Origin of the sequence: Acidipropionibacterium timonense, from assembly GCF_900605005.1 — a bacterium.
GTDB classification, from domain to species: domain Bacteria; phylum Actinomycetota; class Actinomycetes; order Propionibacteriales; family Propionibacteriaceae; genus Cutibacterium; species Cutibacterium timonense.
Window position 1 is genome coordinate 899,328 of the sequence record NZ_LR027558.1, and the last position, 461,373, is coordinate 1,360,700.

409 protein-coding genes, 8 tRNA genes and 7 pseudogenes are annotated in these 461,373 nt (G+C 69.3%); 195 read left to right on the top strand and 229 right to left on the bottom strand.

The window, feature by feature from the left end:
• Positions 1-730 (top strand): ISL3 family transposase (locus E0E30_RS04310; RefSeq protein ID WP_130866730.1); only part of this gene is annotated, 730 nt, incomplete at its 5' end.
• Positions 731-1,051: 321 nt separating this feature from the next.
• Here the strand turns inward: E0E30_RS04310 and E0E30_RS04320 are convergent.
• Together E0E30_RS04320 and E0E30_RS04325 are read right to left on the bottom strand one after the other, a co-directional pair.
• A protein-coding gene (locus tag E0E30_RS04320) for an IS3 family transposase (protein WP_411913989.1) occupies positions 1,052-2,295 on the bottom strand; the annotation gives its coding sequence in 2 pieces (ribosomal slippage) (positions 1,052-1,983 and positions 1,983-2,295; 1,245 coding nt in all).
• Between the two features lie 542 nt (positions 2,296-2,837).
• Positions 2,838-5,003 carry an ArnT family glycosyltransferase gene (locus E0E30_RS04325; protein ID WP_130865242.1) on the bottom strand — a complete coding sequence of 722 codons (2,166 nt, stop codon included), beginning with the start codon at positions 5,001-5,003 and terminating at the stop codon, positions 2,838-2,840.
• A gap of 332 nt (positions 5,004-5,335) precedes the next feature.
• On the opposite strand from E0E30_RS04325, the gene pulA reads away from it, so the two are divergent.
• Complete coding sequence (gene pulA / locus E0E30_RS04330; protein ID WP_245306496.1) at positions 5,336-11,125, top strand: pullulanase-type alpha-1,6-glucosidase; 5,790 nt, start codon at positions 5,336-5,338, stop codon at positions 11,123-11,125.
• A 2-nt stretch (positions 11,126-11,127) separates the two neighbouring features.
• Here the strand turns inward: pulA and E0E30_RS04335 are convergent, their stop codons facing one another.
• The 3 genes from E0E30_RS04335 to E0E30_RS04345 form a co-directional block, all read right to left on the bottom strand.
• Entirely contained in the window at positions 11,128-11,631 is a 504-nt protein-coding gene (locus E0E30_RS04335; protein ID WP_130865243.1) for a hypothetical protein, read from the bottom strand.
• 16 nt (positions 11,632-11,647) lie between these two features.
• Positions 11,648-12,955: an ISL3 family transposase gene (locus tag E0E30_RS04340; RefSeq protein WP_130865244.1), complete on the bottom strand. Its 1,308-nt coding sequence runs from the start codon at positions 12,953-12,955 to the stop codon at positions 11,648-11,650.
• Positions 12,956-13,067: 112 nt separating this feature from the next.
• Positions 13,068-14,036 carry an LssY C-terminal domain-containing protein gene (locus E0E30_RS04345; RefSeq protein WP_245306497.1) on the bottom strand — a complete coding sequence of 323 codons (969 nt, stop codon included), beginning with the start codon at positions 14,034-14,036 and terminating at the stop codon, positions 13,068-13,070.
• Between the two features lie 275 nt (positions 14,037-14,311).
• On the opposite strand from E0E30_RS04345, the gene E0E30_RS13740 reads away from it, so the two are divergent.
• Positions 14,312-17,446, top strand: a complete 3,135-nt coding sequence (locus E0E30_RS13740) for a S8 family peptidase (RefSeq protein ID WP_130865246.1) — start codon at positions 14,312-14,314, stop codon at positions 17,444-17,446.
• A gap of 145 nt (positions 17,447-17,591) precedes the next feature.
• Here the strand turns inward: E0E30_RS13740 and E0E30_RS04355 are convergent, their stop codons facing one another.
• Positions 17,592-18,995 (bottom strand): alpha,alpha-trehalose-phosphate synthase (UDP-forming), encoded by a 1,404-nt coding sequence (locus E0E30_RS04355; protein WP_130865247.1) that lies wholly within the window; start codon positions 18,993-18,995, stop codon positions 17,592-17,594.
• An 82-nt stretch (positions 18,996-19,077) separates the two neighbouring features.
• Between E0E30_RS04355 and otsB the strand changes: the two genes are divergently transcribed.
• Both otsB and cysK read left to right on the top strand, forming a co-directional pair.
• Complete coding sequence (gene otsB, locus E0E30_RS04360) at positions 19,078-19,965, top strand: trehalose-phosphatase (RefSeq protein WP_210115861.1); 888 nt, start codon at positions 19,078-19,080, stop codon at positions 19,963-19,965.
• Between the two features lie 353 nt (positions 19,966-20,318).
• Positions 20,319-21,254 carry a cysteine synthase A gene (gene cysK, locus E0E30_RS04365; RefSeq protein WP_130865249.1) on the top strand — a complete coding sequence of 312 codons (936 nt, stop codon included), beginning with the start codon at positions 20,319-20,321 and terminating at the stop codon, positions 21,252-21,254.
• Here the strand turns inward: cysK and pdxR are convergent.
• Positions 21,215-22,723: a MocR-like pyridoxine biosynthesis transcription factor PdxR gene (pdxR, locus tag E0E30_RS04370; RefSeq protein ID WP_130865250.1), complete on the bottom strand. Its 1,509-nt coding sequence runs from the start codon at positions 22,721-22,723 to the stop codon at positions 21,215-21,217. The genes cysK and pdxR overlap by 40 nt on opposite strands.
• 146 nt (positions 22,724-22,869) lie before the next feature.
• Here pdxR and pdxS point away from each other — a divergent pair, with 146 nt between their 5' ends.
• Positions 22,870-23,709, top strand: a complete 840-nt coding sequence (gene pdxS / locus E0E30_RS04375; protein ID WP_245306647.1) for a pyridoxal 5'-phosphate synthase lyase subunit PdxS — start codon at positions 22,870-22,872, stop codon at positions 23,707-23,709.
• The gene (gene pdxT / locus E0E30_RS04380; protein ID WP_130865252.1) at positions 23,703-24,305 is read left to right on the top strand and encodes a pyridoxal 5'-phosphate synthase glutaminase subunit PdxT; all 603 of its coding nucleotides are present in this window, start codon (positions 23,703-23,705) and stop codon (positions 24,303-24,305) included. The genes pdxS and pdxT overlap by 7 nt, the downstream gene beginning before the upstream one ends.
• On the opposite strand, the gene E0E30_RS04385 is transcribed toward pdxT, so the two are convergent.
• Together E0E30_RS04385 and E0E30_RS04390 are read right to left on the bottom strand one after the other, a co-directional pair.
• A complete protein-coding gene (locus E0E30_RS04385; RefSeq protein ID WP_245306498.1) occupies positions 24,268-24,861 on the bottom strand; it encodes a LysE/ArgO family amino acid transporter in 594 nt (197 codons plus the stop codon). The genes pdxT and E0E30_RS04385 overlap by 38 nt on opposite strands.
• Before the next feature lie 71 nt (positions 24,862-24,932).
• On the bottom strand, positions 24,933-26,336 hold the full coding sequence (locus E0E30_RS04390; RefSeq protein WP_130865253.1) for an aminotransferase-like domain-containing protein: 1,404 nt from the start codon (positions 26,334-26,336) through the stop codon (positions 24,933-24,935).
• A 117-nt stretch (positions 26,337-26,453) separates the two neighbouring features.
• On the opposite strand from E0E30_RS04390, the gene E0E30_RS04395 reads away from it, so the two are divergent.
• The 4 genes from E0E30_RS04395 to E0E30_RS04410 all read left to right on the top strand — a co-directional run bounded on the left by E0E30_RS04395 (position 26,454) and on the right by E0E30_RS04410 (position 31,203).
• Positions 26,454-27,686: a Tm-1-like ATP-binding domain-containing protein gene (locus tag E0E30_RS04395; protein ID WP_130865254.1), complete on the top strand. Its 1,233-nt coding sequence runs from the start codon at positions 26,454-26,456 to the stop codon at positions 27,684-27,686.
• Positions 27,687-27,737: 51 nt separating this feature from the next.
• On the top strand, positions 27,738-28,565 hold the full coding sequence (locus tag E0E30_RS04400; protein WP_130865255.1) for a phosphoenolpyruvate hydrolase family protein: 828 nt from the start codon (positions 27,738-27,740) through the stop codon (positions 28,563-28,565).
• 227 nt (positions 28,566-28,792) lie between these two features.
• Positions 28,793-29,791 carry an aldo/keto reductase gene (locus tag E0E30_RS04405; RefSeq protein WP_130865256.1) on the top strand — a complete coding sequence of 333 codons (999 nt, stop codon included), beginning with the start codon at positions 28,793-28,795 and terminating at the stop codon, positions 29,789-29,791.
• Between the two features lie 158 nt (positions 29,792-29,949).
• On the top strand, positions 29,950-31,203 hold the full coding sequence (locus tag E0E30_RS04410) for an ATP-binding protein (RefSeq protein WP_130865257.1): 1,254 nt from the start codon (positions 29,950-29,952) through the stop codon (positions 31,201-31,203).
• A gap of 4 nt (positions 31,204-31,207) precedes the next feature.
• Here the strand turns inward: E0E30_RS04410 and E0E30_RS04415 are convergent, their stop codons facing one another.
• The 4 genes from E0E30_RS04415 to E0E30_RS04430 all read right to left on the bottom strand — a co-directional run bounded on the left by E0E30_RS04415 (position 31,208) and on the right by E0E30_RS04430 (position 33,304).
• Entirely contained in the window at positions 31,208-31,528 is a 321-nt protein-coding gene (locus E0E30_RS04415; protein ID WP_130865258.1) for a carboxymuconolactone decarboxylase family protein, read from the bottom strand.
• Between the two features lie 60 nt (positions 31,529-31,588).
• Positions 31,589-32,455, bottom strand: a complete 867-nt coding sequence (locus E0E30_RS04420; protein ID WP_130865259.1) for an aldo/keto reductase — start codon at positions 32,453-32,455, stop codon at positions 31,589-31,591.
• 106 nt (positions 32,456-32,561) lie between these two features.
• Entirely contained in the window at positions 32,562-32,918 is a 357-nt protein-coding gene (locus E0E30_RS04425; RefSeq protein WP_130865260.1) for a hypothetical protein, read from the bottom strand.
• 2 nt (positions 32,919-32,920) lie between these two features.
• The gene (locus E0E30_RS04430) at positions 32,921-33,304 is read right to left on the bottom strand and encodes a TetR/AcrR family transcriptional regulator (RefSeq protein ID WP_130865261.1); all 384 of its coding nucleotides are present in this window, start codon (positions 33,302-33,304) and stop codon (positions 32,921-32,923) included.
• Positions 33,305-33,415: 111 nt separating this feature from the next.
• On the opposite strand from E0E30_RS04430, the gene E0E30_RS04435 reads away from it, so the two are divergent.
• From E0E30_RS04435 to E0E30_RS04465, 7 genes are all read left to right on the top strand, one after another.
• Entirely contained in the window at positions 33,416-34,069 is a 654-nt protein-coding gene (locus E0E30_RS04435) for a DUF2975 domain-containing protein (protein WP_130865262.1), read from the top strand.
• Complete coding sequence (locus E0E30_RS04440) at positions 34,066-34,287, top strand: helix-turn-helix domain-containing protein (RefSeq protein WP_130865263.1); 222 nt, start codon at positions 34,066-34,068, stop codon at positions 34,285-34,287. Before E0E30_RS04435 ends, E0E30_RS04440 begins: the two co-directional genes overlap by 4 nt.
• A gap of 561 nt (positions 34,288-34,848) precedes the next feature.
• Entirely contained in the window at positions 34,849-35,319 is a 471-nt protein-coding gene (locus E0E30_RS13875) for a tyrosine-type recombinase/integrase (protein ID WP_210115772.1), read from the top strand.
• A gap of 362 nt (positions 35,320-35,681) precedes the next feature.
• Entirely contained in the window at positions 35,682-36,452 is a 771-nt protein-coding gene (locus E0E30_RS04450; protein ID WP_245306500.1) for a ParA family protein, read from the top strand.
• Between the two features lie 99 nt (positions 36,453-36,551).
• Positions 36,552-36,905 carry a hypothetical protein gene (locus E0E30_RS04455; RefSeq protein WP_130865266.1) on the top strand — a complete coding sequence of 118 codons (354 nt, stop codon included), beginning with the start codon at positions 36,552-36,554 and terminating at the stop codon, positions 36,903-36,905.
• Positions 36,902-38,233 carry a hypothetical protein gene (locus E0E30_RS04460; RefSeq protein ID WP_130865267.1) on the top strand — a complete coding sequence of 444 codons (1,332 nt, stop codon included), beginning with the start codon at positions 36,902-36,904 and terminating at the stop codon, positions 38,231-38,233. Before E0E30_RS04455 ends, E0E30_RS04460 begins: the two co-directional genes overlap by 4 nt.
• A complete protein-coding gene (locus E0E30_RS04465; RefSeq protein WP_130865268.1) occupies positions 38,230-38,562 on the top strand; it encodes a hypothetical protein in 333 nt (110 codons plus the stop codon). The genes E0E30_RS04460 and E0E30_RS04465 overlap by 4 nt, the downstream gene beginning before the upstream one ends.
• A 50-nt stretch (positions 38,563-38,612) precedes the next feature.
• On the opposite strand, the gene E0E30_RS04470 is transcribed toward E0E30_RS04465, so the two are convergent.
• Positions 38,613-39,062 (bottom strand): hypothetical protein, encoded by a 450-nt coding sequence (locus E0E30_RS04470; RefSeq protein WP_130865269.1) that lies wholly within the window; start codon positions 39,060-39,062, stop codon positions 38,613-38,615.
• A gap of 167 nt (positions 39,063-39,229) precedes the next feature.
• Here E0E30_RS04470 and E0E30_RS04475 point away from each other — a divergent pair, with 167 nt between their 5' ends.
• From E0E30_RS04475 to E0E30_RS04505, 6 genes are all read left to right on the top strand, one after another.
• The gene (locus E0E30_RS04475; protein ID WP_167853883.1) at positions 39,230-40,300 is read left to right on the top strand and encodes a CHAP domain-containing protein; all 1,071 of its coding nucleotides are present in this window, start codon (positions 39,230-39,232) and stop codon (positions 40,298-40,300) included.
• 7 nt (positions 40,301-40,307) lie between these two features.
• Positions 40,308-40,874, top strand: a complete 567-nt coding sequence (locus E0E30_RS04480) for a hypothetical protein (RefSeq protein WP_130865271.1) — start codon at positions 40,308-40,310, stop codon at positions 40,872-40,874.
• 175 nt (positions 40,875-41,049) lie between these two features.
• Entirely contained in the window at positions 41,050-41,493 is a 444-nt protein-coding gene (locus E0E30_RS13260; RefSeq protein WP_167853884.1) for a hypothetical protein, read from the top strand.
• 69 nt (positions 41,494-41,562) lie between these two features.
• Positions 41,563-42,324 (top strand): HNH endonuclease family protein, encoded by a 762-nt coding sequence (locus tag E0E30_RS04495; RefSeq protein ID WP_130865274.1) that lies wholly within the window; start codon positions 41,563-41,565, stop codon positions 42,322-42,324.
• Positions 42,325-43,515: 1,191 nt separating this feature from the next.
• The gene (locus tag E0E30_RS04500; protein WP_130865275.1) at positions 43,516-44,784 is read left to right on the top strand and encodes an IS256 family transposase; all 1,269 of its coding nucleotides are present in this window, start codon (positions 43,516-43,518) and stop codon (positions 44,782-44,784) included.
• A 261-nt stretch (positions 44,785-45,045) separates the two neighbouring features.
• Positions 45,046-45,933 (top strand): ArdC-like ssDNA-binding domain-containing protein, encoded by an 888-nt coding sequence (locus E0E30_RS04505; protein ID WP_130865276.1) that lies wholly within the window; start codon positions 45,046-45,048, stop codon positions 45,931-45,933.
• 751 nt (positions 45,934-46,684) lie between these two features.
• Here E0E30_RS04505 and E0E30_RS04515 read toward each other — a convergent pair.
• Complete coding sequence (locus tag E0E30_RS04515) at positions 46,685-47,092, bottom strand: hypothetical protein (protein ID WP_130865277.1); 408 nt, start codon at positions 47,090-47,092, stop codon at positions 46,685-46,687.
• Between the two features lie 358 nt (positions 47,093-47,450).
• Between E0E30_RS04515 and mobF the strand changes: the two genes are divergently transcribed.
• The gene (mobF, locus tag E0E30_RS13745) at positions 47,451-51,743 is read left to right on the top strand and encodes a MobF family relaxase (RefSeq protein ID WP_280953302.1); all 4,293 of its coding nucleotides are present in this window, start codon (positions 47,451-47,453) and stop codon (positions 51,741-51,743) included.
• A gap of 310 nt (positions 51,744-52,053) precedes the next feature.
• Here mobF and E0E30_RS04525 read toward each other — a convergent pair.
• Both E0E30_RS04525 and E0E30_RS04530 read right to left on the bottom strand, forming a co-directional pair.
• A pseudogene (locus E0E30_RS04525) lies at positions 52,054-52,398 on the bottom strand (ISL3 family transposase); the annotation flags it as partial.
• A gap of 229 nt (positions 52,399-52,627) precedes the next feature.
• Entirely contained in the window at positions 52,628-53,761 is a 1,134-nt protein-coding gene (locus tag E0E30_RS04530) for a hypothetical protein (RefSeq protein ID WP_210115773.1), read from the bottom strand.
• Between the two features lie 147 nt (positions 53,762-53,908).
• Here E0E30_RS04530 and E0E30_RS04535 point away from each other — a divergent pair, with 147 nt between their 5' ends.
• On the top strand, positions 53,909-55,051 hold the full coding sequence (locus E0E30_RS04535) for a DNA cytosine methyltransferase (protein ID WP_130865279.1): 1,143 nt from the start codon (positions 53,909-53,911) through the stop codon (positions 55,049-55,051).
• A 12-nt stretch (positions 55,052-55,063) separates the two neighbouring features.
• Here the strand turns inward: E0E30_RS04535 and E0E30_RS04540 are convergent, their stop codons facing one another.
• Genes E0E30_RS04540 through E0E30_RS04580 form a run of 9 tightly spaced genes read right to left on the bottom strand, consistent with a single transcriptional unit; the run spans position 55,064 to position 64,160 of the window.
• Positions 55,064-55,444, bottom strand: coding sequence for a DUF4913 domain-containing protein (locus E0E30_RS04540; protein ID WP_130865280.1), 381 nt, complete (start codon positions 55,442-55,444; stop codon positions 55,064-55,066).
• The gene (locus E0E30_RS04545) at positions 55,441-56,337 is read right to left on the bottom strand and encodes a hypothetical protein (protein WP_130865281.1); all 897 of its coding nucleotides are present in this window, start codon (positions 56,335-56,337) and stop codon (positions 55,441-55,443) included. The genes E0E30_RS04540 and E0E30_RS04545 overlap by 4 nt, the downstream gene beginning before the upstream one ends.
• On the bottom strand, positions 56,334-58,094 hold the full coding sequence (locus E0E30_RS04550; protein WP_130865282.1) for a type IV secretory system conjugative DNA transfer family protein: 1,761 nt from the start codon (positions 58,092-58,094) through the stop codon (positions 56,334-56,336). Before E0E30_RS04550 ends, E0E30_RS04545 begins: the two co-directional genes overlap by 4 nt.
• Complete coding sequence (locus E0E30_RS04555; RefSeq protein ID WP_245306501.1) at positions 58,094-59,584, bottom strand: ATP/GTP-binding protein; 1,491 nt, start codon at positions 59,582-59,584, stop codon at positions 58,094-58,096. The genes E0E30_RS04550 and E0E30_RS04555 overlap by 1 nt, the downstream gene beginning before the upstream one ends.
• Entirely contained in the window at positions 59,581-61,083 is a 1,503-nt protein-coding gene (locus E0E30_RS04560) for an SCO6880 family protein (RefSeq protein ID WP_130865283.1), read from the bottom strand. The genes E0E30_RS04555 and E0E30_RS04560 overlap by 4 nt, the downstream gene beginning before the upstream one ends.
• Complete coding sequence (locus E0E30_RS04565; RefSeq protein ID WP_130865284.1) at positions 61,076-62,635, bottom strand: hypothetical protein; 1,560 nt, start codon at positions 62,633-62,635, stop codon at positions 61,076-61,078. Before E0E30_RS04565 ends, E0E30_RS04560 begins: the two co-directional genes overlap by 8 nt.
• Before the next feature lie 9 nt (positions 62,636-62,644).
• Positions 62,645-63,337 carry a hypothetical protein gene (locus tag E0E30_RS04570; protein WP_130865285.1) on the bottom strand — a complete coding sequence of 231 codons (693 nt, stop codon included), beginning with the start codon at positions 63,335-63,337 and terminating at the stop codon, positions 62,645-62,647.
• Positions 63,334-63,612 carry a hypothetical protein gene (locus E0E30_RS04575; protein WP_130865286.1) on the bottom strand — a complete coding sequence of 93 codons (279 nt, stop codon included), beginning with the start codon at positions 63,610-63,612 and terminating at the stop codon, positions 63,334-63,336. The genes E0E30_RS04570 and E0E30_RS04575 overlap by 4 nt, the downstream gene beginning before the upstream one ends.
• Positions 63,612-64,160: a DUF6668 family protein gene (locus tag E0E30_RS04580; RefSeq protein WP_130865287.1), complete on the bottom strand. Its 549-nt coding sequence runs from the start codon at positions 64,158-64,160 to the stop codon at positions 63,612-63,614. The genes E0E30_RS04575 and E0E30_RS04580 overlap by 1 nt, the downstream gene beginning before the upstream one ends.
• 82 nt (positions 64,161-64,242) lie before the next feature.
• On the opposite strand from E0E30_RS04580, the gene E0E30_RS04585 reads away from it, so the two are divergent.
• Positions 64,243-64,518 (top strand): hypothetical protein, encoded by a 276-nt coding sequence (locus tag E0E30_RS04585; RefSeq protein ID WP_130865288.1) that lies wholly within the window; start codon positions 64,243-64,245, stop codon positions 64,516-64,518.
• On the top strand, positions 64,515-64,739 hold the full coding sequence (locus E0E30_RS04590) for a hypothetical protein (RefSeq protein ID WP_130865289.1): 225 nt from the start codon (positions 64,515-64,517) through the stop codon (positions 64,737-64,739). The genes E0E30_RS04585 and E0E30_RS04590 overlap by 4 nt, the downstream gene beginning before the upstream one ends.
• 50 nt (positions 64,740-64,789) lie before the next feature.
• Here E0E30_RS04590 and E0E30_RS04595 read toward each other — a convergent pair whose 3' ends face one another.
• The 3 genes from E0E30_RS04595 to E0E30_RS13615 are packed head-to-tail and all read right to left on the bottom strand — an operon-like array spanning position 64,790 to position 66,476.
• Complete coding sequence (locus E0E30_RS04595; RefSeq protein ID WP_130865290.1) at positions 64,790-65,869, bottom strand: hypothetical protein; 1,080 nt, start codon at positions 65,867-65,869, stop codon at positions 64,790-64,792.
• A 44-nt stretch (positions 65,870-65,913) separates the two neighbouring features.
• Positions 65,914-66,084: a hypothetical protein gene (locus E0E30_RS13265; RefSeq protein WP_167853885.1), complete on the bottom strand. Its 171-nt coding sequence runs from the start codon at positions 66,082-66,084 to the stop codon at positions 65,914-65,916.
• On the bottom strand, positions 66,081-66,476 hold the full coding sequence (locus E0E30_RS13615; RefSeq protein ID WP_245306648.1) for a class F sortase: 396 nt from the start codon (positions 66,474-66,476) through the stop codon (positions 66,081-66,083). Before E0E30_RS13615 ends, E0E30_RS13265 begins: the two co-directional genes overlap by 4 nt.
• On the opposite strand from E0E30_RS13615, the gene E0E30_RS13620 reads away from it, so the two are divergent.
• A complete protein-coding gene (locus E0E30_RS13620) occupies positions 66,391-66,588 on the top strand; it encodes a hypothetical protein (RefSeq protein WP_245306690.1) in 198 nt (65 codons plus the stop codon). The genes E0E30_RS13615 and E0E30_RS13620 overlap by 86 nt on opposite strands.
• Before the next feature lie 333 nt (positions 66,589-66,921).
• On the opposite strand, the gene E0E30_RS13270 is transcribed toward E0E30_RS13620, so the two are convergent.
• From E0E30_RS13270 to E0E30_RS13460, 6 genes and pseudogenes are all read right to left on the bottom strand, one after another.
• Positions 66,922-69,273, bottom strand: coding sequence for a VaFE repeat-containing surface-anchored protein (locus tag E0E30_RS13270; protein ID WP_167853886.1), 2,352 nt, complete (start codon positions 69,271-69,273; stop codon positions 66,922-66,924).
• 178 nt (positions 69,274-69,451) lie between these two features.
• Positions 69,452-70,009: a L,D-transpeptidase family protein gene (locus E0E30_RS13450; protein WP_245306502.1), complete on the bottom strand. Its 558-nt coding sequence runs from the start codon at positions 70,007-70,009 to the stop codon at positions 69,452-69,454.
• Positions 70,010-70,120: 111 nt separating this feature from the next.
• A pseudogene (locus E0E30_RS13795) lies at positions 70,121-70,366 on the bottom strand (SH3 domain-containing protein); the annotation flags it as partial.
• 248 nt (positions 70,367-70,614) lie between these two features.
• Positions 70,615-71,172, bottom strand: a complete 558-nt coding sequence (locus tag E0E30_RS13455) for a L,D-transpeptidase family protein (protein ID WP_245306503.1) — start codon at positions 71,170-71,172, stop codon at positions 70,615-70,617.
• Positions 71,173-71,283: 111 nt separating this feature from the next.
• Positions 71,284-71,529: pseudogene (locus E0E30_RS13800) on the bottom strand (SH3 domain-containing protein); the annotation flags it as partial.
• A gap of 248 nt (positions 71,530-71,777) precedes the next feature.
• Entirely contained in the window at positions 71,778-72,335 is a 558-nt protein-coding gene (locus E0E30_RS13460) for a L,D-transpeptidase family protein (RefSeq protein WP_245306503.1), read from the bottom strand.
• A 112-nt stretch (positions 72,336-72,447) separates the two neighbouring features.
• On the opposite strand from E0E30_RS13460, the gene E0E30_RS13465 reads away from it, so the two are divergent.
• Positions 72,448-72,780: a hypothetical protein gene (locus tag E0E30_RS13465; RefSeq protein ID WP_210115774.1), complete on the top strand. Its 333-nt coding sequence runs from the start codon at positions 72,448-72,450 to the stop codon at positions 72,778-72,780.
• On the opposite strand, the gene E0E30_RS13750 is transcribed toward E0E30_RS13465, so the two are convergent.
• Positions 72,781-73,920: a helix-turn-helix domain-containing protein gene (locus E0E30_RS13750; RefSeq protein ID WP_280953303.1), complete on the bottom strand. Its 1,140-nt coding sequence runs from the start codon at positions 73,918-73,920 to the stop codon at positions 72,781-72,783. It lies immediately after the preceding gene.
• 509 nt (positions 73,921-74,429) lie between these two features.
• Here E0E30_RS13750 and E0E30_RS13880 point away from each other — a divergent pair.
• On the top strand, positions 74,430-74,783 hold the full coding sequence (locus E0E30_RS13880) for a helix-turn-helix domain-containing protein (protein ID WP_130866743.1): 354 nt from the start codon (positions 74,430-74,432) through the stop codon (positions 74,781-74,783).
• Here the strand turns inward: E0E30_RS13880 and E0E30_RS04635 are convergent.
• The 3 genes from E0E30_RS04635 to E0E30_RS04645 form a co-directional block, all read right to left on the bottom strand.
• A tRNA-Ile gene (locus E0E30_RS04635) sits at positions 74,740-74,816 on the bottom strand. The genes E0E30_RS13880 and E0E30_RS04635 overlap by 44 nt on opposite strands.
• A gap of 7 nt (positions 74,817-74,823) precedes the next feature.
• Positions 74,824-75,651: an HAD hydrolase family protein gene (locus tag E0E30_RS04640; RefSeq protein ID WP_130865293.1), complete on the bottom strand. Its 828-nt coding sequence runs from the start codon at positions 75,649-75,651 to the stop codon at positions 74,824-74,826.
• Positions 75,651-76,559, bottom strand: a complete 909-nt coding sequence (locus E0E30_RS04645) for a hypothetical protein (RefSeq protein ID WP_130865294.1) — start codon at positions 76,557-76,559, stop codon at positions 75,651-75,653. Before E0E30_RS04645 ends, E0E30_RS04640 begins: the two co-directional genes overlap by 1 nt.
• Positions 76,560-76,712: 153 nt before the next feature.
• On the opposite strand from E0E30_RS04645, the gene E0E30_RS04650 reads away from it, so the two are divergent.
• The 6 genes from E0E30_RS04650 (at position 76,713) to E0E30_RS04675 (ending at position 82,156) form a co-directional block, all read left to right on the top strand.
• On the top strand, positions 76,713-77,834 hold the full coding sequence (locus E0E30_RS04650; RefSeq protein ID WP_130866744.1) for an AAA family ATPase: 1,122 nt from the start codon (positions 76,713-76,715) through the stop codon (positions 77,832-77,834).
• A gap of 8 nt (positions 77,835-77,842) precedes the next feature.
• Positions 77,843-78,892 carry a DUF58 domain-containing protein gene (locus E0E30_RS04655; protein WP_130865295.1) on the top strand — a complete coding sequence of 350 codons (1,050 nt, stop codon included), beginning with the start codon at positions 77,843-77,845 and terminating at the stop codon, positions 78,890-78,892.
• Positions 78,889-79,860: a VWA domain-containing protein gene (locus E0E30_RS04660; RefSeq protein ID WP_130865296.1), complete on the top strand. Its 972-nt coding sequence runs from the start codon at positions 78,889-78,891 to the stop codon at positions 79,858-79,860. Before E0E30_RS04655 ends, E0E30_RS04660 begins: the two co-directional genes overlap by 4 nt.
• Positions 79,857-80,819 carry a VWA domain-containing protein gene (locus E0E30_RS04665; protein ID WP_411913990.1) on the top strand — a complete coding sequence of 321 codons (963 nt, stop codon included), beginning with the start codon at positions 79,857-79,859 and terminating at the stop codon, positions 80,817-80,819. Before E0E30_RS04660 ends, E0E30_RS04665 begins: the two co-directional genes overlap by 4 nt.
• Before the next feature lie 15 nt (positions 80,820-80,834).
• Positions 80,835-81,542: a YggS family pyridoxal phosphate-dependent enzyme gene (locus E0E30_RS04670; RefSeq protein ID WP_130865298.1), complete on the top strand. Its 708-nt coding sequence runs from the start codon at positions 80,835-80,837 to the stop codon at positions 81,540-81,542.
• Between the two features lie 122 nt (positions 81,543-81,664).
• Entirely contained in the window at positions 81,665-82,156 is a 492-nt protein-coding gene (locus tag E0E30_RS04675) for a DUF3145 family protein (RefSeq protein ID WP_130865299.1), read from the top strand.
• A 30-nt stretch (positions 82,157-82,186) separates the two neighbouring features.
• On the opposite strand, the gene E0E30_RS04680 is transcribed toward E0E30_RS04675, so the two are convergent.
• From E0E30_RS04680 to E0E30_RS04710, 7 genes are all read right to left on the bottom strand, one after another.
• The gene (locus tag E0E30_RS04680; RefSeq protein ID WP_130865300.1) at positions 82,187-83,461 is read right to left on the bottom strand and encodes a beta-ketoacyl-[acyl-carrier-protein] synthase family protein; all 1,275 of its coding nucleotides are present in this window, start codon (positions 83,459-83,461) and stop codon (positions 82,187-82,189) included.
• A gap of 34 nt (positions 83,462-83,495) precedes the next feature.
• Entirely contained in the window at positions 83,496-83,741 is a 246-nt protein-coding gene (locus E0E30_RS04685) for an acyl carrier protein (protein ID WP_130865301.1), read from the bottom strand.
• Positions 83,742-83,824: 83 nt separating this feature from the next.
• Positions 83,825-84,829, bottom strand: a complete 1,005-nt coding sequence (locus E0E30_RS04690; RefSeq protein ID WP_130865302.1) for a beta-ketoacyl-ACP synthase III — start codon at positions 84,827-84,829, stop codon at positions 83,825-83,827.
• Positions 84,829-85,704, bottom strand: coding sequence for an ACP S-malonyltransferase (locus tag E0E30_RS04695; protein ID WP_245306649.1), 876 nt, complete (start codon positions 85,702-85,704; stop codon positions 84,829-84,831). Before E0E30_RS04695 ends, E0E30_RS04690 begins: the two co-directional genes overlap by 1 nt.
• Positions 85,705-85,879: 175 nt before the next feature.
• The gene (locus E0E30_RS04700; protein ID WP_130865304.1) at positions 85,880-86,815 is read right to left on the bottom strand and encodes a 2-dehydropantoate 2-reductase; all 936 of its coding nucleotides are present in this window, start codon (positions 86,813-86,815) and stop codon (positions 85,880-85,882) included.
• A complete protein-coding gene (locus E0E30_RS04705) occupies positions 86,812-87,153 on the bottom strand; it encodes a NifB/NifX family molybdenum-iron cluster-binding protein (RefSeq protein ID WP_130865305.1) in 342 nt (113 codons plus the stop codon). The genes E0E30_RS04700 and E0E30_RS04705 overlap by 4 nt, the downstream gene beginning before the upstream one ends.
• A 43-nt stretch (positions 87,154-87,196) precedes the next feature.
• Positions 87,197-88,297, bottom strand: coding sequence for a PucR family transcriptional regulator (locus tag E0E30_RS04710; RefSeq protein ID WP_130865306.1), 1,101 nt, complete (start codon positions 88,295-88,297; stop codon positions 87,197-87,199).
• Between the two features lie 261 nt (positions 88,298-88,558).
• Between E0E30_RS04710 and aceE the strand changes: the two genes are divergently transcribed.
• The 18 genes from aceE to E0E30_RS04805 all read left to right on the top strand — a co-directional run bounded on the left by aceE (position 88,559) and on the right by E0E30_RS04805 (position 108,141).
• The gene (gene aceE, locus E0E30_RS04720) at positions 88,559-91,312 is read left to right on the top strand and encodes a pyruvate dehydrogenase (acetyl-transferring), homodimeric type (RefSeq protein ID WP_245306504.1); all 2,754 of its coding nucleotides are present in this window, start codon (positions 88,559-88,561) and stop codon (positions 91,310-91,312) included.
• A gap of 177 nt (positions 91,313-91,489) precedes the next feature.
• Positions 91,490-92,401, top strand: a complete 912-nt coding sequence (locus E0E30_RS04725; protein WP_130865309.1) for an endo-beta-N-acetylglucosaminidase H — start codon at positions 91,490-91,492, stop codon at positions 92,399-92,401.
• 129 nt (positions 92,402-92,530) lie between these two features.
• Positions 92,531-92,935 (top strand): DUF3052 domain-containing protein, encoded by a 405-nt coding sequence (locus tag E0E30_RS04730; RefSeq protein WP_130865310.1) that lies wholly within the window; start codon positions 92,531-92,533, stop codon positions 92,933-92,935.
• A gap of 116 nt (positions 92,936-93,051) precedes the next feature.
• A complete protein-coding gene (gene mgrA, locus E0E30_RS04735; RefSeq protein ID WP_130865311.1) occupies positions 93,052-94,065 on the top strand; it encodes an L-glyceraldehyde 3-phosphate reductase in 1,014 nt (337 codons plus the stop codon).
• A 34-nt stretch (positions 94,066-94,099) separates the two neighbouring features.
• Complete coding sequence (locus tag E0E30_RS04740; RefSeq protein WP_130865312.1) at positions 94,100-94,561, top strand: GatB/YqeY domain-containing protein; 462 nt, start codon at positions 94,100-94,102, stop codon at positions 94,559-94,561.
• 194 nt (positions 94,562-94,755) lie between these two features.
• Positions 94,756-95,340, top strand: a complete 585-nt coding sequence (gene pyrR / locus E0E30_RS04745; RefSeq protein ID WP_130865313.1) for a bifunctional pyr operon transcriptional regulator/uracil phosphoribosyltransferase PyrR — start codon at positions 94,756-94,758, stop codon at positions 95,338-95,340.
• Positions 95,337-96,278: an aspartate carbamoyltransferase catalytic subunit gene (locus tag E0E30_RS04750; protein ID WP_130865314.1), complete on the top strand. Its 942-nt coding sequence runs from the start codon at positions 95,337-95,339 to the stop codon at positions 96,276-96,278. The genes pyrR and E0E30_RS04750 overlap by 4 nt, the downstream gene beginning before the upstream one ends.
• Positions 96,275-97,576 (top strand): dihydroorotase, encoded by a 1,302-nt coding sequence (locus E0E30_RS04755; protein ID WP_130865315.1) that lies wholly within the window; start codon positions 96,275-96,277, stop codon positions 97,574-97,576. The genes E0E30_RS04750 and E0E30_RS04755 overlap by 4 nt, the downstream gene beginning before the upstream one ends.
• Positions 97,573-98,703, top strand: coding sequence for a glutamine-hydrolyzing carbamoyl-phosphate synthase small subunit (gene carA, locus E0E30_RS04760; protein ID WP_130865316.1), 1,131 nt, complete (start codon positions 97,573-97,575; stop codon positions 98,701-98,703). The genes E0E30_RS04755 and carA overlap by 4 nt, the downstream gene beginning before the upstream one ends.
• A complete protein-coding gene (gene carB, locus E0E30_RS04765) occupies positions 98,703-101,909 on the top strand; it encodes a carbamoyl-phosphate synthase large subunit (RefSeq protein WP_130865317.1) in 3,207 nt (1,068 codons plus the stop codon). Before carA ends, carB begins: the two co-directional genes overlap by 1 nt.
• Position 101,910: 1 nt before the next feature.
• On the top strand, positions 101,911-102,690 hold the full coding sequence (locus E0E30_RS04770; RefSeq protein ID WP_130865318.1) for a dihydroorotate dehydrogenase electron transfer subunit: 780 nt from the start codon (positions 101,911-101,913) through the stop codon (positions 102,688-102,690).
• Positions 102,687-103,622 (top strand): dihydroorotate dehydrogenase, encoded by a 936-nt coding sequence (locus E0E30_RS04775; RefSeq protein ID WP_130865319.1) that lies wholly within the window; start codon positions 102,687-102,689, stop codon positions 103,620-103,622. The genes E0E30_RS04770 and E0E30_RS04775 overlap by 4 nt, the downstream gene beginning before the upstream one ends.
• Positions 103,622-104,332 carry an orotidine-5'-phosphate decarboxylase gene (gene pyrF / locus E0E30_RS04780; RefSeq protein ID WP_130865320.1) on the top strand — a complete coding sequence of 237 codons (711 nt, stop codon included), beginning with the start codon at positions 103,622-103,624 and terminating at the stop codon, positions 104,330-104,332. The genes E0E30_RS04775 and pyrF overlap by 1 nt, the downstream gene beginning before the upstream one ends.
• A 14-nt stretch (positions 104,333-104,346) precedes the next feature.
• Positions 104,347-104,997 (top strand): orotate phosphoribosyltransferase, encoded by a 651-nt coding sequence (gene pyrE, locus E0E30_RS04785; protein ID WP_130865321.1) that lies wholly within the window; start codon positions 104,347-104,349, stop codon positions 104,995-104,997.
• Between the two features lie 103 nt (positions 104,998-105,100).
• Positions 105,101-106,579, top strand: a complete 1,479-nt coding sequence (gene rimO / locus E0E30_RS04790) for a 30S ribosomal protein S12 methylthiotransferase RimO (RefSeq protein WP_130866745.1) — start codon at positions 105,101-105,103, stop codon at positions 106,577-106,579.
• Positions 106,580-106,643: 64 nt separating this feature from the next.
• Positions 106,644-107,237: a CDP-diacylglycerol--glycerol-3-phosphate 3-phosphatidyltransferase gene (gene pgsA / locus E0E30_RS04795; protein ID WP_130865322.1), complete on the top strand. Its 594-nt coding sequence runs from the start codon at positions 106,644-106,646 to the stop codon at positions 107,235-107,237.
• Between the two features lie 38 nt (positions 107,238-107,275).
• Positions 107,276-107,728 (top strand): CinA family protein, encoded by a 453-nt coding sequence (locus E0E30_RS04800; RefSeq protein WP_130865323.1) that lies wholly within the window; start codon positions 107,276-107,278, stop codon positions 107,726-107,728.
• Between the two features lie 134 nt (positions 107,729-107,862).
• Positions 107,863-108,141, top strand: coding sequence for a helix-turn-helix domain-containing protein (locus E0E30_RS04805; protein WP_130865324.1), 279 nt, complete (start codon positions 107,863-107,865; stop codon positions 108,139-108,141).
• Positions 108,142-108,163: 22 nt separating this feature from the next.
• Here E0E30_RS04805 and E0E30_RS04810 read toward each other — a convergent pair whose 3' ends face one another.
• Positions 108,164-108,922 (bottom strand): DeoR/GlpR family DNA-binding transcription regulator, encoded by a 759-nt coding sequence (locus E0E30_RS04810; RefSeq protein ID WP_130866746.1) that lies wholly within the window; start codon positions 108,920-108,922, stop codon positions 108,164-108,166.
• 163 nt (positions 108,923-109,085) lie between these two features.
• Here E0E30_RS04810 and E0E30_RS04815 point away from each other — a divergent pair, with 163 nt between their 5' ends.
• The 4 genes from E0E30_RS04815 to rny all read left to right on the top strand — a co-directional run bounded on the left by E0E30_RS04815 (position 109,086) and on the right by rny (position 112,686).
• Entirely contained in the window at positions 109,086-109,280 is a 195-nt protein-coding gene (locus E0E30_RS04815) for a DUF3046 domain-containing protein (RefSeq protein WP_130865325.1), read from the top strand.
• Positions 109,281-109,488: 208 nt separating this feature from the next.
• Positions 109,489-110,535, top strand: coding sequence for a recombinase RecA (gene recA, locus E0E30_RS04820; RefSeq protein ID WP_130865326.1), 1,047 nt, complete (start codon positions 109,489-109,491; stop codon positions 110,533-110,535).
• The gene (locus E0E30_RS04825; protein ID WP_130865327.1) at positions 110,532-111,062 is read left to right on the top strand and encodes a regulatory protein RecX; all 531 of its coding nucleotides are present in this window, start codon (positions 110,532-110,534) and stop codon (positions 111,060-111,062) included. Before recA ends, E0E30_RS04825 begins: the two co-directional genes overlap by 4 nt.
• A gap of 148 nt (positions 111,063-111,210) precedes the next feature.
• Positions 111,211-112,686 (top strand): ribonuclease Y, encoded by a 1,476-nt coding sequence (gene rny / locus E0E30_RS04830; protein WP_245306505.1) that lies wholly within the window; start codon positions 111,211-111,213, stop codon positions 112,684-112,686.
• 40 nt (positions 112,687-112,726) lie between these two features.
• Here rny and E0E30_RS04835 read toward each other — a convergent pair whose 3' ends face one another.
• On the bottom strand, positions 112,727-113,629 hold the full coding sequence (locus tag E0E30_RS04835) for an aldose 1-epimerase family protein (RefSeq protein WP_130865328.1): 903 nt from the start codon (positions 113,627-113,629) through the stop codon (positions 112,727-112,729).
• Positions 113,630-113,733: 104 nt separating this feature from the next.
• Between E0E30_RS04835 and miaB the strand changes: the two genes are divergently transcribed.
• Positions 113,734-115,215, top strand: coding sequence for a tRNA (N6-isopentenyl adenosine(37)-C2)-methylthiotransferase MiaB (gene miaB, locus E0E30_RS04840; RefSeq protein WP_130865329.1), 1,482 nt, complete (start codon positions 113,734-113,736; stop codon positions 115,213-115,215).
• A 150-nt stretch (positions 115,216-115,365) separates the two neighbouring features.
• On the opposite strand, the gene E0E30_RS04845 is transcribed toward miaB, so the two are convergent.
• Positions 115,366-115,566, bottom strand: coding sequence for an antitoxin (locus E0E30_RS04845; protein ID WP_130865330.1), 201 nt, complete (start codon positions 115,564-115,566; stop codon positions 115,366-115,368).
• A gap of 156 nt (positions 115,567-115,722) precedes the next feature.
• On the opposite strand from E0E30_RS04845, the gene miaA reads away from it, so the two are divergent.
• From miaA to E0E30_RS04865, 4 genes are read left to right on the top strand one after another with little or no spacing between them, the layout of a single operon-like run.
• Positions 115,723-116,655 (top strand): tRNA (adenosine(37)-N6)-dimethylallyltransferase MiaA, encoded by a 933-nt coding sequence (miaA, locus tag E0E30_RS04850; protein ID WP_342588109.1) that lies wholly within the window; start codon positions 115,723-115,725, stop codon positions 116,653-116,655.
• On the top strand, positions 116,649-117,485 hold the full coding sequence (dapF, locus tag E0E30_RS04855) for a diaminopimelate epimerase (protein ID WP_210115775.1): 837 nt from the start codon (positions 116,649-116,651) through the stop codon (positions 117,483-117,485). Before miaA ends, dapF begins: the two co-directional genes overlap by 7 nt.
• Positions 117,482-118,915, top strand: coding sequence for a GTPase HflX (gene hflX / locus E0E30_RS04860; protein ID WP_130865332.1), 1,434 nt, complete (start codon positions 117,482-117,484; stop codon positions 118,913-118,915). Before dapF ends, hflX begins: the two co-directional genes overlap by 4 nt.
• The gene (locus E0E30_RS04865; RefSeq protein WP_130865333.1) at positions 118,912-120,915 is read left to right on the top strand and encodes an ATP-dependent DNA helicase; all 2,004 of its coding nucleotides are present in this window, start codon (positions 118,912-118,914) and stop codon (positions 120,913-120,915) included. The genes hflX and E0E30_RS04865 overlap by 4 nt, the downstream gene beginning before the upstream one ends.
• 78 nt (positions 120,916-120,993) lie before the next feature.
• Here the strand turns inward: E0E30_RS04865 and lexA are convergent, their stop codons facing one another.
• Positions 120,994-121,749, bottom strand: a complete 756-nt coding sequence (gene lexA, locus E0E30_RS04870; RefSeq protein WP_130865334.1) for a transcriptional repressor LexA — start codon at positions 121,747-121,749, stop codon at positions 120,994-120,996.
• 338 nt (positions 121,750-122,087) lie between these two features.
• Between lexA and E0E30_RS04875 the strand changes: the two genes are divergently transcribed.
• The 9 genes and pseudogenes from E0E30_RS04875 to E0E30_RS04915 form a co-directional block, all read left to right on the top strand.
• Entirely contained in the window at positions 122,088-122,429 is a 342-nt protein-coding gene (locus tag E0E30_RS04875; RefSeq protein ID WP_210115776.1) for a hypothetical protein, read from the top strand.
• 179 nt (positions 122,430-122,608) lie between these two features.
• The gene (nrdR, locus tag E0E30_RS04880; RefSeq protein ID WP_130865335.1) at positions 122,609-123,124 is read left to right on the top strand and encodes a transcriptional regulator NrdR; all 516 of its coding nucleotides are present in this window, start codon (positions 122,609-122,611) and stop codon (positions 123,122-123,124) included.
• A gap of 62 nt (positions 123,125-123,186) precedes the next feature.
• Entirely contained in the window at positions 123,187-126,075 is a 2,889-nt protein-coding gene (locus E0E30_RS04885; protein ID WP_130865336.1) for a vitamin B12-dependent ribonucleotide reductase, read from the top strand.
• 42 nt (positions 126,076-126,117) lie between these two features.
• A complete protein-coding gene (locus E0E30_RS04890; RefSeq protein ID WP_130865337.1) occupies positions 126,118-127,038 on the top strand; it encodes a T3SS (YopN, CesT) and YbjN peptide-binding chaperone 1 in 921 nt (306 codons plus the stop codon).
• A gap of 106 nt (positions 127,039-127,144) precedes the next feature.
• Complete coding sequence (locus E0E30_RS04895) at positions 127,145-127,606, top strand: pyridoxamine 5'-phosphate oxidase family protein (protein WP_130865338.1); 462 nt, start codon at positions 127,145-127,147, stop codon at positions 127,604-127,606.
• Positions 127,596-128,480 (top strand): universal stress protein, encoded by an 885-nt coding sequence (locus E0E30_RS04900; protein WP_130865339.1) that lies wholly within the window; start codon positions 127,596-127,598, stop codon positions 128,478-128,480. The genes E0E30_RS04895 and E0E30_RS04900 overlap by 11 nt, the downstream gene beginning before the upstream one ends.
• Before the next feature lie 58 nt (positions 128,481-128,538).
• Positions 128,539-132,576 carry an ATP-dependent RNA helicase HrpA gene (gene hrpA / locus E0E30_RS04905; RefSeq protein ID WP_130865340.1) on the top strand — a complete coding sequence of 1,346 codons (4,038 nt, stop codon included), beginning with the start codon at positions 128,539-128,541 and terminating at the stop codon, positions 132,574-132,576.
• A 162-nt stretch (positions 132,577-132,738) separates the two neighbouring features.
• Entirely contained in the window at positions 132,739-134,925 is a 2,187-nt protein-coding gene (gnpA, locus tag E0E30_RS04910) for a 1,3-beta-galactosyl-N-acetylhexosamine phosphorylase (RefSeq protein ID WP_459348733.1), read from the top strand.
• A gap of 51 nt (positions 134,926-134,976) precedes the next feature.
• Positions 134,977-135,858: pseudogene (locus E0E30_RS04915) on the top strand (acyl-CoA thioesterase); the annotation flags it as partial.
• Positions 135,859-136,026: 168 nt separating this feature from the next.
• Here E0E30_RS04915 and E0E30_RS04920 read toward each other — a convergent pair.
• From E0E30_RS04920 to E0E30_RS04930, 3 genes and pseudogenes are all read right to left on the bottom strand, one after another.
• Positions 136,027-136,659 carry a diacylglycerol/lipid kinase family protein gene (locus E0E30_RS04920; RefSeq protein ID WP_130865342.1) on the bottom strand — a complete coding sequence of 211 codons (633 nt, stop codon included), beginning with the start codon at positions 136,657-136,659 and terminating at the stop codon, positions 136,027-136,029.
• 58 nt (positions 136,660-136,717) lie between these two features.
• A pseudogene (locus E0E30_RS13885) lies at positions 136,718-136,918 on the bottom strand (hypothetical protein); the annotation flags it as partial.
• A 92-nt stretch (positions 136,919-137,010) separates the two neighbouring features.
• Positions 137,011-137,949 carry a sigma-70 family RNA polymerase sigma factor gene (locus E0E30_RS04930; RefSeq protein ID WP_130866749.1) on the bottom strand — a complete coding sequence of 313 codons (939 nt, stop codon included), beginning with the start codon at positions 137,947-137,949 and terminating at the stop codon, positions 137,011-137,013.
• A 286-nt stretch (positions 137,950-138,235) separates the two neighbouring features.
• Between E0E30_RS04930 and E0E30_RS04935 the strand changes: the two genes are divergently transcribed.
• From E0E30_RS04935 to E0E30_RS04950, 4 genes are all read left to right on the top strand, one after another.
• A complete protein-coding gene (locus tag E0E30_RS04935) occupies positions 138,236-139,669 on the top strand; it encodes an RNA polymerase sigma factor (RefSeq protein ID WP_130865343.1) in 1,434 nt (477 codons plus the stop codon).
• 137 nt (positions 139,670-139,806) lie between these two features.
• Positions 139,807-140,400, top strand: coding sequence for a Panacea domain-containing protein (locus E0E30_RS04940; protein WP_167853887.1), 594 nt, complete (start codon positions 139,807-139,809; stop codon positions 140,398-140,400).
• Complete coding sequence (locus E0E30_RS04945) at positions 140,397-140,984, top strand: hypothetical protein (RefSeq protein ID WP_130865345.1); 588 nt, start codon at positions 140,397-140,399, stop codon at positions 140,982-140,984. Before E0E30_RS04940 ends, E0E30_RS04945 begins: the two co-directional genes overlap by 4 nt.
• Before the next feature lie 168 nt (positions 140,985-141,152).
• A complete protein-coding gene (locus E0E30_RS04950; protein ID WP_130865346.1) occupies positions 141,153-141,692 on the top strand; it encodes a GNAT family N-acetyltransferase in 540 nt (179 codons plus the stop codon).
• 5 nt (positions 141,693-141,697) lie between these two features.
• On the opposite strand, the gene E0E30_RS04955 is transcribed toward E0E30_RS04950, so the two are convergent.
• Positions 141,698-141,895: a DUF7455 domain-containing protein gene (locus E0E30_RS04955; protein ID WP_130865347.1), complete on the bottom strand. Its 198-nt coding sequence runs from the start codon at positions 141,893-141,895 to the stop codon at positions 141,698-141,700.
• A gap of 214 nt (positions 141,896-142,109) precedes the next feature.
• On the opposite strand from E0E30_RS04955, the gene E0E30_RS04960 reads away from it, so the two are divergent.
• A complete protein-coding gene (locus E0E30_RS04960) occupies positions 142,110-144,119 on the top strand; it encodes a DNA gyrase/topoisomerase IV subunit B (RefSeq protein WP_245306652.1) in 2,010 nt (669 codons plus the stop codon).
• A gap of 35 nt (positions 144,120-144,154) precedes the next feature.
• Complete coding sequence (locus E0E30_RS04965; RefSeq protein WP_130865348.1) at positions 144,155-145,498, top strand: MFS transporter; 1,344 nt, start codon at positions 144,155-144,157, stop codon at positions 145,496-145,498.
• A 67-nt stretch (positions 145,499-145,565) separates the two neighbouring features.
• On the opposite strand, the gene E0E30_RS04970 is transcribed toward E0E30_RS04965, so the two are convergent.
• The 4 genes and pseudogenes from E0E30_RS04970 to E0E30_RS04985 all read right to left on the bottom strand — a co-directional run.
• Complete coding sequence (locus tag E0E30_RS04970; RefSeq protein ID WP_130865349.1) at positions 145,566-146,906, bottom strand: hypothetical protein; 1,341 nt, start codon at positions 146,904-146,906, stop codon at positions 145,566-145,568.
• Between the two features lie 111 nt (positions 146,907-147,017).
• A complete protein-coding gene (locus tag E0E30_RS04975; RefSeq protein ID WP_130865350.1) occupies positions 147,018-147,503 on the bottom strand; it encodes a beta-class carbonic anhydrase in 486 nt (161 codons plus the stop codon).
• A gap of 28 nt (positions 147,504-147,531) precedes the next feature.
• Positions 147,532-150,198 (bottom strand): DNA gyrase/topoisomerase IV subunit A, encoded by a 2,667-nt coding sequence (locus E0E30_RS04980; RefSeq protein WP_130865351.1) that lies wholly within the window; start codon positions 150,196-150,198, stop codon positions 147,532-147,534.
• A gap of 76 nt (positions 150,199-150,274) precedes the next feature.
• Positions 150,275-151,181 (bottom strand): annotated as a pseudogene (locus tag E0E30_RS04985) (App1 family protein); the annotation flags it as partial.
• A 133-nt stretch (positions 151,182-151,314) separates the two neighbouring features.
• On the opposite strand from E0E30_RS04985, the gene E0E30_RS04990 reads away from it, so the two are divergent.
• From E0E30_RS04990 to E0E30_RS05000, 3 genes are read left to right on the top strand one after another with little or no spacing between them, the layout of a single operon-like run.
• On the top strand, positions 151,315-152,022 hold the full coding sequence (locus E0E30_RS04990) for a DUF5998 family protein (protein ID WP_411914016.1): 708 nt from the start codon (positions 151,315-151,317) through the stop codon (positions 152,020-152,022).
• Between the two features lie 44 nt (positions 152,023-152,066).
• A complete protein-coding gene (locus E0E30_RS04995) occupies positions 152,067-153,173 on the top strand; it encodes an alkaline phosphatase family protein (protein WP_411914017.1) in 1,107 nt (368 codons plus the stop codon).
• Between the two features lies 1 nt (position 153,174).
• The gene (locus E0E30_RS05000; protein ID WP_130865353.1) at positions 153,175-153,810 is read left to right on the top strand and encodes a thymidine kinase; all 636 of its coding nucleotides are present in this window, start codon (positions 153,175-153,177) and stop codon (positions 153,808-153,810) included.
• Between the two features lie 57 nt (positions 153,811-153,867).
• Here the strand turns inward: E0E30_RS05000 and sepH are convergent, their stop codons facing one another.
• Entirely contained in the window at positions 153,868-155,061 is a 1,194-nt protein-coding gene (gene sepH, locus E0E30_RS05005; protein ID WP_280953259.1) for a septation protein SepH, read from the bottom strand.
• Here sepH and E0E30_RS05010 point away from each other — a divergent pair.
• A complete protein-coding gene (locus E0E30_RS05010) occupies positions 155,060-155,356 on the top strand; it encodes a DUF4193 domain-containing protein (RefSeq protein ID WP_130865355.1) in 297 nt (98 codons plus the stop codon). The two genes, sepH and E0E30_RS05010, sit on opposite strands and share 2 nt — an antisense overlap.
• A gap of 101 nt (positions 155,357-155,457) precedes the next feature.
• Here the strand turns inward: E0E30_RS05010 and E0E30_RS05015 are convergent, their stop codons facing one another.
• Positions 155,458-155,754, bottom strand: coding sequence for a DUF4235 domain-containing protein (locus tag E0E30_RS05015; RefSeq protein WP_130865356.1), 297 nt, complete (start codon positions 155,752-155,754; stop codon positions 155,458-155,460).
• 71 nt (positions 155,755-155,825) lie between these two features.
• On the opposite strand from E0E30_RS05015, the gene E0E30_RS05020 reads away from it, so the two are divergent.
• Genes E0E30_RS05020 through E0E30_RS05035 form a run of 4 tightly spaced genes read left to right on the top strand, consistent with a single transcriptional unit; the run spans position 155,826 to position 157,897 of the window.
• Positions 155,826-156,281, top strand: a complete 456-nt coding sequence (locus E0E30_RS05020) for a DUF3093 domain-containing protein (protein WP_245306506.1) — start codon at positions 155,826-155,828, stop codon at positions 156,279-156,281.
• Entirely contained in the window at positions 156,278-156,736 is a 459-nt protein-coding gene (gene dut / locus E0E30_RS05025) for a dUTP diphosphatase (RefSeq protein ID WP_130865358.1), read from the top strand. The genes E0E30_RS05020 and dut overlap by 4 nt, the downstream gene beginning before the upstream one ends.
• A gap of 34 nt (positions 156,737-156,770) precedes the next feature.
• On the top strand, positions 156,771-157,526 hold the full coding sequence (locus tag E0E30_RS05030; RefSeq protein ID WP_130865359.1) for a DUF3710 domain-containing protein: 756 nt from the start codon (positions 156,771-156,773) through the stop codon (positions 157,524-157,526).
• Entirely contained in the window at positions 157,523-157,897 is a 375-nt protein-coding gene (locus tag E0E30_RS05035; RefSeq protein WP_130865360.1) for an OB-fold nucleic acid binding domain-containing protein, read from the top strand. Before E0E30_RS05030 ends, E0E30_RS05035 begins: the two co-directional genes overlap by 4 nt.
• A gap of 48 nt (positions 157,898-157,945) precedes the next feature.
• Here the strand turns inward: E0E30_RS05035 and E0E30_RS05040 are convergent, their stop codons facing one another.
• Together E0E30_RS05040 and E0E30_RS05045 are read right to left on the bottom strand one after the other, a co-directional pair.
• Positions 157,946-158,605 carry a potassium channel family protein gene (locus tag E0E30_RS05040; protein ID WP_245306507.1) on the bottom strand — a complete coding sequence of 220 codons (660 nt, stop codon included), beginning with the start codon at positions 158,603-158,605 and terminating at the stop codon, positions 157,946-157,948.
• Between the two features lie 14 nt (positions 158,606-158,619).
• Complete coding sequence (locus E0E30_RS05045; RefSeq protein WP_130865361.1) at positions 158,620-159,312, bottom strand: potassium channel family protein; 693 nt, start codon at positions 159,310-159,312, stop codon at positions 158,620-158,622.
• Positions 159,313-159,407: 95 nt separating this feature from the next.
• On the opposite strand from E0E30_RS05045, the gene E0E30_RS05050 reads away from it, so the two are divergent.
• The 5 genes from E0E30_RS05050 (at position 159,408) to dxs (ending at position 167,882) form a co-directional block, all read left to right on the top strand.
• Positions 159,408-161,435 carry an APC family permease gene (locus E0E30_RS05050; RefSeq protein ID WP_130865362.1) on the top strand — a complete coding sequence of 676 codons (2,028 nt, stop codon included), beginning with the start codon at positions 159,408-159,410 and terminating at the stop codon, positions 161,433-161,435.
• Positions 161,436-161,482: 47 nt separating this feature from the next.
• Positions 161,483-162,643, top strand: a complete 1,161-nt coding sequence (locus E0E30_RS05055) for a class I SAM-dependent RNA methyltransferase (protein WP_130865363.1) — start codon at positions 161,483-161,485, stop codon at positions 162,641-162,643.
• Between the two features lie 5 nt (positions 162,644-162,648).
• Positions 162,649-162,861 carry a DUF6767 domain-containing protein gene (locus E0E30_RS05060; protein ID WP_130865364.1) on the top strand — a complete coding sequence of 71 codons (213 nt, stop codon included), beginning with the start codon at positions 162,649-162,651 and terminating at the stop codon, positions 162,859-162,861.
• Between the two features lie 305 nt (positions 162,862-163,166).
• Positions 163,167-165,833, top strand: a complete 2,667-nt coding sequence (gene acnA, locus E0E30_RS05065) for an aconitate hydratase AcnA (protein WP_130865365.1) — start codon at positions 163,167-163,169, stop codon at positions 165,831-165,833.
• 168 nt (positions 165,834-166,001) lie between these two features.
• Positions 166,002-167,882 carry a 1-deoxy-D-xylulose-5-phosphate synthase gene (gene dxs / locus E0E30_RS05070; RefSeq protein ID WP_210115778.1) on the top strand — a complete coding sequence of 627 codons (1,881 nt, stop codon included), beginning with the start codon at positions 166,002-166,004 and terminating at the stop codon, positions 167,880-167,882.
• A gap of 3 nt (positions 167,883-167,885) precedes the next feature.
• On the opposite strand, the gene E0E30_RS05075 is transcribed toward dxs, so the two are convergent.
• The 3 genes from E0E30_RS05075 to msrB all read right to left on the bottom strand — a co-directional run bounded on the left by E0E30_RS05075 (position 167,886) and on the right by msrB (position 170,251).
• On the bottom strand, positions 167,886-169,106 hold the full coding sequence (locus E0E30_RS05075; RefSeq protein ID WP_130866754.1) for an HRDC domain-containing protein: 1,221 nt from the start codon (positions 169,104-169,106) through the stop codon (positions 167,886-167,888).
• Positions 169,107-169,171: 65 nt separating this feature from the next.
• The gene (locus E0E30_RS05080; RefSeq protein WP_411914018.1) at positions 169,172-169,753 is read right to left on the bottom strand and encodes a DUF3000 domain-containing protein; all 582 of its coding nucleotides are present in this window, start codon (positions 169,751-169,753) and stop codon (positions 169,172-169,174) included.
• A gap of 69 nt (positions 169,754-169,822) precedes the next feature.
• Positions 169,823-170,251 (bottom strand): peptide-methionine (R)-S-oxide reductase MsrB, encoded by a 429-nt coding sequence (msrB, locus tag E0E30_RS05085; protein WP_130865367.1) that lies wholly within the window; start codon positions 170,249-170,251, stop codon positions 169,823-169,825.
• Positions 170,252-170,397: 146 nt separating this feature from the next.
• On the opposite strand from msrB, the gene E0E30_RS05090 reads away from it, so the two are divergent.
• On the top strand, positions 170,398-171,258 hold the full coding sequence (locus E0E30_RS05090) for a PPK2 family polyphosphate kinase (protein WP_130865368.1): 861 nt from the start codon (positions 170,398-170,400) through the stop codon (positions 171,256-171,258).
• A 104-nt stretch (positions 171,259-171,362) separates the two neighbouring features.
• On the opposite strand, the gene E0E30_RS05095 is transcribed toward E0E30_RS05090, so the two are convergent.
• From E0E30_RS05095 to E0E30_RS05110, 4 genes are all read right to left on the bottom strand, one after another.
• A complete protein-coding gene (locus tag E0E30_RS05095) occupies positions 171,363-172,181 on the bottom strand; it encodes a sirohydrochlorin chelatase (protein WP_245306508.1) in 819 nt (272 codons plus the stop codon).
• A gap of 170 nt (positions 172,182-172,351) precedes the next feature.
• A tRNA-Val gene (locus tag E0E30_RS05100) sits at positions 172,352-172,426 on the bottom strand.
• Between the two features lies 1 nt (position 172,427).
• Positions 172,428-172,498: transfer RNA gene (locus E0E30_RS05105), tRNA-Cys, on the bottom strand.
• 52 nt (positions 172,499-172,550) lie between these two features.
• Positions 172,551-172,623: transfer RNA gene (locus E0E30_RS05110), tRNA-Gly, on the bottom strand.
• Positions 172,624-172,935: 312 nt separating this feature from the next.
• On the opposite strand from E0E30_RS05110, the gene E0E30_RS05115 reads away from it, so the two are divergent.
• Positions 172,936-173,007 (top strand) — tRNA-Val (locus tag E0E30_RS05115).
• Between the two features lie 188 nt (positions 173,008-173,195).
• Here the strand turns inward: E0E30_RS05115 and E0E30_RS05120 are convergent.
• Positions 173,196-175,187, bottom strand: coding sequence for a vWA domain-containing protein (locus tag E0E30_RS05120; RefSeq protein ID WP_130865369.1), 1,992 nt, complete (start codon positions 175,185-175,187; stop codon positions 173,196-173,198).
• 212 nt (positions 175,188-175,399) lie between these two features.
• Here E0E30_RS05120 and E0E30_RS05125 point away from each other — a divergent pair, with 212 nt between their 5' ends.
• The 16 genes from E0E30_RS05125 to E0E30_RS05200 all read left to right on the top strand — a co-directional run bounded on the left by E0E30_RS05125 (position 175,400) and on the right by E0E30_RS05200 (position 189,197).
• Positions 175,400-176,464, top strand: coding sequence for an NAD(P)-dependent alcohol dehydrogenase (locus E0E30_RS05125; protein WP_130865370.1), 1,065 nt, complete (start codon positions 175,400-175,402; stop codon positions 176,462-176,464).
• Between the two features lie 176 nt (positions 176,465-176,640).
• A complete protein-coding gene (thrS, locus tag E0E30_RS05130; protein ID WP_245306509.1) occupies positions 176,641-178,692 on the top strand; it encodes a threonine--tRNA ligase in 2,052 nt (683 codons plus the stop codon).
• 2 nt (positions 178,693-178,694) lie between these two features.
• Entirely contained in the window at positions 178,695-179,261 is a 567-nt protein-coding gene (locus tag E0E30_RS05135; protein WP_130865371.1) for an HIT family protein, read from the top strand.
• Positions 179,254-179,877, top strand: a complete 624-nt coding sequence (gene pgsA / locus E0E30_RS05140) for a phosphatidylinositol phosphate synthase (protein WP_130865372.1) — start codon at positions 179,254-179,256, stop codon at positions 179,875-179,877. The genes E0E30_RS05135 and pgsA (E0E30_RS05140) overlap by 8 nt, the downstream gene beginning before the upstream one ends.
• 1 nt (position 179,878) lies before the next feature.
• A complete protein-coding gene (locus tag E0E30_RS05145) occupies positions 179,879-180,742 on the top strand; it encodes an LpxL/LpxP family acyltransferase (protein WP_167853888.1) in 864 nt (287 codons plus the stop codon).
• Between the two features lie 53 nt (positions 180,743-180,795).
• A complete protein-coding gene (locus E0E30_RS05150) occupies positions 180,796-182,004 on the top strand; it encodes a glycosyltransferase family 4 protein (RefSeq protein WP_167853889.1) in 1,209 nt (402 codons plus the stop codon).
• Positions 181,992-182,612 carry a CDP-alcohol phosphatidyltransferase family protein gene (locus E0E30_RS05155; protein WP_411914019.1) on the top strand — a complete coding sequence of 207 codons (621 nt, stop codon included), beginning with the start codon at positions 181,992-181,994 and terminating at the stop codon, positions 182,610-182,612. Before E0E30_RS05150 ends, E0E30_RS05155 begins: the two co-directional genes overlap by 13 nt.
• Positions 182,605-183,414 (top strand): DUF881 domain-containing protein, encoded by an 810-nt coding sequence (locus E0E30_RS05160; protein ID WP_245306511.1) that lies wholly within the window; start codon positions 182,605-182,607, stop codon positions 183,412-183,414. The genes E0E30_RS05155 and E0E30_RS05160 overlap by 8 nt, the downstream gene beginning before the upstream one ends.
• A 95-nt stretch (positions 183,415-183,509) precedes the next feature.
• Entirely contained in the window at positions 183,510-183,842 is a 333-nt protein-coding gene (locus tag E0E30_RS05165; protein WP_130865376.1) for a small basic family protein, read from the top strand.
• On the top strand, positions 183,835-184,695 hold the full coding sequence (locus E0E30_RS05170; protein ID WP_210115779.1) for a DUF881 domain-containing protein: 861 nt from the start codon (positions 183,835-183,837) through the stop codon (positions 184,693-184,695). Before E0E30_RS05165 ends, E0E30_RS05170 begins: the two co-directional genes overlap by 8 nt.
• A gap of 53 nt (positions 184,696-184,748) precedes the next feature.
• Entirely contained in the window at positions 184,749-185,168 is a 420-nt protein-coding gene (locus tag E0E30_RS05175; RefSeq protein WP_130865377.1) for a glycine cleavage system protein H, read from the top strand.
• Entirely contained in the window at positions 185,165-185,695 is a 531-nt protein-coding gene (locus tag E0E30_RS05180) for an FHA domain-containing protein (RefSeq protein WP_130865378.1), read from the top strand. Before E0E30_RS05175 ends, E0E30_RS05180 begins: the two co-directional genes overlap by 4 nt.
• Entirely contained in the window at positions 185,695-186,396 is a 702-nt protein-coding gene (ftsR, locus tag E0E30_RS05185) for a transcriptional regulator FtsR (protein WP_130865379.1), read from the top strand. Before E0E30_RS05180 ends, ftsR begins: the two co-directional genes overlap by 1 nt.
• A gap of 48 nt (positions 186,397-186,444) precedes the next feature.
• Positions 186,445-186,906 carry a bifunctional nuclease family protein gene (locus E0E30_RS05190; protein WP_130865380.1) on the top strand — a complete coding sequence of 154 codons (462 nt, stop codon included), beginning with the start codon at positions 186,445-186,447 and terminating at the stop codon, positions 186,904-186,906.
• 180 nt (positions 186,907-187,086) lie between these two features.
• Entirely contained in the window at positions 187,087-187,659 is a 573-nt protein-coding gene (locus E0E30_RS05195) for a MerR family transcriptional regulator (RefSeq protein ID WP_130865381.1), read from the top strand.
• 191 nt (positions 187,660-187,850) lie between these two features.
• Positions 187,851-189,197, top strand: coding sequence for a YihY/virulence factor BrkB family protein (locus E0E30_RS05200; RefSeq protein ID WP_130865382.1), 1,347 nt, complete (start codon positions 187,851-187,853; stop codon positions 189,195-189,197).
• Positions 189,198-189,283: 86 nt separating this feature from the next.
• Here E0E30_RS05200 and E0E30_RS05205 read toward each other — a convergent pair whose 3' ends face one another.
• On the bottom strand, positions 189,284-190,486 hold the full coding sequence (locus E0E30_RS05205; RefSeq protein WP_130865383.1) for a pyrophosphate--fructose-6-phosphate 1-phosphotransferase: 1,203 nt from the start codon (positions 190,484-190,486) through the stop codon (positions 189,284-189,286).
• A 228-nt stretch (positions 190,487-190,714) separates the two neighbouring features.
• On the opposite strand from E0E30_RS05205, the gene E0E30_RS05210 reads away from it, so the two are divergent.
• The 3 genes from E0E30_RS05210 to E0E30_RS05220 all read left to right on the top strand — a co-directional run bounded on the left by E0E30_RS05210 (position 190,715) and on the right by E0E30_RS05220 (position 192,494).
• Entirely contained in the window at positions 190,715-191,110 is a 396-nt protein-coding gene (locus E0E30_RS05210; RefSeq protein WP_130865384.1) for a hypothetical protein, read from the top strand.
• 18 nt (positions 191,111-191,128) lie between these two features.
• Positions 191,129-191,749, top strand: a complete 621-nt coding sequence (locus tag E0E30_RS05215; protein ID WP_130865385.1) for an L-threonylcarbamoyladenylate synthase — start codon at positions 191,129-191,131, stop codon at positions 191,747-191,749.
• Positions 191,750-191,810: 61 nt separating this feature from the next.
• Complete coding sequence (locus E0E30_RS05220; RefSeq protein ID WP_130866759.1) at positions 191,811-192,494, top strand: 5'-methylthioadenosine/adenosylhomocysteine nucleosidase; 684 nt, start codon at positions 191,811-191,813, stop codon at positions 192,492-192,494.
• A 93-nt stretch (positions 192,495-192,587) separates the two neighbouring features.
• Here the strand turns inward: E0E30_RS05220 and E0E30_RS05225 are convergent, their stop codons facing one another.
• From E0E30_RS05225 to E0E30_RS05235, 3 genes are read right to left on the bottom strand one after another with little or no spacing between them, the layout of a single operon-like run.
• Positions 192,588-193,496, bottom strand: a complete 909-nt coding sequence (locus E0E30_RS05225) for a diacylglycerol kinase family protein (protein WP_130865386.1) — start codon at positions 193,494-193,496, stop codon at positions 192,588-192,590.
• 47 nt (positions 193,497-193,543) lie between these two features.
• Positions 193,544-194,743 carry a glycoside hydrolase family 3 N-terminal domain-containing protein gene (locus E0E30_RS05230; protein WP_130865387.1) on the bottom strand — a complete coding sequence of 400 codons (1,200 nt, stop codon included), beginning with the start codon at positions 194,741-194,743 and terminating at the stop codon, positions 193,544-193,546.
• Positions 194,740-195,396, bottom strand: coding sequence for an IMPACT family protein (locus E0E30_RS05235; protein ID WP_130865388.1), 657 nt, complete (start codon positions 195,394-195,396; stop codon positions 194,740-194,742). The genes E0E30_RS05230 and E0E30_RS05235 overlap by 4 nt, the downstream gene beginning before the upstream one ends.
• A 162-nt stretch (positions 195,397-195,558) precedes the next feature.
• Here E0E30_RS05235 and E0E30_RS05240 point away from each other — a divergent pair, with 162 nt between their 5' ends.
• Complete coding sequence (locus tag E0E30_RS05240; RefSeq protein WP_130865389.1) at positions 195,559-198,951, top strand: hypothetical protein; 3,393 nt, start codon at positions 195,559-195,561, stop codon at positions 198,949-198,951.
• Positions 198,952-199,099: 148 nt separating this feature from the next.
• Here the strand turns inward: E0E30_RS05240 and E0E30_RS05245 are convergent, their stop codons facing one another.
• From E0E30_RS05245 to E0E30_RS05255, 3 genes are read right to left on the bottom strand one after another with little or no spacing between them, the layout of a single operon-like run.
• The gene (locus tag E0E30_RS05245; protein ID WP_130866760.1) at positions 199,100-200,827 is read right to left on the bottom strand and encodes an FUSC family protein; all 1,728 of its coding nucleotides are present in this window, start codon (positions 200,825-200,827) and stop codon (positions 199,100-199,102) included.
• Between the two features lie 20 nt (positions 200,828-200,847).
• Positions 200,848-202,335: an Hsp70 family protein gene (locus E0E30_RS05250; protein WP_130865390.1), complete on the bottom strand. Its 1,488-nt coding sequence runs from the start codon at positions 202,333-202,335 to the stop codon at positions 200,848-200,850.
• Positions 202,336-202,382: 47 nt separating this feature from the next.
• Entirely contained in the window at positions 202,383-203,468 is a 1,086-nt protein-coding gene (locus E0E30_RS05255) for a PAC2 family protein (RefSeq protein WP_130865391.1), read from the bottom strand.
• Positions 203,469-203,598: 130 nt separating this feature from the next.
• Between E0E30_RS05255 and E0E30_RS13890 the strand changes: the two genes are divergently transcribed.
• On the top strand, positions 203,599-204,075 hold the full coding sequence (locus tag E0E30_RS13890) for a MarR family winged helix-turn-helix transcriptional regulator (protein ID WP_245306513.1): 477 nt from the start codon (positions 203,599-203,601) through the stop codon (positions 204,073-204,075).
• Positions 204,072-205,241 (top strand): MFS transporter, encoded by a 1,170-nt coding sequence (locus E0E30_RS05265; RefSeq protein ID WP_130865392.1) that lies wholly within the window; start codon positions 204,072-204,074, stop codon positions 205,239-205,241. Before E0E30_RS13890 ends, E0E30_RS05265 begins: the two co-directional genes overlap by 4 nt.
• On the opposite strand, the gene E0E30_RS05270 is transcribed toward E0E30_RS05265, so the two are convergent.
• The gene (locus E0E30_RS05270; RefSeq protein WP_130865393.1) at positions 205,231-206,151 is read right to left on the bottom strand and encodes a uracil-DNA glycosylase; all 921 of its coding nucleotides are present in this window, start codon (positions 206,149-206,151) and stop codon (positions 205,231-205,233) included. The genes E0E30_RS05265 and E0E30_RS05270 overlap by 11 nt on opposite strands.
• A gap of 122 nt (positions 206,152-206,273) precedes the next feature.
• Here E0E30_RS05270 and E0E30_RS05275 point away from each other — a divergent pair, with 122 nt between their 5' ends.
• The 6 genes from E0E30_RS05275 to E0E30_RS05300 all read left to right on the top strand — a co-directional run bounded on the left by E0E30_RS05275 (position 206,274) and on the right by E0E30_RS05300 (position 211,629).
• A complete protein-coding gene (locus E0E30_RS05275) occupies positions 206,274-206,678 on the top strand; it encodes a VOC family protein (RefSeq protein WP_130865394.1) in 405 nt (134 codons plus the stop codon).
• Between the two features lie 30 nt (positions 206,679-206,708).
• Positions 206,709-207,134, top strand: a complete 426-nt coding sequence (gene arfB / locus E0E30_RS05280; protein WP_130865395.1) for an alternative ribosome rescue aminoacyl-tRNA hydrolase ArfB — start codon at positions 206,709-206,711, stop codon at positions 207,132-207,134.
• Between the two features lie 48 nt (positions 207,135-207,182).
• On the top strand, positions 207,183-208,160 hold the full coding sequence (locus tag E0E30_RS05285) for a DUF389 domain-containing protein (RefSeq protein WP_130865396.1): 978 nt from the start codon (positions 207,183-207,185) through the stop codon (positions 208,158-208,160).
• A gap of 1,213 nt (positions 208,161-209,373) precedes the next feature.
• Positions 209,374-209,610, top strand: coding sequence for a helix-turn-helix domain-containing protein (locus E0E30_RS05290; protein ID WP_130865397.1), 237 nt, complete (start codon positions 209,374-209,376; stop codon positions 209,608-209,610).
• 12 nt (positions 209,611-209,622) lie between these two features.
• Complete coding sequence (locus tag E0E30_RS05295) at positions 209,623-210,570, top strand: Clp protease N-terminal domain-containing protein (RefSeq protein WP_130865398.1); 948 nt, start codon at positions 209,623-209,625, stop codon at positions 210,568-210,570.
• A 171-nt stretch (positions 210,571-210,741) separates the two neighbouring features.
• Entirely contained in the window at positions 210,742-211,629 is an 888-nt protein-coding gene (locus E0E30_RS05300; RefSeq protein ID WP_130865399.1) for a phosphotransferase, read from the top strand.
• Between the two features lie 23 nt (positions 211,630-211,652).
• On the opposite strand, the gene E0E30_RS05305 is transcribed toward E0E30_RS05300, so the two are convergent.
• The 4 genes from E0E30_RS05305 to E0E30_RS05320 all read right to left on the bottom strand — a co-directional run bounded on the left by E0E30_RS05305 (position 211,653) and on the right by E0E30_RS05320 (position 214,161).
• The gene (locus E0E30_RS05305; RefSeq protein WP_167853890.1) at positions 211,653-212,393 is read right to left on the bottom strand and encodes a class I SAM-dependent methyltransferase; all 741 of its coding nucleotides are present in this window, start codon (positions 212,391-212,393) and stop codon (positions 211,653-211,655) included.
• A gap of 103 nt (positions 212,394-212,496) precedes the next feature.
• Positions 212,497-212,754, bottom strand: a complete 258-nt coding sequence (locus tag E0E30_RS05310) for a hypothetical protein (RefSeq protein ID WP_130865401.1) — start codon at positions 212,752-212,754, stop codon at positions 212,497-212,499.
• Between the two features lie 15 nt (positions 212,755-212,769).
• The gene (locus tag E0E30_RS05315; protein ID WP_130865402.1) at positions 212,770-212,985 is read right to left on the bottom strand and encodes a hypothetical protein; all 216 of its coding nucleotides are present in this window, start codon (positions 212,983-212,985) and stop codon (positions 212,770-212,772) included.
• A gap of 75 nt (positions 212,986-213,060) precedes the next feature.
• Entirely contained in the window at positions 213,061-214,161 is a 1,101-nt protein-coding gene (locus tag E0E30_RS05320; protein ID WP_130865403.1) for a Gfo/Idh/MocA family protein, read from the bottom strand.
• 225 nt (positions 214,162-214,386) lie between these two features.
• On the opposite strand from E0E30_RS05320, the gene E0E30_RS05325 reads away from it, so the two are divergent.
• From E0E30_RS05325 to E0E30_RS05350, 6 genes are all read left to right on the top strand, one after another.
• Positions 214,387-215,388: an SLAC1 family transporter gene (locus E0E30_RS05325; RefSeq protein WP_130865404.1), complete on the top strand. Its 1,002-nt coding sequence runs from the start codon at positions 214,387-214,389 to the stop codon at positions 215,386-215,388.
• A 146-nt stretch (positions 215,389-215,534) separates the two neighbouring features.
• On the top strand, positions 215,535-217,493 hold the full coding sequence (locus tag E0E30_RS05330; protein WP_130865405.1) for a type I restriction-modification system subunit M: 1,959 nt from the start codon (positions 215,535-215,537) through the stop codon (positions 217,491-217,493).
• Positions 217,494-217,516: 23 nt separating this feature from the next.
• The gene (locus E0E30_RS05335; RefSeq protein WP_245306656.1) at positions 217,517-218,653 is read left to right on the top strand and encodes a restriction endonuclease subunit S; all 1,137 of its coding nucleotides are present in this window, start codon (positions 217,517-217,519) and stop codon (positions 218,651-218,653) included.
• 3 nt (positions 218,654-218,656) lie between these two features.
• A complete protein-coding gene (locus E0E30_RS05340) occupies positions 218,657-221,665 on the top strand; it encodes a type I restriction endonuclease subunit R (RefSeq protein ID WP_130865407.1) in 3,009 nt (1,002 codons plus the stop codon).
• Positions 221,666-221,681: 16 nt separating this feature from the next.
• Positions 221,682-222,257, top strand: coding sequence for a GNAT family N-acetyltransferase (locus tag E0E30_RS05345; RefSeq protein ID WP_130865408.1), 576 nt, complete (start codon positions 221,682-221,684; stop codon positions 222,255-222,257).
• A gap of 134 nt (positions 222,258-222,391) precedes the next feature.
• A complete protein-coding gene (locus E0E30_RS05350) occupies positions 222,392-223,615 on the top strand; it encodes an MFS transporter (RefSeq protein ID WP_130865409.1) in 1,224 nt (407 codons plus the stop codon).
• A 226-nt stretch (positions 223,616-223,841) separates the two neighbouring features.
• Here E0E30_RS05350 and E0E30_RS05355 read toward each other — a convergent pair whose 3' ends face one another.
• Positions 223,842-224,318 carry a cupin domain-containing protein gene (locus tag E0E30_RS05355; protein WP_130865410.1) on the bottom strand — a complete coding sequence of 159 codons (477 nt, stop codon included), beginning with the start codon at positions 224,316-224,318 and terminating at the stop codon, positions 223,842-223,844.
• A gap of 193 nt (positions 224,319-224,511) precedes the next feature.
• Here E0E30_RS05355 and E0E30_RS05360 point away from each other — a divergent pair, with 193 nt between their 5' ends.
• Both E0E30_RS05360 and E0E30_RS05365 read left to right on the top strand, forming a co-directional pair.
• Positions 224,512-225,228, top strand: a complete 717-nt coding sequence (locus E0E30_RS05360; protein WP_130865411.1) for a DedA family protein — start codon at positions 224,512-224,514, stop codon at positions 225,226-225,228.
• 55 nt (positions 225,229-225,283) lie between these two features.
• The gene (locus tag E0E30_RS05365) at positions 225,284-226,720 is read left to right on the top strand and encodes a sensor histidine kinase (protein WP_130865412.1); all 1,437 of its coding nucleotides are present in this window, start codon (positions 225,284-225,286) and stop codon (positions 226,718-226,720) included.
• Here E0E30_RS05365 and E0E30_RS05370 read toward each other — a convergent pair.
• From E0E30_RS05370 to E0E30_RS05385, 4 genes are all read right to left on the bottom strand, one after another.
• Entirely contained in the window at positions 226,669-227,385 is a 717-nt protein-coding gene (locus E0E30_RS05370; protein WP_130865413.1) for a response regulator transcription factor, read from the bottom strand. The genes E0E30_RS05365 and E0E30_RS05370 overlap by 52 nt on opposite strands.
• An 81-nt stretch (positions 227,386-227,466) precedes the next feature.
• Positions 227,467-228,492: an alpha/beta fold hydrolase gene (locus tag E0E30_RS05375; RefSeq protein WP_130865414.1), complete on the bottom strand. Its 1,026-nt coding sequence runs from the start codon at positions 228,490-228,492 to the stop codon at positions 227,467-227,469.
• Complete coding sequence (locus E0E30_RS05380; protein ID WP_130865415.1) at positions 228,461-229,540, bottom strand: alkene reductase; 1,080 nt, start codon at positions 229,538-229,540, stop codon at positions 228,461-228,463. Before E0E30_RS05380 ends, E0E30_RS05375 begins: the two co-directional genes overlap by 32 nt.
• Positions 229,541-229,662: 122 nt before the next feature.
• Positions 229,663-229,833 carry a hypothetical protein gene (locus tag E0E30_RS05385; RefSeq protein ID WP_210115780.1) on the bottom strand — a complete coding sequence of 57 codons (171 nt, stop codon included), beginning with the start codon at positions 229,831-229,833 and terminating at the stop codon, positions 229,663-229,665.
• A gap of 162 nt (positions 229,834-229,995) precedes the next feature.
• Here E0E30_RS05385 and E0E30_RS05390 point away from each other — a divergent pair, with 162 nt between their 5' ends.
• Positions 229,996-230,391, top strand: coding sequence for a GNAT family N-acetyltransferase (locus E0E30_RS05390; protein ID WP_130865416.1), 396 nt, complete (start codon positions 229,996-229,998; stop codon positions 230,389-230,391).
• 36 nt (positions 230,392-230,427) lie between these two features.
• Here E0E30_RS05390 and E0E30_RS05395 read toward each other — a convergent pair whose 3' ends face one another.
• The 4 genes from E0E30_RS05395 to E0E30_RS05410 form a co-directional block, all read right to left on the bottom strand.
• Positions 230,428-230,844: a GNAT family N-acetyltransferase gene (locus E0E30_RS05395; protein WP_167853893.1), complete on the bottom strand. Its 417-nt coding sequence runs from the start codon at positions 230,842-230,844 to the stop codon at positions 230,428-230,430.
• 313 nt (positions 230,845-231,157) lie between these two features.
• The gene (gene istB, locus E0E30_RS05400; protein WP_130865418.1) at positions 231,158-231,982 is read right to left on the bottom strand and encodes an IS21-like element helper ATPase IstB; all 825 of its coding nucleotides are present in this window, start codon (positions 231,980-231,982) and stop codon (positions 231,158-231,160) included.
• On the bottom strand, positions 231,979-233,652 hold the full coding sequence (gene istA, locus E0E30_RS05405) for an IS21 family transposase (protein ID WP_130865419.1): 1,674 nt from the start codon (positions 233,650-233,652) through the stop codon (positions 231,979-231,981). The genes istB and istA overlap by 4 nt, the downstream gene beginning before the upstream one ends.
• A gap of 140 nt (positions 233,653-233,792) precedes the next feature.
• The gene (locus E0E30_RS05410; protein ID WP_167853894.1) at positions 233,793-235,490 is read right to left on the bottom strand and encodes a subtype A tannase; all 1,698 of its coding nucleotides are present in this window, start codon (positions 235,488-235,490) and stop codon (positions 233,793-233,795) included.
• Between the two features lie 169 nt (positions 235,491-235,659).
• On the opposite strand from E0E30_RS05410, the gene E0E30_RS05415 reads away from it, so the two are divergent.
• Together E0E30_RS05415 and E0E30_RS05420 are read left to right on the top strand one after the other, a co-directional pair.
• The gene (locus E0E30_RS05415) at positions 235,660-236,901 is read left to right on the top strand and encodes a sensor histidine kinase (RefSeq protein ID WP_167853895.1); all 1,242 of its coding nucleotides are present in this window, start codon (positions 235,660-235,662) and stop codon (positions 236,899-236,901) included.
• Positions 236,898-237,515 (top strand): response regulator, encoded by a 618-nt coding sequence (locus E0E30_RS05420; RefSeq protein ID WP_280953261.1) that lies wholly within the window; start codon positions 236,898-236,900, stop codon positions 237,513-237,515. Before E0E30_RS05415 ends, E0E30_RS05420 begins: the two co-directional genes overlap by 4 nt.
• Here E0E30_RS05420 and E0E30_RS05425 read toward each other — a convergent pair.
• Positions 237,505-237,972: a hypothetical protein gene (locus E0E30_RS05425; RefSeq protein WP_130865421.1), complete on the bottom strand. Its 468-nt coding sequence runs from the start codon at positions 237,970-237,972 to the stop codon at positions 237,505-237,507. The two genes, E0E30_RS05420 and E0E30_RS05425, sit on opposite strands and share 11 nt — an antisense overlap.
• A gap of 110 nt (positions 237,973-238,082) precedes the next feature.
• The gene (lpdA, locus tag E0E30_RS05430; protein WP_130865422.1) at positions 238,083-239,486 is read right to left on the bottom strand and encodes a dihydrolipoyl dehydrogenase; all 1,404 of its coding nucleotides are present in this window, start codon (positions 239,484-239,486) and stop codon (positions 238,083-238,085) included.
• Between the two features lie 118 nt (positions 239,487-239,604).
• Here lpdA and E0E30_RS05435 point away from each other — a divergent pair, with 118 nt between their 5' ends.
• A complete protein-coding gene (locus E0E30_RS05435) occupies positions 239,605-241,155 on the top strand; it encodes a helix-turn-helix domain-containing protein (RefSeq protein ID WP_411913991.1) in 1,551 nt (516 codons plus the stop codon).
• Between the two features lie 10 nt (positions 241,156-241,165).
• Here E0E30_RS05435 and pdxY read toward each other — a convergent pair whose 3' ends face one another.
• Positions 241,166-242,020, bottom strand: coding sequence for a pyridoxal kinase (gene pdxY / locus E0E30_RS05440; protein WP_130865424.1), 855 nt, complete (start codon positions 242,018-242,020; stop codon positions 241,166-241,168).
• 148 nt (positions 242,021-242,168) lie between these two features.
• On the opposite strand from pdxY, the gene E0E30_RS05445 reads away from it, so the two are divergent.
• Together E0E30_RS05445 and E0E30_RS05450 are read left to right on the top strand one after the other, a co-directional pair.
• Positions 242,169-242,963 (top strand): glycerophosphodiester phosphodiesterase, encoded by a 795-nt coding sequence (locus E0E30_RS05445; RefSeq protein ID WP_130865425.1) that lies wholly within the window; start codon positions 242,169-242,171, stop codon positions 242,961-242,963.
• 99 nt (positions 242,964-243,062) lie between these two features.
• Positions 243,063-243,395, top strand: a complete 333-nt coding sequence (locus E0E30_RS05450; protein ID WP_130865426.1) for an RNA polymerase-binding protein RbpA — start codon at positions 243,063-243,065, stop codon at positions 243,393-243,395.
• A 118-nt stretch (positions 243,396-243,513) separates the two neighbouring features.
• Here E0E30_RS05450 and E0E30_RS05455 read toward each other — a convergent pair whose 3' ends face one another.
• From E0E30_RS05455 to metX, 5 genes are all read right to left on the bottom strand, one after another.
• Positions 243,514-244,323: a polyprenol monophosphomannose synthase gene (locus E0E30_RS05455; RefSeq protein ID WP_130865427.1), complete on the bottom strand. Its 810-nt coding sequence runs from the start codon at positions 244,321-244,323 to the stop codon at positions 243,514-243,516.
• A 37-nt stretch (positions 244,324-244,360) separates the two neighbouring features.
• The gene (lnt, locus tag E0E30_RS05460) at positions 244,361-245,956 is read right to left on the bottom strand and encodes an apolipoprotein N-acyltransferase (RefSeq protein WP_130865428.1); all 1,596 of its coding nucleotides are present in this window, start codon (positions 245,954-245,956) and stop codon (positions 244,361-244,363) included.
• Positions 245,953-246,453, bottom strand: coding sequence for an Lrp/AsnC family transcriptional regulator (locus E0E30_RS05465; protein ID WP_245306514.1), 501 nt, complete (start codon positions 246,451-246,453; stop codon positions 245,953-245,955). The genes lnt and E0E30_RS05465 overlap by 4 nt, the downstream gene beginning before the upstream one ends.
• 95 nt (positions 246,454-246,548) lie before the next feature.
• On the bottom strand, positions 246,549-247,223 hold the full coding sequence (gene metW, locus E0E30_RS05470; RefSeq protein ID WP_130865429.1) for a methionine biosynthesis protein MetW: 675 nt from the start codon (positions 247,221-247,223) through the stop codon (positions 246,549-246,551).
• On the bottom strand, positions 247,220-248,446 hold the full coding sequence (metX, locus tag E0E30_RS05475; RefSeq protein ID WP_342588111.1) for a homoserine O-acetyltransferase MetX: 1,227 nt from the start codon (positions 248,444-248,446) through the stop codon (positions 247,220-247,222). The genes metW and metX overlap by 4 nt, the downstream gene beginning before the upstream one ends.
• Positions 248,447-248,677: 231 nt before the next feature.
• Between metX and E0E30_RS05480 the strand changes: the two genes are divergently transcribed.
• Positions 248,678-250,141, top strand: coding sequence for an alanine/glycine:cation symporter family protein (locus tag E0E30_RS05480; protein WP_130865431.1), 1,464 nt, complete (start codon positions 248,678-248,680; stop codon positions 250,139-250,141).
• Positions 250,142-250,159: 18 nt separating this feature from the next.
• Here E0E30_RS05480 and E0E30_RS05485 read toward each other — a convergent pair whose 3' ends face one another.
• Positions 250,160-250,765 carry a DUF421 domain-containing protein gene (locus E0E30_RS05485; protein WP_130865432.1) on the bottom strand — a complete coding sequence of 202 codons (606 nt, stop codon included), beginning with the start codon at positions 250,763-250,765 and terminating at the stop codon, positions 250,160-250,162.
• Between the two features lie 139 nt (positions 250,766-250,904).
• Here E0E30_RS05485 and E0E30_RS05490 point away from each other — a divergent pair, with 139 nt between their 5' ends.
• Positions 250,905-252,161, top strand: coding sequence for an acetyl-CoA hydrolase/transferase family protein (locus E0E30_RS05490; protein ID WP_411914020.1), 1,257 nt, complete (start codon positions 250,905-250,907; stop codon positions 252,159-252,161).
• 272 nt (positions 252,162-252,433) lie between these two features.
• On the opposite strand, the gene rpiB is transcribed toward E0E30_RS05490, so the two are convergent.
• The 6 genes from rpiB to alsB all read right to left on the bottom strand — a co-directional run bounded on the left by rpiB (position 252,434) and on the right by alsB (position 258,118).
• Positions 252,434-252,883 (bottom strand): ribose 5-phosphate isomerase B, encoded by a 450-nt coding sequence (gene rpiB / locus E0E30_RS05495; protein ID WP_130865434.1) that lies wholly within the window; start codon positions 252,881-252,883, stop codon positions 252,434-252,436.
• The gene (gene alsK / locus E0E30_RS05500; RefSeq protein WP_167853896.1) at positions 252,880-253,830 is read right to left on the bottom strand and encodes an allose kinase; all 951 of its coding nucleotides are present in this window, start codon (positions 253,828-253,830) and stop codon (positions 252,880-252,882) included. Before alsK ends, rpiB begins: the two co-directional genes overlap by 4 nt.
• 4 nt (positions 253,831-253,834) lie before the next feature.
• Positions 253,835-254,521 (bottom strand): D-allulose 6-phosphate 3-epimerase, encoded by a 687-nt coding sequence (gene alsE / locus E0E30_RS05505; RefSeq protein ID WP_130865436.1) that lies wholly within the window; start codon positions 254,519-254,521, stop codon positions 253,835-253,837.
• Between the two features lie 27 nt (positions 254,522-254,548).
• Positions 254,549-255,481 (bottom strand): ABC transporter permease subunit, encoded by a 933-nt coding sequence (locus tag E0E30_RS05510; RefSeq protein WP_130865437.1) that lies wholly within the window; start codon positions 255,479-255,481, stop codon positions 254,549-254,551.
• 90 nt (positions 255,482-255,571) lie between these two features.
• Positions 255,572-257,086: a sugar ABC transporter ATP-binding protein gene (locus E0E30_RS05515; protein WP_130865438.1), complete on the bottom strand. Its 1,515-nt coding sequence runs from the start codon at positions 257,084-257,086 to the stop codon at positions 255,572-255,574.
• Positions 257,087-257,119: 33 nt separating this feature from the next.
• Entirely contained in the window at positions 257,120-258,118 is a 999-nt protein-coding gene (gene alsB / locus E0E30_RS05520; protein ID WP_130865439.1) for a D-allose transporter substrate-binding protein, read from the bottom strand.
• A 407-nt stretch (positions 258,119-258,525) separates the two neighbouring features.
• Between alsB and E0E30_RS05525 the strand changes: the two genes are divergently transcribed.
• Complete coding sequence (locus tag E0E30_RS05525; RefSeq protein WP_245306515.1) at positions 258,526-259,497, top strand: ROK family protein; 972 nt, start codon at positions 258,526-258,528, stop codon at positions 259,495-259,497.
• Between the two features lie 129 nt (positions 259,498-259,626).
• Here E0E30_RS05525 and E0E30_RS05530 read toward each other — a convergent pair whose 3' ends face one another.
• Together E0E30_RS05530 and E0E30_RS05535 are read right to left on the bottom strand one after the other, a co-directional pair.
• Positions 259,627-260,526: an HAD-IIB family hydrolase gene (locus tag E0E30_RS05530; RefSeq protein WP_210115783.1), complete on the bottom strand. Its 900-nt coding sequence runs from the start codon at positions 260,524-260,526 to the stop codon at positions 259,627-259,629.
• A 5-nt stretch (positions 260,527-260,531) separates the two neighbouring features.
• A complete protein-coding gene (locus tag E0E30_RS05535; protein WP_167853899.1) occupies positions 260,532-261,701 on the bottom strand; it encodes an MFS transporter in 1,170 nt (389 codons plus the stop codon).
• A 247-nt stretch (positions 261,702-261,948) separates the two neighbouring features.
• Between E0E30_RS05535 and E0E30_RS05540 the strand changes: the two genes are divergently transcribed.
• The 3 genes from E0E30_RS05540 to E0E30_RS05550 all read left to right on the top strand — a co-directional run bounded on the left by E0E30_RS05540 (position 261,949) and on the right by E0E30_RS05550 (position 264,785).
• Entirely contained in the window at positions 261,949-263,886 is a 1,938-nt protein-coding gene (locus tag E0E30_RS05540) for an OPT family oligopeptide transporter (RefSeq protein WP_210115865.1), read from the top strand.
• Between the two features lie 45 nt (positions 263,887-263,931).
• Positions 263,932-264,264: a hypothetical protein gene (locus E0E30_RS05545; protein ID WP_130865444.1), complete on the top strand. Its 333-nt coding sequence runs from the start codon at positions 263,932-263,934 to the stop codon at positions 264,262-264,264.
• A gap of 80 nt (positions 264,265-264,344) precedes the next feature.
• Positions 264,345-264,785, top strand: a complete 441-nt coding sequence (locus E0E30_RS05550; RefSeq protein WP_167853900.1) for a MerR family transcriptional regulator — start codon at positions 264,345-264,347, stop codon at positions 264,783-264,785.
• Between the two features lie 17 nt (positions 264,786-264,802).
• On the opposite strand, the gene E0E30_RS05555 is transcribed toward E0E30_RS05550, so the two are convergent.
• The gene (locus tag E0E30_RS05555) at positions 264,803-265,423 is read right to left on the bottom strand and encodes a LysE family translocator (RefSeq protein ID WP_210115784.1); all 621 of its coding nucleotides are present in this window, start codon (positions 265,421-265,423) and stop codon (positions 264,803-264,805) included.
• Between the two features lie 144 nt (positions 265,424-265,567).
• Positions 265,568-266,107 carry a hypothetical protein gene (locus E0E30_RS13470; RefSeq protein WP_210115785.1) on the bottom strand — a complete coding sequence of 180 codons (540 nt, stop codon included), beginning with the start codon at positions 266,105-266,107 and terminating at the stop codon, positions 265,568-265,570.
• Positions 266,108-266,365: 258 nt separating this feature from the next.
• On the opposite strand from E0E30_RS13470, the gene E0E30_RS05565 reads away from it, so the two are divergent.
• Positions 266,366-267,469 carry an ADP-ribosylglycohydrolase family protein gene (locus E0E30_RS05565; protein WP_210115786.1) on the top strand — a complete coding sequence of 368 codons (1,104 nt, stop codon included), beginning with the start codon at positions 266,366-266,368 and terminating at the stop codon, positions 267,467-267,469.
• Between the two features lie 196 nt (positions 267,470-267,665).
• On the opposite strand, the gene E0E30_RS05570 is transcribed toward E0E30_RS05565, so the two are convergent.
• The 6 genes from E0E30_RS05570 to E0E30_RS05595 all read right to left on the bottom strand — a co-directional run bounded on the left by E0E30_RS05570 (position 267,666) and on the right by E0E30_RS05595 (position 272,491).
• Positions 267,666-267,739, bottom strand: a tRNA-Pro gene (locus E0E30_RS05570).
• 62 nt (positions 267,740-267,801) lie between these two features.
• Complete coding sequence (gene der, locus E0E30_RS05575; protein ID WP_280953304.1) at positions 267,802-269,238, bottom strand: ribosome biogenesis GTPase Der; 1,437 nt, start codon at positions 269,236-269,238, stop codon at positions 267,802-267,804.
• Positions 269,235-269,942 (bottom strand): (d)CMP kinase, encoded by a 708-nt coding sequence (gene cmk / locus E0E30_RS05580; RefSeq protein ID WP_130865448.1) that lies wholly within the window; start codon positions 269,940-269,942, stop codon positions 269,235-269,237. Before cmk ends, der begins: the two co-directional genes overlap by 4 nt.
• 16 nt (positions 269,943-269,958) lie before the next feature.
• Positions 269,959-271,041, bottom strand: a complete 1,083-nt coding sequence (locus E0E30_RS05585) for a prephenate dehydrogenase (RefSeq protein WP_130865449.1) — start codon at positions 271,039-271,041, stop codon at positions 269,959-269,961.
• Positions 271,038-271,634, bottom strand: coding sequence for a proteasome subunit alpha (locus E0E30_RS05590; RefSeq protein ID WP_130865450.1), 597 nt, complete (start codon positions 271,632-271,634; stop codon positions 271,038-271,040). The genes E0E30_RS05585 and E0E30_RS05590 overlap by 4 nt, the downstream gene beginning before the upstream one ends.
• Positions 271,631-272,491, bottom strand: a complete 861-nt coding sequence (locus tag E0E30_RS05595) for a proteasome subunit beta (RefSeq protein WP_130865451.1) — start codon at positions 272,489-272,491, stop codon at positions 271,631-271,633. The genes E0E30_RS05590 and E0E30_RS05595 overlap by 4 nt, the downstream gene beginning before the upstream one ends.
• Positions 272,492-272,661: 170 nt before the next feature.
• Here E0E30_RS05595 and E0E30_RS05600 point away from each other — a divergent pair, with 170 nt between their 5' ends.
• From E0E30_RS05600 to E0E30_RS05615, 4 genes are read left to right on the top strand one after another with little or no spacing between them, the layout of a single operon-like run.
• Positions 272,662-273,270, top strand: coding sequence for a TetR/AcrR family transcriptional regulator (locus E0E30_RS05600; protein ID WP_167853903.1), 609 nt, complete (start codon positions 272,662-272,664; stop codon positions 273,268-273,270).
• Entirely contained in the window at positions 273,267-274,220 is a 954-nt protein-coding gene (locus E0E30_RS05605; RefSeq protein ID WP_130865453.1) for an ATP-binding cassette domain-containing protein, read from the top strand. Before E0E30_RS05600 ends, E0E30_RS05605 begins: the two co-directional genes overlap by 4 nt.
• A gap of 14 nt (positions 274,221-274,234) precedes the next feature.
• The gene (locus tag E0E30_RS05610; RefSeq protein ID WP_130865454.1) at positions 274,235-276,421 is read left to right on the top strand and encodes a YhgE/Pip domain-containing protein; all 2,187 of its coding nucleotides are present in this window, start codon (positions 274,235-274,237) and stop codon (positions 276,419-276,421) included.
• Complete coding sequence (locus E0E30_RS05615; RefSeq protein ID WP_130865455.1) at positions 276,418-276,801, top strand: DUF3054 domain-containing protein; 384 nt, start codon at positions 276,418-276,420, stop codon at positions 276,799-276,801. Before E0E30_RS05610 ends, E0E30_RS05615 begins: the two co-directional genes overlap by 4 nt.
• A 34-nt stretch (positions 276,802-276,835) precedes the next feature.
• Here E0E30_RS05615 and E0E30_RS05620 read toward each other — a convergent pair whose 3' ends face one another.
• Together E0E30_RS05620 and metH are read right to left on the bottom strand one after the other, a co-directional pair.
• Positions 276,836-278,452: an HAD-IA family hydrolase gene (locus tag E0E30_RS05620; protein ID WP_130865456.1), complete on the bottom strand. Its 1,617-nt coding sequence runs from the start codon at positions 278,450-278,452 to the stop codon at positions 276,836-276,838.
• A complete protein-coding gene (metH, locus tag E0E30_RS05625) occupies positions 278,442-281,975 on the bottom strand; it encodes a methionine synthase (RefSeq protein ID WP_130865457.1) in 3,534 nt (1,177 codons plus the stop codon). The genes E0E30_RS05620 and metH overlap by 11 nt, the downstream gene beginning before the upstream one ends.
• 104 nt (positions 281,976-282,079) lie before the next feature.
• On the opposite strand from metH, the gene E0E30_RS05630 reads away from it, so the two are divergent.
• Positions 282,080-282,937: a proteasome assembly chaperone family protein gene (locus tag E0E30_RS05630; RefSeq protein ID WP_130865458.1), complete on the top strand. Its 858-nt coding sequence runs from the start codon at positions 282,080-282,082 to the stop codon at positions 282,935-282,937.
• A 70-nt stretch (positions 282,938-283,007) separates the two neighbouring features.
• Here E0E30_RS05630 and rpe read toward each other — a convergent pair whose 3' ends face one another.
• Complete coding sequence (gene rpe / locus E0E30_RS05635; RefSeq protein WP_130865459.1) at positions 283,008-283,688, bottom strand: ribulose-phosphate 3-epimerase; 681 nt, start codon at positions 283,686-283,688, stop codon at positions 283,008-283,010.
• 119 nt (positions 283,689-283,807) lie between these two features.
• Between rpe and E0E30_RS05640 the strand changes: the two genes are divergently transcribed.
• Positions 283,808-284,365, top strand: a complete 558-nt coding sequence (locus tag E0E30_RS05640) for a hypothetical protein (RefSeq protein WP_130865460.1) — start codon at positions 283,808-283,810, stop codon at positions 284,363-284,365.
• A 103-nt stretch (positions 284,366-284,468) separates the two neighbouring features.
• Here the strand turns inward: E0E30_RS05640 and E0E30_RS05645 are convergent, their stop codons facing one another.
• The 11 genes and pseudogenes from E0E30_RS05645 to efp form a co-directional block, all read right to left on the bottom strand.
• Positions 284,469-285,833: an RsmB/NOP family class I SAM-dependent RNA methyltransferase gene (locus E0E30_RS05645; RefSeq protein ID WP_130865461.1), complete on the bottom strand. Its 1,365-nt coding sequence runs from the start codon at positions 285,831-285,833 to the stop codon at positions 284,469-284,471.
• Positions 285,830-286,792 carry a methionyl-tRNA formyltransferase gene (gene fmt, locus E0E30_RS05650; RefSeq protein ID WP_130865462.1) on the bottom strand — a complete coding sequence of 321 codons (963 nt, stop codon included), beginning with the start codon at positions 286,790-286,792 and terminating at the stop codon, positions 285,830-285,832. The genes E0E30_RS05645 and fmt overlap by 4 nt, the downstream gene beginning before the upstream one ends.
• Before the next feature lie 61 nt (positions 286,793-286,853).
• A complete protein-coding gene (locus E0E30_RS05655; RefSeq protein WP_130865463.1) occupies positions 286,854-288,884 on the bottom strand; it encodes a primosomal protein N' in 2,031 nt (676 codons plus the stop codon).
• Positions 288,881-293,515, bottom strand: coding sequence for an ATP-dependent helicase (locus E0E30_RS05660; RefSeq protein ID WP_130865464.1), 4,635 nt, complete (start codon positions 293,513-293,515; stop codon positions 288,881-288,883). The genes E0E30_RS05655 and E0E30_RS05660 overlap by 4 nt, the downstream gene beginning before the upstream one ends.
• A gap of 114 nt (positions 293,516-293,629) precedes the next feature.
• Positions 293,630-294,817: a methionine adenosyltransferase gene (gene metK, locus E0E30_RS05665; protein WP_130865465.1), complete on the bottom strand. Its 1,188-nt coding sequence runs from the start codon at positions 294,815-294,817 to the stop codon at positions 293,630-293,632.
• A 57-nt stretch (positions 294,818-294,874) separates the two neighbouring features.
• Complete coding sequence (coaBC, locus tag E0E30_RS05670; RefSeq protein WP_130865466.1) at positions 294,875-296,104, bottom strand: bifunctional phosphopantothenoylcysteine decarboxylase/phosphopantothenate--cysteine ligase CoaBC; 1,230 nt, start codon at positions 296,102-296,104, stop codon at positions 294,875-294,877.
• 6 nt (positions 296,105-296,110) lie between these two features.
• Positions 296,111-296,458 carry a DNA-directed RNA polymerase subunit omega gene (gene rpoZ / locus E0E30_RS05675; protein WP_130865467.1) on the bottom strand — a complete coding sequence of 116 codons (348 nt, stop codon included), beginning with the start codon at positions 296,456-296,458 and terminating at the stop codon, positions 296,111-296,113.
• A gap of 21 nt (positions 296,459-296,479) precedes the next feature.
• Positions 296,480-297,061: a guanylate kinase gene (gene gmk / locus E0E30_RS05680; protein ID WP_130865468.1), complete on the bottom strand. Its 582-nt coding sequence runs from the start codon at positions 297,059-297,061 to the stop codon at positions 296,480-296,482.
• A 137-nt stretch (positions 297,062-297,198) separates the two neighbouring features.
• Positions 297,199-297,531 (bottom strand): integration host factor, actinobacterial type, encoded by a 333-nt coding sequence (gene mihF / locus E0E30_RS05685; RefSeq protein ID WP_130865469.1) that lies wholly within the window; start codon positions 297,529-297,531, stop codon positions 297,199-297,201.
• A 285-nt stretch (positions 297,532-297,816) separates the two neighbouring features.
• Positions 297,817-298,287 (bottom strand): annotated as a pseudogene (gene nusB / locus E0E30_RS05690) (transcription antitermination factor NusB); the annotation flags it as partial.
• Complete coding sequence (efp, locus tag E0E30_RS05695) at positions 298,284-298,853, bottom strand: elongation factor P (protein WP_130865470.1); 570 nt, start codon at positions 298,851-298,853, stop codon at positions 298,284-298,286. The gene efp and the pseudogene nusB, both read right to left, overlap by 4 nt.
• Positions 298,854-298,969: 116 nt before the next feature.
• Here efp and E0E30_RS05700 point away from each other — a divergent pair, with 116 nt between their 5' ends.
• A complete protein-coding gene (locus tag E0E30_RS05700; RefSeq protein WP_167853904.1) occupies positions 298,970-299,707 on the top strand; it encodes a pentapeptide repeat-containing protein in 738 nt (245 codons plus the stop codon).
• 65 nt (positions 299,708-299,772) lie between these two features.
• A complete protein-coding gene (ppk2, locus tag E0E30_RS05705) occupies positions 299,773-300,702 on the top strand; it encodes a polyphosphate kinase 2 (RefSeq protein ID WP_130865472.1) in 930 nt (309 codons plus the stop codon).
• A gap of 36 nt (positions 300,703-300,738) precedes the next feature.
• Here the strand turns inward: ppk2 and aroB are convergent, their stop codons facing one another.
• The 10 genes from aroB to E0E30_RS05755 form a co-directional block, all read right to left on the bottom strand.
• On the bottom strand, positions 300,739-301,827 hold the full coding sequence (aroB, locus tag E0E30_RS05710; protein WP_130865473.1) for a 3-dehydroquinate synthase: 1,089 nt from the start codon (positions 301,825-301,827) through the stop codon (positions 300,739-300,741).
• Positions 301,824-302,411 (bottom strand): shikimate kinase, encoded by a 588-nt coding sequence (locus E0E30_RS05715; RefSeq protein WP_130865474.1) that lies wholly within the window; start codon positions 302,409-302,411, stop codon positions 301,824-301,826. Before E0E30_RS05715 ends, aroB begins: the two co-directional genes overlap by 4 nt.
• Positions 302,408-303,604 carry a chorismate synthase gene (gene aroC, locus E0E30_RS05720; RefSeq protein ID WP_130865475.1) on the bottom strand — a complete coding sequence of 399 codons (1,197 nt, stop codon included), beginning with the start codon at positions 303,602-303,604 and terminating at the stop codon, positions 302,408-302,410. The genes E0E30_RS05715 and aroC overlap by 4 nt, the downstream gene beginning before the upstream one ends.
• A 13-nt stretch (positions 303,605-303,617) precedes the next feature.
• Complete coding sequence (locus E0E30_RS05725) at positions 303,618-304,451, bottom strand: shikimate dehydrogenase family protein (RefSeq protein ID WP_130865476.1); 834 nt, start codon at positions 304,449-304,451, stop codon at positions 303,618-303,620.
• 5 nt (positions 304,452-304,456) lie between these two features.
• The gene (gene mltG, locus E0E30_RS05730) at positions 304,457-305,569 is read right to left on the bottom strand and encodes an endolytic transglycosylase MltG (RefSeq protein WP_130865477.1); all 1,113 of its coding nucleotides are present in this window, start codon (positions 305,567-305,569) and stop codon (positions 304,457-304,459) included.
• On the bottom strand, positions 305,566-306,009 hold the full coding sequence (gene ruvX, locus E0E30_RS05735) for a Holliday junction resolvase RuvX (protein ID WP_130866766.1): 444 nt from the start codon (positions 306,007-306,009) through the stop codon (positions 305,566-305,568). Before ruvX ends, mltG begins: the two co-directional genes overlap by 4 nt.
• A gap of 23 nt (positions 306,010-306,032) precedes the next feature.
• Complete coding sequence (gene alaS / locus E0E30_RS05740) at positions 306,033-308,711, bottom strand: alanine--tRNA ligase (protein ID WP_130865478.1); 2,679 nt, start codon at positions 308,709-308,711, stop codon at positions 306,033-306,035.
• Positions 308,712-308,814: 103 nt separating this feature from the next.
• Positions 308,815-309,249 (bottom strand): DUF948 domain-containing protein, encoded by a 435-nt coding sequence (locus E0E30_RS05745; RefSeq protein ID WP_130865479.1) that lies wholly within the window; start codon positions 309,247-309,249, stop codon positions 308,815-308,817.
• Positions 309,250-309,408: 159 nt separating this feature from the next.
• The gene (locus E0E30_RS05750; protein ID WP_130865480.1) at positions 309,409-310,779 is read right to left on the bottom strand and encodes a replication-associated recombination protein A; all 1,371 of its coding nucleotides are present in this window, start codon (positions 310,777-310,779) and stop codon (positions 309,409-309,411) included.
• The gene (locus E0E30_RS05755; RefSeq protein WP_130865481.1) at positions 310,776-311,558 is read right to left on the bottom strand and encodes a tyrosine-protein phosphatase; all 783 of its coding nucleotides are present in this window, start codon (positions 311,556-311,558) and stop codon (positions 310,776-310,778) included. Before E0E30_RS05755 ends, E0E30_RS05750 begins: the two co-directional genes overlap by 4 nt.
• Before the next feature lie 122 nt (positions 311,559-311,680).
• On the opposite strand from E0E30_RS05755, the gene E0E30_RS05760 reads away from it, so the two are divergent.
• Positions 311,681-312,673, top strand: a complete 993-nt coding sequence (locus tag E0E30_RS05760; protein ID WP_130866767.1) for an IS481 family transposase — start codon at positions 311,681-311,683, stop codon at positions 312,671-312,673.
• Positions 312,674-312,820: 147 nt separating this feature from the next.
• Positions 312,821-313,516, top strand: a complete 696-nt coding sequence (locus E0E30_RS05765; protein ID WP_130865482.1) for a phosphatase PAP2 family protein — start codon at positions 312,821-312,823, stop codon at positions 313,514-313,516.
• Here E0E30_RS05765 and E0E30_RS05770 read toward each other — a convergent pair.
• The 4 genes from E0E30_RS05770 to E0E30_RS05785 form a co-directional block, all read right to left on the bottom strand.
• Complete coding sequence (locus E0E30_RS05770; RefSeq protein WP_130865483.1) at positions 313,468-313,812, bottom strand: metallopeptidase family protein; 345 nt, start codon at positions 313,810-313,812, stop codon at positions 313,468-313,470. The two genes, E0E30_RS05765 and E0E30_RS05770, sit on opposite strands and share 49 nt — an antisense overlap.
• 113 nt (positions 313,813-313,925) lie before the next feature.
• The gene (gene aspS, locus E0E30_RS05775; protein WP_130865484.1) at positions 313,926-315,731 is read right to left on the bottom strand and encodes an aspartate--tRNA ligase; all 1,806 of its coding nucleotides are present in this window, start codon (positions 315,729-315,731) and stop codon (positions 313,926-313,928) included.
• A 135-nt stretch (positions 315,732-315,866) separates the two neighbouring features.
• Positions 315,867-316,937: a glycosyltransferase gene (locus E0E30_RS05780; RefSeq protein ID WP_130865485.1), complete on the bottom strand. Its 1,071-nt coding sequence runs from the start codon at positions 316,935-316,937 to the stop codon at positions 315,867-315,869.
• Positions 316,938-316,992: 55 nt separating this feature from the next.
• Positions 316,993-317,688 (bottom strand): TetR/AcrR family transcriptional regulator, encoded by a 696-nt coding sequence (locus E0E30_RS05785; RefSeq protein WP_130865486.1) that lies wholly within the window; start codon positions 317,686-317,688, stop codon positions 316,993-316,995.
• Between the two features lie 129 nt (positions 317,689-317,817).
• Between E0E30_RS05785 and E0E30_RS05790 the strand changes: the two genes are divergently transcribed.
• From E0E30_RS05790 to E0E30_RS05800, 3 genes are read left to right on the top strand one after another with little or no spacing between them, the layout of a single operon-like run.
• Positions 317,818-322,218: an acyl-CoA dehydratase activase-related protein gene (locus tag E0E30_RS05790; RefSeq protein ID WP_130865487.1), complete on the top strand. Its 4,401-nt coding sequence runs from the start codon at positions 317,818-317,820 to the stop codon at positions 322,216-322,218.
• Between the two features lie 54 nt (positions 322,219-322,272).
• Positions 322,273-322,836 carry a GNAT family N-acetyltransferase gene (locus E0E30_RS05795; protein WP_130865488.1) on the top strand — a complete coding sequence of 188 codons (564 nt, stop codon included), beginning with the start codon at positions 322,273-322,275 and terminating at the stop codon, positions 322,834-322,836.
• Positions 322,837-322,841: 5 nt separating this feature from the next.
• A complete protein-coding gene (locus E0E30_RS05800) occupies positions 322,842-323,627 on the top strand; it encodes a DUF998 domain-containing protein (RefSeq protein ID WP_245306657.1) in 786 nt (261 codons plus the stop codon).
• Here the strand turns inward: E0E30_RS05800 and hisS are convergent.
• Both hisS and E0E30_RS05810 read right to left on the bottom strand, forming a co-directional pair.
• Positions 323,544-324,908: a histidine--tRNA ligase gene (hisS, locus tag E0E30_RS05805; protein ID WP_130865490.1), complete on the bottom strand. Its 1,365-nt coding sequence runs from the start codon at positions 324,906-324,908 to the stop codon at positions 323,544-323,546. The genes E0E30_RS05800 and hisS overlap by 84 nt on opposite strands.
• A 138-nt stretch (positions 324,909-325,046) precedes the next feature.
• Entirely contained in the window at positions 325,047-325,748 is a 702-nt protein-coding gene (locus E0E30_RS05810) for an MBL fold metallo-hydrolase (RefSeq protein WP_411913992.1), read from the bottom strand.
• Here E0E30_RS05810 and E0E30_RS05815 point away from each other — a divergent pair.
• Positions 325,708-326,991: a DUF349 domain-containing protein gene (locus E0E30_RS05815; protein ID WP_130865492.1), complete on the top strand. Its 1,284-nt coding sequence runs from the start codon at positions 325,708-325,710 to the stop codon at positions 326,989-326,991. The genes E0E30_RS05810 and E0E30_RS05815 overlap by 41 nt on opposite strands.
• 249 nt (positions 326,992-327,240) lie before the next feature.
• Here the strand turns inward: E0E30_RS05815 and E0E30_RS05820 are convergent, their stop codons facing one another.
• From E0E30_RS05820 to hisD, 15 genes are all read right to left on the bottom strand, one after another.
• Positions 327,241-329,559, bottom strand: coding sequence for a RelA/SpoT family protein (locus E0E30_RS05820; RefSeq protein WP_130865493.1), 2,319 nt, complete (start codon positions 329,557-329,559; stop codon positions 327,241-327,243).
• Between the two features lie 99 nt (positions 329,560-329,658).
• On the bottom strand, positions 329,659-330,753 hold the full coding sequence (locus E0E30_RS05825) for a potassium channel family protein (RefSeq protein WP_130865494.1): 1,095 nt from the start codon (positions 330,751-330,753) through the stop codon (positions 329,659-329,661).
• A 12-nt stretch (positions 330,754-330,765) separates the two neighbouring features.
• Entirely contained in the window at positions 330,766-331,296 is a 531-nt protein-coding gene (locus E0E30_RS05830) for an adenine phosphoribosyltransferase (RefSeq protein WP_130865495.1), read from the bottom strand.
• A 2-nt stretch (positions 331,297-331,298) separates the two neighbouring features.
• Complete coding sequence (secF, locus tag E0E30_RS05835) at positions 331,299-332,489, bottom strand: protein translocase subunit SecF (RefSeq protein WP_130865496.1); 1,191 nt, start codon at positions 332,487-332,489, stop codon at positions 331,299-331,301.
• A gap of 1 nt (position 332,490) precedes the next feature.
• Positions 332,491-334,161 carry a protein translocase subunit SecD gene (gene secD, locus E0E30_RS05840; RefSeq protein WP_130866768.1) on the bottom strand — a complete coding sequence of 557 codons (1,671 nt, stop codon included), beginning with the start codon at positions 334,159-334,161 and terminating at the stop codon, positions 332,491-332,493.
• A gap of 155 nt (positions 334,162-334,316) precedes the next feature.
• Positions 334,317-334,760, bottom strand: a complete 444-nt coding sequence (gene yajC, locus E0E30_RS05845) for a preprotein translocase subunit YajC (RefSeq protein WP_130865497.1) — start codon at positions 334,758-334,760, stop codon at positions 334,317-334,319.
• Between the two features lie 85 nt (positions 334,761-334,845).
• A complete protein-coding gene (gene ruvB / locus E0E30_RS05850; protein WP_130865498.1) occupies positions 334,846-335,865 on the bottom strand; it encodes a Holliday junction branch migration DNA helicase RuvB in 1,020 nt (339 codons plus the stop codon).
• Positions 335,866-336,055: 190 nt separating this feature from the next.
• Positions 336,056-336,664: a Holliday junction branch migration protein RuvA gene (ruvA, locus tag E0E30_RS05855; RefSeq protein WP_130865499.1), complete on the bottom strand. Its 609-nt coding sequence runs from the start codon at positions 336,662-336,664 to the stop codon at positions 336,056-336,058.
• The gene (ruvC, locus tag E0E30_RS05860; protein WP_130866769.1) at positions 336,661-337,206 is read right to left on the bottom strand and encodes a crossover junction endodeoxyribonuclease RuvC; all 546 of its coding nucleotides are present in this window, start codon (positions 337,204-337,206) and stop codon (positions 336,661-336,663) included. The genes ruvA and ruvC overlap by 4 nt, the downstream gene beginning before the upstream one ends.
• A gap of 31 nt (positions 337,207-337,237) precedes the next feature.
• Positions 337,238-338,029, bottom strand: coding sequence for a YebC/PmpR family DNA-binding transcriptional regulator (locus E0E30_RS05865; RefSeq protein ID WP_130865500.1), 792 nt, complete (start codon positions 338,027-338,029; stop codon positions 337,238-337,240).
• A gap of 122 nt (positions 338,030-338,151) precedes the next feature.
• Positions 338,152-338,913, bottom strand: coding sequence for a bifunctional 1-(5-phosphoribosyl)-5-((5-phosphoribosylamino)methylideneamino)imidazole-4-carboxamide isomerase/phosphoribosylanthranilate isomerase PriA (gene priA / locus E0E30_RS05870; RefSeq protein ID WP_130865501.1), 762 nt, complete (start codon positions 338,911-338,913; stop codon positions 338,152-338,154).
• A 58-nt stretch (positions 338,914-338,971) separates the two neighbouring features.
• Complete coding sequence (gene hisH / locus E0E30_RS05875; protein WP_130865502.1) at positions 338,972-339,598, bottom strand: imidazole glycerol phosphate synthase subunit HisH; 627 nt, start codon at positions 339,596-339,598, stop codon at positions 338,972-338,974.
• Entirely contained in the window at positions 339,591-340,235 is a 645-nt protein-coding gene (gene hisB, locus E0E30_RS05880; protein WP_130865503.1) for an imidazoleglycerol-phosphate dehydratase HisB, read from the bottom strand. The genes hisH and hisB overlap by 8 nt, the downstream gene beginning before the upstream one ends.
• Entirely contained in the window at positions 340,232-341,416 is a 1,185-nt protein-coding gene (locus tag E0E30_RS05885; RefSeq protein WP_130865504.1) for a histidinol-phosphate transaminase, read from the bottom strand. Before E0E30_RS05885 ends, hisB begins: the two co-directional genes overlap by 4 nt.
• Entirely contained in the window at positions 341,413-342,717 is a 1,305-nt protein-coding gene (gene hisD, locus E0E30_RS05890; RefSeq protein ID WP_130865505.1) for a histidinol dehydrogenase, read from the bottom strand. The genes E0E30_RS05885 and hisD overlap by 4 nt, the downstream gene beginning before the upstream one ends.
• A gap of 64 nt (positions 342,718-342,781) precedes the next feature.
• On the opposite strand from hisD, the gene E0E30_RS05895 reads away from it, so the two are divergent.
• Positions 342,782-343,555, top strand: coding sequence for a DUF554 domain-containing protein (locus tag E0E30_RS05895; protein ID WP_167853906.1), 774 nt, complete (start codon positions 342,782-342,784; stop codon positions 343,553-343,555).
• Here E0E30_RS05895 and E0E30_RS05900 read toward each other — a convergent pair.
• On the bottom strand, positions 343,508-344,035 hold the full coding sequence (locus tag E0E30_RS05900) for a hypothetical protein (RefSeq protein WP_411914021.1): 528 nt from the start codon (positions 344,033-344,035) through the stop codon (positions 343,508-343,510). The genes E0E30_RS05895 and E0E30_RS05900 overlap by 48 nt on opposite strands.
• A 182-nt stretch (positions 344,036-344,217) precedes the next feature.
• On the bottom strand, positions 344,218-347,793 hold the full coding sequence (dnaE, locus tag E0E30_RS05905; RefSeq protein WP_130865508.1) for a DNA polymerase III subunit alpha: 3,576 nt from the start codon (positions 347,791-347,793) through the stop codon (positions 344,218-344,220).
• Positions 347,794-347,882: 89 nt separating this feature from the next.
• On the opposite strand from dnaE, the gene E0E30_RS05910 reads away from it, so the two are divergent.
• The 7 genes from E0E30_RS05910 (at position 347,883) to E0E30_RS05940 (ending at position 354,935) form a co-directional block, all read left to right on the top strand.
• A complete protein-coding gene (locus tag E0E30_RS05910; RefSeq protein WP_130865509.1) occupies positions 347,883-348,536 on the top strand; it encodes an HdeD family acid-resistance protein in 654 nt (217 codons plus the stop codon).
• Positions 348,537-348,614: 78 nt separating this feature from the next.
• On the top strand, positions 348,615-349,040 hold the full coding sequence (locus E0E30_RS05915) for a DUF2231 domain-containing protein (RefSeq protein ID WP_130865510.1): 426 nt from the start codon (positions 348,615-348,617) through the stop codon (positions 349,038-349,040).
• 195 nt (positions 349,041-349,235) lie between these two features.
• Positions 349,236-350,555, top strand: a complete 1,320-nt coding sequence (locus E0E30_RS05920) for an ABC transporter substrate-binding protein (protein WP_130865511.1) — start codon at positions 349,236-349,238, stop codon at positions 350,553-350,555.
• A 66-nt stretch (positions 350,556-350,621) separates the two neighbouring features.
• A complete protein-coding gene (locus tag E0E30_RS05925; RefSeq protein WP_130865512.1) occupies positions 350,622-351,599 on the top strand; it encodes a carbohydrate ABC transporter permease in 978 nt (325 codons plus the stop codon).
• Complete coding sequence (locus tag E0E30_RS05930) at positions 351,596-352,504, top strand: carbohydrate ABC transporter permease (RefSeq protein ID WP_130865513.1); 909 nt, start codon at positions 351,596-351,598, stop codon at positions 352,502-352,504. Before E0E30_RS05925 ends, E0E30_RS05930 begins: the two co-directional genes overlap by 4 nt.
• Positions 352,501-353,907: a GH1 family beta-glucosidase gene (locus E0E30_RS05935; protein WP_130865514.1), complete on the top strand. Its 1,407-nt coding sequence runs from the start codon at positions 352,501-352,503 to the stop codon at positions 353,905-353,907. Before E0E30_RS05930 ends, E0E30_RS05935 begins: the two co-directional genes overlap by 4 nt.
• A gap of 26 nt (positions 353,908-353,933) precedes the next feature.
• Positions 353,934-354,935 (top strand): LacI family DNA-binding transcriptional regulator, encoded by a 1,002-nt coding sequence (locus tag E0E30_RS05940; RefSeq protein WP_130865515.1) that lies wholly within the window; start codon positions 353,934-353,936, stop codon positions 354,933-354,935.
• A 109-nt stretch (positions 354,936-355,044) separates the two neighbouring features.
• On the opposite strand, the gene E0E30_RS05945 is transcribed toward E0E30_RS05940, so the two are convergent.
• The 11 genes from E0E30_RS05945 to hisI all read right to left on the bottom strand — a co-directional run bounded on the left by E0E30_RS05945 (position 355,045) and on the right by hisI (position 368,323).
• Positions 355,045-355,380, bottom strand: coding sequence for a hypothetical protein (locus E0E30_RS05945; RefSeq protein ID WP_245306517.1), 336 nt, complete (start codon positions 355,378-355,380; stop codon positions 355,045-355,047).
• A gap of 83 nt (positions 355,381-355,463) precedes the next feature.
• A complete protein-coding gene (locus E0E30_RS05950; RefSeq protein ID WP_130865516.1) occupies positions 355,464-356,954 on the bottom strand; it encodes a glutamate synthase subunit beta in 1,491 nt (496 codons plus the stop codon).
• Complete coding sequence (gene gltB / locus E0E30_RS05955; protein WP_130865517.1) at positions 356,947-361,470, bottom strand: glutamate synthase large subunit; 4,524 nt, start codon at positions 361,468-361,470, stop codon at positions 356,947-356,949. Before gltB ends, E0E30_RS05950 begins: the two co-directional genes overlap by 8 nt.
• A gap of 157 nt (positions 361,471-361,627) precedes the next feature.
• Positions 361,628-362,530, bottom strand: coding sequence for a prolipoprotein diacylglyceryl transferase (gene lgt / locus E0E30_RS05960; RefSeq protein WP_411914022.1), 903 nt, complete (start codon positions 362,528-362,530; stop codon positions 361,628-361,630).
• A gap of 97 nt (positions 362,531-362,627) precedes the next feature.
• Positions 362,628-363,455, bottom strand: coding sequence for a tryptophan synthase subunit alpha (gene trpA, locus E0E30_RS05965; RefSeq protein WP_130865519.1), 828 nt, complete (start codon positions 363,453-363,455; stop codon positions 362,628-362,630).
• On the bottom strand, positions 363,452-364,690 hold the full coding sequence (gene trpB / locus E0E30_RS05970) for a tryptophan synthase subunit beta (protein ID WP_130865520.1): 1,239 nt from the start codon (positions 364,688-364,690) through the stop codon (positions 363,452-363,454). The genes trpA and trpB overlap by 4 nt, the downstream gene beginning before the upstream one ends.
• A gap of 73 nt (positions 364,691-364,763) precedes the next feature.
• The gene (gene trpC / locus E0E30_RS05975) at positions 364,764-365,576 is read right to left on the bottom strand and encodes an indole-3-glycerol phosphate synthase TrpC (RefSeq protein WP_210115869.1); all 813 of its coding nucleotides are present in this window, start codon (positions 365,574-365,576) and stop codon (positions 364,764-364,766) included.
• Positions 365,577-365,580: 4 nt separating this feature from the next.
• Entirely contained in the window at positions 365,581-365,832 is a 252-nt protein-coding gene (locus E0E30_RS05980; RefSeq protein ID WP_130865522.1) for an HGxxPAAW family protein, read from the bottom strand.
• A gap of 39 nt (positions 365,833-365,871) precedes the next feature.
• Entirely contained in the window at positions 365,872-366,462 is a 591-nt protein-coding gene (locus E0E30_RS05985) for a Trp biosynthesis-associated membrane protein (RefSeq protein ID WP_167853907.1), read from the bottom strand.
• Entirely contained in the window at positions 366,459-367,958 is a 1,500-nt protein-coding gene (locus E0E30_RS05990) for a chorismate-binding protein (RefSeq protein WP_130865524.1), read from the bottom strand. The genes E0E30_RS05985 and E0E30_RS05990 overlap by 4 nt, the downstream gene beginning before the upstream one ends.
• Positions 367,955-368,323 carry a phosphoribosyl-AMP cyclohydrolase gene (gene hisI, locus E0E30_RS05995; protein ID WP_411913993.1) on the bottom strand — a complete coding sequence of 123 codons (369 nt, stop codon included), beginning with the start codon at positions 368,321-368,323 and terminating at the stop codon, positions 367,955-367,957. The genes E0E30_RS05990 and hisI overlap by 4 nt, the downstream gene beginning before the upstream one ends.
• Positions 368,324-368,479: 156 nt before the next feature.
• Between hisI and E0E30_RS06000 the strand changes: the two genes are divergently transcribed.
• Entirely contained in the window at positions 368,480-369,127 is a 648-nt protein-coding gene (locus tag E0E30_RS06000) for a TIGR03085 family metal-binding protein (protein ID WP_130865526.1), read from the top strand.
• A gap of 61 nt (positions 369,128-369,188) precedes the next feature.
• On the opposite strand, the gene gatB is transcribed toward E0E30_RS06000, so the two are convergent.
• Genes gatB through gatC form a run of 3 tightly spaced genes read right to left on the bottom strand, consistent with a single transcriptional unit; the run spans position 369,189 to position 372,504 of the window.
• The gene (gatB, locus tag E0E30_RS06005; RefSeq protein WP_130865527.1) at positions 369,189-370,694 is read right to left on the bottom strand and encodes an Asp-tRNA(Asn)/Glu-tRNA(Gln) amidotransferase subunit GatB; all 1,506 of its coding nucleotides are present in this window, start codon (positions 370,692-370,694) and stop codon (positions 369,189-369,191) included.
• Positions 370,691-372,208: an Asp-tRNA(Asn)/Glu-tRNA(Gln) amidotransferase subunit GatA gene (gene gatA / locus E0E30_RS06010; protein ID WP_130865528.1), complete on the bottom strand. Its 1,518-nt coding sequence runs from the start codon at positions 372,206-372,208 to the stop codon at positions 370,691-370,693. The genes gatB and gatA overlap by 4 nt, the downstream gene beginning before the upstream one ends.
• A complete protein-coding gene (gene gatC, locus E0E30_RS06015) occupies positions 372,205-372,504 on the bottom strand; it encodes an Asp-tRNA(Asn)/Glu-tRNA(Gln) amidotransferase subunit GatC (protein WP_245306518.1) in 300 nt (99 codons plus the stop codon). Before gatC ends, gatA begins: the two co-directional genes overlap by 4 nt.
• A 148-nt stretch (positions 372,505-372,652) precedes the next feature.
• On the opposite strand from gatC, the gene E0E30_RS06020 reads away from it, so the two are divergent.
• Positions 372,653-373,264 (top strand): ACT domain-containing protein, encoded by a 612-nt coding sequence (locus E0E30_RS06020; protein ID WP_130866771.1) that lies wholly within the window; start codon positions 372,653-372,655, stop codon positions 373,262-373,264.
• A 6-nt stretch (positions 373,265-373,270) separates the two neighbouring features.
• Positions 373,271-373,789 carry a hypothetical protein gene (locus E0E30_RS06025; RefSeq protein WP_130865530.1) on the top strand — a complete coding sequence of 173 codons (519 nt, stop codon included), beginning with the start codon at positions 373,271-373,273 and terminating at the stop codon, positions 373,787-373,789.
• 77 nt (positions 373,790-373,866) lie between these two features.
• On the opposite strand, the gene E0E30_RS06030 is transcribed toward E0E30_RS06025, so the two are convergent.
• From E0E30_RS06030 to E0E30_RS06045, 4 genes are all read right to left on the bottom strand, one after another.
• Positions 373,867-374,073, bottom strand: a complete 207-nt coding sequence (locus E0E30_RS06030; protein ID WP_130865531.1) for a hypothetical protein — start codon at positions 374,071-374,073, stop codon at positions 373,867-373,869.
• Between the two features lie 716 nt (positions 374,074-374,789).
• A complete protein-coding gene (locus tag E0E30_RS06035) occupies positions 374,790-375,728 on the bottom strand; it encodes a uroporphyrinogen decarboxylase/cobalamine-independent methonine synthase family protein (RefSeq protein ID WP_210115870.1) in 939 nt (312 codons plus the stop codon).
• Positions 375,729-375,763: 35 nt separating this feature from the next.
• Positions 375,764-376,870, bottom strand: coding sequence for a tRNA 2-thiouridine(34) synthase MnmA (mnmA, locus tag E0E30_RS06040; protein WP_130865533.1), 1,107 nt, complete (start codon positions 376,868-376,870; stop codon positions 375,764-375,766).
• Positions 376,871-376,946: 76 nt separating this feature from the next.
• A complete protein-coding gene (locus E0E30_RS06045; protein WP_130865534.1) occupies positions 376,947-378,092 on the bottom strand; it encodes a cysteine desulfurase family protein in 1,146 nt (381 codons plus the stop codon).
• A gap of 136 nt (positions 378,093-378,228) precedes the next feature.
• Between E0E30_RS06045 and glgX the strand changes: the two genes are divergently transcribed.
• The 6 genes from glgX to E0E30_RS06075 all read left to right on the top strand — a co-directional run bounded on the left by glgX (position 378,229) and on the right by E0E30_RS06075 (position 390,021).
• The gene (gene glgX, locus E0E30_RS06050) at positions 378,229-380,352 is read left to right on the top strand and encodes a glycogen debranching protein GlgX (protein WP_130865535.1); all 2,124 of its coding nucleotides are present in this window, start codon (positions 378,229-378,231) and stop codon (positions 380,350-380,352) included.
• 14 nt (positions 380,353-380,366) lie between these two features.
• Positions 380,367-382,646, top strand: a complete 2,280-nt coding sequence (locus tag E0E30_RS06055) for an alpha-1,4-glucan--maltose-1-phosphate maltosyltransferase (RefSeq protein WP_245306519.1) — start codon at positions 380,367-380,369, stop codon at positions 382,644-382,646.
• A 139-nt stretch (positions 382,647-382,785) separates the two neighbouring features.
• Positions 382,786-384,495, top strand: a complete 1,710-nt coding sequence (treS, locus tag E0E30_RS06060) for a maltose alpha-D-glucosyltransferase (RefSeq protein ID WP_130866773.1) — start codon at positions 382,786-382,788, stop codon at positions 384,493-384,495.
• Positions 384,495-385,826, top strand: coding sequence for a phosphotransferase (locus E0E30_RS06065; RefSeq protein WP_130865536.1), 1,332 nt, complete (start codon positions 384,495-384,497; stop codon positions 385,824-385,826). Before treS ends, E0E30_RS06065 begins: the two co-directional genes overlap by 1 nt.
• Positions 385,827-385,921: 95 nt before the next feature.
• A complete protein-coding gene (glgB, locus tag E0E30_RS06070; RefSeq protein WP_130865537.1) occupies positions 385,922-387,847 on the top strand; it encodes a 1,4-alpha-glucan branching protein GlgB in 1,926 nt (641 codons plus the stop codon).
• A gap of 74 nt (positions 387,848-387,921) precedes the next feature.
• A complete protein-coding gene (locus E0E30_RS06075) occupies positions 387,922-390,021 on the top strand; it encodes a glucose PTS transporter subunit IIA (protein ID WP_130865538.1) in 2,100 nt (699 codons plus the stop codon).
• A gap of 125 nt (positions 390,022-390,146) precedes the next feature.
• Here E0E30_RS06075 and E0E30_RS06080 read toward each other — a convergent pair whose 3' ends face one another.
• The 3 genes from E0E30_RS06080 to E0E30_RS06090 all read right to left on the bottom strand — a co-directional run bounded on the left by E0E30_RS06080 (position 390,147) and on the right by E0E30_RS06090 (position 394,401).
• The gene (locus E0E30_RS06080; protein ID WP_130865539.1) at positions 390,147-392,672 is read right to left on the bottom strand and encodes a glycoside hydrolase family 65 protein; all 2,526 of its coding nucleotides are present in this window, start codon (positions 392,670-392,672) and stop codon (positions 390,147-390,149) included.
• Entirely contained in the window at positions 392,669-393,382 is a 714-nt protein-coding gene (locus E0E30_RS06085) for an HAD family hydrolase (protein ID WP_130865540.1), read from the bottom strand. Before E0E30_RS06085 ends, E0E30_RS06080 begins: the two co-directional genes overlap by 4 nt.
• 74 nt (positions 393,383-393,456) lie before the next feature.
• Positions 393,457-394,401 (bottom strand): tetratricopeptide repeat protein, encoded by a 945-nt coding sequence (locus tag E0E30_RS06090; protein ID WP_130865541.1) that lies wholly within the window; start codon positions 394,399-394,401, stop codon positions 393,457-393,459.
• 143 nt (positions 394,402-394,544) lie between these two features.
• Between E0E30_RS06090 and pgm the strand changes: the two genes are divergently transcribed.
• A complete protein-coding gene (pgm, locus tag E0E30_RS06095) occupies positions 394,545-396,173 on the top strand; it encodes a phosphoglucomutase (alpha-D-glucose-1,6-bisphosphate-dependent) (RefSeq protein WP_130865542.1) in 1,629 nt (542 codons plus the stop codon).
• Between the two features lie 78 nt (positions 396,174-396,251).
• Here the strand turns inward: pgm and E0E30_RS06100 are convergent, their stop codons facing one another.
• Together E0E30_RS06100 and E0E30_RS13280 are read right to left on the bottom strand one after the other, a co-directional pair.
• A complete protein-coding gene (locus tag E0E30_RS06100; protein ID WP_130865543.1) occupies positions 396,252-396,779 on the bottom strand; it encodes a PH domain-containing protein in 528 nt (175 codons plus the stop codon).
• A 2-nt stretch (positions 396,780-396,781) separates the two neighbouring features.
• On the bottom strand, positions 396,782-396,934 hold the full coding sequence (locus tag E0E30_RS13280) for a hypothetical protein (protein WP_167853908.1): 153 nt from the start codon (positions 396,932-396,934) through the stop codon (positions 396,782-396,784).
• Between the two features lie 213 nt (positions 396,935-397,147).
• Here E0E30_RS13280 and E0E30_RS06105 point away from each other — a divergent pair, with 213 nt between their 5' ends.
• Positions 397,148-397,606, top strand: coding sequence for a VOC family protein (locus tag E0E30_RS06105; RefSeq protein ID WP_130865544.1), 459 nt, complete (start codon positions 397,148-397,150; stop codon positions 397,604-397,606).
• A gap of 298 nt (positions 397,607-397,904) precedes the next feature.
• Positions 397,905-399,101: a DivIVA domain-containing protein gene (locus E0E30_RS06110; RefSeq protein ID WP_245306520.1), complete on the top strand. Its 1,197-nt coding sequence runs from the start codon at positions 397,905-397,907 to the stop codon at positions 399,099-399,101.
• Between the two features lie 39 nt (positions 399,102-399,140).
• On the opposite strand, the gene nucS is transcribed toward E0E30_RS06110, so the two are convergent.
• Both nucS and E0E30_RS06120 read right to left on the bottom strand, forming a co-directional pair.
• On the bottom strand, positions 399,141-399,854 hold the full coding sequence (gene nucS, locus E0E30_RS06115; RefSeq protein WP_130865545.1) for an endonuclease NucS: 714 nt from the start codon (positions 399,852-399,854) through the stop codon (positions 399,141-399,143).
• Positions 399,855-400,004: 150 nt separating this feature from the next.
• Positions 400,005-400,241 (bottom strand): hypothetical protein, encoded by a 237-nt coding sequence (locus E0E30_RS06120; protein WP_130865546.1) that lies wholly within the window; start codon positions 400,239-400,241, stop codon positions 400,005-400,007.
• 79 nt (positions 400,242-400,320) lie between these two features.
• On the opposite strand from E0E30_RS06120, the gene E0E30_RS06125 reads away from it, so the two are divergent.
• Positions 400,321-400,602, top strand: coding sequence for a hypothetical protein (locus E0E30_RS06125; RefSeq protein ID WP_130865547.1), 282 nt, complete (start codon positions 400,321-400,323; stop codon positions 400,600-400,602).
• Complete coding sequence (locus tag E0E30_RS06130) at positions 400,599-401,420, top strand: alpha/beta fold hydrolase (RefSeq protein ID WP_130865548.1); 822 nt, start codon at positions 400,599-400,601, stop codon at positions 401,418-401,420. The genes E0E30_RS06125 and E0E30_RS06130 overlap by 4 nt, the downstream gene beginning before the upstream one ends.
• Positions 401,421-401,504: 84 nt before the next feature.
• Here the strand turns inward: E0E30_RS06130 and E0E30_RS06135 are convergent, their stop codons facing one another.
• From E0E30_RS06135 to E0E30_RS06150, 4 genes are all read right to left on the bottom strand, one after another.
• Positions 401,505-402,044 carry an alcohol dehydrogenase catalytic domain-containing protein gene (locus tag E0E30_RS06135; RefSeq protein ID WP_245306521.1) on the bottom strand — a complete coding sequence of 180 codons (540 nt, stop codon included), beginning with the start codon at positions 402,042-402,044 and terminating at the stop codon, positions 401,505-401,507.
• Between the two features lie 69 nt (positions 402,045-402,113).
• Positions 402,114-403,787: an acetolactate synthase large subunit gene (locus E0E30_RS06140; RefSeq protein WP_130865549.1), complete on the bottom strand. Its 1,674-nt coding sequence runs from the start codon at positions 403,785-403,787 to the stop codon at positions 402,114-402,116.
• Between the two features lie 166 nt (positions 403,788-403,953).
• Positions 403,954-404,685: a VIT1/CCC1 transporter family protein gene (locus E0E30_RS06145; protein ID WP_130865550.1), complete on the bottom strand. Its 732-nt coding sequence runs from the start codon at positions 404,683-404,685 to the stop codon at positions 403,954-403,956.
• 148 nt (positions 404,686-404,833) lie between these two features.
• Positions 404,834-405,592 (bottom strand): peptidylprolyl isomerase, encoded by a 759-nt coding sequence (locus tag E0E30_RS06150; protein ID WP_130865551.1) that lies wholly within the window; start codon positions 405,590-405,592, stop codon positions 404,834-404,836.
• Between the two features lie 154 nt (positions 405,593-405,746).
• On the opposite strand from E0E30_RS06150, the gene E0E30_RS06155 reads away from it, so the two are divergent.
• Positions 405,747-406,406: a cob(I)yrinic acid a,c-diamide adenosyltransferase gene (locus tag E0E30_RS06155; protein WP_130865552.1), complete on the top strand. Its 660-nt coding sequence runs from the start codon at positions 405,747-405,749 to the stop codon at positions 406,404-406,406.
• A 33-nt stretch (positions 406,407-406,439) separates the two neighbouring features.
• On the opposite strand, the gene E0E30_RS06160 is transcribed toward E0E30_RS06155, so the two are convergent.
• The 21 genes from E0E30_RS06160 to lysA form a co-directional block, all read right to left on the bottom strand.
• The gene (locus tag E0E30_RS06160; RefSeq protein WP_245306522.1) at positions 406,440-406,898 is read right to left on the bottom strand and encodes a DUF2550 family protein; all 459 of its coding nucleotides are present in this window, start codon (positions 406,896-406,898) and stop codon (positions 406,440-406,442) included.
• A 224-nt stretch (positions 406,899-407,122) separates the two neighbouring features.
• Positions 407,123-407,542 (bottom strand): F0F1 ATP synthase subunit epsilon, encoded by a 420-nt coding sequence (locus tag E0E30_RS06165; RefSeq protein ID WP_130865553.1) that lies wholly within the window; start codon positions 407,540-407,542, stop codon positions 407,123-407,125.
• The gene (gene atpD, locus E0E30_RS06170; RefSeq protein WP_130865554.1) at positions 407,542-408,996 is read right to left on the bottom strand and encodes a F0F1 ATP synthase subunit beta; all 1,455 of its coding nucleotides are present in this window, start codon (positions 408,994-408,996) and stop codon (positions 407,542-407,544) included. Before atpD ends, E0E30_RS06165 begins: the two co-directional genes overlap by 1 nt.
• An 8-nt stretch (positions 408,997-409,004) precedes the next feature.
• The gene (locus E0E30_RS06175; protein ID WP_130865555.1) at positions 409,005-409,943 is read right to left on the bottom strand and encodes a F0F1 ATP synthase subunit gamma; all 939 of its coding nucleotides are present in this window, start codon (positions 409,941-409,943) and stop codon (positions 409,005-409,007) included.
• A gap of 6 nt (positions 409,944-409,949) precedes the next feature.
• Positions 409,950-411,587: a F0F1 ATP synthase subunit alpha gene (atpA, locus tag E0E30_RS06180; protein ID WP_130865556.1), complete on the bottom strand. Its 1,638-nt coding sequence runs from the start codon at positions 411,585-411,587 to the stop codon at positions 409,950-409,952.
• Positions 411,588-411,661: 74 nt separating this feature from the next.
• Complete coding sequence (locus E0E30_RS06185; protein WP_130865557.1) at positions 411,662-412,489, bottom strand: F0F1 ATP synthase subunit delta; 828 nt, start codon at positions 412,487-412,489, stop codon at positions 411,662-411,664.
• Positions 412,486-413,067, bottom strand: coding sequence for a F0F1 ATP synthase subunit B (locus E0E30_RS06190; RefSeq protein WP_130865558.1), 582 nt, complete (start codon positions 413,065-413,067; stop codon positions 412,486-412,488). The genes E0E30_RS06185 and E0E30_RS06190 overlap by 4 nt, the downstream gene beginning before the upstream one ends.
• Positions 413,068-413,075: 8 nt before the next feature.
• Entirely contained in the window at positions 413,076-413,297 is a 222-nt protein-coding gene (gene atpE / locus E0E30_RS06195) for an ATP synthase F0 subunit C (RefSeq protein ID WP_130865559.1), read from the bottom strand.
• Positions 413,298-413,378: 81 nt separating this feature from the next.
• Positions 413,379-414,158 carry a F0F1 ATP synthase subunit A gene (gene atpB, locus E0E30_RS06200; protein ID WP_130865560.1) on the bottom strand — a complete coding sequence of 260 codons (780 nt, stop codon included), beginning with the start codon at positions 414,156-414,158 and terminating at the stop codon, positions 413,379-413,381.
• Positions 414,155-414,415, bottom strand: coding sequence for an AtpZ/AtpI family protein (locus E0E30_RS06205; RefSeq protein WP_130865561.1), 261 nt, complete (start codon positions 414,413-414,415; stop codon positions 414,155-414,157). The genes atpB and E0E30_RS06205 overlap by 4 nt, the downstream gene beginning before the upstream one ends.
• Positions 414,416-414,456: 41 nt before the next feature.
• Positions 414,457-414,897, bottom strand: a complete 441-nt coding sequence (locus tag E0E30_RS06210) for a hypothetical protein (RefSeq protein WP_130865562.1) — start codon at positions 414,895-414,897, stop codon at positions 414,457-414,459.
• Between the two features lie 99 nt (positions 414,898-414,996).
• The gene (locus tag E0E30_RS06215; RefSeq protein ID WP_130865563.1) at positions 414,997-416,115 is read right to left on the bottom strand and encodes an MraY family glycosyltransferase; all 1,119 of its coding nucleotides are present in this window, start codon (positions 416,113-416,115) and stop codon (positions 414,997-414,999) included.
• Positions 416,115-416,894, bottom strand: a complete 780-nt coding sequence (locus E0E30_RS06220) for an L-threonylcarbamoyladenylate synthase (RefSeq protein WP_130865564.1) — start codon at positions 416,892-416,894, stop codon at positions 416,115-416,117. The genes E0E30_RS06215 and E0E30_RS06220 overlap by 1 nt, the downstream gene beginning before the upstream one ends.
• Positions 416,895-416,992: 98 nt before the next feature.
• Positions 416,993-417,838, bottom strand: coding sequence for a peptide chain release factor N(5)-glutamine methyltransferase (prmC, locus tag E0E30_RS06225; protein ID WP_130865565.1), 846 nt, complete (start codon positions 417,836-417,838; stop codon positions 416,993-416,995).
• Positions 417,835-418,956 (bottom strand): peptide chain release factor 1, encoded by a 1,122-nt coding sequence (gene prfA / locus E0E30_RS06230; RefSeq protein WP_245306523.1) that lies wholly within the window; start codon positions 418,954-418,956, stop codon positions 417,835-417,837. Before prfA ends, prmC begins: the two co-directional genes overlap by 4 nt.
• A 150-nt stretch (positions 418,957-419,106) precedes the next feature.
• Entirely contained in the window at positions 419,107-419,328 is a 222-nt protein-coding gene (gene rpmE / locus E0E30_RS06235) for a 50S ribosomal protein L31 (RefSeq protein ID WP_130865566.1), read from the bottom strand.
• A gap of 160 nt (positions 419,329-419,488) precedes the next feature.
• On the bottom strand, positions 419,489-421,537 hold the full coding sequence (gene rho, locus E0E30_RS06240; RefSeq protein ID WP_130865567.1) for a transcription termination factor Rho: 2,049 nt from the start codon (positions 421,535-421,537) through the stop codon (positions 419,489-419,491).
• A 396-nt stretch (positions 421,538-421,933) separates the two neighbouring features.
• A complete protein-coding gene (gene thrB / locus E0E30_RS06245) occupies positions 421,934-422,851 on the bottom strand; it encodes a homoserine kinase (protein WP_130865568.1) in 918 nt (305 codons plus the stop codon).
• An 11-nt stretch (positions 422,852-422,862) separates the two neighbouring features.
• Positions 422,863-423,933, bottom strand: a complete 1,071-nt coding sequence (thrC, locus tag E0E30_RS06250; RefSeq protein WP_130865569.1) for a threonine synthase — start codon at positions 423,931-423,933, stop codon at positions 422,863-422,865.
• Between the two features lies 1 nt (position 423,934).
• A complete protein-coding gene (locus tag E0E30_RS06255) occupies positions 423,935-425,275 on the bottom strand; it encodes a homoserine dehydrogenase (protein ID WP_130865570.1) in 1,341 nt (446 codons plus the stop codon).
• Complete coding sequence (gene lysA, locus E0E30_RS06260) at positions 425,272-426,717, bottom strand: diaminopimelate decarboxylase (protein WP_130865571.1); 1,446 nt, start codon at positions 426,715-426,717, stop codon at positions 425,272-425,274. Before lysA ends, E0E30_RS06255 begins: the two co-directional genes overlap by 4 nt.
• Before the next feature lie 162 nt (positions 426,718-426,879).
• Between lysA and E0E30_RS06265 the strand changes: the two genes are divergently transcribed.
• The 4 genes from E0E30_RS06265 to E0E30_RS13285 all read left to right on the top strand — a co-directional run bounded on the left by E0E30_RS06265 (position 426,880) and on the right by E0E30_RS13285 (position 432,654).
• Positions 426,880-426,951 (top strand) — tRNA-Arg (locus tag E0E30_RS06265).
• A 163-nt stretch (positions 426,952-427,114) separates the two neighbouring features.
• Positions 427,115-428,311 (top strand): glycosyltransferase 87 family protein, encoded by a 1,197-nt coding sequence (locus E0E30_RS06270; RefSeq protein WP_130866778.1) that lies wholly within the window; start codon positions 427,115-427,117, stop codon positions 428,309-428,311.
• A gap of 330 nt (positions 428,312-428,641) precedes the next feature.
• On the top strand, positions 428,642-432,325 hold the full coding sequence (locus E0E30_RS06275; protein ID WP_245306659.1) for a multifunctional oxoglutarate decarboxylase/oxoglutarate dehydrogenase thiamine pyrophosphate-binding subunit/dihydrolipoyllysine-residue succinyltransferase subunit: 3,684 nt from the start codon (positions 428,642-428,644) through the stop codon (positions 432,323-432,325).
• 152 nt (positions 432,326-432,477) lie between these two features.
• Complete coding sequence (locus tag E0E30_RS13285) at positions 432,478-432,654, top strand: DUF6104 family protein (protein WP_167853909.1); 177 nt, start codon at positions 432,478-432,480, stop codon at positions 432,652-432,654.
• 7 nt (positions 432,655-432,661) lie between these two features.
• On the opposite strand, the gene E0E30_RS06280 is transcribed toward E0E30_RS13285, so the two are convergent.
• Positions 432,662-432,985, bottom strand: coding sequence for a hypothetical protein (locus tag E0E30_RS06280; RefSeq protein ID WP_130865573.1), 324 nt, complete (start codon positions 432,983-432,985; stop codon positions 432,662-432,664).
• Positions 432,986-433,313: 328 nt separating this feature from the next.
• On the opposite strand from E0E30_RS06280, the gene E0E30_RS06285 reads away from it, so the two are divergent.
• Positions 433,314-433,565: a WhiB family transcriptional regulator gene (locus E0E30_RS06285; RefSeq protein ID WP_130865574.1), complete on the top strand. Its 252-nt coding sequence runs from the start codon at positions 433,314-433,316 to the stop codon at positions 433,563-433,565.
• 87 nt (positions 433,566-433,652) lie between these two features.
• Here E0E30_RS06285 and E0E30_RS06290 read toward each other — a convergent pair whose 3' ends face one another.
• On the bottom strand, positions 433,653-435,125 hold the full coding sequence (locus E0E30_RS06290; RefSeq protein WP_130865575.1) for a sensor histidine kinase: 1,473 nt from the start codon (positions 435,123-435,125) through the stop codon (positions 433,653-433,655).
• 205 nt (positions 435,126-435,330) lie between these two features.
• Here E0E30_RS06290 and E0E30_RS13895 point away from each other — a divergent pair, with 205 nt between their 5' ends.
• The gene (locus E0E30_RS13895) at positions 435,331-435,405 is read left to right on the top strand and encodes a 50S ribosomal protein bL37 (protein WP_411914023.1); all 75 of its coding nucleotides are present in this window, start codon (positions 435,331-435,333) and stop codon (positions 435,403-435,405) included.
• A gap of 102 nt (positions 435,406-435,507) precedes the next feature.
• On the opposite strand, the gene E0E30_RS06300 is transcribed toward E0E30_RS13895, so the two are convergent.
• Positions 435,508-435,750, bottom strand: coding sequence for a zf-HC2 domain-containing protein (locus tag E0E30_RS06300; RefSeq protein WP_130865577.1), 243 nt, complete (start codon positions 435,748-435,750; stop codon positions 435,508-435,510).
• On the bottom strand, positions 435,747-436,541 hold the full coding sequence (locus E0E30_RS06305; RefSeq protein ID WP_245306524.1) for a sigma-70 family RNA polymerase sigma factor: 795 nt from the start codon (positions 436,539-436,541) through the stop codon (positions 435,747-435,749). The genes E0E30_RS06300 and E0E30_RS06305 overlap by 4 nt, the downstream gene beginning before the upstream one ends.
• Before the next feature lie 163 nt (positions 436,542-436,704).
• Between E0E30_RS06305 and E0E30_RS06310 the strand changes: the two genes are divergently transcribed.
• Genes E0E30_RS06310 through rsgA form a run of 3 tightly spaced genes read left to right on the top strand, consistent with a single transcriptional unit; the run spans position 436,705 to position 439,653 of the window.
• Positions 436,705-437,310, top strand: a complete 606-nt coding sequence (locus E0E30_RS06310; protein ID WP_130865578.1) for a DoxX family membrane protein — start codon at positions 436,705-436,707, stop codon at positions 437,308-437,310.
• Between the two features lie 13 nt (positions 437,311-437,323).
• Positions 437,324-438,661 carry a 3-phosphoshikimate 1-carboxyvinyltransferase gene (gene aroA, locus E0E30_RS06315; protein WP_245306525.1) on the top strand — a complete coding sequence of 446 codons (1,338 nt, stop codon included), beginning with the start codon at positions 437,324-437,326 and terminating at the stop codon, positions 438,659-438,661.
• Positions 438,658-439,653 (top strand): ribosome small subunit-dependent GTPase A, encoded by a 996-nt coding sequence (gene rsgA / locus E0E30_RS06320; protein WP_130865580.1) that lies wholly within the window; start codon positions 438,658-438,660, stop codon positions 439,651-439,653. Before aroA ends, rsgA begins: the two co-directional genes overlap by 4 nt.
• Before the next feature lie 1,019 nt (positions 439,654-440,672).
• On the opposite strand, the gene E0E30_RS06325 is transcribed toward rsgA, so the two are convergent.
• Positions 440,673-442,157, bottom strand: coding sequence for a S10 family peptidase (locus tag E0E30_RS06325; protein ID WP_130865581.1), 1,485 nt, complete (start codon positions 442,155-442,157; stop codon positions 440,673-440,675).
• Positions 442,158-442,195: 38 nt separating this feature from the next.
• Between E0E30_RS06325 and E0E30_RS06330 the strand changes: the two genes are divergently transcribed.
• On the top strand, positions 442,196-442,984 hold the full coding sequence (locus E0E30_RS06330) for an inositol monophosphatase family protein (RefSeq protein WP_130865582.1): 789 nt from the start codon (positions 442,196-442,198) through the stop codon (positions 442,982-442,984).
• 99 nt (positions 442,985-443,083) lie between these two features.
• Here E0E30_RS06330 and serA read toward each other — a convergent pair whose 3' ends face one another.
• The 9 genes from serA to E0E30_RS06370 all read right to left on the bottom strand — a co-directional run bounded on the left by serA (position 443,084) and on the right by E0E30_RS06370 (position 453,205).
• Complete coding sequence (gene serA, locus E0E30_RS06335; RefSeq protein WP_130865583.1) at positions 443,084-444,274, bottom strand: phosphoglycerate dehydrogenase; 1,191 nt, start codon at positions 444,272-444,274, stop codon at positions 443,084-443,086.
• Between the two features lie 106 nt (positions 444,275-444,380).
• Entirely contained in the window at positions 444,381-445,280 is a 900-nt protein-coding gene (locus tag E0E30_RS06340) for an ABC transporter ATP-binding protein (protein ID WP_130865584.1), read from the bottom strand.
• Positions 445,277-446,086 carry an ATP-binding cassette domain-containing protein gene (locus E0E30_RS06345; protein ID WP_130865585.1) on the bottom strand — a complete coding sequence of 270 codons (810 nt, stop codon included), beginning with the start codon at positions 446,084-446,086 and terminating at the stop codon, positions 445,277-445,279. The genes E0E30_RS06340 and E0E30_RS06345 overlap by 4 nt, the downstream gene beginning before the upstream one ends.
• Complete coding sequence (locus E0E30_RS06350) at positions 446,083-446,895, bottom strand: ABC transporter permease (protein WP_130865586.1); 813 nt, start codon at positions 446,893-446,895, stop codon at positions 446,083-446,085. Before E0E30_RS06350 ends, E0E30_RS06345 begins: the two co-directional genes overlap by 4 nt.
• On the bottom strand, positions 446,892-447,857 hold the full coding sequence (locus E0E30_RS06355; protein ID WP_130865587.1) for an ABC transporter permease: 966 nt from the start codon (positions 447,855-447,857) through the stop codon (positions 446,892-446,894). The genes E0E30_RS06350 and E0E30_RS06355 overlap by 4 nt, the downstream gene beginning before the upstream one ends.
• Positions 447,854-449,356, bottom strand: a complete 1,503-nt coding sequence (locus tag E0E30_RS06360) for an ABC transporter substrate-binding protein (protein WP_130865588.1) — start codon at positions 449,354-449,356, stop codon at positions 447,854-447,856. Before E0E30_RS06360 ends, E0E30_RS06355 begins: the two co-directional genes overlap by 4 nt.
• A gap of 533 nt (positions 449,357-449,889) precedes the next feature.
• Positions 449,890-451,047, bottom strand: coding sequence for an MFS transporter (locus E0E30_RS06365; RefSeq protein ID WP_280953305.1), 1,158 nt, complete (start codon positions 451,045-451,047; stop codon positions 449,890-449,892).
• A 3-nt stretch (positions 451,048-451,050) separates the two neighbouring features.
• On the bottom strand, positions 451,051-451,227 hold the full coding sequence (locus tag E0E30_RS13475) for a hypothetical protein (protein ID WP_210115790.1): 177 nt from the start codon (positions 451,225-451,227) through the stop codon (positions 451,051-451,053).
• A 127-nt stretch (positions 451,228-451,354) separates the two neighbouring features.
• Positions 451,355-453,205 (bottom strand): phosphoenolpyruvate carboxykinase (GTP), encoded by a 1,851-nt coding sequence (locus E0E30_RS06370; protein ID WP_130865589.1) that lies wholly within the window; start codon positions 453,203-453,205, stop codon positions 451,355-451,357.
• A 219-nt stretch (positions 453,206-453,424) separates the two neighbouring features.
• Here E0E30_RS06370 and E0E30_RS06375 point away from each other — a divergent pair.
• The 5 genes from E0E30_RS06375 to E0E30_RS06405 all read left to right on the top strand — a co-directional run bounded on the left by E0E30_RS06375 (position 453,425) and on the right by E0E30_RS06405 (position 458,163).
• Positions 453,425-453,498, top strand: a tRNA-Met gene (locus E0E30_RS06375).
• Positions 453,499-454,328: 830 nt separating this feature from the next.
• Positions 454,329-454,928 carry a hypothetical protein gene (locus E0E30_RS06385; protein WP_130865591.1) on the top strand — a complete coding sequence of 200 codons (600 nt, stop codon included), beginning with the start codon at positions 454,329-454,331 and terminating at the stop codon, positions 454,926-454,928.
• A gap of 104 nt (positions 454,929-455,032) precedes the next feature.
• Complete coding sequence (locus E0E30_RS06390; protein WP_130865592.1) at positions 455,033-456,340, top strand: ISL3 family transposase; 1,308 nt, start codon at positions 455,033-455,035, stop codon at positions 456,338-456,340.
• Positions 456,341-456,589: 249 nt separating this feature from the next.
• Positions 456,590-456,928, top strand: coding sequence for a hypothetical protein (locus E0E30_RS06400; protein WP_130865593.1), 339 nt, complete (start codon positions 456,590-456,592; stop codon positions 456,926-456,928).
• 191 nt (positions 456,929-457,119) lie between these two features.
• On the top strand, positions 457,120-458,163 hold the full coding sequence (locus E0E30_RS06405) for a zinc-binding dehydrogenase (RefSeq protein WP_130865594.1): 1,044 nt from the start codon (positions 457,120-457,122) through the stop codon (positions 458,161-458,163).
• A 111-nt stretch (positions 458,164-458,274) separates the two neighbouring features.
• Here E0E30_RS06405 and E0E30_RS06410 read toward each other — a convergent pair whose 3' ends face one another.
• Both E0E30_RS06410 and E0E30_RS06415 read right to left on the bottom strand, forming a co-directional pair.
• On the bottom strand, positions 458,275-460,668 hold the full coding sequence (locus E0E30_RS06410; protein ID WP_130865595.1) for a glycoside hydrolase family 3 C-terminal domain-containing protein: 2,394 nt from the start codon (positions 460,666-460,668) through the stop codon (positions 458,275-458,277).
• Complete coding sequence (locus E0E30_RS06415) at positions 460,661-461,305, bottom strand: universal stress protein (RefSeq protein ID WP_245306527.1); 645 nt, start codon at positions 461,303-461,305, stop codon at positions 460,661-460,663. The genes E0E30_RS06410 and E0E30_RS06415 overlap by 8 nt, the downstream gene beginning before the upstream one ends.
• Positions 461,306-461,373 lie beyond the last annotated feature (68 nt).

Below are 461,373 nucleotides of genomic sequence, written 5' to 3' on the forward strand. Positions count from 1 at the left end.
CACCGGGGCCTCCCGGCTGCTCGACATGGTGGCGGGACGTTCCAAGAAGGTGTTCAAGACCTGGCTGGCCGGCCGCGACCAGGCCTGGCGCGACCGCATCCAGATCGTGGCGATGGACGGGTTCACCGGCTTCAAGACCGCAGCCGCCGAAGAACTCCCGGCCGCGGTCGAGGTCGTGGATCCGTTTCACGTCGTGCAGCTCGCCGGCGACCAGCTCGATGTCACCCGCCAACGCGTCCAGCAGGACACCACGGGCCATCGGGGCCGGGCGGGCGACCCCCTGTTCGGGGTCAGGCTGACCCTGCACACGGGCCGGGACCTGCTCACCGACCGGCAGGCCGCCCGCCTGGAACAGGTGTTCGCCGCCGACGCCCACGCCCCGGTCCAGGTCACCTGGGCGGTCTACCAGGAGATCGTGGCCGCCTACCGCGCCGAGAACCGTGCCGAGGGCAGACGCATCATGGCCCACCTCATCGACGCGATCGCCACCAAAGTCCCGAAGGCCCTGCCCGAAGTCACCACTCTGGGCCACACCCTGAAGAAGCGGGCCGACGACATCCTGGCCTACTTCGACCACCCCGGGACCTCGAACGGGCCCAGTGAAGCCATCAACGGCAGACTCGAACACCTCCGCGGCATCGCCCTGGGATTCCGCAACCTCACCCACTACATCACCAGATCACTCCTGGAGACCGGAGGATTCAGACCCCGACTACACCCTGGATCCTGAAGAGCCAGTNAAGCCATCAACGGCAGACTCGAACACCTCCGCGGCATCGCCCTGGGATTCCGCAACCTCACCCACTACATCACCAGATCACTCCTGGAGACCGGAGGATTCAGACCCCGACTACACCCTGGATCCTGAAGAGCCAGTTGACGTTGGCGAAACGTGAGGCGATCCCGGCGTCGCAGGTGACGAAGTGGCCCACGGTGACCTGGTAGGACAAGGGCGCGGTCTCGGACGCGATCTGCCAGGTCAGCGGGTGGCATCGCGACCATGCGCGCAGGAGGGCCTTGACCCGCGATCGTGGACACGGTGTCGGTTCGGTTATGCCGCTTCCGTGAGGGTAGCGGACGCGGTCGCCGCGTAGGCGGCTTCGTAGGTGCTCGGGCTGATGTGGCCGATCGCGGAGTGGCGCCGTCGGGTGTTGTAGCGGTTCGCCCAACCGAACACGGCCCGGTAGGCGGTGGCCTGGTCGGGGAACGCTGAAGCGCCTTCGAGGAGCTCGCGTTTGAGCGTCGCGTTGACGCTCTCCGCAAGGGAGTTGTCGGCGCTCGTGCCCACCGCACCCATGGACTGGGTCACGCCCAGGTGCTCGCAGAGGGTTGCGTAGGCCTTCGAGGTGTAGACGCTGCCGTGGTCGCTGTGGAAGATCGCGCCGGCCAGCGTCCCGCGGTCGCGGGCCGCGGCGCGCAGTGCATCCTCGACGAGTTCGGTGCGCATGTGGTCTGCGATCTGCCAACCCGCGAGCTTCCGGGAGCCGAGGTCGATGCAGGTCGCGAGATACAGGTTCGACCCGTCGGCGATGGGAAGGTAGGTGATGTCGCCGACATACCGGCGGTTCGGCTCGCCGATGGAGAAATCCCTCCCGATCAGGTCGGGGAAGCGGCGTCCGGACTGGTCCGGGATCGTGGTCTTCACCCGCCGGCGTAGCCGGATCCCCGCGAGCTGATGCGCGCGCATCACCCGGGCGACCCGCTTGTGGTTCACCCGCTCGGCAGCGGTGACGCCGTCGTTGAGGTCGGCGGTGATCCGCGGTGCCCCGTAGGCGCGGTCGCCGCCCTGGGCGGGGTCCTGCAGCACCCGGATCCGCGCGGCGAGGGCCGCGTCCTCGGCCGCTCTCGCCGCCCGTCCCGGGGCCGCCGCGAGCCAGGCGTAGAACGATGACCTCGCGATCTCGATGACCTCGCACAACCGCTTCACGCCGTAGGCGTCCTTGTGGTCGGCGACGAACTGGAAGCGGTTCACCAGTTCGTCTCCCCGGCGAAATACTTCGCCGCCTGACGGAGGATGTCCCGCTCCGTCTCGAGCTTCAGCTTCTCCGCCCTCGACTGGGCCAGCTCGGCCTCGAGCCGCGCGATCCGCGCTGCCTGGGACTCTGACCGACCCGACGTGGGCGGCGACATGCTGTGGGCCGTCGTGCCCGAGCCATGCTTCTCGACCCACTCCCGCAGCGCGCCGCGGGAGATACCCAGGTCCGCTGCGATGCCCTTCAACGTCCCGCCGGGCGTGGACTCGTACAAGTCCACCGCCCGCTGCCGGAACTCGTCCGTGTAGTTCTTCCTTGCCATCCCTTGAATTCTCGCTTCCCCAGCGCCGTGCTGGAATCAGCGTGTCCAAGATCAGGGGTCAAGCGCCCACATAAGCAGTGTTGGGTTGGGCAAGGAGTCGACAAGTACGTCGTGCTGGCCCGCAGGAAGCCCTGGCTCGATAGCGGCCAGTCGAGAGGCTGAGCCACTTCTCATAGCGAAAACCCCGTCGTTCTCGCACCACCACGACGGGCGACTCGAGTACCTGGGAGAGTCGTCCTTGGCTCAGCGCCTCGTCGGTATCTGTCTATGGGCGAAGTGCTTCGGGGTGCGCAACTGCGCCAATTCTATCCCTGACGATAGGGCGCAGTTTTCCCATCGCATCCTCTAGCTCATGACACCCACTCGTGGGACTTCGCCCGGGGTCATACCGCCCCTGCGCGTGACCGACGCGGATGCCTCGTGAGCAGGATGGATGTGCGCCATGAGGTCGGTGATGCCACGATCGTGACGTGCCTGCACGCGGCCCACGAACACGACGTTGGTCGGGCGCAGGGACATCCCCGCGCCCGACCGACGGTCGATCAGTTCGTCTTGGTGAGGTCGTAGACGGTCGTCCCGCCCACGGTCGTCGACGAGAAGGTCGACGTCACCCAGCTCGTGATCTGCGAGGCGGACGAGTTCGCACCGCCTCCCATGCCACCCCCGCCCTGTCCACTGGCGATGAAGTAGTGGATGGACCCGTTGGCGACGAGCTGCTTGAACTGCGCCAGGGTGATGTTGTTGTCACTGCCCGACCAGCCACCGATGCTGTAGATCGCGGTGTCGGTGTTGAGGATGAGTCCGGCCGCGCTCTGGTCGCCCACCACCGCGGCCGACCACTTCGTGCCGGCATTGTTGAGGAGCTTGACGAGTGCTGCACTCGTCGACGCCCCGCCCATGCCGCCACCCATGCCACCGGCCTGACCATCAGTCGACGTCGAGGTCGAACCCGAGGTGGACGAGGTCGAACCCGAGGGGGCCGTCCCCGATGGCTTGGTACCCGACGGGGGAGTGCCGCTGGGTGCGCCGTTCTGGTTGGACGACGTCCCCGAGCTGCTGCCCGGGCCGCCATTCCCACTGGGGGCCCCGCTGCTGGGGGCTCCGCCCATGCCGCCCATCCGTCCGGTCCCGGCCACCGCCGGTCCGGAGGTCGGCGTCGACCCGCTGTGTGCGGTCGCCACCGTCGCAGCGGTCCAGGAGGCTGACGGCGTCACCGCCGCCAGTGACCCCACCGCGAGCAGGACGACGGCCGCCTTGCGCAGTCCGGTCATCCCGCCCCGGGCGAGGGACGCGACGATGAGGTACCCGAGTGCCCCGACGACGGACCCGACGAGCGCCACCCACCGGATCCAGGAGTGCCAGCTCGGAGCATAGGTCGCCATGACGTGGAATCCCCACCAGCCGGTGACGATGACCGTTCCGGCCAGGATCGCCCGCCACACCACCGCCGTGCGGCCCTCGCCACGGGAGTGCGACCACACCTCGGCCGCACCGGTGGCCAGCGTCCCGGCGATGAGCGGAGCCAGGGCCACCGCGTAGTACGAGTGGATCGTGCCCTGCATGTAGCTGAACACGGCAGCCGTCGTGAGCAGCGAACCGCCCCACAGGACGAGTCCGGCGCGATTTCCATCGGTGAGGCTGCGGCGTCCGCACCCGATTAGGCCGGCGACGAGCAGGATGAGGGCCGCCGGGAGCAGCCACGAGATCTCGCCGACGAACTGCGAGTTCACCAGGCGCAGCAGGCCCGCGGTGCCGCCGAAGCCGCCTCCGCCACCGCCATTGCCCTGGCCGCCGAGCACGCGGCCCAGACCGTTGTAGCCCAGGGCCAGCTCCCACAGCGAGTTGTTCGTCGACCCGCCGATGTACGGCCTGGCCGAGGCCGGCCAGATCGCGCACAGGGCGATGAGCCATCCGGCCGACACGACGAGCGACGCCGCCGCGGCGAGCAGGTGGACGAAACGCCGACCCCACCCGGCGCGGGCGAACAGGAGGTACGCCAACGCGAGGGCGGGCAGGACGAGCAGCCCCTGGAGCATCTTGGTGAGGAACGCCAGACCGATGAGCCAGCCGGCACCCACCATCCACCACAGGGCCCTGCGCTCCGACTGCAGCGCACGGACCACCATGTAGGCGGCCGCCGTGACGCACAGGACGAGCAGGGCGTCCGGGTTGTCGAAACGGAACATGAGCGCGGCGACCGGCGTGACCATGACCGCCGCCCCGGCGACGAGGCCGGCCCCGTGGCCGGACAGGCGTCGAACGGCGCCATGGGTGAGAGCCACCGTCGCCACACCCATGAGTGCCTCGGGCAACAGCAGGCTGAACGACGAGAACCCGAAGATCCTCGCCGACAGGCCCATGACCCAGATGGCCGCCGGCGGTTTGTCGACGGTGATGGACAGCTGGGAGTCGAGGCTGCCCCACAACCACGCGCGCCAGCTCTGGGTGGCCGACTTCACCGACGCGGCGTAGAATTCGTTGGCATAGCCGGACTCGGTGAGCTTGTACAGGTACAGCACGGCCGTCGCCACGAGCAGTGCCCACAGCGATGGACGCGCCCAGGCCGGGTCGGTGCGCCGACCGAGCACCAGTCGAGCCGGCCAGGATCGCTCGCCGGCCCTGGCGGAGGGACTGGCGGGGGAGTCCATCCGGGTCCGGGCCACGGCGTGTCGTGGCCCGGACCGGGAGTTGATCGTTGATGTCGTCATGTCGTGCCTCTCCGTGGACGTTGAGGTTCGACGACCACAATCCATGCGTCGACTGTGCGTCCCATGTGGTCGATCGGTGGTGAGCCCATGAGGACGACGGTCGACACCGCCTTGCAAGATCTTGCGCCGAAGCGCTCCAATGCCCTCCCCGGGCGGCTCCGGAGGGACGGGATACCCGCCCGCGATGTACTTGTGACAAGGGATTATATGAAGTTCTGACAGCTTCCTGCCAGCCTATGGACATGAAGAATCTTGCAAGCTAGCGTCCCGACCGTGCGTCAGGGGTGACGTACTCCGGGCACGGCAGCCCGGGCACACGGAAGGGGACCATTGTGAGTCCACAAGGAAGGACTGCCCGTCGGGGCCGGTCGGTGCTGGCCGCCCTCACGGCTGCGGCCTGCACCCTCTCGCTCGGGCTGGCCGGAGCGGCGCGGGGTGCGACGACGGCCCACGCCGCCGATCCGACGGTGACCCTCGTCGGCAATTTCCAGAAGGCCCTGGGGTGCGACACCGACTGGCAGCCCGACTGCTCCGCGACCCACCTCACGACGACCGACGGCGCCACGTTCTCCAGGACCTTCTCGGTACCGGCCGGATCGTACGAGTTCAAGGTCGCCCTCGACGACTCCTGGACGGTGAGCTACGGCGCCGACGGCGCCCAGGGTGGGTCGAACATCCCGCTCGTCCTCCAGGGGCCCTCCAGCCTCACCTTCTCCTACGACTCGACCACGCATCGGATCGGCGTCACCCCGACCGACCTGCCCGGTGCGGCCACCGCTGCCGACAAGCCACTGGCCAGGAACTCACTACGCGCCGCCAGCACGACGGAGCGGTTCTACTTCCTCATGGCCGACCGATTCGCCAACGGCGACACCTCCAATGACACCGGTGGCCTCACCGGAGGTCGTCTCGACACCGGCTTCGACCCCACGGACAAGGGCTTCTACCACGGTGGTGACCTCAAGGGCGTCATCTCGAAGCTCGACTACATCAAGGGTCTGGGGACCACCGCCATCTGGTTGACGCCGTCCTTCAAGAACCATCCCGTCCAGGGCACCGGGACCGACGCGTCGGCCGGTTACCACGGCTACTGGGTGACCGACTTCACCCAGATCGACCCCCACCTGGGCACCAATGCCGACATGAAGGCGCTCATCTCCGCAGCGCACGTCAAGGGGATGAAGGTCTACTTCGACATCATCGCCAACCACACCGCCGACGTCATCAGCTACGCCCAGAACCAGTACTCGTACATCTCGAAGGCCGACAAGCCGTACACCGATGCCTCCGGGAAGGCCTTCGACGACGCCGACTACGCCGATCAGGACACCTTCCCCCAGCTGACGACGTCCTCCTTCCCGTACACGCCGGTCATCGCCGACAAGGACAAGAACGTCAAGGTTCCGGCCTGGCTCAACGATCCGACGATGTACCACAACCGCGGGGACTCCACCTATGAGGGGGAGTCGGCGACCTACGGCGACTTCTCCGGGCTCGACGACCTCTTCACCGAGCGCCCCCAGGTGCTCACGGGCATGGAGGACATCTACAAGTCCTGGGTCGACTTCGGGGTCGACGGCTTCCGGATCGACACCGTCAAGCACGTCAACACCGAGTTCTGGACGAAGTTCAATCCCGCGATCAAGGCCGAGGCCGACCGCATCGGGAAGAAGGACTTCTTCACCTTCGGGGAGGTCTACTCCGCCGATCCGACGGTGACGAGCACCTACACGACGAAGGGGAACCTGCCCGCCGCACTGGACTTCGGGTTCCAGGCCGCAGCCTTGGCCGAGGCCAAGGGCAAGGCGACGACCGGGCTGCGCGACTTCTTCGCCTCCGACGACTGGCTCACCGACACCGACTCCAACGCCTACCAGTCCCCGACCTTCCTCGGGAACCACGACATGGGGCGCATCGGGATGTTCCTGTCCCAGGCCGGCTACAGCGGCGACGACCTGCTCAAGCGCACCGAGCTGGCCAACGACCTCATGTACCTCGTCCGCGGCAACCCCGTCACCTACTACGGGGACGAGCAGGGCTTCATCGGCAAGGGTGGCGACAAGGACGCCCGGGAGGACATGTTCTCCACCAAGGTGAGCCAGTACGCGGCCGAACCCCTCATCGGTGGCGGCACGCTGGGAACTTCCGACCACTACTCGACGTCCGCACCGCTGTACCGACACATCGCCGCCCTGGCGAAGCTGCGCGCTGCCAACCCGGCACTGACCAACGGCACCCAGGTGCACCGGTACTCCTCGGCCGGCGCCGGCATCTACGCCTTCAGCCGGATCGCCGCGGACGGCACCGAGTACGTCGTGGCCATCAACAATGCCACCACCACGGCCAGTGCCACGTTCAGCACCTACAGTGCCCGGAATCGATTCAAGCCGCTCTACGGCACCTCGACGGCGATCCGCTCGGACGCCCAGACCCACGTCACCGTGTCGGTCCCGGCCCTGTCGGCCGCCGTGTGGAAGGCCAGCGCACCGATCGCGGCACGCCGCAGCGCGACGGCGATCCACATGACGAGCCCGTCGGCCGGTGACGTCGTCGGCGGCCGTGCCGAGATCTCCGCGGCCCTCGGGGAGAACACCTACGCCCAGGTGAGCTTCCTCTACCGCCCCGTCGGCACGTCGACGTGGAAGCCGTTGGGCACCGACGACAACGCCCCGTACCGCGTGTTCCAAGACGTCACGGGCCTGGCCAAGGGCACCCTCGTCGAGTACCGCGCCGTCGCCAAGGACTTCTCGGGCAACATCTCGGCCTCCTCGAGCTACGGGATCGTCGGGGACGCGAAGGCGACCTCGGGATCGGCCGACACCGGGTCGGTGGGGCCGGTGGCCCAGCCCAAGGCCGTGTCGGTGCCCGGAACCCTCAACACGGAGATGGGCTGCTCGTCCGACTGGGACCCGGCCTGTGACCAGGCCCAACTGGCCCTCGACCCGGCCGACCAGATCTGGAAGGGCAGCTACGACCTGCCCGCCGGCCAGTACGAGTACAAGGCCGCCATCAACAAGTCGTGGGACGAGAACTACGGCGCCGGTGGCGCGGCCAACGGCTCGAACATCGCCGTGACGAGCACCGGGCACGTCAACTTCTACTACGACCACGCCACCCACTACGTCACCAGCGACGCCCAGGGTCCCATCGTCACTGCGCCGGGGTCGTTCCAGAAGGCACTCGGCTGTGGATCGGACTGGGCACCGTCGTGCATGCGTCCGTGGCTCACCGACCCCGACGGGGACGGCGTCTACACGTGGCGCACCGACCAGATCCCCGCCGGCAACTACGAGTGGAAGGTCGCCGTCGGCCTCACCTGGAACGAGAACTACGGGGCCGACGGCAAGGCCGGCGGGGACAACCTCACCTTCTCGGTGCCCACCGCCGGCACCGTCGTCACCTTCAGCTACGACTCGAGGACCCATGTCGGGTCGGTGACGACCTCCAAGCAGGGGGTCGCGCCCGACCTCAAGGCGGCCAAGGCCATCTGGGTCGACGCGTCGACCATCGCCTGGCCGGCATCCGCCCTGCCCAAGGGCATGACCGCCGATGACGTGAGCTGGCGACTGCACTGGTCGGCCAGCGGCACCCTGGCCATCGATGCCGAGTCGCTCACCGCCGCCGACATGCAGGAGAGCGATCTCGTCCTCGACACGGCAGGACTGCCCTCCTCGGTCGTGGCCGCCCATCCCGAACTCAAGGGATACCTGGCGCTGCACGTCGTCAAGAAGCTGCACGGCGCCCAGCTCCACGACATCCTCACCAGCCAGGTCGCGGTCGCCCAGTACGACAGGTCCGGGTCACTCGTCGACGCCACCGGAGTCCAGCTGCCCATCGTCCTCGACTCGGTGTACGCGCAGGCGGCGTCCGGCCTCGGCTACGGCGTGTCCTTCCGCGGGGCGACCACGACGTTCCGGCTGTGGGCACCCACCGCACGGAAGGTGGAACTGCTCGTCAACCCGACCTCGGGCTCCTCGACCGATGTGCGTCCGATGTCCTGGGACGCCCGGACCGGTTCGTGGTCCTACACCGGCCACAAGCTGCGGGACGCCAGCTACCTGTACCGGGTGACGGTCTTCGTGCCCACCCAGGGGAAGGTGGTGACGAGCACGGTCACCGATCCGTACTCGACCGGACTGACCCTCGACTCGACCGCATCGGTGGCCGTAGACCTGTCCGACCGCACCTGGCAGCCGTCCGGGTGGCGCACGACGGCATCCCCCAGGCTCGCCCAGGCCGTCGACTCGACGATCTACGAGCTCCACGTCCGGGACTTCTCCATCTCGGACACCTCCGTGCCAGCGGCCCATCGCGGCAGCTACCTGGCCTTCGCCGACCAGAGCAACGGCACCAAGCACCTCAAGGACCTGGCGAAGGCCGGTCTCAACACCGTCCACATCCTGCCGACCTTCGACATCGCCTCGATCCCGGAGGGGAAGTCCGAGCAGCGGACACCTCCGTGCGACCTGGCCTCCTACGCCCCCGACTCCACCGAGCAGCAGGCGTGCATCGCCCGGATCGCCGACGCCGATGGTTTCAACTGGGGATACGACCCGTGGCACTGGATGGCGCCGGAGGGCTCCTACGCGGCCTCGGACGCCGACGCCTACGGTGGGCGCAGGGTGGCGCAGTTCCGCACCATGGTCGGAGCACTGCACTCCGACGGGCTGCGGGTCGTCCTCGACCAGGTGTTCAACCACACCTCAGCGGACGGTCTGGCGACGACGTCGGTCCTCGACAAGGTCGTGCCGGGGTACTACCAGCGGCTCGACGCCAAGGGCGCGGTCTACACCTCGACCTGCTGCTCCAACGTCGCGACGGAGCACCAGATGGCCCAGAAGATCATGGTCGACTCGGTGGTGAGCTGGGCGCGCAACTACAAGGTCGACGGCTTCCGGTTCGACCTCATGGGGCACGCCTCGGTGACCAACATGAAGGCGGTCCGGACAGCCCTCGACAAGCTCACGCTCAAGCGTGACGGCGTCGACGGCAGATCGATCTACCTCTACGGGGAGGGCTGGAACTTCGGAGAGGTCGCCGACAACGCCCTCTTCGTCCAGGCCACCCAGGGGCAGCTGGACGGCACCGGCATCGGATCGTTCAACGACCGGCTGCGCGACGCCGTCCGAGGCGGCGGGCCCTTCGACTCCGACCCGCGCAAGCAGGGATTCGGCAGCGGCGAGGCGACCGACCCCAACGGCGCCGACATCAACAAGGACGCCGCGACGAACATCGGTCACGACACCGACCTCGTCGAGCTGGGGTTGGCCGGCAACCTCAAGTCCTTCTCCTTCGTCTCCTCGAGCGGCACGAAGGTGACCGGCTCCACCCTCGACTACAACGGCAGCCCGGCCGGATTCGCCTCCCAACCCGCCGAGAACGTCAACTACGTCGACGCCCATGACAACGAGACCCTCTGGGACTCGCTCACCTACAAGTTGCCCCTGGCGACCTCGATGTCCGACCGGATCCGGATGAACACCATGTCGCTGGCGACGACGGCCCTGTCACAGAGCCCCTCGTTCTGGCACGCCGGCTCGGACCTGCTGCGGTCCAAGAGCCTCGACCGCAACTCGTACAACTCGGGTGACTGGTTCAACCGGCTCGACTGGACCGGGGCTGACAACGGGTTCGGGCACGGCCTGCCGCCGCAGGCCGACAACTCGTCGAAGTACTCCTTCATGAAGCCGCTCCTGGCGGACTCCTCGCTCAAGCCCAGTGCCGTCCAGGTGCAGCAGGCCTCCGCCCAGGCCCAGCAGCTCCTCCGGCTGAGGTTCTCGACCCCGTTGTTCCGTCTGGGGTCGGCGAACCTCATCGACGCCAAGGTGAGCTTCCCGGCCTCCGGCACCACGGATGCCCATGCCGGCGTCATCGCCATGAGGATCGACGACACCACCGGTCGTGACGTCGACCCGAAGGTCGCCAACCTCGTCGTCGTGTTCAACGCCTCGGCCCGGTCCGTCGACCAGCGGATCGCCGGCCTGGCGGGCCACACCCTGGCCCTGTCGACGGTCGAGGCGCAGGGCGTCGACCCGGTCGTCAAGACCTCGTCCTGGAACCCGACCACCGGGGTGGCGACCGTCCCGGCGAGAACCGTCGCGGTCTTCGTCGAGAACCAGTGACCTCAGGTCTGCGAGGCGGCCCGGCGTTCGCGTCGGGCCGCCTTGACGTCCTCGGTCCATGCCCGTGAGCGTCGCGAGGTCACCGCGAGCAGGGCCAGCACCGCCCACGACATCGACCCCAGGGACTGCAGATCGCGCGAGGACGTCGTCGACAAGGGAACTCCGGTGACGATGATCGTCGCCAACAGCGAGGACTCGAGGACGACCCGACCTCGGGGATGGCCGAGCCAGGTCGCGGCCGCCGACCCCAGGGCCACCACGGCGACGAGGGCACCGACGACCCAGGTGAGGATGTCGACGCTGCGCGACGTCGGGTCGGGGGAGACGGTGGCCACTGCCTGCCGCGCCCGGTCCAGATGCAGCCCGAGGCTCATGACGTACGTCAACACGGTCGAGATGACGACGACGAGCACGCCGAAGACGAGGCTCGGCGGCCGGGACCGCCCGACCATGTCGGAGGCGCTCTCCGACAGCTCGGTGCCGATCTCGTGGAGGGAGTCGCCCACCGGGTGATGGGGCTCTTCAGGATCCAGGGTGTAGTCGGGGTCTGAATCCTCCGGTCTCCAGGAGTGATCTGGTGATGTAGTGGGTGAGGTTGCGGAATCCCAGGGCGATGCCGCGGAGGTGTTCGAGTCTGCCGTTGATGGCTTCACTGGGCCCGTTCGAGGTCCCGGGGTGGTCGAAGTAGGCCAGGATGTCGTCGGCTCTCTTCTTCAGGGTGTGGCCCAGAGTGGTGACTTCGGGCAGGGCCTTCGGGACTTTGGTGGCGATCGCGTCGATGAGGTGGGCCATGATGCGTCTGCCCTCGGCACGGTTCTCGGCGCGGTAGGCGGCCACGATCTCCTGGTAGACGGCCCAGGTGACCTGGACCGGGGCGTGGGCGTCGGCGGCGAACACCTGTTCCAGGCGGGCGGCCTGCCGGTCGGTGAGCAGGTCCCGGCCCGTGTGCAGGGTCAGCCTGACCCCGAACAGGGGGTCGCCCGCCCGGCCCCGATGGCCCGCGGTGTCCTGCTGGATGCGTTGGCGGGTGACATCGAGCTGGTCGCCGGCGAGCTGCACGACGTGAAACGGATCCACGACCTCGACCGCGGCCGGGAGTTCTTCGGCGGCTGCGGTCTTGAAGCCGGTGAACCCGTCCATCGCCACGATCTGGATGCGGTCGCGCCAGGCCTGGTCGCGGCCGGCCAGCCAGGTCTTGAACACCTTCTTGGAACGTCCCGCCACCATGTCGAGCAGCCGGGAGGCCCCGGTGGCGTCGCGAAGCGGTGTCAGGTCGATGATCACGGTGACGTACTTGTCACCACGGCTGGTGTGGCGCCACACGTGCTCGTCGACCCCGATGACCTCCACGCCCTCGAAGCGGTGCGGGTCGTCGATGAGCCGGCGGGTGCCCTCGGCCAGCACCGCATCGTTGGCGGTGGTCCAGTCCACCCCCAGACCAGCGGCGATACGGGAGACCGGCAGGTGATCGAGCACCAGGCCCTCCAGTGCCCAGGCCAGCCCTCCCCGCGACAGTTTCGCCCTGGCCTGGGCGGCCTGGTCGGTGTTCTGGCGCCACACGTGTCCGCAGCCGGTGCACCGGTACCGGCGTACCCGGATCTGAAGGATCGTGGGCCGGTGGCCCATCGGGGTATGGGCCAGCCGGCGGATCACCGTGTCACGAGGGACCCCCTGGCATCCGCACCAGTGGCACCAGTCGTCGGGGGCGACGACCCGGCAGGCCAGGACCGTCTCCTCGTCACTGATCAGCTGGCCGGTGACCTCCAGACCGAGTTCGTCGAGACGGGCGAATGTGGTCAGGTCGGGGGTGCTGAAGGTAGCGTGGTTCATGGAGGGCCTTGCGATTCACGAGGACGGGACTTAAGACACTCCGATCCTCGCGCAGGGTCCTCCCCCCACGCACCCCGGCCCCACAGGCCAACTACAGCAGACTCTCACACAGTCAAGTCACAACTACACCCTGGATCCTGAAGAGCCGGTGATGGGGGAGCCTGCGGGGCCGGATGGGGACGACCTTCGTCGCCTGTGGCACCTCGGCGAGCCGGCGCAGGTCGACGATCGGCAGGTCACCGTCGGTGACGATGGTGTCGCCGCCGCCGTTGCGCGAATGGTACGAGGTCGAGAAATCGGTGATGACCTCGACGGACACCTCCGGACACGCCCATCGGACGTCGTCGACGATGTAGTCACGTTCCAGGTCGATGTTGGCGTCGATCTTGTGGGTGATCTGCCAGGTGAACGCCGACAGCCCGACCGCCCGGTCGTAGGTGCCGGCGGCCAACCAGTCGACCCGGTGCCCCCCGGGCAGCAACCAGCCCGACGGCGTCCGCCAGAAGCGCACGTGGTGACGCTGCGCCGGATTCCCCTCGGCCTCCTTCTGGAAGGTGAAGGCCTGTTCCCGGCCGAAGAGGTAGAGGTTCGACACCGGCGCCGTCGGGTAGGAGCGCCGACCCAGGGTCGCGACGACGGTGCGCCAGGCGTTCCTCGGCGTGACGGGATCTGCCGTCTCCCAGCCGGCGGCGTTCATGGCGGCGCGGATCTGGCCCTCCGATCCGAGCAGGGCGATGTTGACCGGGTCGCCGAGCAGCCCGTCCCCGTTGCGGGTCCGGCCGATGAAGTAGTCGGGAACGTAGAACCCGGTGAGCACCTGGTGGATCCGCGGCAGCGCCAGATAGGTGAGCACGAGCCAAAAGAGCAGCAGGTGGGCCAGCCGTACCGGGGAGGCCTCGAAGCTCGATCGCAGGACGATCCACGTGAACCACACGACGCCGACGGTGGCGATGACGGCGAAGGCGATGTCGACCCGCTCGAGCACCGACCAACTGCGCACGCTCGTCCCGCTGACCTTCGAGGGGCGGGCGGCGTACACGGGACGCCGCTGCCGACGAGCCTGCCAGGAGTCCTCGGTCACGGCCCCATCCTTGCACCTGCACAGTCCAGGGGAGGCCGTGGGACAGCCCGTCATCGTCGGACCGACGGACGGAAACAGCGAAGGCTACGAGGACCGTCCGGTGCATACGCAAGGAAGGTCACGGTCCTTTTCACGATGCGGACGGCTTGGTTTCGGATTGATAACGATTGTGTGTCCAAGGTCTCCACTTCGCACGTCGCACCAAGGCTCTCCATAGATTCCTCCCAACCTGTTCGGAACCACCGGACGGGTGCAGGTTGGTCGAAGGGAACCACATGAACAGGCTCAGTGCCGTCGTGCTGACGGGCATGCTCATCGCCGCCACACCGGGTGTGGCAGCGGCAGCCCCGTCCGACGCGGGCAGTCACATCGAGGTCACCAAGGTCGCCGCCGGCGACGGGGTCATCGACTCCGACGTCGTGCCGGGTGCCGCCCGCTCCGATGCCAAGGTCAACGTCATCGTCCAGATGAAGGCCGATCCGGTCTCCGTCGTCGACGCGAAGTCGGGTGGCAAGCTCACCGGCAAGCAGAAGAAGGCCCTGCGCGACAGCCTCAAGCAGTCCCAGGGTGACATCGTCAGGAGCGTGCGCAACTCCGGCGGCATCGTCGTCAGCCAGATGCAGTCGGCGTACAACGGTGTCCACGTCAAGGTCAAGGGATCGCAACTGAGCTCCATCGCCAAGCTTCCCGGCGTCGCCGCGATCCATGGTGCCCCGCGGTACGACATCGCTCCGACGAACACGACCTCCGTCCCCTTCCTCGGGGCCGACAAGGTGTGGGAGTCCACCGGCTACACCGGCAAGCACGTCAAGGTGGCCGTCCTCGACACCGGCATCGACTACACCCATGCCGACTTCGGTGGCCCGGGCACAGTCGACGCGTTCAAGGCCGCAGCCGCCACCTCGTCGCAGCCGGCCGACCCGGCCCTCTTCGGGCCGAACGCCCCCAAGGTCAAGGGTGGCACCGACCTCGTCGGTGACGCCTACAACGCCGCCAAGGCCGACTCCAAGCCGCAGCCCGATCCCAACCCGCTCGACTGCGCCGCCGCCGGACACGGCTCCCACGTGGCCGGGTCGATCGCCGGCTTCGGCGTCAACGCCGACGGGTCCACGTACAAGGGCCCCTACGACACCTCGACCCCCAAGCACGAGTTCAAGGTCGGGCCGGGCGTCGCCCCCCAGGCCGACCTCTACGCCGTGCGCGTCTTCGGCTGCGAGGGCAGCACCGACGTGACGACCGAGGCCATCGACTGGGCCGTCGCCAATGGCATGGACGTCGTCAACATGTCGCTGGGCAGCCCCTACGGCACCACGGACAGCCCCGATGCGGTCGCGGCCCGCAATGCCGTCGCCAATGGCGTCATCATGGTTGTAGCCGCCGGCAACAACGGCCACAACCCGTACCTCGTCGGGTCGCCCTCGACCGGGGCCGGGGTCATCTCGGTGGCCGCCGTCGACTCGACCGCGTCCTTCCCCGGGGCACGGATCACCCTCGCCGACGGCCGCACCATCGACGCCATCAATGCCAACGGCGCCAAGCTCGGCGGGCCCTACACCGTCGTCGTCCTCAAGGACGACCCGTCGACCCCGGAGAACGAGGCCCTGGGCTGCTCCAAGGACGCCTACGTCCGCAACGGCATCACCGCCGGCTCCAACCAGCTCGCCGTGACCGTCCGTGGCAACTGCGCCCGCGTCGCCCGTGCCGTCTACGGCCAGCAGGCCGGTGCCGCCGCCGTCGCCATGGTCAACACGAGCGACGGACTGCCCCCCTTCGAGGGCCCCATCACGAGCAACCCCGACACCGGTGAGGCCTACGACGTCACCATCCCGTTCCTCGGGGTCAAGGGTGTCCTGGGCAGCGGGTCCGACGGCGACACCCTCGTCGCCGCGAACGGCCAGCAGGTGAGCCTTTCCGACTTCACCCTGGCCAACCCGACCTTCCGCAAGCCCGCCGACTTCACCTCGGCCGGCCCGGCCTCCGGTGATTCCGCGGCCCACCCGTCGGTGGCCGCTCCCGGTGTGTCGATCAAGTCGGTCGCCGTCGGGTCCGGCAGCGACTACGAGACGATGTCGGGCACCTCGATGGCCACCCCGCACGTCGCCGGCGTCGCCGCCCTGGGTGTCGAGGCCCACCCGACCTGGACCCACCAGCAGGTCGGCCAGGCCGTCGTCGCCACCGCCGATCGTGCCGGTGTCAAGGGCTCGACCGTGACCCTCACCGGGGCCGGGCTCGTCGACCCCATGGCTCTCGTCAAGGCCACCTCGACCGCCTACGGTGACGTCGTGCGGACCGACGGCGGATCGGTCGCCGACTCCTCGCTGAGCTTCGGGTACGCCGAGTTCTCCGGCAGGTACAGCGCCAACCGGACGATCACGCTCACCAACCTCGGGACGAGCTCGAGGACCTGGTCGCTGACCTCCGTCGCCTCCGCCGAGTCCGACCGCGCCGACGTCACCGTGAGCCCCTCGCGGGTCACCGTGCCCGCCGGCTCCAGCCGCACCGTCACCGTGACCGTGAGCACGGACGCCACCAAGGTCGGCACCTCGAGCGACAAGGACGACCAGTTCTCCTTCCACGCCATCGACGGGCAGGTCGTCGCCACCTCCGGCGCCGAGACGCTCACCGTCCCCTACGTCCTCGTTCCTCGGGTCGACGCCCAGGTCGGGGTCCAGGGCAACCCCAAGCTCGACGGCAAGAAGGCCTCGGTCTCCCTCATGAAGAAGACCTCCGGCGTCGCCACCTCGGCCGACGTCTACACCCTCGGCGTCACCGACCCCAAGGACGGCGACGAGACGGCCACCGACAAGGGATGGGACGTCAAGGCCACCGGTGTCGCGTCCTTCGGCGACGCGCAGAACCCGACCCTGGCCTTCGCGGTCAACACGTGGTCGCGTCACTCCAATGCCGGCATCCATGAGTTCGACGTCGCCCTCGACACGAACAACGACGGCAAGGCCGACAAGGTCATCTTCAGCTACGACTCCGGCCAGATCCGCAACGGTGACGCCGACGGTCTCAGCGAGGTGTTCATCTACGACCCGGCCACGAAGGCCCTCAAGCCGTCGGGCTACCTGTCGATCGCCCCGACCGACTCGAGCACCGTCGTCCTGCCGATCGACGCCGCCTCCGTCGGCATCACCGGACAGTTCCAGTACGCGGTCTCGACGTACTCCGGGTACGACTCGGCCAAGGGCGACGAGACCGACGCCGCCAGCTACAACCCCTTCAAGAAGGTGTTCAACGACGGCCAGAGCGTGAGCTTCGGCGCCAACCAGAAGAAGGCCTCCTTCCCGGTGACCTTCGACGCCGCGGCCTACCGGGCCGACCCCGAAGCCGGCAAGGGCCTGCTGGTCATCGCGACCGACAACGCCACCGGCACCGAGGGGATCGTCATCCCCAAGCGCAAGTGACGTCCTCGGACTGATCCGCAGCGGCCAGGGCCCCCGCCATCCTCGTGATGGCGGGGGCCCTGCATGCTCCGGACTCGACCGGTGACGACTCGAGGGGCGCCGCGCGGCCGGCCGCCGCGAGCCTCTGTGGGTGGGCCGGGCCGCCTCAGTCGCCCTCGAGTTCGGTGAGGAAGGTCGAGGCCCACAGGTCGATGGTGTGCTCGAAGACCTGACGACGCATGGTCCGCATCTTGCGGGCCCGGGTGCGCCGGGAGTCGCCCAGGGCCTTCATGATGGTGTTCTTCATGCCATCGATGTCGTACGGGTTGACGAGGTAGGCCTGGCGCAGTTCTCGTGCGGCACCGGCGAACTCGGACAGGACGAGGGCCGAGTCGTCACTGGAGCGGCAGGCGACGTACTCCTTGGCGACGAGATTCATCCCGTCGCGCAGGGGGGTCACGACCATGACGTCGGCGATCTGGTACATCGCGGCCAGCGTGCGGCGCGGCACCGAGGTGTGCCGGTAGGCGATCCGGGGGCGGGACAGCGTCGTCGACCCGGAGTTGATGCGGCCGACGAGCAGGTCGATGTCGTCGCGCAGGATCTTGTACTCCTCGACCCGTTCGCGGGACGGCGTCGCGAGCTGGAGGAAGACGCACTTGGCGGGGTCGAGGCGTCCCTCGTCGAAGAGCTCACCGATGGCTCGGATCCGTTGGCGCAGCCCCTTGGTGTAGTCGAGCCGGTCGACGCCGAAGAGGATGGTCGGCGGGTTCCCGAGTTCCTCGCGCAGCCGGTCGGCCTCCTGGAGCACCTCGGGGGAGTTGGCCAGGTCGTGGAATCCCTGCGAGTCGATGGAGATGGGGAAGTCACGGATGCGGACCATGCGACCGTCGGCCAGGTGTGCCCTGCCCTTGGCGCCGACGACCCCCGGACGGCGCCGGGCCAGGCGCAGGAAGTTCGAGGCCGCACCCGGCGTCTGGAACCCGACGAGGTCGGCGCCGAGGAGTCCGTCGACGAGTTCGTCGCGCCACGGGATGCGCTCGTAGAGCTCGATCGGCGGGAACGGGATGTGGAGGAAGAACCCGATCCGAAGGTCGGGTCGCAGCTCGCGCAGCAGCTGGGGGACGAGTTGGAGCTGGTAGTCCTGCACCCACACCGTCGCTCGTTGGGCGGCCCGTTCGGCCACGGCCTGGGCGAAGCGGGCGTTGACGGCGCGGTACGCGTCCCACCACTCACGGTGGAAGACCGGATCGACGACGCAGTCGTGGTAGAGCGGCCACAGGGTTGCGTTCGAGAAGCCCTCGTAGTACTCCTCGACCTCCTGGGAGCTCAGCGGGACCGGGACGATGTCGTACCCCTCGTGGGCGAACGGTTCGACCTGCTCGTCGGGGGCGCCGTGCCAGCCGATCCAGGCCCCGCCCTTGCGCTGCATGACCGGTTCCAGGGCGGTGACGAGGCCACCGGGGGAGGTTCGCCAGGTCACCTTCCCGTCATCCTCCTGGGCCCGATCGACGGGCAGTCGGTTGGCGACGACGATGAAGCTGGCGAGGTCGGTGGTGGTTGACGTCATGGGCATCCCCTTCCTCCGTCAACCCTATCAGCGGGTGCGTCCTGGCTCGTCGGGGCGGGAACTGGCCGGGGTCCGGTGGGGTCTGTGTGACGATGGGGTCATGACCGACACCCCACCTCGACTGTCCTGGACGGCCTGCACCGCCGCCGGGCGATCGGTGCTCGACGCCGTCGCCCACGACCCGGCGGGCACCATGCTCGCCCTCGACTTCGACGGCACCCTGGCCCCCATTGTCGACGACCCGACGACCAGCCGCATCCTCCCGGAGAGTCGGCAGGCCCTGGCCCGGATGTGCGACGACCTGGCCGGCTGTGCCATCGTCACCGGACGACCGGTCGACGACGTGCGGAGGATGGCCGAGATCGACTCCCTGCCGGGGCTCGAGCGGCTCGTCGTCCTGGGCCAGTACGGCGTCGAGAGGTACGACGCCGCCACCGGGCAGGTGCGCTCGCCCGAGGTGCCCGACGCCGTCCGGAAAGCCGTCGAGGAACTGCGCTCGGCTGTCGACGAACTCGTCGCCGGTGACGCGCGGCTGGCCGGGCTGCACGTGGAGGACAAGGGCCGAGCGGTCGCCCTCCACACCCGCCGGGCGGCCGATCGGCAGGTCGCCTGGACGGTGGCGTCGAAGCTCGCCGACGAGGTGGCGACCCGTCGCGGTCTGCACGCCGAGGAGGGACGCGAGGTCATCGAGCTCACCGGGACGCCGACCTCCAAGGCCCGGGCCCTCAGCGAACTCATCGACGAGCGGCACCCGCGGGTCGTGCTCATGGCCGGCGACGACCTCGGCGACGTTCCCGCCCTCGACCTCGTCGGGCGATGGATCGAGGAGGGGGCGCCCGGGGCGCGGATCGTCTCGTACTCCGCCGAGCAGCCCGCCCTGGCCGGGCGTGCCGACGTCCTGTGCGATGGGCCGCACGGCGTCGCCGCGTTCCTGCGTGAGGTCGCCAATCGCGTCGACGACACGTGGTGATCGTTCGAGATGTGAGACGTGATCTCATGATGCGGGAGATTTTCGGATTCCGTTTGGCTGTCGCGGCCCGGTGTGCTTGTCTGGTTCCAGACGCCGCACGGGCGTCATGGCTCGAGCGCCACACAGCGAAGGGACACGACGTGAGCACGAAGCACGCCGCACACATCGGGATCGACCACGCCGTCGTCCCCATGTGCATGTCGTGCCCGCGCCCCGCGTCCTGCTGTCGCTGATCCTGCGTCCAGTCGCGGCACCTCCATCCCCCGAATCCTGGCCCGGACCCTGTCCGGACCGCCGCTCGTCCCGTATCCCCAGGGGTCCGGCACCCCTGACCATCCGAAAGGAACACCACCATGGCGAAGATCGCCCAGGACATCACCGAACTCATCGGCGGCACCCCGCTGGTGAGGATCAACAAGCTCTTCCCCGACTCCCGGGCCACCGTCCTGGCCAAGCTGGAGTACTTCAACCCGGCGTCGTCGGTCAAGGACCGCATCGCCAGGTCGATCGTGGACGCCGCGGAGGCCTCGGGCGCACTCCAGCCCGGTGGCACGATCGTCGAGGCGACCTCGGGCAACACCGGTGTCGGCCTGGCCCTCGTCGGCGCCGCCCGTGGCTACAAGGTCATCATCACCATGCCCGAGACGATGTCCAAGGAGCGTCGCGCCATCATCCGACTGCTGGGCGCCGAGCTCGTCCTCACCCCGGGCGCCGAGGGCGTCCCCGGTGCCAACAGGAAGGCCGCCGAGATCGTCAAGTCGACCCCCGGCGCGATCCTCGCCAGCCAGTTCGACAACCCGGCCAACCCGCAGATTCACCACGCTCGCACCGGTGAGGAGATCTGGGAGGACACCGACGGTCAGGTCGACGTCCTCGTCGCCGGCATCGGCACCGGCGGGACGATCTCGGGTGCCGGGAAGTTCCTCAAGGAGAAGAACCCGCAGGTCAAGGTCTTCGGTGCCGAGCCGGCCGAGTCCCCGGTCATCACCCAGGGTCAGAAGGGTCCGCACAAGATCCAGGGCTGGGGCCCCGGCTTCGTCCCGGAGAACCTCGACCGGTCGGTCCTCGACGACATCCTCCTGGTGCCCGGCGACGAGGCCATCGCCCTGGCCCGCCGCGCAGCGGCCGAGGAGGGCATCATCACCGGCATCTCCGGTGGTGGCGCGCTGCAGGCCGCCGGCCAACTGGCCGCCCGTCCCGAGTTCGCCGGCAAGACGATCGTCACCGTCATCGCCGACACCGGTGAGCGCTACCTGTCCACGGCCCTCTTCGAGGGTCTCGTCGACTGAGCCTCCCCGCGCTCACCCGGCCGTCGTGTCCTCCTCGGACGCGGCGGCCGGGTCGCGTCACGGTGCGGTGCGGTCCTGGGGGACAGGGAGCGGACGGCATCGGCCACCCGGGCCAGGGCGTGCGCCAGGGTCGCGTCGTCCAGGCGTCCGAACCCCAGGACAATCCCGTGCTCGGCCCCGCCGCCACCCCAGTACCGGGACAGGGCGGTGACGCCGATGCCCCGGCGCGCACAACCCGCCACGATGGCGTCCTCCGGGGCGCGACACACGAGCACGGCGTGCAGGCCGCCCTCGATGGGGCGCAGCTCGGCGCCCTCGATGCCTCCCAAGGTGTCCATGACGAGGTCACGACGGCGTCGGTAGACCCGGCGGAGCCGTTGGGTGCGCCGCCGGAGCGTGCCGGTGGCCAGGTAGTGGGCCAGGGCGGTCTGGACGATGGCCGCCACCGGGTGCCCGGTCGCCCGCCGATGGTCGCGAATCGGCTCCACGAGAGGTTCGGGGACGACGAGGTAGCCGCAGGCGAGCGCCGGGGTGAGCACCGAGGAGAAGGTTCCCAGCAGGACCGTGCGTGAGGGCTCGAGGGCGGCCAGGGCGGGCAGGGGTTGGCCGACGTGACGCAGCTCGGAGTCGAAGTCGTCCTCGACGATCCAGGCGCCATGGGTGGCGGCCCAGGCGGCCAGGTCGACGCGGCGATCGGCCGACAGCGACCCTCCGTGGGGGTACTGGTGACCCGGTGTGACGAGGACGGCGTCGAGGTGCGCGTCCGGCAGAAGTGCCGAGACGAGCCCGTGGTCGTCGGTCGGCAGGTCGACGGTGCGCACCCCGCAGGTCGGCGGCACGCGGCGCAGGCTGGGGTAGCCGGGCGACTCGACGCCGATCGTCCGGATGGCGGCCGTCGATCGCAGCAGCAGGGCCAGGCCCTCACGGGCGCCGGCGGTGACGACGATCCGGGAGGGGTCGGCGACGAGGCTGCGCATCTGGCGCAGGTGCTCACAGATCTCCTCGCGCAGCGCCGGTGACCCCAGGGGGTCCTCGAGGCGGGGGGCCGGGGAGGACGCCGCCGCCCGCCAGGCCGCGCGCCAGGCGGGGTCGGCCAGGTCGGAGGTGTCCGGTGCCCCCGGGGTGAGCTCGATGAGCGGGTCGGGCAGTGGGCTCGGCCGGGACGGCGTCGGCGCCGGGGCCGCCGTCCGCGGATGGATCCGTGCCAGGTCCGGGTTGACGCTCGTGCCCGATCCGTGGGCCGCCACGAGATAGCCCTCGGCGGTGAGTTCGTCATAGGCGGCGACGACGGTCCCTCGGGACAGGTGCAGGTCGGCGGCCAGCGACCGCCCGCTGGGCAGGTGGTCGCCGGGGTCGAGGACCCGCCGCGCGATGAGTTCGCGGATCTGCTGGGCCAGTTGGGCCGGCAGCGGTCGCGGGTCGCGACGGTCGACGGTGATCGGCAGGTCGACGACGAGGTCGGATCTCATGGGACAGGTGTGCCACGGTGCAGTGGTCCATTGCAAGTCGCCAGGTTTGGCTCTTGTGGTGGTCCAATTGCCCCGCTTGCATGGTGCCCATGACTGAGAACACGAAGAACACCGGGACGACGCGGGTCAAGCGCGGCCTGGCCGACATGCTCAAGGGCGGCGTCATCATGGACGTCGTCACCCCCGAGCAGGCGAGGATCGCCGAGGACGCCGGGGCCAGCGCCGTCATGGCCCTCGAGCGGGTGCCCGCCGACATCCGCGCCCAGGGAGGCGTCGCCCGGATGAGCGACCCCGACCTCATCGAGGGCATCATCGACGCCGTCTCCATCCCCGTCATGGCCAAGGCCCGGATCGGCCACTTCGTCGAGGCGCAGGTGCTCCAGGCCCTCAAGGTGGACTACATCGACGAGTCCGAGGTGCTGAGCCCCGCCGACTACGCCAACCACATCAACAAGTGGGACTTCGACGTCCCCTTCGTCTGTGGGGCGACGAACCTCGGCGAGGCGCTCCGGCGCATCACCGAGGGAGCTGCCATGATCCGGTCCAAGGGCGAGGCGGGAACCGGCGACGTCTCCGAGGCCGTCAAGCATCTGCGCACCATCCGCGGCCAGATCAACAGGCTGCGCAGCATGGACGCCGACGAGCTCTACGTCGCCGCCAAGGAGCTGCAGGCCCCGTACGACCTCGTCGAGGAGGTCGCCCGCACCGGCAAGCTCCCGGTCGTCCTCTTCGTCGCCGGCGGGGTGGCGACGCCGGCCGACGCGGCCCTCGTCATGCAGATGGGCGCCGAGGGTGTCTTCGTCGGTTCGGGCATCTTCAAGTCGGGCAACCCCGCCAAACGGGCCGCGGCCATCGTCAAGGCGACGACCCTGTACGACGATCCGCGGGCCATCGCCGAGGTGTCGAGGTCGCTCGGCGAGGCCATGGTCGGCATCAACGTCGCCGACGTGCCCGCCCCACACCGTCTGGCCGAGCGCGGATGGTGACGGTCGGGATCCTGGCCCTCCAGGGCGGGGTCGCCGAGCACGAGCGGATCCTCGAGCGGCTCGGCGTCGCGATGCGCCGGGTGCGCCGTCCAGCGGACCTCGACGGACTCGACGGCCTCGTCCTGCCCGGCGGCGAGTCGACCGTCTTCGACAAGCTCGCCCGGGCGCTCGGGTTGGCCGCTCCGCTCCGCGACGTCATCGCAGCCGGCCTGCCGACCCTGGCGACCTGCGCCGGACTCATCTACCTGGCGCAGGAGGTCGAGGACGCCACCGAGGGTCAGCGGACCCTCGGTGTGCTCGACATCTCCGTGCGGCGCAACGCCTTCGGCTCACAGCTCGACTCCTTCGAGACGACCCTCGAGGTCACCGGGGCCGGGCTGGTGCCGGCGACCTTCATCCGGGCACCCCTGGTCACCAGGGTCGGGCCGGGGGTCGACGTCGTCGCGAGATTGGCCGACGGGAGGGTCGTCGGGGTGCGTCACGGGACTGTCGTGGCGCTGGCGTTCCATCCCGAGCAGACCGAGGACGACTCGGTGCACCGGGCCTGGGTCGCGGCACTCAGGACAGGGCGAACTTCGTTGCCAGACCGACCATGATGACGCCGATGGCCCCGTCCAGCCAGCGCCACACCTTCGCGCTGGACAGCGGGGCCGACAGCGCTCGCGCTCCCAGGCCGACGACGACGAACCACACCACCGAGCTCGTGATCGCTCCAGCGGCGAATGCCCACCGTCCGGTCGGGCCGTGCTGATTGGCCAGGGACCCGATGAGCACGAGGGTGTCGAGGTAGACCCACGGGTTGAGCCAGGTCAGCGCCAGGGCGGTGCGGTAGACGTGTGCGGTCTCGACGGCTCCGTCGGCGTCGATCCCTCGCGGGTGGCGCGCTGACCGGAAGCTCTGGTACGCGAACCACAGGAGGTACGCCGCACCTCCCCACTTGAGGACCTGGAGCAGGAGCGGTGCGCGCTCGACGAGCACACCGATGCCCAGGGTCCCGGCACACACGAGGAGGGCGTCGGCCACGGTGCAGATGACGATGACCCCGCCGATTCCCTCACGCCGGGCCCCCTGCCGGATGAGGAAGACGTTCTGCGCCCCGATCCCCACGATGAGTCCGGCCATGGCCACCAGGCCCGCGAGGTACGTGTTCACCGGCGGAAGGCTACGACACGGTGTCACCCGGGCCCCGGTCCGGGTCAAGGGACGGTCAACACTGACCGCCGTCACCTGTCGGGACGCTGGACCAGAGTGCGAACTGTCGTCAACGCATGCCGGAGCACCTCGGGGTCATGGACGACGGGCAGTCTGAGGTGGTCGGTCATCCCACCGTGGGCGGAGAAGGTCGGCCCCGGGGCGAGGACCACCCCTGCCGCCCTGGCACGTTCGGCCAGGGAGACGGCGTCGGTCCCGACGTCGACCCACAGGGCGGCGCCCCCTCGGGGGCGCGTCCAGATCCAGCCCGGGCAGACCTCGTGGAGCAGGTCCTCGGCGCGGTCGAAGGAGACCGTGAGAGTCGAGGCCCGCTCCGCTCGCGCCTCGTCGACGCTGTCGAGCAGGTGGACGGCGAGGACCTGGTCGATGATCGGCGAGCTGAGGTCCGTCGTCTTCCGCGACTCGAGGAGGGCCCGGACCCGATGCCGTGAGGTTCGCAACCACCCGACCCGGAGCCCACCCCAGTACAGCTTCGACAGGGTTCCGATGGAGATGAGTTGATCGTCGGGCAGCAGGCCGGCGAGGGTGGGGACGGGCCGCCCGTCGCCCGTGAGATCACGGGAACAGCAGTCCTCCACGACGGTGCCGCCCCAGGACACCAGGGCCGACGCGAGTCGGCGACGATGGGGCGGTTCGGTCGACCAGCCCGTCGGGTTGTGGATCCCCGTCTGGACGTGCACCAGCGTCGGCGATCGCGTCAGGGCTCGCGACAGCAGGTCCACGTCGATCCCGTGCGGACCGACCGGCACACTGCGGATCCGTGCGCCGCGGGTGCGCAGGAGCTCGAGGACCCCGCGGTAGGTCGGTTCCTCGGCGACCACCTCATCGCCCGACGTGAGGTACGTCGACAGGGTGAGGGCGGTGGCGTGCTGGGCGCCGTTCGTGACGAGGATCTGGTCGGGTGAGGTGGCGACCCCGTCCCGGGTGAGCAACTCCGCGATGGCCACGCGGAGCACGGGGAGCCCGGCCGGGAAGTACCCGTCGGTCTCGAGATAGTGGTCCAGCCTCGTCAGGGAGGTGCGCTCGATGACCTCGCGTGCGACGCCGGAGGCCGGAAGCGCGCCGGTGGACAGGTCGATGCGACGTCGCGAGGTGTCCGAGAACGAGAAGAGCCGTCCCGTGACATCGGCTCCGGGTGCGCTGAGTCGGGTGCGCACCCTCGACCCGGATCCTTCGCGTGTCAGCAGTCGTCCTTGCTCGGCGAGCCGGGAGTAGCACGACGACACCGTTCCCCGGGCGATTCCCAGTTGGCGCGCAAGGTCGCGCTGGGACGGGAGGGTCGTGCCGGCCGGGACGAGGCCCGCGTCGATGACCTCGGCGATGGCCGAGGCCAGGGCGTCGGCGGTCGGCGCGCCGTCGTGCCATGGGCCGATCATCGTGGCCAGTTCGGCCGCAGTTCTCTTGGCGACAGCCATGGTTCCACCGTGCTTCCTGCCCCCTCGAGTCGATGGTCCAATTGTGTCGAACCGGACCATGTCCTGCCCGGTCGGGGGCCCTACCGTCGAGGTGACGGATCACGAAGGAGTGAGGACATGGCGACAGTTCTGGTCCTCGGCACCCTGGACACCAAGGGCGCCGAGTTCACGTGGATGCGCGAGCGGCTCGCCGAGCACGGCGTCGACGCCCTGCTCATGGATGTGGGGACGTTCTCCCACAGCGACCTGGCCGACGTCACCTCGGACGAGGTCATCGAGGCGGCGGGGGAGAACCCGCAGGAGGTGCGTGAGGGTGGCGATCGCGGGCGGGCCATGGCGGTCATGGCCCGGGGTGCCGGTCGTCTGGCTCGTCGCCTCGTCGACGAGGGTCGGGTCCACGGGCTCCTGGGTGCCGGCGGTTCGGGAGGGAGCTCGGTCGTCGGTGGCGTCATGCAGGCGTTGCCGATCGGAGTTCCCAAGCTCCTCGTGTCGACGATGGCGTCGGGAAATGTGCAGCCCTACATCGGTGACGTCGACGCCGCGATCATGTACTCGGTCGTCGACGTCGCCGGCGTCAACGACGTCTCGGCACAGATCTTCGACAACGCCTGCGCCGGGATCGCCGGCATGGCCCGGGCCTACGAAGGACGTCGCGACCACCCGGTCGACGCGCCGTCCAGGCCCGTCATCGCCATGACGATGTTCGGCCTGACGACGCCTGCCGCCGATGAGGCCAGGCAACGACTCACCGACCTGGGCTACGAGGTCCTCGTCTTCCACGCCACGGGAGCGGGGGGACGTGCCATGGAGAAGCTCGTCGAGTCGGGCATGGTCGCCGGGGTCCTCGACCTCACGACGACCGAGCTCGCCGACGACCTCGTCGGGGGAGTGCTCAGCGCCGGCCCACACCGGCTCGAGAAGGCAGGCTCCTGCGCAGTGCCCCAGGTCGTCAGCGTCGGGGCTCTCGACATGGTGAACTTCGGGCCCCGCGAGACGGTTCCCGAGCGGTTCGACGGGAGGACCTTCGTCGTCCACAACCCCACGGTGACGCTCATGCGCACGACCCCGGACGAGATGGCGGAGCTGGGGCGTCGGATCGCCGTGAAACTCGCCGCGGCGAGCGGGCCGACGAGCGTGCACCTTCCCCTGCGGGGAGTGTCCGGCATCGACGTCGACGGGGGACCGTTCCGCGACGCCCAGGCCGATGCCAAGCTCTTCGACGCCATCCGGGACGGTCTGGCGGGCACCGACGTGCGCGTCGAGGAAGCCGATCTGGCCATCAACGATCCCGGCTTCGGACGTGCCATGGCCGATGACCTGCACGGGCTCGTCACCGCAGCCACCCACTGACCACGTGCCCCGAGGCACGACCATCCAACCGACACGACAAGGAGAGACACCATGACCAGACAAGAGATCCTCGACGGCTTCCGGGCGAAGGTCGCCGCGGGCAGGCCCATCATCGGAGGCGGCGCCGGAACCGGTATCACCGCCAAGTCGGCCGAAGCCGGTGGCATCGACCTGCTCGTCATCTACAACTCCGGCCGCTTCCGGATGGCCGGCCGGGGGTCCCTGTCGGGGCTACTGGCCTACGGCGACGCCAACGCCATCGTCATGGACATGGCCAAGGAGGTCCTCCCGGTCGTCGACCACACCCCGGTCCTGGCCGGGGTCAACGGGACCGACCCCTTCCGGGTCATGCCCTACTTCCTCAAGCAGGTCAAGGAGATCGGCTTCGCCGGCATCCAGAACTTCCCGACCGTCGGTCTCATCGACGGCACCTTCCGGGCCAACCTCGAGGAGACGGGGATGGGCTACGGCAAGGAGATCGACGTCATCCGGATGGCCCACGAGCTCGACCTCATCACCTCCCCGTACGTCTTCGACGAGGAGCAGGCCGCCGACATGGCCCGCGCCGGTGCCGACATCCTCGTCCCGCACATGGGGCTGACGACGTCGGGCACCATTGGCGCCAAGACCGCCATCACCCTCGAGGAGGCCGCGGTCAAGGTGCAGAAGCTCGCCGACGCCGCCCGTCGCGTCAACCCGGACATCCTGTGCCTGTGCCACGGCGGACCCATCGCCAACCCGGAGGACGCCCAGTACGTCCTGGACCACACCGAGGGGATCACGGGGTTCTACGGAGCCAGCTCGGTCGAGAGGTTCCCGACCGAGATCGGCATCAAGGCCCAGACCGAGAAGTTCACCCGGATCACCTTCGGCAAGTGAGGCTCGTCCGAGCGGGTGGGGCGGGGAGGTGACCGCCCCCCACCCGCCCGGCCCCCTCGACCCAGGTGCCCCACCCGANGTGACCCGGCGCGGACCCGACCGGGTCCGCGCCGGGTCACCGGGCAGGCGTGGGAGGGGGACGACGGCGGGTGAACCGGCCCCACCCCTTGTCCCCGGCGGCCGGGCGCGAGAGTCTGGGGTCGTCACCCGACGCCAAGGAGCACACCATGGACCACACCACCCTCGGCTCCACCGACATCACCATCCCGCGGCTGTGCATCGGCGGCATGAGCTTCGGGAAGGTCTTCCCCGACTTCCACCAGTGGGTCATCGACCAGCCCGCCACCCAAGCCGTCATCGAGCGGGCCCTCGAGCTCGGCGTCAACTTCATCGACACCGCCAACACCTACGCCCACGGCACGAGCGAGGAGTTCATCGGCCAGTCCCTGCGCAACCTCGGCGTCCCTCGCGAGGACGTCGTCCTCGCCTCGAAGGTGTACTTCAACGAGGGATGCCTGTCCCGGGAGGCCATCGAGCGTGAGATCACCGGCACCCTCGAGCGACTCGGCACCGACCACCTCGACCTCTACATCATCCACCGCTTCGACTACGGCACTCCCATCGCCGAGACGATGGAGGCGCTCGACCGTCTGGTGCGCGACGGACGGGTCCGCGCGCTCGGCGCCTCGGCCATGTACGGCTACCAGCTCCACTCCATGCAGGTCGTCGCCGACGAGAACGGGTGGACGCGTTTCGCGAGCATGCAGAACCACTACAACCTGCTCTACCGCGAGGACGAGCGTGAGGTCATCCCGGTCTGCCGCCAGTACGGCATGTCGCTCACCCCGTACAGCCCGCTGGCCTCCGGCCACCTCACCCGGCCGACCTGGAACAGCGACTCGGTGCGCTCGACGACCGACGGCACGATGCGCGCCAAGTACGACCGCGCCGAGCAACTCGACATGCCCATCATCGAGCGGGTCGCCGAGCTCGCGCGTCGGTACGACGTGCCCATGGCCGACGTCGCCCTCGCCTGGCACTGGGCCAAGGGAGTCGCCGCGCCCATCGTCGGCTGCTCGAGGCCGAGCCGGGTCGACGACGCCGTCCGCGACATGGAGCTGCACCTCACCGACGAGGACGTCGCCTTCCTCGAGGAGCCCTACCTGCCGCACGCCGTCGTCGGGCCCAAGGAACCCGACGACGAGCGCGGGACGACGAGGATCTGAGCCACCGGGTCGTCCGGCGATTGTCCTGTGGCGCCGAATCCATGACTGGATCGGCGCCACATCAGTGACTGGAATCGCGCCGAAACCATGATTAGAATGATGCCAAAACCGTGATTGGTCCCTGTGGCAAGGGATGATGAGGCGTCTCGAGGAGTCCCATGGCGTACCTCAATCGTGTGGTCGATGACGAGGTCGATCGAACCCTCACGTACTCGGGTGGGGTCCTTCTCGAAGGCGTGCGCGCCTGTGGCAAGACGATGACGGGACGTGCCCACGCGCGCTCCCAGGTGGCTCTTGACTCGGGACTGCCACAGATCCGAGCAGCCCTCGAGGTCGACCCTGCCCTCATCCTCGACGGTGAGGTGCCGCGTCTGGTTGATGAGTGGCAGATCGAGCCGGGCCTGTGGAACATCGTGCGGCGTGTCATCGACGACCGGCAACAACCGGGGCAGTTCATTCTCACCGGTTCGTCCATCCCTGCCGAGGACGCCTCTCGCCACAGTGGGGCCCATCGCATCCGTAGGATCCAGATGCGTCCGATGACGCTCTTCGAGCGTGGACGCGGCACCGGAGAAGTGTCGTTGGCTGCGCTCTTCGCGCAGGAGTGGCCTCGTGCGAGCGTCGATCCCGGTGGGGACGTGCGCGAAGCCATCACCGATCTCGTCCACGGCGGTTGGCCCGCTGATCTTCGACTGAGCGCCGAGGAGGCGCAGATGCACCTGCGCGACTACGCCGATGACATCGTCAATGTCGATCTGGGACGTCTGGATGGCGAACCGCGGCGTGACCCCGTGCGGGTGTCCGCGGTGCTGAGGTCCCTTGCGCGCCACGTGGCGACAGAGGCCGGGGTCACGACCATCGCCGCCGACGCCGCGTCGGCATCCGTGAGCGCTCAGACGGTCGTGGCCTACCTCGGGGCGCTGCGACGGCTTTTCGTTGTCGAGGAACAGCCTGCCTGGTCGCCGCACCTGCGATCCCGGTATGCCGTACGGACGAGCCCCAAGCTGCACCTGGTTGACCCAGCCCTCGCTGCGGCGATCAGCGCGACCTCGGTGGACCGGCTCATCCGTGACCTGGAGACCGCCGGACAGTGGTTCGAGTCGCAGGTGGTCCAGCACCTGCGCGTCTTCTGTGACCCCGAGGGCGGCCGCGTCTACCACTACCGTGACAAGGCAGGACGTGAAGCAGACGCCGTCGTGGAGCTGGCCGACGGCCGGTGGGGAATCCTCGAGGTCAAGCTGGGCCAGCGTCAGATCCCTGCCGCCCAGACCTCACTTGCCGAGGTTGTCGAGGGAATCGATCCCGCACGATCCGGTCGCCCGCAGTTTCGGGCCATCGTCACGGCGGACGGTCCGACCATGGTTCTCGGCGACGAAGCGGTTACCTTCCCCCTCCGGGCACTGTGCCCGTGACGTCTCAGTCCTCGGCCCACACCTCCTCGATGAGCGGGAAGGCGCTCCAGGCCTTCGGCCAGCCACAGTAGAAGGCGAGCTGGGTGACGACGGCCACCGCCTCCTCCTTGGTGACTCCGTTCCCCTTCCCGATGGCCAGATGGGCCTTGAGCTGGGGGAACAGCCCGGCGGAGAAGAGTGCGGCGATGGTGATCATCGACCGGTCGCGGGCACACAGCTCGTCCTCCCGGGCCCACACCTGGCCGAAGAGGACGTCGTCATTGAGGGCGGCGAACTGCGGGGCGAGCTGCCCGAGGTTGTCGCGGCCAGCGGTCTGCTTCTTCATGGGGTCTCCTTGGTCGAGGGGTGACATCGTGAATCGTGCCACCTGTCGGTGACAGTCTTGTCAGGCCTGTCTGGTGTAGTCGTGGGTCGCCAGGGCGAAGTCCGGCGCCTCGTCCGGCACCCGGTAGTACGGCCGCTGGTCGATCCCGTTGATGGCCTCGATCTCGGCGTCGGTGAGGGTGAGGTCGGTGGCGGCGAGATTGTCGGCCATGTGCGCGGGGCTCAGCGTCTTGGGGAAGACGACATTGCCCTCGGCGAGATGCCAGGCCAGGACGACCTGGGCCGGCGTCGCACCGGTGCGTGTCGCGGCGGCGACGATGGCCGGTTCGTCGAGCAGTTCGGCGTCACCGTGACCGAGCGGGTACCAGCCCTCGTAGGTGAGGCCGAGGTCGGCCAGCTCGGCCTTGAGCTCGTGCTGATGCCACCGGGGGTTGATCTCGACCTGGAGAACGGCCGGCGTCATGGTGGCGACGTCGAGGACCTCGCGGACCTTGGGCGCCGAGAAGTTCGACAGACCGATGGATCGCACCTTTCCGTCGCTGACGGCCTGTTCCAGGGCTGGCCAGGCCTCGACGTACTCGCCGTAGGGCCGGTGGAGCAGGAGCAGGTCGAGATGGTCGAGGCCGAGCCGTTCGAGCGTGGCGTCGATGTCGGTGGGGCACTGCGATGCCGGATACGACTGGGGGAAGAGCTTGGAGGTGATGAAGAGGTCGTCGCGCGAGACGGTGCCCGCGTCGATCGCCGCGCGGACGACCTGTCCGACGGCGACCTCGTTGAAGTAGGCGTTGGCCGTGTCGATGTGTCGGTAGCCGAGCTCGAGGGCCTCCGGCAGGTGTTCGCGAACCTCCTGTGAGGTCATCTGGAAGACGCCGTAGCCGAGCTCGGGGATGTCGATGCCGTTGTTCATCGTCACCGTCATCATGGGCATGGCACCACGCTACGACGTGACTCCGGCCGGGTGAGGCGCTTCGAGACCACCGGAGGCCGACTGGTCACCATCGACGACGGCCTTCGTCGCGCCGACGAGAGGTCGCTCAGCGTCCGGATGTTCTCGCGTTGATCCGGGCAGCGGTAGCCGACGGGTCGTCCACCGAGATGACGAGCCGGCTGTAGGGTTCGTCGACGAGTTCGACGACGATGGCGTTCTCGTAGCCATTGACGTTCCAGAACTGGCGGGAGCCGTCGGCGTGGAAGGTGCCACTGAGCTTCTGCCCGACGCGCAGCCCCGGACCACGCCATCCCTTGGGTTCGTGCTTCATTCCCGGGTCGTGGGTGGCGCCCCGAACGTGGTCCCAGGGGATCGCGAGGCGGCCGGTGAACGACCACATCTTGTCCAGCCCCTGGGGTTCGACGATGAGCTGGTCGTCGGTCATGGTGATGGTGTTGCGCATGGTCAGTCCTGTCGTGAGAGGCGGTCGATGCGGTGGAGGAGGTGCTCGCCGAGGGCGCGCGGGTCATCCGCGAAGCACAGCGCGCGGGCTCGTGTGCAGAGCTCGCGGATCTGGGGATCTGTCGGTGCCACCTCGAGGAGGGAGACGAGGACGAGGTCCCTGGCGGCGTCGTCGACGTCGTCACGGGTCGCTCGCTCGCAGACGTCCTCGAGGGCCTGCGCGAGGAGCCGTTGCTTGGATCCGAAGATCTTGTAGAAGCTGGCCCGACTCATGCCCAACTCCTTGATGAGCACGTCGACGGACACGGCTTCGAAACCGCGGCTTCCGAAGAGGTCGGTCGCGCCGCGGCGAACCTCGTCGACGGTGAATCCTGGTGGTCGTCCCATGGGATACAGACTACATGTTCTAGAACGAGTTGTCTAGAACTTGGTCATTGACGGACGTCTGCCGAGGGTTTATCGTTTGTCGATAGTATCGATCATCGATAAGGAGTGGTCATGTCGAGTCGCCATCGTCCGCCCGATCCCCTTGCCCCGATCGTCATCCTCCTCGCCTGTTGCACCGTCCTGGTGTTCGTCCTCCCGATGCTCACGATGCTCGCCTTCGGCGGCCATGCGCACCTTGTCATCGGGGCCTGGGGTTCCCGGACTCCCTGTGTCGAGGTACCGCAGAGCGGGTTGTGGCTCGGGGAGGGGCCGTCAGGTTGGGTGCACGGCCTGCGACCCGGGGCCGTCGCGGGCACGCCGGCCCACATCACGCTCTGCCAGGCGTCGATGACCGGACTCGATCGTGCGCTGCTGTCGACGCCGGTCGTCGTCAACCTGGTGTGGGTGGTCGGGTTGTTCGCGCAGCTGTGGGCTCTCGCGCGGCATGGTCGACGCGAGGGGCTGTTCACCCGCTCGATGGCTCGGGCCGTGCATCGGCTCGGATGGTACGTCCTGGTCGGCTTGCTTCTGGTGGCGCTGCTGGACGCCGCCATTCGAGCCGTTGTCGCATCGCACCTGGTGTCGGACCTCGACGTGCTCATGGTGTTGCCCGAGTACGTCCACTGGAACTGGGCGGCCGTCATCGCCGGCGTCGGCACCGTGTCCATGGGTCGGGTGCTCGTCGAAACGGTGCCCATGCGTGAGGAGATCGAGGCGACCGTATGACCGACGCCCTCCTTGACCACGACGTCGAGATCCACCTGGACGACCTGCTGGCTGCTCGCGGGATGACCCTCACCGAACTGTCCCGCCGGACCGGCATCACCCTGGTCAACCTCTCGGTGCTCAAGAACGGCCGGGCCCGGGCGATCCGGTTCACGACCCTCACCGCGATCTGTCATGCCCTCGGGTGTCAGCCGGGGGAGTTGCTCACGGTGAGATGATCCGGTACCGCCTGAATGGCGTCGCGCAGGCGGCATGCAGAGGTGCCACACGCGTGGTGGGGCGTGCGGGGCTCGAACCCGCGACCCAGGGATGTAGCCTGTCCGAACGTGCAACTGTCAACCTGGCGTTGAGGCAGGGGGCCCGGTGGAGTTGGAGCCACAGTCGGGGCTGGGGTGAATCTGTCGGGCATGGCAGCACCATTCGTCAGACCATTGGATGCACAGCAGTGGGAATCGGCTATCAGCGGCTGGCAGAGGCAGTTGGTGGCTGGAGGCAGGCGAAGGGCCACGTGCACGACCCGGGCCCGGCAAATTCGACAAGTCGCGCGGGCGCTCGGCACAGTGAGTCCGGCAGAGGTATCGAGCTCAGACCTCATCGCTTGGTGCGCGAGTCAGGAATGGTCCATCGAGACGAGGCGGTCGTTCTACTCGGGCTTGCGATCATTCTTCGGCTGGTGGGCGCAGGCACACGGATTGCCCGATCCGGCCGCCGAGCTTCCGGTGGTGAAGCGGATGGTGGGCGTGCCACGTCCCTTGCCGAGGCCAGTGTGGGAGTCCGCCATGCGTCTCGCGGATGACCGAACGCGGTTGGTTCTGAGACTCGGGCGCCAAGTCGGGCTTCGACGTGCCGAGATTTGCCAAGTGAACCGGAACGATCTGATCGACACGGGCGAGGGACCCAGCCTCATCGTCAACGGCAAAGGCGGGGTGGAGAGGATCGTTCCTTTGCCAGACGATCTCGCAGCGACTCTTCGTCGTCGATTCGAGCAGCAGGACAGCCCGTGGCTGTTTCCTGGCGGCCAGGATGGGCACCTGTGCCCAGAACGGGTAGCGGAGCTGGCCCGTGCGGTGCTTCCTGACGGGTGGTCGCTCCATGCGTGCCGCCATGGCTTCGCGACGTCGGTGTACGCGCAGCGACACGACCTTCTCGTCGTGCAACAGCTTCTCGGCCACCGGTCGGTGGCCACGACTCAGCGGTACACGGCTGTGCCAAGCAGTGACCTACGAGCAGCCGTCAACGCTGCGGCCTGACATGGTCTCACAGTCCAATGCCCACGCGGCCAGCCGTTCCAGTGGCTCAAGTGGTTCCAGCGGTGCACGTCAGTAGAGGAGGTTGAAGCGGTGAACGTGGTGATTAGGCCCAGGTTTGCGTTGGGCAGTCTGGGGGTCCAGTTGACGGTGTTAGAGGCGCGGCGTGAGTCGCGCACGTATGGGGTCGAGCTCGCGCAGTTCGATGTGTCGGGTCGGCGCAGGTTGCGTGGCTTGGGTGCGTTGACGGCGGCGCAGGCGCGTGAGTTGGCGGGGGAGCTGACGCGGGCTGCGGACCGGGCGGAGAACTGGTCAGGGCCGGTCGACGGTAAGTCCACGGGTAGCGGCGAGCGATGATCACGGCGGTGTGTAACCAGAAGGGCGGGGTTGGTAAGACCTTCGTGACGACGGCGTTGGCGCAGTATTGGGCCGGGCTGGGGCGGCGGGTCCTGGTGATTGACGCGGACCCGCAGGCGAACGCGACGACGATTCTGGACACGGATCTGGCCACGGACTTGGGGCTGAATGACTTGTTGGCGGCGGCGGTCTCGGGCACCCTCATGGGGGCTCGGGCTGCGGTGAGTGCGGCGGGTCCGGCGTGGGCGAGGATCGACGTGATTGCGGCGTCGCGTGGGCTGGCGTCCCGGGAGACGGATGTGTCGTTGGGGCGGGAGGGCCGGCTCCGGTCAGTGCTGGCGGTCCTGCCGGCCAGCGACTGGGATCACGTGCTCATTGATTGTCCACCGGCGTTGGGCATGTTGACGGTCAATGCCCTGGTGGTGGCGGATCAAGCGTTGGTGGTGACCGAGCCTCGCGCTTCTGCGGTTGATGGGGTGGCGCAGATGGTGCAGACGATCGCGGCGGTCCGCACCGCGTACAACCCGCACCTGGTGCTGGCCGGGATTGTCGTGAACCGGTTCCGGCGGGACCGGGTCGATCAGCGCGAGTGGGTCGACACCCTTGTCGACTACTACGGGGACTCGGTCCTGGCCTCGCGGATTGGTGACCGGGAAGGCGTGTCGGCGGCCTGCTCGGGGCAGCGGCCCCTGGCCTGCGGTGGGCCGACAGCCGACGTGGTGGAGGCCATCGGGGCAGTGGCCGCCGCGCTGACAGGTGAGAAAGGAGAACTGTCATGACGACAGCACCGGACAAGGCATGGGACCTGGGACTGGCACCGGATGGGTTAGTGGCGGCGAACCCGAGAGGGGATCGGGCGATGCGCTGTGGTGCGACGTATGGGGCGGGGGGCATCGGCGATGCAGCGTGATAGTCGACCGGCACCCGACGCGTGGGCGGCCCTGACTCGCGCCCCGGTCGATGACCCGATCATTGCCGGAGGCACCGGTGCGCGGCCGCCGGCGTCGAAGGCCAAGTGCACGATCACGCTGGACGCCGACCTGCTGGGCCGGGCTCGGGCGGCGTTCCTGGCTGACGGGATCGGACGGGGCTACGCGTCGTTCTCGGCGTGGATGGGTGCGGCAATCAGCCGGGCCGTCACCGAATCCGAGGCCCGCACCGGAACCCTGGCCCCGGTCCAGCCCGGACGCCTGCCAGCCGGGCGTCTACCCCGTGTGGAGGAGTCCTCATGAGCACCTTGACCATTCACGCCGACGGCACCGGCATCCTGTGCATCGACGGGCACGACCCGATCAGCGAGCCCGGCCCGGACGCGAACACGACCCGGGACCGGCTCCTGGGCGCCGCATCACGCCAAGCCCACGACGACGGGGTCGACCTCGTCCTGCACGTCACCGACGGTGACGACGCCGCCCTGGTCGTCGTGCGCCCCGACGGGTCCATGGAAGCCATGCCCGACGACCCCACACCAACCCCACCACCAGCACCGCCAGCGTCGCCAGCACCACCAGACCTACCAGCAGCGCCAGTGTCACCAGTGACACCAGCACTGCCCGACCTACCAGTGGCGCCAGCGCCGTCAGCGTCGCCGGCGGTGCGGGGGTGGCGGGCGGCTCCGGTGATGCCCGCTGAACCTGCCGACGGACCGCAGTTCGCGCCGACCCCGGTCCGTCGTGGCCGGGTGCCGATCGACGTCCTGTTGGACGGGCCGGCTGCCCAGGCTGGCGGCTCGACATTGTTCGCTGCGCCGCTGCCCTCGCGCGGCCCAGCGCAGGTGGTCGGAAGTCTGCCCGACCGCACGATCGTCCTGGCGAACTTGAAGGGTGGGGCCGGCAAGACGCCGCTGGCGATCGTGGTGGCCCAAGCGTTGGCGGCGCTGGCCGGCCACAACGACATTGCCCTGGTCGAGCTCAACCCTCGCGGCACACTGGCCGACCGCACGATCCGCTCCTGTACCGGGGACGTGACGGGCCTGGCGGCGGCCGCCCGTCGTGACCCCGGGTTCGGGCGTAGCCTGCGAGACCTGGACCCGTTCATCTCGTGGCAGGCCGAGGGGTGGGCCACGGTCGTGTGCCCGACATCCATCACAGCCGGCGAGGGTGGCCTCATCACCCCGGTCGACGGGGACGATGTGGCCGCGATCGCCCGGTGCCTGCACCACAGTCAGCGGGTCGTCATCTACGACACCGGCAACAACGATGTCGACGCGGCATGGCAACGGGCGATCACGGACGCGGACCGGGTCCTGGTCCCGGTCCAGTGGGACCCCGACACCATGCAGATGGCCCAACGGATGATCACCGACATGGACCGGATTGGTCACGGCAACCTCAAAGGTCGCGTCCTGTGGGTGGGCACCCATGCCCCGTCCCGTAGACCGGACCGGGGTTTGCACCGGCAGTACCGCCACGCCCTGGAAGTGTCCGGCTGGCATGTCATGGACCTGCCCCCCGACAAGCATCTGGCGGCCGAGACCGTCATCGAGTGGGCGAAACTGTCACGGCGTACCCGGGGCGCCGCCACCGCCATCGCCCGTGACCTCATCGAGCCCACACCATGACCAACCGGAGCGTCGAGGAGTTGCGTCGCTGGGCGGGCGGGATGGACACGCTGGCCGCCGGCGTCGAGCTGCTTCTCGGGATCACTGCAGCGGGGGAGCGTGTGCCGGGCGCCAGGAGGGCGGCCGACGGCCATGCCTGGATCGACTCCGACGCCATCGCGGTCGACACCGCGGCCAGCTCGGCCAGCCGGCAGGCGGTCGCGGTCATCGCGGCGTCCCTGATCGGAGGGACCCCAGTTGACCTGTCGGTGGCCCTGGTGGGCCTGGACCCTGACCATGGCGGGCTCGTCCTGGCGGCGGTCGCCCGAGCCGCAGCGACGGTGCGCTGAATCATGGCCGAGGACCTGTTCACCGACCAGCCCTGGAACACGGGCCGACCTCACCGGCGCCGGAGAGGTACCGCGATGGTCGGCGCGGCCGTAGCGCTCGTGGCCCTCGCGGCAGCCGGGGCCGCCACCTGGCCCGGCCACGACGCGCCCGTGCCGGCCACCGCAACCCCGCGGCCCATCATCACCGTCACCGCCACCGCCACAGCGACCGTCCGACCCACCCCCACATCCACACCCACACCGGCGCGCACCCCGACGTCCACGCGAACCGGGACGAGGACGCCGGCCCCGACCCACACGAGCGAGCCGACCCACGCCGCCCCGAGCCGCACGAGCCGGCCCACCGCCACCCGCTCCAGCGTGGCGGCCCGCACCCAGGCTCCTGCACCGACACGCACACGATCGAGGCAGGTGGTGGTGCCGTTGACACGGACCGCAGCGTTGACGATCACCTGCACCGCGGCATCAACGATCAGCGTGACCGGGTCGGGGACAGGCACGGTCAGCGCCACCGTCGACGGCGCCGGGTCAGGGCCGTCCACGAGTGTGCGAGTGGGCGCCGGCGCCCACCGGCTCGCGGTCAGCGACACCGGCGGCTCCCCGTCCCTGTCGTGGTCCGATGCCACCGGCGCCTGCCACTAGCGGCCGGCACAAGAAAGGACGTGTCATGGAATCTGGTGGCGGGAAAACGGCGGCTGGGGTCATCATCGGCCTCCTCCTGGTCCTGCTGGCTCTGCCGCTGCTCTTGGTGACCAGCTCGGGCCCCAGCACCAGCGGGCAGGACACGAGTGTGTGCGGCACGGGAACGTTGTCGGTGCCGGCGGCCGCGACCCCGTGGATGCAGGCTGCCTCGGCCGCCTCGGGTCTGCCTGTCGGCTGGCTGGCTGCTGTGGCCAATCAAGAGTCCTCGTTCGATCCCTCGGTCTTCTCACCAGACTCCAACGGGGGCACCTGGGGCCTGTTCCAGCTCAACCGCGCCGAATGGCACCGGTTCTATCCGGCCGGCGACAATCCTGGCGGCACGCCGATCGGCATCACCGATCCGCTGATCCATGCCAAGGTCGCCGGAGCCTACTTCAAGGATCGGCTGGCGACGGTGCGGGCCCTCAAGAAGGCTCATCCGGGTGCCCCGTTCGCCTCCCTACCGGACCTGGACGCCCTGGTCATCGCCCACAACGCCGGGGAGGGCAACCTCATGCGCTACCCCCACATTCCCGCGATCACCCAGACCTATCTGGTGCACATGCACGCCTGGTTCACCGGGACAACGACATGCGCCGGGTCGGGTTCGGCCGATGCCTCCGGGGACGCCAAGGCATACACCGCGTGGATGGCCGCCGGCGGATTCACCTCCGGCGACCGGCGCCTGGTCGTCGACCCCAACCGGTTCTACTACGGCGAATGCACCAGCTACGCGGCGTGGGCCATCCGCACCCACACCAAATACACAACCTTCACGAACTTCTGGCGGGGTCAACAATTCGGCAATGCCGGCCATTGGGCTGCCGCGGCCCGGGCCGCTGGGATCGTCGTCGACACGCACCCGATCGCCGGGGCCATCGCCCAATCGACGACGGCCGCCGGCGGAACCGGGCACGTCGCCTACATCACCCGGGTCTACCCCGACGGCACCTTCGACGTCGCTGAATCAAACTATGTGGCCCGCCACACCTTCGGTACCCGCAGCCACGTCAGGTTGGGTGCCGACTTCACCAACATTCTGCACTTCGAGAAGTGAGGACATCATGCGTCCACGAGTCCTAGCGGCGCTCACCGCCTGCCTCATCGGCCTGACAGGATGCACCACGGCCGCCCGCCCGGCCGCCTCCCAAGCCAGCAGCATCGGCGCTGCCACGACGCCCACGCCATCGCTGGTGGCCAGGGGAGTGGCCACCAGCACCATGCCGAGCGGCCTCGACCGGGCCGGGCAGACAGCCGCCCGTCTGGTCATCGTGGCCAACGCCGCCGACACCCGCCTCGACCACACCCTGGCCGGTGCCTGGACGCGGGCCGCCGTAACCCTGCCCGCCATCACCCGCAGACAACTGGACCCTTCCGGGGCCGGCACCGGCGGATGGTGGTGGACCCGAGACATGACCGGCCACGACGGGTGGATCAGTGTCAACGTCACCAACGTCACCGGCGGCCAACCCCAAGCCCCCGGCGCCCCGGCAGGAACCGGGCGGACCGTCATCTTCACCCTCGACTACCACCGCTCCGACATACCCGTCCAGCACGACAGGCAACCCCACTCCTGGACCATGCACACCGGCCCCAACGGGACGATCACCAGCATCACGATGAACAGCTGATAGCGGTGCAGGTGTTGTCACGAGGGCAGGACCAGGCTCACCAGCCCCCACCGCCCGCACCGGGCTGTTACGTCCACACCCTCCACCCATGAGCACACATGTACCCATCCCGCCACCAACCCCGCCTCAACCTGTCCCCCCGGCGCCCTACCGTCAACACCACAAGGAGGACACCATGGCCACACCCCACCAGCCATACCGGCAGCTCCCGTCATTCCAGCACCCCCAGCCCTACCAGCCACTACAGCCCTACCAGCAACCCCAGCCGATCCAGCACTACCAGCCGTATCCGCCCTACCGACCAATACCGCACACCTCGCCCCGGCGCGCCGGCGAGCGAAGCAATCTCCTCATCGGCCTGACCCTGCTCCTGGCCGGGCTTACGGTCGGCATCATCGGCCTGGAATGTCCACACCTCGTGGGCGCCCACATCGGACCGGTCGCCATCATCGAAGCATTCATCATTGCCTGGGTCGGATTCGCCATCACCTGCTTCCACAAGAACCTCGAATCCCGCGGGTTCCTCATCCTCCTGTTCGCACCCATCGTCCTATTCAGCTTCGTCGCCGTGATCTACGCGCTCACCAGTGCGCCTCGCAACGACCGCTACCGCTACTGACTCATGCGCCCCCTCAACAGGCGCTACCGCCCCCCCACGACAGATCGAGACTTCCCCATGCTCCGAACAATGACCCTGATGCGGCGCCGTGGAGTCACCGTGGCCGGCATCGCCGTCGTCATCGGGCTGGGCTGGGCCGGCGGCCTCCTGTCCAGACACGACGCCGTGCCCTCGACCACCGTCAACACCGTCACCCTGCCCGCCGCGACGAGCTCGCAACCTCACCAGCACGCCATGGCAGCCATCGCCGCCCTCGCAGACCTGCCCGTCAAGGGCCGAGCCGCCAAGACTGGCTACAGTCGAGCCCAGTTCGGGCCCACATGGACCGACGACACCACCCCGGCCCTGACAGCCCCATGGGGACATGACGGATGCGACACCCGCAACGACGCCCTCGCCCGAGACCTCACCAACGTGCACTACCGGGCAGGTAGCCGATGCGTCGTCATCGCCGGGACCCTGGCAGACCCCTACACCGGCCACACCATCGCCTGGGTCAAAGGACCGGGCACCTCCGACGCCGTCCAGATCGACCACGTCGTCGCACTCGCAGACGCCTCGCAAACCGGAGCACAACACCTCGACACCGCCACCCGCACAGCCCTCGCCAACGACCCACTCAACCTGCTAGCCGTCGACGGCCCCACCAACCAAGCCAAGAGCGACGGCGACGCCGCCACCTGGCTTCCTCCTCGACACGACTACAGATGTCCCTACATCGCCCGACAAATCGCCGTGAAAACCAAGTATCATCTGTGGATTACCCCAGCCGAGAAAACCGCCATGACCCGCGTCCTCACCACCTGCCCGACTCAACCTCTACCCCGCTGAACAACCCCATCAGGTCGCCCCAGACTGGCACAACACAGACACAAGCCGAACCGGGCAGGGCCGCGCCCTATCGTTGATGGCACTGCCACCGCCGCATGGCAACAGGCTGAGGGCCGTCGTGTCGACACGGAGCTCGTGACGTACCTGGCCCAATGGAAGGACGGGCCTTGACCCGTGCATCGTCGCCGTCAGTCATTCTCCTGACCCTCAGGACGCCCTGGTCGGTATGCGGGCCGTGTGTCCAAATGCCCTGGCCGTCGCCGCAGTGCGCGGCTATCCGGAGCCAGGAGTGATCAGCCACAGCACGCGCCGCCGCCAGCGCCGAGGAGACCCCCGACATCAGCACCATGTGGGTAGTCCCGCGCGGGTGCCGCAGCCGCCACTGACCCATGTACGCCATCGGCCCACCCGGGACGATCCCTCCCTACGTTCAGCGTGCCGGGCACCGATACCCAAGCACAAGGCGACCCTGTGGGCGCCACAGCATGTGTCCACGGGCTAAGCCGACTGTTCTGGTAGGAATAGCGCAGCCTCTGCGGGCTCGGCAACATAGCAGCCACCGCCAGGCCGTCAAGGCCGACCGCTCTGCGCCTCCTGCCTCGGGGCGGACCCATGTCCAGGAAGGGACTCGGGCCGGCCCTGGGCCGGTCCTCGTGCCGTACCGGTCCGGGGGGCGACCCCCGGACCCCCGCGGTCGTGACCGGCACCATCGGCCAGCACGTCGGCGCCCCGTCCACAACGCACTGTCGGCCCGAAGGGCCGACGCGGGGGAGGACCCCGCACCCCTGGAGGCCCTTCGGGCCCAATCGTGCCCGCGCCGATGGCGCGGGCGCCCATCCCACCCGTTTTTTGCCCACTTCTCGGGCTTCCATCATGACGGGGCCGGGCCTACGCGCAACTCGTCGGCGGCCTCGTACCTCGGCCACCGCCCCTTGCGGGGTGCGTCTCTTAGTGTGGTGTCACTTCCTGCGGGTCCCTCGTCGGCGTTGACGTAGAGGGGTCATCGTGGGAGGACCTGTTGTTTCCGGCAAGAAGCAAAGAAGTGATCTCACGATGACCCACAACCAGTCTGCCCTGTCCGCGCTGATTCAGGAAGTCCTGACCGATNGGGTCCCTCGTCGGCGTTGACGTAGAGGGGTCATCGTGGGAGGACCTGTTGTTTCCGGCAAGAAGCAAAGAAGTGATCTCACGATGACCCACAACCAGTCTGCCCTGTCCGCGCTGATTCAGGAAGTCCTGACCGATCCCGACCTCGCTCATTCGGACGTGTTCCGACGGATGCTGCAGGCGGGGCTGCAGGACCTGATCAACGCCGAGGCGACCGCGAGGATCGGCGCGGCCCCGCACGAGCGCACCCGGGAGCGCACGACCCGCCGCAACGGGACGCGCTCCAAGACGCTGGCCACTCCAGCCGGCGAGGTGGACCTTGCGATCCCCAAGCTGAGGGAGGGGTCGTTCTTCCCGTCCCTACTGTCCCCACGCAGGAGGGTCGACAAGGCCCTGTACGCCGTGATCGCCACTGCCTGGATCGACGGCGTGTCCACCCGCAAGGTCGACCAGCTGGTGCGCGCCCTGGGCAACGACACCGGCATCTCCCGCTCCACGGTCTCGCGGATCTGCACCGAGATCGACGAGACCGTCGCGCAGTTCCTGACCCGACCCCTGGACCACACCTGGTTCCCCTACCTGTTCCTGGACGCCACCTACCTCGACGTCAGGGTGCGGGGCCGCGTCGTCTCCCAGGCCCTGGTGGTCGCCACCGGCGTCTCCGGTCAGGGGCGCCGCGAGATCCTCGGGATCAGCCTGGGGGACGCCGAGACCACCGACTTCTGGACAAGCTTCCTGCGCTCCCTGCGCGAGCGGGGCCTGAAGGTCGCCTCTCCGGCGGACCCCGCTGGGGTCGCGATGGTCACCAGCGACTCCCACGCCGGCCTGAAGGCCGCGGTCAAGGCGATCCTGCCGGGAGCGGCCTGGCAGCGGTGCCGTGTGCACTTCTCGCGCAACGTCACCCAGCGCCTGGGGTCGGCGCGCTCCAAGCCCGTGAACGCGCTGATCTCCACAATCTTCGCCCAGACCACGCCCGAGGCCGTCACCGCCCAGTACCAAGCGGTCACCGACTCCCTGACCGGCTCCTTCCCCGAGATCGCCCACATGCTCGCCGACGCCGAGGCCGACCTGACGGCCTTCGCGGCCCTGCCCAGGGAGCACTGGCAGAAGATCTGGTCCAACAACCCCATCGAGCGGCTCAACCGCGAGATCAAGCGCCGCGCAGACGTCGTCCAGATCTTCCCCGACCGCCAGTCCGTCACCCGCCTCATCGGAGCCGTCCTGATCGAACAGCACGAGGAATGGCAGTACGGCGAACGCCGCTACTTCTCCGACACCTCCATGCGCAAACTCATCCACACCCTCACCGACCACCACGACGCCACCAGACCCCAACTTCACCTCACCGCCTGACCCCCACCCAGCAGACGAAGTGACACCACTCAAAGGGACTTGACCCCCTTGCGTGTCCTCGGAACTTTCCAGCCCTACGGGCTCGCTTCGCTCGGGCCTCCGGCCCCGGAAACTTCCTGCGGTACCGGGGTCCACGAGTTGCACTCCGACCCTTCAACCCCGTCGTGATTCCCGCGCCGAGAAGGCACAAAAAAATGACGGGGCACCAGCCCCCGTTGGCCACACCACCAGTCACCACGGCTCCCAACCTCGGAGGACACGATGAACCGCAAGAGCAGCACCGCCAAGAAGGCCGCACGTGAAGCCGAGATGCACCAGCTCCACGCCCAGTTTGTCGAGCAGGTCAACGCCTGGCGGCAGCCCGAAGCATGGCAGGCATGGCTTGACATGGCCGCCAAGTTCCACCATTACTCCGTGCACAACCTCGCCTTGATCGTCGCACAGTGCCCGACCGCGTCCCTCGTCGCCGGCTACCGCACTTGGCAGGCCCAAGGCCGCCAAGTCCGCCGCGGAGAAAAGGGAATCCGCATCCTCGGCGGCCGGTCCGTCCGGCCGGCCGACGACGACGACACCGACGAGGAAGAGAACACCAGCCGCCCCGGCGTCGTGTTCTTCCCCGTGTCCGTGTTCGACATCGACCAAACCGACCCCATCGACGGCGTCGACGCCATGCCCGACGCCCCCAGCCTGCCCCAGCTCACCGGCGCCGACCCCGCCGGCATCATCGACGCCATCGACGCATACCTCACCGGCCAAGGCTGGACCATCACCCGCGCCCCCCTGCCACACAACACCCACGGACTGACCGACCACGAGAACCACACGATCACCATCGCCGCCGGAATCCCCGAGGCCCACACCGCAAAGACCATGCTCCACGAAGCCACTCACGCACTCCTGCACACCGACCGCACCGCCGCCGCCCTCCACCGTGGCCGCCTCGAAGTCGAAGCCGAAAGCACCGCCTACCTTGCCGCCGCCACCCTCGGACTCGACACCTCCGACTACTCCACCGGCTACGTTGCCGGCTGGGCCGCCAACGCCGAGCAAGACGTCCTCATCACCACCGCCGAAACCATCCTGACCACGGCCCGCCACCTCGTCGACATCATCGAGGCCAGCCACGCCGGCGCCGAGCTCGCCGCCTGACCGCCGCCCCGGGGCCTTGTGCTCCGGGGCGGACCCATGTCCCGGCACCCCACCCGGGTCGGCGTCGACGCCGACCCCAGACCGTGACCGGCTACCGGACGGCTCGCCGATCCCCTCGCCACATGTCACGGCGCTCCAGGACACCAACCCAACAGCCGCCCGACGCGGTCACGCGCGGCAGCTCGACGCGGACGCCACGCTCACCCCCGGCATGATCAGCGCCCGCAAGACCGCCGCCCTCGGCTAACACCACACCCGACAGCGGAGCCGGCGCCGGCCCCGCTGTCACCACAACGTCCCCTGGTACCGATCCAACGCCGACAGTCCCGCCGCCACAGCCTCACCCACATCCAGACGATGGCGCGCCGCCTCACGCAACGCACGCGACCGGCCCAACGGTCCGCGCACATCATTGAGCGGCGAGCCAGGAACACCGGCCCGCGCCACATACTCCCGCCGATTCCTCGACAGTGACCCCGCGTGCAGGTGACCGGGATTCTGGCATCCCGGATTGTCGCACTCGTGACAGATTACCGGCGGCACCGGCTCACCAGGGTGAGCCAACACCCACCCGAACCGGTGCGCGATGACCACCCGACCGCCGCCCACCCAGAACCGGCCATGCCCACGACCCGACAGGGCACCGCACCACTGCCAACACGACCACCCAGGCGACGGCGCCGCCACAAACGACCAGTACCGCTCGACGACCGCCGGAGACCCGGCGGCCGCAACCAGGACGGCCGACGGCCTACGTCCAGGACTGCCCATCATCCCCACCGGCAGAGTCCTGCGCATCGCAGGAGTCCTGCGAATCCTCCGGCCTGACCTCGGCACGGACAGGCTCGACCTCACAGGCCAGATACTCACGCAGTCTTCCGGCGTCGATCCCCAACCGTTCGGCCGTCTCCGCCCGACTCACCTTGAGCTCGTCACACATCGCGTGCACCACACGCGCCGCCGACGCACGCGCCGCACCCAGCGCCGACGCCTCCGCCGCCTCCAACTCACGGCGCCGACGCTCAAACGTTGCACGCACCTGGGACTCACGGGCCGAGGCCGTCTCGAACGACGCCGCCAACTCCACCAGCTGCTTCTCACGCGCAGCGAACCGCGACGCCCGCTCACGCGCTTTCCTCATCGCCACCGACGACACCACGACCCCCTACGCATCGACCGCCCGACATCAACCATCGAGCCACACACCCATCATCGCACCCCGCAACACCCAACGGCGCGCCGGCGGGTGTGTGGACAGCCCGATGGCCCCAGGCCACGGCCTGCCCACACACCCGCCGAAGACCCAGCACCCACGCTCACCACACCAGCCACCGTCCACAGACGGGGGGTTGTCCACCGTCCTGACGGACCGTGGACAACCCCAGACCCCGCACACCCAGCAACCCTCAAGACGTCAGTGATACGTCACCATTCGCCAACACACCTAGTGCATTCTTTGTCGACATTTGCGGTTTTCGCGGTGTGCCGTCTTCCCGGTGGCTTACGATGGGGCCGTGATGTCGCTGTCAAAGGTCTCGGCGGGGGACGGGTTTCGTTACCTGTACGACCAGACCGTCAGTGCCGATCGGCAGCGCAACGGCCAGTCGATGCAGGGCTACTACACGGCGTCAGGGTGCCCAGATGGGGTGTGGATCGGGTCCGGCGCCGAGGCGCTCGGCGTGTCCGGGACGGTCAGCGAGAACCAGATGACGTCACTGTTCGGGATGGGCATGCACCCCGATGCCGATCGGATCATCGGCCAAGTCATCGAGGCCGGAGGCAGCGCCGAACGCGCCATGGAGCAGGCATCTCTGGGCCGATGCTTCTACCAGTTCGAGCCGAGCAATGAGCGTCTGGCCGGGGCGTTCCGCTACGAGTTGCGCAAAGCCCGGGCCGCCATCGGTGACGAGCTGACGGTCATGGATCGGATCGCCGCAGGCCAGCGTGCAGCACGCCGATACCTCATGGACCAGGGCCACGATGCTGCCGCTGACACGCGCCTGGGCGGGCGGCAACCGGTCGCCGGATTCGACCACACCTTCTCGGTTCCCAAGAGCTTTTCGGTCATGTGGGCCGCCGCGGATGCACCAACCAGGAAGCTCATCGAGTCGTGGCATGAGGCCGCGATCAGCGAGGCATTGCGGTACATCGAGACCCACTCGTTGTTCACTCGCAAGGGTCCCGACGGGGTCGCCACGGTCGATGTCACCGGCCTGGTTGGTGCCCGATTCCGGCACTGGGACTCCCGTAGTGGGGACCCGCAACTGCACGACCATGTCGTCATCGCGAACCGTGTGTGTGACGCCGACGGACACTGGCGCACCATCGACGCCGCCCTCCTGTACCGGTGGAAAGTGGCCGCATCTGAGGTGTACAACCGGGCGCTGACCGACCAGGTTCATGCTGCCGGCTGGGCCACGAGAGTGCGATCATTGGGCGCGCACAAGCAGCCGGTGGTGGAACTGGCTGGGGTCACTGACGCGCAGATCGACGCGTTCTCGACCCGCCGCGGAGCCATCACCGCCCGCACCAAGGTCCTCGAACTCCAGTATGCGCAGGCGCACGGGCACGCCCCCGATCGGGCCGCCAGCTACGCCCTGGCGCAGCAGGCCACCCTCGAAACGAGGACACCGAAAGCGGGACCGCATCGACTCGACGAGCTCCAGGCATCGTGGCGTGATCGGATGGTCGAACAGCCCCATCTCGTGCCGCTCACCGCCACCCCGGCGACCGTCAACGTCGACACCATCGCCCGCCAGATCGTCGACGTTGTGTCGCACGATCATGCGACCTGGGGACGTCACCACGTCGAGGCAGCCGTCAACAGGTGGGCCACACAACAGGCTGCCGGGGTACCTGAAACGGTCCGCAACAACGTCATCGAAACGGCCCTCGGCACACACAGCATCGCCATCACACCGGCCGCGAGAATCCCTGACCTGCCGGCCGCCATACGCGCCTCCGACGGGCTGAGCGTGTACGTCAAACCGCACCACACCCTCTACACGAGCGCCGCGATCCTTGCCGCAGAGGACCGGATCGTCGCCGCCTCCCGCGACCTCGTGCTCGGCGCCATCACCCCTGACGCGATCAGCGAAGCCCTCGCCGCCGCACCCGAATGGATGGACGAAGACGGACGCGCGTTCGCCCGAGAACTCGCCAGCACCGACCGGCTCCTCAGCGTCGGAATCGGGCCCGCAGGCACCGGGAAAACCACGGCGGCAGCCGTCATTTCCGACGCCGCACACCGCGCCGGAGTCCACGTCCACGCCCTCGCCACCGCCGCCCGTACCGCCACCGACCTCGGCCGCAGCATCCATGCCGACACCACCCGCACCCTCGCCGCCTGGACCGCTAACCCGGCCGCAACCGGGCTGGGCCGCGGCGACCTCATCATCATCGACGAAGCCGGCATGGCCGCCACCGGCGACCTCGATCGGGTCATCGCCGACGCACGACAAGCCGGCGCGCAAGTCATCGCTTTGGGTGACGACCGGCAACTGGGACCCGTCGCCGCCGGCGGCGCCATGTCCCTGGTCACCGCCGCCACCGGAGCGGCACGCCTCACCGTGGCACACCGATTCGACTACGCCGACGAAGCCATCGCCTCCCTCAAACTGCGCGACGGCGACGCCACCTGGTACATCAACCAAGGACGCGTCCACGGCGCCAGCCGCCAGACCCTCATCCACCGGATCGTCACCCAATGGGCCACCGACCGGTTCACCGACGTCCACGACTGCCTCATGATCGCCGACACCCACGCCGACGTCGCCGACCTCAACCAAGCCGCCCAAACCTGGCTCCTCGACCACGGCTTCCTCACCGACCGCACCCACACCACCACCCTCGCCGACGACACCACCATCGGACCGGGCGACCTCATCGTCACCCGCCGTAACGCCCCCACCCTCATCGCCTCCGACCGGAAAACCACCGTGAAGAACCGGATGCGCTGGCAAGTCATCGCCGTCACCGTCGACGGCGCCGTCCAGGCCCAAGACACCCACGGACACCTGATCACCCTGCCCGCCAGCTACGTCCAACACCACGTCGAACTCGGCTACGCCGTCACCAACCACGGCGCCCAAGGCAGCACCGTCGACACCGCCCACTACCTCACCAGCGGCCGCGCCGACCGATCCGCCGCCTACCCCGCCATGACCCGCGGCCGCATCAACAACCAGGTCTGGGTCGCCGACACCCACAACGACCAGGAAGCCGCCACCGTCCTAGCCGCCATGGTCGCCCGCGCCCCCCAAGCCGCCTCCGCACACCACATCATCGCCCACCAACTCGACGCCACCGCCAACACCGGCGACCTCATCCGCGCCACCCGCGACCTCGCCAACGGCTACGACGCCCTGCGCTACACCATCGCCTGCGCCAGAGCCGGCATCCGGCTCCACGGCCTGGCCCACACCGGCGCCGTCTACAACCAACTACGCGCCGGCGAACGAGCCGGCCTATCTACCACCACCCTCGCCCGACTAGCCGCCACCGACCTCGCCGACCAACCCCACCCCGACGCCCTCCTCATCGCCGCCACCATGGCCGGACACATCCAAGCCGCCCGCGCCGCCGGCACCAACCCCGACATGGCCGCACTGTCCAACCACGACCTCGCCGTCATGATCACCAGCCTGCGCGCCCACCACGACGCCCTCACCCTCGCCCTCGCCGGCGCCACCAACGGGCCCGGAGACCCCCACCCCGTCACCCTCACCGACGGCACCATCCGCCCCTCCTGGGCCGAACGCCTCCACGGCGACCTCGACGAGACAGCCCTAGCCACCCACCGCGCCGACCTCGACCGTACACGCGAGGGCCTAGCCGACCTCCACACCCAAACCCTCGCCCGCCGCGACGCCGCCTTGACCGCCTTCCACACCCTCAACCAGCCGGGCCAACGACTCACACCCGCCACACAAGCCGCCGCCCACACCCTCACCGACCTCGACCAGGAACTGGCCGCCCTCACCCAACAGCGCACCACCCTCACCGCCCGCCTGGCCGAACTCGACAGCGAAATCCAGCTGCGCGCCAACATGGCCCCTCACGACCGGCTCCAAGAAGAAGCCCAACGCCTCGCCAACACCAGCCGCGGCCGCGCCGCGATCCTTGACGCCAGAGCCCGCCACCTCCGCGGAGACGAAACCGACCGCATCACCATCCACCAACTCGCCACACGCCTCCACACCCTCGAAACCGAACAAACCGCCCGAGCCCACCAACCCGACCTCGCCCTAGCCGACAGACCCCGATGGGACCACTACCTGCCCATCGCCAACGACCCCCACCTACCCGACCAACACCGCGACACCCTGCGCACCTGGCAAACCACCATCGACACCCGACTCGCCGAAGCCGGCGCCTGGATCGCCAACCAAACCACCCCACCCGCCTGGACCCGCGAACTCGGACCCCTCCCACCAGCCCACACACCCCAACGCGACACCTGGCACACCCTCGCCGGCCGCATCGCCACCTACCGTCAACTCCTCAACTGGACCGACCCCGACCACGCTCTACCCCCAGCAAGCCGCGCCGACACCGCACTACCCACAGACCCCGCCGTCGACCTCCACACCCTGCGCGCCCTCATGTCCACCCAACGCCACCAACCCGCACCCACACCCCCACCGGCCAACCACACCGACACCTACGACGAAATGGCCGCCATCGCCGCCCTCCCCATCCCCACCGGACCAGGACACGTCACCCTCACCACCCCAGAAACCACACCAACCCTCAACCCGCCACGACCCCCCACGCCCACCAATACCCCCCACCGCGGCCACCACCAGTAACCAGACACCACACCTCCTACCTGAGCCGGCATGGGGCGGACCTGCCCATGGACCAGGAGAGTTCCCGGGGTCCTTCGGCGGCTCTTCCCAGACGAGGGTGTAGGTGCCGTGTTCACCTGAGCGGGCCGGGGTGGGTGTGTCGCTGCCGGGATAGGCGTCGAGGTTTTCCGAGGATGGAAGTTCTCACACAGCCATCCGAAAGACCTCGACGTGTTCGATGCTACCTTCAGCGACCCCGACCTGACCACCTTCACCGGCCTGGATGACCTGGGCCTACAAGCAGTCGGTCAGTGTTTGTTTCCGCACAAGGCAGTGCTGGCCTGCCGCGTCGTCGCCNCAGTTTCGCCCTGGCCTGGGCGGCCTGGTCGGTGTTCTGGCGCCACACGTGTCCGCAGCCGGTGCACCGGTACCGGCGCACCCGGATCCGGAGGATCGTGGGCCGGTGGCCCATCGGGGTATGGGCCAGCCGGCGGATCACCGTGTCACGAGGGACCCCCTGGCATCCGCACCAGTGGCACCAGTCGTCGGGGGCGACGACCCGGCAGGCCAGGACCGTCTCCTCGTCACTGATCAGCTGGCCGGTGACCTCCAGACCGAGTTCGTCCAGACGGGCGAATGTGGTCAGGTCGGGGGCGCCGAAGGTAGCGTGGTTCATGGAGGACCTTGCGATTCACGAGGACGGGACTTAAGACACTCCGATCCTCGCGCAGGGTCCTCCCCCCACGCACCCCGGCCCCACAGGCCAACTACAGCAGACTCTCACACAGTCAAGTCACAACTACACCCTGGATCCTGAAGAGCCGGTTGTCATGACGGCGCACGGCGTGTCGGGCTGTCTGCCTATCGCGTCAAGTCGACCAAATTGTCTGGCCAGTCGTCAGTAATTATTTGGATAGGTGCGAGGCGGTCGGGAAAATCTTGTGGCGCGCCATCTGGTCTGTTCGGCCGAAACGAAACTCCCACCGCCCGGTTGCTGAAAAGAGACATGCCGCGACGACGTCGAAACCGTCAACCACATAGAAACGAGAGGCTGGATCACCTTTGGAGGAGCGGGTCTTCTGCACTTCCACCTTGAAGTGTCCGTTTGCGGATCGCTTCGGACTGGCGTTCTTGCACTCGACCCGCAGCATCTGTCCACTCGCGAGCGTCACGTTGAAGTCATGCATGGCGTCCATGTCCAGACGCACGACAGAGGCGACTCCCGGCGCCGCAGCCAAGTAGTGCTCCAAGTGGTACTCGGCGACCCCGCCACGTACGGCTACCGAGAGCCGTTTGCGTCCTCCGATGATGTCCAGGATCTGTTGGCTCGACAACGCGAACTGCGTTTCCAGCACATGCCTGTGAGGATGCTCGTCGTCACGTGACCGATCGGCCATCGAGGTGGCAGCGGCGTACCGTAGTGGAGGATCCAAGTGCAGGGATGTGGCGCGCCGCTCCAGGCGGGCGTAATCGATGAGTCGATCTGGCGTGAAGGCGACCACAGTCTCCAAATGAAGCGGTGAGCGAGCCTCGGTTCGTTTCGTTCCGCCCTTGTTGACCTTCTCCCACACGTGCCAGCCGTCGTGGCGAGCTCGCTCGATGTCCGACTCTTTCGCGTAGAAGGAAATGCCCATCGGCAACGGGTCCCATAGATTAGCATCCAATCCTAGGATGACGCCGGCTGAGATGTCGATGCCTAGAATCATGGTGACGTCAACGCCAGCAATGTCTCGACCGACCGGATGATCGACCTGCCAACTCGCCTCCGCCCCGTACCGCAACTGGCCTCTCACCTCATCGGCTGGCCGGTTCCGAATGGTATTATGAGTCATTCTGAAGGGATACACGAGCATCCCGATTCGTTCGTCCGAGTCCAGCTGAACGCCAAGGAACACAGGGGCCCGGTCCTCGGCGCTCGCATAAAGCACGTGCCCGCCTGACGCTTCTACCGCATGAAGCAGGAACGTGTGGAGGTCAACTCGATTGCTGACCCTGTACACCTCGCCCAGCGCACGTCGAGCGATCAAGTCGTCGGTCACAGTGCCTCCCCTGTGTCAAGATCTGCGTGGCGTCGGCCAAGACAGTCGTGGGATGTCACTGGCGACTGGCAGACTCGTCCTGACGATACTTGACAGCACCGTGCCCTCTCACGAGCGGGCGACGGCCGCCAACGGATGGGAGGACCAATGGGTGAGCAGCTTCCTGTGGTGAGTCTGTTCTCCGGAGCCGGGGGACTGGACCTCGCGGTCGAGCGGGCCGACGCCGAGCCCCTGGCCGCCACCGACACCGGAAGCGGCCTCCTTCGGGTGCGCGTCGCGACGGACTACAACGACCTCGCACTACAGACCCTGACCGCCAACTTCCAGTCGGCACGCACCGTGACCGGTGACATTCGGCAGGTCACCACCGATGAGATCCTCGCCACCGCCGGGCTAGCACCCACCGAACCTGTCCTGGTCGTCGGGGGTCCCCCGTGCACTCCGTTCTCAAAATCCGGATTCTGGCTTGAGCAGAAACGCGAGAGCCGTGATCCGAACGCCTCACTTCTGGACGAGTATGTTCGCGTCGTGCGGGACACCCGCCCGCAAGCCTTCATCCTGGAGAACGTCCAAGGCCTGACATACAAGACGCACCATGCCCAGTTCGAGCGACTCCTGAGGGGTCTGGGCGGCCTGGGCTACAACCCTCAGTGGAAAGTTCTCCTGGCAGCCGACTACGGCGTGCCACAGCTACGCCGAAGGGTGTTCGTCGTCGGCCGCCGCGACGGAGAGAAGTTCGAGTTCCCCGAGCCCACCCACTCCGGGTGGAGCGAGCACAGCCACGCAGTTGACACGACGAAGACTCCCCACATCACAGCCGCGCAAGCCTTCGCAGGACTCCCACGACTGGCAGCCGTGACCGACGAAGACATCGTCGACGGCACCTATGGACAGTTGGCCGCAGAGATTCCCCCCGGCCAAAACTATCTGTGGCATACAGAACGCTACGGAGGTCGAAACCACTTCGCGTGGCGCAGCCGATACTGGACGTTTCTGCTGCGCCTCGACCCCGACCGTCCATCCACAACACTCCAGGCCCAGCCAGGACCATGGGTTGGCCCCTTCCACTGGGAAAATGTCGTCACGGCATCCGGCGAGGAACGGGCCCGCCGGCTTCGTGTCAACGAAATGCTGCGGCTGATGTCGTTTCCCGATGATTTCAAGATCAAGGGAACCCGAGCAGACGTGCAACGCCAGCTCGGCAACGCCGTTCCACTGGAACTTGGCAAGGCCGTCGTGCGGGCCCTCATGAGCCAACTCGGATACCTACACCCCGCCATCGCTGCATAATCCGTCTCCTTCTCAGCGGCTCTGCGCCTCGTCGGGGCGGGGGAGTGCTTCCAGAGTGTCCTCGCCTGGCTTGGGTTCCTGGTGGCCGCGTTCGTTCGAGCAGCGCCGGAACGGGCCACTCGACGACAACAGGACGGCCATGGTGGGGTCGGCGTATTGGACGAGCCAGTCCATGATCCCGGTGTCGGGCCGGTTGATCCGTAGGGATTCCCAGGCCCGCCACAGGGCGTCGAACCGGTAGACGGCTTCGGCGTGCCGCCACCAGGTTGGGCACCAGCATTGGCCGGTGTTGCGTCCGGTGCGTCGCTGATAGATCGACCGGATGAACGCGACGAACTGGTCGAGAGTCTGGAAGTAGTACGGCTGGGCCGGCTGGCCGGCGTCGACGCTCACTGGCTGATCCTGGCGGTTTGGGTGCGGGCTCGCGGGCGCGGCCGCACGGGACGGCGCCGCACCGGGGCTTTGCCGTCGAGTGCGACTCCGGCCGACGGCGGCTCGACTCGTCCCAGGTCACCGATGACCGCGGCCTCAGCGGTTTCCGCGTCCACGGTCCCGGCGAGTTGCGCGGCCCACGCGGCACGTCGTTCGGCACTGTCCCAGGCCATGTCGGCCGCTTCGGAGGCCGCAGCCGCCTCGGCCCGGGTCTCCAGCTCGACGGGATTGGTGTCGGCGACTTCCCCGGTGGTGGTGTCGACGAGGGTGCCGTCGTCGTGCCGGGCCAGGTCGATGCTGTCTTGCCCCTCAACGCCGACAGTGTCGCCGTCGCGCAGGAGGCCGGCGTCTTGGCCGGTCAGGACGATGGTGTCCTCCTGGTCGGCCTCAAGCGCGTCGGCTGCCGTCTCGTACCGGTCGGCCCAGGCCTGCTCCGAGATGGCCTGGTCGCGCCAGTCATCGGACTCGGCCAGCACCTCGTCATGGAGACGTGCCAGGTCGATACCGTCGACGCCGTACAGGGCTTCCAGGTCCATGGCGGTCCGGTCCCCGGCCGCCGTGGCGGCCGCCCGGGCCTGCGCATACCGGTAGCCGTCGTCGTCGGCAGGGCTGACCGTCTCGGTGGCGGGGGTGGTGGGCGACTGTTCTTCCGACACGGTTGGTTGGGATCGGGCCGGCTGGGTGGGGTCCTCGCCGGGCCGGCTGGTCGGCCCGACGGGTCTGTGTTGCGCCGACACCCTCGGCGTTGCGCGGTTGACAGGCCGGCCGTAGCGGGCCGCGTCGAGCAGGAAGCGGTGGATGCCGCGGATGAGCTCGGCGACCCTCTGGTCGGTTTCTTCGAGGGGGTTCGTCATGACCGGTCCTTTCGGGTGAGAGTGTCGGCGTGGGGGCCTTTCCACCACGGCACGGGGGCAGCCAGGACGGGGGTGGCGCCGGAGGCGAACACCCAGACCCGGCCGGTTGGCAGGTTTCTCAGGTCGGCGACGGTGGCGATACGCCGTTGGGAGCCTTCGGCGTTCCACGAGCTGGATCGGCCTTGCCGTGAGCTGGACGAGGAGTAGGTGGTGACCCAGTGGTCGCCGATCCCCCTGGACAACGATTCGAGGAAGGTGTCGTCGTCGACACCTCCGCCGTACACCTTGACGTTGGCCGCCGACCACAGTTTGCGCATCCCCTCACGGCCCCACGCGAGTTCGCCTTGGGCCCAGTTCTGCAACAACGTGGTCACACAGATGCCGTGGGAGCCATAGAACGAGTACATGTCGGGCAGCCGCCGCCACCGGCACACGTTGGCGGCCTCGTCCAACACGACGGTCATGGGCACGGGAAGCCGGCCTCCGGCGGCCCGTGCCGCACGGACGGCGGCTTCGGTGACGGCCACGGTGAGCGCGGTCATGACCGGGGCGGCCGAGCCTGGGCCTTCCTGGCTGAACAGGAACAGCGCATCTGTCGAGATGACGAAGGCCTCGGGGATGAACTCGGGCAGCCCCGGCTGCGGGGTGACCCACGCGTTGGCGGTCTCGTTGAGCAGGAACGAGGCGACATCGGCTGCGCCACCATAGACGCCCGAGCGGGTTTCGTGGACGAGTCCTTGCACACTGTCCAGGTGGGTGGCGACCGCGGTGCACCCGGCGTCCCGCAGAATCTCGACCGGCTCGGTGTCGGTCTCATCGGACAGCCATTGATGGATTCGGGTCAGCGGCACCCGGCGGGGATCTTTGCCGCGGGCGGCCATGGCCGCCGGCCACTTCGCGGCCGCCAACAGCATGTCGGCCAAGAGTTGGGTGGAGGCGGACTCAAAGAACCCTTGCCGTCCGGCACTGGTTTGGCGGGTCGCGTCGACGAACACTTCGGCCAGCGTCTTGGCGGTCGTCGCGTCGGTGACGAACGTCAACGGGTCCCACCAGAAATGTTGGGGCTCGCCGACAATGGTCTGCGGATCGAACACCCAGGTCCGTGACCCGGGCTTGGACTGAGCCAACGCCAGTCGGACATCGGTGTGACTGCCCGGGGAGGCTAGCGGCGGCAGGAGAATGTCAGGCTTGTTCGATGTGCACACGGTGGCGCCGGGGGATGCCAGGATGAGCGGGATGGCCCGGGCGGTCGTCTTGGAGCGTCGCGGACCCCAAATGTCGACGACGACGTCTTCCCAAGACGCCCACAGGGGCCGGCCGTCGGCCACGGCCCGGGCAATGGGCAGCCCCGGATGGGTCTTCGGATCGACGCCCAGCCTGGAGGCTTTCGCGGCGACCTCGGCGCGGTTGATCGAGGCGGTTTCGGCGCGCCTGCCGGTGAGCCTCGCGGCCCGGTCGCCGCGGCGAGTGGCGGCCCGGCCGCCGCGGGTCGCCGCCCACACGCCGGCGCCCACGGCGGCGACGACCAGGGCGATGCCGGCGGTGATGGCCCACACCGCCGTGGGCGGGCGCAGTTGACCGGACGCGAGTTGCCCGAGCAGGGCGAACGGGTTGGTTGCCGGATACCCCGACCCGCCGGCGGCCGCCCAGCCAACATGGATGCCCACATCCAGGATCGCCAATACCGACAAGACGGTGATGGAGCCGACCAGCGCCAGAGCGGCGGCCGGCTCGTCACGCCACAGGCGGGCCAGCATCACGCCGCCCCGTCATGCCACAGTTTCGCGGTGTCGTTGATGGCACTGGACACTTCGACACCGGTCAGGTGCACTCCGACGGGGATGCCGGGACGCCCGCCGACCTTGATGAGGAACTTGCCGCGGCCGGGCCGGGCCGGTTCATCCCCCGGCGCCAGGGCGGTCTGGTCCCAGGTGGGCGGATCGGTCCACGAGGTGAGCATGTCCTGCTCGATGCTGGACAGGGCGATAGCCCCGGTGAGTTTGTCCATCTCCTCGCGCGGCAGCCCGCCGGCCAGAACCATGCCGGACCGTTCAACGAATCCTTTGGCCTTGGCCCGGTCATCGTCGGTGGCCAACGCTTCCAGGTCGGCCATGGTGTGGGTGATCATCACCTGGCCCACCCCCATGTTCCGGTTGAGTCGGGTCAGCGCGTCGACCCGGTCGACCATGCCGGCACCGGCCCGCAGCACCTGCCACAACTCGTCCATGACAATGAGATGACGCTGCGGGCAGGCCAGCCCGGCGGCGGCCAAGGCTTGCGCGGTCTCGATGACCCCGAACCCGTAGGACCAGCAGGCCATGAGCACCGCACCCTTGATTTGAGCTGAGGCGGCCCCGATCGAGGACACGTCGAAGACCACCGACCGGTCCAGGCGCATCGGCTGGCTCGTCGGCCGGGCGAAAATCTGGCCCGACGTGCCGCCGGCCAGGGCCGTCAACGTGGCCTCCAGGTTCTCGGTGCGGTCGAGGTATCGACTCTGGTCGCCCCGATCCAACGCGGCCTGACGCACCGGGGGCGGCCCGGCACGCAGAATGTCGAGCACGTCGGCCAGGACGGGCGGCTGGTCGTGGCCGGTGTCCCAGTGATCCAGACAGCGGTCCAGGATCGTCGTCTCCCGGTCCGTCACATGCCCGCCGACCCCGCGGGTGATCTGCACCAGGGCGGCCAACACCGTGAGCCTGCGGGATCGGGCCTCGGCCAGCAAATCCCGGCCGGCCTGACCGCCGATCCGGCGGGCCGCGGCGATCGCCCCGCCATCATCGAGCGGATTGAGGCCGCCGCGTCCCGGGCCGATCGAGATGACCTGGCCACCCAACGCCTTGACCAGGTCGACATAGTCGGGTTTGAGATCGCCCAGGACCACACCGTGAACCCCGTAGGCGGCCAAACCCAGCAGCATGTGCCGCACTGTCGACGACTTACCCAGCCCGGGCAGCCCCAACACGAACGCCGACGGGTTCGAGATGAGACCGGCCCGCTGATACCAGCTCAGCGGGTCACAACACACCGTCGCCCCCGTGAACAGGTGCCGGCCCATCGGCACCCCCACCATCGGGGTGCCCGAGCCGGCCACCCACGGCCACAACCCGCACACCTGAACTGACGTGCCCCGCCACGAGGGCGGGGTCTGCCAGCCCACCATGCGGCCCGCACCCGGCCCTGTCCAGCCCCGGGCACCCGGACGCGGCACCGTCGGGGCCGCCGCGGCCGTCCTGCGGGTCCTCATGAAGCCCACCGGCGCAAGAATTCAGGCACATCCGAATGCGCCGACGGCACCAGGCCCACCGGCAACCCCATGGCGAACGCGGCCGCCTGCGACCCGTACACCCGGCGCAGCCGCACCCGCGACGCCGCACCCAACGACTCGACCGTCGCCACCAAATCCGGCATGTACACATCCGGGCTCGCCGTCGCCGTGACCAGCATGGCGAAGTCTTCCAGCCCGGCACCGGCGGCCTCCTCGGCCGCCGTCTTGATCGCCTCATCCCGGGCCCGTAACACGCGCGCCGACGGGTCGTGGGTCGACCGGGCCCGCACCAGCGCATGATTGACCCCGGCCTCGGCCACCGCCGCCGTGCGGGCAATATCGACCGGCCGATACAACACCGTCACCCTCTTGCGGGGCACCGCAGCATCCGGACCCAACAGCCGCGCCAGCGTCGCCGACCTCACGAGCCCCGACGGGGCCCGATTCATCTCCCACGTCACCGACAGCCCCGAGTCGTGCACGTAGTGGTCCCAGGATTCCACCGCAGACATCGGCCCAGCCTGCGCCCAATCCACCTCGACGTGCTGGCCTGCCACCGCCGCATCCTCGAACAGTGGGCCAGCCGCCGGATCATAGGCGGCCCGCACCATCTGAGCCAGCCGTGCCGCATCCACCGGCACCACCTGCCCGGCACCCGTGCCACCCAAACCCTGCGACAGGCCCGGCACCTTCGCCGCGATGTCCCGACACATCTCGTCGGCCTCCATACGCCGCCCGCCGCGGGTCGTCGCCGTCCACGTGACCGTCACCCACGCCCGAATCTGCGCCGACCCGACCGGCAACTCCGCCACAATGGCATCCATCATCTCCCGAGCAATCTGCGCCGACGACTCATCCACATGTGTCTCGACCTCACGGCGCAACCGCCGGCCCGTGTCCGGAACCGTCTCCACACACACGCTGGCACCTACAATCGACGGGTCCTCACCCAACCCGGCCAGCCACTGACCCCACCGGGCCACCTGCACATCAATCTGCGACGGGTCCACCAAGGACTCACCATCAGGCTGCGCAGCGAAAACCACCGCATAGTGCCGCACCGACGGCACCCGAATAATCGCGAATGGCCGCCCATAGCCGTCCTGGGCCTCCAACAGCGTCGACGGCGCCAACACACCCGGCAACTGGCACGTACCCCACCGGGTCCGACCCAACGCACCCGACCGGTACCCATGCGACCCAGACATCCGAGTCCTCCACCAGTTGATCCTGCCCATCGCCCGCTCTCCGATCGTGCGCCCATCGGCGTCCCGCACCGAGATCGCCGCCACCACTGCCGCACCGGTCGCCGCCACCACCAGCGCCCCAACAATCCCGGCACGCCGCTGCACCAACACCGTCACCACCACCGTGCCCAACAACACACCCGTCGCCAACGACGAGAGCCCGGCAATACCCGTCGTGGACGGACGATGCCACCCGCCATAGGTCCTCGGCCGATACATCCCCTCAGACATCCAAAGCACCCCCCGACTCCCTCGACGCGGCATCCCTGACACGGCCCGCCACCTCAACGCCCTGACCGACCATCCGCATCGGCGACCGGCCCTCCGCCGCCGGTGCCGGTGCCGCACCGGCGGCCTCCGGGCCACCAGTTGGGCCCGGCACCGCCGAAGGGTCAGCACCCGAAGCCACCGACCCACCCGCAGATCCGGTGGGACCAGTCGGTCCAGCACCACTTGCCGCACCAAGCGACCCTGCCGGTACGGCGCCACTGGCAGTCCACGACGATCCAGCACCGCTGGCGCCCCCAGCCGATCCAGCCCCGCTGGCTGTTGCTGCCAGTGTGGCGCCACTGACTGAGCCGGCCGCTCCGGCGCCGCCAGGGGGTTCGGCTCCGGTGGCCTGTGCCGGGCCAGGTCCGTCGGCTCCGCCTGCGGCGCCCACCGGGCTGGCAGGGGTGGTCGAGTCTGTGGGTGCGGCAGTGCCGGTCCCTTCTGGCACGATGGTGGCCCCGTCGCTGTCGGCTGGCTGGCCGGTGCCTGTCGCAGCGGCGGCGCTGGTACTGGTGTGGCCGGTCGGGGCGGCCAGGGCGCCGGTGGCGGCCGTGCCGCCCTTGGCCGCTTTGGTTCCGGTGACGGCCGCTGAGGCTCCACCGGTCGAGGCCATGGCGGCCACTTGGATAGCCCCGGAGGCTGCGGCCCCAGCCGCCGCCATGGTGGCTCCGCCGGCGGCGGCCGCGCTGCTGGTCTCGGACGGCCCGACGGTCTTGACGAGGACAGGCAGCGCGACCAGGCCCAGGACGAGGACACACAGGCCCATGACGAGTTGGTAGGTCGGTGAGGTCGAGGTGCCGCTCGTGCCGACGGCCCGGATGCCGATGGCGTAGATGATCGCCGCCACCGGTTTCCAGGCGAGGAACCCGATGATCCAGCCCAGCGACTCGTCCCACCACTGTCTGCCACGGGCTGTTGAGGACACGGCGGCCGCGAGCGGCCAGAGCACGACGAGCACCATGAGCGCCGCCCCGCGCAGGAACATCAGGCCCATCTGCACCACCGAGATGAGCATGGCGATGATGCCGGTGCCGATCAGTGCCATGGCGCCGGCGGCTTGGCCCACCGATGCGACGTTGACCAAGGTCGAGGCGAACTTGTCGTTCTGCCCAGAGCTGGTGATGACCCAGGAGGAAAACTCGTCTCCGGCATCAATGAGCAGCTGGACGGCCACGATCCCGGCGCCGGACACGGCCACGGTACGCATGGCGGCTTTGAGGAGTTCACCCAAGGGTGCGCCGCGGCGGGTCCACACGGTTTGGGCGGCCGCGACCAGCACCGAGATCAGCAGCAGCGCCCCGACCCACGGGCCGACGAACCCTTGAGCCCAGGCGACCGGGCCCGAGGCGGCCCGCAGCGCCGGACTGGGCAGTTTCACCCATCCGGCGCCCAAGTCCACCAGGAACGTGTTGGCGGCCTGCGCCACCGAGTGCGCCATGGCGTCCAGGCCGTCCGAAATGCTGCCCTGGACGAACTCGGCGACCTGACACTTCGGGTCCCAAAAATTGCACATGCTCGCCTATCAGGGTTGCCAGCTGATGAATCCGGCCGCCGACAGATCATTGACATGGGTGACCGGTGACGTGTTGGTCGGTGGGGCGACCACACCCCAGTCGTCCCGGGGCGCCGACCAGCGCACAGCCATGGGCCAGGCCGCGGTCACCCCGTCGAGCTGGAACGCCAGGGTCACCTGGTACTGGTCGGCGTCGACCCGGCTGATCTGGAAGCCCACGATCTGGGTGGCCGGCTGGGCCTGCTTGTCGGCGGCTGCGGCAATGATCCGCTCGGCGTCGGCGTTCGGGTACAGCAGTTGCTTCAGGGCAGCGTTACCGGCCGGCTCGTTCCAGGCCAGGAAGTTCGCGGCCGCCAGCAGGGCGCCGGTCGGAGAGTGCGCGAAACAGTGTGACACACCGCCCACGCGGGCCGGGCCCACCCCGTCGATCGAGGGCACCGACACCCCGTGCCCCACATCGATCCGGGCCGTCAACGGCCCACTCGTCGGGACCCTCTGGTCCCCGGCCGGCACCCCGCAAGCCCCCGTACGGGTCGAGGCTGAGGCTGCCGGGGCGGATGCCGTCGTGCCCGCCGCGGCGCCCGGCGCCGCCTTGTCATGCTGCTCGGCCAGCGACCAGAGCGCCATGACGGCCGCGGCGGCCACAATGGCCACCCCGACCCACCCGGCACGACGCCACCGCCGCCACGTCGGCGAGCTCATCCGATCATCCAGTTGACGAGTTGGACGGCTGCCCCGACCAGGACACACGCGAACATGACCCAGCCCAGCCCACCGGCGGCCTCCTCGCCCTGGCCGCGGTGATGCTGGATCGCCATCCGGCCAGCCACGAGGATCACCCCGAGCACGCACAGGATCGTGACGATCCCGGCACCCCAGTTGAGGAACTGGTGAAACTTCTCCATGCCCGGCGGCATCGTCGGGGTAATCGGCGCCACCTTGAGCGGCAGGAGGGTCAGGGTCGACAGGGCACTCATCATGCGGTCCTCTCATCCAGGGTTCGGGCGATCTGCCCGACAACAGGGGGTGCCGGGCAGGGCTGGCCCAGCCGTAACGGCGGCAGCCACGGCATATGCCAGGCGTGCGGGTAGGTGCCGGCCACCACGTCCCGCAGATGCCGCAGCGGCACCGGCAGACGGCCCGGGGCGTCCGCGATGACCAGGAGACCGGCCAGGTCGCAGGCCAGGTCCCCGGCCGCCCACTGACACGCCGCGGCCCGGGCCGCCTCCAGCCCGTGCGCGTTCGAGCGGGCCACCACCAGCACGGCAGGACGGGCCAGAGCACCCACAGCCACCGGCCACAGGTGGCCGGCCGGACGCCACCGGGTCATGGCGGCAACCGTCGACTCGCCGGCCCCACCATGGGCGCCCAGCACCCATAGGCCGCCCGACCACACACCTCGATGCCCCAACGGATCAGCGGGGGCCGGCACGCCCGGCTGACTGGTCCACGTGACCTGGCTGCCACGCTCCACCTCGACCAAGGCCGGGGCCGGCTCGTCGGCGACAGTGACCCACGGATTCATGGTGTGCCTCCCTTCCACCCCCGGTGTGCACACCCGGCTGCACACCCCAGACACACGCCCCTGCCCGAAAGGACCACCGCTCATGGCCCGCACCCGCCACGACCGCGGCTGGCCGCCGATCACCTGCCGTATCGACGGCACCGATGTCAGCCTCGATGTCGCCGGCGCCCACGCCACCTGGACCGCCCCCACCCTGGAGGCCGCCCGCACCCTGGCACGCGGCCGCCTCATCGCCCTCGCCGGCCACTTCCGTCGGCCCCTGAGCGCCCACCTGGTCGACCCCGACGGCACCTGGAGCATCAACCTGCACCCCGACGGCACCATCACCGAACCGGGCACCACAGGACGGCGGCCATGACCGGCCCCCAGCCCGAACTCGACGAAACCACCTGCCCGGTATGGGTCCTGACCACCCGGCCCGGATACCCCAGCGACCTCCAGCCGGCCGACCTGGCCTGGTACATCGACCACGACGCCGCCCTGGCCGCCCGCCGCCAGATCGACGGCGCCCGACTGTGGCGCCGCGACGTCACCTGCTTCACCTGCACCGGCCCCTGGACCCTCGACGACGACAACTAGCCGCCTCACCGTGAGCCGATCACCATGATCGGCTGACGCTGCACGCCCGCTCACGCCGCCACCCCCGAGGCCGTGCACGCCACAATGGTCGCCAGCCAGCGGGCCACCTGCGGGTCGGACTCGACCCTCTCACCAGCCCGAAGCCGCAACAGCACCGAGCGGGCCGGACCGCCCCGACGGGTACCCACCAGCAAACTCATCCAGGCGCTCGCCGCATCCGGACTCAACCCGAGCCCGGCCAGCCGGGCATCCCGGCGTGCCGCAGTGTGCCGGGCCGCCGCGTGATGATCGGCGGCCAGCTGGGCACACCGGCACGTCCCGGCCCACGCCAACGACTCGGCGACACCGGCCCCACACAACACCTGCACCAGACGCCGGTAGCCGACCGACGACGACGCCATGAGATCCTCTAGGCTCACCTGCACCGGTCCACTCGACTGCTCCCACGGCGCCGGCCCCGATGGGTCCTCCGGGCAGTCGAGGACCTCCCGGCGTGCCGCATCCTGCTCGTCGGCGGCCGCGACCTGCCGGGCTGCCGCCGTCACCGCATACCCCCACGGATTCGCCGCCGCCGCCACCTGACCCGGCTGCTGGCGCATGACCAGCCACAACGCTGTGGCCAGATCGGCCACCGTCTCGGCGGTCGTGGCGTGACCGGCCCGACGGCGCGCCACCCACGCCGCCCGCGTCGACGCGGTCGCCATGATCGCCGCCGGCAACCCCGCCGCCTCCTCACAATCCCAGCCGTCGGCCGCCACCGCCCGCAACACCGCACGCAGCCCGGCACCAGTCAACACATCACCCGACCCGCCAGCCAACACCACCTGCCCTCCGGCCCGCCCCCGCCGCTGCGACCCCGACACCACAGCCGGGGCCCCACCCTCGGACTCTACGGCGGGTCGCAGCGCCATGAATCGGCGTCCCAGACGCCAACACGTCGCCCCCTGACGGTTCCCCATCCGCCGGGCCTGCCGCTCCAGCCAGCCGTCCTGACACAACCGGGCCACCGTGCGCCCCACACTGGCCGTCGACGACCTGGCCATCGACGCCAACGTAGGCCGCGACGCCACCGCCACCCCCGTCTCATCAGCCAACAACGCCACCGACGCCAACACCATGCGCGCCGCCATGTCCGGCACATCGGCCCGCCACGCCCACGCCACCATCGCCTCCGTCACCGCACACCCCCGACCAGGCAGCCGATCAGCACCACGCCAGCGCCACCCAAACCCGCCCCAGCCGCCACCGGCAACGACACCTGCGGCCACCGACGCGCCAGCCAGCCACCGGCGGCCAGCACCACGTCGACCCCCACCAGCAGGACCACCACAGCCGTCACGCTCACCTCACACCCTCCTGCTGACCGAGGGCGGTAGCGGTGACGATGAGGTTCTGAGACCACACCCGGTGCCCATCGGCGTCCACAGCCCGCCCCGCACACGTCACCAACACCAAACGCCGGGCCCCCTCACGAGTGCGCCACACCCAGCCCGGAAGCCGGTCACGGGCCACCTGCTCCACATCAGTCACCACGAACCGGGACCTGGCCGACCCGTCCACCAGCTCGACCAGATTGCCGGGCACCACCTGGTGCAGCCGCGCCAGCACACCAGGGCTCTGACCCACCCACACATGCCCAGCCAACGTGGTCGTGCCCGACGACGACCCCAACGGGGCCGACTGGCCCGCCCGACCCAACGAGTCCTCCGGCGGCCACCACGCCGCACCCTTCAACACCAACGCCCCGGCCACATCAGCCCGGATACCCGCCGCCGGCACCAGCACCTGCCAGCCAGCAGACCTGGCTGCACCCGAAGGGGCCGCCGTCGGCCCCACCAGCGACGGATGAGGATCATGGGCCGTGCGCGCCGCCGGAACCTCCAACACCCCGTCCACGCGCACCAACCCCGCCGGCACATGCCGCACACCCGCCCACACCAGGACCGCGCCACACACCGCCACAGCCACGAACGCCCACACCAGCCAGCCCGGCCGACGCATCATCAACCCCTCCTCGTCAAGTCGTTGTCAACTCGTTGAACACGGTGCGGGCGGCGCAGTCCGTCTAGGCAAAAGACCGCGCCGCCCGCCCGATTCCCACGGCATGGTTGTGAAAGGAGGATCGCCGCAGGAGCCCGGCCCGGGCGGGTTTCCACGCCGCCCGAGCCCGTCTGTCACGCCGTCACGAACGACGACGACGCACCGCCCACGTGCCACCGAGCACACCGACGGCCACCACGGCGATACCTGCCCCAGTCAGGCCCGCAGCCCCACCAGGAACATCACCGGTGTGAATCCCGCCACCCGACGCGGCAGCATGACCACCCGACGGAGCCGGCCGAGACACCGACACCATCTGAGCCGCATCAGCCAGATCGGTGTGCGACGCCACCTGGTTACCGCCAGCAGTCACCGTCTCGAACGCCACCAGCTCCTTGCCGGCATAGCCGGACGGGACCGTGAACGACACGTCCACCGTGCCGGACGTCGTGTCCGGGGTGAACTGGGCAGACCCCTTGATCCCGGTCGACTTACCCGTGGCCTTGTCCATGAGGACACCCGAGACCCGGTACTCGACACCCGGCTGAAGACCCTCGTAGCGGACCGTGTCAACGACCGTGCCACCCGTCGGCGCCAGCGTGTGGTCCTTATCGGTCTTGTCGACCGCGGTCGTACCAACCTTCGGGACCCACACGGTCTGGCTGTGATCGGACAAGTCCTTGTGCTCGGCCACGATCTTCACACCATCGGTGAGCGTCTCGAACGCCACCAGCGCCTTGCCGGCATAGCCCGACGGGACCGTGAACGACACCTGGACCGTACCGGTCGAGGCAGTCGGGGTGAACTGGGCCGACCCCGTGATCCCGGTCGGCTTCCCGCTCACCTGATCGACCAGCTCACCGGAGACCGTGTACTGCCGGCCCGGCTGAAGACCCTCATAGCGGACCGTGTCCACCACTGTGCCGCCCGCAGCCAGAATCATGTGATCCCCATCAGCCTGATCGGTGGCCGTCGTCCCAATCGTCGACTGCCAGATCGTCTGATCCGAATCCTTGAGGTCCTTGTGCTCGACGATGACCTTGCCGTTCTTCGAGACCGTCTCGAACGCCACAAACTGCCCGCCAGCCGTACCGGCCGGCACCTGGAACGTCACATCCACCGTCCCCGACGAAGCCGTCGACGTGAACTGCGCCGTCCCAGTGATCCCTGTCGACTTACCCGTGACCCGATCCATGAACACACCCGACACCTGGTAGGTGCCAGGCTCCAGACCCTCATACCTCACCGTGTCAACAACCGTGCCACCCTTGATCGAAATCGTGTGGTCTCCGTCGGTCTTGTCGACCGCGGTCGTGCCGACCTTCGGGACCCACACGGTCTGGCTGTGATCGGACAGGTCCTTGTGCTCGGCGACGATCTTGACACCATCGGTGACCGTCTCGAACGCCACGAGCTCGTGGCCCGCGTAACCGGACGGGACCGTGAACGACACCTGGACCGTGCCCGACGAAGCCGTCGGGGTGAACGTGGCAGTGCCCGTCACGCCCGTCGCCTTGCCCGTCGTCTGATCCACCAACTCGCCGGACACCCGATACTGCGTGCCCACCGTCAGATCGTGATAGGCGACCGTGTCAACGATCGTCCCGCCCGCAGCCACGAGCATGTGATCCCCGTCAGCCTTGTCCACCGCCGTCGTCCCAATCGACGGCGTCACCGTCGGCGTAGGCGTCGGAGTCGGGGTCGGCGTAGGCGTCGGAGTCGGGGTCGGCGTAGGCGTCGGAGTCGGGGTAGGTGTTGCTGGGACGGTCGCGCTGTCACTGGCGGTGAGCGTCTGCGACTGACCGACCACGAGAATCCGCTGTGCCGCGCTATTGGACGGCTTGAGGAAGTTGACCGTCGTCAGCGGCGTGCTCACCGTAGCGGTGACCCTCGCCGGCTGGTCGAGCGTGCCGAACGAGGCCGTGGCGGTGCCGTCCATTCCGGTTCGCACCGTCGCGGACTGGCCGCGACCATCCTTGATGGTGACGTCCATGCCGTCCACGGGCTTACCGGCACCGTTGACCAGCTTCACAGTCGCCTTGTACCCGCTGTTCAAAGCGACTTCGGCGGGAATATCGACCGTAAGCTTGTACGTGCCCGTGGATGCTCGTCGCTTCGCGATCGTCACCATCTGCTGGGCCAGGCTCGTCACCCCGGCAGCGTTTGCGCGTTCGAGACCGTAGCCGCTCGTGAGCTGGTAATTGGGGTAACCCTGAATCGCATACACGGCTGCGTCGACCGCCGCCGCGGTCGTGTTGCTCGTGGTCGAACCCCACGTTCCTAGAATCCACGCGAGCTGGGCGATCGTCGAGGGCGACAACGCTGTGCTGTCATCGCGCGACCACGTGCCCGTGTTGCCCTGCGACGCGTACGTACCGCCCGCAGAAGCACCTTCACGATCAGGATCAGCGCAGTAGAACTGGCCCGTCCCGCCACGCGTGGTGTTGTTGAGACGGTACGAGCCGACCCAGCCATCACCGACCGACGTCTTCACGCCGACGTAGTGGGTCGTCGTCCCATTCCACGTGTACGTGTCGGCGTGCGCAGTCGATGGCACAGCCACCGCCATAGCCACCGACACCAAGGCCACAGCACCCGCCGATAGCCTCATTCTTGCTGACCGCATGAGTTTCCCTTCTGATCTACGAGATGGAAATGGAATTGGAGTCCGCTCACGCCTTGATGACGATGCGGGGGTTCTGGGCCGGGTCGAGCCAGCGGAGGGTGGCGTCGAGTTCGGAGTGGGAGTTGATGGCCACGCAGCCGCCGGTGTAGCTGGTGGCGTAGTGCAGGAAGATTCCGGCACCTGAGCCGGCGCCGTACCGGATGGGGGACGAATAGTTGTACGACAGGACCACGGCTTGCCGGTAAAGGGAGCCGGCATAGTCGGCCAGATGCTCGTTGGCAGACGTGGACAGGTGCGAGCAATCCTCGCGCCACCGGTTGTAATCAGCCTGGTGGGGGTCTTCGATCCACCACGAGCACGACCCGATCGTCCGGTACGACAGCTTGGTGCCCGGGTTACCCACACCGAACGCTGAGATGACACTGAACGTGCCGGCTGGCGTGGTGTTCGTGCCTTGCCGGCGAGCCGAGGCGTCCACGACGCCACCGGAGCCGAAGACCGATCCGACACCCGACGCCGACACCTTGACCCAGCCCTTGCTGGCACCCTGCCACTGGTAGCGAGCCCAGGTGCCGTGAGTACCCGAGGTCCGGTCAGCAACCATGACCTGCTGGGACACATCAGCCGAGACCGAGGTACCCGGAGCAAACCGCGACACCCGAACCGACGCCGACGGTGTCGAGACCGCAGCCGTGTACACCCGCAGGTAATGGGACGCGACCCACGCAGGCTTCGACCGATACGACACCGGAGTCCAGCCGTTGACCGACGCGCCACGAACCCCCACATGGGCGCCACGCGCCAACACGCCTCGTTTCGAGCACGACGTCGATGCGCACGAGCGCACATTGACCGCCGTCGTGGCCGCCACCAGGCCACTGGAGGGCAACGACGCCGACGTCGTCGACCCGGCGCGCAGGTAGCGCGACGCAACCCAGGCAGCCCGACCCCGGTACGACACCGGGGTCTACCCGGAACGCGACACACCACGCACCGCCACATGCCCGCCTCTGGGCAACAGACCGAGCCTTGCACACGACGTCGACGCGCACGAGCGCACGTTGACCGCCGTCGTCGCATACACCAGACCCGACGACGGCATCGCCGACGCCGTCGACGCCCCAATGGCCGGAATCGTGGCAGCACCCGCCGCCACAGCGGCCACCGCGGCCGCTACACGCCTAGACACGAACATGACAATCCTTCCAATCAACCAGTGATGACGATGCGGGGGTTCTGGGCCGGGTCGAGCCAGCGGAGGGTGGCGTCGAGTTCGGAGTGGGAGTTGATGGCCACGCAGCCGCCGGTGTAGCTGGTGGCGTAGTGCAGGAAGATTCCGGCACCTGAGCCGGCGCCGTACCGGATGGGGGACGAATAGTTGTACGACAGGACCACGGCTTGCCGGTAAAGGGAGCCGGCATAGTCGGCCAGATGCTCGTTGGCAGACGTGGACAGGTGCGAGCAATCCTCGCGCCACCGGTTGTAATCAGCCTGGTGGGGGTCTTCGATCCACCACGAGCACGACCCGATCGTCCGGTACGACAGCTTGGTGCCCGGGTTACCCACACCGAACGCTGAGATGACACTGAACGTGCCGGCTGGCGTGGTGTTCGTGCCTTGCCGGCGAGCCGAGGCGTCCACGACGCCACCGGAGCCGAAGACCGATCCGACACCCGACGCCGACACCTTGACCCAGCCCTTGCTGGCACCCTGCCACTGGTAGCGAGCCCAGGTGCCGTGAGTACCCGAGGTCCGGTCAGCAACCATGACCTGCTGGGACACATCAGCCGAGACCGAGGTACCCGGAGCAAACCGCGACACCCGAACCGACGCCGACGGTGTCGAGACCGCAGCCGTGTACACCCGCAGGTAATGGGACGCGACCCACGCAGGCTTCGACCGATACGACACCGGAGTCCAGCCGTTGACCGACGCGCCACGAACCCCCACATGGGCGCCACGCGCCAACACGCCTCGTTTCGAGCACGACGTCGATGCGCACGAGCGCACATTGACCGCCGTCGTGGCCGCCACCAGGCCACTGGAGGGCAACGACGCCGACGTCGTCGACCCGGCGCGCAGGTAGCGCGACGCAACCCAGGCAGCCCGACCCCGGTACGACACCGGGGTCTACCCGGAACGCGACACACCACGCACCGCCACATGCCCGCCTCTGGGCAACAGACCGAGCCTTGCACACGACGTCGACGCGCACGAGCGCACGTTGACCGCCGTCGTCGCATACACCAGACCCGACGACGGCATCGCCGACGCCGTCGACGCCCCAATGGCCGGAATCGTGGCAGCACCCGCCGCCACAGCGGCCACCGCGGCCGCTACACGCCTAGACACGAACATGACAATCCTTCCAATCAACCAGTGATGACGATGCGGGGGTTCTGGGCCGGGTCGAGCCAGCGGAGGGTGGCGTCGAGTTCGGAGTGGGAGTTGATGGCCACGCAGCCGCCGGTGTAGCTGGTGGCGTAGTGCAGGAAGATTCCGGCACCTGAGCCGGCGCCGTACCGGATGGGGGACGAATAGTTGTACGACAGGACCACGGCTTGCCGGTAAAGGGAGCCGGCATAGTCGGCCAGATGCTCGTTGGCAGACGTGGACAGGTGCGAGCAATCCTCGCGCCACCGGTTGTAATCAGCCTGGTGGGGGTCTTCGATCCACCACGAGCACGACCCGATCGTCCGGTACGACAGCTTGGTGCCCGGGTTACCCACACCGAACGCTGAGATGACACTGAACGTGCCGGCTGGCGTGGTGTTCGTGCCTTGCCGGCGAGCCGAGGCGTCCACGACGCCACCGGAGCCGAAGACCGATCCGACACCCGACGCCGACACCTTGACCCAGCCCTTGCTGGCACCCTGCCACTGGTAGCGAGCCCAGGTGCCGTGAGTACCCGAGGTCCGGTCAGCAACCATGACCTGCTGGGACACATCAGCCGAGACCGAGGTACCCGGAGCAAACCGCGACACCCGAACCGACCGCTTCGTGGCAGGCGCCCGGGTCGCCGTCGCTGAGGCTCTCCGGGTCGTGGTCGACGAGGTAACCCGGCGCGGGCTGGCCGCCGCCGTGCCACGGCCCACACTCGCCCGGGACGTCGCGCTGGCCGTCGCGGTGGCGGTGCTGCGGGTCGTCGGCCGCGGCGATGAGGCCGAGGAGACCGGTGACGACGACACCGGCGGGCGCCCGCTCGGCGTCGACGCGACCGTCGGAATCCGTGAGGCCGTCGCAAAGGACGCCGAGGTCGTGGGCGACGGTGACGCCGGCACACCAGCCGACGATCCGCCAGCACCACACCCGGCCACCACCACCGAGGCAGCGGCTACTACTACAGACAACTTTCGAGTCACAACATCCTCCTGATCAGGCTCGACGACCGGAAGACGACGCTGTACGCAGCGATGCTTTCGCTGCGGCCAGCAACTCCCGGTGCCGCATGGCGGCCTGCTCATCATGACGCCACGACTGGGCGGCGGCGAACGCGTCTCGGGCTCGACGCTCGGCGGCCGTGAGCGTCGGTGGGGTCGGGGTCGGTCGGCCTGTGGCGGGGTCTGCGACCGGGGGATGCTCCAGCGGCAACCCCCGCAGCCGGGAACACACCAGCCCGGCCATCGAGTGGACCCGTGGCGGCAGCTCGTTCGCGGCCAGGGTGTCCCGCACCTGACGTGGCCGCCACCCGCCGGCCACCAGGGCCTCCAACAGCGGAGCGACCCGGGCGGCGCCCGCCTCGTCCAGAACCTGCATCGCCTCGGGCAGACACGCCCGGACCAGCCTCCACGTCTCGGCCGTCACGGCGCCCGACCCCTCAGGGCTGCCCGTGCCCCCAGCCTCGACAACCGGGCCACCATCGCCCCGCTCGTCGTCCGCCGGGTCGTCGGCCTCGACCGGTCCGTCGTGGGTCAGATCGTCGGTCACCTCGGCCTCGACCTGACCTGACCCGGCCCGACCAGAGCCGGCGTCGCCCACGACGCGGCTCGCCGTCGACGGGAAGGGTCGGGTTAGGTCTGGTTCAGGTGATGGTTCTTCCTTATGAGGGGGTGTGGGGGAGTGTGTCACCAGTGTCACAGGGGGGGTGTCACCAGTGTCACAGTGGTCAGCCACTGCGCCACCAGTGACACAGTGCCCTCCACGAGGGGATTCACCGTCGACCACGATGGGGGAGTCCACCACTGTGCCATCCATGTCACAGTGCACTCGACTAGGGGTTTCACGTTCCACGCCCGGACGGGATGATGCGGGGACACGACGGCGCGACACACTGTCAGGCACGAGCAGATGCCACACCGCCTGAACCCGACGCAGACCACCATCAGCGGCGATCTCATAGCCCTCACGTCGCTCGACCAGCCCAAGCTCAGCCAGCCCATCCAAGGCCCGGAACACGGTGCGACGCGACGACGACGCCATGTCCGCGAGCGTGTCCACCCGCGGCCACGCCACATCATTCTCGTCAGCGAAGTTCGCCAACGCGACCAACACCAGCTTGTGCGTCGCATTGGCCACCGGCGCCTGCAACGCCCAGTTCACCGCCCAAATACTCACGACTCACACCCCCGCCCCATCCACACTGACCAAGACCCCGACCACTGTTGGCCGGCAGGCACCCGACATCGACACCGACGCCAGGCGATTCACGTCACACCGGCGATCACGCGCACTCATCGTGGAATCCCACCGTGTGCTCCGCCGCCCGCGCGGCCGTCTCCGCCGCGCGTTCACCCCGCAACGCTTCCGCCTCTGCCCAACTCGCAGGGATCTGCCACCGGCCCCCCGGCGTGCAAAACGCACCAGGAATCCCACCCTTGGCAGCCCACCTGCGCACCTGCCACGCCGTCGCCCACCCAATCCGGACCGCCGCCTGAGCAGGCGACAGCCACAGCGAGGTGGCGGTGGGGTGCGTGTGAGGTTGACCCATGACTTGAAAGTAACACTAACAGTCAGGTAGCGCAACTTGTAACAAGTGGCATTTCTATGACTTGTGCAGTTTCGTGGCGAGTGTTAGCCTATGTCGCATGAGCAAGAAACTTGAAGCTTTGCGAGCGTCAGGTACGATCCAGTCCTACAGTGCTGACGAGGCGGTCGGCATCGTGGTGAACCAGCTCATGTTCGTGCAACGGATCAGTAGGCGGTCCCTCGGTGACGTACTGGGCATCACAGGGCCTGCCGCGGGCATGAAGCTCCGCGGTGACATCGGATGGTCGCTTGATGACTTGTCGAGGGTGTCGCGCTATTTCGGACTCTCGGTTGCTGACCTTGTGCCGGAGTACGTCGGGGGCCCCGCACCTGAGCCTGGTTACGTGCCGGCTCCGGTGACTCCCGAGATGGTGGGGCGTGCGGGGCTCGAACCCGCGACCCAGGGATTATGAGTCCCCTGCTCTGACCTGCTGAGCTAACGCCCCGATGTGCTCAGGACACTGTAGCGACCGGACGCCCCGCCAGCAGCGCGAGGATCGCCTCACCCACGGCCGAGTTGTCGTGATGGCCGATGACCGGGTACCCACGTGCCAACACAGTGGGATGGGCATTCGCCACGACGTACGGCCGGCCGACCAGATCGAGCATGGTGAGGTCGTTCGGCATGTCGCCGAAGGCGACGGCGTGCGCCGGATCGACCCCGAGCTCGATGCACAGCTGCGCCAGGGCCGACCCCTTCGACACCCCCGGCGGCGCCAACTCGACCATGCCGTCGTCGAGCAGGGCCGAGAAGGTCGCCGTCGCCCGCCCTGCCACGACGGGAGCCAGCCGGTCGAGCAGCAGGTCCGACCGCACCCCGAAGGCCCGGGCGAGCACCTTGACCGGACGATGACCAGGTCCGAGGACGTCCTCGATGGGCCCTACGCCGCGCACCCCACGGTCGAGGGGGTCACGGTCGAAACCGGGCTCAATGACACACCCCACGGCCTCCTCGGCGCAGAACCGGAGGCCGGGGACGGCGTCCCGCAGATCGGCGACCAAGGGCCCGAGGACCCCGGGTGGGAAGGTCTCGTCCGCAAGCACCCTGCCGCTGGCCAGGTCGACGCTCACCGCCCCGTTGGAGGCTAGGACCGAAGGCCTGACGCACGTGAAGTCCTCGAGCACGTCGAGCCATCGCAACGGCCGTCCGGTGGCGAAGACGACGTGGACCCCCGCCGCGGCGGCCTGCCGCACGGCTCGCGCATTGAGCGCGGAGGGCAACCGGTCAGCGCCCAGGAAGGTCCGGTCGAGATCGGTGGCGATGAGCTCGACGTCGGCCATCACAGCTTCTTGTTGCGGGTCGGCGTGGCCGAGCCGGACGATCCGGAGGCGCCGGGGGAGTTCATCGTCGGGGGCTTGGTCGGGGTGTGCTGGTTGTTGCCCGGGGTCGGACTGGCCGACGACGGGGACCCCGACGACTGCGACGGGCTCGCCGACTGCGGGGAGGGGCTGCCGGAGCTCGGGCTCGGGCTGCCCGACTGTGGGGACGGGCTGCCCGACCCACCCGAGCCTGAGGCCGAGGTCGGCACCGGCGGCGGGGGAGGGCTCGGCGGGATGTTCTGGAACAACAGCACCGCGATGAGCAGGCCCAACGCCGCGAGGGTGACGATGATGAGCCAGGCGATCGCCACGCTCGACCATCCGGCCCGGTCGCGCCGTCCCGGCCAGGGCAGTGGCCAGGTGCGGGAGGTGCCACCACGGGCGTCGTCGAGCCAGTGCAGGCGGTAGTTCGGTCCGGCGACCCTTCCCTGGGGGGAGGTCATCGACAGGTCGACGGACCGCAGGATGCGCGCGCACTCGGCCAGGGCGGCCCCCGACCCGTCATTGAGCAACGCCACCCACGGCGCCAACGGTGTCTCGCCGGGAAGCACGGGGTCGTCGGTCTCGCTGCGGAAGAGGTACCCGAGGCGTCCGGAGTCCTGCCCCTGACCGCCGCGGGCGACGACGGTCTCGACGTGGAGGTGGTTGACCTCCCCGGCCAGTCGGTCGCGGGCCGCGGCGTCACCGGCGGCGCCGTGCGTCAGGAGGACGAGGAGCACCGGTGTGTCGGCGTCGTCGTGCGCCAGATAGGTGATCCCTGCGGGCATGGCGAGGGCTCGCGCGTCGAGCCAGAAGTCGCCCACCTTCGGTGGGTCCTCCGGCAGGAGCGGGGTCGGCCCCGGCGGTCCGGGTACAGATGACGTCGACATCGCCCACCATCTCACCACACTCGGTGCAACCCTGGCTCGAACCGACCACGGGGCCGACTTGCCTGGAAGAGATACATCGTCACGGTATCGTGGCAGCGGCCCGACCTCATCGGGCCGACGACGGCGCAGGCAGGAGAACTCGTGAGCACACCCATGGCGAAGCCGGGCGACCCGCGGTCGCAGCAGCCACCGCAGCGGCTGTCGGGCGGGCAGGACATCGGCCGAGGCAATGCCGGGGCGCCCATGAGCAACGCCGAGGCGGCCCGCCTCCTGGGCGAGGCCATCGGCCAGGTGCAGCGGGTCATCGTCGGCCAGGAGCACATGGTCGAGCAGCTCATGGTCGGCGTCCTCGCCAAGGGCCACATCCTGCTCGAGGGCGTCCCCGGCGTCGCCAAGACGCTGGCGGTGCGGTCCTTCGCCACCGTCCTGGGTGGCGACTTCGCCCGCGTCCAGTTCACCCCCGACCTCGTCCCCTCCGACATCGTCGGCACCCGCATCTACTCGGCGTCGAAGGAACGATTCGACATCGAGCTCGGCCCGGTCTTCGTCAACTTCGTCCTGGCCGACGAGATCAACCGTGCCCCGGCCAAGGTGCAGTCGGCGATGCTCGAGCTCATGGCCGAGAAGCAGGTCTCCATCGCCGGACAGACCTTCCCGGCGCGCACCCCGTTCAGCGTCATCGCCACCCAGAACCCCGTCGAGTCGGAGGGCGTCTACCCGCTGCCGGAAGCCCAGCGCGACCGCTTCCTGCTCAAGATCGACGTGCCCTACCCGCGCGGGAACGAGGAGTTCGAGATCCTTCGCCGGATGAGCGTCAAGCCCCCGGTCCCCACCCAGGTGCTCACCCCGGACAAGCTCGTCGAACTGCAGGACATGGCCTCCGACGTCTTCGTCCACAACCTCGTCGCCGAGTACATCGTCCGGCTCGTCCTGGCCACCCGGACCCCGTCGGAATTCGGGATGCCCGACCTCGACGCCGTCATCCAGATCGGCTGCTCCCCCCGCGCCACGCTCGGGCTGGTCGCGGCGTCCCGGGCCCTGGCCCTCATCCACGGGCGCGACTACGTCCTGCCCACCGACGTCCAGGCCGTCGCCAAGGACGTCATGGCCCACCGCATCATGCTCACCTTCGACGCCGTCGCCGATGACGTCGCCCCCGCCCAGGTCATCGAGCGGATCCTCGCCATGGTGCCCCCGCCGACCCCGGTGTGGAACCAGCAGCAGCGTCAGGCGGCCCACCAGCAGCACCGTCACCAGCCCGAGTACGGCGGCTGAGGGCGCCCATGCCGACGCGTCCTGCGTTCCAACCGGCCCAGGCTGCGGCCGGCGTCGTCCAGACGGTGCTCCGCCCGCCGACCGGGGCCACCGTCCCGCTGCACCAGTTGGCCCCGGAGGCGGCGCTGCGCCGCCTGGAGCTCACCATCGTGCGCCGGTTGGAGGGATACCTGCACGGTGACCACATGGGTCTGCTGCCCGGCCCCGGCTCCGACACCAATGACGCCCGGCCCTACCAGCCCGGTCAGGACGACGTGCGCATGATGGACTGGGCCGTCACCGCCCGCACGACGGTCCCGCACGTACGCGACACCATTGCCGATCGCGAGCTCGAGGTGTGGGCCCTGCTCGACGTCACCCCGTCGATGAACTGGGGCACCCAGGGCATGACCAAACGTGACCTGGGCATCGCCGGGATCGCCACGATCGGATTCCTCACCCAGAAGATGGGCGACCGCTTCGGTGGACTCATCATGCGACAGGACGCCATCCGCCGCTTCCCGGCCGGGTCCGGCAGAACGGCGCTCTACGGCCTGCTGCGGGCCATGCTCACCGACCCCATCGTTCCCGACAACGCCCCCGGCGACATGACCCTGGCCGCTGGCATCGAACAGCTCAACCGCACCGAACGGCGTCGCGGGATGCGGGTCGTCGTCTCCGACTTCCTCAGCCCCGGCGACCACGAACTCGACCCCGCCGTACCACCGGCCTGGGAACGGTCGCTGCGGAGGCTGTCGGTGCGCAACCAGGTGCTGTGCATCGAGGTCGTCGACGCCGCCGAGCTGGACTTCCCCGACGCCGGGGAACTGCTCGTGCGCGACCCCGAGTCCGACTTCGCCCGGTACATCGACACCTCCGACCCGGCCGCCAAGGCCCGGATGGACGCCGCGGCCTCCGCCCAGCGTCAGCGCGTCGCCACCGCCATCCGCCGTGCCGGGGCCGGCCACATCCAGCTCTCCACGGACCGTGACTGGGTGAGCGACATCGCCCGCTTCGTCCTGGGGTACCGACGCACCGCGGCGATGCTCCACCAGCCTCCGCAGGGGGTGTCACGATGAGCCCGCTCGTCCTGGGTCTGCCACAGGTCAACGCTCCGGGGCACCTGTGGGTGCTGTTGGCCGTCCCCGTGCTCCTCGTCCTCTACCTCGTCGCCCTGCGCCGCTCCCGGATGGCCGGGATGAGGTTCCCCAACACCGGACTGCTGGCCATGGTCATGCGCCCGCAGAGCCGCTGGAAGAGGCACGTCGCGGTCGTCATGTCGCTGCTGGCCCTGGCGGCGGCGACGATGGCCTGGGCGCGACCGGTCGGCATCGAGAAGGTACCTCGGGAGAGGGCGACGATCGTCGTGGCGATTGACGCGTCCCTGTCGATGTCGGCCACCGACGTCAGCCCCAACAGGCTGGACGCCGCCAAGGCCCAGGCCAAGACCTTCGTCAACAGCCTGCCGACCGGTTTCAACGTCGCCGTCGTGACCGTCTCGGGTCATCCGAGCGTCGTCATGCCGCCCAGCACCGACCGGCCCACCGTCCTGCGCGCCATCGACGCCATCTCCACCACCGACGGCACGGCCCTGGGCGACGCCATCAAGGAGTCCCTCCAGGCCATCACCGAAGCCCCCAAGGGCGCCGACGGATCGGCCGCCCCGGCGGCCGTCGTCCTGCTCAGCGACGGCGGCAACACCGACGGGACGGACCCCATGGTCGCGGCGAACCAGGCGGCTGCGGCCAAGGTGCCGGTCTACACCATCGCCTTCGGCACGCCGACCGGCTATGTCGACGTCGACGGCCAGCGCGAACGGGTCGCACCCGACACCACCCTGCTGGCCAACATCGCCCAGCGCACCCACGGACGCAGCTGGGGAGCCGATTCGACGAACAAGCTCAAGACCGTCTACCAGGACGTGCGCAGCTCGGTGGGCTACGAGGACGTCAAGAAGGAGGTCACCGCCAAGTGGGCCTTCTACGCCCTCGGGTTCGCGGTGGTCGCCGGGCTCGGCGTCGTCTCCATGGCAGCGAGGTGGCCGTGAGCGCACTCATCATCCATTTCCTGCGTCCCGGGCGCCTGTGGTGGCTCCTCGTTCCGCTCGGCGTCCTCGCCGGATTCCTTCTCCTGTCGGCCCGGGTCACCGGGCGTCGGACGGTAGGGCGACTCGACCTCCGCCGGATCCTGCCGCGCGACCGAGGCTGGAAACGGTGGGCCGCCGTGCTCGCCTCCGTCCTGTCGATGGCCTCCCTCGTCGTGGCCTTCGCCCAACCCCAGGACTACCGCAAGGAGCCGCGTGACCGGGCGACGATCGTCGTGGCCATCGACGTGTCGAGGTCGATGGTGGCCACCGACGTCGAGCCCTCGCGTCTGTCGGCGGCCAAGTCGGCGGCCAAGGAGTTCCTCGGTGATCTGCCCGAGCGGTTCAACGTCTCGCTCGTGCGATTCGCCGCGACCGCCCAGATCGTCGTGCCACCGACGACCGACCGCGGGGCGGTGAGCCGGGCCATCGACGGTCTCCAGGTGCTGCCGTCGACGGCCATCGGCGAGGGCATCTACACCTCGCTCAGCGCCCTCAAGCTCGTCCCCGACGACCCGAAGCATCCCGGGTCGAAACCGCCGGCGGCCATCGTCCTGCTCTCCGACGGTGCGACGAACATGGGTCGGCCCTCCCTCCAGGCCGCGCAGGAGGCCCGTCGGGAGGGAGTGCCGGTGTACACCATCGCCTACGGCACCCCGGGCGGCTACGTCGTCGAGGGTGGGCAGCGTCAACCCGTGCCGGTCAACCACTACGAGCTGGCGGCCATCGCCAAGGCCTCCGGCGGCGAGAAGTTCTCGGCCGAGTCGCTCGGCCAGCTCAAGGACGTCTACAAGGCCATCGCCCAGTCGGTCGGCTACGAGAAGGTCTACGCCGAGGTCACCGACCGCTACGTCGGCATCGCCCTGGTGCTGGCCCTCGTCGCGGCCCTCGGGGTGGTGTCGCTGGCGGCGCGCTGGCCGTAGTGATTGAGTGGAGCCATGACCGTCGCCGAGAACCTGGCCCACATCCGTTCGCGCATCGACGCCGCCGCCCGAGCAGCCGACCGGGACCCCGCGACGGTCCGGCTGCTGCCGGTGAGCAAGACCAAGCCCACCTCGGCGATCCTCGAGGCCGTCGACGCCGGGCTCACCCGGTTCGGCGAGAACCGCGTCCAGGAGGCCCTGGCCAAGTGGCAGGAACTGGCCCCGGAACACCCGCAGGTCGAATGGGCGATCATCGGCCACCTGCAGACGAACAAGGCCCGTGACGTCGCCCGTTTCGCGACCGAGTTCCAGGCCCTCGACTCCCTGCACCTGGCCCGTGAACTCGACAAGCGCCTCCATCAGGAGGGCCGCCGGCTCGACGTCCTCGTCGAGGTCAACACGTCGGGGGAGCCCCAGAAGTCCGGGATCGAGCCGGGCGAGGCCCTTTCCTTCGCCCGCGAGCTGGCCGCCTTCGACGCCCTGCACGTCACCGGACTCATGACCGTCGCCGTCAACAGTCCCGACGCCGACCAGGTCGGCGCCTGCTTCGACCTCCTGCGCGGGGTGCAGGAACGGCTGCGCCAGGAGGCATCGCAGGTGAGTTCCTGGGACGACCTGTCGATGGGCATGTCGGGCGATTTCGAGCTGGCCATCGCCCATGGGGCGACGACCGTCCGCGTCGGCCAGGCGATCTTCGGGGCGAGGGAGTACCCGACGTCCTGACCGATCCCCGCCCGGGCCCCCGACGAGCTTGTCGCCGAGCCCCGGGAGGGGCACACTGGCCCCAGACCTCCGCGTCGGCACCTCATGCAGGGGAAGGCACGTGGTACCGAGGAGGACGGTCGATGAACAAGCCAGACCTGCAGGCCGAGGGCATGATCTTCATCCACTCGGCTCCCACGGCGTTGCGCAGCCATGTCGAATGGGCTGTCGACGCCGCCGTCGTCGCGCCCTCCTTCCGGTGGACCCGCCAGCCCGTCGAGCCCGGGACATGGCGCTCGGAGGCCACGTGGCGCGGAACGGCCGCGTCCGCCGCCGCTCTCGTGTCGACCCTGGCCGCCTGGGGACGGCTGCGATTCGACCTGACGATCGAGTCCGGGGCACCATCGCGTCGATGGTCGGTGACCCCTGACCTCGGCGTGTTCAGCGCTGCCATGGACGAGGCCGGATCGGTGCTCGTCGACGAGCACCGCCTGCGCAACGCCGTCGCGCAGGCCCGGCGAGGGGCCGTCCTGGCCGACGAGATCGCCGACCTGCTGGGCGAGCCGTGGGACGTCGAGCTGGAGGCCTATCGGGCCTGCGACCCTCAGCTCGACGTCAGCTGGCTGGCGGTCTGAGACAGCGCGTTCGGGGACGCCGCCGGCGACTCAGCGGCTGGCGTGCGCGTTGGTGAAGGCCAGGGTGACGTTGTGGCCGCCGAACCCGAAGGAGTTGTTGAGCGCGGCCAGGTCGCCCTCGGGCAGCGCCGTCGTCTCCGTGACGACGTGCACCGGCAGATCGGCGTCGAGGGTGTGGGTGTTGATGGTCCCGGGAACCTTGTGTTCGAGCAGGGCCATGACGGCGGCGAGCGACTCCAGCGCCCCGGCACCACCGAGGAGGTGCCCGGTCATCGACTTGGTGCCGTTGACGAGGACCTCGTCGGTGGCGCCGCCGAGGGCCTCACGGATGGACGCGGCCTCGGCCGAGTCCCCCTGGGGGGTCGAGGTGGCGTGGGCATTGACGTGCTTGATGTCGGCCGGGTCGAGGCCGGCGTCATGCAGGGCCTTGCGCATCGCCGCGGCCTGGCCGGCGCCGGTCGGGTCGGGCTGGACGATGTCGTGGGCGTCGGCGGAGATCCCGGCCCCGGCGAGGGTGCCGTAGATCCTCGCGCCACGGGCCCGGGCATGCTCCAAGGTCTCGATGACCATGATGGCGGCGCCCTCGCCGAGGACGAAACCATTGCGCTCGACGTCCCACGGCCGGGAGGCGTGCTCGGGGTCGTCGTTGCGCGTCGAGAGTGCCTTCATCTGGGCGAAGGCGGCCAGCGGCAGCGGGTGGACGACGGCCTCGGTGCCGCCGACGACGACGACGTCGGCCCGGCCGAGACGGATCTGGTCGAGGCCGAGGGAGATGGCCTCGGAGGAGGAGGCGCAGGCCGAGACGGGGGTGTGGATGCCGCCGGTGGCGTGCAGCTCCAGTCCGATGTTGGCGGCCGGGGCGTTGGCCATGAGCATGGGGATGGTGAAGGGGCTGACGCGGCGGAACCCGCGATCCTTCTGGATGTCCCACTGGCCCAGGAGCGAGTGCAGGCCGCCGATGCCGGTGGCGCAGCACACGATGAGGCGCTCGGGGTCGATGCCGTTGTCGACGAGGTTCCCCTCCTCGTCGCGGGGCATCGTCAGGCCCGCATCGGCCCAGGCCTCGCGCGCGGCGACGAGGGCGAGCTGGCTCGACCGATCGAGGCGGCGGGCCTGGGCGTGCGGGATGTGGTTGGTCGGTTCGTCGACGACCTCGGCGGCGAAGGTCACCGGCAGGTCGCGGGCCCAGTCGTGCTCCAGGGTGTGGACGCCGTTACGGCCCTCCAAGAGCCCCTGCCACGTGCTGGGGGCATCGCCTCCCAGCGGGGTGGTGGCACCGAAACCGGTGATGACGACGTCAGACATGGGGCAACTCCTGGGGCCGAGGGGTGGAACGGGATCAGGCCTGGTGGGCGGCGATGTAGGCGACGGCGTCACCGACGGTCTTGAGGTTCTTGGACTCCTCGTCGGGGATCTCGACGCCGAACTTCTCCTCGCAGTCGTAGATGATCTCGACCATCGACAGGGAGTCGACGTCGAGGTCATCGGTGAACGACTTCTCGGCGGTGACCTCGGCCTGGTCGACGCCGGTGATGTCGTTGACGATGTCGGCGAGGTCGGACAGGATCTGGGCGTTGTCGGCCATGGTGTGCTTCCTTCTGTGTCGGATGACTGGCTGTCGGATGAGGGTCTGTCGGACGGGTGGAGGGGTCGGGGGTGGTGGCTTCATCAGGGCAGGACGACGACCTGCCCGGCGTACACCAGGCCGGCGCCGAAACCGATGATGAGGGCCAGGTCACCGCTGTGGGCGTCGCCACGGCGGAGCATGCGGTCCAGGGCGATCGGGATCGACGCCGCGGAGGTGTTGCCCATGTCCGTGATGTCGTGGCACACGGTCACTGACTCCGGCAGGCCGAGGTGGCGGACGATGACCTCGGTGATCCGGTCGTTCGCCTGGTGGGGGATGAAGACGTCGAGCTGGTCAGGGGCGATGCCCGCGGCGGCGATGGCCTCCTTGGCCTTCGTGGCGACCTCCGAGAGGGCCCACTTGAAGACCTTGTGGCCGTCCATGGCGATGAGCGGGTGATCGATGTCGGGGTGCGAGGCCACCTGCGTCCAGTCCTCGATCTCGATCGTCTCGACCTGGTCGGCGCGCGAACCCCACTGGGCCGGGCCGATGGCCGGTTCCTGGGAGGGCCCGAAGACGACCGCCCCGGCACCGTCGGAGAAGAGGAAGGCGGTCGACCGGTCGGCCATGTTCGTCATGTCCGAGAGCCGCTCGACGCCGATGGCCAGGACGTGGTGTGCGGCGCCGGAGCGGATGAGGGAGTCGGCCAGGGCCGTCGTGTAGCAGAACCCGGCGCAGGCGGCGTTGACGTCGAAGGCCGCGGCGCGATCCGCACCGACGGCCCGCGCCACATAGGTCGCCAAGGAGGGGGAGGGCCGGTGGTGCGAGACGGTGGCGATGATGACCGCGTCGATCCGGGAGGGTTCGAGGCCGGCGTCCTCGATGGCCTGTCGCCCGGCCTGGGCGGCCATGGCCTCGACGGTCTGCTCGGGGGTGGCCCACCGGCGTTCGGTGATGCCGGTGCGCTGCTCGATCCACTCCGGGGTGGAGTCGATGATCGTGCACATCTCCTCATTGGTGACGACGCGGTCGCCGCGCACCGATCCGGTGCCGAGCATCCGGGCGTAGGGCGCCCCGACGCTGGCGGTGAGGGTGGGGTGGGACATCAGGCCTCCGAGGTGGTGTGGGAGTGGGCGGCGACGAAGGCGCGGGCGTCGTCGAGCTGCTCGGGCTTGTCGAGATTGAACAACTCGACCCCCTTGAGGTTGCGCTTGGCGATCCCGGTGAGGGTGCCGGCCGGGGTGAGCTCGAGGATGCCGGTGACACCGTGCTCGGCCATCGTCGCCATGACGAGATCCCAGCGCACCGGACGGGCCACCTGCGCGACGAGCCGGTTGGCGAAGTCGCGTCCGTCGGTGACGAGGGCGCCGTCGAGGTCGCTGAGCAACCCCGTCGTCGGGGTCGACGTCGGCATGGCGGCCGCAACCTCGCGCAGGTGGTCGACGGCCGGCTCCATGTGCGGGGAGTGGAAGGCCCCGGCGACCGACAGGGGGAACAGACGGGTGCGGGCAGGCGGGTTCGCGGCGAGTTCGGCGAGCTGCTCGACGGTGCCGGCGGCGACGATCTGGCCCTTGCCGTTGTGATTCGCCGGGGTGATGCCGAGCTTCTCGAGGGTGGCGAGGACCTCGTCGGGGTCGCCGCCGATGATGGCGGTCATCGAGGTCTGGGTGATGGCCGCGGCGTCGGCCATCGCGCGTCCCCGCTCACGGACGAGGACCATGGCGGCCTCGGGGGAGAAGGCGCCCGCTCCCGCGCCCGCAGCGATCTCACCGACGCTGTGGCCGGCGACGAGGTCGGCCTGCTCGAAGAGGTCGGGGCTCACCGACGAGGCGGTGGCCAGGGCGGCGGCGACGAGCAGCGGTTGGGCGACCGCGGTGTCCTTGATGGTGGCCTCGTCGGAGGTCGTTCCGTGGGTCGCCAGATCGATGTCGGCGACGGCCGACAGCCACGCCAGGCGATCGGCGAAGGTCGGGTCCTCCAGCCATGCGGCGAGGAATCCGGGTTTCTGGGCCCCCTGGCCCGGGGCGACGACTGCTAGCACGACACCACTGTGCCCGTCCCGACCGCGCCGTGGCAGCCGTTCGCACGACGATTCGCGTCAGGGATCCTTGTCGGGTCCCCACAAAGGACGGTGCTCGGGTACGTGTGAGAAGCGATCAGGCCCGCACGGCGTCGCGCCGTGCTCGTTCGGCCAGGACGGCCGCCAGCACGTCGTTGACCGGGGTGTCGACGCCGACGGCGTCACCGAGGGACGGCAGGGCGCCGACCTGGGCGTCGAGTTCGCTGGCCCGTCCGGAGGTGATGTCGCGCTGGAAGGAGGTCGTCGACCGAGGGTCCTGGGTGGCCAGATAGGTGAGGACGCCGTCGAGGGTGTCCTCGGGCAGGTGCGCACCGTGGGCGCGTCCGACCCGGATCCACTCGTCGATGCAGCGGGCCAACAGGTCCCGGTGGTGCCCGAGGAGACGGCCGAGGTCGGCCTCGAGGGCGGCCCCGACCGCGCCCTGGGCGCAGACGTTGAGGGCCTTGGCCCAGATCTGGGTCGTCACGTCGTCCACCCGGGGGGAGTCGACGCCGGCCCGTTCGAGGGCAGCCCGCAGGGCGTCGACGTGGGGATGTGCCCTGCCGTCGAGGGCGCCGACGAGCAGGCTGCACGGTCCACCCATGTCCTCGATGACGCCGGGTTCGACGATCTTGACCCACTCCCGGCAGATGCCCGCCGCGGTGTGTTCGGGCCCGACGAGGGAGGCGACGAGGTCGGGCGTCGAGACGCCGTTCTGGGTCGTCACGACGAGAGTGTGCGGTCCGATGAGGGTCGGCAGGTAGGTGCGCACGGCGTCGGCGACCTGGAAGGTCTTGGTGCAGACCAGGACGATGTCGACCTGGCCGAGGGTGCTCGGGTCATCGGTGACGACGGGGTGGACGGTGATCTCGCGCCGGCCGACGATGCGCAGGCCGTGCTCGGCGATGGAGGCCAGCGTCGCGCCGCGGGCGACGAAGCTCACGTCGGCGCCGGCCGAGGCCATCATGGCGCCGTAGAAGCCGCCGATCGCCCCGGCGCCGATGACGACGATGCGCGGGCCCTCGGCGGTCATGCCCGGGCCCGTCGGACGGCCTCGACGACACTGGTGCGGGCGTCGGCGTCGGTGGCCGGGAGCATCGGCAGGCCCATCGAGGTGAGGGTCCGCTGCATCCCGGGGCCGACGTGGGTGGCGACGACGGCGTCGACGTCGTGGTCGCGCAGGAAGCGGACGATCCGGGCGTGGTGCGATCCCTCGGTGCCCTCGTCGTGGAGCCGGTCCCAGTCGACCTGGAAGGTCTGCCAGTCGGTCACCTCACCGGACTGGTCGAGGGTGGCGACGGCGACCATCGGGGCCTTGCCGAAGCGGGGCTCCACCGAGCCGTCGGGGCGTACCGGGATCATGAGGTTCATGCCTGCCACCCTAGTCGCGCCGGGCGATGGAACATGGATGCGTTCACCCCGCCAATCTCCCGAGCGTCACGGCGAGCCTCATGACGTAGGCCTCCCGCGGATCGGTCGGCGAGTAGCCGGTGACGTCCTGGATGCGCTTGAGGCGGTAGCGGACGGTGTTGGGGTGGACGAACATCGCCCGCCCGGTGCCCTCGACCGACCCGCCGTGGTCGAGGAAGGAGACGCAGGTGGCCATGAGGTCGCCGCCGGCCCGCTCGAGGGGGGCGTACACCTTGTCGACGAGCCACCGGACGGCCTGCTCGTCACCGGACAGGGCCCGCTCGGGCAGCAGGTCGGTGGCCGAGAGGACGCGCGGTCCCTCCGGCCAGGCGCCGGCAACGCGAGCCCCCGCGAGGGCGGCCCTGGCCGACATCGGGGCGGCGGTGAGGTCGGTGACGACCGGTCCGACGACGACCGGTCCCTCGGCGAAACTGTCCGCGAGCTGCTGGGCCGTGGTCATGGCCGAGAGGTCGTCGGTGATCGCCGTGCCGGCGATGATGGCGACGAGTCGGTGCGCCTGCATGGCTGCCAGGATGGTGAGACCCTGCTGTTCCCCGGCTCGCCGCAGGGAGGCGACCGGGGCGGACGTCGTCCCCGACCCGACGACGACGCAGAGGTTGACCCCCGCGCGCCAGCCCAGGGTCGAGGCCCGGGAGACGAGTTCCTCGTCGGCCTCCGAGCGGACGACGGCGTCGACGACGAGGGACTCGAGCCGCTCGTCCCAGGTGCCGCGCCGCTCGGCCGCCCGGGCGTACACCTCGGCGGCGGCGAAGGCGACCTCGCGCGAGTAGTGGACGATGGCGTTGGAGAGCACCTGGCGGTCGGCCCGCGGCATGGTCGTCGTGATCTGCTCCTCGACGACGTCGATGGTCGTGCGCACGAGATCGACGGTCTGGCGCAGCGAGATCTTGCGGGTCATCGACGCCGGTGCCGCACCGAAGACGTCGGTGGGGGAGTAGGGCTCGGCCTGGTCGTCGGCGAACCAGGTGACGAACCCGTCGATCCCCGACCTGGCGACGATGGAGATCCAGCTGCGCTCGTCCGCCGAGAGCTGACGGAACCACGAGTGACGGGTGTTCATCTCGGCCAGGGTGGCCGTCGTCATGGCCGAGGTGTGCTCGGCCAGGCGCTTGGTGATGGCCCGGCGGGTACGGTCTGAGGAGACGACGTCGCGCCCGGTGCTGGACACATGGACATGTCGCTCGTCGTGGGTGGGGGTCCTCGGCACTGCGCCTCCTCAAGTCGGGCCGAAGCCTACCCGTGCTCGGCGATGTCGGGCGCGGTTTGTGATTTTGCTCTCACGCTGCGACACAATGGGACGCGCGTCGAGACAGGACGCATCACCGTCGATGAGAAAGGAACCGGCGTGATCCCACGCGAAGTACCCGGCCCCGTCCTCAATGGACTGCCGACCACGCTTCCTGATCTGGATCCCGAGGAGACGCGGGAGTGGATCGAATCCCTCGACAAGATGGTCGAGGTCGACGGTGCGAATCGGGCCCGGGTCGTGCTGCTCAAGATGCTCGAGCATGCGCGCAGTCACAACAACCTCGGTCTGTCGGCGCTGACCTCGACCGACTACATCAACACCATCTCCGCCGAGGACGAGGCCCCCTACCCCGGTGATGAGGAGATCGAGCGTGACCTGCGGCGTCTGCTGCGGTGGAACGCCGCCATCACCGTCCAGCGCGCCCAGCGCCCGGGCATCGGCGTCGGCGGGCACATCTCGACCTATGCCTCCGCCGTCACCCTCTACGAGGTCGGCATGAACCACTTCTGGCGTGGGCAGGACGCCCCCGGTGGTGGTGATCAGGTGTTCTTCCAGGGGCATGCGGCCCCCGGCATGTACGCCCGCGCCTACCTCGAGGGACGCCTCACCGAGGAGGACCTCGACGGTTTCCGTCAGGAGAAGTCGAAGGCCCCGCACGGCCTGCCGTCCTACCCCCACCCGCGGATGCTGCCGGGCTTCTGGCAGTTCCCCACGGTGTCGATGGGCCTGGGGCCGGCCAACGCCATCTACCAGGCGTCGATGGACAAGTACCTCACCAACCGCGGCATCAAGGACTGCTCCGACCAGCACGTGTGGGCCTTCCTCGGTGACGGCGAGATGGACGAGCCCGAGTCGCGAGGCTTCCTCCAGGTGGCCGCCAACGAGCAGCTCGACAACCTCACCTTCGTCATCAACTGCAACCTCCAGCGTCTCGACGGCCCGGTCCGCGGCAACGGCAAGATTGTCCAGGAGCTCGAGTCGGTCTTCCGCGGTGCGGGATGGAACGTCATCAAGGTCGTCTGGGGCTCGGGTTGGGACAAGCTCCTGGCCGCGGATCGGGACGGCGCCCTCGTCGACGTCATGAACTCCACCCGCGACGGGGACTACCAGACCTTCAAGGCCAACGACGGCGCCTACGTGCGCGAGCACTTCTTCGGACGCGATCCGCGCACCGCCGCCATGGTGGAGAACTGGACCGACGACGAGATCTGGGCGCTGCGTCGAGGCGGCCACGACTACCGCAAGATGTACAGCGCGTACAAGGCCGCCACCGAGTTCAAGGGCGCCCCGACCGTCGTCCTGGCCTGCACCATCAAGGGTTACGACCTGGGCAGCCGCTTCGCCGGACGCAACGCCACCCACCAGATGAAGAAGCTCAACCTGCAGGACCTCAAGGAGTTCCGCGATCGGCTCAACATCCCGATCGCCGACGCCGTCCTCGAGGCCGACCCGTACCGCGCCCCCTACTACAACCCGGGACCGGACGACGAGCGCATCCGGTACCTCATGGAGCGCCGCCGCGCGCTGGGCGGATTCGTTCCCGAGCGCCGCACCGCGCACACCGCCCTGCCGATCCCCGGCCGCAAGGAGTTCGACGGCGTCAAGCGGGGATCGGGCAAGCAGGAGGTGGCCACGACGATGGCCTTCGTCCGGCTGCTCAAGGACCTCATGCGCGACAAGGACTTCGCTCCCTACGTCGTGCCGATCATCCCGGACGAGGCCCGCACCTTCGGCATGGACTCGCTCTTCCCGACGATCAAGATCTACAACCCGAACGGGCAGAACTACCTGCCGGTCGACCACGAGCTCATGCTGAGCTACCGGGAGGCGAAGAACGGGCAGATCCTCCACACCGGCATCAACGAGGCCGGCTCGACTGCGGCCTTCACCGCCGCCGGATCGGCCTACTCGACCCACGGCGTCCCGCTCGTGCCGGTGTACATCTTCTACTCGATGTTCGGCTTCCAGCGTTCCGGTGACGCCTTCTGGGCTGCCGGCGACCAGATGGCCAAGGGCTTCGTCATCGGGGCGACCGCCGGTCGCACGACGCTCACCGGTGAGGGCACCCAGCACATGGACGGTCACTCGCCCATGCTCGCGGCGACCAACCCGGCCGTCGTCAGCTACGACCCGGCCTACTCGTACGAGATCTCGCACATCGTCGAGGCCGGCCTCAACCGGATGTACGGGCCCGACGCCGAGGACGTCATGTTCTACCTCACGGTGTACAACGAGCCGATCGTCCAGCCGGCCGAGCCGGAGGGGATCGACGCCGAGGGCATCGTCAAGGGCATGTACCTGCTGGCTCCCGGCAGCTTCGAGGGGGTCAACGCGGACGCCCGCCGCGCCCAGATCCTCGCCTCGGGCGTGTCGGTGCCGTGGGCCCTGGAGGCCCAGCAGATCCTCAAGGAGGATCACGGCATCGTCGCCGACGTGTGGAGCGTCACGTCGTGGAACGAGCTTCGTCGGGACGCCATGGCGGCCGACGAGCAGGCCTTCCTCCATCCCGAGCAGGGACGTCGGACGCCTTACCTCGTCGAGCGTCTGGCGGACGCCCCCGGCCCGGTCGTCGCGGTGACCGACTACATGCGTCAGGTGCCCGACCAGATCGCCCAGTGGGTGCCCGGACGGTACGCGTCCCTGGGTGCCGATGGATTCGGGTTCTCGGACACCCGGGCCGCCGCGCGCCGGTTCTTCCACATCGACGGACCCTCGATCGCTGTGCGGGTGCTCCAGATGCTCGCCGAGGACGGAGAGGTGCCGGCCGAGTGGCCACGCGAGGCCGCCGAGAAGTACCACCTCCTCGACGTCAACGCCGGGACGACCGGTAGCGCCGGGGGAGAGTCCTGACCGATCGGGGCGACGACATGCCGGGGGTGCCCAGTCATGGGTGCCCCCGGTGTGCGTTCGGGGGTCGGGAGAGGTCGTCCGACGGCTGCTGATACGCTGTGACGGCAGCACAACTAAACCGCATTAGTCCTCGTGGCGCGGTGGCCACGAGATGCGGCGAGGATGGGAGATCGTCACATGGGTGTGAATCGTCGACAGGTTCTGGCAGGTGCCGCGTGGAGCGCACCGGCAGTGGCGGTCGCCACTGCGCTCCCGGCCTTCGCGGCCTCCGGTGGGACCGGCCCGGCGCCAGCGTCCTCCGCGCTGACCGCGGTGTACGTCGAGGTCAATCACGAGGACCTGGCGACTGTCGGGACGTTTGTCCTCGAGGGATCGAGGCGACCGGTCTTCGACCTGGCGATGATCTTCGCGGCGAACATCAACTTCGACGGAACCGCGGCCTACCTCCACCTCAATGATCGCGTCACGGCGACCCTCGACGACGCCGACACCCAGATCAGGCCCTTGCAGGCCAAGGGGACCAAGGTGCTGCTGTCCGTCCTGGGCAATCACCAGGGAGCCGGCTTCGCGAACTTCCCGACCGAGCAGGATGCCGACTGGTTCGCAGCCAAGGTCGCCAAGGTCGTGCACGAGTACCACCTCGACGGCGTCGATCTCGACGACGAGTACTCCGAGTACGGCACGAACGGGACCGGGAATCCGAACGAGGACTCGTTCGTCTGGCTGGTTCACGCCTTGCGCCGCCATCTGGCACCCCACGAACTCATCACGTTCTACGCCATCGGGCCGTCGGCCGAGCGCACCGTGTCGGGCTCGGGCAAGGCATCGGATGCCTTGGACTACGCCTGGAACCCGTGGTACGGCTCGTACAGTGCACCGTCGGTCCCGGGGATGGCCAAGGATCACCTCGGTGCGGCCGCGGTCGACTGGGGCCGCACCTCGCCCTCGACGGTGCAGTCCATGGCCTCGCGCACGGTGGAGGACGGGTACGGCGTCTTCATGTCGTACGACCTGCGGGACACGACCGACCTGTCGTCGGTCCAGGCCATGACTCTCGTCCTCCGGGGGGAACGGGCTGTCCGGAGCTGACCACCGCCCACGGGCCACCGGAGGGTGCCACGATGTGGGTGCCCCCGGTGGTCGTCGGCGTCATGTTCTGGCACGCTAGTGGTGGCAGGCAGGCCCCTGCCGTGTGGAACGAGGGAAAGCGAAGGATCCGTGGGTAGCGCGACCGATTTCGACAAGCTCGGGTTCGAGTCCGGGCAGGTCGTCCAGGAGCTCGGTTGGGACGAGGACGTCGACGAGGACCTGCGTCAGCTCGTCATGGACACCATCGACGGTGAGCTCGTCGAGGACTGCCTGGACGCCGTCGACGTCGTGTGGATGTGGTTGCGTCGGGAGGACGACGAGGTCGCGGACGCGCTCGTCGACGCCATGCGTGACCTCTCCGACGAGGGGTTCATCCTGCTGGTCACCCCGAAGGTCGGCCGTGACGGGGCCATCGACCCCTCGGACCTGGCGGAGGGCGCCGAGACGGCGGGCATGGTGCTCACCTCGACCTACAACGTCTCGGACGACTGGCAGGCGCACAAGGTGGTGCGGCCCCGCGGCGGACGCCGCTGACGTGTCGATACGCGGCGGACGCCGCTGACGTGTCGATACGCGGCGGACGCCGTTGAAATCTTGACCCGAGGCGGACGCCGCTGACGCTGTCGCACCACCTCGCTAGGGTGGTGGTCATGGCAGTGAGCACCTACCGTGCGGCGGACGATCGCTACGACACGATGACCTATCGCCGCTGCGGGGCCAGTGGTCTGTTGCTCCCGGCGGTATCGCTGGGGCTGTGGCAGAACTTCGGCGACCTGCACACCGGCGCCACCCAGCGCGCCGTCCTGCGTCGCGCCTTCGACCGCGGCGTCACGCACTTCGACCTGGCCAACAACTACGGGCCGCCGTACGGGCAGGCCGAGATCAACTTCGGGCGCATCTTCGCCACTGACTTCAAGGCCCACCGTGACGAGCTCATCATCTCGTCCAAGGCGGGCTACGACATGTGGCCGGGGCCCTACGGTCAGGGTGGCGGCAGCCGCAAGTACCTCATCGCCTCCTGCGACCAGTCCCTCGCGCGGATGGGTCTGGACTACGTCGACATCTTCTACTCGCACCGCTTCGACCCCGACACCCCGCTCGAGGAGACGATGGGTGCTCTCGACCGGATCGTGCGCTCGGGTCGGGCGCTCTACGTCGGGGTCTCGTCCTACGACCCCGAGCAGACGACCCGGGCGGCCCGGATCGCCCGCGACCTCGGCACGCCGCTGCTCATCCACCAGCCGCGCTACAACATGCTCGACCGGTGGATCGAGGACGGCCTGCTCGACACCTGTGAGCAGGAGGGGATGGGCGTCATCTGCTTCTCCCCGCTCGCCCAGGGCCTCCTCACGACGAAGTACCTGTCGGGCATTCCCGCCGACTCCCGGGCCGGCATGGGGTCGGTGTCGCTGCGGCCCAACCGGATCGACGCGGACACCCTCTCGACGGTGCTGGCCCTCAACGAGATCGCCATCGACCGCGACCAGTCCCTGGCCCAGCTGGCGCTGTCGTGGATCCTGCGGGACGAGCGGGTCACCAGCGTCCTCGTCGGGGCGTCCAGCGTCGCCCAGCTCGACTCCGACATCGACGCCCTGGCAGCTGCGCCGCTCACCGACGACGAACTCGTGCGCATCGAGACGGTCCTCGCCGAACGTCAGCTGTGAGCCACCCACCCACCACCCTCACGAAGGAGATCACATGGGAGCCGTGAAGTCCCAGCTCAAGTCCGACCTCGTCACCGCGATGAAGGCCCATGACGAGGTCGCCAAGTCGGCGATCAGGATGGCCGTCTCGGCGATCATGGCCGAGGAGGTCGCCGGGGACGCCGCCCGCGACCTCACCGACGCCGAGGAGCAGGCGGTCCTCGTCAAGCAGGTCAACAGCCGACGCGACTCGGCCCAGGCCTACCGTGACGGTGGTAGGGAGGAACTCGCCCGGGCCGAGGAGGCCGAGATCGCCGTGCTCGAGAAGTACCTGCCGGCCCAGCTCACGGCCGATGAGGTGCGCGCCATCGTCGACGAGGAGATCACTGCCGCCGCTGGCGGGCAGGCACCCACGATGAAGCTCATGGGTCCGGTCATGAAGGCGGTCCAGGCTCGGGTGCAGGGACGGTTCGACGGCCGCGAGACGGCAACCATCGTCAAGAAGGCCCTCTCCTGAGGTCGAACCACGGCCGCGCCTGCTAAGCTGCGCTCAACGCCCTTTAAGAGTGATCCCGTGAGGTCACGAAGGTCGTCAGCACAGGCGCGGCTCACCCCGGTGACGCCGGCCGATCCGGTGCTACCTGCCTTCCTGACCCCAGGGGTCGGAACCCGCCGTGGACGTCGGCGGGACGACGAGTCAGGAGTACCGGCATGACCCTCAACCACGACGGACCAGCGACCAGTTCCGTCACCGTCATGGATGCCGACGCCGTCAATCGCGCGTTGGCACGTATCTGCTACGAGATCATCGAACGCAACGAGGGCCTGGACCACCTGGCCATCGTCGGGGTGCGCACCCGTGGGGTCCCGCTCGCCCGACGGATCGCCCAGCGCCTCGCCCAGATCGAGGGCACCCCGGTGCCCTCCGGGGAGCTCGACATCACCCTCTACCGGGACGACCTCGACCCCAACGAGCAGCCCACCCCCACCGAGGGGCCGACGGTCCACGGCGGTGACCTGCCCGAGTCCCTGGCCGGCAAGACCGTCGTCCTCGTCGACGACGTCCTCTTCACCGGGCGCACCACCCGCGCCGCCCTCGACGCCCTCATGGACCACGGCCGCCCCGACCGGATCCTCCTGGCGGTCCTCGTCGACCGTGGCCACCGCGAGCTGCCGATCCGCGCCGACTTCGTCGGCAAGAACATGCCCACCTCCCTCGACGAGGCCGTCGACGTCCACCTGTCCGAGGTCGACGGTGAGGATCTCGTCGCGATCCGGAAGGTGGCCCAGGCATGAGCCCGAACGCCATCACCCCGCCGCCCCGGTTCGCGGCCAAGCACTTCCTGTCGGTCGAGGACCTGCCCACCGAGGAGGTCTTGGGCATCGTCGAGCGGGGCCGGGCGTTCAAGGCCGGCGCCAGGCCGCGGCTGGGACCCGACCGGGTGGCCATCAACATGTTCTTCGAGGACTCCACCCGCACCATGACGAGCTTCCAGATGGCCGAGCACCGACTCGGCATGAAGGTGCTCGACTTCGACCCCAAGCACTCCTCGGTGACCAAGGGCGAGAGCCTCTACGACTCGGTGCGCACCGTCGACGCCATCGGGGCGGACGTCGCCGTCATCCGGCACTCCCGCAATGCCTACTACGAGCAGTTGCTGGCCCCCGGTCGGCTCGAGCTGTGTCTCGTCAACGCCGGCGACGGATCGGGCCAGCACCCGAGCCAGTGCATGCTCGACCTCATGACGATCGCCGAGGAGTTCGGCCACTTCGACGGCCTCACGGTCGCCATCAGCGGCGACATCGCCCACTCCCGGGTGGCCCGCTCGGACGCCCAGATCCTCGCCCGACTGGGGGCGCGTGTCGTCTTCACCGGCCCGCGTGAGTGGATGGACCACGAGGTGACCCGGCTCGGTGAGATCACCACCCTCGACGAGGTCATCGCCGACGTCGACGTCGCCATGATGCTGCGGGTGCAGCACGAGCGGTTCGACGCCGGCCCCGACTTCTCGGCCGAGGACTACCTCAAGGCCTATGGCCTCACCGACGAACGGGCGGCGCGGATGCGCCCGGAGGCCATCATCATGCATCCGGCCCCGGTCAACCGCGGCACCGAGATCTCCTCGAAGCTCGTCGAGGCCGAGCAGTCGCGTATCTTCGCCCAGATGCACAACGGCGTCATGGTGCGCATGGCCATCCTCGAGACGGTCCTCGACGCGGCGGAGCGGGCATGAGTCGAACCCTCCTCACCGACCTGGTCATGCTCGAGGGGGGCACCCCGGTGCCCTCCCAGGTACTCGTCGCCGACGGCCGCGTCGAGGTCATCTCCCGAGGCCGGACGAGCGCTCTGGACGGCGTCGACGCCGAAGTGCTGAGCCTGGACGGGGCCCTGCTCACCCCAGGGCTGGTCGACCTGCACGACCATCTGCGCGAGCCCGGCCAGGAGGTCAAGGAGACCATCGCCACGGGCACGGCCGCCGCCGCCCGTGGCGGTTGGACCACCGTGTGCGCCATGCCGAACACGGTCCCCGACCCGCACAGCCCCGAGCTGCTGGGAGAGATGCTCAGGAGATTCGCGGCGGACGGCGTCGTCAAGGTGCTGCCCATCTCGCCGATCACCGTCGGCCTGGTGAGCGAGGATCTCGTCGACCTGCCCGCCCAGGTGCAGGCCGGCGCCGTCGCCTTCTCCAATGACGGCAAGGGCGTGCAGAGCGCCGGGGTCATGTACGACGCCATGCGCGCCGCGGCCGTCCTCGGCCGCCCGGTGGCCGCCCATGCCGAGGACGACTCGCTGGTGCGCGGGGGAGTGCTCAATGACGGACGCCGCGCTCTCGAGCTCGGCCTGCCGGGGATCACCCGACTGGCCGAGACGGTCCAGGTGGTCCGCGACCTGGCCATCGCCGAGCAGACCGGCGCCCACTACCACCTGTGCCACGCCTCGACCCGCGAGTCGATCCGCGCGGTGCGCCGGGCGCAGGCCGACGGCGTCCACGCCACCGCCGAGGCCGCGCCGCACCACCTGCTGCTGGCCGACGAGGACATCCCCGCCGACGACGGGCAGTACAAGATGAACCCGCCGCTGCGCACCCGCGACGACGTCGAGGCCATGGTCGAGGGACTGTGCGACGGGACCATCGGTGCCATCGCCACCGACAACGCCCCGCACACCGCTGCCGAGAAGGACTGCTCCATGCGGGACGCGGCCTTCGGCGTCATCACCAACGAGCACACCTTCGCCCTGCTCCACACGGCCTTCGTCCTGCCCGGGCGGTTCCGCCTGGACCAGCTCGTGCACTGGCTCACCGACGGCCCGGCCGACCTCTTCGGGCTCACCGAGGCGGGGCGACTCCGGGTCGGCGGACCGGCCGACCTCGCGGCCTTCGACCTGGCCCGTGAGGTGACGGTCGATCCGGAGTCCTTCGCCGGGAAGGGTCGCAACAGTCCGTTCCGTGGACGCCGCGTGCTCGGCGACTGCATCTTGACCATGGTGGACGGTGTCATCGTCCACTCCAACCGGAAGGATCGCCCATGACGACGAGGACCCTGCTGCTGGCCGACGGGACCCACATGACCGGCGAGGCCTTCGGAGCCGACCGGCAGGTCACCGCCGAGGTCGTCTTCACCACCGGCATGACCGGGTACCAGGAGACCCTCACCGACCAGTCCTACAACGGGCAGATCGTCACCTTCACCTACCCCCTCATCGGCAACACCGGCATCAATCGGGACGACATGGAGTCGCTCTTCCCGACGACCGCCGGGGTCGTCTGCCGGGAGGTCCCCAGGCTGTCGTCCAACTGGCGCGACCGGCAGAGCCTCGACGCCTTCCTCAAGGTGCACGGCATCCCCGGGCTGGCCGGCATCGACACCCGCGCGCTGGTGCGACGACTGCGCACCGAGGGCGTCATGAAGGGGGTGCTGCTCGGGCCGGACGCCGACCTCGAGGTCGAACTGGAGCGGTTGCGAGAGACCGAACTGCCGACCGACCAGATCGCCCAGGTGTCCACCCGCACCGCCTACCCCAGCCCACTGGGCGGCCACAGCGTCGTCCTCTTCGACTTCGGACTCAAGCACTCGATCCTCCGAGAACTCGGCAAGCGCGGGTGCGCGGTGACCGTCGTCCCCCACGACATCTCCGCCGACCGGGTCCGTGCCCTGGCTCCCGACGGGATCATGCTGTCGAACGGCCCGGGCGACCCCAAGAGTGTGCCGGGGGTCCAGGAGGTCATCCGTGAACTCCAGGAGGAGTACCCCATCTTCGGCATCTGCATGGGACACCAGCTCTTCTGCCTGGCCAACGGCGCGGACACCTACAAGCTGCGCTTCGGGCACCGCGGGTTCAACCACCCGGTACGCGACCTCGCCACCGGCCGGATCGACTTCACCAGCCAGAACCACGGGTATGCCGTCGACCCGGCGTCGATCCGTGGCACCGAACTCGAGGTGACCCAGATCGAGATCAACGACGAGACCATCGAGGGGGTGCGCCACCGGCGACTCGGCTCCTTCTCCGTGCAGTACCACCCCGACGCCGCCGCCGGCCCGCATGACGCCGCCCACATCTTCGACGACTTCATCGCCCTCATGGACGCCGGGCGACCCGCCCGTGCCGACCTCGCCCCCCGCTCCGACCTCGCCCTCACGGAAGGGACCCACTGATGCCCCGTCGCACCGACCTGCACCGCATCCTCGTCATCGGATCGGGGCCCATCGTCATCGGCCAGGCCGCCGAGTTCGACTACGCCGGGACCCAGGCCTGCCTGGCACTCAAGGAGGAGGGGTACGAGGTCATCCTCGTCAACTCCAACCCGGCGACCATCATGACCGACCGTGAGATCGCCGATCGGGTCTACATCGAACCCATCACCCTGGAGTTCGTCAGCCAGATCCTGCGCCGGGAACGACCCGACGCCATCGTCCCGACCCTGGGTGGCCAGACCGGTCTCAACATGGCCCGCGACCTGGCGCAGTCCGGGATTCTCGACGAGCTCGGCATCGAGCTCCTGGGCACCGACCTGTCGGCCATCGAGAAGGCCGAGGACCGTGACCTCTTCAAGCAGCTCATGACCGAGCTCGGACAGCCCGTCGCCAAGTCGGACATCGTCCACACCGTCGTCGAGGCCGTCGAGGTCGGCGCCCGGATCGGCTACCCGCTCATCGTCCGGCCGGCGTACACCCTCGGTGGCACCGGCGGCGGCATCTGCCATGACGAGACCGAACTCATCCGCGTCGTCGGCAAGGGGCTGGAACTGTCCCCGGTCACCGAGTGCCTCGTCGAACAGTCGATCGCCGGGTACAAGGAGATCGAGTACGAGATGATGCGCGACGGTGCCGACAACACCATGGTCGTGTGCACCATGGAGAACTTCGACCCGGTCGGCGTCCACACCGGTGACTCCATCGTCTTCGCTCCCATCCAGACCCTCACCGACGTCGAGCACGAGATGCTGCGCGACGCCTCCATCGAGATCGTCCGCGCGCTGGGCATCGAGGGCGGCTGCAACGTCCAGCTCGCCCTCGACCCCGACTCCTTCGACTACTACGTCATCGAGGTCAACCCGCGCGTCTCGCGGTCCTCGGCACTGGCCTCCAAGGCCACCGGGTACCCCATCGCCAAGATCGCCGCGAAGATCGCCGTCGGCCTCACCCTCGACGAGATCCGCAACCCCGTCACCGGCACGACCTGGTCGATGTTCGAGCCCATGCTCGACTACGTCGTCGCGAAGATCCCGCGCTGGCCGTTCGACAAGTTCGCCCGCGCCGACCGACGCCTGGGGACCCAGATGAAGGCCACCGGGGAGGTCATGTCGATTGGGCGCACCATCGAGGAGTCCCTCCTCAAGGCGGTGCGCAGCCTCGAGATCGGGGTCGACCACATCTGGTTCCCGGCCGTGGCCGACCTGCCCGACGACGTCCTCGAGGAGCACCTCGTCCACGCCCGGGACGACCGGCTCTTCTGCCTGGCCGAGGCCATCCGACGCGGTCGGACCGTCCGCGAACTGCACGACCAGACCGGCATCGACCTGTTCTTCCTCGACAAGATCGCCCACCTGCTCGAGATCGAGGATCGGCTGCGCGTCACGCCGGGTGACGAGGAGTCGCTGTGGATCGCCAAGCGCCACGGATTCTCCGACCCGGCCATCGCCCGCGCCTGGGGACGGACCCCCGACGAGGTGCGTGCCCAGCGTCAGGGGGCCGGGTTCATCCCCGTGTACAAGATGGTCGACACCTGTGCCGGGGAGTTCGAGTCGCAGACGCCGTACTTCTACTCGACCTACGAGCAGGAGAACGAGTCGATCCGGTCCGAGCGTCCGAGCATCCTCGTCCTGGGATCCGGCCCGATCCGCATCGGCCAGGGCATCGAGTTCGACTACGCCACCGTCCACTCGGTCAAGGCCATCCAGGCCGCCGGGTACGAGGCCATCATCATGAACTCCAACCCCGAGACCGTCTCGACGGACTTCTCCATCTCGGACAAGCTCTACTTCCAGCCGCTCACCGTCGAGGACGTCCTCGACGTCATCGAGCTCGAGCAGCCGACCGGGGTCATCGTCCAGTTCGGTGGCCAGACGGCGATCAACCTGGCCGGGCCGCTGGCCGCCCACGGGGTGACGATCCTCGGCACCCAGTTGGCCGACCTCGACCGGGCCGAGGACCGGGAGGGCTTCGAGCAGCTCCTGGCCTCCCTCGACATCCCGCAGGCCCCCGGCGGCATCGCCCGGTCCGGTGACGAGGCCCTGGCGGTGGCCGAGGAACTCGGGTACCCGGTGCTCGTCCGACCGTCGTACGTCATCGGCGGGCGAGCCATGGCCATCGTCGCCGGACCCGACGAGTTGCGGACCTACATGCGTGAGGCCGTCCACGCCAGCCCGGACAAGCCGGTGCTCATCGACCGGTACCTCGAGGGCTTGGAGTGCGAGGTCGACGCCATCTGCGACGGCACCGACGTCCTCATCCCCGGCATCATGGAACACATCGAGCGGGCCGGGGTGCACTCGGGCGACTCGATGGCCATCTACCCGCCAGTCGGCATGAGCCAGCCGGTCAAGGACCGCATCATCGAGGTGACGACGAAGCTCGCCCTGGGGCTCAACACCCGCGGCATCCTCAACATCCAGTTCGTCGTGGCCGACGGCGTCGTCAACGTCATCGAGGCCAACCCGAGGGCGTCGCGCACGGTGCCGTTCCTCTCGAAGGTCACCGGGGTGTCGATGGCCGAGGTCGCCACCAGGGTCATCCTCGGCCAGAAACTGGCCGACCTGGGCCTGGAACCGGGACTGTTGCCCGAGTCGAAGCGCATCCACGTCAAGTCACCGGTGTTCAGCTTCTCCAAGCTCGACCTCGTCGACTCGCACCTGGGCCCCGAGATGAAGTCGACCGGTGAGGTCATGGGGTCCGACGACACCCTCGAGAAGGCGCTGTACAAGGCCTTCGAGGCGGCCGGGTTGCACGTGCCCGAGTACGGCAAGATCCTCCTCACGGTGGCCGACGACGCCAAGGCCGAGGCCCTCGACCTGGCACGCCGGTTCGACCGCATCGGCTTCCAGCTCGTCGCGACGACTGGCACGGCCCGGTACTTCCGTGAGGCCGGGCTCAAGATCGACGTCGCCCACAAGATCGGCAGCACGACCCATGACGGAGCAGGCCAGGACGGGTCGACCGAGTCGGTGCTCGATCTCATCAACCGGTCCGGGTGCGACGCCGTCATCAACGTCACCGGCAAGGGCCAGGACACGATCATCGACGGCAAGCAGATCCGCCGGGCGGCGATCGGCCGGGGCATCCCGCTGTTCACGTCGCTGGACACCGCCGGGGCCATCTGCCGGGTCATGGAGTCGCGGGTCTTCTCGACCGAGGTCATCTGAGATGGCCGACCTGCTCGAGCTCGTCGACTCCCGGCAGATCGCGTCGGGGGTGCACGCCATCGTCCTGCGGCGCGACGAGCCACTGTCCGAACCGGTGGCGCCGGGCACCTTCCTCGACGTGCTGTGCGGCACGGCGGCGACCTCGCTGGTGCTGCGCCGCCCGTTGTCCATCGCCGACGCCTCCGACGACGGGCGTGAGATGACCCTCATCCTGCGCGTCGTCGGGACCGGCACGGCGGTCCTCGCCGGGCTCCCGGTGGGGTCCCGTGTCGACTGCCTCGGGCCGTTGGGCCAGCCCTTCCGGATCGAGTCCGGGGTGGGTCGGGCGCTCCTCGTCGGCGGCGGCGTCGGCGTTCCACCGCTGTACCTGCTGGGTCGGCGTCTGGTCGAGGCCGGTGTCCGGGTGCAGTTCCGGCTCGGCTTCCGCGACGCCGCCGACGTCTTCTGGACCGACCGGTTCGCCGACCTCGGGCAGGTCCTCGTCTCGACCGACGACGGGTCGGCCGGCACCCGAGGCACCGTCGCCGACCTCGAGCAGGACGACGCGGCCCGGGACTTCGCACCCGAGGCCGTGTACGCGTGCGGGCCGCTGCCCATGCTGCGGTACGTCCAGTCACGATTCGCCGGGGAGGTCCCCACCCAGCTCTCGCTCGAGGAGCGGATGGCCTGCGGGGTCGGGGCGTGCTACGCCTGCGTCGTCCAGGACGCCCGCGACGCCGACCACCAGTACCGGATCTGCTGGGACGGCCCGGTCTTCGATGCCCAGGAGGTGGCCCTGTGACGAGCAGGCTGGCCGTCCGGCTGCCCGGACTCGACCTGAGGAACCCCATCATGCCCGCGTCGGGATGCTTCGGGTTCGGCGTCGAGTACGCCCACTTCTACGACCTCACGGTGCTCGGGTCGCTCATGATCAAGGCGACGACCCTCGAGGCGCGTCGCGGCAACCCGGTGCCCCGGGTGGCCGAGACCCCCTCGGGGATGCTCAACGCCATCGGCCTGCAGAACCCCGGTCTCGACGTCGTCATGGCCGAGCGGCTGCCATGGTTGGCCGAGCACGCTCCCGGCCTGCCGATCATCGCCAACGTCGCCGGCTACACCACCGAGGACTACGTCGAGGTGTCGCGGGTCATCTCGACCGCCCCCAATGTCGCGGCGCTGGAGATCAACATCTCCTGCCCCAACGTCAAGCGCGGCGGCATCACCTTCGGGACGACGCCGCAGGCCGCACACGACCTCACCGAGGCCATCATGGGGGTCGCGACGGTGCCGGTGTACGTCAAGCTCTCACCCAACGTCACCGACATCGTCGAGATCGCCCGGGCGGTGGCCGACGCCGGCGCCGACGGGCTCACCCTCATCAACACGCTCACCGGCATGCGGATGGACCTGCGTCGACGTCGTCCCCTCATCGCCAACGGCACCGGGGGACTGTCGGGCCCGGCGGTCCTGCCCATCGCCGTGCGCATGATCGACGCCGTGACCCGCGCCGTCGACCTGCCGGTCATCGGCATGGGAGGGGTGACGACCGCCGCCGACGCCCTCGAACTCATGATGGCCGGGGCCAGCGCCGTCGGCGTCGGCACGGCGAACTTCACCGACCCCATGGCCTGCCCGCGCATCATCGCCGGTCTCGAACCACTCATGGACGACCTGGGCATCGACTCCCTCGAGGAGCTGCGGGCCCAGGTGCGAGCCTCACACCAGGAGAACTGATGGACACCAGCCGCCCGATCATCGCCCTCGACCTGCCCTCGGCCCGGGATGCCCTCGACCTCGTCGCCCGGTTCGCCGGCGAGACCCTCTTCGTCAAGGTCGGCATGGAGCTCTTCTATGCCGCCGGACCGGGCATCGTCAGCCAGCTCAAGGACGCCGGCCACGACGTCTTCTGCGACCTCAAGCTCCACGACATCCCCAACACCGTGCGTGGGGCGGCGCGCAGCCTGGCGCGGTTGGGGGCCGACCTGCTCACCGTCCACGCAGCCGGCGGCCGGGCCATGATGGAGGCCGCCCTCGAGGGGCTGGGTGAGGGCGGCGGGTCGGCCAGCGTCGTGGCCATCACCCAGTTGACGTCGACCTCACCGGAGGCCCTGCGGTCCGAACAGCTCGTCGAGGTGCCCTTGGTCGAGTCGGTGCTCAACTACGCCCGGCTGGCACGGTCCGCCGGTCTGGCCGGGGTCGTCTGCTCGGCCCACGAGGCCGCCGACATCGCCGCTGCGACGGGAGAGGGGTTCCTGCGGGTGACGCCGGGAATCCGCCCTGCCGGTTCGGCGATCGGCGACCAGGCCCGCGTCGCCACCCCGGGGACGGCGGCGTCGATGGGCTCCTCGGCCATCGTCGTCGGGCGTCCGGTCACCCGCGCCGAGGACCCCGTCGCCGCCTACCACGCCATCATGACCGCCTGGCGCACCGGATCGGACGCCTGAGGAAGGACCCTGACATGACCATCTCGAACCCCATCCTGGCCCACGACGTCGCGGAGGCGCTGCTGCGCATCGGAGCGGTCTCGCTCAGTCCCGAGGAGCCCTTCACCTGGGCGTCCGGGCTGCACTCGCCGATCTACTGCGACAACCGGGTCACCCTGTCCGACCCGACCACCCGCGCCCTCATCGCCGACGGCCTGGCGACCCTGGTGCGGGAGAACTTCGACGCCGCCGAGGTCATCGCGGGTACCGCGACCGCCGGCATCGCCCACGCCGCCCTGGCCGCTGATCGCCTGGCCCGGCCGATGGTCTACGTGCGGTCCCAGCCCAAGGACCACGGCAGGGGAAACCAGATCGAGGGGCGTCTGACCCCGGGCAGCACGGTCGTCATGGTCGAGGACCTCATCTCGACCGGCGGGTCGGTCCTCGACGCCGCCCGCGCCGTCGAGCGCGAGGGCAGCGTCGTCGAGGGGGCCGTCGCCATCTTCTCGTACGAGCTCGAGCGCGGCCGTCAGGCCTTCGAGGAGGTCGGCTGGCCCCTGTTCACCCTCTCGAACTACCCGACCCTCATCGAGGTGGCCGAGTCGATGGGTCGGATCAGCGCCCCCCAACGCGCCGCCCTGGAGACCTGGTCCGCCGATCCACAGGCGTGGTCGGACGCGCACTGAACGGTCGTGATGTCGGTGCGGCGCTCGTCGGCGTAGCATCGAGGGGCCCCGAGCGAATGGAGGGCCCGTGACGACGAGCACCCCGACCGGCAACGACCACCTCATGACCGTCCACCTCGTGTCGATGGGGTGCGCCCGCAACGACGTCGACTCCGAGGAACTCGCCGCGCGGCTGGAGTCGGGCGGGTTCCGGCTCGTCGACGACCCGGCGCAGGCCGAGACCGTCATGGTCAACACCTGCGGCTTCATCGAGCAGGCCAAGAAGGACTCGGTCGACACGCTGCTGGCCGCCGCCGACCTCAAGGAGGACGGGACGACCAAGGCTGTCGTCGCCGTCGGATGCATGGCCGAGAGGTACGGGCGGGAGTTGGCCCAGGCCCTCCCGGAGGCCGACGCCGTCCTGGGCTTCGACGACTACGACGACATCGCCTCGCGGCTGCGGACGATCCTGGCCGGTGGGTCCATCGAGGCCCACGTGCCCCGGGACCGGCGCACCCTGCTGCCGCTGAGCCCGGTCGAGCGGGCCGGGGCCGCCGACCGCGTCGCGACCCCGGGCCATCACACGGCGCCGGCGTCCGGGCCGGCGGTGAGCGAGCCGGGCGGGGGCATCCCCGACCTGCCGGCCTCCGTCACCCCGGCGTCGGGCCCACACCCGGTCAACACCCGTGCCCGGCGACGTCGTCTGGGCTCGGGTCCCTCGGCGCCACTCAAGATGGCCTCGGGCTGTGACCGTCGCTGCGCCTTCTGCGCGATCCCACGCTTCCGCGGCTCCTATCTCTCGCGCCCGGCCGCCGAGGTCGTCGAGGAGGCCCGCTGGCTCGTCGACCACGGGGTCAAGGAGGTCTTCCTCGTCTCGGAGAACTCCAGCTCCTACGGCAAGGACCTGGGTGACCTGCGCCTGCTCGAGAAGCTCCTGGCCCAGCTCGACCGGGTCGACGGCCTGGAGTGGATCCGGGTGTCGTACCTCCAGCCGGCCGAGCTGCGTCCCTCCCTCGTCGACGCCATGCTCGCCACCGACAAGGTCGTGCCGTACTTCGACCTGTCCTTCCAGCACGCCTCGGGCCCACTGCTGCGCCGGATGCGCAGGTTCGGGGACGCCGAGTCCTTCCTGGGCATCATCGACGGCATCCGGGAGCGCTGCCCGAGCGCCGGGTTCCGGTCGAACTTCATCACCGGCTTCCCCGGCGAGACCGACGAGGACGTCGCGGTTCTCGAGGACTTCCTCCAGCGGGCGCGGCTCGACGTGGCCGGCATCTTCGCCTACTCCGACGAGGAGGACACCGAGGGAGCCACCCTCGACGGTCACCTCGACGAGGGCGTCATCGGCGAACGTCAGGAACGCCTGGCCGACCTCGTCGACGAGCTCGTCGCCCAGCGTGCCGAGGACCGTGTCGGAGAGGTCGCCCGGGTCCTCGTCGAGTCCGTCGACGAGGACGGGGCGGTGGGTCGGGCGCCGCACCAGGGGCCGGAGGTCGACGGCACGGTCAGCCTTCCGGGGGTCGACGACGTGGCCGTCGGCGACCTCGTCGCGGTGCGGTTCACCGGCTCGGACGGCGTCGATCTCGTGGGCGAACCGGCCTGAGCTGGCCTGTCCCCACGCCCGCGGAGGCGGGGACGCGCCATACTGGCCCCATGCGAGGACGACGATGACCGGGACCGCGAGCGACAGGCCCAGCAATCTCAACATCCCCAATGCCCTCACGGTGTTGCGGATCGTCCTCGTGCCGGTGTTCGGGTGGATGCTCCTGGCCCACGCCCACGAGGGCGGATGGCGCACCGCGACCACGTTGGTCTTCGTCGCCGCGATCCTCACCGACTTCGTCGACGGACGGATCGCGCGCAAGTACAACCTCGTGACGAACTTCGGCAAGATCTGGGACTCGGTCGCCGACAAGGCCCTCACCGGCATGGCCTTCATCGGCCTGTCGATCCTCGGCGAGCTGCCGTGGTGGATGACCGTGCTCATCCTCCTGCGCGAATGGGGCATCACGATCATGCGCGTGTTCATGCTCAAGTACGAGGTCATGGCCGCGAACAAGGGCGGAAAGCTCAAGACGGCGACGCAGGCGCTTGCCATCATCCTCTTCTGCCTCGGTCTGTGGCGCACCCCGCTCCTCGTCGACGTCCTCGCGTGGACGGTGATGATCGTCGCCTTCCTCCTCACGGTCGTCACCGGGGCGGTCTACGTCGTCGACGCCGTCCGCATCCGACGCCAGGCCCGGGGCTCGGGCGCCTCGTGACCGGCAGTGTCGACCCCGTCAGCCGGGCGGAAAGGGTCGTGCGAGCGCTGCGTCGCGCAGCGCTGAGCGCGGCGACCTGCGAATCGCTCACCGGCGGCCTCGTCGGCGCGACGCTGACGAGCGTGCCGGGGGCCTCGACCGTCTACCGCGGTGGTCTGGTCACCTATGCCTCCGACCTCAAGGCGAGCCTCGCCGGCGTCGACGCCGACTGGATCGCCTCGCACGGCGTCATCAATGCGACGACCGCCGCGCAGATGGCACTGGGGTGCGCCCGCGCGTGCGGTGCCGACGTCGGCATGTCGTGCACCGGTGTAGCCGGGCCCGATCCGCAGGACGGGTTCGGGGCCGGGACGGTGTACGTCGCCGTGTCCGTCCGGGGCGAGGTCACCGTCCGTGATCTCGCGCTGGCAGGGGACCGGCAGTCGATCCGGCGTCAGACCGTCGATGCCCTCCTGGCCCTGGTCCTCGAGGTGCTCGGCGTCGAGGCGTGACGCGGTCCGGGCCGGCGTCCGGCCCCTCGCGACGGGTGCCGCAGCACCCCCGAGGACAGCACGTTGTGCCGAGAGGGGAATGATCCTCGCCCCCGCGACGTTGTCCCAGGTGAATCCACATGGAGGAGTTGAGCATGAAGTTCGCCCTGTTGCGGGAGATGCTGGGCCAGGCACTGCGCGAGCAGCGGTTCGCCCAGGGACGTACCCTGCGTGAGGTCTCGTCGGCGGCCCGGGTGTCGCTCGGCTACCTGTCCGAGGTCGAGAGGGGCCAGAAGGAGGCCTCCAGCGAGCTCATCGCGTCGATCTGCGCCGCCCTCGATCTTCCCCAGTCACAGCTCATGGTCATGGTGAGCGAGAAGCTTCGCCTGGCCGAGGAGGCCATGACCCGTCCCAAGGTGGCGGTGGCGGCCTGAACCGGGGGTGTGGCCGGTCAGCTCACCGGTCCGGGTCCGGGACGATCCGCACGGTGACCCCGAGATCGCGGATCCTCGCGATCTGACGGGCATCGGCCGAGTCATCGGTGACGAGCACGTCGAGATCGCTGACGTCGGCCAACTTTGCCAGGGTGATCCGACCGATCTTCGATCCGTCGACGACGGCGATGATGTGGGGCGCCCGTCTGATCATGGTGTGATTGGTCGCCGCCTCGGTGTCGTCGTGGGTGGTGAGTCCGCCCTCGATACTCAGCCCGTCGCACCCGACGATGGCCGTCCCGACGTTGACCTGGTTGAACGTGCTCTCGGCCAGCGATCCCACGAGTTCGAGGGAGGACGGACGGAGCACACCACCGGTGATGAGCACCCGCTGCTGGCCCTGGTTCGCCGCTTCCAGGGCGATGCCGACCGAGTTCGTGACGATGGTGAGATCACGCCGGTGGCGCAACGCTCGCAGCACCTCCGCCGTCGTCGTGCCGCCGGTGAGCGCGATGGCGTGACGCCCCACCGGCAGCTCGGCCGCGGCTGCCCGGGCGATGGCCTGCTTGGCCCGGTGACGACGACCGTCACGCAGACTCACCGGCAGTTCGCCACCGGCACCGGCGCTGCGCGCCCCGCCGTGGGTGCGCACGAGCAGGCCCTGCTCGGCCAGGGACGCGACGTCACGGCGAATGGTGGCCGCGCTGGCACCCAGCTGAACGGCGAGATCGCGCAACTGCACCTCACCCTGTTCGCGAAGGATGGCCAAGAGAGAGACCATCCGATCGCTGCGGTGGGTCGTCGTCGGTTCCGTCGTGGGCGATGTGGTCACGTCAACCTCCCATGCACGCTCAATCCTTGAGCGAATCACTCGTCGACGCTCATCATAGTGACCGCCATGCGCTCACCGACGCCGACCGGGGGAGTGCCGTACGCTGTGCGCCGTGTGGGAATCGGAACTGTGGCGCCGTCTCGAGGATGTCCTGGGGGCGGGGTACGTACGCGCGTGGGCCGGGCAGCAGGCGATTCCCGGGCTGGATTCCAGGACCGTCCTCGAGGCCCTCGACGACGGGGTCGACGCCAGGACGGTGTGGCGGGCGTGCTGGGCCTTCCTCGAGTTGCCGGAGTCGGCGCGCTGAGGCTTGCGTCTCGAACATCTGTTCGCTAGGGTTGTCCACAGGGCGCTGAACAGTTCTCCTGTTCGATGTCCACAGATGTGAGGACGGGCTCCGGATGGTCGGTGGCCGCCCCTAGAGTTCACAGTGGCCGGGCGGGCAGACCCCGTTCGGGTACTGGGCGGGAGTGCACGTGCCGACGGCAGGTGCCCGTGATGAAAGGCTTCGACGCATGGTGGCTGCGGCAGATCGGGAGAAGGCCCTCGAGGCAGCTCTCAGTCAGATCGAGAAACAACATGGCAAGGGCTCGGTCATGCGACTGGGCGAGCGGGAGGCGGTCAAGGTGGCCGTCATCCCGACCGGCGCGGTCGCCCTGGACATCGCGCTGGGGGTCGGCGGTCTGCCGCGCGGGCGCATCGTCGAGATCTACGGTCCCGAGTCGAGCGGCAAGACGACGGTGGCCCTGCATGCCATCGCCAATGCCCAGGCCGAGGGAGGCATCTGTGCCTTCATCGACGCCGAGCACGCCCTCGACCCGGAGTACGCACGCAACCTCGGTGTCGACACCGACGCCCTTCTGGTGAGCCAGCCGGACAACGGTGAACAGGCCCTCGAGATCGCCGACACCCTGGTGCGGTCCGGCGCCCTCGAGCTCATCGTCATCGACTCGGTCGCGGCCCTCACGCCCAAGGCCGAGATCGAGGGCGAGATGGGCGATTCCCATGTGGGTCTGCAGGCCCGGCTCATGAGCCAGGCGCTGCGGAAGATGACCGGGGCCCTCAATGGCGCCGGCACGACGGCCATCTTCATCAACCAGTTGCGCGAGAAGATCGGCGTCATGTTCGGGTCTCCGGAGACGACGACCGGTGGTCGGGCGCTCAAGTTCTACGCCTCGGTGCGTCTGGACGTGCGTCGCATCGAGACCCTCAAGGACGGAACCGAGATGGTCGGCAACCGGACGCGGGTCAAGGTGGTCAAGAACAAGGTGGCCCCGCCGTTCAAGCAGGCCGAGTTCGACATCCTCTACGGCCAGGGCATCTCCCGTGAGGGCAGCATCATCGACCTGGGTGTCGACACCGGCATCATCGTCAAGTCCGGCTCGTGGTTCAGCTGCGACGGTGAGCAGCTCGGTCAGGGCAAGGAGAACGTCCGGACCTTCCTCAAGTCCAACCCCGAACTGGCCGATTCCCTCGAGGCCCGGATCAAGGCCCATCTGGGGTTGGGCGACGACGAGGTTCCCGAGGGAGTCGACCCTGAGACCGGGGAGGTCGAGTTCTGACCCGCAGGACGCGCGACGTTCCCGATCCGCAGGACCACACCGAGGGTGAGTGGTTCGAGATCGCCCGGGAGATCGTCCTCACCAAACTCGACTTCCGGGCCCACACCAGGGCGGAGCTGAGCGAGGCCCTGGGTCGCAGGGGAGTGCCGGAGGCGATCGGTGCCCAGCTCCTCGACCGGTTCGAGGAGCTGGGGCTGGTCGACGACGCCGAGTTCGCCCGGCGCTGGGTGCAGTCTCGTCACGGCGCCCGCGGGCTGTCGCGTCGAGCCGTCGCGCTCGAGCTCAGACGCAAGGGAGTAGCGGACGACGTGGTCGAGGTGGCCACCGAGGTCATCTCCGGTGACGACGACCTCGACGCAGCGACCGAACTGGCCCTGGCCAAGCTCCGCGCCGGATCCGGGGTCGAGGAGGCGCGGCTGACCAGGCGGGTGCTCGGCGCCCTGGCCCGCAAGGGCTATGGACCGGAGACGGCCTGGCAGGCGTGGCGACGGGCCAAGGAGGAACTGGGCGACGAGGCCAGCGACTAGGTTCCCCGACACGGTCGGCTGGTCGTGGGGTTCTCGGGCACGGTCGGCTTCATGCGGGGCCCGCCGACACAGTCGGCATCATGTATGGCAAGGTGTCCCCCAGACGCCGACCACCCGGCGACGTCATCGGTGACGAGAAGGGGGAATGATGCTCGAGGAGATCGGTCCCGCCCCCTTGGCGATCGGTATGTGGCCGATCGTCGCCATCGTGCTGGCGGTGGCTCTCGTCGCGGTCATCGTCGGTGACCTCTTCATGCGACGTCGTGCCGGCAGCGTCGTCGAGGCCGGACGCGACCAGCTCGAACGCGACCGGGGACGCATGGAGCGTCAGATGGATCAGCGTCGGGCCGACCTCGAGGCGGCCGTGGACGACCGGCGACGGTCCATCGAGGTGGCCCACGCCGATCGCCTGGCCCAGCTCGACGAGCAGTCCGCGCAGTTGGCCGCCGATCGGGAGAGGATCGACGACGAGCTCGCCAGGATCGGTGGACTCACCCCCGAGCAGGCGCGCCGCGAGGTGGTCGACCGGGCCCGCGAGGAGGCCACGGTCGAGGCGGAGACCCTCACCCGAGCCATCCTGGCCCAGGCACGCGCCACCGCCGAGGACCGGGCACGAGAGGTCGTCGCCACCGCCATCGCCCGATGCGCCGGCGAGGTCACGGCCGACTCGGTGGTCGCCGCGGTCGACCTGCCCTCCGACGACATGAAGGGCCGGATCATCGGGCGCGAGGGACGCAACATCCGATCCATCGAGCAGGTCACCGGAGCGACCGTCATCATCGACGACACCCCGGGGATCGTTCTCGTGAGCTGCTTCGACCCGATCCGTCGGGAGGTCGCACGCACGACCATTGAGCTGCTCGTGGCCGACGGTCGCATCCATCCGGGGCGCATCGAGCAGGCCCACGCCACGGCCGTCAAGCGCATCGAGCAGATGTGCCTGGACGCGGCGGACGAGGCCCTCCACGCGCTGTCGATCACGTCCTTCCCGCAAGCTCTGCGGCCCATCCTGGGCTCCCTGCGATTCCGGACCTCGTTCGGCCAGGACGTCCTGTCGCACAGCGTCGAGTGCGGACGGCTGGCCGGACTGCTGGCCGCCGAGATCGGCGCCGACGCCGTCACGTGCACCAGGGCCGCCTTCCTCCACGATCTCGGCAAGGCCCTCACCCCCGGCATCGAGGGCTCCCACGCCTCCGTCGGTGCCGAGCTGGCCCGCCGCTACGGCGAGGACGACGCCGTCGTCCATGCCATCGCCGCCCACCATGACGAGGTACCCGCAGAGTCGGTCGTCGACGTCATCACCCAGGCGGCCGACGCCATCTCGGCGTCCCGGCCCGGCGCACGTCGCGAGTCCCTCGAGGCGCACGTCAACCGGCTCGAGGAGCTCGAGAACCTCGCGTCGGCCCATCCCGGCGTCTCCCGGGCCGTGGCCGTCCAGGCCGGCCGGGAGCTGCGGGTCATGGTGGTGCCCGAGCAGGTCGACGACGCCGCCGCTCGCGACCTGGCACGGGTCCTGGCCGCCGAGGTCGGTGATCGCATCGTCGTTCCCGGGCAAGTTCGCGTCACCGTCATCCGCGAGACCAGGGCCGTCGAGGTCGTCGGCGCCTCGGGGCCCAGAGACTGAACCGACTGAACCGACTGAACCGCCCGGCCGCGAGACGTGCTCAGGCGCTCAGGCCCCAGCGCAGGCAGACGTCCTCGCCGGGCTCCAACCGCATCATCGAGTCATGGGTCGGTCCCTCGTTGAAGGCGTCCGGCCCACAGGTCATCGGCTCGACGGCCAGGCTGGCCCGGTCGACCGGTGTGTACACCTGCAGCCATCGGCAGTGCTCGTCGCCCCACAGGAGGCACCGGTCCTCGCCGTGACTCAGCTCCACCTGCCACCGTCCCTCCGGGGCCCCGGTGAACGCCGTGTCGACCACCCTGGCGCCGATGACGGTGTCGTGAAGATCGGTGTCCCCGGAGACCGGGTGGACGGCCACCGGAAGCAGCCGGTCGTCGGTCTGGACGAAGCGCGTGAAGGGTGAGCGTACCTGCCACTGGTCGATCCGTCCGCTGCACACGAGGTACGGATGAGCGGCGTAGCCGAAGGGTACCGGCGTGCTGCCGATGTTGAGGGCGGTCACCGTCACGGTGAGGCCGTCGTCGGCCAGGGCATGGGTGATGGTCGCCTCGATCGTGCCCGGCCACCCCGGCTGTGCGGTGATGACGACGCGCTGGGTGAGGTGGTCGTGGGCGTGATTGACGATGGTCCACGGCAACCACCGGCTCAGTCCGTGGATCGCGGTGCCACGGTCCGGCTCGTTGATGGCCAGTTGTTGGTCGACTCCGTCGAAGACGTAGTGTCCGTCCCGGATCCGGTTGGGCCACGGGAGCAGGTGCTGGCCCTGGGAGGACGGTGGGACGAGGCCGGCGTCGAAGGGCAGCACGACATCGCGGCCGTCATGGGTGAGGGACCGCAGGGTCGCACCCTGCTCGGTGACGATGGCGTGGTACCCGCCGTGGGAGATCTCGTACTGGGTGCCGGTGGGCAGCACGGGGTCCGCCGTTGGATGCTCGATGCTCATGGCGACACCCTAGTGCTGGGTGGCGGGTGGTGCCGGACGACGATCCGGGCTCGCCGACGACGACCTTGGGGCGGGCGCCCCCGTCGTCGTAGAGTTGTCGGCCGATGACCAGCGAAACTGCCCCCACCAGGCCCGCCCCGACGTACCGCGTCGTCACCTATGGCTGCCAGATGAACGTCCACGACTCCGAGCGGATCGCCGGACTCCTCGAGGCCGCCGGCTACGTGCGCGACCCGCGCGAGGACACCCTCGATCCCGCCGATGTCGTCGTCTTCAACACCTGCGCCGTCCGGGAGAACGCCGACAACCGGCTGTACGGAACGCTCGGCCACATGGCCACCGTCAAGGCCGCCAACCCGGGCATGCAATTGGCCGTCGGCGGGTGCATGGCGCAGAAGGACAAGAACCACGTCGTCTCCCGTGCGCCCTGGGTCGACGTCGTCTTCGGCACCCACAACATCGGCTCCCTGCCGGCGCTGCTCGACCGTGCCCGGGCCCAGGATGAGGCCGCCGTCGAGATCGAGGAGGCGCTCGTCACCTTCCCGTCGAACCTGCCGACCCACCGCGAGTCGGCCTACTCGGCCTGGGTGTCGATCTCGGTGGGCTGCAACAACACGTGCACCTTCTGCATCGTCCCGCAGCTGCGTGGCAAGGAGACCGATCGGCGCCCCGGCGACATCCTCGCCGAGATCCGCGCCCTCGTCGATGAGGGGGTCCAGGAGATCACCCTGCTCGGACAGAACGTCAACTCCTACGGGGTCGAGTTCGGTGACCGTGGTGCCTTCGCCAAGCTGCTGCGCGCCTGCGGCCGGATCGACGGCCTCGAGCGGGTGCGGTTCACCTCGCCCCATCCGGCCGCCTTCACCGACGACGTCATCGACGCCATGGCACAGACCCCCAACGTCATGCCGAGCCTGCACATGCCGCTGCAGTCGGGGTCGGACGCCGTCCTGCGCCGGATGCGCCGCTCCTACCGGTCCGAGAAGTTCCTCGGCATCCTCGAGAGGGTCCGCGCCGTCATCCCGGATGCCGCCATCACGACCGACATCATCGTCGGCTTCCCCGGCGAGACCGACGCCGAGTTCGAGGACACCCTGCGCGTCGTCGAACAGGCGCGATTCTCGGCCGCCTACACCTTCCAGTACTCGATCCGCCCCCACACGCCGGCCGGAGCCATGACCGACCAGGTGCCCAAGCACGTCGTCCAGGAACGCTACGAGCGACTGCTGGCCCTCGTCGACGACACGGCCTGGCAGGAGAACAAGGCCTTGGAGGGACGCACCGTCGAGGTCATGTTCGCCCAGGGCGAGGGACGCAAGGACGAGCGCACCCACCGGGTCACCGGCCGGGCGCGCGACAACCGGCTCGTCCACGTCGGACTGCGCCCCGGCGACGAGGTGCCCCGCCCCGGTGACATCGGCCACGTCGTCATCACCGAGGGTCACCCGCACCACCTCACCGCCGACGGCGGCCTGCTCGACCTTCGCCGTACCCGCGGCGGAGACGCCTGGCAGGCCCGCCAGGAGGCACCTGCCGCATCCTCCGGGGTGTCCCTGGGGATGCCGACCATACGTCCGGGGCGCTGACGCCCGAGAGAACGCCGCACCACGGGTACGCGGACATGACGGTGGTGGCGAGCCCCGAAGGGCCCGCCACCACCGGTGCGTCAACCTCCCGACGCTCCCATCCGGAGCTCGTCACCGGCTCGCCGGCGGGGGAGGGACGCGGTCAGGACATCAGAGGTTGCCGGTCTTGTCCTCGATGAAGGACTGAGCCTGGTCGACCTGCCCGGCGAACTTGCCACCGGTCTTGTCGTCGACGACGTCGCCGGCCTTCTCGACACCCTGGTCGATCTGATCGGCGTGGCTGTTCACGGCCTCCTTGATGTCGTCCTGATGTGCGTTCACGGCGTCCTTCGCCTGATCGAACAGTCCCATGAGAGGCTCCTTCCTTCCGATGACCCCGAGTGGGGAGGGCGGTCACCAGTGTGTCAGCGCAGCAGGGCATCGACAAGGGGTCGACCCACGACGTTCACCCAATGGCCACCTTCGGCCGGTTTGGGGCCGAGGCGACGAGCGGGCAAGGATGAGTGCGTGAGCATCCCCGTCATCGCCCTCGTCGGGCCGACCGCCAGTGGCAAGTCGTCGCTGGCCGTGGCCCTGGCCGAGCGGCTCACCGGTGCGGGCAGGCCGACGCAGATCGTCAACGGCGACTCCATGGTCGTCTACCGCGGCATGGACATCGGCACCGCAAAGCCGTCGGCCGCGGAGCGGGCCCGGGTGCCGCACCATCTCGTCGACGTCCTCGACGTCACCGACGGCTCCTCGGTCGCCCTCATCCGCGAGCTGGCCAGGGAGTGCTTCACGACCCTGCGACGACAGGGAGTCGTGCCGCTGCTCGTCGGGGGCTCCGCGCTCTACAGCCGGGCCATCCTCGACGAGCTCGACATCCCGCCGACCGACCCGGCGGTGCGGGCCCGCCACGAGCGTGCGCTCGCCGAACTCGGCCCCCAGGCCCTCCACGAGCGGCTGGCAGCCCTCGACCCGACCGCTGCCGCGGCCATCGAGCCGGGCAACGGACGGCGCCTGGTGCGTGCCCTCGAGGTCGTCGAGCTCACCGGCTCGTTCACCGCCACCATGCCGACCGGTCGGTACGATCCCGCTGTGGCGCCGGTGCTCCAGATCGGCCTGGCCCTGGAGCGTGACGAGCTCGATCGCCGGATCGCCGAGCGGGTCGATCGGATGTGGCGCGACGGGCTCGTCGAGGAGGTGCGCGGGCTCACCGATCTGAGGAAGGGGCCGACGGCGTCGCGCGCCCTGGGGTATCGCCAGGTCCTCGAGTTCCTCGACGGCCGGATCGACGAGGAGGAGGCCCGTCGCCGCACCATCGTCGGGACCCGCCGGTTCGCTCGCAAGCAGCTCATGTGGTACCGGCGCGACGAGCGGATCCACTGGGTCGACGCGCTGTCGCCGGATCTTCTCGACACGGTCCTGTCACTGGTCGGTGAGACGATGTCCTCATGTTGACGACGCGATTCACCAAGGGCCACGGCACCGGCAACGACTTCGTCATCCTCGACGACCCGGACGGCCTCGACCTCACCGAGCAACTCGTGCGCTGGCTGTGCGACCGACGGTTCGGCATCGGGGGAGACGGACTGTTGCGAGCAGTACGCGCCGGTGACGTCCCCGAGTGGACCGGTGACCCGAACCTGTGGTTCATGGACTATCGCAATGCCGATGGCTCGATCGCGCAGATGTGCGGCAACGGGCTCCGGGTCTTCGCCCGGTACCTCACGACCCGGGGACTGCTCGAGGGAGCCGAGGCCGACATCGCCACGCGGGCCGGCGTCAAGCACGTGAGGCTCCTCGACGACGGTCTGGTGCGAGCCGACCTCGGGCCGGTGCGGGTCCTCGACGACGCCGTCGACATCTCGTGCGGCGGGCGGGTGCGTGCGGCTCGCCCGGCCGACGTCGGCAACCCCCACGCCGTCGTCCTGCTGGACCCGGACGAGCACGTGGCCGACCTCGACCTGACGGTGGCCCCGACGTGGCAGCCCCGGGGGGTGTTCCCCGAGGGGGTCAATGTCGAGTTCGTCGAGCCGCTGGACGGCGACCGGGTCCGGATGCGGGTCCATGAGCGAGGGGTCGGCGAGACCCTCTCGTGCGGAACCGGGACGGCCGCCGTCGCTGCCGTCATGGCTGCCACGACCGGTCGCCTCGGGCCGTGGACCGTCGAGGTTCCGGGCGGGACGATCACCGTCGACCTCGACGGCGGCGCGGCCCTCATCGGACCAGCGGTTCTCGTGGCCACCGGTGAGGTGACCCTTCCCGACTCCCTAGACTTGGCTCGATGACGACCTCAGCCCACCCTGACGTTCCCGGCGCCGATCTCATCGGCGCCGGCCCCGAGGACTACGACGGCGACCAGTTCGACCTGGACGCACGGCTGTCCCTCACCCGGGTGCCGGGCATGTCGACCGATCTGTCCGACATCAGCGAGGTCGAGTACCGACAGCTCCGTCTGGAACGGGTCGTCCTCGTCTCGGTGTGGACCGAGGGCAGCGCCCGGGACGCCGAGAACGCCATGACCGAGCTCAAGATGCTCGCCGAGACCGCGGGTTCCCAGGTCCTCGAGGGACTCATGCAGCGTCGATCGACCCCGGACCCGGCCACCTACCTGGGTCGGGGCAAGGTCGAAGAGCTGCGCGAGGTCGTCCTGGCCACCGGCGCCGACACCGTCATCTGCGATGGCGAACTCGACGCCGCGCAGTTGCGCAACCTCGAGGACCGGGTCGGGGTCAAGGTCGTCGACCGGACGGCGCTCATCCTCGACATCTTCGCCCAGCACGCGCGCAGCGTCGAGGGCAAGACGCAGGTCGAGTTGGCCCAGCTCACCTACCTCAAGCAGCGCCTGCGCGGCTGGGGTGGGAACCTCTCCCGACAGACCGGCGGGCGGGCCGCCGGTGGTGCCGGCATCGGTGGACGCGGCCCGGGCGAGACGCGCATCGAGACCGACCGGCGTCGGATCGGCCACCGCATCGCCATCCTGCGACGACGTCTGGCCGACATGGAGGCCACCCGTGCCACCAAGCGCGCCGACCGCGGACGGAACCAGATCCCCTCGGTGGCGATCGTCGGCTACACGAACGCCGGCAAGTCCTCGCTGCTCAACCGGCTCACCCGCGCCGGGGTCCTCGTCGAGAACGCCCTCTTCGCGACCCTCGACCCGACGACCCGCCGCGCCACGACGGCCGACGGGCGGGTCTACACCCTCACCGACACCGTCGGATTCGTCCGTCATCTGCCGCACGATCTCGTCGAGGCGTTCAAGTCGACCCTCGAGGAGACGGCCGGGGCCGACCTGCTCGTCCACGTCGTCGACGCCTCCGACCCCGACCCCCAGGGTCAGATCGACGCCGTGCGGTCGGTGCTCGTCGGGGTCGGTGCCGGCAGCGCCCCGGAGATCCTCGTGCTCAACAAGGCAGACCTGCTGGGGGAGGTAGACCGGGTCGCCCTGCGAGCGTCCCACCCTGAGGCGATCCTCGTCAGTGCGCACACCGGCGAGGGCATCGACGACCTCGTCGAGCTCGTCGAGGAGCGGCTTCCGGTCCCCAGCGAACTCGTCGACGCGGTCATCCCGTACTCGCGCGGTGACCTGCTCGACCGGGTCCACCAGAACGGGATCATCGAGGTCCTCGAGCACGGCGCCGAGGGCACCCATGTCGTCGCCCATCTGCATCCGGCCCTGGCCGCCGCAGTCCGCGCCGCCGGTGGCGAAGCATGAGTGGTCACCGGCAGCACCGCGAGCTGCTCGACGCCGCCATCGGGGTCATCGGTGGGACGCCACGGTCGGGCCAGGTCCAGATGGCGCAGGCCGTCGATCGGGCCATCGACGAGGGCATCCACCTGCTCGTCCAGGCCGGTACCGGCACCGGGAAGTCGCTGGGGTATCTCGCTCCGGCCCTCGCCCACGCCGTCCTCGACGACGAGCTCGTCGTCGTCGCCACCGCCACCCTGGCCCTCCAGGCGCAGCTGGCCCACAAGGACATTCCCGCGGCCCTCGACGCCGCCGAGAAGGTCCTGCCGCGCCGGCCCCGCACCGCGGTCCTCAAGGGTCGGCACAATCACGCCTGCCTGCACAAGGTGCGTGGCGGGTCGACGGTGCGTGGCCAGGACGCCCTCGTCGGGGGATCCGATCTCACCGACGAGGGCCGGGGCTCGGCGTCGAGCCTGGGGGCCGAGGTCGTCATGTTGCGTGAGTGGGCCGAGCAACAGGCCAGCGACGGCCAGCTCGGCGACCGTGACGACGCCCCGGCGCACAGCCCGGCGGCGTGGGCCCAGGTGAGCGTGCCCGCCAACGAGTGCCTCGGTGCCCAGCGCTGCCCGTTCGGGGCCGAGTGCCTGTCCGAGGCCGCCCGGGAGCGAGCCCGCAGTGCCGATCTCGTTGTCACCAATCACGCCATGCTCGCCATCGACGCCCTCAACGGGGGCACCGTCCTGCCCGAGCACGACACGGTCATCATCGACGAGGCGCACGAGGTCGTCGACCGGTTCACCGGCGCGGCGTCCGCCGACCTCTCGCCGGTCGTCGTCAACACCGTGGCTCGGCGAGCCCTCAGCTGGCTCGACGACGACCTCGGGGCCGACCTGCTCGACCAGGCCGACGTCCTCCACGACGCCCTCGAGGCCACCGAGCCGGGTCGGGTGACCGACGCCGACTCGCAGGTGCTCCTGGCGACGTCGACGCTGCGCGATCTTGCGCGGCGGGCGGTGAGCGCCATGGCCCCGGCTGACAAGGACGAGTCCGCCGACGGTGATCGGGTGCAGGCCCAGGCCGCCGTCCGCGAGGTCTTCGAGATCGCCGAGCGGATGAGCGCCCTGCGCGCCGAGGACGTCGTGTGGGTCTCGCAGTCCGAACAGGGCCAGCGGGCCGCACATGTGGCGCCGCTGAGCGTGTCGGGACTGTTGCGCCAGAAGGTCCTGGCCGAGGCGACGACGATCCTCACCTCGGCGACCCTCACCATCGGTGGGGAGTTCACCTCCGCCGCCCGAGATGTCGGTCTGAGCCCGGCGGAGCGCGTCGACGGACCGACTCCCGAGGTCCTCGAGACGTCGATGGCCTGGCGCGGGATCGACGTCGGGTCCCCCTTCGACTACGGCAGGCAGGGCATCCTCTACGTGGGGCGGGGACTGCCCAGGCCGGGCCGCGAGCGGATGAGCACGGAGGTGCTCGAGGACCTGGCCGAGCTCATCTGGGCGGCTGACGGCCGCACGCTCGGTCTCTTCGCCTCCCAGCGCAATGCCGTGGCGGCCGCCGAACACGTCCGTTCCGCGCTGCCGTCGATCCCGGTGCTGTGCCAGGGTGAGGGACATCTGGCCGAGCTCACGAGGCGTTTCACGGCCGAACCGCGGACGTGCCTGTTCGGCACCCTGTCGCTGTGGCAGGGAGTGGACGTCCCCGGGGACACGTGCCGGCTCGTCGTCATCGACAAGATCCCCTTCCCCCGCCCGGACGATCCCCTCGTGCTGGCCCGCAGTCAGGCGGTCACCGATGCCGGCGGCAATGGCTTCATGACGGTGTCCGCCGGGCACGCGGCTCTCCTGCTGGCCCAGGGGGCGGGGCGACTCATCCGACGGGCCGACGACCGCGGAGTCGTCGCCGTCCTCGATCCTCGGTTGGTGACGGCGAGGTACGGGTCGTTCCTGCGCCAGTCGATGCCGAGCTTCTGGACGACGACCGATCGGGAGGTCGCCGTCCAGGCACTCAAGCGGTTGGCCGGATAGGGCTGGCCGGTCCCGCGCGCCAGCGCTCGGAGGCGACCCCGCGCGCCAGCGCTCGGAGGCGACCCCGCGCGCCAGGGCTCAGAGGCGGCGCAGCACGGCGACGACCTTGCCCATGATCCGCGCGTTGTCGCCGTCGATGGGCGCGTAGGCCGGATTGCGCGGCAGCAACCAGGTGTGCCCGGACTGTCGCGAGAGCGTCTTGACGGTGGCCTCGTCGTCGAGCAGGGCGGCGACGATCTCCCCGTTCTCCGCCATCGCCTGCTGCCGGACGACGACCCAGTCCCCGTCGCAGATGGCGGCGTCGACCATCGAGTCACCGTGCACCTCGAGCATGAAGTGGGTGCCGTGGCCCAGGAGCTGGGTCGGCACGGCGACGGTGTCCTCGACCGACTGTTCGGCGAGGATCGGCGCGCCGGCCGCGATCCGCCCGACCATGGGCACGCTCACCGACGGCGCCTCTCCCTCCTGGCTGAGGATCGCCGGCTGGGGGGAGATGGCGGCGGGGTGGTTGCGACCGACGATCTCGAGGGCGCGCGGGCGGTTGGGGTCGCGACGCACGAAGCCCTGACGTTCCAGGACCCGCAACTGGTGCTGGACCGATGAGGTGCTCGACAGCCCCACCCGCCGGGCGATCTCACGGACGCTCGGCGGGTAGCCGTGCTCGTCGACGCTCTCGACGATGATCTCGTACACCCGGCGCTGTCGCGGGGTGAGGGTCATCGGGTCCGGGGGCGGACTCATGACGCGGGAACCGGCGGCGGGCGCGGTGCTGGCGCCCGAGGCAGGGCGGGTCGCTGCCCCCGGCGTGGCTTCGTGGTCCAGGCGTTCCGTCATGGGTCCATGCTAGCGGTTCTCCGCACGGAATGCACACATCTGTTCGAATGGCGTCGACGGCGCGTCGCCTGAACTGTCGTCCCCCCTCGGTGGACTCATGGGTGTGCCGGGATGGCCCGACATGGCACGTGTGCCCGATGTTCGAATGTGTTCGTCGATCATGCTTGCGAAGATCGAATGAGTGTTCTACTGTTGGTGGCACGGGTGTTCGAGGAGCGCTCGTGGTGGTCCGTCGGCGGATGGTCGCGGGCCAGTCCGATCGGATCGGTCACGCCGCGAGGAGTGGGTGACCGGGCCAGCCGCACCGAAGGGTGTGGCCGAGATGGAGGAGTTGTCCGATGAGTGCTGTGGCGTACGAGTGGGGCGAGATCGAGCAGGGTCGTCCCGATGGTGGGGGAGTCCTGCTGCGGGGCCCGTGGTCCCAGGATGATGGCCCGCAGGTGCGGTTCGAGCCGGCTGTCGCCATCGATCGCCGTGCCCTCATGGCGGGTCGTCCGAGGTCGACGACGCGCGCAGCCGATGTCGCGTGGGATGTCGCCGTCCTCGTGGTCCTCGCGGCGTTGGTGGTGGGGGTGGTGCTGGCGATCACCCGCTTGGTGGCGGTCTCCTCCGGTGACTATCCCGAGCACCATGGTCCGCAGCAGGTCGCGGCTGCCGCTGGGGTGGGTGTGTCGTCTTGACGGGAGCTTTCCGGGGCGCTAGCGCCGGTTGAGTCCTGACACGACATGTAGTGGTCGGTCATCCGAGGAATGTCCATAACTTGTGGTGTCGACTGTTGCGTTCGACCCTGGATGGGGTAACGTTCCCGATCGTCGGCGGGCCACTGGGGTCCGGCGACGAGGCCGGGAGGAGTCAGGCGATGCGGTGTCCGTTCTGCCAGCACGACGACTCCCGAGTTCTCGACTCGCGTGTCTGCGAGGACGGTACTGCCATCCGTCGACGCCGTCAGTGCCCGATGTGTGAGCGTCGGTTCACGACGATCGAACGGATGCAGTTGACGGTGCGCAAGCGCAATGGCACCGACGAGCCGTTCAGTCGTGACAAGGTCATCGCCGGGGTCCGCAAGGCGTGCAAGGGTCGCCCGGTCAGTGACGCCGACCTGGCCCTCCTGGGGCAGCGCGTCGAGGACAGCCTGCGGGCCAGCGGCGTGGCCGAGATCCCGGCGGACGAGGTGGGAGTGGCCATTCTCGGACCGTTGCGCGAACTCGACCCCATCGCCTACCTGCGGTTCGCCAGCGTCTACCAGCACTACGAGACGATCGAGGACTTCGCGACCGAGATCGACCGACTCCGCGAGGAGATCGGGACCACCCCCGACCGGGCCGATCCGGTCGGGCGGCCCCGCAAGGACTCACCGAACCAACCCCTCTTCTGAGGGATCCGCCGCGTCAGCGACGCAGCGACACCAGCGCAGGAACACACACATCAGAGGGAGCCATGACCGAGACCAAGGCCGCACCACGCCGTCCGAGCAGTCGTCCCAAGGGGCTGCACATCGAGCGGGTCTTCAGCACCAAGGGCGTCCACCCGTACGACGAGGTGACCTGGGAGCATCGCGACGTCGTCCAGACGAACTGGCGCACCAACGAGACGGTCTTCGAGCAGCGCGGGGTCGAGTTCCCCGACTTCTGGAGTGTCAACGCCTCGACCATCGTCACGAGCAAGTATTTCCGGGGAGCGCTGGGCACCCCCGAGCGTGAGTCGAGTCTGCGCACCCTCATCGACCGCGTCGTCAACACCTATGTGGCTGCCGGCAAGGAGAACGGCTACTTCGCGACCGCCGCCGATGCGACGGTCTTCGGTGAGGAGCTCACCTGGCTGCTGCTGCACCAGTACTTCAGCTTCAACTCGCCGGTGTGGTTCAACGTCGGCACCCCGAGCCCGCAGCAGGTGAGCGCCTGCTTCATCCTCTCCGTCGACGACTCGATGGAGTCGATCCTGCACTGGTACACCGAGGAAGGATTCATCTTCAAGGGTGGGTCGGGTGCCGGCGTCAACATCTCGCGCATCCGCTCGTCCAAGGAGCTCCTCAGCAGCGGCGGAACGGCCTCCGGCCCGGTCTCCTTCATGCGGGGAGCCGACGCCTCCGCCGGCACCATCAAGTCCGGCGGTGCCACCCGTCGCGCAGCCAAGATGGTCGTCCTCGACATCGACCACCCCGACGTCGAGGAGTTCATCGAGACGAAGGCGCGCGAGGAGGACAAGATTCGCGCCCTGCGCGACGCCGGCTTCGACATGGACCTCGGTGGCAAGGACATCACCTCGGTCCAGTACCAGAACGCCAACAACTCGGTGCGCGTCACCGACGAGTTCATGCGCGCCGTCGAGAAGGGCGAGCGGTTCGGGCTGCGCGCCCGCACCACCGGCAAGGTCATCGAGACCGTCGACGCCCGCGAGCTCTTCCACAAGATCTCCCAGGCCGCCTGGGAGTGCGCCGACCCCGGCCTCCAGTACGACGACACCATCAACTCCTGGCACACCGACCCCAACACCGGGCGGATCAACGCGTCGAACCCGTGCTCGGAGTACATGAGCCTGGACAACTCGTCGTGCAACCTGGCCAGCCTCAACCTGCTCAAGTTCCTCGACGACGCCGACCGATTCGACGTGGACCGCTTCCGCAGCGCCGTCGAGCTCGTCATCACCGCGATGGACATCTCCATCTGCTTCGCCGACTTCCCGACCGAGGCCATCGGCGAGACGACCCGCAACTTCCGACAGCTCGGCATCGGCTATGCCAACCTGGGGGCCCTGCTCATGGCCCTGGGGCTCGGCTACGACTCCGATGGTGGACGCGCCCTGGCGGCGTCGATCACCTCGCTCATGACCGGTGTGTCCTACCGGCGCAGCGCCGAGCTCGCCGCGATCGTCGGTCCCTACGCCGGCTACGAGGTCAACGCCGAGCCGCACCAGAAGGTCATGGGCAAGCACCGTGACGCCAATGACGCGGTCCATCCGTTGCACGACAACGACACCGCGGTGCTGGCTGCCGCCCGCGCCGAATGGGACCGCGTCGTCGAGCTGGGGGCCGAGAACGGTTTCCGCAACGCCCAGGCCTCCGTGCTGGCCCCCACCGGCACCATCGGCTTCATGATGGACTGCGACACCACCGGGATCGAGCCGGACTTTTCCCTCGTGAAGTTCAAGAAGCTCGTCGGTGGCGGGTCGATGCAGATCGTCAACCAGACCGTTCCGCGGGCCCTCAAGAACCTCGGCTACGCCCCGTCCGAGATCGACGGGATCGTCGACCACGTAAAGGAGCACGGCTCCGTCGTAGACGCCCCGCACCTGTCCGAGGCCCACTACGAGGTCTTCGACTGCGCCATGGGCACCCGGTTCATCGCCCCGATGGGCCACGTGCGGATGATGGCGGCCGTCCAGCCCTTCCTGTCCGGTGCCATCTCCAAGACGGTCAACCTGCCCGAGAGCTCGACCGTCGAGGACATCGCCGACGTCTACATGCAGGGCTGGAAGCTCGGCCTCAAGGCCCTGGCCGTCTACCGCGACAACTGCAAGGTCGGCCAGCCGCTGTCGGACGCCAAGAAGGACGACGCCGCCAAGGAGGCCCCCGCCCCCGAACCGGAGGTGCGCATCGAGTACCGGCCGCGGCGTCAGCGCCTCCCCAAGTCGCGCATGGGTCGCACGACGAGCTTCCAGGTCGCCGGGGCCGGCGGCTACCTCACCACCGGCGCCTACGAGAACGGGCGTCTCGGTGAGATCTTCCTCAAGCTGGGCAAGCAGGGATCGACCCTGGCTGGGGTCATGGACGCCCTGTCGATCTCGGTGTCGATCGGCCTGCAGTACGGCGTGCCGCTGGAGAGCTTCGTCCAGAAGTTCTCCAACCTCAAGTTCGAGCCGGCCGGCATGACCGACGACCCCGACATCCGCATTGCCCAGTCGATCATCGACTACGTGGCACGGCGTCTGGCCCTCGACTACCTCGACTTCGACGAGCGCGCCGAGCTGGGCATCTACACCGCTGCCGAGCGGGCCCGGTACGTCGAGACCGGGTCGTACCAGAGCGAGGACGAGGAGCTCATCGACTCCGAGTCGCTCAAGGACACCCCGGCCGATCGGGTACGGGTGCACGAGGACGGGGCGAACCAACCCGGGCTCTTCGAGCCCGCATCCGGCCAGAAGGAGCTCCTCGAGCCCGCTGCGCCGGCGAGCCACCCGCACGGCGCCCACACCAGCGCCGAACTGCTCGAGGAGCAGACCGGCATGGCCGTCGACGCCCCGCTGTGCATGACCTGCGGCACGAAGATGCGGCCGTCCGGGTCCTGCTACGTGTGCGAGAGCTGCGGCTCGACGAGCGGCTGCAGCTGACCGATGCCACACGGACTGGGCCCAGGCGCTAGGTTGAGTGACATGGACGAGACAGGGGACTTCGACTTCGATCTCGACCGGAGCACTGAACAGGCCTGGGCTCAGTTCGCCGACCGGCTCGCCGAGGTCATCTCGGTCATCGACGACCACGGGGAGCTGACCATCGGCACCTTGTCGTCGCGTGCCGAGCCGGCTCCGTACGTCCGGTTCACCCAGGTGGACCGGACGGAGCCGGCGAGCCTCGACGATGCCGCGATCGTCGACCACCAGCCGGGAATCCTCGCCGAGGCGTCCGGCAATGCCAGCTTGGGACAGACCTTCCAACTGTCGGTCTCCCAACTCGACGCCCTGGCCGAGCTCGGCTGGAACGCACCGTCCCTGGCCGGCGTCCACCCCGGTCAGGACTTCTGGGTGCTGCATCCCCAGGGAGAGAGCGCCGAGTTGGCGCAGTTGGCGGTCGACACCCTTCGTGACGTCTTCGGGGTCGAGCACCCGGTCTTCCTGGCCCCCGACCAGCTCGCCGAGATCCTCCAACCCGACAGCCAGCCCGTCCAGGAGGCACCCGACCTGGCCGAACTCGTCGCCGCCGAGCTCACCGCGATGTTCGGGCATCCGCCCATCCGCGATGCCGAGGGGGACTTCGCCATCCGCGTCGGGTCGACCATGGTCTTCGTCCGGGCCACCGCCGACGGACAGGAACTGCTGCTCTTCTCGGCGATCGTCCACGACGTCGAGGGCCGCTCGCGAGCCGTCGAGGTGCTCAACGACCTCAACGTCCAGTCCCGGTACGGGCGATTCGCCCTGCACCAGGACCGCGTCTTCGTGACGATGTCGCTCATGGCCGAGCCCTTCGTCCCCACCCACCTGCACAAGGCGGTGCGCATCATGTCGCAACTGGCCGACGGGATCGACGACGAGCTGGCGCGCAAGCTGCGCGGGCGCACCACCTTCGAGGCCGAGTAGCGACGATGGGGGCGGACCCGGGACGGTCAGTGCGGGCGGTGGCCGGGATGAGTCGACGGGCCGACTCCGCTAGCCTGTGCCACGAGGAACGACGTGAGGAGGGCCGATGAACGGAGGTCATCTCATCGCACTCGATGACGACGAGTGCCGTGAGCTCCTCGCCACGAGGTCGACCGGGCGACTGGCCTGGCAGGACGCCGACGGCGTCATGATCCTGCCGGTGACCCACGCCGTCGTCGGGACCGACCTCGTCATGCGCACCCAGTCCGGATCGACCCTGGCCTCCCTCGAGGTGGGTCAGCGCGTCGCCTTCGAGGTCGACGAGCTCGACGAGGACACCCGAACCGGATGGAACGTCGTCGCCAAGGGAACGGTGGCGTCGCTGGACACGTATCCTGATGAGGACAGCGCCGTCCGGGCGGGGGCGCCCGGCCTGACCTGGGCCCCCGGGGATCGACGAAACGTCCTCGTCATCGCCGTCTCGTCCCTGAGTGGGCGGGCCGTCAGCTCTGACGAGCCGGCCGAGATCAGCTCGGCACCACTGGAGGAGGAGAGTCATGTCGACTGAGGGAGCATCCACCACACTGGTCATCGCCGGTGTCGACGGGTCGGAGGACGGCCTGCGCGCCGCCCGATTCGCCGCCGGACAGGCGAAGGTCCGAGGGGCCGACCTGCTCATCCTCCACGCCGTCGACGACGCCGCCGTCGCCGGTGCCTGGGGAGTCGTCTACGACCCCACCGCGCTCCAGGAGGCCGGGCAGGTCGTCGTCGACGAGGCCAGGGCCGTCGCCATCGACGGCGGGCTCGACGAGTCCCGGGTCAAGGGCGAGGTCGTCCTCGGCAATCCGGCCGCGATCCTGGCCGACCGCAGTGCGACGGCAGATCTCATCGTCGTCGGGCGCCGTGCCACCAGCGGTCTGCAGCGGATGTTCGTCGGCTCCACCTCGGTGGCCGTCTCGGGCATGGCCACCTGCCCGGTCATGATCATCTCCCAGGCCGCCAACCCCAGCCCGGTCGGTGACAAGCACCGGGTCGCCGTGGCCGTCGGTCCCCAGTCGACCGGCACGAAGGCCCTGTGCTTCGGGTTCCAGCAGGCCCAGTTGTACGAGTCCGAACTGGTCGTCGTCACCGTCGCCCCGTCGATGCCGGCCGGCGCGACCGGCGGCTACAAGCTCACCGACGAGTCGATGAAGCACGTCATCGACGAGGCCGACCGACGCCTGTCCGAGGTCATCGGGCCCCTCACGGCGCAGTTCCCGACGGTGAGCGTCTCCCAGAAGGTCCTCACCGGCCAGCCCGTCGACGAGTTGGTCAACCTCTCCGCCGAGGTCGACGAACTCGTCGTCGGCATGAAGAAGCACCCCATCCTCGGGTGGACCCCCGGCGGGGTCACCCGCGGCATCATGGCCCACGCCAGGTGCCCCTTGGCCATCGTCCACTGACGGGTCCCGATCGAGGCCCCCTACCGGGTCCGGCGCGACCCGGTAGGCTTGCCCGGTCATGTCATCAGTACTCGAGGGCGACCTGCCCGGCGGCGGCACGGTCCGGTTCGATCCCGACCTGCCCATCGCCGCCCATGCCGACGAGATCGCCGACCGGGTGCGCGACCACCAGGTCGTCGTCGTCGCGGGCGAGACCGGCTCGGGCAAGACGACCCAGCTGCCCAAGATCTGCCTGGCCCTGGGACGTTCCCGCATCGCCCACACCCAGCCGCGACGGATCGCCGCGCGCAGCGTCGCCGAACGGGTGGCCGAGGAGATGGGCGTCGAGCTGGGTACCCAGGTCGGTTTCCAGGTGAGGTTCACCCGCCGCGCCACGGAACGGACCGCGCTCACGGTGATGACCGACGGCGTCCTGCTGGCGCAGATCTCCCACGACCGTGACCTGCGAGCCTGGGACACCGTCATCATCGACGAGGCCCATGAGCGCAGCCTCAACATCGACTTCCTCCTGGGCTACCTCAAGCAGCTGCTGCCGCGGCGTCCCGACCTCAAGGTCATCATCACCTCGGCGACGATCGACACCGCTCGTTTCTCGGCGCATTTCGACGACGCCCCCGTCATCGAGGTGTCCGGACGCACCTATCCGGTCGAGGTGCGGTACCGTCCGCTGGAGACCGAGTCGGTGCTCGACGAGGACTCCGACGATCCCGACGACGTCGCGCTGCGGGCCGTCGACCAGACCACCGGCATCTGCGAGGCCGTCGAGGAGTTGCGTCGTGCCGGGCCCGGCGACATCCTCGTCTTCTTGGCCGGGGAGCGGGAGATCCGCGACACCGCAGACGCCCTGGCCGACCTGTCACTGGCCGACACCGAGGTGCTGCCCCTCTACGCCCGGCTGTCGGCCGCCGAGCAGCACCGGGTCTTCACCCCGCACCGAGGACGCCGGATCGTCCTGGCCACCAACGTCGCCGAGACCTCCCTCACCGTCCCCGGGATCCGCTACGTCATCGACCCCGGTACCGCGCGCATCTCGCGCTACTCGTCACGCACCAAGGTGCAGCGTCTGCCCATCGAACCGGTGAGCCGGGCCAGCGCCGACCAGCGGGCCGGACGCTGTGGCCGCGTCGCCCCGGGCATCTGCATCCGGCTCTACTCGCAGGAGGACTTCGAGTCCCGTCCCGAGTTCACCGAACCCGAGATCCTGCGGACCAACCTCGCCTCCGTCATCCTCCAGATGGCCCAGGCCCGGCTCGGCGCCATCGCCGACTTCCCCTTCGTCGAGGCTCCCGACCGGTCCCAGATCAACGACGGACTGCGCCTGCTCGAGGAACTGGGAGCTCTCAAGGAGGGTCATCGCGACGCCCCGCGCCTCACCCGGATCGGCCATGAACTCGCCCAGATCCCCATCGATCCGCGGATGGGTCGGATGATCGTCGAGGGAGCCAGGCAGAACAGCCTGCGCGAGGTCCTCGTCATCGTCGCCGCCCTGTCCATCCCCGACGTCCGCGAGCGGCCCACCGACAGGCGTGAGGAGGCCGACGGCTTCCACCGTCGATTCGCCAGCGACGAGGCGCTGGCATCGACCCTCGCCGCGGCCGACGCCGACAGCGCCCACCGCAGCGGGTCATGGTCGACGATCCGCGAGCAGCAGGCCCGCCGGACGACCGGACCGGCCACCGACGCCCACGGCCGGCCACGGCGTCACACCGTGCACACCGGACCCACCCCCTCGAGGGCGCCGTCGGCCCCCGAGCCGGTCGAGGGCGGCGACCTCATGGCCATCGTCCGGTTGTGGCGATACCTGCAGCACCAGCGCAAGGCCATGGGCAGTTCGGCCTTCCGGCGACTGTGTCGCGACGAGTACCTCAACTTCCTGCGCGTGCGCGAGTGGCAGGACCTCCACGGCCAGCTCAAGCAGATCGCCAAGGGGCTGCGGATGGAGCGCAACGACACCCCTGCTCCGGTCGATCGTGTCCTCGTCGCCGTGCTGTCCGGTCTGCTGTCCCACATCGGTCTGGCCGAGGTGCGCGAGACCACCACCAGGCGCCGGGGATCGCGGCCCGGACCGCGCGAGTACCTCGGTGCCCGTGGTGCCCGGTTCGCCATCAACCCCGGATCGCTGCTGGCACGGCGTCCCCCCGACCTCGTCATGGCCGTCGAACTCGTCGAGACGACCCGGTTGTGGGCGCGCACGGTTGCCCCGATCCGCCCCGAGTGGGTCGAGGAGGTCGGCGGTGACCTGCTCAGGCGCACCTTCTCCGACCCGCACTGGGCGGCGTCGACCGCCAGTGTCGTGGCTACCGAACGGGCGACCCTCTTCGGTGTGCCGGTCTGGGCCGACCGGCGCGTCAATTACGGCCGGATCGACCCGGTCGTCAGCCGGGAGATCTTCATCCGGTCCGCGCTCGTCGAGCGGGACTGGCGCTCGCGGCACCCCTTCCTCACCCACAACGACGCCGTCCTGCGCGAGGCCGAGGACCTCGAGGAGCGCAGTCGTCAGCGCGGACTGGTGGCCGATGACGCCGTGCTCCAGGAGTTCTACGACCGTCGCCTTCCCGAGGGCATCGTCTCGGGCAGCCACTTCGACGCCTGGTGGCGCCGGACCCCGGACAAGCATCTGCTCGACCTGTCCCTCGACGATCTCGTGCCCCCCGATGCCGTCGACGCCTCGGACTTCCCCGACACCTGGCAGGTCGGCGAGATCATCCTGCCGGTGCGATACGTCTTCGACCCGGGTTCGGGCCACGACGGCGTCACGGTGCAGGTGCCGCTGGCACTGCTCAACCAGGTGCCGCCCGAACCGTTCAGTTGGCAGGTGCCCGGGCTGCGTCAGGAGCTGGCGACCGAACTCATCCGCTCGCTGCCCAAGACGATCCGCACCCAGCTCGTCCCGGCACCGGACCGGGCGCGGCAGGCGCTCACCTGGCTGCAGAACCATGACGCCGACCACTCCCGACCCTTCGCCGAGGAGCTGGGTCGGGCGCTGAGCGCCCTCACCGGAGTCCTCGTCCCGGCCGAGGCATGGCATCCCGAGTCGATGCCGGCGCACCTACGGGTCGGCTTCGACGTCGTCGGGGACGACGGGCGGGCCTCGTCCCCGACACGGGCCACGGACCGCGGGCGGGCCTCGACCCCGCCGACCCCGGTTGCTCATTCCGAGGACCTGGCCGACCTGCGCGTCGAGCTCGCCCCCAAGGTCTCCCGGTCGCTCACGAGGGCCGCCGGGACACCCCAGGTCCACGGCGCCACGTCGTGGGTCTTCGGCACCGTCCCCACCCAGGTCGATCTTCCCCGGCAGGGGGCCGACGCGGTCGGGTACCCGTGCCTCGTCGACGAGGGGGAGGGTGTCGGCACGGCGGTGCGCGACTCCGTGGCGGCCCAGACCCGCAGCCACGGTGCCGGGATCGTCCGACTGCTCATGCTCACCCTGCCCGACCCGACGAAGTGGGTCGTGGCGCACAACATGTCGAACACGACCAAGCTCGCCCTGGCGACCTCCCCCTACCCATCCGTGCCGGCCCTCCTGGGCGACTGCCGCCTCAAGGCGGTCGACGCCGTCGCCCGCCAGGTGGCCGGCGACCTGGCCGGGATCCGTACCGAGGACGCCTTCGACGACCTGGCCCTGGCGGTGCGTCAGGACCAGACCGACCGGATGGCCCAGGTCGTGCGCACCGCCGGGCAGGTGCTCACCGAGGCGACCCGGGCACGCTCGGCGATCGCGAGCCTTCCGCAGGGCCCGGCTCGCTCCGACATGACCCGTCAGCTCGACGACCTCGTCTTCCTCAACTTCGTCTCGGCCACCCCGGACCCCTGGTTCGACGACATGCCGCGGTGGCTCCAGGGGATCCGCGTCCGGGCCGAGTCGCTGCCGCTCCACGCCGCCAGGGACGAGCGGGCCATGGACGAGCTCGACCCGCTCCTGGACGAGTACGACGCCCTGTGTGCCGCCCAGCCGGCCGGACCGTTGCCGGCGTCGGTCGTCGAGGTCGGATTCCTCCTCGAGGAGCTGCGCGTCCAGCTCTTCGCCCAGCGTCTGCGCACTCGGGTGAGCGTCTCGCCCAAGCGCATCCGCAGGGCCATGGCGGAGGTGGGCTGACTTCGCGACAGGCCGGCCCGAGGCCCGGTTTGACGGAGCGTGTACACGTGTACATACAATGATGGGGCACGTCCGACGCCGGTCGTGCACCGGCCTCACGGCGCCCGGGACCGCCCCCCGCCGCCGGGCTCGTACACCGACGGCCCCGACGGGCCCGCACCGCTGGAGGAGAGCACGATGACGACACGAGGACGTGTCACCCTGCCGGTCGAGGAGGGCATGGACGACGAGCTCGCCGGTATCCTCGCCAGCCTCGGCGCCGACGCCGTGCGCAACTCCGACGGCACCTGGCTGCCGGAGGTCGTCACCGACCTGGGCGCCAAGGTCTACGCCACTCGGTTCTGCGCCCGCGGCGACGAGGCCTGGGCGCTCGACCACCTCGACGAGCACGTGAGCATGTACCTGTGCTCCGACCGCGTGCCGGCGCTGGTCGCCGGGCCCCTCGACATCCGGATCATGGACGGGTTCTTCGCCGAGCAGTTGAGCCCCGATCTCGACGTCGACATCGCCCGCTGGTGGCAGGTCCGCGACCGCACGAGCGGACGCGCTCTCGACCCGGCCGAGTGGTCGGTGAGCGGTCAGGGCGCGCAGTGCGTCGTCACCGTGACCGACGCCGAGCCGGGGCACGTCTACACGGTGGCCTTCCTGGCCGCGCAGCTGTGGGACACCACCCAGATGTACAACTACACGACCAACCACTGGGAGAACGACCCCACGCGGTCCAAGGAGCATCCCTTCGACGTCGTCCACCCCGCCACGTGGAGTCATGTCCAGGGTTCCCTGGCCCAGTGGCTCGACGCGCACCCGGAGGTCGACGTCGTCCGGTTCACGACGTTCTTCTACCACTTCACCCTCTACTTCGACGACCGTGCGCGGGAGAAGTTCGTCGACTGGTTCGGCTACTCGGCGACCGTCTCGGTGCCCATGATGGAGTCCTTCGAGCGGGCCACCGGGCGGCGGATCGACCCGGAGGAGTTCATCGACGCCGGCTACCACAACTCGTCGTTCCGGCCGCCCTCGGAGTTCTTCCTGGCCTGGATCGACCACGTCAACCGCTTCGTCACCGACCGGGTGCGCGAGCTCGTCGACATCTGCCACGCCCGGGGCCGCGAGGCGATGATGTTCCTCGGCGACAACTGGATGGGCACCGAACCCTACCGTGAGCTCTTCGCGACGACCGGGCTCGACGCCGTCGTCGGCTCGGTGGGGTCGGCCGCGACCTGCCGGATGATCTCGGACATTCCCGGGGTGCGCTACACCGAGGGCCGCTTCCTGCCGTACTTCTTCCCCGACGTCTTCCACGACGGCGGTGACCCGGTGGGGGAGGCCGAGCGCAGTTGGGTGCAGGCGCGGCGTGCCATCGTCCGCAAACCCCTCGACCGGATCGGCTACGGCGGTTACCTCTCCCTGGCCAACCGATACCCGCAGTTCATGGAGCGGATCGCCCAGATCTGCCAGGAGTTCCGTGACATCTGGGACCGCTCGGCCGGGACGACGCCGTCGACCGCCCCTTTCCGCGTCGGCATCCTCAACTGCTGGGGGGCCACCCGCACCTGGATGACCCACATGGTCGCCCACGCGCTCTACTACAAGCAGGCCGACCCCTACCTGGGGGTCGTCGAGTCGCTCGCCGGCCTGCCCTTCGACATCGACTGGCTGAGCTTCGACGACATCCGTGAGGGCGTCCCGGAGGGAGTCGGTGTGCTCCTCAACGCCGGCGCCGCCCACACGGCATTCTCGGGGGGGCCTGCCTGGGCCGATCCACGGGTGCAGGCCTCGGTGCGTCGGTTCGTGGCGGCCGGTGGCGGCTTCCTCGGGGTCGGTGAGCCGTCCTTCCATCTGGCTGACGGGGCCGCCCTCCAGCTGTCCGACGTCCTCGGCGTCGACCGTGAGATCGGCTGGGGTCTGTCGACCGACCGCTATCCGAACCTCGTCGACGCCCACTTCATCACCGCCGACCTCGCGGGGCCGTTCGATCCCGGTCCACTGCGCCTCGACATCGTCCCGACGAGTGGGGACACCGAGGTGCTGAGCCTGGTCGACGAATCGGTGCGGATCGCGACCCATGCCTACGGTGCTGGGCGCGCGGTGTACCTCGCCGGGTTGCCCTACACGGTCGACAACGCCCGGCTGCTGCACCGTGCCCTGTGGTGGGCGGCCGGTCGCCAGGCCGAGTTCGCCGACTCGGGTGTGGCGGACGATCCCCGGGTCGAGGTGACGCGGTACGAGAACGGGACGGTCCTGGCGACCAACGTGGGTTTCGAGCCGGTGCACACGGCGGTCACGCTCGACGGGACACGGTTCGACGTCGACCTGGCGCCGGCGGGCAGCCACTGGATCCAGGGGTGAGCCGGCGTCGTCCGGTCCCCACGCGGATCGGGATCGTGACAGAGTGGACCCATGCCAGCGACGACGTCCGAACTGCTTGATCTGCTCGATCTCGAGGTTCTCGAACCGAACCTCTTCCGGGGTGCTCAGCCCGACACGAGGTGGCAGCGCACGTTCGGTGGCCAGGTGCTCGCGCAGGCTCTCGTGGCGGGGTGCCGCACGGTGGAGGACCGCAAGATCCACTCCCTGCACGCCCTCTTCCTCCACGGCGGACGCAATGACGCGCCGATCATCTACGACGTCATGAGGTTGCGTGACGGGCGCCACCTGTCCACCCGTCGGGTCGACGCCCGGCAGCACGGCCGGGTCATCTTCACCTCCGAGTTGTCGTTCAAGACCTCCGAGGACGGGCTCGACCACTCCGATCGGGTGCCCTCGGGCATCCCCGACCCCGACGAGTGCCCGACCCTGGGCGAGGCGATGACGACGATCATGGGTCGACCCATGCCCTCGGTCTCCGAGTGGGACGCCCTCGACGTGCGGTTCGCCGGGGACGGCAGCGCCTATCGGCACCCCAACCATGCGACGCACATGAGGCTGTGGGTGCGCACGAACGCGTCACTGCCCGACGACGCCGTCACCCACCGGGCGATCCTGGCGTACCTGTCGGACATGAGCCTCATGGTTGCCTCGATCGTGCCCCATCTGGGCGCCCTGCCCCAGGGGGCGGTCGTCAACCCGGCCTCCATCGACCACGCGATGTGGTTCCACCGCAAGGCCTTCGCCGACCAGTGGATGCTCTACGACCAGGTGTCCCCGAGCGCCTCGGGGTCGCTGGGGTTCTCGGTGGGCCGACTCATGCAGGACGGTCGGCTCATCGCCACCTGTGCCCAGGAGGGGGTCATCCGGGTGGTGCCGGCGGGGCAGGCCACGTCGCCCTTCGCGCCGGGCAGGCGCGAGGTCGGTACCGCGCCGGGCGGGCGCGAGGTCGGTACCGCGCCGGGCGGGCGCGAGGTCGGTGCCGCGCCGGGCGGGCGCGAGGTCGGTACCGCGCCGGGCGGGCGCGAGGTCGGTACCGCGCCGGACAGGCGCGAGGTCGGTACCGCGCCGGCGGGAGGGCGCTCAGGCGAGTAGCCGGACGACCTGCCGCTCGATGGCGACGTCGACCGGAAGGTGGTCGATGGGGTCTCCGTCGGCGTAGACGAGAATCTCGGGGGACCCTCCGATGTGCACCGCCGACACCCGCGAGTGGTGCAGCCACGACGGACGAGTGTGGTGCCCGCTCACCATGGCCAGGAGGAACCCGACGTAGGGGATCCGCGAGGGCGGGGCCTCGACGACGAGGTCGAGCAGTCCGTCCTCGATGCTGGCATCGGGCACGAGGACGACGCCGCCGCCGTAGCGACCGGTCTGGCACACCTGGACGCTGAGCGGGGTGGATGGCACCGGGCCGTCGCCGGTGTCCAGGCTGAGGTGGAGCGGGCGGACGGCGAGGATCGCGCGCAGGGCTCCCCAGATGTACACCGGTCCGCGCTTGAACCGGGAGCGGTTGGCGTACTCGTTGGCCATGGCCTCGAATCCGAGGCTGGCGACGCCGAGGAAGGGTTTGCCGTTGACGTACCCCAGATCGACACGCCGCTCCCTCGCGGTGCCGAGGTGTCGGGCCGCCTCGACCGGGTCGAGGGGAAGTCCGAGGGTCCGGACGTAGTCGTTGCCGCGGCCTGCGGGCAGGGGGGGCGAAGAGGGCTCCGCCACGCATCGTCCCGGCGGCGATCCGACCGTGCAGGCCGTCTCCGCCGAGGGAGACGACGACGTCGTCCGGGCCGCACGCCGCGGCGGCCTCCTCGGCCGCGTCGATGTCGGGGCTGACGTAGACCTCGGGCTCGAGGCCGTGGGTCCGCAGTGCCTCGACGACCCCCTCGCAGGCTGCCAGGGCGCGCCCGGCGCCGGCTGTCGGATTGACGACGAGCAGCCAGCGTCCGGTGGGCAGGGTGGGGTCGTCGGTCAGGTGCACGGCAGCACCCTAGTGGCCCGGCGGTGTGAGTTCGACTCGCGCCTGCAGGTCACGGTCCGGGTGACCGGGGAGAGTGCCGGGGTCAGTTCGGCTCAGGCAGCCATCGCCGCGTCGTTGGCCTGACGCATGGTGGCCAGGGCGGCCCGCTCGATCTGGCGGACCCGCTCGGCGGTGATGCCCCACACCTTGCCGATGTCGGCGAGCTTGGCCTGACGGCCGTCGATGAGTCCGTAGCGCCGACGCACGACGTCGGCCGAGCGCTCGTCGAGGTCGTCGAGGAGTCCGTCGAGCCGGCCGCGGTCCTCGGCGTCCAGGACGATGTCGTCGGGCCCGGGTGCCGTCTCACGGGCGATGAGGTCGCCCAGGCTGGTGTCGCCGTCGTCCTCGACCGGGGCGTCGAGGCTCACGTGGTCGCGCCCGAACCGCAGCAGCTCGACGACCTTCTCCTCCTCGATGCCGAGCTCCTCGGCGATCTCGAAGGTCTCGGGCTCGCGTCCGAGCTGACGTTCGAGGTTGCGTCGGGCGGCCGAGACCTGGTTGACCTGCTCGGCGACGTGGACGGGCAGGCGCACGATCCGTCCCTGCTGGGCGATGCCGCGGCTGATGGCCTGGCGCACCCACCAGGTGGCGTAGGTGGAGAACTTGAACCCCTTGGTGTAGTCGAACTTCTCGACGGCCCGGATGAGACCGGTGTTGCCCTCCTGGACCAGATCGAGCAGCGGCATCCGCGAACGACCGTACTTGCGGGCCACCGAGACGACGAGACGGAGGTTGGCGCGCACGAAGTGGGCCATGGCCTCGTCCCCGTCGCGAGCGATGTCCTCGAGTTCCTCGGCGCTGGCCGCCACCTCGGTCGTCACGGTTCCGTCGAGAATGGCCCGGGCGTAGACGCCGGCCTCGATGCGGCGCGCCAGGGCGACCTCGTCCGCGGCATTGAGCAGGGGGGTACGGGCGATGGCCTCCAGATACAGGCCCACGGCATCCTTGCCGTCGATGCCCTCGGTGCTGCGGACGCGAGCCTTGGTGTCCATGAGTTCCGCCTTCCAGCCGGTTGAGTACGCATCCATGACAACGCCTCGAGCACCCCGCCGTCATCCCCTGACGAGGCATCGGGGTCCCAGGTATCGCCCTCAGCACAAGGATCAGACCACGGTCGTACCCGGGTCCTCGTCGGCTATGACCGACGCCGTGGCTTGCGCCGGAGGGGACCCGGTTTGGCCTCCGGGGCTTGCGGTGTCACAATGGTCTGCGCGACACTTGACGCCTCCCGGGTGTTCTGTGTCCTGAACAGGTTCGTCCGCCTTCGAGAGGATCCCCGTGCCGTCTCGTTCCACGTCCAGCACCAGCAAGCCCGCTGCCGACGAGGAGGCGAAAGCCACCAATCCCACGAAGTCGAGTTCCGCCCGCACCTCCACGACGTCGAGGACGACCCGGGCCAGGAAGACCAAGGAGCCGAGCGCATCGACCGCCGCCGCGGCCGAGGGGTCGGCCGCCGAGGAGAAGGCCGCTGCCGCCAAGAGCCCGGCCAGGAAGAGGACGACCCGCAAGAAGTCGACCTCGACGCGCGGCACCGCTCGCTCCAAGGCATCGTCGACGACGTCCCCGACCATCGCCGAGGCGGCGTCCGGTCAGGTCGACGTCGAGGTCTCCCGGGACGGCGACGACGTCGTCCTCACCGTGGGAGGCAAGAAGCGCACCCTCGACGAGGTCGACGACAAGGACTACGACCCGACCGAGGCCGCCAAGGACGAGGCCGAGATCAACAAGGAGACCCAGGGGTTCTCCCTCAACGACAACGACGACACCGACGAGCCCGAGCAGCAGGTCATGGTGGCCGGGGCCACCGCCGACCCGGTCAAGGACTACCTCAAGCAGATCGGCAAGGTGGCCCTGCTCAACGCGGCCCAGGAGGTCGACCTGGCCAAGCGCATCGAGGCCGGGCTCTTCGCCGGTGAACAGCTGGCCGACCCCGAGGTCGACGTCCCCGACGCCGACCGTGAGGACTACGAGTGGATCGCCGAGGACGGTCGCAACGCCAAGAATCACCTGCTCGAGGCCAACCTGCGCCTCGTCGTGTCCCTGGCCAAGCGCTACACCGGCCGCGGCATGCTCTTCCTCGACCTCATCCAGGAGGGCAACCTCGGCCTCATCCGCGCCGTCGAGAAGTTCGACTACACCAAGGGCTACAAGTTCTCGACCTACGCGACGTGGTGGATCAAGCAGGCCATCACCCGCGCCATGGCCGACCAGGCCCGGACCATCCGCATCCCGGTGCACATGGTCGAGGTCATCAACAAGCTGGCCCGCGTCCAACGTCAGATGCTCCAGGACCTCGGTCGCGAACCCACCCCCGAGGAGCTCGCCAAGGAACTCGACATGACCCCCGAGAAGGTCGTCGAGGTCCAGAAGTACGGGCGTGAACCGATCAGCCTGCACACCCCGCTGGGTGAGGACGGGGACAGCGAGTTCGGCGACCTCATCGAGGACTCGGAGGCCATCGTGCCGGCCGACGCGGTGAACTTCACCCTCCTCCAGGAGCAGTTGCACGACGTCCTCGACACCCTGTCGGAGCGCGAGGCCGGGGTCGTGAGCATGCGCTTCGGCCTCACCGACGGCCAGCCGAAGACCCTCGACGAGATCGGCAAGGTCTACGGCGTCACCCGGGAGCGGATCCGTCAGATCGAGTCGAAGACGATGAGCAAGCTGCGTCACCCGTCACGCTCCCAGGTGCTGCGAGACTACCTCGACTGATCGGCCTCCCGTCATCGACAAGGAATTGTGAACGTGATTCCTCACTGTCTCCATCTGCCGGCGGCAGCGACATGGTGTCCCGCGCGTGTTAATCTAGGCACGTATGTCTTTGTGTGGTCATGTGGGAGGTGGACGTCATGACAAGCGTTTTCGATATCGCGGCAGAGTTCATCGACCGCAGTGGCGGTGTGATTGAGACTGTCAAGCTGCAGAAGCTCTGCTTCTACGCTTTCGGCTGGTACGCCCACCTGACCGGTGAGCCGCTGTTCGGTGAGACTTTCTACGCCATGGAGTACGGGCCCGTCGTGGGGGAGCTGCTGAGCGCACATGCCAAGCAGAGGACCGTGGGCGCCCGGATGATCCAGGATCAACGCGAGGCTCGTCAGGATGAGCGCGAGGAGTTGGACCCTTACAAGAAGGCCGTGCTCGATGCTGTCTGGGCTGTCTACGGTGACAAGGACCGCTGGAAGCTCGTTGACCTGACGCACGAAGAGTCCGTGTGGTGCGAGGCTTGGGATTCGCGTCGTCCGGGCACCAAGCGCGGTGACCTGGCTCGTGAAGACGTGATCGCGTACTTCCTCGACCGTCAGCCCAGGTCGAGCGAGCAACTGGATCTCCCGCCGGCGATGATCTCCCGAGCATCGGCCGATGAGTTGACCGCGATTGAGGCGGAGGCCGAGGTGCATCGTCCGTTCGTGGATGCGGTGCGCGCGTTCCGCTACGCCTCGTGACCGAGCAGCTCGCCGCTTTCCTGGCGAATGCCGGGCTACAGCTCCGCAAGATGGACGAAGACCACTACGTGGACTTCTTCGATTGCGGCCGCGACGAGAAGATGGACAAGTGGTTCAGCCAGACCGCGCTCAAGTGGCAGCAAGAGGACATGTGCGCGGTGTGGGTGCTGTCCCCGGCTGACCGCCCGACCGATGCTCTCGGCTTCTTCACCCTCAGCGCGCACCAGATCGTGCCCAGCAACGTGGCGAAGGGCGACAAGGCGGCGGAGCCGTCCAACAAGGGGTGGGTGAACGGTCTCCTGCAGCCGTTCCCGGCCCAGCTCCTCGGCAAGTTCGCCCTCCACGCGGACGAGCAGGGCAAGGGGCTGGGTCAGGTCTTGATGACGTGCGTCTACGCCAAGCACGTGGAGGCGGCTGACGCGGCCGGGGCCAAGTTCCTCGTGGTGGACGTTCGAGAAGACGATCTGGTGGCCTATTACCGAGACCGCTTCAAGTTCGTGCGCTCAGGCCTGGTTGGCGACATGGCACAGATGTACCGGCCCACGTCGGTGATCCGGAAGGAGTTGGCTGCCATCCTGGCCTGAACCGGGAGTCACCTTCCACCGTATTGATGGCCGAGTGCTACCTCATGGGTTCGCCTGTTCGGTGGCGTTGCACCATGCACAGCCGGTCCTGCTGCGTGACCACCTCGACTGACCGGAGAACCGGTCCGATCGGCCTTGTCGGCCCCGTCCGGCCGCTAGGCTCTGGACATGGACACCGCGAGCAGTGCTGCCGGGCAGGGTCCCGGACGATATGTGGTACGCAGGGCGACCGATGCGGACATCCCCGATGCTGCGTCGGTCCAGGCGGCGTGCCTGCGTGAGATCGGCCACGGGGTCATCCCCGAGGACGTCCTGGCCGACCTCACCGGGCCCGACACCGTCGCCTCGACGATCGACCAGTGGAGAGGACTCGCCGACGCCGGCGCGGACCTGTGGGTGCTCGCCCAGCAGTCCGACGGCAAGGTCGTCGGGGTCGCCATGGCTCAACGCAGCCAGGGCACGGACGCCCCGACCCCGCTCGAGCTGGCCACCATCCACGTCCTGCCCGGGGCGCGGACGGAGGGAGCGGCGGACCACCTGCTGAGGTCGGCGATCGATGACGAACCGGCCTTCCTCTGGGTCATCAGCGGCAACGACCGCGCGGTGAAGTTCTTCGAGAACAACGGCTTCCGGCTCGACGAGTCCGAGGGGTCCCGGGACGACTCCCTCGGCGGGATCCCGCTGCAACGCATGGTGCGCGGGATCTGAGCCCCTCAGGAGATCCGGGCCGTCTCGTCCTGGATGCGCAGGGCGACCTGCTTGAGCCGGTCCTCGTGGGCGCGCGCGTGGTGGGCGCAGAAGAGCAGCTCCCCACCGTTGTGCAGGGTGACGCGGTAGTAGGCCTGTGCTCCGCAGCGGTCGCAGCGATCCGCGGCGGTGAGCTCGCGGTCCTCGATCATCATGGTCTCCATGGCTTCCTCCTCGATGCCGACGGTACAACGTCGCGCCGACCGTTTCTCTTCCCGGGCCGGAGGGCCGGCCGCGCAGGCCGATTCCCGGGGGAGTGGACCGTTAGACTGTGCCGCTGTGACGACGCATTCGACGACCCCCCAGGCGAGCCGGGACTACGGGGCCCGCAACATCCTCGTCCTGGAGGGGCTCGAGGCGGTGCGCAAGCGGCCCGCCATGTACATCGGGTCGACCGACACCCGCGGCCTCATGCACTGTCTGTGGGAGATCTTCGACAACGGCGTCGACGAGGCCCTGGCCGGGTTCGGTCGTCGCATCGGCGTCACCCTGGAGGCTGACGGATCGATCCGCGTCGCCGACGAGGGCCGAGGCATCCCGGTCGACATCGAACCGCGTACCGGGCTGGCCGGCGTCGAGGTCGTCTACACCAAGCTCCACGCCGGCGGGAAGTTCGGCGGCGGAGCGTACAACGCCTCCGGTGGCCTCCACGGGGTCGGCGCCTCGGTCGTCAACGCCCTGTCCTCGCGCCTGGACGTCGAGGTCGACCGCAAGGGAACGACCTGGGCCATGAGCTTCCGGCGCGGGGTGCCCGGCGTCTTCGACGGGGAGGGACCGGATGCTCCCTTCGAGCCCCGGTCCGGGGTGCGCAAGGTGGGGCGCGCCGAGCGCGGCACGACCGGGACCCGTGTACGGTACTGGCCCGATCGCCAGATCTTCCTTCCCGACGCCGCCCTGTCCTGGTCCAAGCTCGTCGACCGCGCCCGCCAGACGGCCTTCCTCGTCCCCGGGCTGACGATCGAGGTGACCGACCTGCGGGGCGTGCAGACCGACCCGGAGACGGGGGAGCGGCTCGACCAGGTGACCGAGACGATGCGCTTCGACGGCGGCATCTCCGAGTTCGCCGACTTCCTGGCCGGCGACGAGCCGCTCACCGAGGTGCTACGCCTGCAGGGCTCGGACTCCTTCACCGAGACCGTCCCCATGCTCGACGAGACTGGCCGGATGACCCCGACCGACGTCGACCGCGACCTCGAGGTCGACATCGCCTTGCGCTGGGGCACGGGCTACGAGACGACGGTGCGGTCCTTCGTCAACATCATCGCCACCCCCAAGGGTGGCACCCATGTCCAGGGGTTCGAACAGGGCCTGCTCCGGGCCTTCACGGCGTCCCTCGACGGCACCCGGCTGCTCAAGAACTCCGAGGAGATCGTCAAGGACGACGTCCTCGAGGGACTCACCGCCGTCGTCACCGTCCGGCTGGCCGAGCCGCAGTTCGAGGGCCAGACCAAGGAGGTCCTCGGCACCCCGCCGGTACGACGTCTGGTGAGCCGGATCGTCGAGACCGAACTGTCGGACTTCCTCACCTCGAGCAAGGCGGCCGTCAAGCCGGTCGCCCGGGCTCTCCTGGAGAAGGTCGTCAATGCCTCCCGCACCCGGGTGGCGGCCCGTGCGCACAAGGAGAACCAGCGGCGCAAGAATGCCCTCGAGTCGTCCCACCTGCCGCCCAAGCTCAAGGACTGCCGGTCCTCGGACCCCGACCTCACCGAGCTCTTCATCGTCGAGGGTGACTCGGCCCTGGGCACCGCCAACGTCGCCCGCGACTCGGAGTACCAGGCCCTGCTGCCGATCCGGGGCAAGATCCTCAACGTCCAGAAGGCCGATCTCGGCGCCATGCTCAAGAACGCCGAGTGCGCCTCCATCATCCAGGTAGTCGGCGCCGGGTCGGGCAAGTCCTTCGACCTCGACCAGGCCCGCTACGGCAAGGTCATCTTCATGGCCGACGCCGACTCCGACGGGGCCCACATCCGCACCCTCCTGGCCACCCTCTTCTTCACCTACATGAGGCCGATGGTCGAGGCCGGCAGGGTCTACTCGGCCGTCCCCCCGCTGCACCGGTTCGAGCTCGTCAACCCCAAGCGGGGGATGGACAGGTACATCTACACGTACACCGACGCCGAGTACCAGCGCACCCTGGCCCAGCTCACCAAGAAGGGCGTCCGGTTCAAGGAGCCGCAGCGGTACAAGGGACTGGGCGAGATGGACGCCTCCCAGCTCAAGGAGACGACGATGGACCGCCGTCACCGGATGCTGCGGCGGATCACGGTGGACGACGTCACCGAGGCCGAGCAGACCTTCGAGATGCTCATGGGGCACGACGTGGCTCCCCGCAAGGAGTTCCTCGTCCAGGGGGCGTACCGACTCGACAGCCAGCAGATCGACGCCTGAGACGAAACCTCGCCGGCATGGTCTAGGTTCAGCACATGAGCACCGCACCGGCGCCCGCGCCAGAGCTGTCCGACCATCCACGCACCTCCGCCAGTCGGGTCCTCGCCTGGGCCATGTGGGACCCGGGCACCCAGCCCTTCGCCTCCGTCATCACGACCTTCGTCTTCAGCGTCTACATCGTCGGGTCGGCCTTCGGGCCGAAGGACCACACGAGCACCGCCCTGGCCTGGACGATGTCGGCGGCCGGCTTCGTCATCGCCCTCCTGGCGCCGGTCACCGGCCAGTGGGCCGATCGCAGTGGACGACGCATCGGCCTGCTCAAATGGCTCACCTGGGCGCTCGCGATCCTCTCGGGGTGCCTCTTCTTCGTCCAGGCCAAGGCCTCCTACCTCACCCTGGGCCTCGTCCTGCTGGGGATCGGCACGGTCGTCAGTGACGTCGGCAGCGCCCTGTACAACGGCCTGCTCGACGAGGTCACCGAGCCGCACAACGTCGGGCGGATCTCCGGTCTGGGCTGGGGCCTGGGCTATGTGGGCGGCATCGTCGCCCTGCTCGTCATCTACGTCGCCTGGATCAAGCCGAAGGTCGGACTCTTCGGTGTCACCTCGGCCAACGGGATGTCGATCCGCGTCGCCATGCTCTTCTGCGCCGCGTGGATCGTTCTGCTCACCCTGCCGACCTTCCTCATCCTCAAGGATCCGCCGCAGGACACGGGCCGGGTGGTCCCGCGGCTGGGACTGGCCGGGGCCTACGTCGAGTTGTGGCACTCGGTCGTGCGGATCTGGCGCTCGAGCCCGAACGTCATCATCTTCCTCGCCGCTTCGGCACTGTTCCGGGACGGTCTCAACGGCATCTTCCAGTTCGGCGGGGCGCTGGCCACCCAGACCTTCGACTTCACCAGCTCCCAGGTGCTCATCTTCGGCATCGCCGCGAACCTCGTCGCCGGGGTCTCGACGATGCTCATCGGTCTGCTCGACGACGCCCTGGGACCCAAGCGGGTCATCGTCGGGTCGCTGCTGCTCCTCACGGTCCTCGCTCTGGTCGTCTTCTGGTTGCACGACGGTTCGAAGACCGTCTTCTGGGTGGCCGGCCTGGGCATGTGTGCCTTCGTCGGCCCGGCCCAGTCGGCGTCACGCAGCTTCCTCACCCGCGTGACGCCGGCCGCCGAACAGGGCGAGGTCTTCGGTCTCTACGCCACCACCGGCAAGGCGGTGTCGTTCCTGGCGCCGTTCCTCTTCGGGCTGTTCGTCACCATCGGACACGCCGTCAACGGCACGGACGAGAACCAGTACTGGGGCATCCTCGGTATCGTCGTCGTCCTCGTCGCCGGACTCGTGGCCATGATTCCGGTCCGCAACCCCGATCCCGTGACGAGGTGACCGACCGGGACCGGGTCCCCGTGGTTCGGTCGGGTGACCGGCCCGGCCGGGAGCGGCTCGAGGTGGCTCAGTTCCAGGTCACCGTGGGCTTGTCCTTCGACAGGTCGACGCTCGCCTCGGCCGAGACGTACTTGTAGCCGGTGAGCTTCGACTGCCCCGAGGATCCCTTGGTGCCCATGGCCGCAATGGTGATCTTCTCGGAGATGTGTCCCTTGACGATGGACGATCCGCTCGACAGGCGCGGGGTCGCGGTGTCGATGGACGTCAGGCCGGACGAGTAGTGGATGGTTCCATCGGTGACCGTGTAGCCGTCCCGGCTCGTGCCGGTGAGGCTCCACGGACAGTTCGGGGGACTCACCTTCGTCGAGGCCAGGCAGGTCTTCATGGCGGAACGGACGGCGTCGCGCCAGGCCTGGGTGCCCTTGGTGGTGAGCTTGGCCGACAGCGCGGAGTAGCCCGAGCTGTAGCTCGTGGGCGACTTCACCGTGATCTGGTTCTTGCCGTCCCCGTAGGTGACGTAGTCATTGCCGCTGCTCAGGGTGTACACGCCGGGGAAGAGGGTGATGCGGGTGTCCGTCACCTCGACGCCGCCGACCTTGGCTCCCGAGGCCATCGACGACACGTAGACGTCGGCCGCGGCCTTGTCGAGGTGCCACGGCTCGGACGTGTCGGCGCGACGCAGCCGGACGCTGTCGGAGACGGACTGTCCGGCCACCCGGTACGACACGTTCGCCGTGGCCCGATAGTCGCTCTGCGACCCCGGGGTCACCTTGAGGTCGGTGATGGGGTTCTCCTTCTGGGCCGCCTTGAGCACCTCGGAGGTGAGGAGGGTACGGCTGGGCGGCTCGGCCGCCCCGAACGACAGCGCCTTGTCGGCGTCACCGGAGATGACCGCCTGGAAGTACGAGGTGACGGTCGCCACGGGATCGGTGCTCGTCCCGGCGGCCTGACCAGTGGCCTGGCTCGTGGCCTGTCCCGTCGTCGCGTCGGCCTCCTCGGTCTTGTCGGGCTTGAGAGCGATGACCGCGGCGACGATCGCGATGATGAGGACGAGTGCTCCGCCGCCGATGATGAACGGGAGAGCCGGCTGCTTCTTCCGGTTGCCCGGGTGGGTCTGCTGAGGCTGCCAGGCGCTGGCCTGGTTCTGCCAGGTCGACCCCTGAGCTCCCCAGGCTGGCTGGTCGGCGCCCTGCTGGCCGGGTTGACCGGTGGGGTTCCCAGCCCGGTATGGGCTCTGTGGATTCTGCTGGTTCGGGTTCTGCTGCTGGGGGGCCTGTGGGGACGAGGCCTGTTGGCCCCACACCTGCTCGGGGGTCGGCTGCTGACCCTGCGGCGTGGAACCACTGGGATTCCAGGACTGACCGTTGTCACGCGACGGGTCGCGCGGTGCCCATGGGCTGTCGCTCATGTGTGTTCCCTTCATGCTGGCTCACTCGTGACGGCGAAGATGCGTAGCGAGGATACAGACGTGAGGGTCACCGGCCGCCCCGACCGGGGGAGTCGTCTCAGGGGAGTCGTCTCAGAGGAGGTGCTCGAGCCGTCCGGTCGCGACGTCGTAGCGGAACCCGCCGACCTCGGCGTCGACGAGGGCGTCCCGCCGCAACAGCTCGACGTCGAACCTCAGGGCGGCGAGCTGGTCGGGGCTCGATCCGATCCGCATCCCGGACAGGTCCGTCCCGTCGGCCTCGAGCACCTTGGCGACGACGGCGGCGTCATCCCCCGACGCCATGGCACAGCGGGTGTGGGCGATGACGAGGACACGGTCGATGCCCAGCACATGGCTGCCGACGATGAGCCCGACGTGGGCGTCCGGGGTGACCCGACCCCCCGGGGTGCGCAGCACCTTGGCGTCGCCGAGCTCGAGCCCGAGCATGGCCAGGGGATCGAGTCGGCAGTCCATGCAGCACACGACGCCGACCCCCTTGGCGGCCCGTCCGGGCATCTCTGGGGTCGAGAAGGACTGCGCGTACCGGGCGTTGCCCGCCAGGAGATCATCGAAGGCCATGGCGGCAGGCTACGCCGTCCCGAGCGCCTCAGTCGCCGAAGAGATCGGGTTCCTCCTCGACCTGCCGGGCGGTGCGCCGGCGGCGTCGACGGGGAGCCGGGTCGGGGCCGACGGGGTCCTCCTGTGCCGAGGTGGCCTCCGGTGCGGGCAGCAGCGCGTCCTCGGGCAGGTCCTCGAGGGTCTCGACCACCGGTTCGGCCGGGGTGACCCGGTCCTCGGGCCCCGGGTCCTCGGGGGAGTCGGGGGTGGCCCCGGCCGCGTTGTCGGTCGTCGACCCACCGCGGGAGGAGACGGCGATGATGGGCTGGGACACCTGGTCGCCGGAGCCGTCGCGTCGACCGAGGATCGTCGGCAGGTCGACCGGTTCGCCGGACGCCGCGCAGGCGATCGCCGGTGCCGATCCGGCCCAGGCCAGGACGAGGGCCGACTCACCCTTGAGGAAGCGATGGCACCGCATGCCGCCGGTGCCGCGTCCCCTCGCCGGGTAGTCGGCGAAGGAACTCACCTTGACCGATCCGGACTCGGTGCCCAGGGCGTCCCGGCTCGATCCGGCGATCGTCACGAGGACGGCATCGGAGGCCGGCACGAGCCCGAACCAGATGGCCGGGTCGTCATTGCGGATACCTGTGACGCCCCCGCCGGCCCGTCCTTGGGGACGCACCGAGGACAGCGGGTAGTGCACCAGTGCCGCCCCCGAGGTGACGAAGCACAGTTCGCCGTCCTGCCCGTCCGTCTGGACGACGCCGACGACCTCGTCGCCCTCCTTGAGCCCGATGACCTCCCAGGAGTCCTTGGTGAGCAGCTCGGGGTTGACCCTCTTGACGACGCCGTCGCGGGTACCGATCGCCAGCGCCGGCCCCGCTGCATCGAGGGAGCACAGGGCCAGTGCGCGCTCTGCGGGTTCCAGGGCCACGAGCTCCGACAACCGGGTTCCCCCCGACAGACTCGGCGCCGAGGCAGTCGCCGGAAGGCTCACCAGGTCGATGGCCCGGGCCCGCACGAGGCGACCCCGGCTCGTGAGGACGCCGAACTCCCCGCGAGCGCTCGTCCGGGCACGGGAGACGACGACGTCATGGGCGGCGCGCGGCCCGGCGTCGGGCAGGTCCTCGGCCGTGTCGATGCGGGCCACCAGGCCGGTGGCCGACAGGAGCACCCAGCACGGGTCGTCGGGTACCTCGAGCGGGCCGCTGGCCGCGGCGCTCACCCCGGCCGATCCGAGGAGCACCGTTCGCCGCGGGGTGCCGAACTTCCTGGCGACCTCCGCGAGTTCGCGCCCGACGACCCGACGCAGCTCGTCGTCGTCGGTGGCGATGCGGGTGAGCTCGGCGATCCGCTCGACGAGCTCGTCGCGCTCGGACTCCAGCTCGATCCGCGAGAACTTCGTCAACCGACGCAGCTGCATGTCGAGGATGTAGTTGGCCTGGACCTCATCGAGCTCGAAGGCCTCCATGAGGCGGGTCCGGGCGGTAGCGGCGTCCTCGGAGGACCGGATGATGGCGATGACATCGTCGATGTCGACGATGGCCAGCAACAGGCCCTCGACGAGGTGCAGCCGATCGGTGGCCTTCTGGAGCTGGAATCGGGTGCGGCGCAGGGTGACCTCGAGTCGATGGTCGAGGTAGACCTGCAGCAGCTCGAGCAGCCCGAGGGTGCGCGGCTGGCCGTCGACGAGAGCGACGGCATTGATGGCGAAGGAGTCCTCGAGCTTGGTGAGGCGGTAGAGCCGCTCGAGCATGGCCTCGGGGTTGATGCCGTTCTTGACCTCGATGACCAGACGGGTGCCGTTCGTGAGATCGGTGAGGTCCTTGACGTCGGCGATCCCGGTGACCTTCTTGGACTGCACGAGGGTCTTGATCTGGTCGATGATCTTCTCGGGGCCGATCATGTACGGCAGCTCGGTGACGACGATCCCGCGGCGCCGCGGGCTCACCTGTTCGATGCGGGCGGTGGCGCGGATGCGGAAGGTGCCGCGTCCGGTGCGGTAGGCGTCGGCAATGCCGTCGAGGCCGATGATCTTGCCCCCGGTGGGCAGATCGGGGCCGGGGACGAACCTCATGACCTGGTCGAGGTCGGCGTCGGGGTGGGTGAGCAGGTGTCGCAGTGCGGCGACGACCTCGACGAGATTGTGCGGAGGGATGTTCGTCGCCATGCCGACGGCGATCCCCGAGGCGCCGTTGACGAGGAGGTTCGGGAAGGCGGCAGGCAGGACGGCGGGCTCGGTCTCCTTGCCGTCGTAATTGGGGACGAAGTCGACGGTGTCCTCGTCGAGCCCCTCGACCATGGCCAGGGCGGCCGGGGCCATCCGGCACTCGGTGTATCTCATGGCGGCCGGGCCGGCGTCGAGGGACCCGAAGTTCCCGTGCCCGTCGGCCAGCGGCAGACGCATCGCCCACGGTTGGGCCAACCGGACGAGGGCGTCGTAGATGGCGGCGTCGCCGTGCGGGTGCAGCTGACCCATGACCTGCCCGACGATGCGGGCCGACTTGACGTGCGGACGGTCGGGGCGCACCCCCATGTCGTCCATGGTGTAGAGGATGCGCCGCTGGACCGGTTTGAGGCCGTCGCGGGCATCCGGCAGGGCCCGGGAGTAGATGACGGAGTAGGCGTACTCGAGGAAACTGTTCTCCATCTCGCTGGAGACGTCCACGTCGATGATGTTCTCGGTGAAGTCCTCGTCAGCCGTGTGCTTGGCCATCGTTGCTCCTTCCCCGCGCACCCGGGTGGGGGCGACGACCCCCTATTGTGGCGGATCGACGCCGAGAATGCTTGCGCGGGCCAGGCGGGTCAGTCGCCGTCGAGGACCTCGGACAGCAGGGGCAGGAGCCGGTCCCCGTCCTCGGCACTCACCATCGGCGAGGCGTCCGGGGTCCACTGGGCCTTCCCCTTGTCCTCGAGGACGGTCATCGTGCCGTGCGCCAGGACCTGCTCGGTCATCGACAGCTCCCGGATGGCGATGGCTCGCACGTGACCGGGCTGGAGCTCGTCGAACTCCTGGTAGAGCCCGATGTCGCGCTGGCCGTCGTCGCCGACGAGGACCCACCGGATGGACGGGAAGTCACGGGCCAGCTCACGCAGCGCCAGCCTCTTGTGGTCGGTCCCGGAGCGGAACCAGCCGGTGTTCGTCGGACCCCAGTCGGTGAGCAGCAGGGGCCCCGCCGGGTAGCCGTGGCGGCGCAGGAAACGGGTGAGGAAGGGGTACGTCGTCCACGACCCCGTCGAGACGTACATGACGGGGGCGCCGGGGTGGTCGGCGAGCAGCTTCTGGTACATCCGCGCCATCCCGGGAATCGACTGCCGGGCCTGTTCGGTGAGGACGAAGGAGTTCCACGCGGCGATGAGCATGCGCGGCAGCGAGGTCGAGATGACCGTGTCGTCGATGTCCGAGACGATGCCGAAGGACTCGGCGGGGTCGACGACGAGCACCGGCGCCGTCCACTCCCGGCCGTCCTTGGTCCGCAGCAGGACGTCGTGCCAGCCGGGACCGAGTCCCTCGTTGCGCACCCGGACGTCGAGGTAGCCGACGCGGTCGGTGCGCAGGGTCATCCGGGATCCGGCCACCTCCAGCTCCACCTCGGTGTGCGGGGCCGGGACGGTGGCGAAGTTGCGCCACCCGCGGCGTGCCAGCAGGTGGGTCTCGTACCATCCGGCCGGGTCCTCGGCGATGCGTCGGGGTGCCATGATGACCCTGGCCAGGACGCGGATGTGGGTGTCGGAGCCGTACCCGCGGAAGGGCATGAGCACGGGGCTCCAGGCCTGCGCGGCGAGGACCTTGGTGAGACGCCGATTCATGGCGTCCTCCATCCGGGCGCCGATGAACGGGCGGTTCGACATGGTCATGACGATAGTCCACCGACGTCGAGCCCGTGTGTTGGAGCCCGGACTCCCGCCGTGGGACGATGGCCGGGTGAGTGCGCGATCCCTCCCCGGCCGGACGCCGCTGCCCCAGGCGGTCGTCGACGACATCCAGGCCTGCGGGTACTTCCCCGAGCTCGTCGTCGACGCCATCGAGTTGGCCTGCCAGGGCGAGGAGGTCCGCGACCACCTCATCCATCACGAGGCGACCTTCGAGGGCGACGAGATCCACCGACACCTCACCGTGCTCGTGCGGACCGACACCCGGGTGCTCATCAGCCACACCGACGACCAGACACAGCTGGGCCGGCTCCAGGCGGTCACCTCGACCGAGTCGATCCCGCTGCACCGTATCGGGACCGTCGCCCTCACCCGCGTCGTCTCCAACCCGGCCACCTTCGGCCAGCCGGGGCCCGAGCCCTCCGTCGACGTCGAGACCTGGCTGCAGATGGGATGGGGAGCCATCGGCCGGATCGAGCTCGAGCCCGCCGGTTGCGAGGACCCCACCTGTACCGCTGACCACGGCTACACCGGCACCCTGTCGAGCGATGACATCACCATTCGGATGAGCCCGGCCGCGGACGGTCCGGGCCAGGTGGAGCGTCTGGTCGGGTTCGCCACCGGACTGCAGGCCGTCACCGCACGCCCGGAGTTCGCGTCCCGGTGAGCCCCGATCTGCGCGAGCGGGCCGGGTGGCCCGAGGACCTCGTCCTGCCCGACCACGACGGACACACCCTGGCCGCCCTCCTGCCCGGTGTCGGTGGGCTGCTCACCGGAGGCGGTGGTCCCCACCTCGACCTGCCACGGGCCGAGCGCTACGTCGTCGTCCTCGTCGACGGGATGGGACGGCGTCTCCTCGACGACCACGAGTCCCTGGCCCCGCACCTGTCGCGGATGGAACGCAGCGACGTCCTCACCTGCGCCGTCCCCTCGACGACGGCGACCTCGCTCACCAGCCTGGGGACCGGTCTGGCGCCGGGAAGCCACGGCATCCTCGGGTACACCTTCCGGTCACCCGAGGGGGTGGTCATGAACGCCCTGAGCTGGGCGAACGGCGGAGTGCCCGAGCAGCTGCAGCCACGCCCGACGGCCTTCCAGGCCCTCGCCGCCGCGGGCATCGAGGTGACGAGCGTCGGACCGGCCAGGTTCGAGCGTTCCGGGCTCACCCGGGCCGGGCTGCGCGGACCCCGGTTCGTGCCGGTGCGGGACGAGGAGGACATCGACCTGCGCACCGACCTCGTCGCGCAGGCGGCGCGGACCGACGGGCCCTCGCTCACCTACGTCTACGAACGGTCCCTCGACCACGTCGGTCACGGACAGGGATGCCGCTCGGCGGCCTGGCGACGACAGCTGTCCTGGGTCGACGAGCTCGTCGAGGCCCTCGCCGAGTCCCTCGAGCCCGGCACGGCGCTCGTCGTCACCGCCGACCACGGCATGGTCGACGTCCCCCACGAGCGGTTCATCCTGGCAGAGGACGAGGCGGGACTGCTCGCCGACGTCGACGACCTGGCCGGTGAACCCCGGCTGCGTCAGGTGTACACCGCCCGGCCCGAGGACGTGGCGCGGCGGTGGCGGGCGACCCTGTCCGACCGCGCCGTCGTCCTCACCGCCGGCGAGGCGCTCGACGCCGGCCTGCTGGGGGACTGGGACCCGGCCATGCGGCCGCGCCTCGGCGACGTCCTGGCCCTCATGCGCCAGGACCACGCCGTCATGACCCGCCGGATGCCCCAGGAACTCGGCCTGGTGGGGATGCACGGGTCGCTCACTGCCGACGAGATGCTCATCCCGCTGAGACACGAGATCGTCGGGAGTCGCTGAGGTGGCCGAGCTCGTCTTCTACACCGGTCCGATGGACTCGGGGAAGTCCACCTTGGCTCTCCAGATCGACTGGACCCAGTCGGCCCACGACCGTCAAGGGGTGCGCTACACCACCCTCGACCGCTCCGGGCACCCTCGGATCACCTCCCGCATCGGGCTGAGTGCCGAGGCTGTCGAGGTGGCTGGGGTCGACCTCTACAAGGACGTCGTCGCGCGCCTCACCCGCGGCGGCCGGATCGACTACCTCATTTGCGACGAGGCCCAGTTCTACGCGCCCGAGCAGATCGACCAGCTCGCCCGGGTCGTCGACGAACTCGGGATCGACGTCTTCTGCTTCGGCATCCTTGCCGACTTCCGCACCGAGCTCTTCCCAGGGTCGAAACGTCTGGTCGAGCTGTGCGATCGACTCGACCGGCCTCCGGCGACCCCCTTGTGCTGGTGCGGGCGCCCGGCCACCCACAACGCCCGGGTCGTCGACGGGGTCATGGTGACCGAGGGCGACCAGGTCGTCGTCGGTGACACGGTGGGGGCACAGGTGCACTACGAGGTGCTGTGTCGGCGTCACCACTGGCACCGGGTCACGGTCGAGCAGTCGAGGGCGACCCTGTCCGAGCAGACGCTGCCCTTCGAGGAGTGAGGGGCCCTCGGGGGGTGAGGCCCGCTCCCGGGCGCAGCGGGTTGTCCGCGCCGGGGATCAGGCGTGCGGGGTCGGCCCGCCGAACATGATCTCGTCCCAGCTGGGGATCGACGCGCGCTGCTTGCGGCGACGCTTGCGCGGCTTGGCCGGGGCCTCCTCCTCGGAATCGACGAGGGCATCCTGGGTCGGTTCAGTGGGGGAGTCGTCGGAGGGCGTCCCGTCCTGCGCGACGGGCCCCTCCTCCGCGTCATCCCCGCTCGACGCCGGCGTGTCCTCCCGGGGACCGGGGTCGTCCTGCGCGACGGGAGTCGCCGTGTCGTTGTGCGTGACGGGAGTCGCCGTGTCGTCCTGCGCGACGGGTGTCGCGACGGGATCCTCGAGCCCCTCGTAGATGTTGACCGAATCCTCCTGGAACCCGGCGAGCATCTCGTAGAGCGCGTCCATCTGCCCCTGGCTCGTCGGGACGAAGTCGTAGACGCCGTCGGTCGCGGTCATCCCGGGAACCTCGGGCTCGGCGGGTGCGGACGTCGTCGTCGGACGGTCGGACCGCGGCTGCGGGGCGGCTGGACGTGTCGTCACGGCCCGAACGATGGCGAGCTCGTCATTGAGGTCGATGGTCGGCTCGAGATCCGGATCGGCGGAGGTCCGACGGGACTGCGGACGAGGCTTCGGGGCAGGCTGGCGGTCGTCGACGAGCCAGCGCGCCCCGGCGTCCTCCGGGCTGACGTGACGCCCGGCCATGTCGAAGCGGAAGGTGGCCTCGTGGTCGTCCGAGTCGGCGTCACCGGCGGGCCCCTGCGGGCCGCTCCACGTCGCGCACACCTGCCAGCTGCGGTCCTCGAGACGCCGACTGCGCCACCTCAGGGACTCCTCATCGAGTCCGTGGGCCTGGCAGACGCGCGAGACGAGGGTCGCCAGGGAACGCCTGGACGAGGGGTCCGCCTGGCGACGCACGGTGCTGGCCCTGGCCACCTCGACGACATGCTCCAACTCGGCGAGCACCGGGACGGCGAAGGGCTCCACCTGGTCGACGGGCACGCCGGCCTCCGTGGCAACGTCCTCGACCGGGACGCCGGCCCGGATCCGCGCCTGGATCTCACGCGGGCTGAGTGCGCTGTCCATCGTCCACCTCTCCCTCCCGGAGCAGGGTACCCGGGGCCACCAATCTAGCGGTACCGGGCGCGTGCCTTCGCGACTTGACAGCCGTGATACACATGGGGCCGAACATCGACCGGTACGGAAGGCAACCATGGCGACTGATTACGACGCCCCGCGCAAGTCGGACGAGGACGTCACCGAGGACTCCCTCGAGGAGCTCAAGAACCATCGCAACGAGCAGAACTCGGGCAAGGTCGACGAGGACGAGGTCGAGGCGGCCGAGGCCTTCGAGCTGCCTGGTGCCGACCTGTCGCACGAGGAACTGACGGTGCGGGTCCTGCCTCGTCAGTCCGGCGAGTTCACCTGCGCCTCGTGCTTCCTCGTCAAGGGACGCTCCCAACTGGCCGAGGAGAGGGACGGCAAGTTCTACTGCGTCGACTGCGTCTGAGACCGGGTCCTGCCAACTCGACGTCGAAGGGAGCCGTCCATGGTCGACCATGGACGGCTCCTGTGCTGTCGTCCGGGAGCCGGGCGGGCGGTCGGGCCGGATCAGTCGTCGGCGAGGGCGACCCTGAGTCCGGTGATGGGGTTGACCGAGCTGTACTTCATCCAGTGTCGGTTCGCCATCCGGTTGACGAGCAACTGCGACCCGGCGATCCCGATCCCACTGGCGAGGGCCCAGCTCACCGCCTTGACGGTCGAGACCTCGGGATCGTCCGGACGCGGCGGCTCGTCGTCGCCGGTGACGTACCGCCAGGCCCCCTCGACGGCCTTCTGGGCGACGAGGGTGGTGACCGCGCCGAGCACGCCGGCGTACACCTTCCACAGGATCTTCTCCGGAATCATGGCGCCAGTCTAGGGGTCGACGGGGTGCTCGGGGGAGGACTCCGTCGGCCGGCATCGGCTAGGTTGTGGGCGTGGAGTACCGGGAACGACTCGTCGTGCCACTGTGGTGGTGGCCGCTCGTGGGGTTCTTCGCCCTCTCCTTCGCCATCGCGCTCTTCGTCTACCTCCCGGTGGTCGTCGGCTCGACCGTCGCCATCGGTGTCCTCCTCTTCACCGCCGCCGCCCTCGTCGCCATGGGATCGGTACGGATCGGTGTCGACGAGCAGGCGCTCACCGCCGGCCACAGCCGGATCGAGTGGGCGTGGATCGACCGGGTGCGTGGCTGTGACGCCGAGACGATGCGGACCATCCTCCACTCCAGTCACCAGGTGGGCTCGTTCCTCGTCACCCGTCCGTGGATCTCGAGCGGTGTCGTCGTCCGCCTGGCCGACCCGGCCGACCCGCACCCGGCGTGGATCCTCTCCTCGCGCCACCCCGACGAGCTGGCCGCCGCCATCGCCCGTCATCTCGACCAGGAGCGCCCATGAGCCTCGACATCCCCGTCGTCCTCGAGGACGACGCCCCGGCCCCGCGCTACGCCCTGCCCGGGGACGCCGGCGCCGATCTCACCACCCGCGTCGACGTCGATCTCGCTCCGGGTGAGCGTCGGCTCGTCCCCACCGGGGTGCGGATCGCGCTCCCTGAGGGGTACGTCGGTCTGGTCAACCCCCGCTCGGGCCTGGCCGCCCGGCTCGGTCTGTCCATCGTCAACGCCCCCGGGACGATCGATTCCGGCTATCGCGGCGAGATCAAGGTGGCCCTCGTCAACACCGACCCGACGACGCCCATCCACCTCACCGCCGGCGACCGGATCGCCCAGCTCGTCGTCGTCCCCGTCGTCCGCGCCACCTTCGTGACCGTCGACCACCTCGACGACACCGAGCGTGGCCAGGGGGGTCACGGGTCCACCGGTGTCGGCGGGGACGACCGCCGGGCCCACTAGACTGCCTCACGTTGCCGTAGGAAGGATCGCAGCCGTGTTCGGTCGCAAGAAGAAGAACGACGTGGTCGACGAGGACCCGACGCCCGCCGACAGCACCGCTGTGGACGAGCACGAGGACACCACCGACGAGCCCGACGCGGCCGTCGACGAGCTTGACGAGGAGGCCGAGGAGGAGGCCGAGGAGGACGTCGTCGACGAGCTCTACCGCTCCAACATCGAGCGGCCCGACGGTCCCTTCGACCTGTCCGAGGTCGATCTCGACGCCGACGAGATCGAGCGGATGGACTTCGGATCGCTCATCCTCACCCCCTTCCCGAACATGCAGATGCAGATCCAGGTCGATCAGGAGTCCGGGGCGATCCAGTCGCTGCTCGTCATCCAGGGCAACTCCGCCCTCGAGGTCGCGCTCTTCGCCGCCCCCTCGCGTCAGCTCATGGTCGACGAGGTGCACCACGACATGATCGAGGGCACCACCTCCGAGGGGGGCGAGGCGAACGTCGGCCCCGGGCCGCTCGGCGCCGAACTGCGTCGTCTCGTACCCGTCAAGGGGCCGGACGGTCAGGACGGCTACCACGTCTCACGCACCTGGCTGGCCCAGGGGCCGCGCTGGCTGCTGCGCGGCGTCCTCATGGGCGAGTCGGCCCTCGGTGAGGACCTCGACCCCACCGGTCAGCTGCTCATGGAGTTCTTCTGCAACCTCGTCGTCCGCCGCGACGACTCCCCACGCGTGCCCGGCGACCTCATCGCGCTGCAGGTGCCGGCCGAGCTGCGGGCCGAGGAGTCGGAATGAGTCGGGAGCGCCCGGGGGTCCTGCGGCGTGTGCTGCACCGGGCGGTGGCCTCCGACGAGGCTCTCGAGGACGACGACCTGCGCCAGGGATCCCTCGACGCGGGCGCCACGACGATCGCCGACGCCACCTTGCGCACCCGCGTCCACCTGCGGGGCAGGGTCGACGTCCTCACCCTCAACCCACGCGGCAGCAACCGGTGGCTCGAGGCCGAACTGCGCGACGGGACGGGCGCCGTCACCTTGGTGTGGATGGGACGCCGGCAGATCAGGGGCATCCGGGCTGGCCGGATGCTCGCCGTCGACGGCCTGGTGTGCCTCGACGAGGGGCGTCGGGTCATCTACAACCCGAAGTACCAGCTGCTGCCGCAGTGACCGGCGCCCCCGGTGCGCTCCGTCGGGACGTGCACTCGTCCGGGGCGATCAGCGTGGGGCGAGCACCTCGACGAGGTCGGACTCGTAGTCCGGCGAGATGATGAAGAGCAACTCGTCACCGGCCTCCAGGGCGGCCTCGCGCTCGGGGGAGCGTCCCTGGCCGTCGCGGATGATGGCGGCCAGGACGGCGTCACCGGGCAACTGGATGTCGCGGATGCGGTCGCCGACCCGCGGGCTGTCGTCGGGCAGGGTGAGCTCGACGAGATTGGCCCGACCCTTCTGGAACGTGAAGAGTCGCACGAGTTCGCCGACCGTCACCGCCTCCTCGACGAGGGCCGCCATGAGCCGCGGCGTCGAGACGGCGACGTCGACCCCCCAGGCCTCGTCGAACATCCACTCGTTGCCCGGGTGATTGACCCGCGCCACCGTCCGCGGCACACCGAACTCCGTCTTGGCCAACAGGCAGTGCACGAGATTGACCTTGTCGTCGCCGGTGGCGCAGATCGACACGTCGCAGTGGTCGAGCCTGGCCTCCTCGAGGGTGTCGAGCTCACAGGCGTCGGCGCACAGCCACTCCGCCTCGGGAACGGTGTCGACCTTCATGGCGTGCGGGTTGCGGTCGATGAGGAGGATCTGGTGCCCGTGGGCGATGAGCTCGCGGGCGATGGATCGGCCGACGTTGCCGGCCCCGATGATGGCGATTCTCACGGATGCTCCTCGATTCAGCGCTTGACGGGCGGGGCGGCCAGGATCGACTCGACCTCGGCGACCCGGTCCACCTCGACGGCGGCGTAGACGATGTCGCCCTCCTGCAGCAGCGTGGTGGCGTCGGGGACCATGCCGGTGCCGAACCGCGTGAGGAAGGGCAGGGGAGTGCGCACCCGCTCCTGGATGGTCGTCACCTTCATGCCGACCCAGCCGGCATGGGTGTTGACGCGGATGAGTCTCGTCCGTCCCGACGGGTCGAGCCAGGCGGGCTCGGAGCCCTCGGGCATGAGGCTGCGCAACACCTGGTCGGCCGCCCATCGCACCGTCGCCACCGTCGGGATGCCGAGTCGCTCGTACACCTCGGCCCGACCCTGGTCGTAGATCCGGGCGACGACGTTCTCGATGCCGAACTCCTCGCGGACCACCCGGGCGGCCAGGACGTTCGAGTTGTCGCCGGAGGAGACGGCGGCGAAACCGTCGGCCTCCCGGATGCCGGCCTTCTCGAGCACCGACCGGTCGAACCCGACGCCCTTGACCGTCGTCCCCTTGAAATCGGGACCGAGACGGCGGAAGGCGTCGACGTCGAGGTCGATGACGGCGACGCTGTGACCCCTCTTCTCCAAGGACTTGGCCAGGCTGGCACCGACTCGTCCGCAGCCCATGATGACGATGTGCACGCGATCCTCCCGTGACGTGTTCGCAGCCATTCTGCCGTGATCCGCCCCCGGATGTCGCGCCGTCGTGGTCGAGGGTCCTCATCGCGAGGTGCCTCGACGACCGGAGGGAAGTAGAGTTTGCGCCCGTGAAGTTGTCGCAGGCCGTCAAGCGGGTGCTCATCGGGCGCAAGCTGGAGAGCAGCGCCCTGGGCGAGACCCTGCTGCCCAAGCGGATCGCCCTGCCCGTGTTCGCCTCGGACGCCCTGTCCTCGGTGGCCTACGCCCCCGACGAGGTGCTCATCACCCTGTCACTGGCCGGGGCCGCCGGGTTCGCCTTCTCGTGGAAGATCGGGATCGCGGTCGCCTGCGTCATGCTCGTCGTCGTCATGAGCTACCGCCAGACGGTGCACGCCTACCCCTCCGGCGGCGGGGACTACGAGGTGGCCACGCACAACCTCGGGCCGAACGCCGGTCTCGTCGTCGCCAGTGCCCTCCTCGTCGACTACGTCCTCACCGTTGCCGTGTCGGTGTCCTCGGGAGTCCAGAACGCCGAGGCGATGATCCCGGCCCTGGCCGGGCACGAGGGGATCACGGCGGCCGTCATCATCCTCATCCTCACCGGGCTCAATCTGCGGGGCGTCCGCGAGTCCGGGACCCTCTTCGCCATCCCCACCTATGCCTTCATGGTGTCGGTGGGGTGCATGGTCATCTGGGGTCTGACAAGGATCCTCATCCTGGGCGACGACCTTCGGGCGGCGACCGCCGACTACAGCGTCGTCGGCAACCCCAAGTACACCGGTCTCGTCGGGTTCGCGATGGTCGCCCTGCTCGCGCGGACCTTCTCCTCCGGCTGCGCTGCCCTCACCGGGGTCGAGGCCATCTCGAACGGCGTCCCCTCGTTCAAGGAGCCGAAGTCGCGCAATGCCGCCGCCACGCTGGCGCTCCTCGGCGGGATCGCGGTGTCGATGCTGCTGGGCATCATCGTCCTGTCCCGACTGACCGGGGTGCAGATGGCGGACGTGCCCGGCGGCTCGCACATGGTCGACACCGCCGGACACCTCGTCACCTCGCAGACGACCGTCGTCGGGCAGCTGGCTCGGGCGGTCTTCTACGACACCTTCCGCCCGGGCTTCTACATCATGATCATCTGCACGATGATCATCCTCTTCCTCGCCGCCAACACCGCCTTCAACGGTTTCCCGGTGCTCGGCTCGATCCTCGCCCGGGACGGCTACCTGCCTCGTCAGCTGCACACCCGCGGTGACCGTCTGGCCTATTCCAACGGCATCGTCACGCTGGCCTTCGGGGCCATCATCCTCGTCCTGGCGTTCAACGCCTCGGTGACCTCGCTCATCCAGCTCTACGTCGTCGGCGTCTTCATCTCGTTCACGGTGAGTCAGACCGGCATGCTGCGGCACTGGACCCGACGGCTGCGCACCGAGGTCAACGCGCCGAGCTCCGAGCGTCGGGTGTGGCGTCACTCGAGGATCATCAACGGCGTCGGGCTCGTCATGACCGGACTGGTGCTCATCGTCATCCTCGTCTCGAAGTTCATCCACGGGGCCTACCTGGCCCTCATCGCCATGGTGCTCGTCTACGCGCTCATGAGGGCCATCAAGCATCACTACGAGACGGTGAGCCGGGAGGTGGCCCTCAACGACTCCTCCGACCGTGCCCTGCCGTCGCGGGTGCACGCGGTCGTCATGGTGTCCGACCTCAACAAGCCGACGATGCGTGCCCTCCAGTTCGCCAAGGCGACGGTGCCGACGTTCCTCGAGGCCGACGTCGTCGACGTCGACCCCGACGTCACCGACCGGCTCCTCGCCGCCTGGGACGAGGAGGACATCGACGTCCCGCTCAAGGTCATCGCCTCCCCCTACCGGGAGGTCACCAACCCCTTCATCGAGCACATCCGGCGCATCCGCAGCGAGAACCCGCGCGACATGGTCGAGGTGTTCATCCCGGAGTACGTCGTCGGGCACTGGTGGGAGCAGGTCCTGCACAACCAGACCGCCCTCATCATCCGCACCCGCCTGCACTTCATGCCCGGCGTGCTCATCTCCTCGGTGCCCTACCAGTTGCGCAGCTCCGAGATCATCGAGGACCGCTGGCGCCGCGACGATCCACGATCCTGGCGGGACGCCGCGCGGTTCATCGCGCCACCCAAGAACTGACCCGGTCACCGCGCGTGACCACCGAGACCGACGAACCGAGACGAACGATGCCTGTGACCTTCACGACGACCCTGGGGCCGATCGCGTACGGGGGGTACTGCGTCGCCCGGCCCGGCGGACGGGTCGTCTTCGTCCGGGGCGGCCTGCCCGACGAGACGGTCCAGGTCGAGGTCACCGACGACACCCACGACTCCCACTGGTTCGGCCGGGTCATCGAGGTCATCGAGCCGAGCGAGCACCGGGTCGAGCCCCCCTGCCCCGTCGCCGGACGATGCGGCGGGTGCGACTTCCAGCACGTCGAGGTGTCCTTCCAGCGCGAGCTCAAGCGTCGGGTCGTCGCCGAGCAACTCGACCGGATCGCCGGGATCAGCTGGGACGGCGAGGTCGAGGAGGTGCCCGGCAGCCCCGATGCCCTGGGGTGGCGCACCCGGATGCAGTACCGGGTCGTCGACGGGACCCCCGCCCTGCGAGCCCACCGGTCCCATGACCTCGTCGTCGTCCCGACCGGGGGATGCCCGCTGGCGCATCCGGCCGGCCGGGCTGCTGCCGAGGCGGCCAGCCGGGGCGCCGAGGAGGCGGTGCTCGTCACGGTGGCCTCCGCCGCGACGGACGAACCCGAGGTGAGTGTCGTCGCCGACGGCCGACTCGTCGCCGGGACGACGCCCGTCACCGAGTCGGTGGGGGACCGCCGGTGGAAGGTCGGGGTCGACGGGTTCTGGCAGGTGCACCCGGCCGCCGCCGACACCCTCGGTCGTGCCGTGCTCGAGGGATTGGAGCCCCGGCCCGGCGAGTACGCCCTCGACCTCTACTGCGGGGTCGGGCTCTTCGCCGGGCTCATCGCCGACTCCGGTGCCCGGGTCCAAGGGGTCGAGATCTCGCGGCGGGCGGTGGCCCTGGCCCGGCGCAACGTTCCGGGCGCACGGTTCATGGCGGCCAGGGTCGACCGGGCGCTGACGAGGCTTCCTCGTCGGGCCAACCTCGTCGTCCTCGACCCGCCCCGCAAGGGCGCCGGACGCAAGGTCGTCGAGGCGGTGGTGGAACGGTCCCCGCGCGCCATCGCCCACGTCGCCTGCGACCCGGCGTCCCTGGCCCGCGACCTGGCCCTCTTCGCTGCCTCCGGATACGAGGCGACATCGATCCGCGCCTTCGACCTCTTCCCGATGACCCACCACATCGAGGCGGTCGCCCTCCTCGAGAGGACGGTCTGACAGTCGTGGGGCGGCCCCAACCCCAGTGCCCGCTGCGTCCGGGGGAGCCGTGCACCCTGTGCCAGCTCTTCGTCACCGGTCCCCAGGACTGCGGGTTGGTCTACCTCGTCATGGGCGATGACGACCTGCGTGACGAGCTCGTGCGCAAGCGGGCCGAGGCCCGGGCCCGGCAGGACGACGAGCTGGGACCGGACCCCCGCGCGGAGGGCCTGGACTGACGCCCGGCCGCCGATCGGCCCGACTCCGGGACCTTGGCGAGGCTCGCGTCGATGGTCGTCCGGGCAGCGGTGTCAGGAAATCCCCCGGAGCGGGACACTGTTCCCCCGGAGGGGAGGAAAGCCGCTGTGGCGGGATTCTCCTGACACCGTCCGCCGCTGCCATCGGCGTGGCGCACCTCGATGCTGTGATATCTTGACGTCAAGATAACTGTTCGGCGACATGCCGGCCCGGCTCGGGCCATGATGGGACCGTCCTGCGGCGATCCCGCGACAACAACCCACGACGAGACCTTGGAGTTCAACGCATGAGCATCAACAGCTTCGGCGCGAGGCGCACCCTCGACGTCGACGGCCAGTCCTACGAGATGTACGGCATCGACGCCGTACCGGGGTCCGACAGCCTTCCCTACAGCCTCAAGGTCCTCCTGGAGAACCTGCTGCGCACCGAGGACGGCGCCAACATCACCGCCGACCAGATCCGCGCCCTGGGTGCCTGGGAGGCCGACGCGCAGCCCTCCCACGAGATCCAGTTCACCCCGGCCCGGGTCATCATGCAGGACTTCACCGGGGTGCCCTGCATCGTCGACCTGGCTACCATGCGCGAGGCCGTGGCCGACCTGGGCGGAGACCCCAACAAGGTCAACCCGCTCTCGCCGGCCGAGATGGTCATCGACCACTCGGTCATCGTCGAGAAGTTCGGCACCGAGCAGGCCTTCGAGCTCAATCAGGAGATCGAGTACCAGCGCAACCGGGAGCGGTACCAGTTCCTGCGCTGGGGCCAGAGCGCCTTCGAGAACTTCCGCGTCGTCCCGCCGGGCACCGGCATCGTCCACCAGGTCAACATCGAGCACCTGGCACGGGTCACCTTCGTCCGTGACGCCGACGGGACCAAGGTCGCGTACCCCGACACCTGTGTCGGCACCGACTCGCACACCACCATGGTCAACGGCCTGGGCGTCGTCGGCTGGGGCGTCGGCGGCATCGAGGCCGAGGCCGCCATGCTCGGTCAGCCCGTGTCGATGCTCGTCCCGCGGGTCGTCGGCTTCAAGCTCTCGGGCAGGCTGCCGGACGGCGTCACCGCCACCGACCTCGTCCTCACCATCACCCAGATGCTGCGTGAGCACAAGGTCGTCGGCAAGTTCGTCGAGTTCTACGGTTCCGGCGTGGCCGCGGTCCCGCTGGCCAACCGCGCCACCCTGGGCAACATGAGCCCCGAGTACGGCTCGACCATCGCCGTCTTCCCGGTCGACGACGTCACCCTCGACTACCTGCGTCTCACCGGTCGCGACGAGCACCAGGTCAAGCTCATCGAGGCCTACACCAAGGCCCAGGGCATGTGGCACGACCCCGACCACGAACCGCGCTACAGCGAGTACCTCGAGCTCGACCTGTCGACCGTCAAGCCCTCGATCGCCGGGCCCAAGCGTCCCCAGGACCGCATCGAGCTGTCGAACGCCAAGGCCGCCTTCGAGGCCACGGTGCCGAGCTACACCACCAATCCCGACGCCGCCGTGCCGGTCACCCTGGCCGACGGGCGCTCCTTCGAGCTGCGCAACGGCGCCGTGACGGTGGCCGCCATCACCTCGTGCACCAACACCTCGAACCCCTCGGTCATGATCGCCGCGGGTCTCGTCGCCAGGAAGGCCCACGAGCTGGGCCTGGCCCCCAAGCCCTGGGTCAAGACCTCCCTGGCCCCGGGGTCCCAGGTCGTCACCGACTACTTCAACCGGGCCGGCCTCACCGAGCACCTCGACGCCATGGGCTTCGACCTCGTCGGGTACGGCTGCACGACGTGCATCGGCAACACCGGGCCCCTCATCCCCGAGGTCTCCCGGGCCGTCAACGACAACGACCTGGCCGTCACCGCCGTCCTGTCGGGCAACCGCAACTTCGAGGGCCGGATCAGCCCCGACGTCAAGATGAACTACCTGGCCTCCCCGCCGCTGGTCGTCGTCTACTCGATCGCCGGGACGATGGACATCGACCTCGAGCACGACCCGCTGGCCACGACCCCGGACGGCAAGGACGTGTACCTGCGCGACCTGTGGCCCTCGACCGAGGAGATCAACGAGATCGTCGGGTCCTCGATCTCGGCCCAGATGTACCAGGAGCGGTACGCCGACGTCTTCGACGGTGGCCCGCGCTGGAAGGAACTGCAGACCCCGGAAGGGGAGACCTTCGCCTGGGACCCCGACTCCACCTACGTGCGCAAGCTGCCGATCTTCGACGGTCTGGCCGCCCAGCCCGCGCCAGTGGCCGACATCACCGGCGCCCGGGTCCTGCTCAAGCTCGGCGACTCGGTGACGACCGACCACATCTCGCCGGCCGGATCGATCAAGGCCGACTCCCCGGCCGGCAAGTGGCTCTCGGAGCACGGGGTCGAGCGCAAGGACTTCAACTCCTACGGCTCCCGTCGCGGTAACCACGAGGTCATGATGCGCGGCACCTTCGCCAACATCCGCCTGCGCAACCAGCTGGCCCCGGGCACCGAGGGTGGCTTCACCCGCGACTTCACCAAGCCGGACGCCCCGGTGACGACGGTCTACGACGCCTCGGTCGACTATCGGGCGGCCGGCGTGCCCCTCGTCGTCCTCGGCGGCAAGGAGTACGGTTCCGGGTCCTCGCGCGACTGGGCCGCCAAGGGCACCATGCTGCTGGGCGTGCGCGCCGTCATCACCGAGAGCTACGAGCGGATCCACCGTTCCAACCTCATCGGCATGGGCGTCCTGCCGCTGCAGTTCCCCGAGGGCTCCAGCGCCGACTCCCTCGGCCTCACCGGTGAGGAGACCCTCGACATCACCGGGGTCGACGCCATCAACGAGACGATCCCGCCGACCGTCCACGTCACCGCGACGAAGAACGGCACGTCCATCGAGTTCGACGCCGTCGTGCGCATCGACACCCCAGGGGAGCGGGAGTACTACCTCAACGGTGGCATCCTCCAGTACGTCCTGCGTCGGATGGCGAAGTGATCTGAGGCACGAACGATTTCCAGGTCGACGGGGCCGCGCTCGGTGACGGGCGCGGCCCCGCTGCCATGGTCATGGCGGTGTGATCGCCCCCGACCGGCCGATCCGAGGGTGGGACCCGCCGTTGCTCGTCGGTGCACGGTGCAGGCGTCCCGCAATAGGATGGCGGGCATGTCCGTGCTCGACCGTGTCCACAGCCCCGCCGACCTGCGGCAGCTGACCCCTCACGAGGTCGAACAGCTCGCCGGCGAGATCCGCACCTTCCTCATCGAGCACGTGAGCCGCACCGGCGGCCATCTGGGTCCCAACCTCGGTGTCGTCGAACTCACCCTGGCCCTGCACCGCGTCTTCGACTCGCCGAACGACCCCATCATCTTCGACACGGGCCACCAGAGCTACGTCCACAAGATCATCACCGGCCGGGCCGACGGGTTCGAGCATCTGCGTCAGTCCGGCGGGCTCTCGGGATATCCCAGCCGTGAGGAGTCCGAGCACGACTGGGTCGAGAACTCCCACGCGTCGACCTCCCTGTCCTGGGCCGAGGGCATGGCGGAGGGCCACCTGCTCCGTGACGAGCGCGACCGCACCGTCGTGGCCGTCATCGGGGACGGGGCGCTCACCGGTGGGATGGCCTGGGAGGCCCTCGACTCCATCGCCGACCAGCCCGACCTGCGTCTGGTCATCGTCGTCAACGACAACGGTCGGTCGTACACCCCGACCGTCGGCGGCCTGGCCAACCAGCTCTCGGCGATCCGCACCGACCCACACTACGAGGAGGCCCTCGACCGCATGAAGCGGGCGGTCACCGGCGCCCCCCTGGGCAAGCAGGTGTACGGGCTCATGCACGGCGTCAAGGTCGGCGTCAAGGACGTCCTCGTCGGGCGCCCGGGGATCTTCCCGGACCTGGGCATCAAGTACCTCGGCCCGGTCGACGGACACGACATCGGGGCCCTGGAGCGAGCCTTCGAGCTGGCCAGGCGGTTCGGCCACCCAGTCATCGTCCATGCGGTGACCGTCAAGGGCAAGGGCTTCGCCGCGGCCGAGCACAACGAGGAGGACGCCTTCCACACGGTCGGTCACATCGACCCGACGACGGGGGAGTCCCTCGGCAGCAAGGACGCCCCCACGTGGAGCGACGTCTTCGCCGGCACCATCGTCGACATCGCCCGGAAGCGTCCCGAGGTCGTCGGCATCACCGCAGCCATGCTGCACCCGGTCGGTCTGGCACCGATGGCGGAGGCCTTCCCGGACCGCGTCCTCGACGTCGGGATCGCCGAACAGCACGCCCTGACGACGGCCGCGGGCATGGCGGCGACCGGACTGCACCCGGTTGTCGCCCTCTACTCGACCTTCCTCAACCGGGCCTTCGACCAGCTCCTCATGGACGTCGCCCTGCACCGCGAACCGGTGACGATCGTCCTCGACCGGGCCGGCGTCACCGGCACCGACGGCCCCAGCCACAACGGCATGTGGGACATGGCCATGTGCTCGATGGTCCCGGGTCTCATGCTGGCGGCTCCTCGTGATCGCCGGCACCTCGAGGGGCTGCTGTGGGAGGCCGTCGACGTCGACGACCGCCCCACCGTCATCCGGTACTCGAAGGACCCCATGCCCGAGGTCATCGAGGTCGTCGAGGAGGTCGACGGCGTCGACGTCCTGCGGCGGGGAGCCGAGGGAGGCCTCCTCCTCGTCGCCCACGGGCAGCTGTGCGGGACAGCCCTCGAGGCCGCCGATGAGCTCGGCGAGGAGGTCACGGTCGTCAGCCCCCACTGGGCCCTGCCGGTGTGCGATGCCCTGGTCGCCATGGCCCGTTCGGCCCGGGCCGTCGTCTCACTCGAGGACGGACTGGTCGTCGGCGGGTTGGGATCGCGCCTGTCGCAGCGGCTGCGCGAGGCCGGGGTGTGGACGCCGGTGCGCGAGCTCGGCATCCCGCAGAGGTTCCTCACCCATGCGTCGCGGGCCGAGGTCGTCCACGAGATCGGGTTGGACGCCGAGGGAGTCGTCGCCTCCGTGCGGCACCTCGAGTCCCAGCTGGCGGACCGACTCGACTGAGTCTCAGGCTCGCAGGAGTCGCGACAGTGGCCCGGCCACCGCGTCACGCTGCCAACGCCGGGCCCCCAGGTCGGCCAGGAAAGCGTCCACCCCCAGGGGGGAGTCGTCGCGCGGCGGCGCCCAGCACAGCTGACGCAGGCACTCGGGCGAGATGAGGTTCTCCGGCGGCAGGTCGAGGGTCTCGGCGAGCGCGTTCATCGCCGGCCGGACCCGCTCCCACCGCGCCGCCTCGTCGGGGTGATGGCGCTCCCAGGAGCGTGGCGGGGGAGGCCCGTCGTGACGGACCCGCTTGGGCGGGTAGTCGGCCGGTCGGGTCGACGCCGACGTCGCCAGCGCAGCACGCCACCGGTCGGCGTACCGGCGGGCCCGTCCCTTCCCCAGGCCCGAGGACCTGGCCAGATCGTCTGCGGTGAGGGTGACACGATCCCCGCAGTGGGCGGCGAACCCGGTGAGGGCCCGGTCGTTGACGATCCGGCCGGGAGCGATGTCGGTCTCGCGGGCGATGGCGTCGCGGGCCCACCACAGGTCCTTGACCACCTGGAGTCCGGCGCGGGTGGGGACGTCGTGCAGGCCGGTCGCCCGGCGCCACCGTTGCGGATCGGTCGGACCAGGTGTGGCCGGCAGGCCGGCGCCGATGGCGGCCAGGTGCTCGAACTCCTGCTCGGCCCAGGCGAGCTTGCCGGCGGAGCGCAGGTCGTCGAGCACCCGGGCCCGCAGCTCGTCGAGCAGCTCGACGTCGAGGGCCGCGTAGACGAGCCAGTCGGCCGGCAGCGGACGACGCGACCAGTCAGCGGCCGAGTGCTCCTTGAGGAGGTGGACGCCCAGGTAGTGCTCGACCATCGCCCCCAGGCCGACCCGGGGCAGGTTGAGCAGTCGTCCGGCCAGCTCCGTGTCGAAGACTGCGTGCGGACGCAGCCCCTCCATGGCCAGGCAGGGCATGTCCTGGGTCGCGGCGTGGAGGATCCACTCGGTGCCCGAGAGCGCCTCGGCGAGTGGTCCCAGGCCCGATCCGAGCCCGTCGACGTCGAGGGCGACCGGGTCGACGAGATGAGTTCCGCTGCCGCGGCGTCGCAGCTGGATGAGGTAGGCCCGCGGCAGGTAGCGATAGCCGTGGGCGCGCTCGGTGTCGATGGCCACCGGACCGGTCCCGGCGGCGAGGGTGCGTGCTGCGTGCGCCAGGGCCTGCGCGGTGTCGACGATCTGCGGGACGCCGTCGGCCGGCATGTCGAGGACGGGCAGCCCGGACTCGGGGTCGATGCGAGCGGACGGGGCGATCGACACGGGCTGGTTCACAGCGCCCGCCGCGGCGCGATCTGGACGACGCCCTCGGGCATGGGATCCATGCCGCAGGTCCGGCACAGCAGGTCCTGCCAGGCCTCGAGGTGGGGCACGATGTCGCTCGGGTCGTCGATGACCGGGGTCCACGAGGCGCGCAGCTCGACGTGGTTCTCGTCCGGATCGTCCTCGAGCTGCCCGAAGGGTCGACTGAGCACCGAGGTCGTCGTCCCGGCCGGGGCCCGGTGCACGGCGTCGTGCTCCTCGAGGGCGTCGATGAGCCAGGACCAGGCCACCTCGCCGAGCAGGGGGTCCACGGCGATCTGGGCGTCGACGGCGGCCCGGGCCATCGTCACCAGCCGGTAGTCGCCCTCCCACGACTCGTTGCCCGCCGGTTCGTGGAGGAGGATGAGCCGCCCGGAGCCGAGCTCGCGGCCCAGGTGGATGACGGTGGCCTCGATGGCCATGGAGTCGCGGGCGATCCGGCCGGGGGCGGGGATCTCGCGAACCGTGAGCTCGGGTCGCCAGCGGTGGCCCTCGACCTCGGCGCGGACCTGCGCGAAGGGCAGAGCCAGAGGCGTCGGGGACTGCTGGATCACGATGAGCACACTAGTTCGCCCGGACGGGCGAGCCGACGGGACGCGCCGCCTCCGGGGAAGTTGGTGTCAGCGCCCGTCGCGGGGCTCGAGGGTGAGGCAGATGGAGTTGATGCAGTAGCGCAGGTCGGTGGGCGTGTCGTACCCCTCACCTGCGAAGACGTGCCCCAGATGGGAGTCGCAGGCCGCGCACCGCACCTCCGTGCGGGGCCGACCCGGTATGGTGTGGTCCTCGAGGTAGCGGACACGGTCCTCGGCCAGGGGAGCGAAGAAGGACGGCCACCCGCAGTGCGAGGAGAACTTCTCGTCGCTGCGGAAGAGTTCGGCTCCGCAGGCCCGACAGCGGTAGACGCCGGTGGTCGTCGTGTCGGTGTACTCACCGGTCCACGGGGCCTCCGTGCCGGACTCCCGCAGGACGCGGAACTCCTGCTCGCTGAGCCGCTCACGCCACTGCTGGGGACTGAGGACGAAGGTCGGCTCGGGTGTCGGCTCGGTCATGGGTGGTCCTTCCTCAGGAGGTCGTCACTGGGGACAACGGTAGGGTCCGTCGCCTTGTTCCCGGAACCGACCGCGCTCCGGCCCCGCGGGCCGGGCTTTCGCGCAAGGATGGTCCCACCATTCCGACGATCCGACGAAGGACCCCCATGAGCAAGAAGAACGAGGAACTCGACCTGTGCGGCCTGCTGAGGTGCCCCCAGCGCCCGGTCAACCTGGCTGCCGCGGACACCGCCGCGACTCCCGGGGCTCCCGGTGACAAGGAGGCCACGGCCCAGGACGTCGCGACGCTGGCCGACGAGCTGTCCGACCTGCAGGAACGTCTCTTCGCCCGCGGCAAGGACGATCCGGAGCACGCCCGGCGACTGCTCGTCGTGCTCCAGGGGCTCGACACGGCCGGCAAGGGCGGGGTCGTGCGTCACACCCTCGGGCTCGTGGACCCCCAGGGCATCCACCTCAAGGCCTTCAAGGCTCCCACCCCCGAGGAGCGTGAGCACGACTTCCTGTGGCGGATCCGCAAGGACCTGCCCGAGGCCGGGATGATCGGCGTCTTCGACCGATCCCACTACGAGGACGTCCTCATCGCCCGGGTCGACCACCTCGTCGAGGACGCCGTCTGGCAGGGACGGTACGACATCATCAACGACTTCGAGGCCGAGCTCGCGGCCTCGGGCACCCGGATCATCAAGTGCTTCCTTCACGTGTCCAAGGACGTCCAGAAGGAGCGCCTGGCGGCTCGTCTGGAGGATCCGGCGAAGTACTGGAAGTACAACCCCTCCGACCTCGACACCCGGTCCAAGTGGGACGACTACACCGCCGCTTACACCGACCTGCTCGAGCGCTGCAATCCCGACATCGCTCCGTGGTACGTCGTTCCGGCCGACCACAAGTGGTACCGCAACTGGGCCGTCGCCCGGCTCATGCTCGAGACGATGAGGTCGATGAACCTCACCTGGCCGCCGGCCGAGTTCGACGTCAAGGCCGAGCAGGAGAAGGTCGCGGCGGCCTGAGCGGGACCGGCGGCGGGGCGCTGCCCGGTGTCGGTGTGCGTCCGCGTCGGTGAGCGTCGGTGTCGGTGAGCGTCGGGGTCGGTGTGCGAGGGTGAGCGGCGCGCTCAGGCCCCGGGGGCGGTGCCGTCCTCGTCGGCGACGACCTTCGGGTCGTCATCCCCGGTGCCCCGATCGGCCCGGGGTTCGTCGTCCGGCTCCGAGACCATGCCCAGGGCCGCCGAGCAGTAGCGCTCGAAGGCCCAGGCGGCCAGCGTCGGGTCGTCTCCGACGGCGGAGGCGACGACCTCGGCGCCGGCGGCCAGAGCGCGTCGGGCATGGTCGTTCGCGCTCGAGTCCTGGCACACCCACAGGGAGCCGACGGCGATGTGACGGCGTCCCTCCCGACGCAGGCCGCCGACGACCTCTGCGATGTCCCCGGCTCCGTTGGTGTTCGTCGCCAGGTGGGCGGGGAGATGATGGTGCTGGGACCACAGCCGTGACATGCGGGAGAGCATGGCCGCGCCACGCTGGTCTCCCGGATCCGGCGCCGACAGGACCAGGGCGTCCATCTCCTGGCAATGGGCCCGGTGGGCGGCCAGACGCAGCCTCGAGTCGACGAGGTTGAGCAGGGCCGGGGCAGGTCCGATGGGGCGCGCGACGGTGACCCTGAGCCGCGGGTGGTCGGCACTCATCCGTTCGGCGAGTCGATCGACCTGGCCGGTGGCCGCCAGGAGGTGGGTGAGGTCGAGCGGGACGAGGACGAGCTCCTCCCACTCGGGGCGCACCTTGGGGGCGGCGAATCGGCCGTCGGGTGCGGCGAAGGCTGCTGCGGTTGTGATGTGGGGGTGGAGTCTGGAGACCCGCTGACGCATGCGCAGGGCCGTCATCGAGGCCTGGGCGTCGGGAGCGGCCGGCAGGGTGAGCACGAGCACGGGTGCGGTCATGCGTGGTCCTCCCATCCTGCGGCAGTCACCGTATCCTTTCACGCCCGACCTGTGCACGTGAGGTGGCCCGACGATGTCCGGGGTGTCGGTGTCGCCGGTGCTCGCCCGGCCGGGGTGAAGCCTGGGGAACGCAGCGGGCCGGCCGACTGTCGTCGACCGGCCCGTGCCGCTGGTGGGCGATGCCAGGTTTGAACTGGCGACCTCTTCCGTGTCAGGGAAGCGCGCTACCGCTGCGCCAACCGCCCGAGGTGGAGACGGGATTTGAACCCGTGTATACGGATTTGCAGTCCGCTGCCTCGCCTCTCGGCCACTCCACCGCATTGGTGTGAACAACCATGTTGGTGTGGATAGGTCGAAAGACCTTCTCCGAGCGGACGACGGGACTCGAACCCGCGACCCTCACCTTGGCAAGGTGATGCTCTACCAACTGAGCCACGTCCGCATGTCGTTTCCTTCGGGGCAACCCGCCGGGCGACGAGAAAGAACAGTACGGCATCCCGTGGCGGCGTGCAAATCGGGGTGGTCGGGACGCCCGCGCGACGGGATGTCCTGCCTTGTCGCCACGGAATGACAAGGGTGTCGTCCGGGGCGTCGCCATGGGGTGTCGGGGCACCGGGTGGGGGTCGGCGAGGCCGGGTCGCCGGCGTGCCCGGCTGAGCCCTCGTCATCGACGGAGGCGAGGAGTGCCGGTCGGTCCTCGAACCGTCGTCGTATGGACAGCTCCGAGCGCGCCCGGTTATAGTTCTTCCTCGCTGGGCGGTTGGCGCAGCGGTAGCGCACTTCGTTCACACCGAAGGGGTCGCGGGTTCGATCCCCGCATCGCCCACCCACGGACGGGACCACGGCTCAGCCGTGGTCCCGTCGTGACGTCCAGGCTGCGCGGGGATCGGGCTGGTGGATCCCGAGGACGTTGTTCTCGGTGTCGTGGAAACCTCCCTGCCAGGCCATGCCGGGCAGGGCGTGCTCGGCCAGGGCGATGGTTCCGCCGGCGGCCGCGGTGACGAATGGCCGAGCTCAGCGGGACCGGCGTCGACGCAGGACGATCGCGCCCACCGTCCCGCCGGTCGCCAGCACGGCGACGACGACTCCGGCGACGACGAGGCGCGTCGTCGTGAGGAATCCCTGCGGTGACGGGCTCGTGGCGGGGGTGGGGGAGGAGCTGGCCGGGGCCCGGGACGTCGACGCCGCCGGGGTCGTGGAGGCCGACGAGGAGCCGCTGGGGGCCGGTGCCGGGGTTTGCGGGGTGAACATCGTCTCGTACTGCTCGGCCGTGGTGATGACGGCGTCCTGGGCTGCCACCGGGGTACCCCAGACGGTCGGGGTGAGGGTGAACCTTTGCGGTGGGACGCCGTCCTTGCCGTTCCAGGACCGCCCGACGACGAGATAGACCATGCCCGGCACACCGAAGACCTGCTCCTGCGGATCGGAGGACGTGAGGCGCTCGGGCGTCACGGGATACCTGAGGGTCGCGTCGGCGACGTCGCCGCCGCCGGATGTGACGATCGACAGCGCGTGGGAGCCGTCCCGGTGCTCGGTGCCGCTGAAGGTGAGGCGTTGGCGCAGCGCGTTGTACGGTGACACGGCGACCGCCGACGAGCCCGGGGACTTCTGGTTGGTGGCCAGGTGCATCCTCACCCGGAGGTTCTGGCCGTACTCGACGGGGACGGCGAAGTAGCGACGTTCCTGGCCGTTGACGTCGTCGGCGATCGTCTGACCCGGGGCCAGGACGGTCGCGTCGGTGAAGCTCGTGCCCCCGGCGACGGTGCGCGCCGAGGTCTCCTTGGCCGCGGGGGCCTTGCCGGGGTCGGTCGTCGTGGCGTCCGAGGTGGTGCGTCGGTACGACACGGTGAGTTCGACGTCGAGGTCCTTGTCGGCCCATCCCTCGCCATGACGGGTGACGGAGATGACCCGTCGGCCCTGGGCGTCGAGGCAGTGGGTGCCGTCGTCGGGCTTGAGGGTGAGGACGGCCTCGAGGTCCGTGGTGTCGAGATACCCGCTCTGGAAGCGCCTGTCGACGTTCGAGGTGCAGTACTGGGTGCTGGGGCCGGTCTCGTGCAGGTCGAGGTTCCGCGTCGTCCGGGCCTGGGCGCCGGACGTCAGTGGCGGTGGGACGAGGGTCGCGGTGACGACGGCCTCCCATCCCTCGTGCTGGGGAACGGCGAAGAAGCGTCGGTTGGGGTGGTCCTGGTCGAGTTCCTTGCGGTCGAGCTCCGTGCCGGAGGGCAGCTTGACGACGTACTGGCCGGCGACGAGAGGCTCGGCGGCGGTGACGGTCGGTCCTCCCTCGACACGCGTGCCGCTGCTGGCGTAGCCGGCCAGGGCGCGGGTCGTCTGGAAGGTGAGGGCCTCGTCGAGTCCCTTGGCGTCGTTGACGTCGGTGTACCTGCCGCCGGTCGCCGCGGCGATGCACTTGAGCGTGCGCTGGGCGGCGGGGTTGTTGCGGATGCGGAGCCCGATGGTGTGGACGGTGAGGTCGACGCCCTGGTGCGACAGCTTGCGGGCGACCTCGCACGGGTCGGGTGGGGTGCAGTTCGGCTCGCCGTCGGAGACGAGGACGATGGCCTTGGGGCCGGTCACCCCCTTGAGGTCGGCGGCCGCGTGCTCGAGGGCGGGTCCGATGGGGGTGTTGCCCTTGGCGGCCAGGGAGTCGACCGTGGCGCTGAGCCTGGCGGCGTCGAAGGAGCCGACCGGGTTGAGGGTCTGGATGTCTGCGCAGGAGTCGTTGCGGGCGCCGTACACCACCAGGCCCAACGAGGCACCCCTGGGGCTCGCGCTGAGAAGATGCTTGACGGCGGCCGTGGCCGCGGCGATCCGCGTCGTGCCGGCGGAGTCGGCGTCCTTGGTGTTCATCGACCCGGAGAAGTCGGTGACGACGACCACCGGCTGCTGGGCGGTGACGGGGCCCTCGGCCCGGGCCGTCCCGGCGGTCACCAGGCCCGGTAGGGCTGCGGTCGTGAGGGCGAGCAGGGTGGCGGCGACGGTGGCTGCCGGGACGCGACGGGTCATCGTGGTCTCTCTCGGTGGTCTGACGGGAGTGAGCCTCGGGCTCGAGTGCGTACGTCGAAGTGTCACATGGAAGGGGGCCAATGCCGTCGAACCGGTCCGTGCGGGTACGTCCTCGATGCTCCGAACCGTCGGTGGGGACGACTAGCGTGGTGCACATCCCTGACCGGGACGTCGTCCTGGCCATGCCCACCATTGAACTCAGGGAGAATGACATGCCCATCACCGTCAAGGCGCTGCAGAAGAGCGCCCCGGACGCCCCGTTCGAGGTCGTCGAGATCGAGCGACGTGACCCGCGTCCCGACGACGTCGTCATCGACATCAAGGCCGCCGGCATCTGCCACTCCGACATCCACACCATCCGCAACGAGTGGGGCCGGGCCCACTTCCCGCTCGCCGTCGGTCACGAGATCGCCGGCATCGTCAGCGCCGTCGGTGACCGGGTGACGAAGTTCGCGGTCGGGGACCGTGTCGGCGTCGGGTGCCTCGTCAACTCCTGCGGCCGGTGCGAGCAGTGCCTGGCCGGCCAGGAGCAGAACTGCCTCAACGGCAACGTCGGCACGTACAACTCCACCGACGTCGACGGCACCATCACCCAGGGCGGGTACAGCCAGAAGGTCGTCGTCAACGAGAACTTCGTCTGCCGCATCCCCGACTCCCTCCCGCTCGACGTCGCGGCCCCGCTGCTGTGCGCCGGCATCACCACCTACTCGCCGCTGGCGACTTGGAACGTCGGGGCCGGCAAGAAGGTCGCGATCCTCGGTCTGGGGGGACTGGGCCACATGGGGGTCCAGATCGCCGCGGCCAAGGGGGCGGAGGTCACCGTCCTGTCGCGCTCGACCGCCAAGGAGGCGCTGGCCAAGGAGCTCGGCGCCAGCCGACTGCTGGCCACCAGCGAACCCGGTTTCTTCAAGGACCACCGTGGCGAGTTCGACTTCATCCTCAACACCATCAGTGCCCCCATCGATCTGCACGACTACCTCGGTCTGCTCAAGCCCGGCGGCGCCATGGTCCTCGTCGGACTTCCCCCGGAGGGCCTCGAGCTGCACGCCGGCGACCTCATCGGAGGCCGCAAGGCCCTGGCCGGGTCGAACATCGGTGGGATCGCGCAGACCCAGGAGATGCTCGACTTCTGCGCCGAGCACGGCTTCGGCGCGCGGATCGAGAAGATCGGGGTGCACGACGTCGACGCCGCCTATGACCGGGTGGTCGCCGGTGACGTGAGGTTCCGCTTCGTCATCGACACCTCGACCTTCGAGGACGCCGCCGTCGAGGCCTGAGTGGGCCCCGGGCCGACCCCACCCGGCGTCCCGCGTGGCGGCGATGGGCCGTCCCACCCGTGGAGCCGACCGGAAGTCCGTCGGCGGTATCGGGCATGATGGTGGGTGGCCCCGTCACCGGGGTCACCCACCCACCGCGGACCAGGTATGCCCGTGGCCAGACGAAGGGAAGCAGCGTGTCCATCTCCATCACCGTGCACCAGCAGGACGAACGCCAGGAACGGACGGTGGACACCGGTACCACCGGGCTCGACCTCTTCGGGGCCGACCGGGACGTCGTCGCCATGAGGGTGGGGGGCCGTCTGCTCGACCTGCAGCGCGAGCTGTTCGACGGAGACGTCGTCGAGCCCGTCCCGGCCGCCAGCCCCGATGGCCTCGACATCATCCGGCACTCGTGCACCCACGTCATGGCCCAGGCCGTCCAGGAGCTCAATCCCGAGGTCAACCTCGGTATCGGCCCGTTCATCACCGATGGCTTCTACTACGACTTCGGCAACATCGACGCCGTCACCCCCGAGGTCGTCAAGGAGCTCGAGAAGCGGATGAAGCGCATCGTCAAGGAGAACCAGCGGTTCGTGCGCCGGGTCGTCTCCGAGGACGAGGCGCGCGCCGAGCTGTCCGACCAGCCGTACAAGCTCGAGCTCATCGGGTCCAAGGGCGGCCACGGCGCCGAGGGCGCCTCGGTCGAGGTCGGCGGGTCCGAGCTCACCATCTACGACAACGTCCGACGTGACGGTGAGGTCGCCTGGAAGGACCTGTGCCGTGGGCCGCACGTGCCCTCGACGAAGTACCTGGGCAACGGCTTCGCCCTCACGAAGTCGTCGGCGGCGTACTGGAAGGGCGATCAGGCCAACGACCAGCTCCAGCGCATCTACGGCACCGCCTGGGCGTCCAAGGACGACCTCGTCGCGTACCAGACCCGGATGGCCGAGGCCGCCAAGCGTGACCACCGCAAGCTGGGTGCCGAACTCGACCTCTACTCGTTCCCCGAGGAGATCGGCCCCGGGCTCGTCCTCTTCCACCCCAGGGGCGGGATCCTGCGCCACCTCATCGAGGAGTACGTCACCTCGCGTCACCTCGAGGCCGGGTTCGACTTCGTCCACACCCCGGAGATCACCAAGGGCGGCGTCTTCCACACCTCCGGACACCTCCCGTACTACGCGGACACGATGTTCCCGCCGATGCTCGCCGACGAGGAGCGCGACGCCGAGGGACACGTCACCAGGGCCGGCCAGGAGTACTACCTCAAGGCCATGAACTGCCCGATGCACAACCTCATCTTCCGGTCGCGCGGGCGGTCCTACCGTGAGCTGCCGCTTCGCTTCTTCGAGATGGGTCATGACTACCGTTACGAGAAGTCCGGCGTCGTGCACGGGCTCACCCGGATGCGCGGGTTCACCCAGGACGACTCGCACACCTACTGCACCCCCGAGCAGGCCTCCGGCGAGATCCGGATGCTCCTCGACTTCTTCCTGTCGATCCTGCGTGACTTCGGCCTCACCGACTTCTACCTCGAGCTGTCGACCCGCGACGACGACAAGCACGCCGACAAGTTCATCGGCTCCGACGAGGACTGGGCCGCAGCGACGTCGATCCTCGAGGAGGCCTGCACCTCGACCGGTCTCCAGCTCGTTCCCGACCCGGGTGGTGCGGCCTTCTACGGCCCCAAGGTGTCGGTCCAGGTCAAGGACGCCATCGGGCGCACCTGGCAGATGTCGACCGTCCAGTACGACTTCAACCAGCCGGAACGGTTCGGCCTGGAGTACACCGCGGCCGACGGGTCACGACGTCGCCCGGTGATGATCCACTCGGCCAAGCTCGGCTCGGTGGAGAGGTTCATCGGCGTCCTGGTCGAGCACTACGCCGGGGCCTTCCCGGTGTGGCTGTCGCCGGTGCAGGTGCTCGGGGTGCCGGTCGCCGAGGAGTTCGACGAGTACTTGCACGGCTTCGCCGACGACCTGCGGGCCGCCGGGGTGCGCGTCGACCTCGACCTGTCCTCGGACCGGTTCGGCAAGAAGATCCGCAACGCCACCCAGTCGAAGGTGCCGTTCATCGTCATCGTCGGTGGGGAGGACCGTGACGCCGGTGCCGTGTCGTTCCGCTTCCGTGACGGGTCCCAGCTCAACGGCGTCCCCCGGGCCGAGGCCGTCGAGCTGGTGCGGGCCTGGAACGACTCGCGCCGCAACGACTCGCCGACCGTCGAGACGGCCCGCCGGGCGCAGGACTGACGATGTCGCAGCAGGACGAGGTGCGCATCGAGTTCGCCGAGAGTCTGGCCGGGGTCCCCGATCCCTTCGGACGGTTCTGGACCCCGCACCGCATGGCCTACATCGGTGGTGAGAACAAGCCGACCGGCCCGCGTGCCGACGACGGCTGTCCCTTCTGCACCGCCCCGGGACGCTCGGACGAGGATGCTCTCATCGTCCATCGGGGCACGGCCTGCTACGTCATCATGAACCTCTACCCGTACGGGCCGGGGCACCTGCTCGTGTGCCCCTACCGGCACGTCTCCGGCTACGTCGACGCCACCGAGGAGGAGGTCGCCGAGATGGCCTCCCTCACCCGGTCGGCGATTCGCGTGCTGTCCCACGTCTCCCACCCGCAGGGGTTCAACGTCGGTATGAACCAGGGTGCGGCCGGGGGAGCGGGCATCGCCGCACACCTGCACCAGCACGTCCTGCCTCGGTGGGTGGGGGACACGAACTTCCTGCCCATCGTCGCGGGGGTGCGGGCCGTCCCGCAGCTGCTGTCGGACGGACGACGGATGCTCGCCGAGGCCTGGGAGAACCATGCTTGAGAGGTTCCGCCAGGGCTGGCAGAAGGTCATGCGGCCGCTGGCCGCCGGGCTCATCCGGATGCACGTCACCCCCGACATGGTCACCTGGGTGGGCACCCTCGGGGCGGTCGTCATGGCGCTGGTGTGCATCCCGCGCGGATGGCTGTGGCAGGGCGCACTGCTCATCGCGCTCTTCATCTTCTCCGACTCGATCGACGGCAACATGGCTCGTCAGCTCGGGCGTCACTCGCAGTGGGGATCGTTCCTCGACTCCTCCCTCGACCGGATCGGCGACGGTGCGCTCTTCGGGGCCATCGCGTTGTACTACGCCGGCCCGGGAAACTCGGTGACGTGGTCCGCCGTGACCCTGGCGGCGCTGGTCCTGGGCATGGAGACGTCCTACGTGCGGGCCAAGGCCGAGTCCCTCGGCATGTCGGCCAAGATGGGTCTGGCGACGCGGTCCGACCGGCTGCTCATCAGCCTCGTGGCCGTCGAACTGGCCGGGCTGGCGGGGGCGGGTGTCCTGCCGGCCGGGCTGCGCTGGGCCCTGCCGGTGGCCATGTCGTACCTCACCCTGGCCGGGGCCGTCACCGTCGGCCAGCGGATGGCCGCCGTCCACCGTCAGTCGGACTCCTGAGGTGGGCCTGCGTGCATCGGCCCTGGCATCGGTCGGGTACCTGCCGCCGGTGCTGTGGCGTCCGGCGGCCCGGCTCGGCGGCGAGGTCGTCGCCCGGCGCCCACCGCGGCCCATCCGCCAGTGGCAGCTCAATGCCGCCGTCATGACCGGGAGTCGACCCGACCGGGCCATGACGGCCGCCGCGGTGCGGTCGTGGTCGCGCACCCTCGTCACTTCGATGCAGCTGGCCCACTGGTCGGCACGTCGCATCGACGAGTCGGTGCGCATCGACCCCGAGGCGCTGGCCGTGCTGCTGCGCGAGCACCGCAGCTGCGGGGTCGTCCTGGCGCTGCCCCACATGGGGTCGTGGGATCTGGCGGGGGCCTGGGCGGCCCGGCGCGGACTGGCTCCGTCGGTCGTGGCCGAGGCCCTGCCGGACGGCCAGTTCGAGGTCTTCGTGCGGGCCCGCGAACGGATGGGCATGACGGTGCACGGCCACCGCGACGAGGGGCTCGTCCACGCCCTCCTGGGTGACCTCGACCGGGGACACGCCGTCTGTCTGGTGAGTGACCGCGACTTCAGTCGACACGGGGTGCCGATGACCTGGCCCACGGCGCGCGGCCGTGTCTCGGCCACCATGCCAGCCGGCCCGGCCCACATCGCGGCGGCCACCGGCGCCGCCCTCGTCGCCGTGGCCAGCCATTACGACGGACCACGGACGATGGTTCTCGAGCTGTCCGACCCCATCGATCTGGGCGTGGGCCCGCGAGCGCGCCAGGTGTCCCGGGGTACCCAGGCGCTCGCCGACTGGTTCGCCGCTCGCATCCGCGACCACGTCGTCGACTGGCACATGCTCCAGCCCTTCTTCCCGGGGGTGCGGGCATGACCGGGTGGGGTCCCGTGCCGGGACCGGGTCCCGTGTGGGGGCGGGGCCGATCCGTGCCGTCGCCGTCGGATCCGTTGTCGGAGCGCGACTGGTTGTCGGTGGGGCTGGTGTGCCCCTACTCCTTCAGCCATCCCGGCGGGGTGCAGAACCACGTGCTCGGCCTGGCGTCATGGCTGCGTCGACAGGGGCACGTCGTCCACATCCTGGGTCCCGGTCATCCCGGTCGGGGCAGACTCGAGGAGCTCGGGCTGCCGCCCGAGTCGTTCAGTTCCACGGGGTTGACGGTTCCGGTGGCGGTCAACGGGTCGACGGCGCGCATCGGTATCGGTGCCCGGACCGCGGTGAGGGTGCACGGCTGGCTCGACTCACACCACTTCGACGTCATCCACGTCCACGAGCCGATGAACCCGTCGACGTCCCTGCTCACCCTGTGGAACGCCGACCGGCCGCTCGTGGCGACCTTCCATGCCGCGACCGCCGAGACGCCGGTGCTGCGAGCCGCGCGGCGGCTGGCCCCGTCCTCGGTGGCTCGGATCGACGACGCCATCGCCGTGTCCGGGGCCGCGGCGGCCACGGCGACCCGGATCTGGCGGGTGCACCCGGTCATCATCGGCAACGGGGTCGACGTCGCCCGGCTCACCTCGGTCGGGACACCACGGAGCGACGCCCCGTGGCGGACGGGTCGGCCCACGGTGCTCTTCCTGGGGCGCTTCGAGGAGCCACGCAAGGGGTTCGACGCCTTCGCCGAGGCGGTGGGACGGGTGCGCCGGACCTGGCCCGAGCTCGACGCCGTCGTCGTCGGTCCCGGACAGGTTCCGGCCCGGGAGGGGATCCGCTTCCTCGGCGCCCTGTCCGACGACGGTCGTGACGCCGTACTGGCTGCCGCCGACGTCTACGTCGCCCCGAACACCGGAGGGGAGTCCTTCGGCATCGTCCTCGTCGAGGCGATGGCCGCCGGGGCCAGTGTCGTCGCCAGCGATCTGCCGGGGTTCCGAGAGGTGCTCACCGACGACCGGGGTCTGGTCGGACGCCTCGTCCCGGTCGGGGACGTCTCGGCCCTGGCCTCGGCGGTGGGTGAGGCCCTCACCGACCGTTCCCGGGGAGCCGACGATCCTGATCGAGCTCGACGCCGCGCCGCCGAGTTCGACTGGGGCCAGGTGGGCCCACGGATCGTGCGCCGCTATCGGACGGCCATCGAGGTGCGGGCCGACCGCACGGCGCGACGACCCAGGTGGACCGATCGCCTAGGCTGGGGCTCGTGACCCAGGAGACGAACCCGGTGAGCTACGACACCGACAGATTCCTGACGGTGCCCAATGTGCTGTCGCTGGTGCGTCTGTTCGGAGTACCGCTGTTCGTCTGGCTGGTCCTGGGGCCCCATGCCGATGTGTGGGCGGTCGTCGTGCTGGCCCTGGCCGGCCTCACCGACTGGTTCGACGGTCGGATCGCCCGACGCTGGCACCAGGTGTCCCGGGCGGGCCAGATGCTCGACCCCATCGCCGACCGGCTCTACATCTTCGCCATCATCGTCGCCCTCATGGTGCGCGACGTCATCCCGGTCTGGCTCGTCGTCATCGTCGTCGCCCGCGACGTCATGCTCGCCTGTCACGTGCCGGCACTGCGCACCCGCGGGTTCACCTCGCTCCCGGTGCACTTCGTCGGCAAGGCCGCGACCTTCTGCCTGCTGTACTCCTTCCCGTTGGTCCTCCTGGGTCATCTGGGAGGGGGCTGGGTCGTCGCCCGGATCCTCGGGTGGGCGTTCGCCGTGTGGGGGACCGGGCTGTACTGGTGGGCCGGGCTGCTGTACGTGCGTCAGACCTGGCACCTCCTGGCGACGACGCCCCGGGTGGATCGACGTCGTCGTGACTGAGCAACGCCCCGCCTCCGGGCGCCGACCGGACTGGACCATGGACCTCCTGCGCGAGGTGCGTGACCAGGCCCTCGACCCCAACTACGAGGCCGTGACACGCCGGGAGTACGCCGCCGGCTCGCGAGCTAGACGCAGCTGGGTGGCCGGCACCCTCGCCGTCCTCCTCGTCGCCGGTCTGGCCGTCGGGACGGCGTGGCGCACCACGGCCGCCCAGGAACCCGCCCTGGCCGCCGAACGCGGCGACCTCGTCCGTCGGGTGCAGTCGGCGCAGGCCCACGCCTCGGCCCAGGAGTCACAGATCTCGAGCCTGCGGTCCCAGGTGGAGCAGCTGCGTCGGGCCGACTCGGCCCCACCGACTCCGCAGGCCGGTGCCGTGGCCAGGGTCGGTGCCGCGGCGGTGAGCGGTCCGGGCGTCGCCCTCGTCGTCGACGATGCGCGGGATGCCGCCTCCGACGCCGAGGGGCGCATCGGTGACGCCGACCTGCGTCGAGTCGTCAACGGGCTGTGGCAGGCCGGGGCGGAGGCCGTCGCCATCAATGGGCGGCGGGTGAGCGCACGGACCGCGATCCGAACCGCCGGGTCGGCGATCACCGTCGACTACGTCTCCCTGTCGCGCCCCTACACGATCGAGGCCATCGGCGACCCGGCGACCCTGCCGGGACGCTTCGCGCAGACCGACGGCGCGGTGCAGACCCAGTTCCTCCATGACAACTACGGGGTTCGCTACGAGATCCACTCCCGGACGCGGATCGACCTGCCGGCCTCGGGGAACCTCACGGTCGCTGAGGCCACCCCGCGGTGAGGTCGCAGACGCGATCGCGCCGCTCGTCCTGACGGGCCGGGCCCCATGGCAGGATGGTGTGACACGGAACATCCGGTCGCCATGGGGGAGTGCGCATGCTTGCTGTCATCGGTCTGGTCGTCGGGATCATCCTCGGCCTGGTCCTCGACCCGACCTTGCCGGCAGCACTGCAGCCCTACCTGCCCATCATGATCGTCGCCGCCCTCGACGCGCTCTTCGGTGCCCTGCGCGCCTACCTGTCGCACACCTTCTCCGATCGGGTCTTCATCGTCTCGTTCATCTCGAACGTCGCCATCGCCGGCCTCATCGTCTGGGTCGGCGACCAGATCGGGGTGGGCTCGCAGTTGTCGACGGCGGTGGTCGTCGTCCTGGGGATCCGGATCTTCACCAATGCCGCGGCGATCCGACGGGCGGTCTTCCATGCCTGAGTGCTCCGAGCCGCAGTCGACCCCCGACACGCAGTCGACCCCCGACACGCCGGCGATCGCCGACGACCCGACGATCACCGACGAGCCGACGGCACCCGAGAGGGTCGACGGGTCGGCGACACACCCGCATCACCGGATCGACTGGACCGTCCTGCGTCATGACCTCACCCACCCGGCCAAGGGGCAGCTCATCATCGCGCTCATCCTCTGCCTCTTCGCGACGGTCCTCGTGAGCCAGGTGCGCCAGCGGGCCCACGAGGACCCCTTCTCGCAGATGCGTCGGGCCGACCTCGTGGCCATGCTCGACTCGCTGTCGACGTCATCGCGTCAACTCGACTCGCAGATCGCCGACCTGCGCGAGACCAGGCGTCAGCTCGAGTCCGGTGCGGACGCCCGCAAGGTCGCGGCCGAGCAGGCGCGCGAGCGCCTGGCCCAGCTCGAGGTGCTCCAGGGGACCGTGCCCGTGCACGGCCCGGGGATCACCCTGACCATCTCCGACCCGCAGCAGAAGGTCACCTCCGACATGCTCCTGGACGCCGTCGAGGAGATGCGCGACGCCGGCGCCGAGGCCATGGCCGTCAACGGGAAGGTACGGATCGTCGCCAACACGTGGTTCGCCACCGGTGCCGATGGCCTCGTCGTCTCGGGCAAGCCGATCAGCCGACCGATCGTCCTCACCGTCATCGGCGACCCGCACGCCCTGGAGGAGGGGGCGCGGTTCCGCGGTGGTCTCGTCTCACAGGTCGAGTCGGACCAGGTGGGTGCCTCCGTGACGATCACCCGGTCCCAGGACCTCACCATCTCGGCGGTCGTGTCACCGGCCCCGATGACCCATGCCACACCGGTACGCTGAGGGTGGCTAGTGTGGTTCCCACGGCCGCGACCCTGCGAGGAGGTGCCCCAGCCATGACCGAGATTCCCGAGGATCTGCTGTACACCGACGACCACCTGTGGGTGCGAGCGGGCAATGGCGACGAGGCGCGCGTCGGTCTCACCGAGGTCGTCATCGCAGCTCATGGTGACGTCGTCGAGGTCGATCTGCCACGGGTCGGTGATGTCGTCGGCAGGGGTGACTCCTGTGCCCAGGTCGAGTTCCCCGACAAGGTCTGGGAGGTCGACTCCCCGGTGACCGGCGAGGTGCTCGCCGTCAATGACGTCGTCGCCGCTGACCCCCGGGTGCTCGTCGAGGATCCCTACGGGGACGGGTGGCTCATGAGCGTGCGCCTGGACGATCCGTCCGAGGTGGACGAGTTGCTCGATGCCGACGGCTATGCTGCGGGTCCCGGGGCCGATGGGGAGCCGGACGACGAGGTGACGGCGCGATGAGCGGGAACGAGGACGCGACGATGAACGAGTGCCAGACCTGTGGGCGTACCAATGACGCGGACGCCAATTTCTGCTCCCACTGCGGGGCCCGGTTGGGGGCCGCCGCTGGCGTCCCCGGCGACAACACCGGGGTGATCCCCATCATCGGTGACGTCGTCGGGGCGGCCAGCCAGGAGCTGCCCTCCGATGCGGTCGACGCCATCGCCGCCCTGCCCGAGGGCAATGCCCTGCTCGTCGTCGAGCGCGGTCCGAACCTCGGGGCCCGGTTCCTGCTCGACCAGGACGTCACGACGGCGGGCAGGTCGACCCATTCGGACATCTTCCTCGACGACATCACCGTCTCACGGCACCACGTGAAGTTCGTGCGGCGGGACGGCAAGGTCGTCGTCGAGGACCAGGGAAGCCTCAACGGGACCTACGTCAATCGCACCCTCGTCGACGGGACCGCCCAGTTGCGTGACGGCGACGAGGTGCAGATCGGGAAGTTCCGGATGATCTTCCACACCGGTGGGCGCGGTCGACGCTGATGCCGGGGACCGTCCGAACCATCGGGCAGGTCATGAAGCTTCTCACCCCGGAGTTCTCGGACCTGTCGATCTCGAAGATCCGGTTCCTCGAGGCCGAGGGGCTGCTCAGCCCGGAACGGGCGCCGTCGGGGTACCGCATGTACTCCGAGCGCGACGTCGAGAGACTGCGGTACATCCTCAGCTGCCAGCGTGACCACTTCCAGCCGCTCAAGGTCATCCGGGAACACCTCGAGATGATCGACCGTGGCGAGGAGCCGCCGGCGACCTCCCAGCCCTCCCTGCCGACGCGGCCGGAGGACGAGGAGCCGCACGAGAAGGTCGCCATCAACCGGCCCAAGGGACCGGTGCGGATGACCCGTCGTCAGCTCATCCGGGCCAGCGGAATCACCGAGGCCACCCTCGTCGACCTCGAGCGCCACCAGTTGGTGCGTCCCAAGCAGGGGCAGAACTGGTACGGCCAGGAGGCGCTCGTCATCTGCGTGGCGACCCGTCGGCTCGGTGTCTTCGGCATGGACAGTCGGCACATGCGGGCCGTCAAGCAGGCTGCCGAGCACGAGGCCGGTCTCATCGAGCAGGCCCTCATCCCGCACGCGAGACAGCCGGAGAAGTCCTCGAAGGTCGCCTCCGAGGTGACCCAGCTCATGATGCACGCGCACGCGGCCATGGTCTACGACCTGCTCGAGCACTGGGCGGCCGGCTGAGTGCCCTTCCCGGCGCGCCGGGTGGGTCGGCGTCGTACTGTGGAGCACATGGTCGAGCTCGAGGTCGAGGGCATCCGGATGGACGGCGTCTCGCAGACGCCGATCCTGCTGCTTCGCGAGGTCGGCGGCGCCCGGTGCCTGCCCATCTGGATCGGTGCGTCCGAGGCGGCCGCGATCGCGCAGGGGATGGACGGCGTCGAGCCTCCGCGTCCGCTCACCCATGATCTCCTGGCCAGGGTGTTGCTGCTCCTGGCCGACGACCCGCCGCAGTTGTCCATCACCGGTCTGGACGACGGGGTGTGGTTCGGTCAGGTGCAGGTGGGGGCGTCGATGATCGACGCACGCCCCTCCGACCTCGTGGCGTTGTCCCTGCGGCTCCAGGTGCCGGTGCGGTGCCCGGCGAGCCTGCTCGAGGAGGCCGGCGTCATCCTCGACGGTGGGCCCCAGGACGAGGTGGAGAAGTTCCGGGAGTTCCTCGACCAGGTGAGTCCCGACGACTTCGAGGACTGACGTGACCCTCAACCCTCCACCTCGACTTGAGCTTGACCTCGGAGCGTTCTTCCTTGTCAGGGCGATATCGCTGGAGGGTCGTCGTCGTGGCGGCGTGGCGTCCGCCCCGCGATGGGGTCGGGCTCCTAGGTTTCCTTGCTGAGCGGGGCCGCACGGTGCGGTGTCGATGAGGTTGTCGAGATGAGGACGGTCGAGATGGGCGTGAGTGGATCCGAGGCGCAGCCCAGGCGTGCCCAGGACGTCCTGTTCGAGGGCGACTTCGCCCCACTGCCCGATGACATCGGGTTCCGTGGTCCGGTGGCCTCCGGTGCTGCCGGGATCACCTATCGACAGCTCGACTACTGGGCCCGCACGGGCCTCGTCCGCCCCGAGATCCGTGGCGCCCGCGGGTCGGGCACGCAGCGGCTGTACTCCTTCCGCGACATCCTCATGCTCAAGGTCGTCAAGCGGCTCCTCGACGCCGGCGTCTCCCTGCAGCAGATCCGGGTGGCGATCGACCACCTGCGCGCGAACGGGGTCGAGGACCTCACCCGCGTGACCCTCATGAGTGACGGCGTGTCGGTGTACGAGTGCACCTCGGACAACGAGGTCATCGACCTACTGCGCGGTGGTCAGGGCATGTTCGCCATCGCCCTGGGCGGGGTGTGGCGTGATGTTCAGGGGAGTCTGTCGCAGCTGCCGCGGGAGCACGTCGAGGAGGACGTCGCCGTCGACGAGCTGTCCGAGCGTCGTCGGGCGCGTCGCGTCGGCTGACGCGCGTGGGATGTCGCGTCGGCTGACGCGCGTGGGATGTCGCGTCGGCTGACGCGCGTGGGATGTCGCGTCGGCTGACGCGCGTGGGATGTCGCGTCGGCTGACGCGCGTGGGATGTCGCGTCGGCTCATGGCCGAAGGGCCCCGCCACGGGCCCGGCCCATGACATGATCGGCCCCGAAAGGAGTCGACGTGAAGGACGCCCTCGCCAGGATCAAGGCCCGCCCGTGGATCGCACACATCCTCCGGGCCAACACGCGGTTCAACCGACGGCTCGGGAACCACTTCGCGGCGTCGATCACCTATTTCACGGTGTTGGCGATGGTGCCGGTCATCGCCTTCGCGTTCTCCCTGCTCTCCCTGGTCCTCACCCGGATCCGTCCGGATCTGCTCGACGTCGTCAAGCGTCTCGTCGCGGACTCGCTGTCCTCGGGCGGCGGGGCCGACAAGGTGTCAAGTCTCATCGACTCGTCCCTGGCGACGACCGGGTCGGGCTGGACCCTCGCCGTGACGATGCTCACCGCCCTGTGGGCCGGGATCGGCTGGATCGGCAATCTGCGCCAGGGTGTGCGCTCCCAGTGGGACCCGGACTTCGACATGGTCACCGACAACCGCGGGTTCCTCTGGGCCAAGCTCTTCGACATGCTGGCCTTCCTCGGCCTGCTCGTGGCCCTGCTGCTCACCGTCGCCACCTCCCAGGTGGGGTCCTCGGCGGCCGGGTGGATCGCCCGGGTGACCCATCTGGACGACGTTCCGGGCCATGGCGTCCTCCTCACGCTGGCGGCCCTGATCGTGTCGACGGCGGCCGGCTGGATCCTCTTCATGTTCCTCTTCAGTGTGCTGCCACGTGGACGACGCAACTGGCGGGCCATCATTCGTGGATCGCTCATTGCCGGCCTCCTGCTGGGGTTGCTCCAGGTCGGCGCCGGGTACCTCGTGCGGGCCTTCTCCTCGAACAAGGCGGTCCAGGCCTTCGGCTCGATCATCATCGTCATGTTGGTGTTCAACCTCCTGGCCCGACTCATCCTCCTCATCTCGGCATGGACGGCGACGACCGATCAGCCGGCCGTGGCGGGGGAGTGGAACGACTGCGACGAGCCCCTCCTCGGCCGCGACGACACGTGGACCAGCGAGGGACACTGGGAGGCGGCCCTGGCCGATCGTGCCCGCAAGGAGGCGGACAAGCAGGAGGCCGACACCGAGGACGCCACGGGCGCCCCGACGGCTGACGGTCCCGACGGGGACGGAGCCACCGCCGAGGGTGCCGAGGAGTCGGAGCCGCCCGTCGTCCTCACCTCCGTGTCGGGCGGGCACACGGACGGATCGGGCACACCGGCCTCGTCGATGTCGGGGGTGACGTCGCGTCTCATCCACCGTCCCCGACGTGCCGGGACGGTGACTCCCCTCGACCTGCCCACGCAGGTGACCGAACCGCGGCGCCGCAGGACCGCCATCGGCGCCGGGATCGCCGGTGCCGTGGGGCTGGGAGCGGCCGCCGCCGTCACCGCCGTGCTGCGGGGCCGCCGTCACGACCGGTAGCGGCGAGCGGTCACCCCCATGCACGTCGGCCCCCTTCCGTGGGAAGGGGGCCGACTCGTCGATGACGTGGGCAGCAGCTGCCGGGATCAGGCCTGGCCGATCTCCTCGAGCATCTGCGTGTACCAGGGCAGGGTGACGTCGAAGGGCTTGCCACCCTTGATCCGGTCGAAGGCGATGTTGGTGAGCACGTCACCGTTCTCCTCGTCCTGACCGATGACGCCGGGCCTGCCGGCCAGGGCGCACTCGACGGCCAGGTCGGTGCACCGGAAGATGAGCTCGAGGTCGGCCTCGTTCGAGGCGGCCGAGCGCGAGAAGTACCCGGACTTCTGCACCATGACCTTCTCGGCCTTGAGCTTGGCGGCGAACTGCTTGCCGAACCACGCCCCGGGGTTGATCTTGTCGAGCTTGACGTGGCCGAAGGGGTCACGCGGGACCTCCTCGCCGGCGCGCTCGAGCTCGGCGATGATGGAGTCGAGTCCGGCTCCCTCGGACAGGAAGATCGTCACATTGCCGACCTCGTCCATGATCGTGTTGAGGCGCTCGGCCTCGGCGTCCAGATCGATGTGGGCCTCGGGCACGTACACGGCGTGCACGTCCCAGGCCTCCTTCGACAGGCCGATCTCGGGCAGCCACTCCTGCTCGTCGAGCCATTCGCGGTACTTGGCGGCGGTGGCGGCGGTGAGCCAGCCACAGTTGCGGCCCATGACCTCGTGGACGATGAGCATCCGCGACCCGGAGTTGTGCTCGCCGACGATGTTGCGGGCGAAGATCGACCCCTGCTCGGCGGCGGTCCACGCCCCGAGCGACTGACGGATGGGGACGACGTCGTTGTCGATGGTCTTGGGCAGACCGACGACGGTGAGGCCGTAGTCGTTCTCGGCCAGGTAGGCGGCCAGATCGGCGGCGGTGGTGTTGGTGTCGTCACCACCGATGGTGTGCAGGACGTCGACCCCGTCGGCGACGAGACGGTCGGCGGCGACCTTGAGCGGGTCATCCCCCTCGGCTACGAGGCCGCGCTTGACGAGATCGTCCTTGTTGGTGAGCTTGACGCGGGAGTTGCCGATGGGCGAGCCGCCGAACTTCGTGAGCAGGTCGGCCTTCTGGCGGACGGCGTCGGTCACGGTGAGGTAGTCGCCCTTGAGGAGACCCTGGTACCCGTGACGGTAGGCGATGATCTCGATGTCGGGGGCGACCTCGGTGTAACGCTTGATGAGACCGGCGATCGCCGTCGACAGGCAGGGAGCGAAGCCGCCTGCGGTGAGCAGGGCGACCTTCTTGACCTCGGCCATGGTTGCGTGACCTTTCTTCTCAGGATGGTTGTCAGGGCTCAGCCTACCCATCGCCTATCGGCTGGGGGCCTACCCATCGCCTCCCGGCTGGGGGCCCACCCATCACCTCCCGGGTGAACGCTCGGCGAACTCTGTCGACGTACCCTTCCACCTGCTCCCGGGATGGGTTGGGCTGACCTCATGGACCCGACACCCACCCCGCTCTCTCGCCGACCTCACACGGGTCGGGTGACCACCGATCGTGGGGCCTCGATCTCGACCGCCCTGACCCTCCTGTTCCCGGTGCTGCTCCTCGCCGGTGGGCTTGCCGTCGACGGCGCCGTCCAGGCCCGCGCGGCCTCGTGGGCACACGCCGTCGCCTCCACCGCGTCGAGGTCCGGGTGCGAGGCGGCGTCCGGCCGACACCTCGCCGGGGACCCGGTCGGACCGGAGGCCGGCCGAGCCGAGGCGCTCCGGACGGCGTCGGAGCTGCTGGACGCCCAGGGCCGGGCGACGGTGAACCGGACCGGACCCAGGCTCGTCGTCGAGGTGACGGTGAGCCGCCCGACCGTCGTCCTGGGGGTCGTCGGGTTGCGCCGGGTCCGGGGGACGGCCTCGGCCAGCTGCGCGCTCAGCCCCCGCTGACCGGCCTAGGATGGGGGAATGGCCCACTACTACCCCGTGCATCCGGTCAATCCGCAGCGACGCTCACTCAACCAGGTCGTCGACATCCTGCATGACGGGGGGCTCATCGCCTACCCGACCGACTCGGGTTATGCCTTCGGCTGCCGGCTGGGCAACAAGGAGGCGCTGGAACGGATCCGGGGCATCCGCAAACTCTCCGACAAGCACCACTTCACCCTCGTCATGAGCGAGTTCGCCCAGGTCGGCCAGTACGTGCAGATGGAGAACTGGGTGTTCCGGGCCATCAAGTCGGCCGTGCCGGGCCGCTACACCTTCATCCTCCGGGCCACCCGGGACGTCCCCAAGGTCATGCTCCACCCCAAGAAGCACACCGTCGGGGTGCGCGTGCCCGACCACGTCACCGCCCTGGCCCTCATGGACGCCCTCGGCGAGCCCATCGTCTCGTCGACCCTCATCCTGCCCGGCGAGGACCTGCCGATGACCGATGGCTGGCAGGTCAAGGAGACCCTCGACACCGACGTCGACGCCGTCATCGACTCGGGCGACTGCGGGATCGAACCGACGACGGTCGTCGACTTCAGTTCCGGGGAGACCGTCATCACCCGCCTGGGTGCCGGCGACCCCACCCCCTTCGAATGACCAGACCTCGAGCGGACGGACGAACCTCGTGACCCTCTCCCTCACCGGACCGATCGGCCTCATGGGCGCCATGGAGGCCGAGGTGCGCCTCATCCACGCCGACCTCGCCGAGGTGCGCGATCTGCCCGCGCCGTGTCCTCTCGTCAGCGGCCTGCTCGACGGCGTCCCGGTGCTGCTGGCGCGCTGCGGGATGGGCAAGGTCAACGCGGCGCTCGCCACCAGTGCCCTGGTCCAGTCCGGGGCCGGGTGCATCGTCTTCACCGGCGTCGCGGGGGCCGCCGGGCCGGGCCTGGGGGTCGGTGACGTCGTCGTCGGGGACAGGTTCGTCCAGCACGACGCCGACGAGACGGCCTTCGGACGAAGGATCGGCGCCGTCCCCGGGGAGCCCGACGACTGGTGTCCCGACGCCGCTCTGGCCGCGCTCGTCCTCGACTGCGCCCGCGAGGTCTTCGGGGACGACCGCAAGGTCGTCACGGGGACCATCGCCAGCGGCGACCAGTTCATCGCCGACCCGGCCAAGGTGGCGTGGCTGCACGACGAGTTCGACGCCCAGGCGGTCGAGATGGAGGGGGCCGCGCTGGCCCAGGCCGCGTCCCACCTCGGCGTGCCCTTCGCCGTCGTCCGCGTGCTCTCTGACTCGGCCGACGGCACCGCCGCGACCGACTTCCCGGCCTTCCTGGCCGACGCCGCCCGTCACGACCGCGACCTGGCGCGGAGGGTCGTCGCGAGGCTCGCCGCGTCCTGACCGGGCCGCCTGCCGCGGGCTCACCACGTCCGGAACCGGGGGTGTGGCTGCGGCGCGTGGGCGTGGGAGCGGGCGCGTCACCCCGCGGTGAGGTCAGCGCACGCGAACCCGCAGCGCTCCTGGCGCCACCCGGGTGCGCATGGAACTCACCATCCCCACCGGGTCCCCGTCGACCTCGGCCAGGACCGGGCCGGGGGTGCGCACCAGGCAGGTCGACGCCGGCTCGTGGCGCACGAGGTGGTGGCCCTGGTGGCGTCGGCTGAGGACATGGACGAGGACCGCCGTCCACCCGACGATCCCTCGCGGCGACAGCGACATGAGGTCGAGCTGGCCGTCGTCGATGCTCGCCTGGGGCACCAGGTCGATGCCCCCCGGCAGCAGTCCGCAGTTGCACACGAGGACCGTGCGGGCCCGGGTCGTCCACGGGTGACGTCCATCGGTGACGACCCGTGCCGAGAACCCCCGCTGCACGAGGGAGCGGAGCCCACCGCCGACGTAGGCGACCCAACCGAGCTTCGACTTGTCGCCGTCGGAGGTGTCGGCCATCATCTGCGCGTCGAAACCCATCCCGGTGATGACGGTGAAGCACATCTGCGGCCCGTCATCGAATCGGACCCAGCCCAGGTCGACCTGCCGGTCCCGGCCGGTGAGCGCGACGCGCAGGGCGGCTCCGAGGTCGTTGACCGGCAGCCCGAGGTTGCGGGCCAGGAGGTTGCCCGTGCCCAGCCCGATGACCCCCATGGGTACCTGCCCCCCGGCCAGGGAGGTGGCGACCTCGCGGACCGTGCCGTCCCCGCCGAGGGCACACACGAGATCGACGCCGCTCTCGACGGCCCGCCGAGCGGCGTCCGCCCCGTGGTCCTCCTCGGTGGTGGCCAGGAGCAGTGGTGGCGCCCATCCGCTCTCGGCGCAGATCCGCGCCACCTCGTCCTGCCATCGGCTCAAGGCGACGACCTTGAGCGGATTGTGGACGATGGCCACCACGGGTGCGCGGTCAGTCATGGCGCCACTCTAGAGCACGACCGCGCCGCCCTCGTGGCATCCGACGGTCACGATCCCAGCGTCGAGGCCAGCCGGTCGACCCGCCCGATGGCCTCCGCCAGCCGGTCCGTGCCGACACGGGACCGCAGACCCTCGACCATCGTCGCGACGAGGTCCGCGTCGGCACACAGGGTCAGATCACCCCCGGCCGTGACGAAGTCGGCGGCCCGCCGCGACGGCGTCACGGAGGCGACCGCCCCGGCGGCACCCAGATCGTCGGACAGGACGGCGCCGGTGAACCCCAACCGGTCGCGCAGGAGTCCGGTGACGATCGACCGGGAGAAGACGGCCGGGTGGTCGGGGTCGAGGCGCGGATAGGTCGCCGAGGACACCATGACCGAGCTCGCCCCGGCCGTGAACGCCCGTCGGAACGGGATGAGCGTGTCCGAGGTGGACGACGTCGTCCGGTCCGTGGCCGGGCCGACGTCGGTGTTCGTCCGGACTGCTCCCAGCCCCGGGAAGTGCTTGACGCACGTACCGACCCGGCCCTGGCGGTAGCCGCCGATCACCGCGTCGACGAGGGCGGACACGGTGCCGGCCGAGGTGCCGTAGCCCCGGTGAAGGGCCCCGATGGGAGCATTGCTCGCCCCGAGCGCCGGTGAGACGACGTCCGCCACCGGCCCGAGGAAGAGGTTGACCCCGTGGGCCCTCATCTGGGTGGCCGACAGCCGAGCCAGCCGGGTGGCCTCGGCGACCCCGAGCCGGGCCACCCGCTCGGCCGAGGGCAGGGCGTCGAACCCGTCGGCGACGAGGTTCTGGACGAGCCCTCCCTCCTGGTCGGCGGCGACGACGCCCCCGGGGTGTCCGGCCGAGGTCGCGGCCCGACGCACCCGGGCGGCGGTCCGGGTGATGAGGGTGGGGTCGGTCCACCGGCCGACGAGGAAGACGCCGGCCAGCCCGAGCGAGCCGACGAGCTCGACCGCGCGGTCGATGTCCTCGTTCGGCCCGAGCCCGAGCAGCAGGCAGCGTCCGGCACGGCGTCGGATCCGAGCCTGCGAGAGGGTGGGCGAGACCGTGGGCGAGGGGATCGACGAGCTCGTTGACGCCGTGGGCGATGACGCCGATGGGCTGGTCGGGGTCGCGGAGGTGGGCGTGGACGACCCCGTCGTTCCCGTCGTCGAGGGATGTGGCCCGGGCCGGCCATGGCAGCCGGCCACCGCGAGGGCCGCGACCGCGAGGACCACCCGACGGGTGGGGGCGCCGCTCATCGGTCCTCCCGCCAGGTCGTGCCTGCCGGGCGCAGGCTCACCTGCCGGGCCAGGGCCGCCGACAGGCGTTCGGTGAGTTCGGACCGAGCACCCTGCCCGGAGGCGACGGCCACGGTGAGATGGACCGCATCGGCGGCGTAGCCGACCTCGGTGACGTCGACGCCGCAGCCACGGATGACCGCCTCGTCGGCCCCGGCGCTGGAGATCGGCAGGGTCATCGTGAGGAGGTCGACCTCGCGGCAGGTGACGAGGCGTGCCCGTCCGAGCGCCAGACACACGGCGTCCGAGTACGCCCGGACGAGGCCACCGGCGCCGAGCTTGATGCCGCCGAACCAGCGGGTCGTCACGGCGACGACGTCGGACAGGTCGCTGCGACCGTCGTGCTCGAACCTCGTCAGCGCCTCAAGGGTGGGGACCCCGGCGGTGCCGGCGGGCTCGCCGTCGTCGGAGGATCGTTGCACCTGACGGCGCGGCCCCAGGACGAAGGCCGTCACGTGATGACGGGCGTTACGATGGGCCCGTCGGCACGAGTCGATGACCGCGCGGGCGGCGTCCTCGTCCTCCACCCTGGCCAGGGTGGTGAGGAAGACCGACCGGCGCACCTCGAGGGTCGAGGTCACCGGTTCGTCGGCCCGCAGGACGGTGTAGTGCACCCGTCCACTCTCCCCGGTGGCCCTGTCCCACGCAACCGCGCGAGCCCCGCAGGTCGGCCGGTGCGGGGCGGCGAGGCCCGACACTGATCGTTGATCGAGCAACGGTCTCGCGGGCTGGACCCGGGTGTTCGGGCGGCTGGGGCGGCGCGCTATGAATGAGACATGTCTGCACCGACCATGACCGAGTCCGTCGATCTTCGTCTCGCACTCAACGGCCTGCCACTGCCGGCGGCTGCCCACTCCGAGGACATCCAGGTCATCGCACCGGTCCTCGCGCGTCAGCGGGAGTTGCGCCGTGAGCTGTCCGAAATGCGTTGCCCCGCCGATCGGCGCATCCAGGACTTCCTCGACCGGTACCTGGCCGACTGCCCGGTGCACCCCAGCCTTCCGCCCACCACCCTCACCCTCGACGAACCGGGCCTGGCCCGTGCCCTGTCACTGCCGGTCGACGGTGACGAGTTCCGCTCCGACCTCGTCGAGAGCTACCGGGTCGCCAACGGCGTCCTCCACAACCCGCGCAACGACCGACGGACGACGGCCGGTGTCTTCCACGTGGCCGAGGGTGGTCTGGCCATTCCCGACGACAAGAAGGCCGTGCCGGCGCACGTCTTCGCCCAGCTGCTCGAGCGGGCCTTCCAGGCCCCGCCGGAGCACACCCTCCTGCCGTACAGCGCCAACGAGGCACCCGAGCGTCAGGCCCACACCTACGCCTCCCTCCTGCTGCGCCCGCTCGTCGTGCCGGAGGTGCCGGGCCTGGTGACCGAGCGCCGGATGGAGATCCGCTTCTTCGTGCCCGGGGGACTCGTCTCCAACCTCGATTTCGTCGAGGGGATCTTCGGCAATGCCGGCGACCCGCTGCTGCCGGTCAACGACGCCGCACTGGCCCCGTCGACGTGGACGGGTCACACCGGCTGCGTCGTCCTGGCCCCGCACCTCAACCTCGTGACGAAGAAGGAACTCGGCCTGCCGCACGTCGACGATGCCACCGAGCGCCAGCGTCGCGACGGGATGTGCTGGTCGAGCGAGGACGAACGCTACAACGACGGCAAGCCCTTCAAGCTCTGCGCCCGTGACGAGAGCGGCGTCATCGTCACCATCATCGCCGACAACTACTTCGGGTACTGCAAGAAGGAGGTCAAGACCCAGATCTCCTACTCCGCCAATCTCTTCGGCTCGGCCGAGGAGGAGCATTCCGGTGGTGCGCGGGCCTACATCTCGCACAACCAGGGCCAGGAATTCGTCGCCAAGAAGGTCGAGGGGGAGCCGAGCGTGGCCGACGTCGTCGCCGCGAACCCGGGTGCCTTCGAGGCCCAGCCCGGTGGTTGGGCGCGGTGCACGACCCTCGACGACGTCCTCCTCGTCCCCGGTGGGGCGCGCTACAGCCTGCTCGACGGCACGGTGACGTGGACCGACGCGGACGGCGTCGAGCAGTCGGTGCCGATGCGTGCCGACCACGAGTACCTCACCCCGGGCGGCTACCGCACCCGGATGCAGCTCAACCGCACCGAGCGGGTGTGGACCCTCGTCGGCACCTACGGTGACTCGACGACCCTGCACAAGCCGTGCACCGTCTCCGGCGGTGGCAAGTCGGAGATCTCCAAGGCGATCTCGGACGCCTTCATCCCCGGCAACGCCTACAGCCCGGACTTCGACGCCGACATGGACGCCGTCGACCAGATCCTCAACCGCGACTTCTCGATGCGCTTCAAGGACCCCGAGCTCAACGGGAAGGACCACCGTCAGATCCTCTCGCCGGAGCGCTCGGTCGGGTCGGTCATCAAGCTGCTCACCCCGTCGTCCGACTTCACCCTCGACTACAACGACTGGGTCGAGTCGATCCCGCAGTTCCGCAAGGAGCTCGTCTTCACCGTCAAGAGGTACTACCGGCCCGAGTGGGGGGCCGACTGGCGGTCGCACTTCAGCGTCGCGCCGACCAACGGCCGCCACGGCAACATGGTCCGGCTCGACGGCCAGAAGATCCATGTCAACATGCTGCGGGTCGGCTTCGAGCCCGACGGCTCCTGGCGCCTCTTCTCGCTGCGCCACGACTACGCCCCGGCGGTCAAGGTGCAGACCGAGGACGACATGACGGCCTCCGTCGTCACTCCGCCGGGACTGACGACCGGGCCCGAGGGGCTCTCGCGCAAGGTCGTCGAGAACTGCGAGCGGCTGCTCTTCCAGCGCCCCGACGACGCCATCGTCCGCGGGTACGACACCCAGACCGAGCGCGACATGGCCGGGCACGACCTCTTCATCTCGAACTACCAGCCACTCACCCGCGAGGAGGTCGGCGCCATGCGTGACGACGTCGTCCACTTCTCGCAGTTCACCGAACCCATGGCACGGTTCCTGTCCGACTTCGCCGACTCCGACCCCGAGCAGGGGCCGGCCTACGTCGTCTCCAGCGCCGATCCCCGGCTCATCGACGGCGTCCGCTCGAAGAACCCGCGCTACCTCCAGGTGCGCCCGGACATCGCCAACCCGAGGCAGACGGCCATCGCCTCCCTGGCCAGTCACCTCTTCCACCGGGTGCCGGTCGGCGAGAAACTGCCGCTGCCGGTCGACGTCGTGGCCGCCGGGCGACGCAACAATCCGCCGGAGGACCGCATCCCGGCGCTGTGCGCCTACAACCCGCTGCACTACATGGAGCTGCCCGAGCTCTTCATGGAGTTCATCTCGTCGATGACCGGCAAGAGCCCGTCGACCACGGGGGCCGGCTCCGAGGGCGCCCTCACCAAGGCCCCGTTCAACGCCATGCCGGCGGTCTTCGACCTCAACGCGTCCTTCCTCTCCTTCGTCCTGGGCGGGTACGACGGGTGGCTGTCGTCGGCGGGGTACATCGGTCCGAAGGTGCAGGTGGCCCACGACATCTCGCTGCTCGTGCCCGAGATCTTCTGCCGGATGGAGCCGGCCGAGCGCGACGCCCGGGCCCTCATCGAGGGTGGCTACCTCGAGAAGCTCGACGACTACGAGCAGGACGGCGAGCTCATCCTCGCCTCGCGCCTGGGCTACCGGATGACCGAGAAGTTCATGAAGCGGTACTTCGGCCGCATCCTCATGCACCCCGACAAGGTCTTCACCCCGCAGATGCTGCGCCCCGAGCTCCAGGACGCCGAGATCTTCGCCGACTCGGTGCGGACGATCTCGACGACCCATGCCCGCGTCGCCAAGGCCTACTTCGACGACGGCACCGCCGACCTGGCCGTTCCGCCGCTGCGCGCCCTGCTCGAGATCATGGCCCACGGAGCGACCGCCGACGGACGCACCCTGGACGACGAGTCGGTGCGGTCGATGTTCACCCGTGAGTCCGTGCTCGCCTCCGACTGGTACGCGGCACGACTCGACGCCAAGCAGGCCGAGGACGTCCGTCGCTCCGAGCGGGGGATCGCCCAGCTCGAGGAGTTCATCGCCGATCCGCGGAATGCCGCGGCCTGCGCCGAGATCGACGCGGCCGGCCGGCTCGAGGAGATCCGGGCCATCCACGATCGAGTCGCCAGCGCTGACTACCGCGAGCTGCTCGTGGGGACCCTGGGGCGACAGGCCTCCTTCCGCTGAGACTGGAGGGACCGTCCGGTCGGGTCACATCGACCGGACGGGCTCATGGCGCCGGTCACATCGACCGGACGGGCTCATGGCGCCGGTCACATCGACCGGACGGGCTCATGGCGCCGGTCACATCGACCGGACGGGCTCATGGCGCCGGTCACATCGACCGGACGATCTGCTCCCGAATGGTCTCGACGTCACGGCACACCCGGTCGGCGTCGAGGTTCATCGTGGAGATCGGCGGCAGCGAGGCCATGAGCAGGGCGATGTCGCTGTGGATGCGCCGGGCCCACGGTGCCGGCGTGTCCCCGCTGTGCCAGCAGCAGGCCATGAGGTCATATCCGGTCTCGGTGACGACGCGGTCGACCCGTGACCACCGCTGCAGGGCCGTGGGGGCGTCGGGCCGGGTCGCCGAGAGGACGCCGCTGCCGCGGACGATCTCGTGGACGAGGTGGTTGCGGTGCACCATGCCCTCGGCGGAGTTCGCCGTGCCGGCCTCCAGATCGCGCAGGACCGGCATCATCGAGCGGAGGGTGCGCCGGTACTGGCTGCGGACGAGGAGCACCGGGGCGCGACGTCCGACCACCTGGATGACGCCGATGCCCACGAGCAGACCGACGACCGTCTCCTCGATGCGGTCGCGGGCGATGAGCAGCGCCTGGGTCTCGGCGGCGACCGGGGTGAGGGTGAGGGCGAAGATCGTGATGAAGATGACGCTGAGCCCGTACTGGTGGGGGATGAGCGCCTCCATGCACCACACCGCGGCGATGACGATGACGACCCGGGCCCAGTCGGTCGGGTGGGCGGCGACGATGCCGAGGTACGCGGCCAGACCGACGACGGTGCCGAGGACCCGCAGAATGGCGCGGATCGTCATGTCGGCCCGCGACTGGTCCATGTGCAGCATGATGAGGACGCTGAGCACGGCCCAGTAGGTCCGACCGAAGGGCAGCAGTTCCATGGCGGTCGCGGCGAAGAGAACACCGGTGGCCGCCCGCATGGCGACCATGAGTGGGCGTGACCCGCGCTCGGCGGCGGTGCGCAGGAGGTACGAGCGGGAGGGCCGTCCCAACGGTGTGTGCTCGACCTGTTCGGGCAGCTCGACCGAGGCGCTGGGGAAGGACTCCAGCCGCATCGCCTCCTCGAGCTCCAGATGGCTGGCCAGGAGTCGGTCGCGCAGTGCCGTCCACGCCTCCGAGGGGGCTCGTCGTCCCTCCGGCGGGACGCCGTCGTTGAGCACCCACCAGGCGTTGTGGACGTCGGCGTGGGCCCGCGATCGCAGCCGGGCCACCTCGTGGGCAGGGGTGTCGTCGGGGTGGTGGACGAACCCGTCCACCGAGCGAACCGCCTTGTCGACGGCCATTCGCGCCGGCCGGTTCGGCATGAGGAGGATGAGCGCCATTGAGGCCGCGGCGGCGACGACGAAGTCGAGCGCCGTGGCCGGCAGGAGGCGCCCGTACGACCATCCCTCGGTGGCCATGTACGACCCGAAGGCGGCGGCGAAGAGGGTGTTGAGGGGGCCCGGCGGGCCGAGCTGCAGCCCGTGCCAGCCGAACTCGACGAGCAGGGTCCAGGCGGCGAGCACCGGGGGCAGCAGCCACGGGATGGAGGCGACACTCATGCCGATGGCCTGGGAGGCCAGGAGCGCGACCCCGACCCCGATGAGCACCTTGAGGCGGGTGCGCGGCGGGGCGGTGCGCCCGGCCATGGCCCCCATGGCCCCCATCATCCCGGCCATGCCGTGCGCCGGATCGAGGACGAGCGAGATGACGACGAGGCTCACCGCGATGGGAATGACGGTGAGGAGGGCATTCCTGCCGGTGTCGGGTGCCGGGTGGAACTTGAGGACGTTGGCCAGGATCGGATGCGCTGGGGGCTTCGCCACAGTGGTCGGACCCGGTGCGGTCATGCACGCCTCACGTCGGGCCGGTCGACTCCCATCGTCGTCGTGAGGGACCATCCGGTGTCGAGGTCGGTCACCGTGGCCCGGACGATCCCGGTGGGTTCGACGACGTAGCGCTCCTCGACCCAGTGGCCGTGCTCGACCTCGTGGACGTCGGTCGGGTCCAGGGGTGCCTCGCCGGCCTGGAGGGCGGCGTCGAGAGGGACGACGACGGTCGCGAAGGGAGTGAGGTCGCCACGGGGCACGCCGTCCTCGGCGCGCTGGAACTCGACGAACCGGTAGACGCCGAGGTTGTGCCGGGCCTGGTAGCGACGGCTCACCGTGGTCGACCCGTCGAGGAGGGTCGTCTGGTCGACGAGGACGTCGAAGCTCACCGCGCGTCCGGCGTCCGTCTCACGGAAGACGCCGAACCCTCGCGACAAGCGGTCACGGATGCCGTACACGGAGTCGGGGTCGGCGGCGATGGCCAGACCGACGGCGGTGGCCGAGGTGGGGTGTGGGGAACGGTGGACGCGCCGCCCGTACACCTCGCGGACCCGGCGGGCGACGACCGGCAGGCAGGTGGCACCGCCGACCATGTGGATACCAGCGACGTCCGAGTGCCCGGGGTCATCGGCGAGGAGCCCGCTGAGCGGCTCCATGACAGCCAGGGTGCGGTCGACGAGGGACCTGCAGGCCCGCTCGTAGTCGGCGACGGGCACCCGGACCGCCTCGTCGGGCAGGTCGACGACGACATGCCGGGACTGCGGGCGGATCGCCTCCTTGGCCAGTCGGCAGGACTCACGCAGATCCTCGGTGCCGGGCATGGGCGTCGTCACGAGGGACCGGACGAGGCCCTCGAGGACTCCGTCGAAGTCGTCCCCGCCCAGGTCGTTGAGCCCGACGGAGTCGACGACCTCCCCCTGGGTGCCCGACATGTCGACGAGGGAGGCGTCGAAGGTCCCTCCGCCCAGGTCGTAGACGAGGACCCGGGTACGTCGCGAGTTGAGGGATCGCGCCTGACGCAGGGCGTACTCGAGACCGGCCGCCGAGGGTTCGTTGACGATGCCCAGCACCTCGATCCCGGCGGCCCGGAAGGCCTCCATGGTGACGAACCGCTGACCGGTGTGGGCATGGGCCGGCACGCCGATGACCGCGCGCAGCTCCGGTGCCCCGGTGGCCTCCCGGATCTGGCCGGCGACGGTCGTGAGGTAGTCGGTGAGCACCTCGCCGAGGGTGAACGACCGGGTGCCGATCCTCACGGTCGTCGAACTCGTCACCGATGACGACGCCAGGGCTCGCTTGAGCGAGCGGATGGCCGGTGCGCCGCGGGTGACGGCGTCGAGGGCCTCGTAGCCGTGCACGAGGGCACCGTCGACGACGGCCGTGACGGAGGGGAAGTGCTCATGGCTGTCACCGTCGAGGTCGGTGAAGGCCACGACGGGGTAGTTGCCGCGGTCGACCGCGGCGGCAACGGTGTAGGTCGTTCCGAGATCGATACCGAGGTCCATGCCCCCGACGATAGTCGCGCCGGGTGACAGGACCGTGACCTGTTCGGTCAGCGGGAGTCGTCCCCCCGACGCGGCCGGTAGGGCTGGTCATCGTCGGGTTCGTCGTCGGCGGACCGCGCTCCCCGGCGGGCGCGTCGGTCCCCGCTCACGTCGTCGGAGGTGTCCTGGGCGGCCGAGGCGCCGGCAGGGTCGGTGAGGGTGCGCGGGTCGGGCACCAGACCGGAGTTGTCAGTGGTGGGGGAGTCGATGGAGCGCAGGAAGTCCTCGACCTCGGCGCCGATGGCCTCGGCGCTGGGCAGGTCGACCTTGTGGGTCTCGATGGCCCGCTGGTCGGTGGCGGCGTCGTACTGCTGCTCGAGGGCCTGGAGCATCTGGGAGAGCTCCTCGGACTTCTCGACCTGGGCGGCGAGTTCGGCGCGGATGGCGCCGGCGGCGACGGCCAGGGCATGGGTCGGCAGGGCCAGACCGGTGACCTGGTGGATGGCCTCGACCATGGCTCGGGCGGCGTCCGGGTAGTCCATGTCGGCCAGGTAGTGGGGCACGTGCGCCGCGAGCCCGACGTAGTCATGGCCGGTCTCGGCGAGCCGCTGAGACAGGACCGAGGGGAAGGACGCCGGCATCTGGAACTTCCCGAAGGGGGGTTGGTCACCCAGGATGAGTTCAGGTCGGGAGGCCCACCGGCTCACCCGGATCGGGCGGGTGTGCGGGGCGGCCATGGGGATGGAGTCGGTGACGACCGACAGGCGCACCCCGAGATCCTCGACGAGGTCGACGACGCGGCGCACGAGGGCCTCCCAGCGCAGCGCAGGTTCCGGACCGTCGAGCAGGAGGAAGTGCTGACCGTTCTCGTCGGTCACCTCCCAGAGCACCAGACGGGGGCGCCGGTAACCCTCGAAGTGGTCGTTGTCGAAGACGATGGGGCCACGGGAGTCACGGTGGTCGATGAGCTCGTCGAGGTCGAACTCACCCAGCTCATGGTGGGGCAGTTCGGCCAGGAGGGCCGTCGTGAGGTTGTTCTGGACGTGCCCGACGTCGGCGAAGGAGGTCACCGTGACGAGCAGCGTCGAGACCTCCTCGGCGGCCCCCGTCACCTCCGGGTTCCACGTGAAGAGTTCGTCATGACCCTCACTCATGGGCCCACCTCCTGCCGACGATCCGTCATCTCCCACCAACGTACGCGACGGGTCCGACATTCCGCTGCTTCGACGGCCCGGCGGGCGCTGGGAATGAGATGCTACGGAAACCGTAGTAATCTCGGGGGCCGTGACCGACAACCCCGACGGACCCCTGACGACCGAGGACTTCGCCGCCGACCTGGCACTCTTCTGCGGACGACTGCAGCGCCACGCCAAACGGCTGGCCGGTATCCCCGCCTCCTCGGTGACCTGGCGGGTGCTCCACATCCTCGAGGTGGCCGGGACGATGAGCGTGAGCGAGCTCACCCGCGCCGAGGGCAACAGCCCCTCGACGACGACCGACCTGCTCGCCCGACTCGACCGTGAGGGTCTGGTGGTCCGACGCCGACACCCCGAGGACGCGCGGACACGCCTGGTCGAGCTCACCGAGGCCGGTCACGAGTACTGCCGGGTCAGCGAACGACGCCTGGGTGCAGGCCTGGCGCCGGTGCTCGAGTCACTCGACGGCGTCTCCCGGGAGGCGTTGGAGGCCGCGCTTCCGGTGATCCGGCGTCTGGTCGACGACCTCGAGGGGTCCGCACGAGCCGCGAGGACGGCGTCATGAGGGGTCTCAGCCCTGCGGTGTGGGCCGTCACCGTGGCCTGCGTCTTCTCGTACATGGGCATCGGCCTGGTCGACCCCATCCTCCCGGAGATCTCGCAGTCCCTCCACGCCTCCCCGGGACAGACCGAGCTGCTCTTCACGACGTACCTCTTCGTCACCGCGCTCGTCATGTTCCTCACCTCCTGGGTGGCCTCGAGGATCGGCCGGAAGTGGACCCTGCTACTCGGGCTCGGCCTCGTCGTGGCCTTCTCGGCCGGCTGCGCCGCGGCGGGAAGCGTCGACATGGTCATCGGGTTCCGAGGCGGGTGGGGAGTGGGCAATGCCCTGTTCGTCTCGACCGCCCTGGCGACGGTGCTCGGGGCGAGCGCCGATCCACGTCGGGCCATCATGCTCTACGAAGGGGCGCTGGGGGCCGGCATGGCGCTCGGGCCCCTCGTCGGTGGGCTGCTCGGCAACATCTCCTGGCGCGGACCCTTCACGGGGACCGCTGTGCTCATGGGCATCGGCCTGGTGGCCATCGCGATCTTCGTGCCGAGGACTCGCCCCGCCGCCGGTCCCGCCTCGCTGAGCGCCCCCTTCCGAGCCCTGGCCGACCGACGGATGAGGCTGCTCATGGTGGCGGCGGTGCTCTACAACTACGGCTACTTCACCCTGCTCGCCTACGGGCCGTTCCCCATCGCCGAGGCCGCCAGGCGGGCCGGGACGACCTTCACCCCGCTCGATCTGGGCCTCGTCTTCTTCGGGTGGGGCGTGCTGCTGGCCGCCGGGTCGGTCTGGGGCGCCCCGAAACTCTCCGAACTCGTCGGCGTGCGCCGCACCATCGTCGCCGGGCTGGCCGCCCTGGCGGTGCTCGAGCTCGTCCTGGCGCTCGTCATCGTGCCCTGGGTGCAGATCGTCGTCGTCATCCTCGGCGGCAACGTCATCGGCGTCCTCAACACCGCCATGACCGAGCTGGCGATGTCGGCGACCGACCTGCCACGCGAGGTGTCGTCCTCGTCCTATTCGGGGGCCCGATTCATCGGGGGAGCGCTGGCCCCGACGATGACCGGGGTGCTCACCGCCGCGTTCGGGGTCGGCGGGCCGTACCTCGTCGGCGCGGTGGCTCTCGTGGCGACGATCCTCGTCCTCGTCGCCGACCGGGCCCGACGTCGCGCCGTCAGTGCCTGAGGCCCGCCAGGGCGGTCGCCCGGGCGAGGACGGCGTCGAGCATGTCGGCGGTGAGACGCCCGGTGAAGGTGTTCTGCTGGCTCACGTGGTAGCAGCCGAGAAGGACGACCTCGTGCGCCGCCGTGGACGCTGCTCCGGGTCGACCCAGGACCGCCTCGACGCCGTGCCCGAACCTCGGCGCCGGTGAGGGCACCTGCCAGCCGGCGCGACGTGCCGCGCGCAGGACGTTCGTCCACCCGATCCCCCCGAGGGCGACGATGACCCGGACGTCCCGCTGACAGGCGAGGAAGGCGTCGAACCAGGCCGAGCAGGTCGCCTGTTCCTGAGGCGTCGGCTTGTTGGCCGGAGGAGCACAGAGCACCGGCGCCAGGATGCAGCAGTCGGACACCGCCATGCCGTCGGCGGCGTCGGTCGACGTCGCCCGGCTCGCCAGGCCGGCCCGGTGGAGGGCGGCGAAGAGCCAGTCACCCGAGCGGTCCCCGGTGAACATCCGTCCGGTGCGATTGGCCCCGTGGGCGGCCGGGGCCAGGCCGACAATGAGGATGCGCGGGTCCGGGGGCCCGAGCGGCGGCACCGGACGACCCCAGTAGGGCTCGCCCCGGAAGGCGGCGCGCTTGGTCACCGCCACCTTCTCACGCCAGTCGACGAGACGAGGGCAGGCCCGGCACACCGAGGCCGCCGCGCGGAGGCGTTGCCAAGTGTCCTCGGGACGGGGGCGGTCCTCGGGGTGGGTGTCGTCGGGGGAGGTGAGGGAGGCCACGACGGACCGCACCTGCCGGGCGTCCCGCGCCACCGGGGTCGACGCCGTCGCCGGGTCGTCGGGCCAGCCCTCGCCCGCCAGGCTGGGGGAGTGCAATCCGACGCCGGTGCGGGGGTGGGGCAGGGGCGTCGAGGTGGGCGAGGGGCTCATGGGTCGAGTCTTGCACCGCCACGGGGAGTCCGACGCCGGCGCGTCGAGGTGGGCGCGTCGGGTAGCGTCGTCGTCCAGAGCCGACGTCACCGGACGCGGCCCGACTCCGCGAGGGAGCAGCCATGATCACTGCATCGGCATACATCGGGTTCAACGGCCGGGCCGAGGAGGCCCTCACCTTCTACGAGAGCGTCTTCGGCGGGGAGCTGCGCCTCATGCACTTCTCCGACATGCACATCGAGGACCATGGCGACTGGGTCATGCACGGCCAGCTCACCACCCCCGAGGGCTGGACCCTCATGTGCTCCGACAATCCGCAGGCGACGGTGCCGGAGTCCGACCCGAGGATCGGCCTGTGTCTGTGGGGAGACGACGAGGATCGCGCCCGCGCCCTCTTCGACGCGCTGGCCGAGGGCGGCGAGGTGACGACCCCGCTGGCCCAGCAGATGTGGGGTGACCTCTACGGCGATCTCACCGACCGGTTCGGGGTGAGCTGGTCGGTCGACGTCAGCCCGGCGCAGGTCTGAGCATCCGGGCCCGCAGGTGGGGGAGGAGTGATGGGCGGCGTCCAGGTGCAGCCCGGATTCGTCGTGGCCGAGTCCGACCTGTCGGAGCGGTTCTCGCACTCCTCGGGGCCGGGTGGCCAGGGCGTCAACACGAGTTCGTCGCGGGTCGAGTTGAGCCTCGACCTGCGGCGGGCGCGCAGCGTTCCCGAAGGCTTGCGGTCGCGGGTGCTGGCCAGGCTGGAACAGCGCGTGGTGGACGGCGTCCTCACCGTGGCCTGTTCGCAGTTCCGCGATCAGTTGGCCAATCGGCGTCAGGCCCGGCTGCGGATGGCGGCGATCCTGCGCGCGGCCGCGGCCCCACCGGCTGCCCGACGCCGTCCCACCCGGCCCTCGCGGCGGTCGCAGGAGCGTCGGTTGGACGCGAAGAAGCGGCGAGGTGCGGTCAAGGAGGGCCGACGGGCACCGCGGGAATGGTGACGGGCGCGTTGACGGCGTCCTGACGCCCGAGGCTGTCAGGATGGCCCCATGATGCGGATGCGGGTGCTCACCGAGACCGACCTCACCGACGCCGTCCTCGATGTGCTCGACGACGTCGCTGTCACCTGCGTGCAGGTTCATCGCGGTGCCCTCGTCGATCCGCCCGGTGACGTCGTCGAGGCCCATGTCGCCAGGGAGTCGGTCGATGGGCTAGTCGCGCGTCTTCGCGGACTCGGGGTCGAGGCCAGGGGAGCCATCACCCTGGACGAGGTGGCGACGTGGATCTCCCAACCGGCGCTGAGGGCCGACGAGGAGGTTCCGGGATCGGCTGCGGACGCCATGGTGTGGCCGTCGATCGTCCAACAGGCCTATGACGACTCCGAGTTGAACTGGACCTTCATGGGGTTCATCGTCCTGGCGACGTTGCTGGCGGCGGTGGCGATCGTCACGGACTCACCCATCCTCACCGTCGGCGCCATGGTCATCGGGCCCGAGTTCGGTGCCGTGGTCGCCGTGTCGTTGGCGGTGGTGAGACGCCGTCCCCGACTGTTGCGGCTCGCGCTGCGAACCCTGGCCGTCGGGTTCACGGTGGCGATCCTCGTCACCTCGGCACTCGCCTGGGTGGCCCGGCAACTCGGCTGGGTGACGACGGCCGCGGTGACCCGCAACAGGGCGGCGACGTCCTTCATCTACCACCCCGACCACTGGTCCTTCATCGTCGCCCTCATCGCTGGTGCGGCCGGTGTGTTGGCCATGACGTCGTCGAGACGCGGGGGACTGACGGGGGTCTTCATCTCGGTGACGACGATCCCGGCGGCGGCGAATGTCGGCGTCGGCCTGGCACTCGGGGAATGGGCCGAGGTGCGCGGATCGGTGGTGCAGCTCGTCGTGAACATCCTGGGTATGGCCGTGGCGGGATGGCTCACGTTGCAATCCCAGAAGCAGGTGTGGACCAGGGTCTCGAGGCACCGGCTGGTGAGGCGGCGGAGCGTCGGGGGCGAGGTCGTGTCGCGGTATCGGCCCTGAGCCGGCGCATGTGGGGCGACGTCCGAGGTTCTTGTGTGCCGGGGCAGCTGTTCGGCTGGCCCCTGGGCTCACTTTGCTCCGGAAACCGTCGCCGACTGGTCCCGGGGCCCACTTTGCTCCGGGATCTGTCGCTTGGCTGGCTGGCGTCCGGCACCTGGCGCGACCTTGCTCCGGAAGTCGTCGCCGGGCTGGCCTCCGGGGGCACTTTGCTCCGGGATCTGTCGCTTGGCTGGCTGGCGTCCGGCACCTGACGCGACCTTGCTCCGGAAGTCGTCGCCGGGTTGGCCTCCGGGGGCACTTTGCTCCAGAAGATCCACCTTGCTCCACGTATTCCGGGAGCAAGGTGCAAGTTCTGGCGCGTCGTCGACGAGGGCGGCGATCTGGGGCGCTAAGTGGTCCCTCGTTCCTCGCAGTTGCGGGCGGTGTCCTGTGACCTGTGTCGATCGACGGGTCGACGTCGCCAGAGCGTGCCGGTGTGTTGACGGCGCAGTCGGCGGCGTCATTCGCCTGTGGCGGTCAGCCCTGGTCAGGCCTGTCTGGTCTGGAGACGGCGCAGTCCGTCCTGCCACGTGCCCGCGCGGTCATTGGACCGTGGCATCCCAGGGCTTTAGCTCAGCAGCAGCGCAGTGTTGTCGTCAGTGTTGGTGTGTCGTGACGAGTTGTGGGCGGGGGAATCGCCCACGACGTCGGTGGGTGTCGGCAGCCGTCCGTGACGTGACATAATGTATCTTATCGGACAACAGCGACGGGCTGGACGAGGAGGGCGTAGAGGCCGTCAACGGCGAGGCGGCGACGATGACAAGCGGCTGCGAGGCTGCGACCATCGCAAGGCTGACTGCGTGGCCTTGAATTCACCGTCCTGGCTGCGTCGGCCCAAATGGAACGCACGGTGACGCCGGAACGAACCCGGGGCTCGGTGGCCAAGTGACGCGCCGCCGGCCGCGGCCCGGGGGCCCCCGCCAGGTCGTCATCGGTCGGCAGATCGAGCGATCGACAGTGGCGTCTCCCCCACTGACGTCGTCGCCGACTTCGGCATGTCGAGGGCCACCCTGGACCCACCCGGGATCCACAGGCTTCGGGCACACGAAGCCGGCATGCGCGCGTCGCGGCGCACAAGGGTCACCGTGGGCGTGAGCCACCGGCGGCCCGGTCGGCATCGCCGTGACTGCAACATATGTTGACATGCCGGGGGTTGTCAACATATGTTGCTTTCATGCCTGATCTGACGGCCCTGGTGCAGGACACGACCGACGTACGGCGTGCCCTGCGAGCCGTGGCGGAGCTGCGGCGCTTCACCGAGCGCCAGGAACTGCTCCTTGTCGAAGCCGCTCTGGAACAGGGCTGGTCGTGGCAGGAGATCGGCGACGCCCTGGGGGTCTCGCGCCAGGCCGTCCACCGCAAGTACCACACGCGCGTTCGGCCGGATCTGGCCAGACGCCATCGATCCTGAGGAGCAATCGTCATGGCCATCACCGACACGGTGACCCTGCAGAACGCGAGTTGGTGCGAGGCCACCCGGCTGCACGATGCGGAGGTGGACCTGCCCCACGTCTTCCTTGCTGCGCTGGCGCTCGGTGGGCCCGGTGCTGAGATCCTCGCGCGGGAGGGCGTGACCCTTGCGGCTGCCCGCCAGGCCCTGCATAAGGAGCGCGCGGCCCGACTCCGTGATGCCGGGCTTCGGCCGGACGTCGCCAAGAGCGGGCCGGCGTCTCGTCCCAATGCGCAGCTGCACCGCCGTGCGGCGGGTCATGTGCCGGCCACGGAGCGTGCCGCGAGCGTCATGGAGGAGCACCCCGACCTTGGCGGGATGCGACTGCTCCGAGCGCTGGTCACCGATCCCACCAGCGAGGTCCAGGCCATGCTGACGCGGTGCGGGTTGGCTCCGGCCCGTGCCAGGGAGCTGTTGCATTCGACCGGCGGCCCGGTCGCCTCGCCGCGACGCGACACCTTCCCCGCTCCTGTGGCGATCGGAGGGGCTCCGCTCCCGGGTGTCTCCTACGGCTTCTTCGTGAGCGCGCCGGCGGCCGCGGTGGTGACGGCCGCCACCGATCCGGAGAAGGTGACGCAGTGGTTGCCGCTGGGTGAGGTCGGGCACATGGAGGTGACCGACCAGTGGGTCGTCTCCTCGGTCAACCGACGTACCGTCACGGCCCAGGTGCACCGGGGCGACGATGGCAGGACCGTGGTGTGGAACGAGTCGTGGGATGGCCGCCCCGGAGGCTGGATCAGCCTGCACGCCGAGGATTGCCCGGGCGGGAGCCGCGTCACGCTGACCAGGACCCTGCGCACCAGCGGCCTCCTCGGCAAGCTGGCCGGTGACCTCGGCCAGCGATTCCAGACCTGGACCGTTCGCCACGCAGCGCAGAACCTGGCGTTCGTCTGCGCCGATGTGCCCGGCCGGGTCGAGTGATCCGGTCGGACCTCACCATGGCTTTGCGGGGCCGCCAAGGAACCCTCGACAGGCGCTCGGTACGGCGGTGGGGACGGGAGCACCTGCCGCTGTCATGATCGGACAGTGACCTCAACATTCCTCGCAGGGACACGCCTGCGCCTGGCCGACACGCCGGTGTCCGTCCGTCACGTGGTGACCGACTGGGTCGGCGGAGCCATCACCCATGTGCGGGACTGCCAAGGCGGCATGTCCCAGGGTGTCGCGAGCGTCGTGACCGGCCCGCGCCGGACGATCTTCGTGAAGGCCATCAGCGACACCATGAACTCCTACGCCGCTGATGCCATGCACCATGAAGCCGAGGCACTACGGCGCTTGCCCCGGCATCCGTCGATCCCGGCCCTCGTGCACAGCCGCACCCTCACCGACGCCTCCGACGATTGGGTCGTGCTCGCACAGGAGCCCGCGGCCGGATCGACACCCCAACCATGGACCACAGCGAGCATCGACCATGCGTTGGCCGCTTGGCAGGACCTCGCCCGCGCACTAGCCAGGCTCGACACAGCACTGTGGACGCCAACCGACGCCTCAGGCTTCCTGTCACGATGGGACGTCATCGCCGCATCACCGGATGACCCTTGGTCCGCCAAGGCAGTTGCTTGGCAGCATCGGTGTGGTGTGCTCGCGCGATCCGTCCTCGATGGTCGACTTGTGGTCTCCCATGTCGATCTGCGTGCCGACAACATCCTCATCGACGACAGTGCCGTCAGTTTCGTGGACTGGGCCCACTCATCACTCGCCGCACCATGGCTTGATCCTCTGCTGCTGGTCCTCGACGTCGCGGGCTCCGGTGCAGACCTGCACCTTGAGGGGACCGTCGATGTGCAACACCTCTGGGCCACTCACCCCACGACGAGGCACCTTCCTCCCGAGATGCTGTCGACTGGCGCGGCAGCACTCGCCGGCGGCCTGCACGTCGCCGCGGCCCGGACCATGACGGAACTGCCTCACCGCAACACCTGGGCCACCGCGATGGCCAACAATCTGATCCGATTCGCCGAAGCGACCGATATCCATTGACGACACAACGGTGCCGTGAGGCGTCACCGGTGGCGGGTGATCATGTAGCCGTCGTTGAGCTCTTCGACGTCGAAGGCGCTGGTGGCGCAGCACTCGAGAGCGGTTTGGGCGGTGGTGAGTGGCCAGCTTCTGCAATGGGCGATGTCCTCGAGGACGAGGCATTTGCCGTCGAAGACACGGAAGGTGTTGGTGAAGCTCACCGTACCGTCGCCGACGGGTCGCTGGGAGAACCAACGCTCATATCTCAGCTCGCCGAGCTGTCGTGTCTGGAGCAACTGGTCCGGCTCGTCTGTGGGCGGGTCCGGCGCCGAGCCATCCTCGAAGACCACGCCGCTGCCCACCGTGACGTGTCGGGCGAACAAGCGCCACGCCTCGGCACGTTGGTCGGGTGACAGGAAGTAGAGGAACCCGGTGGCCACCACTCCGCCCAAAGGGCCCTGGATCGGGGTGCGATCCAGGATGGTCGGCCACACGGTGACGCGCTCGCCGAGCCCAGGGGTCGTGACGACTTGGTGCATGAGGACCGTGCGCATCTGAGGGTCGGGCTCGACGGCGATGATCCGGCTGGTGGGGAGGCTCTCGGCGAGTGTCACGACGCCATCACCCGTTCCAGAACCGCAGTCGAGAAGTGGCAAGGTCGCGTCGAACCGCGCTCGGGCCCAATCGATCCTTCGCTGCATCGAGCCGAACAGCGATCCGAATTCAGGCCACGGCATGCGCCGATACTGGCACACCGCCGCGCGATGATTTGGCTCAACGCGCACCCGTGCCGCGAGAAGGGGATCCAGTCGAGCTCGGCGATCAGTAGCCCTCAGGGCGTCTCGGTGTCGGCGGTGCAGACACCGAGACACCCTTCAGGCATTCAGGTCAACGCCCCGCCCCCGCGTACTTCGCATGGGCGGCCTGACGACTGACGCCCAGGGCAGCGCCGATGGTCTCCCACGTCTGTCCCTTGGCGCGGGCACGGCACACCGCCTCTGTCAGGGCATCGTCGGCTGCTGCCAAGGCGCGCCGAGCGGCCATGATCGCGTCGAACGCGTCACCGTCGATCTCGGCGACGACGTCCGGACCGGCGCCCTCATGGGCATTCTCGAACCGGTCGGCGTCCAGGTCATTGATGTGCATCATCATCACCTTCTCTCAGGGCCAGTACTTGGGGCGGGCGGGCATGGCATGGACGACGGCGCCGGAGCGGCCAAGACCAATCTCCAGCATGGTGAGGTTTTCGGCGGGGCCGATCACCATGACCATCTCGTCCTCGGTCAGGAGGGTCTTGACCCGGTTGCGCAGCGCATGACGAATGTCCTGCTCACGGACGCCATGTCGGTAGGTGCTGTGCCAGACCTCGACCTCCATGCTGTCAAGGATTCCAGACACGCCGGAGTGTGTCAAGAAAACCAGACGGGTGCCCCTCGACCGGCGACCGGCGGCTCATCCTTCGGAGGTCGTCCACCCCTCCGGAAGCATCTCCATCGGTGTGACCGTGCTGTGCACCTCGACCGTCTCCTTCTCGCGGGCAGCCGATTCGATGGCGAGCACGACTTCGAGCACGTGCATCGCCAGTCGTCCGTCAGCCCGATGCGGCGTCCCGGAGCGAATGGACCTGGCCATGTCGACGACTCCTGAACCGCGTCCGTCCCCGCCGGTAATGCCCGGCGCGATGGCCTCGCCTTCGCCGCTCACCGTGTGGACGATGGTGTCTCCGTCGAAGCGGTTGGGATCAGGGAAGACGAGGGCGCCGTCGGTGCCACCGATCTCGAGCCGAGCGCGCTCGATGGGTACGTCGAACGACATGATGACAGTGGCCATCGCGCCCTGGGTGAACTCGAGGATCGCGCTGACATGGGTGTCGACCTCGACCGGGAACCTCTCCCCCGCGCGCGGTCCGGCGACGACGACGCGGCTGTCGTGAGTGCGCAGCCCGCGCGCCGTCACCCGGGCCACCGGCCCCAACGCCTGGACCAGGGCCGTGACGTAGTAGGGCCCGACGTCCAACACCGGACCAGCGCCGTGGGCGAAGAGAAAGGCCGGATTGGGGTGCCACAGGTCCGGTCCCCCGTACTGCAGACACGCGACTGCGCTTGTCGGGGTGCCGATGCGTCCGGCTCGCAACTGGCCGAGGGCGGTCTGCAATCCCTTGCCGAGGATGGTGTCCGGTGCGCACCCCAGCCGCACCCCGACGCGATCGGCCAGGGCGAGCAGCTCCTGCGCCTCGGTCAACGTCACCCCGAGCGGCTTCTCTGACCACACGTGACGCCCGCCCTCGAGAAGTCGCCTCGTCGTCTCGGCGTGGGCCTGCGGTGTCGTGAGGTTGACGACGAGCTCGACGCTGTCATCGGCGAGCATGGCGTCGAGGCTCCCCCACCGAGGCACGCCGTACCTCGCGGCGCACTGGGCCGCGGCGTCCGGCCGCCGCGCGGCGATGAACCGCACCTCGACGTCGGGCGCGGCCCCAAGAGTCTCGAGATACTGGCCGCTGATGTTCCCGGGCCCGAGGATGCCGACGCCGAGTCGGTGGTCTGCTGAACGCATCGTGGCCTCCGCGGGTCCGTGGGCCACGATGGTCCGGCGGCCCGTGCGGCCCACGCTACTCGGCTGCTCCTCGTGCCGACGGGGCACGGTGGGGCATGTCAGAGCCCCGCATCCCGGACGCGGCCACCATACCCACCAGGGGTATCCTTGAGACGTGCGTCGCGACACCAATCCCCCAGCCCCCAGGACGACGCTGCCGCCCGCCGGTCCGCCGTGGTTCTCCTCATGGGCATCGGCGTCACTGCCACCCTGGTCGACGCCTTCTGGCACCAGCGCATCCTGGCCGGCGTCCTCCTCGTGGCGGCGTGGCTCGTGCTCCTCGGCCTGGTGACGGCGTTCACCGTGCGCTGTGTCCGGTCGCGCGAGGCGTTCCTGTCGACCGTGCGGCACATCGACGAGGTGCCGATGTGGGGAACGGTCGCGATGGCCATGCTCACCGTCGGCTCGGCGACGTCCGGGGTCCTCCCGTCGCTGTGGCCGACCCTGTCCGACGCCGCCTGGCGCATCGACCTCGTCCTCTGGCTGCTCGGCACGCTCATCGGCCTGGTGAGCACGGTGACGTTCACCCTCCGGCTGCTCGGGCGGGCATGCGGGCGGCCGGTCATGGTGTGGGGGCTGGCGGTCGTCTCGCCCATGGTGTCCTCGACGTCGGGCGCCCTCCTTGTCGGACACGTGCCGGTGGGCTGGCGCGTGCGGCTGCTCACGGCGTCGGCGGCGTGCTTCTGCACGGCGTTGTTCATGGGGTGGGCGGTCTTCACCGGCGCGTGCCACCATGCGTGGCGGGTGGAGCCACTCCCCCTCGCCGTGACCTGCACCGCGTGGATCCCGGTCGCGCTCGTCGGACAGTCGGTCGCTGCCATCCAGGCGATCGGCGGCCAGCTGCGGGCGATGTTGAGCCCGGTCTTCAGCGCGCAGGTGCCGCTCGTCGTCAACACCTTCAGCTGGATCGTTCTGGCCTGTGGCGTGCCGCTGGTCGTCTGGGTGGTCGTCGTCACCGTGCGCGCTTTCGCCGGGCACATGCCGTTCAACCCGAGCTGGTGGGCCCTCACCTTCCCCATGGGCAGCATGGCCCTGGGGCACCGGCTCCTCGCGGTAGGCGCTCACTCCCCGGCCGTCGACGTCCTCGGGCAGGTGTGGACGGCGGCGCTGTGCCTGGCGGTGGTGGTGCGCGCGGGGGCGACTGGCGTCGCAGTGATTCAGCGACCGGCATGGGCGCACGCCGAGTAGCGAGGTTGTGCCGTCGGCAGCCCGCCACATGATTGTCGACGACTGACGCCCGGAACACCTGTTCGACGCTCGCTTCCCATGCGTCTGCCGACCGGGCATCGACGCCCACTAAGCTGCCGATGACCGGCTCGCAGTGAAGGGATCTCATGGCTCCGCAGGGTTTTCAGGACAAGGTCGCGTTCGTGTGGAAGGTCGCCGACGTGCTGCGCGGCACCTTCAAGCAGCACGAGTACGGCTCGGTCATGCTGCCGTTCCTCGTCCTGCGCCGGATGGACGCCGTCCTCGAGCCGACGAAGGCCGACGTCGTGGAGTTCGCCAAGGGCCTGGTCGAGATCAGCGGCGGCATGGATCGCATCCTCAGGAACAAGGCTGGGCAGCGCTTCTACAACACCTCGCCGTTCACCTTCACTTCGTTGCTGAGCGACGACAAGCACCTGGCCGACAATCTCACCCAGTACATCGCCGGCCTGTCCAGTGACGCCGCCACCGTCATGGACGCCTACAACGTCGACGACAAGATCGCCCGACTCGACCATGCCGGCATCCTCTATCAGGTCGTCGCCGCCTTCGCCGACCTCGACTTGCGGCCTTCGGTCGTCTCCAATGAGGCGATGGGCTACATCTTCGAGGAACTCCTGCGGAGGTTCTCCGAGATGAGCAACGAGACCGCCGGCGAGCACTACACGCCGCGCGAGGTCATTCGGCTCGTCGCAGACCTTCTCATCAAGGGGCAGGCCGGACGCGACCTGGTCGAGAATCAGATGCCGGTGCGCACCATCTATGATCCGGCGGCTGGAACCGGCGGAATGCTCATGGTGACGATGGATCGGATCAAGGAGCTCAATCCGAACGCCATCGTCAAGGTGTACGGGCAGGAAATCAATGACGAGACGTGGGCCATCGCCCAGTCCGACCTCATGATGCAGGACATCCCACCGGAGCAGATGCGCAACGGCAACACGCTGACCAGCGATGCGTTTCCCGCCGACAAGTTCGACTTCATCCTCGCCAATCCGCCGTACGGCGTGGACTGGAAGGCATACGCGCAACCCATCAAGGACGAGGCCGAGCGGCTCGGTATGAACGGACGCTTCGGGGCTGGACTCCCCCGCGTCTCCGATGGCTCCTTCCTCTTCCTTCAGCACATGCTCAGCCATATGAAGCCAGTGACGCCGTCCAGCCCAACGGGCTCCCGGGTGGGCATTGTCCTGTCGGGTTCTCCCCTTTTCAGCGGTGCCGCCGGATCAGGAGAGAGCGAGATCCGACGGTGGATTCTTGAGAACGACTGGCTTGAAGGCATCGTTGCGCTACCCGATCAGATGTTCTACAACACCGGAATCTCGACCTATGTGTGGATTCTGACCAACGCAAAGTCCGAGGCCGAACGAGGCCTCGTCAAGCTCATCGACGCCCGCGACATGGGCACGAAGATGCGCAAGAGCCTGGGCGACAAGCGCAAGGAACTCACCGACGACGCCATTGACGAGATTGTCCGGCTCTTCGGCGGGGCTCGGGATGAGTTCGCCGATGACAAGCGGGTCAAGGTGTTGCCGCGGGAGGCGTTCGGATTCCAGCGGGTCACCGTCGAGAGGCCGCTCCACCTGCGGTGGGAGGTCACGGCGGACGCCGTCCAGGGCGAGGACTTCGCACCCTACGCCGAGCTGGTCGGCAGGAAGTTCGAGACGGAGAAGGAACTCATGGCCGAGGTGTCAGGACTCTCCCCCGCCAAGCGCAGGAAGTTCGCCGCGGCCTGTGCGGTGACCGACCCCAGCGCGCCTGTGGTCCTCAAGAAGGGCAGGCCCGAGCCGGATTCGGACCTGCGAGACCAGGAGAACATCCCGCTGCCCGAGGGGTGGTTCGATCTGGACGACGCCGAACGCGAGCGAGTGCTCATAGACGCCGCCGAGGCACACCTGCGCGACGAGATTCGCCCCTATGTCCCGGACGCGTGGATCGACCACAGCAAGACGAAATTGGGGTTCGAGATCCCGTTCACTCGCCAGTTCTACGTCTACGAACCGCCGAGGCCGGTCGAGGAGATCGCCGCGGAGATCAAGGAGCTCGAGGCGCAGATTCAGGAGTGGATGAAGGGGCTGGGACTATGAAGACGGTGCCAGCACGCTATCGCATGTCAAACATCGTTGAACCCGCACACGAGGCCGCCCCGACAGTGCAACTAGACAATATTGCCTCTGGAGATGCGAGGTTGACGAGTGAGCTGACTTGTGCACCGCCACGCGGTCAAAATCTCTTCGCGCGAGGAGATGTTCTCTTTTCGAAACTCCGCCCATATCTGTCAAAGAGCCTGCTTGTCGACCGCCCAATGAATGGAAGTGGCGAATTTCTGTGCCTTCGCCCACATGGAACTCTGGAGGCTCGATTCCTACTCTATCTCACATTGAGTCATGCATGGCTGGAGCACGCTAATCAGTCGTCCTACGGATCAAAAATGCCTCGGACATCTTGGGAAGCGATGTCTGAATTTCGGCTGCCCAACCTGAATATGGAGACTCAGCGGCGGATCGTGGATTTCCTCGACGACCGCGTCGCCCGGATCGACCAGATCATCGCCGCCCGCGAGAACCAGCAACGGCTTGCCGATGATGCCTTTCGTAGTGGTCTTGAATCACAATTTGAAGCGTCGTCCCACCGTCCACTCAAGACGCTACTTACATCCGTGACAAGCGGACCTCGGGGCTGGGGTGACCTCGTCGCTGATGTTGGGACACCATTCGTCCGGATCGCCAATCTTTCCCCCCTGGGTATTGAGCTCACTGAGTCCGATTGGGCCAAGGTCGTGATGCCGTCTGACGCCGAAGCCAAGCGCGCAAGTCTTTCATCCGGAGACGTCCTGCTGAGCATCACCGCGGTGTTTGGGGAAGTGGGCGTGTGGCGTCATGGCGAAGGAACATTCTCACAGCACGTCTCTCGACTGCGACCCGTGGATCCAGACGATGCTGACTGGATCGCCTGGTTCCTACAGAGTCCCATGGCTCACGACCAGTACGACCAACTTGCCTATGGCGGGACGAAGGCGAGCATGGGTCTGGAACAGGTTCGTAACTTGTCCGTACCAGACGTACCCCGACTCAAGAGGCGTGAGACGCGATGCAGGCTGGCCAGCATGTGGACTGCGCATCAGCACGGCGTGGTTGCTCTTCAACGGCAAGTGTCATCACTACGCGAGTACAAGCAATCCCTTATAACCGCGGCCGTCACCGGCGAGTTCGATGTCACCACCGCTTCCACGAGAATCCCGGAGTGAGCCATGTCGATCACCACTGAAGGAACCTTCGAGGGCAATATCGAGGCCCACCTCCTCACCCACGGCTGGTCGCGCGTCTCCCCTGACACCTACGACCGCAAACTCGGCCTCTTCCCCGACGAACTCCTCGCCTTCGTCCAGGCCACCCAGCCCAGGCAGTGGGCTCTGCTCGTTCGTCGTCACGGCGGTGAGGACGCCGCCCGCGCCAAGTTCCTCGCCCGGGTCGCCGCCGAGATCGACCATCGCGGCACCATCGCCGTCCTGCGCGGCACCGTCAAGGACACCGGTGTCGAGGTGCGACTGTGCTACTTCAAGCCGGCGTCACGCCTCAACGACGAGCAGCTCGCGCGCTACCGGGCGAACCGGCTGGCCGTCGTCCGCCAGCTTCACCACTCCGAGTCGCGCCCCCGCGACTCGCTCGACGTCACCCTCGTCACCAACGGCATCCCCGTCGCCACCGCCGAACTCAAGAACACCCTCACCGGCCAGTCCGTCGCCGACGCCCAGACCCAGTACCGCACCGATCGCAACCCCGCCGACCTCATCTTCGCCCGTCGCACCCTCGTCCACTTCGCCGTCGACCCCCACCACGTCTCGATGACGACCCGTCTGCAGGGGCAGGCCACCCGCTTCCTGCCCTTCGACCAGGGCAGCGCCGGCGCAGGAAGCCCTGGCACCTCCGGCAACCCGCCTGCCCCCGACGGCCGCTACCAGACCTCCTACCTGTGGGAACAGGTGTGGCAGCGCGACGCCTGGCTCGACATCCTCGGCAACTTCGTCCACTCCAGCGGCAAGACCATCCTCTTCCCGCGCTTCCACCAGTGGCACGCCGTCCGCTCCATCCTCGACGCCACGAGGCGCGATGGCGCCGGCGTCGACCGCCTCATCCAGCACTCGGCCGGTTCCGGCAAGTCGAACACCATCGCCTGGTCGGCGCACCAGCTCTCACGCCTCCACGACGACGATGACCAGCCGATCTTCGACAAGGTCGTCGTCATCACCGACCGCAAGGTACTTGACAAGCAACTTCAGGACACGGTCGCCGGATTCGACCACACCCCCGGCACCATCGTCCGCGTCGACAAGAACTCCGTCCAACTCAAAGAAGCCCTCGAGGGCAACGCCGCCCGCATCATCATCACCACCCTGCAGAAATTCCCGGTCGTCGTCGCGAAAGCCGCTGAGGACGCCGCCAAGGGCGAGAGCAAGGAGATCGCCGGGCGGCACTTCGCCATCGTCGTCGACGAGGCCCACTCCTCGACCAGCGGCGAGAGTGTCAAGGAACTCAAGAAGGTCCTCGGCGCACCCGAGGAATCCCTCGCCGCTGCCGAGGAGATCGAGAACGCCGCCGAGGATGCCGCCGACGCGAACGATCCCGTCCTCGCCTCGGCCGCCCATCGTGGAAAGCAGAAGAACCTCTCCTTCTTCGCCTTCACCGCCACCCCGAAGGAGCGGACCCTCGACCTCTTCGGCGAGCTCGGTGACGATGGCCTCAAGCATCCCTTCCACACCTATTCCATGCGTCAGGCCATCGCCGAAGGATTCATCCTCGATGTCCTGCGCAACTACACCACCTATGCCGTGTACTACCGACTCGCCAATGCCGAAGGGGGCTTCGACCCCACCGTTGACGAGCACAAGGGCAAGGTGGCCCTGGCCCGATTCGCGTCGTTGCATCCCTACGAAATGGATCAGAAGGCCGAGATCATCGTCGAGCATTTCCGGCAGAAGACGTCGCGCAAGATCAAGGGCCACGCCAAGGCCATGGTCGTCACCCGCAGCCGACTCCACGCGGTGAAGACCAAGGAGGCCATCGACCGCTACATCGCACGCAAGGGCTACGACAAGGGACCCCGCCCCGTCCGCGCCCTCGTCGCCTTCAGCGGTGCCGTCACCGACCCCGACCTGCCCGAGAAGCAGTGGACCGAACCGGAACTCAACGGCTTCGCCGAGTCCGAGCTGCCCGAGAAATTCCACGGCGACGACTATCAGGTGCTCGTCGTCGCCGAGAAATACCAGACCGGATTCGACGAACCGCTCCTCCACACGATGTACGTCGACAAGAAACTTGCCGGCGTCAAGGCCGTCCAGACGCTGTCGCGCCTCAACCGAACAGCCCCCGGAAAGGACGACACCTTCGTCCTAGATTTCGCCAACACCGCCGAGGAGATCCAGCAGGCGTTCCAGGGTTTCTACGAGGAGACCCTCACGACGCCCACCGACCCGAACGCCCTGTACAACCTCAGCACCGACCTGTGGTCGGCCCGGGTGCTCTCCGAACCCGAGGTCGACGCCGCCGTCGCCGCCCTGCTCAGCGGCGACCCGGCACGGCAGGCGCAGATCTACGACAACCTCGGGCCCGCCGTCGGGCGCTGGATCGCTCTGGAGGACGATGAGGCCGAGGCCTTCCGCGGCACTCTCGACCAGTTCTGCCGGGCCTACGGCTTCCTCGCCCAGGTCATGCCGTTCATCGACCCGTCACTGGAGAAGCTCTACCTCTACGGCAAGGTCCTGCTCACCCAGCTGCCCGCCGGGGAGGACGAGCCGATGCCCCAGATCAGCAATCAACTCCAGCTCACCCATCTGCGGCTGTCCATCACCTCGCAGGACGACATCTCCCTGGAACCCGGGCAGTCCGAGCCAGGAACCGCTCTGCCCGGAAGCGGCCTGGGACCTCAGAACGAGCCGGTCATGGACAAGCTCTCGGCCCTCATCAAGGTCATGAACGACAAGTTCGGCGCCGACCTCAATGACGCCGACAAACTCACCTTCGAACAGACCCGCATGGACCTCATGCGACGCGATGACATGCGGGTCATCGCCGAGAACAACGACCGGGCCCAGTACCGACTCGTCCTCGAGGACCGCGCCGACGACATCATCGTCGACCGCGGAAGCCGCAACGGCCAGCTCTTCGACTACTACTTCTCCCGTCCCGAGGTGCGTACCGCGTTCATCGACTACCTCATGAGCACCTACGACGAGTTCCGCGCCGGGGCCACAGGAGCCTGATCGAGAGGGCGACGCAATGATCCACGACATCCACCTGAGGCGCGGGCTGGTGACCCTGCGACCCCTCACCCTCGACGACGCGCCGCGACTGCGCGCGGTCGTCGACGAGACGACCTGGGCCGGCAACTCGTGCCCCCTTCCGGCGTCCGACGAGGCCATGGCCGCGCACCTGGGCTCACTCATCGACTCGGCCACCGTGCTGGCCTTCGCGGTCGACCTCGACGGGCGCTTCGTGGGAAGGACGACGCTCTACGACATCGTCGACGGGCTGCGGTGCGAGATCGGCAGCACCATCTACGACCGGCGGGTGTGGGGTGGCGTCGTCAATCCGTCGGCGAAGCTGCTCCTGTTCACCCTCGCCTTCGACGAGCTCGGGATGAACCGCGTGGCCCTGCGCTGCGACCGGCGCAACACGAGGTCGCACGCCGCCATCGCGCGCCTCGGCGCCACCTACGAGGGCACCCTGCGCCAGTTCCGCCCGGCCGCCGACGGAACCCTGGCCGACGTCGACTACTTCTCGGTCCTGCGTGCCGAATGGCCCCGGGTGCGACGGGGCCTGGAAGCACGGCTCGAGGGGTTCCAGAGCGCCTGAGACGCCGGCCTGGCGGGGCCCTTCGGGAGCGGGCCACCGGAATGCCCCCGCCCAGACCCGGTTCCCCGGCGGCGGACGTCCGCCACCGGTCGGCTCCCTGACCCCGGAAGCCGACGGTACTAGCGTGAACGCCGATGAGCAGTGACGAACGATTCCAGCCGGGCACTCGCGGATACTCCCGTGTGACGCGGGCCCTCTTCGCGGCCGGGCTGGCGACCTTCGCCGAGCTGTACACGACGCAGCCGTTGCTCCCCCTGCTCAGCGCACACTTCGGTCTGACGGCGGGGTCGGCAGCGTTGTCGGTGAGTGTGACGACCTTCGCCCTGGGCATCGCCCTGCTCGTCGTCGGGCCGACGAGTGAGGTCATCGGGCGCACGAGGGTCATGATGATCTCGCTCTTCGGGGCCTCCGTGGTCGCCATCGCGTGCGCGGCGGCGCCGAGCTGGACGTCGCTGCTCGTCCTGCGCGGCCTGCTCGGGTTGGCCGCCGCCGGTCTGCCCGCGGTCGCCGTGGCCTACCTGCGCGAGGAGGTGGCGCCGACCGCGATGGCCCGGGCGACTGGACAGTACATCGGCGGGACAGCCCTGGGCGGAATGAGTGGCCGGCTCGTCGCCGGGGTGCTGGCTGACCTCGGCGGGTGGCGTCTCGCGGTGGCCGGGATCGGGGTGCTCGGCCTCGTCTGCGCGATCTTCGTGCGGGCCACCCTGCCGGCCTCGCGTCACTTCGTGGCGGTTCCCCTGGACCATCGGGTGCTGTGGGCGATGACCCGACGGGTGCTCGTCGATCGGGTGCTGTTGGCGTTGTACGTTCTGCCGTTCCTGTCGATGGGGGCGTTCGTCGCGGTGTACAACGCCATGGGATTCCGTCTCGCCGCGGCTCCCTACCGTCTGTCGGTAGGGGTGGCGGGGCTGGTGTTCCTCACCTACGCGCTGGGGTCGGCGTCCTCCTCGCGGGCCGGCAGGCTCGCCGACAGGTACGGCCACCGAGCCGTGGTGCCGATCACCTTGGCCATCATGCTCGTCGGGTTGGTCGTCACCTTGACCCGACCCTTGGCGCTGGTCATCGTGGGGCTGGCGTTGTTCACCATGGGGTTCTTCGGATGCCACGGGGTCGCCAGCGGGTGGGTGGTGTCGCGTGCCGCCGCCGGAGGGCCCGGGGCGGGGCAGGCATCGGCGCTGTACACCTTCATGTACTACCTGGGGTCGTCGGTGGCCGGGGCCATCGCCGGGGTGGCGTGGTCGGCCGGCGGGTGGGTCCGGGTCGTCGAGTTCACCGGGGCACTCGTCCTCGCGGGGCTGGTGATCACGCTGTGGCTACGGCGAACGCCCGCCGTGAAGGTTGCTGGTCCGCGGTCATGAGGTGCTCGCCGGGGCACCCTCGTGGCCTCGGGGTCGATGGGTGCCCGGGTCCCCATGTCAGGAAATCCCCGTGAGGGGAGAAATGTTCCCCTCCAGGGGAACGATGGCGATCTCAGGGGGATTTCCAGACACCGGTCCGCCAAGACCCACCACCGGCACATCACAACAGCGCCGCGACCCCGGAGGGTCGCGGCGCTGCCACCCGATGGCGCCTGATCGGCGCCGATCAGGCGCTCTGGTCCGGCTTGCCGGTGCCGGGCTGGACGGTCCACTCCGGCGGCACGTCCTTGCCGGAATCCTCGTCGCGCTCGGCATCCTCGAACGTCGCCTGGACGATGCCCTTGGCGTGATGGCTCGGCGCATAGACGGCGTACACCTGCATCGGCTCATCGCCGGTGTTGATGATGTCGTGCCAGGTTCCGGCAGGAACCTGCACCGACCAACCATCGGTGACGTCCTGCTGGAAGGTGAGGTTGTCCTTCGACGGCCCCATGACGACATGTCCCTGGCCGGCGTCGAGGCGGAGGAACTGGTCGGTCTCGGGATGGGCCTCCAGGCCGATGGACGACCCGACGGGGATCGACATGAGCGTCACCTGGAGGTACTTGCCCGTCCACGCGGTCGTCCGGTAGTTGCCGTTCTCCTTGGTCGCGGTCTCGATGTCGAAGGCGTTCGGTTCGGGCCCGTTGTCGGTGATGTCCATCGCAGTTTCCTTTCTGTCGTGGATCAGCCGGTCCGACGTCGGATCCCTCCGGTGCACGAGACATGACGCGCGGTGCGGCGTCGGGACCGGCCACGTCGAACCCAGTCTACCGGCCCCGGCCCCTCGGGACCGGCCGCCCGACCCACAAGCCCCGTTCAGCGTCCTCTCAGCGACCCGACCCTACCGTCGAGACATGACCTCCTTGGCGATCCTCCAGACCACCCTCGCCCCGATGCTCCTGCCGTCATGGCTCGACCCGGCGACGCTCATCCACGGGCTGGGGTCCTGGGCGCTGGTGGGAGTGTGCGCCATCCTCTTCGTCGAGTGCGCGATCTTCCCGGTGCTGCCCGGCGACTCTCTCCTCTTCACCGTGGGTCTGCTCGTCGCCGCGACCCCGGCGGTCGTCACCTTCGGCAGTCTCGGCGCCCCCTGGGTGTACCTCATCGCCTGCCTCATCATGACCGTCGCCGCGGTGCTGGGGAACCTCACCGGCTACTACGTCGGCCAGTTCATCGCGCCCTGGCTCTTCAAACCCCGTGCCGGCCTCATCGGGCGCGTCTTCTCGCAGGCCAACCTCGACAAGTCCCATGCCTTCTTCGAACGCTACGGGTCGAAGGCTCTCGTCCTGGGGCGATTCGTGCCCTTCGTCCGTACCTTCGTCACCATGGTCGCCGGCGCCTCGCGGATGCCCATGCGACGCTTCCTCACGTGGACGGCGCTGGGCGGCGTCGCCTGGGTCTTCTCGGTCACCCTCATGGGCTACCTGCTCGGCAACGTCCCCTTCATCGGCAGCAACGTCGACCTCATCCTCGTGCTCATCGTCGCCGTGACGACCCTGCCGATCGTCATCGAGTACCTGCGTCAACGTCGCCGGTCCCGCGCCGGCGTCCTCGTCGACGAGGCCGCCTGAACCGTCGACGCACCCCTACCATGACCCTGTGCGGACCGACCCCGGGAACAGCCCCATGACGCGAGCCGCGGTGGCGCTGCGCCACGGCGTCGAATCGGTCGTGGCCACGCGCGGCACAATCCGTACCCGCATCCTCGCCTTCACCGTCGTCGGGTCCCTCGCGGCCCTCGTCCTGGCCCTCGGCGCGTACGCCTTCACCCTCGACCGGATCCTCTACTCGGCGGCCATGTCGACCGCGCGCACCCAGGGCTCGCAGGTGGCGTCCTCCCTCGTCGCGCCGGGAGCGAACTCCGCGACGATCATCGCCCAGTCCCCCAGCCAGGGCGCCGTCCTCCAGCTCGTGACGTCGTCCGGCCAGGTCGTCGACGCCTCGACGACCCAGACCCGTTCCCGGGCCCTGAGCACCCTGCGGCCCGCGGCCGGCCAGACGCTCACCGAACAGGTGCCCCAGATCGCCCACGACAAGCACGACCCGTACGCCATCGCCGCCGTCGGGCTGGCGCACCGGGTCGACGGCGCCGACATCGTCCTCGTCGCGGTCCCCCTCCAGCTCGAGACGGCCCTGGTGGAGGGAGCGACGATCGCGCTGGCCGTCCTGGCCCTCATCCTCCTGGCCCTGCTCATCTGGTTCATCACCCGGGTCATCAACAGTTCGCTGCGCCCGGTCGAGCAGATCCGCTCCTCGGTGGCGTCCATCCGCACCTCCGGGAGCGACGCCCGGGTGCCGGTGCCGGCCGGGGAGGACGAGATCAGCGCCTTGGCGCGCACCATGAACGACATGCTCGAACGCCTCGACCGGGCCGACGCCGCCCAACGGCGCTTCGTGAGCAACGCCTCCCACGAACTGCGCAGCCCCCTGACGACCCTGCGCGCCATTGCCGAGACCTCCCCCGATGGCCTCGACGCCGACCAGAACCGCGTCGTCCTGTCCGAGGTGGTGCGGATGCAGCATCTCGTCGACGACCTGCTCACCCTGGCCAGGGCCGACGACCACGGCCTGCCTCTGACCCGGGCGGACGTCGACGTCGACGACCTCCTCGCCGCCCAGGTGCGCCGTCTGCGGTCCGCCACGACTCTCACGGTGACGAGCGACGTCGTCCCGGCCCGCGTCACCGGCGACGAGCTGCGGCTGGGACAGGTGCTCAACAACCTCACCGACAACGCGGCCCGGCACGCCCGCACGGCCATCCGGCTGGGGTGCCGGATCGAGGGCGGACAGGTCGTCGTCGACGTCGACAACGACGGCGATCCGGTGCCTCCGGCCGATCGTGAGCTCATCTTCGACCGCTTCGTACGGCTCCAGCCCTCGCGGGACCGCGACTCCGGCGGCAGCGGCCTGGGCCTGGCGATCGCCCGCGCCGTCGTCGCGGCCCACGGCGGCACGGTGGACGCCGGCGAGACCCCCGACGGCTGGTGCCGGTTCACCGTGCGCCTCCCGGCTCAGGACCTTCCCACGGAGGACGGGCCCGAGGACGAATCGGAGACGAGCTGATAGCCCGCCCCGCGCACCGTGAGCAGGGTGTGGACGCCGAAGGGGGCGTCGATCTTGCGGCGCAGGTAGCCCATGTACACCTCGACGATGTTGTCGCCGCCGCTGTACGCCGAGTCCCACACCGAGTCGAGGATGGTGGCCTTGGAGAGCACCTCGTCGGGGTGCCGCATGAGGAACTCGAGAAGGGTGAACTCCTTGGCGGTGAGGCTGATCGTCGCCGCATCGCCCCCGACGAGCCGCTCGACCGCATGTCGCACCGGGTCCAGACGCAGGCTGCCCACCTCGAGGACCACCGGGCGCTCCGGGGCGCCGCGGCGTTGCAGGGCACGCAGCCGAGCCACGAGCACCGGGAAGCTGAACGGTTTGGTGAGGTAGTCGTCGGCACCCAGGTCGAAGGCGTCGGTCTGGTCGTACTCGCCGTCCTTGGCGGTGAGCATGAGCACCGGGGTCCACACCTTGTGGGCGCGCATGTCCTTGAGGACGTCGTAGCCGTTGCGCCCCGGCAGCATGATGTCGAGGACGACGACGTCGTAGTCCTCGTGGAGGGCCATGTACTGCCCGACGATGCCGTCGGGGGCGGTGTCGACGACGAATCCCTCGGCCTCGAGCCCACGGCGGACGGCGTCGGCCATGGGGGCCTCGTCCTCGACGACGAGTACGCGCATGTGGTCCTCCTTCTCCCGGCTCCACCGTAGGGGGTGCCCGCGTTTCGCTCCAGCCCCGGGGCGTCACGTGGACAGGCGTCACTACGACGCCGGCCACCCTGCGATGATGTCGTCGACGGCCCGGGAGACGGCCTGCGGATCGGCCACCTGGGACAGATGCCCGGCCCCCTCGATGGTGATCGACCGGGGATGCCCGAGATTGGCCTCCGCCACCGCCCGCAGGCCGCCGTTGCGGTCGTCCTCGGATCCCCAGATGATGCCTCGCGGCACGGTGATCCGGCGCTCCTGGGCGTCGGTGAGAGCCAGCACCCCGGCCCCGGACTGGGCGATGAAGGCCCGCTCGGCGTCGCCCTGCCGCAGCGGTCTCATCCACTCGTCGACGAGCTGCGGGGTCACCGCGAGGCATCGGGTGCCGCACAGCTCACGGACGACCCGGGTGTCCGCCCAGGTCCAGCGGGTGGCGAGCCGATAGGTGCTCGTGAACCACGGCCCACGGGTCAACCACGGCCGTGATCGGCTGGCCGAGTCCTCCCCCGGGGCCGCCTGCCCGCCCGATCCGGACCCCGGACCGATGTACGGCAGCCCGTCCCCGTCGAGCAGGATGATCCCCCGCACGTCCGACGGGTGCCACAGCCCCACTCCCCCGACGACCGCTGCCCCCATGGAGTGCCCGACGAGAGTCGGGCGTTCCAGGTGCAGGGCGTGGAGGAACCCGTCGAGCAAGGCGACCTGGTCGGCGAGGGCGTACCGGCCCGTGTAGTCGGTGTACCCGAAGCCGGCCAGGTCGACGGCGTACACCCGATGGTGCTCGGCCAGAGCCCGGGCGGTGGGCGTCCACGAGTCGGCGGACTCGGCGAAACCGTGGACGAGGACGACGGCGCTGCCGTTCTCGCCCCAGACGCGGTAGTGGACGGACACCCCGTCCACGGTGACGTCCTGCCCGTGGAGGGGCGCGAAACGGTCGGCCGGGCGGGTGACGGCGTTGAACACGAGGCTCGCGACCGTCCCCAGGACGAGGAGCCCGACGATGACCAGGAGGGCACGACGCCACCGCCGGCGGCGTCGGAGCCGCTTGTCAGTCGAGGGTCGGGTAGTCGATGTAGCCATGGGGGCCACCGTCGTAGAAGGTGAGGGGGTCCGGGGCGTTCTCGGGGAGGTCGTCACGCCACCGTCGGACGAGGTCGGGGTTGGCGATGGCCGCCCGTCCGACCCCGACGGCCTCGGCCAGGTCCTCCTCGACGATCCACCGCGCCTCCTGTCGGGTCGTCGGCCTCGCGAATCCGGTGTTGGCGATGATCGGCGCCTTGCTGAGCCGTCGGATGCCCTGGACGAGCGCACCGGCGGGGTCGGCGTGGAGGATGTCGATGAACGCCAGCCCCAGTGGTGCGACGGCCTCGGCGAAGGTCGCGTAGGTCTCGAAGGTGGCCTCGGCGGCGGTCTCGTCCATTCCTTGGACGACATGCTCGGGCGACAGCCGGATACCGGTGCGGTCAGGGCCGATGGCCTCGGCGACGGCCCTCGTCACGTCGATGGCGAACCGGGCTCGTCGGGCCGGCGTCCCACCCCAGGCGTCGGTGCGGTGGTTCGACGCCGGTGAGAAGAACTGGTGGATGAGGTAGCCGTTGGCTCCGTGGAGTTCGACGGCGTCCATCCCGGCCTCGACGGCCCGCTCGGCGGCGGCGACGTACTGGGCGACGACCTGCGGGATCTCCTCGCCGGACAGGGCGTGGGCCACCGGGGCCGGCACCTTGCCCGAGATCACCCGGACCAGTCCCGGAGTCGCCGTGGCGCTGGCCGAGATGATCCGGCCCGTACCGGTGACCTCCGGGTGCGACACCCGGCCGCCGTGCATGACCTGCATGGCGATCCGGCCGCCGGCGGCGTGGACGGCGTCGGCCACCCGACGCCACCCGGTGACCTGCTCGGGGGTCTCGATGCCGGGCTGACCGAACCAAGTGCGGCCCTCCTGCACCGGCCAGGTACCCTCGGTGACGATGAGTCCCATCGACGCCCGCTGCCGGTAGTGCTCGACGACGACCTCGTCGGGCACGCCGTCGACCCCGGACCTCAGCCGGGTGAGCGGGGCCATGACGAGCCGGTTGGGCAACTCGAGGCGGCCCATGCGGACACGGGTGAAGAGCGTGGAGTGAGTCATCGGGATCGAACCTACTCGCGCTCCGCCATGGCTCGTCGAGGGCCCTCCCCCCTCATCAGCCGACATCGTCAGCCGACATCGTCACCCGGAAACCGCTCCCGGCCCGGACGATGCCGCCTCGTTCAGCTCACGGACTTCTTGACCCAGGCGATGAAGTTCGTCGTCGCGTCGCCGGTCGTCTCGGCCTGGGTGTGGCCCAACCCCCACACGGTGGCGAAGTCGACGTCGAGGCCGAGGTTCGCCAGGGCCAGCGCGAGGTTCACCTCGGTGGTGCTGGCGGTGTCGCCCTGCATGATGCCGGTGCGGACCCGCCAGTTCCTCGCGACGGTCGAGGTGCCGTAGCCTGGCTATGTCAACTCCATCCGGCCCCGGGATGACGGCCTGATTTGGCCCCATCTGACGCGATGTCAGCGGCAGGTGGTGCGGCTGCGCAGAGAGTCGAGGATCATGACCCCATGACGACCCAGCCCCCTATCACCCCCGACGAGTACGTGGCGCTGCGCGCCGCCGTCGGGTGGGCATCGGCCGATGAGAGCACCATCACCCAAGCACTTCACAACACCCTGGCCTGGGCTATCGAGCGCGACGAGAACGGCCAGCTCATCGGCCTGGCGCGGGTCGTGGGCGACGGCCTCTACGCGCTGGTGGTCGACGTGATGGTGCATCCGAGAGCCCAAGGCACTGGTCTGGGCCGACGGCTGATGCAGCAACTGGCCACCAACCCGTCTATCGCGCAGGCTCGTCACACCACCCTGTTCGCCTCACCACATGTCGCCGGGTTCTACGAGGAATTGGGCAACTGGGAAGCGCAATCGGGGACCTACTTCCGCATGGCCACCACAGCTATGTAACGTCGAGCTGCACGCGGCAAATGATCGAGCGCCCCCTCACCCTCTTGGCAGCCTGATCTCGAAGACGATGTTCATGGGGGAGAAGCCATGGCGAGCGAAGAACGTGTGGGCCTCGGTGTTGAAGGCCCACGAGTCAAGACGGATGGCAGAGCACTGCGTGTCTGCCGCCCTCGTCGTCACCGAGTTCATGAGTGCGCTTCCGATGCCTCGACTCCGGGATTCCCTGGCGACGCCGATGTGGTGGATGTAGAGGACGTCTTCCGCTTTGCGGAAGGGGTTGGCGGCCCGGTGGACGTCTTGGACAAGGACATAGCCGCGCACCTGGTCGTCTACGACGGCGACGGTGATGGTGAAGCCCTCGCGGTCGAAGCAGCTGGTCAGGTAGGCGGACAGATCCTGTGCCTCTGTGTCGGCAAAGAGGTCCGGTCGTCCCGCGACGTGCAGGTCTTGCACCTCACGGCACAGGGCCGTGAGCGTCGGGAGGTCGTCCCGGGTAGCGCGTCTCAGGCTGATGTTCGGGGTGGTGGGTTGGCTGTCCATGAGGCTCCTTCGGTGTTGGTAGCCGAGGAAGCCCAGTGACCCCGGCCTAGGAATGGAAAAGGTGACGATCCGTGTGGATCATCACCAAGGCTCTGGGGCGTGTCAGTGGCAGCTGTGTGCCCGGCTCATCCCAGAGCCGAACACCAATACAGCCGCTTGAAGGTCATGGCCAGAGGCTAGCAGCCACCGGGTGCTGGAAGGCGCGCCTCTCGGCAGTTTAGGAATGTCACGCGCCTGTGACGGTGGTCTGGTGTCGGGCTCGGGTGTGGGCGAGGCGGTAGGAGTTGGTGCCGGTTTCGATGATGGTGGCGTTGTAGGTGAGGCGGTCGACGATCGCGGCGCACAGGCGGGGGTCGGTGAAGGTGTCGGTCCAGGCGGAGAAGGACTGGTTGGACGCGATCGCGATGGCGTTCTTCTCCTCGCGTTCGGTGAGGACTTGGAACAGCAGTTCGGCGCCGCGCCGGTCGAGTTCCATGTAGCCGAGTTCGTCGATGACCAGGAGGTCGACGCGGCCGTAGCGGTTGATGGTCTTGGTGAGTTGTTTCTCGTCGGCGGCTTCGACGAGCTCGTTCACCAGGCGGGTGGCGAGGGTGTAGCGGACGCGGTAGCCCTGTTCGGCGGCGGCGGTACCCAGGGCGATGAGCAGGTGGGATTTGCCGGTGCCGGAGTCCCCGATGAGGCACAGGGGGTCGCCGCGGCGGACCCAGTCGCCGGTGGCGAGCTCGTTGATGGTGGCGGGGTTGATGTTGGGGTTCGCGGTGAAGTCGAAGTCGGCGAGCCATTTCTCGCGGGGGAATCCGGCGCTCTTGATGCGGCGCAGGGTGGAGCGCCGGTCGCGGTCGTCGACCTCGGCCAGGAGGAGTTCGGCGAGGAAGCCCTGGTAGGTGAGTTGTTCCTTGGTGGCGGCCGCGACGGCGTCATCGACGACGGCGCGGATCGTGGGCAGCCGGAGCCGGCGGCAGGCCTGGTCGATCGCGGCCTGAGCGGCTTGTTCGGTGAGGCCCTGACGTCGGCGAAGGCTCGCGGGACGGCTGGTGCTGGTGGTGGTCATGGGGTTCCTGTCGGGGTGTTGTGGTGTGCCTCGGAGGGGGCCGGGGCGGGATCGGTGGTCGGTTGGCGTCGGCGCAGAAGTTCGTCGTAGGCGGTGACGGTGGGCAGGGGCCGGGTGTCCTCGGGTAGGTGCGCGATGACCTGGTGTGGGTCAGTGGGGCGTCGTGGTGGCAGGTTCACGACTGTCCCGCCCCTGGTCGGGGTGGTTGGGGTGGGTGTGTGGCCGGTGGCGTGGCGTCGGGCTTCGACGGCGACGACGTCGGGGCTGATCGCGCCGACCGACAGGGCCGAGGTGATGCCGGCGATCACCGCGTCGGCTGGGAGGGATCGGTGGAGCAGGAGCACGTCGATCAACGCTTGGGTGCCGGCGACATCGCCGCTGGTCTTGCGGGCCGCGGCCCAGAACGCGTCGTGTGCGGGGGTGAACGCTCCGGCGGCGCGGGCCTGCGCGAGGGCTGTGGAGCCGGGGAACGCGCCGGGCTTGTGCCGCAGGACCTCGAGGTAGTGGTCCAGCTCGACCCGGGTCACGCCGCGGGTGCCGAGGCGAGGGTGGGTGGCGACGACGGTGCGGCTCTCGAACACGACCACGCACGAGGCCCGCAGGCTGACGCGGACGCGTTGCCCGATGAGGTGGGCAGGGACGGAGTACTTGACCATGCGCACGGTGATCAGGGCGGAGCGGTCGACGCGGGGGTGGAGGATCAGGCCGGGGTCGAAGTCGTCGGCCGGCAACGGTGCCAGGTGGGGCAGCTCGGCGTGGTGGTCCTGCCCGATCGTGTTGGCGTGCCCGGCGATGCGGCGGGTGTTGTCGTCGTGCTCCCAGGCGCGGATCCTGTCGTTGAGTTCGTCCAGGGTGGCGACTTCGGGCATGGGGGTGAGGTGGTTGCGGCGGAACCATCCGACCTCGCCCTCGACGCCGCCCTTCTCGTGAGCACCGTCGATGCCGGGCTGGCAGTAGAACGCGTCGAAGCCGTAGTGGGAACGGAACAGCACCCAGCGTTCGTTCTCCTCGCGTAGCCGGTTCCCGCCGTGGATGACCTGGACGACGGCGGAGGTGAGGTTGTCGTAGCGGATGTGGCGGGTGGGGATGCCGCCCAGGGCGTGGAAGGCCTCGATGTGTCCTTCGAGGAAGGCTTCCTGCCCACCGGTCGGGTAGACGCGGTGGATGGCCTTGCCCGAGTGGGACAGGCGGTAGACGAACATGTGGCACTTGGTCTTGACGCCGTCCAGGATGACGTAGACCTCGCCGAAGTCGACCTCGGCCTCCGCGCCGGGGGCGTGGTCCTGCGGCACCATCGCCTCCACCCGGCGCCCGGCCTCCAGGTCGATCTGCGCGCGCCGGATCCGCACGTAGTCCCGCACCGTGGAGTAGGACAGGTCCGTGGCGCCGTGCTCGTCGCGTAGCCGGGCCAGGATCCTCGTGGCGGTGTGACGCTGCTTGCGCGGCGCGGCCAGGTCATAAGTGAGCATCTCGTCGATCGCCGGCTTATACGGGTCCAGACGCGGGGCCGTGCGGACCGGTTTCTTGCGGGGTGGGGGCTCGGCAGCGGCGAGTGCCTGGCGGACGGTGCGGCGGTGGACTGCGTGTTTGCGGGCGAGCTCGCGGATGGACAGGCCATCGACTCGCGCGTCGTGGCGGATGTCGGCATACAGCTGCACTCGTGACCCCATCTTGACTCCCTTGCCCTCGCGACTGGTTCCCAGTGATGGGGACCAGAGTGAAAGGGGTGGGGCCAGTTCAGACCGTCAACACCCCGGCAAGTCGCACGCGGGGCCAGATCAGGCCGTCACAACGGGGCCAGACCAAGCTGTCACAACCAGTAGCCGGTGTAGGTGCGCGAGAGGAAGTACATGGGGTTGTACATCGCCATGCGCTCGGTGACCGTCTTGCCGACCGAGTCGGTCTTCGCCAGATCACTGGAGTACTGGTTGGCGCCGTAGGACGCCTTCCACGCGGTGAGCTTGGCGTAGCTGGCCTGGTTGGCGCGGATGACCGCGGCCGAGGGTGCCGAGAAGTGCAGGGACGTGGTGCCCAGACCCATGACGAGGTTCTCGGTCTGGCCCCGGGAGACGCCGTCGAAGGCGCCGACATCCTTGGACGCGGCCTTCTGGCTGGCGACGAACCCCGCGAGGTTCTTCACGGTGGCCTTCTTCGTCGTCGCGTCGTAGGTGACCCAGGTGGACGACTCGTTGAGATGGGCGATGTAGGCGTCGAGGGTCTGGTACGTCGTCGACGAGGTACTCGTCGACCCGCCCGGGGCGCCCGACATGCCGGCCGGAGGCGTCCCGGAGCCCGAGCCGGCGGTCGGTGCGCCGGACGGGGCAGATCCCGACGCGGCCCCGGAGGGGGCTCCCTGACCGCTCTGGGGTGCGCCACCCGACGTCCCGCCGACCCCTCCCATCCCCGTCTGCTGGGAGGTGTTCGGGGTGTAGGGGAAGGTCGTGCGGGCGAGGAACTCGTTGAGGGAGTCCTCGACGACCTGGACGAGGTGGTCGTAGTACGTGCCGGACAGGTAGGTTCCCGAGGAGGACTTCTCGAGGACGAGCTTGGTGCCCGAACTGTCCTTGAGCCCGAGTCGGTTCTGATAGCTGGCGAAGGCCTCGGCGAGGTTCGTCGAGTAGGGCTTGGTCCAGGTTCCGGCGGCGCGGGTCCCGGTGGACGCGAACTGGCCCATGTTCCACTCGTAGGCGGCGTTGGCCCAGTCGAGGGTCGTGATGGGGCACCAGCACATGGCCCCGGCCACGGCGTCGCTGAGCTTGCGGCCCTTGGCGTCGGTCGTCGCCGCGCCGAGGGCGGTGAGGTAGGGGGTGAAGAGTGCGCTGTCGCCCGAGGCGCCCATGATGGCCGACTGGGCGCCGCCGCCGCTGTGGCCGAAGACGAAGACCGATGCCGTGTCGCCGGGGATGGCGGCGTCGTTGAACCGCAGGTAGCGCACCGCACTCTTGAGGTCGACGACTCCCCACGGGGCGTTGCCGGTGTAGCTCGAGGACTGGCTGTCCTTGCCGCGCAACCCCGCCAGGACGTAGACGAAGCCGGCCTTGAGGAAGCTCGACACGTCGCTGTACGAGTAGCTCGTGGCGGGTCGTTGGGCGGCGTACCCGGGGGTGTTCACGGGCATGACGATGGGCGCGGTGGACGAGGTGAAGCCACCGACCTTGCCCGAGGTGTTCTCCTTGACGGTGTAGCTGCCGTCGGTGTTCCTCGTGCCGCTGAGGTAGGCGCCCGGCACGTAGATGGCCAGTTGCTCGTAGTCCGTCGACTGGGGCTTGGCGACGTACGACAGGCCGAGCTGGTAGTAGACGTCGTTGGTCGAGTCGTACTTCCAGGCCGAGCTGTCGAGAGCCAGGGACGAGGAGGCCGTCGACGCCGTCGCTGCCGTGGACGCACTCGCCGAGGCCGAGGCGGTCGCCGAGGCCGTCGATGAGTCGTCGCAACCGGCGAGGGCCATGGCCCCGACGATACCGAGCAGCCCGCTGCCTTGGAGCATCACGCGGCGTGAGATGGTCATCAGGGAGGTCCTTTCCCTCGTCGATCGGTACGTCCTCGACGCTAGGAGTGTCGACTGTGTGATGGCTGTGGGATGGATGGGTCGCGGCGGTGAGCCGGCTCGAGGACGGGTGCGGACGCGGCGGGCCGACCGTGGACCTGCCGGGGTGGGCTTCGTACACTCGGTCACCGTGAGCCGACCGATCCCGCAGCCCGTGAGCCATCGCGGCACCGGTGGTGCCACCATGCGGATGGTCGTCGCCGGGCAGCACGTCCTCTTCCTCCTCCTGCTCGGCTACGCGCTCGTCGCCGGGGTCCGTGACGGCGTCCACCCGGTCGCGGTCGGCGTCGTCGGGACGCTCGATCTCTGCTGGTACCTCTTCGGAATTGTCCTGGCCCGCTCCTCGCGGTCGGCGCGCAGCGGCTGGTGGTGGTTCCTCGGGTTGGCCATCGGCTGGGCGGTCCTGCTGTGGCTCACCTCCCAGGCGTCATGGATGGTCATCCCCATGGTCTTCCTGGCCCTGCACACGCTGCCCGATGTCGTCGCCAGGATCGTCGTCGGCGTGCTCACGGTCGTCGTCGTCGTGAGCATGGGCGCGTCGCGGGCCACGCCGTGGCGAGCTCTCGGCCCTGCCCTGGGCATCGTCATCAGCGTCGCCGCGGCCGTCCTCTACCAGCAGGTCGCCGCCGACAACGTCGAACGGGCGCGGCTCATCGACGAGCTCGTGGCGACCCAGGACGACCTCATCGCGGCGCAGGGGGAGCTGGCGGCCTCACAGCGCCGGGCCGGGATGCTCGCGGAGCGGTCACGACTGGCCCGGGACATCCACGACACGCTCGCACAGAGTTTCTCGGCCATCACCCTGCTGGCGCGTGGCGGCCTCCAGCGCGCGGATGGCGACGAGCGGGAGCTGCTCGAACAGATCGAGCGGACGAGCAGTGCGGGGCTCCAGGACGCCCGACGAGTGGTCCACGCGCTGAGCCCCGCCGAACTCGACGGCACCCCGCTGTCGGCGGCGCTGCGTCGTCAGGTGGATCGGCTGGCCGAACAGACCTCCATCGACGCCGGCTTCGAGCTCGTCGGGGAACCCACTGCCCTGCCGACCGCCTGGGACGTCGCCCTGCTGCGCTTCACCCAGGGCGCGCTCTCCAACGTTCGCATCCACTCGCACGCCACCCGGGCCCGGGTGACGCTGTCCTACGAACCCGACCAGGTGCGGGTCGACGTCGTCGACGACGGGACGGGGATGGAGCCCGCACGCCCCTCCCCCGTCGGCCGCTCCGGGTTCGGGCTGGCGGCGATGCGGCAGCGCCTGGCGGAGGTCGGTGGCCGGGTCGAGATCGAGTCGACGCCCGGGGCCGGGACCGCCGTGGTCGCCATCATCGGGCTCGAGGCCGCCGATGCCGCCGGGACCGCCGAGGAGGAGTCGTGAGCATTGAGGTCATGGTCGTCGATGACCACCCCATCGTCCGTGCCGGTCTCATCGGTCTGCTCGACGCTGCCCCCGATGTCGACGTCGTCGCGGAGGCCGCCAGCGGTGAGGAGGCCTTGGCGACGTGGCCTCTACGCCGTCCCCCCGTCGTCCTCATGGACCTGCGCCTGGGTGAGGGCATCGACGGGGTCGAGACGACGTCGCGCCTGCTCGCTGCCGACGGGGCGCCACGAGTGCTCATCCTCACCACCTACGACACCGACGCCGACATCCTGCGGGCCATCGAGGCCGGGGCGTCCGGCTACCTGCTCAAGGACGCCCCGCCGGCCCGGATCGTCGCGGCCGTGCACGAGGTCGCCGCGGGACGGACGGTGCTCGCCCCCGTCGTGGCGCAGCGGCTCGCCGCCCGACGCAGCGGCAACGAACTGTCGGCGCGTGAGATGGAGGTGCTGGCACGGGTCGGTGCCGGCGAGTCTAACCGTCAGATCGCGACGGCGCTCTTCGTCTCCGAGGCGACGGTCAAGACCCACCTGTCGCACATCTTCACCAAGCTCGACGTCGACTCGCGCACCGCGGCGGTGGCCCGGGCGCGCGAGCTCGGCATCATCGGGTGACGGGCTCGAAGAGCTCGAGGAACTGGTCCGCCCGCTGGGAGTCGGCCCCGTGACGCTCCACGAAGGCCTGCGCGTGGGACCGAGTCGGCCGGATCGTGAGGTAGGTGACGACGGCCACCGCCACCATGCCGGTGACCACCGGCACACGCTCGAGGCGCATCATCGTCGCGACCATGAAGAGGAGGATTCCGGGAGCCTCCATGAGGGCGAAGGTGCGGAAGAACTCTGCGGCGTAGGCCGCTCGCAGGTCCTGCGGACCCGAGATCGACCGGTGGGACGTCGCCGACAGGCGCCCCAGGACCAGGCTGACGACGACGGCACCGACGGCCGCTGCCCAGGAGAGGGTCGCCGTCCCCGTCCGAGGTCGGATGACGACCCACCCGGCGAAGGCGACAAGGCACAGGCCGAGGCACACGAAGACCGCGATGACACGCAGCGGGGCCATGGGAGAGGTCATGGGCGCAGCCTACCGGCGCGGCGCGTCCTCGACCCAGGAGCGAACCCCGGACACGCGGCCGGCGCCGCCCCGAGGGACGACGCCGACCGTGCTCGAGGTGAGGAGGGGCCTCAGATGTTGATCATCTCGCCGCCGATGCCCTCGACGGCGTCCTTGAGCGCCTCGGACAGGGACGGGTGCGGGAAGATGTTGCGAGCCACCTCGTCGGTGGTGATGTCCCACATCTGGGCCACCGTGAGCGCCGGGATGAGCTCGGACACGTCGTGACCGATGATCGTCGCTCCCAGCAGCTCGTTGTGGCGGGCGTCGGCGACGACCTTGACGAAACCGGACCCGTCGCCCATGCCCCAGGCCTTGCCGTTGGCCGAGAACGGGAAGTGCGACACCTTGACGTCGTAGCCCTGCTCCTTGGCCTGGGCCTCCGAGTAGCCGAAGGTGGCGACCTGCGGCTGGCAGTAGGTGACCCGCGGGATCATGGCGTAGTTGATGGGCATCGTCTCGGCCCCGGCGATGGTCTCGGCGGCCACGACACCCTGGGCCTCGGCCGTGTGGGCCAGCATGAGCTTGGCCGTGCAGTCGCCGATGGCGTAGATGCCCGGGACGTTGGTGCGCATGTAGTCGTCGATCTCGATGGCGCCGCGCTCGGTGAGCTTGACGCCGGTCCTCTCCAGCCCGTAGCCCTCGACCCGCGGCGCGAAGCCGACGGCCTGGAGGACGCGGTCGGCCTCGAGGACCTTGGCGTCGCCGCCCTTGGCGGGCGAGACGGTGACCTTGACCTTGTCGCCGGAGTCGTCGATGGAGTCGACCTTGGTGCCGGCCATGACCTTGACGCCGAGCTTCTTGTAGGCCTTCGTCAGCTCCTTGGAGACCTCCGGGTCCTCGTTGGGGACCATCCGGTCGAGGTACTCGACGATGGTGACCTGGGCTCCGTAGTTGGCCAGGACGTAGGCGAACTCGGTGCCGATGGCGCCCGAGCCGGCGATGATGATCGAGCCGGGAACCTCGTCGGAGAGGATCTGCTCCTTGTAGGTGACGACGCGGTCGGAGAGGGTCGTGCCCGGGAGGGTCTTGACGGTCGACCCGGCGGCGATGATGCAGTTGTCGAAGGTGACCTCGTCGACGACCCCGCCCTGCTCGTCCTTGACGACGAGGGCCTTGGGCCCGGTGAACTCGCCCCAGCCGTTGAACTCGGTGATCCTGTTCTTCTTCATGAGGTAGTGGACGCCCTTGACCATCCGCTCGGACACCTCGCGGGAGCGGCTGAAGGCCTTGCCGAAGTCGACCGTGATGTCGCCGGAGATGCCGAAGGTGCCGGCCTCCCTGGTGACGATGTGCGCCAGTTCAGCGTTGCGCAGAAGCGACTTCGTCGGGATGCAGCCGACGTTGAGGCACACCCCGCCCCAGTACTCCTTCTCGATGATGGCGGTCTTCTTGCCAAGCTGTGCGGCGCGGATGGCGGCAACGTAGCCACCGGGGCCCGCTCCGAGGACGACGACGTCAAAGTGAGAGCTCATGACCCCCACTCTAATGTGAACTGCGCCACTGGTGCGACGCCGTCTGACGCCCCGCGACACGACCGCCGGAACCGGCCCTTCCGATCTCTCATGTGATATATCCTTGGCGTCACGTTTCATGGAAGGACCATCCGTCGTGGACAACGTCAGCGTCAGCCCTGCCTCCGTCGGCCGCCTCATCCGGGACGCCCGCAAACAGCGCGGCCTCACCCAGAACCAGCTGGCGGAGCTGCTCAACACCTCGCAGAGCGCGGTGCACCGGATCGAGGTCGGCAACCAGAACCTCTCCCTCGAGTACATCAACCGGATCGCCGACGCCCTGGAGTCCCCGCTCATCACCACCGGCGGGTCAGGTCCGATGAACTACGTCATCGAGGGAGGACGCCCGCTGTCGGGCTCGATCGAGGTGCGCTCCTCGAAGAACGCCGCCGTCGCCCTGCTGTGTGCCAGCCTCATCAACCGCGGACACACGGTGCTGCGTGGCCTGGCCCACATCGAGGAGGTCAACCGGATCCTCGAGGTGCTGCGGTCGATCGGCGTCACCGCCGAGTGGTCGCAGGACGGTCAGGATCTCACCCTCACCCGGCCCGACGAGCTCGACCTCGACGCCATGGACGTCACCGCGGCGCGCCGCACCCGCAGCGTCATCATGTTCCTCGGACCGCTGCAGCACTTCTACAACGACTTCAAGCTGCCCTACGCCGGCGGCTGCAACCTCGGTGCCCGCACCGTCGAGCCGCACCTGCAGGTGCTGCGCGCCTTCGGGCTCGACGTCGTCGCCACCGAGGGGTTCTACAACTGCCACGTCACCGAGCGGGTCGACGAGGAGCGCCACATCGTCCTCACCGAGCGGGGCGACACCGTCACCGAGAACGCCCTGCTGGCGGCCGCCCAGACCCCGGGCCTCACCGTCGTGCGCAACGCCAGCCCGAACTACATGGTCCAGGACCTGTGCGTCTTCCTCACCAAGCTCGGGGTGCAGATCGACGGCATCGGCACGACGACCCTGCGCATCCGTGGGGTGAGCGACATCAACACCGACGTCGAGTACTCCCCCTCCGAGGACCCCATCGAGGCCATGAGCCTCATGACGGCGGCCATCGCCACCCACTCGGAGATGACGATCCGGCGCTGCCCCGTCGAGTTCCTCGAGATCGAGCTGGCCATCCTCGCCGAGATGGGACTCAGGTTCTCGATGTCGAAGGAGTACCCGTCCAACAACGGGTTCACCCGCCTCGTCGACATCACCGTCGAGCCGAGTCATCTCGTGGCCGTGGCCGACAAGATCCACCCCATGCCCTTCCCCGGCCTCAACATCGACAACCTCCCGTTCTTCGCGGTCATCGCCGCCGAGGCCGAGGGGCAGACCCTCATCCACGACTGGGTGTACGAGAACCGGGCGATCCACCTCGTCGATCTCGGCAAGCTCGGCGCCAACGTCCAGCTGCTCGACCCGCACCGGCTCATCGTCCGGGGCCCGACGCGCTGGCGCGGTCGCGAGCTCATCTGCCCGCCCGCCCTGCGGCCGGCCGTGTGCCTGCTGCTGGCGGCCCTGGGCGCCAGCGGTGAGACGACCCTGCGCGACGTCTACATGATCAACCGCGGCTACGAGGACCTGCCGACGCGGCTCAACAAGCTGGGCGCCTCGATCACCGTCTTCAACGGCTGAGGGGCTGCGCTCACCGGTCGAGCCACTGCGTCCTCGCCGGGGCCGGGTCGACGAGGTGGTCCTGGTGCCTCACCACGGCCAGCTCGCGGGCCCCGTCACGAGCGGTGGAGTCGAGGACGAGGTGGGTGGCGCCGGCGGCCAGCGCCGTCGCGTCGGGCAGCTCGTCGCCGGCCAGGAGCCGCGCCGTGAGCACGGCGGCGAAGAGGTCACCGGCACCGCTGAACTGCCCGGGGACCAGCGGCGTCCACGAGTGCCAGGCCCGGCCCGCCCCGACGCCGACGAGATGGGCCCGGTCGGCGGCCAGATCCGGGGTCTGCACCGAGGTGACGACGACCCCCGTCCGACCGGACGGGGCCATCAGGCGGCGAGCCGACTCGACGACCTGCGGGAGGGAACGCGGGCGAGTCCCGGTGAGCACCCCGAGCTCGAAGAGATTGGGGGTGAGGACGTCAGCCCGAGGGACGAGCCGCTCGGCCAGGGCACCGGCGACGGCGTCCGGGACGTACTGCCCCGGTCCGACGTCACCGAGGACCGGGTCGCACAGGAAGGTCGCTGCCGGATGCAGGGCCTTGACCCGGTCGACGAGGTCGACGGCCACCGGGACGGCGGCCGGGGTGAGGTAGCCGGTGAGCACGGCGTCGACCTCGTCGAGGAAACCGTTGGCTGACAGGGCCTCGACCATGGACCGCAGCGACGACCCGTCGACCGGCACCGACCCCACCTTCGGGTGTCCGTTGTGGTTGCTCAGCACGGCCGACGGCAGGGCGACGACCTCGAACCCGAGCCGTTGCAGGGCGAAGACGGCGACGCCGTTGCCGACGTGGCCGGCACAGACCTGGCTCTGCAGGGACACGACGGTGGTCATGGCCCCTGATCCTGCCACGGGCTCACCGCGCTGGTGCGCCGGCACGGCGGGCCAGGACTCACGACGACACAGGCTCACGACGACACGGGCTCACGACTCCACCGGGCTGCGCCGCAGCTGTCGCGAGGTCCCCTCGGCACGCGCGACAATGGTGGGCGTGCGTGCCGACGAGTTCCCCTACTTCCGGGGTGGTTTCATTCCCCTCGCCCACCGCGGCGGGTCGCACCTGCCGGGCAATGAGGGCCGCGAGAACACCCTGGCGGCCTTCGGGAACGCCGTCGCCCTGGGCTACGACCACATCGAGACCGACGTCCACGCCACCCGCGACGGCCACCTCGTCGCCTTCCACGACGACCGGCTCGAGCGGGTGAGCGACGGCCGGGGGCTCGTCGCCGATCTCACGCTGGCCCAGATCCGCCGGGCCAGCGTCGGCGGCGAGCGGGTGCCGACCCTCGACGAGGTGCTCGACGCCTTCCCCGAGGTCTTCGTCAACATCGACATCAAGGCGCCCGGCGCCGTCGCGCCCCTCGTCGAGGCCCTGGCCAGGCACCGTGCGTGGGACAGGGTGTGTGTCGGGTCGTTCAGCTCCCGGCGGCTGGCCCGGTTCCGCCGATCGGTGGGCCGTCCGGTGGCGACGGCCGTCGGGCCCGTCGGGGTCGGGTGGTCGACGCTCACCCGGGTCGGCGCGCGGGTCCTCGCGCCCCTGGGGGCCGCCTTCCAGATCCCCCACCGGGCGCGGGTCGGCGGCCGCGACATCGACCTCGTGACCAGGCCCTTCATTGAGGCGGCGCACGCCGCGGGCCGCGTCGTCCACGTGTGGACCATCGACGACCCGGCGCAGATGCACGAGCTCATCGAGCTCGGCGTCGACGGGATCGTCACCGACCGGCCGGACCTCCTCCTCGAGGTCATGGCCGAGCGCGGGATGTCCGTGGGCGGGTGACCTCGCGAGTGCCGGCAATCCTCCCCCCGGATTGGTCGGGCCTGCCATGATGGACGCGAGAGGTCGCCTCTCCGGCGTCCAGAGCGGAAGGAGGAAGTCATGGCGGATCGAGCACTGCGCGGCATGGGCCTGGGCTCCAAGAGCTTCGAGGACGAGGAAGGCGTCGAGATGGCCGAGCGCCAGGAGGTCGGCTTCGACTGCCCCAACGGCCACCACTTCGACATCACCTTCGCCCTGGAGGCGGACCTGCCGAGCCTGTGGGAGTGCCCGCGGTGCGGAGCCGAGGCCACCCGCAGCGACGGCACCGACCCGGAGCGCAAGAAGGAGAAGCCCCAGCGCACCCACTGGGACATGCTCACCGAGCGTCGCAGCATCCCCGAACTCGAGGAGCTGCTCGCCGAACGACTCGACGAGATCCGCAAGGGCGACTGAGGACGCTCCGCCCCTCGAGCTGGCGCACGGCGCCGAGGACGTGACGCGGCCCGCTCCCCGGCAGGAGCGGGCCGCGTCACGTGTCGGGTGGAGGGCTCGTCAGGCCCTCACGGGCGGGTCATGACTTGCGGGGCAGGCGGTTCGCGGCCTCCTTGGCCCTGCCGGCCAGCGATCCGGCGAGATGGCGCAGCTGCGCTGACCGGTGGGCGATCCCCCAGCGGGTCGTCTGCAGCATCGCCTCGACGACGATGTCCCTGCTCATCTTGGAGTTGCCCCGTTCGCGCTCGACGAACTCGATCGGAACCTCGGCGACCACTCCCCCACTGCGCAGCACCCGCCAGGTCATGTCGAGCTGGAAGCAGTACCCCGCCGAGTCGACGTCCTCCAGCCCGATCCGGCGCAGGGTCGAGGCCCGGAAGGCGTTGAACCCGCCGGTGGGGTCCTTGACGGGGATACCGAGCATGAGCCGGGTCCAGGCTCCACCGCCACGGGAGATGAACTCGCGGGACTTCGGCCAGTTGACGACCGACCCTCCGGGCACGTACCGCGACCCCTTGACCATGTCGGCGTGGGTGAGGGCCTGCAGCAGGGCCGGCAGCTGTTCGGGCTGGTGGGAGCCGTCGGCATCCATCTCGACGAGCACCCCGTATCCCTTCGCCAGACCCCAGGAGAACCCGGCCAGGTAGGCGGCTCCCAGACCCTCCTTCCCCCTGCGGTGGAGGACGTGGACGTGGTCGTCGAGTTCGGCCAGGTGGTCGGCGATCTCGCCGGTGCCGTCCGGGGAGTTGTCGTCGGCGATGAGCACGTGCACCTGTGGGTTGGCGGCACGCAACCGCGTGACGATGGGCTCGATGTTCTCGGCCTCGTTGTACGTGGGAATGATGACGAGGACCGTGCCCAGGCCGGTCTCGTCGATCGCGTCGTCCATGGCGCTCCGATCTGTGGCTGAAGGATCGACGGTCAGCCTACCTCGCACTCCCGCGACGCCGGGCGGCGCCCCTGAGCAGACCCGCGAGCAGGGCGAGCCCGGCCAGCGCCGTCGACCCCCAGGTGATCGCCGGGGTGAGCTGGACGCCGAGCGAGACGCCAGAGGTCAGCGGGACGGTGACGACACGATGGGCGTGGGTGGCCTCGGCGGTGCGCGTGACGACTCGACCCGAGGGTTCGATGAGCCCCGAGAGGGAGGACGTCGTCGAGACGACGATGGGCCGCCCGGTCTCGATGGCCCTGGCCCGCGTGATCTGCCACTGCTGGTACGGCTGCCCGGTCGCGGTGTACGTCGCGTTGTTCGACTGGACCGTGAGCAGGGTCGCCCCGTTGCGGACGGTGTCGTGGACGGTCGGGTCGTAGGCGAGCTCGAAGCAGACGACGTCACCCAGGACCACCCGGTGCCCGGCGACGGTGGCGTCGATGACACCCGGTGTCGTGCCCGGAATGGACTGCCGGCCTACCTGCTGGAGGATGGGCAGCAACGGCAGCAGGGTGCTCCGCCAGGGAATCCACTCACCGAAGGGCACGAGATTGCGCTTGTGGTACAGGCCGGTCGGACCGTCGGCGCCGACCGGCCACCACATCCCCGTCGTCTGGCGTTCGTCGGGGCCGGGACCGTCGGTGACCGCTCCGACGAGGATCGGCTGGTCGGCGATCCGGCTCGCGAGCATGATGATCTCGCGGGTCGGGGCGTCGACGGTGGGGTCGATGTCGGTCGAGTTCTCCGGCCACAGGAGCATGTCGGTGGCCGGGCGTCCGTGGGCTCGCTGGTCGGCGACCTCGGCGATGGTCTCGGACAGGTGGTTGTCGGTGACCGAGCGGGCGTAGCCCATGGCGTGCGACCCGGCCGTGCCGTCGACCCCGCCCTGGATGATGCCCACCCGGATCGCCGGATGGGCGGGGTCGGCGGTCGGGTCCGGACGGGAGGTCGTCCACAGCCCGACGGCACTCATGAGCCCCAGCTCGGCGACGACGCAGCAGCCGGCCACGAGTCGTCGACGCCGCGCCGACGAGGTCCCCAGCACCGACGGGCGGACGAGAACCGCGAGGAACTGGCCGGCCAGGGCCAGCAGCAGGCTCGTGCCGACCGCCCCGACCCAGCGCATCGCTCCGGCCACCGGAGTACCGACGCTCGCCCAGGCCAGACGCACCCAACCGAACCCGCCGACCGGCCACCGGGCGGTGAGAACCTCGGTCGCCGACCACACGCAGGCCGCCCACACGGCCCCGCCGGGTAGGAGGATCACCGTGCGCACCGCCCAGCCGGTGAGGGCGCAGAACCCGGCCATGACGACGACGAGGATGACGGCCACCGGCCAGCCGAGCACCGAGACCCAGGAGACGCAGGTGCCGAACATGCCCAGTCCGAAGAGGTACGCCAGCCCGGCGGCGGTACGGGCACGGCGTCCGGCCACGAGGACGGTGAGGGCCGCGACCCCGGGCAGGACGAGGGGCCACCAGCCCACCGGTGCCTGGCCCAGGCCGGTCGCCACCCCGGCGAGCACGGCGGTTAGGGCCGGGAGGAGCGCCCGTGCGCCGCGACGTCGCGCCGAGCCGGTTCCCTCGCTCATCGGATGTTCGAGGGACGACGGTCCCCGAGCATGTCGAGGTCGTCGAAGAGGGTGTCGAGGACGACGATCGTCTCGGTGCTGCAGTGGCACGACTTGCGGATTCGGGTGAGCAGGACGTCGAGCTCGGTGGGGGTCCGGGTCTGCACGCGCACGAGGTAGGACGCACTGCCGGCGATGGAGTGGCAGCCACGGACCTCCGGAATGCGACTCAGCTCGGCGGGGATGAGGTCGTCCTGGTCGGGGTCGACCGGGACGATGAAGATGAAGGCCGTGATTCCGGCCCCGATGGCCTCCAGGTCGAGGACGGCGCGGTAGCCCTTGATGACCCCCTTGGCCTCGAGCCTTTTGACGCGCTGCTGGGCGGCCGACGTCGACAGGCCGGTCTCGCGGCCCAGGTCGGTCCACGACATCCTGCCGTCGGCCTCGAGCAGGGCGAGAATCTGCCGGTCGGTGCTCTCCATGCCGGACATGGTGCCACCCTCGGATCGTTCGTGCATCGGCGGTCTCCTCCTGTGTCGTGCAAGGTGAGTATGGCTCGCCGGCTGGTGCAGGTGGGATGCGGGTCCGGTCATACCCATCTGGGAGGTGGATCTCAGTCGCTCGGTTCGGTCCAGTTCGAGGTGAGGACGTGGATCGTCGATCCGGCCAGGAGATTGGGCAGCCGGTCGGCGGCCCGGCTGGGGCGCCCGTCCCCACCCAGGCAGATCCGCCGCGTGATGTCGAGGTGCATCGACTCGAGCCAGGCCTCGAGGTCCTTGACCGTCGAGTACTTCGTGTTCGGGGTGTCGTGCCAGTCGAAGGGCAGGTCACGGGACCGGGGCATGTGACCGGACAACAGGGTGAGCCGGTTGCGCCAGTACCCGAAGTTCGGCACCGAGATGATGAGACGCCTCCCGATCCGGGCCATGTCACGCAGCACCGGTCCGGGACGACGGACCGCCTGGAGGGTCCGCGAGAGGATGACGACGTCGTAGGAGTCGTCGTGGAACTGTCCCAGGTCGTCGTCGAGGTCGACGGCGACGACGGGGACGCCGCGCGCCGAGGCCGCGACGAGCCCGGCCCAGTCCATGTCGACCCCGGTACCCAGGCATGCCCGGTGGTCCATGAGGTGGCGCAGCAGGGAACCGTCGCCGCATCCCAGGTCGAGGACCCGTGAGCCGGAGGGGACGAGGTCGGCGATGATGCGCTGGTCGGGCCGCAGCGTGAGCGTGGTCCGGTCGCGCCCCGCCCCGGTCGTCGGACGGCGTCGTGAGGTCGAGGGGCTCATCGGTCGCGCTCCCGGGTGCACAGGTGGCCGTCGTGGTGCGGTGCGCGCGCCGATGCCCGGCTCGGGCCGCGCCGGGAGGGCGCCTCGAGGAACGCCGAGATCATGTCGTGGTAGGGGTCGAGCTTCATGAGGAAGGAGTCGTGACCCCAGGGTGAGGAGATCGGGGCGAAGCTCACCGGCAGTCCCGCCCCCTCGAGGTGACGGACGATCCGCCGGGAGTGTTCGGGGCCGAACCTCCAGTCGGTGTCGAAGCACATGACGAGGAAGTTCACCGGATCGGCGACGAGTCGGTCGGTGGCCCCGGCCAGGGCGAAGGGGTCGAAGTAGTCCATGACCCGGGTGAGGTAGATGTAGCTCAACGGGTCGAACCGCTCGAGGAAGGCCTCGCCCTGGTGGTCGAGGTAGCTCTCGACGGCGAAGTCGACGCCGAACCCGCGTCGGGCCTGGGTGAACTGGTGGGCCCGACCGAACTTCTCGTCGAAGGCGTCCTCCGACAGATAGGTGATGTGGGCCAGCATCCGCGCGATGGCCAGGCCGACGTCCGGGCGCGAGTCGGCGGTGTAGCAGCCCTCGGCGAAGGCCGGGTCACGGGTGATGGCCTGGCGTCCCACCGCGGAGAAGGCGATGTTCTGTGCGGTGAGACGGGAACTCGAGGCGATGATGACGGCGTTGCCCAGGGTCTCGGGATGGGTGAGCGACCAGTCGAGGGCCTGCATGCCGCCCATCGACCCGCCGACGACGGCGTGGAACCGGTCGATGCCCAGGTGCCGGGCGAGTCGCAGGTGCACCTCGACGAAGTCGTGGATGTCGATCTGCGGGAAGCGCAGCCCCCACCGCTGGCCGGTGGCCGGATCGATCGACGACGGGCCGGTCGTGCCCGAACAGCCGCCGAGGAGGTTGGAGCAGACGACGAAGAAGCGGTCGGTGTCGATGGCCCGCCCCGGTCCGATGAGGTTGTCCCACCAGCCCGGTTTGGCGTCCCCCTCGTGGACCCCGGCGGCATGCGCGTCCCCGGTGAGGGCGTGACAGATGTAGATGGCGTTGTCGCGGGCCGGCGACAGCGTTCCATAGGTCTCGTAGGCGACGGTGACGTCGTCGAGCCGGCCGCCGGCGACGAGGACCAGGGGGTCGTCAGCGGTGGCGACGGTGGCCAGTTCGGTCGCGACGAGGCCCACCCCCGGGCCGATGGGGGCGGTCCTGGTGGCCGGTCGTCGTGCGTGCATCGGGGACATTGTGACACTGCCTCGACAGCCCGGACGTCCGGTGACTGCAATGTGGCGCAGGACGCCGTCGTCCCGTTCGCCCGTGGCCGATCCGGCCGATCGTTACCACATTGCAACACGGCGGCCCTTCCCCCCGTGACCCCGATATGAGAGATTTCTCACCACATCTGATCCGGGGCGCTCCGGCCCCGACGGCGGCGGGCCGCTCGGCCCGCGGAGAGGAGTCCTGACGTGGACGGCCTGGAAAAGGTCCTCGGTGACATCGACACTGTGGTGTGGGGCCCGTTCTTCCTCATCCCCCTGCTGCTGGGCACGGGCATCGTGCTCACCTGGCGGCTGCGTGGGATCCAGCTCACCAAGCTCGGCGCCGCCCTGAGGCTCGCCTTCTTCCGTCGCAAGGACGAGGGAGCCGACGACCACGGCGACATCAGCCAGTACCAGGCGCTGACGACCGCCCTGGCCGCGACCGTCGGCACCGGCAACATCGTCGGTGTCGCCACCGCCATCTCCACCGGCGGCCCCGGGGCCCTCTTCTGGATGTGGGTCACCGGTCTGCTCGGCATGGCGTCGAAGTACTCCGAGGCGTTCCTGGCCGTGAGGTTCCGCCACCGCGACTCCAAGGGCGAGATCTCCGGCGGGCCGCAGTACTACCTCAAGGACGGAGTCAGGGGTCCGGTCGGCGTCGTCCTGGCGACCCTCTTCTCGGTCTTCGCCGTCATCGCCTCCTTCGGTATCGGCAACGGCACCCAGGCCAATTCCATCGCGGCCAACGTCGAGAACACCTTCCACGTCGCGCCGTGGATCACCGGCGTCATCATGGCGATCGTCACCCTCGTCGTCCTCGTCGGCGGCATCCGCGCCATCGGCCGGGTGACCTCGGCCCTGGTCCCGGTGATGATCGTCTTCTACGTCGTCGGCGCCCTCGTCGTCCTGGCACTGGAGTGGCGCTCGATCCCCGGCGCCTTCGCGATGATCTTCCACGACGCCTTCACCGGCACCGCGGCGGCCGGGGGCTTCGCCGGATCGGCGCTCATCCTCGCGGTCCAGATGGGTGTGGCCCGTGGCATCTTCTCCAACGAGTCAGGCATGGGCTCGGCGGCCATCGCCGCTGCCGCCGCCCAGACCACCCATCCGACCCGTCAGGGTCTGGTGTCGATGACCCAGACCTTCATCGACACCATCATCGTCGTGTCGATGACCGGCCTCGTCCTCGTCGTCTCGGGGGTGTGGCAGTCCGGTGGCAAGGCCAACGTCCTCACCTCGATGGCCTTCGACCAGGGACTGCACACCCATCTCGGCGGGTGGATCGTCACCATCGCCCTGGTGCTCTTCGCCTACTCCACCATCCTCGGCTGGTGCTACTACGGCGAGCGCAATGTCGAGAAGCTCCTCGGTCGCCGCTGGGTCATGCCCTACCGCGTCGTCTTCTCGCTGCTCGTCTACGTCGGAGCGACGACGAGCCTCGACGTCGTGTGGACCTTCTCCGACATCGCCAACGGCCTCATGGCGGCACCGAACCTCATCGGCCTGCTCGTCCTCAGCGGTCTCATCGCCCGCGAGACGAAGCACTACCTCGACAACGACCCCAGGCTCGAGGCGGCCAAGCACGAGGTCGACTCCTTCATGGACGGTCGGGACGGGGCGATCGACTCGCACTGGGAGGCGATCAAGGAGACGACCGTCGTCAAGCGGTGAGCGTCACCGGTTGCCACGTCACTCGGCCCGGGTCCCCTCGTGGACTCGGGCCGAGATGGCGTCCAACCTGCTCTCGAGCGCAGCCAGGGCGTCCTCGAACTGGCCGACGGTGAGGCTCTTGGCGCGCGGGTCGACGTCGACCCGCAGGGCTCCGCCGGGCATCATCTGCGCCGAGCGGACGTCGGTGATGGAGTCGATCCCCTGACGCCGCAGCTCCGAGTCGAGGTCCTCGGGGGAGACCCCGAGCCGCCGCAGCTCCGGGACGACCGGCTCGCCGTCCCGGACGATCGTCGACGCCGTGCCCTCGAGGACCTTGCGGGTCGGCAGCGAACGACGCGACATGTGGTCGAGCACGGCATTGACGCCGACGAGGACGAGAGCTCCGAGCAGGCCCCCGGTGAGGCTGTTGTCGTTGCCGATGATGGCGTTCTGGACGACATTGCTCAGCAGCAGGACGACGACGAGGTCGAGGCTGTTGAGCTGCGCCATGAGCCTCTTGCCGGCGACCCGGATGACCACGGCGATGCCGAGATAGACGGCGATGGTGCGGATCGTCTTGTCGAGGGCGTCGGCCCAGCCGAAGGAGAAGAGGTCGGACCAGAGGTGGGTGAGGATGTCGGACATGAGGGACTCTTCCTTGCGGTCAGCGGAAAGCCCGGCCGACAGTCGTGCCGGAGCGCGACCATTGTGCTCCCGACCTTGTCAATCCGTCCCTGCGCGGGCGTCGTCGGGGGTGCGCGTCCAGTAGCGTGCAGTCATGCGGATCATCACCACCGAGGAGTTCGGCCACGTCGTCGAGTCCCTGCCTGCCCGACCGCGCGTCATCTGCCCCGGCTCCTTCGCCGCCCCGCTCGAGGCCCTCCAGCTCATCGACGAGCACCTGCCCGAGTGGACCCTCTTCTGCGTCAACGCCCCGGTCGGCGTGCCGACCCGCCCCCAGGTGCGGCACGAGGCGATCTTCCTGGGGCCCGGGCATCGTCGGGCCGCCACCGTCGACCACCTGCCGTGCCGGCTGTCCATCGCTCCTGGGCTCTTCCGCACGACCCGCAGACCCGACCTCGTCCTCCTCCACACCTCGGTGCCACGCGGAGGGAAGGTGTCGATGGGCATCGAGGTGCAGATCATGCCGGGCGCCCTCGAGGCCGCCAAGGAGTGCGGGGCCCTCGTCGTGGCCGTCGTCAATGAGCACATGCCGTTCATCCGGGGAGACGGTGTCATCGACGTCGACGACGTCGACCTGGCGGTGCAGATCGACGCCCCGCTGCGCGCCGTGCCCCGGGCGGTCGTCGACGACGACTCGGCCGTCATCGGTCGGAGCGTCGCCGAGCGGGTCGTCGACGGTGCCACCCTCCAGGCGGGGATCGGTGCCGTGCCGGACGCCGTCCTCGGCTGCCTCGCCGGCCACCGTCGGCTCGGGGTGTGGACCGAACTCATGACCGACGGCGTCATGGATCTCGACCGTGCCGGTGCGCTGGACCCGGACCGTCCCATCGTCGGGACCTTCCTCATCGGGTCCGAGGAGCTGTACGACTGGGCCGGACGCACCGACCGGCTCATCCTGCTGCGCTGCGAGACGACGAACCTGCCCTCGCGGATCGCCTCGCAGCCGGCGATGACGAGCATCAACACGGCCCTGCAGGTCGATCTCTTCGGGCAGGTCAACGCCACCCGGGTCGGCAAGCGGATCTACTCGGGGTTCGGAGGCTCGACCGATTTCCTCGTCGGCGCCATGCACTCACCGGGTGGGCAGGCCGTCATCGCCCTGCGCAGCTGGCATGCCAAGGCTCACGTCTCGACGATCGTCGGGCAGTTGGACTCGCCCACCTCGAGCGTCCAGCCGAACGCCGTCGTCACCGAGCAGGGCACCGCCGAACTGCTCGGGTACACCGACCGGCAGCAGGCTGCGGCGCTCATCGAGCACGCCGCCCACCCCCGGGCGCGGGAGCACCTGCGGGCCGAGGCGGTGCGGCTCGGGCTTTCGCGGCCGGACCAAGAAGCTCGACCGTATTGCCAGACTTGACACGACGATGTCAAGCAAATGAGCAGCTTCTCCTAAACCTGATACCTCACGTCTGCCTGAAGGCATTAGAGCGGCACACCAGGAACATCCGCTGCATCAGCGCAATAACACCGACGATTTGAGAGAGCGGCACTAGCAAGCCGATTCGTAAACTAATGTCATTGGCGTACCAATCCCATCAAAATCCCCCTATGATAGTACCTGAGATAGCGAATCAATGAGGGGCTGCCAGGTAGATGCTAGTGGCTTTCACTCTGGTTGGACGTAGTGAACTAGAGATGCTTGGCGCGCTCAATGGTGCCAATTTGGGCAATCCGACTAGCATGTCGTCCACCCTCGTACTCAGCGGACAGCCACTCGTCTACTATCATCATCGCGAGGTCGGTTCCGACCACACGTGAACCCAACGCGAGCATATTTGAGTCATTGTGCTGACGTGAAAGTTTCGCGCTATATGGCTCGCTCACACATGCGCAACGAATGCCGAACACCTTATTTGCCGCGATCGAGATGCCTACGCCAGTTCCACAAATGACGATTCCACGCTGAAAAGACCCATCAGAAACTAGCGTCGCGGCCTTCGACCCATAGATGGGATAGTCAGTCCGCTCGGTACTGTATGCGCCCACATCATAAACCTCGTGCCCGCACTCCTTGACATGGCTCATGATCGCACACTTCAAGGCGACACCGACGTGATCACTTCCAAAAACTATTTTCATCCCAAGCTCCTTTCATGGGATCGATGAGAAACATCGCAACTTGTCTCGAAAAACGGACTTGCGATTGTCCCGCCGATAAGGCCGTTAAACTGCGAATTAGAAGAATAGAAGAACGAAATCCCATCGCTTGGGAGTGGTTTACGCGTAGAGCTGAGGATAGACATTTCTAAAGTGTGGTATGGAAATCCAGTCATACTCAAGACGCCACCTCCAAGAATTACGATGTTCGGATCGACAATATTGATCTCACAAGCGATAGCCTTTCCCAAGACGTCAATGAAGGACGATACTGGCGGCTCCGCTCCGTGCCGAACGAAAATCTCAGGCAAGGGTTCGGAGGGGTAGAATTCCTGACCAATCCGTTCCAGAGCCAGACCAGAGGCGACAATTTCCACGCACGAGCTATTACCGCAGCCGCACTTGCCGTGAACACCTGGCCACGGAAGATGACCAAGCTCTGCGCTCACGCCATGCGCGCCACGCCAAATAGTACCATCTAGAACCACAGCATTACCGAGACCTGTGCCTACATAAATCCCAACTACGGCAGAAGAATCGAAGATCTCCAGCTGCCACATGTCGTTCAGAATAAGATAGTTCGTGTCTCGATCGAGAGCAAGAGGAATTTGAAAACGATCCTCAAGAAGTCGTTTCGCAGGAATGTTGCTCCACGCGGGAAGGTTTGTCGTAGACAGAATCTTTTCGCGATGGTAGTCAACAGTTGACGGAACTCCGAGGCTCATAGAACGTACAGCATAACGACCAGTATCATTATACTGTTTAAGAAACTTATGAATATGAAAAGATAGCCATTCAATTGGTTCAGAATCACTGGGAGTTCTACTTGATACCCGACAACTCTCAAGGAGACTCAAATCTCTTGACACAAGTCCAAGCCTGAGATTTGTGCCCCCCAGATCAAGTGCTAGATTTACGTCAGTCGGCATTGCATCAAAGTGATTCACCGGTCTGCGCCTCGTAGTCAAGTGACATCAGCTTCCAGGCCGTGTCAATGTCAGCATCCTTACTGAAAAGTCCAGAATTTCCTAGGATAAAGATCTCCGCACCCGCATCGCGTAGCTTCTTGAATGTTCTCTTGTTGCATGATCCATCAATCTGAAGCTCGAAGCGCAGCCCCTCGTTCGCTTTCAACTCAGCGGCAGCTTCGATCTTGGGAAGCATCTCCTCAATGAATGGTTGCCCTGCAAAGCCGACGTCCACTGTCATGATCGTCACGAGATCCAGTCGCTCAATATATGCACGCACATCACTAAGTGGTGTCGCGGGATTAAGCACCACTCCAGCCTTAACGCCAAGAGAGTTCAACAGATTCAGCTGACGAAATGCGTCTCTTGAGATAGTTTCGGCATGCAAAGACACAATATTTGCACCCGCTTCGATAACGGGACGAATCCACATCGAAGGCTGCTCACACATCATGTGGATCTCGAGTGGTACACTAGTACAGCTGCGCGCTGCCTTAACAAAATCAGGGCCAAGCGTCAAGTTAGGGGCGAAATGACCATCCATGATATCTACGTGCATATAGTCGCAATACTGACTAAGAGAGCGAATCTGATCTCCAGCATTCATGATGTCAAGGCACATTAACGAAGGTGAGAACTTAACCGGATGCATGATAGGGCCTTTCAGCGTAAGATATGCTTAGGATCGACGTGCCGCTCGCGGTCCGAAGAAATGGTCGACGGTGACAGCCACAATGATTAGCGTGCCCATTGCGATCTGTTGATAAAAGCTTGAGACCCCAACCATGTTGAGGCCATTGTTGATCGTCCCGATAATCAGTGCTCCAAACAGAACCTTCCAAATGACTCCCTCGCCACCAAAGAAGGACGTTCCTGCGATGATTACGGCTGCAATCGCGAAGGTCTCGTATCCGGTGCCCGCATTGGGCTCGGCAGCACCGAGCCGCGCGACATTAACCAAGCCGGCCAATCCTGCGCACGCTCCGGAAATCGCAAACGCCAAGATAGTATGTCGCGGCGAATTTATACCAGCATACCATGCGGACTGCGGATTACCGCCCATCGCGTAGAGATTTCGACCGGGAGTCGTATAACCGGTAAAAAGCATCAGCACCACAAGTACAAGCAAACAGAGCACTATCGTTGCCGGAACATATCCAGCGATACTTCCGGCCACCACATTGGAGAACCCTGCAGAAGATATCGAAATGGCGGTCGCATTAGACATTACGTAAGTCATTCCACGCAGAATCGATTGTGTTCCGAGTGTAACAATAAATGGATGCAGGTGAGTTAGGTTGATAATAATCGCGTTAAATATCCCAATTAGAACGCCAATTAGTATGCCTACAATCGAGGCGACTAGCCACGGCATGCCGTTGGACATCAGTTGTGCTGTAACGACCCCAGTCAGAGCCATTGTGGAGCCTATGCTCAGATCAATACCCGCTAGAAGGATAGCGAAAAACTCGCCAAAGCCCAGCAAAATGTAAATTGTGCTTTGATCGATTATCCGAATTGGATTGCCGCCCATCAAAAATGCTGGCTCGATGATCGCAAATACCGCAAATACCAGTATGAGGATCATAAAAACGCCGTAGTTTGACCACATTCGGGAGAATCTCTCCCGTCGTGTGAGTCGAACTGTAGGTCGAATGTTGGACACCGAAGTAGTTGTCTCGCAATTTGCCATGATCAAGTCCTATCTTGAAGCCGCACGCACGAGAGATTCCTCCGATGCGTTGGCAGCAGAAAACTCATCCACGATGCGTCCTCCGGCCATCACTAAAACGCGATCGCACACAGAGAGGATCTCTGGAAGTTCACTAGACACCATTATGACACCAATTCCTCTGTCGGCGAAGTCCCGCATGATCCGGTAGATCTCACTCTTCGTCCCGACATCGATCCCTTTGGTAGGCTCGTCAAATATGTAGATCTTTGCATCCGTGCTTTGCCAGCGAGCGATTAAAACCTTTTGTTGATTACCACCCGAGAGTTCAATGATACGCTGGTTTAGGTCGCGGCACTTGATTTGAAGTGCCTCCTGGCCGCGACGTGAAATCTCCTGTTCCCTGCGCGAGTGAAAGAGTCCGAGAAGTCCACCGAATTTGCTTGACTTCTGCTCCATGGCAACTGAGATGTTTCGCCGGATTGAGAAATTGTGAAATATGCCTGACTCTCGACGATTCTCGGTTACCATCGCGAGACCTGATTTGATTGCTGCATGCGGAGACTTGATTCGGACCGGGACTCCACCAACCCAGATTGTTCCTGCCTTGATAGGTTCTGCCCCAAAAATGGCTTCCATCAATTCAGTACGTCCTGATCCGACGAGCCCTGAAAACCCAAGGATCTCGCCTTGGCGCAAGACGAAAGAAGCGTCCTTGACTCGCTCATCGCGACGGGTCAGCCCGCGCACGGACAATAGTTCGGATGCAGAATCTAACCGCTCAGGTGAGCCTGCATGAAAGTCACCTTGGAGTTCGCGGCCAACCATCATGGACACGAGGGAATCCACAGTGACCTCGGAAATGAGCCGAGTGCCTACAACGGCGCCATCTTTAAGGACAGTGACGCGATCAGCAATATCAAGCAATTCTTCCAGTTTATGGCTGATGAAAATAAGGCTACGACCCTCGCCCTTCAGGTGGCGAACGATTCGAAATAGCTCACGGACCTCTTCGACGGACAGGGAGGTTGATGGCTCATCCATAACAATGACTCTTGAATCGAACGCAACTGCGCGGAGGATCTCGACCATCTGCTTCGTCGATATTGACAGGTTTCCGACAATTGTGTTGGGATCCAAATAGAGACCAATACTCTGCAGTAGTTCCACCGTGCGCGCTCGCATCGCAGCGAGATCCAGGATTTCTACACCACAAACAGTCTTTGTGAGAAGGCGTCCAACGAAGATGTTTTCCCAGATTGATAGTTCGTTGATGACGCTCAATTCTTGATAGATGATACTAATGCCAGCGCGATTCGACTCATGTGGAGTTAATCTACTGAACACGCGGCCATTGACTTCAATGGTTCCAGACGTGGGTTCGTATGCTCCAGAGAGGATCTTCATAAGGGTAGACTTGCCCGCGCCATTTTCTCCGAGAAGGGCGAGAACCTCGCCCTTCTCGACGGTGAGTGTAACGTCACGGAGAGCTGGGACCCCAGCAAACTCCTTCGTGATATGTGTCATCTTCACTGCGGCAGTCATGTGTGTCCCCACCTTCCATACGTGTCGACATAATCACTTTACAAACTTGGCTGCGTTCTCCTTGGTGATGAGGATTGGATCCACGTGCATCGTGCTGGGCTGCGCATTCACGTCGATCTTCGGCTTGTCCTTGACTAGCTTTGCCATCAGCTTGACGGACTCGGCTCCGACCTTAGCCGAGTCTTGCTTGACAGTCGCCAACAACCCTCCTGCAAGAACTGACTTGATCGCATCTGAATTTCCGTCGGTTCCTACGACAACGATCTGACGTCCCGACTTAACCGCTGCCTCTTGGGCACCCATTGCCATCGTGTCGTTGCAGCAATAGATGGCCTTAAGACTTGGATATTTGTTGATGAAGTTCTGTGCGACATTATAGGCCTTGGTTCGGTCCCAGTCGGCCGGCTGGCTGTCGACAATCGTCAATCCGGCCTTTTCCATTGCTGATTTTGCGCCATTCTTGCGGTCGACGCCCGACTGCACCCCAGCTTGGCCCTCGATAATGGCGACATTCCCACTGTTGCCAAGATGCTTGGCGATCAAGCTACCCGCCATGCCACCGACCTTGACATTATCAGTCGTAACCAATCCCTGGATCGCACCACCTCGGGCCTTGAGGTTCGACAAATCTACTGGCTCATCAACGTTGATGACATAGATGCCCTTTTTTGTTGCTTCGGCCAGTACATTGTTTAGGTTCACATTTGAGATGGGTGCAACGCCGATTGCCGCGTAGCCCTTGGAAAGGGCGTTTTGGACCAGATTGACCTGACCCTCCACGTCGTCTTCTGAGTTCGCAGCGAACACATCAAGCGAGATGCCTTCGGTTTTTGCTTCGGCCTGGGCCCCAGACTTGACGTTTTGCCAAAACTCGGACGTCAGAACCTTCTGGACGATCGCGACCTTAACGTTGCCACCTCCAGTGGTGGCTCCAGTGGTGGTGCCGGCCTTGGAGCATGCGCTGACGCCGGCCAAGGTCAGGGAGGCGCCGGCGGCGACGAGGATCGTTCTGCGGGAAACCTGGTTGTTCATGCTTCTACTCCATCGTAGGTGGTGTACGAGACTGCTGCCATCGGCGGCATTGCGATGACGGTAGACCCGCGCTAGCTTGTCCTTCAACGACGAGATTTTTGAAGGATGCGACATAAATGGATGCAAAGTCTGCGCTGAGTCAGCTGCTTCCTGTACCAAGACTTCCATCGATGCTCGGTCTTCCAACGATGCATGGTGGGTCGCCCGACGAGTTGATCAAGCATGTTGCCTGTGGTCGCGGGCCTACGGCCTCAGCGTTAGCTCATCTGACGGGCATGTCGCGCAGCACCGTGAGCGCGTACGTGGAAGCGCTCCGACGTGACCGTGTCCTCGTCGACGCGGGCCGGGCTCGTCACAGCGGCCGCGGCCGTCCAGGGGTGCGTCTGGCTATATCTCCTGATGCGGGAATGGTCGGGATCATAGATGGCGGTGCCACGGGTGCCCACCTCGCCTTGGTGAGTGCCGACCAGAGGTTGCTTGCGAGTATGGAAGTCACTCAAGGTGTTTGTGCTGGCCCTGAGCGTACGCTTCAGGCATACATTGATGCAATGAATTCAATGATTAGTGGACTGAAGACGCCCCTGCCTCTGGTCAAGGTTGTTATTGGACTTCCGGCTCGTATCGACACGGACACGTCACTTCCTGTGCGCCCTACTATCATGCCTGGGTGGGATGCTTTTCCCGTGGCAGGTGTGCTCGAAGATGCATGGGGCGCAGATGTGCTTGTGGAAAATGACGTGAATCTTCGTTGTGTAGGTGAAGCGTGCTGGGGTCCAGTTGAATGGCTTCCAATCTTGGCAATCAAGGTTGGGACAGGAATTGGCGCCGGTCTCATCGACAAATATGGACACATATATCACGGCTATCGGGGAGCTGCTGGGGAGATCGGACACATGCCGGCACGAGGGGCTTCGCCGGATCTTGTGTGCACGTGTGGGGCGGTGGGTTGCGTCGAAGCTAACGCTTCCATTCATGCCATGTTGGTGAAGCTCAGTCGGGAAGCATCTAGCGATAGTGTTCGCAGGGGTATGACGTTGCCTGAATTGCTGGAAAACGTCAGGAATCAGGATCGAGCCACGATGGAAGTTGTGGCAGATGCTGCCGACACGCTTGGTGACGCGGTAGCCGTACTGTGCAATGTTCTCAATCCGCGTCGAGTTATGATAACGTGCGCTCTTTCTGAAGTGACGGATGACTATCTGGCGAGAATTCGTTCTGAGGTCTATAAGAAGGCCCGCCCGCTGGCTTCCCGTGAGGTGATCATTGGATATAGTCCACTTGGTTCAAATGTCGGTGTTGCTGGTGGAATAGCGCTAGCACTTGATGATGGCCTATCGATACTGGCACGCCGGGCACTTCAGAACCCTTGGAATGGTTGAGTGCAAGATCTTACTCCATTGGAGCACCTTGTGCACTCGTAATGAATGTGGCGAGGATTGAATGCGGCTTGGTGTGGTGAGTAGACGTCGATATTGATGCACTCAAGGATTTCCCTCGAATCAATTGGCTCATGAAAGGGCTGCTGGTTTCGGAGTCGTGACAAGCGATCGGAGAACCTGGACGACGCCGTCGTCTGCGTTCGATGGCGCTATGGCCCGCGCCGCAGCCAGGATCCTCGGGTGCGCGTTGGCCATGGCGAAGGACAGCGCCGCCCGGCCCATGAGCTCGAGGTCGTTGAGGTAGTCGCCGAAGACGACCGTCTGGTCGACGCCAATGCCCAGCCTCTCCTGCACGGTGGCCACGGCAGTTCCCTTGTCCGTGCCGAGGTTGACGATGGCGAGCCAGTCCCGGCCCGAGACGGTGACCTTGGCCCGATCCGACAGGCGCTCGTAGGCGGGCCACAGGCGGTCCTCGGCGTGGTCCGCCGAGAAGATCGCCACCTTGATGGCGCCCCCGGTGGCCCCGAGCAGGTCGTCGACGACGTCGTTGCGCACGTAGTACATGTCGACGTGCTCCATGAAGGCTGCATCGCTCCGGTCGACGACGGCCCCGTCGGGCCGACAGACGATGGCTCCGACGTCGAGCCCGTCGTCGGACAGGCTGCGGGTGATCTCGACGACGTCGCGCACGAGCACCGGATCGAGCACCGAGGTGTAGAACTCGCGCCCGTCCTGGACGACGTTCGTCCCGTTCTCGGCGATGAACAGCGTCCGGCACGGCACCTCGGCGAACTGGTCGGCCAGGGTGGCGTACTGCCGGCCCGACGCCGGGGCGAGGATGATGTCGCGAGCCGCCATGGCCGCGAGGATCTCATCGAACCCGGCTGGCATCGACTTGTCGGGACGCAGGAGAGTGCCGTCCATGTCGGTGACGACGAGACGGATCCCCGGGGCCAGTCGGCGCAACTCGGGGTCGTCAGGGTCGAAGGGTCGGGCGGTCACTGCGGCAGAAGGCGTCGTGGGCGTCACGGGGATCATTGTGCCGCCGCCCGGGTGCGTCGATCGAGCAGCGGGACGGAGGCCAGCCCGAGAAGGGTGAGGAGGGCACCGGTGCCGATGGCCCCGCGGTAGCCCAACGGACCGACGAGGGAACCCAGGACGAAGGGGCCGACGCCGGTCGCACCGTCGACGATGCAGAAGTACCCGGCGACGGCGCTCGTCGCCCGGTCGAGCCCGACCCGGTGGACGGCGACCGTCTGGTCGACCGGAACGATCGTCCCATAGCCCAGCCCGAGCAGCGCCGCGCCGAGCAGGAGCCGCACCGGCCCATGGGCGGTCGACGTCGCGATCATGCCCAGGGCGGCGACCACCAGGCAGGGAGCGACGAGGAGGGTGTCGCGCGTGCGGTCCTGGATGACCCCGGCGATGGGTCGTGACAGGCAGATGACCAGGGCGTACACGAGGAAGTAGAAGCCGCTCGCCGAGGACAGTCCCACGGCGGCGCCGAACGGGTTGACGAAGGTGAGCATCGTCCCGAATCCCAGGGCGCAGGACGCCACGACGAGGGAGATCGGCACCCCGGCACGGGGCAGCATCTCCACCTGCGGGCCCCGGCGGGCCACCCGCGGCCTGAGGTCGCGGGCCGCGACGAAGGCTGCGCCCAGCGCGACGACGGCGCACCCGGTGCAGGCCCAGAAGACCGCCGTCTCCCCGGCGGCGTGCTCCAGACGCACCCCGACGAACGGGCCGAGCCCGGTCGCCAGGGCCATGCCGAAGCTGATCCATCCCGACGCCTCGCCGGTGCGCTGCACGGGGGCCCGGGACAGGGCGACCCCGGTCACCCCGGTCGCCGCCGTGCCGTAGGCGAAACCATGGACGAACCTCAGCACGAGCAGGGGTCCGACGGTGTCGACGAACGGATGGGCCAAGCACCCGACCAGCAGGACGAGGAGCGACCCGAGGACGACGGCCCGCTCCCCCACCAGGGCGCTCACCCGGCCTGCTGTGAGCCGGGCGACGACGGCCCCGAGGAAATAGATGGTGCCGATGAACCCGGCGGTCGACGAGCCGGTGTGCAGGCTCGTCATGGCCCAGCCGCTGACCGTCGAGGCCAGCATGTAGAAGACGAGGAAGACGCCGAGGTTGGAGATGACGAGGGCGGTGAAGGTGGCGGTCCACAGGGCTGGACGGGATGTGCTCGACATGACGGGGCTCACCCTAGACCCGGCCCGCAGGTCGTCCGGTCGCAGGCCTGTCGACAGGCTGTCGGGGGGCTGGCAGAACGCCCTGGCGCACGCGCGCTCGCTGCGTGACGAGGCCGGGACGAGTACCGTGTCGGCGGGGTCGCCCCGACCGATCATGGCCGTGGCGAGCACAGCGAGGGGCCGCGTCGGCCCAATCGGAGGAACACCCATGACCCAACCAGTGAGCCCACAGATGGGGGTGCGGGAGCTGACGATCCGGGGAATCATCCTCGGCGGCGTCATCACCCTGCTCTTCACGGCGGCCAATGTCTACCTGGGGCTCAAGGTCGGTCTGACCTTCGCCACCTCGATCCCCGCCGCCGTCATCTCCATGGGCGTGCTGCACCTGTTCAAGGACCACACCGTCCAGGAGAACAACATCGTCCAGACGGTGGCCTCGGCCGCCGGCACCCTGTCGGCCATCATCTTCGTCCTGCCCGGCCTCATCATGGTCGGCTGGTGGAACCACTTCCCGTACTGGACGACCCTGGCCGTGTGTGCCGTCGGCGGCATCCTCGGCGTCATGTACTCCATCCCGCTGCGTCGGGCGCTCGTCACCGGCTCCGACCTGCCGTACCCGGAGGGAGTCGCCGCTGCCGAGGTGCTCAAGGTCGGCGACACCCATGAGGGGGTCGAGGCCAACAAGGTCGGGCTGCGGGTCATCCTCGTCGGCGGACTCACCTCGGCCCTCTACCTCCTGGGCACCTACGTCGGTGTCGTCAAGGACAGCGTCCAGAAGATCTTCAAGGTGGGCAACGGTGGAACCCTCATCGGTGGTGGGCTGTCCCTGGCGCTCATCGGCGTCGGCCACCTCGTCGGCCTCACGGTCGGCATCGCCATGCTCGTCGGCGTCGTCATCTCGTACGGGTTCATCCTTCCCTGGCGCAGCCAGGGCCACATCAGCGGAGCCCTGTCCGACTCGCTCTCGACGATCTTCGCCCACGACGTCCGTTTCGTCGGCGCCGGGACGATGGCCGTGGCCGCCGTGTGGACCCTCGTCAAGATCCTCGGACCGATCATCCGCGGCATCAGCGAGGCGCTGGCCTCCAACCGGGCCCGCCGCGAGGGCGCGACCGTCGACCTCACCGAACGCGACATGCCGATGAGCATCGTCCTCATCGTCGTCCTCGTCTCGATGCTGCCGGTCGGCTACCTGCTGTGGGACTTCATCCGCGGTACCGCGCTGCACGGCGGGATCACCGGTCTCATCCTCGTGAGCATCGTCTTCACCCTGCTCGTCGGACTGCTCGTGGCGTCGATCTGTGGCTACATGGCCGGTCTCATCGGCGCGTCGAACTCCCCCATCTCGGGGGTCGGCATCCTCGTCGTCATCCTCACCGCCCTGCTCATCAAGGTCACCTACGGGGCGGCCGGCACCCAGGAGAGCAAGGCCCTCGTCGCCTACACGCTCTTCACCGCGGCGGTCATCTTCGGCATCGCGACGATCTCGAACGACAACCTCCAGGACCTCAAGACCGGCCAGCTCGTCGGGGCGACTCCGTGGAAGCAGCAGCTCGCCCTCGTCATCGGCGTCATCTTCGGGTCGGCGATCATCCCGCCGGTGCTCGGTCTCATGCAGCGGGCGTTCGGCTTCCAGGGTGCGCCCGGGGCCAACCCGTCGACGGCCCTGGCCGCCCCGCAGGCCGGGCTCATCTCGTCCTTGGCCCAGGGCGTCTTCGGTGGTCAACTCCAGTGGGGTCTCATCGGTCTGGGCGCGGTCATCGGCGTCGTCGTCATCATCATCGACGAGATCCTCGGCAAGGCGACGACGCGCATGCACCTGCCCCCGCTGGCCGTCGGCATGGGCATGTACCTGCCCATCGTCACCTCGGTGACGATTCCCATCGGCGCCCTCATCGGTGTGGGGTACGACGCCTGGGCCCGGCGCAGCGGCGGTGACGTCGACGGCAAGAAGCGCACCGGGATCCTCCTGGCCACCGGACTCATCGTCGGCGAGTCGATCATGGGCGTCATCTACGCCGCCATCGTCGCGGGTACCGGGCAGCAGAGCCCGCTGTGGCTCGTGGGCAAGAACTTCGAGACGCAGTCCGGATGGATCGGGTTGTGCGTGTTCATCCTCGTCATCTGGGGTCTGTACACGTGGGTACGCAAGCAGGCGGTGGCGCGGGAGGCGGCCGACCACTGATCCACGCTTGACCTGAAGCGCACTTCAGCTTCTAGCGTCGAGGACATGAAGATCCTCAGCACGGTTCTCGTCGTCCTCTACGCCCTGCTCAACCTATTCCTGGCCGTCGTCGGCACGGTGCGGGCCGGTGAGGTCGGCCTCACCGCCAAGCTTCTGCCGGCGGCGGTCTTCGTCATGGCTGCGGCCGGCCTCGGCTGGGGCGCCGTACGTCACTCGACGGTGTGGGTCATCGTCGGCCTGGTCCTCGCCTCGGTGGCGCCGGTGCTCTACGGCGCGCTCGTCGAGCACTCGAACGTCCTGCTGCACCACCTCGTGCGGGCAGGGTTCGAGGTCATCGTCGGCGTGCTGTGGGTGCTCGCCTGGCGGTCGCACTCCTGACAATGTCGGGCACCGTTGCGACCCGTGGCCGACGCGCCGGATCGACCCCGCCGGGAACGCGAACTGGCACCATGGGGCCCATGGCCGACGTGTGTGACTGTGGTGCTCCGCTGACGATCGGCGCGGCAGCGCGCCATCTCGACGTCACCGTCGAGACCCTGCGGTACTACGAGTCCGCCGGGCTCGTCCATCCCGAGCGACGCGGTGCCCACCGGGTGTACTCCCAGCGCGACATGGATGCCCTCCACGTCGTCCGGGCGATGCGCGCCGTCGGCTTCTCCATGGCAGAGGTCGCCGAGCTCCTGGCGCAGAAGACCGACGACCCACCCGAGGTGCTCATCGCCCGGGTGCGTCGTCTGCTCGCCGAGTACCGGGGTCGACTCGAGCAGCGTCGCCGTGACCTCGACCGGGCCGATGCCCTCCTGCGGGGGTGGCTCGACGAACTGGACTCGGTCGACGTCGACACTCGTGGCGGCGAGCACGGCGTCACCGGGGAGCAGGTCGTCCCGGCGTCGTGCTGATCGTCAGAACCTCGTCGTCAGGGCGAGGTCGGCGCCGAACCCGACGAGCACCGTCCCGGTGACCGAGTCGATGACGCGGTTGGTGCGTCGCCCGCCGAGGACGGCTCGCATCCGGTGGGCGGCAAGGACGATGGTGCCGAACCAGAGGAGCCCCTCGACGAAGTGGATCCCCGCCAGAGCAGCCCCATGGCCAGCGGCGAGACGCCGTGTGGCAGGAACTGTGGCAGGACGGCGACGTAGAAGACGCCGATCTTGGGGTTGAGGACGTTGGTGAGCAGCCCCTTGAGGAACGCGGCGTGCGCCGATGTGGCCGTCGACCCCGTCGTGCCGAGGTCGGCGTGATCGCCCCGGATGGCGTGCCACAGCATCTGCACGCCCATCCACAGCAGGTAGAGGGCTCCCGCGAGCTTGACGACGCCGTAGGCCAGCTGGGACGCGGTGACGAGGGCCGAGGTGCCGATCGCAGCGGCGATACCCCACAGCAGACACCCCGTCCCGATGCCGACGGCGGTGAGCATGGCCACCCCGCGGCTCCGGGTGAGGGCCTGGCGCAGCACCAGGGCGGTGTCGATGCCCGGGGTCAGGGTGAGCAGACCGGCGACCAGGGCGAACTGGACGAGGGCGTGCGTCACCGTCATTCCGGAACCTCCTGTGTGGGGCGGACCGGATCAGGGTAGGACAGGGCGGACGGGTCGCAACGGGGCCGCCGACATGCGACATGGCTGGGCCCGTTGGGCCCAGCCATGTCTGTTCGGGTGTGTGTCGGACTGAGGGGAGTCTTCTCATACGCCGGTCTTCGGCAGGACGGGCATTCCGGGCTTGTCCGGGTGACCGGGCATGGTCGGGGTCATGGTGGGCTTGGGCTTGTCCGGGGTGCCGGGCATGGTCGGCGTCATGGTCGGGGTGCCGGGCTTGTCCGGGGTCGGGGTCGACGTCGGGGTCGACGTCGGCGTGGAGGTCGGCTTGTCCGGGGTCGGCTTCGGGGTGGGGGTCGGCAGCATGGCCTTGCACTTCTCGATGCCCGGGTCATCCTTCCCGAGCGAGACGACGATCGAGCGGCCCTGCGCGTCGGGGAACCAGTCGCCCACCTTGACCGGGCCGTCGACCTTGATGGAGTTCGCGCTCACGTGGATGGGGTTCTTGCCGTCCTTGAGGCGCTCATTGACACCGGGCTTGCCGACGTACTTGCAGACCCAGACCTTGCCCTGCTTGGTCGAGTGGTCCTTGGCCTGGGCGGCGGTGGCGCCGGCTCCGGCACCGGCGAGGGCCAGCGCGGCAACAGTGGCGATCGTCGCCGTACGACGACCAAAGGTGACAGCCATGGTTCGAGATCCTCCTGGTTGTGGGTTCCTGAGCATTCATGGGACCACATGGCAGGGTCAGTGTCAACTGTTCTCCATATCAGGAACGGTCATACGAGTCGGCTCGTTTGCCGTGGGAGGGCAAGAAGACGGGATTTTCCGGATTCGTCCGCCGCTGATGTCTGTCGCCACGCGGCAAGAGGCTCGCTCCTGTCCCTCGTCAACGCCACCTTCGGCAGCGCTGGGTTGGTCAAGATGTCACCTTTTGTTCATCTCGTGATGATGGGTCGATTGTTGTCGGCCGTCGTCGTTGTCGTGGCCGGGATGGAGCATCGGCGCGCCGAACCCACGGCCCGGCATGGCGGTCGGCGGCTCCGTACCGACGAGCGCGCCGCCTACGATGGCGGGGACCACCGTCGTCTCGACCACCGCAGTCAACCCGAGGAGGGTGCCATGGACCTCGACCCCGGTACCTCAGCGACCCCGGCCCAACGGGTCGTCCTCGGCCACCTCGTCGGCGATGCCCTCGGGGTCCCCTACGAGTTCCACGCTCCCGACGAGCTGCCCGAGGTCATCGACATGCAGCCCCCGGCGGGTTTCCACCGGGCACACCGTGGCACTCCGTGCGGGACCTGGTCGGACGACGGGGCGCTCATGCTCGCCGTCGCCGACAATCTCCTCACCCACGGCGGACGCATCGAGGCGACCGGTCTGGCCACCAGCATGGTCGACTGGATGCGGCGCGGCCGGTTCACCCCGGACGGTCGGGTCTTCGACATCGGTGGGACGACTCGGCGTGCCCTGCGTCGCGTCGGTCGGCGGGCGCCCGAGCGATGCGGCGACACGTCGAGGCGCAGCAACGGCAACGGATCGCTCATGCGAACCGCTCCCCTGGCCGTGCTCCACCGTGGCACCGACCAGGAGTTGCTCGACGACGCCTGCCTCCAGTCACGCATCACCCACGCCCACCCGATATCCCAGGCATGTTGCGCCCTCCACGCCCTGTGGGGGCGGCGGATGGCTCGTGGGGACGATGCCGGGCGCGCCTGGGACACCGCCGTGTCCGACACCCTCGACGGGCTGGCGGCCGATCTCAGGGCCTCCCTGACCGAGGCCCTGGCGCAGGACTGGGTTCCGGGAAGCGGATACGTCGTCGCGAGCCTGCAGGCTGCGCGGCGGCTCGTCATCGGGTCGCGCAGCTACCGCGATGCCGTCATCGGGGCGATCCGACTCGGGGACGACACCGACACGACGGCGTGCATCACCGGTGCCTACGCCGCCCTGGCCCTCGACGAGTTGCCGCCCGCCGAGTGGCTCGGGCAGCTGCGAACCAGCCCCGAGCTCGAGCGGATCCTCGAGGCCGCCGGGACGGTGAGCCCCTGACCGCGGGTGGATTTCTGACGTGGGGCGGTTGTTCTCGACGTGAGAACGCAGTTTCAAGAGCCTCCACGTCGGAAATACACCCGCGGTCGCCCTCTGACGGGGCGAGGACGAGGCCGTCGGCGATCCGGACCGCGCGACACCTGGGGCTGCCGGGAACGACGAAGTCCCGGGACATCCGTCCCGGGACTTCACGACGTCGGGCTGACAGGATTTGAACCTGCGACCCCTTGACCCCCAGTCAAGTGCGCTACCAAGCTGCGCTACAGCCCGCCGGGCCGCTCGGCGACCCGAGGAAGAACACTAGCGTACTTCCAGATGACGCGCCAACCTCATCACTTCTTCCCGCGCTTCTCGCGGGCTCGCACCTCGACCTGGACCGGGGTGCCCTCGAAGCCGAAGTCCTCGCGCAGCCGCCGCTCGATGAAGCGGACATAGCCCTGGTCCATCTGCCCGCTGGTGAAGAGGGCGAAGGTCGGCGGGCAGTTGTGCGCCTGGGTGCCGAAGAGGATCCGCGGCTGCTTGCCGCCACGCACCGGGTGCGGGTGGGCCGCGGCCAGACGCCCCAGGAAGGCGTTGAGCTTGCCGGTCGAGATGCGCGTCTCCCACCCGGCGAGGGAGGTCTCGATGGCCTTGGACAGCCGGTCGACGTTGCGCCCGCTCAGCGCGGAGATGTTGACCCGCGGCGCCCAGGCGTAGGCCTGGACGTCCCGCTCGATCTCCCGCTCCAGGTACCGACGGCGCTCCTCGTCGGTGAGGTCCCACTTGTTGTAGGCGATGACCATGGCGCGCCCGGCCTCCTCGACCATGGTGAGGATGCGCAGGTCCTGGTCGCTGATCGACTCGGCGGCGTCGATGACGACGACACACACCTCGGCCCGCTCGATCGCCGCCTGGGTGCGCAGGGAGGCGTAGTACTCGTGCCCGGACGCCTCCTTGACCCGCTTGCGCAGCCCCGCCGTGTCGACGAACCGGTACACCGTCCCGGCGACCGGGACGAGCTCGTCGACGGGGTCGACCGTCGTCCCCGACATGTCGGAGACGACCGAGCGGTCCTGGCCGACGAGCCGGTTGAGCAGGGACGACTTGCCGACGTTGGGCTTGCCGACGATGGCCACACGCCGCGGTCCGCCGACCTCCTCGACCGTCGTGGCCCGCTCGGGCAGCACGGCGACGAGGGCGTCGAGCAGATCTCCCGACCCGCGCCCGTGCATGGCCGAGACCGGGTGCGGCTCCCCCAGCCCGAGGTTCCACATCGTCGCGGCCTCGGCCTCGGTGCGCACGTCGTCGACCTTGTTCGCGGCCAGGACGACGGGCTTGCGGGAGCGCCGGAGCACCTGGACGACGGCCTCGTCCTCGTCGGTCGTGCCGACGGTGGCGTCGACGACGAGGAGGACGGCGTCGGCGGTGGAGATGGCGAGCTCGGCCTGCTCGGCGATCCGCGCGGCCAGGCCGGTGGCGTCGGAGGCCCATCCGCCGGTGTCGACGAGGACGAACTCGCGCCCGGCCCATTCGGCGTCGTAGGAGACGCGGTCGCGGGTCACCCCGGGGGTGTCCTGGACGACGGCCTCGCGCCGACCCAGGATGCGGTTGACGAGGGTCGACTTGCCGACATTGGGGCGTCCGACGACGGCGACGACTGGCCGGGGAAGGGCCTGCTCCCCCTCGGCCTGCGGTTGGACCTCATCTGTCATGGCGTTCTCCTGCTCCTGCGAACCAGCACAACCTACACGATGGGCGTCCGGGTCCCGGCCGACGCGACCGCGCCTCAGCGCCGCGACAGGACGGCGTCGGCCAGCCCGATGACCCGCTCGACGACCTGCTCGAGGGACAGCCTCGTCGAATCGATGAGGGTCACCCCGGGGGCGGGCGACGCGAACTGACTCACGGTGGAGTCGTCCCGGTCGCGCCGGACGATCTGGTCGCGCATCTGGGCCTGGTCGACTCCCCCACCGAGTTCGGCCGACCGTCGCGCCATCCGCACGGCCGGGTCGGCCACGAGAAGCACCCGGACGTCGGCATCGGGACAGACGACGGTGGTGATGTCGCGCCCCTCGACGACGATCCGGCGCCCCGAATCCTCGACGATGCGCCTCATCATCGCGGTGAGCAGGTCGCGCACCGGCTGGATCGTCGCCACCGCCGAGACCTTCGCGCTCGTCGCGGGTTCACGGATCTCCTCGGTGACGTCGCGCCCGTCGATGACGACGTGGTCGTGGCCAGGACGCGTGTCGAGGCGCAGATCCGCCGTGGCCACCAGATCGACCGCAGCCTGCGGATCGGTGCGCGGGTCGATCCCCCGGTGGGCGACCTGGCAGGCAGCGGCGCGGTACATCGAGCCGGTGTCGAGGTGGGCCAGTCCCAGGCGCGTCGCGACGAGCCGGGAGGTCGACGACTTGCCTGACCCGCTCGGCCCGTCGATGGCGATGACGAGACGGTGGTCCCCCGGAGTCCCTGCGGTGTGTGGCGTGGTCATGACGTCCTTCCCGGTCTCACGAGCGCAGCCCCCAGCCGCGCGAGCGCATCCATGCTCTCAGGTCGTCGGCCCGTTCGGGGGCGACGTCGATCGAGAGGAACCCGACCTCGCGCTCGGGGTCGTGCTCGACCGAGAGATCCTCGACGTTGATGCCGATGCCCTCGACATCGGCGAAGAGCCTGGCCAGGGAGCCCGGCGCGTCGGGGATCTGGACGATGACCGCCTCGGTGACAACCTCGCGCCCGTGCTTTCCCGAGACCGCCTGCGCGCCACGGCGTCCCACCTCGAGGAACCCCTCGAGCTCGTCGGGGTCGTCGAGGCTGGCCAGCAGTGCGTCGAGATCGGCGCGCACGGCCTCGAGCTGGGCCCGTACCGCGGGCCGGTTGGCGCTGAGGATCTGGCGCCACATGCCGGTCTGGGAGCGGGCGATGCGGGTGACGTCACGCACTCCGGTCCCCGCCAGGCGCAGGTGCGGCCGCTCGGCGTGACGAAGGTTGGCGGCGGTGAGGATGCTCATGAGATGCGGCAGGTGTGACACCTCGGCGACCGCCCGGTCGTGCTCCGCGGTGTCCATCTCGACGACCCGTGCCCCGGTGACCCTGGCCATCCGGCGGACGAGCTCGACGTCGTCCCGGGAGTTCTCGGCCCGGGGTGTGACGACCCAGGTGCGGTCGACGAAGAGCTCGGCGACGGCGGTGAGCGGCCCCGCGTACTGGGTGCCGGCCATGGGGTGCGAGCCGACGTACCGACGGGCGTCGACGCCCATGCTCGCGAGCTCGTCGACGACCGCGCCCTTGACCGACGCGGTGTCGGTGACGACGGCCCCGGGGAACTCGGCCACGGCGGCCGCGACGGTCTGCGCGACGGCGGCAGGAGGAGTGGCGACGACGACGATGCGGCACGAGCTCGGCTCGTCGAGGACCCCGGCCCCGCGTCCGGCGGCGACCATGGCGTTGGAGGGATTGAGGTCGCGCAGGTGGACGCGCACTCCCTGACTGGTGAGGGCACGCCCGACGCTGGCCCCGATGAGTCCGGTGCCGACGACGAGCACCGGCCCGAGTTCGTCGACGTCCTGGGGGTCGGCCGGTGGTGGTGTCACGGGTGGGTCCTGTCGGTGGGGTCGAGGCTGAGACGCCGGAAGGTCCGTCGTCGGTCGGTCTGCCGGTCGAGGACGGCGACGTCGAGCGGCCCCAGGGTGGTCCGGGCCAGGGAGATCGTCGTCGCCAGGTCGAGCGGCGTCGTCAGGGCCTCGAGCAGGCCGGGCAGGTCGCCGTCGTCAGCCTCCCCAGCGCCGATGAGGACCGGGTCGACGCCGAGGCTCACCGCACCGTCGGCCTCGATGGTGAGGATGACGTCGGCGCTGGGGACCGGGCCGAGCTCGGCCACCGCCAGGGTGACGTCGTAGCCGGGTCCCATGCGTCGGGCCGATCCGAGGGTGCGCGCGTAGACCGTCGCCAGGGTGGAGGCGTGGACGTCCTGGCGGTCGTAGGTGTAGGCGGTGAGGTCGCAGTGTCTGATCCCGGCCACGCGCAGGGCGTCGCACTGGTCCCAGGGGCCGACGGCGGCCAGGGCGATCCGGTCGTGGATCTCGTGGGCGCGCGGCAGGTGCTCCCGGGGCGCGGGTGATGCGAGGATGATGCCGCCGGCGTAGCGGGCGAGGAGGACGGGGGTGTCCGGTGGGTTCGAGGTCATGAGGGGTCCGTCCGGGTCTGGTCGTCGACGAGGTCCTTGGCCCACCGGGCGACCTGGGCGGCCTCGACCGACCGCACTCCGGACGCGTCGACGAGGCACATGGCGGGACGGACGGCTCGCGACAGGTTGCTGGCCGGGTCCTGCCCGGTGGCCTCGGACAGGGCTCGCAGCGTCACCTTGACGGCGTCGGAGCGGTCGAGCTCGCCGACGTGGGTGGTGGCCAGGAAGGTCCGTGCGAAGAGTGAGCCGACACCGATGCAGCCGAAGGAGTCCTCCTCGAAGCCACCGCCGGTGCCGTCGTAGCAGAAGATCCGGCCGCGGTGGGCACCACGGTCCCATCCCGCGAGGATCGGTGAGACGGCCAGCCCGTGGGCGGCGACGGTGCTGTTGGTGCGCACGAGCACCGACAGTCGCTCGGCCCTGCCGTCGAGGCTGAGGGGGCGCTCGGTGACCTTCTCGGCGTGCTCCACCTCGGCCTCGAACAGCCCGATGAGCTCGCTGGCCAGGCCGGGTGCTCCGGCCACCCCGATGGCCGAGGTGTCGTCACAGCCCAGGACCCGGTCGACGTCGGCCTGGGTGAGGTGGGAGCCGAGGGTCGGGCGGCGGTCGGCGGCCAGGATGACCCCCGTCGAGTACTTCACGGCGATGATCGACGTGCCATGGCGCCGCAGCTCGGGCAGCGAGGAGTCGACCCGGGACGGCGGGAGCAGGGACGGGGCGACCCGGGTGAGGAACTCGCTGAAGGACGGGGAGCCGGCGGCCAGGAACTCGGCCGACAGTCCGTGGGAGGTCAGCGCGCCGGCCGCCGGGCCGAGGGAGCCGGCGGTGGACGGTCCGGCGTGCCATGGCTGGGACATCCCCCACCTCCTCGAGTCGTGAACCTCACCCAGCCTAGCGACGTGCTCGAACGACCCGGACGGCGTCCATGGCGGGCGGACGTCGGGCTGCCCACGGCGACGAGTTGGGATGTCGCACGAGTTCCGATACCATTGGTATCCGATTCCAGTGGTATCGACAGGGGGTTCCCATGACGACGACCTTGTCCCGCCCGGCCAGGCAGGACGTCAGGGTGCGGGTGTTGGACGCCGCGGCCCGCAACTTCCGTGAACGCGGGTACGCCGCTGCCGACCTGCGCACCATCGCCCGGGACGCCGGATTCACCAAGGGGGCGATCTACTCGAGCTTCGGGTCGAAGCCGGAACTGTTCTGTCAGGTGTGCCTGGCCCACGTCGATGGCCAGGGTGAATCGGTCGCGGCGGCGGTCGAGCAGGTGCTCTCGGCTCCCGGCCGGGGCGACGTCGTGGAGTCGTTGGCCCTCGAGTTGGCCTCGGCACTCGAGGGCGACGTCGACTGGCAGATCACGTTGTCGGAGTTCCGCGCCCTGGCGCGAACCGACCCGCAGGTCGGCCACGCCTATGCGTCCCTCATGGTGACGCGCTCCGAGCGCATCACGAAGGTGCTGGCGCGGTTGGCACCGATGATCCCGTTGGGTCCGGAGGACCTGCGCACCCTGGCGACCGCCATCCTCGGTCTGTCGAACGTCATGGCGTTGGAACACGCCACAGCACCGGACGTCGTCGACATCGACCTCATCACCGACGTCATCCGCCGCTCGCTCAAGGGACTGCTGTCATGACCGATCTTCTCGTCCATGCGAAGAGCCTCACCTCGACCACTCGTCACGGCACGATCTTCGGGCCGCTCGACCTCGACCTGGAACCTCGCCAGCTCGGCATCGTCCGCGGCGACAAGGGCTCGGGCAAGTCGGCCCTCCTGCTGGCCCTCACCGGACGGTTCAAGCGCACCCGCGGCACCCTCGTCATCGACGGAGTCGACGCCATCGCCAATCCCTACGAGGCGATGGCCCGCACCAGCGTCGCCCGCCTGGCCGACTACGTCCAGCCGGAGGACCGACTCACTCTCGAGGAGTCCATCGTCGAGCGGTGCTACCTCGACGGTTGTCCCGTCAAGCAGGGGCGTCGGCGGGTGCACGAGATCGAGGAACTCCTGGGCTACACCGTCGACCATTCCTGCGAACTGGAGCAGCTCTCGCCGATCGAGCACGCCGTGGTCTCGGTGGCCCTGGCGATGCTCCGACCGAGCAAGGTCATCGTCCTCGACGACGCCGATGCGATGGTGCCCCATCGACTCCAGCGCACCCTCTTCGAGTTGCTGGCCAGGCTGACCGAGATCGACGACTCGACGATCATCGCCGCGACGGTCGACGACGACTCCGTCCCGGACGGTGCCGTGGAGGTGGCTCTGCCCCGGCCCGCGGCCCTGCTCGTCTCGGCACCCACGAAGATCCTCGACCTGCCGAGGGCGAGCGTCCGGGACCGCGGTGAATCGGGCGACGCGCACGGGGACGGCGTCGTCCCCGACGGTCCGCGCATCCCCGCGCCCGGAGGGCTGGAGTCCGTGATCCTGCCGCCGCGCACGGTGCTCAAGGGTGCCCGGCACGGCGATCCGGGTGCCTCCGGGGGCGACCGTCCGACGGGTCGGGGAGCTCCCGACGGAGGGTCCGGATCCAGTGGAACCACCGATGCCGGCCCGTCGGGCACAGACCGGCCCAGCACCAACGAATGAAGGATGAGGGCGTCATGATGACCAGTCTGTGGAAGCTCGTGCAGTACGAGTTCCGTCGGTTCAAGGGCCGCTCCAAGTTGGGCCTCTTCTTCGTGCTTATCATTCCCCTGCTCTACGGGGGCATCTATCTGCACGCGAACTGGAACCTCTACGGGAACACGAGCAAGGTCCCCATCGCGGTGGTCAACCTCGACCAGCCCGTCACCTACGACGGCAAGACCGTCGCCGGCGGCGACGAGTTGGAGAAGAACCTCAAGCAGCGCCCCGTCTTCGGCTGGCAGTTCGTCGGCAAGGACGAGGCCGGGGCCATGAGGGACCTGCACGATGGCAGGTACTACATGGTCATCACCGTTCCGAAGGACTTCTCCCACAACCTCGTGGGAGCCAGTTCGTACAATCCGGCGCGGGCGACCCTCAAGCTCCACCGTGACGACGCGAACGGCTTCATCATCGGTCTGCTCACCTCCCAGGTGGAGAACTCCGTGGGCCGTGCCCTGGACGAGTCGGTGACCCAGACGTACTTCGAGGCCGTCTTCACGAACCTGGGCCAGGTCAAGCAGGCGTTGGGACAGGCCAGTGACGGCGCGGCGCAGGTGGCCGCCGGCAACAAGATGGTCAACGACGGCGTCACCGTCATGAACACCAAGGTGCTCGACGCGACGAAGTCCCTCGGCGAGAGCCAGCAGGCCGTCAACTCGATCAACGGCGCCCTCGACGACGTCGACGCCGCCTCGTCGAAGCTCAGCACCGCCGTCGGACAGGCCAGGACCGGCGCCACGACGGTCGCGTCCTCGATCCAGGACGTCGGTGAGGACGGCAAGGTCGTCAACTCCCAGACCTCCCAGTTGGTGCAGAGCATCACCCAGGACCTGCCGCAGTGGCAGCGTCAGGCGCGGAACCTCGTCACCGCGACGGGCAAGCTGGAGAATCCCAACGGCGAGACCGTGACGACGATCCAGACGAACGTCTCGGGCGCCACGGAGCGCGCGACCAAGCTGCTGGCCTCGCACCCGGAGCTGGCCAAGGACGCCGACTACGTGGCACTGGTGAGGAGCCTCAACGTCGCGGGCAGCGCGACGACGACGGTCTCCTCGAACATCGCGGTCGTCGGCTCGGCCTCGGCCGGACTCAACCTCTCGCTCAACCAGTCGCGGGCTCAGCAGACGGCTGACAACGTCAGTACCGCCCTGGACCGTCTCAACAAGGACATCTCGGCCGCCTCGACCGGGGTCGACCAGATGAAGGGCGCCCTGGCGACGGCCGACTCGGGGGTCAAGGACCTCGACAGCGGCGTCCACAAGGCGACGTCCGCCGGTCGTACCGTGACCGCCAAGGTGCCGAGCGCCATCGCCGGGGTCGTCGAGCTGTCGAACGGCCTGGGGCAGCTCAAGAAGGGCACGGACACCCTCACCTCGGGGGCCACCGAACTGTCGGACAAGCTCTCGGCCGGGTACCAGAAGATGCCGAGCCTCAGCCCGGCCAATAGCCAGGACATGTCGAAGATCATGAGCTCGCCGGTCGACGTCGAGCAGACGGTCGACCACCCCGCCACGTACTACGGTCGCGGCCTGGCCCCCATGTTCTTCTCCATCGCCATGTGGATCGCCTGCATCTCGACCTTCCTCGTCGTGCGCACCTTCTCCGGCCGGGCCCTGGCCGGACGGGCGAACAGCCTCAAGCTCCTGCTCACCGGCTACGGTCCGGCAGCGATCGTCGCCCTCACCGGATCCCTGCTCATGGCACTGGGCGTCTGGTTCGCCCTCGGCCTCGATCCGGTGCACCCATGGCTGTTCCTGCTCTTCGTCGTCGTCACGTGCCTGGCGTGGATGGCCATGGCGCACGGCCTGCGGATGGTGTTCGGCAGCCCGCAGACCGCGATCTTCCTCATCCTCCTCGTCCTCCAGCTGCCGACCTGCGGCGGGACCTTCCCGGTGGCGATGCTGCCGACGATCTATCGCAAGCTGTCGGTCATCATGCCGATGAAGTACGCCGTCGACGCCTTCCGCATCGTCATCTCCGGTGGGCCCATGTCGAACTTCGTCATCGCCCTGGCGGTGCAGGTCGGTATCCTCGCACTCAGCCTGCTGGGGATCGCCATCCTCGTCCACCGACACAAGAGGTTCCGCATGAGAGACCTGCACCCGCCGATGGTGACGTCCACGTCCACCGCCGACTTCGCCTTCTCGGTGCGGCCGCGATGAGCGACGACCTCGCCTCCCGTGTCGCCCGCACCGCCCTGGTGCTCGACATCGTCCTCGTCATCGTCTTCGCGACGATCGGTCGTGCCAGCCACGGCGAGAACCTCAGCCCCGGCGGGCTGTTGCGCACCAGCGTCCCGTTCCTGTGTGGCCTGGTCGTCGGTTGGGTCATCGCCGTCGTCACCCGGCTGCGGGCGCTGTCGTGGTCCGGCGGTCTGGTCATCGTCGCCGCCACCGTGGCGGTCGGCATGCTCGTGCGCTGGGCCACCGGTCAGGGCGTCGCGGTGTCCTTCGTCATCGTCGCGAGCTGTGTGCTGACGCTGTTGCTCGTCGGATGGCGGTTGGTCCGGCTGGCCTTCCGGGCACGACGCCGTCGCGCCTGATCCCTGCCTGCCGCAACCAGCTCACCGACCCGGTTCACCGGGCGGACTCGCCAGGCTGCTCGGGGCTCGCCCACTGCTCGAGTCCGGCGATCCCCCGCGGGCGCGGACCGTGGTAGTCGGGTCCGTACGCTCCGGGAGCCGGACGGCGTCGCTTCACCGGAGCCTCGACACCGGGTGCCAGACGACGCGAGATGACGAGGAACCCGGTGTGACCCGTGGTGCCATGGGCGGGCCGGATGGCCAAGCCCTCGGCGTGCCACTCCCGGGTCGTCGTCTCGGTGGCGACCGGTTCGGTCCAGCCGCCCTCGGCCCGCAACTGGTCCATGACCCGTCCCATCTGGGTCGTCGTCGCCACGTAACAGCACAGGACGCCGCCGGGCACGAGGACCCGTCCGACCGCCTCGACACACTCCCAGGGGGCGAGCATGTCGAGGATGGCCCGATCGATGGGTTCGGGGCCCAGATCGGTGGCCAGGTCGCCGATGCGCAGGTCCCAGCAGGCCGGCACGCCGCCGTGGAAGTTCTCCACATTGGTGCGCGCCACCTGGGCGAACTCGGGGCGTCGCTCGTAGGAGTGCAGGACGCCGTCCGGCCCGATGGCACGCAACAGCGGAATGGTCAGACCACCCGAGCCGACGCCGGCCTCCAGGACGCGGGCGCCCGGGAAGACGTCGGCGTACATGAGGATCTGGGCGGCCTCCTTGGGATAGATGATGGCCGCCTCGCGCGGCATCGAGACCGTGAACTCCTCGAGGACGGGGCGCATCGCCAGGAACTGCAGACCGCCGACGGAGGTCGCGACGACCCCCTGCGGTCCACCGATGAGATCCTCGTGGAAGACCGACCCCTTCGTCGTGTGGAAGACGCCACCCTCGGCCAGGACGATCGAGTGACGTCGCCCCTTGGGATCGGTGAGGGTGATCCGCTCCCCGGCGCGCAGGACTCCCCCACCACCGGCACCCAGCGGCGCGGCGTCCTGCCGGCCCAGGTGCCACAGCTTGACCAGATCGGCGAGGGTGAGCCCGGCCAGGTCGGGTCGATGCACCCGCCGAGCGGCCGGGCCCGGCGTCGCCAGGCCGTCGACCGCCAGGACGACCGCCCCGGCCGCGTTGCCGGCGGTGGCGCCGGTCACCGAGTCCTCGATGACGAGGCAGTCGGCCGGATCGACGCCGAGGATCGCGGCGGCGTCGAGGTAGGGACGCGGGTGCGGCTTGCTCGTGGCGGCGTCCACCTCGTCGCGGGTGATGACGGCGCCGAAGAGACCCGGCTCGAGGTGGTCGAGGATGGGCTGGGCGGCCCGGCGGGTCGACCCGGTGACGATGGCCATGGGGATGCCGGCGTCGTGGATCTGCGCCAGGAGTTCGGGGACGCCGGGCATCCACGGCACCGCGCGGTCCGTGTTGATCCGCTCGACCATGCCGACGTACTCGTCGAGGACCTCCTCGGGGGTCACCGCCGGCCCGATGAGCCCGGCCATGGCGTCGCACACGTCGACCAGCGGCCTTCCGGTGAAGCTCGCGGCGGTCTCGTCGTCCCAGGTGTGGCCGAAGCGGGCGAGGTAGGCGTGCTCGGCCTCGATCCAGCGTGGTTCGGTGTTGACGAGGGTGCCGTCGAAGTCCCACAGGACGGCGCTGAAGGTCTCACCTGGCATTGAAGTACGAAGCCTCCGGATGGTGCACGACGAGGGCATCGGTGGACTGCTCCGGATGGAGCTGGAACTCCTCGGACAGGTCGACGCCGATCCTCGACGGATCGAGCAGGGCCACCACCTTGGCGCGGTCCTCGAGGTCCGGGCAGGCGGCGTACCCGAAACTGTACCGGCAACCCCGATAGGTCTGGTGGTCGATGGCCTCCTCGACACTGCCCTCGGCGTCGTCGATGCCCAGCTCCGAGCGCACCCGCGCGTGCCACATCTCGGCGAGGGCCTCGGTGAGCTGGACGCTCAGCCCGTGCAGCTCGAGGTACTCGCGGTACCGGTTCGCCTCGAAGAGCCGCTGGGCGGCCCGGGAGACCTCCGAGCCCATGGTGACGAGCTGGAAGGCGACGATGTCGGGTCCGTGCTCGGCGGCCTCGGCCTCGTCGCGGAAGAAATCGGCCAGGCACAGGCGGCGTCCCCCCTGCTGGCGCGGGAAGGTGAACCGGGTCACCTCGCGGGAGGGCTCGGTCGGGTCGCCGACGACGAGGGTGCGACCCTCGGAGTGGCACGGCCAGTAGCCGTGGACGACACCGAAGCGGGCGAGGTTCTCCGAGCGGATCTGCTCCAGCAACCCGCGCAGCCGGGGCCGGGCGACCTCGGCGACCATCCGGTCGTAGGACCCGTCCCGGCGCGACCCCTTGAGGCCCCAACGGCCGACGAAGGTGGCCCGTTCATCGAGCCAGCCGACGACGTCGTCCAGGGCGATGCCCTTGGTGACCCGTGAACCCCAGAACGGCGGGGTCGGCACGTCCACGCTGCCGGGGGCGGGGCGGGCGACGGCGGAGNGGAGGGCGACGTCGGAGCGGGCGTCGGTGACGTCGCCCTCGTCCTGAAAGTCGGTCTGGTCCTCGAGCGCCGGACGCTCGGTGACGGCGACCCGCCTGGCCCGCACCTGAGGCAGGGCTGCCTGCTCGCCGCGCTTGACCGCCATGACGGCGTCCATGAGACGCAGCCCCTCGAAGGCGTCCTTGGCGTAGCGCACCTCTCCGTCGAAGAGGTCGTTGAGGTCGTGCTCGACGAACCCACGGGTGAGGGCAGCCCCACCGAGGATGACCGGGTACTTGCCGGCGAGTCTGGTCGAGTTGAGTTCCAGGAGGTTGTCGCGCATGACCATCGTCGACTTGACGAGCAGCCCCGACATGCCGATGGCGTCGGCGTGGTTGGTCTCGGCGGCGTCGATGATGGCGCTCACCGGTTGCTTGATGCCGAGGTTGACGACGTGGTAGCCGTTGTTGGAGACGATGATGTCGACGAGGTTCTTGCCGATGTCGTGGACGTCGCCCTTGACCGTGGCCAGGACGAGGGTGCCCTTGCCGGCCTCGTCGGTGCGTTCCATGTGTGGCTCGAGGTGGGCCACGGCGGCCTTCATGACCTCGGCCGACTGGAGGACGAAGGGCAGCTGCATCCGGCCCGAGCCGAAGAGGTCCCCGACGACCTGCATCCCGGCCAGGAGGTCCTCGTTGACGATGGCCAGGGCCGGCTTGATCTCCAGGGCGGCGTCCAGGTCGGCGTCGAGCCCCTTGGCGTTGCCGTCAATGATCCGCTGCTTGAGGCGCTCCAGCAGCGGCAGGGCGGCCAGCTCGGCCTCGCGCTGCTCGCGCATGGACGAGGCCGTGACGCCCTCGAAGAGTTCGAGGTACCGGGCCAACGGGTCGTAGCCCTCGCGGCGTCGGTCGTGGACGAGGTCGAGGGCCACCTGACGTTGGTCCTCGGGGATCCGGTCCATCGGCAGGATCTTCGCCGGGTGGACGATGGCCGAGTCGAGGCCGGCGGCCACCGCCTCGTGGAGGAAGACGGAGTTGAGGACGATGCGGGCCGCCGGGTTGAGGCCGAAGGAGATGTTCGAGACACCGAGGGTCGTGCGGACCCCCGGATAGCGACGCTTGAGCTCGGCGATGGCCTCGATGGTCTCCAGACCGTCGCGCCGGGTCTCCTCCTGGCCGGTGGCGATGGGGAAGGTGAGGCAGTCGACGAGGATGTCACCGATGTCCATGCCCCAGGTGCCGGTGAGGTCGTCGATGAGTCGGGAGGCGACCCGCACCTTCCACTCGGCGGTGCGGGCCTGGCCCTCCTCGTCGATGGTGAGGGCGACGACCCCGGCCCCGAACTCCCGGACCATCGGCATGACGCGCTGGTAGCGAGAGCTCGGCCCGTCGCCGTCCTCGAAGTTCACCGAGTTGATGATCGACCGGCCGGGCAGACGTTCCAGTCCGGCACGGAGCACCTGAGGCTCGGTGGAGTCGAGGATGATCGGCAGGGTGACGGCGGTGGCCATCCGCGAGGCCAGCTGGGCCATGTCGGCGGCCCCGTCGCGTCCGACGTAGTCGACGCACAGATCGAGCAGGTGGGCACCGTCGCGGGTCTGGGCCCGGGCGATGTCGAGGCACTCGTCCCAGTTCTCGTCCAGCAGGGCCGTGCGGAAGGCCTTGGAGCCATTCGCGTTGGCCCGCTCGCCGATGGCCAGGTAGGCCGTGTCCTGGCTCAGCGGCACCTCGGAGTAGAGGCTGGCGACGGCGTCGACGTGCTGCACCTGGCGTGGTGGGACCGGTCGGCCGGCCAGACGCTCGGCCAGCAGCGCGATGTGCTCGGGGGTCGTGCCGCAACAGCCGCCGACGACGGCCAGGGCGAAGCGGTCGGCGTACTCCTCGAGGGCCCGTGCGACCTCCTCGGGCCCCAGCGGGTAGTGGGCCCCGTCGGCGGTGATCTCGGGCAGACCGGCGTTCGGCATGCACATGACCGGGACGCGGGCGGCACGCGACAGGGTGCGCAGGTGCTCGGCCATCTCCGCCGGGCCGGTGGCGCAGTTGAGACCGATGGCGTCGATGCCCAGGGCTTCGAGGACGGCCAGCGCCGCCCCGGTCTCCGAACCCAGCAGCATGGTGCCGGTCGTCTCGACGGTGATGTCGACGAGCACCGGCAGGTCGACGCCCGTGGCCGACGCCGCCCGGTGCGCCCCGATGACGGCGGCCTTGGCCTGGAGCAGGTCCTGGCAGGTCTCCACCTGGACGGCGTCGATGCCGGCGTCGATCATGGCCTCGATGGCACGCTGGTAGGCGTCGCGGATGTCGGCGAAGGCGACCTGGCCGAGGGTCGGCAGCTTGGTGCCCGGGCCGATCGACCCGATGACGAACCGCGGCCGCTCCGGCGTCGACCAGCGGTCGGCGGCCGCACGGGCGAGCCGGGCCCCGGCCGCGGCGAGCTCGACGAGACGGTCGGCGATGCCGTACTCCGACAGGGCAGGAAGGTTGCAGCCGAAGGTGTTGGTCTCGACGAGGTCGGCCCCGGCTGCCAGATAGGCCTCGTGGATCGCGGTGACGACGTCGGGTCGGGTGACATTGAGCACCTCGTTGCAGCCCTCGAGACCCTCGAAGTCCTCCAGGGTGAGCTCGACCGACTGCAGCATGGTGCCCATGGCCCCGTCGAGGACGAGGACACGGGTGCCGAGCAGGTCGCGCAGAGCGCTGGAGGGTGAGGTCATGCGGCTCACCCTAGAGGGCGCGGGCGTGCCCGTCCCCCCGGTTTCGCGAGGCGGGAACGGGTCTGTGGGTCGATCCGCTCCGGCGCGTCGTTAGGCTGGACCCCATGTCCTCGTCGAGATCCGCCCAGCTCAGGCGTCGTACCGATCGGCCGTGGGTCGTCGCGGCGTTCACCGGATGGAACGATGCCGCCTCGGCCTCCAGCGACGCGCTGGCTGCCGTCATCGAGCACTGCGGGGCCACCGAGATCGCCACCATCGACTCGGAGGAGTACTTCGACTTCCAGGCGACACGCCCGGTCATGTCGATGATGGAGGACGTCGAACTGCTCACCTGGCCGGCCACGACGATCTGGCGCGGTCAGGTCGACGACGGCGCCCCGGTGCTGTGTGTGAGCGGCCCTGAGCCGAACCTGCGGTGGCGCCAGTACTGCGACGAGCTGCTCGACCTGCTCATCGGTTTCCAGCCCGAGGGCATCGTCGTGCTCGGCGCCATGGTCACCGACGTGCCGCACACCCGACCCCTGCCGGTGTCCGGGAGCGCCTCGGACCACGGGACGGCGTCGCGACTGGGCATCGAGAAGATCGACTACTCGGGGCCGGTGGGGATGCCGAGCATCCTCGTCACTGCCGCCCGGGCGCGAGGGGTCAACGCCGTCGGTCTGTGGGCCAGCGTCCCCCAGTACGCCTACGAGCCGCCCTGCCCGCCGGCCGTCCAGGCGCTGCTGCTGCGGGTCGAGGAGCTCACCGGGCTGGCGGTGCCCGCCCAGGAACGGACCGAACGGTCGCGCGAGTGGATGAGCGCGTTGGACCAGGCGGCGGACGAGACCGAGGGCCTGCGCGAGTACATCAGCGCCCTGGAGGCCGAGCGGGACGCCGACCTGCCCGAGGGCATCACCGGCGACGTCCTGGCGGTGGAGTTCCAGTCGTACCTGCGACACCGGCGGGCCGACGGCGGTCGCTGAGGCGGGTCGGTTCCTTCCCGGGCGGGCTCAGCCCGTCCGGACGGGGCGGTGTTCCGGGACGGTGGCGCCCTCAGTGCTCGTGGCCGGTGAGGGTGCGTGCCTGTCGGGCCAGCGAGCGCAAGTGGCGCACGGCCTCGTCCGGGTCGTCGGCCCGGTAGACGGCCGATCCTGCGACGAAGGTGTCGGCCCCGGCCTCGGAGGCCCGCCCGATGGTCTCGGCCGAGACACCGCCGTCGATCTGCAGCCAGATCTCGGCGCCGGTACCGTCGATGAGCTCTCGGGTGCGTCGGATCTTCGGCAGGACGCAGTCGAGGAAGGACTGGCCGCCGAATCCCGGCTCGACGGTCATGAGGAGGATCTGGTCGAACTCGGTGAGGACGTCGGCCAGCTGGTGGATCGGGGTGGCGGGTTTGAGGGCGACGGCGGCCCGTCCGCCGAGCTTGCGGATCTCGCGGGCCAGACGGATCGGTGCCTTGGCAGCCTCGAGGTGGAAGGTCACGGTCTGCGCGCCGGCCTCGACGTAGTCGGGGGCCCAGCGGTCCGGGTCCTCGATCATGAGGTGGGCGTCGAAGGGCAGGTCGGTCACCTTGCGCAGGGCCTCGACCATGGGCAGGCCCATGGTGAGGTTCGGGACGAAGTGGTTGTCCATGACGTCGATGTGGACGCCGTCGGCCGACGAGATGCGGCCGATCTCCTCCCCCATCCGGGCGAAGTCGGCGTTGAGGATGCTCGGGGTGATGCGGACCGTCATGGCACCAGCGTAGTGAGACCCCCGGCGGGGACGGGCGGTCCAGGGCGGAATGCGCCATCGCGTGCGCGCGGACCACCGAGGATCCATACTGGGGATGGAATCGACGCGAGGGAGCGATCATGGACAGCGAATCGGGCGTCAACGCAGGCAGGCGGGTCACGATCGTGGCCTGGGTCGGGGTGGCTGCCCTCGTCCTGGCGGTGTGGTGCGGGTGGTACGAGTGGCACACGGTGTCGCTCCTGGCCAAGTACACGATGGAGACGGCGGCCCGTGCCCTGGGCGTCGCCGGCGGCTGCTGCGTGGTCGTCGCCGCCCTCCACCGATTCGGGGTGCAGCTGTCCCTGCGCAGTACCAGGCGACGGTGGGTGAGCGTCGGGATCGGGGTGGTCCTGGTGGGCGCGGTCTTCGTGACATCGGGCTGGTGGACACTCACGCCCCCACCGGACATCTCGGCGGCGGACGAGCAGGTGTGGAATCCGCCGCGGTGGGCGCAGTACCTGTCGTTGCTCACGAGCGCCCTCGCCACCGCGATCGAGTCGGTCGGGGCGATGCTCATCGTCGTGCCCCTCGTCACCTCGCTGAGGGTGGAGGATGGGCCACTGAGCGCTCCGCCCGAGGACGACGAGGATGACGAGGTCATCGACGACTGGGACGAGGAGAACTCCGCCGAGGGCTGAATCGGGCACCTGCCCAGCTCCGGCGCGGGCGTGCCGGGAACTCAGTCGCTCCGACGTAGGAGCGCCAGGAACTCAGTCGCTCCGACGTAGGAGCGCCGGGAACTCAGTCGCTCCGACGAAGGAGCGCCAGGAACATGGCATCGGTCCCGTGACGGTGTGGCCACAGTTGGAGGCACCGGTCGTCGGGACCGGTGGCCGCGTCCGGCACCTGGGGCAGCACGGCGGGGGCGTCGAGCAGGTCGACGGCGAGGGACCCGAGCGCCCACTCGACGACGTCGAGGGTCTCGGCCCGGTGCGGCGAGCAGGTGACGTACCCGACGACACCGCCGGGCAGGGCCAGGTCGACGGCGCTGGCCAGCAGGGTGCGCTGGAGGACGGTGAGATCGGCGAGGTCGGAGGGTTGGCGACGCCACCGTGACTCCGGGCGGCGTCTCAGCGATCCCAGACCGCTGCAGGGGACGTCGGCCATGACCGCGGCGAAGGTCGAGGCCGGCCAGGGCGGGTTGGTGCCGTCGGCGACGACGACCTCGTGGTCACCGGGGACGGGTTCCAGGGCCCGGCGGACGAGGTCGGCGCGGTGCGGGTGGATCTCGCCGGCACGGAATCGGCGTCCCTCCTGAGCTGCGATGGATGCCAGGAGGGCCGACTTGCCGCCGGGCCCGGCGCACAGGTCGAGCCAGGGCCCGTCGACGGCGCACGAATCGGCCAGGGCGGTGGCGACGAGTTGGCTGCCCTCGTCCTGCACCCCGGCACGACCCTCGGCGACGGCGGCGACCTCGGCGGGGTTGCCGGGGCGGGTCGCGCCGTGTCCGGAGTATCGGCAGGGGGTGGCTCCGGCGTCGACGAGTTCGTCGAGGGTCGCCAGCCCGGGTCGCACGACGAGGGTCGGCACGGCCGGGACGTTGTCGGCCGCCAGAGCCGGCTCGACCTCGAGGGGCCCGAGTCGGTCGACGAGGGCCTCGACGATCCACCGCGGGTGCAGGGTGCGCAGGGCGAGACGGTCGGTCCGGTCCTCGGCGAGCTCGTCGGCCCATCCGTCGAGGTCGTGCAGGGCGATCTTGCGGGAGACGGCGTTGACCAGTCCGGTGACGCGCTCGCCGATGACGTGGCCGGCCAGTTCGACGCTGGTGGCGACGGCCGCGCGGGTCGGCACCCGCATGGTGAGGATCTGGTGACAGGCCATGCGCAGGACGACTCGCAGTCCGGGCTGGAACGCGGTGACCTCACGGCCGGAGGCGGCGGCGATGATGGCGTCCCAGGTTCCCGTGCCGCGGGCGGTGCCGTCGACGAGTTCGGTGGCGAAGGCCGCGTCGCGGCCGACCAGGTGAGTTGCCCCGAGCTGGTCGGCCAGGGCGAGGTTCGCGTACGCGCCCTGGGTCTCGACGGCCAGCAACGCGGTGTAGGCGACGCGGCGAGCCGGGTCGGCGCGACGTCGACGGGGGCGGCCGGCCGGAGTGGGGCGGCTCATGACAGCACCGGTCCGTTCCCCTCGGCGGTGTCGTCAGGGGTGAGGGCTCCGCGGGCCCAGTCGGCCCCGCGCATGACCTTCCTGCCGAAGGGCTGCACCTCGCGCAGTTCGAGGGTTCCCTCACCGGTGCCCAGGTACAGATGCTTCTTCGTCGCCGCGAGCCGGCCCGGGGCGAGGTGACCGGCGACGGCCGCGAGGCAGGTGGCGTCGGGCACACCGGTGCGCAGCACCTTGAACCGCTGACCCTCGAGCATGGCCCAGGCCCCCGGGGCCGGGGAGGTCCCGCGGACGAGACGGTCGATGTCGATCGCACGGGCGGTCGGGTCGATCCTCGCGTCGTCGGGGTCGATCTTGGCCGCGTGGGTCATTCCCTCCGACGGCTGGTCCACCGGAGGCAGGCCCGACTCGATGCGTTCCAGGGCCGCGAGGACGAGGTCGGGGGTGGTGTGGGCGAGCCGGTCGAGCAGTTCCCCGGCGGTCTCGGTGGTGCCGATCCGGGTGGTGCGGCTGGTGTGGATCGGGCCGGCGTCGAGCTGCGGGACGAGTTGGAAGACGCAGGCCCCGGTCACCTTGTCGCCTGCCATGAGCGCCCGCTGCACGGGTGCGGCCCCCCGCCAGCGCGGTAGGAGGGAGAAGTGGAGGTTGAGCCACCCGTGGCGCGGTGCCGCCAGGAGATCGGGGGGGATGAGCCCGCCATAGGCGACGACGACGGCGGCGTCGACGTCGAGCCCGGCCACGGCGTCATGACCGGGACCGGACCGTACCGAGGATGCCTTGATCGTCGGGATGCCGCGGCTGGCGGCCTCCGCGGCGACCGGGCTGGGTCGCGGCGTGCGATGTCGACCGACGGCGGCGTCCGGGCGGGTGAGGACGGCCACGACCTCATGGCGGGGGTCCTCGGCCAGGGCGGCGAGGGTCGGGCAGGCGACGTCGGGGGTGCCGGCGAAAAGGAGTCTCACCCCTCCAACCTAGCCGCCCCGGCGGCCGGGCCGCTTGCTGGTGCGTGTGGGGCCCAGTGGGTCACAGGTCGTCGGCCGGGTCGATCCGCACCCGCAGGGTGCCGGTCTCCCGATGCAGGGTGTGCGCCGCGCGCAGGTGGGCCAGGGCCTCGGCGAGACGCGACGCCTGTGCGCCGGGGGCCCGGACGATGACCCGTGACCGCTCGGCGCCGCCGTGTCGCCCCGGCAGTGGAGCCGGGCCCAGGACCTCGAGTCCCTCGATGGGCGCCGACCCCTGTGGTCCGGCCTCCTCGCCCAGACGCTGGGCGGCGGTGGTGACGGCCTCGGGAGAGCCGTCGACGAGGCCGGCGGCGACCGCTGGTGGGAACCGCGCGGCTGCCCGGTCGGCCAGTTCCCGACGGGCCCACCCGACCGGATCGTTGCGGATGAGGGCCTGCACGGCACGGTCCCCCGGCGGCCCGACGACGACGACCCGTCCGCCGTCCGTGGCGCCACGCACCATGGCCAGGACGTGGAACCACCGGTCGAGGGTCTGTTCGACGGCGGCCAGACCGGGACGGGCCAGGGCGGCGGTGGCGTCGAGGATGACGGCGGCCGCGTACCCGGACGTCGGGCGTGGCTCGGCGCCCGGGGTCGCCACGACGAGGCACGGGTCCTCCCCGATCGTCTCGCGGACATGGTTGGCCGAGGAGTCGATGACGGTCACCCCGGGAAAGGCACGGCCGAGTTCGCTCGCGGTCGTCGAGGCGCCGACGATCCCCGACCGCACGGTCGTGCCACCGCAGCGGCGGCACCGCCACGGGTCGAGGGATCGTCCGCACCACTGGCAGGTGAGTTCGGTGCCCGACTCGGTCCGGCGTCCCTGGACGGTGCCACCGCAGTGCGGGCACTCGATGGGGGCCCGACAGGTGGCGCAGGTCGGACGTTGCAGGTCGCCGGTGCGCGCCACCTGGACGAGCACGGGCCCGCTCGCCAGGCCCTCACGCATGGCCGCCATGGCCAGGTCGGGCACCCGGACCCGCCCGGCCAGGGGATCTCGTTCCAGGGCCAGGTCCGAGTCGCCGGGGGCACGCACCGGCGCACACAGACGTCGCAGAGCCTCTCGCGGGGCCTCGATGCCGACGAGCCAGCCCGACTCCAACCACCCGGCGGCCCGGGTCGAACAGGCGACGTCGACGAGGAGCAACGCGGCCCGTTCGGTCTGGGCACGCAGGGCGGCGACGTCCCTGGTGTGGGGGTAGGGGGCGCGCGGTTCGTCATGGACGTCGGAGCCCTCGTCCCAGACGACGACGAGTCCCGGGTCGGCGAGCGGGGCCATGACCGCCGACCTCGTCCCGACGACGATCCGCGCCTGTCCACGGATGACCGCCAGGTAGTGACGCCAGCGGGTCGCGGTCGACTGGTCGGCGTGAAGGACGGCGACGGTGCCGGCACCGAGGTGCTCGACGAGGCTCTCGGTGAGGTGGTCCACCTCCTCGACCGTCGGCAGACAGCACAGGGCGCTGCGTCCGGAGGCCAGGGCGGCGGCGACCGCCTGCACGATCCCGAGTCGCCAGTCCCCCAGTCGGTCCGTGTCAGCCGGTCCGGCGACCGGTGGCACCCGCCAGTGGGCGCGGGGGCGACCACCGTCACGGACCCGGGAGAGGAAGGCGTGGCCGGAGTCGAGGGCGTCGAGACCGCAGCCAGCGGGCACCCGAGGTACCGGGGTGGGCCACGGTGGCGGATCAGCGGCCTCAGTGGCGGCGTGACGGGTGGGGATCGCCCAGCGGAGGACCTCCTCGAGGGTTCCGGCCCAGTGGTCGGCCACCCGACGCGCCAGGGCGATCTGGGCGCTCGTGGCGACGGGTTGGGTCGAGACGACCCGCTCGATCCGGGCGAGCTTCACCCCGTGTTCACGGTCGTGGTCGACGGCCAGGACGACGCCGTCGCAGAGCCGTCCGGCCAGCCGCACCCGGACTCGGACCCCGGGCCGGATCCGGTCGACCTCGTCGGGGGCGAGGAGGTAGTCGAAGGGCCGGTCGAGGTGGGCCAGTCCCGACGAGACGCAGACATGGGCCACCCACTCGGTGGGCTCCAGCAGCGACTCGGTCATGGGGCCGATGGTAGGGCCGATGGACCGGTGGACGCCGTGAGCCGGACTCCCCGGGGAGTGAGCTCGGCCCCGGCGGCGCGGAACGCCGGTTCCAGACCGCTGGACCGCACGGTCGATCCGTTGAGGAGTTCGACGTCGAGCGGGGGTGATCCGGCTCGCGAGAGGGTGGCGCGCAGCGCCGGGACGATGAGCTCGACGGCGTCGGCGGCGTCGATCCCGTCGGGAAGCATCGACGTGAAGAGCCCCAGGTGCCGTCCGCCCCGCGACAGGTGGGCGACGAGGAGCCCGTCGACGAGGACGACGAGGGCACCGGCGGCACGGCTCGGGTTGGTCCCGTCCAGCTGTGGCCACGGCAGCGCGGCGCCGTACGGGTTGGCGGGGTCGGTGGCGGCCAGGACGACGACCCGGGGGTGACGTCGTCCTCCCGGCCAGCCGGTCGGCCCGGGGCTGTCGGCATGGTGACGCAGGTCGTCGATGACGGCGGTCGTGGCGAACTGCGCCCCGCCCAAGCCCTCGACGAGGTAGCCACGTAGCACTCGTCCGGCCTCCTCGAATCCCGACAGGACGCGGTAGGCGGTCGCGAAGCCGCCGTCGATGCCCTCCGCGTCGACGGCTCCGCGGGTGAGGACGCCGTGTCGGTCCATGAGCAGCTCGCACCGGGCTGCCAGCGCGGCCGGGGATGCGGGCGCGGCCGGCGTGACCCGGTGCCACCGCCCTGCCAGGACCGCCTCGACCGGGCCGGACGTGCGGTGAACCCCGCCCGGCAGGTTCTCGGGGCGCCTCGGGCGTCCCAGACCGCGTCGCGACAACCGCGCGCGGGACCGCACCGGCGGGCGGCGGACGCGGTGGGCCGTCGTCCCGGAGGCCAGCAGGGCTCGGACCGGGCCGAACCCGTCGGGGGCGACGAGCCCGGCGGCGAGGAGGGACCACAGGAGCTCGGCTCCCTCGGTCGGTGACACGGCCAGCTCCTCAAGGAGGGGGCCGAGCAGCCGCGACCCGCCCGCCAGAGCGGCGAGGACGGTCGAGGCCGTCGGGTCGTCGGCGAGGTCCGGCGTGCCGGCCACTGACAGGTCGGACTCGACGTCGGCCGGCAGCAGCGCCAGCAGTGGGTCGCGCGGCCCGGCCTGGCCGCGCCCGACGATCGTCACCTCTCCGGAGGCGAGCAGGTCGTCGAGCATCCCGGGCCGGTAGTCCGCCACGCGGGCGGGCAGGACGACGCTCTCCCAGGCCGACGCCGGCAGCCCGACCCCGGCGAGCTGTTCGAGCACCTCGAGGACGCCGTCCACCCCGCACAGCACCGGCCGCTCCCCCGCCGCCGCGACCTGGTGCCAGTCGAGGGTGAACCTCGCGAAGGCCGACGGCGACACCGGCGCCACGGCGTCCCGGGCTCGTGCCAGGGCCAGGGAGCGGATGCGGTCGAGGACGTGCCGGTCACAGAACTCCACCTCGTCGACACCGTCGGTGAAGTGCCCGCTGAGGATCGCCCGATCGCCGGTGAGCACCCGGCGCACCGTCGCCGCGCCGGTACCGAGAGCCTCGGCCAGCTCGCCGGCGGTGAAGGGTCCGTGGCAGCGGGCCCACCGGGCGACGAGTTGGGTGAGCGGGTCGCGTCCCTGGGACGGACCCTGGTCAGGTGTCCCGGCGGGCAACGCCACCCCGAGCCCGTCGCGCAGCAGTGGCAGGTCGGTGGCCGCGGCGAGGTGCCGGACTCCACCGATCCCCACCTCGACGACCCGGCCGCCGAGTGCCTGACGGGCCGCGTCCAGCCCTGCTGCCAGGGCGTCGTCCAGGTGCGCGGCGACATCGTCCAGCCGGATCGGGCCGAGGCGGGCCAGCAGGTCGACGAGCCCCTCGGCGTCCCGGGCGCGGCGTCCCGGCCCGGTGGACCGGAGCTCGGCGACGACCTGGGCGATGAGGTCGGGGTCGAGCAGTTCGCGCAGGTCGAGGGTTCCCATGATCGAGGCGAGGAGGCCCGGGTCCAGGGACAGGGCTGCCGTCCGCCGGTCGGACAGTGGCCGGTCACCGTCGTAGAGGAAGGCCCCCGTGTACCCGAAGAGCAGCGAACTGGCCATGGGACTGGGCGACGCCGTCGTCACCTCGGCGATCCGCACCTGACCGGAGGCGATGTCGGTCATGAGGGCGGCGAGGGCCTCGAGGTCGTAGATGTCGGTGAGGCACTCCCGGGCGGTCTCCAGGAGGATCGGGAAGTCCGGGAGGTCGTGGACCCGCTCGAGCAGCTGTGCGGCTCGCAGACGTTGCTGCCACAGCGGTGCGCGACGCCGCGGATCGGTCCGTGGCAGCAGGAGGGCACGGGCGGCGCACTCGCGGAACCGGGCGGCGAAGAGGGCCGTCCCGCCGACCTGGGCGGTGACGACCCGGACGACCTCGTCGGGGTCGACGACGAGGATCTCGGCTCCCGGTGGGGTGTCGGCGTCGGGCATCCGCAGCACCATCCCGTCGTCGCCGGCGACGGCCTGCACGTCGATGTCGAGGTCCTCGGCGAGGCGGTGGCTCACCGCCAGCGCCCACGCGGCGTTGATCGGACGACCCCACGGGCTGTGGACGACGACCCGCCAGTCGCCGACCTCGTCGTGGAACCGTTCGAGGACGATGTGGCGGTCGTCGGGCAGGACACCGGTGGCCTCCGCCTGGGCGTCGAGCAGCGCGGTGATGTTGTCCCGTGCGAAGTCGTCGAGGAAGTCGAGTCGGTCCAGGACGGTGGGGTCGTCGTGGACGGCACGGGTGAACTCCCCCATGGCCCGACCCAGTTCGGCCGGCCGCCCGACGTCGTCCCCATACCAGAACGGCAGCCGTCCGGTGTGCCCGGGGGCCGGCAGGACGCGCACCTGGTCGCGGGTGATCTCGGCGATGCGCCAGGACGAGGCGCCGAGGGTGAAGACGTCACCGACCCGTGACTCGTACACCATCTCCTCGTCGAGTTCGCCGACCCTGCGACCGGCTCCCTCCCCGAGGAGGAAGACCCCGAACAGGCCCCGGTCGGGGATGGTGCCGCCGGAGGTCGTCACCAGGCGCAGGGCGCCGGGACGGGCGGTGAGGACCCCGTCGGTCTCGACGAGCCGCGCGCGCAGATCGGCCAGGTCACCGGAGGCGTAGCGGCCGGTGAGCATGTCGACGACGCGGCGGGCCAGGTCGTCGGAGAGGTCGGCGTACGGCCGGCTGCGTCGCACGGCGGTGAGCCAGGTGTCCAGGTCGATCCCGTCGGGGGCGCTCACCGCGGCCGCGACGGTCTGTTGGGCGAGGACGTCCAGGGGATGCGCCGGCATGTGGAGCGCCTCGATGCGGCCCTCGAGCATCCGCCCGGTGACGACGGCGCAGTGGAGCAGGTCGAGGCGTGTCTTCGGCAGGACGGTGCCGCGGGAGACGCCGCCGACCTGGTGTCCGGCACGTCCGATGCGCTGGAGGGCCGAGGAGACCGACGGTGGAGCCTCGACCTGGACGACGCGGTCGATTAGGCCCATGTCGATGCCCAGCTCGAGGCTCGAGGTGGCGACGACGCAGCGCAGCTCCCCGGAGCGCAGCCCTTCCTCGATGCCCGCTCGTTCCTCCTTGGAGACCGAGCCGTGGTGGGCGCGGGCGATGAGGGCCGGTGCGGCGCCGACCTCATCGCTGGCGGCCATGAACTGGGCCGGGGTCCGACGACCGGGCGGGGCGAGCGCCTCGGGATCGTGCTCGGCCGCCCAGAGCTCGTTGAGGCGGCTGGTGAGGCGCTCGGCGGCTCGCCTGGCATTGACGAAGACGAGGGTCGACCCGGGTCGCTCGACCTGCTCGAGCACGGCCTTCTCGATGAACGGCCACATCGACGCGCGGGTGGGCAGGGCCGAGTCGGCGACGTCGACGCTCGCCTCGACCGGCGGTTCGGGGAGGTCGGCCATGTCGGGTACCGGGACCTGCACCCCGACCTGCCACCTCTTGTGGGCCGGGGGCGCGACGACGCGCACCGGACGATCGCCGCCGAGGAAGGCGGCGACCTCGTCGATCGGTCGGACGGTCGCCGACAACCCGATCCGTTGGACGTCGTGGCCCACGAGCAGGTCGAGTCGTTCCAGGGACAGTGCCAGGTGCGATCCCCGTTTGGACCCGGCCACGGCGTGCACCTCGTCGATGATGACGGTCCTCACCCCGGCGAGGGTCCGCCGGGCCGACGAGGTGAGCATGAGGTGGAGGGACTCGGGGGTGGTGATGAGGATGTCGGGCGGACGCCGGACGAGCCGGGTGCGCTCGGCCGGAGGGGTGTCACCGGTGCGCACCCCGACGCGGACGGGCGCCACCTGCGCTCCGAGGTCGTCGGCGGCGGCGCGGATCCCCGCGAGGGGCGTGGCGAGGTTGCGTTCGACGTCGACGCCCAGCGCCTTGAGGGGTGAGACGTAGAGCACCGTCACTCCGTCGGACGGCGCCCTGTCGGGGTCGGTGAGGCCGTCGAGGGCCCACAGGAAGGCCGCCAGCGTCTTGCCCGACCCGGTCGGGGCGACGACGAGGGCGTGCTCCCCGCGGGACACGGCGTCCCAGGTCTGCGCCTGCACGGGGGTGGGCGTGCCGAAGGAGCCGGTGAACCATCGGCTCACCGGCTCCCGGAAGCGTCCCAGGGCACTTGCGGGGCGTTCGCACGTCATGGCCCACAACCTAGACGGGGACGACGACAGTTTCGGAGGACCCCGACGGCGCATCGCGACGGAGCCGGGCCGAGGGCACTGCGCAGACTGGGCCGGCAGTGCCGTGGAGGTGCCTCAGACCGCGCTGCGCAGGGCCTCGGCCCGGTCGGTGTTCTCCCAGGTGACGCCGGGCAGTCGGCGTCCGAAGTGCCCGCCGGCGACGAGCTGGCCGTAGATGGGGTGGAGCAGGTCGAGATCGCGGACGATGGCCGCCGGGCGAAGGTCGAAGACCTCGAGGACGGCCTTCTCGATGGCTTTCTCGTCGACGGTGTTCGTGCCGAAGGTGTCGATGCGGAACCCGACCGGACGTGCCTTGCCGATGGCGTAGGCCACCTGGCACTCCACCCGTCGCGCCAACCCGGCGGCGACGACGTTCTTGGCGACCCAGCGCATGGCGTAGGAGGCCGAACGATCGACCTTGGAGGGGTCCTTGCCCGAGAAGGCGCCGCCACCGTGACGGGCCATTCCGCCGTAGGTGTCGACGATGATCTTGCGGCCGGTGAGGCCGACGTCACCCATGGGTCCACCGATGACGAACTTGCCGGTCGGATTGACGAGCAGGGTGAGATCACTGACGTCCAGCTGACAGCGCTCGAGCACCGGCTCGACGACCAGACGCCGCAGGTCGGGGGCCATGGTGCCCTCGATGTCGACGCCGTCGCGGTGCTGGCTCGACACGACGACCGTCTCGACGCCGACGGGCCGATGGTCGGCGTCGTAGCGCACCGTGACCTGGGTCTTGCCATCGGGCCACAGGTAGTCGAGGAGCCCGTCCTTGCGCACCTCGGTGAGTCGCAGCGACAGGGCGTGGGCCAGGTCGATGGGCAACGGCATGAGCGAGTCGGTCTCGTCACAGGCGTACCCGAACATGAGGCCCTGGTCGCCGGCTCCCTGGGCATCGAGGACGTCGGTGGACCCGAGGCGGGCCTCCCAGGCGTTGGTGACTCCCTGGGCGATGTCGGGGCTCTGCGCGTCGATGGCGACGTTGACCCCGCAGGAGGCGCCGTCGAAGCCCTTGCGGGAGGAGTCGTAGCCGATCTCGACGATGGTCCGCCGGGCGATCTCGGAGATGTCCACATAGGCCTCCGTCGTCACCTCACCACAGACCATGACCTGTCCGGTCGCCACGAGGGTCTCCACGGCGGCGTGACTGGCGGGGTCCTCGGTGAGCAGGGCGTCGAGAATGCGGTCCGAGATGGCGTCGGCGATCTTGTCGGGATGGCCCTCGGTGACCGATTCGGAGGTGAAGAGGGTGGTGGACATGGTGGTCTCCTGACCGCGCGGCGAAGAGCCGCGCCTCGATGGCCCCGTGGGGCCGTTTCAGTTGGCCAGCAGCGAGTGGATCTCGTCGAGGATGGCGGTGGCCGCCTGCGACTTCGATCCGATGACACGTCGTCCCGGCCCCTGCTGGCGGACCAGGGTGACGTCGGTGTCGGCCCGGCCGAACACCTTTCCGGCCGACACGTCATTGACGACGAGCAGGTCGCAGCCCTTGCGGGAGAGCTTGGCGACGGCCAGGTCGAGCAACTCGGCGCGGTCGGGTGCCGTCTCGGCGGCGAACCCGACGACGACCCGTCCGGGCACCGGGTGGGCGCAGATCCGGGCGAGGACGTCGGGAGTCTGGGTGAGGGGCAGCGACATGGTGTCGCCGACGGCGTCGGTCCCCTCGTGCTTCTTGATCTTCGTGCCTGCCGGTTCCGGGGCGAAGTCCGCGGCGGCCACGGCCATGACGACGGCGTCGGCGGTCGGTGCCTCGGCGTCCATGGCGGCGGCCAGGTCCTCGGTGGAGGTCACCGGCACGACCCTCATGCCCGAGGGCACCGGCACCTCGAGATGGGCCGCGACGAGGGTGACGTCGGCCCCCCGGTCGGCGGCCTGGGAGGCGATGGCCAGGCCCATCCGGCCGCTCGACGAGTTGCCGAGGTAGCGGACCGGGTCGATGGCCTCGCGGGTGCCACCGGCCGAGACGACGAGGCGGCGTCCGGCCAGGTCACGGGAGGCCATCGCGGTGGCGCAGCTGGGGTCGGCCAGGACGGTGCGGGCCAGGTCGACGAGTTCGGCGGCCTCGGGGAGCCGTCCGGGGCCGTTGTCGGGGCCGGTGAGACGCCCGTCGGCCGGATCCTTGACGACGATCCCCCGCCGACGCAGGGTGGCGACATTGTCCTGGGTGGCCGCGTTGAGCCACATCGCCGTGTGCATCGCCGGGGCGACGACGACCGGAGCGGTGGTGGCGAGAATCGTCGTCGTCAGCAGGTCGTCACCGCGTCCGGCGGCGATGCGCGCCAGGAGGTCGGCGGTGGCGGGGGCGACGAGGACGAGATCGGCGCGCTCCCCCAGCCGGACGTGTTCGACCGAGGGGACGTCGTCGAAGACCTCGGTGTGCACCGGGTGCCCCGAGAGGGCCTCCCAGGTCGGGCGGCCGACGAACTCGAGGGCCGCCCGGGTGGGGACGACGTGCACCTCGTGGCCCTGTTCGGCCAGGCCACGCACGACATGGCAGACCTTGTAGGCCGCGATGCCGCCGCCGACGCCGAGGACGACGACGCTCATCCCGGATCAGGCGTTCGGGTCGACGAGGTCGGCGAAGGGATCGTCGAGCTCGATGGCGGGAGCCTGCTGGGCGGCCGCGGCCTGCGCGGCGATCTCCTCGGGGTCCATCTCATGGGCCTCGATGACCCCGGCCTGGATCTCCCGCAGGGCGATGGACAGCGGCTTCTCCTGGTTGTCCGTCTCGACCAGCGGCCCGACGTTCTCGAGCAGGCCCTCGGCCAGCTGCGAGTAGTAGGCGTTGATCTGACGGGCTCGCTTCGAGGCGAAGAGGACGAGCCGGTACTTCGAGTCGACGTGCTCCATCAACTGGTCGATCGGCGGGTAGGTGATGCCCTCGGAGTTGGTCTCGCTCAAGGAAGGTCCTCCTGGATGTGGTCACAGACCCAGCAATGTTACCAGAGCATCCACGGTGCCCGGCACGGTGTCGTTGACGACGACGGCGTCGAACTCGTCGGCCGAGGCGAGCTCGACCCTCGCCGTGCGGAGGCGACGTTCCTGCTGCTCGGGGGTCTCGGTGCCCCGACCGACGAGGCGTCGCACGAGCTCCTGCCAGGACGGCGGGGCCAGGAAGACCTGACGGGCCTGCGGGTAGCTCGTCCGCACCTGGCGGGCTCCCTGCAGGTCGATCTCGAGGACGACGGTGCGACCCGCCGCCACGGCCTCCTCCACCGGACGGCGCGGCGTGCCGTAACGATGGGTGTTGTGCACGGTGGCCCACTCGAGCAGACCGTCGGCCGCGACGAGCTCATCGAAGGTGGGGTCGTCGACGAAGTCGTACTCGACGCCGTCACGCTCCCCCGGCCGGGGCGGACGGGTCGTCACCGACCGGGACACGACGAGCTCGGGGTGCAGACGGGACAGCGCTGCGACAACGGTGCCCTTGCCGACGGCCGTGGGTCCGGAGATCACCGCGACCTGGACGTGCTCGTCGGTGGTGAACCCTCGGGCAGCAGGCATCTGCGGGACGGGCCCCGTCGACGCGGATGGGGTCGACGGGGGCTCAGGCGGGGTGGGCTNCCCCATCCGCGTCGACGGGGGCTCAGGCGGGGTGGGCTCGATGGGCATGGAGTCCACCCTAGCCGTCCCGGTCGGCCTCAGTGCCTGGGGTCGAAGACGGCCCGCAGGCCATCGGCCTGGTGACGTCCCAGGCCGCGGATGCGCCGGTTCGGGGCGATGTCGAGCCGGGCCATGATCTCGGTTGCCCGCTTCTCGCCCACCCGCGGCAGCGACTTGAGCAGGTCGACCACCTTGACGTGGGCCAGGACGTCATCCTGGGCGGCCAGGTCGAGGGCCTCGCCGACACCGATCTCACCCGAGCGCAGCTTGGCCTTGAGGTCGGCACGTGCCCGGCGAGCGCGGGTGGCGGCTTCTCGGGCCGCGCTGAGCTGCTCGGGGGACAAGGTGGGAATGGACACGACTGCTCCTATCTGCGTCTGAGGCCCGTGGCCTCCGGGCCGGAGCTGCCCCCGTGGCAGCTCTCTCCCTTATGGAACGAGAGTAGTCGCTGTCACCATCCCTGTGGGGCAGATGGTCTCGATGAACCTGCTGTGAGGCCCCCGTTGCGGCGACGTTCACGTTCCGGGGGTCCGCCGGCTCCCCACTCAGGCCTCGTCGGCGTCCTCATCCGTGTCGGAAGGCACATCGGGTGCGTGATCGGCGGTGGAGCCGTCGTCGGCGGTGCCTCGGGAGGCCGTGGCCTCGGCCAGCCCGGTGAGCAGGCCGTTGAGGAAGGAGGGCGTCTCGTCGGTGGAGAACTCACCGCCGAGCTCGACGGCCTCGGCGATGGCCGAGGGCGCCGGGGTGTCGGTGTGGAGGATCTCGTAGGCGCCGATGAGCGCCAGTATCCGGTCCACCCGGGGCATCCGCTCGAGGGTCCATCCGGATGCCAGGGACCCGGCCACGGCGTCCTCCAGCTCGGTGCGGTGGGCTGCGACGCCGCGCACGAGATCGGCGGCGAAGTCGCGCACGGGGTTCTCGACGACGGTCGGGCGCAGGGCCAGGACGTCGATGGGGTCGGTGCCCATGGTGTCGGCCTCGAAGAGGATGTCGAGGGCCTGCTTGCGGGCCTTCGACCGGGTCGACAGATCGGCGTGCTGCTGGATGTCGCCGCTGATGCGACGGACCTCGAGGTCACCGATGCGTTCGATCGGTGCCTCGACGTCGTCGTCCTGGTGCCGGCTCACTTGTCGGAGACGCGACCGATGTAGTCGCCGGTGCGGGTGTCGACCTTGACGGTCTCACCGGTGGTGATGAACAGCGGCACCTGGATCTCGCGTCCGGTCTCGAGGGTCGCGGGCTTGGTGCCACCGGTGGAACGGTCACCCTGGAGCCCGGGCTCGGTGTAGGTGATCTTGAGCTCGACGGAGGCGGGCAGGTCGATGTACAGCGGATTGCCCTCGTGCAGGGCGACGGTTGCGGTCTGGTTCTCGAGCATGAAGTCCTTGGCGTCGCCGACGACCTCGGCGGGGATGGGCAGCTGCTCGTAGGAGGTGACGTCCATGAAGATGTAGGAGTCGCCGTCCTGGTACAGGTACTGCATGTCACGACGGTCGACCTCGGCCGACTCGATCTTGACGTCCGAGTTGAAGGTCCGGTCGACGACCTTGCCCGACAGGACGTGCTTGAGCTTGGTGCGCACGACGGTGTTGCCCTTGCCGGGCTTGTGGTGCTGGAACCAGATGACCGTCCAGAGCTGACCGTCCAGGTCGAGCACGGTGCCGTTCTTGATGTCATTGGTGGAGATGACCACAGGTGATGCCTTTCGCGCAGACTGGGCCGTCCGTCACAGCCCATACCGGGTCATGTTATCGCAGCCGTGCGGGGTGCAGCCATTCACCGGGGCGGCCCCGTCATAGGGTGGTCGCCATGGTTCAGCCGACCCGGCCGTTGCCCCGTCCTCCGGCCTCACCCCAGCTCGTCGAGGAGGTCCTCGGCCGCACCGGGCGTCCTGGCCAGGACGAGGTCGTCACCGACGTCGACCTGTCGGGTGCCGACTGGTCCGGCGCCACCCTGGACTGCGTCGAGCTCACCTCGTGTCGCGCCAACGGGCTCGTCGCCGCCGGGACACGGTGGCAGCGACCCGCCTGGTGGGACGTCGAGATGGTCGGCTGCGACCTGTCGACGGCCTCGTTCGAGGAGGGCGGGTGGCACCGCGTCCGACTGACGGGGTGCCGGCTCACCGGGGCGGCTCTCACCTCCTGCGTGCTCGAGGATGTCGAGATGGTCGGCTGCGTCCTCGACCTGGCGTCCTTCCGGTTCTCCACCTTGCGCCGGGTCGCCCTGCGGGAGTGCAGGATGCTGCGTGCCGACCTGGCGAACACCCGGCTCGAGGAGGTGGTTTTGGCCGGGTGCGTGCTGGACGAGGCCGACCTGTCGCTCACCCGCATCACCGGACTGCGCGACCGGCACACCCGTCGACCTGGTCTGGGACTGGTCATCGAGGGTGGTTCGATCCTCGGTCTGCGCGGGGTGACCTCGCTCAGGGGGAGCGCTCGTCGACGACGTCCACGAGCCGGTGCTGGTACAGCTGTTGTGCTCCAGCCTGGGCATCGCCCTGGATCGGCCCGGCGGCGTCGCCGACGTCACCGGGTGAACGCTCGGTGAATGAGCGGACGACACCGGTCGCCAATGGCCCCCTGGGGCCCCGAGAGGCCACTACCGTGGCGACCATGAGCGAGCCCACCCTCGATCCGTTCCTGTCCGGCAGCCAGCACAGCCTCCGCGAGTTCATCGACCGTGTCCACGACGCCGGCTACGTCGTCGAGTCGGACGTCCACGGGGACGACCCCGAACTCATCGCCCCCGACGGCTCGGCGGTGGAGACCTGGCACGAGGACTACCCCTACCCGACCCTCCTGGGACGCACCGAGTACGAGGAGGAGAAGCGGCTGCTGCAGATCGAGTTGCTCAAGTTCCAGTACTCGATCGAGGACACTGGGGATGCCCATCTCATCATCTTCGAGGGGCGTGACGCGGCCGGCAAGGGAGGCTGCATCAAGCGCTTCACCGAACACCTCAACCCGCGGCACTGCCGGACCGTCGCCCTCGACAAGCCCTCCGACCGTGAGCGTGGCCAGTGGTACTTCCAGCGGTACATCCAGCACCTGCCGACCGCCGGCGAGATGGTCCTCTTCGACCGGTCCTGGTACAACCGCTCCGGGGTCGAGCGGGTCATGGGATTCTGCACCCCCGAGCAGCACCATCGGTTCCTGCGTCAGGTGCCCCAGCTCGAGGAGATGCTCATCGAGTCGGGCATCCACGTGACGAAGTTCTGGTTCTCGGTGACCCGCCAGGAACAACGCACCCGGTTCGCCATCCGCCAGCTCGACCCGGTGCGACGCTGGAAGCTCTCGCCGATGGACCTGGAGTCCCTGGGACGGTGGGACGACTACACGGCGGCCAAGGAGGAGACCTTCCTGGCCACCGACACCGACGTCGCCCCGTGGATCACCATCAAGTCGAACGACAAGAAGCGCGCCCGGCTCAACGCCATGCGCTACTTCCTTCGCCAGGTCGACTACGAGGGCAAGGACACGCAGGTCATCGGCGAGCCCGACCCGCTCATCGTCATGAGGGCCCGGGACGCCATCGGCGACTGAGGTCGGTGCCCCGGCAGGCCGAGGACGTCCAGGCGGTCAGGGGGCCAGCGTGGCGAAGCACTCGGCGAGGAGGTCCTCGGCCGGGTCCTCGATCATGGTGACCCTGCCCGGTGCGCTGATCCCGACGAACCGCAGGATCCGCCGGCCGGTGGCCGGTTCGACGCGGCACTTCTTGTCGAGGCTCATGGTGTCCCGCAGCGTCGTCCAGGCGACCTCGTCGAAGGTCGTCGGCAGGCCGACGGACGCCAGCACCGACCGGGTGAGGTCGACGACGGCGTCGGCCAGGCCGAGCGTTCGGCGCGACAGCTCGGCGGCGAAGACCATGCCGACGGAGTCGGCCTCGCCGTGCCGCCACGTGAAGTGCTCGTGGGCCTCGATGGCATGGGCCAGGGTGTGGCCGTAGTTGAGGCGTTCGCGGCCGACCCGGTCACCGTGGGAGGTCGACTCGCGCAGGTCTCCGGCGACGACGTGCGCCTTGACGGCGATGGCCCGTTGGAGGATGTCGACGAAGGTCGGGGACGTGACGTCGAGGGCCTCTGCGGGATCGGCGGTCACCTCCTCGAGGATGGTCGGGTCGTCGATGAACCCGCACTTGAGGACCTCCGCCAGCCCGGACCGCACCTCGCGGGTCGGCAGGGTGGCGAGCAGATCGGTGTCGCACAGGACGGCGAGTGGTTCGTGGAAGGCGCCGACGAGGTTCTTCCCGGCGGCCAGGTTGATCCCCGTCTTCCCACCGACGGCGGCGTCGGCCATGGCCAGGACGGTCGTCGGCACCTGGACGACGTCGATCCCCCGCATCCACGTCGCGGCGAGGAACCCGGCCAGATCGGTCGTCGCTCCCCCGCCCAGGCCCACGACGAGGTCGGTGCGGGTGAGACCGGCCTCGGCCAGCTCCTGCCAGCAGCGGGCCAGGACCTGCGGGGTCTTCGCGGCCTCGGCGTCGGGCACCGGGATGGTGACGACGCGGTCGAGACGCGACGCGAGCCGGTCCGCGACGGTCGTCAGGGTCGGCGGGTGGACCATGGCGACGAGGCGCCCGGCGGCCAGGTCTGCCAGCTGGGAAGCGACACCGGGGCCCACCTCGACGGCATAGGGCCGGGCCCCGTGGACGGTGATCGACGTCATCGTGCCTCCCGGGGTTCGCCGTCGGCACAGGGTTCCCCGGCGAGATCGGCCAGTGCATCCACGATGGCGTCGACCACCTCGTGCGGGGAGAGCGTGTCGGTGGCGACGGTGACCTTCGCGGGGCGTTCGTAGGCCGGACGCCGTGCGGCCATGAGCTTGACCATCCGGGAGTGGACGTTGCCCAGGAGCATCGGCCTGGTGGCGTCGTTGAGGCCCACCCGGCCCGAGGCCGTCCGGGCACTCACGTCGAGCCAGACGGTGCACACCTGGTCGAGGGCACGCCCGATCTCCTCCTCGAGGGGTGCACCGCCACCGAGCGACACCACCCCCTCCCCGGCCAGGGCCCGGAGTGTGGCGGCACGCTCGAGGGTGCGGAAGTAGGACTCCCCCTCGTCGATGAAGATGTCGCTGATGGAACGCCCCTCGGCCCCCTCGATGACGGCGTCGACGTCGACGAAGGACACTCCGAGACGCTCGGCCAGGAGCGCCCCGGTCGTCGACTTGCCCGATCCGGGGGCGCCGATGACGGCGATGACACGAGGTGCCCCGACGGCCTGGGGGTCCCGGCGGGATGCGGCCGTCATCGGGCCACCCGCAGTCCGCGCGCGGCGACGTCGGCCAGGTAGGCCTCGGCGTTGCGTCTCGTCTCGGCCACCGAGTCGCCGCCGAACTTCTCCAGGGCGCACTCGGCGACGACGAGGGCGACCATGGCCTCGGCGACGACCCCTGCCGCCGGCACGGCGCAGACGTCGGAACGCTGGTGGTGGGCGACGGCCGGTTCACCGGTGGCGGTGTCGAGGGTACGCAGTGCGCGCGGAACGGTGGCGATGGGCTTCATGGCCGCTCGCACCCGGAGCACCTCACCGGTGCTCATGCCCCCCTCGGTGCCCCCGGCGTGGTCGGTGAGCCGGTGGACGCCGTCAGTGGTCGGCGCCATCTCGTCGTGGGCCGCCGACCCGCGACGTCGCGCGAGATCGAAACCGTCCCCCACCTCGACCCCCTTGATGGCCTGGATGCCCATGAGGGCGCCGGCCAGCCGGGCGTCCAGACGGCGGTCCCCCTGGGTGTGCGATCCGAGCCCGGCGGGCAGGCCGTGGACGAGGACCTCGACGACCCCACCGAGGGTGTCCCCCGCCTTGCGGCAGTCCTCGACCTCGGCGACCATGCGGGCCGAGGTGTCCGGGTCCGCGCAGCGCACCGGGTCGGCGTCGATCCGGGCCAGCTCGTCCGGGGTCGGGCGGACGCCGTCCGGGACGGTCACCGGGCCCAGGGAGACGACGTGGGACAGGACGTGGACGTCGAGGGCCTGGCACAGGAAGGCCTTGGCGACCGCGCCGAGGGCGACCCGTGCGGCGGTCTCCCGGGCCGAGGCGCGCTCGAGGATGGGTCGGGCCTCGTCGAAGTCGTACTTCTGCATCCCGGCCAGGTCGGCATGACCGGGGCGTGGGCGGGTGAGGGCCGCGCCACGGGCCTGGCCCTCGAGCTCGGCGGGGGCGACGGCGTCGGGGCTCATGACGGTGCGCCACTTGGGCCACTCGGTGTTGCCGATCCGGATGGCGATGGGTGAGCCGAGGGTCCGGCCGTGCCGGAACCCGGCGAGCAGGTCGAGCTCGTCGGCCTCGAAGGACATCCGAGCCCCGCGACCCACACCGAGGCGGCGGCGTCGCAGCTCCTCGGCGATCTCGGCCCGCCCGACGACGACGTGGGCGGGGATGCCCTCCATCGTCGCGACGAGGGCCTGCCCGTGGGATTCACCGGCCGTCATGTAACGCAGCATGGGGTCCACTCTCTCAGAGCCGGGACCGGGCGACCAGACCGTTCTGCGCTGCGGACTTGAGCAGGTCGAGGTCGACGCCGTGCCCCGTCATGAGCCGCACCTGGCCCAGGGCCTGCGCGGCCAGGAGATCGAGGCCGTCGAAGGTGGGCAGACCGGCGTCCCGTCCGGCGACGGTGAGGGGGGTCGGCCAGGGGTCGTAGACGAGGTCGAAGACGGCGCCCACCTGGTCGACGAGGCTCTCGGCCAGGCCGGCCAGACTGGGTGCCGGGACCGTCGAGACGAGCAGATCGGCGCCGAGGACGCCGGAGCCGAACTCGCGCCAACTCGTGTGGAAGCCCAGGGCATCGGCCAGGTCGAGGGTCGTCGTCGAGCGCTCCAGGGACCGGGAGACGACGACGGCGCGGTCGGCACCGACCCGGGCCGCGCCGGCCAGGGCCGACCTCGCCGTCGCTCCGGCCCCGAGAACCGCCACCGATCGGACGTCGGAGAGCTCTCCGGTGCGCAGGGCAATCTCGACCCCGGTGACGTCGGTGTTGCGGACGATCGGGCCGTCCGGGGTGCGCACCCAGGTGTTCGCCACCCCGAGCAGGGTGACGAGCTCGTCGGGTGACCCGAGCTGCACGAGGTCCATCTTGTGCGGCGTCGTCACCGACAGCCCGAGCCACTGCGGGCCCAGTCCGGCGACGAAGGAGGCCATCCGTCCGGGGGCGACGTCGATGGCGTCATAGCTCCAGTCGAGCCCGAGCTGGGCGTAGGCGGCCCGGTGGATCGCCGGCGACAGGGAGTGGGCGACCGGGTGACCGACGACGCCGCAGCGTCGTCGGGCTGCCCGCGCCACGTCGTCCATCGCCGTCAGCACTTGCCCTTGTGCGCTTGGCACCAGGCACGGAACTTCGCGACATTCGCCTGGTGTTCGGCGGCTGTCTTCGCGTAGGCCGTCGTCCCCTTCTCCGGGTCGGTGACGACCCAGTAGAGGTAGTCGGTCTTCGTCGGACTCACCGCCGCCTGCATGGAGTCCGCACCGGGGTTGCTGATGGGGCCCGGCGGCAGCCCGGCGTGCAGGTAGGTGTTGTACGGGGACTCGAAGTTGCGCTGGGCATCGGTCGTCGTGAGCTTGCCGGGCGCCCCGTTGGCGTAGAGCACGGTGGCGTCGGACTGCAGCTTCATGCCCTTGGCCAGGCGGTTGTAGATGATCCCCGCGACGATCTTCTTGTCCTTGGTCGACTTGGCCTCCTTCTCGAGGATGGAGGCGACGATGAGCGCGTTGTACGGGGTCTGCTTGATGTTGGACGCCTGGCCGGTGAAGTTGAGGGTGTTGACGACCTTGATGAACTGCTTGGTCTGGGTCTGGAGGATGCCGAGCGCCGTGGGGTTGTCGGCCACCTCGTAGGTGTCCGGGAAGAGGAACCCCTCGGGCTTGTTGTTGGCCCACACCGGGAGGCCGAGCTTGGAGGTCTGCTTGACCGCTGCGGTGAAGTTCGCCTTGGGCAGGTTCGTCGCCTTGGCCAGGATGGTGAACTGCTCGTCCATGGTGAGGCCCTCGGTGAGGGTCACCCGGGTGTGCTGGATGTTGGCCGGGTCGGCGAGGATCGCCACCGCCTTGGCGGCGTTCATGTGGGTCCTGAGCTTGTACTGCCCGGCCTGGATGGTGACCTCGGTCGACGAGTCACGAACGGCCTTCTTGAAGGCCTTGAGCGACTTGACGACGTCGTTGTCGACGAGGATCCCGCCGACCTCGTTGACCGACGCGCCGGTCGGGACCCGTACGAGGATGTCCTTCTCGCCGTCACCGAGGTAGTCGTCGGCCGACTTGTAGGCGACGTAGGCGTCGTTGATCTTCACCCCGACGAAGACCGCTCCTCCCACGAGGACAGCCAGGGAGAGGATGACGGCGACGGCGCTGCGGACCTTGTACCAGAACTCCTTGCGGGGATCCTCGTCCTCGTCGCTGAACGGTCCGCTCACTGCTGCTCTCCTTGTCCACCTGTGTGTCCACCCGTGGATCGGGCCTGGTCGAGGACGTGCTCGAGGATGGCCACCGCGGCCGCCTGGTCGATGACCTGGCGTTGGTGACGGGAGTCACGGCCCGAGTCGTGCAGGGCGCGGGCCGCCGCACGCGTCGTCATTCTCTCATCGACGTAGCGAAGAGGCACCGGGGCGATGGCCTCGGCGAGTTGCGCGCCGGCGGCTCGCACGTCCCGCGCGGCGATCCCCTCGTGCCCGTCGAGGGCGACCGGCAACCCCATGACGACCTCGACCGGCTCGTACTCGGCGACGATCCGGGCGAGCCGTGCGATGGGCCGGTCCTTCGTCGGGACCGTCTCGACCGGGAAGGCGAGGATGCCCTCCCGATCGCAGGCTGCCACGCCGATCCGGGCCTTGCCCCAGTCGACGGCGATGCGCACCCCGAAGTCGCTCACCGGCGTCCTCAGAGGGCCGACAGCTCGGCGGCCACGGTGCGCAGGGCCTCGTCGATCCCGGCGGGATTCGACCCGGCTCCCTGGGCCATGTCGTCCTTGCCGCCGCCGCGGCCGCCCAGCGGCGCGGTCCCGGCCTTGACGAGGGCACCAGCCCTGGCTCCGGCGGCCCGGGCCGAGTCGGTCGTCGCGACGATCATCGCCGGCTTGTCGTCGGTTCCTCCGATGAGGACGACGACCGCCGGACGCTCGGCGACCCTGGCGCGAACCTGGGTGGCCAGGGTGCGCAGGTCGGCGCCCTGCACCCCCGGGACCTTCGCGGCCAGCAGGTCGAGTCGACCGGCCGGGGTGGCCGAGGCGACGATCTCGTCGACCCTGCCGACGAGCTCCTTGGTGCGCAGGGCCGCCAGCCGACGCTCGGCGTCCTTGAGGTCGGCGGCGAGCTTGGCTACGCGTTCGGCGAGCTGGTCGGGTTGCACCTTGAGGATCGACGTGAGCTCGGAGACGAGAGCCCGCTCGGCGGCCATGTGGTGGAAGGCGTCGGTCGAGACGAGGGCCTCGACGCGGCGGGTGCCCGACCCGACCGACTGCTCTCCGAGGAGGTCGAGGACGCCGATCCGTCCGGTCGAGGCGACGTGGGTGCCACCGCACAGTTCACGGCTCCACGGCCCGGCCAGCTCGACCATGCGGACGATCGGTGGGTACTTCTCGCCGAACATGGCCATGGCGCCCAGGGCCTTGGCCTCCTCGAGCGGCATCTGGGTGTCGGTGACCTCGAAGTCATCGTGGATGGCCTGGTTGCAGCGCTCCTCGATCTCCTTCTTGAGGTCGTCGGTGAGCCCCTGGGTGGCCGAGAAGTCGAACCTCAGGTAGCCGGGCTTGTTGTACGACCCCGCCTGGGTGGCCGAGGGGCCGACGAGCTCGCGCAGGGCGGCGTGGATGACGTGGGTGGCGGTGTGGGCCTGGCAGGCGCCGAAGCGGGCTGCGGCGTCGACCTCGGCGCTCACCTCGTCGCCGACGGCCAGGTCACCGTCGAGGCGCACCTTGTGGACGATGAGCCCGGGGACCGGACGCTGGACGTCGAGCACCTCGAGGTCGAAGCCGTTGGCGCGGATGACGCCGGAGTCGGAGTCCTGACCACCCATCTCGGCGTAGAACGGCGTCTCGGCGAGGACAACCTCGACGACCGACCCGGTCGGGGCGCTGGTGACGGCCCGTCCGTCCGCGACGATGCCGCGCACCGTCGTGGGGACCGTGAGGTCGGTGTAGCCGAGGAACGGCGTCTCGCCGAGGGCGCGGATGGATGAGTAGGCCTCGGGGTCGGTGAGCAGGCCCTTCTTGGCGCGCGCGTCGGCCTTGGCCCGGGCCTTCTGCTCGGCCATGAGTGCGGTGAACGCCTCACGGTCGACCGTGAGCCCCTGCTCGGCCGCCATCTCGAGGGTGAGGTCGATGGGGAACCCGTAGGTGTCGTGGAGCTGGAAGGCCTTCTCCCCGGACAGCACCGTGGAGCCGGCCTGCCGGGTCTGGGCCACGGCGGTGTCGAGCATCGTCGTGCCGGCGCTGAGGGTGCGCCGGAAGGTCTCCTCCTCGGCGGTCGCCGCGGCGATGACGCGGTCCCACTGGGTGAGGACGTCGGGGTAGGACGCCTTCATGAGGTCGCGGGAGACCGGCAGGAGCTCGGGCAGCACGGGCTCGTCGACGCCGAGCAGGCGCATGGCGCGGACGACCCGTCGCAGCAGACGTCGCAGGACGTAGCCGCGGGCCTCGTTGCCGGGGGTGACGCCGTCGGTCATGAGCATGAGAGCGGAGCGGACGTGGTCGGCGACGACCCGAAGGCGCACGTCGTCGTCCGGGTCGGCGCCGTACACCTTGCCCGACATCTCGGAGGCCTTGGCGATGACCGGGAAGACCTCGTCGGTCTCGTACATGTTGTTGACGCCCTGGAGCAGGTAGGCGATGCGCTCCAGGCCGGCGCCGGTGTCGATGTTCTGGCTGGTCAACGGGCCGGCGATGTCGAAATCGGTCTTGGACCGGACCGCCGAGAGGTCCTCGGTCTCGAAGACGAGGTTCCAGATCTCGAGGTAACGGTCCTCGTCGGCCTCGGGGCCGCCGTCGGGGCCGTAGGCGGGGCCACGGTCGACGTAGATCTCGGAGCAGGGGCCGCCGGGGCCGGGAACGCCCATGTGCCAGTAGTTGTCCTTGAGGGACCGACCCTGGATGTGGTCGTCGGGGACGCCGACCTCCCGCCACGCCTGCCGCGCCTCGACGTCACCGTCAGGGTAGTCGGGGTGGAAGCCGGGACCGAGCACCGTCACCCAGATGGACGCCGGGTCGAAGCCGAGGCCGCCCCGGTCCTGCGGGGTCGTGACGAGTTCCCAGGCCCAGGTGATGGCCTCGCTCTTGAAGTAGTCACCGAAGGAGAAGTTGCCGAGCATCTGGAAGAAGGTGCCGTGCCGGGTCGTCCTGCCGACCTCCTCGATGTCGAGGGTGCGCACGCACTTCTGGATGCTCGTGGCGCGTCTCCACGGTGACGGCTCGACGCCCATGAGGTAGTTCTTGAAGGGAACCATGCCGGCGTTGACGAAGAGCAGGGTCGGGTCGTTGTAGAGCAACGAGGCGCTGGGGACGACGGCGTGACCCTTGCTCTCGAAGAAGTCGAGGAAACGCTGTCCGATCTCCGCAGTTCTCATGTCCGTTCCTTGCTCGCGGTGGATGGTGCGTGGCACACGGCCGCGCGAGGGTCAACCCTACCCGCAACCGCCGACATCTCGGATGCTGGCGTGGCTCGCCGGGTCAGTCCTCACCGTGTCGCGGCGTCCCGAGCTCGCCGGCGACGGCCCGGTGTCGGGCCTGCCGACGCCGCCGCTGGGACCCGACGGCCGTCGTCACGGTGCGCTTGACCGCCCGGGCCGCTCGCACCGGGGCCTGGACGACCTGGGCGACGGTGCGGGTCATCTCGCTGGCGTGCTCGGTGGCCCTGGCGGCGTGTTCGCTCATCGAGTGGACGTTGGCGGTGACGTCGCCCAGCCTGCCGATCTCCTCGTTCGTGGCCCGGACCGTGCCGCGCAGCTCGGTGAGGATCTCCAGGGTGGACCGGTCGATGTCGCGCACGCTCGAGCGCAGTTCGTCGAGCACTCCCCCGAGCTTGAGCAGGGGCACCGCCAGCAGGGCGACGAGGACGACGACGGCTGTCGCGGCGATGAGGGCGGCGATGCTGCCGACGGTCATGGTTGGCACCTCGTCATGGATGACCCCCTTCTCATGGACGACCCTCCCCTTCCCGGGCGATCCCCTCCCACGCACGACCCAGCGCCATGGGTGGGGCCGGCTGCCGGAAGCCCCGGCGTGGACGGACGATCACGACGCACTGTACCGGGACGCCCCGGGTCAGTCGGCTCGTCCGAGCAGCCGGTCGATCTCCTCCTTGGCATGGCTGATCGCGGCCTCGTTGCCGTGACCGCCGGGACGGTAGTAGTGGACGTCGCGCAGTTCGTCGGGCAGGTACTGCTGTCCGGCGACGCCGCTGGGCAGGTCGTGGGGGTAGACGTAGTCGACGCCGTGGCCGAGCTGACGTGCACCCGGGTAGTGGGCGTCACGCAGGTGGACGGGCACCTCACCAATCCGGCCGGATCGAACGTCGGCCAGGGCGGCGTCGATGGCGAGGATGACGGCGTTCGACTTGGGGGCCAGTGCTGCCGCGATGGTGGCCTGGGCCAGATTGAGCCGCGCCTCGGGCATGCCGATGAGCTGGACCGCTTGGGCCGCGGCGACACAGGTCTGCAGGACGCTGGGCGCCGCCATGCCGATGTCCTCGGAGGCCAGGATGACGAGGCGTCGCGCGATGAAGCGCGGGTCCTCCCCCGCCTCGATCATTCGCGCCAACCAGTGCAGGGCGGCGTCGACGTCGGACCCGCGGACCGACTTGATGAAGGCGCTGATGACGTCGTAGTGCTGGTCGCCGCCCTTGTCGTAGCGGACGGCGGCCCGGTCGACGGAGGTCGCCAGGATGGCGGCGGTGATCGTCGCCGTGCCCGAGGCCTCGGCCCCGGCGGCGGCCTCCTCGAGGTAGGTGAGGACGCGGCGGGCGTCCCCTCCGGACAGCCGCAGCAGATCCTCGCGGGCCTCGTCGGTGAGGGTGAAGAGCTCCCCGTCGCCGGTGCGCAGGCCCCGTTCGTCGGCCAGGGCGCGGTCGACGAGGGTCGAGATGTCGTCGCGGGTGAGGGGCTTGAGGGTGAGCAGGAGGGAACGGCTCAGCAGCGGCGAGATGACCGAGAAGGAGGGGTTCTCGGTGGTTGCTGCGATGAGGGTGACGAGGCGGTTCTCGACGGCGGGCAGCAGGACGTCCTGCTGGGCCTTGGAGAAGCGGTGCACCTCGTCGACGAAGAGGACGGTCGGGCGGCCGTGCGCCAATTCCCGCCGCGCGGTGTCGAGTTCTCGGCGCACGTCCTTGACCCCGGCCGTCACCGCGGAGATCTCGACGAAGCGGCGGTTGGTCGAGTGGGAGACGACGGCCGCGATGGTCGTCTTGCCGACCCCGGGCGGCCCCCAGAGGAAGACGCTCATGGCCGCCGATCCCTCGGCCAGACGCCGCAGCGGCGACCCGGGCGCCAGGAGGTGCTGCTGGCCGACGATCTCGTCGACGGTGCGCGGACGCATCCGCACCGCCAGCGGGGCGTCCGGGTTGACGGCGTCGAGGGAACCTCCGGTGCCCGACGGGGTCTGTTCGGGTCCGGGGTTGCCGAAGAGGTCGGTGCTCACCCGGCCACCGGGGCGAGGTGGTCGAGGAGGGCCCGCTGGTCGGCGTCGGTCCAGCCGTGGGCCGTCAGGTAGCCGCGCGCGCCTCCGAACTGATCGTCGAGAAGGTCGAGGAAGCGGTCCATGATCTGCGGTGGGGTCGTCTGGTCCTTGTTGTCGTAGGCCCCCTGGGTGGCGGCCCCGGCGTCGGCGGCCGCCCCGAGCTGGGCGATGACCCCGGCCAGGCGCTGCCCGCTGGCGGCGTAGTCGGCGACGATGTCGGCCCGGGGAACACCGACGGCGGCTAGGACGAGGCCGACGAGGGTTCCGGTGCGATCCTTGCCGGCCGCGCAGTGGACGACGGTCGCCCCTGGGGCGGCGGCCAGGGTGCGCAGGTGGGCGAGGATGGCATCCGGTCGCCATGACAGGTAGTTGAGGTAGTGCCGGGCCATGGCCTCGGTGCGGGAGGTCGGCTCGATGGCGTCCATGAAGACCTTCCACGGCGGGATGTCGGCGCTCGGATCATCCTCGGGGTAGAGGGACCCGGGGTGGACGTCGACCCGTGGATCCTCCTCGAGGGGGCTGTTGCCGATCCGCGCGCGCTCGAAGTTCGTCCGCAGGTCGCAGACGTCGGTGAGGCCCACCTCGTCGACGAGGACCGCGATGTCGGCGTCGGTGAGGAAATTGAGGTTGTCGGAGCGCAGCAGTCGGTGCGCGGCGATGACGCGGCCGTCGGGAAGGGGGGTCCCGACGAGGTCGCGCATGTTCGACAGCCCGTCGAGGTCGATCCACTGGAATGCCATGGCACCACTCTAGGTGTTGCGGTTCATGAGGTTGGTGACGCGCGCCGGGGTGTGGGAGGGGGCAGGTCCTCGACAGGATGGGAGTTGCGAAACAAACCGTCCGAGTGAGGAGCCTGCCCTTGATACACCACCGTAATGCCGCGTTGTCGTTCGAGGCACGTTGTCGTCTGGTTCGGCGTTGTCAGACCCGTCCGATCGCGCATGTCGCGGCGGAGGCGGGGGTGTCTCGCGCGTGTTTGTCGAAGTGGGTGAACCGTTACCGTCGTGGGGGTGAAGCGGGTCTGATGGATCGGTCGTCACGACCGATCCACAGCCCGAGCCAGACCCCGCCCGGTGTCGTCGCCGAGATCGAACGGTTGCGGCGGGAACGCAAATGGTCAGCCCGCCAGATCACCGCCGAGCTCAACCATGCCGGGGTGAGGATCTCGAAAGCGACCGTGGGTCGCTGGTTGGCCCGACTCGGCCTGAACCGCAGACGCTGGCTCGACGTTGATGGTCAACCCGCCCGCACCCCGGGCAGGATCATCGCTGCTCGTCCCGGCGCGATGGTCCATGTTGATGTGAAGAAGGTCGGCGCGATCCGTGACGGCGGTGGTTGGCGCGCCCACGGCCGCGGATCCGTTCAGGACAAGGCGAAACATCGTGTCCGGGCCGGTTACCGGTTCCTGCATTCAGCTGTTGACGGTTGCACCCGCCTCGCCTACACCGAATCGATGCCCGACGAGTCCGCTGCCAGTGTCGTCAGGTTCTGGAACAACGCTCTGGCCTGGTTCCACGACCACGGCATCGATCAGATCACCACCGTGATCACCGACAACGCGTTCGCTTACCGCAGCCGTGCTTTCGAGGCCGCTCTGGCCGTCACCGGGACCCGTCACCAACGCATCCGCCCCTACACTCCCCGCCACAACGGCAAGGTTGAGCGCTACAACCGGATCCTGGCCGAAGAGTTCCTCTACGCCCGCCCCTACGACAGCGAGTCCGCCCGCACCAGCGCCCTGGCCGCCTGGAACATCCACTACAACTACCATCGACCCCACACCGCCTGCCGAGACCAGCCACCCGCCAGCCAAACCCCCGCGCGCGTCACCAACGTCATGAGCTCCTACACCTAGGCTNCCGCCCGCACCAGCGCCCTGGCCGCCTGGAACATCCACTACAACTACCATCGACCCCACACCGCCTGCCGAGACCAGCCACCCGCCAGCCAAACCCCCGCGCGCGTCACCAACGTCATGAGCTCCTACATCTAGGCTGGAGGGATGGTGGTGCTCAGGCTGGCAGGGCGACTTCGGACGGTCGTGGGGGCGACCCTGGTCGTCCTGGCGGTGGTCATGGGCCTGCTCGTGCGACTGCGGGTCATCGTGCACGGCGACTCGCGGGTGCTGGCGGAGTTCCTCGAGAACCGGCGGCCGGGATTCACCCAGCTCATGAGGGCGGTCACCTGGCTCTTCAATCCGATGAGCGCGACGGTGCTGGCTGCGGTGGTGACCCTGGTCGTGTGGTGGGCCACGAGGGCATGGCGATCGGCGCTGCTCGTCGTCGCCGCGGTGGGGCTCTCGGGCCTGCTCACCCACGTGCTCAAGTTGTCCTTCGAGCGGGCCAGACCGCCGTTGCTCACCCGACTCACCACCGAACTCAACTTCTCCTTCCCCTCGGGTCATGCCACGGCGGTGGCGGCCCTGGGGTGTTCGATCGGCCTGGTCGTCGAGGCGGTGACCTGCTCGCGGCGGGTGGTCGTGGCCACCTGGTGTGCCATGGCGGTACTCGTCGCGGCGGTGGCGTCGTCCCGGCTGTACCTGGGGGTGCACTGGTTCACCGACGTCCTGGCCGGGTGCTTCGTCGGGGCCGGGGTGACCCTGGTGCTCAGCGCTGCTCTCCAGGGCGATCGGTCGGCGCCGGCCCCGGGTCAGTCCCAGCCGAGTTCGGTGAGGCGGTCGTCGTCGATCCCGAAGTGATGGGCGACCTCGTGGATGACGGTGACGGCGATCTCGTCGACGAGCTCGTCGTGGTCGGGGAAGGCCCGGCGCAGGGGCCCCGCGAAGATCGTGATGACGTCGGGGGGTACGAAACCCCACGTGGAGTCGCGGTCGGTGAGCGGGACCCCGTCGTAGAGACCGAGGAGGTCGGCCGGCTCGTCGGCGGGTGGTTCCTCGGCAATCTGGATGACGACATCGTCGAGGAGAGCCCGCAGCCGCGGCGGAATGCGGTCCAGTGCGTCGTCGATGGCGCGGTCGAAGGCCTGCTCGGTCATGGTGTCTCCCGCCGGTCATGTCAGGAGAATCCCGGGAGCGGAGGAATCCTCCCCTTCGGGGGAACATTGTCCCGCTCCGGGGATTCTCCTGACGGTGCCTCGTGGACCAAGGCTCAGGCGGAGGCCTCGTCCTTGGCCTTCTCGGCCTTCTTCACGGGCTTGGCGTCGACCCCGGCCTCCCGCCGCTGCTGGATCGAGATCGGTGCCGGGGCCGCGGTGAGCGGGTCGAATCCGTTGCCGGTCTTGGGGAAGGCGATGACGTCGCGGATGGAGTCGAACCCGCCGAGCAGCATGACGAGACGGTCGAGACCGAAGGCGATGCCACCGTGCGGCGGGGCGCCGAACTTGAAGGCGTCGAGGAGGAAGCCGAACTTCTCCTGGGCCTCCTCCGCCCCCAGGCCCATGACCTTGAACACCCGCTCCTGGACGTCCCGGCGGTGGATACGGATGGACCCGCCGCCCACCTCGTTGCCGTTGCACACGAAGTCGTAGGCGTAGGCCAGGGCCGACCCGGGGTCGGTGTCGAAGGTGTCGAGGCACTCGGGGGTCGGGCTGGTGAAAGCGTGGTGGACGGCGGTCCAGGCACCCTCGCCGACGGCGACGTCACCCTCGGCCTGGGCCTCCTTGGTCGGCTTGAACAGCGGCGCATCGACGACCCAGCAGAAGGCCCAGTCGGACGGATCGTAGAGCTTGCACCGGCGACCGATCTCGAGCCGGGCCGCACCGAGCAGCTCCTGGGAGGCGGTGCGGGCGCCGGCGGCGAAGAAGATGGCATCGCCCGGGGTGGCGCCGACCGTGGCGGCGATCCCGGCCTTCTCCTCGTCGGAGATGTTCTTGGCGACCGGGCCGGCCAGCGTGCCGTCCTCGCCCACGGTGATGTACGCCAGGCCCTTGGCCCCGCGGGTGCGGGCCCACTCCTGCCAGGCGTCGAACTGGCGACGCGGCAGGGAGGCCCCGCCGGGCATGACGACGGCACCGACGTAGGGGGCCTGGAACACCCGGAAGGGGGTGTTCGCGAAGAACTCGGTGACCTCGGTGATCTCGTTGCCGAAGCGCAGGTCGGGCTTGTCGGAGCCGTAACGGTCCATGGCCTCGTGCCAGGTGATCCGGCGCAACGGGGCCTGGATGTCGACGCCGATGAGCTTCCAGCACTCGGCCATGACCTCCTCCGCCAGGGCGATGACGTCGTCCTGGTCGACGAAGCTCATCTCGACGTCGAGCTGGGTGAACTCGGGCTGCCGGTCGGCCCGGAAGTCCTCGTCGCGGTAGCACCGGGCGATCTGGTAGTACCGCTCCATGCCGGCGACCATGAGCAGCTGCTTGAAGAGCTGGGGGCTCTGCGGCAGGGCGTACCAGCAGCCGGGGGCCAGGCGGGCCGGGACGAGGAAGTCGCGCGCACCCTCGGGAGTCGAGCGGGTGAGGGTCGGCGTCTCGATGTCGTAGAAGTCGTGCCGGTCGAGGACCTCACGAATGGTGTGGGTCACCCGCGAGCGCAGCACGAGGGCCTCGTGCTGGCGGGGACGACGCAGGTCGAGGTAGCGGTACTTGAGCCGGGCGTCCTCGCCGACGGTGATGTGCTCGTCGATCTGGAACGGCAGTGGGGCCGAGACGTTGAGCACCTCGAGAGTCGAGATGTTGACCTCGATCTCCCCCGACGGGAGGTTCGGGTTGGCGTTGCCCTCGGGGCGGGCCTCGACGACGCCGGTGACCCGGATGCAGAACTCGTTGCGCAGGTCGTGGGCGCCGGAGGACTCGAGGATCTCGTCGCGGATGACGACCTGGGCCAGACCGGAGGCGTCCCTCAGGTCGATGAAGGCCACGCCGCCATGGTCGCGCCGGTGCCCGACCCATCCCGCGAGGGTCACCTCCTTGCCGATGTCGCTGGAGCGCAGGGTTCCGGCCTCGTGGGTTCGCAGCACGGGATTCATCCTTCCGTTGTCGGGGCCTCGCATAGACGGTACGGGCCTCGGGCAAGACTATCCCCCGGGCTCATGAGGACGCACACCACAGCGCGGTCCACGAGCCCGGGGGACGTCGTCCGGGGATGAGAGGGTTCAGCCGGTGATCTCCGGGAACCACTCCTCGACCTGACGACGGATCGCGTCGTTGCCGCCGGAGCGGCGGTTGTGGGCGAGGATCCACTCGCGCATCGAGCCGTCGGCGCAGGCGTCGACCTTGGCCCGGGCCGATGCCGGGTCGCGCAGCACCTGCTCGAGGAGGTCGACGGCGTGGTCGGCGTCGTCGTAGAGGTACGGGTAGTCCTCGGGGACGATCTCGCCGGCCCACTTGGCCCGGGGCAGGACGCCGACGGCGCCGGCCAGCAGGGCCTCCATGTACTCGAAGCCGTAGGCCTCGTCGCGGGCGGTGGCGACGAAGGCCGTCATCCGGGCCAGGGACTCCCAGTACTCCTCACGCTCACCGAAGAGCGGCCCGACCTGGGCCCAGCGCGGGGCACTCATCTTCATGGCGAAGACGCTGGCCAGGTCACGCTGGCCGAGGCGGGCCTCCATCTTGAGGGGGACGCGGTCGGCCACCCGGCTGACGATGTCGAGGAAGAGCTTGGGCTGCTTGGTGTCGTTGAGGTGGATCGACGGGTACAGGACGGTCGGCACCTCGGTGTCGACGTGCTCGCGCAGCAGGTCGTCACGGATGCCGGGCTGGACCCAGGCGACGCGGGCCTGGTGGGCCAGCGGTGGGATGGTCCAGCGCCGGACGATCTCGACGACCTCCCCGGCGGTCCGCTCGCCGGCACACAGCGTCGGGAAGAGGGCGTAGGACAGGCCCATCGCGGCGAAGTTCACCTTGTGGTGGTAGTGGGACGGCGGCAGCCACTGGAAGTTGAGGATCTTGGGTTCGTCGCCCTCACGGTGGAGGATCTGGAAGGCGCCGACCGAGTCGATGACGTCGAGGTTGATGAGCAGCGTCGACTTGGCGTCGAGGCTCTCCAGGGTCCGCAGCTTGAAGTCGGGGTAGTCGCGGTCCTCATGGCCCACGACGACCGAGTCGGGGTACATCTTCATGAGTCGCTCGACGATGTTGCTGCCCGCGCCCCTCTTCGTCAGGTGGCCGTCCTCGTCGACGATGGGGGTGTCGTCCAGAAATCCGAGCTTGATCGCAATCGTCATGGGTCCTTCTCCGGATGGTGTGTCTCGCGCGTCCTTGCGCCCTCCAGGACGAACTCTAGCGTGATCCGGCGACGCTCGTCGGCAGGGCGGGCCGTGGTCCGGTGAGGGTGAGCTGCAGGCCCGGTGCCTCCCGGGCGACGAGTTCCTCGCCGGACAGATCGCGCAGTCCGTCCAGGCCGACGATGTAGCGCGTCGTGAAGATCCCGAGCAGCCGCGCCAGGCCGAGGCTGGCCCGGATGTGGGCCTCTGCGGGGTCGTGGACGGTCTCGAGGACGCGCGCCACCGGGGCGATGAGCATGTCCTCGTAGAACCCGCGCAGGGACTCGAACGCCCCGGGTTGTTCGAGGATGGCCTGGACGACCCCCTGCATCGACGGGCTGCCGGACTCGTCGGACGCCGTGACGTGCCCGTCCCAGGCCTCGACGAAGGCGCGGACGAGCGACTCCCCAAGGTCCAGTGGCGTGGCGAGCTCGCAGACGGCGGCGATGATCCGGTGCGGTCCGTTCGGCAGGGACATCGCCTCGAGGTAGAGGTGCTGCTTGGACCCGAAGTAGTAACTCACCAGGGAGGTGTCGACCCCGGCGTCGCGGGCCACGGCACGCAGGGACACCGACTGGAAGTCGGCGTCGAGGAAGAGCCGTCGGGCCGAGGTGAGGATCGCCGAACGGGCCGCACCGGCGTCGGAGCGCGGACCTCGGCGTCCGGGTTCCTCGGACAGGTGGCTGTCCCCTGGGGTGCGACGTGCGGGCATGGCGGCCACCCTAACCCGCGGGCCGTTGACGCCGTCCATCGACCCCTCGACCCGTCGGGGTGAGCGGGCCTCGGGTCGAATGTCGACCCCACCCGCACGGCGTCATTTCCATGGTGTTGAAATGGACTCATGGACGCACGAGTCATGCGGATGGGTCTGGACGTCGGGTCGACGACGATCAAGGCCGTGGTGTTCGACGGGGACCCGGCCGACGGCGCCCCCGTCGTCTTCGAGGACTACCGTCGACACCGCGCCGACATCACCGGCGCCCTGGCCGACCTGCTCGAGGACGCCTCGGCCGCCCTTCCCGGGGCCCGCGTCATCGCCTCCGTCACCGGCTCGGCCGGGCTGGGCAGCGCCGATGCCCTGGCGATCCCCTTCATCCAGGAGGTCATGGCCGAGACGGCCGCCGTCCAGCACTGGAATCCCGAGGCCGACGTCCTCCTCGAGCTCGGTGGCGAGGACGCCAAGATCACCTACCTCAAGCCCGTCCCCGAGCAACGGATGAACGGCTCCTGCGCCGGCGGTACCGGTGCCTTCATCGACCAGATGGCGACCCTGCTGCACACCGATGCCGCCGGGCTCAACACACTGGCCCTCGACGCCAGGACCACCCATCCCATCGCCTCCCGCTGCGGTGTCTTCGCCAAGTCGGACCTCCAGCCGCTGCTCAACGAGGGAGCCAGGCACGAGGATCTGGCCGCCTCGGTCATGCAGGCGGTCGCCACCCAGTGCATCGCAGCCCTGGCCTGTGGCCGGCCGATCCGTGGTCAGGTCGTCTTCCTCGGCGGCCCGCTGCACTTCATGCCGAGCCTGCGCGCGGCCTTCGCCAGGCTGCTGGCCGGCAAGGTGAGCGACTTCGTCACCCCCGAGCGGGCCCAGCTCTACGTCGCCATGGGCGCCGCGCTCAAGGCGGACGGGGACGACGTCGACCTGTCCGATCTGGCTCGTCGCGCCCGCTCCGTGCGGGCCTCGAGCGGGGTGAGCCAGTCCATGCCGCCGCTGTTCCACGACGAGGAGGAGCTCGCCGAGTTCCGGGCCCGGCACTCCCGGGCCAAGCTGCCGCGGATGCCCCTGGAGCACGCCAGCGGCAACCTCTTCCTCGGTATCGACGCCGGCTCGACGACGATCAAGTCGGTGCTCCTCGACGAGTCCCTCACCATCGTCGCCAGCCACTACGCCTCGAACGAGGGCGACCCGGTGAGCGCGGCGGTGAGGATCCTCGCCGACCTCTACGACGACCTGCCCGCCGGGGCCGTCATCGCCCGCACCTGCACCACCGGCTACGGCGAGGGACTCGTCAAGGCCGCACTGGGCGCCGACGACGGCGAGGTCGAGACGATGGCCCACTACCGGGCCGCCGAGCACCTGTGCCCCGGCGTCACCTCGATCATCGACATCGGCGGGCAGGACATGAAGTACCTGCGGGTCGTCGACGACGTCATCGACTCGATCAGCGTCAACGAGGCCTGTTCCTCGGGCTGCGGCTCCTTCCTCCAGACCTTCGCCGCCGGCATGGGCACCGACATCGAGCACTTCGCCACGATGAGTCTGGACGCCGAGCACCCGGTCGACCTCGGCAGCCGGTGCACGGTCTTCATGAACTCCTCGGTCAAGCAGGCCCAGAAGGAAGGTGCCGCCCCCGGTGACATCGCCGCCGGCCTGTCCTACTCGGTCGTGCGCAACGCCCTGTACAAGGTCATCAAGCTCACCGATCCGGCCCAGCTCGGCGACAAGGTCGTCGTCCAGGGAGGGACCTTCCTCAACGACGCCGTCCTGCGCGCCTTCGAGCTGCTCACCGGCCGACAGGTAGTCCGGCCCGCCGAGGCCGGTCTCATGGGCGCCTACGGGGCCGCCCTCACGGCGCGGGCCAGGTTCCACGCCGGGGAGCCCTCCGGCACTGGCCTGCGGGAGCGCGAGGAACTCGACGGGTTCGCCGTCGAGACCCATCGCGACGACTGCATGCTGTGCCAGAACCACTGCCAGCGCACCATCTCGACCTTCTCCGACGGCCGTGTCTTCGTCTCGGGCAATCGCTGCGACCGCGGGGCCCAGGTCGACAACCGGCGACTGTCGCGGCAGCCGAAGTCGGAGCTGCCCAATCTCTTCGAGGCCAAGTACAAGAGGCTCTTCGGCTACCGCCGTCTCACCGAGAAGGCGGCCTTCCGTGGCGACCTGGGCCTGCCCCGGGCCCTCAACATGTACGAGAACTACCCCTTCTGGTTCACCACCCTGTCCACCTTGGGGTTCCGGGTCATGATCTCCGGACGCTCGAGCCATGAGCTCTTCGACAAGGGCATGGAGTCGATCGCCTCGGAGAACATCTGCTATCCCGCCAAGCTCGCCAACGGCCATGTCGAGGACCTCGTCGAGCGCGGCGTCAAGCGGATCTTCGACCCGTGCATCCGATTCGAGCAGGTGAGCGTGGCCGACGCCGACAACCACTTCAACTGCCCCGTCGTCGCCTCCTACCCGGAGGTCATCCGCGCCAACGTCGAATCACTGCGCGAGCAGGACGTCGAGTTGCTCAGTCCCTTCCTCTCGCTGGCCGACGCCGACAAGCTCGCCGAGCGGCTCGCCGAGATCTTCGCCGCTGACGGGGTGAGCGTCGAGGAGGCGCGGACGGCCGTCGCGGCGGGTTTCGCCGAGGACGCCGCCTTCCGCGCCGACATCCGCCGGATGGGCGAGGAGGCGTTGGAGTACATGAGCGAGCACCACGTGCCCGGCATCGTCCTGGCGGGCCGGCCCTACCACGTCGACCCGGAGATCCATCACGGGATCCCCGAGATGATCAACTCCCTGGGCATGGCGGTGCTCACCGAGGACAGCGTCGCCCACCTGGGGGCCGACCTGCTCGAGCGTCCGCTGCGGGTCCGCGACCAGTGGATGTTCCACTCGCGTCTGTACCAGGCGGCGGCCTTCGCCCGCACCCGCCCCGACCTCGAGCTGGTCCAGCTCAACTCCTTCGGATGCGGGCTCGACGCCATCACCACCGACCAGGTGCGCGAGGTCCTGGCCGCCCGCGACCGGATCTACACGAGCCTCAAGATCGACGAGGTGTCCAACCTCGGCGCCGCGCGGATCCGGCTGCGGTCCCTCCAGGCCGCCGCCCGCGAGCGCGCCGATCGCGACCGCGTCGTCCACGAGGTGAGCGAACCGGCGTCGGTGCCCTTCACCAAGGCCATGCGACGGACCCACACCATCCTCGTCCCGCAGCTGGCGACCTACCAGACGGCGGTGGCCGAGGCGGCGCTCACCGCCAGCGGGTACCGGGTCGAGGTGCTCAAGGAGGCGTCGCGGGCCGACATCGAGTACGGCCTGTCGGTGGTCAACAACGACGCCTGCTTCCCGGCCATCGTCGTCATCGGCCAGCTCGTCTCGGCCCTGCGATCGGGACGTTACGACCTCGAGCACACCTCGCTCTTCCTCACCCAGACCGGTGGCATGTGCCGGGCGACGAACTACATCGCCCTGCTGCGCAAGGCCCTCAAGGACGCCGGCTTCGGTCAGGTGCCCGTCATCGCCGCCAGCCTGCAGGGCCTCGAGGACAATCCCGGGTTCAAGCTCACGGCGCCGCTCGTGCACCGGATGGCCCAGGCGATCACCCTGGGCGACGTCATCCAGCGGGTCCATCTGCGCACCCGGCCCTACGAACTGGAACCCGGATCGGCCGACGCCCTCATGGAACGGTGGACGCGGATCGCCAGGGAGCACTTCCTCGACTCGGGCAGATCGGCCACGTGGGGGAGGCGGACGAGCTACCACTGCCTGGTGCGCGGCATCGTCGAGGAGTTCGACGCCCTGCCGCTGCGTGACGAGCCGCGTCGTCCCCGGGTCGGGGTGCTCGGCGAGATCCTCGTCCAGTTCCATCCGGACGCCAACAACCACATCGTCGAGACGATCGAGTCCGAGGGGTGCGAGGCGGTCCTGCCCGGGCTCATGTGGTTCGTCCACAACTGCCTGGCCGCAGGCGACTACAACTGGGCCACCTTCGGCACCGACAAGTGGGGACGCCACGTCAAGCACGCCTTCCTGGCGCTGCTGAGGCAGTACCAGAAGCCAGTCGACGCCGCCCTGGCCAGGTCGCGCCGGTTCGAGGTGCCGACCTCCATCGAGACGATCCGGGACGAGGCCCAGCGGATCGTCCAGCTCGGCAACCAGGCCGGCGAGGGCTGGTACCTCGTCGGGGAGATGGTCGACATGATCCGCGAGGGGGTGCCGAACATCGCCGTCGTCCAGCCCTTCGCCTGTCTGCCGAACCACGTCACCGGACGGGGCGTCTTCCGGGAGGTGCGACGGCAGTACCCGCAGGCCAATGTCGTCTCCATCGACTTCGACCCGGGTGCCTCGCAGGTCAACCAGCTCAACCGGATCAAGCTCATGGCCGCCACCGCCCGGGACCGGCACGAGGTGCCGGCGGAGCCGGTCCCCGTCCCGGCCGAGGCCACGGTGCCCCAGTCGCCAGACGTCGATCCGTTCGCCGAGATCGCGGTGCGCGACGCCCGGGAGGCCGCCTCGATCGGCCTGTGAGGGGGCTCCCGAGGGTGCTTGGGGTGCGGATCGACGTCGCTAGGCTTGGCCGTCATGGACCACCGCGGCACCCGCACCCTCACCACCTCCCGGCTCCTCCTGAGGCGTCTCACCCTCGACGACGTCGACCAGATGTTCGAGAACTGGGCGTCCGACCCGCAGGTGACGCCTTTCCTGTCCTGGCCGCCGCACGCCAACCGCGACGTCACTCGCGCCCTGCTCACCGACTGGGTGGCCCAGTACGAGGACCCCACGGTGCATCGCTGGGGGGTGACGGTCGACGGTGTCCTCATCGGCACCATCGACGTCGTCCGCTCGGTGGAGTCGGTCGGGCTGGCCGAGGTGGGCTACTGCTACGGACGTCCCTGGTGGGGTCGGGGGTACGCCACCGAGGCGCTGCGGGCGGTCATCGGTGAGCTCTTCGCCATCGGCTACCACAAGGTCGAGGCCGTCCACGACCCCGACAACGTCGCCTCGGGCCGCGTCATGGACAAGGCCGGCATGGTGCGTGAGGGCCTGCGTCGGGCGTGCATCCGCACGAACATGGGCATCCGGGACAGCCAGTACCATGGCCTACTGCGTAGCGAATGGCCGGCTGACGCATACTTGATGTCGTGAGGATCATGGTCGGTGAGGGCAGCAGACGACGCATCGCGGTCGGAAGCCTCCTCGTCGCAGCCCTGGCCTCCCTGAGCTGGACCCTGGGCGAGATCACCGGCACCCCGGCGTCAAGCCTGCGGGCCTACGCCAGCGAGATGGCGGCCGTCGACCAGCCGCACCACCTCTTCTTCCACCTGTGCGACGCCGTCATGGGACTGGCCCTCGTCGTCCACGGGCTCGCCGCCCGTCCTCTGGCGAGGGTGCGACGTGAGGAGCTCGGCGCGATCGGACTGGCCCTGGCCGGGGTGGCGACCCTGGCCGACGTCGCCTTCCCCATGGACTGCTCCCCCGCCCTCTCGGCAGCCTGCCGGGTCGCCGATGCGACCGGCGCGGTGAGCACGAGCCATCTGCTGCACGAGGTCTCGAGCGTCGTCGTCGAGCTGGCCCTCATCGGTGCCTTGCTCGTGACGACCGGACTGCTCGGGCGCGTCCGGGTGTGGGTGCGGGCCCTCATGGTGCCCTGGGCCCTGGCCTACGGGCTCACCCTGGGCTGCGCGGCAGGCCTGTGGCGGGACACCCCGTTGGATGTCGTCGGGCTGTGGCAGCGCATCGCGCTCACCTGCGTGACGACATGGTGGGTGCTGCTCGCCCTTGACCGGTGGTCGCGCGGGGCCGACCACGGGACGCGGGTCGCGCCCGGCACGCTCACCCGCGCGCGGGCGGCCTCACCAGTTGCCGACGACACCCGGGTGCAGGTCGGTGGCGGGCGGCATCCAGGTCGCGGGATGAGCGACGACCTGGTCGCCTGACCGGATGTCCTTGACCTCGTCGGCCGCACGGGCGTCCTCGTGCACCGACCCGGGGAACCACACGAAGGGGATCGAGCGGCGGTCGGCGTAGCGGATCTGCTTGCCGAACTTGTCCGCCTTGGGAGCCACCTCGCACGGGATGCCGCGGGCCCGCAACTGTCGGGCGACGTCCTCGGAGTGGGACCGGTCGTCCTCGGTGTTGACGGCGACGAGAACCGCGCTGGGGACGGTGCGGGTCGACGTGAGCTGCCCCTTCGAGATGACCGGGGCCAGCAGTCGGGTGAGGCCCAGGGAGATGCCCACCCCGGGGTAGACGTGCTTGCCGTCGGAGGCCAGGGAGTCGTAGCGACCACCCGAGGAGACGGACCCCATGGCCTCGTGGCCGGTGAGCATCGTCTCGTAGACCGTGCCGGTGTAGTAGTCGAGACCGCGGGCGATCTTGAGGTCGGCGACCATCCGTCCGGGGACGGACCGGTTGACGGCGGTGACGACGCGGTCGAGGGCGTCCAGACCCTCCTCGAGCATGTCGTTGGCCACCCCCAGGGCTCGCACCTGCTCGATGAACGAACTGTCGGGCTCGCAGATCCCGGCGAGGGCGACGCACTTGGCGGCCACCTCCTCGCAGAGGCCGAGCTCCTCGGTGAGGAGTTCGCGGACGGCGTCCGGACCGATCTTGTCGTACTTGTCGACCCGCTGGAGGACGGCCATCGGCTCGGCGATGCCCAGCCCGCGGTAGAAACCCTCCGAGAGCTTGCGGTTGTTGACGTGCATGGTGACGGTCGGGAAGTCGAGTTCGGTGTGCAGCCGCTCGAGGGCCTCGAGCATGACGAGCGGGGCCTCCACGTCGTGGTGCTCGGCGAGGGTCTCGGAGCCGACGATGTCGATGTCGGCCTGGGTGAACTCGCGGTAGCGGCCCTCCTGGGGGCGCTCCCCCCGCCAGACCTTCTGGATCTGGTAGCGCCGGAACGGGAAGGTGAGGTGTCCGGCGTTCTCCAGGACGTACCGGGCGAAGGGCACGGTGAGATCGAAGTGCAGGCCGAGCTGGTCGGCGGCCTCGGCGTGCTCGTCGGGATCGGCGTGCAGCCTGTTGACGACGTAGACCTCCTTGTCGATCTCGCCCTTGCGGGTGAGGGAGGCCATGGTCTCGACGGCACGGGTGTGGATGGGGGCGAACCCGTGCAGCTCGAAGGTCTCCTCGAGGATCCGCGTCACATGGTTCTCCACCATCTGTCCCTGGGGCAGGAACTCGGGGAAACCGGACAGGGGCTTGAGGCGGGCCATGGAGGATCCTTCGTCAGGTGTGGTCGACGGGTGACAGGGGGCGTGGTGGCGCCCACGGCTGTCCATTCTGCCAGCACCGGCGTCGGCCGTGACGAGCGGTCGGCACTGCGGACGTCGGCGCGGGCCGCGACCGGGGGCTCAGAACTGCAGGTAGGGGTTGGTCCGGTGCTCGGCCCACATCGTCGTCGCCGGACCGTGGCCCGGCAGCACGTGGGTGGGGTCGGGCAGGGGGTGGACGACCTCGCGGAGGCTGGCGTCCATGACGGCGGGGTCCCCGCCGGGCATGTCGGTGCGGCCGATCGAGCCGGCGAAGAGGACGTCACCGGAGAAGACGATGGGCCCGTGCTCGGGGTCGGTGAACCGGATGAGGGAGCACCCCGGGGTGTGACCGGGGGCGTGGAGGAACTCGAGGTCGAAACCGGCGATCTCGTGGTGGGAGTTCGGGGCGACGTCGACGACCTCCTCGGGCTCCTCGAGGTGGGTCGAGCCGTAGCTGGCCTCGAGCATGGGCGCGGCGAAGTCGAGCAACCCGGCCATGGGGTCGCGCAGCAGGTGACGGTCATCGACCGGGCACCACAGGCCGATGTCGTGGGCCAGCCCCACCCGGCGGGCGTCACCGATGTGGTCGATGTGACCGTGCGTGCACACCATGGCGACGGGGGTGAGGTGGTGCTTGTCGAGGGCGCGCCCGAGGGGTTCGAGGGCCTCCATGCCGGGGTCGACGATGACCGCGTCGGCCCCCTCCTGGGCGGCGAGAACGTAACAATTGGCCTGGAACGGACCGGTCACGATGGAGGTGATGAGCACAACGTCGAGCTTATCGGGCAGTATTGGGCCCATGAGTCACGATGCAGGTCCGCAGTCCTTCGGCAGGGTCGACGACGACGGGACCGTCTACGTCCGCACATCCACCGGTGAGCGGTCGGTCGGTCAGGTGCCGGACGTCACCGCCGAGGAGGCGCTCGAGTTCTTCGTTCGCAGGTATCGCTCCCTCGAGACGGAGGTGGGTCTCCTGGAGTCCCGGCTGTCGTCCGGGACGGTGTCCCCGTCGGAGGCGCAGAACGCCGCCGCCAGGCTCGCCGAGTCGATCGAGCAGGCGAACGCGGTGGGTGACCTGGACGGGCTCCGGGCGAGGGTCGAGGCCCTCGCACCGACGATCGAGGCCAAGGCCGAGTCGCGTCGCGAGGAGCGCGCCGAGGCGCACGCCCAGGCCCGTGCCGCCAAGGAGGAGATGGTCGCCCAGGCCGAGCAGATCGCCGAGGGCAACGACTGGCGCGGCGGGGTCAACCGGTTCCGCGCCCTGCTCGAGGAGTGGAAGAAGCTCCCCCGCATCGACAAGAGGACCGACGACGAGCTGTGGCACCGGTTCTCCGGAGCCCGGACCGCCTACACCCGGCGCCGCAAGGCCCACTTCGCCGAGCAGAACGCGGTGCGCGACAGCGCCCGCAGGGCGAAGGAGGCCATCATCGAGGAGGCCCGCCCCCTGGCCACCTCGACCGACTGGGGGGCGACCTCGCGGGCTTTTCGCGACCTCATGAATCGGTGGAAGGAGGCGGGCCCGGCGGCTCGCGAGATCGACGACAAGCTGTGGAAGGAGTTCCGGTCGATCCAGGACACCTTCTTCGACGCCCGTACCGCCGCGCAGTCCGAGCAGGACGAGGAGTACCGCGGCAACCAGGAGGCCAAGGAGAAGCTCCTCGACGAGGCCGAGGGGTCGATCCTTCCGGTGACCGATGTCGAGGCCGCCAAGGAGGCCCTGCGTCGTTTCCTCGACCGGTTCAACGAGCTCGGTCGGGTGCCGCGCGACTCGATGCGACGCATCGACGCCCGGGTGCGCGCGCTCGAGGACAAGGTGCACGCCGCCGAGCAGGCCGAGTGGAAGCGCACCGACCCGCAGGCCCGCGAGCGGGCCCAGGCGACGGTCGACATGCTCACCGCCCAGATCTCCAAGCTCACCGCCGACGCCGAGCGCGCCGAGGCGGCCGGCAAGGACCGCGATGCCCGCAAGGCCCGCGAGTCGATCCAGACCTACGAGTCCTGGCTGGACCAGGCCCGGCGCACCCTGGACGACTTCACCGCCTGAGTGAGCTGTCCCACCGCGCCCCGGAACCCTGAGGGTTCCGGGGCGCGGCGCTGTCGGGTGGTCCGGGGGCCGGTTGCGGTCCCGGGGAGTAATGCTGTCGGGCGGGTGCCCGACACTCGGTGTGAGGAAAATCCCCCGGAGCGCACAGATGTTCCCCGCCAGGGGAACAAAGCCTGCGTGGGGGTGATTTCCTGACACCGCGGACGCGAGCCGACCTGACCGGACCCGCCGATGGTGCGTGGGAAACCCTCAGGCCTTGACCCGGAAGACGTCGTAGACCCCCGAGATGCGACGGATCGACTCGATGAGGTGCTTGAGGTGGGTCGGGTCGGGCGACTCGAAGGTGAGCCGCAGCCGCGCCAGGTGGTTCTTGCCGGCATTCATCGTCGCCGAGATGAGCGAGATGCCCTGGTCGGCCAGCACCTTGCCGGTGTCGAGAAGCAACCCGGCCCGGTCCAGACCTTCCACCTGGACGGTGACGACGTAACCCTCCTGGGGTGCGCCGGACCACGAGACCGGGACGATCCGTTCGGGGTACTGGAGGAGATGCTTGGCGTTGGAACAGTCGGTGCGGTGCACCGAGACCCCGTCGGCTCTCGTGACGAAGCCCATGATGTCGTCGCCCGGCATCGGCGTGCAGCACCGGGCGAGCTTGACGAGCATGTTGGGATCGCCGTCGACCTCGACCCCCAAGGCGGAGCGACGTCGTGGCGGCGGTTGGACGGCGACCGGGAGGTCCTCCTCGGCCTCGGCCGCGGCCTCCTCGGCTCCCCCACCCAGGGCGATGAGCCGGTCGACGACGGCCTGGGCGCTGACATTGTGCTCCCCCACCGCGGCGTAGAGGGAGTTGATGTCGGGCACCCGCAGGTCGTCGGCCACCGCGGTGAGGTACTCGACGGTGAGCAGGGTCTGCATGGGCAGCCCGGCGTGACGGATCTGGCGGGCGATGGCGTCCTTGCCGCTCTCGATGGACTCCTCGCGCCGCTCGCGGGTGAAGTGGGCCTTGATCTTCGAGCGGGCCCGGGGCGAGGCGACGAAGCCCAGCCAGTCACGGCTCGGGCCGGCGTCCGGGGCGTTCGAGGTGAGGACCCCGACGACGTCGCCGTTCGAGAGCTTCGAGTCCAGCGGCACGAGCTTGCCGTTGACCCGCGCCCCGATGCAGTGGTGGCCCACCTCGGTGTGGACGGCGTAGGCGAAGTCGACCGGGGTGGAGTCCTGGGGCAGGGCGATGACGTCACCCTTGGGGGTGAAGACGTACACCTCCCGCGAGTTGATCTCGAAGCGCAGGGAGTCGAGGAACTCGCTCGGGTCGTCCTCCTCCTTCGACCACTGGTTGAGGTTGTAGACCCACGACAGGTCGGACCCGTCGGCCTGGACCCCCTTGCCGACGGCGTTGGGGTTCTCCTTGTACTTCCAGTGGGCGGCGACGCCGTACTCGGCGCGTCGATGCATCTCGTGGGTGCGGATCTGCAGTTCGACTGGGTGGCCGCCCGGTCCCAGCACGGTCGTGTGCAGGGACTGGTACATGTTGTACTTCGGCATGGCGATGTAGTCCTTGAACCGCCCGGGCAGGGGGTTCCATCGCACGTGCATGACGCCGAGAGCTGCATAGCAGTCCCGCGGGGTGTCGACGAGGATGCGCAGGCCGACGAGGTCGTAGATGTCGGAGAAGTCCCGACCACGCACGACCATCTTCTGGTAGATCGAGTAGTAGTGCTTCGGCCGGCCGTAGACGGTGGCGGCGATGCCGGCGTCGGCCAGGTCCTTGCGGACCGTCGAGATGACCTCCTTGAGCTGCTCCTCCCGGCGCGGGGCCTGCTCGGCGACGAGGTGGACGATCTCGTCGTAGACCTTGGGCTGCATGGTCGAGAAGGCGAGGTCCTCGAGCTCCCACTTGATGGCGTTCATGCCGAGCCGATGGGCCAGCGGGGCGAAGATCTCGAGGGTCTCCTTGGCGATGCGGTTCTGCTTGTCGGGTCGCAGGAAGCCCAGGGTCCGCATGTTGTGCAGTCGGTCGGCCAGCTTGATGACGAGGACCCGGATGTCGCGGCTCATGGCGATGACCATCTTGCGGATGGTCTCGGCCTTGGCCGAGTCCCCGTACTGCACCTTGTCGAGCTTGGTGACGCCGTCGACGAGGAGCGCCACCTGCTCGCCGAAGTCGGCGGTGAGCTGCTCCATCGTGTACGAGGTGTCCTCGACGGTGTCGTGGAGGAGGCCGGCGCACAGGGTCTGGTCGTCCATGCCCAGCTCGGCCAGGATCATCGCGACGGCCAACGGATGGGTGATGTACGGGTCACCGGACTTGCGGGTCTGGCCACGGTGGTAGTGGTCGGCCGTCTCGTAGGCGCGCTGGAGGAGGGCGACGTCGGCCTTGGGGTGGGAGGCCAGGACGACCGACATGAGGGGGTCGAGCACCCCCTGGGTCGGCGGCTGTTTGGGGGCACCCCACCGGACGATGCGCTCGCGCATGCGCATTCGCGGCTGGGGGGCCGGCGTGGGGCTCTCGGACGTGCCGAGGCTCGCGCGATCCGCCCGGTAGGGCCCGTAGACGCTCTCGTCGGCCATGGGCCCCACCTCCTACAGACGTGGGCCCAGCATAGTGGTTCCGGCGCGGTGGACGGCCGCTTGACCGCTCACGGGGCGGTCAGCCCGCGGCGCAGTTGCTCAGATGACCGGGATCATCCCGGTCGTCGTCCCGCCCCGGTGCACCGCCTTGCGCACGATGATGAGCATGTCGCCGGTCTGCAGCTTGTCCAGGGTCGGGTCGTAGAAGTTGCGCAGGGTGTCGTTGCGGATGACCGCCAGGACCTTCTCGTTGACGATGTCGGAGGGCCTGGCTCCGACCTCCTGCGGGGTCACCATGCGCTGACCGACCTCCATCCCGTGCGCGGCCGAGAGCAGGTCGTCGACGACCGTGCCGACGTAGGGATTGACCGAGGAGAGCCCGAGCAGACGACCCACGGCGTCAGCGGAGGTGACGACGGCATCCGCCCCGGACTGGCGCAGCAGCGGAAGGTTCTGCTCCTCCCGACCCGAGACGACGATGTGGGCACGGGAGTTGAGCTGGCGGACGGTGAGGGTGGTGAGGATCGCGGTGTCGTCGCGGTTGAGGGTGATGATGACCTCGCGGGCCTTGCCGATCTCGGCCCGGCGCAGCAGATCGCGTCGGGTGGCGTCACCCTCGAAGGCGGCCAGCCCCTGACGGTTGGCCTCGGCCACCGCCGAGGGGCGCGAGTCGATGACGACGATGCGGTCCTGCGGGATGTCGTGGGCACGCAGGGTGTTGACGGCGCTGCGACCCTTGGTGCCGTAGCCGATGACGACGGTGTGGTTGCGCATGTGTCTCCTCCATCCGGCGTCGCGCAGGCCGCGCCGCCCCTCGTTCGCGAGCACCTCGATGGTGGTGCCGACGAGGAGGACGAGGAAGCCGATGCGCAACGGCGTGATGACGATGGCGTTGATGAGCCTGGCGTGCGGGCTGACCGGGGTGATGTCGCCGTAACCGGTCGTCGTCACCGTGACGGTCGAGTAGTAGATGGCGTCGACGAAGGAGATGCCGTCGTGAGCGGTGTTGTCGACGTAGGACCCACGGTCGAACCACACGATGAAGGTGCTCACCAGGAGCAGCAGGAGGGCCAGGGAGAACCGCCGGGCCAGCTCGACGACGGGGGTCGTCGTGCGGAACGGCAGGCTGACCATGGCCATCCTGCCACGCCCGTGACCGGCCTCCGGATCGACCGGAATACGCTCCTCCTCCATCTCCATCGCGGATCAGACCGTGAGGACCGCGCTGAACGAGTCGATGCCGGCCTTCGACAGCACCTCGCGACCGCCGAGGAAGCTCAGCTCCATGAGCACGGAGACGTGGACGAGGTCGGCTCCGAGTTGACGCAGCAGGGAGGCGGTGGCCGTCACCGTGCCGCCGGTGGCCATGACGTCGTCGATGACCATGACCCGCGATCCGGGCCGGATGGCGTCCTGATGGACGGTGAGGGTGGCCTCACCGTACTCGAGGGCGAAGGTCTGCGAGTACACCTGTCCCGGTAGCTTGCCCGGCTTGCGGACCGGGACGAACCCGGCCCCCAGGGCCAGGGCCACCGGGGCGGCGAACATGAAACCACGGGCCTCCATGCCGACGACGACGTCGATGTCACGGGGGGCGCTGAGGACGAGCTCCTCGATGGCCGCCGAGAACCCGTTCGGGTTGGCCAGCAGCGGCGTGATGTCCTTGAAGGTCACCCCGGGGGTGGGGAAGTCCGGGACGTCCCGGATGAGGTCCGCGATGAAGTCGCGCTTGGACACGGTCACTTCTTCCTCTGTGAGCGGGTGGTCTTGCGGGGCTGGGGACGCGACGAGGCTCCGGTGCGGACCTGCCTGCTCGACGCCGTGCCGTCGGCCCGGGTGGAGTCGGAGGGGGCGTCGACGAGACTCGTCGGGGCGACCTCGACGGTGCGTGCCTCGACCTGGGCCGCGGCCCGGGAGGACTTCTCACGGCGACGACGAACCCTGGCGTCGTGCTCCTTGATGGCGGGCTCGCGGCTGCGCAGCTGGGCCAGGAAGGGCGTCGCGATGAAGATCGAGGAGTAGGCGCCGGCGATCATGCCGACGAAGAGCGCCAGGCCGAGGTCCTCGAGGGGGCCCGAACCCAGGACGAAGGCGCCGGCGAAGAGCAGCGCGGCGACCGGCAGGACGCCGATGACCGTCGTGTTGATCGACCGGACGAGGACCTGGTTGATGGCCAGGTTCGCGGCCTCGTCGTACGTGAGGTCGCGCTTGACGATGTCGTGGGTGTTCTCACGGACCTTGTCGAAGACGACGACCGTGTCGTAGAGCGAGTAGCCGAGGATGGTGAGGACGCCGATGAGGGTCGACGGGGTCACCGTGAAGCCGACGAGGGCGTAGACACCGATCGTCACGATGAGGTCGTGCGCCAACGCCAGGATGGCCGCGACGGACATCTTCCACTCGCGGAAGTACGCCCAGATGAGCAGCATGACGAGGACGAGGAAGACGACGAGCGCCTGGACGGCCTTGTTCGTGATCTGGGAACCCCACTGGCTGCCGACCTTGGAGTAGGTGACGGCGTCGGCCTTCGTCCCGGCGACCTTGGCGATGTCGTTCTGGAGGGTGGCGACCTCGGCCGAGCTCAGCGCGCGGGTCTGGACGCGCACCGAGTCGGTTCCGAGCCGCACGACCTCGGTGCCGTCGAGATCGGGCAGGTCGGAGCTGATGACGGCCTTGCGCACGTCGTCGGTGGTGGCGTGGGTGGCCGCCACCGAGGTGCGGAACTCGACACCACCCTTGAAGTCGATGCCCAGGTTGAGGCCGCGGGTGAGCAACCCGATGAGGGAGACGGCGATGATGACGAGGGTGACCGTGTACCAGAACCTGCGGTGGGCGATGAACGGGTAGGAGAGCTCGCCGGTGTAGAGCTGGTGGGTGAACCCTGCCTTCTTGGCGGGACGGGCCTCGGGGGCGGCGGTCGTGGACGACATCTCAGGCCTCCTTGCTGTCGGACTGGGTGCGGGAGGTCGTCCTGGCCGCGCGACCGGTGCGGGACCGCCTGCCGAGCAGCGACTCCTGGGTCACGCCCATGTGCGAGGCCTCGAGGCCGGATCCCCGGCGTCCCTGACCCCAGAAGGTCGACCGACCCAGGAGGATGACGATGGGATGGGTGAAGAAGAAGCAGATGAGCAGGTCGATGACCGTCGTCAGGCCGAGGGTGAAGGCGAATCCCTTGACCTGGTCGACCGAGAGGATGAAGAGGACCACCGCCGACAGCAGGGAGACGCCGTCGGCCATCATGACCGTGCCGCGGGCCTTGCGCCATCCGGTCTCCAGGGCGGTGCGCAGGGTGCGACCCTCGCGGATCTCGTCGCGGATCCGTTCGAAGTAGACGATGAACGAGTCGGCGGTGATGCCGATGGCGACGATGGCCCCGGCGATGCCGGCGAGCGACAGGGTGAAGCCGACCGCGGAGCCGAGGAGCACCATCGAGGCGTAGGTGAAGAGACCGGCGATGGCCAGGGAGCTGATGACGACCAGACCGAGGCCCCGGTAGTAGAGCAGGCAGTAGCCGGCGACGAGGATGAGGCCGATGACCCCGGCGATGAGACCGGCACGCAGCTGCTCACCACCGAGGGTCGGGGAGACGGCGTCGACGCTGGAGACGTCGAAGGACAGCGGGAGGGCGCCGTACTTGAGGACGTTCGCCAGGTCGTTGGCACTCTGCTGGGTGAAGTTGCCGGAGATCGCGGCCTGGCCGGTGTTGATGGGGCAACTGGCGCCCTTGGTGCCGTCCAGCTGCGGGGCGCTGATGACCTTGCCGTCGAGGACGATGGCGAACTGGTTGCGCGGGCTGGTCTGGCTGCACAGGTAGGTCGTGGCCGCCCCGAAGTCGGTGGCGCCCTGGTTGTTGAACTTGAGCTCGACGACGTACGAGACGCTGTTCTGCGGCATGGCGGCGTTCGCCTGGGTGACGAGGGTGCCGGGCAGGGCGACCGGGGAGAGGAGGTACTTGACCTTCTTCTCCCGATCGCACGTCACCAAGGGCTTGTCGAGGTCGTCGGCGACCTTGTCGGCGCAGGTGTACTTCGCGAAGGCGGCCTGGTCGGCGGCCGAGGGCGTCCAGTTCTCCGCCGTCGTCACCCGGTTCGAGGTCGCATTCTTCGCCGTGGAACTGGCGGACGCCGACGCGCTCGTCGAGGAGCCGGCGGACGCCGACCCGGACGAGGCACTGGCCGAGACCGGGGCCTGCGGCAGCGCGCTGGCCGTCGTCCCGGTCGTGGCCGGAGCCTGGGGCAGGGTCGACGGGGCGGCGGCCGAGGGGCTCGCGCTGGCGCTGGCCGTCGGGGTGGCCTGGGCGTACGTGTACACCATCCGGAACCCGAGTTGGGCGGTCTGGCCGACCATCTCGACGAGCTTGCGGGAGTCGACGTTCGGAGCGGAGACGACGATGTTGCGACTGCCCATCGTCTTGACCGAGGACTCCCCCACGCCCAAGGAGTTGACCCGCTGCTGGATGATGTTGCGCGCCTGCTCGAGGCTGGTCGGGGTCACCGACTTCCCGTTGGTGGCGTTGGCCGTGAGGGTGATCGAGGTGCCTCCTCGAAGGTCGAGGCCCAGACGGGGCGACCACGTGCTCGTGATCGCCATGAGTCCGTACATGGCCGCGGTCACCAGGAAGAAGATGAGCAACGTCCTGGCCGGGTGCGGCGTGCGCTTCTGAGTTGCCACGGTGTGAGGAATCCTTGATCAGATGGCTTGCGTCGTCCTCGGCAGGACGACGCTGGGAAAAGTGGTTGAGGGCCCGGACGGGCGGGTCAGGCCCGATCCTCCCCGGCGGAAGGGTACTCCTGGCCGGTCGCGGAACCCTCGGGCACGAGGTTCGTAGCGCCGTCGGACGCCTCCTCGGCAGGGACCGTCGGCTCGGTCGACCCGGGAACCGGGGTGACGTCGTCCTCGACGATGAACTCCTCCTCGTCGTCGTCGACGACCCGGGTGATCGCGGCCTTGAGCACGACGATCTTGCAGCCGGGGGCGAGTTCCACCCAGGCCTGCTTGTCGCCGAGGGTGTCGATGGTGCAGAAGATGCCGCTGGTGAGGACGACCCGGGTGCCCGGACGCAGCCCGTTCTCGAGGCTGGCGCGGGCCTCCTGCTGCTTCTTCGCCTGGCGTCGGGTCATGAACGACATGAGGCCGAGGAAGACGATGAGGACGAGCAGCAGAGGCATCATGGAGCCGAAGCCGCTGGCGAGAAGAGGCATGAGGGTGCTTTCGACGGAGTGGACGCTGGCGCCCACATGCTACCCGCCGACGCCGACAGGAACCGAACCCGCTGATCGTCGGTGCTCAGAACAGCCCGTCCGAGGACGGTGAGTCCTGCCTCAGACCCAGATGGGCCCAGGCCCGATCGGTGGCCACCCGGCCACGCGGGGTACGCATGAGGAACCCCAGTCGGACGAGGAACGGCTCGGCGACCTCCTCGACCGTCTGCGGCTCCTCCCCCACGCTGATCGCCAGGGTCGACAGGCCCACCGGGCCACCTCCGAACTTCTCACAGACCGCGGTGAGGACCGCCCGGTCGAGACGGTCCAGGCCGAGCGGGTCGACCTCGTAGAGATCGAGGGCGGCCGCCGCCACCGCGGGGCTCACCGGTGAGTGCCCGGCGACGTCGGCGTAGTCGCGGACGCGGCGCAGCAGCCGGTTGGCGATACGTGGGGTGCCCCGCGAGCGGCTGGCGATGGTCGACGCCGTGCCCGCGGCGAGGTCGATGCCGAGGACCCGCGACGAGCGGGTGACGATTCCGGCGAGGTCCTCGGGATCGTAGTAGTCGAGCTGTGCGGTGAACCCGAAGCGGTCACGCAGCGGTCCGGGCAGCAGACCAGCGCGGGTCGTCGCCCCGACGAGGGTGAACGGCGGGATGTCGATGGGGATGGCCGTCGCGCCCGGACCCTTGCCGACGACGACGTCGACCCGGAAGTCCTCCATGGCCAGGTAGAGCATCTCCTCGGCCGGCTTGGACATGCGGTGGATCTCGTCGAGGAAGAAGACCTCCCCCTCGGTGAGGGAGGAGAGGATGGCCGCCAGATCGCCGGCGTGCTGGATGGCCGGTCCGGACGAGATGCGGATGGGAACCCCCATCTCGGCGGCGATGATCATGGCCAGGGTCGTCTTGCCGAGCCCGGGCGGGCCCGAGAGGAGGACGTGGTCGGGCACGGCGTGGCGGCTGCGCGCGGCGGCGAGGACGAGTCCGAGCTGTTCGGAGACCCGTCGCTGACCGTGGAAGTCGTCGAGGACGCCGGGACGCAGCGCGGCCTCCTCAGCCTTCTCGGGCGGTTCGGCCCACGGGGTCACCGGTGAGCTCTCCATCGTGGTCCTCCCTCATGAGTCGTATGGCTCGGTGCGCCGGGCAGGGCGATCCCCTCCAGTGCGCGAGACTGCGCAACTCCACCCAGTGCGCAAGACTGCGCAACTCCATCTAGTGCGCAAGACTGCGCAACTCCATCTAGTGCGCAAGACTGCGCAACTCCATCTAGTGCGCAAGACTGCGCAACTCCATCTAGTGCGCAAGACTGCGCAACGCCGCCCGCATGAGCACCCCGAGCGACACCTCCGGATTCTCCTCCTTGAGCGGGGCCACCGACTCGACGGCACGCTCGGCATCCCGCGACGACCATCCCAGACCCTCCAGGCCCTCGGCCAGCTGCTCACGCCAGGGCTCGGCAGTCGTCGGCCGGGCAGGGCTCGGGGCGTCCTCCCCCGACCCCAGGAGCACTGCCTTCTCCCGCAGCTCGAGGACGAGTTTGGCCGCGCCCTTGCGCCCGATCCCCGGCACCGAGCACAGGGTCGCCAGGTCCTCGGTGCGCAGGGCGGCAGCGAGCCGGTCGGCGTCGAGCACCGAGACGATGGCCATGGCCAGCCTCGGCCCGACCCCCGAGGCGGTCTGGACGAGGTCGAAGGCGTCCCGGTCGGTGGCGCGGTCGAAGCCGTACAGGGTGAGCGAGTCCTCGCGCACGACGAGGGAGGTCTCCACGGTCATGGTCTCCCCCGGCCGTGCCGCTGCCGCGGTCGCCGGTGTGCACTGGACGCGCAGACCGACCCCGGCGAGGTCGAGGACGACCCAGGTGGGGCCGGCGGCCGAGACCGTGCCGCGGAGGTGGGAGATCACCGGACGAGATCCTTCCAGGAACGCGGGACCGGACGGTTGCCCCGCTGGGCTGCGACGGCGGCCGCGAGACGATCCTGCGCACCGCCCCGCCACAGGTGGGTGATGGCCAGGGCCACCGCGTCGGCGGCGTCGGCCGGCTGGGGGGCCGCCGCCAGCCGGAGCACCCGCGCCACCATGGAGCCGACCTGCGCCTTGTCGGCCCGGCCCGACCCGGAGATCGCCGCCTTGACCTCACTGGGGGTGTGGACGCCGACCGGCACCCCGTGCCGGGCACCGATCATCTGTGTCAGACCCATGGCCTGGGCGGTGCCGGCGACCGTCGCCCGGTTGTGCTGGGCGAAGACCCGCTCCACCGCCATGGCATCGGGCCGGTGGGCGGCGAACCACTCCTCGAGGCCGTCATGGATGCGCAGGAGTCGGGCACCGTGCTCGAGATCGGCCGGGGTGCGGATGACCCCCACCCCGAGCAACTCCAGCGGAACCCCTGGGCCTCCCCGGACGATCCCCACTCCACAGCGCGTCAGTCCCGGGTCGACGCCCATGACGACGGTCCCGGGACGGCGTACCACGGGCTCAGTCCTCCTCGAGGGCGGCGGCGAGCTCCGGGGTGATGTCGGCGTTGGTGAAGACGTTCTGGACGTCGTCGAGATCGTCCAGGGCGTCGGTGATCTTGAAGAGCTTGCGCGCGTCGTCGAGCTCGATCGGCTGGTTGAAGTCGGCGCGGAACTCGACCTCGGCCGAGTCGTAGTCGATGCCGGCCGCCTGGATGGCCTTGCGCACCTCGACGAAGGCGTTGGGGTCGGAGATGACCTCGAAGCTCTCGCCGTCGTCGACGATGTCCTCCGGCTCGGCCTCGAGAGTGGCCTCCATGAGCTGGTCCTCGTCGACCTCGTGGGTGACGCTCTTGCGTCCCTCCTCGACCTCGAAGGTCTTGGAGACGGTGACGACGCCCTTGCGCTGGAAGAGACGCTGCACCGAACCGCCGTCGGCCATGGTGCCGCCATTGCGGGTCACCGCGACACGGACGTCCGAGACGGCGCGGTTGCGGTTGTCGGTGAGGCACTCGATGAGCACGGCGACGCCCGCCGGGCCGTAGGCCTCGTACATGATCGTCTCGTAGTTGACGGCGTCGGCGCCCTCACCGGAGCCACGCTTGACCGCGCGGTCGATGTTGTCGTTGGGGACCGAGCTCTTCTTGGCCTTCTGGATGGCGTCGTAGAGCGTCGGATTGCCCGAGGGGTCACCGCCGCCGATCCGGGCGGCCACCTCGATGTTCTTGATGAGCTTGGCGAACAACTTGCCGCGCTTGGCGTCGATGGCCGCCTTCTTGTGCTTCGTGGTGGCCCACTTGGAGTGACCGCTCATGTAGCCGGTTCCTCGCTTCCTCGGATCGATGTCGCGACGTCGTCTGGTCGCCGTCCCGGGCGCGGCGCCACTGCTGGCCGGCCGCGCAGACGATCGGTCAGTCTACACGGGGTGGACGACCCTCAAGGGACCTGCGGAGCGGAGTCGGCGGGGGTGACGCGCCGACACACGTCGAGGGCCTCCGGCAGGGTGAAGTTGCCGACGTACAGGGCGGTGCCGACGATGGCCCCCTCGACGCCGATCGGCACGAGGCCGCGAAGCCGGCGCAGGTCCTCCAGGGTCGAGATGCCACCGGAGGCGACGACCTTGCCGGCGGTCCGCGCGCAGACCTGACCGAGCAGTTCGTAGTTGGGGCCGGTGAGCATCCCGTCGGAGGCGACGTCGGTGACGACGTACCGCTGGCAACCGGCGGCCTCCAGACGCGCCAGGACGTCGAGCAACTCCCCGCCCTCCCGGGTCCAGCCGCGGGCAGCCAGCCGCGTACCGCGGACGTCCAGACCGATCGCCACGCGGTCGCCGTACCGGGCGACGACCTCGTCGCACCACTGCGGGTTCTCCAACGCGGCCGTACCGATGTTGACCCGGGTGACGCCCGCCGCGAGGGCGGCATCGAGTGAGTCCTGGTCGCGGATGCCGCCGGAGACCTCGACGTCGATGTCGAGCTCGCCGACGATGGCACGGATGATGTCGGTGTTCGAGCCGCGTCCGAAGGCGGCGTCAAGGTCGACCAGATGGATCCAGGAGGCGCCCTGGGACTGCCATCGCCGGGCCACCTCGAGGGGGTCACCGAAGACCCGCTCGGAGCCGGCCACCCCTTGCTGGAGCTGGACGGCACGACCCCCCTGGACGTCGACGGCGGGCAGCAGGACGAGTTCTCCGGTCACCGTTCGACCGTATCAGCCGCCGGTGACCAGTTGGTGGACCGACCGGTGATCGGGCGGATCAGTCCTCGTCGAGCGAACTCATCCAGTTGGCGAGCAGACGCACCCCGGCGGCCCCCGACTTCTCCGGGTGGAACTGGGTGGAGCAGATGGGGCCCAGCTCGGTGGCGGCGATGAAGACGGCGTCCTCGTGGGTACTCGTCGTCACCCCGCTGTGCAGCTGAGGGTCGACGACGCCGAAGGAATGGACGAAGTAGAACCGTTCCCGCTCGATGCCACGGAAGAGGCGCGTCCCGTCACAGGGACGCACGGTGTTCCATCCCATGTGCGGCAGGCGGTCGGCCGGCAGCGGGCTGACGACTCCCGGCAGCAGTCCGAGGCCGGCCACCGGCGCGTCCCGTTCCTCTCCGTACTCGAAGAGCATCTGGTGTCCGACGCAGATCCCGAGCAACGGCCGCTCGTGCTCGACGTGGTCGAGGACGAGCTCGTCCCCGCCCATGGCACGCAACCCGTCCATGGCGGCGGCCAGGGCACCCACCCCGGGCAGCACCAGGGCCTCCTGGGCGGCGAGTTCGTCGACGTCGTTCGAGAGCACCACCCGGGCCCCGGCCTCGCGCAGGGCCCGGCAGGCGGAGTGGAGGTTGCCCGAGCCGTGGTCGATGACACCGACCCGCAACTCCTCACTCACCGTCGCCCTCCCGGGTCGACTCGCCGAGGGTGCCCTTGGTGCTGGGCACCCGGCCGGCATTGCGCGGGTCGAGGGAGACGGCGACCCGCAGGGCACGGGCCAGGGCCTTGTACTGGGCCTCGCAGATGTGGTGAGGGTCGCGTCCGGCCAGCAGACGCAGGTGGATGCACAGCCCCGCATTGAGGGCCAGCGAGGTGACGACGTGCTCGGTCATCGACCCCTGGTAGGGCACCCCGGAGCCGCCGATCCTCGCATACACCTGGCCCTCCGGCTCCCCGGTGCACGAGACGTAGGGCCGGCCGGCGACGTCGACGACGCAGTGGGCCAGGGCCTCGTCGAGGGGCACGGTGGCCTCCCCGAAGCGGGTGATCCCGACCTTGTCGCCGAGGGCGCGGGCCAGGGCCTGTCCCAGCGCGATGGCGGTGTCCTCGACGCTGTGGTGACCGTCGATCTCGACGTCACCGACGGTGTCGATCGCCATGTCGATCCCCGAGTGCCGCGACAGGGCGGTGAGCATGTGGTCGTAGAAGCCGACCCCGGTGCTGATCGTCGACTCACCGGTGCCGTCGAGGTCGACCGTGACGTCGACCGTCGACTCGCTCGTGGCCCGGTGGATGTGCGCCCGGCGATGGTTCATGAGGTGCTCTCCTGGGTGGTCGGGGCCGTCGCGGCGGGATCGTCGTGGCCGAGCACCCGGGCGCTCGCCAGTACCTCGAGCAACGCGTCCTGGAAGGCATCGGTCTGCTCGGGGGTGCCGGCGCACACCCGCAGGTAACCCTCCGGCCCGACCTCGCGGACGAGCACGCCGCGGTCCAGCAGCCCCTGGAAGACGCCGTGGCGATCGGCGAAGCGTCCGAAGAGGACGAAGTTCGACTGGCTGTCGACGACCTCCAGGCCGTGCAACCGCAGCCACTCGGACATCGCCGCGCGGGTGGCGCGCAGCTCGTCGACCCGCTCGAGCATCTCGGGTGCGTGGGCCAGGGCGGTCCTCGCGACGGCCTGGGTGGTGGCCGAGAGGTGGTAGGGCAGTCGGACGATGCGCAGGGCGTCGATGACCGCCGGGGCGGCGACGGCGTAGCCCACGCGGCCTCCGGCCAGGGCGAAGGCCTTGGACAGGGTGCGGACGACGATGAGACGGCCGTACTTGGGCAGCAGCGCGATGGCCGAGTCGGCCGGGGTGTCGGCGAACTCCTGGTAGGCCTCGTCCACGACGATCATGGCCTCGGTGCCCCGGCAGATCTCCTCGATGACGGCGACCGGCACGGCGGTCCCGGTGGGATTGTTCGGGGTCGTGAGGAGGACGACGTCGGCCCCGGCGGCGTTGATGGCCTCGATGGCGGCCGGGGCGTCGATCCCGAACCACGCATTGCGCTCGGCGGTGACGTACTCGCTGTGCGTGTTGCGGGCGTACTCGGGGTACATCGAATAGGTCGGGGTGAAGGTCATGACGGTCCGTCCCGGCCCGGCGAAGGCCTCGAGGATCTCGATCATGACCTCGTTCGAGCCGTTGGCGGCCCACACCTGGTCGACGCCGACCCCGAACCCGACGTACCGGGCCAGGTCGGCCCGCAGGTCGAGGGCCTCGCGATCGGGGTAGCGGTTGAGCTGCCCGGCCACCTCGGAGACGGCCTTGGCCATGTCACGACGCACGGCCGCCGAGGGCGGGTAGGGGTTCTCGTTGACGTTGAGGCACACCGGCACGTCCAACTGCGGCGCACCGTAGGGCTCCTGGCCGACGAGTTCGGGGCGCAGGGGCAGTTCGGACAGCCGGATGGGGTTGACCCGCGGCAGCTCGGGGACGGAGTCCGAGGTCGTCATGACATCCTCCGAACCGCGACGGCGTTGGCGTGGCCGGGCAGGTTCTCGGCCAGGGCGAAGCGCTCGACCCCCTCGGCCAGGGCGAGCAGGGCCTGTCGGGTGTAGTCGATGACGTGGACGGCGCGCATGAAGGAGCGCACCGACAGACCCGAGGAGTGGTGGGCCGCTCCCCCGGTGGGCAGGACGTGGGTCGATCCGGCCGAGTAGTCGCCCAGGGAGACCGGCGCCCAGGAGCCGACGAAGATCGCCCCGGCGTTGTGCACCCGGGCGGCGACCTTGGCGGCGTCGCGGGTCTGGATCTCGAGGTGTTCGGCGGCGTAGGCGTCGACGACGGCCAGGCCCTGTTCGAGATCGCGGACGAGGACGATCCCGGACTGTTGCGAGCTCAGCGAGGTGCGGATCCGGTCGGCGTGCAGGGTGGCGTCGACCATGGGATCCAGGGCCTCCTCGACCGCGGCGGCCAGGGCCGGTGAGTCGGTGACGAGGACGGCGGCCGCCATGGGATCGTGCTCGGCCTGGCTCATGAGATCGGCCGCGACGAACCGTGGATCAGCGGTCTCGTCGGCAAGAATGGCGATCTCGGTCGGCCCGGCCTCCGAGTCGATGCCGACGATGCCGCGCAGGTGACGCTTGGCGGCGACGACGTAGATGTTGCCCGGACCGGTGACGAGGTCGACCCGCCGGCACAGGCCCGGCACCCCGTGGGCGAACATCGCGATGGCCTGGGCGCCGCCGACGGCGTACACCTCGTCGACGCCCAGCAGACGGCACAGGGCGAGGATGTTGGGGTGCGGGAGTCCGCCGAAGTCGGCCTGCGGCGGGGAGGCCACCGCGATCAACCCGACCCCGGCCACCTGGGCGGGGACGACGTTCATGATGACGCTCGAGGCCAGCGGGGCCAGGCCACCCGGAACGTAGAGTCCGACCCGGTCCACCGGGACGAGGCGTTGGGTGACGTGGGCCCCCTCGGCCACCTCGATGACATCGGACGAGGTCTCCCTCTCGGCGGCCTCACAGACGGCCCGGCGTCGTCGGACGGACTCCTCGAAGGAGGCCCTGAGGTCGGGGTCGAGGTCGGCCAGGGCGGCGTCGAGCTGCTCGACCGGCACCCGGAGGTGCTCGGGAAGACAATGGTCGAACCGTTCGCTGAACTCGCGCAGCGCCTCCTCACCGCGGTCGCGCACGGCGTCGCACACCGGGACGACGGCGGCCAGGGCCGACTCGACGTCGACCGCGGCCCGCGGCACCGCGGCCCGGTAGTCGTCGAGATCGCTGGTGGAGATGTCGACCGTTCTCAGCATGCGGCAAGTGTACGGGCCGCCTGAATGGCGGACGGAACCCGCCAGGTGGTGGGATGACGACGTGATGACGAGCCCCTTCCTTGCGCTGCCCCCGCTCGACGTGTCCCTGCCGGTGGGCACCGGAGCCGTCGTCAACACCCTGGCCGTCGTCCTCGGCGGACTGCTCGGGATGCTCTTCGGGACGCACCTGTCGACACGCACCCGGGACGCCCTCATGGACATCCTCGGGCTCTTCACCATCGTCATCGGCATCCAGACGGCGGCCGCCATGAACTCCAAGGACCTCACCTTGGCGGTGCCCGGCGGGGCCGGGGCGGTCGTCGTCCTCATCGGACTGGCACTGGGCACCGCTATCGGTTCGGCGATATCCCTCGATGCCCAGCTGGACCGGTTCGCGGCGTGGCTGCAGGCCAAGGCCCACGGACGCGGCGGCAACAGGCTGGGCGAGGGTTTCGTCACCATGACCCTCGTGGCGACCATCGGCCCGCTCACCATCCTCGGTTCCATGACCGAGGGGCTGGGGGGAGGTCCCGGTCAGCTGCTCGTCAAGTCGGTGCTCGACGCCGTGACAGCCATCTCCTTCGCCTCGGCCATGGGCTTCGGGGTCGTCCTGGCCAGTGTGGGCATCGGGCTGGTCGAGGGAGTGCTCATCCTGGCCGGGGTGGCCCTGGGGGGCGTCCTGTCGACACCCATCATCGAGTCGATCACCGCGTGTGGCGGCGTCGTCCTCCTGGGCCTGGGCATCAAGTTGCTGCGCATCCGCGACGTGCCGGTCGCGGCGATGCTCCCCTCACTGGTCGTCGCGCCGCTCCTCGTCGTCGCCTGCGGCTGGCTGTGAGGCCGCGCGTCGGGCCCGGATCGTCACGACGAGGGAGCAGACGAGCAGGGCGACCATGGCCCCGGCGATCCACAGGAGGATCGGTGTCCACGTGTGCAGGTGGAAGTCGACCTGGACGTCGTCGCCCGGCTTGGCCCCGGCGATGCGGGTGGCGAAGGAGCCCGGACCGATGAGCACCCCGATCCACCAGCACACGAGTGCCGCCACCAGCGAGGCCAGCCCGGCGATGAGGACGACGACGCTGCCACGGCGGGAGAAGAGCCACCACGCCGCGAGCGCGCAGATCGCCCCGACGACCAGGCCGATGAGGCCGTAGGTCGAGTCCGTCGAGATCATCTGGGTGAGGCCTCGTTCGGTCGTCGACGCCGAACCGTCGTCGGCCACGTGGTACGTGGGCAGGGTGGCCACGCCATGCCAGACGGCGGCCGCCAGACCACCGAGGACGGCGCTGACGAGGATGAGGACGGCGCCGAGCAGGATCGGTGCCTGCTGGGGGCGGGACGCCGGACCACGGCGCCCACTCCCCCCGCCTGTGCCTGCCCGGCGCTGCCCGGTGCCTGCCCGGCGCTGGTCGGGACCGGGCCGACCGGACGGGTTCACGGCTCGGCCCCGCCCTCCGGGTGCGCCCGAGGTCGACGGGCCGGGTCGGGTGGCCGGGGTGCTCATGCCGACCTCCCGGGGATGCAGGAGGGCCCCAGGAGCGCCTTGAGATCGGCCATGAGCGGCTGGTCGGTGGTGACCTTGAGATCGTCACCGAGACGGAAGGTCGTCATCTCTTCTCCTTCGAGGAGGCGCAGGTGCACCTCCGATGCCCCGGGATGGTTGCGCAGGACGCCGCGCAGATTCTCGACGACCGACCGGGTGCAGCGGGAGGCGCGCAGCTGCAGGGTCAGGGGGACCTGTCCTCCCTCTCCGATGTCGAGCACCCAGACGTCCGAGGCCGACATCTCGGCGGTCTCGTCGCGTTCGCGGACCCGACCACGGATCTTGAGGATCCCGTCGACGGCCAGCAGCGGCTCGACCCGCTGGTACACCTTGGGGAAGCAGGACACGGTGATGGAGGCGTCGAGGTCCTCGACCGTCACGGAGGCCCAGATGTCGCCGTTCTTCGTCGTCCTCCGGACGATCTGGGTCACCATCCCGGCGATGGTGAACTGGCCCTCCCGGGGGCCGTCGGAGGAGATGAGCGAAGCGATGGACACGTCCCGTTCGGCCTCCAGAGCCGCTTCCATGCCGTGCAGCGGGTGGTCGGAGACGTAGAGCCCGAGCATGTCGCGTTCGAAGGCGAGCTTGGTCCGTCGGTCCCAGTCGCTGTCCGGGACGGTCCGTTCGACGCCGAGCTGGGTCGGCCCGTCGTCGGTGGCCGTCCCGAAGAGGTCGTCCTGGCCGTTGGCCTCGTTGCGCTTGAGGTCGATGACGGCGTCGACCGCGGTCTCGAAGACCTCCATGAGGCCACGCCGGGAGTGCCCCATGGAGTCGAAGGCGCCGGCCTTGATGAGCGATTCGATGAGCCTCTTGTTGCACACGGCCAGCGGCACCTGGTCGAGGAACTCGAAGAAGTCGCCGGCCGGATCGTGCTCCTTGCGAGCGGCGATGATCTCGTTGACGGCGTTCTCGCCGACGTTGCGGATGGCGCCCAGACCGAAGCGGATGTCCTCGCCGACGGCGGTGAACTCCAGCGAGCTGGCGTTGACGTCGGGCGGCAGCACCTTGATGTGCTGGGCCCTCATGTCGGCCAGGTACATGGCCATCTTGTCCTTGTCGTCCCCCACGGAGGTGAGCAGGGCCGCCCCGTACTCGGCCGGGTAGTTGGCCTTGAGGTACGCGGTCCAGTAGGAGACGAGGCCGTAGCCGGCCGCGTGCGACTTGTTGAAGGCGTACCCGGCGAAGGGGACCATGACGTCCCAGAGGGTCTGGATGGCGTCGTCGGAGTAGCCGTTCTTGCGCATCCCGGCCTGGAAGGGCACGAAGTTCTGGTCGAGGATGTACTTCTTCTTCTTGCCCATGGCCCGGCGCAGCAGGTCGGCGCCACCGAGGGTGTAGCCCGCGAGCTTGCGGGCGATCGACATGATCTGCTCCTGGTACACGATGAGGTGGTACGTCGGGGCGAGGATCTCGTCGAGGTCCTCCTTGAGCTCGGGATGGATGGGGATGATGGGCTCGCGCCCGTTCTTGCGCTGGGCATAGAGGATGTGGGCGTTGGCGCCCATCGGACCGGGTCGGTAGAGGGCCAGGACGGCGACGATGTCGTCGAACTCGGTGGGGCCCATGAGCCGCAGCAGGGCCCGCATGGCCGTCCCGTCGAGCTGGAAGACGCCGAGGGTGTCGCCCCGGGAGAGCATCTCGTAGGTCTTCCGGTCGTCGAGCGGGACCTTCTGCAGATCGACGTCCTCGCCCCGGTTCTCCTTGATGATCTTGAGGCAGTGGTCCATGATGCCGAGGTTGCGCAGGCCCAGGAAGTCCATCTTCATGAGCCCCATCTCCTCGAGCTGGGGGTAGGCGAAACCGGCGATGATCATGCCGTCCTTGTCCCTCTTGTGCATGGGGACGAGGTCGAGCAGGGGCGCGCTGGACAGGATGAAGGCACAGGCGTGGACGCCGGTGCCGCGGATGAGGCCCTCGAGCCCCTTGGCGGTCTCGACGACCTTGCCGACGTCGGGGTTGTCCTCGACGAGCTGACGGAACTCCCCACCCTCGTTGTAGCGGTCGTGCTCGGGGTTGAAGATCTGACTGAGCGGGACGCCCTTGCCCATGATGTCGGGCGGCATGGCCTTGGTGATCTTGTCGCCGAGGGCGAAAGGGTAGCCGAGGATGCGGTTGGCGTCCTTGACGGCGGCCTTGGCCTTGATCTTGCCGAAGGTGTTGACCTGGCTGGTGTAGTCGGCGCCGTACTTGTGGGTGACGTACTCGATGACCTTGTCGCGCTGGCGATCGTCGAAGTCGAGGTCGATGTCCGGCGGGTTGACGCGTTCGGGGTTGAGGAACCGCTCGAAGAGCAGGCCGTGTTCGAGCGGGTTCACCTGGATGATGCCGGTGAGGTAGGCGACCATCGACCCGGCGGCCGAGCCTCGTCCCGGACCGACCGGCACGCCCATGGCCCGGGCGGCGTTGCAGATGTCGGAGACGACGAGGAAGTACGAGGAGAAACCCAGCGGCTCGATGACCGCCAGTTCGGTCTCGACGCGGTCGAGGACCTCCTGGGGGGGGTGCGGTCCGAACTTCTCGTCGAGCCCCTCGGCGAGCTTCTTGCGCAGCCAGGACTCCTGGGTCTCCCCCTCCGGGACGTCGAACTGGGGCATCCGGTCGACGTAGGCGAAGACCTCGTCGTAGTCCTCGATCATCTCGGTGAGGGCCAGCGTGTTGTCGGCGGCCTCGGGATGGTCCGGGAAGAGAGCGCGCATCTGCTCGGAGGTCTTGATGTAGTAGCCCGAGCCGTTGAACCGGAAGCGGTTGGGGTCGTCCTTGTTGCGTCCCACGCCGACGCACAGCAAGGAGTCGTGGGCGTCGGCGTCGTCCTCGTGGACGTAGTGCGAGTCGTTGGTGGCCAGCAGCGGGATGTCGAGCTTGGAGGCCAGGCGCAGCAGGTCGGCGCGCACCTCCCGCTCGATGGGGACGCCGTGGTCCATGAGCTCGCAGAAGTAGTTCTCCTTGCCGAAGATCTCCTGGTAGGCGGCGGCGGCCTCGAGCGCCTCGTCGAACTGGCCCAGACGAAGCCGGGTCTGCACCTCCCCCGAGGGGCACCCGGTCGACCCGATGACCCCTTCGGCGTACTGGGAGATGAGATCGCGGTCCATCCGCGGCTTCATGTAGTAGCCCTCGTAGGAGGCCAGGGAGGACAGTCGGAAGAGGTTGTGCAGTCCGGTGGGGTTGCGCGCCCACATGGTGAGGTGGGTGTAACGGCCGCCGCCGGAGACGTCCTTGCCCCCCTCGGCGTCCGGGTCGCCGGAGTCACGGCGTCTCCCCCAGAACTCCTGGCTGCGGGAGAACCTCGACGACGGGGCGACGTACGCCTCGATGCCGATGATGGGCTTGACGAGGGGGTTGTCGTTGCCGTTGTACTTCTTCCTGGCGAGCTGGAAGAACTCGTAGGCCCCGAACATGTTCCCGTGGTCGGTCATGGCGATGGCCGGCATGCCCTGGCGCGCCACCTCGGCGAAGAGCTTCTCATTGCTCGCCGCACCGTCGAGCATGGAGTACTCGGTGTGGGTGTGCAGGTGGACGAAGTCGGAGCGGGCCACGGTCTTCCCTTCTGCTGGACGACTGCGACCACAGTAGTGGGTGAGGCCGTCCCGACGAACACGGCCGGAACCGCACGTACGCTGGAGTCATGACTGCACGGTTGCTGGCTCGCCCCTGGACGTCCGCGTGGTGGATGCCCGCCCTGAGAGGGGCGGTCGCCATCGCCGCCGGGATCATGGCCCTGGTGTGGCCGAGCCTCACCCTCTCGACCCTCGTGGTGCTCGTCGGCGTGTACATCATCGTCGACGCGGTCCTCACCCTGGTCCACTCGTGGGCCGTCCGCGGCGCCCCGGGCTCCTCCGCGTTGAGATGGTGGGCGGTCCTCGGGGCGGTCGTGGGTCTGCTCATGCTCCTTCGGCCCGGCACGACCCTGCACGTACTGCTCCTCATCCTGGCGGGATGGGCGGTGGTCTCGGGCCTCGTCGTCCTGGCGGTGGCCACCCTCCTCCGGCCGTTCACCCGGTCGGCGTGGTCGTGGGCCGCGGCGGTGGGGATCGTCTCCGTCGTGCTCGGTGTCGTCGTCCTCGCCCATCCGGGATTCGGCGTGAGCGTGCTCAGCTGGATCCTCGGGTTGGGTGTCATGGCCTACGGCGTGGGCCACATCGGTCTGGCCCTGGGGCTCCGGAGGTTCACCGGGGTCCTGCCGAACGAGGAGCGGAGTACGCAGGACCCGACGGTCATCGAGGGCACGGTCGTCGACGATCGGACCGAGGAGCCGACCCGGCCGACCCTGGACTCCTGACCCCGGGGCGGGTCGCCGGCGGTGTGGTCAGCCTGTCCTTGGTTGCCGCAGGGATGTTGAACGATCAATATCGGCCTCATGACCGCACTGCTTCTGGCCAGCCCGCCACTGCATCCACTCGTCGTCCATGGCGCCGTCGTCCTCACCCCGATCTTCGCGATGGCCGTCATCGCCTTCGTGGTCCGACCCTCGTGGCGCTGGTTCCTGCGCCGGCCGACGGTCGTCTCCGGGGTGCTGGCCGCCGGCTTCGTCCAAGTCTCCCGCATGGCCGGCGACGTCCTGGCGCACACGATGAGCAACAACCGTGCCGCCATCGGCGCCCATGAGCAGATGGCCGACCTGCTCACGATGTGCCTGTACCCCTGCGTCGTCCTCTTCCTCGTGGCGGCCTGGACGCTTCCCGGAGCCACCGGCCTGGCCTCGGGACGACTGGGCCGTGAGGAGCGGTGGCGCCCCTGGGGACGTCTCGCCGGAGGGGCGTCGGTCCTCCTGGCCGCGGCGTGACGGGTCACCGTGGTCCTGGCCGGACGCAGCGGGGCCGTCGCGGTGTGGCGGTGAGGTGATGTCTCGACAAGGCGTGTCAACGACGGGTACTTGACATGGAAGCGCTTCCGTACGAGACTTCATGTCGTCATGGAAGCGCTTCCACCATGAGGGTGGGCGATCCGGACTGATCATCGGACGAAGGAGTCGACGACCATGTCGATCAGGAACCATCCACGCCGGCGGGGCGTCGCCCTGGCAGCCGTCGCCCTGGCGGCATCGCTGGCCATCACCGCCTGCGGTGGCTCGAACTCGGGAACCGGCACGACGACGAGCACCGCCAAGAGCAACGAGAAGATCACCCTCACCGTGGCGACCTTCAACGAATTCGGGTACGACAGCCTCTACGCGCAGTACATGAAGCTGCACCCGAACATCAAGGTCGTCCCGAAGAAGGCCGCCACGAGCCAGGAAGCTCGCGACAACATGAACACCCGCCTTGCCGCGGGCTCGGGACTGTCCGACATCGAGGCCATCGAGGTCGACTGGCTGCCCGATCTCATGCAGGCCCCGGACAAGTTCGTCGACCTCACCTCCGATGAGGTCAAGGGCCGCTGGCTCGACTGGAAGACCCAGGCGGCGACCACTCCGGACGGCAAGCTCCTGGGGTACGGCACGGACTCGGGCCCCGAGGCCATCTGCTATCGCGCCGACCTGTTCAAGAAGGCCGGCCTGGCGTCGGACCGCGACTCGGTCGCCAAGATGCTCACCGGTGACTGGGAGAACTACTTCAGCGTCGGACAGAAGTTCGTCGCCAAGTCGAACGGCGTCGCATGGTTCGACTCGGCCGGGGCCATTCTTCAGGGTCGCCTCAACCAGATGAAGAACCCGTACTCCTCGTCGGACACCGAGGAGAAGATCATCCCGCTCGACCAGAACAAGCCGATCAAGGACATCTACGACTCCACGGTCAAGGCTTCGAAGGACGAGAAGCTGTCGGCAGGGCTGGCCCAGTGGAGTCAGGACTGGGTCAACTCGTTCCAGACCGGCAAGTTCGCCACGATGCTCTGCCCGGCCTGGATGACGGGAGTCATCGAGGGCAATGCCAAGGGGGTCAAGGGTTGGGACATCGCCGACGTCTTCCCCGGCGGTGGCGGCAACTGGGGTGGGTCGTACCTCACCGTCCCCAAGATGGGCAAGCACACCGAGGAGGCCAAGGCCCTGGCGGCATGGCTGACCGCTCCTGAGCAGCAGATCACTGCGTTCAAGACGAAGGGCAACTTCCCGAGCCAGAAGGCAGCTCTCGACAACGCCGAACTGCTCAAGCAGACCAATCCCTTCTTCAACAGTGCGCCGGTGGGCAAGATCTTCTCCGATCGCGCCAAGGCCGTGACGGTGAATCCCTTCAAGGGCCCGAACTACTTCGCCGAGACGACGGCGGTCTCCGACGCCCTCAACCGGGTCGATGTCGACAAGACGGACTCGGCGGACGCCTCGTGGAAGAAGGCCGTGGCCGAGGTTGCCGGACTCGGCTGATCGAAGGGACCGTGTGGCGGGCGATGCTCCCCATCGCCCGCCACCAGCCCGAGGAAGGAGGACACGATGTCAGTGACGCGAACGCGGCAGATGCCGACCCCACGACGAACCATCGGCCAGAGGTGGTCCACCACCGAGGTCAAGGTCGCCCCGTACCTCTACGTGGCACCGTTCTTCATCGTCTTCCTCATCGTCGGGATGTTCCCGCTGCTCTACACGGGCTATCTGTCCTTCCGGAAGTGGAATCTCATCCGCGGTGACTTGGGCCCGGCAGGCTGGTCCAACTACGCCTACGTCCTCGACCAGGCACGGTTCTGGAAGGGTCTGGGCAACACCTTCAGCATCTTCCTCCTCTCCTCGGTTCCCCAGGTCATCGCCGCAGTCCTCATCGCCGCGGTGCTCAATGCCAATCTGCGGGCGAAGACCTTCTGGCGCATGGGCGTCCTCGTGCCCTACGTCGTCGCGCCCGTCGCGGTGTCCCTCATCTTCGGTCAGCTCTTCGCGGACGGCTCCGGCGCCATCAACACCTTGCTCACGACCATGGGCCTGCACCCCATCGCCTGGCACGGAGGCGGCATCTGGCCACACATCGCCATCGCAAGCATGGTGAACTTCCGCTGGACGGGCTACAACTCGCTCATCTTCCTGGCCGCGATGCAAGCCATTCCCCAGGACATCTACGAAGCCGCAGTCGTCGACTGCGCCAATCGCGTGCAGACCTTCCTGCGGGTGACGATCCCCATGCTGCGCCCGACGATGATCTTCGTCGTCATCACGTCCACCATCGGAGGTCTGCAGATCTTCGACGAGCCGCGCATGTTCGACAACATCGGCATGGGAGGAGCCGACCGTCAGTGGATGACCCTGACGATGTACCTCTATGAACTCGGCTGGGGGTCCCAGCACAATCTCGGTCGCTCCGCCGCCGTGGCGTGGCTGCTCTTCCTCGTCGTCGTCCTCATCGCACTGCTCAATTTCGCCCTCACCCGCCGTATCTCCAGCACGGGATCGACCACCGGCCATCGTCGAGGAGGCCACCGATGACCATGTCAGCGCCCATGGCCGAACAGCTCGCCGGCAAGGGAGCAGCCCGGCGAATCCGGCGACGCGAACGCATGGACCACGGACGTCGACGTCCAGGCGCAGTCACCTACGGTCTCCTGGTGCTCGTCGTCGTCATTTCGGCGTTCCCCCTGTACTACGCCTTCCTCCTGTCGACCTCGACCGCCGAGGACATCGCACGCCACCCCCTGCCATCCCTCGTTCCGCAGACTCACTTCCTCGACAACCTCGAGCGAGTGGTCGACTCGGGCATCCCCCTGTGGCACGCCCTGGCGAACTCCGTCATCGTCGCCGTGATCACGGCCGTGTCCACGGTGTTCTTCTCGACCTTGGCAGGTTTCGCCTTCTCGAAGCTGCGGTTCCGCGGACGCCAGGGCCTCCTGGCCTTCGTCGTCGGGACCATGGCCGTCCCGACCCAGCTCGGCATCGTGCCCCTGTTCATCGTCATGTCCAAGCTCGAGTGGACCGGCAAACTCGTCTCGGTCATCGTGCCGGGACTGGTCACCGCCTTCGGGGTGTTCTGGATGACCCAGTACCTGTCCGAGGCCATCCCGTTCGAGCTCGTCGAAGCCGCGAGGATCGACGGTTGCTCGATGTTCCGGACCTTCGTCCATGTCGCGCTTCCGGCCGCACGGCCGGCAGCCGCGATGCTCGCGCTGTTCACCTTCGTCGGGTCCTGGACCAACTTCTTCTGGCCGTTCATCGTCCTCGGATCGACCAATCCGACTCTGCCGGTGGCGTTGCAGTTGCTGCAGGCCAGCTACTTCAAGGACCTCTCCCTCATCATGGCCGGGGTCGTCATCGCGACGGTGCCCGTCCTCATCATGTTCGTCTTCGCCGGACGCCAACTCGTGTCCGGCATCATGCAAGGAGCTGTCAAGGGATGACCACGATCTCGTTCCCGAAGGACTTCATCTGGGGCACCGCCACCTCGTCGTACCAGGTCGAGGGTGCGATTGCTGTGGACGACCGTCAGGAGTCCGTGTGGGATGCGTTCTGTCGAGTGCCTGGCGCCATCGCCAACGACGATGACGGGACCGTGGCCGTGGACCACTACCACCGCCTCGACGAGGACGTCGACCTCATCGCGGCCCTGGGGGTGAGTCACTACCGGTTCTCGATCGCATGGCCCCGGGTCATGAGGTCCGATGGCACGGTCAACCCGCGCGGACTGGACTTCTACGACCGCCTCGTCGACCGCCTGCTGGAGGTCGGCGTCGAGCCGTGGGTCACCCTGTTCCATTGGGACCTGCCCACCTCCCTGCCCGGGGGTTGGCTGTCGCGTTCGACGGCGCAGGCGATGGTCGACTACGCCCTGGCCGCCCACGAACGACTCGCCGACCGAGTCCGGATCTGGACCACCCTCAACGAGCCGTGGTGTTCATCCCTGCTCTCGTACGCCGGAGGTGAACACGCTCCCGGCCACACGGACGGCGGCGAGGGGCTGCTCGCCGCCCATCATCATCTCCTGGCCCATGGGCTCACCGCCCGGGCACTGCGTGAGGTCGATCCAGACGCCACCCTGGGCATCACCCTCAACATCGGCGAGGCCATCCCAGATGTCGTCGATGACCCGGCCGACGTCGACGCCGCCCGTCGGGTCGACGCCACGCTCAACCGGCTGTGGCTGGATCCGATCTTCAAGGGGCACTACCCTGCCGACCTCATCCACGACGCCGGACCGCTCTGGCCGGAGCACGCCATCCACGACGGCGACCTCGACATCATTTCGACGCCCATCGACGTCGTGGGGATCAACTACTACACGACCTCGGTGGTCCGGGCTCGGCGGGACGGTGACGGTCCTGTCGAACCCAGAGTCGTCCGTGGCCGGACTCTCGGCGCCGCGAACCCGTTGGCACCGGAGGTCGTGACGGTCCCCCGTGCGCTTCCGGTCACCGACATGGGATGGGAGATCGAGGCCGACGGCCTGCGTCGGATCCTCACCCGCGTCGACCGGATGTGGACCGGACCGGCCGGGGTGTGGCTCGCGGTCACCGAGAACGGCGCCGCCTGCCGCGATGACGTGGTCGTCGATGCCCGCGTCGTCGATGACGACCGCATCTCCTACGTGTCCCGGCATCTCGCCGCGGTCCACGCCGCCCGTGAGGACGGGGTCGACGTCCGTGGCTACTTCCTGTGGAGCCTCATCGACAACTTCGAGTGGGCAGCGGGCTACGCGAAGAAGTTCGGCATCGTCTCGGTCGACGACAGGCTCGATCGCCACCCCAAGAAGTCCTTTGAGTGGTACTCCGAGGTCTGCCGCTCCGGTGAGGTGGCCGGGAACTGAGCTCTCGCGCTAGTTTCGACACCGACATGTCCGATCCGATGACGCCGACCCTTGATGACGTGGCCCTCCATGCCGGAGTGTCCCGCGCCACGGCCTCCCGCGCCCTCTCAGGTGCCGGTGGGGTCCGCCCGACGACTCGCGAGGTGGTCCTCGCCGCGGCGGACCGACTCGGCTATGTCCCGAACCAGGCCGCTCGGTCCTTGGTGACGCGCCGTGCGGGACTGGTCGCCGTCATCGTCCCGGAGTCGCAGGAGCGTATCTTCTCCGATCCGTTCTTCCCGCGGGTCTACCACGGCGCGGTGACCGCCTTCGCCGGTTCGGGCACCCAGGTCGTGCTGAGCATGTCAGCACCGACAGGGGGTCCGTCGTTGAGCCAGCTCGTGGGTTCGGGCCACCTCGACGGGGCACTCGTCGTCTCGCACCATGACGGCAACGGCGACGAACTGCGGCTCGTCGAGAGGACGAAGGTCCCGGTCGTCTACGTCGGTGTGCCCTGTGTCGAGGTCGCCCACTCGGTCGATCTGGACAACCGGGCCGGTGCCCGCATCGCCACTGCTCATCTCATCTCCATCGGACGACGGCGTCTTGCCACCGTCACCGGACCACTGGACATGCACTCCGCCAGACAGCGCCTCGAGGGGTTCCGTGACGCCCTGCGGGACGCCGCCCTCGAACCCGCCCTCGTCGTCAGTGCGGACTTCACCATGGACGGCGCCAGGGACGTCTTCGACCGGGTGCGGAGGCTCGACATCGACGGTGTGTTCGTCGCATCGGACCTCATGGCCTGTGGTGTCCTCCAGTCGCTGTCCCGTCGAGGCCTTCGGGTACCGCAGGACGTCGCCCTGGTGGGTTTCGACGACTCCCCCGCGGCGCGTACGGTGAGTCCCGCACTCACCACCATGACCAATCCGGCGGTGAGGATGGCCCACGAGGCCGGTCACATGCTGCGTGGTCTCATGGAGGGCCGACCCGATGTGCCCGCCAGGGTGACGTTCACGAGCGAGTTGGTCAGACGACAGTCGGCCTGAGGCACGACTGCGCCGCGCGTGCCCCGGCGCCCGGCGAACCCGGGACCGATTCGTCCGCTTCCATGGCATGGAAGAGGTCGCGGAAGGTGCCCCCGTCCGGCGCCCGACCTCAGCGCCGCACGCCCATGTCCCGCCTCGGGGGCGCGACGGCGTCGATCTGCTCGTCGGCCAGCTCGGCGTCGAGTCGGGCGTCGAGCGCGCGGCTGCGCTCCTGCGACCGCAGGTAGGCCCACCACACCGCGGCTGCGAGCATCGCCAGGAAGAAGGCGCTGCCGCCGAAGGCACCGGTGACGAACATCCAGTCGTGCTCGGAATGGGCCATGACGCCGACGAGGTCGCAGAGGACGAACCCGATGACGCTCACCAGCGTCGCCAGCCGCGCGCGACGCAGGGTGGCGTGCCGTTCGTCGGTGTCGAGATCGTTGAGGTCATACCTGGGGTCCACGGTTCCATGAAACCACAGGTCGCCGCCGAGATCCCCACGGGCTCGACGGCGACCTGGTGACATCACCGGTCCTCGATGCGACCTCAGACCATGAGCTGACGGGTCCACGGGTCGATCGGTCGTGGCAGGGCCGACCTCGTCCCCTGGAGGTAGGCGTCGACCCCGTTGGCGGCCGACCGGCCCTCGGCTATGGCCCAGACGATGAGGGACTGTCCTCGACCGGCGTCACCACAGACGAACACCCCGGGGACACTCGTCTGGTAGTCGGCGTCCCGCTTGATGTTGCCGCGCTCGTCGAGGTCGAGACCGAGTTCCTCGACCAGTCCGGTGTGCTGCGGATGGGTGAAGCCCATCGCCAGAACGACGAGTTGCGCCGGGATCTCGCGTTCCGTGCCGGGGACCGGGACGAAGGACCTGCCCTCCCGACGGACCTCGGTGACCTTGAGGGCCCGTACCCGGCCTTGCTCGTCGCCGAGGTACTCGAGGGTGTTCGTCGAGTAGACCCGCTCGCCACCCTCCTCGTTGGCACTGGCCACCCGGTAGATCATGGGGTACGTCGGCCACGGCTGGTTGGCCGGTCGCTCGGCCGGCGGGTGCGGCATGATCTCCAGCTGGGTCACCGAGCGTGCACCCTGTCGCAGCGCCGTGCCGAGGCAGTCGTTCGAGGTGTCCCCGCCGCCGATGACGACGACGTCCTTGTCGGTGGCGAGGATCTGGTCCTCGATGACCGCCCCGTGGAGGACCTTCGTGCTCTGGGTGAGGTAGTCCATGGCCTGGTGGATGCCGTCGAGCTCACGACCGGGCGCCCGCAGGTCCCTACCCACCGTCGACCCGATGGCCAGGACGACGGCGTCGAACCGCTCGAGCAGATCGGCACCCGAGATGGCCTTCTGGCCCTCCTGGGCCTGGCCCCCGATCAGCGTGTTCGGCCGGAACACCGTCCCCTCGAGGTTCATCTGCTTGACCCGCCGGTCCAGCACCGCCTTCTCGAGCTTGAACTCGGGGATCCCGTACCGCAGCAGGCCGCCGATGGCGTCGGCCCGCTCGTAGACGACCACCGTGTGACCGGCCCGCGTAAGCTGCTGGGCGGCAGCCAGCCCCGAGGGCCCCGACCCGACGACGGCGACCGTCTTGAGGGAGTGCCACTCGGGCACCTTCGGGATGACGCGACGGTCCTCCCAGGCCTTGTCGATGATGGACACCTCGACGTTCTTGATCGTCACCGGATCACGGTTGATCCCCTCGACACAGGCCGTCTCGCAGGGAGCCGGGCAGAGGCGTCCGGTGAACTCGGGGAAGTTGTTCGTCGAGTGCAGTCGGTCGAGGGCCTCGCGCCACTCGTCACGCCAGATGAGGTCGTTCCATTCCGGGATGAGGTTGCCCAGCGGGCATCCGGTGTGGCAGAACGGGATGCCGCAGTCCATGCACCGGCTGGCCTGCTCGGTGATGATGGGCAGCAGGGCGTGCCCCGGGCTCACCGGGTACACCTCCTGCCAGTCCTGCACCCGTTCCTCGACCGGTCGGCGATCGGCGACCTGACGGGGAACCTTCATGAATCCGCGTGGATCAGCCATGGGACACCTCCATGAGAAGCTTCGTCCTCTGCTCGTCGTCGAGTCCGTCGCGATCGGCGACGGCCATCATGTCCATGATCCGCGCGTAGTCACGCGGCAGCACCTTGGTGAACTGCGAGGCGATGGCATCGGGGCCGGCCGCCAGCATCTCCGCGGCGAGGGTCGACCCGGTGAGCTCGACGTGCCGACCCAGGAGTTCGGTCACCCGCTCGACGTCGCCGGGCTCCATGGGCAGGGCGTCGACGAGCTCGGGATTGAGTCGGTCGACGTCGAGGTCGCGCACCCAGGCGACGCCACCCGACATGCCGGCCGCGAAGTTGCGGCCGGTCGGGCCGAGGATGAGGGCCTCGCCGCCGGTCATGTACTCGCAGCCGTGGTCGCCGACCCCCTCGACGACGGCCGTCGCCCCGGAGTTGCGCACGCAGAACCGCTCCCCCACGAGCCCGCGGAGGAAGATCTCGCCGCTCGTGGCACCGTAACCGATGACATTGCCGGCGATGATCTGCTCGCGCGGCTTGAAGGGGACGTCGTCCGGCGTCGTCACGACGATCCGACCGCCCGACAGGCCCTTGCCGACGTAGTCGTTGGCGTCGCCCACGAGCCGCAGCGTGACGCCGGCCGGGAGAAAGGCGCCGAAGCTCTGGCCGGCGGTCCCGGTGAAGGTGAGGTCGAGCGTGTCGTCGGGAAGGCCACGCCCGTCGGTGGCGAGGGTGACGCGGTTGCCGAGCATCGTGCCGACGGTGCGGTCGACATTGCGGATCGGCACGGTCGCGCTCACCGGGGTGCCCTTATCGAGGGCCGGACGGGCCAGCTCGATGAGCTTGACATCGAGGCTCGTGTCGAGGTCGTGGTCCTGGCTCGTCGTGCAGTGCAGCGCGGTGCCGGACGGCACCTCGACGCGGTGAAGGATCGGCGAGAGGTCGAGCCCCTTGGCCTTCCAGTGGTCGACGGCCGGTCGGGCGTCGAGCACCTCGACGTGGCCGACGGCCTCCTCGATCGACCGGAAGCCCAGCTCGGCGAGGATCTCGCGGGTCTGCTCGGCCATGAACATCATGAAGTTGACGACATGGTCGGGGTCCCCGGCGTACTTCTTGCGAAGCTCGGGGTTCTGGGTGGCGATGCCGACCGGACAGGTGTCCATGTGGCACTTGCGCATCATGATGCATCCCTCGACGACCAGGGCGGTCGTCGCGAAACCGAACTCCTCGGCCCCCAGCAGGGCGGCGATGACGACGTCACGGCCGGTCTTGAGCTGACCGTCGCACTGGACGACGATCCGGTCGCGCAGGCCGTTGACGAGCAGGGTCTGCTGGGCCTCGGCCAGGCCGAGCTCCCAGGGCCCGCCGGCGTGCTTGATCGACGTGAGCGGCGCCGCTCCGGTGCCGCCGTCGTGTCCCGAGATGAGGACGACGTCGGCCTTGGCCTTGGCGACCCCCGCGGCCACCGTGCCCACGCCGGTCTCGGCCACGAGCTTGACGTGGATCCGCGCGGCCGGGTTGGCGCACTTGAGGTCGTGGATGAGCTGCTTGATGTCCTCGATCGAGTAGATGTCGTGGTGCGGCGGCGGCGAGATGAGGCCCACGCCGGTCGTCGCGTGCCGGGTGCGGGCCACCCACGGGTACACCTTGTGGCCGGGCAGGTGCCCGCCCTCACCCGGCTTGGCGCCCTGGGCCATCTTGATCTGGAGGTCGTCTGCGTTGACGAGGTACTCGCTCGTCACGCCGAAGCGGCCCGAGGCCACCTGCTTGATCGCCGAGCGGCGCTGCCGGTCGTGGAGACGCTCGGGGTCCTCGCCGCCCTCGCCGGTGTTCGACTTGCCGCCGATCCGGTTCATGGCGATGGCGAGGGTCTCATGGGCCTCCTGGGAGATCGACCCGTAGCTCATGGCTCCGGTGGCGAACCTCTTGACGATCTCGCTGGCCGGTTCCACCTCGTCCAGCGGCACGGACGGCCGGTCGTGGCGGAACTCGAGCAGGGAGCGCAGCGTCATGAGACGGCTGGAATTGTCGTCGACGAGGTCGGTGTACTTGCGGAACTGCTCGTAGTCACCGGTGCTCGTCGACTCCTGGAGACGGAAGACGGCCTCCGGGGTGAGCAGGTGTTCCTCGCCCTCGCGACGCCACTGGTACTGGCCCCCGACAGGCAGCTGGCGGTGCGGCGGGCGCGAGCCGGTGACCGGGTACGCGCGCTGGTGGCGCACGGCGATCTCGGCGGCGATCTCGTCCAGACCGATCCCCTCGATCCGGCTCGTCGTCCCCGTGAAGTACTCGTCGACGAAGTCCTGGCGCAGGCCGGTCGCCTCGAAGATCTGGGCGCCGGTGTACGACGGGATGGTCGAGACCCCCATCTTGCTCATGACCCCCATGAGCCCGGCCCCCAGGGCGGCCGAGACGTTGGCCACCGCCGTCTCCGGGTCGGTCCTCACGTAGACCTCCCGGCGGGCCATGTCCTCGGCGGACTCGAAGAGGAGGTAGGGGTTGACCGCCGAGGCGCCGAAACCGATGAGGAGGGCGACGTGGTGCACCTCGCGGACGTCACCGGCCTCGACGACCAGACCGACCTGGGTGCGCGTCTTCTCGCGCACGAGGTGGGTCTCGATGGCCGAGGTGAGCAGCAAGGACGGGATGGGCGCCAGTTCACGGGTGGCGTGGCGGTCGGACAGGACGATGATCCGGGCACCCTCGGCGATGGCCCGGGACACCTCCGCACGGATCTCCTCGATGCGGTCGTGCAGGCCCGCCCCTCCCTCGTCGACCGGGAAGAGTCCCTGGACGACGTGGGTCATGGTGGAGCGCTCGTTGCGACCGGCACCCAGGTGGACGATCTTCGCGAGCTGGTCGGAGTTGAGGATCGGGTAGTTGACGACGATCTGGTGACACGAGTCGGGGCCCGGATCCAGGAGGTTGGCCTCGGGGCCGATCGAGCCGGTGAGGGAGGTGACGAGCTCCTCGCGGATGGAGTCGAGCGGCGGGTTCGTCACCTGGGCGAAGAGCTGGGAGAAGTAGTCCCAGAGCATCCGGGACTTGTTGGACAGCACGGCCAGCGGTGCATCGTTGCCCATCGACCCCATGGCCTGTCGTCCGTTGGTGGCCATGGGGGCGACGAGGAGGCGCAGGTCCTCGTTGGTGTAGCCGAAGAGCTGCTGGCGTCTGGTGACCGAGGCGTGGGAGTAGACGATGTGGGTCCGCTCCGGCAGGTCGTCGAGGTTGATGCGACCCTCATCGAGCCACTGGCCGTAGGGATGCTCGGCGGCCAGACCCTCCTTGATCTCGGGGTCGTCGACGATGCGGTGCTGGGCCAGGTCGACGAGGAACATCCGGCCGGGCTGCAGCCGTCCCTTGGCGACGACGTGCGCCGAGGGGAGGTCGAGCACGCCCGCCTCGGAGGCGAAGACGACCAGCCCGTCGTCGGTGACCCAGTAGCGCGCCGGACGCAGTCCGTTGCGGTCGAGCACGGCGCCGATCTGCGTCCCGTCGGTGAAGGTGACGACGGCCGGGCCGTCCCAGGGCTCCATGAGGAAGGAGTGGAAGTCGTAGAAGTCGCGCACCTGCTGGGTCATGTGGGGGTTCTTCTGCCAGGCCTCGGGAATCATCATGAGGACGGCGTGCGGCAGGGACCGTCCACCCAGATGGAGCAGTTCGAGGACCTCGTCGAAGGAGGCCGAGTCGGAGCCGCCCGGGGTGCAGATGGGGAACAACCGGGACAGTTCACCGGGGATGAGGTCGGAGGCGAGGAGGGCCTCGCGGGCCTGCATCCAGTTCCGGTTGCCGCGGACGGTGTTGATCTCGCCGTTGTGGGCGATCATCCGGAACGGATGGGCCAGTTCCCAGGCGGGGAAGGTGTTCGTCGAGAACCGCGAGTGGACGAGGGCCAGGGCGCTGGTGAAGTCGTCGTCGTGCAGCTCGGGGAAGACCTCCTCGAGCTGGTCGGTGGTGAGCATGCCCTTGTAGACGAGGGTGCGGGCCGACAGCGAGGCCAGGTAGACCCCGGCCTCGTGCTGGGCGCGGCGCCGCAGGACGAAGGCCAGGCGCTCGAGGTCCATCCCGGTGCGTCCGTCACGGGCGCGGATGAGCAGGTGCTCGAAGTGTGGCATCGTCGACAGCGACACCGGCGAGAGGGTGTGGGTGTGCACCGGCACCTGCCGCCAGCCGAGGACCTCGATGCCCTCGTCGGCCGCGACGAGCTCGATGGCGGCGCGGGCGCGGGCCCGCTTGGCCTCGTCGACCGGCATGAAGGCCAGACCGACGGCATACGCGCCGGGTTCGGGGAGGCGCAGCCCGGTGACCCGCCGCAGGAAGGCGTCCGGCACCTGGACGAGGATCCCGGCGCCGTCGCCGGCGGCCGCGTCGGCCCCGGTGGCCCCACGGTGGTCGAGGTTGCGCAGGGCCTGCAGACCCTGTTCCACGATGGTGTGGTCGGCGACGCCGCTCATGGTGGCGATGAACGCCACACCGCACGCGTCGTGCTCCATGGCCGGGTCGTACAGACCCTGTCTCGGGTGATGCGCGAACGTCATCCGGAACTCCTCTCTGACCGGCCGGCAGACCGGGACGGGGGCACTCCCCCGCACACTGCGCCTGCACGGTAGTCGACAGAGTGGCACATGAGCCCACGAGTCGACTCGGGCTGTCCACAAGGTGGGATGGCCGTCCCACCTGGTGTCCGTGGCGGCGTCAGGACTCCTCGTCGGCGACAGGGCTCCTGCTCTCGTCGGAGGCGGGGTCCGACCTGTCGCGGGAGGCGGGGCCCGAGCTGTCGCCGGAGGCGGGGCCCGCGGTCTCGGCGCCGTGGTGACGGCGGGACAGGACGACGAGGACGACGACGGCGACGGCCCAGACGATGACCGAGGTGTACGAGTTGATCCGCCAGCCGTCGACATGGTTGGCCGGGTCGATGCGCAGGCGTTCGACGAAGAACCGTCCCGTGGTGTACACGACGACGTACAGCGCGAAGAGGCGCCCGTGACCGAGCTTCCACCGCCGGTCGGCCCACAGGAGGAAGCTCGCCCCGAGGCCGTTCCAGATGAGCTCGTAGAGGAAGGTCGGGTGGAAGGTGGCGTACTGCTCGTAGCCGAGCGGACGGTGGTCCGGGTCGATCCGCAACCCCCACGGCAGGCTCGTGGGGCGCCCGAAGAGTTCCTGGTTGAACCAGTTGCCGAGGCGGCCGATGGCCTGGGCGTAGAGGATGCCGGGGGCCAGCGAGTCGGCCACGAGGGTGAAGCTCAGGTGACGGTGTCGGCAGACGAGCCAGATGGCCAGGGCGCCCCCGGCGATCGAGCCCCAGATGCCCAGACCTCCCTGCCAGATGAAGAAGGCCCGGTACCACTGGCGTCCCGGGCCGAAGTAGAGCTGATGGTCGGTGATGACGTGGTAGACCCTGGCGCCGATGATGCCGAAGACGACTCCCCAAGTGGCGAGCACCTCGAGGTCCTCGGCCTTGCCGCCGCGGGCCACGTACCGCCGGGAACCGAGCCAGTAGGCCAGGACGATCCCGATGAGGATGCAGATGGCGTACATGTGGATCCGCACCGGACCGATGTCGAACCCACTCCAGGTCGGACTCGGGATGCTCAGCAGGGTCGTCACGGCGTCATTGTGCCCCGCTGCGGACGCCGGCTCCAAGACGAGCCGGCCCCGGCCGGGTCGGATCCGACGAGGCAGGGCCGCACGGCGGTCACCTGCGGACCCGACGCACTCCGGTGACGAGGTCGTCGACGATGTGCCGCATCCGCTCGATGCCCGATGACGCCGGCTGCCCGGCCTCGTCGGCCTCGACGAGGGCCCGCACCAGGGCCGACCCGACGATGACGCCGTCGGCGAAGGAGCCGACCTCGGCCGCCTGGTCTCCGTCGGACACGCCGAGGCCGACACCGACCGGGATCGCGGGGTCGACTCCACGGATCCGCTCGACGAGGGCCGGGGCCGCGCTCGAGGTGTGCGTCCGGGTGCCGGTGACCCCCATGATCGAGGTCGCGTAGACCCAGGCGTTGCAGGCCGCCAGGGTCGAGCGCAGCCGCTCATCGGTCGACGACGGCGCGACGAGGAAGACCCGGTCGAGCCCGTGGGCGTCCGAGGCCTCCATCCACTCGGCCGCCTCGTCGGGGGTGAGGTCGGGGGTGATGAGACCTGATCCGCCGGCGGCGGCCAGATCGCGGGCGAAGGCGTCGACCCCGTAGTGCTCGACGAGGTTCCAGTAGGTCATGACGACGCAGGGCGTGCCGGTCGAGGCGACCGTCTCGGCGGCACGCAGGGCGTCGCGGGTGCGCACCCCACGATCGAGTGCCCGTGTCGTGGCGTGCTGGATGACGGTGCCGTCCATCATGGGGTCGGAGTACGGCAGTCCGATCTCGACGAGGTCGACGCCGGTGCCGGTCGTCCCCTCGGTGAGGGCACGCATGGCGGCCAGCGAGTCGTCGACCGTGGGGTGTCCGACCGGAAGGTAGCCGACGAGGGCGGCACGGTGCTCGTCGCGGGCGCGCTGGAAGGCGTCGATGCTGCTCACTTCATGGCTCCCGTCGTCGCGTCGACCGATCCGTCGATCCCGAACCAGTCCAGGGCCGTGCGTACGTCCTTGTCACCGCGTCCGGAGATGGTGATGACGATGATCGGAGGCTGGCCGTCGGGGCGGGTGAGGTCGCCGGCGATCCTCATGGCCCCGGCCACGGCGTGGGCCGACTCGATGGCCGGCAGGATGCCCTCGGTGCGGGTGAGCAGCTGGAGGGCGTCCATGGCCTCGGCGTCGGTGACCGGCAGGTAGCTGGCCCGTCCGGTGTCGGCCAGCCAGGCGTGCTCCGGCCCGACGCCGGGGTAGTCGAGCCCGGCGCTGATCGAGTGCGACTCGATGGTCTGACCGTCCTCGTCCTGGAGGATGAAGGTCCTCGTCCCGTGGAGGACGCCGACCGATCCGCCGGTGATCGACGCGGCGTGGCGTCCGGTGTCGACCCCCTCTCCCCCGGCCTCGAAACCGTAGAGGCGCACCGACTCGTCGTCGACGAAGTCGGCGAAGGACCCGATGGCGTTCGAGCCACCGCCGACGCAGGCGCAGACGGCGTCGGGCAGCCGACCGAAGCGGTCGAGGACCTGCTGGCGGGTCTCGGTCGAGATGACCCGCTGGAACTCCTTGACCATCCGTGGGAAGGGCGCCGGTCCCGAGGCGGTCCCGATGAGGTAATGGGTGTCGGCGACGTTCGTCACCCAGTCGCGCATGGCCTCGTTCATGGCGTCCTTGAGGGTCCTCGACCCGGCCTCGACGCCGACGACCTCCGCGCCGAGCATCTTCATCCGCGCCACGTTGAGGGCCTGGCGGTCGGTGTCGACCTTGCCCATGTAGATCCGGCACTCCAGTCCCATCATCGCGGCGATGGTCGCCGTGGCGACGCCGTGCTGGCCGGCGCCGGTCTCGGCGATGACGCGGTGCTTGCCCATCCGCCGGGTGAGCAGCGCCTGCCCCAGGACGTTGTTGACCTTGTGGGCCCCGGTGTGGTTGAGGTCCTCGCGCTTGAGCAGGACGATGGCGCCGCCGCAGTGCTCGGCGAAGCGACCGGCCCGGGTGAGCGGGGTGGGGCGTCCGGCGTAGTCACGGCGCAGGGCGTCGAGTTCGGCGTGGAAGCACGGATCGGCGAGGGCCTCGCGGAAGGTCCGGTCGAGTTCGGTGAGGGCCGCCTGGAGGGCCTCGGGGACGAATCGCCCGCCGAAACGGCCGAAGTGACCGTCACTGCTCGGATCGGGTCCTGACATCGTGGGCGTCCTTCCGTCGGCTACCTGGTGTCCACCCATCTTGGGGGGCCAGGGCCACGTCCGCCCGGCGGTCTCAGGAGATGGTCGTCCTTGCGGTGATGGCGCGAAGCGTGCCTGTCGGGTCGCCGTCGCGCACGAGGGCCTCCCCGACGAGGACGACGTCGGCCCCCTGGTCGTGGAACCACACGGCGTCGTCGACCCCACGGATCCCCGACTCGGCGACCTTGACGACGTCCTCGGGCAGGTCGCCGACGAGCCGACCGAAGACGCCGGGATCGACCTCGAGGGTCTTGAGGTTGCGCGCGTTGACACCAATGAGGCGAGCGCCCACATCGACCGCCCGGCGTGCCTCCTCGCTCGTGTGCACCTCGACGAGGGCCGTCATGCCCAGGCTCGTGGCCAACTGGTACAGCTCGGCCAGGTCCTCGTCGGACAGGGCGGCGACGATGAGGAGAACGAGGTCGGCGCCGTGGGCCCTGGCCTCGAGCACCTGGTACCGGGTGACGATGAAGTCCTTGCGCAGCACGGGGATCGGCACGGCGGCGCGGACGGCGTCGAGGTCGGCCAGCGACCCGGAGAACCGACGCCGCTCGGTGAGGACGCTCACCGCTGCGGCGCCGCCGGCGTGGTACGCATCGGCGAGCGCGGCGGGGTCGTCGATGGTCGCCAGGGCTCCCTTCGAGGGGCTCGACCGCTTGACCTCGGCGATGACCGACAGGCCCGGGGCGGCGAACCGCGGCAGCGGGTCGAGGGCCGGCTCGATGAGCTCGATCGCCTCGCGCAGACTCGCCTCCTCGACGAGGACCTGCCGCTCGTGGAGGTCCTCGAGGACCCCGGCGATGATCTCGTCGAGAACGGTTCCGGTGTGACGGACCGTCATGGGCAGCCCGTCAGGACTCGTCGGCGCGGGGACGCGACAGGTGGGACTGCCCGTACCCGAGGGCCTTGAGGATGCCGGCGGCGACGAGGGCGAGGACGACGAGGGCCGCCCCGACGATGCACGTGGGCCAGTTGGGTCCGGTCATGGCGCCGATGGTGGCGACGATGAACCCGACGAGGGCGGTGACCGATCCGGTCCAACCCGCAGGGCTCCTGCCGTCCTCGTACTGGCGAACGGGTCTGGTCGAGGTCTGGGTCGGCATCGGTGTCCTCCTCGTGCTCGGGCGCGGCTGCTCCGAAGACTATCGCGAAGTGCCCTCGTCCGTGGCCGCGTGACCGGGGCGCGTCTGTGTCCCGACGGCGTCACCGGCCGTGGGGTCCTCCCCGCGCGAGAGCGCGTCCCACAGCAATCGCTCGTCGGTGAGGTCGACGCTGCGCTCGGTCGTGCGGGTGCGGCGGGCCGGCCAGCGGCTTGCCGTCGCGCTGACGAGCACGCCGGCGGCCGCGAGCAGCACCCCGCACGTCGCCAGGGTCCACGGCCACATCGTCACGCTCGAGGCCACCCCGTGGGCCTCGACCCCATAGCTGGCCCAGAGATGGTCGGGAGCCGATCGACCCGCCAGGGCGGCGGTGACGAGGCCCACCCCGAGCAGCGCGTCGAGGACTCCGACGAGTCGGCGTCCCAGGGCACCGACGGTGAGCAGGAGCACGGTGCCGATGACGACCATGGCGCCCAGGGAGTCGACGAGTCGTCCGTGCACCTGCGCCCCGGTGAGCTCGACCGATCCCCAGCGCAGCCACGGGCGTCGGTCGATGGCCAGGGCCGCCAGCCCGAGCAGGGCCGGCACCGTGACGACGGCACCGCGGCGTGCCGGCGAGAGCGGCTGCGTCACGACCCGCTCCCCCATGCCTCGGCCGCACGCACAGCGGTGACGACGGCCGCCGCCTTGTTCTGGCACTCGAGGTTCTCCTTGGCCCCGACCGAGTCGAGGACGATGCCGGCCCCGGCCTGGATGTGGGCGACGCCGTCCTTGAGCACGGCGGTGCGGATGGCGATGGCGCAGTCGGAGTTGCCGTCGAGGTCGAAGTAGCCGACGACCCCTCCGTAGACCCCCCGTCGGGTGGTCTCGAGCTCCTCGATGATCCGCATGGCCGAGATCTTCGGGGCTCCCGAGAGGGTGCCGGCGGGGAAACACGAGAGGGTGACGTCGAGGGCGTCGACGTCGTCGCGGGGCACCCCGGTGACGGCGGCCTCCAGGTGCATGACGTGGGAGTACCTCCCGACCTCCATGAACCGGGTGACGTTGACCGTGCCCGGCACACACACCCGGCCCAGGTCGTTGCGACCCAGATCGACGAGCATGGTGTGCTCGGAGCGTTCCTTCTCGTCGGCCAGGAGTTCGGCCTCGAGGCGCTGGTCCTCCTGGGAGGTGCGGCCGCGGGGCCGGGTCCCGGCGATGGGATGGGTCGTGGCGACGCCGTCCTTGACGGTGACGAGGGACTCGGGCGACGAGCCGACGATGTCGAAGCCGGGCAGCCTCAGCAGGTAGAGGTACGGGCTGGGGTTGCAGCGGCGCAACTGCCGGTAGATGTCGAGGGCGTCGGCACCGGTGGCCAGGTCGAACCGTTGGCTGGGGACGACCTGGAAGATGTCGCCGTCCTTGATCCGCTCGATGGCGACGTCGACGAGGGTGGCGAACTCCTCGGGGGTGCGCTGCCGCATGACCGGGACCTGCGCCGGCGGCACGTCGGGGCGGGTGATGGACTGTCGGGCCGAGGCGATCCGGGTGGCCATCGCCGCGATCCGTTCCTCGGCGCGACGCCAGGCGGCCTCGACCTGAGCGTCGTCGGCGTCGGCGTCGACGACGTGGTTGCTCACCAGCCACAGCTCCCCGCGGTGGTGGTCGAGCACGGCCATGTCGCCGGCGATCATGAAGCACATCTCGGGCAGGCCGAGGTCGTCGACGGTGTCGTCGCCGATGTCCTCGAGGTGGCGGACGACGTCGTAGCCGAGGAACCCCACGAAACCCGAGGTGAGCGGCGGCAGGTCGGGGGCCGAGGGGGTCTGCAGCTCGCGCAGCGCCTCCTTGAGGGTGGCCAGCGGCCCGCTGGAGCCCAGGCCGCTCACCGGCTCACCGATCCACCGACCTCGTCCGTCCTCGACGGTGAGCGCCGTGTCGCAGCGCACGCCGATGAACGACCAACGGCTCCAGATCCCCGACTCGGCCGACTCGAGGAGGAAGGTGAGCGGCCGGTCACCGCACAGGTGGTGGTAGAGGCCGACGGGGGTGAGGTCGTCGCACACCATGGTGGCGTGGACACTGACCACCCGCCCACTTCGCGACCGGAGGGTCTCCTCGAGGGTCGGTGTGAGGGTGAGGTCGCTCATCGGGTCTCCTCGGTGTCGTCGGGAAGCAGGAGGTCGGCGTCGAAGCAGGTGTGGTCGCCGGTGTGGCAGGCCCCGCCGGTCTGGTCGACGACGAGGAGGATCGTGTCCCCGTCGCAGTCGAGGCGCACCTGGCGGACGTGTTGGGTGTGGCCGGAGGTCTCGCCCTTGACCCAGTACTGCCGGCGTGACCTCGACCAGTAGGTCGCCCGTCGGGTCGCCAGGGTGCGGGCGAGGGCCTCGTCGTCCATCCACGCCATCATGAGCACCGCCCCGGTCGACCGCTCCTGGACGACGGCCGGGACGAGTCCGGCGTCATTGCGCTTGAGGCGGGAGGCGATGGCGGGGTCCAAGGACATGGGCTCCATTCAACACCCCGACGGCGCCCGGCGCCCGCCACGACCGATCGGCGTCACGGGACGGTGGCGTCCGGGAAGTGCCGTGTGGGAGGCACCGGTGCTGCGCGCGACGGCGGGCGCGGACGCCGGCACGTGCAAGGATGGGGACGAGTGAAGGGAGTCGCCATGTCACTGGCCCAGACCGAACGCGCCGCCCTGGCCGCCGACCTCGACCGGCTGGGCCCCACGGCCCCGACCCTGTGCGAGGGCTGGCTGGCCGATGACCTGCTCATCCATCTGCTGCTGCGCGAGAACGACCCGTTGGCCGTGCCCGGCATGGCCGTCGAGGTCTTCGACGAGGTCACCGCCGCCCGACGCCGTCAGCTCGAGTCGCGCACGACCTTCGCCGAGCGGGTCGACCGGCTGCGTCGTGGGCCGGCGCCGTGGAGCGTCTTCCGGGTTCCCGGTCTGGACCGGGTGGCCAACGGTGCCGAGTTCTTCGTCCACCACGAGGACCTGCTGCGCGCCCAACCCGGCTGGTCCGCACCACGCGACCTGGGGCGTCCCACCCAGACCCATCTGGCCCGGATCCTGGCCCGCAGCGGGCGGCTGCTGCTGCGGCACAGCCCGGTTGGGGTCCGCGTCGAACTCATCGACCAGTCCGGTGACCTCCACCTGCTCGGGCTGCGTCCCGGCTCCCGGATCGTCACCCTCGTCGGATTGCCCTCCGAGGTGCTCCTCCACTGCTTCGGACGCAAGGAGGCCGCCCGCGTCGAGGTGCTGGGCGAGCCGGACGCCGTCACCGATTTCCTCGGGACGGACTGCGCCGTCTGAGTCACCCCGTCCGAGGTGTCAGCACGGGGGCCGGCTCCGGCGGACCGACCCCCGTCGTCACTCACGACAGCTTGGCGAGGATGAGTTCGCGCACCCGCTTGGCGTCGGCCTGACCGTGCATGGCCTTCATGACCTGCCCGATGAGCGCCCCGGCAGCCTGCACCTTGCCGCCACGGATCCGCTCGGCGACGTCAGGGTTGGCGGCGATGGCCTCGTCGACGGCTGCCCCGAGGGCGGCGTCGTCCGAGACGACGGCCAAGCCCCGAGCCGTGACGACGTCCTGCGGGTCACCCTCACCGGCGACGACCCCGTCGATGACCTGACGGGCGAGCTTGTCGGTGAGCGAGCCGTCGTCGACGAGCGCCTGCAGCTGGGCCACCTGGGACGGGGTCATGCCGACCTCGGAGAGCTCGATGCCGGCCTCGTTGGCACGCCGGGACAGCTCGGTGAGCCACCACTTGCGGGCCGAGGCCGGGTCGCAACCGGCGGCCACGGTCGCCTCGACGAGGTCGAGGGCACCGGCGTTGACGAGGGCGTCGACCTCGAGCTGGGACAGACCCCACTGGGCCCTCAGCCGGGCACGCTTGGCGGCCGGCAGCTCGGGCAGGGTGTCGCGCAGCTGCTCGACCCATTCCCGGCTCGGCGCCACCGGGACGAGGTCGGGCTCGGGGAAGTAGCGGTAGTCCTCGGCGTCCGACTTGTCCCGTCCGGCAATGGTGAACTCGCCGTTCTCCTGCCACATCCGGGTCTGCTGACGTAACGCTCCTCCTGCGGCGAGGATCGCTCCCTGACGGCGGATCTCGTAGGTGAGCGCCCCCTCGACCGACCGCAGCGAGTTGACGTTCTTCGTCTCGGTGCGGGTGCCCAGGACGTCCGAACCCTTCGGCATGAGCGAGACGTTCGCGTCGCACCGCAGGTTGCCCCGTTCCATGCGGGCCTCGGAGACCCCCAGGGCGATCATGATGTCGCGCAGGTGAGCCATGTACGCCTTGGCGACCTGCGGGGCGAGGGCCCCCAGCCCGCGCACCGGCTTGGTGACGATCTCGATGAGGGGGACGCCGGCCCGGTTGTAGTCGAGCAGCGAGTGGTCGGCACCCTGGATCCGTCCCTCGGAGCCGCCGACGTGCAGCGACTTGCCGGCGTCCTCCTCCATGTGCGCACGCTCGATCTCGACCCGGAAGGTCCGGCCCTCGACCTCGAGATCGACATGTCCGTCATGGCAGATGGGCTCGTCGTACTGGGAGATCTGGTAGTCCTTGGTCATGTCGGGGTAGAAGTAGTTCTTCCGCGACATCCGGCTCCACGGGGCGATCTGGCAGTTGAGGGCCAGACCGATACGGATCGCCGACTCGACGGCGTGACCGTTGATCGCCGGCAACGATCCGGGCAGACCCAGACAGACCGGGCAGACGTTGGTGTTCGGCTCGGCCTGCGAGTCGGTGGAGCAGCCACAGAACATCTTCGTGGCGGTCGACAGTTCGACGTGGACCTCGAGGCCGAGGACTGGCTCGAAGCGCCCCATGACCTCGTCGTAGTCGAGCAGCTCGTCGGTGCTGTAGGCGCTCATCGGGCATCCTCCCTGTCGAACTCGCCGCTGAGGTGCGGGGCCCGGTCGAGCAGCGGGCCACCCCACCGGTCCTCGAGGATCCGCTCCAGGGCGGCGCCGACCCGGTAGACGCGGTCGTCGGCCATGACCGGGGCCATGACCTGGAAGCCCACCGGCAGACCGTCGGCCAGGCCGCACGGGAAGGACCCCGCCGCATTGCCGGCCATGTTCGCCGGGATGGTGCACAGGTCGGCCCGGTACATCGCCATTGGATCGGCGGTGCGCTCCCCCAGCCTGAAGGCGACGGTCGGCGTCGACGGCGCGACGAGGACGTCGCAGCTGGCCCAGGCGTTCTCGAAGTCGCGCGCGATGAGGGTGCGCACCTTCTGCGCCGAGCCGTAGTAGGCGTCGTAGTAGCCGGCGGACAGGGCGTAGGTGCCCAGGATGATCCGCCGCTTGGCCTCGGCCCCGAACCCGGCGCCACGGGTCATCGACATGACCTGCTCGGCGCTGTGGGTGCCGTCGTCACCGATGCGCAGGCCGTAGCGCATGGCGTCGTAGCGCGCCAGGTTGCTCGACACCTCGGCGGGCTGGATGAGGTAGTAGGCCGGCAGGGCGTACTCGAAATGCGGGCAGGACACCTCGACGACCTGCGCCCCGGCGTCCACCAGGGCCTCGACTGCCTCGTGGAAGCGTGCTTCGACGCCGGGCTGGTAGCCCTCACCGCCGAACTCCTTGACGACGCCGATGCGCATCCCGGTGACGTCACCGGAACGGGCCGCGGCGACGACGTCGGGCACCGGCTGGTCGATGGAGGTCTGGTCCATGGGGTCGTGGCCGCCGATGACCTCGTGCAGCAGGGCGGCGTCGAGCACCGTGCGGGCGCAGGGGCCGGGCTGGTCGAGGGAGCTGGCCATGGCGATGACCCCGTACCGGGAGGTGCCGCCGTAGGTGGGCTTGACGCCGACGGTGCCGGTCACCGCGGCGGGCTGCCGGATGGAGCCGCCGGTGTCGGTGCCCAGGGCCAGCGGTGCCTCGAACGCGGCCAGGGCCGCCGCCGAGCCACCCCCCGAGCCCCCCGGGATGCGGTCGAGGTCCCACGGGTTGTGGGTCGGACCGAAGGCCGAGGTCTCGGTCGAGGAGCCCATGGCGAACTCGTCGAGATTGGTCTTGCCCAGGACGACGAGCCCCGCGTCGAGGCAGCGGCGCACGACCGTCGACGTGTACGGGGGCACCCAGCCCTCGAGCATCCGCGAGGACGCCGTCGTCGGCAAACTCTCGTAGCAGAAGAGATCCTTGACGGCGATGGGGACGCCGGCCAGCGGGCCGAGCCGCTCGCCGGTGGCGATCCGCTCGTCGATCGACCTGGCGGTCGCCAGGGCGCGGTCGGTGTCGAGGGCGAGGAAGGCGTGCACCGGCCCGTCGACGGCGTCGATGCGATCCAGATGGGCACGAGTGACCTCCTGCGAGGACACCTCGCGGGAGGCGATGAGCCGGCCGAGCTCGGCGGCGTCGGTACGGACGAGGTCGGTCACTGGGCGTCCTCCTCAAGGATCCGCGGCACCCGGAAACGGTTGTCCTGCGCGCGGGGGGCCCCGGCCAGGGCGTCGGCTGGCGGCAGGGACGGGCGGGGCTCGTCGGACCGGAAGACGTTGCTCAGCGGCAGGGCGTGCGAGGTGGGCGGGACGTCGGCGGTGGCGACCTGGGAGACCACGGCGACCGAGTCGAGGATGAGGCCGAGCTGGGGGGCCAGCTGTGCGGTCTCGTCATCGGTGAGGTCGATGCGTGCCAGGCCGGCCAGGCGGACGACGTCATCAGGCGTGAGGGCCACGATGGATCTCCTGCGGTGGACCGGGTGCGGGACGTCCCGAGGGCGGGACGGGCCCAATCCTAGGCCCTCGGGCGGCTGTGCCCGGGTGCGTCCGCCGCCATGGCATTTGGGCTCGTCGCTGTGACGAGGGACAATATGCCCCGTGCTCATCGTCCGCATCCAGGTTCCTGACGTCCCGGGCACACTGGGACAGGTCGCCACCGCCATGGGTACGGTCGACGCCGACATCTCGGCCATCGAGATCGTCGAGAAGGGCGAGGGGTACGCCATCGACGACTTCATCCTCAACCTCCCGCCGTCCACCCTGCCGGACACCCTCGTCTCGACCTGCGACATGCTCGACGGCGTCAAGGTGCTGTGGCTGTCGCGGTACCCGGAGAACTGGGGCATCGAGTCGGACATCGCCGCTCTCAACCGGATGGGCGAGGACCCGCAGCACTCCGCCGAGATCCTCACCGAGGCCACCCCCGTCGTCTTCCACTGCCAGTGGGCGGCCCTCTTCGACGCCGACCAGTCGGTGCTCACGTCGACGGCGCTGGCCCCCGAGTTCACCCCGGAGGCGGTCGCCAGGCTCGAGCCGCTCGACGTCACCCATGCGGCCGAGCTCCAGGACGGGTGGATGCCCGGCTGGGGAGACACCGTCATCGCCGTCGCCCCGCTGTCGGGTGGCCGCAGCCTGGCCCTGGGACGTCAGGGCGGCCCGGCCTTCCTCACCTCCGAGCTCAACCGACTGCAGCACATGGCTGCGCTGGCGAACTGAGGACGTGTGGTCGCCCACGTCTGGCTGACCTGGCGGTTCTGGTACGAGATCCTCTCGGCCCTGGGCTTCGGGATCGCCTCGAGCCTCATCCCCGTCCTCAACTCCGAGATCTTCATCGTCGGCTCGTTGGCCAGTGGACTGCTCGGGCCACTCGAGGTGTCCATCGGGCTGGCCATCGGTCACGCCATCGGCAAGCTCATCATGTTCATCGGGATCCGCCAGGGCAAGAACCTCAAGTGGTTCAAGCACAAGGAGCCCAAGCCAGCGCCGCCGGGGTCCTGGCGGGAACGGCTGGGGCGCTGGAACGACCACGCCGCCCGGGCGGTCGAGCACCCGCGATGGGGTCTGGTCATCCTCATGGTCTCGGCCATCACCGGTGTGCCGCCGGTCTATCTCACCGTCATCTACGCGGCCACGACGAGGATGCGCACGCTCCCCTTCACCCTCACCATGGTCATCGGGTTCTTCCTGCGCTGCTACGCCCTGGCCCTGGCGACGAAGTGGGGCGTCCACCTCGTCATCTGAGGCCCGTCGCGGCTCGCCGGGCCGGGGCAGTCGGCGTCGGCCCGGGATTCGGCTCGAGGCTGTCGGCCCCTGTGGATTCAGCTCTGTGGGATGAGGACCTGGAAGAAGTAGTACCCGACCCCGACGAGAGCGCCCAGGACGAGGACGAAGACGATCGGTGCGAGGATCCGCTGCACCTTCTTGAGCCGGGTCGACGGCACCTTGCGCGGACCCCATTCGCCGAGCCTGGGACGCACCCGGATCGGGGTGCGTCCGTCGAGGTTGAGGTCGGTGAAGAAGGGCACGGTCCCGAGGGTACCGTGCCCCGGTCGGGCGCGGCGGGCGACGAGGTCGCCGTGGCCCGGATCGTGGCGACCGGGGTCGTGGAGGCCACGTCGCTCCGCAAACCGTCACCTCCCGCCCCCCACGGGCCACCCTGCTCCAGAACCTGCACCGTGCTCCTGGAATCGCCACTGCCCGTGGCCCGGGAGGCCACTTCGTTCCGGAAACCGTCGCCGTCCGCAGCCCGGGACGCCACATAGCTCCAGAAGTTGTACCAGGCTCCACGAACCGTCACTGCCGAGGCCGGGACCGGGGCCACTCTGCTCCGAAAATCGCCCCCTCAGGGGCCGTAGGGCCCACCTGGCTCCAGAACCTGCACGATGCTCCTGGAGTATCTGGAGCATCGTGCAGAAAGGGGAGCAAAGTCATCCCTGAGGGCTTTTTCCGGAGCGAGGTGCCGGACGGGAGAGGCTCCACGAGGGGACCCTTGGGTGGGGCAGGGTTCTCACGTGGACCACCGGACTGGGCAGGGTTCTCACGTGGACCACCGGACAGGGCCCGATTCCCAGGTGGAGCGCGGAACACGATTCCCGTCGACCGCGTGCGGACACTCATCGACGACCAGTGCCCAATCTGGAATCCGTCGCCATCGCGCGTCACGTGGAGCCGGGAATGGCCGAGTCTTCTCCATCGACGCCCCGAGAACGTCTCACCTCCCGGCAGACTGACCCCAGGAAAATCAGCCTCGCAGGTGCTCCTCGACGAGCTCGGCAGCTCGGGCGAGCGCGTCGAGCTGGCTCGACGCCGCCGCTCGACTCCATCCGGCCAGGCCGCAGGCAGGCACGAGGATTCCCAGGTCTGCGAGCCGGCAGTCACCGACCCCCAGACGACGCGACAGCTCGAGCACCCGTCGGACGATCTCGTCGACCGGCATGACGACGTCGGCCCTGTCGGTCGGCACGACACCCAGGCCCACCCGACCACCGGCATCCATCCTGGCCGCGACGGCGTCGAGCATCCGCGTCCCGGGGCGGGACAGGTCGAGCACGACAGGACCCGGGACATCGGGCAGGGGAACGTCGGCGGCGCACGAGTGCCACCCGACCTCGGCCAGCCCCTCGAGCCCGGTGACGAGGACGCCGGTGAGCTCGGTGGCTCGGGCCCACGACATCGCCGGCCAGTGATGCAGGCCCGACTGCGTCGGGACCCGTCCGCCGAGCACCGCACCGATGCTCGGCTCGTCGAGCTGGACGACCCACCTCACCTGTGGCATCCGACGGCGCAGCTCCCCCATGAGCGTCGCCATGCCGGACGCCAGCCCTGCCGTCACCTCACGGAGCGCCCCCTCGTCGGCAAGGAGGCACTCACCGTGCCGCAGGTGCAGCCCGACCGCCAACGTCAGCGGCCCACAGATGCCGATCTTCACCGTCGCGGGCGCCCCGGCCAGGGTCTCCTCGAGGTCGTCGAGGTCCCTGCGCAGCCATGACCCGGCCCGACGGTGCGCCCCGTCCGAGGAGTCGGCGAGACGCCATCCGCCCGGCCCGAGGTCCACCGGCAGATCGTCGAGCACCGCGCAGCCGCGCCCGAGGATGCCCGCCTCGACGCCCCGCCCCGGCAGTTCGGGCAGTGGGATGAGCTGCCCGAAGAGCTCGGCAACCGCCGCCAGTGCCCCGCGCATGTCGGTTCCCGGCAGTGAGCCGACGCCCGTGGCGATCACGATCGGACCGCCTGCGCCACCGACACCCCGGCCCGCTCGGTGCCGCAGATCGTCGCGGACCCGATGACGAGGTCGCCGTCATACAGCACCGCGGCCTGTCCCGGCGCCACCCCACGCAGCGGCTCGTCCACCTCGATGACGACTCCCCCGTCGACGCGACGGACACCGCACCCCACCGGCTGCCCGTGCGCCCGCACCTGGACCTGCCCACGCCAGGTCGACGCCGGCTCGCCGGAACACCACACCGGCCGGATGGCCTCGAGCCGCCGCACGCTCAGTCCGTCCTCCCCGCCGACGACGACGGTGTTCGACACCGGCTCGATGTCCAGGACGTATCGCGGACGCCCATCGGCCGCCGGAACCCCCAGGTGCAGACCGCGCCGCTGCCCGATGGTGAAGTGGTGATACCCGTCGTGGCGACCCACGACCCGGCCGGTCTCGTCACGGATGACCCCGTCGCGAGTGCCGAGCTCCCCGCTGAGCCAGCCGGCGGTGTCGCCGTCGGGAATGAAACAGATGTCGTGCGAGTCCGGCTTGGCCGCCACCGACAGCCCCAGCTCGGCAGCCTCCTGCCGCACCTGTACCTTGGGCGTGTCGCCGAGCGGGAAGAGCGAGTGCGCGAGTTGCTCCTGATTGAGCACCGCCAGGACGTAGGACTGGTCCTTGCCCGCGTCGGCCGCCCGATACATCCGGGTGACGCCGTCGACCGCCTCCAGTCGCGCGTAGTGACCGGTGGCGACGGCGTCGAACCCCAGATCGAGCCCACGCTCCAGGAGGGCGGCGAACTTGATCCGCTCGTTGCAGCGCAGACACGGGTTCGGGGTTCGCCCGGCGGCGTACTCGGCGACGAAGGGGTCGATGACCTCGGCCGCGAACCGGTCGGAGAAGTCCCACACGTAGAAGGGGATGCCGAGCCGATCAGCGGCCCGTCGCGCGTCGAAGGAGTCCTCGAGGGAGCAGCATCCGCGCGACCCCTCCCGATACGACCGTGGGTTGCGCGACAGGGCCAGGTGGACGCCGGTGACGTCGTGTCCCCGGGCCACGAGGCGCGCCGCCGCGACCGCGGAGTCGACCCCGCCGGACATCGCCGCCAGAACTCTCATGCGGTCCTCCTCCTGCCGTGCGCCCCGGCCCCCCGGGGCGTCGACCATCGTAGGTGGACCCGGCGGCGGCCCGCACTCAGCGCGCCCCGCGGACCCGCTCGACGGCGTCCGGCAGCACGGCCAGCAAGTGGTCGAGGTCGGCCTCGGTCGTCGACCACCCGAAGGACACCCGCACCCCGGCGGCCGCCTGTGACTCCGTGCGCCCCATGGCGAGCATGACCTGGCTCGGGCGGGCGACTCCGGCATGGCAGGCCGATCCGGCCGAGCAGTCGATGCCGGCGGCGTCGAGGACGAGGAGCAGGTCGGCGGAGCGGACGGACTCGACCGTGAGATGGCAGATCGCCGGACTGACCGTCGTCCCCCCGTCGACCGACACGCCGGGGATGGACGCCGTCGCCTCGACCAGACGCCGACGCAGCCTCGCCCAGCGGGCGCGCTGGGCGTCGAGGGTCCCCAGCGACTCGCGCAGGGCAGCGGCGAAACCGCGAGCCAACATGACGGTCTGGGTGCCGGAACGGACCCCGTTCTGTTGCCCGCCGCCGGGCAGGACGGGTCGGAGCTCGACGCCACGGCGTACCCACAGTGCCCCGATGCCGACCGGCCCGCCGATCTTGTGGGCACTGAACGAGGCGAGGTCGACCCCCCATCCGGCCAGGTCGACGTCGACATGGCCGAGGGCCTGGACGGCGTCGGTGTGGACGACCGCCCCCGCATCATGGGCACGCGCGGCGACCTCGGGCACCGGCTCGACGACCCCGGTCTCGTTGTTGACGGCCATGACCGAGACGACGTCGCCGGGTGCGGGGGTGAGTGCCGAGACGTCGACGACGCCGTCCTGGTCGACCGGCACCACCGACACCCGCTCCCCGAGCAGCCGGGGGTCCGCCAGACCGGCGACCGCCTCGTGCTCCACCGCCGAGACCCAGACCCGTCCCCGCTCACCGACCGATCCCAGCAGGGCCAGGCCGTCGGCCTCGGTCCCGCCGCTGGTGAGGATGATCTCGAGCGGCCGGACCCCGAGCAGACCGGCGATCTCCTCCCGGGCGTCCTCGAGCAGGGCCCGTGCTGCCCGGCCTGCCCCATGGGTCGCCGACGGGTTGGCCAGGGACGGCGTCGAGACCATGGCCTCGAGGGCAGCGGGTCGCAGCGGGCTCGTCGCGGCGTGGTCGAGGTTGACCCGCTGGGCACCTCGTGTGCACGGATTCGCATCCTTGAAAGCCATCTGAGCACATCCTTTCAGCGGGGGCGGACCGGCGAGGAGAACTTGTGGCATCGCGGCCCGGAAGACACCATAGGTGCGCTGCCCGCATGGCAGCGCGCCGACCGTGCGTCGGCACGTCGATGGAAAGGATGCCGCAATGGCCAGGACACCGTCCCAGACCGACACGACCGAGGAGGCCGAACCGCGTCGTCTAGGAGCGCATCTCCACGCCGACGGCTGCACCTTCGGCCTGTGGGCGCCCCGCGCCGACCGGGTCGAGCTGGCCCTGGTGGCCTCCGATCGTTCCCAGCGCAATCACGACATGACCCCGGGCCCCGATGGCATCTGGACCCTCGACGTCCCCGGGGTCGAGGCCGGTCAGCTCTACGGCTACCGCGTCCACGGACCCTGGGATCCCGACCAGGGCATGAGGTTCAACCCGGCCAAGCTGCTCCTGGATCCCTACGCCCGCGCCATCACGGCCGGCGTCGACTACCACGGGCCGATCTTCGACCACCTGCCCGGCTCGAACTTCGAGCCCGATGACCGCGACTCCGCCCACGCCGTGCCGCTGTCCATCGTCGTCCGGCCCGGGACCCCACCCGAACCGATCGCCCGACGCCGACCGCTCTCGGAGTCGCTCATCTACGAGCTCCACGTCAAGGGCTACACGAGGTCGCACCCCATGGTCCCCGACCATCTGCGCGGCACCTACGGCGGCCTGGCCTGTCCGGCCGTCATCGAGCACCTCGTGTCCATGGGCATCACCGCGGTCGAACTGCTGCCGGTGCAGCAGTTCGTCTCCGAACCCTTCGTCGTGGGCAAGGGACTGCGCAACTACTGGGGGTACAACACCCTGGGGTACTTCGCCCCGCACGCCGCCTACTGTTCGGTGGGCAGCATGGGCGAGCAGGTCGAGGAGTTCAAGGCCATGGTCACCGCCCTTCACCGGGCCGGGATCGAGGCCATCCTCGACGTCGTCTACAACCACACCGGCGAGGGCGGCCACGAGGGCCCGACGCTGGCCTTCCGCGGCATCGACCACAAGGCCTACTACCGTCTCACCAACGATCAGCGTGACGACTACGACGTCACCGGCTGTGGCAACGCGGTCGACACCTCCCACCCCGGCGTCCTGCGGATGGTCCTGGACTCCCTGCGGTACTGGGTCACCGAGATGGGGGTGGACGGATTCCGCTACGACCTGGCGACGACCCTCATCCGCGACGCCGAGCACGGCGTCGACCAGAACCACCCGTTCAAGCAGGCCCTGCGCACCGACCCGGTGCTCTCGCGGGTCAAGCACATCGCCGAGCCCTGGGACGTCGGACCCTACGGCTACCAGGTGGGCCGCTGGGGTTCGGGCTGGAGCGAGTGGAACGACCGGTTCCGCAACCACACCCGCGACTACTGGCGAGGTGCCACCTCCGGTGTGCAGGAGCTGGCCACCCGGCTGGCGGGATCGGAGGACCTCTACGGCTCGCCGACCGGCGGCATCAACTTCGTCACCGCCCACGACGGCTTCACCATGCGCGACCTCGTGACGTACAACATGAAGCACAACCAGGCCAACGGCGAGGACAACCACGACGGGTCGAACGACAACCGCTCGTGGAACTGCGGTTGGGAGGGCGAGACGACAGACGACGCCATCGTCGAGCTGCGCCACCGCCAGGTGCGCAATCTCATGGCCACCCTGCTGCTGTCGGCCGGGGTGCCGATGATCCTCGCCGGTGACGAGATCGGTCGTACCCAGGACGGCAACAACAATGCCTACTGCCAGGACTCCCCCATCTCCTGGGTCAACTGGGAGGACGCCGTCGACTGGTCCGACGTCACCCGGCTCACCCGGCACCTGGCCACCCTTCGCGCCGAGCACCCGGCCCTGCGCCCCGAGCTGTACCGCCACCACGGCGAGGTCATGACCTGCGACGGTCGGCCCACCGGACGCCCCGACCTCACGTGGTTCTCCGGCGAGGGCTCCGAGATGTGCACCGAGGACTGGAACGACCAGGGACGACGGACCCTCGGCATGTACTCCTCGACCTCGAAGGAGGCCTTCCTCGTCTGGTACCACAGTGGTGACCAGCCGGTCGGCATCCATCTGCCGTCGGCGCGCTTTGCCGCCTCCTGGAGTCTCGAGGTGACGACCGCCCGCCCCGACGAGGTCGTCGAGGGACCGTTGGAGCCCGACGCCGCCTTCGTCGTCCCCCCGCGCAGTGTCACCGTCCTTCGTGGGGAGGTTCCCGCCCCCGTGGCGACGTCGAAGCCGGTAGCGTGATCCTCGTGTGGAGGATGAACAGACGCCAGCGTTCCGACGAGCAGCCCGAGGAGTCCGCGAGCCCCGAGGCCCCCGTCGCCGAGTCGGCGACCTCGGACGGAACCGTCGCCGACCCGGCGACCGCTGAGGGACCCGTCGCCGACCCGGCGACGCCCGAGGCCGCGGCGAGTGATCCGGCTCCCACCGAGGACGGGACGGCCGCGACCGGCACTCCCGCGCCACTGCCCGCGGATGCCTCCGATAACGAGCCGGTGAGCCGCCCCCGTCACGCGGCCGACGCCCCCGAGCCGGAGAGCTCCCGGCAGGACCTGCCGCTGGACCGCCCCGGCCATGCCCCGCTGCGCGGCTACGGCCGGATTCCCGTGCACAACGTCCAACCGGTCGTCGAGGGCGGGCGCCTGCCGGCCTACGCCGTCGTCGGCGAGGAGTTCGAGGTGCGCGCCAATGTCTTCCGCGAGGGGCACGACGCCGTCGGCGCCAGTGTCGTCCTCACCGATGCCGACGGACGCCGTCTCGTCACCGACATGGTCCAGGTCGAGCCGATCGGCCTCGACATCTGGACGGCCCGAGTGAGCGCCGACGCCGAGGGCGACTGGACGATGCACGTCGAGGGCTGGTCGGACGCCTGGGGCACCTGGCACCACAACGCCGCGGCCAAGCTGGCCGCCGGCATCGACGTCGACCTCGTCTGCGCCGAGGGTCGTGTCCTGGTCACCTCGGCCCGGGACCGTGCCTCCTCCCGAGGCGACGAGGACGCCGTGGCCACCCTCGACGCCGCCGGGTCGGTACTCGACCCGAACCGCCCCATCGCCGAGCTGCTCGGGCTCGTCGAGGATGCCGGGTTCGCCGCGGCCATGCGCCGTCATGCCGACCGACCTCTCACCAGCCCGACCGCCCGCACGCCGCTGGTCGTCGAGCGGCGTCGGGCCCTCTACGGCTCCTGGTACGAGTTCTTCCCCCGCTCCCAGGGCGCCCACGAGAACCCCGACGGATCATGGACCTCGGGTACCTTCGACAGCTCCTGGGAGCGTCTCGACGCCGCCGCGGCCATGGGCTTCGACGTCGTCTACCTGCCGCCGATCCACCCCATCGGCACCGCCTTCCGCAAGGGACGCGACAACACCCTCGTCCCCGGACCGTACGATCCCGGCTCGCCCTGGGCCATCGGATCGGCCGACGGCGGCCACGACGCCATCCACCCGGATCTGGGCACCTTCGAGGACTTCGACCGTTTCGTCGGTCATGCCCACGACCTCGGCCTCGAGGTCGCCCTCGACTTCGCCCTCCAGGCCTCGCCCGACCATCCCTGGGTCACCGAGCACCCCGAGTGGTTCACCACCCGGGTCGACGGCACCATCGCCTACGCCGAGAACCCGCCGAAGAAGTACCAGGACATCTACCCCATCAACTTCGACAACGACCCCGAGGGCATCCACCGCGAGGTCATCCGCCTGCTCGAGTTGTGGATCTCCCACGGGGTGACGATCTTCCGCGTCGACAACCCGCACACCAAGCCGGTGAACTTCTGGGCCTGGGTCATGGCGACGATGCATCGGCGTCATCCCGAGGTCATCTTCCTGGCCGAGGCCTTTACCCGGCCCGAGATGATGCAGGCCCTGGCCAAGGTCGGCTTCCAACAGGGCTACTCGTACTTCACCTGGCGCACCGCCAAGTGGGAGATCGAGGAGTTCCTCACCCAGGTGTCCCGCGACACCTCCGCCTGGTACCGGCCGAACATGTTCGTCAACACCCCGGACATCAACCCGTACTACCTCCAGGATGGCAATCCCGCCGGGTTCGCCATCCGTGCCATCCTCGCCGCGACGATGAGCCCGAGCTGGGGCGTCTACTCCGGTTTCGAGCTGTGCGAGCACGAGCCCCTGCCCGGACGCGAGGAGTACGCCCACTCCGAGAAGTACGAGTACCGGCCGCGCGACTGGAACGCCCAGCCGAACCTCTCCCTGCTCATCACCCGGCTCAACGAGATCCGTCGGGCCCACCCGGCGCTCCAGCAGCTGCGTGACGTGACGATCCACCACGCTCCCGACGACCGGGTCCTCGTCTTCTCCAAGAAGGCCGGGGACGACGTCGTCATCGTCGTCGTGAGCCTCGACCCGGTCTGGGGAGTCGGCTCCCAGGTCATGCTCGACATGGCCGCTCTCGGCCTGGACCAGCACGCGACCTTCGACGTGCACGACGAGCTCACCGGGGCGGACTTCACCTGGTCGCAGCAGGCCTGGGTGGGCCTGTACCCGTCCCAACCGGCGCACATCCTGTCGGTCCGGCGTCCCTGACGACACACCACAGCCCGAGGGCCGCTCCCGACCTGAGGTCGGGACGGCTTCACCCGTACCCCATCGCCGAAGGAACCTCGTGTCCCACTCCCCCCACGTCGCATCCGTCGCCCACCACGCCGACGAGCACCTGCTCGACATGTCGGCCAGCGAACTCAGCGAGGCCCTGGGCCAGGTGCACCCCACCGGGTCCGTCGACTCGTCGACGCCGGACTGGTATCGCACGGCCGTCTTCTACGAGGTGCTCGTCCGGTCCTTCCACGACTCCAACGGGGACGGCGTCGGAGACCTGGCGGGCCTGGAGTCACGCCTCGACTACGTGCAGTGGCTCGGCGTCGACTGCCTGTGGTTGCCGCCCTTCTACGACTCGCCCCTGCGCGACGGGGGCTATGACGTGCGCGACTACCGGAGCATCCGGGAGGAACTCGGTACCGTCGACGACTTCCGTCGCCTGCTCGACGCGGCCCATGACCGTGGTCTGCGGGTCATCGTCGACTTCGTCATGAACCACACCTCCGACGAGCACCCGTGGTTCCAGGCCTCGCGCAGGGACCCCTACGGCCCCTACGGCAACTACTACGTATGGTCCGACACCGACGAGCCCTACCAGGACGCCCGGATCATCTTCCTCGACACCGAGCGCTCGAACTGGACCTGGGACGAGAAGCGCGGTCAGTACTACTGGCACCGGTTCTTCCACCACCAGCCCGACCTCAACTTCGACGAGCCCAGGGTGCTCGAGGAGATCTTCGACGCGGTGCGGTTCTGGCTCGACCTGGGCATCGACGGCTTCCGACTCGATGCGGTCCCCTACCTCGTCGAGGAGGACGGCACGAACTGCGAGAACCTCGGCGGCACCCACCGGATCCTCAAGGACCTGCGCGCCATGGTCGACCGCGAGTACCCCGGGCGGATCCTCCTGTGTGAGGCCAACCAGTGGCCCCAGGACGTCGTCGAGTACTTCGGGGACGGCGACGAGTGCCAGATGGCCTTCCACTTCCCGGTCATGCCGAGGCTCTACATGGCCCTGGAACAACACTCCCGCCGGAGCATCAGCGAGATCCTCGCGTCGACCCCGTCCATCCCGGACGGCTGCCAGTGGGGCACCTTCCTGCGCAACCACGACGAGCTCACCCTCGAGATGGTCACCGAGGAGGAGCGGCAGTTCATGTGGCGCCAGTACGCGCCCGAGCCACGGATGCGGTGCAACCTGGGCATCCGACGCCGACTGGCACCGCTGGTCGGCAATGACGACGCCCGCATCCGGCTGCTGCACTGCCTGTTGCTGTCCCTGCCCGGTTCCCCGGTGCTCTACTACGGCGACGAGATCGGCATGGGCGACAACCCCTGGCTGCCCGACCGTGACGGCGTCCGTACCCCCATGCAGTGGGATGCCACCGACACCGCCGGGTTCTCGCAGGCCCCCTTGGAGCGCTTCCACCTGCCGCTCATCGACCAGTTCGGTTTCCGGCCGGCGCGGGTCAATGTCGCCCGGCAGATGAACGACCCCTCGTCCCTGCTGCTATGGTTGCGCTCCATGCTGGCCCTGCGGCGTCGACACCCGGTCTTCGGCCGCGGCGACTTCGTCGACCTCGGGGGCCCGGACGAGGCCATCCTCGCCTTCCTGCGCAGCGATGCCGGGACGACCGTGCTGTGCCTGGCCAACCTCAGCCCCACCGAGCGGACCTTCCAGGTCGAGGTCCCCGGTTCCGCCGGCGTCCGTCCGCGTCCGATGCTGCGCGACGAGCCGATCGAACCCATCGACGACGAGGCTCGGCTGACGCATGTCCTGCCCGGATGGGGCTTCAGCTGGCTCGTCCTGCGCGAACCCGAGCCGAAGGAGCAGTGATGACACACACCTGGTGGAACGACGAGGACGTCCGGGGACGGCTCTGGCAGCACGTGAGTGCCGCCCGCTGGTTCTCCGGCAAGGGCCGCGACGGCCGTCTCGAGGACGTCGTCGAGTTGACGCCGGTGGCGCGGGTGCACCATCTCGTCGCGACGGTGCGCTACCCCGATGGATCTCCCGAGTACTACCAGGTGCTCGTCACGCCGGCGTCGCAGGAGTCCGACGCCATCGCCGTCGACCCCGAGGGGACCCCCTGGCGCGACGCCACCGAGGACGGTGAGGCCCTCGTGGGCTGGGCCCGGGAACTCCTCGAGGGCCATCCCGTCGATCCCTCCGGATGGTGGACGCTCGAACGGCTGCGGCCCGCGCCGACTCCGGTGCGCATCGCCCGACGCTTCGGCGGGGAGCAGTCGAACACCTCGATCGAGGTGGACGACGCCGTCATCATCAAGGTCTTCCGTCGCCTCGAGCCCGGCGACAACCTCGACGTCACCATCCACGCCGCGCTCAATCGCGCCGGGGTCACCTCGGTCGCCACCCTCCACGGGGCGGTCCACGCCGCCGTTCCGCTGGCCGAGGGCGACCTCCGCACCGATCTGGCCATGATCGTCCAGCGTCTGCCGCAGCCCCGCGACGGCTGGGAGTACGTGTGTGCCAAGGCCGCCGGTCTGGAGCCGGTCGACGACGACTGCCGGGCGCTCGGCTCGGCGCTGGCCCAGATCCACGACGCCCTGGCCGAGGTGGATCTCGGGTCCGGGCCGCGGCAGCTGCGGGGGGACGACGTCGCCGACCTCATGGTCCGTCGCCTCGATCGCGCCACCGCCACGGTCGCGCAGTTGGAACCGCTGCGGCCCGGCCTCACGGCGATCTTCGACCGGCTGCGAGGACGCACCCTGGCCGCCCAACCGGTGCACGGGGACTTCCACCTGGGCCAGACACTGCTCACCCCCGACGGGTGGCGGATCATCGACTTCGAGGGCGAGCCCCTCAAGAGCGCCGCCGAGCGCCGTGCCCCCGACAGCCCGTGGCGGGACGTCGCCGGGATGACGCGCTCACTCTCCTACGCCACCTCGGCCACCCCCGACCCGAGCTCCCCGCAGACGCGGGCCTGGGCGACGCAGGCCAGGCAGGCCTTCCTGACGGGATATGCCTCGACCATCGAGGCCGTCGATGTCGACCTCCTGTCGGCCTACGAGGCCGACAAGGCGATCTACGAGGTCGTCTACGAGTTCCTCAATCGTCCCGACTGGATCGAGATCCCCCTCGGCGCCCTGCGCTCCATCGCCGCGAGCGGCTCGCACGGCGTCGGCCAGCCCACGGATCCGGTCTGAACAGTTCTGCCCCCACATCTCCCGCCGCGCCCACGAACCGGGGTCCGGTGGCGCTAGATTGAGACCCACGGCACCCACATCAACGAGGAGATGACATGGCGCACGACACCTTCGGAGGCCTCACGGGAGTGGATCTCCAGGGATTCCACTCCGGCGGCGACACCGAGTGCTGGAAACGGCTGGGATCCCACGTCGTCACCATCGCCGACGACGAGCGTGGCCAGGTCACCGGCACCCGCTTCGCCGTGTGGGCACCCAATGCCCGAGCCGTCCAGGTCATCGCCGACTTCAACTGGTGGACCGGCGACGACATGCAGCTCATCCCCGGCTCGGGCGTGTGGGGCACCTTCATCGAGGGCGTCGGCGAGGGAACCCTCTACAAGTACCGCATCCTCGACCAGTGGGGCACCTGGCATGAGAAGGTCGACCCCATGGCCCGCTACAGCGAGCAGGCCCCGGGCAATGCCTCCATCGTCACCGAGAGCCACTACAGCTGGTCGGACGACGAGTGGCTCGAACGCCGTGCCGCGTCCAGGGCCCACCGCGAGCCGATGAGCGTCTACGAGGTGCACCTGGGAGGGTGGCGTCACGGCTTGAGCTATCGCCAGCTCGCCGACCAGCTCGTCTCCTACGTCACCTGGCAGGGCTACACCCATGTCGAGTTCATGCCCCTGGCCGAGCATCCCTTCGCCCCGTCCTGGGGCTACCAGGTGACCGGCTACTTCTCCCCGACGAGCCGTTACGGCTCCCCCGACGACCTGCGGTACCTCATCGACACGCTCCACCAGGCCGGCATCGGCGTCATCATGGACTGGGTTCCCGGGCACTTCCCCAAGGACGACTGGGCCATGGGCCGCTTCGACGGGACCGCCCTCTACGAGCACGCCGATCCGCGTCAGGGGGAGCACCTCGACTGGGGCACGTACATCTTCAACTACGGGCGCAACGAGGTGAAGTCCTTCCTCGTCTCGAACGCCCTGTACTGGGTGAGCGAGTTCCACGTCGACGGACTGCGCGTCGACGCCGTCGCCTCGATGCTCTACCTCGACTACTCCCGTCCCGAGGGACAGTGGGTGCCCAACCGCTTCGGTGGTCGCGAGAACCTCGAGGCCATCGACTTCCTGCGCTACGTCAACTCGCACCTCTACGCCCGTCACCCCGGCATCGTCATGATCGCCGAGGAGTCGACGAGCTTCCCCGGGGTCACCAAGCCGGTCGACGCCGGCGGTCTCGGCTTCGGCTTCAAGTGGAACATGGGGTGGATGAACGACTCCCTGCGGTACCTGGAGCTCGACCCGGTCCATCGTCAGTACCACCACGACGAGATGACCTTCGCCATGATCTACCAGTACTCGGAGAACTTCATCCTGCCCATCAGCCACGACGAGGTCGTCCACGGCAAGGGGTCGATGATCAACAAGGTCGCCGGGGACGACTGGCGACAGTTCGCCTCCCTGCGCGCCTACTACTCGTACATGTGGTCCTTCCCCGGCAAGCAACTCGTCTTCATGGGCTGCGAGTTCGGGCAGCGCCGGGAGTTCGACGAGTCGCAGAGCCTCGAGTGGTTCGTCGCCGACCTGTGGGGTCACGGTGGCCTCAAGCGACTCTTCCGCGACCTCAACGCCGTCTATCGGGAGAACCCGGCCCTGTGGGAGCTCGACTCCGACCCACGTGGGTTCGAGTGGATCAACGCCAACGACGCCGGAGCCAACATCTTCTCCTGGCTGCGCCGTGATGAGCAGGGCTCGGTCATCGCGTGTCTGACGAACTTCTCGCCCAACCCGCAGACCCGCTACCGGGTCGGGTTGCCGCACGTCGGCGTCTGGCAGGAGATCCTCAACACCGACGCCACCGAGTACGACGGCACCGGCCAGTTCGGCAACCTCGGCCGGATCGAGGCGGTGGCCGCTCCCAACGACGACCGGTTCGACGCCACGGCGACCGTCTGCGTCCCGCCGATGGGTTCGGTGTGGTTGCGATGGGACCCGCAGGCCTCATCGTCCGCCCCGCAGTCCTCATGAGTGTGGACGCGCCGTAAGATCCTTCTCGGTCCGTCCCGCCGGACGGACCACCCCACACAGAAGGTCCTACGACTATGTCTTCAACTCCCTCCCAGATCGTCGAGGCGGTGGGCGGCCCGGAGAACATCACGAGCCTCACCCACTGCGCGACGAGGCTGAGGTTCCAGCTCAAGGACGGGTCCCGGGTCGACACGCCGACCGTCGAGGCCATTCCCGGCGTCATGGGCGCCGTCCCCCAGAGCGGCGACCGTTACCAGGTCGTCATCGGCGGTGCCGTCGACAGCGTCTACAAGGACATCATGGCCCTGCCCCAGATGCAGAACCTCGGTGCCGCCGTCAAGGGTTCCCAGAGCGACGCCGACGTCAAGGCGGCAGCACGGGCCAAGGGACCCCGTGGCCGGTTCTCCTGGCTCGACACCTTCTTCGAGTTCCTCTCGGACTCCTTCCGGCCCATCATCGGTGCCCTGCTGGGAGCATCCCTCTTCATCACGTTCATGTCGCTCATGGCGACGACGGGGGTCATCGGCAACTGGGCCGACTCGCGTGTCACGCTGTCGCCGAGCTGGCAGTTCGTCAACCTCACGTGGAAGACGGTCTTCTACTTCCTGCCGCTCATGGTGGCCTACAACGCCTCGAAGAAGCTCAACGTCGATCCCTGGGTCGGCTTCGCGACGATGGCCATCGTCATGCTGCCGGGATTCAACGGCCTGGCCAGCGTCGCCCACAACGCCACGGTCGCCGGCTCGGCGGTGAAGATCGTCAACATCTTCGGTCTGCCGTTGACCATCTTCGACTATGGTTCGACCGTCTTCCCACCGCTGCTCATGGCGGCGGTGCTCGGCCCGCTCAACAAGGGCCTCAAGAAGATCATCCCGCAGAACGTCCAGCTCATCTTCGTGCCGTTCCTGGCCATGCTCATCATGATCCCGCTCACCGCCTTCCTCATCGGCCCGATCGGCGTCTACCTGGGTGCCTACCTGGCCAAGGGCCTGGCGGCCGTCAACGGCACGAGCGCCTTCATCTTCGCGGTCCTCATCCCGCTGGCCTACCCCTTCATGGTGCCGTTGGGACTGCACTGGCCGCTCAACGCCGTCATGCTCCTCAACATCCAGACCCTCGGCTACGACTACATCCAGGGCCCCATGGGTGCGTGGAACTTCGCCTGCTTCGGTGCGACGGCCGGTGTCCTCTTCCTGTCGATCCGCGACAAGGACGTCACCATGCGTCAGACGGCGACCGGAGCCCTGGCGGCCGGCCTGCTCGGCGGCATCTCCGAGCCGAGCCTCTACGGCATCCACCTGCGGTTCAAGCGGATCTACCCGTCGATGCTCGTCGGCTGCCTCACCGGTGGTCTCATCATCGGCTTCGGCGGCGGGCTCCACACCAGCGCCTTCATCTTCACCTCGCTGCTCACCATCCCGGCCTTCGACAAGATCGGGCTGTACTGCATCGCCATCGCAGCGTCCTTCCTCGTCTCGATGATCCTCGTCATCGTCCGTGACTACCGGACGCCGGAGGAGAAGGCTGCCGTCCGTGCCGAGGCGCAGGCCCGCCAGGCCGCGGAGGCCGCGGAGTCGGCCGAGCCGGCAGCGGTGGCCTCACCCGTCGCTGCCGCGGCGGTGGCAACCCAGGGCGCGACCGCCGGGGCAGCCACGCCGGCCGCGCAGCAGATCGAGGATGCCTCGGCATCGTCGGCCGACCCGCAGGACGGGGCCGGCACGCTCACCGTCCTCTCGCCGCTGGAGGGCAAGGCCCTGCCCATCACCGAGATTCCCGACCCGGTCTTCTCGACCGGCGTCGTCGGCCAGGGTGTGGCCATCGACCCGACGAGCACGACCGTCGTCGCGCCCGCGGCCGGTACCGTCGTCACCGCCCCGGCATCGGGGCACGCCCTGGGCCTCAAGCTCGAGAACGGCGTCGAACTGCTCATCCACGTCGGCATCGACACCGTCGAGCTGGCTGGCAAGGGCTTCGACGTCCACGTCAAGGCCGGTGACACCTTCACCGCCGGGCAGCCCCTGGTGACCTTCGACCGCAAGGTCATCGCCGACGCCGGGTACTCCAACATCACGCCGGTGCTCGTGACCAACGGCTTCGACTACTCGGAGGTCACCGGGATCCCTGCCGACGCCGTGACGACGTCGACCCCGGTCATCACCGTGACGAAGTCCTGACGTCCCCTCACCGACCTGTCAGTCCCCTCACCGCACAGGGCGGCCCGGTCCCTCGAGGACCCGGCCGCCCTGTGCGTGTCATCGGTGGAGCGCCGGAGCCATCCTGCCGGGACCGCGTGAGGGTTTCAGGACTGCGTGGGGCCGGCCTGCCACGGCTCGGACCCGTCCTCCCGTCGGTCCACCGATCGGTCGGCCTCGTCGGGAACCTCCGACGTCACGAGGGAACCGTCGGCGCGCCTCAGGCCGGCGACGGGATGGGTCCCCGTCAGCCGCGGCCGGACCGGGCCCTGACCGGCGAGGGCCACCCGAACCGGCTCGTGGCCGACCCGGACGAGCTCCCCCCGGACGGTGACCTCGCGCTCCGACCCGGTGAGCACCTGGAAGGTCGCGGCGTCCCGTTCGATCGTCACGAGCAGGTCGGAGTCGCCCAGGACGAGGTGGTGACTCAACGACTCCCACTGCGCCGGGAGTCGCGGATCGAACCGCAGACTGGCCCGATCACACCGCATGCCGGCGAACCCGTGCACGAGACAACCCCAGATGCCCCCCGCTGAAGCCACGTGGACGCCGTCGCCGGCGTTGTCGTGGACGTCGGCCAGATCGCAGAACAAGGCGGAGCGGAAGTACTCCATGGCCATGTCCTGGTGTCCCACCTCGGCGGCGATGATGGCCTGGACGACGGCCGACAGACTTGAGTCCCCCGTGGTGATGGGGTCGTAGTACTCGAAGTCGGCGAGCTTGACCGCCTCGGTGAACTGGTCGGCCTGGAGGAACATCGCCAGCACGACGTCGGCCTGCTTGAGCACCTGGTGTCGATAGATGACGAGCGGGTGGTAGTGCAGGAGGAGCGGGCGGCTGGAGGCCGGGGTGTTGGCCAGGTCCCACAGTTCACGGGAGAGGAACTGGTCGTCCTGCGGATGGATCCCGAAGGTCTCGTCGAAGGGGATGACCATCCCTGCCGCGCACTCGTCCCAGCCCCGCACCTCGTCGACGTCGAGGTGCAGCTGCGCGCACAGGTGCTGGTACCACAGGGGGTCCTCGGTCCGCATCCGCCGCATGACGGCGGCGGCGTCGGTGAGGTTCGCCCGGGCCATGACGTTGGTGTAGAAGTTGTTGTCGACGACGGTCGTGTACTCGTCGGGCCCGGTCACCCCGTGGATGTGGAACTCACGTTCCCCGTTGAGCCTCCAGAACCCCAGGTCGGCCCACATCCGTGCGGTCTCGACGAGCACCGGGGCCGCGTCCCGGAAGAGGAACTGCTTGTCCCCCGTCGCCCGGGCCTGGGCCATGAGTGCGTGGGCGATGTCCGCGTTGATGTGGTACTGGGCGGTGCCCGCGGCGTAGAAGGCCGAGGCCTCCTCACCGGTGATGGTGCGCCACGGGAACAGGGCGCCCCGTTGCGAGAGCTCCCCCGCCCGCAGGCGCGCCTCGGGAAGGGTGTTGACCCGGAACATGAGGGCGTTCTGGGCCAGTCGCGGGTGGGTGTACGTGAGCATGGGGATGACGTAGACCTCGGCATCCCAGAAGTAGTGCCCCTCGTACCCCGATCCGGTGACGCCCTTGGCCGGGATGCCGAGCTGATCGGCCCTGGCCGCGGCCTGGGCGATCTGGAAGAGGTTCCAGCGAATGGCCTGCTGGGTGCCCGTGGGGGCCCCGGTCACCTCGACGTCGGCGGTGCGCCAGTACTCCTCGAGCCACTCCTCCTGCTGGCGCAGGTAGGACTCGTGTCCCTGCTCACGCACCCGGTCGAGAGTCCGGCGGACCCGGTCGAAGAGCTCCTTGACCGGGACCTTGCGCGAGGTGTGGTACGCCACGGCCTTCCGGACGCGGATCGGCACCCCCTGACGTGCCTCGATCCGATAGACGCGCTTGCCGATGTCGGGGCTGGTGTCGATGAGCGCCTCGTACTCGTTCTCGGTGTCGATGGTGTGATCGGCCCCGACGGCCAGCGTCATCCCCGACCGGGCGGTGCGGAACCCCAGGATCATCCGCTGGTCCGAGTGCCAGTCGATCTGGGGTTCCAGGACACGGTCGGCGAAGGCCCGGGCCCGTCGCGGGTCCTCGATCTTCCCCATGGCGCGGTCGTGCTCGCGGTACTCGTCCATGCCGTCCTGGCGGTTGAGGATCTGCGAGCTGATGACGACCGGGGCGTCCCCCTCGAGCATCGTCACCTCGATGTCCATGAGGGCCAGGTGACGCTGAGTGAACGAGACCATCCGCGAGGTGGCGACGCGCACGACCTTGCCCGCCGGGGTGCGCCACACGAGCTCGCGACGCAGCACCCCCTCCCGGAAGTCGATCCACCGCTTGTAGGACTGCAGCTCGTTGACGCTGAGCAGCAGGGGCTCGTCATCGACGTAGAGCTTGACGAGCTTGGCGTCGGGAACGTTGACGATGGTCTGCCCGGTGCGTGCGAAGCCGTAGGCGGACTCCGCATGGTGGATGTCCCAGGTCTCGTGGAACCCGTTGATGAAGGTTCCGTGCGCCCAGGAGTCCCGACCCTCGGACGGATTGCCCCGCATCCCGAGGTAGCCGTTGCCCACGGCGAAGAGGGTCTCGGTTCGTCCCAGGTCCTCGGTGCTCGGGGCGGTCTCGACGAGCGCCCACGGGTCGTCCGGGAACCGCCAGCGGTCCATGGGATCGACGGTCATGACACCAGCTCCTCCAGATCGGCGACGACGAGTTGCGCGCCGGCGGCACGCAGCGCCTCCGGGCCGGCACCACGGTCGACCCCGACGACGAGTCCGGCTCCGGCGGCCGCACCGGAGCGCACCCCGGAGACGGCGTCCTCGACGACGACGCACTCGCCGGGGGCACGGCTCAGCATGGACGCCGCGGCCAGGTAGGGATCCGGCGCCGGTTTGCCCGCCAGGCCCTGCTCCTGGGCCACCTGCCCGTCGACGATGACGTCGAAGAAGGACGTCAGCCCGGCCCGGTCGAGCACCTGCCGGGCGTTGCGGGACGCCGAGACGACGGCCCGGTCGACGTGCCGATCGACGAGTTGACGGACCAGCCGGAGCGAACCGGGATAGGGCTCGATGCCGTCACGGGCGAGCACGGCGAGGAAGAGCTCGTTCTTGCGGTTGCCGAGCCCACAGACGGTGGTCGCGTCGGCGGGGTCCTCGGGCGTCCCCTCCGGCAGGGTGATGCCGCGCGAGGCCAGGAAGTCGCGGACCCCGTCATAGCGGGGACGTCCGTCGACGTGGGCCAGGTAGTCGGCGTCGCTGAAGGGTCGAGGGTCGCCGTGGTCGGCCAGGACGGCGTCGAACATCTCCGCCCAGGCCCGCCGATGGACGCGGGCCGTGGGCGTCAGCACGCCGTCGAGGTCGAAGAGGAAGGCCGTGAAGGAGGACAGATCCATACCCCCATGCTATGGACACCTCGACGACATCCGAGCGCTCGACGGCCACAACGTCCCTCGACGTGGCCCCGGAATCAGAAGAGGGCGGCGGCCAGGGCGCGACGGGCCGCGCTCACCTGGGGGTCCGAGGTGCCGACCATGTCGAAGAGCTCGAGGAGCCGGGCACGGGTGCGGTCGCGGTCCTCGTCGCTCGTCCGGCGGACGACGTCGACGAGGCGGTCGAAGGCCCCCTTGACGTCGCCCCCGAGGATCTGCACGTCCGCCGCCGCGAGCTGCGCGTCGACGTCGTGGGGATACTCCTGGGCGGTGGTGAGCAGTGCGCGCGGGTCGGCCCCGGCCACTCGGGACAGGACGCCGACCCCCGCCCGTCCGGCCTTGAGCACCGGGTCCTGCGGCTCCGCCGCGAGCAGGGCGTCGTAGGCGGCCAGGGCCTCCTCGTAGCGTCCTTCGTCGACGAGCTTCTCGGCCGCCACGGTCCGTGGGTCGGGACCGGCCTCGGCCTGGTCGACGCCCGCGGGGGTGGCGGTCGTCACGGGTTCGGCCCGTCCGACCATCCCCGAGGCGACCGCGGCCTGCGACACCTGCTCGGTGATCTCGCGCAGCCGCGTCTCATCGACGGTGCCCTGGGCCAGAGGAGCCAACTGACCTCCGATGAGGGCCACGAGCATGGGGACCGCCTGGATGCCGATGCTCTGGGCCAAACGAGGGTTGGCGTCGACGTCCACCCGGACCAGCAGCCATCGTCCGGCGGCCTCATCGGTGAGCCGCGCCAGCGTCGCCGACATCTCCTCGGCACCGTGGGCGCGCGGCGAGGTGAACTCGATGAGCACCGGGTACTGCACCGACTTCTGGGCGAACTCGTTGAAGTTCTCCTCGGTGCCCTGCGCCACCCAGGACCGACCGCCGCCCGGTTGCGAGGATGGGGTCAGCGACGGAGCGCTCGTGGAGGCGGCCTGAGCTGCCTGGGCCAGGCCCGACAGATCGACGGCACCCGGACGGTTGAAGGATTCGACTGGCATGACAGCAATTCAACGACCGATGGCGTCCCGAGGCAACCGACGGGGCCACCATCCGCACGGAACGCAGCACACAGCGCCCGCCGACTCGCGCCGATTGTGGCCCATGGACCCATCGGCTCCGGTCACGGTGAGAGGATGGCGGCATGGCACATGAACGCGCCGGTCAGCCGGCGACCGAATCAGACCTCATCGACGTGGATGCCGTCCTCGCCGCCTACCACGACATCACCCCGGACCCCGACAACCCCGACCAGAAGGTCGTCTTCGGCACCTCCGGTCACCGTGGCTCCTCTCTGGACGGAGCGTTCAACGACGCCCACATCGCTGCCACCACCCAGGCCATCGTCGAGTACCGGGCCGCCCAGGGCATCACCGGGCCCCTCTTCATCGGCAAGGACACCCACGCCCTGTCGCTGCCCGCTTGGACCACTGCCATCGAGGTGCTGCGCGCCAATGACGTCGCCGTCATCGCCGAGCACGACGACGACTGGACGCCCACCCCGGCGGTCTCGCGGGCGATCATCGTCCACAACCGTCTGGGACAGGGGCCCCGGGCCGACGGCATCGTCGTCACCCCCTCGCACAACCCGCCCCGCGACGGCGGCTTCAAGTACAACCCGCCGCACGGCGGCCCGGCCGACACGGACGCGACGACGTGGATCGCCGACCGTGCCAACGAACTCCTGCACGATCCCTCGGGCATCCGACGTCGTTCGTACGAGCAGGTCGCCGGTGAGGTCACCCGCTTCGACTACCGCAGCGCCTACTGCGACGACCTGCGCAATGCCCTCAACCTCGACGCCATCGCCGACGCCGACGTCCACATCGGCGCCGATCCGCTGGGCGGCGCGTCGGTGCAGTACTGGGAGTACATCAGCGAGCACCTCGGCCTCGACCTCACCGTCGTCAACGAGACGGTCGACCCCACGTGGCGGTTCATGACCCTCGACACCGACGGCAAGATCCGCATGGACTGCTCGTCGCCCAACGCCATGGCCTCGCTCATCGCCAACAAGGACCGCTACGACATCGCCACCGGCAATGACGCGGACTCCGATCGCCACGGCATCGTCACCCCCGATGCCGGCCTCATGAACCCCAACGCCTACCTGGCCGTCGCGATCCAGTACCTCTTCGCGCACCGGCCCGGGTGGGCCCCGGACGCCGGGGTCGGCAAGACCCTCGTCTCCTCCTCGCTCATCGACAGGGTGGCCGCCGACCTGGGACGCCGCCTCGTCGAGGTGCCGGTCGGGTTCAAGTGGTTCGTGCCCGGGCTCATGCGTGGTGACCTCGGTTTCGGCGGCGAGGAGTCGGCCGGGGCATCCTTCCTCGACCTCGACGGACGCACCTGGACCACCGACAAGGACGGCCTGCTGCTAGCCCTGCTGGCCAGCGAGATCAAGGCCGTCACCGGCCAGTCGCCGTCCCAGCTCTACGCGCAGATCGAGGAACGCTTCGGCCGGTCCTACTACGCGCGCATCGACTCCGATGCCACCCGCGAGCAGAAGGCGCGGCTCAAGGCCCTGTCGCCGGCCGACGTCACCGCCTCCGAGGTGGCGGGCGAGAAGGTGCTCCAGGTGCTCACCGAGGCCCCCGGCAACGGTGCGGCGATCGGCGGCATCAAGGTCGTCACCGAACATGCCTGGTTCGCCGCACGCCCCTCGGGCACCGAGAACAAGTACAAGATCTACGCCGAGTCGCTCATCGACGCCGACCACCTGGCCCGCGTCCAGGAGCAGGCCAAGGACGTCGTCGACGCCGCCCTGGCGTGACCCCGTCCGGGCCCATCGCCGGACCGACCGACGCCGTCCCCGCGAGGGGGCGGCGTCGTCTCGTCCGAGGTGGGAAGGTCACTTGGGATGGGCGAGGTTCGTCCGTAGACCTGCCCGCTGGATGACCGCCTGGATGGTGAGGTCGCGTCGTTCGGGATGGGCCACATAGGTGATGACCCGCAGGCCCTGGTCCTGGGCGGCGGACTCGAAGACGAAGTGCCCGTATCCGAGCATCTGGCCGAGCAGGGGTTGCTCCACGGAGATGTCGAGGATCCGCGTCATGGGCATCGTCGCCAGGTGCTGGTCGGCGATGCCGTGCACCCGGAAGACCCGCATGTTCGTGATGACGAAGCGGTCCATGTGGTGGATGTAGAACTGGATGATCGCCCACAGGTCGAGGAGGATCCCCAGTATCATGAGCGTCGGCCAGGCCGGGCCGAGGCGCCACATCGTGAGGTAGAGCGCCATCGAGACGAGGAGGGCAGCGGCCGGCGGGACGGTGAGCACCCAGTGCTTGTCGACCTCGTCGATGATGTACTCGCCCTCGTCGATGAGCAGGTGTCGGTCGACGTCGGGGACGAAGAATCGACGCAGACGGGTGGGCACGGTCAGCCGCGTCCCCCGAGGGCGCGGACGAAGCCGAAGAGTCCGGAGAAGAAGCCGCGGATGATGTTGGCGGTTCCCTGCGGGTCGGTGAAGATGTAGTACAGGCAGAAGACGACGATGAAGACCCAGAGGGTCGTCTGCAGGATCTTCTTCATCCACTGGCTCCTTGTCGTACTCGTCCCCGGCTGGACGCCGTTCGGGGGTCGTCGGGGCACGAGACACCCGTGGGTCCCATCGTGGTGCACGTGAGCGCCGATGACTCGCGCGCAACGCCGGGCGGACCCGAATCGGTACGTTCCGGGAACTCGTCACCGCGGACCCACCCCCCTGACGCCCCCGGCCGCCTCGCCGGTGGAAGAATGGTCGCCATGGAGAACTTCAACAACGATCCGTTCGCGTGCATCGACCACGTCGGTTTCGCCGTCAAGGACATGGACGAGGCCATCAAGTACCACTGCGACGTGCTCGGCTTCCACGTGCTGCTGCGTGAGAAGAACGAGGGTCACGGCGTCGAGGAGGCCATGATCGCCACCGGTGACTTCGGCAAGGAGTCCACGGTCGTCCAGCTGCTGGCCCCGCTCGGCGAGGACACCACCATCGGCAAGTACATCGCCAAGAACAAGAACATGATCCAGCAGGTGTGCTACCGCACCTACGACCTGGACAAGACCATCGAGGTGCTCAAGGAGCGCGGCGCCGTCCTCATCGGCGAGCCCTCCACCGGCACCGGCGGTTCGCGGGTCATCTTCCTGCACCCCAAGTACACCGGCGGCATCCTCATCGAGATCACCGAGCCCCCGGCCGAGGGCATGCCCTACAAGAAGTGATCGGGTGACGACGCCAGCGTCGTCCTACATCGCCCCCTGACGGACCCGCGACTCGTCGCGGGTCCGTCGTCGTGTGGTCGTGGGGACCGCGACTCGTCGCGGGTCCGTCGTCGTGTGGTCGTGGGGACCGAGACTCGTCGCGGGTCCGTCGTCGTGTGGTCGTGGGGACCGCGACTCGTCGCGGGTCCGTCGTCGTGTGGTGGCGGGGACGGCGTCCTCCCCCGTTTGTCGCCGCGTCTTTGTCGCTGCCGGTTGGTAGCGTGGTGGACGCAGCAGCGATGTGAGAGGGGAAACCGCGGTGACCAGTCCAGTCGAGCCGACGAGCAACGAGTCCCAGGACGAGGAGACCGGCCTCAACCTGTTCGACGACAGTGCGAGCGCCGCGGGGAGCTTCACCCACACGATGTGGGGATATGACCGGACGAGCGTCGACAACTACGTTCGCGAGATCGAGCAGCAGGTATCCACCCTCAAGCAGCTCACCCGGCACCTGCGGCACCAGGTCGCCGAGGCCGAGAAGCAGGCCACGAAGACCGATTTCACCCGGCTGGGTGAGCACGCCACCGGGATCCTCACCGCCGCCGAGACCCAGGCCAAGGACATCGTCGCCAAGGCCGGCCACGAGGCCGAGCGGATCAAGGAGGAGGGCCGCCGGGTCGCCGCCGACCTGCGGTCGGCCGCCCAGACCGAGGCCGACGACATCCGCGTGGCGGGTCTGGCCAACCAGCGGGAGCTTCGTGACCAGGCCTCCACCGATGCCCAGAAGGCCATCGACGCCGCCCGCGACCAGGCCCGGACCCTCGTCGAGCAGGCCAACACCCGCGGCGCCGCCATCGTCACCGAGGCGCAGACGAAGGCCGAGTCCCTCACCCAGGGGTCGAGGGCCGAGGCGGCGCAGATCCTCGAGCACGCGCGCAAGGAGGCCTCCGACATCGTCGCCCGCGCTCGTGAGGAGTCCGAGCGACTGGCCGCCGAGGCGAAGGCGCGGCACGACGAGGCCGACGCGACCGTCTCGGAACTCCTGGCCCAGGCCACCGCTCACCAGAAGGCGGCCGCGGCCCAGCTCGACGAGCACACCGTGCAGGCCCAGAAGATCCGCGACGACGCCCTGGCCCAGGCGGAGGAGACCCGCACCCAGGCGGCCCGGGACGCGGAGAACCGCATCGCGACGGCGCACCGCCAGGCGGCGATGATGAAGGAGCGGATCGAGGAGCAGTACGCCTGGCGCAAGGAACAGCTCGAGCGCGAGACCGCCGCCCTGCTCCAGCGCAAGGCCTCCGTCGTCGCCCAGCTCAACAACCTCAAGGCGCTCGCCGCCCAGGCCGAGCACGACTACCCGGACACCGATCCCTTCGCGACCAGCGACACCGAGCGGACGGTCGTCAGTGGTCGTCCCGTCGAGGCCGCCACCCAGGTCCTCGATTCCGCCGACGAGAACCCGACGACGGTGCTCGACGTCGACCGGACGGCCGTCATCGACCCCCAGGGCAAGTAGTTCTCCCCCGCAGCCCGGACCGACGCAGCAGTGACCGACTCAGAAGAGTCGGTCCTCCGGGTGGTCCATCCCACGAAGTTCGTCGTAGTCGACCGTGACGCAGGCGATGCCGCGGTCGGTGGCCAGGGTACGGGCCTGCGGCTTGATCTGTTGGGCCGCGAACACCCCGTCGACGTGGGAGCCGAGCAGATGGTCTCGGTTGAGCAGGTCGAGATAGCGGGTGAGCTGCTCGACTCCGTCGATCTCGCCGCGGCGCTTGATCTCGACGGCGACGTAGACCCCCTCGGCATTGCGGCACAGGAGGTCGACCGGGCCGATCGGCGTCATGTACTCGCGCTGCACCAGGCTCCACCCGGCGCCAAACACCTCCGGGTTCTCGGCCAGGAGCTCCTGGAGGTGGGCCTCGACGCCATCCTTCTGCAGCCCAGGGTCGACGCCGAGCTCATGGGTGGTGTCGAGATGGATCTGGCCCAGGAGGATCTGCAGGTGGTCACCGGTCGGTGAATGGACCTCCCAGACCGCGGTGAGCTGCCGATCGATGTCGGCCGTGGCCGCCGCCTCGTCGTCCCGGGGTTCGCGCACCGACAGGGTGCACGGCGGGCTCATCCAGTTGAGCGGCTTGTACGCCCGGTCATCGGCATGGATGCTCACCGAGTTGTCGGCCTTGACGACGATGAGCCTCCTCGCCCACGGCAGATGGGCGGTGAGACGACCGGTGTAGTCGACCTGACAGTCCGCGATGACGAGACGCACGTCCGACGACTCTACCCGACCGACGTCGTTCGGCCCGCCCCCGTGACGACCTGGCTCCAGAGATGTCACCCTGCTCCCCGAGTACCGGGAGCGAGGTGGATGTTCTGGCGCCACGTGGAGCCGAGCCGACCGCCGACCGAGCCCGCCGTCTCACCCCATCCCCAGGACGGCGCGCAACAGGCCGAGGCGGGCGCTGCCGTCCCACCACCCCGGGCCGGCCAGCCAGGCGAGCACGACGACCACGGTGACGACGACTGCCGCTGTGACGACACCGATGACCTCACCGGGACGGGGCAGGCGGTCCCGCCTGTCGCGCAGGCCCTCAGACTTCGGTGAACTGGCCGGTGACAAGCCCCGGAGCCGCCCTTCATGCACGTTCGTCGTCATGCCCCCAGACTCCTTGACGGGTCCACCCACCGACAAGGGGGCCAGCCCCCCTCTCCAGCGCGGACTAGGATCACCCCTCGTGGGACGAAAGCACCGACCGAGCAAGCATCTGCGCCCGGTCCGTCCCCTGAGCCGGTCGACCCATGCCTACAGCGACGACAAGGCCGACGGTTCGCACGTCGTCCGTCAGGTGCCGGCCGATCGGGCGCTCAAGACGTACACCTGTCCCGGCTGCCAGCACCCCATCGCTCCGGGCACCCCGCACATCGTCGCCTGGCCGCACGACCCGTCGATCTTCGCCGAGTCGCCCGTCGCCGAGCGACGACACTGGCACACCGCATGTTGGAGGTCCCGCCCGTGACGCCCCTGCACACCACCGAGATCGGTCATGGCCGCCACACCATCGTCTGGTGCCACGGCATCTTCGGACAGGGCAAGAACTTCACCTCCGTGGCCCGTTCCCTCGTCGGCTCCGATCCCGACCGGTGGCGTTGCGTCCTCGTCGACCTGCCCAACCACGGCCGCTCCCCGTGGACGACGTCGACCTCCTACCCCGACATGGCCGACCACCTGGCGCGGACCATTCGTGAGCTCAGCCCCGGCCAACCCGTGCACCTGTTGGGGCACTCCATGGGTGGCAAGGTCGCCATGCGGACCGCGCTCGACCACCCCGAGCTGCTCGACGCCCTCGTCGTCGTGGACATCTCCCCCGTCGACTACCCCATGGGGCATTCCTTCGGCCAGCGGGTGCGGGGCATGCGCAGCCTCGATCTGGAGGCCCTCGAGTCCCGTTCCCAGGCGGAGTCCCAGCTCTCCCTCTACGAGCCGGACGCCGCCATCCGTCAGTTCCTCATGCAGAACCTGCGGCACGACATCCACGCGCCCGCCGGTCATCAGTGGCATTGGCAGATGAACCTCGACCTGCTGGCCGAGACCATGGACGACCTCGGCCGGTGGCCCTCCGACGGCACCAGGGTCTGGCGCGGCCCGGTGCTGTGGATCAACGGTGCGCGGTCGAGCTACGTGCGGCCCGAGTATGCCGACGCCATGCAGGCCCTCTTCCCGCAGGTGCGTCGGGTGACGATCAAGGACAGCGGTCACTGGGTCCACTCCGACCAGCCCACCATCTTCACCCAGGTCGTCAAGGGCTTTCTCACCCGCATCGAGGACCGTCACTGAGGCTCTCCACCGCTCCGGAAAGTCCCGCAGCCGTCGGTCACAGGGCGCTCCTGTCGTCACGGTCCCGGATCGACGCCGGGCCGATCAGGGAATGCTCACCAGGATCCGTCCACGGATGCCGCGGTCGACGAGGTCGTGAGCGGCTGCGATGTCCTCGAGCGGCAGGACCTCGGCGATGGGGATGGTGAGGTCGCCTGCCGCGGCGGCAGCGGTGAGCTCCACCGCCGCGTCCCGCGTGGCGTCGACGGGGAAGTCGTCACTTCCCAACAGCCTCAGCGTGACGTTGTCGAAGAGCATCGGCCAGAAGTCCAGACGAGGACGCGGATCGTGGGTCCCGTAGGCGGCGATGGTCCCGCCGACCGCCACGATGACCCCGGCGCCGTCGCAGTGCGGGACGATCCTCGGGTACGGCAACGGACCACCGGTCCACGCGCTGCGCTTCTTCGCGTCCCCCGGGTTGACGCCCGACAGCACGATCCGCACACGGACCTCCCCGGTCGCGGGCTCCGGTCGAGGCATCTCGCCCACCGTGAGGGCATTGGCGGCCCGGCCCGCCTTCTCGTACCAAGCGGCGCGCATGAGCGCTCCCCGCAGCGACTGGGGGGTGTCCGGAAAGCCGGTCACGGTGTTCTCCTCCGTGCTGGGGTGTCGATGGAGCGAGGCCGCTCGGCATCGGCGCGGCGCCGGGCTCCGTCACAGGCTGACGGTGACCTCGCCGAGCATGTCCGTCAGGCGCATGTTCTCCCGGTAGTCGACGGGGCATCCGATGACATGGACGCCGCCGTCGGCGAGCGCCTCTTCCAGGGTCGGTGCCAGGTCGGCGGCTCGTTCGATCCAGTGACCGTGGGCGCCGAAGGACGCGGCGTAGGTGACGAGGTCGGGGTTGGTGAAATCGACCTGGGCGTGGCGCCCCTGCTCGAGGTCCATCTTCCACTTGATGAGGCCATAGGCTCGGTCGACCCAGACGAGGACGACGAGGGGCACCTCCTCGCGGACGGCGGTCTCGAGCTCCTGGGAGTTCATGAGGAAGCTGCCGTCGCCCATGACCGCCAGGACCTTGGCGTCAGGACGGGCGAAGTGTGCCCCGATGGCGCCTGGCAGTGTCCACGCCATGGTCGACAGGCCATTGGAGATGAGGCACGTGCTGGGCCGTTGCGTCGGGTACAGCCTCGCCATCCACATCTTGATGGCTCCGGTGTCGGCGAGAACGATGTCGTCCTCCCCCATCGCCTTGCGGATCTCGGCCACCATCCGCTGGGGCTTGACCGGGTACGAGTCGTCGGCCGCACCCTTCTCGAGCTCACGGTGGAGCAACCTGCGGATCGGCGGGCCGGCGAAGGGGAAACGGATCCCGGCCTCCCGGATCGCTGCCGCGGGGGCTGCGCACGCCCCCGCCACGTCCGCCTCGATGTTGACGGCCACCTGGTAGGCGGCGTCCTGGTCCTGGGCGAACCGGTTCACGTGGATGATCGTCTTGTCGTGCTCGGGGTTGATGCGCTCCGGTGAGAACTCCTGGAGTTCGTACCCGACGGCCAGCACCAGGTCTGCGGCGTCGAAGGCGAAATTCTCGTAGTCGTGGCGCATGAAGCCGACCACGCCCAGACTCTTGGGGTGGGAGTCGGGGATGATGCCCTTGGCCTGGAAGGTGGTGGCGACCGGGACGTCGAGGGCCTCGACCAGCTCACGCAAAGCGTCACCGGCGTGGCCCCGGACGGCACCGTGCCCGGCCAGGATCACCGGGGCCTTGGCCGCTGCGATGAGGTCGACGGCCGCGTGGATGGAGCCAGGGTCAGGTGCGGCGGTGTGGCCGGGGCCCGGGCTCAACGGCTGGACGGACGGCTCGGCGATCATGGCTTCGACGTCCTGCGGGATGGCCAGGTAGGTGGCCCCCGGCCGTTCCGACCTGGCCAGGTCGAACGCTTTGCGCACCATCTCGGGGGCCGCTTCGGGGGTGAGAACCGTGTCCGCCCACTTCGTCACCGGCGCGAACATGGCCGGAAGGTCGACGATCTGGTGGGACTCCTTGTAGATGCGGTCGAGCCCGACCTGGGCGCTGAGGGCGACGAGCGGGCAGGAGTCGGTCTGCGCGTCGGCGACGCCGAGCAGCAGGTTGATCGCGCCAGGGCCGAGGGTGGCGGTGCACACGCCCGCCCGGTGGGCGAGCCTGCCGTACACATCGGCCATGAAGGCGGCCGCTTGCTCGTGACGGGTGAGGACGAAACGCATGTCCGGGCGGTCGTCGATCGCCAGGACGAGGCCGATGTTCTCCTCACCGGGAATACCGAAGACGACGTCGACCCCCTCGGCGTGCAGGCACTCGGCCAGGAGGTGGGCGACCGTGCGTCCTGTGCTGGTCCCGGTGGTCATGGGGTCCCCTCCTCGACGTCGACAACAGGTCACACACCCGTGGTCCTCGGGTCGAGACCGTCCTGATCGATGCTAGCCCGCTGCCGGACGGCACGGTCCTGCCGGACCTGTCCGTGGGATCGACGACGTCCCGGGCCCGATCCCCGACGAGGCGAGATAGGCCGCGTCAACCACTGACGCCGAAGAGACGGCCCACGCCCCAGGTGATGGCCATGGCCAGTGCTCCACCCGCCACGACGCGCGCCATCGCCGGCCGGCGGGGCGAGCGGCCCAGCGTCGACGACACCCAGCCCGTCGTGGCCAGGGCGACGAGGACCGCGACGAAGGTCGCGCCGATGCGACCACGCCCCGGGGTGAACACCATTGCCAGGGTGGGGATGAGGGCGCCGCACACGAAGCTCAGCGCCGATGCCCCGGCCGCGTGCCAGGCGCTGGGGATCTGGCCGGGATCGAAGTCGTAGTCGGTTCGCAGGTGGGTGCCCAGAGCGTCGCGGTGGGTGAGTTCACGGGCCACCTGTGCTGCGGTGGCGGGGCTCAGCCCCAGGTCACGGTAGTGATCGGTGAGCTTGGCCAGTTCGTGGCGAGGATGGTTCCTCAGCGCGGTCCGTTCCATGGCGACGAGCGACCTCTGCACGTCGCGCTGCGTGGACACCGACACGTACTCGCCGAGCGCCATCGACACCGACGCGGCGAGGATCCCTGCCATGGCAGTGAGCAGGATGAGATGAGTGTTCTGCGGCTGGACGGCGGCGACACCGACGACCAGACCGGCGGTGGACACGATGCCGTCGTTGGCGCCGAGCACGCCGGCGCGCAACCAGTTGAGGCGATCACCGAGGCCGTCGGTGGAGTCGGCCTCGCCGGTGTCGTTCGCGGTGGTTCCGTCACTCGATGTCACGGGCGTGGTCCTTCCCGAGGCGGGTCATGGTCTGAGGACGCCGCGTGCCACGGTGGAGGTGGCGCGCCGCACATCGCCCGTGTGGCGAACGGCCGAGCGTCGATGAACCAGCGCACCAGCGGCCGATCATGAGGCTCGGCCCGGTGCACTAGCCCATGATGACCGAACTGATGACTGCTGGCGCCACCGGTTTGCCGTTGGCATCGGCCCCTTGGGCCGCGATCTGCATGACGACCCGGAGTCCGGCGTCGTCGGTCCTGCCGACGACGGTGTAGTCGCCCTTGAGCTGGGTGTCCTTCCAGATGATGAGGAACTGCGATCCGTTGTGGTTGTCGGCGGGCGCCATGACGACGGTGCCGGCCGGGTACCTCGACTGGCCGGAGGTCTCGATCGGGTACGTGTAGCCACCGTCGCCGGTGCCGGTCCCCGAGGGGTCCCCGCACTGGAGGTAGAACACCCCGGAGGTGGAGAGGCGATGGCAGGACGTCTTCGTGTAGAAACCCTGGGTCGCCAGGGAGATGACGGCGTTGACCGCGCACGGCGCCTTCGCACGGTTCAGGAGCATCTGCACCGGCTTGCCGTCGAGGACGATGGTCATGGCCACCTCTCCGGACCTCTCGATCCCGTCGACGCTCGGCGGCTCGACGGCCCGAGCCGGCTCACCGGCAGGGGTGTAGGTGCATCCGGACGCCGACGGCGTCGCGGAGCTCACCGGCGCGGCAGCGCTGGCGGAAGTGCTGGTCTGTGTCGGCGGGGCGGAGCTCGAGGCGGCGCTGCCGGGGGTCGCCGCGCCACTGGTACCGACCGCGTCCCCCGAGGCCGACAGCAGGGTGTCCGGGTCGACCCTCGCACACCCGGTGAGGAGCACCGCCACCGCTGCCAGGGCCACCAGTCTCCGCCTGCTCATCCCGGACTCCTCCCGACCTCGATGTCATCGACCCTAACCGCCCTGGCCGGGCACGCGCCCAGACCCGCCGGAGGCCCGCGGAAGTCGCGTCGGTGCGAGCCCGACCGGTGCCGCGGCTCCTCGTGCGCCCCACGCGCGCGGCTAGAGTGGCGCCATGGTGACCCTCTCGCGCATCTACACCCGCACCGGCGACCACGGCACGACCCGTCTGGTGGACAACTCCGTCGCCGCCAAGTCGGACCCTCGCGTCGAGGCCTACGGGCTCGTCGACGCCGCCAACGCCGCCATCGGACTGGCCCTGGCGCTGGACGACGGCGTCCTGCCCGAGGCCGTGCGTCAGGCTCTCGGCGTCATCCAGAACGAGCTCTTCGACGTCGGCGCCGACATCGCGAACCCGCTCGTGGCGAACCCTCCGTGGGAGCCGCTGCGCACCGTCCAGAGCAGCGTCGACCGGCTCGAGCACTGGTGTGACGAGTTCGGCGACCCGCTGCCGACCCTGCGCTCGTTCATCCTGCCGGGCGGCAACGCCGTGGGTGCCCAGTTGCACGTCTGCCGCACGGCGGTGCGCACCGCCGAACGCGCGGCCTGGCGGGCCGTCGAGGCCTATGGGACGCAGACCTCGCAGGATCCCGAGCAGACACCGGGCGGCGTCAACGAGCTGGCAATCACCTACCTCAACCGGCTCTCGGACCTCCTGTTCATCCTCTCGAGGGTCGCCAACAAGGCGGCGGAGGGCAGTAGCGACGAGGTGCTCTGGGTACCCGGTGGGGAGCGGAACGCGGACCACCAGCCCGACCGGCACAGTCAGGCCTGACCGTTCCGGTGACCCGGCGCGCAGGCTCAGGCCTCACAGACGCTCCCGGGCGGCGTACCCCACGCCCCCGGGAGGTGTGGCCTCGAGCCAACTCATGAATCCCGTGACGACGACCGGTTCGACGACGAGCTGGACCGTGGAGGCGCGCCGGCGCCGTCCGGTCTCGACGGTGACGACCTCGTCGTCGACGAGGAAGGGAAGGCGATCCTCCGGCGCCCCGACATGGTGCTCCACCAGATGCAGCGGACCCCGCTCCAGCACGATCGTCGGCGTGAAGCGGGGGTCCAGGAAGCGGTACCACTCGAAGCGGCCGTTGACGTACCGGGCCATGCCCAGCATCCAGGAACCGGGCGTCGGGCCACCCATGGTGCGCAGTCCGCAGAGGAAGACGCCGCGGCGCCCGACGAGAATGCGATGGCGCACGAGCAACCAGATGGCGGCGATGAGGAGCAGCGCCGGGATGATCGACACGAGGATGACGTCCGTCTCCATGCCGTCGCCAAGCATTGCCGGGAGACACGGACCATCGACCATGGACCCACGCTAGCCTCTCCCCCGGCACGCCATCAACATGAGATCAGACGAGTGGAGCGATGGGCACCGGCTCACCCCGCCCGAACGACGTGGACTCGGACACGGTGGGCCCAAACGCGGTGGGCCCGAACGCGGTGAGGGGCGTGCCCCACCGGACACGCCCCCTCACCGTCGGGCGACACTCACTCCTGGGTGCGGCCCAACTTCCGGCTCGCCGCCATCTGCGCCTTGGCCAGATGCCACCGATGGACGTCCTCATCGGTCTCCTCGTTGCGGTCGCGCTTGCGGCGCGTCTCGTCGAGGACCCGCTGGGCCTCCTCCACGGAGAACTCGTCCGAGGTGCTGGCGTACTGGGCCAGGATCGAGACGCGTCCACCGGGGTTGACGGCGATGAAACCACCGTCGACGGCGATGACCTCCTGCTTGCCGTCATTGGTGATGATCGTCGCCGCGCACGGCACCAGGGCGGCCAGGATCGGCTCGTGACCCGGCAGGATACCGATGTCTCCCTCGGTGGTCCGGACGATGATGTTGACCGCATCGCCCTTCCACACCTGACGGTCGGCTGCGACGACCTCGACGTGAAGGGGTTCGCGCTCCATCAGGACTCCTTCTGCATGCGATCCCAGTTCGCCATGACGTCGTCCATGCCGCCCACGTTGAAGAAGGCCTGCTCGGCGATGTGGTCGACGTCACCGCGGCAGATCATCTGGAATCCCTCGATGGTGTCCTTGATCGGCACCGTCGAGCCGGGCACACCGGTGAACTTCTCGGCCGTGTAGGTGTTCTGCGAGAGGAACTGCTGGATACGACGGGCCCGGGCCACGACGACCTTGTCCTCCTCGGACAGCTCGTCGACGCCGAGGATGGCGATGATGTCCTGCAGCTCCTTGTTGCGCTGGAGGATCTGCTTGACCTGGGTGGCCGTGTCGTAGTGCTCCTGCCCGACGTACTGCGGGTCGAGGATCCGCGAGGTCGAGGTGAGCGGGTCCACGGCCGGGTACAGACCACGCGAGGCGATGTCACGGGACAGCTCGGTCGTCGCGTCGAGGTGGGCGAAGGTCGTCGCCGGGGCGGGGTCCGTGTAGTCGTCGGCGGGCACGTAGATGGCCTGCATCGAGGTGATCGAGTGACCCCTGGTCGAGGTGATCCGCTCCTGCAGCTGGCCCATCTCGTCAGCCAGGTTGGGCTGGTAGCCCACGGCCGAGGGCATCCGACCGAGCAGGGTCGAGACCTCCGAGCCGGCCTGGGTGAACCGGAAGATGTTGTCGATGAAGAGGAGCACGTCCTGGTTCTCGACGTCACGGAAGTACTCGGCCATGGTGAGCCCGGTGAGGGCGATGCGCAGACGGGTGCCCGGGGGCTCGTCCATCTGACCGAAGACCAGGGCGGTGTCCTTGAGGACGCCGGCCTCGTCCATCTCGTTGATGAGGTCGTTGCCCTCACGGGTACGCTCGCCGACGCCGGCGAACACCGAGGTGCCGCCGAAGTTGTGGGCGATGCGGTAGATCATCTCCTGGATGAGCACCGTCTTGCCCACGCCGGCGCCGCCGAACAGACCGATCTTGCCGCCCTTGACGTAGGGGGTGAGCAGGTCGAGGACCTTGATGCCCGTCTCGAGCATCTGGGTCTCGGGCTCCAGGTCGTCGAAGGCCGGCGCCGACCGGTGGATCGGCCAGCGCTCGGTGACCTCGATGGACGCCGGATCGGCGTTGAGCACCTCACCGGTGACGTTCCACACATGGCCCTTGGTCACCGGGCCGACGGGCACGGTGATGGGCGACCCGGTGTCACGCACCTCGGCGCCACGACGCATGCCGTCGGTCGGCTTGAGCGAGATGGTGCGGGCGACGTTGTCGCCGATGTGCAGCTCGACCTCGAGGGTGATCGTCTGCTTGGTGCCCATGATCTCGGTCTCGACGTGCAGGGCGTTGAGGATCTCGGGCATCTGACCGGCCGGGAACTCGACGTCGACGACCGGGCCGATGACCCGGACGACGCGGCCGACGCCGGGCTTCTTCTCCTCGGCCTGGGGGTTGATGGCTGTGGCAGTCATGGTGTTACTCACTCCTGTGGGGTGGACTCGGCTAGGGCAGCGGCGCCACCCACGATCTCGGTGATTTCCTGCGTGATGGCCGCCTGACGAGCCTGGTTGGCCTTGCGGCTCAACGTGCCGATGAGCTGTTCGGCGTTGTCGGTGGCGGACTTCATGGCCCGCTGACGGCTGGCCAGCTCCGAGGCCGCCGACTGCAGGAGGGCGAAATGGACCCGGTTGGCCACGTAGAGCGGCAGCAGGGTGTCGAGGACGCTCGCCGGGTCCGGCTCGAACCGGTACTCGTGGAAGATCTCGTCCTGGGGCTCGGACGGCGTCTCCGACTCCGGCACCTCGGCCGCGTTGGCGTCGTCGGGATCGATGACCTCCAGTGGCAGCAGCCGGACGACCCGGGGGCTCTGGCTGAGCATCGAGGAGAAATGGGTGTATACGACGTGGATCTCGTCGACCCCACCCTCATCGGTCGGGCGCAGGAAGTCCTCGATAAGGCGATCCGCGATGATCTTGGCGTCCGCGTAGGTCGGCGAGTCCGAGAACCCACTCCACACCTGCTTGTAGGCGCGGTGCCGGAAGTCGAAGTACTGCACGCCCTTGCGGCCGCACAGGTAGATGTCGACCTCCTGGCCGTCGAGACCGGCGACGAGCTCCTCGGCGGCCTTGATAACGCTCGAGGAGTACGACCCAGCCAGACCGCGGTCCGAGGTGATGAGGAGCACCGCGGAGCGGCGGGCGACCGCCGGGGCGGTCGTCAACGGATGCTCCTCGTGGGTGTGCGTCGCCACGGCCGAGAGGGCCAGGGTGAGCTCACGGGCATAGGGCGAGGCGGACCGGACGTTCCGCTGCGCCTTGATGATCCGGGAGGAGGCGATGAGCTCCATCGCACGCGTGATCTTCTGCGTCGTGGCGACGGAGTTCCGCCTCTCCCGCAACTCTCGCAGGTTCGAGGCCATGAGCGATCAGCCCCGCTTCGCGCGGACGATCTTGGCCTGGTCGATCTCTCCGCGGTTCATCGGCGTGAACTCCTCGTGGCCCGCCAGGAACTTGCCGGCCGAGGTCTTGAACTGCGCCTTGACCTCCTCGATCCCGGCCGCGGCCTTCTCCTGCACCTCGTCGGGGAACTTGCCGGTCTCCCTGATCGACGACAGGACGTCGGTCGAGGACTCCAGGTGGTCGAGCATCTCCTTCTCGAACCGCAGGACGTCGTCGACGGGCACGTCGTCGAGCTTGCCGGTCGTGCCGGCCCACACCGAGATGACCTGACGCTCCACCGGGTAGGGCGAGAACTGGCCCTGCTTGAGCAACTCCATGAGGCGGGCGCCACGATCGAGCTGACGGCGTGAGGTCTCGTCGAGGTCGGAGGCGAACATCGCGAAGGCCTGCATGTCGCGGTACTGGGCCAGCGAGATCTTGAGCGTGCCCGAAACCTGCTTCATGGCCTTGACCTGGGCGGCGCCACCGACACGGGACACCGAGATGCCCACGTCGACGGCCGGCCGCTGGTTGGCGTTGAAGAGGTCGGACTGGAGGAAGATCTGACCGTCCGTGATGGAGATGACGTTGGTCGGGATGAAGGCCGAGACGTCGTTCGCCTTGGTCTCGATGATCGGCAGGCCGGTCATCGAGCCGCCACCCAGCTCGTCCGAGAGCTTGGCGCAGCGCTCGAGGAGGCGGGAGTGGAGGTAGAAGACGTCACCGGGGTAGGCCTCACGGCCCGGCGGACGACGCAGCAGCAGCGACATCGCCCGGTAGGCCTCGGCCTGCTTGGTGAGGTCGTCGAAGACGATGAGGACGTGCTTGCCCTGGTACATCCAGTGCTGGCCGATGGCCGACCCGGCGTAGGGAGCGATGTACTTGAAGCCGGCGGGGTCGGAGGCGGGGGCGTGGACGATGGTGGTGTACTCCATCGCGCCGGCCTTCTCGAGGGAGGACCGCACCTCGGCGACCGTCGAGCCCTTCTGGCCGATGGCCACGTAGATGCAGCGCACCTGCTTCTTCGGGTCACCGGACTTCCAGTTGTCACGCTGGTTGATGATGGTGTCGATGGCGATGGCCGTCTTGCCGGTCTTGCGGTCACCGATGATGAGCTGACGCTGTCCGCGTCCGATCGGAATCATCGAGTCGATGGCCTTGAGACCGGTCTGCAGCGGCTCGCGCACCTCCTGGCGGTCCATGACGCCGGCGGCCTGGAGCTCGAGGGCACGGCGTCCCTCGAGACCCTGGATCTCGCCCAGTCCGTCGACCGGGTTGCCCATGGCGTCGACGACGCGACCGAGGTAGCCCTCGCCCACCGGCACCGAGAGGACCTCTCCGGTACCGCGCACCGTCGAGCCCTCGTCGATGCCCTCGGAGTCGCCGAGGACGACGACGCCGATCTCGCGCTCGTCGAGGTTGAGCGCGATGCCCATCGTGCCGTTCTCGAACCTCAGCAGCTCGTTCGCCATGACCGAGGGCAGCCCCTCGACGTGGGCGATGCCGTCACCGGAGGTGACGACGGTGCCGACCTCCTCGCGGGACGCCGCATCGGGTGTGTAGTTCTGGACGAAGGAGTCCAGCGCGTCGCGGATCTCCTCCGGACGAATCGTCAGTTCCGCCATTGCCTCTCCTTGAGAATCCCTCACCGGGCGACCGGGCCTGTCGGCCGACCCGCCGCGGGTTGTACCTGTGACAGTCAGCCGAGCTCGCGCTTGGCCTGGTCCAGACGGCTCGCGACCGTCCCGTCGATGACCTCGTCGCCGACCTCCACCTTGGCGCCACCCAGGACCCTGGGATCGACGACCTCCTGGAGGGTCACGGTGCGACCGGTGATCCGCTCGATCTGCTCGCGCATCTGCTGACGCTGCTGGTCGGTGAGCGAGCGTGCCGTCGTGACGACGGCCAGCGCGCGTCCTCGCAGCTGGGCGGCCAGATCGAGATAACCGGCCATGGTGCCGTCGAAGGTGCGGTCCATGGCCCGCACGGCGCGACAGGCAAGGATCGTCGACTCCTCCTGGACCCGTCCGGCCAGCAGACCGGCGACCAGTCCCATCCGATCGGACAGCGACCGCTCGTGGCCGCCGATAGCCACCTGCAACTGCGGGTCACCGGCCACCGTCCGGCGGAACCGGAACAGTTCGTCCTCGACGTCGTCGAGGTGCTCGCTGGCCTGGGCCTGCAGCAGCACCGCACGGACACCCTGACGCTCCAGCGCCCTGGGCATGGATCCGGCACTGGCCCAGCGACGACCCACCGCGTCGTCGACGATGGCCAGGGCGTCGTGGCCCAGGCGTCCGTCGAGCAGGTGGTGCACCAGGCCGCGGCGCGCCTCGACCGGTGTGCCGGGGTCGGTCACCGCCCGGCGCAGCGCCGAGTTCGCACCGAGCAGGTCGACGACCTGGAAGAGGTCATCGGCCAGGCTCGTGCTGGCCCTCGTCCGATCGAGCAGGCCGTCGAGGTCGGCGGCCTTCGAGGTGAGCTCACCGGAGGCGGTCGACGCCGCTGGATCCATCTGCTGACTCATGCCGGGTCCACCGCCCGGGTCTGCTCGGCGACTGCCTGCCCGTGGCTCGGCTGCTCGGCCAGTTCGGCGAGGAACCGGTCGACGGTGGCGCGCACGCGGTCGTCGTCATCCAGGGACTCCCCGACGATGCGCCCGGCCAGGGTCGTGGCCAGCCCGCCGATCTCCTTGCGGAGCTGGGCGACCGCCTGATCGCGCTGGGCGGCGATCTGGGTGCTGGCGTTCGCCGTGATGCGCGAGGCCTCGGACTGTGCCTGGGACCTCATCTCGGAGATGATCTGGGCACCCTGGGTCTTGGCGTCCTCACGGATCTTCGCAGCCTCCTCGCGAGCTCCGGCGAGCTGCGCGCGGTACTGCTCGAGCGCCGCCTTGGCCTCGGCCTGGGCCTTCTCGGCACGCTCGATGCCACCCTGGATGGTCTCGGTCCGCTCGTGGTACAGCGTCTCGAAACGCGGCACGACGAACTTCGCACACCCCCAGGTCAGCAGGAGGATGAGGATGATGCCGACAATGATCTCGATGGGGTGCTCGGGCGCCAGGGGCCCGAGATCCACCAGCAGTGCGGCAAGTGGCGCAGCCATGGCGCCACTCACTTCGCGACGAAGGCCAGGACGAAGCCGAACAGGGCCAGGGCCTCGACCACGGCGAAGCCAATGAACGCGGTCGACATCATCGCCGGCTTGGCCTCGGGCTGACGGGCCGTGCCGTTGATGACGGCGGCGAAGATCCACGCGACGCCGAGCGCCGGGCCGAGCGTGGCCAAGCCGTAGCCGAGCACGTTGAGCGAGCCACCGATGAGCATGGGAACCATGGGGTTGTCCTTCCGGATCGTGCCCCGGGCGGGGCGTTGTGTCTTCGTCGCTCCCGGGCGGGACCGACGAGGTCTAGTGGGTCAGTGGTCCGTCGAGATCGACGAGGCCACGTACTGGGCCGACAGCACCGTGAAGACGTAGGCCTGGAGGAAGCCGACGAACAACTCGAGCGCGAAGAGGGCGAAGCTGAAGAGCACCGAGACGGCGCCCGTGACGTTGTAGAACGGGTTGCCCGAGTAGGTGAGGAGGAACCCGCCCCCGACGACGAAGATCATGATGATGAGGTGCCCGGCGAACATGTTCGCGAAGAGTCGCAGGGACAGCGTCAGCGGCCGGGTGATGAACGTCGAGAGGAACTCGAGCGGGATGATGAGCCACCACAGGTACCACGGCACGCCCTTGGGCAGGACGGCCGACAGGAAGTACCGGGGACCCTGGGCCTTGAGACCGGCGATGATGTAGACGAACCACGTGACGATGGCCAGTCCGTAGACGTATCCCACGTGCGAGAAGGTCGGGAACATGAAGAGGAAGAGCTCGCCGAACCAGTTGTTGATGAGCACGAAGCTGAAGAGCGCCAGGAGGTAGGGCATCCACTTGACGAAGTCGTGTCCGATGACGTCGCGCACCAGCGTGTTGCGCACGAAGTTGTACACGTACTCGGCGGCGACCTGGCGCTTGCCGGGGACGACCTTGAGGGAGTGGCTCATCCACAACCACAGACCGATGACGAGGACCGCGGCGATGACCATCTGCCAGAAGGTCTTGTCCATCCAGGAGACCCCGAAGGTCCCCGGGAACTGGAAGTCCTTGAGTCCCGGCGCCTCGTACTCGAGGGGTACCACCAGAGCGTGGGTCACTTGTCCTCCTGGTTCTTTCCGGACGCCGGATCGGCCGACCCGTATCTCTTGACGATGAGGTAGACGCTGAGGGCGAGCCCGATGATCATGCCCACCGGCAGCAGCCACGACTGGTGCAACCACCGGTCGAGGAGCCAGCCGATGCCACCGTAGAACAGCAGACCGGCCAGCACGTAGCTGAGCACACCCATACCGTCCTCGGACCGAGCCGCCCCAGTGCGGTCCGGGCCCGGTGACGGTGCTCTGTCGTCGTCCATCTCGGGCCGTAGCCTATCAGCGAGGACCCCTGTCGCGCTCGTCACCGCACACCCCGCTCGTAGATGGGGCTGTGCTCACGACGGGCGGTGACGATGACACCGACGGTCCAGGCCAGGGCCGGGACGACGACCCCGAGGCCGACCGATGTGCGATCGAGGCCGTGGTCTGCCCGGAGCAGGTCGGCGACGATGCCGAGCGCGGTCACCTGGACGAGGAAGAGAGCCATCGCCGGCACGAAGGACTCGATCCGGGCCAGGAGGTGCACCGACCGTCCCGCGGCCAGGAAGGTCACGGCCACGCCGGCGCCGAGGAGCGCACCCAGCAGGCCGGCCGTCCCCTGCCACACGGTGAGGGCGACGACGTCGGCCACCGCTGCGGCACCGGCCCAGACGAGGGCGCGTCGGTAGAGGGTTCGCAGGACGAGTGAGGTCAACGGGGTCGACGCGCTCTCGTCGGGCCGACCGTCGTCAGGTCGCGTCACGGCCATCACCATGGTCATATGCGCTGGTTCCTCCCCCGGGCTCCGCCTCCGTGCGTGCTTGTGAAAAATAGCACAAAGGACGGCGGGGTCGCCAATCGGTCACAGCTGTCTGCGTGCCGCCCGGCGTGCCGGCACCCTCGAGTTGGCCACCGTGAGGACGATGCACAGGACGACGGCGCCGGCCACCGCACCGATGACCCACCACCGTTGGACCAACCCGATGCCGACCGTCCCGAAGGAGAGCACGGCCGTCCACAGGTACATGAGCAGGACGGCCCGCACGTGGGAGTGACCGCGCTGGAGCAGCCTGTGGTGGAGGTGCTGCTTGTCGGCGACGAAGAACCACGTGCCGTGCCAGGTGCGTCGGACGTAGCCCATGACGAGGTCGAGCAGGGGGATGGCCATGACCATGAGCGGCATGACGATCGGCAGGTACGCCGGGACGAGGCCACCGTTGCGTGCCGTGAGGACCGTCGAGTCGATCTGTCCGGTGAGCGAGATGGTCGACGTGGCCAGGAGGAAGCCCAGTAGCAGGGCACCCGAGTCGCCCATGAACATCCTTGCCGGGTGCCAGTTGTGCGGCAGGAAACCCAGACAGGCGCCGGCGGTGACCGCCGTGATGAGGCTGGCGGTCGTCGCCACGACGAGATCCTGCTCGTGGGCGAGCAGGTAGGTGTACGAGAAGAAGGCCAGGGCGCCGACGGCGACCACCCCGGCGGCCAGGCCGTCGAGTCCGTCGACGAAGTTCACCGCATTGGCGCACAGGACGATGAAGAAGACGGTGACGAGGATCGACGTCGCTGTTCCCAGGGCGATGATGGAGTTCGGCAGGGGGATCCAGAACATCCGCACTCCCCCGGTGACGGCGATGCCGGCAGCGAGCACCTGACCGGCGGCCTTGGCCAGGGCGGGCAGGTCGAGGAGGTCGTCGATGACGCCGACGGCACAGATGACGGCCCCGGCCAGGCAGATCGTCAGGGCGTCGTCGCTGACGACGGGGTGGCGTCCCAGGAAGGGCAGGTTGCGGGCCAGCAGGCAGGCCAGGAGCAGCCCGCCGAGCATCGCCGGACCTCCGAAGTACGGGATGGGGACGGTGTGGACGTCCCTGGCGCGCACCTTGGCCACGGCCCCCCAGCGCAGCGCGAGTTGACGACATCCCCCCGCCAGGAGGTATGTCGTCAGACCCGCGGTCATCATGACCAGGAGGTATTCGCGCATCAGGAGGTCGGGTCGGTTCCGTTCTCGACGGGCTCGGGGTCCGCCGGCTGCGGGTCGGCAGGTTCCGGCTCGGGCTCGGGATCGGGCTCGGGCAGCCCCACCACCGCCGGTGCGATGCGGTGGATCTCATCGAGGCTCAACGCCCCTTGTCGCAGCACCTTCCCGTCGCTCGTCGAGGCGAAGTCGATGATCGTCGAGGGCTCGCCGATCCGGCTCTGGCCGCCGTCGAGGTAGACGGCCACCTCGACTCCCAGCTGCTCGGTGGCCTCGGCCACCGTGAGCGCCGGGGGACGGCCGGACTTGTTGGCGCTGCTCACCGCGAGCGGACCGGTGAGACGCAGCAGCTCGCGGGTGGCGTCCTGGTCGGGAACCCGCACGGCGATGGTGCCGTGGGTCTCCCCCAGGTCCATCGTCAGCGACTCCTGGGCACGTAGGACGAGGGTGAGGCCGCCGGGCCAGAACTCCTCGGCGAGGTCGTGGGCCGCCTGTGGGACCGCGTCACACAGGGCCGGCAGCACGGCGGCGTCACCGACGAGCACTGGCGGGGGCATGTCACGCCCGCGCTCCTTCGTGTTGAGGAGCCTCTGCACTGCCAGCGGGTCGAGCGCATCGGCGCCGATGCCGTACACGGTGTCGGTCGGCAGGACGATGCACTCCCCCTCGCCGACGGCCTCGGCTGCACGCTCGAGGGCCACGGTTCGGGTGGTGGGGTCGGTGACGTCGAGGACGACCGGGGTCGTGGCCTCGTCGACGGTCTGGTCGGGGTCCATGGTTCCCATCCTTGCATCCTTGGGCCGACCACGCCTGATCGACCATCTCGCGGCTCCCGGCGGGAGCCCGATCCCCAGGACCGGGGCAGCCCGAGCCGGACCGCGGTTCAGCGCTCGGGAGACCGAGCCGTGACGTACCGCGGTCGCCCGGTGAGATCGTCGTGGTCGACGACGTCGACCCAGCCCGCACCGCCGAGCAGCTCGTCGATCGCCGCCCGATGTCCCTCGTCGTGCTCGAGGACGAGCAGACCACCGGGGCGCAGCAGATCGGCCGCATGGTCGACGAGGGGTCGGATGAGCTCGAGCCCGTCCTCGCCACCGAAGAGGGCCACCGCCGGCTCGTGCGCCAGGACGTCCTGCGGCATGCGGGCCGCCGCACCGGTCGGCAGGTAGGGCGGATTGCTCACGACGACGTCGACGCCGACCAGCTGCGGCTCGACGAGGGCGTCCCCGGCGATGACCTCGACGCCGGTTCCGGCGAGGTTGCGCCGGGCCCATTCCAGGGCTCGCGGGTCCAGTTCGACGGCGACGACACGGCTGGCGGGCACCTCGGTGGCCACCGCCAGGGCGATGGCACCGGACCCGGTGCACAGGTCGACGACGAGCGGGCTGTCGCCCTGCCGAGCTCGCCGTGCCGCTTCCTCGATGGCCGCCCCGGCGACGAGCTCGGTCTCCATCCTCGGTACGAGGACGCCCGGGCCGACCGCCAGCCGAAGACCCCGGAACCAGGCCTCGCCGACGAGGTACTGGGCCGGTTCCCCGCCAGCCCGACGATCGAGCAACTCGTGGTAGTGGTCGATCTGCGCGTCGGTGGGCTCGGGGGCCAGCAGCAGGCGGTTCGGGGAGACGCCGAGCACATGGCACAGCAGGAGACGGGCGTCGGCGGCCGGGCTCGAGACCCCGCAGGTCGACAGGCGGCGCACCCCGCGGGCCAGGGTCGAGGAGGTCGTCACGAAGCGGCCCCGTCCGACATCGGGGTCCCGGGGACGCCGGCCATCCGTTGGGCCAGGTCGGCCCGGTGGAGGGCCTCGAAGAGCTCCTCGAGGTGACCGTCGAGGACGGCGTCGAGCCGGCGGGTCTTGAACCCGATCCGGTGATCGGTGAGGCGGTTCTCGGGGAAGTTGTAGGTGCGGATGCGCGCCGACCGGTCGACCGTGCGCACCTGTTCGCGACGCAGCTGTCCGGCCTCGTCGGCCGCCTGCTCCGCGGCGAGCGCTGCCAGACGTGCGCGGAGCATGCGCATCGCCTGCTCCTTGTTCTGCAGCTGGCTGCGTTCGTTCTGGCAGCTCACGACGATCCCCGTCGGCAGGTGGGTGAGCCGGACCGCCGAATCGGTCGTGTTGACCCCCTGGCCGCCGGGACCCGACGACCGGAAGACGTCGACCCGCACGTCGGCCGGGTCGAGCTCGACCTGGGCCTCGTCGACGTCGGGCGCGACGAGCACCCCGACCGCCGAGGTGTGGACCCTCCCCTGGGACTCGGTGATCGGCACCCGCTGCACCCGGTGCACCCCGCCCTCGAACCGCAGGGTGCCGTAGACGGGCCGGTCCGCGGTGCCGGTGACGGCCAGGACGATGCTGCGGTAGCCGCCGAGGTCGGTCGGTTGCGCGTCGAGGATGCGCACCGTCCACCCCACCGACTCGGCGTACCGCTCGTACATGCGCACCAGGTCGTGGGCGAAGAGCGCCGACTCCTCTCCCCCCTCCCCCGAGAGGATCTCGACGATGGCGTCCTCTCCGTCGAGCGGGTCCGAGGGCGCCAGGAGCTCGGTGAGGGCTGCCCGCGCCCGCTCCAACTCGCCGGCGGTCCGCTCCGCCTCGGCCGCGAAGTCGGCGTCGAGCGTGGCCAGGTCCCGGGCGGCCGACAGGTCCTCGGCCAAGGCGTGGCAGCGATCGGCCACCGACAGGACGTGGCTGAGACGGGCGTGCTCCCGGGAGGTCCGACGCAGGGCCGCGGGATCGGCGAGGAGGTCGGGTCGGCCGAGCGCGGTCGACAGCTCCTCGTGCCGACGACGCAGGTCGGCAACGGTGGAATCGTCCTCGGGGTCGTGCACCCGATACCTCTCTTCCACGGACTCATCCTCGCGACGGGCCGGGACCGGCGTCGGTCCCCCGGTGCCCGTCCGGCAACGGCGACGACGCCGGGACCCACAGGTCCCGGCGTCGTCGAGGTCAGGGAAGCAGGGCCGACTCGCGTCGGCACCCTGCTCGCAGCAGATCCGTCACTTCGCGGCAGCAGCCTTCTTGCCGTAGCGACGCTCGAACCGGGCGACGCGGCCGCCGGTGTCGAGGATCTTCTGCTTGCCGGTGTAGAAGGGGTGGCAGGCCGAGCACACGTCGGCGCTCATCGTGCCGCCGGGGGCCGTGCTGCGGGTCGTGAACGTGTTGCCACAGGTGCACACGACCGTGGTCTCGTGGTACTCAGGGTGGACGCCCTGCTTCATGGTGTTCTCCTTGTGTCGAAGGTCGCCGGGTCGCCCGGGCATGGGGTGCAGGATCCGTCAGCGACGGCCTGCGTGGGCGTGAACCGGCAGCGCTGGCCAATTGTGCCGCATCCGGGGCCGTGACACAAACGCCGACCCCGGATGCCGACAGGCCGAGGGCTCACTCGCTGGCCGGTGAGGTCTTCGAGATGGTGTAGAGGAACTCGACGTTGGTCTGGGTCTTGCGCAGCTTCGACAGGACCATCTCGAGGGCCTGGGAGTCGTCGAGGCCCGAGAGCACACGACGCAGCTTCCACATGATGGCCGTCTCCTCGCGCGAGAGCAGCAGCTCCTCGCGTCGGGTGCTCGACGCGTCGACGTCGATGGCCGGGAAGAGCCGCTTGTTGGCGAACTCACGGCGCAGGCGCAACTCCATGTTGCCGGTGCCCTTGAACTCCTCGAAGATGACCTCGTCCATCTTGGAACCGGTCTCGACCAGCGCCGTGGCGAGAATCGTCAGCGACCCACCGTTCTCGATGTTGCGGGCCGCCCCGAAGAACTTTTTCGGTGGGTACAGGGCCGCCGAGTCGACACCGCCGGACAGGATCCGACCGGACGCCGGTGCGGCGAGGTTGTAGGCACGACCCAGGCGGGTGATGCCGTCGAGGAGGATGACGACGTCCTTGCCCAGTTCGACGAGTCTCTTGGCCCGCTCGATGGCCAGTTCCGCGACCTGGGTGTGGTCGTCGGCCGGACGGTCGAAGGTCGAGGCGATGACCTCGCCGGAGACCGTGCGCTGGAAATCGGTGACCTCCTCGGGTCGCTCGTCGACGAGGACGACCATGAGGTGGACCTCGGGGTTGTTCGTCGTGATCGAGTTGGCGATCGACTGCATGATCATCGTCTTGCCGGCCTTGGGCGGCGAGACGATGAGTCCACGCTGGCCCTTGCCGATGGGGCTCACCAGATCGATGATGCGGCCGGTCATGTTCTTGGGATCGGTCTCCAGGCGCAGCCGCTCCTGGGGGTAGAGCGGGGTGAGCTTGGAGAAATCCGGGCGCTGCTTCATGAGTTCCGGATCGGCCCCGTTGACGGTCTCCACCCGCGCCAGGGGGGCGAACTTCTCGCGTCGCTCCCCCTCGCGGTGGGCCCTCATCTGGCCGACGATGACGTCGCCCTTGCGCAATCCGTACTTGCGGACCGTCGACATCGACACGTAGGCGTCGTTGGCGCCGGGCAGGTACCCCGAGGTACGGACGAAGGCGTACTGGTCGCGGATGTCGAGGATGCCCGAGCAGGGCACGAGGACGTCGTCCTCACGCACGTTGGGCTCGGTGTCGGACCCGAACCGGTCGTTGCCGCGCTTGTTGCGTCGACCCTGGCGGTCACGCTGACGGCGTCGACGCGAGCGACGTCCGCCGAACTCGTCGTCCTCGCGGCGCGACAGATCGAGGTCCTCCTCACGCTGCTCCTCGCCGTGGCGGGCCGACGACTCGGTGTCGACCCGCTCCCCCCGGGCCCGCGCATCGTGGGCGCGGCCGGCCAGGGCGTCGAGTCGGGCGCCGACCTCGTCGCTCACGTCGGAGACCTCCTCGGTCCCGGCGGGACGACGTCGATCGGGGTCCTGGGTCGTCGGGCGTGCCCCACGCTGCCGGCGGGAGCGGCCGTCGCGGCGATCCCGCGCGGCCTGTCCGGAGTCGGTCGAATCGGAGTCGGAGGCCCGAGCGGCGTCGGCACGGGTGTTCTGGCCGCGGGACGCCCCGGCCTCATGGGCAGGGGCCGCCGCCTCGAGGAGGGCGGCCACCGACTGCTCGGTGTCCTCCCGTTGGCTGCGGGGAGCCCGCCGCCGCTCCACCGTGGAGCGGTCGACGTCGGGCCGGTCACTGCTGGGGCCGTCCGTGGTCGGCCGACCGGAGGCCGGACGCTCGGATCGGGCGGCGCGACGGCGCCCGCGGGTCGCGCCTTCGGGTGTCGCCGGCTCGGACGTCGGTCCCTCCGCGGGTGACGCCACGGCGGGCGCGGCCACCTCGCGCGCCGGCCGGGTCGAGCGGGCTGCAGGTCGGGTGGAGTCCTCGGGCCATCCTCCGGCGCGAATGGCGCCGACGAGGTCGGCCTTGCGCATCTGACGGGCACCCTTGATGCCCATCTGGACGCCGATGGAACGGAGCTCGGGCAGGAGCTTGGCCGACAGATCGGTCGACGATCCGCCGGGCAGGGGGGTCTGAGTCACGTGTGTCCCTTCGAACTGCCTCGCCGTGACCACCGTGGGCCCGGGAGGCGGGAGTGGGTGGGACCGCGCCGGTCGTCCCGACCGGCCGTCGTCCCGAGGGGCCATCACCATCCGGCACGCGGTGTCGGCTCGTCCGGGCGCAACCCGTCGGCGCTGGAACGCAGGCCGCGACGGCACGGGAAGGAGGGTGATGGGGACGCGACAACTGCGCGTCAGGAGACACTATAGCGCGCCGGCGGCCGGACCCCACAGCCACACCCGTCGACGAGCCGCGGCCTGGCGCGGGGCCCGGTCCCCCGTGGACCCGGCAGAGTCGACCCGGCAGAGTCGACGCGCCAGAATCGACCCGGCGGGGTCAACGCGGCACGGTCACCACGACGCCGTCCGTCGAGACGGTCAGTTCGGCACGCTCAGCTCGACACCGCCGCCGAGGGTGAGGTCGGTGACCCGGAAGGCGCTGACGTCGACGTCCTCGCCCCCGCGCAGCTGCTCGGGAGTGCCGATCGCCAGCACCGTCGATCCGGCACCAGAGATGACCGCCGGAACCCCACGGCCGCGCAGGTCGTCGATGAGCGACGCCGACTCGGGCATGAGCGAACGGCGATAGGGCTGGTGGATCCAGTCGCGGGTGGCCTCGAAGAGATGGTCGGGCGAGCTCGTCAGTGCGGTGACGAAGAGGGACGCCGCGAGAACCTGCTTGACGGCGTGCCGGCGCGGGATCGACTCGGGCAGCACGTGCCGGGCCAGAGCCGTCGGCACCTGACGATCCGGCACGTAGGTCCGCATCCGGATGGACGGGTCGACCTCCAACGGCAGGTGGTGGACGCCGTCCTCGGCCACCCAGGCCAGCTGCGCCCCACCGAGGATGGCCGGGGCGGCGTTGTCGGGGTGACCCTCGATCCCCGCCGCCATGGTGAGCAGGACGTCACGGTCGAGGGGCTCGCCGGGTCGGGCCAGGGCCCAGGCCAGGGCCAGTCCGGCGACGACGGCCGCCGCCGAGGAACCCAGCCCCCGCGACTGGGGGATCCGGTTGTGCGCGGTCAGGTGCACGGCGACATCGGGCTGCGGGTGGCCCAGGTCGACCAGTCCCTGCCTCAGCGTCGCCAGGACGAGGTGCGACTCGTCCCTGGGGACGGTGTGCTCCCCCTCCCCGGTGACGTCGATCCGCACCCCGTGCCCGGGCGCGGTCTCGACGCTGACCTCGTCCCACAGGTCGAGGGCCAGTCCGACGCAGTCGAATCCCGGGCCGACATTGGCCGAGGTCGCCGGCACGCGCACCGAGGCGCTCGCACCGATCGGCGTCCCAGCGCCCATGACGTCTCCCCTCACTCGTGCAGCCCGAGCACCGCGGCCACCCGGTCGGTCGAGGCCTCGACCGCCTCGGTCGACAGGGTCGTCCGGCTCAGCGCGGTGTCGATGTCCTTGAGACCGTTGCCGGTGACGGTGATGACGATCCGCTGCCCGGCGTCGAGGCGACCGGCGTCCTTGAGGGCCAGCAGACCGGCCACCCCGGCAGCGGACGCCGGTTCGACGAAGATCCCCTCGCGTCCGGCCAGGAAGGCCTGGGCGTCGAGGATCTGCTCGTCGGTGACGGCCTCGATGAGCCCACCGGAGCTGTCGCGCGCAGCCAGCGCCTTGTCCCCGGACGCCGGCCGACCGATCCTGATGGCGGTGGCGACGGTCTCGGGGTTCTCGACGTCGTGACCGAGCACGAGCGGAGCCGCTCCGGCCGCCTGGAAGCCGAACATCCTCGGGGTGTGGGTCGCGGGCCCGTCGGCGGCGTACTCCTGGTAACCCTTCCAGTACGCCGTGATGTTGCCGGCGTTGCCCACCGGCAGGGCATGGATGTCGGGGGCGTCACCGAGGGCGTCGACGATCTCGAAGGAGGCCGACTTCTGGCCCTCGATCCGGTACGGGTTGACCGAGTTCACCAGGGACACCGGGAAGTGGTCGGCCAGCTCCCGCGCGATGGTGAGGCAGTCGTCGAAGTTGCCGAGGACCTGGATGATCCGCCCACCGTGGACGACGGCCTGGGCCAACTTGCCGGCGGCGATCTTGCCCTGGGGCAGGAGCACCACCGGGGTGAGCCCGGCCCGCGTCGCGTAGGCCGCGGCCGAGGCCGAGGTGTTGCCGGTCGACGCGCAGACGACGGCCTTCGACCCGTCGGCCAGGGCCTTCGACATGGCCATCGTCATACCGCGGTCCTTGAAGGAGCCGGTGGGGTTGGCCCCCTCGACCTTGACGAAGACCTCGGCATCGAGACGGGCCCCCAGCACCGGGGCCGGCACGAGCGGCGTCGACCCCTCCCCCAGGGTGACGACCCGGTCGATGCCCTCCATGGGCATCCGGTCGCGGTACCTCTCGATGATGCCGAAGGGCTGGGCGGGAGTCGTCATGTCACATGCCTTCCACTCGGATGACGCGGGGAGCCGCATTGACGGCCTTGGACTGGGTGAGTTCGGCCACGCACGCCTCGACGTCGGACTCGCGGGCCTCGTGGGTGAGGATCTTGAGGGTCGCCGACCATCCGTCGGCCTTGTCGGCCCCCTCGATGGCCGACTGTTGGACGGTCTGCAGGGAGACCTCGTGGTGGGCGAAGATCGTCGCCACCGCGGCCAGGACGCCGGGTTCGTCACGCACCTGGATGCGGATCTGGAACCTGGTGCGCACGTCGTCCATGGGGAGGATGGGGTACTCGTCGAAGACGGCCTGGGGCGGCCCGGCGACCCCACGCACCGAGTTGCGTGCCACTGTGACGAGGTCGCCCATGACCGCCGACGCGGTGGGCGAACCGCCGGCTCCGGGACCGAGGAACATGAGATGCCCGGCCTCCCGGGCCTCGACGAAGACGGCGTTGAAGGCCCCCGAGACGCTGCCCAGGGGGTGCGACACGGGCACCAGCGCCGGGTGCACCCGGGCCACGATGCCGTCCTTGCCCGCCTGACAGACGGCCAGCAGCTTGATGACGCAGTCCATGTCGCGGGCGGCCTCGATGTCGTCGGGAGTGATCCCGGTGATCCCCTCCCGGTACACTTGGTCGCCGCGCATCCGGGTGTGGAAGGCCAGCGAGGCCAGCAGGGCCGCCTTGGCGGCGGCGTCATAGCCCTCGACGTCGGCGGTCGGGTCGGCCTCGGCGAACCCGCGGGCCTGGGCATCGGCCAGGGCGGCCTCGAAGCTCGCGCCGGTCGTCGTCATCTGGTCGAGGATGAAGTTCGTCGTCCCGTTGACGATGCCCATGACCCGGGTCACCTGGTCGCCGACGAGCGACTCGCGCAGTGGCCGGACGATGGGGATGGCCCCGGCCACGGCCGCCTCGTAGTAGAGGTCGACGCCGTGCGCCTCGGCAGCCTTGTTGAGCTCGTCCCCGTAGGCGGCCAGCAGCGCCTTGTTCGCGGTGACGACCGAGTGGCCGTGCTCGAGGGCGGCCAGGAGGAGCGTGCGGGCGGGGTCGATGCCGCCGATGAGCTCGATGACGATGTCGATGTCGTCGCGGGTCACCAGCGCCATGGGGTCGTCGGTGAAGAGCCTGGAGTCGAGCCCGTGTCGGGGACGTCCCACATGAGCGACGGCGATCCCGGCCAGCTCGACCGGGCGTCCGACCCGGGCGACGATGTCGTCGGGCCGGGTGAGGATCATCCGGGCCACCTGGGAGCCGACGACGCCGCACCCGAGCAGGGCGACGCGCAGCGGCTCCCTCGTGCTCGAGGGGGCGGCCGGATCGGGACGTGTCGTGGTCATCGGTGCTCCTCGGGGTTCAGGGCGACGACGTCACCGCGGATCGGTCCGTCGTCGAGGGCGAGCAGGTCCTCCACGGTCTCACGGCGCAGCAGCGTCGTGTGCGCCCCGTCACGGACCGAGACGACCGGCGGACGTGGGACGTGGTTGTAGTTGCTGGCCATGGACCGGGAGTAGGCCCCGGAGGCCGGCACCGCGACGAGATCACCGGGGGCGATGTCGGCGGGCAGGTAGACGTCGCGCACGAGGATGTCGCCGCCCTCACAGTGCTTGCCGACGACCCGGCACAGCGACGCCGGCTCCCGGGACACCCGGTTGGCCAGGACCGCCGAGTACTCAGCGGCGTAGAGGGCCGGACGAATGTTGTCGCTCATGCCGCCGTCGACCGAGACGTAGACCCGCTGGGACCCGCCGTCGAGGTCGACCGGCTTGACGGTGCCGACGGTGTAGAGCGCCAGGGTCGTCGGGCCGACGATGGCCCGACCCGGCTCGATCGACAGGTGTGGCACGGGCAGACCGCGCGCATGGGACTCGGTCGCGACGATGTCGTCGAGGTCGGCGGCCAGGGCGGCCGGTGTGGCCGGGGAGTCCTGACGGGTGTACGCGATGCCGAACCCACCACCGAGGTCGAGTTCGGGCAGGACCGCGCCCGTCGCCTGGCGGAACTGCGCCATGAGCTTGGTCGTGCGACGGGCGGCCACCTCGAACCCACCGGTGTCGAAGATCTGCGAGCCGATGTGCGAGTGGATGCCGAGGAGGTCGATGAGCGCGCTGGAGTGGCAGCGCACCAGGGCCACCATCGCGGCACCGTTGGCGATGGAGAAGCCGAACTTCTGGTCCTCGTGGGCGGTGGCGATGTACTCGTGGGTGTGCGCCTCGACCCCCGGCGTGACCCGGACCATGACCCGCGCCCGGACGTCGAGCTCGCGGCACAGGGTCTCGATCCGGTCGATCTCGTCGAGGGAGTCGACGATGATCCGTCCCACCCCCGACCGCAGGGCCAGGGCGAGCTCGTCGACCGACTTGTTGTTGCCGTGCATCCCGATCCGCGCCGGGTCCATGCCGCCCTGCAGGGCGGTGAGCAGCTCCCCGGCGGTGCACACGTCGAGGCACAGACCCAGGTCCTGCACCCAGGCGGCGATGGTCCGGGTGAGGAAGGCCTTGCCGGCGTAGTAGACGTCCCATCCGGCGAAGGCGTCCCGGAAGGCGCCGGCCCGCTGACGGAAGTCCTCCTCGTCCAGGACGTACGCCGCGGTGCCGACCCGGTCGGCGAGGGTGCGGACGTCCACCCCGCCGACCTCGATGGCCCCGTCGGGCCCACGACGGACCGTCGCGCTCCACAGCCGTGGGTGGAGGGCGTTGACGTCGGTGGGGACGGTGAGCCACTGCGGCCCGGGGGCGGCGACGTCGGCATGGACCGACCCAGCCACGTGCATGTGCGTCATGGCCCCACCCTGCCAGACCCGCGGTTCCCTCCTCGGCCGCGTCCGGCACCCGACACGTCGGCGGTCCTCACCGACCGGCCGACTGGGACCGACCCGCCCGAGTGGGCAACATCGTCCAAGTGCGGTAGAGTCGGTCAACGCGGTCCGGGTGACGCCCGGCCGGCCCCCATAGCTCAGTGGATAGAGCACCGCCCTCCGGAGGCGGGAGCCGAGGTTCGAGTCCTCGTGGGGGCGCCCTTCCTCACGCCGGACGCACGCCGTCCGTGTCCAGCCGCCGGGCCCTTCTCCTCCATCGGCTAGGGTTGCCGCCGTGCCAGTTGATCCCGCCGTCAGTTCCCGCGCGAGGTTCCTCGAGGCGGCGGCCATGATCGCCCTGTGGGTGCTCACGAGGATGCTCATGCTGCGCATCTTCACCCTGCCCAATTCCAACTACATCACCGGCGACGTCCGGTACTACCACGCCTGGCTCACCATGGGGACCGACGACGCCCACACCCTCTTCGAGTACCCGGTCCCGGTCCTCTGGGGTCTTCGGCTGCTCGCCTGGATGTCGGGCGGGTCGATCTCCTACTTCACGGCCCTCTTCGCCGTCACCATGCTCGCCCTCGACGCCCTCATGGCCCTGTGCCTGTGGCGGTCCGGCCACCGTGCCGGGACCCTGTGGTGGATCCTCTTCGTCCTGGCCCTGGGCCCGCTCATGTGGTTCCGTTTCGACATGGTGCCGGCCGTGTGCATGGGTCTGGCGGCGCTGTGGTTCCGGCGTCACCCGGCTGCCAGCGGAGCCGCGATCGCCGTGGGAGCGGCGGTGAAGCTGTGGCCTGCGCTGCTCATCCTGCCGATGATCGGACGACGTCGGGCGGCCCTGCGCAGACTGGCCGCCTTCGGCGTCACCGGCGGTGCGTTGGGCATCGCTTCCCTCGTCGAGACCGGCTGGGCGCGCACCGTCTCGCCCCTCACCTGGCAGTCCGACCGTGGACTGCAGATCGAGTCGGTCGTCGCCCTGGTACCGATGATCCATCGCGCCGGGCACCCCGACGGCTCCTGGGTCGTCGCCATGAGCCGGTACAACGCCTTCGAGGTGACGGGGCCGGGGGTGGAGACCTGGCTGGGCCTGTCCAGCGTGCTCATGGGACTGGCCGTGGCCCTGGCCGTGGGCCTGGGCGTCATCGCCTGGCTGCGCAACGGGCTCGACCAGCGCACCGCCGTGCTCGGTGCGGTCGTCATCGCCGGGGCCCTCATCGTCGCCAACAAGACCCTGTCACCGCAGTACTTCATCTGGTGGGGCGCTCCCGTGGCAGCCCTCATCGATCACTTCTCGGCGGAGAACTCGACCGACGGCACCGACGACCGCCTAGTCCGCATCCTCGGATGGGCCACCGCCGCCCTGCTCCTCGTCACCGGTTTCCTCACCCAGTCCGTCTACCCCCTGAGCTACTCGAAGATCCTGTCGACCCCCCCCGGCACCTCCTGGGCCACCTGGCTGCTCGTGACCCGCAACGTCGTGGCCGTCGTCACCTTCCTCGTCGCCGTCGCGGCCCTCGTGGCTTCCTTGAGGCTGCACCGGAGGGCCCAGCCGACGATCACTGCCCCCTGACGGCGACACCGCCCCCGACGATTGGCTGTGAGACATGTCACATGCCAAGATGGTTCCCGGAGTCGACGCCCTCGCCGTGGAGCCTCCTGTCCCGACCCGCGGACGTCGATCCCTCGAGGACTTGGGAACCGTCCCTCCTCCCCGATAGCATCAGCGACAACGAAGGGTCCCCGGACCATTCCGGGCCCAAGAGCAACGACGCTTCGGCGGGCGGACGAGCCTGCCAGGGCAACCCGATCACCAGGGAAGAAGGCAGTGGTGGCATCCTCCACCGGACAGAACTCATCGAACCAGCTCGACTTCGGGGCCAACGACTGGCTCATCGAGGAGATGCGAGAGCAGTTCCAGCGCGACCCGGGTTCGGTCGACCCGGCTTGGGCGACGTACTTCCGCAATGAGGCGGGGACCCCCGGGACGTCCACTCCCCAGCCTGCCGCCGCCCAGGCGGCGCCCGCCCCCCAGCCTGCCCCGGCCCCGGCGCCTGCACCCCAGTCGGTCGCGGTCGCGCGCCCCGCTGCCGCTCCCGTCCCCACCGCGACGCCGGCCCAGGCCCCAGCCCGCAAGGCCGCCGAGAAGCCGGCCGCCCGTGGTTCGGTGACCCCCGACGCCCCGCGTCACAGGGCCCCCGAACCCAGCCATTCGGAGCCGCGCACCGTCAAGCTCAAGGGCGCCCCCATGCGCACCGCCAAGAACATGGACGACTCGCTGTCGATGCCGACGGCCACCTCCGTGCGTTCGGTGCCCATGAAGCTCGTCATCGAGCAGCGCACCATGATCAACAACTTCCTGCGCCAGAGCAAGGGCGGCAAGGTCTCCTTCACCCACATCCTCGGCTACGCCATGGTCCAGGCCCTCAAGGCGGTCCCTGTCATGAACAACGCCTATGCGCAGATCGACGGCAAGCCGCACCTCATCGAGAACCCCTCGATCAACCTCGGCCTGGCCATCGACGTCAACAACAAGGACGGCTCCCGCAAGCTCGTCGTCCCGGCCATCCGTGGGGCCGAGAACATGGACTTCCTCCAGTTCTGGGAGGCCTATGAGGACATCGTCCGTCGCGGCCGCGTCAACGAGCTCACGGTCGAGGACTTCAAGGGGGTCACCGCCTCCCTCACCAATCCTGGCGGCATCGGAACGAACCACTCGGTTCCCCGACTCATGCCCGGCCAGGGCTGCATCCTCGGCATGGGATCCATCGACTACCCCGCCGAGTGGCAGGGTGGGTCGAGCCAGCGCATGGCCGATCTGGGCATCTCGAAGGTGACGACCCTCACCTCGACCTATGACCACCGGATCATCCAGGGCGCCCAGTCCGGCGAGTTCCTCAAGCGCATCCACCAGCTCCTCATCGGCCAGGACCGGTTCTACGAGGAGATCTTCGAGTCCCTGCGCATCCCCTACGCACCGGTCCAGTGGGCCACCGACCGGCTGGCCAATCGCCCCGACCAGGTCGACAAGCAGGCCCGCGTCATCGAGCTCATCGACGCGTGGCGTCGGTTCGGTCACTTGGCCGCCGACACCGACCCCGTCGAGTACCACCCGCGGTACCACCACGACCTCATGCTCAACAGTCACGGGCTCACCCTGTGGGACCTCGACCGCACCTTCCCGGTCAACAACTTCGGCGGGCTGCGTCGTCAGATCCTCACCCTGCGCGACATCCTCACCGTGCTGCGCGACTCCTACGCCTCCCACATCGGCATCGAGTACATGCACATCGCCAACCACAAGGAGCGGCTGTGGTTCCAGGCCCGCTTCGAGAAGGAGCACACGGCGCTGACGCGCGAGACCCACCTGCAGATTCTCGACCAGCTCAACGAGGCCGAGATCTTCGAGACCTTCCTCCAGACGAAGTTCGTCGGGCAGAAGCGGTTCAGCCTCGAGGGTGCCGAGTCGGCGATCGTCCTGCTCGCCGCACTCTGCGCCAAGGCAGCCGACAACCATCTCGACGAGGTGTGCATCGGCATGCCGCACCGTGGCCGACTCAACGTCCTGGCCAACATCGTCGGCAAGTCCTATGGGCAGATCTTCCGCGAGTTCGAGGGCAACGCCGAACCGGTGAACTCCCAGGGCTCCGGCGACGTCAAGTACCACCTCGGCGACGAGGGCGAGTTCGTCGCCCCGTCGGGAGCCACCGTGCGCACGTCGGTCGCCGCCAACCCGAGCCACCTGGAGGCCGTCGACCCGGTCCTCGAGGGCATCGTGCGGGCCAAGCTCGACTCCCTGGGCAACCCGGACGGGTACCCCGTCATGCCGGTGCTGCTCCATGGTGACGCCGCCTTCGCCGGACAGGGCGTCGTCTACGAGACCCTCCAGATGAGTCAGCTCGCCGGGTACGGCAACGGCGGGACGATCCACGTCGTCGTCAACAACCAGGTGGGCTTCACCGCCTCCCCCGACGAGGGACGCAGCTCGACCTACTGCACCGACGTCCTCAAGGCGGTCGAGGCCCCCGTCCTCCACGTCAACGGCGACGACCCGGCCGCCGTCGTCCAGGCCGCCCTCATCGCCTTCGAGTACCGACAGACCTTCCACAAGGACGTCGGCATCGACATGGTGTGCTACCGCCGTCGCGGCCACAACGAGGGGGACGACCCCAGCTTCACCCAGCCGCACATGTACGACCTCATCGACCAGAAGCGCTCGACCCGCAAGCTCTACACCGAGAGCCTCATCGGTCGCGGCGACATCACGCTCGAGGACGCCGAGGCCGTCATGACGAAGTTCCGCAGCCGTCTGGAGACGGTCTTCGCCGAGGTGAGGGCGGCCACCTCGACCCCGCCGAGCTACGCCAGCGTCCCCCAGTACCCGGCCAAGCACCACATCGGCGTGCCGACCCACACCACCCAGGACGTCCTCGACGACGTCGCCCGGGTGCACGAGCAGCTGCCCGACTGGTTCACGCCGCATCCCAAGGTCGCCCCCCAGCTCGCCCGACGGGCCAAGAGCCTGCGCGAGGGAGGGATCGACTGGGCCACCGCCGAGATGACGGCCCTGGGCTCGCTCCTCATCGAAGGCGTCCACGTTCGCCTGGCCGGCCAGGACACCTGCCGCGGCACGTTCTCCCAGCGGTTCGGGTCCATCGTCGATCGGCACACCGACGAGCACTACGTCCCGGTGAACCATCTGCGTGAGGGCCAGGCCCAGCTCGACATCCTCAACTCCCTGCTGAGCGAGTACGCGGCCATGGGCTTCGAGTACGGGTACTCGGTCGCCCGCCCGGACTCGCTGGTGCTGTGGGAGGCCCAGTTCGGTGACTTCGCCAACGGGGCCCAGACCATCATCGACGAGTTCATCGCGTCGGCCGGCACCAAGTGGGGCCAGCACTCCGGCGTCGTCCTGCTCCTGCCGCACGGCATGGAGGGTCAGGGCCCCGATCACTCGTCGGCGCGCATCGAGCGGTTCCTCAACCTGGCCAGCGAGGGTCAGCTGGCCATCTGCCAGCCGTCCACCCCGGCCAACTACTTCCACCTGTTGCGTCAGCACACGTACAAGAACATGCACCGTCCGGTGGTCATCGCGACCCCCAAGTCGATGCTCCGCAACAGGATGGCCACCTCGAGGCCCGAGGAGCTCATCACCGGTGCCTGGCAGCCGGTGCTGGCCGACCCGACGATCAACGACCCCAGCACGGTACGTCGCCTCATCCTGTGCTCCGGCAAGGTGAGGTGGGAGCTCGTCAAGGAGCGCGCCAAGCGCGGGCTCGACGGGCAAGTGGCGATCGTCACCATGGAACGGCTCTACCCCCTGCCCGTCCCGGAGCTCGTCGCCGCCCTCCAGCCGTTGCGTCAGGTCACCGACGTGCGCTGGGTCCAGGAGGAGCCGGTCAACCAGGGCGCCTACCCGTACATGCACAACCACCTGCCCGAGGCGCTCGCCAACGACCTGCCCGGTTTCCTCGACCACATGACGGTCGTCGCCCGGCCCGAGTCGTCGGCCCCGGCCGTCGGCCAGCACTCGGTGCACATGGCCGAGGAGAAGGACCTCATCGATCGGGCCTTCGAGGACCGCTGAGGTCCACGGGATCCATCGGTCCGTCGGGGACGCCGGGCGTGAGCCCGCGTCCCCGACGCGTCCGAGGGTGTGTGCGTCCCCGACGCGTCCGAGGGCGTGTGTCCCCGACGCGTCCGTGGGGAGGTCGGCGTCCCCGACTAGGATCTGGCCCCATGTACTTCACCGATCGTGGCATCGAGGAGCTCGAGAGCCGCCGCGGCGACGAGGAGATCACCTTCTCCTGGTTGGCCGAGGAGTTGCGTCACTTCGTCGACGTCAATCCCCAGTTCGAGGTACCGGTCGAACGGCTCGCCACCTGGCTGGCACGCCTCGACGACGAGGAGGACTGAGCGTCGGTCAGGCCGCCCGTCGCCAGGCCCACACGCCGGCGATGATCGTCGTGAGGGCCAGCACGCCGGCGCAGACGAGCCACAGCGGCGCGCCGCCGGCACGGGCCAGGGAGACGACGACGAGCAGGTGCAGGACGCCGATCGCCACGAGCATCCCGGTGGCCGCCGACACACCACGCCAGGCCAACCACGCGACGGCGGCCACGAGCACGGCGTAGACGACGAGCACCGCGGCGATGCCGCCGGAGAACTGCCCGTGGGAGGTCGCCGCGACACCGATCGCGGCACCGGTGAGCCCGAGTGCCTGCACCGCGGCGCTCAGTGACGCCACGATCACCGGCAGCGACGACGTCCGACCCGCTCGTTCGCAGGGAACGCGTTTCTCCTGTGGTGATCTGGGCACCGACCTATCATAGGGAGCGGCCCCGGCACCGGGGCCGTCGACGGAGGATGGGCCCGACCGTCCTCGGCACCGACGTCGCAGAACGGCGCCGAGGTGAGAAATCTCACCTGCGCGATCTGCTGTCGGCGGGGCACAGGGTCTTGCCAAAGTTGATGGACGTTGGCATTCTTTCATGGTTCGACCATTTGCGCCCGCGCAGGTCGACGGACTCGCGAGGTTCCCGGCCATCGCCCGGGGTGTAAGGAGTGGATTGCGCATGGACTGGCGCCACAGGGCTGCGTGCCTCACGGAGGATCCCGAGCTGTTCTTCCCCATCGGCAACACCGGCCCGGCCCTCGCCCAGATCGAGGAGGCCAAGAAGGTCTGTGCCCGATGCGAGGTTCGCGCCGAGTGTCTGGCGTGGGCCCTCGAGGCCGGTCAGGACCACGGCGTCTGGGGCGGCCTGAGCGAGGACGAGCGACGCGCCATCAAGCGACGCCAGTCCCGCTCGCGGGTACGCCGGTCCTGATCCGGCGATCCATCGTCGGGATCGTCGACGCCCCCCACGGGGCGGTCCTCGACCTCCTGCTCCACCCGGGGCGTCGTCGCCCTCGGTTCAATCGGCCTCGGGGATGACCACCCGAGCGCAGGTCCCGACGCCGTCCGGATTGTTCTCCAGGGTGAAGCTGCCCCCCAGGTCCTCGATGAGGGTCGTGACGATCGACAGTCCCAGGGACGACCGGTGATCATCCAGCGAGAAGCCCTCGGGCAGTGGCTTGCCGTCATTGACGATGTCGACGACGAGGGTCCTGTCCTGCCAGGTGGGACGGACGACGACCTCCCCCGAGGAGGAGTCGAGGCTGTGCTCGATGGCGTTCTGGCACAACTCCGTCATGGCCAGGCTCAGCGCCGTGGCGGCGTCGGCGTGGACCATCCCGAACGTGCCCTCACGACGGGCGATGACGCGGCCCGAGGACGCGGCGACGTCCCCCACCATGTGGAGGATGCGGTCGGCCACCTCGTCGAACGCCACCTCCTCGTCGAAGTTCTGCGAGAGGATCTCGTGGACGACGGCGATGGATGCCACCCGCTCCATCGCCTGCTTGAGGGCCTCGCGGGCGTCGTCGTTCGTCATCCGCCGCGACTGCAGCCGCAGCAGTGCCGCGACGGTCTGGAGGTTGTTCTTCACCCGATGGTGGATCTCGCGGATCGTCGCATCCTTGGTGACGAGCTGACGGTCGCGTGAGCGAAGCTCGGTGAGGTCGCGCACGAGGATGAGGGTGCCGGCCGAGACCTCGACGTCGTCGAGCCAGGACTGCAGCGGGATGACGCGGGCCCGCAGCGTCGCCTCGGAGTTCTCGATGTCGGTCTCCCGCAGTGACCGGCCCTCGAGGTCGAGGGTGACACTCTGGCCGACCTCGCGCAGCCCCGGGCACAGCTCACGGATGACGGGGATGAGCATCTCGCCGTCGAGGTCCCCGGCCAGGCCGAGCTTGCGGAAGGACGACATGGCATTGGGGCTGGCGTAGGTGACCATGCCTGTCGTCGCCACCCGGATGACGCCGTCGGTGATGCGCGGTGCGAGGGCCTGGTCGGAGTTGGGGAAGATGGGGAAACGTCCGTGGTGGAGCATCTCCGAGAGGATGCCGGCGATCTCGAGGTAGTTGTCCTCGGTCGAGCCCGGCGCACGCACCCCCATCTGGTTCGTGTGTCGTTCGATGACGGCGATGACCCTGCCGTGTCGGATGACCGGGATGGCCCACACGTCGACCGGGATGCCTGCCGACAGTTTGTTGTCGCTCGTCTCGCACATCTGGGCACTCATGAACGCCTCGGTCACGAGGGACTCGTCGTCATAGGCCACCGAGTCGCCGACGACGTCCTCCTCGAGGGCGGTGGGGCCGGTGTCGGGCCGGACCTGGGCGGCCGCCCAGAAGACCGACGGGTCCTCGTCGGGCACCCAGCAGATGAGGTCCGAGAAGGAGCAGTCGGCGAGGATCTGCCACTCGTCGACGAGATGCCCGAGCCACGTGGCATCCTCCAGGCCCAGACTGCTCCGGTTGACGACGGCTTGGTTGATCGAGGCCATGCAGGTCAGCCTAGCCGGCAGGACCTGTGGTCCCGGTCCCGGGCGCGGTCGTGGGACGCCGTCACCGCGAGGGGGCGTGGCGTCGCCGACTCCCCGGCACGGGGTTTGGAGTCCCGGCACCTCGTGCGGCACAATAGGTCCTCGTTGCTGCGCCATCGCGCGGCCCCTCCGTGCCCGGAGGGCATCACATCTGGAGGAGAGCGCCATGGGAAAGACCGGCCGCAAGCGTCGTGCACGTCGCAAGAAGGCAGCGAACCACGGCAAGCGTCCCAACGCCTGAGCCGTGATCGGTCACTGACCGACGTCGAGAGCCCCCGTCACCACGACGGGGGCTCCTCACATTCTCGCCGGTCGCGCCGTGCCAGGGTGGAGCCCGACCGCTTCAGAACTCGACGTGCATCCGGACGATACGCATCCTCAGCGAGGCCGACGCCTGCTCCTCGTGGCGGCACCGCCCCAGCGCCCTGCTGATCGCGGCCTCCAGATCGGTCTCGTCCATGCAGGCGTCACAGGCCTGGATGTGGTGACGGAATTCGTCGGCCTCGACCTCGTCGAGTTCCCCGTGGAGGAAGGCCTGCAGGTGCTCGAGGACCCAGTCGCAGTGGCCGTGACAGGAGCCGCTCATGCCCGCACCCCCTCTCCTGCGAGGGGTTCGAGGGTCTCCTCGTCGACCATCCCGGCCAGCGGACCGATCCCCCGGGCGCCGGCCACCTCGGTGAGCTGGCCACGCAGCTGCTTGCGGGCACGGTTGAGACGCGACATCACCGTGCCGATGGGAGTCCCCATGATCTCGGCGATCTCCTTGTACGAGAACCCCTCGACGTCGGCCAGGAGGACCACCTGACGGAAGTCGTCGGACAGCGAGTCCAGGGCTGCCAGCACCTGCTCGTCCGGAATGGAGTCGAGGGCCTCGACCTCGGCCGATCGCAGCCCGGTGCCGTCGTGGGACGCCGCCTGGGCGATCTGCCAGTCCTCGACGTCCTCGCCGTCGGCGGCCTGCGGACGACGCTGGGCCTTGCGGTAGGCATTGATGTAGGTGTTGGTGAGGATGCGGAACAGCCAGGCCTTGAGGTTCGTGCCCGGCTTGAACTGGTGGAAGGACGCGAAGGCCTTGGCGAAGGTCTCCTGGACGACGTCCTCGGCGTCGGCCTTGTTCCGGGTCATCCGCAGGGCAGCGCCGTAGAGCTGGTCGAGGTACTCCAGGGCGTCGCGCTCGAAGCGCACGGCGCGCTGCGCGTCGGTCTCGGTCGACGCGGCTGTCGGCACTGCGTCGGTCTCGGTCGACGCGGCTGTCGGCACTGCGTCGGTCTCGGTCGACGCGGGAGTCGTGTCGCCGCTGGCAGGAGTCGTCATCACGTACGAGCCTAGCCCCTTCCACAGGCCGAGCGGCGTCGACGCCCGTGGCTCCACGTCCATGACACACACCATGGCCATTGCAACGTCCGTCGCCCCGAGGTATTCCCGACCCGCACCATTCCCCCGCCGTGGCTCCACCGGAGCGCGGTCACGAGCTCCCCGCGATGGTGAGCATTTGGCCGAACCGCTTCCCCCGGGGCCCGTCTCACGGTAGAAATGTGCCATGAGCATCATTCGAGGCTTGGGACGCACCCTCTTCGCCAGCTACTTCGTCGTCAAGGGCACGAACGCCGCGATGAAGCCGGACACCTTCGTCGAGGACGCCGAGCCGGTCGCCGACCGCCTCGTGCCGCTCCTCCAGCGCACCCTGCCCTCGAGCATCGGTTCCTACCTTCCCGAGGACACCAAGACCCTGGTGCGGCTCACCGGGGCTGCGCAGGCGGTCGGGGGTGTCGCCATGGCGACCGGTCTGGGACGCCGCGGCGGGGCGGCCCTCGTCGCCACGACGATGGTGCCGCACGTCCTTGCGTCGATCCCCGACAAGACGCTGCCCAAGTCCGAGCGCGTCCGGGCCCGGTCGATCCTCCTGCGCAACGTGGCACTCCTCGGTGCCGCGCTCATGGCCTCGGTCGACACCGCCGGCCGCCCGAGCCTGGCGTGGCGCGCCGCCGACGCCCAGCGTCGCCTGGCCGCCGCGGCCCAGGACCAGCGCGCCGCCATCGCGTCCACCAGCTCGGATGTCACCCGCGCCGCCCGCAAGCAGGTGGCCAAGGCCCAGAAGCAGGCCGCGAGGGCCGCCAGGAAGGCCGCCCGGGTGGCCGGTGACTGAGCCGGTGCCAGGCGTGACCACATCGTGGCTCGCCCCGCGTGCCCACCAGCGGCTCGCGGGGCGCGTCGTCGTCCCGGGGTCGAAGTCGCAGACCAACCGCGCCCTCCTGCTCGCCGGTCTGGCCCGGGGCCGCTGCGTCCTGGGCGGGGTGCTCGACAGCCGGGACTCGCGCCTCATGAGGGCCGGCCTGACCCAGCTCGGGGTGAGCTTCGAGGATCTGCCGGATGGCCGAGTCGCGGTGACCGGGCCACGTCGTCTGCACGCTGCCGCCGAACCGATCGACTGCGGGCTGGCCGGGACGGTCATGAGGTTCCTGCCCGCCGCCGCGGCCACCGCGCCCGGGCGCACGAGTTTCGTCGGGGACGAGGCCGCCTCCGCCCGGCCGGTGGGCCCGGTGCTCGATGGGCTGCGTCAGCTCGGGGTCGAGGTGACGGCGTCGAGCCTCCCGCTGACGATGACGGCGCCGCAGACACTCTCGGGGCGACAGGTGACCATCGATGCGTCGGCGTCGAGCCAGTTCGTCTCGGCGCTCCTGCTCTCGGCGGCGCGCTACCCCAACGGCATCGACCTGCGACATGTCGGCCCGTCGATCCCCTCACTGCCACACATCGACATGACGTGCGCCATGCTCGCCGAGCGCGGGGTCGAGGTGGCTCATCCTGCCGAGGGGCGATGGGTCGTCGAACCGGGGCCGATCGAGCCACTCGACGGCGTCGTCGAACCCGACCTCACCAATGCGTCGGTCTTCCTGGCTGCGGCCATGGTCGCCGGCGGCACCGTCGAGGTGCCCGGGTGGCCGGAGTCGACGACCCAACCGGGGGTGGTCTTCCTCGCCGTCGCCCGACGCATGGGCGCCGTCGTCGAGAGCTCTGACGGGGCCGTCCGGGTGACCGGCGCCCAGCTACGCGGGATCGACGTCGACCTGCACGCCGCCAGCGAACTCACCCCGGTCGTCGCCGCCCTGGCCGCCCTGGCCGACGGCCCGAGCCGGATCCGTGGGGTCGGGCACATCCGCGGGCACGAGACCGACCGCCTCGCTGCGCTGGAGGCCGAACTCGGCTCCGTCGGCGTCGAGGTGTCGCAGACCTCCGACGGACTGGTCATCGTCGGCCGTGGGGCTGACGGTCGGGCCGGGGCCGCGGGCCTGCGTCCCGGACTGCTGCACTCCTACGCGGACCACCGGATGGCGCACGCCGCAGCGGTGCTCGGGCTGGCCGTGCCGGGGATCGAACTCGACGACGTCGCCTGCACCTCCAAGACGATGCCGACCTTTCCTCAGCTGTGGGCCGCGCTCGTGGAGCCGGGGTCGGGCTCCCCCGTCGTCCCGGACGTGCCCCAGGGGTGCGCATGAGCCCGCGGCGGCTGGCGGGCTCGGGCATCGACACCAGCGACGACGCCGCCTTCGATCGGCCACGGCGTCACACCCGCCCACGCACCAAGCGTCGTCCGGACTACTCCGGGCTACCCCTGGGACGGGTCATCACCGTCGACCGGGGTCGGTACACCTGCCGGGTCGACGGGCACGACGTCGTCGCGGCCAAGGCGCGCGGGCTGGGGCGCAAGTCGGTCATCGTCGGGGACCTCGTGCGGCTCGACGGCGACACCTCGGGGGTGGAGGGGACGCTGGCACGGATCGCCCGGACCGAGGAGCGACGGACCGTCCTACGGCGCACCGCGGACGACACCGATCCCTTCGAGCGACCGATCGTCGCCAATGCCGATCAGATCTTCATCGTCACGGCCCTGGCCGATCCTCCTCCACGGGTCGGCATGATCGACCGGATCCTCGTCGCCGCCTACGATGCCGGGGTCGAGCCGGTGCTGTGTCTGACGAAGTCCGACCTGGCACCGGATGATGATCTGCGTCGCCTGTACGCGGCGCTCGACGTCCCGGTCGTCACGACCCGCCCGGGCCAGGACCTGGCTCCCGTCCACGAGGTGCTCGCGGGACGGACCACGGTGCTCGTCGGTCACTCCGGAGTGGGGAAGTCGACGCTCATCAACGCACTGGTGCCGGGGGCCGGACGGGCCACCGGCGAGGTCAACGACGTCACCGGTCGTGGCCGACACACGTCGACCTCGGCGATGGCCATTGAACTCGACGACGGCTGGATCATCGACACGCCCGGGGTGAGGTCGTTCGGACTGTCCCATGTCACGGCCGAGCGGATTCTCGAGGCCTTCCCCGATCTCGAGGAGGTCACCGGCGCGTGTCCGCGGGGCTGTGACCACTCCGCCGATGCCCCCGAGTGTGCCCTGGACGACGCCGTCGCCCGCGGCGCGCTGGCAGCGGTGCGGCTGGAGTCGTTCCGGCGTCTCGACGCCGCCCGGCTGGGGAGGTAGTCGGCTGGGACGGACGGGGTCGGGGCCCGTGGGCGGGGCGCTGGGACCCTCGGCAGGTGCGTCGTCGGGTGCCGCTGCTACGGGGTCCGTCACGCTGCCACATCATGGCGAGCCGGGATGCCCCGGCAGATACGCCGTCAGACATCCTCGCCACGGCGAGCCGGGACCCTCCCCACATGTTCCGTCACCACGGTGCGCCGGAAAGGGCACTCTGCTCCATGTCGGGCGCTTCCTCTCCCATCCACAATCCCCACGACGCTTCCACAAACCCCACGACGCGCCAGAAGTCGCACTCTGCTCCGGAAGAGTCGATCGGGGCCTCCCCGTCCACGACGAAGCTCCAGAACCTGCACCCTGCTCCGGAAGAGTCGATAGGGGCCGCCCCGCCCACGACGAAGCTCCAGAACCTGCACGCTGCTCCCTGTATTCGGGGAGCAAAGTGCAGGTTCTGGAGCCACGTGGAGATGCGGGGCCCGGGGGTGATCCTTTCCGGAGCGAGGTGGCATCAAGCGCCGGGGTGATGGGCTGCGCGTCGAGTGGGCGTCGACACGCCCCGAAGACGGGTGAGCCGCGTCCTCACAAACCGGTCGCCACCACGAGCGGCACCGCCAGCCGGTCCTTTCCATCGACGTCGCTCCGGAAAACGCCATGGACCGGCGCCCGGCATCCACTCAGCGCCAGAACATTCACCCTGCGCCTGGAATACCCGGAGCACAGTGCATGTTCTGGCGCCACGTCAAGTGGGCGGCCCGACACATGACGCTTTGTGGAGCCAAGTGGCTCTTCTGGCGCAGCGTCGCACGAGGGGACGGCGGAAGAGAGGTGCCTTCCGGAGCACCGTGACTCCTCTGGCGCAACGTCGCGTGGGGTCGACGGAGGCAGCGAGTCACCCGGAGCACCGTGACTCTTCTGGGGCCACGTCGCGTGGGCGACGGCGGGAGCGAGACATCCGGAGCAAGGCGGAGCCCTGCCGCCCGTCACCGTCCCCCGAGCCTCACCGGTCCCCGCCGTCCCCGGCCTCACCCCTCGATGAAGGCTCGGATCCCGGCGGACTCCTCGGCCCGGCGTCCCACGTAGGGCATGTGGCCGGTGTCGAAGAAGGCCGTCTCGATCCGGTCGAAGGCCGCGTCGTCCAGATGAAGGTGATCGAGCATGTCGAGGGCGGCGAAGTACGGCGTCGCCAGGTCGAAACGCCCGAACTCGATGCGCACCCGCAGCCCCGGCTGGGCCCGCATGACCCGTTCGAGCTTGTCGGTGACGTTGACCGGACGGCCCTCGAACTCGTGGTAGTTCCACGACTGCCACAGCGGTGCACCCAGGACGTACCGCATCTCGCTCGTCACCCCCAGCTCGGCCCGCAGATAGTGCTGCATCGCGGCGGCGAAGGCGCCGTCCATCCCGTCCCCGGACGGATCGGTGTCGGCCGTCTCGTCGACCCGGCTGCGCAGTGGTCCGACGTAGCGCCCGTCGATCCGCCCGACGACCTTGCCCTCGGCCCGCAGCAACTCGGTGCAGAAGCGCATGTGTTCGATCCGCAGGTCGGCCCGGTCGACGTAGTCGGCGGACAATCCGGTGAGGGACGCCAGGCGTTCGACGACGGCCGACCGCTCCTGGGTGCCCAACCGACGTCCCTTGGCCAGGGCCAGCCGGTAGGGGCCCGACGCGAACTCCTCGGCCTCCGCGAGCACCTCGTCCAGGGTGCGCCCCTCGTGCTTGCCGTGGTACCAGGCGATGGCCGCATAGGTCGGCAGGAAATGGATGCAGGCCTCGTCCCAGCGAAGGTTCCCGAAGTCCTGGGATCCGAAGTCGAGCACGCTGGAGACGAGGATGATCCCGGACAGGAACATCGCGTACTGCTCCTGCAGTCGCTCGGCCACGCTCACCGCACGAACGGTCCCGTAGGACTCCCCGAGGAGGAACAGGGGGCTCGTCCACCGGTCGTTGCGCGTCACCCAGACCCGGATGAGTTCGGCGACCTGCTCGACGTCCTTGCTCCACCCGTGCCAGGTCTTCGGCTTCTCGCCGTCGATGACCCGTGAATATCCGGTGGACATGGCGTCGATGACGACGATGTCGGTCGACCTCAGCAGCGTGTCGGGGTTGTCGAGGAGCCGGAACGGCGGCGTCGCCGGGTCCTGCGGGCTGCCGATGTCGGCGACCCGAGGGCCGACCAGCCCCAGGTGCAGGAACACCGACGCCGACCCGGGGCCACCGTTGAAGACGAAGGTCACCGGGCGCGTCGCCGGATCGACGTCGTCGAGGACGTAGCTCGTCACGCCCATGAGCGCCCGTTGGTGCTGCCCGTACGCCTTGTCGACGGCCGCCTCCTCCTCGCCGATGACGATCCGACCGGCGGTTGCGGTGTAGGCCAGATCGCCGTCGGCCAGGCTCAACACGTGGTGCGTCGTGACGATGTCGTCGCCGACCGGAGGCTTCGCGGTCGTGCTGGCAGCTCCCGCGGCAGGCTGCTGGGTGGACGTCGTCGTGCTCTCAGAATCCGTCATGTCCCCACACTATGCGGTCGTACCCCTAGATTTGGACCATGCCCGACTACACCGACGACCTGCGGCTGGCGCACGTCATGGCCGACGACGCCGACTCCCTCACCATGGCCCGTTTCGGCGCCCGTGACCTGCAGGTGTCCACCAAACCCGACCACACCGAGGTGACCGACGCCGACCTGGCCGTCGAGGACTCGGTGCGTCGCACGCTGTCGCGCACCCGTTCGCGGGACGCCGTCCACGGGGAGGAGCGCGCCGACACCGGCAGCGGCCCGCGCCGCTGGATCGTCGACCCCATCGACGGCACCGCCAACTTCCTGCGTGGGGTGCCGGTGTGGGCCACCCTCATCGCCCTGGCCGTCGAGGACGAGATCGTCGCCTCCGTCGTCTCGGCCCCGGCCCTGCACCGGCGCTGGTGGGCGGCCAAGGAGCTCGGGGCGTGGACGGGGACGTCCTTGCTCAAGGCCCGGCCGATCCACGTCTCGTCGGTGAGGGGGCTGTCCGACGCCTACCTGTCGTACTCCTCCCTGCACGGTTGGGTCACCACGGGGCGGGGTCGGGGTTTCGGGGAACTCATGCGCTCGGTATGGCGCACGCGCGCCTTCGGTGACTTCTGGAGCTACATGCTCGTGGCCGAGGGGACGGTCGACGTCGCCTGTGAGCCCGACCTCAACCTCCACGACATGGCTGCCCTCGACGTCATCGTCCGTGAGGCGGGCGGCAGGTTCACCGACCTCGACGGCCATCCGGGCCCGTGGGGGCCGCACGCCGTCGCCACCAACGGATACCTCCACGACGACGTCCTCGAGCTCCTCGCGCCCGACGAGTGACCTCGGGCCGGACACCGACACCCCTGCCCGCCTTCCGCGGCACCGCTGTCACCCGGGTGCCGCGGAAGCCCGGGTGCCGCGGCGCGCTGCGACCCGGTCTCAGAGCACCCGTGCCCGGATCGTCCCCTCCAGACCGCTGACGTCGCGCAACAGCTCCCGGTCGGTGTCGCCGATGTCGAGGACGGCGTACCCGAGCTCTCCCCGGGTGGCGAGGGCCTGGTAGGTGACATTGCCACCGTGGTCGGCGACGAGCCGGTTGAGGTTGGCCATGATGCCGGGCACGTTGTGGTGCAGGTGCGAGATCCGCGCCCCTGTCGTCGGGACCGACGCGATCTCGGGCAGGTTGACGCTCATCCCGGTCGACGCGTTCTCGGCATAGTCGATGAGCTTGCCGGCGACGTACCGGCCGATGTCGATCTGCGCTTCCTGGGTCGACCCGCCGACGTGCGGGGTGAGGATGACGTTGTCGAGTTCGCGCAGCTCCGACAGGAACGGTTCCTCCCCCGACCGCGGCTCAGTGGGGAAGACGTCGATGCCGGCGCCGGCCAGATGGCCGGTGCGCAGGTTGTCGGCGAGGGCTGCGACGTCGACCACCTGCCCGCGCGAGAGGTTGAGGAACAGCGCTCGTGGCCGCATGAGCGAGAACTCGTGGGCGCCGATCATGCCGGTGTTCTCGGGCCTCCCGTCAACGTGGACGCTCACCGTCTCGACGGTCTGCAGCAGTTCCTCGAGGCTGTCACAACGGCGGGCATTGCCCAGCGGGAGCTTGTCGGCGATGTCGTAGTACCACACGCGCATGCCCATGGCCTCGGCGAGCACCGACAGCTGTGAGCCGATGTTGCCGTAGCCGATGATGCCGAGGCTGCGGCCACGGATCTCGTGCGAGCCGATGGCCGACTTGCGCCAGACCCCGTGATGCATCTGGGTGTTGCGGTCGCCGAGGCGGCGGGCCAGGGCGATGATCTCGCCCATGACGAGCTCGACGACCGATCGGGTGTTGGAGTACGGCGCGTTGAAGGCCGCCACTCCGGCCGAGGCGAGGTCGGACAGGGCGAGCTGGTTCGTCCCGATGCAGAAGGCGCCGACGGCCAGCAGGGACTGCCCGCGGGCGGCGACGACGTTCGGTGTGACGACGGTCCGTGACCGGACCCCGAGCAGGTCGACGCCGTCCAGGGCGTCGATGAGATCGGCCTCCGAGAGGGCACCCGAGTGACGTTCGACCTCGTACCCGGCGGCCCGGAGGGTCCGCACGGCCTCGTCATGGATGTTCTCGAGCAGAAGCGCCTTCATGGCGGCCAGTCTATGGACGGCGTCCTGCCGTCTCACGGGCTGGGACCGCGGGCCAGACGGCGTACCGGGCGTGCGCGGACGGCCTCATGACGCGGCCGGACGGGCCTCAGCTCGCGCCGGTCCGAAGTGTCGGCACGGATGCCAGCAGACGCTGGGTGAGGGGATGCTGCGGGTCGGCGTAGACCTTCGCCAGGTCGCCCTGTTCGACGATCCTGCCCGACTGGATGACGGCGACCTCGTCGCACAGGTGACGCACCACCGACAGGTCATGGGAGACGAGGACCATCGTCAGACCGCGGTCGCGCACCAGGCGCACGAGGAGGTTGAGCACCTGGGCGCGCACGGACACGTCCAACGCCGAGACGGGCTCGTCGGCCAGCAGCACGGTCGGTTCGGTGACGAGGGCGCGGGCGATGGCGATCCGTTGGCGTTGGCCGCCGGAGAACTCGTGCGGGTAGCGGTCCCGGTCGGCCGGGTCGAGACCGACCTCGGTCATGACCTGCTCGAGACGGGCGGGAACGTCGATGCCATGACGCCCGGCACTCGACCGGCGCCCCCGAGACCCCAGCACCCCAGCCCCCAGCACCGGCGAACGCAGCACCGGCGAGCGGAGGGGTTCGGTGATGATCCGTCCCACGCTCATCCTCGGGTCGAGGCAGGAGCGCGGGTCCTGGAAGACCATGGAGACCTGCGAGCGCAGGGCGGTGAGGTCGGCGCGGCGTCCCAGGATGCTCTTCCCGGCGAAGGTCACCTCCCCCGTGTCGGGCTGACGCAGCCCGTCGAGCACCCGCAGCAGGGTCGACTTGCCCGACCCGGACTCCCCCACGACACCGACCCGGCGTCCGGCCCGCACTTCGAGGGTGATGTCGTCGAGGGCCTGGACGGACCAGTCGCCCGAACCCAGGCGCAGGCTCACCCCGCGGGCGGCGAGGAGGGGTTCGGCGGCCGCTGGGGCGATCTGTCCGGGCGTCGCCGTCGCTCGGGGGTCCGGCTCGTCGACGCTCATCGGTCCTCCAGGATGATCGGCTGGCCCGGTTCGACGAGATCGAGCCGCGCTGTCCGCAGCAGGCGCCGGGTGTAGGGGTGTTCGGGGGCGGCGAGCACCTGCGCGGTCGGCCCCTGCTCGACGACGCTCCCGTCGTGCATGACGACGACGCCTCGACACACCTGGGACACGACCGCCAAGTCGTGGGAGATGAAGAGGCAGGCCGCCCCGACCCGCGCCAGGACGTCGTCGATGGTCTCCAGAACCCGCGCCTGGACGGTGACGTCGAGGGCGGTCGTCGGTTCGTCACAGATGAGCAGGTCCGGCGAGTTCACCAGGGCCATGGCCAGGAGGGCCCGCTGACGCTGCCCACCCGACAGCTGGTGCGGGTACGACTGGCAGACACGCTGGGGATCGACGATGCCGACGGTGTCGAGCATCTCCATGACCCGCGTCCTCGCATCGGCGGCGCTCGAGTGGTGGAGGCGCAGCACCTCGGCCACCTGGCGTCCGACCTTCATCGTCGGGTCGAGGGCGGTCATCGGCTCCTGGAAGACCATGGCCATCGACCGCCCACGCACCCGTGACAGCTGCCGGTCCGAGAGGCCCAGCAGTTCGCGGCCCTGCCACCGGACCGAGCCCGACACGTGGGCATTGCCGGGCAACAGCCCCATGATCGACAGGGCGGTGACCGACTTGCCCGACCCCGACTCCCCGATGAGACCGAGTCGCTCCCCCGCATCGATGGACAGGCTGACGCCGTCGACCGCGACCCGGCGGTGTCGTCCGAAGTCGACGCGCAGATCGGTGACCTCCAGCAGGCTCATCGCACCTCCCGCAGACGAGGGTCGAGCAGGTCGCGCAGTCCGTCACCCAGGAGGTTGAACCCGAGGACGGCGGCGGCGATGGCCAGGGCCGGCCAGAGGGTGAGCGCGGGATTGGAGAAGAGGTAGGTCTGGGAGTCGTGGAGCATCCGGCCCCACGTCGGCACGGTGGCCGGGGTCGCCAGACCGAGGTAGCTCAGGGCGGCCTCGGCGAGGATGGCGACGGCGTACGACACGGAGGCCTGCACCCCGATGAGGGGGGCGATGTTGGGCAGCACATGGGTGCGGGCGATGGTCCAGCCACCGATGCCGCTCGATCTGGCGGCGACGACGTAGTCCTGGGCGAGGACCTGTCGGCTGGCGACCCGACTGATCCGGGCGAAGACCGGCACCGTCGACACGCCGATGGCGATCATCCCGGTGAGGGTCGACCCGCCGACCGCCGCGGCCAGGACGATGGCCAGGAGGACGGCCGGGAAGGCGTAGAGCAGGTCGCAGGCGCGGGTGAGCAGGTCTGACCAGGGCCGGCGGACCATGGCCGCGGCGACTCCCCACGGCACCCCGATGCCGGCGGCGATGAGGACCGAGACGATGCCGACGAGCAGGCAGCTCTGCGCCCCGACGAGCATTCGGCTGGCGATGTCGGCCCCCACCTGGTCGGTGCCGAGCCAGTGGGCCGGGCTGGGGCCCTGGAGCCGCTGGGTGGGCAGGGCCAGGGACGGGTCGTACGGCGTCCACACGGCCGACAGGAGAGCCGCGAGGACGACGAGGGCGACGAGCATCGTCCCGATGACCAGTCCGATGCGCCTCATGAGGGCCTCCCGGGCACCCGCAGCCGCGGGTCGAGGGCAACGATGAGGACGTCGGCGAGGAAGGAGATGACCAGGACGAGGGCGACGATGACCATGACGACGTCGGCCACGACCGGCAGGTCGCGCTGGGAGACCGCGTCGAGGAGGAAGCTGCCCAGCCCGGGGACGACGAAGACCTCCTCGACGACGATGGCCCCGACCAGCATGCCGCTGATCTGCAGGGCCAGGACGGTCACCAGGGACAGCGACGCGTTGCGGGTGCCGTGGCGCCGCAGCGCTCCCCACAACGGCCAGCCGGCGGCTCGCGCGGTGCGCAGGTAGTCGTCGGCCAGGACGTCGATGACGGCCGCCCGCACATAGCGGGACATGACCGCCGCCTGGACGAGGGCCAAGGCCAGGGCGGGCAGGATGAGGTGGCGCAGCCACTCGAGGGGGTCCTCGGTGAGCGGCACGTAGGCACCCGCCGGCAGCCAGCGCAGCTGGATGGCGAGGATCCAGATGAGGAGGATCCCGGCGAGGAAGGCGGGGATGCTCATGAGCATCTGGGCCAGGGCGGAGGAGGCGAATCCCTGGGCGTCGCGCCGGTGGACGGCGGCGTGCACGCCGGCCGGCACGCACAGCACGAGGGCGAGCACGACCGACAGGAGGACGAGCCACCCGGTGACGGCCAGCCGCGAGGCGATCTGAGGGCCGATGGCCTGGCCGCTGAGCACCGAGCTGCCGAGGTCACCGGTGACCAGGCCGGCGAGCCACCGTCCGTAGCGCACCGGGAAGGGTTGGTCGAGGCCGAGCTGGTGACGCACGGCGTCGGCCGCGGCGGGGTCGGCGTTGGTGCCGAGGATGACCTGGGCGACGTCCCCGGGCAGCAGCGAGAGCAGCGCGAAGATGGCCAGGGAGGCCACGAGCAGCGAGATGACCAGGCCGATGAGACGCGACCCGATGGTGCGTACCAGGTGCCTCATCGGGGCACCGCCTTGACCGCGGTGAGATCGAAGCTCAGGGAGGTGGCGTTGTGGCCCAGTCCGGTGACGCCGCGTCGGGCGACGGTGACCTTCGGCATGAGGTAGAGGAAGTCGGAGGCGGCGTCGTCGGCGAGGATCCGGGCGGCCTGTCGCATGAGCGCGTCGGTCCGGTCGGCCGGCCCGGTCGTCGCCTCGATGATGAGCTTCTGGAAAGCCTTGTTGTCGTAGCGCCAGTAGTACGTCGGCAGGGCCCAGTTGACGATGTCGCGCGGTTCGACGTGGGCGATGACGGTGAGGTCGTAGTCGGCCCGGGTGTAGACGGCGTCGAGCCAACGCGCCGGGAACTCGAGTTCGTCGGTGACGACCGTGATGCCGACCTGCTGCAGGTCGCTGGCGATGATCCGCGCCGCCATCGTCGCGTAGGGCAGCGTCGGCACGCGCAGCCGCAGGGTGAGGCCGTGGGCGTACCCGGCCGCGGCGAGCAGACGTCGTGCCGCGGCCGGGTCGTACGACCAGCGTGTCGACAGATCGGTGTACCAGGGGTCGGTGGGCGGGACCATGGACCCGATGAGGGTGCCCTGTCCGTTGGTGACGGCGTCCATGAGCCCCTTGCGGTCGACGGCCATGATGATGGCCCTGCGCACCCGGGCGTCCTTGAGGGCCGGTGCCTGGTTGTTCATGCCCATGACGACCTCCCCGTTCGTCGTGCCACGCAGCACGGTGTAGCGGGAGTGGTCCTCGAATCGGGAGAGGGCCTGCGGGGTGGTGAGGTCGGTGACGACGTCGAGGTCACCGCTCATGAGGGCGGCGGTCTCGGGGGTGGGGTCGGTGAAGTAGAGGAACTCGACCTTCCTCACCGACGCCGGCTGGTGCCAGGGACGCGGTGAGGCGGCCAGGTGCACCGCGTGTCCGGGCTGGAACCTGGTGACGACGAAGGGACCCGAGCCTGCCGGGGTCGTGGCCAGCGGGGTGCGGCTCGTGGGGTCGATGATGATGCCCGCGCTCCCGGCGAGGTTGAGGAGGAGGAAGTTGTCGGGGTGCTTGAGGTCGAGGGTGACCGTGTGGGCGTCGACGGCTCGCACCGCGGTGACGGCGGCGAGTTGGGACTGGATGACCGGGGTGCCCTTGGTGCGCAGCCGGTCGAGGGAGGCGACGACGGCGGCGGCGTCGACCGGGTGACCGGAGGCGAAGTGGGCCGCGGGGTCGAGGTGGAAGGTGTGGTGGAGACCGTCGGGGGTGCTCGTCCAGCGGGTGGCCAGAAGAGGCACGAGGTGACCGGAGTCGTCGACCTTGAGGAGGGTCTCGTAGACGTTGTAGAGGAGCACCTGGGCGATGGCGGCGGCGGCGTTGCTCGTCATGTCGAGGGTCGACGGCGCGGCAGTGGCGCCGATGACGAGGGTGTCGGCGCCGTCGTCGCGTGACGGCGTCGAGCAGGCCGCCTGGGCGAGGACCAGCCCGAGGGCCACGAGGACCCCGACCAGCCGCCTCAGGTGTCGCATGTGTCGTCCACTCCTCAGGGTGCCTCGGGTGGGACCCGCCCGCCCTGCTTGTTCGTGAAGCCTAGCGGCAGGTTCCGACGGTGTCGTGGACGAGTCCACAGTGCCCGGGCGTGCTGGTTGGAGGGTTCCCACAGGGGCGGGGGTTCGGTGTCGGGCTCCGACCGGCTCCGGAGCTGCATCAGGCGCGACGTCGAACCCTCCTCGGCCAGGTGGCGCCGCATCGACCCGTCCCTCGCCATTTCGCGCCAGAATCTGCACTTCGCGCCACAAACAGCGTGTCCACGTCACTCTGCTCCAGAATCTGCACGTGGCTCCAGGAATACCCGGAGCGAGGTGAATTCTCTGGAGCACAGTCGCGTCAGGTGGCTCTAGTCCGTCACTGTCCGGAGCAACGTCGTGTCATGGCGCTCCGTCCAGACACATTCCGTAGCAACGTCGCATCAGGCGGCCTCGGCCCGGCACTGTCCGGACCCCAGAAGTCCCTGAGGACGCCGTGCCCGACGCCAGACCCAGACGACAACCCGCCCGCGACGTCAATCGTGGACATCGTGGAGCACACCGGCCTCCGGCGGCGTCCCGATGACGTCCGGACCGGCGTCCACGAGCACCCTCTCGCGCTCTCCCCCGCCGCCGGGCCACGCCCAGATCGTCATCGCGAGCACCCCGGCAACCCCGCACAGGGCCGCGGCAAGCAACCAGGCGGCGGCATAGGTGCCCTCATGGGCCCGAAGCACCCCGGACACGCTGGCGCCGATCCCGGCGCCGACCATGTGCGAGGCGTAGATCCAGCCGAAGACCACCCCGGAGTCGCGCAACCCGAAGTGACGGCGACACAGTTCGACGGTCGGCGGCACGGTGGCCGTCCAGTCGAGCCCGTAGAAGACGACGAAGACCCACAGCGGCGTCGTCACGTGGGGCCCGAGAATGGCGTTGATGAAGCACAGCGAGGCCCCGCGCGACAGGTAGTAGACGGTCAGCAGCGCCCTCGGGTCGAAGCGGTCGGTGAGCCAGCCCGAGATGATGGTGCCGACGACGTCGAAGATGCCGATGACGCCGATGAGCGAGGCCGCGGTCGTCGGGGCCATCATGTGGTCGTGCGCCGCCGGCGCCAGGTGGGTGACGACGACGCCGTTCGTCGACCAGCCACACACGAAGAAGGTGCCCATGAGCACCCAGAACGGCCAGCGTCGGGACGAGGCCCACAACGTCGTCAAGGCCGCGCCGGCCCCGACGAGGTCGGCGTCGGCAGCCTGTGCGTCGGCCGTCGTCCCCCCGACGGGAAGTTCCCCGACGTCGGCCGGTCGGTCCCGCAGGAAGAGGGCGCACAACAAAGCCGCCACGCCCGCGCAGGCGGCGGTGAGGAAGGTCGCGACCCGCCATCCGTGGGCAGCCGTGACGTCGGCGACGACCGGCACGAAGACGACCTGGCCAGCGGCAGTGGCCGCCGAGAAGACACCGGTGACCATGCCACGATGGGCGACGAACCAGCGATTGGCCATGATCGTGCCGAAGGTCAACGCCAGCGACCCGGTACCGACGCCGATGAAGACGCCCCACAGCACCCAGAGCTGCCAGGGCTGCGAGATGACGCACACCAGCGCGCTGGCGACGGCGACGATCCCCAGCGACCACGCGACGGTCCGACTCACCCCGACCGCCTGCATGAGCGCGGCGGTGAAGGGGGCGGCGATGCCTTAGAGAACCAGACTGAGGCTGGCGGCCCCGGAGGTGACGTCGCGGGACCAACCCGTCGTCTGCTCGATGGGCTCCATGAGCACCCCGGTCGTCGACCTGAAGGCCGACGCCGCAAGCAGGGCCACCGAGGTGACGACCGCGACGATCCAGGCCGAGCGGTGGGTGGTTCGCGTCATGGATCCTCCTCGGCGGTGGCTGGCACATCGTCGTCACCGGGCTCGTGCACGGACGACGGCGCGCGCAGATCTTACGAACCTGCGCGCGCCTGGTCAGTCGCCGCCCATGATGTGGGCCGTCACCACGTCACGCGGGCTTGACGGCGTCCTCCTGACGTTCCAGCTCGTCGACGAGCGGCTGGGGCACCCGCCCCAGGCGCCCGAACCACTCGCGAACGCGAGGCAGCTCGTCGGCCCACTCGTTGGGACGGTAGGAGACGATCTCCCACAACGCCTGCGCATCCAGGTCCAGACCGGTGACGTCGATGTCCTCGGGGCGGGGCACCAGACCCATCGGCGAGTCGTCGGCCTCGACCGTGCCCTCGACCCGCTGGGTCATCCACTTGAGGGCCCGGACGTTGTCGCCGAAGCCCGGCCACATGAAGTGGCCCTCGGCATCCTTGCGGAACCAATTGACGTAGAAGACGTGCGGCAGCTTCGACGGGTCGGACGCGGCGGCGCCGACGTCGAGCCAGTGCTGCAGGTAGTCGTTGGCGTTGTAGCCGATGAACGGCAGCATGGCCATGGGGTCGCGACGCAGGACGCCGACGGCGCCCTTGGCGGCAGCGGTCGTCTCCGACGAGCAGGTGGCTCCCAGATAGACGCCGTGCGCCCAGTCGCGGGCCTCGGTGACCAGGGGCATGGTGTTCTGACGGCGTCCACCGAAGATGATGATGTCGAGCGGGACGCCGTCCGGGTTCGACGCCTCCACAGCCAGGGTCGGGCACTGGTCGATCGGGGTGCAGAACCGGCTGTTGGGGTGGGCGGCCTTGACCGGGGCGGCCGACCCGTCGGCGCCGGTCGGGGTCCAGCTGCGACCGCGCCAGTCGGTGAGGTGGGCCGGGGGCTCGCTGAGACCCTCCCACCACACGTCTCCGTCGTCGGTGAGGGCGACGTTGGTGAAGATCGAGTTGCCCAGGTCGATCGTCCTCATGGCGTTGGCGTTGGTCTTGTAGCTCGTGCCGGGGGCGACGCCGAAGAACCCGGCCTCCGGGTTGGTGGCGTAGAGACGGCCGTCGGCGCCGAAACGGATCCAGGCGATGTCGTCGCCGATGGTCTCGGCCTTCCACCCGGGCAGGGTGGGCTGCAACATGGCGAGGTTGGTCTTGCCGCAGGCCGAGGGGAAGGCCGCGCAGATGTTGAAGGAGCGTCCTTCGGGGTTGGTGAGCTTGAGGATGAGCATGTGCTCGGCCAGCCAGCCCTCGTCGCGGGCCACGGCCGAGGCGATGCGCAGGGCGTGGCACTTCTTGCCGAGGAGGGCGTTGCCGCCATATCCCGATCCGTAGGACTGGATCTCGCGGGTCTCGGGGAAGTGACAGATGTACTTGACCTCGTTGCACGGCCACGGGACGTCGGTCTCGCCGGGTTCGAGCGGGGCGCCGACCGAGTGCAGTCCACGGACGAAGTCGGAGCCGCGCTTCCTCATCTCGTCGATGACCGGCGCACCCATGCGGGTCATGATGCGCATGGAGATGGCGACGTAGGCAGAATCGGACAGTTCGACGCCGAACTTCGGGTCTGTGGCGTCGAGCGGACCCATGCAGTAAGGGATGACGTACATGGTGCGGCCGTGCATGGACCCGGCGAAGAGTCCGGTGAGGGTGCGCTTCATCTCCTCGGGGTTCATCCAGTTGTTCGTCGGGCCGGCGTCGGCCTCCTTGACCGAGCAGATGAAGGTCTGGTCCTCGACCCGGGCGACGTCGTCGGGATCACTGCGCGCGTAGATGGAGTGCGGCTTGGCCGACTCGGAGAGACGGACGACCGTGCCGGCCTCGACGAGGTGCTGGACGAGGCGCTCGTACTCCTCGTCGGAGCCGTCGAGGTACTCGATGGCGGCGGGTTCGGTGAGGGCAGCGGTCTCCTCGACCCACGCGACGAGGGCAGGGAGGTCGGGAACGCTCCCGTGGATGGGAATCGTGGGTGCACTGGTGGTGGTCATCGTCATCTCCTGGACGTCGCTGTACCGGGTCGAACGTGGTGTCAACACCATAACGCCGAAGTCGGTAGATCGTTCAATCGCGGGGGCCACCACGTGCAACGATGTGCACACGGCGGCAGTGTTCATGCATTCACCGCACCGCGGCACACAGGGAGAATGCGTGCCGGCGACCCCCGAGTTGGCCTTCAGCAGCACATCGTGTACAGTCGACTGAGTCGACGCGGGGTGGAGCAGCTCGGTAGCTCGCTGGGCTCATAACCCAGAGGTCACAGGTTCAAATCCTGTCCCCGCTACGAGAGAGGCCGCTGGCCAGGTGATGTGCCTGACCAGCGGCCTCTGTGCTGCGCCCTGAAGGCTGTCCTCGTCAGTATTCGAGCCCCACCGGAGTGGCCCGCTGCAGCGCGCACATGACTACGAGCCATCCTCCATGAGTGCACAGTCGTTCACACCGACCACTTTTGGCGGGTGGCGAGTTGCCAACCCCCCCGCGGCTGTAGCCTCCCGAGGTATACAACGCTCACACCCGTGACAACGGGTCGATCGCGAACCATGCCGCCTCGGCACACAGCACCGCAGGACGACGCAGAGGACAACCAGAACGATGTCGAATCATTCCGCTCTCAGCACACCCACCAGTCGTAGGACTGTCGTCAAGGGCGTGGCGTGGGCTGTCCCGGCCGTCACCCTCGCGACGAGGGTGCCGGCGTTCGCCGCGAGCGGAGACCAGTGCTATCCCATTCAGTGGACCACGAAGGGGGACGCCCCTTATGACGCAAGCGGGAACTGGATTCCGGGCCAGCAGACGATCTCGAGCCAGACTTCCAGCGGCATTCCAGGGACGGTCACGGTCGGTTACGGCGTCGTCGGCCAATACAACTATGTCGAGTCGGGCGACACTCTCGCACCGGAGAGCATGACGTCATCCAACGGCTCAGTGACAATGTCGACCTACATCTCGGTCCCCTCCAATGGCTGAACGCTGTCCGGAAAACCAACGGATGGTTTCACGTACATCGACCTCGCCTTTCCGACGGGCGCCACGGGACCAGTCACGTTCACGATCAACGACATCAGTGCCAACACGACGGCGACGACCACCACCGCCTCATACTTCAAGGACAGCGTGGCGGTCTTTACGGGAGCGACTAAAGGAAACGGCGGGACGGCGGTCGCCCCGAGTTCCACGACCAACGGGGCCAGCTATTCCTCGACGACCGGATACACGACTGCCGGGACCTCCACGGGCACTGCGACCTACACCATCGCGACCATTCCGACCTCCGGTTCCATCGAGATCCGACTGAGCAACGCCTACAACGGATACATTCCGTACAACGGACACCCAAACCAACAGGTGACGATCAGTCAAGTCACCTGCCCCTCGACCTCACCGACCCCGACGACGTGTTCGCCAGGCATCAACAATGCCCGTCGTGTCGCGATCGATCACGGCAGGACGAACGTTTCCTCCACCACCATGTCGCTTGCCATCGCAGGCTCGGGGATTCTCACCGGACTCCCGACGGACGCCGTCATCACTGCCCTATCGCTCGATTTCTGGGTACAGAACTACGACGCGACCAGTGGAACGGGTGCATCCTCTCCGGCCGCCGCGACGAACAAGGGGTCTTTCAACGGCACTGATTTGGGCGCCGTCTACAGCACAACTACCGGTAAGCCGGCTCTTCAGGATCCAGGGTGTAGTTGTGACTTGACTGTGTGAGAGTCTGCTGTAGTTGGCCTGTGGGGCCGGGGTGCGTGGGGGGAGGACCCTGCGCGAGGATCGGAGTGTCTTAAGTCCCGTCCTCGTGAATCGCAAGGCCCTCCATGAACCACGCTACCTTCAGCACCCCCGACCTGACCACATTCGCCCGTCTCGACGAACTCGGTCTGGAGGTCACCGGCCAGCTGATCAGTGACGAGGAGACGGTCCTGGCCTGCCGGGTCGTCGCCCCCGACGACTGGTGCCACTGGTGCGGATGCCAGGGGGTCCCTCGTGACACGGTGATCCGCCGGCTGGCCCATACCCCGATGGGCCACCGGCCCACGATCCTTCAGATCCGGGTACGCCGGTACCGGTGCACCGGCTGCGGACACGTGTGGCGCCAGAACACCGACCAGGCCGCCCAGGCCAGGGCGAAACTGTCGCGGGGAGGGCTGGCCTGGGCACTGGAGGGCCTGGTGCTCGATCACCTGCCGGTCTCCCGTATCGCCGCTGGTCTGGGGGTGGACTGGACCACCGCCAACGATGCGGTGCTGGCCGAGGGCACCCGCCGGCTCATCGACGACCCGCACCGCTTCGAGGGCGTGGAGGTCATCGGGGTCGACGAGCACGTGTGGCGCCACACCAGCCGTGGTGACAAGTACGTCACCGTGATCATCGACCTGACACCGCTTCGCGACGGCACCGGGGCCTCCCGGCTGCTCGACATGGTGGCGGGACGTTCCAAGAAGGTGTTCAAGACCTGGCTGGCCGGCCGCGACCAGGCCTGGCGCGACCGCATCCAGATCGTGGCGATGGACGGGTTCACCGGCTTCAAGACCGCAGCCGCCGAAGAACTCCCGGCCGCGGTCGAGGTCGTGGATCCGTTTCACGTCGTGCAGCTCGCCGGCGACCAGCTCGATGTCACCCGCCAACGCATCCAGCAGGACACCACGGGCCATCGGGGCCGGGCGGGCGACCCCCTGCTCGGGGTCAGGCTGACCCTGCACACGGGCCGGGACCCGCTCACCGACCGGCAGGCCGCCCGCCTGGAACAGGTGTTCGCCGCCGACGCCCACGCCCCGGTCCAGGTCACCTGGGCGGTCTACCAAGAGATCGTGGCCGCCTACCGCGCCGAGAACCGTGCCGAGGGCAGACGCATCATGGCCCACCTCATCGACGCGATCGCCACCAAAGTCCCGAAGGCCCTGCCCGAAGTGGTCACCCTGGGCCACACCCTGAAGAAGAGAGCCGCCGACATCCTGGCCTACTTCGACCACCCCGGGACCTCGAACGGGCCCAGTGAAGCCATCAACGGCAGACTCGAACACCTCCGCGGCATCGCCCTGGGATTCCGCAACCTCACCCACTACATCACCAGATCACTCCTGGAGACCGGAGGATTCAGACCCCGACTACACCCTGGATCCTGAAGAGCCNGTGAAGCCATCAACGGCAGACTCGAACACCTCCGCGGCATCGCCCTGGGATTCCGCAACCTCACCCACTACATCACCAGATCACTCCTGGAGACCGGAGGATTCAGACCCCGACTACACCCTGGATCCTGAAGAGCCGGTAAGCCCTATGGAAATAGCGCATGCTCCCAATACAGCCCAATTTTCAGCTGCAATGGGATTAGGAATCTTCTATACAACGGTGGCAGCCAAGGTACCGGCGCGATGTGGGATCCACAGAACGGTGCAAAGGTCACCCTTGCCAGTGGGACGACGAGCCACCAGTTCGTCGGTGACAACACGACGACGACGTCCAGCCTCACCGCATGGCATGTTACCTACACCGGAGTTCCAGCCAAAGCCCAGGCTGCCCTGACGACCGACCCCAGTGGATGCCGTCAACTCACCGCGGCAGCCAGCGGCGACACACCGCTGCTCAATGTGGAGTGGACCGGTAAGTCCAACGGAAATTCCTTCCCTCTCACCGAGGAGGATTTCACTGTGACGTACACGAGCGGCGGGACCTCACACACGCTGACCTACAAGTGGCTGTACACAAAGTGAACGTGAGTCGAACAGGGAACCTTGCACCGTCGGCAAGGCCAAGACCATCACATGACAGTCGTAGGCGTGGTCTGTCAAACGACTGAGGTGCTGCAGGCCTCATGATCATACCCGGACCCCATGTGGGGTCCGGGTATGATCATGCAAGGAGCGCCGGGTGCCATGGCGGCACCCCGCCGGAAGGATGAGTCATGCCTGAGACCATGCTGGCCGAACGTTTCCACGCCGATGGGCGTCGTGTGGAGCTGGAGGAGGTGCCGATTCCCCATCCCGGCCCGGGCGAGGTCCTCATCGAGGTCGCCTACTGCGGCATCTGCCACTCCGACCTGTCCCTCATCTCCGGGGCGTTCCCTGCCCGGATCCCCGTCGTCACCCAGGGACATGAGGCCTCCGGCACGATCGTCGAGCTCGGCGCCGGGGTGACCGGATGGAACGTCGGAGACCGCGTCATCCCCTCCGCCGGACGCCCCTGCCTCGTCTGCCGCAAGTGTCGGCGAGGAGACTTCGGCAACTGCCTTCACCTCAACCTCATGGCCTTCGCCTATGACGGCGCCTGGGCCGAGTACCACGTCACCTCGGCCACCGGGCTCACCAAGGTCCCGGCCAACGTCCCCCTCGACCAGGCCGCTCTGCTCGCCGATGCCGTCTCGACGCCGTACGCAGCGGTCGTCCACACCGCCAAGGTGCACATGGGCAATGCCGTGGCGGTGTGGGGTGTCGGTGGCGTCGGCACACACCTCGTCCAGCTCGCGAAGGCAGCCGGTGGGGTTCCCGTCATCGCCATCGACCTCGACCAGGAGGTGCTCGACCGCGCCATGCGGGTCGGCGCCGACTTCACCCTGCACAGCGACGATCCCGAGCTCATGAGCAAGATCGAGGACATCACCGGCGGTCGGATGATCGACGTCGCCTTCGATGCCGTCGGGATCAAGGCCACTGCCCTGGCCGCCGTCAAGTCACTCGACGTCAACGGCAAGGCCGTCTCGGTCGGCCTGTCGGCCCAGACCATCGATGCCGGGCCGTTCCTCGAGTTCAACCTCCAGCGCAAGCAACTCCTCGGGCACCTGGGCTACCAGCGCCAGGACATCGCCATGCTCGCCGAGATGCTCTCGTACGGCCGACTCGACCTGTCCGAGTCGATCTCGAAGGTCATCCCGCTCTCGCGCATCACGGAGGGCATCGAGTCGCTCGAGAACCACGAGGGCCATCCCATCCGCATCCTCGTCAAGCCGTGAGGCCCGGGGTGGATTTCTGACCTGGAGCGGCCGTTTCGGACGCGACACGCCCCATAACCCGTTCCCCAGGTCAGAAATCCACCCTCGTTCACCTCTGCGGCGCCCGACCCGTCACTTCGCCGGCCGCCCCAACCGTCCCAGGACCGCCCCGACGACCCCGGTCACCCGCCCGAGGCCTCCGCGAAGCAGGGCGTCGGGACCGTTGATGGCGTCGACGAGCGGCCCGACCATCTCGGGACGCACCGCCCCGCCGCTGAGCGAGGGAACATTGCGCAGGGGAAGTTCGTCGACCATGTGCTCGAGCATCCGGCGCATCCTCGGTTCGGTCTGCCCGGCGACGACGCGACGCCGGGCCGCAGCGCGCAGGGCGGCGCCGACCGCGGTGTCGCTCACCTCCTCGATGGTCGACTCGGCCGTGTACGGGGTCCGTGGGCGAGGCGCCGGCACCGGGTGTCCCAGGCGCGCCGCGAAGGCCTCGTCGCTCTCGTACACGAGCGGGGTCCACGGGGCATCGGCCTCGGCGGCCGACGTCACCCCGCCGACGACCTCGACCGGGACACTAGCCTCGATGCGCTCGGCGCTGCGTCCGAACTCGACGTCGAACCCGCCGGTCGGCACGACCCAGTCGTGGACCCGGGTGTCCCAGAAGGCGAACGACACCGGGTCCAGGTGCACCTGCACCTCGACCGACTCGCCGGCCCCGACCCACACCTTCTCGAACCCGGCCAACCAGCGCCGGGGCCGCTGGACCACACCGGACCGGTCGGACAGGTAGACCTCGACGACCTCCGCGCCGGCCCGGGCCGACATGTTGTGCACCGTCACCGTCGCCGCGAGGGACTCCCCGGCGTTCATCTGCTCCCGGTCGACGCCGGCCCCCGACCACTCGAACGTCGCGTACGACAGGCCGTGGCCGAAGGCGAAGGCCGGCGTCACGGCGTTCGTCGTCGTGTGTCGGTAGCCGACCGCCAGCGCCTCCCGGTACTCGACGCGATGCCCCGAGCCGGGGAACCACGGCGCCGAGGCCGGCTGGTCGCTCGAGGCCCACCACGTCTCGGCCAGGCGCCCCGACGGCTCGGCGTCACCGACGAGGACGTCGGCCAGCGCCCCTCCCCCGGCCTGCCCACCGAGCCCGGCCAGCAGCAGGGCCGCACACCGGTCGGCCCACGGCAGGGTCACCGACGACCCGCCGACGACGATGACGACGGTCCTGGGGTTCGCGGCACACACCGCCCGGACGAGGGCGTCGTGCTGGGCCGGCAGGGCCAGCGTCGTCCGGTCGTAGCCCTCCGACTCCGCCGCCTCGGGCAGGCCGACGATGACGACGGCGACGTCCTGGGACGCCGCGAGCTCCGCGGCCTCCGCGACGAGCACGGCGTCGGTCCGCTCGGACTCGGGGTCGTAGCCCCGGGCGAAACTCACCTCGACGTCCTTGGCCCGCAGGGCGGGCAGCAGCGAGGTCACTGAGGTGGGGTGCACCTGGGAGGACCCGGCCCCCTGGTAGCGCGGCGCCGTGGCGAAACCGCCGATGAGGGCGACCTTCGTGCCGGCGGCCAGGGGCAGCACCCCGTCATTGCTCGCCAGGACCGTCCCCGCTGCCGCCACCGTGCGGGCCAGGGCGTCATGGGCCTCGACCTCGATCGGCCCACGGGCCGGTGACAGCCGCTCCTGGAGGGCCACGAGGCGACCCACCGAGGTCTCGACGGCCTCCCGGCTCAGTCGGCCCGAGGCGACGGCGTGGCTCACCTGCCGGTCGAAGGCTCCACCGACCCCAGGCATCTGGAGGTCGAGCCCGGCCTCCAACGACGCCACCCGGTCCCACACCGCGCCCCAGTCGCTCATGACGAGCCCGTCGAAGCCCCACCTGGTGCGCAGGGTGTCGGTGAGGAGCTCGCGGTTGGTCGAGGCCGCGGTGCCGTTGATCTGGTTGTAGGAGCACATGACCGTGGCCGGGCGGGCCTTGCGGACGACCCGCTCGAAGCCCGACAGGTAGATCTCGTGGAGGGTGCGCTCGTCGATGACGGCGTCGACCACGAGGCGCAGGGTCTCCTGGTTGTTGGCGGCGAAGTGCTTGACGCACGCCCCGACACCCCGACCCTGGATCCCACGGACCATGGCGGCGGCCAGTTCCCCGGCGATGACCGGGTCCTCCGAGAGGTACTCGAAGTTGCGGCCACAGTACGGATGACGCTTGATGTTGAGCCCCGGGCCGAGGATGACGTCGACCCCCAGCGCCCCGGCTTCCTGGCCCAGCGCGTCACCGACCTGTTCGACGAGGGCGCGGTCCCAGGTGCTGCCCAGGGTCACCGCGGTGGGGAAGCACGTGGCCGGCAGGGAGTCCTGGTCGTCGGGGGTCGGCACCCGCAGCCCGTGCGGGCCGTCCGACAGGCGCATGGACCGCAACCCGATGCGCGGGGCAGCCCCCGTGTGCCAGTCGTCCTGGCCCGAGAGCAGGCGGATGGAGGTGGACAGGTCGAGCTCTTCTGGACGCGCGTCGTCACTCATGGGTCAAGTCTGCCGCGTCGGTCGAGGACGGCGAATCGTCGCCCGACATCTCGGTGGCCGTCTCCCCGGAGGCGGGGGCGTGCAGCACGGCGCTCCAGTCATCGCCACGCAACGGCACGATGATGACGGGACGACGCTGGCGCCGCGACAGCTGCACGGCCACCGATCCGTCGAACCATTCCTTGGCCTGCCACCGGAACCCGGGAGCCTTGGTGCCGACGATGAACGCCCCGGCGTCGACGCTGTGCGCCAGGTGCGCCAGCTCGCGGTCGGTGAGGCCGGCCAGGTATCGGAACTCCCAGGGCACCTCCGGATGCTTGACCATGACGGCGCTGAGGGCTCCGCGCAGGTCGGCCTCGCGCACCTGGAAGGGGGTGCGCTCGTCGTCGGGGATGAGTGGGGTCGACGCACTCCCGTCACCGACCGGGACCCGTGACTCGTCGACATAGGCCATGACGAGACTGCTCCCGAAGGCCTTGGCGTGTTCGAGGGCGGCGTCGACCAGTCGTACCGGGATGCCGGGGAAGACCGCGACGACGATGGGGTGGCCGGCGATGGGCACGAGGGGAAGATGCTCGTGGTCCTCGCTCGTCGACCCGCAGGTCGGGCACGGCGGAAGGGACACGGGGCTGGACATGGGTGCCTCCCTTGGCACGTGTGCAGTGACAGGGCCACCCTATCGCCAGGAGTATCCGGGTGAGCACC

Excerpts from the sequence above, each read along its gene's own strand:
- E0E30_RS04465 (WP_130865268.1), top strand. The coding sequence starts at position 38,230 with ATGACCAACCGGAGCGTCGAGGAGTTGCGTCGCTGGGCGGGCGGGATG.
- E0E30_RS06090 (WP_130865541.1), bottom strand. The coding sequence starts at position 394,401 with ATGCCAGTCGAATCCTTCAACCGTCCGGGTGCCGTCGATCTGTCGGGC.
- E0E30_RS06390 (WP_130865592.1), top strand. The coding sequence starts at position 455,033 with ATGAACCACGCTACCTTCAGCACCCCCGACCTGACCACATTCGCCCGT.
- istB (WP_130865418.1), bottom strand. The coding sequence starts at position 231,982 with ATGACCACCACCAGCACCAGCCGTCCCGCGAGCCTTCGCCGACGTCAG.
- pyrE (WP_130865321.1), top strand. The coding sequence starts at position 104,347 with ATGACCATCTCGAACCCCATCCTGGCCCACGACGTCGCGGAGGCGCTG.
- E0E30_RS05865 (WP_130865500.1), bottom strand. The coding sequence starts at position 338,029 with ATGAGCGGTCACTCCAAGTGGGCCACCACGAAGCACAAGAAGGCGGCC.
- E0E30_RS04875 (WP_210115776.1), top strand. The coding sequence starts at position 122,088 with ATGAGTGCTGTGGCGTACGAGTGGGGCGAGATCGAGCAGGGTCGTCCC.
- E0E30_RS06150 (WP_130865551.1), bottom strand. The coding sequence starts at position 405,592 with ATGAGCAGGCGGAGACTGGTGGCCCTGGCAGCGGTGGCGGTGCTCCTC.
- E0E30_RS06105 (WP_130865544.1), top strand. The coding sequence starts at position 397,148 with ATGGAGAACTTCAACAACGATCCGTTCGCGTGCATCGACCACGTCGGT.
- E0E30_RS05125 (WP_130865370.1), top strand. The coding sequence starts at position 175,400 with ATGCCCATCACCGTCAAGGCGCTGCAGAAGAGCGCCCCGGACGCCCCG.
- pgsA (WP_130865372.1), top strand. The coding sequence starts at position 179,254 with ATGCTTGAGAGGTTCCGCCAGGGCTGGCAGAAGGTCATGCGGCCGCTG.
- E0E30_RS05195 (WP_130865381.1), top strand. The coding sequence starts at position 187,087 with ATGAGGACGGTCGAGATGGGCGTGAGTGGATCCGAGGCGCAGCCCAGG.
- pyrR (WP_130865313.1), top strand. The coding sequence starts at position 94,756 with ATGACCCTCAACCACGACGGACCAGCGACCAGTTCCGTCACCGTCATG.
- E0E30_RS05190 (WP_130865380.1), top strand. The coding sequence starts at position 186,445 with ATGGTCGAGCTCGAGGTCGAGGGCATCCGGATGGACGGCGTCTCGCAG.
- hrpA (WP_130865340.1), top strand. The coding sequence starts at position 128,539 with ATGTCATCAGTACTCGAGGGCGACCTGCCCGGCGGCGGCACGGTCCGG.
- serA (WP_130865583.1), bottom strand. The coding sequence starts at position 444,274 with ATGAAGGCGCTTCTGCTCGAGAACATCCATGACGAGGCCGTGCGGACC.
- E0E30_RS06275 (WP_245306659.1), top strand. The coding sequence starts at position 428,642 with ATGCGAGAGCAGTTCCAGCGCGACCCGGGTTCGGTCGACCCGGCTTGG.
- E0E30_RS05485 (WP_130865432.1), bottom strand. The coding sequence starts at position 250,765 with ATGTCCGACATCCTCACCCACCTCTGGTCCGACCTCTTCTCCTTCGGC.
- E0E30_RS04740 (WP_130865312.1), top strand. The coding sequence starts at position 94,100 with ATGGGAGCCGTGAAGTCCCAGCTCAAGTCCGACCTCGTCACCGCGATG.
- E0E30_RS06410 (WP_130865595.1), bottom strand. The coding sequence starts at position 460,668 with ATGAGTGACGACGCGCGTCCAGAAGAGCTCGACCTGTCCACCTCCATC.
- E0E30_RS04810 (WP_130866746.1), bottom strand. The coding sequence starts at position 108,922 with ATGGTCTCTCTCTTGGCCATCCTTCGCGAACAGGGTGAGGTGCAGTTG.
- E0E30_RS06075 (WP_130865538.1), top strand. The coding sequence starts at position 387,922 with ATGTCTTCAACTCCCTCCCAGATCGTCGAGGCGGTGGGCGGCCCGGAG.
- rpe (WP_130865459.1), bottom strand. The coding sequence starts at position 283,688 with ATGACGGTCCGCATCACCCCGAGCATCCTCAACGCCGACTTCGCCCGG.
- E0E30_RS04565 (WP_130865284.1), bottom strand. The coding sequence starts at position 62,635 with ATGTGCAATTTTTGGGACCCGAAGTGTCAGGTCGCCGAGTTCGTCCAG.
- pdxS (WP_245306647.1), top strand. The coding sequence starts at position 22,870 with ATGCTCAAGGGCGGCGTCATCATGGACGTCGTCACCCCCGAGCAGGCG.
- E0E30_RS05555 (WP_210115784.1), bottom strand. The coding sequence starts at position 265,423 with ATGACGGTGACGCACGCCCTCGTCCAGTTCGCCCTGGTCGCCGGTCTG.
- E0E30_RS05595 (WP_130865451.1), bottom strand. The coding sequence starts at position 272,491 with ATGTCCCAGCCATGGCACGCCGGACCGTCCACCGCCGGCTCCCTCGGC.
- metK (WP_130865465.1), bottom strand. The coding sequence starts at position 294,817 with ATGTCCACCACCCTCTTCACCTCCGAATCGGTCACCGAGGGCCATCCC.
- E0E30_RS04980 (WP_130865351.1), bottom strand. The coding sequence starts at position 150,198 with ATGGCCAAGCACACGGCTGACGAGGACTTCACCGAGAACATCATCGAC.
- E0E30_RS05725 (WP_130865476.1), bottom strand. The coding sequence starts at position 304,451 with ATGGACGACGTGGCGCGGGCAGCCCGACGACGCTGCGGCGTCGTCGGT.
- E0E30_RS05180 (WP_130865378.1), top strand. The coding sequence starts at position 185,165 with ATGAGCGGGAACGAGGACGCGACGATGAACGAGTGCCAGACCTGTGGG.
- E0E30_RS13470 (WP_210115785.1), bottom strand. The coding sequence starts at position 266,107 with ATGGCTGTCACCTTTGGTCGTCGTACGGCGACGATCGCCACTGTTGCC.
- E0E30_RS06310 (WP_130865578.1), top strand. The coding sequence starts at position 436,705 with ATGAGCATCATTCGAGGCTTGGGACGCACCCTCTTCGCCAGCTACTTC.
- E0E30_RS04865 (WP_130865333.1), top strand. The coding sequence starts at position 118,912 with ATGAGTGGTCACCGGCAGCACCGCGAGCTGCTCGACGCCGCCATCGGG.
- E0E30_RS05800 (WP_245306657.1), top strand. The coding sequence starts at position 322,842 with ATGGTCGGTGAGGGCAGCAGACGACGCATCGCGGTCGGAAGCCTCCTC.
- acnA (WP_130865365.1), top strand. The coding sequence starts at position 163,167 with ATGAGCATCAACAGCTTCGGCGCGAGGCGCACCCTCGACGTCGACGGC.
- E0E30_RS05365 (WP_130865412.1), top strand. The coding sequence starts at position 225,284 with ATGACGCGAGCCGCGGTGGCGCTGCGCCACGGCGTCGAATCGGTCGTG.
- E0E30_RS05465 (WP_245306514.1), bottom strand. The coding sequence starts at position 246,453 with ATGCACGAACGATCCGAGGGTGGCACCATGTCCGGCATGGAGAGCACC.
- yajC (WP_130865497.1), bottom strand. The coding sequence starts at position 334,760 with ATGCCTCTTCTCGCCAGCGGCTTCGGCTCCATGATGCCTCTGCTGCTC.
- rpiB (WP_130865434.1), bottom strand. The coding sequence starts at position 252,883 with ATGAAAATAGTTTTTGGAAGTGATCACGTCGGTGTCGCCTTGAAGTGT.
- E0E30_RS05885 (WP_130865504.1), bottom strand. The coding sequence starts at position 341,416 with ATGACGACCTCGGACTCCGTCCCCGAGCTGCCGCGGGTCAACCCCATC.
- E0E30_RS05825 (WP_130865494.1), bottom strand. The coding sequence starts at position 330,753 with ATGGAGGAGGAGCGTATTCCGGTCGATCCGGAGGCCGGTCACGGGCGT.
- E0E30_RS04690 (WP_130865302.1), bottom strand. The coding sequence starts at position 84,829 with ATGTCCCACCCCACCCTCACCGCCAGCGTCGGGGCGCCCTACGCCCGG.
- E0E30_RS05535 (WP_167853899.1), bottom strand. The coding sequence starts at position 261,701 with ATGTCGAGCACATCCCGTCCAGCCCTGTGGACCGCCACCTTCACCGCC.
- E0E30_RS05565 (WP_210115786.1), top strand. The coding sequence starts at position 266,366 with ATGATGGGTCGATTGTTGTCGGCCGTCGTCGTTGTCGTGGCCGGGATG.
- E0E30_RS05045 (WP_130865361.1), bottom strand. The coding sequence starts at position 159,312 with ATGGCTGCGAACACGTCACGGGAGGATCGCGTGCACATCGTCATCATG.
- E0E30_RS05765 (WP_130865482.1), top strand. The coding sequence starts at position 312,821 with ATGGTGGTGCTCAGGCTGGCAGGGCGACTTCGGACGGTCGTGGGGGCG.
- pyrF (WP_130865320.1), top strand. The coding sequence starts at position 103,622 with ATGGACACCAGCCGCCCGATCATCGCCCTCGACCTGCCCTCGGCCCGG.
- E0E30_RS05820 (WP_130865493.1), bottom strand. The coding sequence starts at position 329,559 with ATGGCCGACGAGAGCGTCTACGGGCCCTACCGGGCGGATCGCGCGAGC.
- E0E30_RS05895 (WP_167853906.1), top strand. The coding sequence starts at position 342,782 with ATGACGAGCCCCTTCCTTGCGCTGCCCCCGCTCGACGTGTCCCTGCCG.
- secF (WP_130865496.1), bottom strand. The coding sequence starts at position 332,489 with ATGTCGTCCACGACCGCCGCCCCCGAGGCCCGTCCCGCCAAGAAGGCA.
- E0E30_RS05435 (WP_411913991.1), top strand. The coding sequence starts at position 239,605 with ATGGAAGGACCATCCGTCGTGGACAACGTCAGCGTCAGCCCTGCCTCC.
- rsgA (WP_130865580.1), top strand. The coding sequence starts at position 438,658 with ATGAGCCCGCGGCGGCTGGCGGGCTCGGGCATCGACACCAGCGACGAC.
- ftsR (WP_130865379.1), top strand. The coding sequence starts at position 185,695 with ATGCCGGGGACCGTCCGAACCATCGGGCAGGTCATGAAGCTTCTCACC.
- alaS (WP_130865478.1), bottom strand. The coding sequence starts at position 308,711 with ATGAGAACTGCGGAGATCGGACAGCGTTTCCTCGACTTCTTCGAGAGC.
- lpdA (WP_130865422.1), bottom strand. The coding sequence starts at position 239,486 with ATGAGCTCTCACTTTGACGTCGTCGTCCTCGGAGCGGGCCCCGGTGGC.
- E0E30_RS05615 (WP_130865455.1), top strand. The coding sequence starts at position 276,418 with ATGAGCGACGACCTCGCCTCCCGTGTCGCCCGCACCGCCCTGGTGCTC.
- E0E30_RS13740 (WP_130865246.1), top strand. The coding sequence starts at position 14,312 with ATGAACAGGCTCAGTGCCGTCGTGCTGACGGGCATGCTCATCGCCGCC.
- E0E30_RS05215 (WP_130865385.1), top strand. The coding sequence starts at position 191,129 with ATGGCCCACTACTACCCCGTGCATCCGGTCAATCCGCAGCGACGCTCA.
- E0E30_RS05170 (WP_210115779.1), top strand. The coding sequence starts at position 183,835 with ATGCCTGAGTGCTCCGAGCCGCAGTCGACCCCCGACACGCAGTCGACC.
- E0E30_RS05240 (WP_130865389.1), top strand. The coding sequence starts at position 195,559 with ATGTCTGCACCGACCATGACCGAGTCCGTCGATCTTCGTCTCGCACTC.
- E0E30_RS04890 (WP_130865337.1), top strand. The coding sequence starts at position 126,118 with ATGGACGAGACAGGGGACTTCGACTTCGATCTCGACCGGAGCACTGAA.
- E0E30_RS13880 (WP_130866743.1), top strand. The coding sequence starts at position 74,430 with ATGAGCAAGAAACTTGAAGCTTTGCGAGCGTCAGGTACGATCCAGTCC.
- thrC (WP_130865569.1), bottom strand. The coding sequence starts at position 423,933 with ATGACGACTCCCGCCCAGCCCTTCGGCATCATCGAGAGGTACCGCGAC.
- E0E30_RS13475 (WP_210115790.1), bottom strand. The coding sequence starts at position 451,227 with ATGACGCGAACCACCCACCGCTCGGCCTGGATCGTCGCGGTCGTCACC.
- E0E30_RS05205 (WP_130865383.1), bottom strand. The coding sequence starts at position 190,486 with ATGGCCGAGGTCAAGAAGGTCGCCCTGCTCACCGCAGGCGGCTTCGCT.
- E0E30_RS05790 (WP_130865487.1), top strand. The coding sequence starts at position 317,818 with ATGGACGCACGAGTCATGCGGATGGGTCTGGACGTCGGGTCGACGACG.
- E0E30_RS06285 (WP_130865574.1), top strand. The coding sequence starts at position 433,314 with ATGGACTGGCGCCACAGGGCTGCGTGCCTCACGGAGGATCCCGAGCTG.
- E0E30_RS06400 (WP_130865593.1), top strand. The coding sequence starts at position 456,590 with ATGTGGGATCCACAGAACGGTGCAAAGGTCACCCTTGCCAGTGGGACG.
- E0E30_RS05385 (WP_210115780.1), bottom strand. The coding sequence starts at position 229,833 with ATGCAGGGCGACACCGCCAGCACCACCGAGGTGAACCTCGCGCTGGCC.
- E0E30_RS05745 (WP_130865479.1), bottom strand. The coding sequence starts at position 309,249 with ATGACCGTCGGCAGCATCGCCGCCCTCATCGCCGCGACAGCCGTCGTC.
- dut (WP_130865358.1), top strand. The coding sequence starts at position 156,278 with ATGAGCCTCGACATCCCCGTCGTCCTCGAGGACGACGCCCCGGCCCCG.
- E0E30_RS06355 (WP_130865587.1), bottom strand. The coding sequence starts at position 447,857 with ATGAGGCACCTGGTACGCACCATCGGGTCGCGTCTCATCGGCCTGGTC.
- E0E30_RS04475 (WP_167853883.1), top strand. The coding sequence starts at position 39,230 with ATGGAATCTGGTGGCGGGAAAACGGCGGCTGGGGTCATCATCGGCCTC.
- gatB (WP_130865527.1), bottom strand. The coding sequence starts at position 370,694 with ATGAGCGCCTACAGCACCGACGAGCTGCTCGACTACGACGAGGTCATG.
- E0E30_RS04700 (WP_130865304.1), bottom strand. The coding sequence starts at position 86,815 with ATGACCGCCGAGGGCCCGCGCATCGTCGTCATCGGCGCCGGGGCGATC.
- E0E30_RS05075 (WP_130866754.1), bottom strand. The coding sequence starts at position 169,106 with ATGCCGGCCGACGGCGTCCCGCAGATCGTCGACACCGCGCAGGCCCTG.
- atpE (WP_130865559.1), bottom strand. The coding sequence starts at position 413,297 with ATGGTTCCCATGCTCATCGGTGGCTCGCTCAACGTGCTCGGCTACGGC.
- E0E30_RS04410 (WP_130865257.1), top strand. The coding sequence starts at position 29,950 with ATGGCGTACCTCAATCGTGTGGTCGATGACGAGGTCGATCGAACCCTC.
- E0E30_RS04845 (WP_130865330.1), bottom strand. The coding sequence starts at position 115,566 with ATGGGACTGTTCGATCAGGCGAAGGACGCCGTGAACGCACATCAGGAC.
- E0E30_RS04930 (WP_130866749.1), bottom strand. The coding sequence starts at position 137,949 with ATGGACACCAAGGCTCGCGTCCGCAGCACCGAGGGCATCGACGGCAAG.
- glgX (WP_130865535.1), top strand. The coding sequence starts at position 378,229 with ATGGCCAGGACACCGTCCCAGACCGACACGACCGAGGAGGCCGAACCG.
- E0E30_RS05290 (WP_130865397.1), top strand. The coding sequence starts at position 209,374 with ATGCCTGATCTGACGGCCCTGGTGCAGGACACGACCGACGTACGGCGT.
- E0E30_RS05780 (WP_130865485.1), bottom strand. The coding sequence starts at position 316,937 with ATGACGATTGCGATCAAGCTCGGATTTCTGGACGACACCCCCATCGTC.
- E0E30_RS04480 (WP_130865271.1), top strand. The coding sequence starts at position 40,308 with ATGCGTCCACGAGTCCTAGCGGCGCTCACCGCCTGCCTCATCGGCCTG.
- E0E30_RS04710 (WP_130865306.1), bottom strand. The coding sequence starts at position 88,297 with ATGACGACGGCCACCCTGGCCGAGATGAACACCCGTCACTCGTGGTTC.
- E0E30_RS05340 (WP_130865407.1), top strand. The coding sequence starts at position 218,657 with ATGTCGATCACCACTGAAGGAACCTTCGAGGGCAATATCGAGGCCCAC.
- E0E30_RS04805 (WP_130865324.1), top strand. The coding sequence starts at position 107,863 with ATGAAGTTCGCCCTGTTGCGGGAGATGCTGGGCCAGGCACTGCGCGAG.
- E0E30_RS05380 (WP_130865415.1), bottom strand. The coding sequence starts at position 229,540 with ATGACTCACTCCACGCTCTTCACCCGTGTCCGCATGGGCCGCCTCGAG.
- E0E30_RS05035 (WP_130865360.1), top strand. The coding sequence starts at position 157,523 with ATGAGTCGGGAGCGCCCGGGGGTCCTGCGGCGTGTGCTGCACCGGGCG.
- E0E30_RS13460 (WP_245306503.1), bottom strand. The coding sequence starts at position 72,335 with ATGGTTGCTGACCGGACCTCGGGTACTCACGGCACCTGGGCTCGCTAC.
- E0E30_RS05630 (WP_130865458.1), top strand. The coding sequence starts at position 282,080 with ATGTCCTCGTCGAGATCCGCCCAGCTCAGGCGTCGTACCGATCGGCCG.
- E0E30_RS04660 (WP_130865296.1), top strand. The coding sequence starts at position 78,889 with ATGAGCCCGCTCGTCCTGGGTCTGCCACAGGTCAACGCTCCGGGGCAC.
- msrB (WP_130865367.1), bottom strand. The coding sequence starts at position 170,251 with ATGACCGAGCCGACACCCGAGCCGACCTTCGTCCTCAGTCCCCAGCAG.
- E0E30_RS05325 (WP_130865404.1), top strand. The coding sequence starts at position 214,387 with ATGGGCATCGGCGTCACTGCCACCCTGGTCGACGCCTTCTGGCACCAG.
- E0E30_RS06350 (WP_130865586.1), bottom strand. The coding sequence starts at position 446,895 with ATGAGGCGCATCGGACTGGTCATCGGGACGATGCTCGTCGCCCTCGTC.
- E0E30_RS05755 (WP_130865481.1), bottom strand. The coding sequence starts at position 311,558 with ATGGCATTCCAGTGGATCGACCTCGACGGGCTGTCGAACATGCGCGAC.
- alsE (WP_130865436.1), bottom strand. The coding sequence starts at position 254,521 with ATGCATCCGGTTAAGTTCTCACCTTCGTTAATGTGCCTTGACATCATG.
- E0E30_RS05175 (WP_130865377.1), top strand. The coding sequence starts at position 184,749 with ATGACCGAGATTCCCGAGGATCTGCTGTACACCGACGACCACCTGTGG.
- arfB (WP_130865395.1), top strand. The coding sequence starts at position 206,709 with ATGGGCGGCGTCCAGGTGCAGCCCGGATTCGTCGTGGCCGAGTCCGAC.
- E0E30_RS06290 (WP_130865575.1), bottom strand. The coding sequence starts at position 435,125 with ATGGCCTCGATCAACCAAGCCGTCGTCAACCGGAGCAGTCTGGGCCTG.
- E0E30_RS05590 (WP_130865450.1), bottom strand. The coding sequence starts at position 271,634 with ATGACCTCGAACCCACCGGACACCCCCGTCCTCCTCGCCCGCTACGCC.
- E0E30_RS04645 (WP_130865294.1), bottom strand. The coding sequence starts at position 76,559 with ATGTCGACGTCATCTGTACCCGGACCGCCGGGGCCGACCCCGCTCCTG.
- E0E30_RS06340 (WP_130865584.1), bottom strand. The coding sequence starts at position 445,280 with ATGAGCGTCGACGAGCCGGACCCCCGAGCGACGGCGACGCCCGGACAG.
- E0E30_RS04650 (WP_130866744.1), top strand. The coding sequence starts at position 76,713 with ATGGCGAAGCCGGGCGACCCGCGGTCGCAGCAGCCACCGCAGCGGCTG.
- E0E30_RS05550 (WP_167853900.1), top strand. The coding sequence starts at position 264,345 with ATGGCCGACGTGTGTGACTGTGGTGCTCCGCTGACGATCGGCGCGGCA.
- E0E30_RS05455 (WP_130865427.1), bottom strand. The coding sequence starts at position 244,323 with ATGGACGACGCGATCGACGAGACCGGCCTGGGCACGGTCCTCGTCATC.
- miaB (WP_130865329.1), top strand. The coding sequence starts at position 113,734 with ATGACCAGCGAAACTGCCCCCACCAGGCCCGCCCCGACGTACCGCGTC.
- E0E30_RS05510 (WP_130865437.1), bottom strand. The coding sequence starts at position 255,481 with ATGTGGTCAAACTACGGCGTTTTTATGATCCTCATACTGGTATTTGCG.
- E0E30_RS06270 (WP_130866778.1), top strand. The coding sequence starts at position 427,115 with ATGCTGCGCATCTTCACCCTGCCCAATTCCAACTACATCACCGGCGAC.
- E0E30_RS06300 (WP_130865577.1), bottom strand. The coding sequence starts at position 435,750 with ATGAGCGGCTCCTGTCACGGCCACTGCGACTGGGTCCTCGAGCACCTG.
- E0E30_RS06035 (WP_210115870.1), bottom strand. The coding sequence starts at position 375,728 with ATGCGCGGGGCACTGGCGGCGGTTGCCGAGCTCTTCGGGCAGCTCATC.
- E0E30_RS05015 (WP_130865356.1), bottom strand. The coding sequence starts at position 155,754 with ATGATTCCGGAGAAGATCCTGTGGAAGGTGTACGCCGGCGTGCTCGGC.
- lnt (WP_130865428.1), bottom strand. The coding sequence starts at position 245,956 with ATGAGCGAGGGAACCGGCTCGGCGCGACGTCGCGGCGCACGGGCGCTC.
- E0E30_RS04835 (WP_130865328.1), bottom strand. The coding sequence starts at position 113,629 with ATGAGCATCGAGCATCCAACGGCGGACCCCGTGCTGCCCACCGGCACC.
- E0E30_RS13285 (WP_167853909.1), top strand. The coding sequence starts at position 432,478 with ATGTACTTCACCGATCGTGGCATCGAGGAGCTCGAGAGCCGCCGCGGC.
- E0E30_RS04355 (WP_130865247.1), bottom strand. The coding sequence starts at position 18,995 with ATGACGTCAACCACCACCGACCTCGCCAGCTTCATCGTCGTCGCCAAC.
- E0E30_RS05390 (WP_130865416.1), top strand. The coding sequence starts at position 229,996 with ATGACGACCCAGCCCCCTATCACCCCCGACGAGTACGTGGCGCTGCGC.
- E0E30_RS13280 (WP_167853908.1), bottom strand. The coding sequence starts at position 396,934 with ATGAAGAAGATCCTGCAGACGACCCTCTGGGTCTTCATCGTCGTCTTC.
- E0E30_RS04415 (WP_130865258.1), bottom strand. The coding sequence starts at position 31,528 with ATGAAGAAGCAGACCGCTGGCCGCGACAACCTCGGGCAGCTCGCCCCG.
- E0E30_RS05700 (WP_167853904.1), top strand. The coding sequence starts at position 298,970 with ATGGTTCAGCCGACCCGGCCGTTGCCCCGTCCTCCGGCCTCACCCCAG.
- E0E30_RS06255 (WP_130865570.1), bottom strand. The coding sequence starts at position 425,275 with ATGACCACGACACGTCCCGATCCGGCCGCCCCCTCGAGCACGAGGGAG.
- E0E30_RS04575 (WP_130865286.1), bottom strand. The coding sequence starts at position 63,612 with ATGAGTGCCCTGTCGACCCTGACCCTCCTGCCGCTCAAGGTGGCGCCG.
- E0E30_RS05090 (WP_130865368.1), top strand. The coding sequence starts at position 170,398 with ATGAGCAAGAAGAACGAGGAACTCGACCTGTGCGGCCTGCTGAGGTGC.
- atpA (WP_130865556.1), bottom strand. The coding sequence starts at position 411,587 with ATGGCGGAACTGACGATTCGTCCGGAGGAGATCCGCGACGCGCTGGAC.
- pgsA (WP_130865322.1), top strand. The coding sequence starts at position 106,644 with ATGACCGGGACCGCGAGCGACAGGCCCAGCAATCTCAACATCCCCAAT.
- E0E30_RS04400 (WP_130865255.1), top strand. The coding sequence starts at position 27,738 with ATGACCAGACAAGAGATCCTCGACGGCTTCCGGGCGAAGGTCGCCGCG.
- E0E30_RS05345 (WP_130865408.1), top strand. The coding sequence starts at position 221,682 with ATGATCCACGACATCCACCTGAGGCGCGGGCTGGTGACCCTGCGACCC.
- cysK (WP_130865249.1), top strand. The coding sequence starts at position 20,319 with ATGGCGAAGATCGCCCAGGACATCACCGAACTCATCGGCGGCACCCCG.
- E0E30_RS05640 (WP_130865460.1), top strand. The coding sequence starts at position 283,808 with ATGGACAGCGAATCGGGCGTCAACGCAGGCAGGCGGGTCACGATCGTG.
- E0E30_RS06345 (WP_130865585.1), bottom strand. The coding sequence starts at position 446,086 with ATGAGCCTGCTGGAGGTCACCGATCTGCGCGTCGACTTCGGACGACAC.
- dapF (WP_210115775.1), top strand. The coding sequence starts at position 116,649 with ATGTTGACGACGCGATTCACCAAGGGCCACGGCACCGGCAACGACTTC.
- E0E30_RS04505 (WP_130865276.1), top strand. The coding sequence starts at position 45,046 with ATGAACCGCAAGAGCAGCACCGCCAAGAAGGCCGCACGTGAAGCCGAG.
- thrB (WP_130865568.1), bottom strand. The coding sequence starts at position 422,851 with ATGGGCGCTGGGACGCCGATCGGTGCGAGCGCCTCGGTGCGCGTGCCG.
- E0E30_RS05285 (WP_130865396.1), top strand. The coding sequence starts at position 207,183 with ATGATGCGGATGCGGGTGCTCACCGAGACCGACCTCACCGACGCCGTC.
- treS (WP_130866773.1), top strand. The coding sequence starts at position 382,786 with ATGTCGGCCAGCGAACTCAGCGAGGCCCTGGGCCAGGTGCACCCCACC.
- cmk (WP_130865448.1), bottom strand. The coding sequence starts at position 269,942 with ATGACCACGCCACACACCGCAGGGACTCCGGGGGACCACCGTCTCGTC.
- E0E30_RS04405 (WP_130865256.1), top strand. The coding sequence starts at position 28,793 with ATGGACCACACCACCCTCGGCTCCACCGACATCACCATCCCGCGGCTG.
- E0E30_RS05980 (WP_130865522.1), bottom strand. The coding sequence starts at position 365,832 with ATGCCGACCCAGACCTCGACCAGACCCGTTCGCCAGTACGAGGACGGC.
- E0E30_RS05230 (WP_130865387.1), bottom strand. The coding sequence starts at position 194,743 with ATGAGCGGCGCCCCCACCCGTCGGGTGGTCCTCGCGGTCGCGGCCCTC.
- E0E30_RS05265 (WP_130865392.1), top strand. The coding sequence starts at position 204,072 with ATGAGGGGTCTCAGCCCTGCGGTGTGGGCCGTCACCGTGGCCTGCGTC.
- pgm (WP_130865542.1), top strand. The coding sequence starts at position 394,545 with ATGGCACATGAACGCGCCGGTCAGCCGGCGACCGAATCAGACCTCATC.
- E0E30_RS04680 (WP_130865300.1), bottom strand. The coding sequence starts at position 83,461 with ATGTCTGACGTCGTCATCACCGGTTTCGGTGCCACCACCCCGCTGGGA.
- E0E30_RS05425 (WP_130865421.1), bottom strand. The coding sequence starts at position 237,972 with ATGACCTCTCCCATGGCCCCGCTGCGTGTCATCGCGGTCTTCGTGTGC.
- E0E30_RS05335 (WP_245306656.1), top strand. The coding sequence starts at position 217,517 with ATGTCAAACATCGTTGAACCCGCACACGAGGCCGCCCCGACAGTGCAA.
- lexA (WP_130865334.1), bottom strand. The coding sequence starts at position 121,749 with ATGACGGAACGCCTGGACCACGAAGCCACGCCGGGGGCAGCGACCCGC.
- alsK (WP_167853896.1), bottom strand. The coding sequence starts at position 253,830 with ATGCCGACTGACGTAAATCTAGCACTTGATCTGGGGGGCACAAATCTC.
- hisS (WP_130865490.1), bottom strand. The coding sequence starts at position 324,908 with ATGGCCCGCCTCAAGCCCCTGTCCGGTTTCCCCGAGTTCCTGCCCCAG.
- E0E30_RS05935 (WP_130865514.1), top strand. The coding sequence starts at position 352,501 with ATGACCACGATCTCGTTCCCGAAGGACTTCATCTGGGGCACCGCCACC.
- E0E30_RS04535 (WP_130865279.1), top strand. The coding sequence starts at position 53,909 with ATGGGTGAGCAGCTTCCTGTGGTGAGTCTGTTCTCCGGAGCCGGGGGA.
- E0E30_RS05910 (WP_130865509.1), top strand. The coding sequence starts at position 347,883 with ATGACTGCACGGTTGCTGGCTCGCCCCTGGACGTCCGCGTGGTGGATG.
- mnmA (WP_130865533.1), bottom strand. The coding sequence starts at position 376,870 with ATGAGAGTTCTGGCGGCGATGTCCGGCGGGGTCGACTCCGCGGTCGCG.
- E0E30_RS04975 (WP_130865350.1), bottom strand. The coding sequence starts at position 147,503 with ATGGCCTTCGATGATCTCCTGGCGGGCAACGCCCGGTACGCGCAGTCC.
- E0E30_RS04495 (WP_130865274.1), top strand. The coding sequence starts at position 41,563 with ATGACCCTGATGCGGCGCCGTGGAGTCACCGTGGCCGGCATCGCCGTC.
- E0E30_RS04340 (WP_130865244.1), bottom strand. The coding sequence starts at position 12,955 with ATGAACCACGCTACCTTCAGCACCCCCGACCTGACCACATTCGCCCGT.
- E0E30_RS04455 (WP_130865266.1), top strand. The coding sequence starts at position 36,552 with ATGGGGCGGGGGGCATCGGCGATGCAGCGTGATAGTCGACCGGCACCC.
- E0E30_RS04550 (WP_130865282.1), bottom strand. The coding sequence starts at position 58,094 with ATGCTGGCCCGCCTGTGGCGTGACGAGCCGGCCGCCGCTCTGGCGCTG.
- E0E30_RS05620 (WP_130865456.1), bottom strand. The coding sequence starts at position 278,452 with ATGCCAGGTGAGACCTTCAGCGCCGTCCTGTGGGACTTCGACGGCACC.
- E0E30_RS04725 (WP_130865309.1), top strand. The coding sequence starts at position 91,490 with ATGGGTGTGAATCGTCGACAGGTTCTGGCAGGTGCCGCGTGGAGCGCA.
- E0E30_RS06415 (WP_245306527.1), bottom strand. The coding sequence starts at position 461,305 with ATGTCCAGCCCCGTGTCCCTTCCGCCGTGCCCGACCTGCGGGTCGACG.
- E0E30_RS04755 (WP_130865315.1), top strand. The coding sequence starts at position 96,275 with ATGAGTCGAACCCTCCTCACCGACCTGGTCATGCTCGAGGGGGGCACC.
- E0E30_RS05320 (WP_130865403.1), bottom strand. The coding sequence starts at position 214,161 with ATGCGTTCAGCAGACCACCGACTCGGCGTCGGCATCCTCGGGCCCGGG.
- E0E30_RS06215 (WP_130865563.1), bottom strand. The coding sequence starts at position 416,115 with ATGCGCGAATACCTCCTGGTCATGATGACCGCGGGTCTGACGACATAC.
- E0E30_RS04430 (WP_130865261.1), bottom strand. The coding sequence starts at position 33,304 with ATGGGACGACCACCAGGATTCACCGTCGACGAGGTTCGCCGCGGCGCG.
- E0E30_RS05095 (WP_245306508.1), bottom strand. The coding sequence starts at position 172,181 with ATGACCGCACCCGTGCTCGTGCTCACCCTGCCGGCCGCTCCCGACGCC.
- secD (WP_130866768.1), bottom strand. The coding sequence starts at position 334,161 with ATGTACGGACTCATGGCGATCACGAGCACGTGGTCGCCCCGTCTGGGC.
- E0E30_RS05350 (WP_130865409.1), top strand. The coding sequence starts at position 222,392 with ATGAGCAGTGACGAACGATTCCAGCCGGGCACTCGCGGATACTCCCGT.
- dxs (WP_210115778.1), top strand. The coding sequence starts at position 166,002 with ATGTCCGTGCTCGACCGTGTCCACAGCCCCGCCGACCTGCGGCAGCTG.
- aroB (WP_130865473.1), bottom strand. The coding sequence starts at position 301,827 with ATGACGTCGATCACCGTCCACGGGGCCCGGCCCTATGCCGTCGAGGTG.
- E0E30_RS04670 (WP_130865298.1), top strand. The coding sequence starts at position 80,835 with ATGACCGTCGCCGAGAACCTGGCCCACATCCGTTCGCGCATCGACGCC.
- E0E30_RS04395 (WP_130865254.1), top strand. The coding sequence starts at position 26,454 with ATGGCGACAGTTCTGGTCCTCGGCACCCTGGACACCAAGGGCGCCGAG.
- E0E30_RS06165 (WP_130865553.1), bottom strand. The coding sequence starts at position 407,542 with ATGGAGCGCGAACCCCTTCACGTCGAGGTCGTCGCAGCCGACCGTCAG.
- E0E30_RS04990 (WP_411914016.1), top strand. The coding sequence starts at position 151,315 with ATGAACGGGCGGTTCGACATGGTCATGACGATAGTCCACCGACGTCGA.
- E0E30_RS05925 (WP_130865512.1), top strand. The coding sequence starts at position 350,622 with ATGTCAGTGACGCGAACGCGGCAGATGCCGACCCCACGACGAACCATC.
- E0E30_RS05295 (WP_130865398.1), top strand. The coding sequence starts at position 209,623 with ATGGCCATCACCGACACGGTGACCCTGCAGAACGCGAGTTGGTGCGAG.
- E0E30_RS04675 (WP_130865299.1), top strand. The coding sequence starts at position 81,665 with ATGAACAAGCCAGACCTGCAGGCCGAGGGCATGATCTTCATCCACTCG.
- E0E30_RS05545 (WP_130865444.1), top strand. The coding sequence starts at position 263,932 with ATGAAGATCCTCAGCACGGTTCTCGTCGTCCTCTACGCCCTGCTCAAC.
- E0E30_RS04570 (WP_130865285.1), bottom strand. The coding sequence starts at position 63,337 with ATGAGCTCGCCGACGTGGCGGCGGTGGCGTCGTGCCGGGTGGGTCGGG.
- E0E30_RS05310 (WP_130865401.1), bottom strand. The coding sequence starts at position 212,754 with ATGCACATCAATGACCTGGACGCCGACCGGTTCGAGAATGCCCATGAG.
- gmk (WP_130865468.1), bottom strand. The coding sequence starts at position 297,061 with ATGCCTGCTGCCCGAGGGTTCACCACCGACGAGCACGTCCAGGTCGCG.
- E0E30_RS04750 (WP_130865314.1), top strand. The coding sequence starts at position 95,337 with ATGAGCCCGAACGCCATCACCCCGCCGCCCCGGTTCGCGGCCAAGCAC.
- E0E30_RS06160 (WP_245306522.1), bottom strand. The coding sequence starts at position 406,898 with ATGGAGACGGACGTCATCCTCGTGTCGATCATCCCGGCGCTGCTCCTC.
- E0E30_RS04555 (WP_245306501.1), bottom strand. The coding sequence starts at position 59,584 with ATGAGGACCCGCAGGACGGCCGCGGCGGCCCCGACGGTGCCGCGTCCG.
- E0E30_RS06360 (WP_130865588.1), bottom strand. The coding sequence starts at position 449,356 with ATGCGACACCTGAGGCGGCTGGTCGGGGTCCTCGTGGCCCTCGGGCTG.
- E0E30_RS05220 (WP_130866759.1), top strand. The coding sequence starts at position 191,811 with ATGGGCGCCATGGAGGCCGAGGTGCGCCTCATCCACGCCGACCTCGCC.
- E0E30_RS06080 (WP_130865539.1), bottom strand. The coding sequence starts at position 392,672 with ATGACCGTCGATCCCATGGACCGCTGGCGGTTCCCGGACGACCCGTGG.
- E0E30_RS06330 (WP_130865582.1), top strand. The coding sequence starts at position 442,196 with ATGCCCGACTACACCGACGACCTGCGGCTGGCGCACGTCATGGCCGAC.
- E0E30_RS05370 (WP_130865413.1), bottom strand. The coding sequence starts at position 227,385 with ATGCGCGTACTCGTCGTCGAGGACGAGGCCCCCATGGCCGACGCCGTC.
- E0E30_RS04585 (WP_130865288.1), top strand. The coding sequence starts at position 64,243 with ATGGCCCGCACCCGCCACGACCGCGGCTGGCCGCCGATCACCTGCCGT.
- hflX (WP_130865332.1), top strand. The coding sequence starts at position 117,482 with ATGACGACCTCAGCCCACCCTGACGTTCCCGGCGCCGATCTCATCGGC.
- E0E30_RS05990 (WP_130865524.1), bottom strand. The coding sequence starts at position 367,958 with ATGAGCGACCTCACCCTCACACCGACCCTCGAGGAGACCCTCCGGTCG.
- E0E30_RS05915 (WP_130865510.1), top strand. The coding sequence starts at position 348,615 with ATGACCGCACTGCTTCTGGCCAGCCCGCCACTGCATCCACTCGTCGTC.
- E0E30_RS13260 (WP_167853884.1), top strand. The coding sequence starts at position 41,050 with ATGGCCACACCCCACCAGCCATACCGGCAGCTCCCGTCATTCCAGCAC.
- E0E30_RS04895 (WP_130865338.1), top strand. The coding sequence starts at position 127,145 with ATGAACGGAGGTCATCTCATCGCACTCGATGACGACGAGTGCCGTGAG.
- coaBC (WP_130865466.1), bottom strand. The coding sequence starts at position 296,104 with ATGAGCGTCGTCGTCCTCGGCGTCGGCGGCGGCATCGCGGCCTACAAG.
- E0E30_RS05010 (WP_130865355.1), top strand. The coding sequence starts at position 155,060 with ATGGCGACTGATTACGACGCCCCGCGCAAGTCGGACGAGGACGTCACC.
- hisD (WP_130865505.1), bottom strand. The coding sequence starts at position 342,717 with ATGCTGAGAACGGTCGACATCTCCACCAGCGATCTCGACGACTACCGG.
- E0E30_RS13450 (WP_245306502.1), bottom strand. The coding sequence starts at position 70,009 with ATGGTTGCTGACCGGACCTCGGGTACTCACGGCACCTGGGCTCGCTAC.
- E0E30_RS04435 (WP_130865262.1), top strand. The coding sequence starts at position 33,416 with ATGTCGAGTCGCCATCGTCCGCCCGATCCCCTTGCCCCGATCGTCATC.
- E0E30_RS04560 (WP_130865283.1), bottom strand. The coding sequence starts at position 61,083 with ATGTCTGAGGGGATGTATCGGCCGAGGACCTATGGCGGGTGGCATCGT.
- E0E30_RS05940 (WP_130865515.1), top strand. The coding sequence starts at position 353,934 with ATGTCCGATCCGATGACGCCGACCCTTGATGACGTGGCCCTCCATGCC.
- E0E30_RS05920 (WP_130865511.1), top strand. The coding sequence starts at position 349,236 with ATGTCGATCAGGAACCATCCACGCCGGCGGGGCGTCGCCCTGGCAGCC.
- E0E30_RS04965 (WP_130865348.1), top strand. The coding sequence starts at position 144,155 with ATGAGCACCGCACCGGCGCCCGCGCCAGAGCTGTCCGACCATCCACGC.
- E0E30_RS06205 (WP_130865561.1), bottom strand. The coding sequence starts at position 414,415 with ATGGACGACGACAGAGCACCGTCACCGGGCCCGGACCGCACTGGGGCG.
- E0E30_RS04940 (WP_167853887.1), top strand. The coding sequence starts at position 139,807 with ATGACAAGCGTTTTCGATATCGCGGCAGAGTTCATCGACCGCAGTGGC.
- E0E30_RS05795 (WP_130865488.1), top strand. The coding sequence starts at position 322,273 with ATGGACCACCGCGGCACCCGCACCCTCACCACCTCCCGGCTCCTCCTG.
- E0E30_RS04640 (WP_130865293.1), bottom strand. The coding sequence starts at position 75,651 with ATGGCCGACGTCGAGCTCATCGCCACCGATCTCGACCGGACCTTCCTG.
- E0E30_RS06045 (WP_130865534.1), bottom strand. The coding sequence starts at position 378,092 with ATGGCTTTCAAGGATGCGAATCCGTGCACACGAGGTGCCCAGCGGGTC.
- E0E30_RS04955 (WP_130865347.1), bottom strand. The coding sequence starts at position 141,895 with ATGGAGACCATGATGATCGAGGACCGCGAGCTCACCGCCGCGGATCGC.
- E0E30_RS05605 (WP_130865453.1), top strand. The coding sequence starts at position 273,267 with ATGACCGATCTTCTCGTCCATGCGAAGAGCCTCACCTCGACCACTCGT.
- E0E30_RS04460 (WP_130865267.1), top strand. The coding sequence starts at position 36,902 with ATGAGCACCTTGACCATTCACGCCGACGGCACCGGCATCCTGTGCATC.
- hisB (WP_130865503.1), bottom strand. The coding sequence starts at position 340,235 with ATGAACCATCGCCGGGCGCACATCCACCGGGCCACGAGCGAGTCGACG.
- E0E30_RS13875 (WP_210115772.1), top strand. The coding sequence starts at position 34,849 with ATGCGTCTCGCGGATGACCGAACGCGGTTGGTTCTGAGACTCGGGCGC.
- E0E30_RS05785 (WP_130865486.1), bottom strand. The coding sequence starts at position 317,688 with ATGCCCGCACGTCGCACCCCAGGGGACAGCCACCTGTCCGAGGAACCC.
- E0E30_RS05450 (WP_130865426.1), top strand. The coding sequence starts at position 243,063 with ATGGCGGATCGAGCACTGCGCGGCATGGGCCTGGGCTCCAAGAGCTTC.
- E0E30_RS05410 (WP_167853894.1), bottom strand. The coding sequence starts at position 235,490 with ATGACCATCTCACGCCGCGTGATGCTCCAAGGCAGCGGGCTGCTCGGT.
- E0E30_RS06140 (WP_130865549.1), bottom strand. The coding sequence starts at position 403,787 with ATGACCACCGGGACCAGCACAGGACGCACGGTCGCCCACCTCCTGGCC.
- E0E30_RS06220 (WP_130865564.1), bottom strand. The coding sequence starts at position 416,894 with ATGGGAACCATGGACCCCGACCAGACCGTCGACGAGGCCACGACCCCG.
- E0E30_RS04425 (WP_130865260.1), bottom strand. The coding sequence starts at position 32,918 with ATGCGCAACACCATCACCATGACCGACGACCAGCTCATCGTCGAACCC.
- E0E30_RS06405 (WP_130865594.1), top strand. The coding sequence starts at position 457,120 with ATGCCTGAGACCATGCTGGCCGAACGTTTCCACGCCGATGGGCGTCGT.
- mgrA (WP_130865311.1), top strand. The coding sequence starts at position 93,052 with ATGGCAGTGAGCACCTACCGTGCGGCGGACGATCGCTACGACACGATG.
- gltB (WP_130865517.1), bottom strand. The coding sequence starts at position 361,470 with ATGACGTTCGCGCATCACCCGAGACAGGGTCTGTACGACCCGGCCATG.
- E0E30_RS05330 (WP_130865405.1), top strand. The coding sequence starts at position 215,535 with ATGGCTCCGCAGGGTTTTCAGGACAAGGTCGCGTTCGTGTGGAAGGTC.
- metX (WP_342588111.1), bottom strand. The coding sequence starts at position 248,446 with ATGCACGCACGACGACCGGCCACCAGGACCGCCCCCATCGGCCCGGGG.
- metW (WP_130865429.1), bottom strand. The coding sequence starts at position 247,223 with ATGAGCCCCTCGACCTCACGACGCCGTCCGACGACCGGGGCGGGGCGC.
- E0E30_RS04390 (WP_130865253.1), bottom strand. The coding sequence starts at position 26,336 with ATGGCTGTCGCCAAGAGAACTGCGGCCGAACTGGCCACGATGATCGGC.
- lysA (WP_130865571.1), bottom strand. The coding sequence starts at position 426,717 with ATGACGCACATGCACGTGGCTGGGTCGGTCCATGCCGACGTCGCCGCC.
- E0E30_RS04970 (WP_130865349.1), bottom strand. The coding sequence starts at position 146,906 with ATGAGCGACAGCCCATGGGCACCGCGCGACCCGTCGCGTGACAACGGT.
- E0E30_RS06325 (WP_130865581.1), bottom strand. The coding sequence starts at position 442,157 with ATGACGGATTCTGAGAGCACGACGACGTCCACCCAGCAGCCTGCCGCG.
- E0E30_RS04960 (WP_245306652.1), top strand. The coding sequence starts at position 142,110 with ATGTACATCGGGTCGACCGACACCCGCGGCCTCATGCACTGTCTGTGG.
- E0E30_RS05135 (WP_130865371.1), top strand. The coding sequence starts at position 178,695 with ATGTCGCAGCAGGACGAGGTGCGCATCGAGTTCGCCGAGAGTCTGGCC.
- E0E30_RS05930 (WP_130865513.1), top strand. The coding sequence starts at position 351,596 with ATGACCATGTCAGCGCCCATGGCCGAACAGCTCGCCGGCAAGGGAGCA.
- E0E30_RS04655 (WP_130865295.1), top strand. The coding sequence starts at position 77,843 with ATGCCGACGCGTCCTGCGTTCCAACCGGCCCAGGCTGCGGCCGGCGTC.
- E0E30_RS04590 (WP_130865289.1), top strand. The coding sequence starts at position 64,515 with ATGACCGGCCCCCAGCCCGAACTCGACGAAACCACCTGCCCGGTATGG.
- E0E30_RS13455 (WP_245306503.1), bottom strand. The coding sequence starts at position 71,172 with ATGGTTGCTGACCGGACCTCGGGTACTCACGGCACCTGGGCTCGCTAC.
- E0E30_RS04770 (WP_130865318.1), top strand. The coding sequence starts at position 101,911 with ATGGCCGACCTGCTCGAGCTCGTCGACTCCCGGCAGATCGCGTCGGGG.
- E0E30_RS05810 (WP_411913992.1), bottom strand. The coding sequence starts at position 325,748 with ATGGGCCCAATACTGCCCGATAAGCTCGACGTTGTGCTCATCACCTCC.
- istA (WP_130865419.1), bottom strand. The coding sequence starts at position 233,652 with ATGGGGTCACGAGTGCAGCTGTATGCCGACATCCGCCACGACGCGCGA.
- E0E30_RS06055 (WP_245306519.1), top strand. The coding sequence starts at position 380,367 with ATGAACAGACGCCAGCGTTCCGACGAGCAGCCCGAGGAGTCCGCGAGC.
- pdxY (WP_130865424.1), bottom strand. The coding sequence starts at position 242,020 with ATGACCACCGTCGTGTCCCTGCAGAGCCAGGTCTGTGCCGGCCACGTC.
- E0E30_RS04900 (WP_130865339.1), top strand. The coding sequence starts at position 127,596 with ATGTCGACTGAGGGAGCATCCACCACACTGGTCATCGCCGGTGTCGAC.
- E0E30_RS05815 (WP_130865492.1), top strand. The coding sequence starts at position 325,708 with ATGAGCACAACGTCGAGCTTATCGGGCAGTATTGGGCCCATGAGTCAC.
- E0E30_RS06155 (WP_130865552.1), top strand. The coding sequence starts at position 405,747 with ATGGTGACCCTCTCGCGCATCTACACCCGCACCGGCGACCACGGCACG.
- E0E30_RS05055 (WP_130865363.1), top strand. The coding sequence starts at position 161,483 with ATGCCTGTGACCTTCACGACGACCCTGGGGCCGATCGCGTACGGGGGG.
- E0E30_RS04500 (WP_130865275.1), top strand. The coding sequence starts at position 43,516 with ATGACCCACAACCAGTCTGCCCTGTCCGCGCTGATTCAGGAAGTCCTG.
- E0E30_RS05445 (WP_130865425.1), top strand. The coding sequence starts at position 242,169 with ATGGTGGGCGTGCGTGCCGACGAGTTCCCCTACTTCCGGGGTGGTTTC.
- E0E30_RS05660 (WP_130865464.1), bottom strand. The coding sequence starts at position 293,515 with ATGACGTGCGAACGCCCCGCAAGTGCCCTGGGACGCTTCCGGGAGCCG.
- E0E30_RS05610 (WP_130865454.1), top strand. The coding sequence starts at position 274,235 with ATGATGACCAGTCTGTGGAAGCTCGTGCAGTACGAGTTCCGTCGGTTC.
- E0E30_RS05655 (WP_130865463.1), bottom strand. The coding sequence starts at position 288,884 with ATGACCGAGTCGCTGCTGGAGCCCACCGAGTGGGTGGCCCATGTCTGC.
- E0E30_RS06065 (WP_130865536.1), top strand. The coding sequence starts at position 384,495 with ATGACACACACCTGGTGGAACGACGAGGACGTCCGGGGACGGCTCTGG.
- recA (WP_130865326.1), top strand. The coding sequence starts at position 109,489 with ATGGTGGCTGCGGCAGATCGGGAGAAGGCCCTCGAGGCAGCTCTCAGT.
- E0E30_RS05120 (WP_130865369.1), bottom strand. The coding sequence starts at position 175,187 with ATGACCCGTCGCGTCCCGGCAGCCACCGTCGCCGCCACCCTGCTCGCC.
- E0E30_RS04950 (WP_130865346.1), top strand. The coding sequence starts at position 141,153 with ATGGACACCGCGAGCAGTGCTGCCGGGCAGGGTCCCGGACGATATGTG.
- E0E30_RS06370 (WP_130865589.1), bottom strand. The coding sequence starts at position 453,205 with ATGACCACCACCAGTGCACCCACGATTCCCATCCACGGGAGCGTTCCC.
- E0E30_RS04580 (WP_130865287.1), bottom strand. The coding sequence starts at position 64,160 with ATGAATCCGTGGGTCACTGTCGCCGACGAGCCGGCCCCGGCCTTGGTC.
- hisI (WP_411913993.1), bottom strand. The coding sequence starts at position 368,323 with ATGGAGCCCATGTCCTTGGACCCCGCCATCGCCTCCCGCCTCAAGCGC.
- ppk2 (WP_130865472.1), top strand. The coding sequence starts at position 299,773 with ATGAGCGAGCCCACCCTCGATCCGTTCCTGTCCGGCAGCCAGCACAGC.
- E0E30_RS06175 (WP_130865555.1), bottom strand. The coding sequence starts at position 409,943 with ATGGCCTCGAACCTGCGAGAGTTGCGGGAGAGGCGGAACTCCGTCGCC.
- aroC (WP_130865475.1), bottom strand. The coding sequence starts at position 303,604 with ATGCTGCGTTACATGACGGCCGGTGAATCCCACGGGCAGGCCCTCGTC.
- E0E30_RS04545 (WP_130865281.1), bottom strand. The coding sequence starts at position 56,337 with ATGACGAACCCCCTCGAAGAAACCGACCAGAGGGTCGCCGAGCTCATC.
- E0E30_RS05525 (WP_245306515.1), top strand. The coding sequence starts at position 258,526 with ATGGTCGGGATCATAGATGGCGGTGCCACGGGTGCCCACCTCGCCTTG.
- E0E30_RS04420 (WP_130865259.1), bottom strand. The coding sequence starts at position 32,455 with ATGCCCATGATGACGGTGACGATGAACAACGGCATCGACATCCCCGAG.
- pdxR (WP_130865250.1), bottom strand. The coding sequence starts at position 22,723 with ATGAGATCCGACCTCGTCGTCGACCTGCCGATCACCGTCGACCGTCGC.
- E0E30_RS05165 (WP_130865376.1), top strand. The coding sequence starts at position 183,510 with ATGCTTGCTGTCATCGGTCTGGTCGTCGGGATCATCCTCGGCCTGGTC.
- E0E30_RS04440 (WP_130865263.1), top strand. The coding sequence starts at position 34,066 with ATGACCGACGCCCTCCTTGACCACGACGTCGAGATCCACCTGGACGAC.
- E0E30_RS05315 (WP_130865402.1), bottom strand. The coding sequence starts at position 212,985 with ATGGAGGTCGAGGTCTGGCACAGCACCTACCGACATGGCGTCCGTGAG.
- E0E30_RS04685 (WP_130865301.1), bottom strand. The coding sequence starts at position 83,741 with ATGGCCGACAACGCCCAGATCCTGTCCGACCTCGCCGACATCGTCAAC.
- alsB (WP_130865439.1), bottom strand. The coding sequence starts at position 258,118 with ATGAACAACCAGGTTTCCCGCAGAACGATCCTCGTCGCCGCCGGCGCC.
- E0E30_RS05645 (WP_130865461.1), bottom strand. The coding sequence starts at position 285,833 with ATGAGCCGCCCCACTCCGGCCGGCCGCCCCCGTCGACGTCGCGCCGAC.
- atpD (WP_130865554.1), bottom strand. The coding sequence starts at position 408,996 with ATGACTGCCACAGCCATCAACCCCCAGGCCGAGGAGAAGAAGCCCGGC.
- E0E30_RS05250 (WP_130865390.1), bottom strand. The coding sequence starts at position 202,335 with ATGGACCTCGGTATCGATCTCGGAACGACCTACACCGTTGCCGCCGCG.
- carB (WP_130865317.1), top strand. The coding sequence starts at position 98,703 with ATGCCCCGTCGCACCGACCTGCACCGCATCCTCGTCATCGGATCGGGG.
- trpB (WP_130865520.1), bottom strand. The coding sequence starts at position 364,690 with ATGTCAGGACCCGATCCGAGCAGTGACGGTCACTTCGGCCGTTTCGGC.
- E0E30_RS06000 (WP_130865526.1), top strand. The coding sequence starts at position 368,480 with ATGTCACTGGCCCAGACCGAACGCGCCGCCCTGGCCGCCGACCTCGAC.
- E0E30_RS05715 (WP_130865474.1), bottom strand. The coding sequence starts at position 302,411 with ATGACGGCCGCATCCCGCCGGGACCCCCAGGCCGTCGGGGCACCTCGT.
- E0E30_RS05355 (WP_130865410.1), bottom strand. The coding sequence starts at position 224,318 with ATGGACATCACCGACAACGGGCCCGAACCGAACGCCTTCGACATCGAG.
- E0E30_RS04325 (WP_130865242.1), bottom strand. The coding sequence starts at position 5,003 with ATGACGACATCAACGATCAACTCCCGGTCCGGGCCACGACACGCCGTG.
- E0E30_RS04885 (WP_130865336.1), top strand. The coding sequence starts at position 123,187 with ATGACCGAGACCAAGGCCGCACCACGCCGTCCGAGCAGTCGTCCCAAG.
- E0E30_RS06085 (WP_130865540.1), bottom strand. The coding sequence starts at position 393,382 with ATGGATCTGTCCTCCTTCACGGCCTTCCTCTTCGACCTCGACGGCGTG.
- pdxT (WP_130865252.1), top strand. The coding sequence starts at position 23,703 with ATGGTGACGGTCGGGATCCTGGCCCTCCAGGGCGGGGTCGCCGAGCAC.
- glgB (WP_130865537.1), top strand. The coding sequence starts at position 385,922 with ATGGCGCACGACACCTTCGGAGGCCTCACGGGAGTGGATCTCCAGGGA.
- E0E30_RS04705 (WP_130865305.1), bottom strand. The coding sequence starts at position 87,153 with ATGAACCTCATGATCCCGGTACGCCCCGACGGCTCGGTGGAGCCCCGC.
- ruvB (WP_130865498.1), bottom strand. The coding sequence starts at position 335,865 with ATGGAGAGCTCACCGGTGACCCCGTGGGCCGAACCGCCCGAGAAGGCT.
- E0E30_RS06305 (WP_245306524.1), bottom strand. The coding sequence starts at position 436,541 with ATGGACGTGGAGCCACGGGCGTCGACGCCGCTCGGCCTGTGGAAGGGG.
- E0E30_RS04595 (WP_130865290.1), bottom strand. The coding sequence starts at position 65,869 with ATGGCGGCGCGCATGGTGTTGGCGTCGGTGGCGTTGTTGGCTGATGAG.
- E0E30_RS05950 (WP_130865516.1), bottom strand. The coding sequence starts at position 356,954 with ATGGCTGATCCACGCGGATTCATGAAGGTTCCCCGTCAGGTCGCCGAT.
- E0E30_RS05225 (WP_130865386.1), bottom strand. The coding sequence starts at position 193,496 with ATGACTGACCGCGCACCCGTGGTGGCCATCGTCCACAATCCGCTCAAG.
- E0E30_RS05770 (WP_130865483.1), bottom strand. The coding sequence starts at position 313,812 with ATGACCGAGCAGGCCTTCGACCGCGCCATCGACGACGCACTGGACCGC.
- E0E30_RS05270 (WP_130865393.1), bottom strand. The coding sequence starts at position 206,151 with ATGAGCCCCTCGCCCACCTCGACGCCCCTGCCCCACCCCCGCACCGGC.
- E0E30_RS05275 (WP_130865394.1), top strand. The coding sequence starts at position 206,274 with ATGATCACTGCATCGGCATACATCGGGTTCAACGGCCGGGCCGAGGAG.
- E0E30_RS05360 (WP_130865411.1), top strand. The coding sequence starts at position 224,512 with ATGACCTCCTTGGCGATCCTCCAGACCACCCTCGCCCCGATGCTCCTG.
- E0E30_RS06185 (WP_130865557.1), bottom strand. The coding sequence starts at position 412,489 with ATGAGTCAGCAGATGGATCCAGCGGCGTCGACCGCCTCCGGTGAGCTC.
- E0E30_RS05375 (WP_130865414.1), bottom strand. The coding sequence starts at position 228,492 with ATGGCTACATCGACTACCCGACCCTCGACTGACAAGCGGCTCCGACGC.
- E0E30_RS06190 (WP_130865558.1), bottom strand. The coding sequence starts at position 413,067 with ATGGCTGCGCCACTTGCCGCACTGCTGGTGGATCTCGGGCCCCTGGCG.
- rimO (WP_130866745.1), top strand. The coding sequence starts at position 105,101 with ATGACCGTCCACCTCGTGTCGATGGGGTGCGCCCGCAACGACGTCGAC.
- sepH (WP_280953259.1), bottom strand. The coding sequence starts at position 155,061 with ATGGTTGCCTTCCGTACCGGTCGATGTTCGGCCCCATGTGTATCACGG.
- E0E30_RS06120 (WP_130865546.1), bottom strand. The coding sequence starts at position 400,241 with ATGACGACGAACGTGCATGAAGGGCGGCTCCGGGGCTTGTCACCGGCC.
- rny (WP_245306505.1), top strand. The coding sequence starts at position 111,211 with ATGCTCGAGGAGATCGGTCCCGCCCCCTTGGCGATCGGTATGTGGCCG.
- E0E30_RS05255 (WP_130865391.1), bottom strand. The coding sequence starts at position 203,468 with ATGAGTGAGGGTCATGACGAACTCTTCACGTGGAACCCGGAGGTGACG.
- mobF (WP_280953302.1), top strand. The coding sequence starts at position 47,451 with ATGTCGCTGTCAAAGGTCTCGGCGGGGGACGGGTTTCGTTACCTGTAC.
- E0E30_RS05600 (WP_167853903.1), top strand. The coding sequence starts at position 272,662 with ATGACGACGACCTTGTCCCGCCCGGCCAGGCAGGACGTCAGGGTGCGG.
- carA (WP_130865316.1), top strand. The coding sequence starts at position 97,573 with ATGACGACGAGGACCCTGCTGCTGGCCGACGGGACCCACATGACCGGC.
- nrdR (WP_130865335.1), top strand. The coding sequence starts at position 122,609 with ATGCGGTGTCCGTTCTGCCAGCACGACGACTCCCGAGTTCTCGACTCG.
- ruvC (WP_130866769.1), bottom strand. The coding sequence starts at position 337,206 with ATGGGCGTCGACCCGGGACTGACGCGCTGTGGAGTGGGGATCGTCCGG.
- rpmE (WP_130865566.1), bottom strand. The coding sequence starts at position 419,328 with ATGAAGCAGGGCGTCCACCCTGAGTACCACGAGACCACGGTCGTGTGC.
- E0E30_RS05515 (WP_130865438.1), bottom strand. The coding sequence starts at position 257,086 with ATGACTGCCGCAGTGAAGATGACACATATCACGAAGGAGTTTGCTGGG.